Raw genomic sequence first — 461373 nt, 5'->3', positions numbered from 1 at the left:
GTCAGCCCTTCCACCGTAGCAATTTTTATAATTGAATCAGAAGCTTGCTGCAGTGCCTCTTTGGAGTAGCTTATAATGCTCGACTTTTTCATGAAATCATATACGCCAAGTGGTGAGGCGAATTTTGCTGTCCCGTTTGTTGGTAATGTATGATTGGGTCCTGCAAAGTAGTCTCCCAATGGTTCTGGTGAATAATTTCCTAGAAAAACAGCGCCAGCATTTTTAATATAAGAAAGGCTATCATATGGGTTTTCAACCATTAGCTGTAAATGCTCTGGTGCAATTTCATTTACAACGGAAAATGCTTCGTTCAGATTCGCTGTGACGATTATTTTTCCATTTTCCTTTAATGATTGTGTAATTATCTCTTTTCGTTCAAGTGCATTTATTTGTTGTTCAACTTCTGCAAGGATTTGCTTTGCTAATGTTTCACTCGTTGTAACGCAAATCGAACTTGCTGATTCATCATGCTCTGCCTGTGAGAGCAAGTCTGCAGCAACAAAGCTTGGTGGGGCAGTTTGATCTGCAACAACACAGATTTCACTTGGACCTGCAATCATATCGATCGCTACATCGCCATAAACCCATTTTTTTGCTCTTGCGACGAATGCATTACCTGGACCAACGATTTTGGCAACCTTTTCGATGGTTTCTGTTCCATAGGCTAACGCAGCAATTGCTTGTGCACCGCCAACCTTATATATTGTATCTACCCCGACAAGCTGTGCGGCAACAAGCACGTGAGGATTAATCTTTCCATTTGCTTGTGGCGGGGTTGTTAGCACGATTTTCTCGACGCCAGCGATTTTGGCGGGGATGACATCCATTAACACTGTGGAAGGATAGGCTGCCTTTCCACCTGGAACATAAACACCAACTTTATCAAGCGGGGTTACTTTTTGTCCGAGTAAAATACCTGGTTCTTTATTCACAAACCAGGATTGTTCCTTTTGTTCGTTGTGAAACATCTCAATATTTTCTTTGGCTTGCTGCAAGGCTTCCAGAAAAGACGCATCCACCTGTTTTCTTGCTTCTGACAATTCTCCCTCAGAAACAACAAGGGTCTCTAGTGCTGCAAGGTCAAATTTTTCTGTGTATCGATATAATGCCTCGTCACCATCTTTTCGTACTTCACGAATAATGTTTAGTACAGCTTCATCAAGCTCTTGTTCCTTCAGTTGATTAGATTCTTTAGCTGCATATTCCTGTAAAAACTGCTCACGCGTTTGTATTTTCATACTGATCACTCCAATGCTGACTTTAACTGTGAGATAATTTGCTGTACTTCACCTGATTTTGTAGCAAAGCTTGCTTTATTGACAATCAATCTCGTACTGATTGGCTCGATATCTTCCAGAACGGTCAGCCCGTTTTCTTTTAGGGTGTTTCCAGTTTCTACAATATCAACAATCAAATCGGCAAGCCCGATTAATGGAGCCAGTTCAACGGAACCATTTAGCTTAACAACTTCAATTGATTCGCCCTTTTTTTCGAAATGCTTTTGGGCAATGATTGGATATTTTGTTGCAATCGTTAGCTGCTGTCCCTTTTCAGGGCGATAATCTGTTTTTCCAGCAACTGCAAATTTGCATTTTCCCAGCTTTAAATCGAGTAGTTCATAGACATCTGCTTGGGATTCAAGAATATTATCTTTGCCGACAATCCCAATATCAGCAGCTCCTTTTTCGACGTAGGTAGGAACATCGATTGCTTTTACGAAAAGCAGCTTAATAGATCGATCGTTATTATAAAAGACTAGCTTTCTGCTATCTTCATGAAAATCTTCAAACTGAACATCTGTTTTTTCCAATAGAGCAATCGTGCTTTTAGCTGGACGTCCTTTGGCAAGTGCCAATGTTATAGGTTGCAATTAGTATCCCTCCCTGTAATTCTGAAGCAGTGTAATAAGTTCATCTGTCTGAGAAAATGGTTTTTCTATACGATTGTTCGAGAAAAGGTTTTGCTTCTCTTCAAAACGGATTATTGTTTTTGCTGGAAGGATATTTCCATTACTTGAATCATTCCGAAAACTTAAAACCCGATATCCATTATTTCTTATTTTAAATGCGGCAGTTAAAGCTTCCTGCTGCTTTTCATCCGTATAATAAATCACTGCATCTACTTGAGGATCAAGGGATTTTGCTAAACCTTGCTCTAAAATAGCATGAATAAGTAAATCTACCTCAAATGCGAAACCAATCGCAGGCATTTCTTTATTCAGCTGCTCTCCAAGATGATCGTATCTTCCACCCATTAATACTGGCTGCCCAATTCGATCGACAAACCCCTGGAAGATGATGCCTGTATAGTAATTCATATTATTAATTAATCCGAGATTAATAGCGACATATTCATCAACACCATAATCCTTAATTAACGCATATACATCAATCAAATTTTGCAAAACATGCTGCATATGGGCACTGCGAATAATTTTTTCAGCTTGCTGGATAACTTGATCCGGCTCGCCATATAAAAGGGGAATCGATTGGATTGCATGCTTTAATTCTTTTTCAATCGGCATACCTTGCAGGAATAATTCCATATCTGCTATATTTTTTGATTGAATAAGAGCTTGCAGCTGTTGTAAATCCTGTTCGGAAAGTGCAGCTTGCTGGATGAGCTCTTTAAAGAATCCCGCATGACCAATTTCAATTTTGAAATTTTCAAAGCCCAAATCTTTTAATGTATGAATTGCCAGCATAATAATTTCAGCATCTGCCTCAGGTGAATTCTCTCCAAAAAACTCAACGCCTGCTTGTGTACTTTCTTTTTGATTTGGCTGCTCTTGTGACTGACGAAATACATCCAGCACATAGAAAAGTCTTTGCCAAAATGCATCGTCTGTTTGGTTTACTGCTGTCATCATCCGGGTAATGGGAATGGTAACATCAGGGCGCAAGACGAGAATTTTCCCCGTTGTATCAATGACTTTAATCATATCATCTTTCTTTACCGTGCCAGTAATGTCCGAATACATCTCATAGTTTTCAAAGGCTTTCGTCCGTACTTGTTTATAGCCATAGGTAGTAAAGCGATTTTTCAATGTTGCAATAAGATTATCTCTTACTTGAAAATCTTCTACATGCTTGTTTCTGTTATCATTCAGCGTGTATCGTTGCATTCTAAAAACTCCTTTTTATAGCTTTAATACTTTATCGCTTTAACTAATTAAAGTTATATAGTATTATAATTAGTATATTCATAAAAGTCAACACCAAATAAAATCGGAAGCTATAGGTTTGTGACTTGAAAAATTAAGTGAAATGTCGCTTGCCTCTGGAGCTGGACAAAGAAAACAGGAGATGATGAAATGTTTGATTACCATATTCATAGTGATTTTTCAGCAGATTGCAACACACCGATGGAAACAACAATTGAAAAAGCGATTACTCTCGGCCTTAATGAAATTTGTTTTACAGAGCATATTGATTATGATTATCCAGATAAGGAATGGGTATTTGAGTTTGACTTAAAAAAATATGACGACAAAATAAAACAGATGCAGCAGAAATACAGCAATCAGATACGCATAAAAAAAGGTGTGGAAATTGGTTTGCAGCCACATTTGTTAGAGCGATATGAAACCTTAATGCAAAATGAGGTGTTTGATTTTGTTATTTGCTCCATGCATGCAACTGCGGGAATAGACCTTCATTCTGGAGAATTTTTTAAAGGTAAAACAGTTGATGAAGCATATCAAATTTATTATGAAGAATTACTTGCATGCATTCGCAAATTTAAAAGCTTTAGTGTTCTTGGTCATATTGATCTTGTTAAACGGTATACGGAAGAGAAGAGTACCAATCATTTCCACGAAATTCTGTCAGCTATTTTTAAGGAAATCATTGCAGCGGGGAAAGGAATTGAATTAAATACGTCAGGCTATCGATATGGATTGGAAAGTGGGATGCCAAGCCCAGATATTTTAAAGCTATATAAGGAATGCGGAGGAGAAATTATTACAATTGGATCGGACTCCCATGTGGAAACAACATTAGCATATCAATTTAAGGAAGCATTAGCATTGCTCGACACTATCGGATTTAAACATATTGCAGCATTTAATGATGGAGAGCCAGTGTTTTATCCACTTGCAAGCCTTCTTAAATAGATAAGAAATTTCTATGAATTTTTCAGCATGAGTCGATTGTAAAGATAGGGAGATGGTATAATAAAGGTGTTCAATTAACACATGTAGCTGGTGATTGTTTATGAAATCTATTAAAAAAATATTTTTAATCATTGCAGGCTCTGTTTCATTAGTGCTTGGTGTGTTGGGAATCGTGATGCCATTATTGCCGACTACACCATTTCTTTTGCTTTCAGCTGCTTGTTATGTTCGCAGTTCTGATAAATTATATCAGTGGTTAATCACGAATAAATATTTCGGATCTTATATATTGAACTATCGGCAGGGGAAAGGAATACCATTAAAAGCCAAGGTTATTAGTGTTACGATATTGTGGATTTCGATGCTGTATACAATTGCATTTGTAATTCCTTTAGTAATGGTAAAAATTCTGTTATTTTTAATTGGCTCCTATTTTACATGGTTTATTCTGAAACAGAAAACACTAAGGAAAAATATGCAGGTGAGGTAATGTATTTCATTAAAAAGCATAGGCTGAAAATAACAACAATTTTGGTATTAATTGTTGGATATATTACGTATATATCGATGCCTAACAATGCAAAATCGGAGCATTATTCTGGAGATCCAACCGTGTTTATTCATGGATATAAAGGTACAAAGAATTCCTTCGGCTATATGCTTGATCGGTTTGAGCATGAATACGGCTGGGGGAATAAAGGATTGATCTACTATGTTACTAAAGAAGGGCGTATCCGTGATTATAATTTAAACAAGGGAAGATATGCGCCAACGTTTATTCAAATTATATTAGAAGATAATCGGGCAAGCTTTGCCGATAGTGCGGAGTGGGTATCAGCAGTCCTCTTGCAAATGAAGGAAAAGTATAAAATTGATTCTGTAAATATTGTAGGGCATTCAATGGGCGGAATACTTGCACTTAAATATACAATGGACTTTGCGGGTAATGGTTATCCAGAAGTGAATAAGCTAGTAACCATTGGCAGTCCATTTGATGGCATTTATAGTGAAGCATATTTTCAAATTCATCAAGATGCAGCAGCGGAGGATTTAAAGCCCGATTCACTGGCACTGCAATTGCTAAGGGAAAGTTCATTTCCAGAGGATATTCAAGTGCTCAATATTGGAAGTACAGGAGATACTGTTGCACTCCCAGAAAGTGTTCAGGCATTACGAATGATTATACCAAGAAATCAATTACGGGAAATTATAATTGATGATCATAAACTTGGTCATAGTGCATTACATGAGAGTGTAGAAATAGATAAAATGATTTATTCATTTTTGTGGCAAGATGATGGGCAATAACTTACAATAGATAAAGTGAAACTTCATTCAGTGAGGACGCTTTTCCGCTCTCCCAGACTGTTAGGTGAACAAAGTCAGGGGGTTTATGGGATGTTTACCCCAATTTTATATGTTTTTGCTTTACTCACATGCATATAGAGATGGGATATTACAGCCCGTTAATCGTGATAAAGATTGTTTATAAAACGGTGACTTTTTAGCAGGTAGTGATAAAATTACCTATCTATATCCATTAAATGAAGGCATTCTGAGCGAATAGGGAAGCATAAAAGCAGTACTGCTGCCTTGCGAGGAAGCCAAAAATGATAACTTATTAAAGGAATGATAAGGGTGGCAATGAATCATCATCTATACGATAAATTAATAGCATTAACATCTGAGCGTAATGTGATGGTGAACGAACACTTAAAAAATCATACGTACACTCGTTTAGGCGGGCAGACAGATTTTTATGTAACACCGGAAACATATGAACAAGTGCAGCAAATCATTAAGCTAGCGAATCAAGAAAATATAGCTTTTACGATGCTCGGGAATGGCTCCAATTTAATTGTGAAAGATGGCGGTATTCGTGGCATCGTAATGAATTTGCAAAAGCTTGCTACGATCAAAACAGATGGTAATCGGATGATCGCTCAAAGCGGAGCGAGAATTATCGATGTTTCACGAGAAGCATTAAAAGAAGAGCTGACTGGTTTGGAATTTGCGTGTGGTATACCAGGATCCGTCGGCGGAGCGTTGTATATGAATGCCGGCGCTTATGGCGGTGAAATCAAGGATGTACTAACAAGTACGCTGGTCGTTAACCGGGAAGGGGAGCTTCTCACATTAACAGCAGAGCAATTGGATTTAGATTACCGTACAAGTAATATACCTGATCGTGGGTACATCGTTTTGGAAGCAACCTTTACATTAAAAGAGGGTGCCCCAAAAGCGATTAAAGAAGTAATGGACGATCTAACATATAAACGAGAATCAAAGCAGCCATTAGAATATCCATCCTGTGGAAGTGTATTTAAACGCCCGCCTGGCCATTTTGCCGGAAAATTAATCCAGGACAGTGACCTTCAAGGAAAACAGATTGGCGGCGCACAAGTATCGCTCAAGCATGCAGGCTTTATCGTCAATAAAAACAATGCAACAGCAAAAGAATACATTGAACTCATCCAGCATGTACAGAAAACCGTAAAAGAGAAATTTAAAGTGAATCTGGAACGGGAAGTAAGAATAATTGGTGAGGACCCAGTAGAGTAAAACCAGAAAGCTGTGACCATCTTGAACGGATGGACGCAGCTTTTATTTAATTACTTCACTACATCTCTTAAAAAAACAGCACCACTTGACGCGGAAACAGCACTATCCGTCCGAGAAACAGCACCATCCGCTAGAAAAACAGCACCAATACCCAAGAAAACAGCACCATCGCCCCCACATCTGAACAAACTAAAAAGGCATTACCCCAACCAATCGGGTAATACCTCTAATTTATCCTCTGAACCGTCGCAGGAACCCTTGCAGTCTTTCATTCTCGGAGTGTTCAATCACTTCGCTTGCCGTACCTTGCTCTGCAATGACCCCTTCATCCAGGAATAGCACTTTATCCGCGATATCAAGAGCAAAGTCCATCTCGTGTGTCACAAGCACCATTGCCATATCTTCATGTTTGGCAAGATCCCGTATAACCTCAAGCACTTCGCCAACAAGCTCTGGATCAAGTGCTGACGTCACTTCATCAAACAACATAATCTTCGGCCGCATGACAAGTGCACGAGCCATTGCCACACGCTGTTTTTGCCCGCCGGAAAGCTGGTTTGGATAGCTATCCAATTTGTCTCCAAGCCCTACACGTTCAAGCATTTTCACGGAGCGGTCGCGAACCTCTTCTTTACTTTCCTTTTTCACATGAATCGGTGCTGTCATACAGTTTTCTAAAATTGTCATATGTGGAAAAAGGTTAAAATGCTGAAACACCATTCCGATATCTCCACGAACTTCTCTTAAATGCTTTTCATTCGCTTTTACCATTTTCCCTTTCTTTTCCATCTTCCAGAGATTTTTGCCGTCCACGATAATATCACCTGACGACGGCTCCTCCAATGTCATCAGCATTCGAATAATTGTTGTTTTTCCAGACCCACTAGGTCCAATAACAGCTACTTTCTCAGCTGGCTTTATATCTAAATTAATTCCTTTTAATACGTCAAAATCACCAAAGGATTTATGTACATTTTGGAATCTTACGATGGCTTCAGACACAATATCACATCCCCATGTTTTAAATTCTATTTAATCGCCGCATTTTTATCAAAGCGTGTATTCATTTTAATTTCTAATTTCTTAATCAGTACCGCAGATGGATAACTGAGGACTAGGAATAAAATTCCAACTATAGTTAACGGCTCTAAATATGACCAGTTTTGCGCGCCATAACTATCCGCCATAAGCATTATACCAGCAACTCCTATTGTAGAAGCAAGCGGAACCTCTTTAAACATAATGATGAAATAGTTGCCGAGCATCGGTATTGTTGGTGGTATCGCTTGTGGTAAAATGATTTTCCTCCATTTATCAACAGTGGAAAAATTCAGCGCTTTAGAAGCTTCCCATTGTCCTTTGTCAATGCTTTCGATACCGGATCGATAGATTTCACCAATATACGTGCTAAAATGGATTCCAAGACCGAGCACTGCACTTGTAAAAGGACTTAACGTAACACCGATTCCTGGCATCATTGGCCATGCATAGAAAAGAAAGAAAAGCTGAACAAGCGGGGGAGTAGAACGAATAAATTCCATGATCCAAGTAACTACCCAATTGAAAAATGTATTCGGCACTTTTCTGAGAAATGTCCATACAAAACCGAATAGGAGAGCAAATAAATAGCATGTAATCGTTAAGCTAACAGTTATCCATAGTCCCTGCAATACGAAGGGAAGGGCGTCCATAAATGTTTCCCAGCTCCAGTTATTATTCATCCGTTAGCAACTCCTTTCTTAGAAATACGTTCCCCTTTTCTTGTCAACCAAATAAGTGGTAGCGCAAGGATAAAGTAGAAGACAAGAACTAATAGGTAGACAATTGGCGCCTGCGACAGGTTAGAGCTTCGAATAATATCGCCATAATATAAAATATCTGTCATCCCAATTAAGGAAACTAATGAAGTTCCTTTTAGCATTTGTATGGTGTAGTTACCGAATTCAGGAAGCATCATCCTTACTGCTTGCGGAAAAATAACGAGTCGCATACGTTGGAAGCGTGACATGTTTAGTGCTGTTGCGGCTTCAGATTGACCATTTGCAACAGAAAGAATGGATCCACGGACAACCTCTGAAAGGTACGCACCGTAATTTAAACCAATGGCAATCACACCGGCCCACCAGTTGGAACCTAACTGAATGCCAAAAAGCATTGGAATGGCATAGTAAAGCCAGAATAACTGAACAATTAAGGAAGTACCACGAAAAACTTCCACATAAAATCCAGTGAATTTCCGGATGAAAAAACTCTGAGAAAGACGGCATAATCCAGCAATAAAAGCCATTAAATAAGCTAGAATTGCTGAAGCAAGCAGGACGGTGATCGTTACTTGAAGTCCTCTTGCAAGCTGTGGAAAAATCTCTATGATTGCATTCATAGTAATCACTCCTTCAAGTTTCGATTTAGTTCAAAATAAAATCATATGCTCTGAATGTTCTGGAAAAAATATAGGGTCTGCTTCCCGGGACGAAGGGAAACAGACCCTATGGATTCATCACTTTATCACGCATTAATGCTGCAATACACCAACACCAGCGTGAGAAAAGCATAAACGTAAAGGCGGAGGAAACATCCCCTAAATTCCTGATTCTGTTCAACGGCCTGCTGGTCTCCTTGTAATGGCAACATTAAGTGGGGGAGAAGGAGCCCGCCACTAAATGACATGTCACTTTATCAAAAAAATTTTACACTTCCCCGTTGCAAACTTCTTCTGTTGTCACTTCATCTACTGGTACAAAATTACTCTCACTGCTAAACCCGTTTTCATCTAATAGCTCCGCAATCGTGCCATCTTCCTTTAATTCTGCTAACTTTTCATTGTAAGCATCACGTAAATCCTCATCATTTAGGTTAAATGCCTCTGCCCCGTAGCTTGGTACACCCTTAATATTCGGTTGCTCAAAGGATTCGACAAATTCAAGTGCATCTGAATTTGCGGATTCAAATGCCATTTTAACTGTCATTTCAGTTCCGGTTGTTGCATCTGCACGACCAGACTGGACGGCGGAGAACGTTGCAGCAATATCTGGTGCAGTAACAATTTGATTAGGATCCACTCCTTCTTCCTGTAAAAAGCCTATTTCTGTTGCACCTTCCATTACGACAACCGTAACATCAGGATTACCTGCAATATCTTTATAGCTTTCCAGTCCAAGGGGGTTGCCAGCTTCTACGACCAAGCCTTCCCCATACTGCATTGTAGGTTCACTGAATGCCACATTTTCACAGCGTGCTGGCTGAATCGCCATTCCCGCAGTGATTACATCAAATTGACCAGCCTGTAATCCAGGAATTAATTGGCTCCAATCAGAAAGCTGAGCTTCAACTGTATCAATCCCAAGCTCTGCAAAAACTGCCTCAGCAATGGCAACAGATGCACCTTTTAGCTCTCCATTTTCTTCATAGGCATATGGAGCTTCGTTGGCAAAGCCAATCGTAACGGTTCCTGATTCTTGTAATTCTTTTAGCTTGCTTCCGTTTCCATTAGCTGTATCATCGCCGCATGCAGCTAAAAATATGAATATGGAAGCAATAAGTACTGTAAAGCCTGTTTTTTTCAAAATGAAAAGACCTCCCTGTTTAATATTAAAACCAGTTCTGTTTCGCTTGGTGATAATGGACTAGATATGTACCACCGTATATGTGAAAAATGTTTTTTTCACATTCGTATTTATAATGTTATAGATTTGTCAATTTTCATTCAAATCCTGTATATTAAGTTAATTCCGAATTAAACCTTATATTTTGGGCTGGCCTCATTTAAACTCTTTGATACAGAAAAATGCTTGTAAATAATCTCAAATACTCTTCGATGCCCCAGATTTGGTAAAAGAAGAGAATCTTGTTTGACTGATTTATGAAAAACTCTGCAACTGCTTTATACGTTATTTTAACGAAACTATTGAACTACTTATTGGAGTGGGTTAATCTAGAAGTAATTAAGAAGGCAGTAATAGCATAATGAATTGAAATTAATTGAATAAAGTGAGGTTTTGCATGTGGGAACGTACGTAGTTGTTGGTGTCATATCTGTAGTCGTCGTAATACTTGTCGTATGGCTTTCACTTGTGACGTTGTCTAAAGGATATGGGTATAAGCATTCAGTAGATCCTTTGCCGGAGGATACTGAAAATGAAGATAAAACAAAAGATGATTAGACAGCAAAAAAAGGCTGGGGCGTATTAAAGAAAAACAGTGCACAAACTTAGCAGTAGGGGGCCGCCATCCGCCTCTGGATGCGCGAAGTATATTTCCAGAGTAGGATGTTTGGACCATTAATGTTCGGATTTTTTAGATAGAAATACTTTTGCCCCAGTCTCTTCAAGTTGGGTGAAGTTGAAAATCCCTTTCTGTTTTATCTTTATATAGAAGCTCTGCCTGCAAAGTTAAATCAGCTTAGTTGTCTGTCCCATTATTAGGCGGACGCATTCCTCTTTGTAATTGGCCAAGACTCAAATCAAAGCTCATTTGCAAGTGTGGATAATCCTTGAAATTATTCCAATCCCCGCCCCATTCAAATCCTAAATCTTTTGCCATATCAGCAACCTCAAACCAATCGGATCTGCCATTGTTATTCCCATCATAATGAATGTCCCAGATAATATCTCCATTTATATTTCGTAATGCATAATCAATTGCCAGGCCATAATTATGATAGGATTGTCCGCCTTTTGCATTTGTTACAATATTGCCAGGAGTTGTTCTGCCTTGTTCATAAAGGGTATCCTGTTGTTCGAATGTGCGGAATCCTTGGGTAATAATGACCTCAATCCCTTGTGATGCAGCAATTTCAATAAGCTTATTCTGGTTTTCCTCAACGAGCGGATGTAATCCGTCCGGCAGTGGTGCCTCTTCATCAATATATAAATGATGTTCACCATTCCATTTATTATAAACATAAAATAAAAGAACTAGAAAAAGGATAATAATAATCCAAGATACAAATGTTGTGCTCCATCGCTTCATTTTTTATAAAACTTCCTTTCGAGCATCGGCATTTGCAACGAAATGCCGATGCTCAATTTAAGGCGAATGAATAGTTTATTTTACCATAACTTAACTTCTGCACCAATAACATAAAATTTAATAAATAGATTAAACAGAACTGCGGCTACAATTTGTTATAATAGAGTTGCTTTTATAACATGCTTAGTGAAATTAGTCTACAATCTCCATCTTGAATGAAAGGGGAATGCATATGTATTTTTTGATTGCCGGGGTTATTGGCTACCTGTTTGGATGTCTTCACGGATCACAGTTAGTCGGTAAAATGAAGAACGTAGATATTAAAAACAGTGGTGTTAAAAATGCTGGGGCTTCAAATACGACAATTATATTAGGGTGGAAATATGGTGTTCTCGTAGCGCTTATTGATATTTTTAAAGCCACATTAGCTATTTTACTTATGTTATTTATTATAACGGAGCATGGAATTACAGGAGATTGGAAATATCTATTAATCTATACAACCGTATTTTTTGTGATTATTGGACATAATTATCCGGTCACAATGAAGTTCAGTGGTGGGAAAGGGACTGCATCACTAGTCGGTGCGCTTATTGCAATTGATTGGAAAATAGCACTCATTGGGATAGGAATATTACTTGTCTTTACATTCGCAACCGACTATCTCGTAATTGGCGTCCTTTGCATGTATCTCTCTTTTCTTGTTACGACATACCTGTTTTTTGGACTTGAACCAACATGGATTGTTATTTTGCTTTCTGTCTTGAGTATTATGAAACATATGGAGAATTATAAACGTATTATTAGAAAGGAAGAGACAAAACTATCGAGTATGATTCGTAAAAAAGTCTCTTAAATGAGTTAATAAATGGAGGCAATTATGTTAGATATTCTAATTTGGATTGTTATTTCAGTTTTATTTATCCTAAGCTTTGCAGGAATTATTTTCCCAATCGTACCATCTGTACTCGTGCTATGGGGTGGATTTTTACTGTATCACTTTGTATTAAACAGCGAAGAGCTGAATTTGATTTTCTGGATAGTTATGGTTGTATTTACTGTGCTGCTAATTGTGGCGGATATTATTGCAAACAGTTATTTTGTAAAAAAATTCGGTGGCAGTAAATCCGGAGAACGCGGTGCCGCAATCGCAGTAATTATTGGCTCATTTATTACACCACCATTCGGGATTATTTATGTCCCTTTTATAACCGTGTTTCTTATTGAAATGGTGCAAAAAAGAACCACTAAAGAAGCATTCCGTGCATCCATTGGTTCACTGCTGGGATTTCTAGGTGGCTCTATTGCAAAAGTTGTGATTCAAATCGTTATGATTATTTGGTTTTTTATATTAGTGTTGTTTTAAAATCTAGTTAGGAGAAAGGTATAATGATGGAATTTCCAGTAAGAGTAATAACAATTGCCGGATCTGCAGCAGGGGGGAGTGCTGGGATACAGGCGGATTTAAAAACATTTGAAGAATTAGACGCGTATGGCATGAGTATTATCACCGCGATTGTTGGGCGCCATCCGGAGACGAATAAGAATGTTCATCTTCAATCCATTGAAGCGATTGAAGCACAGTTTGCGACCGCAATGAAACAGGTTGGCGCTGATGGTGTAAAAACGGGGATGTTATTTTCCAAAGAAGTAATCGAGGTGGTTGCTCGTCTAATTCAAGAAAAAGAAATTAAGACAATCGTTGTTGACCCTGTAATGATTGGAAAAATGAATTCCAAATTATTAAAAGCCGATGCAATTGAGGCGTTGATCCATCAATTGATACCGATGGCCACGATTATCACGCCAAATGTACCAGAGGCATCGATACTTTTAGGTGGCAGAGAATTAAATACAGTTGATGATTTAAAACAAGCTGCAGTAGATTTACACCAGCTTGGGGCAAAAAATGTCCTTGTGAAAGGCGGAAGACTAAAAGGACCAGCAGTTGATGTGCTGTATGATGGAACTGCATTAACAACCTTTACAGCACCCCGAATTAATACAGTAAATACAAGTGGAGCCGGATGCACGTATTCTGCAGCGATTACAGCGAATTTAACAAAAGGACAAGCCGTAGCAGATGCAGTTGGTAAGGCAAAAAGCTTTGTAACAACGGCAATAGAGCATGGTTTTTCCTATACAGATATTGTAGGTCCAACCTATCATGCAGCATCACGGAAATTTGGTGAAGCACATTCGATTAAAATCGAAACATTAACATGAATAGGGGAATAAAATTTGTATGGATTAATGTCGATTATATAAATGATTTTGTTGCAGCAGGTGGCACACGTACTGCAGATGAACGTGGACAAGCTATTGAAGAGAGGCAGGAAAGCCAATGCAGAAGTTATTTCACGAGGATACATTTGGAGAGTATAAAGTAAGGAAAGCAACGGTGGAAGATACAGAAGCGGTTATTCAGCTATTGCAAGGTGCTGCTCGCTGGTTAGAAGTGAAAGGTATTTCCCAATGGGAATATTTACGAAACGGTGGAGAAACGACTGAGATTAAACAAGGAATTTTAGTTGGTACAACCTATGTCGTTGAGAATCGTGGAAGTTTAGCTGCAACGATGAATCTGTCTGATGTGCAAAATGAATGGGATATGGAGCTATGGGGAGAAGCTAAGGGCTATGCTTTTTATATTCATCGATTAGCAGTAGCGCAAGCATATCGCAGACAGCAGATTGGCAGAAAATTGCTCGATTGGATTGCTCTAAATATCCGCTTGGAAAATGGGAGGATTCGTTTGGACTGTGTAGCCGATAATCCAGCTTTGAACCAACTTTATCAACGAGCTGGCTTTGAATTAAAGGGTACTGCAGCGAATGGAGAGGACAAGTTTTCTCTTTATGAAAAGTTGATTACCAGTAAACCTTGACTTTATAATTTCATACCTATATATTAAATATGAAATACATGAAACATTGATGAGGACTAGTATAATTTGTTTGTCTTTCTAAGAGAGGAAATGATTGGTGTGAATTTCCGTTAGACTAGAATTAGAACCTGCCTCAGAGTTCGCCGTCAAAAAGGCATAGCCAAGAAGATGCGCGCGGTTTATAACCGTTATCAAGTGAAGTGTGCAAGGGGATTTCCCATGCAAACAAGGGTGGTACCACCAAACCTCGGTCCCTTTTTTCGGATGGAGGAATTTTTGTATTTAAGAGGCTATAACCTTATAAAATATTTATCATAATGAGGTGTTACGTTTGGGTAAAAAAAATAAGCAGTTTGTTGAGAAAGTAACTGCAATGGAAGACGATTTCGCGCAATGGTATACCGATGTTGTAAAACAAGCGGAATTAGTTGATTATGGGCAAGTGCGTGGAACGATGATTATTAAGCCATATGGCTATGCAATTTGGGAGAATATTAAAGATGAATTAGACCGTAAGTTTAAAGAAACCGGACATTCAAATGTTGCTTTTCCATTATTCATTCCTGAGAGTCTTTTGCAAAAGGAGAAAGATCATGTGGAAGGTTTTGCACCGGAAGTTGCTTGGGTAACACATGGCGGAGACGATGAATTAACGGAACGAATTGCTGTGCGCCCGACATCAGAAGTGCTGTTCTGTGACTATTATTCTAAAAATATTCATTCATACCGTGACCTGCCGAAGCTTTATAATCAATGGGCAAATGTGGTGCGCTGGGAAAAAACAACACGTCCATTCTTGCGTTCATCTGAATTCCATTGGCAGGAAGGTCATACCGCGCATGCTACAGACGAAGAAGCATCAGAAGAAACGAATCGCATGTTAGAGGTCTATGCATCGCTTGTGGAAAAGTATTTAGCAATCCCAGTTCTCAAAGGACGCAAAACAGATAAGGAAAAATTTGCAGGGGCAAAATATACATTAACAATTGAAAGTTTAATGCATGATGGGAAAGCATTACAATCTGCAACCTCTCATCACTTTGGTTCCGGATTTGCTGAAGCATTTGATATTACGTATCTAGATGAAAATGGAGAAAGCCAGTTTGTTCACCAAACATCTTGGGGACTTTCAACACGAATCATGGGTGCATTAATTATGGTGCACGGTGATAATCGAGGTTTAGTCGTACCACCACGTATTGCACCAACACAAGCAATGATTGTGCCAATCGCACAGCATAAAGAAGGCGTGTTGGAAAAAGCATACGCATTACGTGATCAATTAAAAGATATTGTGCGTGTCGATATTGATGCGAGCGACAAAATGCCAGGCTGGAAATTCAATGAATATGAAATGAAAGGTATCCCTGTTCGTATTGAAATGGGACCAAAAGATATTGAAAAAGATCAAGTTGTGCTTGCACGCCGTGATACAGGTGAGAAAGAGTTTGTAGCACTAACTGAGCTGGAAGACCGTTTACCAGCGTTATTGGAAGAAGTACAACAAAATTTATATGACAAAGCATTAGCCCATCGCAATGAAATGACTACCATTGCAACAGATATGGATAGCTTTAAGCAAACATTGGAAGAAAAAGGCGGATTCATTAAAGCGATGTGGTGTGGCGATGTTAAATGTGAAGAAAAAATCAAAGAAGATACAACAGCAACATCACGCTGTATTCCATTCGAGCAAGAAAAGGTTGCAGACACATGTGTATGCTGTGGCGAAGAAGCCAAGGAATTAGTTATTTGGGCTAAAGCATATTAATAAATCTTAAGAAGCGAGCATTGTTTAAAATCAATGCTCGCTTTTTTAGATAAAAAGCATAATCAAAAAAGTGAGCATAAACGAGGAAAAGCCCAGCATGCTAAAGTTATGAATCACAGATTCGATAATTTATATCGTGAATCTGTGAATATGGCATAAACAAGCTAGATGCACACATTTACATAATCCCTGCTCGCAAAATCGCATATTCATACATCTCGCACGCCACTCCATATGAGATAATCACAAATACAAGAAATCTTATCCTTAGTAATCCATTTCTCAAATCTATCAGCAACCCGCTTTAACAAATGAATTAATCGATTAATTTGAAAATACTGCCTCTATTTATTTTTATAATAAGCTATTGGCAATCTAGTATATTTATGCTATAAATATACATATAAACTAATAAATATACATTTCGTGGAGGAAATAATGAAGCAGCAATTAACGAAAGAAATAGAAGGAATTAAACAGCAGCTATGTGATATCAGTGATTATTTATATGAACATCCAGAGCTTGGAGACCAAGAATATCAGTCGATGCAAAAGCTAGTTGCATTTTTAAAAGAACATCAATTTGAAATAAAAACAAATATAGCGGGAAGAGAGACAGCATTTAAAGCAGAATTTAATAGTGGAAAACCAGGCCCCAAAATTGCATATTTAGCAGAATATGATGCATTACCCGGTGTTGGTCATGGCTGTGGTCATAATTTAATCGGAACGATGAGCGCTGGTGCTGCAGCTGCACTAAGTAAACTTATCCATGAGACAGGTGGAAGTGTAGTTGTGCTTGGGACACCGGCAGAAGAAACAAACGGAGCCAAAGTACCTATGAGTGAGCAAGGTACATTTGATGATATTGATGCAGCGATGATTGTTCACCCTGGAGGGACCTCTCATGAGAGTGGAGAATCACTCGCAATGGATGCCATCCAATTCAGATATTTTGGAAAATCATCACATGCAGCAGCTTCTCCAGAGCAGGGGATTAATGCACTGGATAGTGTGATTCAATTATTTAATGGGATAAACGCACTTCGCCAGCATGTCACTTCAGATGTACGAATTCATGGAATTATTTCAGAAGGTGGCCTGGCGGCAAACGTTGTTCCGGACAAAGCGACAGCGCAGTTTTATGTCCGAGCAAAAAGCCGTGATTATTTGAATGAAGTTGTTGAAAAGGTAAAACATATTGCAGAGGGTGCAGCAAGTATGACGGGTGCTTCAGTCGAAATATCTAACTATGAATTAAGCTATGACAATATGATCACAAATCAGGCACTATCTGACACATACACGAAAAACTTGAAGCAAACGAGTAATCAAACTGTTTTTCCACCAAAGGAGACATATGGTTCGATTGATATGGGGAATGTAAGCCAGGTTGTTCCAGCAATCCATCCTTATATTGGCATGAATGCATCAGAACTCGTTCCGCATACAAAGGAGTTTGCTGATACCACTATAACAGAAGCTGGACATCAAGCCCTTCGTGATGGCGCACTATCATTAGCAATGACAGGCTATGATGTATTAACAGATTGTGAATTACTGGAAGCAATACAAAAGGAATTTAAAAAAACAAAAAATAAAAAATAATAAAGGGGTAATCACATGAAATTTTCATTAAAGCTATTCTTGGCAGCAGCAATTATTGCTCTATTGGCGGCATGTGGAACAAGTGAAACAGAAAATGGAAATGAAAATAATACAGGTTCAGACGATACAGGAAATAAGGAAGTACTAACGATGGCAACATCAGCAGACTTCCCGCCATTTGAATCCTATGATACAGAAGGTAATTTTATTGGATTTGATATTGAACTAGCACAATTAATTGCCGATGAATTAGGCTATGAGCTAAAGATTGAAGATATGAATTTTGATGGTCTGGTTGGTGCTCTGCAAGCTGGACGTGTGGATATGGTTATGGCGGGAATGAGTGCAACAGAGGATAGAAGAAAAAATGTTGATTTTTCTACCGAATATAATCGTTCTGGCGAAATGTTTGTAACGAAGAAAGATGCACCAGTAGAAAGCTTGGAAGATTTAAAAGGGAAAACGGTAGGCGTTCAGCTTGGAACCATTCAAGAAGAGGGTGCCGATGAATTGAGTAAAGAATATGGCTTTGAAGTGAAAAAAGTGGATACAGCAGGGATCTTAGTGCAAGAAATGAATTCGAATCGTCTTGATGTAATGTATATGGATAAAGAAGTAGCGACAGGTTATATTGAATCACAAGGATTTGTTGGCTTTGATGATCCAACAACCGTATCTCCTGGAATGGCAATTGCATTCCCGAAAGATAGCGAATTAGTGGAAGAAGTTAATACGGTACTGGAAGAACTTCAGTCCAATGGGAAAATTGAAGAATTACAGGAAAAATGGTTAACAGAATCAGAATAGCAGGGAATTGAGGTGGTAGGCATGAATTTGGACTTTAACCAAATCGTGCCTTATATTCCTTTTATAATGAAAGGAATAGGGGCAACATTACAGTTTGTAAGTATATCGATTATTGTAGGATTTATTCTTGGTACATTATTAGCAATCTGCAAAATTACAAAGGTACCTGTATTAAAATGGATTGCAGATGCGTATACGTCTATTTTTAGAGGGACACCGCTTATTTTGCAATTAATGATTATCTATTTTGCAGTGCCACAGCTGACAGGAATTGATATAACGGCATTTGTTTCAGCGGTGCTTGCATTTGGTCTGAACTCAGCTGCATATGTATCTGAAATTATTCGTGCTGGAATTATGGCGGTTGATAAGGGGCAAACAGAAGCGGCAGAAGCGCTTGGGGTTCCATATAAATCCATGATGCTGAATATTATCCTGCCACAGGCTTTTAAAAATATTCTTCCTGCATTGATGAATGAGTTTATTACATTAACAAAGGAATCAGCTATCGTTTCTACAATTGGTTATTTAGATTTAATGCGCCGAGCACAAATTGTCGGTGCAGATATTTATCGTAATTTTGAGCCGCTTTTATTTGCTGGACTAATTTATTGGGTAATGGTATTCATTCTCACGAAAATTGGTGGACTTGTAGAACGGAGGATGAGACAGAGTGATTAATACATCGAATTTATCTAAAACATTTGGAAAAAATGAAGTTCTAAAAGGTATCTCTACAACGATAAAGCATGGTGAAGTTGTTGCTGTTATTGGACCATCCGGGTCTGGTAAATCTACGTTTTTACGATGTTTGAATCTTTTGGAGCAGCCAACATCAGGTGAAATTCATATAAATGACTTAAATATTACAGCGGGTAAAGTGGATAAATTAAAAATACGAAAAAATATTGGGATGGTGTTTCAGCACTTTCATTTGTTTCCGCATATGACGGTTTTGGAAAATGTGACGTATGCACCGCAAAAAGTAAAAAACCTCTCAAAACAAGAAGCAAAAAGACTCGGAAAAGAGTTACTTGCAAAAGTTGGATTAACGGATAAGGAAGACGCCTACCCTAATCGTTTATCAGGCGGACAAAAGCAGCGGGTTGCGATTGCGAGAGCACTTGCGATGGAACCAGAAATTATGCTTTTTGATGAGCCGACATCTGCACTTGACCCGGAAATGGTAAAAGAAGTGCTTGATGTTATGAAGGATTTGGCTACAACTGGGATGACAATGGTCATTGTTACACATGAGATGAACTTTGCGAAGGAAGTCGCGGACAAAGTATTGTTTCTTGATGGCGGTGTTTTGATGGAAGAAGGAGACCCAAAGGAATTCTTCACAAACCCGAAAACAAACCGTGCAAAGGATTTTTTAGACAAAGTATTATAAAAAAGATAGGAAGCCCCCTTCGTATTCTGTCGGAGGGAGCTTTTGTTTGTAATCTTACAGCAACGCTTCGATTTGCTTTTCCAATGCTGCTGGTTTTTTCTGTGGAGCAAATCGATCAACGACTTGCCCATCCTTATCGATGAGAAATTTAGTGAAATTCCATTTGATTTGTTCTGTTAAGAGGCCTTTTTTTTCCGAAGTAAGATAAGAAAATAGCGGGTGAGCGTTTTCCCCTTTTACATCGACCTTGCTAAACATTGGGAAAGTAACACCATAGTTTTTCTCGCAAAATTGGGCAATTTCTGTATCTGTACCAGGATCTTGTTCACCGAATTGATTACAGGGGAAACCAAGAATTTCGACCCCTTTTGTATTGTATTTTTCATATAACTCTTGCAGCTCCTGAAATTGAGGCGTGAAGCCACACTCGCTTGCGGTATTAACGATAAGTAATACATTCCCGCTATATTCAGCAAGTGATTTCTCATCACCTTGGATTGTTTTTGCATTATAATTGAAAACAGTCATATCAAAAGCCTCCCTTTGCTAAGAAGAATAGCAAGTAGGCAGCTATTAGTCAATAAACTAAACTACTAAAAATAGAAAGGAAGCGTACAATGAAAATCACTGAAATTGAAATCTTTGCGATTCAGCTCCCACTTATCCAGCCGTTTATTATTAGCTATGAAAGGTATGACTCCATGCCTTCTATTATTGTGAAGCTAACGACAGATACTGGAATCGTCGGTTACGGAGAAAGTGTGTTTGATGAGCATATTACTGGAGAAACATGGGATAGTACGTATGCGTTGCTGCGAACAAAATTAGCTCCAGCAGTTATCGGGGAAAATCCATTACATATGGAACGAATCCATGATAAGATGGACAAATTAGTTAAAGGAGTTCCAACAGCAAAAGCTGCAATTGATATCGCTTGTCATGATGCTGCTGCAAAATCGTTAGGTGTTCCGGTTTATACACTTTTAGGTGGGCGTTACCATGATAAATTCCCAATTACCCATGTGCTAAGTATTGGCACTCCGGAAGAAATGGCGGAAGAAGCGGCTGAACGAGTTGAACAAGGCTATCGTTCCTTTAAAATTAAAGTTGGTACAGAAGTAGCTGAGGATGTGAAGCGAATTCGCAGTATTCGTGATCGTGTAGGTGAGGATATTGCCCTTCGTGTTGATGTCAATCAAGGTTGGCAAACAAGCTCTCAAACATTACAAGCGTTGGAAAAGCTAAAGGATTTATCGATTGACTGGCTAGAGCAACCAGTGCTTGGAGATGATATCGATGCAATGAAAGAAGTAAAAACAAAGTCATCGATTCCAATGATGATTGATGAAGGCTTACAAGGTATGAAAGATATGCGAGATATTATCGCAAAGCGTGCAGCAGATAAAGTAAACATTAAACTCATGAAATGTGGCGGTATCTACCCAGCGAATAAACTGGCACATATGGCTGAAATGGCAGGAATAACGTGTCAGGTTGGTTCAATGGTCGAGTCATCTGTCGGATCAGCGGCTGGATTTCATGTAGCCTTTTCGAAAAAAATAATAACGAGTGTTGAATTAACAGGTCCTTTAAAATTTGCAAAAGATGTCGGTAATTTGAAGTACGAGGTACCGTTTATCCAATTAAATGAAAAACCAGGACTTGGAATTGATATAGACGAAGCAATTTTACAAGAGTTAACCATACATTCAGAAAGGATTAGTCGATGAGTGAACGAATAGCAACAGGGGAACTCCGAAATGGAGGAAATTTTTATGCCAGGTATTTACGTGTTGGAGATTTACCGATAATCATGGAATTACAAAAGAAAGTCGTAAAAACTCTCCCACACTCTGATGTGTTAGAACCGCTTACCACGGATGAATTTACGAATATTCTAGAGGATAAGCAAATGATGATCGGTGTTTTTGTAGAGAATAACCTAATAGCATTTCGTGCGATGCTTGCCCCTGAAAATGATGATGAGGGATTAGGTGCGGATGTCGGTCTCAGACAAGAAGATTTTCAGCGCATTATGTATTCCGAAATCTCAAATGTTGATCCTGCGTTTCGAGGAAATGGGCTGCAGACATATATGGGCAAGCTGCTACTGCGTAATGTTGACCAAAATCATTATCGCTATCTATTATCAACAGTTGCACCTTTTAATTTTCCTAGCTTAAAGGATAAATTTGCTTTAGGAATGAAAATTGCTGTTCTTAAAGAGAAATACAATGGCAAGCTTCGTTATGTATTTATGAAAGACTTAGCATCAAAGGAGACAGAACATCAATCAGAGGAATATGTAGAGGTAACGATGGATAACATTGCAAAACAGCAGGAAGTATTAAAATCAGGCTATTATGGGGTATCGATAAGGGAAGCAGAAAATAAGGTCTATGTAAGATTTGAAAAAACAGTACATGATTAAGTGAAAAAATAGGGTTTAAAAAAGGCTGTCGAACTAAAATATTTAGTGAAACAGCCTTTTCAATTATAATAATTACGCTTCTTGCTTCAAACTTTCACCAAGAAGTGCTAAACGTGCTTCCACTTCTTCTACAGAAAGATTGTGTTCCTTCACGTAAAGATTACGTGAGGTTACACGACAAGTGTGGGAGCATCCGCGTAAATGTTTATGTTCATTCTCTTCAGAGCAAAGGATTTGTTTATTGCATTCAGGATTTGCACAGTTTACATAACGTTCGCATGGTTCACCATCGAAATAATCAACGCCGACTACAACGTGTTCTTTTCGATTTACAGGTACAGAGATACGCTCGTCAAATACGTATAATTGTCCATCCCATAGATCCCCTTGTACTTCTGGATCTTTCCCATAGGTAACAATTCCGCCGTGTAATTGACCAACATCTTCAAAGCCTTCTTCAACAAGCCAGCCGGAGAATTTCTCACAGCGAATACCACCTGTGCAGTATGTTAAAACCTTTTTGCCCTCTAGCATGTCTTTATTTTCACGTACCCATTTTGGCAGGTCGCGGAATGTTTTAATGTCTGGACGAATTGCACCGCGAAAATGACCAAGATCGAATTCATAGTCATTACGTGCATCCAACACAACAGTATCTTCATCCAATAAAGCTTGTTTAAACTCTTTTGGACTTAAATATTTTCCTGTTGTTTTAAGTGGATTAATATCATCTTCTAAACGAAGTGTAACTAATTCTTTACGTGGACGTACATGCATCTTCTTAAACGCATGTCCATCATGTGCATCAATTTTAAATACCATGTCTGCAAAGCGTGGGTCATGTTGCATTGCTTCCATGTATTTGTTTGTTTGTTCAACTGTTCCAGAAACGGTACCATTGATACCTTCCTTAGCTACTAAGATGCGGCCTTTTAATTCAAGTTCTTTACAAAACTTGAGATGTTCAGCTGCAAAGCTTTCTGGATCGTCGATATGCACATAGTTATAGTACAATAAAACCCGATAATTTTGATTGCTTTCCATTTCATTACCACCTGTTCATTCATATTTGCAAGATATAAATGGTTGGTAGTCGATATTCTCTTTTTATCTTGCAAGGAATTATTTTATCATGAGTAAAACAGTTTTTCAATAATGCCTCTTTATATAACATTGTAATACCCAATGTACCCTTCTGTCAGAACACTCACAGCCTGCCATAGACAACAGCATAGTCAATACTTAGTTAAATTCCATACTATAAAATATATTTGAATGGAAGAGGGTGAAGTTAGTGAGTGATGAATCGAAGAGAAGAATACCGGAAAAAGTGGTTGATCTAATGGTCGATAGTATTTTCAGGAAAAATGGCATTAAACCAGAAGAATTAAAGAAAAACTTATCGGATGAGCAGAAGCAAATGTTAAAAGAAATGGTAGAAGATTTAAAAACACAAGTAGATCAATTCAATAAAAAAAATACGCAGCAAACAGATGAGTAATTTTGAAGAAAACACCTATATATAGGTGTTTTCTTTATTTATAAGGATACTAGTACATCTATACAATCTTCTAGTTGTAAAAACCATAAATTATCTTATAACCAGAAGAAAGGAGTGTCAAAATGGCAGTTTATAGAAGGTCAAGAGATACTGAAGACTATAGTAATAACGGCCAACATCATTTTTATGCAGAAGCTGAAGAACATCGCAACTGTGGATGTGAAAATAATTGTAACGGCAGATGCAGAAATGAGTCCAGAAATGAATCAAGATTTGATGACAACTTTTTTAATAATGACGATGCAACGGTTTCCCAAGACGGTGGCGAATTTGCATTTATGGAACAGGAGTCAGCCGAGCTTATTTGGGTAAAAGAATCCTGTAATATCGAGATTAATACCACAGATACCCAGGCGGGGGTCTCTTTGCAAGCTGGACTACAACTAGCAATCGCTTTAGTGCTTAGAATTACAATCGGGGACTCTGATCGAAGTGAAGGAATATCTCAAGAGCTAATGCAGCAGTTTGATATGACTCAATCCAATCGGCAAAAAATCTATATTTATAATACAAAAGATGCAACGGTTACAACGACGGACACAGATCTAGCAATTAATATACAGTTATTGCTGCAATTACTGTTAGCTCTGGTAGTTATTGTAGATATTTTCTAAATAAAACAGGAATGAAAAGAGGTGTATAGAATGACAAGGCATAAAGAATGGCGAGCTTTAGATCACTGTGATAATCATAACAATAATAATGCAGACGTTGAACAAGAAGCTGTACAGCATGATACAGTAAAGCAAGTTTCAGATGAATGGATCATTATTAAAAACTCTGAGGATGTTCATGTTACGACAACAGATACGCAAGCTGCGGTTTCCCTGCAACTTGGTATACAGGCAGCAATCGCAGTAGTCCTTAGTATAACAATTGGGGATTCAGAACGGGCGAAGGATGTCTTGCAAGACTTCAGACAGGTTTCTAGAACGAGACAGAGCAATCGCCAAAAAACAGTGGTAGATTGTTCAAAACATGTCCAGATTACTACAACAGACATCGATATAACAATTAATATTCAACTATTGTTACAGATCCTTATTGCTATCGTTATAAGCTTAGATATACTTTAGAAAGATCGCTTGAGTCCCTCTAGTGCATAAACAGAGTTGTTAGGGAGGAATAGATTTCCGTTCGCGGACAAATTCTCTCCCGCTTTGTTTTGCCGTTTTTTGTTTAGGTCTCTAATCATATGGATGAATCCTTGGCCTGTCTATTTAAGAGGATTTATAAATTATATATAGCAGATTTTCTCCCTTTTCTATCTGCTTTTAAAGGACCTTCAATTTAAACACTTTTAAATGGTGTTTTAAAAATTCAATTAGTTTTAGTCATAAATTAATTTAAAAACGCTTGCATTTTTACTGGAAAGAGGTTAAAGTTAAGATAGCAAAAGGAAATTGGAGTTTGAATAATACTTTACGATCTCTTATTCAAGATGGTGTAAAAGTATTTATGATTCAATTACTTTGCACGATATTGTATAGGGAGGTCAATCAAATGACTGGTAAAGTAAAATGGTTTAATGCTGAAAAAGGTTTTGGTTTTATCGAGCGTGAAGATGGGGACGATGTATTCGTACATTTCTCAGCTATTCAAGCTGAAGGATTCAAAACGCTTGAAGAAGGTCAGGAAGTTGAGTTTGAAATCGTAGAAGGTAACCGCGGACCTCAGGCTGCTAACGTTACTCGTCTATAATCAATATAATTATAATAAAGACTTGTCTCTTTTAAGGGATAAGTCTTTTTTTGGTTACCGTATTACCTATATAATATTGGAAGGAGATTAAGATGGCAACATTTAATTGGAAATCCGAAGCGGAAACCGAGTGGGATAAACGAGCTGTTTTCTGGAATAAACGAAGCCGTAATATGTGGGATACTGGAAGCAGAAAAGATATACTTCCATTTATGAAAAATTATTTAAATGAAAGCAGTAAGCTGCTTGATATTGGCTGTGGGGATGGGTATGGATCATTTAAACTATCCAAGAGCGGCTATGAAGTAACTGGTGTAGATTTATCACCGGAAATGATTCGGCTTGCAAAATCCAGGGAGGACGATATCTGCTTTTTGCAAGGTGATGTAAACAAGCTTCCATTTGCAGAAGAGCATTTTGATGGAGTATTGGCGATCAATGTACTGGAATGGGTCCAAGATCCTTTTCATGCTTTACGGGAAATGAAGCGCGTTGTAAACAAAAATGGGATAATCTGTGTTGGTATTCTTGGTCCGACAGCTGGCCCGCGAGCAAATAGTTATCCACGTTTGCTTGGGCAAAAGGCAATTTGCAACACGATGATGCCATGGGAATTTAGCAAGCTTGCTTCCGAACTGTCATTCGAAGATGTTGACAGCTATGGTGTTTATAAAGCGGGGGTTGAGGAACGACATTATTATGATCTTCCGTTAAAATTAAAGCAATCACTTTCTTTTATGTGGATTTTTATGTTGAGAAATGCAGGTGTGTAAAATGAATGAAAAAGATAAACAAGTTATTGAGAACTATCAAAGCGATGAAAAAATGATGATATTGATTTATGCGCAGTGGTGTATTAATAATGAACTGGACCCAGTTAAGCTCTATGAAAAGGCATACCCAGGCCAGCTGAAAAACAACGCTTTATTAGAGGTCATAGAGGGGACAGTTACAGCCGAAGAATCAGCTGAAATTACGGATCAAACCGTATTAGATGTGCTTCAGTTATTTGGAAATGATGATTTAGCTTTTATAGTACAAGAACAAATTGAAAAGCGGGATAACTGATTAATTCCCGCTTTTCATCCAGCAAGTGTGTGAGTCAAATTCCCTGAAATAACGCTTTTGTGATATCTGTCTTTAAGAATTGAATCTTATCACTGTGCTTCAAACCATTTAATCAATGCCTGTGTTCCGCTATCTTCCTCGCCGTTTACTGCAAGCTCCTTGTATAGCTTCAATGCTAAGGATAATCCTGGAGTCTCTAGTCCAAGTTCTTCTGCAGATTCAAGTGCAATCGTCATATCTTTAATGAAATGCTTAATGTAAAATCCGGGGGAAAAGTCGCCTGCGAGCATACGTGGGCCAAGTACGGAAAGTGAAAAACTTCCTGCAGCACCAGATGAGATATTCTCCAATACACGCTCCGGATCAAGTCCTGCCTTTTTTGCATATACAATGGCTTCGCAAACACCGATCATTGTACTGGCAATCGTTATTTGATTCACCATCTTCGTATACTGGCCAGCTCCTGCTTCACCTTGTCGCATAATATTCTTACCAATTACGTCAAATAATGGAAGGAGTGCTGAAAAGGCCTCTTCCTCTCCGCCAACCATAATAGATAACCTGCCATTTCTCGCGCCCACATCTCCACCAGAAACAGGGGCATCTAATGCATGTATGTTCCTTTCTTTTGCCTTTTGATAAATGGTTTTCGCTAATGATGGTTTGGAGGTTGTCATATCGATTACAAAGCTTCCAGCTTTAGCATTTTCCAAAATACCAGCTTCGCCAAAATATACCTCTTCTACATCAATTGGATACCCAACCATTGTAATAATGACATCCGATGCTGCAGCAAGCTCTGCTGTGGAGCTTTTCCAGGAAGCGCCAAGCTCCAATAAATCATTCGCCTTTTTCTTTGTACGTGTGTAGACGTTAATTTTATATCCATCCTGATGCAGGTTTCTTGCCATGCTTTTTCCCATAACACCAGTTCCGATGAACCCTATCGTCTTCTCTTTAGTCAGCATAACTAGTCTCTCCTTATAATCCATTCTATTTATAAGTATTCGACAATTCTTGCTTGAATCCTTTTTCACTGGATGGAAATTATAAACAACAAATAAAAAACATTGTGAAGGAGGAGATTCCCGGGATTGACATGATTTGGGAGCGCTATTAAAGAATCAATATGCTTCATTTACACATAGTATAGTTAGCAATAAACATATTGATGGAGGGGGATAGCAATGAGCCGTAAAGAGCAACTATCCAAATTCAAAGAAGCATTAACAACCCGGCAATCGGAGCTGATCAAACAAGTCCAGGACCATTTTGGGATGAAATATGAATTTGCCCAAGAAGCATCTGGTGAATTGTCGAATTATGATAATCATCCAGGTGATACAGGAACTGAACTATTTGAACGTGGGAAGGATTTAGCACTCAATGAACATGCTGAAAAAGAATTAGAAGAAATTAATGAAGCATTACACGCGTTAGAAGAAGGGACATACGGCATATGCAAAATATGCGGTGCAGATATTCCTTACGAGCGTTTAGCTGCAGTCCCAACAACAGATACATGTATAGAACATGCAAAATCCAAAGTGTTTAATCGTGGACGTCCAGTTGAAGAAGAAGTATTCAGTCCAAATATAAATCCGGACGAAGTAACAGATGAGGAGCAGGTTGGCTATGATGCAGAAGATGCATGGCAGGAGGTTAGCCGCTATGGAACATCCGAATCACCATCTGATTTCTATGGTGATAAAGAGCATTATAATGATATGTTTCCAAACAGTGATGAAAACGTAGGATATGTTGAAGACTTAGAAAATTACATTGCAGCAGATATTCATGGGAAATATACTGGTGTCGCACCAAATCATAACAAACATGAGGAATAAATAAAAGACTCCTGTATATGGGCCAGGAGTCTTCCCTTCAATCAATTGTAATTTAGAACAAGTCCGTTATATTACCTACAAATGCGAAAATCATTTGTTGAACAAGATAACCAGCGATAAGCATACCAACAATATAAATTCCAATTAATACATAAATAGAATCAAAACCGTTAACAGGCTGTTCAAGTATAATAAATGTTGGAATAAGCAAAATTGGAGCGATTAAACTGATTAAAATCAGAGTTCCAGCAAATGGAAGCTCGATAAAGGCAAGTAATACACCTAATACAGCAATGGTTAGGAAAGGAACAAGATAAGCACCCGCTTTAGCGACAGTAGTTGTAATTGTTGCTTTGAGAGCAGCTAGCTTTAAACCACCAAAAGTCAAAGCAATAATAACTGCGAATAAAATTAATAATCTTAAAAATGGCGCTAGGAAACCTTCTACAAACGTCGTGCCAAAATAACTGTTATTTAATGTGATAAAGGTGCTAATAGAGAATAGTAAAATAAAAAGTGCAATTGTGATAGTTCCAGAAATCCATTCCTTACCATCAATTTTCTTTGCATGGCTAGGATTTTTTAATAATGTCATGAAGAAGTTTCCGAAGTTCCCCGCTACTTGCTTTCCTTTTTCCAATGCTTCGTTGGTCGATTGGTTTTCCGTTGTGGCAGGCTGTTTTGTTTCAGCAGCTATTACTTCCGCTGTAAGGTTTGGGTTAGAATCTGAAGTTGCCGCAACCTCCTCATTTGCTAATGATGCGCCACAGTTCGTACAAAATTTCCCTGATTCTGTTTCCTCTTTACAAGATGGACAGACCATTAATACACTTCCTTTCTAAATTTGGTTGGCAGATTAGTTATACAATCTACTTTCGACATCATTCTGCTAAATTCCTTGTTCAGAATGAGTTTACGTAAGAATGAAATCAAAAGCAACTATATGATTCCTATTCAACGGATTATGATATATGTACGAAAAGAGGGCGACTTTGGTTTCATTAGCCGTGATTTATTTGACTGGCTGCTAATAAATAAAATATGAGCCTGCCCTAAATTGATGTGTTTAAGGCAGGCTCATGATAATACTTATTCACTTTTTTGAGTTTGTTCAACTAGCTTAAGATTTGTTGTTTGATGTTCTCCGTCACGAATATATTCAATTTTTATATCATCGCCGACATTCGTTTCAGAGTATAAGTATTTACGTAATTCAAGAATGGAGGTTACTTCCTGACCATTAATCTTTGTTATCACATCAAACTGCTGTAAACCAGCTGTGTCTGCTGGAGAACCGTTTTGTACATCAGCGACAACCATACCACCCTCAACATCTTCTGGAAGGTTGATCTCATATCGATATTGCGGTGGTACCTGATTCAGTGATGCAGTACTTATCCCGATTAACGGACGTGATATTTCTCCATCTGTTTCAAGCTGTTCCATGATAGGAAGTGCGGCATTAACTGGGATGGCAAAACCAATCCCTTCTACCGAGCTTTGGGCGATTTTCATGGAGTTGATCCCAATAACTTCGCCATCCGAGTTCACTAGCGCCCCACCACTATTACCAGGATTAATTGCTGCATCTGTTTGCAGTACTTCCGTTACCCAATCTGCTTGGCCGTCACTGTTTGTATCAACCTCGACAGTACGATTTAACCCGCTAATAATTCCTTTTGTAACAGTGTTTGCAAAGTCAAGACCTAATGGGTTTCCGATTGCGAGCACTGTTTCTCCCACTGCCAAATCTTCGGATGTGCCGAAGTTTGCGACCTTGTCAATCGATGCGCCATCAACTTCTAATACTGCTAAGTCGGTTAGCGTATCACCGCCAAGTACAGTTGCTGGTATTCGCTTATCATCATTTAATACAATTTCAACCTCTTTAGCATTTGCTACAACATGCTGGTTTGTTACGATGTATGCTTTTCCATTTTCCTTTTTATAAATAATTCCAGATCCAGTCCCAGCCTCCTGACTACCTTCCCAAACATTTCCCTGCTGCATGTTAACGACACCGACTACTGCTTCAGAGACCTCGCTTATATTTGTCGAGACATCTGCCTCCTCTGAAGACAGTGTTTCGACAATGTTCGGTGTTGAAACCTCTTCAGCTGTTTCAGTGTTATCCGTTTCAGCTTGGTTTATTGGAATCATATTATTTGTAAACAAGAGAGCAACAATAGCTGCTGAAACAATTCCACCGACGAGTCCACTGCCTAGTCCGCTAAAGATTCTCTTTTTATTGGAGGTCGGTTCTTTTTTTTCGGACTTGTATGTGTGCTCATTTTCATTTGTTTCTTCTGTCTGCTCCTTTTGCACATCTGTATGATCAAAGGTATTGGAATCATGTTCGTCTTTATCGTAAAAATCATTATTATTATTATCCATTTTATGTCCTCCTTTGCTTGTTATACTTTTTGTATATAGTTTTATTATATAGATTCAAGTTGGGAACTATTTGGGATAATTGTGGAAAAATTGTGTAATGACACATATTGGTGTAAAGAATGGACGGTTTATGTAAAAATAGAACTAGAATAAGTTGCTATTTACCTGTTTTTTGAACAACCTATTATTAATCGAAAAAGGTGACATAACGATGAACTATCATATTGGACTTGTTGAAGATGATGCGAACATCCAAAATATTGTATCGGCCTATTTGAAGAAAGAAGGCTATGAAGTAACGATTATGGATTCTGCAGAAAAGGGCTGGGAGCTGTGGGAAAATGATCCCCCAGATATGTGGATTCTCGATATTATGCTGCCAGGAATGGATGGTTATGAATTCTGTAAAAAACTTCGTACGAAAAGTGATGTGCCAATTATCATCATTTCCGCAAAAGATGATGAAATCGATAAAATTCTTGGACTTGAGCTCGGTGGTGATGATTATTTAACCAAACCTTTCAGTCCCAGAGAGCTTGTTGCAAGAGTAAAGCGGCTTTTCCGCAGAACACTGCCAAAGCAGAATCTCCAAGAAGAGGAAACAGATCGCTTGAAGGTCGATCATCTTTTAATTTACAGAGAAGATCGCCGAATCTTCTTCCAAGGAGAGGAATATGAAGTAACATCCAAAGAATACGATATGCTGCTACTATTTGCTGAAAATCCGAACCGGGCATTTTCCAGGGAAGAATTATTACTAAAGATTTGGGGAAACGATTATTTCGGCAGCGATCGTGCTGTAGATGATTTAGTGAAAAGAATTCGTAAAAAAATGGACAATATCCCATTAGAAACAGTGTGGGGTTATGGATATCGTCTGCGTAAAGAAGAGGAGTAATGATGAAACTTCAATCACAGCTAAATGTGGCTTTTACAACGTTGCTGCTTGTTATTATGACAGCTGCCAGCTATGTAATCTACTCACTGATTCTTGATTTGCTAATCCAAGATGAGCAAAGGCAATTAAAGGAAACGGGAGAGCTTTTAGTCAGCTTTCTTAACGAACAGTTTGAAACAGTTGGTGATTACAGGCAGTTTAATGAATTTTTGCAGGAGCAGGATTTGCAGCTTTTTCTATATGACCGAAATCAAGATGCTGTTCTAATGTCCACCATGTCGGCATCGGTTGTCAGTGATTTTTTTGAAGCGAATAACTTCTCAGCTGCCAACCAAACGCTGTGGGAGTATGGAAATGAGCGATTTGTCACATCAAGAATTTTATTTTATCCTGAGATTTCGGGACTGGAATTAATTTTGCTTACACCGATGGACGATCTGACAGTTGTACAGCAAAGCTTTTTTATTCGCTTATTTCTCGTTTTCTTAATTGGAGCTGCGGCTGCTGTTTTACTTAGTTATTTTATGACAAATAAGCTTGTAACTCCACTTACTCAATTAAAAGGCGAGTTGAAGAAAATCGAAAAGCGTCAGTTTAATGAGATGAATCGTGTGAAGGCAACTGGGGAAATTAAGGAAGTAGAGCAAAGTGTGTATGATATGGCCAGAGAACTGGAGAGATATATGAATTCACAGCAAACCTTTTTTCAAAATGCCAGCCATGAATTGAAGACACCGCTGATGACAATCCAAGGCTATGCGGAAGGGATTAAGGATGGAATCTTTAAGGATAAAGATCAGGAAAAAGGGCTGGAGGTTATGGTCACGGAGGTTAAACGCTTAAAAGAAATTATTAATGAAATGATTTTATTAGCGAAGCTGGACAGTGAACCATCCTCTTATAATCCAGTTACCATAGAAGCAGAATTATTAATAGCGCAAGTTGTTGATCGTGTTATTCCTTTGATCAATGAAAAAGGAATACATTTGCACTATCATGTGGATGAAAATATTGAAATTGTTGCCGATGAGGAAAAATTATTGAGAGCTCTACTGAATATCGTCTTTAACGGGATACGTCATGCGAGGTCAGAAGTGTCGATACGAGTTGTTCAGAAAAAACATCAGGTTGCAATTTTAATTGAAGATGATGGAGACGGAATTGAGGAAGAGCAAGCAGAACAAATCTTTCACCGGTTTGTTAAAGGAAAAGATGGGGAAACTGGTTTAGGATTAGCAATTGCTCGTGCAATTGTGGAGCAGTCAAACGGAAAAATTGCAGCAGGAAAATCAGAACTTGGTGGTGCGAAGTTTGAGATTCGTCTATTTCAAGAAAGGAAAGGCATGGATAAAGGCTAATGCTTGCAAAAATTGACATTAATAGAGAACAGTTTTTAAAGAAATTGTAAAAAAAGCTGTTCAAATGAAAATAATATGATATAATTTTCTAGTTGAACATCCTGTGAATAATAGAGGGGCGTACTTTTTATGCAATTAAGAGAAGATATTCGTAATATCGCAATTATTGCCCACGTTGACCATGGTAAAACGACATTAGTAGATCAGCTATTGAAATATTCCGGAACTTTCCGTGAAAATGAACAAGTTGACGAACGTGCAATGGACTCAGGTGATATTGAGCGTGAGCGTGGAATAACTATTTTAGCGAAGAACACTGCAGTAAAGTATCAAGAAAATACGACAATAAACATTTTAGATACACCAGGACACGCTGATTTCGGTGGCGAAGTAGAGCGTATCATGAAAATGGTTGATGGTGTAGCATTAGTCGTCGATGCTTACGAGGGTACAATGCCACAAACACGTTTTGTATTGAAGAAAGCATTAGAACAGAAATTAACACCAATTGTTGTTTTAAATAAAATAGATCGACCAAATGCAAGACCAAATGAAGTTATTGATGAAGTGCTTGACCTCTTCATCGAACTAGGAGCAGATGATGACCAGCTTGAATTCCCTGTTGTTTATGCATCTGCATTAAATGGAACTTCAGGATTTGAACCAGATGATCAGCAGGAAACAATGGACCCGATTTTCACTACCATTATGGAGCATATCCCAGCACCAGCTGATAATAGTGACGATCCATTACAGTTCCAGGTGACATTGCTTGATTATAATGATTATGTTGGACGAATAGGTATTGGGCGTATTGTTCGTGGAACAATCAAAGTGGGCCAGCAGGTTGTTGTACTGAAAGAGGATGGAACGAATAAATCCTTCCGTGTGACGAAACTATTTGGTTTCATTGGTTTAAAGCGGATTGAAATTGAGGAAGCGAAAGCTGGGGATATTGTCGCTGTTTCTGGTATGGAGGATCTGAATGTAGGGGATACAATTTGTCCTGCAGACCACCCCGACGAACTTCCACGTCTGCGTATAGATGAACCGACATTGCAAATGACCTTCCTTGTTAATAACAGTCCATTTGCTGGTCGCGAAGGGAAATATATTACTTCTCGTAAAATCGAAGAGCGGTTGCTGAAGCAATTAGAGACAGATGTAAGTCTGCGGGTTGATCCGACAGAATCACCAGATGCATGGATTGTATCTGGACGAGGCGAACTTCATTTGTCAATTCTAATTGAAAACATGCGCCGTGAAGGCTACGAGCTGCAGCTTTCTAAGCCGCAAGTAATCATCAAGGAAATTGATGGTGTGAAATCAGAGCCTGTAGAGCGTGTGCAAGTTGATGTACCAGAGGAATATACTGGAGCAGTTATGGAGTCGCTTGGTGCACGTAAGGGTGAAATGCTTGATATGGTAAACCATGGAAATGGACAAGTTCGTCTTGAATTTAAAGTTCCATCTCGTGGATTGCTTGGCTATTCTACAGAATTTATGTCACAAACTCGTGGTTATGGTATTTTAAACCATACGTTTGATGCATACGAGCCAGTAATCAAAGGGCAAGTTGGCGGCAGACGTGAAGGTGTACTTGTTGCATTGGAAAACGGAAAAGCTTCGACTTACGGAATTATGGGATTAGAAGACCGTGGTGTCATCTTTGTTAACCCAGGTACAGAAGTCTATGCTGGAATGATTGTAGGCGAGCATAACCGTGAAAATGATCTAACGGTTAATGTTACGAAAGAAAAACATTTAACAAATGTGCGTTCTGCTAACAAGGATCAAACATCAACGATTCGTAAAACGCGTGATATGTCGCTAGAAGAAGCTTTGGAGTATTTAAATGAAGATGAGTATTGTGAAGTAACACCAGAATCAATTCGCTTGCGTAAGAAGATTTTAAATAAAAACGAACGTGAAAAAGCAGCGAAGAAAAGTAAATAATAAACAGAAACAGCAATGGTGAGTAAATTACCATTGCTGTTTATTTTTGTGCCGTACACATTTCTTTCATTGTTGTCCGATATTTCATAATAATCACTTCTAAATGGTTTTATAACGGCGATTAATTCGTTAAAATGAAAGTAGCTAAAATATTAGATAGGGAGTTGGCTTTATGGATAGGGATAAAAAAGATCATAGAGATACATTTGACAGAACGTTTATTGGAAGTCCTGGTTTTATGATAATAGTTGTTTTAGTCATCATAATAGGTAGTTTGTTTTTTAATTATTTCAAATAAAAAGGTAATACGTGAGTGCAGTTACTGATTTCAAACATAGTTCCTCAAAATAATTGCCTGATACACAGGAATAGTGCGTGATACATCATCTTAAATAATACCAATGGTAGAGACGATCCAGCCAAACATGATGATTGTCCGCTGTTTATAACTATTCTATAAAATCAAATACATTATTATAATGACCTTTTGTTCGGCTTACGGATGAAAGGTTTTTTTATATTGTTAGTGATGTTCGACAAGCCTAACCACTACCCCCTGTATGAGGCGCATTTCGTACGTCGCTAACCGGATGCTTCCGCTTTAGCTTGAAAAATGTTTGGTTTTAGTTACGCGTTAGATAGGGAAAGGTATACATGATATGCCATATCCAAAATCATCCACTATGTAAGCACTTGCAAATCTTGTATATACAAGTTACACTATTTAATATAACATGTATATACAAGTTAAGTTGTGATATAAAAAAAGCAAATAGGAGGTTTATCATGGTGAACGGGGAGAAAACACGAACAATAGAATCAATATATGCACCGCTTACTGGTATGCGCATACCGTTGGAAGAAGTGCCAGATCCAACCTTTTCAAAAAAAATGATGGGTGACGGACTTGCAATTGAGCCGATGGATGGAAAAGTAGTTGCCCCAATTGATGGTGAAGTAACACTTACGTTTCCAACGAAGCATGCAATTGGATTAAAAAGCAAATCAGGTATTGAGGTCCTTATTCATATTGGATTAGAAACCGTTAATCTTGATGGAGAGGGCTTTGAGGTTCATGTGAATGAAGGTGATCAAGTAAATATAGGAGATCCGCTCGTAACCTTTGATTTGGAATTAATCCAGCGAAAAGCAGCAAGTACGATTACTCCAATTATTATTACAAATGAAGACAAAGTGGAGAACCTGGAAATAACCGGTGAAGCAAATGTAATAGCAGGAGAGAGCCCGATTTTGCATGTAAGTGTAAAAAAAGAAATGAAAGAAGAACGTTCAACTCTTATGAAAAAGGGAACACGGTATAGTGATGAGGCAAAAGCAATTGTTTCAGCAGTTGGTGGATTAGACAATGTTGAAGCTGCCACACATTGCGTTACAAGACTTCGATTTGCTTTGGCGGATGACAAACAGGTTGATAAAGCTGCGCTTGAAAAGATGGATATTGTAAAAGGAACCTTCTCTGCAAATGGTCAGTTCCAGGTGATTATTGGACAAGGAACAGTGGACAAGGTATACCGAGCAATGGTCAATGAGACGGGAATAAACGAAGCATCGAAAGAAGATGTGAAAGCTGCTGGCGGCAAAAAGCAAAATGCATTACAGCGAGGAATTAAAGTTTTAGCAGATATCTTTATTCCGATTCTTCCAGCAATAATTACAGCAGGACTCTTAATGGGAATTAATAATATCTTAGCTAATCCTGGTATTTTTGGCAGGGGAGCACCATCCGTTATCGAGATGTATCCACAGTGGGATGGACTGGCGAGCATGATTAATATTATCGCCAATACCGCATTTACCTTCTTGCCTGCCTTGATTGGCTGGTCTGCAGTGAAGCGATTTGGCGGAAGTGAACTGTTAGGTGTTGTACTTGGTTTAATTATGGTTCATCCAGACTTATTAAACGCTTGGGCTTATGGGGAAGCACTTGATGCTGGTACAGTACCAACATGGAATTTATTTGGACTGGAAATTGAGGCGATTGGTTATCAGGGTCAAGTATTACCAGTATTATTTGCATCATGGGTATTAGCAAGGATAGAAATATTTATGAGAAAACGTGTTATTGATTCATTGCAATTATTAATCGTAGCTCCAGTTGCATTGCTCGTTACAGGCTTTTTAACCTTCATTATTATAGGACCAGTTACGTTTACAGTAGGCAGCTGGATTACAGACGGCTTGATCGCTATCTTTGAAGCAGCGCCAATTATTGGAGGACTCGTATATGGAGCAATTTATGGGCCATTGGTTATCACAGGAATGCATCATACCTTCTTAGCAGTAGATTTACAGCTGATTGGCAGTACAGAAACTACCTTCTTATGGCCGATTCTTGCACTATCAAATATCGCGCAAGGTGCTGCAGCATTTGCGATAATGGCAGTTGCGAAAGAGGAGAGATTAAAAGGACTTGCAGGTACGTCTGGAATTTCGGCTTGGTTAGGTATTACAGAGCCAGCCATGTTTGGGGTTAATTTGCAATATAAGTATCCTTTCTATGCAGCAATTATAGGATCAGCTATTGCTGGTGCCTTTATTACAATGCAAGATGTGCTTGCAACCTCCATTGGTGTCGGTGGAGTACCAGGGATTCTTTCCATAGTTCCATCAGGATGGATCTCATTTGGCATCGGAATGGCAATTGTAATTATTTTACCTTTTGTCATTACGTACGTTATTGCAAAACGCAAATTAAATACACATTAATTCAACTAGATTAGGAGTGAAAATATGAGTGAAACATGGTGGAAGAAGTCAGTCGTTTATCAAATCTATCCAAAAAGTTTTCACGATACAACAGGAAATGGAACAGGAGATATTCAAGGTATTATCTCGAAATTAGACTACCTGAAAAAGCTGGGTGTCGATGTTATTTGGTTAACACCGGTTTATAAATCACCACAAAATGATAATGGATATGATATTAGTGATTATTATTCCATTGAACCGAGCTATGGAACCATGGGAGATTTTGAAGAGCTGTTGCAAGAAACACACCGGCGTGACATGAAGCTGATAATGGATCTTGTTATTAATCACACATCAACTGAGCATGAATGGTTCCAAGAAGCAAAGAAATCAAAGGATAATCCATACCGTGACTTCTATATTTGGAAGGATCCGGTTGATGGGGAAGAGCCAAACAATTGGCAATCCAAATTTGGTGGCTCTGCATGGCAATATGATGAGCAAACAGAACAGTATTACTTGCATTTATTTGATCGCACACAAGCTGATTTGAATTGGGAAAATGAAAAGCTGCGTGAAAAGCTTTTTGATATGATGCGCTTTTGGGCGGAAAAAGGGATTGATGGATTCCGACTTGATGTCATTAATTTAATTTCAAAAGATCAAGCCTTTCCTAATGATGACATTGGGGATGGTCGCAGATTTTATACAGATGGACCCCGCATCCATGAATATTTAAATGAAATGAATCAGGAAGTATTCTCAAAATACAGTATGCTGACGGTCGGTGAAATGTCTTCAACATCACTTGAAGCATGTGTACTTTATACTCAGCCTGAGCGACAAGAGCTTTCGATGACATTTCAATTTCATCATTTGAAAGTGGATTATCGAAATGGAGAAAAGTGGACAAAGGCTCCATTTGATTTCTTAAAGCTGAAGAAAATCCTTTCTGATTGGCAGGTTGGGATGCACGAAGAAAACGGATGGAATGCTTTATTCTGGTGTAACCATGATCAGCCGCGTGCTGTATCGCGATTTGGTAATGATACAAAGCTGCACCGTGAATCAGCAAAAATGCTTGCCACCACACTTCATATGATGAAAGGTACACCATATATTTATCAAGGTGAGGAGATCGGGATGACAAATCCTAATTTCACTTCCATTGATCAATACCGTGATGTAGAGTCATTAAATGCTTACAAAACATTACGAGACAGTGGTAAATCAGAAGAGGGAACAATAGCGGTTTTACAGCAAAAATCACGTGACAATGGGCGCACACCAATGCAATGGTCTAATGAAAAGCATGCAGGCTTTACATCTGGAACACCATGGATCAATGTTGCAGCTAATTATCTTGAAATCAATGTTAGTCAAGCTTTAGAAGATAAAGATTCTATCTTTTATCACCATCAGCAGTTGATTCAATTGCGGAAGAAATATGATATTATTACGTATGGGGACTATCAACTGCTATTTGAAGATGATCCCAAAATATTTGCATATACAAGAAACTGGAATGGCGAAAAGCTGATCGTTATAAGTAATTTTTCTGAAGATCATGCAACAGTCGATTTACAGCTGGACAAGAAAATAGCAAATCCAGAAATTTTGTTATCCAATTACGCTGATTCACCACAATCGCTGGAACAATTAAGTTTAAGACCTTATGAATCGATTGTTTATCATGTATTAACAGATATGTAATAGAAATATTTTGGCTGTGAGAGAAGAATAGCGCTAAGATTCAGCGGGATAATGGAACTCCCGCTGGAATATATTTTCTTTATTATGCAACGTGATGAGGTTGGTTTAGGACATGCAAAAGAAGTATCTGACAATCTACGATGATTTAGTAAACAAAATACAAGCGAATACATGGCCTGTATCGACGCTGCTGCCTTCTGAAAATGAATTATCGATTCAATATGACACATCACGAGAAACTATCCGTAAGGCGCTGAACCTTTTATCGCAAAATGGTTACATTCAGAAGGTCCGGGGAAAGGGATCGGTTGTAATTGATATTCATAAGTTTTCTTTCCCTGTTTCTGGTATCGAAAGCTATACAGAACTAGCAGAAAAGCTACAGCTGAAAAGTAATACTGTCGTACATCAATTAGGATACCTGGAAGCAGATCATGAAATAGCTAAAATGCTGGCGTTGACTCCTGCTGAGCACACGTGGAATGTTGTGCGAGTAAGAGTGATTTCTGGGGAGAAAATTATTTTAGATAAAGATTATTTTACGGAACGCTATGTTCCACTGCTTTCCCTGGAGATATGTGAGAAGTCAATCTACCATCACATCGAGAATAATCTTGGACTGGAGATCGGTTTTGCGCAGAAAGAAATTGTTGTGGAGGAGCCGACAGAAGAGGATCGAAAATTACTGGACTTAGAAGGGTTCTCAAATATTGTCGTTATCAGAAGTCGTATTTATTTACAGGATGCTAATTTATTTCAATACACAGAGTCCAGGCATCGGCCTGACAAATTTCGCTTTGTTGACTTTGCAAGAAGAGTGAAGAATTAAGCAGCAGTTTATATTAGATTTGTTCGATAATACGTGGTAGTGCGTTTATCTGAAAAAAGCTGCTTCGTTTATTGGTGTAATTAAAAAATACCAGCCTTTATTAAAAGGCTGGTATTTTGTTTTATAAAGATGTGCGAATTAGTGGCAAAGTACAGCAGCGGAAGGACCCGCCCGATTTAATGATTTCGGAAAAAGGTGTTTCGATAATTTGAAAGCCCATTTCAGTCAATTTTTGATTCATGCGTTTATTTTCAGGCAAACTAATAATTTGCCTATTCCCAAGAGATAGTACATTAGGACCTAAGTGGAATTGTTCTTCTTCTGTCACCTCAATGAGTGTATACATTTCCTTTAATAGCAGATAAGCATCTGAGTCCATTGCTGGTGGATAGATTAATGCAGTTTGATCATCAATAATATTGAAAATACAATCTAAATGAAGAATATCCTTGCGTAATTTAATAGGAATTACTTCATGATTTGGCAGCTGGCTTTGCAAAACAGCTACTGCCTCTTTAGAAGTACGGTCACTGATCCCGGCCCAGACTTTGGAATGATCAATAATAACATCCCCGCCTTCAATGGATCCAGTTTTGAAAGGATAGTAAGCAACTTTATTTTGCTGAAGCCATTCTAATAATACGTCCTGCTCATTTTTGCGAATAGCTTCTTTCATGGAGGAAACAAAAAACGTATTTCCAATCGTAAAACCAATATCACGGGTGAACACTTGCTCATTCAAGTGCTCTAATTCGCTTAGTTCGATAACTTCAACACCAGCTTTCTCCAATTGACTGATGAAGTTAGCATGTTGTTTTATTGCTTTTGTTTGATCAATATTATCGTTTACATAGTATTCTTGAGTTTGATTGATCACTTCATTGATTTGCATATAGCGTGGAGAAACAGTAATTACCTTTTTCAATGGGTCATATTCATTATGACAGTTAACAGCATCCCTGTTCGTTGTGTCTATATTCATTTCATTCTCCCCCGATCATTAGTCGATCATTTCCCTCGTATATGTATGCATTAGATAATTGGATTGGTTCAGTAGCAGTTATTAAATGCTATTGTTTATTGAAATAATGCAGCTGTTCATTATTTGGATTTCTTACTTTTCTTTTCATTTGGGATATATTTTGTATAATACGCTGCAGTTAATAAGCAAATTATAGCTAATCCCCAAGCTGCAATACCACCCCAGTATATGTCAGACATAACCCCAATGAGAATAATAATCCCGCTTAAAGCAATGAAAATGGATGTAAGATATCGTTTCACACGCAACACCTCAGTAATTATATGTATGAATTGGGATTGTTAATATAGGAATTTCTTCTTATTACCAATATTATAGCAAAAGCTGAAATGAAATACACACGACTTACTTTCTGCGTACAAAAGAAAATTATACTTATGTTCGTCATCTTTTCTATAAGATTGATAAAAAGTGACATACGCAGTTACTTGTCTTCGTATAGGAAAGGAAAAAACAGTTATAAAAAATCCCATTCTATCGAATTTTGGATATTCTAATCACAATTTGTCATAACGATGGTAGAATAGAGAAAAACTCAGGTAAAGGAGATTTACATATGAAAAAGCGGAAAGCTATTTTGCCTGCGTTATTATTTATGATTGCTTTTATTTTATTTGGATGTGCGGATAAAATAGCTGTAATGGATAGTAAAGATAATGCAGTCAGAAGTTCAGCAGTTGCTTCTAAAGAATTACCGAGCTATAGTCAAGAAATTACAATCTCAGCGATTGGTGATATTCTTATCCATAGTCCCGTCTATATGGATGCAGAAAAAGAAGGAGGATATGATTTTCTTCCTATGTTTGAAAGGGTTAAAGATACATTAGAGGCTTCCACTATAACAGTAGCAAACCAAGAGACAATGATCGGTGGGGAAGAGCTTGGATTATCCTCATACCCTTCTTTTAATAGCCCTTTTGAAGTTGGCGAGGCATTGAAAGCCGTGGGCGTCAATGTTGTTACACTTGCAAATAACCATACACTAGATCGTGGTGAAGATGCGATCCAAAATGCAATCGAGCAATGGGAAACGATTGATATGATGTACACAGGTGCATATAAAAATCAGCTGGATCGCGAAAATCTGCGAATCTATGAAACTGAAGAAGACATTTCCATTGCGTTTCTCTCTTATACGTATGGAACAAATGGAATTCCTGTGCCAGAAGGAAAAGATTATTTAGTGAATTTGATTGATAGAGATCGTATTGCGAAAGAGGTAGAGCTAGCAAAGGAAGAAGCAGAAGTTGTTATATTAAGCCTCCATTTTGGAAATGAAAATGAGCGAATGCCGAATGAGGAGCAAAAGGAGCTCGTTCAGTTTGCAGCTGATCAAGGTGTTGATATTGTAATAGGACATCATCCGCATGTACTGCAGCCGATGGAGTGGGTAACAGGTAAAGATGGTCATGAAACGTTTGTAATGTATTCATTAGGAAATTTCCTTTCGAATCAGCAAGATTTGTATCAGCGAATTGGAGGTATATTAACCCTTTCCATTAAGAAAACAGTTAAAGGTGATGAGGAAGAGCTGGAAGTTCATTCACCGAAGTTCATGCCAACCTATGTCACATTTAATGAGGATTTTACAGATTATGAAGTAAAACCGATGTACACTCTGACAAGCGGTGAGCTTCAAGGAGCAAATGAACACTATAAGGAAATAAAAGCGCATCTGTCACAATGGATGCCAGAGCTGGAGTTTATGGAACCATAGTGAAAGAATCTGGATATAACTAAAGTGTTTCAGGTTTTTCCCATATTAAAACACTATTTTCCAGTCTTTTTCAGATATAGATTTATCTATATCTTACAGATGTTTTTTGGTATGATAAACATTGCAGTTCTTATAGATTGTACATAAAGGAGATCGTTAACTAATGGAGTGGAGAAATATATATCGCGGTCTGTTAATGGGAGCTACAGACTTGGTTCCTGGTATTAGTGGTGGAACGATTGCCGTATTATTAGGAATATACGATAGATTGATTGCCGCAATCAGCGGCCTATTCAGCAAGGAATGGAAAAAACATCTTAGTTTTTTAATTCCCCTAGGTATGGGAATAGTAATTGCCATCTTTTTGCTGGCAAGTTTGATTGAATGGCTGTTTGAGCATTATCCGGGACCAACACAGTTCTTTTTTCTAGGCTTAATTCTTGGTGTGCTTCCGTATTTATTTTATAAAGCGGAAGCTAAGCGGAAATTTAAATCGAATCATTATGTGGTGTTGGGGATTGGGGTAATTATTGTTGCGATGATGGCTTTTCTAAATCCGAATGAAGGAGCAGTAATTGAAAATGTTACAGCCTCTACTTATATCTTGCTTTTCTTTTCCGGGTTTATCGGAAGCAGTGCGATGATTATTCCGGGTATTAGCGGGTCGTTTATGCTATTGCTTATTGGCGTGTACGCCACTATCATTTCAGCAATTAGTAATCTTTATTTCGACATTATTATCGTTACTGGATTAGGGATTGCGGTAGGATTTATTGTGATGAGCAAGGTCGTAGCATTTTTCCTGAATCATTATTATACCGGTACGTTTGCTGCAATTATTGGATTGGTTATAGGCTCAAGCTTTGCTGTCTTCCCTGGATGGCCAGAGAGTGCGGAAATGCTATTCGTTAGTGCGGCAACTTTTATAGCAGGTCTTCTCGCTGCTATTATGCTTGGCAGGATCGAGTACAAGTAACGTGAAATAGAAACGAAAGAAGGGTATAATCATTGTTAAAAGAAAAAAGGAGTGAGTAATGATGGAAGCTATTCAAACGGTTGAGCAGTTTAATGAAGTAATTCAAAGTGATGAACCAGTAATTGTTAAATTTTATGCAGACTGGTGTCCTGATTGTAAAGTGCTGAACATGTTTATTGGAGACGTTATTAAAGAATTTAATAACTATAAATGGTATGAAGTGAACAGCGATGAAGTAGAAGGCGTAGCGGAGAAGCATCAAGTAATGGGGATACCCAGTATTTTGATTTTCCAAAATGGGGAGAAGCTTGCCCATCAGCATAGTGCTTATACAAAGTCGCCTGAGTCTGTATCAGAATTTTTACAGCAGCAATTAGGCTAATGAAAATACCCGATCACTACGATCGGGTATTTTTTGTATGGTTTTTTATGGATTGATTTAATTTAAGCAAAGGTAAATGTTAACCGTTCATTTTGTTTTATGAGTAATGAAGCATTTGCTAAATTTATTACTCCATTTTTCTCGTATAGCGAAAATTCATAAATATCATAGGGAGTCATAACGGTATCAAGCTTTTGTTCATTGATTAAATCACTGTCACGAGGCACATTTTTTCCAGCATCCCATTCGATTAAAAAAGGGAGAGGTGTAACTTGCGAGATAGGAAATAGCATGCGCCATTTTAATGTAGAACCATCAGGCTTTTTTCTGCTGCCGGGAACTGGACCGGTATAGCTTATATCTTCAGCATCAAAATACGCTAGGTATTCATCCATTTGATTGGTGCGAAGAGCGTATTGAATTGGCGCCTCCACATGGACAGCCAAAGCTTCGACAAGTTGCTGAATCAGCAGATTTCCAGATTTTCTCGCTAAGGCTTCATCAAAAATACCAAGCCATTCGATATAACAATCATTTTTAAAATAGGCCAGGTAATTATGCGTTCCCCAATTGTGATGCTTTCCTCCCTGGATAACTTTAACTCCATATTTTTTTGCGAATTGCTGTGCTGTATTTTCTGGGGTGTTTGTAGCGATAATGAGATGATCAAATGCTAACATAGTGAAAGCTCCTTTCTAGAAGATTATCGATATCGATAAAGAAGACTATTCGTAAAATCAATGATACATATAGTATAATGATAACAAATAAAATTACAAAATTTAAAAAGTATAAGAAGCAAAAATGAAAGCTGGTGGCAAATTTGAGTGAAACAAAAATACTGATTGTGGAGGACGAGCAGAAAATTAGCCGTGTTCTGCAACTGGAACTGGAATATGAAAACTATCAAACTGAAATTGCTGCAAATGGGAAAGAGGCACTTCGATTAATGGAAGAAAAAGCATGGGATCTTGTATTATTAGATATTATGATTCCAGAATTAAGTGGGTTAGAGGTGCTTCGAAGAGCAAGAAGAAAAGATGAAACGACCCCCATTATCTTATTGACAGCAAGGGATGAGGTCCACGATAAAGTGAGTGGATTAGACCTTGGTGCTAATGATTATATTACGAAGCCATTCCAAATTGAGGAATTGCTTGCGCGCATCCGAGTGCATTTAAGAAAGCCAGTTCAAAAAGACGCTACTGGTGAGCTGTTATCGGTTGGAGATCTAGCTGTAAACTTGAATGGTCATGAAGTTAAACGAGCGGGTAAATTAATTGAACTAACACCTCGTGAATTCGATTTGCTTGTCTGCTTGCTGAAAAATAAAAATATCGTATTAACGAGAGAACAGTTGATTGAGCAAGTATGGGGATTTGACTATTTTGGCGATACGAATGTAGTAGATGTATATATACGTTATTTAAGACAAAAGATTGATAAAGGCTATGATGAAGCGTATATTCTCACTGTTAGAGGTGTCGGATATACGATAAAGGATAATGAAACATGAAATTACGGACAAAAATACAGCTTTTCTCAAGCTTGTTTATACTTGTTCTTGTCTTACTGGTAAATACATCGATTTACTTTTTGTTTTATAAAATAGCAGCAGATAGCGAGCTTGAGCAAATAGTCGTTCAAATGGATGCACTTACCGAAGCATTAGCGGATAATCCGGATATATCCAATGAGGAAGCGAAGGATATGATCAAAGCTTACCTTCCCACAAATGGGATGATTAGAGTAATCGATGAGAATGAGAAACAGATTATTTTACAACACAAAGACAGATCATATGAAACTTTGCCGTGGAAGTATGTGACAGCAGAAGAGAAAACAATTGACTCCCAAATTAATGGTCCAGATATCGCTATTATTACAAGACCAGTTATATGGAATAACGGAGAGATTGTGACCGTACAGCTATCCAACCACCTCAATTATTTGGAAGAAACGATGAAGACGCTATTCTATGTACTCATCGTAGCAGGTGCGATTATGCTGATACCTTCTATCATAGCAGGCACACTATTAGGGCGATTTTTATTAAATCCGATTCAGAAATTAATCCAAACCATGAAAGATAATACGAAGCATGCCAAGTGGCAAAAAATCAATTTAGACAACCGTTCCAAGGATGAACTATACGAGATGGAAAAGACGTTCAATGAGATGATTGATTATTTAAGAGATAACTTTGAGAAACAGGAAATCTTTGTTTCGAATGCCTCACATGAATTGAAGACACCAATTCAGATTGTTAAAAGCTATGCACAGCTGTTAGAACGGCGTGGCAGAGAAAATCCAGAGCTGCTGCAGGAGTCAATTGAAGCAATTGATTCTGAAGCAGATCGAATGAAAAAGCTTGTGGAACAGCTTTTATCGCTTGCTAAAAATCGCCAAGCACAAGAAATGAACCGTGTTGATCTAGGAGAGCTTACCGAGGAAACGGTAGCAACATTCGAGAAGGCTTATACACGTAAAATTAATTTTCAGCAAAATGCAGCCGACTTAATGGTTTATGGTAACCGGGATCAGCTGGAACAGGTTATTTATATACTCATCGAAAATGCAATAAAATACAGTAACGATAAAATAAATGTCAGTGCTTCAAAATTAAATGATGATGTGATTATCCAAGTAAAGGATTATGGTCAAGGGATAGATGAGGATGAGCAAAAGCGGATATTTGACCGGTTCTACCGGGTCGATAAGGCAAGGAGCAGGGAAACGGGTGGCACTGGTCTCGGTTTAGCGATTGCGAAGGTAATTACAGAAGAACATCATGGAGAAATTTCTGTATCCAGTAAAATTGGAGAAGGTTCGACCTTTACGCTCTCTTTGCCGTATATGGAGTAGCTTAGTTAAATCTCATCACTCCATAATATTGAAATTGATAATGTAACGAGAAGGAGAAGTGAATTTGTGAAGAAAAAGCTAATTATTGCTGGAGCATGTCTAGTTGGAGTACTTGCTTTAGGATTTGGAATTTATCAATCTGGGGCATCATCCTCCGAGCCGGAATTGTCGAAGGAACAAGTTGAAAAACTTGTTCAAGAGCAATATCCAGGAACAATAACAACAACTGATCTAGAAAAGAATGAAGCCGGTGCAATTTATAAAGTGGGAATTGAAAATAAAGACAGCAACTATACTGTTACACTAGATGGGGATACTGGTGAAGTGATTGACTTAGAAATACGAGGTGAAGCAGCAACTGAAAACAGCGAACAATCCAATAATAATCAAGCAGAAGAGAACGATTCAAATAAAGAACCTAACACGGATGAACCTGAACAAACGGAAGAGAATAAGGAAAACGATGCATCCAATGCAATGCTAACTCAAGATGCAGCTAAAGAAATTGCGCTTAAAGAATTTGCTGGAACCGTCGTAGATCTAGAGTTAGATGAGGATGATGGAAGAAAAATTTATGAAATAGAAATCGAGAACGGTGACGATGAGGCAACGGTTGAAATCGATGCCTACACAGGGGAAATTTTAGTCTTAGACATTGATATTGATGATTAGACGACTGGCAGCAATTGAAAGCTGCCAGTCTTTTTTAGTAGGAACATCCTCTGATAAAAACTTTATTTTTTCTCATCAAATTCTAATCTTATTCACAGCCCACTTTCATTCCACCTGTTTAAGATAAAGGTAACAAGAAAACAAGGAGGAATTACAAATGAAAAAGAAATTAGGTATTGCAATTGGTACTGTTACAGCGGCAGCAGTTATCGGGATGGGTGTTTACCATTCAGATGCAGCACAAGCAAACCCAACGCTATCTTCAGAAGAAATCAGTGATTTGATTCAAAATCAATATCCAGGAACGGTAACAGAGTTGGAAGTTGATAAGAAAGGTAATAAAGCTGTATATGAAGTTGAGATTCAAAGTGATGGTGTAGAATATGAATTGAAATTAGACGGCGATACAGGTGAAGTTTTAAACGAGAAGCAAAAAGAGACAAATGTTAACAAAAAGAATGAAAGTGAAAGTACAGCAGTACAGGATAAATCCGTTGAGAATTTAATTGGAGATCAACAAGCAAGAGAAATTGCATTGAAAGAATTCGATGGAACAATCAAAGAGTTTGAGCTAGATGAGGATGACGGACGTTTCGTATATGAAATGGAAATAAGAAATGGCGACAAAGAGGCTGAATTTGAAATTGATGCATTAACCGGAGAGATTTTAGAAATGGAAATTGATACAGAGGATGATTGATAAAGCAGGTCTAAAAAAGGGGGGAGAGTGCAATGAGGAAAAAGCTTACTATTCTGCTAAGTGCGATTATCACGGTTACAATCCTGGGGCTTGGCATTTCGCATTCACTTATTGTAAAAGCTGAGCCTAACCTTACCAGAAAAGATGTTATGACACAGGTGGAAGGTCAATACCCAGGAAAAATTACAGAAGTAGGCTTGGATGACGAATCAAAAAGTCCAGTTTATGAAGTAAAGCTAGAAATAGATAGTCAGAAATATGATCTGTTAATTGATGGTAATACGGGAGAGGTATTGGATTTAACTGAAAAGTCGGAGGCAAATAAGCAAGAGGCTGATAGGGATGTTAAATCAACCGCAAATAAGCAGAAAAAGCAAGATAAAAATGAAATTACTATAAAAGAAAAAGAAAAACAATCGGTAAATCAACAGAACAGCGACACGGGCGAAGATTCAAAACCAGATTCCGAAAAAGCAGTTGTAAAGTCAACTGATGCAACTAATGAATCTGAGCCTGAATCAAAGCAACAGCAGGGAAAAAAAGCAGTAATTGGAATGGATAAAGCACGGAGTATTGCCTTAGCTGAGTTTTCAGGAACGATAGAAGGAATTGAACTGGACGATGATGATGATCGTCTTATCTATGAGATTGAAATAGAAGATGGGGAAAATGAAGCAGAGATAGAGATCGATGCCTATACAGGAGAAATTCTATTCATGGACTTGGAAATTGATGATTGATGCAAAACGCCTGTCTTAGCACAGGTGCTTTGCATTGGATTGTACAAGCTAAAAATAACACCATTCCATGCCGAAATAGCATCATCCCCGCGTGAAATAGCACCAAATCGATGAAAAATAACACCATCCCCTTCCGAAATAGCACTATCACTGCGAAAAACAGCACCATCCCCAACCGAAATAGCACCAAACGGTGAATGATAAGCACTACCCCTATACACTCCATTTTCCTTAAGAGAGTAGTTAGTTATACAAGCACACGAAAGTTATCCTTCACGTTTGCTTTAACGGTTTTATGCTTTTCAAAATACGCTCGGATCAACTCGACGGTATCCTTTTGGATTTCTTGAATGATGGGTTTATTTTTAAGCATGTCGTAATTACCACCACCAGAAGCACGGTAATTATTTAATACAACTTGATACGTTCTATGGTAATCCAGTGGTTCACCGTGATAAGTAATAGCAGTTACACGTGACCCGACTGGATTAGAGGCGTGGATAGTGTATTCTATGCCCTCCCACATATCATAGTTGTAATGCTGTGGCTTCGGAGCAATATAGCTTGGATTAACGACTAGCTTATTGTTAACTACGGTGAAGTATTCTGCGCTTTTTTCCAATGCGGCTTTAATCGCTTCTCCAGTTAATTCAAGAACGGCAAGTGTATTCGGATACATATAGTTTGATACGATATCTCGCATTGTAACAACAGAGCCAAACCCGGTAGATGCATTATTAAGAAGTGACGTAACCGAAATATCAACACCACTTTCTACGATTTGTACATTCTGGATAAATTGGATAAATGGATGCTTTTTAACACGCGCTTCAAATGGAGACTTGATTGTCATATCCCCTTCAATAAATCCAATCGGCTGATCGAGCCACTGCTGTGTTGATGATTCCATATCCAGCATATAATCGATTATTTCTTTGTCTGATTCTGTATTTTCAAATGTATGAAGTGCACCTCGCTTTTCAGTAATATCCCATTCTCCATTCTTTTTTTCTAGGGCGAGGTGAACTTTCCCATAGGCTTGTCCATTTTTTCCTGGCTGGAGAATAAGTACATCATGAAGCGTATCATGAAGCTGGCGATGCTGATGCCCAGTTAAGAGAACATCAATCCCTTTAATTTGCTCGCACATTTGGTAAGCTTGATTTTCACCTGTGAAAGGCTCTGTTGGCTCACCCGTTTCAAGATCTCGTTCAAATCCTCCATGGTAAGAAGCGATGAGTACATCTGGTTTTTCAATTTCTCGAATCTTTTTAACCCAGCTTTGTAATGTGGTAAATGCATCCTCAAATTGAAGCCCGCGAATATGTGCAGGAGCTTCCCAGTTTGGGATATAATGTGTTGTTACACCAACAATTGCAACTTTAATGCCATCTTTCATGTTTTTTATAATGTATGGTGGACCAAACTGTGTTTCTCCTGTACTTTTATTTAAAATGTTTGCGGAAAGCCATGGAAAACTAGATTGATTGACTGCGTCTGTCAGTATTTTCTCACCAAAATTAAATTCATGGTTACCAATCACAGAAGCATCAATACCAATTCGATTCATAATTCCAATCATCGGATTTTCCTTATGGTGATGTTCTTTTACATGATGGGTCATTAAAGGTGTGCCCTGAATAAGATCACCATTATCAATTACGATTAAGTTTTCTTCTTGCTGGCGAATTTGTTTCACAATGGCAGCATATTTAGCTAGACCAATTGGAGCTTCCTCGTTTGTTCCGTATAAAATTGGCATTGCGTTTCCGTGAATATCACTTGTGTAGAGCAACGTGATTGATGATTGCGTATGCAAAATAAAACATCCTTCCTACAGTAAAGATGTCCCAAAGGAACCCTTAGGGACATCATGATAATTATAACGTGTTAAACAATTTTACGTCTAATTTTGGCTGAAACAAAGTCGATGATTGTTACGACGATAATAATTGCAAGTAAAATGGTTCCCATCTCATTCCAGTTTCGATTGCTGGATGCAAAGATAATCATGGTACCAATACCACCCGCACCAACGATACCGAGAATTGATGAGGCACGAATGTCTACCTCGAATCGATAGATTGCATAGGATATGAACTCTGGTGTAATCTGCGGAAGCACGCCATAAAATAGAATCTGCAGCTTGTTTGCACCACTTGCTTCCATTGCCTCAACAACATTCATATCAATGGATTCAATAATTTCAGAGAACATCTTTCCAAGCATCCCGGTTGAGCCGATTGCAATGGCGAGAACCCCTGCAAATGCATTTGGTCCTACTGCTACAACAAATAGAATGGCTAAGATAATATCGGGAAATGCACGTACTGCAGATAATATCCATTTTCCAATCGTTGAAGCAATCACTCCGCCCATCATATTCCGTGCTGCTAAAAATGCCAATGGAACAGCAATAACAGCTGCCATTAAGGAACCAGCAAATGCAATCAATACGGTTTCAAGCATACTCATTGCTACATCGCCAGTAGCAGACCAATCAGGACTGAATAACCTTGGGATCACTCGGGAGAAATTATTTGCAGCTCGTTCAATTGCTCTTCCCCATTCAATATCAATACTGGCAAATGTCCATACATACATAGCGATGACTAGAATCGTGATACCAATAATCCGAACCTTTTTAAAGACGGAGTTTTTTGGTTTTGGAGGTAAGGAATAATGTTTCATTATAACAATGCCTCCCTTATTTTCGTACTAATATATTCAATAACGATAACGACGACAAAAATAAGAATAATAATCATCATCGCATTTGGGTAATTGTAGAAGCCCAGCTGCTGGTTTAAAATTAAACCAATTCCGCCTGCGCCCACCAATCCCAATACAACGGAGGCACGAATATTAATTTCAAATACATACAGAACCAGTGACGTATACTGTGGCAGCACTTGCGGAATTAAAGCATACCAAATAACTTGAAATACATTCCCGCCAGATGCTCGCATTGCTTCCAATGGATTCATGTCGACCGATTCAATCGTTTCACTAATTAACTTAGCTAAAATACCTAATGAAAAAATAATAAGAGCTAAAATACCAGGGAATAATCCAATTCCAAATAGACCAACAAAGATAACTGCTAAAACTAAATCAGGTATTGTACGCAATATGTTTAAAAATGTACGTGTAACATAATATAATGGCTTAAATGTTGTTACATTTTGTGCTGCTAATAGAGCGAGCGGAACTGTAAGTATGGCAGCGATTGTTGTAGCAATTATTGCCATTTGAATTGTTTCTACCATTGGTCCCCAAATAGCTGAAATGACGGCTGTATTTGGAGGAAAGAACTTCTCCACAACTTGAAATACATTACGAAATGCACCGCTAAATCCACCGACCATTTGCTGCTGTGTCCAAGACATACTAAACAAATAGAAACCAAGCACAATGAAAAAGATAAGCGTTACTTGCATTTTTGTTTTTGCTGGATAGATGGACGGTATTTTTTTACTAGTTACTGAATTGTTTTCGTTTGTCACGATTCGCCCGCCCCCCCACGCAAGTCATCCTCACGTATCGAACGCCCGTAAATTTCTTCAAATGTGCTTTCTGAAACCTCAGAAACAGGTCCATCAAACACGACCTCTCCAGCCCGCATTCCAATAATGCGATCAGCATATTCCATTGCCATATCAATAAAATGGAGGTTAACGATGGTTGTAATATTATCCTCTTTGTTGATTTTCTTTAAATAGGTCATGACTTGATGGGAAGTTGGTGGATCAAGTGATGCTACAGGCTCGTCTGCTAAAATGTACTTTGGCTGTTGGGTAAGTACTCTGGCAATGCTGACACGCTGTTGTTGGCCACCGCTTAACTCATCTGCACGACTGTAAATTTTCTCCGCGATATTTACACGCTGAAGGCTTTCGTATGCTAATCCAACATCTTCTTTTTTATACAAATTAAAAATGGATCGCAATGTACCTGTATGCCCAAGACGGCCTGCTAACACATTTTTAAGCACATTTGAACGCTTTACTAAATTGTAATTTTGGAAAATCATTCCTGTTTTTGTGCGGAGTTTTCTCATATCAGAACCACGATATTTCAGAATGTCCTCGTTATCAACGAGAAGAGAACCGGAAGTTGGTGTAACTAAACGGTTAATACTGCGGATAAAAGTGGATTTTCCAGCGCCGGATAACCCTACAATAACAACAAATTCGCCGTCGTTAATAGTAACGTTAATCTTTTTTAATCCTTCTGTGCCGTTTGGGTACACAAGGCTAACGTCTTTAAATTCGATCATCGTATGTATTTCCCCCAATATAATTAAAGTGAAGCTTGATTTCATATACAAGCTTATTGCCAGTATACTAGATTTTAAAATAAAAGTATTAAGAAATGTGGAAAAAAGGAGAGTTGTCCACTCTCCTTTAAACAAATTATTCTTAAAGCTCGATATTATCTTTGAACTTTTGGTACGTATCTTTTACAACTTGATATTCTTCGTCTGTTGCTTCGTCGATTTCATCCCAGTTATATACTTCATTCATAATTTCAATCATTTCTGGGTCCTCGTTAAAGGATAAGAAGGTATCTTTAATTTTCTGAACAAATTCTGGGTCTAACTCTTTAGTCACGGAAATCGTATCATTTGGAATTTCCTCTGTATAGCCAAGAACTTTAAGATCATCCATTACAGTTGGATATTCTTCTTCAAGCTCTGTACGTACATCATCAAAGGTAGTTGCAACATCTGCGTCCCCTTCTAGCACTGCAATTGCCGCATTATCATGTCCGCCGCTTTGAACGGTGCCGCTGAAGAAATCACTTTCTAATTCAGCTGCGGTATCATAGCCGAATTCTTCCATTAATTGATTTGCTGGGAACAGGTATCCAGATGTGGATCCTTGGTCAGCATATGCCCAGACTTTTCCTTCTAAATCCTTAAGACTTTCAATGCCCGAATCTTTATGGACTACATATTGTGCTTTATACGTGCCTGATCCATAGCGAATAGATTTTAAAATAACTTCAACATCATATTGCTCGTTAGCTAAAACATAACCGAATGCAGGAATAAAACCGATATGTACCTGGTTTGCTCCCATTGCTTCAACTAAAGCATTATAGTTCGTCATCACTTCACCTTTGACTTCGATCCCTAACTCTTCACCTAAACGCTCTGCTAATGGTTCAATGGTATTAGCAATTGTATCCGAATCCTGGGATGGAACAAATCCCATTACCAAAGTATCTGGAATCATGCCTTCTCCGCTTGCTGAATCATCACCATTGCTGCCTGATTCTGTATCTGTATTTGAATCATTTGAGCTTCCGCAAGCTGCCAGAACTAATGCTAATGCAAGAACAAGCAACAAGCTATAAAGTTTTTTCATGTAGACCCTCCTATGTATCGTAAAAATTTTGTTACATTTCTATTAAATAATAATCTAATATAAAAAGCTAGTCAGAATTTGGAATTTTACACATTATTTACAAATCTTTAGACCTATATTGTCAAAATATTAATTCATATAAGCATGTGAATTAATATGGAAAGTTCAGATTTTTATTATTTATTTTGAAACATTAATTGATTAAAGTTCGTATGAATAGAGCCGATAAGAAATAGAGGCTTTAATCAAATGAAAAAGCTAGATGCAGGCATGCACTTAGAGAAGATAATTAATATAATGAGAGAAGGGAATATTTTGACTGAGGAAACATTAATTGCAAAGAAACAAGATTCATCACTGAAGCTTTTTGTTGTGTTGGCAAAGGCTTATCGAGCTATTATGGAACAAGCCGAAATGGATATTAAATCAAAAGGATTGAACTTAACAGATTTTGCAGTATTAGAGCTGCTTTTTCATCGCGGAAAACAGCCGCTCCAAAAAATAGGCGATAAGATTCTAATGACAAGCGGCAGTATAACATATATCGTCAATAAGCTTGAAAAAAAAGGATATCTTATTCGTGAAGCCAGTCCCGATGATGGACGTGTCACATATGCAAGGATAAGCAATCAAGGAAGAGAATTATTAAGCACGATCTTCCCAACACATTGGGATAACATAAAAATGATTATGAATGGTTTAAGCGATGAAGAAAAAGAGACTGCAATTGAACTATTAAAGAAGCTGGGAACGACGATTAAAAAAATTTGATACTGGATTTGTCCAATGAATCTCATTTAGTCATTTGATTAGGGGATTCTTTTTTTGTTTTAAATACAGGCTATCAAATGTAATTACTGTATGCAGACAGAAGGTTTGGTGAGATACTTAATTTTTTTAAGCAAATGAATGTTAATTTTCTCAAATTATTTGGTTTACGGATTTCTTCGATAGGGTATAAACAAGTATGATAAATACTTGTTTTAGGTAAATACTTCGGGAGGAGTCATCAATGCATTATTCAGAAGTTACGGTATATGTTAGTGATAATAGTTTAAAGTGCAATCAGGTCTTATCATTATTAGATAAATATAATATTTCCTATAAAAAGAAAAATGTAACAGCAAATCAATCGTTTATGGAAGAGCTGCAAGAATTAAATATTTACGGTACTCCAGCTACATTTATCGATGAAAATGAACCGATCCTCGGATATCAGAAAAGTAAAATCAAATGGGCGTTGGGTATTAAAGATGATGACCCAGAATCTGAATCCAAAATCAAATGGTTTTAGGGAAGAGCTGGTCATGCCATCTACACACTTTTTAACAATGGAGCATAATTTATTGTAAATAGAAAATCAAAAAAGAGGTGTGTACGGATGCGTTATCGACCTTATAATCAACCACAATATTCTCCTCCAGTTAATCATAATCTATACCCATATCACACATCCTATTCGCATCAGAACTGGAATGGAGCGGAATTGCATCAAACTCCTTATGACCTTTTTGCAAAACCTGAATTGCCGAGTCAATGGTCTAACCAAGACCACGCAAATATGGATTTTGCAGAATCTGCAAGTAATCCGAATTTAAATCCAAATGGGAATCCCGGGGATCCAGAGCCCAATTTTAATCCCAATATGAACGCTAATCAAGGACAGCAGGCAGCTGGTCCAATGTCCTATTTTCAAAATGGAAATGGGCAGCTTGATTTTGACAAAATTATATCTACTGTTGGGCAAATTGCGAGTACGTATCATCAGGTTTCCCCAATTGTTCAGCAATTCAGCTCTTTAATCAAGAATATTAGATAAGTGGGTTTTTATGGAGCAGCAGGAAATGAAATCTGAGCAAGAAGTAAGTAAAACCAAATAGAATATGTAAAAATAGCAGAAGCTATAAATAAGAGTGGAGGAGTGAGCAAAGGAGAGCAGCGTATGATTGGATGTTTAGTAATACACGGATATACTGGGGGTCCTTATGAAGTTGATCCCTTGGCTGATTTTTTAAAAGATAATACAGATTGGCATATTGAGGTTCCAACATTACCAGGTCATGGAAAAGAACTGCACTTAGAAGATGTTTCCTATAAAAAATGGATAGCGGCTGCGGAAAGAGAGTTGGAGAAACTGCAAAGTAAGTATGAAGAAATTTATGTAATTGGTTTTTCCATGGGGGGGATGATTGCAGCTTACTTGGCAGCTAAATATAAAATCGACAAGCTCGTACTGTTAGCAACATCTGGCAAATATCTGAACTTCATACAAATCGGATTAGACATAGGAGAAGTAATTGTTGATGGAGTTAAAGGAACTCTTGGGGAAAACAAACTTTATCAGCATTACAAGAAAAAAATAGGCACGGTTCCTATTAAAGCCAATCTTGAATTTATGAAGCTTGTTCGATTTACACGCCGCTATTTAGGTAAGATTGATTCCCCAGTACTTATTGCGCATGGACAGCAGGACGGAATGGTGCCTTATAAAACAGGTTATTATTTGGATAAAGAAATTCACTCGGAAGAAAAGGAAGTTGTGTTTTTTGAACGCTCCAGGCATTTGATTTGTCTTGGTGATGATAAGGATACGCTAAATGGGATGGTTTATGACTTTCTGGTTGAAAAGACAAATTAAAGGCCTGCTCTCTAATATTTGAGAGCGGGTCTTTTATTAATTCCGATCTTTAAAAAAGGCAATTACCAGTGCACCTTCTCCACCGTATGTTGAAATTAACGGTCCGGTTTCTGTTAAAAGGGCATCCTTGAAATTATATTTGCTGCGTATGTCTGCTAATACTTTTGTAGCTCGTTCGATGTCATTGCAATGTGTCATTGCAATAATCTTGTCTTCTACATGCTTTGTATATTCTCCGATTTGATCAACAAATCGCCGGATTGATTTCTTATCGCCGCGAATTTTATCGGTTACTTCAATCGAACCTTCACTGCTTCCGCGCATTAGTAATTTAATGTTCAATGTCTTTGCAATTTTCCCCTTTACTTTATCGAGACGACCGCCTAACACAAGGTTTTCCAGTGTTTTTAAAATAAATAAAGTTGTCGTTTGCTCGACACGTTCATGAAGATGCTCTATTAGTTGTTCATAAGAGTAGCCCTCGTTTAATTTAACCTTTGCTGCATGAAGTAAAAGGGCAATACCACAAGAAGCAGTTTTAGTATTGATTACTTCTATTCTTCTTTCCGGCTCCTCTTCAAGAAGCATTTTCCTTCCAAGCAAAGCATGATCGTACGTACTGCTAAGTTCCTTAGAGAGACTTAGCATAATAATTGGCTTCGCCCGATCCACTGCTTTATATGCTTCATAAAAGTCGTGAGGGCTTGGAGCGGCAGAGCGGGGAAGTTCATTTAACGTTTTAATCTTTTGGTAGTAGCCTGCTATATCTAATGTTATCCCGCTTTTATAGTGGCCATCACTAAAGTGCAAGTACAATGGAACAACTTTAATATTTAAAGATTCGTTTAAGCGCCCGGGAATATCAGCACCGCCATCTATCATTAGTTGAATTGTCATAAACTCACTCGCTTTATCATTAATAAATTTTAGTATATCAGCATTTCAAGGAATAGTTATAATTGAATTTCGAATTCTAATCAACATTTCCACTATTTTTATTGCTTTGATTGCTTTTCATTGCTATCGTAACCTTTGTTTTTCTGGATGTGCTTACGATAAATAGGAATAATCCTACTAAAACAATAGTGCCACCAAGAAATTGTGACCATGTAATTGTCTCATTTAAGATTAGATATGCAAGAATAGTCGCACCAATAGGTTCAAGCACAATTCCCATCGAAATGGTAGACGTACTTACCCATTTTAAAGCCCAATTGAATAAGCTATGCCCAAGAAATGTTGGGATAATTGCTAGAGCAATGAATGCCCACCAGTGTTCTTGAGGATAACCAAAGAAGGAATTACCAAGTACGATATTATACAATATCAAGGTGATGGAGCTAACGGCATAAACAATAAAGGTATAGGGGATTAGTGACAGATGCTGTCTTGAACTTTGTCCAAATAGAAAATAGACAGTTACTGCAATTGCGCCTAAGAGTGCAAGGATATCTCCAAACAGTGCCATACCGCCTATTTGAAAATCTCCCCATCCAATAATGAAACTGCCAAAGATAGCGATAATCATGCTTATGACCGCACCATAGGAAAATCTTTCTTGGAAAAGTAAAAAGGTACCAATAAATGCGAAAAGCGGCTGCATTGTTACAAGAACAACTGAGCTTGCTACAGAAGTATAATTCAGCGATTCAAACCAAAGAATAAAATGGAGCGCTAAAAATATTCCCGCTAAAATGGAAAAGAACCAGTTTTTCTTAGATATAAACCGAAATTCATGTCTATATTTCAATAAAACAATTGGTAGCATAATCAGTACAGCAAACAGTAATCTATAATTTGCGATAATACCAGCAGGAGCGCTATTTGCAAGCTTTACGAAAACAGCTGACGTAGAGACAGCCAGTACGCCGATAGCAACTGCTGCATATGGATTGAATGGAGGAAGTCGCATCATAAACATCCTTTGTAATTTCATTTGGTCAATCTTTTTGAGTTGATCTTTTAGTTTTTATTTAAAAAGGCTATATGTTAATTGAACCATTTATAGGTAAGCAAGGAAAACACAGAATGCGTCATTACTTCATTCTATATCACAAAATATCCCATTTTATATAAACAGCTGAATTTTAACATTGTACGAAATAAAGCCGTATAGTTAATTTTAACATGTCGAATGGAAAAAATCATTTGGTGCGAAGTAGATATAAATGCATCATATGTGGTATGATAGTTGAAGCATTAGTTTCGAGGCCTCTTACCATGTTAGGTGAAGCCTTTTTTGTACTTTAATATGAATAAAATATAATGATACGAGTTCAGGTCTTATATTCCCTATAAATAGCTGGTATAGTTTTTTACTTGCGATTCAGCATCCGCTTTTCATTCTTGTACGCAGACCAGAATGAAAATGTGATGATTGTTACGTCAGAAATGATTTATCTGCATGTCAGGCGGGAAGATTATTTAAAGAATAAAGTATGAGAAAAATTCAGGGCCTCTTTTGCGAATAAATTTTCACAAAAAAAGGAGTCGACTATTAGGTGACAAAATTTAATGAACTAGGTGTATCAGCCTCAATTATGAAAGCATTGGAAAAAATGGGGTTTGAGGAAGCTACACCAATTCAAGCAGAGACAATTCCGTTTGCATTGGAAGGTAACGATGTAATCGGACAAGCACAGACAGGTACAGGTAAAACAGCTGCATTCGGTATTCCAATGATTGATAAAATTGATTCAAAACTAAGAAAGGTTCAAGCTTTGGTTGTTGCACCAACAAGAGAGCTTGCTATTCAAGTTGCAGAAGAATTAAATCGTTTAGCGAAGTTTACAGGTATTCGTGCACTTGCAATCTTCGGTGGGCAGCATATGGATCGACAAATTCGTGCTTTAAAAGATGGTCCACAAATTGTTGTAGCAACACCAGGAAGATTAATGGATCATATGCGCAGAAGAACAATTCGTACGGATGCTGTACAGACAGCTGTATTGGATGAAGCAGATGAAATGCTGAACATGGGATTCATTGACGATATTCGCGAAATTTTAAAGAGTATCCCTGAAGATCGTCAAACATTGCTATTCTCAGCAACAATGCCAAAAGAAATTCGCAATATCGCTACCACGCTAATGAAATCGCCAAAAGAGGTGAAAGTAAAAGCGAAGGAAATGACAGTTGAAAACATTGAACAGTATTTCATTGAAATTCCTGAGAAATATAAATTCGATACACTGAACAATCATCTGGATATCCATTCTCCAGAACTTGCGATTGTTTTCGGCAGAACGAAAAAACGTGTGGATGAGATCACAGAAGGTTTACAAGCAAGAGGTTACCGTGCAGAGGGTATTCATGGAGACTTAACACAAGGGAAACGTATGTCTGTCTTAAATAAATTTAAAGGCGGTCGTGTGGATGTACTTGTTGCTACAGATGTAGCGGCACGCGGGCTTGATATTTCTGGGGTTACACACGTATACAACTTTGATATTCCGCAAGATCCAGAAAGCTATGTACACCGTATTGGACGTACAGGCAGAGCTGGTCGCACTGGTGAAGCAATTTCGTTCATTACCCCACGCGAAATGGCACATTTACAATTAATTGAAAAAACAACTAAGAGTAAAATGAAACGTCTTGCACCACCGACAAATCAAGATGCATTACGCGGTCAGCAGCAAGTAACAATCGATAAGATCGTAAAAGCAATTGGGAAAAAGGATTTAACATCCTATCATGCTGCAGCGAATGACTTATTAGAAGATCATGATTCTATCACTGTAATTGCAGCAGCATTAAGCTTATTAACAAAAGAGCGCAGAGATGCACCTGTTAAAATTTCATCTGTTGCACCTATCAGTGTGAAAAAAGCACAGCGCACAAAAGACAATAACCGTCGTTCCAATAACAAGCGTTTCTACGGTCAGCGTCGTGATGGCGGTGGACGTAACCAAGGTGGAAGAGGTCGAAAAGGGAATTTTCAACGTCGAAACCGTGATAAATAATTAAGGAAAAGCTGTAAACTTGAACTGCAACCCAATTGTTAGAGACATTCTAACAATTGGAGGTGCAGTTTTTTTATGTTTAACTTATATGGGCAAGCATTTAAATAATTGAGTATCTGCTTGCAATAGTGAAACTTTGCTCTTTTTAAAACGTAAGAACATAAAACAGAAAAGAAAGGGGAATGAGAGTGAATGAGACAGCCACCAGTAAATACGCTTGCACCTGAATCTATTAATGCCTGGAAATTAACAGGAGCCTTTTATGAAAGCGTGCTTTGGTTAATTACAATCGCAGTCGCTGTTGTTAGCTATATTTTTGATTGGCCGTATTGGATTGGAATTGCACTTTTCATTATTAGTATTTTATCCACTATTTTAACTATCTTTATGCTCCCTAAATTACGATTTAGAAAATGGCGCTATGAATTGTTTGAGCAAGAAATATACATACAGCACGGTATTTTGATTATGTCACGCACGCTGGTGCCTATGATTCGCGTGCAGCATGTTGATACAAAGCAAGGACCATTTCTAAAAAAATATCAGCTTGCAAGTGTAACGATTTCAACAGCAGCAACAACACATGAAATACCGGCTTTGCGTGAAGAAGACGCGTCAGCACTTCGTGATCGAATCTCAGCATTAGCAAGGGTGGAAGAAGATGATGTCTAATGTACAGTCGTACCGGCTTCATCCAGTAACAATCCTTTTTAATATAATCAGGACGGCACGAGAAGGTATTTTTTTAATTGTATTTGGTTTGATTACGTTCGATAGGTTCTACTTTATTCTACTACTAGCTGTTTTTGTATTATTAGGGTTACTTTTAAGTGTTTTATCATGGTATCGATTCACGTATCGGCTGGAAGCCGGAGAGTTAAGAATGGAATATGGTGTTTTCGTTCGCAAACAACGCTATATTTCAATAAATCGAATCCAATCCATTGACTTAACAGCAGGTGTTATTCACCGAATGTTTAAATTGGTTAAGCTGCAAATAGAAACAGCTGGAAGCGGGAAAGGTGCAGAAGCCTCACTGAATGCTGTAAAGCTCACCGATGCTATGAAGCTTCGCAATGCTTTGAAGGGCAGCAAGGAATCGCATCAGCGTAAAGAATTAGATAGACAAGAGAACTCAATCCATCCATCTCGTGAAATTACGCCGAAGCGTCTATTGCTGGCCGGTGTAACCTCAGGTAGTGCTGGTATCATGATAGCATTTGCAGCAATAGCTTTTTCTGAGCTGGAGCAATTTATCCCTGATCACTTTTATGATTGGACATATCAGTGGATAATCGAGTTGGGGATTGTCTTAATCATAGGACTAGCGATTATCATATTATTTATATTTTGGCTGTTAGGCATTGCAGGGACAATGATAAAGTATGGGAAATTTACAATTACAAAAATAGGTGATGAGTTATTCATTACAAGAGGACTGCTGGAGAAAAAGCAAATAACTATTCCCCTTAAACGAATTCAAGCAATTGGGATAGCGGAAAGTGTCATTAGACAGCCATTTGGATTTGTAACTGTTTTTGTTGAGGTTGCGGGAGGATCGTTAGATAGAGGTGAAGACTTCTCTACGGTTTTATTTCCAATTATGAAAAAGGATGAGATTGAACCATTTTTGCATGAGTTTTTGCCGAACTATTCAATAGAATCAGTGTGCTTCGAGCCATTGCCTAAGCAAGCATTAAAATTCTATCTGATCCGGGCATGCTTACCTATACTGCTATTAGGAGGTGCAGCAATCTACTTTTTCCCTCAATTTAGCTGGCTTGCAGTAATAGTCTTATTTATCGCTTTCTTGCTTGGTTTTATGCGCTATCGTGATGGAGGATTTTTTTTAGAGGAAGAACGGGTTGTTATTCAATTTCGCGGACTCAGTAAAAAAACCATGTTCCTGCAGCATAAACGTGTTCAGGCATTTGAGAAAAAGCGGCATCCATTACAAAAAAGAGAGGGCCTTGCAACGGTGAAATTATCGATTCTTGGAAAAAGCGGAACTGGCAAGCATTATAGACTTAAAGAGCTAAAAGAGGCAGATGCAGATCGATTAGGTGACTGGTATTCGTATCGAGAATAGCAGTCATGTTAAAAACAAAAGCGTAAGCGCCCGGTTTATAGGAATACAGAAGTTAAGCGCTTCGTCGCAGTGGCTGTTTAGGGAACTAAGTTACCCGCAGCATACAAAATTTCATTGGTTCCAAAGCAATTAAAAAGTCGGCCAGGAGGACATCTTCCCTGGCCGACTTTAATTTGTATTTTAAAGCCTGCTAAATAATCCGAGTAACACTAGAATCCCTAAAATAATCCAAATGATATTTTTCTTTAATTGCTGGGGAATTCTTCTTTTCCTATTCCACCTGTTTGGATCAAACTGAATGGAATCATCTTCATCATTGCGGTATCTTCTTCGCCTCCAAGGTGAATAGCTTTGGACATTTATTAAGACGAGCGGGGCGATTGCAAAACCACCAACGAATCCAAAAATATGAGCATAGATATTGATATTGCCCCTCAGGAAGGTCATCACTAATCCGATAATTAAAATCGTCATCACGATTTGAGAACTTCCTTGATCGATAAGATGCTTTCTAAACGAAACCATGAAAGCATATATTCCAAATAAACCAAACACAGCTCCAGAAGCACCAAGATGGAAATAATTTAGATCTTCGAACATATAAGTGGCTATGTTACCGATAATGCCAGCACCGAGATAAGCCAAAAGAAATTTAACCTTACCGAGCATTTGCTCCAGAGCAGGCCCAAATAATGCAAGTGAAAAGGAATTAAATAGCGCATGCATCAAATCCCCGTGTAAAAAGATCGGTGTAACGAACCTCCAATAATCGCCAAGGTAAATCATGAAATTACTTCCGACGCCCCATTGATAAATCTCACTGCCAAAAGGCAGCTGAAGGAAATTAATAATAAGCCAAAGAACGAGATGGGTTATTATTAATGTTGAAATGACTGGATAAAGCTGAATAAACTCCTTTAAGCTTCTTTCATTACGAATAAACAATGTAGGTCCCCCTGCATATCGTTTTATTTTTTGTGTCATTGCTTTTGAAAGAAAATGCGCCGTAATGTGCTATAATCGCCGTCCGGGATTGCTGCGGGCAGATGCGCATCTTAGGGGATGGCCTCAGCCTCCTCGAGAAGACCACTTTGCTCACGTCTGGACACGCGTTTTTCCCGCAGAAAGAGAAATGTTTCTTAAGGCTTTCTTATCGAACGAAGAAAATTGACTTTTATTTTCGAGAAGTCACCGCTCTTCCCTAAACTGGATTAATTATAGCAATCATTCTGTCTCAAACAATTATGTTAATAATAGTTAGAAAGTCAATACCAGTCTAATTGCATTGACCAGTCTTATTAATGCGAAAGTTGATTAAGTACGTTACTATAACTATAATACTGAAATTCAGCTAATATGACCAATCTAACATGTGAAAAAGCTGTGGATATAAATGAATGAAGGGTACGATTGAAATGATAAAAGGAATCGGAATGGATTTAATTGAATTGGATAGGATTCAAGCGAGTATAGATAGAAACAAGAGGTTTATCGACCGAATATTAACGGAAAAAGAAAAACAGACATATTTATTACTTACATCTTCAAAGCGGAAACTGGAATACATCGCAGGGAGGTTTGCTGCAAAGGAAGCTTTTGCTAAAGCAGTTGGGACCGGAATTGGACAATTAAGCTTTCAGGATATAGATGTAAGGGCCGATGATTATGGTGCTCCATTTATTGTTGTGAAGGGTTACGATCATCTAACAATATTTCTTACAATCACGCATAGCAGGGATTATGCCGCAGCTCAAGTAGTACTGGAAGAGAAATGAACTTCGGATACATTGCATAATTAGCAGGGTTGTCTCATATATTTTACTGCGGGTAGGAGGGAACGAATTGTATATTGTCACCGCAAAGGAAATGTACGATATTGACGATTACACGATAAACGGAATTGGACTTGAAGGAAAATTGCTAATGGAGAATGCAGGCAGAGCATTAAGTGAAAAGATTATAAAGCTGATAAGAGAAACGGAGCCTGTTTGTGTTTTTATTGGTGCAGGTAATAATGGCGGAGATGGCTTTGTTATTGCGAGGGTATTGCTTGATAAAGGTTATCTTGTTCAAGTTGTGCAAGTCGTTCCAGATGAAAAAATTACTGGGGATGCGCTCTTTCATAAGCATATATTTATCCAATGCGGGGGAGAGGTCAGCTATCTCACAGACCCCGATTCGATATGGGAAATGGTGGAACGCGTGCATTTTGTGATTGATGCAATTATTGGTATTGGAGTTAAAGGAATGTTGAGGAAGCCAATCCAAGAGATTGTTCGTATTATCAATCAATCAAAAGCTTGTGTTATATCAGTTGACATTCCATCTGGCTTACCAGCTGATGAAGGGATGGCAGAATATACTTCCATTTATGCGGATTATACATTTGTAATCGGTGCAGCGAAAGAAAGCACCTTCCTGGTAGAAACTGCAGAACATTATGGGCAGTGGGAAATTGTACCGATTGGTATCCCAAATCTCGTTTTACAAAATAATTCTGCAAAGAGACAATGGGCAGCGGCAGATTTCCGAAAAACAATCCCTTCCCGTAGTGTACATGCACATAAAGGAACTCATGGTAAAGGATTGATTATTGGAGGCTGTTTAGAAATGCCAGGTTCACTTGCGATGTCTGCAAAGGCCGCTTTAAAAACTGGTGCTGGTCTGGTAACGGCTGGAACAATAGAAAAAGTCATTTCCATGATTGCTGCATCATGCCCGGAAGCTACGTATATAAGACTGCCAGAGAAGGATGGCTATATTTCAAGCGGTACTGTATTACCATTGAGCAGCTATGAAGCAATTGCAGTAGGGATTGGATTAGGGAGAAATGAGGATACCGGGAATGTAGTTTCAGAGCTTCTGTATAATGCATCCTGCCCACTTGTTATTGATGCAGATGGAATTTATCATCTAAAATCCAAGCTTTCGATATTGAAGCAGCGAAGCGAGCCAGTAATTATAACACCGCATCCTGGAGAAATGGCAATGCTCTTGGATTTGTCCATTTCTGATCTTTTATCAGCACCTTTTCATTATACGCGTAAGTTTGCAAAAGACTACGGCGTTTATATTATTTTGAAAGGAAAGCATACCATTATTACATCGCCAAAAGGCAGACAGGCTGTGGAATCTAGTGGTAACCCGGGACTTGCAAAAGGAGGGACTGGTGATGTGTTAACTGGAATCGCACTTGCCATGATTATGCAGGATCAGGAACTGTTTGAAGCATTATGCAATGCCTGTTTTATTCATGGAAAGGCTGCAGATATTCAAGTGGAAGTGAACCAAACGTACTATGATTTAATGGCAACAGATGTTATTGATGGCATTTCGAATGTATATCGTACATTTCCTTGTAATCGTGCGTGACGTTGTTCCCTTTGTTAATTGAGACAAGGGAGATATGTTCATGAAAAAGATATTTAAGTATCGAATGGCTTTGGTTTTAGCCTTATTAATAATTGTATTAGCTGCTTGTGGAGAGAAATCGCAAGAAGATGTTGTTGGACAGTTGCAAAAGAATGTAGAGGATATGTCAGGATATAAAGCAGTAGCAGAAATGTCGATGAATACTGGACAAGAAGAGCAGAAATTTAATATAGACGTATGGCATAAAAAAGATGATTATTACCGAGTAGCTTTGGAAAACAATGGAGAACGAAATGAGAGCCAAATTATCCTTAAAAATGATGATGGAGTATTTGTATTGACACCGGCACTTGATAAAAGCTTTAAATTCCAAACAGAATGGCCAGAAAGCAGCAGTCAACCGTATCTTTATCAATCGCTTGTAAATGATGTAATAAAAGATCCTGAAGCAGCGTTTGAGTCAACGGATACTCATTATGTTTTCCGCACAAAAACAAACTATCAAAGCAATAGTAACTTACCTTTCCAAGAAATATATTTTGATAAAAAATCCTATGTTCCTACGATGGTCAGGGTTTTAGACAAAGATAACAACGCTCTGGTTGAGGTGAGCTTTTCGAACTTTGATATGGACCCTGCATTTGAAGATGACGATTTTTCAATGGAAAAAAACATGGCTAGCAAGGATGCAGATGCTGCTACATCAGCAGAAGTCGAAGGGGAAGATGCCGAAACAGATGAGTTAGCTGTATACTACCCTTTATTTACAGCTGGTTCAGATGTTTTGGAAAAAAAGGAAGTTACATTGGATAATGGAAAAAGAGTCATTTTGACCTATGACGGAGAAAAAAACTTTACCTTAGTGGAGGAGCGAAATAATACAGCTCCTGCTTTATCAACCCCACAAGAGGTACAGGGAGAAATTGTGAACTTAGGTCATACGATTGCTGCCCTCTCTTCAAATACTATTGAGTGGAGTTATAATGGTGTTGAATTTAAATTGGCCAGTGATGAATTAACACAAGAGGAAATGATTCAAGTAGCTCAATCTGTTCAGGGGCAAGAGGCAAAATAACAGCATGACAGTCATTTGGCAGGCTCAGAAGAGAGGGGGGTCTGCTTTTTTGTTTCTTTATTCCTGATCGGCTCTACAACAGATAGCCAAAAATTGCAGGCATGTTGTACGATCAGTCGCATATATATTAGAAGTGTGCCTGAAGCGGTTAACGTATCAAGGTGAAACAACATTATCATATTCCCGGCTAAACAGATATTAAACGACAAATATACGGCTTTTTTTTAGAAAATCTCCAGAACCCTTTGCAATCAGCCAAATTCAATGCTATTATTAAATAGAATTTTATCGATCGTTTATCAGTTGTCGGAGGTGTATGGTTTTGTCGGAAAGCTTGCAGGAGATATTAGTTAAGTTACCAAAGAACCTATTGAATGAGGTGGATGGATTAATGAAATATGAAAATAGCGATTTAAGCGATTTTATATGTAAAGCAACGCAAAATTATCTAAACCACAAGAAAGAGGAGCATATTCAGCGATTTCACGAAAACATGCAACGTGGATATGAAGAAATGGGTCGAATTAATTTAACAATAGCTTCAGAAGCCTTTCAAGCCGAAGAGGAGGCTGAAAACACCCTTGAACGCTCTGTGATCGGGGTGTAATAATTTGATCGTTCAAAGAGGCGAGGTATATTTCGCTGACTTATCCCCTGTAGTAGGATCAGAACAGGGAGGTGTGCGCCCTGTATTGATCCTTCAAAATGATATTGGAAACCGTTTCAGTCCTACGGTGATTGTCGCAGCAATTACTGCACAAATTCAAAAGGCGAAGTTGCCTACGCATGTAGAAATCGATGCAAAGCGGTATGGATTTGACCGCAACTCGGTGATACTCCTAGAACAGATCAGAACATTGGATAAGCAGCGCTTAACGGATAAAATAACAAAATTGGATAATGAGATGATGACCAAAATAAACCAAGCTTTAGAAATTAGTCTTGGACTGAAAGACATTTATAGTAATAACTAGTGATGCCCTTCTCGACGTGAGAAAGGGTATTTTTTGTGTTTCCAGAAGCTGGTCTGTTAAATGGGGATTTGTTACTAAAATATTATAGGTATTTTAAACCAAAACATTGGAAAGCGTGATAGGTGAGGGCAAAGGCATCCGTGAAAAACTTTTTGGCGGATTATTTGTATGTTACAATAGTTGATAGTTTATAGATATATTCGTTCTGTTTGTATTTGCACAATTATAATTAACATGTAACAATATTCGTAACATATATCAGCCAATTGTGGGGGGAAGAGAATGGACTTCAAACAGTTAGTCATTAATAACAGTGATTCAATTGTACAAAAATGGATGGAAGAAATTGATTCACTGAAAGACAGCAATTATACTGCGACAATATCAGATGAATTATATGAAAGCACGAACCGTGAGTTTGTTAATGTTATTTTTACTAGTATTCAAAACGAAGGCTCTACGAAAGTGGTAGAGGATTTCTCTGAAAAAATTATTAACCTTGGTTGGCCATTAAGCTATATTACTGACGGTTTGCAAATATTTAGAAGGGTGTCTACCGAATACTTGCTGACGCAATCGGATAAAGTAGATTCTGCCTTTTTCATGAACCTATCTACAAGTGTTAATGATTGGGTGGAACCATTGATACGTGAATTAGTCAATGAATACTCAGGTAGCTGGGAACATATTGTTTCTTTACAGCGAGTTGCCTTGCAAGAGCTATCTGCTCCGCTGATTCCTGTTATGGAAGGTATTACGATTATGCCGTTAATTGGCACAATTGATACTGAGCGTGCAAAATTAATAATGGAGAATCTGCTGGAAGGGGCTATTAAGCATAATTCAGAGGTTGTTTTAATTGATATTACAGGCGTGCCAGTTGTAGATACAATGGTAGCTCATCATATTATACAAGCTGCTGAAGCAGTAAGATTGATTGGATCAACATGCATACTTGTTGGGATTCGTCCAGAAATAGCGCAAACTATTGTAAACTTAGGGATCGATTTAAGTAATTTTCCAACGAAAAGTTCCTTAAAGAAAGGATTCTCTTCAGCGTTAGAGATTACTGGCAGGCATGTGACCGATCTCAATGTAAAAGAAAAAAACATTGAGAAAATGATGGATTCTTTACGAGGAGAGTGAGATGAATGCGAATTCCTATTCTGAAACTGCACAATTATTTACTAATTTCGATTCAGACGGAAATAGATGATCAAACAGCAATACAATTTCAAGAGGATTTATTAGATAAAATTCATAAAAGCGGTGCATCAGGAGTTGTTATCGATTTAACATCTGTTGAAATCATTGACTCATTTATTGCAAAAGTGCTAGGTGACGTAGTATCGATGTCAGATTTAATGGGGGCAAAAGTAGTTTTGACTGGTATTCAACCTGCTGTAGCAATGACATTAATTGATTTAGGTATTCATTTAAAAAATGTTCCTACAGCATTGGATCTTGAACAGGGACTCATTAAGCTGCAGCAGGAACTGGAGGTATAATCATGGAACCAAGGTCCTGTGTTAACATTCATAAAGAGTGGGATATCGTTGGTGCGAGACAGCTTGGTCGTGAAATGGCCAAGAATCTTGGATTTGGTACAGTTGATCAGGCAAGAATTGCAACCGCGGTATCAGAATTAGCTCGCAATATATACTTATATGCCGAACAAGGGCAAATTTGCATTGAAATAATCGACACAATCGAGCGACGAGGTTTATGCATGATGGCAATTGACTCAGGCCCTGGTATCGCTGATATTGGTCAGGTTATGCAAGATGGTTTTACAACTTCCGGGGGGCTTGGCGCAGGACTTCCAGGTGTTAAGCGGCTAATGGATGAATTTGATATTCGTTCAGAATTAGGAGAGGGAACAAAAATAAAAGCGACAAAATGGATTCGTTAAAAGTAAGGAAGCGGTGTTTGTTAGCTTGGCTAATAAGCACCTTTATTATAAATATAGAAATGATCCTGTTATGGCTTTTAGGGGGATAGAGATGGAAGAGCTTATTAAACTACATGCTGCAACCTATAAAGAATTATTAAGAAACTATATGGATACACAAGATGAAAGAGCTTTATATGGAGTCGAGAAGGTCAGTAAAGCTTTTATTAAAGAAAATATATTACCAGAAGAGATTGTAAACCTTCATATTAATGCAATGGAAGAAGTATCGTCAAATGTGAATAAGGATTATAAACATTCGATGAATTTTCTGCTGGAAGCAATGATTTCTTACGGACTTGCAATGCAGGAAATACAAATGCTGCGAGAAGAAAAGCATGTACTGGAATCAGAAATTTCCGTTGCAGCAAGTATGCAGGAAACACTTTTAGGAACGAAAAAGCCATCTATTGAGGGACTGGATATTGGAATAATCAGTGTTCCGGCCCATCAAATGAATGGTGATTATCACCATTTCGTAAAAGGTACAGATGGTTCATTAGGAATCGCAATTGCGGATGTCATTGGGAAAGGCATCCCAGCAGCCCTTTGTATGTCCATGATTAAATATGCGATGGATAGTTATCCAGAGGAATCCATGAGTCCTAAATCGATTTTAAAAAACTTGAACCGCGTCGTGGAAAGAAATGTTGACCCAAGCATGTTTATTACGATGTGCTACGCTCAATACTTGCCTTCAGAACAAAAGCTTCGTTATTCCTCAGCCGGGCATGAGCCGGGCTATTATTATAATGCAAAAAATGATACGTTTAAAGAAATAGATGCAAAAGGACTTGTTTTAGGCGTATCTCCCGATTCAGAATACAGTGAGTACGAATTAGTGATTGAAAAAAATGATATGATTATTCTATTGACCGATGGTGTAACAGAATGCCGAGATGGAGATCGTTTTATTGAAAGTCGGGAAGTACTTAGCATCATTAGAAAATATGCATATTTACCAGCTCAAGAAATGGTGGATCATGTATATAAACATTTTGAACGGTTACAGGATTTTCAATTGCGAGATGATTTTACTTTACTTATTCTACGAAAAAAGGTTTAGCTTTTTAAAATAACGGGTAATACAAAAGTCATGAAGGAAAAAGGTAGTACAATATCTGCTAGAGGCATGAAATGTATTACATAGGATAGATATATGGGAGGTAAACCATGAATTTAACAGTTGATGTAATTGAGGAAAGTGAAAAGTCAGTGCTGAATGTCTCGGGTGAAATAGATGCTTATACAGCTCCAAAATTAAAAGAATCTCTACTCCCTTTAACGAAAAAGGAAAATAATAAAGTAGAAGTTAATTTGGAAAATGTTACGTATATGGATAGTACAGGACTTGGTGTATTTGTTAGTGCTTTAAAATCTACCAAGGAAAACAATAGCACATTAACATTATTAAATCTTCAGGATCGTGTACTTCGTATTTTTAAGATTACAGGATTGGATGAAGTTATAACGATTAGAGCAGCGATTCGAGGTGGCAATGAGTGATGGAAAGTTTCGATTTTGTTGAGTTAAAGATTCCAGCAGAGGCAGAATATGTAGGAGTTGTTCGTTTAACCATGTCTGGAATTGCAAATAGAATGGGTTTTTCCTATGAGGATATTGAAGATTTAAAAGTTGCAGTTTCAGAGGCAATAACGAATTCAGTAACACATGCATATAACGAAACAGGTCAGGGCGAGATTACAATAGGTTTTGGAATCTATGAAGACTGTCTGGAAATTATGATAGCTGACAATGGAAGCAGCTTCAATATGCAGAAGGTAAGAGAGGAAATAGGGCCATATGAACAGGATGAGCCCATTGAGAACCTTAGAGAAGGAGGATTCGGATTATTTTTAATTGAGGCTTTAATGGACGAGGTGCAGATCAACAATAACTACGGTGTCATTGTACTAATGAAAAAGTACCTTAGCGAAAAAGAGGTGGATTTTGATGGCGACCAAGTCTCAACCACACAATAGAGGAGGAGACGAGGTATACCAATGGATTGAGCATCTCCAAAAAGAGCCAAAAGATGAGGAAGTTCAAGAAAAAATTGTGCTAACTTATAAGGATTTAGTAAGCTCTATTGCCAGGAAGTATTCAAAAAATAGTGCAATACATGAAGATTTGGTGCAAGTAGGGATGATCGGATTGCTGGCTGCTGTCAGAAGATATGATCCAACGTTTGGTAAATCATTCGAATCCTTTGCAATTCCGACAATCATTGGCGAAATTAAACGATTTATTCGTGATAAGACATGGAGCGTTCATGTACCTCGTCGTATAAAAGAATTAGGACCTAAAATAAAAAAAGCAGTAGATGAATTAACAACCATGAATCAGAAGTCTCCAACTGTAGATGAAATCGCGGAATACTTGGATGCATCTGAAGAGGAAATACTGGAAACGATGGAAATGAGTAAAAGTTATAAAGCACTATCCGTTGATCGCAAGATAGAAGCAGATTCAGATGGTAGCTCTGTCGCCATATTAGATTTAGTAGGAAATGACGAAGCAGGATACAACAATATTGATCAAAAAATGCTGATTGATAAAATTTTCCCAATCTTGTCAGAACGTGAACAACAGATACTGGAATGTACGTATTTTAAAAATATGAGCCAGAAAGAAACAGGCGAGCTGTTGGGAATATCCCAAATGCATGTTTCCAGACTTCAAAGACGTTCTTTGAGAAAGCTTCGTGAAGCAATACAGTCCGATAAAACGGAGGTTTTCGATTGAATGTGAGCAGTAAAGTGGAAGTGTCTGTTTTTCAAAAGGCGAAAAAAGGTAATTACCTTTGTGGCGATAGTTATTTTTATATAGAAACGGAAAATGAATTTGTTTGCGCGTTAGCAGATGGTTTGGGCAGTGGCGAATTTGCCAAGGAATCTTCCCAGATTGTTATCGATATTATTCGAAATAATATTGGAGCAACTGTAGAGGAATTAGTTAAAATATGTAATGCTAAGTTAATGGGGAAACGTGGTGTAGTGCTGGGAATTCTAAGGATGGATTATCGTACACAAATATCCGGATTTTCCTCCATCGGAAACATAGGCATTATGTCCATTACAAAAGATAAAAAAAAGAAGCGAAACATTCCAAATGCGGGGTACTTGGCTGGTTATCACCGCCCGTTTAAAGTGATGACACAACGGCTTGAACCTGAGATGACATTCATTATTTTTTCTGATGGTGTTTTGGATAGAGAATTATCCCAGCGCTTTTTTGAAAATAAGGATGTTCGGTGCATTACGAAAGCATATGAACAGACAAGTGATAAAATCAGAATGGATGATACAACGCTGATTGCAGTGAGATATATACCAAAGAAACCATTTTCAGCTGACTGATAAATAGAGTCAGCTTTTTTGTTCCTAATAAATAGTAGATTGGGAATTCCACTCTTTTTTTGATAAAATAAAATGGTATATAAAGGAGGAACGATTGTGACAGATCAGCTTGACAGCAATCTTATAAAGTGGGTTTCTAAAGAAACAGAAGTAAATACAACAACAATAAAAAAAGTAATTGAACTATTAGATGAAGGCAATACAGTTCCTTTTATTGCGAGGTATCGTAAAGAAGTAACGGGTGGACTAGATGAGGTTCAGATTAAAGCCGTACAGGATAAATGGCATTATGCTGTTAATCTTTCCGAAAGAAAACAAGAGGTTCTTCGAATTATTGAGGAGCAAGGGAAATTAACAGAAGAGCTGGAAAAAGAGATCAAGCAAGCTACTCAATTACAGCGGGTAGAAGATTTATATCGTCCATATAAACAAAAACGTCGGACGAAGGCTACTATTGCGAAGGAAAAGGGCTTAGAACCGTTAGCAGAGCTGGTTTGGAAGCAAGAACCATTCCATCTGGAGCAAGAAGCAGCAAAATATCTGTCAGAGGAGCAGGAATTACATACTCAAGAGGATGTATTAGCTGGAGTTAATGATATTATTGCAGAATGGATTTCAGATGATGCGGCTTACCGTGACTACATTCGTGAAGAAACGTTTAAACGGGGCACAATCCAGTCCGAGGTAAAGCATGCTGAGAAGGATGAAAAAGGTGTTTATGAAATGTATTATGTATACAGTGAAGCAGTTCGTTCACTTGTATCACATCGTATCCTAGCATTGAACCGTGGCGAGAAAGAGGACGTTTTAAAAGTAGTGATTGAAGCACCAGTAGAGCGAATCACCCAATTTTTGCAAAATAAGGTAATAAGCCGTAAAACTGACACGGAGTTAAGAGCTGTACTTCAGACTGCTATTGAAGATAGCTATAAACGTTTGATTCAGCCGTCGATTGAAAGAGAAATCCGAAATAGCTTAACAGAAAAAGCGGAGAATCAAGCAATTGAAGTATTTTCCGTGAATCTCAAGAACTTATTGTTACAGCCGCCGCTAAAAGGCAGAACTGTGCTTGGTGTTGACCCGGCATTTCGAACTGGCTGTAAGCTAGCAGTTGTTGACGAGACTGGAAAGGTTCATGAAGTTGGGGTTATGTATCCGACCGCTCCCAGGAATGATGTTGCAGGGGCAGAAAAAATCGTTATGAGCATTATTCGTAAATATGATGTAGAGCTTATCGCAATTGGCAATGGAACCGCATCGCGAGAGACAGAGCAATTTATTTCCGATGTCATTGCGAATAACAGCTTAAACATTCCTTATATTATTGTAAATGAAGCTGGAGCAAGTGTTTACTCTGCATCTCCATTAGCTCGTGAGGAATTCCCTGACCTCCAAGTAGAGGAAAGAAGTGCGGTATCCATCGCACGTCGTGTTCAGGATCCACTTGCAGAGCTGGTAAAAATAGATCCGAAATCGATTGGTGTTGGGCAATATCAGCATGATGTTAGTCAAAAGTCTCTCAATGAATCACTTGGATTTGTTGTTGAAACAGCTGTTAACCAGGTTGGTGTTAATGTAAATACTGCATCTGCATCTTTGCTTCAATATGTAGCAGGTTTAAGCAAAACAGTCGCTTTGAATATCGTGAAAAAACGGAACGAAGAAGGTAAATTTACCGATCGCAAGCAATTGAAAAAAATCCCTAGACTAGGAGCAAAAACATACGAACAGGGAATTGGTTTCCTGCGAATCATCGACGGGGATAACCCATTAGATCGAACGCCAATTCATCCAGAAGTATATGCACATACAAAGAAGCTTCTAAAAATGATTGGTTATGAGCTTGCAGATATTGGTACAGATAAACTTCGGTCAAAGCTTAATGAATTGGATAAAGCAAAAACTGCGGAGAGCTTAGAAATTGGTATTCCTACATTGATTGATATGATGGATGCCTTAAGCAGACCGGAGCGGGATCCACGTGACGATTTTCCGCAGCCGTTGCTCAAGCAAAATGTCATTGCTCTTGAAGACTTGAAACCCGGTATGGAAATGCAAGGAACTGTAAGAAATGTAGTTGATTTCGGTGTGTTTGTAGATATCGGTGTTAAACAAGATGGCCTTGTTCATATTTCCAAAATGGCAAATAAGTTTGTGAAGCATCCAATGGATATTGCATCAGTAGGAGATGTCGTAACTGTCTGGGTGGAGCAAGTTGATGTGAATAAAGGAAGAATCGCTTTAACGATGGTAAAGAGTGATAAATAATAAAAAACGTTCCTAAATTTGTTTAGGAACGTTTTTTGCTTATAAAATTCGAATACTAAGGTTTAATTAGGTGCTGGAACGACCACGTCCAGCTTCAGCCCCCAGCGAGACTTCCCAACTGGCTTTTCCAGAGGCCTAGTCGCACTTATACCCTTGAGGTGAAATCGGGCATCGACTCTGGGGAAAAGGATGGCCGATTAAAATCAGGCTGCGCCTAACATCAGTATACCCCTAAGGGGCATGTTTCCTTTATCTTCTTCGTAAGAATGTTCGACAGGTCGAACCACCCCAAAGTTCGGGGCGCAGTCCGTACGTCGCTAACCGGGCGCTTGCGCTTTTGTTCTATTATTCTAGTTCACTTGCTGCTTCTACTTCACTTAAGGAGATGCCAAGTGCATTAGCTACACCTTCACCATATGCTGGGTCAGCTTTGTAGCAGTTGTTGATATGGCGTAATTGAACTTCTTTACTAGTACCTTGCATGTTTCTAGCGGTATTTTCAAAAAGTCTTTGTTGTGCTTCAGGTGATTGAAGACGGAATAGCTTACCTGGTTGTTCATAGTATAGGCTGTCATCTTCATCGAAGTCCCAGTAGTTTGCGTCTCCACCTAATTCTAGTGCAGGCTCTTGATGTTCCTTAGTGTCTTCCCATTGACCATAGCTGTTAGGGCTGTATGCTACATGTCCGCCCTGGTATGGATGGATCCGCATTGCTCCATCGCGGTGGTACGGATGGAAGTCCTTTGCATTTTTAGGGAAGTTAACAGGGATTTGCCAGTGGTTTACACCAAGACGATAACGCTGTGCATCACCGTAAGAGAATAATCTACCTTGTAACATTTTATCTGGTGAGAATCCAATACCAGGTACAATGTTCGTTGGAGCAAATGCTGCTTGTTCAACTTCTTCAAAGTAGTTTTGTGGGTTACGGTTAAGCTCTAACTCTCCAACTTCAATAAGCGGGAAGTCACCTTTATACCAAACTTTTGTTAAATCAAATGGGTTATAAGGCATGTTTTTAGCTTGCTCATCGGTCATAACCTGGATATACATTTTCCATTTTGGATTTTCGCCACGCTCAATTGCTTCGCGTAAATCTCTAGTATGACTGTCAAGGTCACTGCTATGGATTGCTCCAGCTTCTTCGTCATTTAAGTTTTCAATTCCTTGCTCTGTATAGAAGTGGAATTTCACCCAATGACGTTCATTGTTTGCATTAAACATACTATAAGTATGACTTCCAAATAAATTCATATGTCGAAGTGTTTTAGGAATACCACGATCAGACATAATGATTGTAACTTGATGCAGCGCTTCTGGCAGGCTTGACCAGAAATCCCAGTTCGCTTGGGGATTATGCATATTTGTTACAGGATCTTTCTTTACAACGTGATTTAAATCAGGGAAACGCTTAGGATCTCTAAAGAAGAATACAGGTGTGTTGTTTCCTACAAGGTCCCAGTTACCTTCTTCTGTATAGAATTTCATAGCTGTTCCGCGAATATCGCGGTCCGCATCCCCTGCACCACGCTCGCCAGCTACTGTTGAAAAGCGTAGGAACATGTCAGTCTTTTTGCCGACTTCTGAGAAAACTTTTGCTTTTGTGTACTTCGTAATATCATTTGTGATTGTCAATGTACCATAAGCACCAGCACCTTTAGCGTGCATACGACGTTCAGGTATTACTTCTCTATCAAAATGTGCTAGTTTTTCAAGGAACCAAAAGTCTTCCATTAAAAGTGGACCTCTAGGACCGGCAGTTTTTACGTCATCATCATTGGGTACTGGAGCACCGAAAGCGGTTGTCAATCTCTTTTTATTTTGATTTTCCTCACTCATAACAAATATCCCTCCTGATTGTTTAAATACAATTATTATAATATCACAATCATTACCAGATTACTATAAATATAGTTTATTATTTTAACACTGTTTATACGTGGTGAATAAGGTTAAATCCTTAATAAATTGGAGATTGATCAAAAATATTATTTATTCGGATGAGCATATTAAAAACTTAATTTTAGAATGGTAATCAATCTTTATTTTTTGTGAGTATTATCATTTATAGTAACTAATTGAGAAAAGAATGCAGATATTGGCTTAAGAAAGGCAATGTAAACAAAAGACAATCTAAGTTATAATATAGAAAATTAAAAATACTGCGTATATAGATTGCTATCACATAAAAAGCTGAAACATTATTTTTATGCTAGAATTAAAAAAAGGCTAACGTGACCTACCCATAAAAAAGAAAGTAGTTATGCAAATGGATTTAATAAATGAAAAGGAACTATATGAATTAGTTAACAAAATCTCAGTTACTTATTTTCAAAAACCCTTCATTGATGATGTACGATTCAATCATCGGCTAAGAACAACAGGGGGCAGATATATCCCAGTGAAAAGACTGATTGAACTAAACCCCAAATACGCGATGGAAATGGGACAAAATGAATTTATAGGCATCATAAAACATGAACTATGTCATTATCACCTTCATATAGAAGGAAAAGGTTATCGGCATCGAGATAAGGATTTCAGGGAATTATTGAAGCGAACCGGTTCTCCAAGATTTTGCAGCCCACTACCCTCAGAAGAAAAAAACTACAAACATGTATATAGATGTAAAAAATGCGATCAGGTTTATGAAAGAAAAAGACGTATCAATATACAAAAATATAGATGCGGGAAGTGTAAAGGTGCTCTAAAATATGTTTCTATAGATTAAAAAGAAGGTGGCGTATGTAGTTCCTTTTTATAAATGCAATTACCGTATTTATGTAGATCGTAAAGTTTGCTGCCTTTTATCCAAAAAGATATTTGTTTGTTTTTGCGAAAAAATTAGTTAAACCATTGACGAAATATGTCATCCGTGTTAAATTAAATAAGCTAATAAGTCAGCTTTTTGTTTAAAAAACTTTTTCAAAAATCCTTGACAACTTAAAAAATTTATAGTATGATATTCAACGTTGCTGTAATTATTCAATACTTCTTATCTGAGAAGGAATAACCCTTTGCTGAAAAGAGGAAAAAGAGTTCAAACCCAGCGATTGAGATACATAAAGAATTATTATTCCACAGTAGCTCAGTGGTAGAGCAATCGGCTGTTAACCGATCGGTCGTAGGTTCGAATCCTACCTGTGGAGCCATCCGGAGAAGTACTCAAGTGGCTGAAGAGGCGCCCCTGCTAAGGGTGTAGGTCGTGTAAGCGGCGCGAGGGTTCAAATCCCTCCTTCTCCGCCATTGCAAAATGGCCCGTTGGTCAAGCGGTTAAGACACCGCCCTTTCACGGCGGTAACACGGGTTCGAATCCCGTACGGGTCATCATTTCTTTAAAATAAAATATTGGGTCCGGTAGTTCAGTTGGTTAGAATGCCTGCCTGTCACGCAGGAGGTCGCGGGTTCGAGTCCCGTCCGGACCGCCATAAGTTGGGCCATAGCCAAGCGGTAAGGCATCGGGTTTTGATCCCGTGTATCCTAGGTTCGAATCCTAGTGGCCCAGCCAATTTTATTTATAAAAGAAGAAGTTAATACTATTTACTTAAATAGTATTTTTTTTATTCCTGTCATATAGTAATAAGTGTATTATTATCTATGAAATGGATGAGGGGAACTTAACTATGAGCCATTAGCTCAGTCGGTAGAGCATTTGACTTTTAATCAAAGGGTCGAAGGTTCGAATCCTTCATGGCTCACCAATTAATTTTGATTCAATAATTACTATATTCTGCGGTCGTGGCGGAATGGCAGACGCGCTAGGTTGAGGGCCTAGTGGGTGAATAACCCGTGGAGGTTCAAGTCCTCTCGACCGCATCAAATTGTAAATGCAGTAATACCAAGGGGTTTAAGCCTATTGGTATTTTTTTATTCACTCATTTCTTAAGGGAATGGGTGCTTTTTTTATTGCTGTTACTCCAGTTTTACTCCGTTTAAGTAAATGGAAGTATTCTATTTATTTTATAATGTTCGTGTTTTAAACAAATCGGCAAGTTTATCTAAAGTATCTTTTTGTTTATTAGGGAACAGATGACCATATACATTAATTTTAGTCTTAATAGAGGCATGTCCTAGCTTTTTTTGATGGTTCTATAGCAATTTACCTTAATGTATTGATAAAGACGCTTTAGAGTACCTTAAATTGTGTAATTGGACGAGTTAAGTAATTTCCTCATGTCTTTAAGATTATATGGATTCCTGAGTTATATTTTTTTCAGCAGATTTAAGTTCAGTGTTATAAAAAAATTGTGAAAATTATCCTATTCTTATAATAGAACTTTTTTTTAGAAGAACGATCGGTTAGTAAATTTTTGAAAGAATTTTCTTAAATAAGCAATTTTAGTGTAAACTGAATTTATAGTAATGATTGAAATGATATATGAAGATTGTGAAGGGGTGCACTTAAACTAACGTGGCTGGATAGCGTAATAAGATTAAGGAAGTTTAAATAGCAGTATCTGGTACTACTATTTTGATATTTGTTGAGCAAACCAAACATGCAAGGATGGAGTAACTCCAATATTACGTAATAGACGCTTACTGTGCTATAAAAGCATTCTTTAGTTAAAACAATGATTTAAAGTAAAGACTTTTAATTAAAGATTTGGTTTTCAACAATCTGAGGAACCTTCTTTTTCAAATTATGTAATTTTATACATAAAGCTTTTTGAATTTAGGAATTAATCATCGTCCCATTATTTGGTTCAAGCTTCGAATCTTACTTTTTGGGAACATTTTAGGGGTATTTCCTGGGAGCAACTGGCTTGAAAAAATCATTAGTAAGTTATTACTTTTTGGATGTTATAATTTATACATGAACAAAAAAGGAAAGGCTGTTTTATATTTGAATAGGTCTCAATATGATGAAAAAAGTATCAATGAGGGTAAGTCAAGAAGGTTTTTCGAAGGTGTAATTGAGGAGAATGGATGGAAATACAGAGTACAAGACAAAGACAATGATATTGATGGAGAGATAGAGGTTTTTTCTATGGTAGGCGAAACCACTGCCAAAATTGTTAAAGTACAGTTGAAATCAACAACTTCAGTAAAAAAGGGTAAGGAACTGATTACTTTTGACTGTCCAGTAAAATTTTTAAACTTTTGTGATGTGTGTGATATTCCAGTTATCATAGTTCTCTATGATGTTGAAGAGAAGAGAGCATATTGGTTATGGACTCAGCAATATATATTCAAAGTATTAGAAAAAAATAATGGAAATTGGAGAAATAACACCTCATCAGTGACCATTAAGATACCAATTGAAAATGAAGTATCAGAAGAAAGTTGTTTTTATGACGAAATAAAAGGCATATCGATTAATGGAATAAATGAAATTCAACAGTGGAGAAAACAAGATACTAGTGAACATTATTTTACCATATTAGAGGAGAAAGATGATTCTAATTTTAACAACAGAAGAATTAGTGCCAAAATTTACTTAGAACGTTCGTTTGCCACGTCAAGGGATTCAACTATTGAGTTGATAAAAAAGATTAACGCGAAGATTAAAAACAATAGATATAATAAGCGAATATTAGAAGGAAGAAGTGTTAAGTCAGAACCAGACTATGTTTGGTTATCTTTCTATGATGATTTGATTCAATTTGAATATGGACTCCCATTTTGTAGAACTGAATGGATTAATAGGAAAAACAGCCCTTCATTATTTATAAAGGATTACGACCAGCTAATTGGTGAAGACAATATAAGAGTAAAGTGGGAATATAACAGACCATTGCAAGATTACCTTTTGTTAAACTCAACCTCAAAAACTTATTATTTAGAAGGTGTAAGAGAAGCTCTATTATTTGCAAAAAGTGAACTTGAATTACTTCAGAAATTATTTGCTGAGGAAGATATTAGTAACTTTTATAACTACATAATTGGAAAGCGAGGAGAATATAGCAGTAACTATATTTTGTTAAGTGATTGCCTTCCACCTTATGAGTGTAAAACGCTTCATAGGGCTTTGGAAGCTGCACTGGGTGACTTGGATAATTTGGCTATCGCTATTGAAGGAAATGAAAGAAATAAACAGTATTTAAATTATCAATTTATAAGTGAATTTTATAAGCACCTTGTAATACTCAATTATGAAATAGAGAAAATACTATAATTTTATACCTTTTGTGTACCTTGAGACCTTTCTGAAAGTAAGCTCCAATTCCAGGATTGTCCCAATTATTTGAAAAAAATATCGATTATTACTGATAAAACCAGTGCAGTAAAAACTGGGGGTTTGAGTAAAGGAGGATAATCTGTTGACATTTAAAAAAGAAAATTCAGATAAATATATAAATAAAGAATTTCAAGCACCTGTAAAAGCATTGAGTAGTATAGAATCGCAAATAAAGAAACCAGACAGTACGCTAAAAGCATTGAGTAGTATAGAATCGCAAATAAAGATGCCAGACAGTACGCTAAAAGCATTGGGTGGTATAGGATCGCAAATAAAGATGCCAGACAGTACGCTAAAAGCATTGGGTGGTATAGGATCACAAATAAAGATGCCAGACAGTACGCTAGAAGCCATGAGTAATATTGCTACCGAGATCCAACTAAAACCTCTTAGTTCTAATTGGGTTCTTACAAGTCCGGTTATTAAAGAAATGTCTTTATTTAATGAAAATCTAGATGCAAACAAAATATTCAGTAGAATCCCGAGAGAAGAATATAGCCTTAATCAAAGCTATAATAATGAAAGTAATACCTTGGAATTTGTTTTAGAAAACAAAGAAAACAAAGAGTCAATTCCATTAAAAGATATTCCAAGCACCTTAGCAATTATTGATATTTTAGAAAGTCTAACAATAGAAGATGTTTTTGAATTTTATAGGCATTTAGTGAAATTTCCGATGCTAGGTGTACAACATCCAGTCGGAGAAAGGATTTTCAATGAAATAAACAAAGTTATTCTTCAAACTTTTGAACAAATAGAATTATATCGTGTTAGGGGTAGAAATTTAAATGAGAGGGCGCTTCCTTATACTGATTTAGAAATGTTTGAAGCACCGCACGGAGTTGCTGGTCATGGAAGATTTAATGTTATTGGCCAAGGGGAGCTTTATACTTGTTCGAGTAGAAACGTGGCTTTGAAAGAAATAGCCATAGAAAGCTCAGATTTAAGATATGATATTATAGAATGGAAACTTATACAGCCTGTCCGTTTACTTGATTTATCCGGTTATGATTCTCCATTAGTACAGTATACTAGCTTTGAGATGTCCACTAGCAATAAACAAGAATATCTAATCCCTAATTTTTTATCACAATGTGTTAAATTCCATGGCATAACAGGGATAAGATACAAAAGTATTGCTGAAAGTAATGCAACAAATTATGTGTTTTTTGATTTTGAAAAAAGATGGTTTGAAACGATTAATATGGAAGTAGATATAGGGTACAAATCAGATGAATTACAGGTAACCCATTAATTTATAATTAAATTTTATTATCTTAACACTACATATATTCGGATATTTTTCTAAATCAAAAAGAGAATTATTTAACTTGAACACTAGTTCATTTTGTTTTATTTCTAAATTTAACTAGAATATCATTTTGAGATTTAGATCCTGTCAAAAAACGTTGCTACGCAGTACAAGGATACTGTATATTAAACAACATCTATTTGTGCTAACTTTGTGAAAGATTACACTTAAACTACCTGGTGCGTTTCTATAATAAAGATACTGATATTAAAAGCAAAAAGGAGAGGGAGTTTTCTCCTCTCTCCCCACTATTTATTGTTTAAAATTAAATTCTTCTCTGTACTTACGGGATTCTTTGCCTTCCTTTTTCCAAGTAACAATAACTTTCAAATTCGTTGCCTCAGTAGAAATTAAAAAATTCTGATGGCTAATAACTGGGTGATCACTATTCTTTTCTAATACCTCTAACTCTAAATCATCACCAGAAGCAGTAAGTAATTCAAAATCATACGAAGAACTTGGGTCATTTCTGTACATTTCCACTCTTTCAATTTTAATGTCTTCATTACCAATATACTTAATAGCCATACTATATATATTATAGACATCAGGTTTTGATTTGACTTCATTATTTTTAGGTTTATCAATAACTATTTCCCATTCGTTTGATTTTTCTGATGATGGTAATATCTCAAGTGTTGATGCCATTCCATTGGTGGGAAATAAAAGAAATGATAAAATTGTGGTGAGAATAAATACCTTAATAAATTTCATATTTTTTTCACCTCCCTTATTTAATTAGTTTGTAAATAACTTGGAATTATATACAATGGAATATTGTTCGTTAAAATTATTGTGATAAACGGGTTTAGTGAAATAAATTGTATGCTATTTGTCTGTCTTGGATACTAACAATAATATAAGTTTTGTTGTACTATGAAACAAAAAATATAAATTTTTAGAAGAAGGTGTTAAAAATAGAAGCCACAAAAATTATTGGAGTTATGGATAAACTTGATGATTTGCCCTATCAAAAGATACTGTTTGACGGTACATGGGGTGTTGGGAAAACAAAACATATAATTGAATCTATAGAAAACAAAAATAATATTCACTATATATCATTGTTTGGAAAAAGAGATATCAATGCTTTTTATCAGGAGTTATATTATCTCTTATTATCCAAACATGAATTTAAATTTAAAAAAATATTAAATAATATGGGGAAAATAAATGTATCTCAATTTGGATTTAATATTTCAATACCGTTGATCTCCGATATATTTAAAGATATTCAAAGAAAGTTGAAGACTAAATCAAATATAACTATTATTATTGATGATTTAGAAAGGAAGAGTGACGATTTTGATATTAAAGAAATATTTGGTTTTGTAGATTCTATTACAAAGAATAATGGAATTAAAATTGTTTTAGTAGCCTCGTCGGATAATTTTTCAGATAAGGCTAAGAGAATATACGAGGAATATGCCGAAAAATCTATAGACCGTATCTACAAAATCACTACTTATTCAGGAGATGCACCCCAAAAAATAATGGGAGATACTATTTGGTCAGAAATTAGTGGGATTTATCTAGATAATAAGTTTAGGAATTTACGTACTTTAGAAAAAACAGATTTATTTATAAAAGAAGTGATCAATGAAATAAAACATTATGATGTATTTACCGATAGATTTAATAAGGAAGATATTTACAAGATTTGCTTTTCTGTTGTTTTATTTGTAGTGGAGCATAAAAGTAAAATGAAATTATTGCCAGAAAATAAGGAAGGAAATCTTGATACATTTTATGAGGCATATAATTCAAAAAAGAATTATCCGAATTATATATGGCATTATATATTAAAAAGAAATTTAAATAATAGTATGATGCAAAATTTAATACCAATTATTTTAGAGTGGTTTTTAACAGGTGATTTTTCCAAAGGTCAATTTAAAGAAATAGCTAAACAGGTTAATGCATATTTAGAATCAACAACTCCTTTATTAACTCCTTTATTTATGTCTGATGAACAAATAATAAAAGAGATTGATGATTTTTCATCATTTATTGAAAATGTAGATGAAACTACACATATAAATGGTTATCTACAACGTTTGGGTGAATTAGCACATATAGCTGAAAAATTAAATTTTGATTTTAAATATACAGTTGATGAAGTTGTTGACTGGATAATGAAAAATAATGATTTTGGTAATAATTATGATGATACTTATTTTGATACTTTTATAAAAAGAGAATCTAGTTTTGTAAAAGAAGTTATATCAACGTTGCAAATTACAGTAAAGAATCATGAAATAGATAATCTTTTAAGAGTAATGTCCGAAAATATACAAAAACAAAGTTTTACCCAAAATGAATTAGATAAAATAGCTGAATTTAGAAGGTTTATCCCTAGATTGAAAAATGATGAGAATGAAGATGAACAGATAAAGAAAGTAATAATAACAATGAAAAGTAATAAATGGTTTCTACCTTTACCTCTAGGAGAAATATCGCATTCTCATTGGACTTATTGTCATGAAGTATTTAAATGTATTGTAGAGATAGATAATTGGGTAGAAAGACCCTTAATCGAGGATGCACGTGAATACTTTAAACAAGAAATTAATAATTATTCAGATAAGGTATTTAAATATCGATTACAGCATTTAATTAAGCAATACTTTCTGGTGCTTTAGTAGAATAATAATTACTGAAATGATCCAACTTTTTTATAAAATCAAAACTTAATTCTGCTGAAAAGAATCCATTTTGGACTCAAAACGGATTCTTTTTGTTTATCGTAAAACTTGAGTTTATAAGGTATTTTTAACTAAACTTTAAATAGAGAATCTAAAGTTTTTAAATGTTCGTGTTTTAAAATAAATCGTCAAGTCTATCCGCAGTCTCTTTTTGCTTATTGGGAAACAAATGACCGTATACATCAATTGTTGTCTTAATAGAGGCATGTCCTAGCCTTTCTTTGATAGTTGTATAATCTTCCCTCTGGTGTATCAATAAAGCCACATGAGAGTGTCTTAAATCGTGTTGACGAATTGGTTTAAGTTCTCCACGCTCGCAAATTGTTTTGATGCGTCGGCTAAAAATGTCTTTTGTGGGTGCTTTTTCTCGATATTGAAAAACATGAACATTATTGGAATGTTCGATTGAGTATTTTTCAAATATAATTTTTTGTATTTCTTTCCATGTATTAAGTAATTTTAAAAGCTTTGAGTTGATACTAATTCGTCTAATGGAATTTCTTGTTTTAGGCTCCGTTATAATAACCTTTTTATTAATAAAAGTAAGTGATTTATATACATTTATTTCACGTCGGAAGCTGTCAATATCATTCCAATTTAAAGCTAATAATTCGCCACAACGCATGCCGGTAAGATAGGCGACAGTATAATAAGTTTTAAAAAGAAATTCTTTTTCTTCATCAATTAAAGAGATAAATTCCTTGAATTGGTCTGGTGTCCAAAATTTCATTTGTTCTTTATTTAAATTTAGATTCTTGACTCCGTTGCATGGGTTGGCATGGATAACATTTCCCTCTAAAGCTGTTTCAAATACGCGTTTTAAAGTAATCATAATGTTGTTGATTGATTTATTTCCAAGCCCAGAGTTAATAAGTTTTTGTTGATAGTCTTTAATGTCATCTTTGGTAACTTTTTTCAAATTGCTGTTTTTAAACTGTTCTTGTAAATGTTTCTGAATAAGATAACGTTGATTTTGGTAATAGTTAGGTTTAGCGTGTAATTTACATTCTTCAAGGTAAATATCAGTTACCGTTTTAAAACTAAGATTCCTTGTACCAATATCTTTACCACGATTGTACTTTTGAGATAATTGATAATAAAGATCTTCGGCTTCTTTTTTAGTTTCAACAGTTCTCGTTAAACGCCTACGTTTACCTGTTATTGGGTCAGTACCTATACTAATGTCAACATTATAACTCCCGTATTTGTTCTTTTTAATAGGCATAGTATAATCACTCCTTCGGGAACTCATGTTCTGTTTTGGTTGTAAAAAAAAACGGACTACTAGATAATCGGTTTATTTTTGTTGTTACTTTAGCTATTGGTTGGTTAAGGAATTCGGAACTAAAAATTAGAGCTTCATTATAGGTTACCTCCTTGAAAATAATAGTTTGGTTGGCTCGTTCCTGAAACAAAAAATATCCAAGAATATATGAAAGTAATATTTCTTTATATTCCATATTTGTATTAATATGGACAATTACTTTACCTTTATGAAATTGAAGAATACCTTTAACATTACCGAGTTCATTTGAAAAAATTTTTAATTTTAAACGCTTGCATAATTTGTAAATGTCATTTGTTTGGTAGTGTTGTTTTATACTTTGTGCTTCTTCTCTTATATTTTCCTTGGAAAAGATAGTATCACTCCTAGAAATATTTGTAATTTTATCCTTATCATTTTGATATCACATTATATAAAACAATTATTGAATTGTCTATATAATGTGACTTTGTTTATTATATACGGTTAATTTTTGAAAAGGTTTCAAATTATAACATTATTTTCCATCACGTTTCATTTCGTCTACAAATTTCATCCCATTTTTTAATGCCTTTTTTATTAAACGAATAGTTTCTTCATCTAGATTAGCTTCATCGAGGTATATGGTTGGATCGTTATCGTTTTGAACTTCCATAACAACTTCGCTAAAAATACTTTCTAGTTTAGATTTTTTTGCATAAGCTTCTTTGTTTTCGTAATCAGTTAATCCTAATAAATAGTCGGTTGATACATCATATAATTCACTCATTTTTTTCAAAGTTTCTGTATCTGGGTCACGTTTATCTCTCTCATATGCGGATAATGAGATGTTGGATATATTTAATTTTTCTGCGACTTCCATTTGAGTTAGCTTTTTTCTCATTCTTGCTATCCTTAATTTCTCTCCTAAAGTCATTTTTATATTTCTCCATTCTATATTTTAATTCTATATTTTAATTGTATATTTTGTGATTTTTATTTCGTGTTTATATTATATCAGATTGTACATATTCTACATATATTTATACAATCTGTTAAAAATAATATTTATTTACTATCTGTATATTATTTAAACAAAAACTAAATTTAGTAATTGACATTTACTCTAAGTACAATTATAATGTAAATATAGTTAAAGATATGTTTTTTAAAAAAGGAGGCGAATTACTTATGGAAGCTACCACATTTGAATTTTTAACAGTTAAAGATGTACAAAAAATATTAAAAGTTAAGGAAGCAAAAGCATATCAAATTATTAGAGCTTTAAATAATGAACTTAAAAATGATGGTTATTATGTATTACCAGGAAGAGTTAATAAAGAAAAATTTGAAGAAAGGTTTGTCTATAATAATATTAGCAATTTTTAGTTGTGAAATTCTTTTAGGAGGTGATTCATCGAAAACGAGTTAGTTTTGAAAAGAATCATTATTTATAAAGTAAAGGATGGTTGTACATTGAAAACTGAATATAGAAAGAAAGGGTATCTGATAATGATACATTACCAAACACCCAATAAAAATTAGACACTTTTATTATAACATAGTTTGGAATTTGTGTCATGGATTCTTAAGTATTAAGTGGATACAACTTTACACTTTTAAAACAGTTGTAGCAGGCTAGAAAAAGCGTGCTAATGGTTATAATGATAACCTACTAGGTTGCCATGACCTTCTTAAAAGTTAGCGACTGATAAGCGCCGTGATGGGTACAGAGCCTAGCGAATATTTGATAATGATCGAAGATCGATAAATATATGAATTAAAATTTAAAACTATTAAAGGAGAGATTTTATAATGGAATTTAAAACTGGAATTATACCTGATGAATTAACTTTTGGCGATTTATTTTTTATGGGATTAAAACGTGAAAGAATGTTTTTTGATCGTGATAAGAATCAACGTACTGATATATTAGAAGCTCGTGTTTATAATCTTTCTTCCGCAACTCAAAAAGAACAGATTGAAGTTACGTTACCGGAATATATAGATTTGAAAGAAATTGAATTTAATAAGCAAGTGAAATTAAAAAATCCTGTTATCAAAGCTAGGGCGCAAGCTAATGGAAACTTTGCTAATGTCGTCTGGACAGTGGAAGCAGAAGATATTTTGGAACTGGGTGCTAGCTCGAAACAGAATAAAGAGCCTGTAGGTGCAGGTGCGGATAAAAAATAGATTGATAGCGTGTTAATTAATTATTAATTAGCACGCTATTATATTTTTGGGAATAAATAATATCAAATTTTTACTCTCGCATAGATTTTTAGGTAGTAGGTGATAAAAATTGAATTTCTAAAAAAACGTCTTTGGAAATATAGAGGAATTAGGATAGAGCCTAGTATGCAACATGGTGTATTAAGAGCAGGTCTATCCATATTTATCTCTATTTTCCTTGTGACTCTTTTCCTTTATTGGAAAGACGGTCTGTTTCAAGTGAAACAATGGTTTCAAAGGGATGTATTGAAGTCTATTGACATGTGGAACTGGGGTTATATAGGAAAAGGGATTTTAATAGCTTTAATTGTTGGGACTGTTGCTGTTGCAATGGTCTATTTTTTGTTTTATGAGCAATTTAAACGTATTTGGCATAGGCAAAAGATAGCGAGAATGTTTATATCTAATAGATTTATAGAAAAGGAGAGTTATAAAACGGAATCCTCATGGGGATTATCTGATAAGGTAGTTACCAAAACAAAGATTACCTATTTTCCACGTGCTTATTATCAAATTAAAAAGGGTTTTATTTATATACGAATTGCATTAGATATGAGTCGATTTCAGAAAAGGTTTCTAGAACTTGGTGAGGAATTGGAAAATGGACTATTTTGTGATTTGGTGGAAAGAGAGATAGAGGAAAACTTTATATGCTTTAAATTTCTCTACGATGTGCGAAAGAATCGAATTTCTATAAATGATGTTGTAGTAAAAAATGGTTCTATAAAGTTAATGAAACATATCAATTGGAAGTTTGATAATTTACCACACATGCTTATTTCTGGTGGAACTGGTGGAGGAAAAACTTATTTCATATTAACAATGATAGATGCATTGTTAAAGTCTGGTGCAGATTTAAGAATTTTAGATCCGAAAAATGCAGACTTAGCTGACTTGGAGACAGTAATGCCCGAAAGAACCGTATTTAGCAAAAAGGATGGAATCATGATGACATTAAGGAAATCGGTTGAAGGCATGTTAAAACGTTCAGAGGAAATGAAACAAATGCCTAATTATAAAACAGGGGAAAACTATGCTTATGTAGGGTTATCCCCTGTTTTTATTGTGTTTGATGAATATGTGGCTTTTATGGAAATGCTTGACCATAAGGAAAAAATACAGGCATTAGAGTATATGAAACAGTTGGTTATGCTTGGTCGGCAAGCTGGATATTTTATAATTTTAGCTTCGCAGCGACCAGATGCGAAATACCTTGCGGATGGCATCAGAGACCAATTTAATTTTAGAGTAGCTTTAGGAAAAAATAGTGAAACAGGATATGGGATGATGTTTGGTGATACAGATAAAACTTTTGTGCATAAATCAATTAAAGGGCGTGGATATGCTGATACAGGAACATCTGTAATATCGGAGTTTTATACACCCTTAGTACCGAAAGGTTATGATTTTATAAAGCAAATAGGGCATGTAGCGCAGGGGCGAGTGAGCGGGGCGACGGCAGTCGCCAACGGCAGTGATTAGCGAGCGTCACAAGTGGAATGCCCGGAGGAGTGAGCGAAGCGAATGACGACCAAAAACCCCCCCTACTCTAACAGGGGGGTAGAGATAATAAAAAACGATGAAAACCCTTTAACAGCAATGATTGACTATTTAAGGATATCATTCAAAACTCATGATATTGATTTGATATTGGAAAAAGTTGTGCATTTAAAAAAAGACTATATGGAACATAAAGAAAGTGGCTTCTATGGATATATTGGAACTTACCAATTAGATAATGTAAAAGTTTTCTATTCTCATAGTTTAGATGAAAGGGGAATTCTAGTTGAAATGTCGGGAAAGGGTTGCCGACAATTTGAATCCTTTTTGAAAGCTAGAAAGAAAACGTGGTTCGATTTCTTTCGTGATTGCTTAGAAAATAACGGTAAGTTTCCGAGGTTGGATATTGCGATTGATGATAAAAAAACCTATTTTGAAATACCTATGATTTTGGAAAAAATAAAGCATGGCGAAGCCATATCCCAATTTAGAAAAAGTGATTACAATGGTTCTTTGAATATCGAAGATGGTGATTATAGAGGTACAACGATATATTTTGGGTCGAAGCAGTCTGAGGTTTATTTATGCTTTTATCAAAAAAATTATGAGCAAGCTAATAAGTTTAATGTACCAGTTGAGGAATTCGGAGATTGGAACAGATATGAATTAAGATTAAAAAATGATAGAGCACACAATGCTATTTTAGGGATATTAGAATATGGCAATTTGTTGCATGTGGCTAAAGGTATTATAAAAAACTATTTGAGATTTGTTGAAAGGGGAAATAGTGAAAGTCGTCAATCTTGGGTAACTTCATCTTTTTGGGAAGAATTCCTTTCTGATGTAGAAAAATTAAGGTTATTCACAAAGCCAGATGACAAGTTCTATGAGAAATCAAAAAATTGGTTTATGAAATACGGTGTTAGAACGATGAAGATGGTAAAGATAGTTGAGGACACTTTGGGTACAACTGATTTACAGGATGTCGAAGAAGAAACAGAACTAAATCCAAAACAAGAACATATGATGAAAGTTTATATGGCAAAGGTTATGGATATGGTTGTTTGACTTTCCCCCTTTTGAGGTAGTGATATTGGCTGGCAGTGTGGTGGCCAAACACCACGAACTTAAACGTAGCTTATTATTGATAGGCATTTATTTTCAAACGATAACTCAAACGTTTTTGTCGGTACACTTGGTAAAGGCAAGTCAATAATATTTTATTTCCTTTTGAGTATAGTTGACTTGGCATCTGTCAAACACCGACAAAAAAACGGAAATCAAGGGGGAAAAGGTGGAGATTTTTTGGGTGGTCTTCTCAAAAAATACTACCTGAACCTTGATTGTAGTTTAGTGCCTAAAAAGAGGAGTGAATATTAGTAGATGTTTAGTCTTACTGAACGTTTTAAAAGACTCGGTTTTATTGTCGGTGTTCCAGAGTTGAGGGAGGGAAGATTTACAAAACTCCAACAGGTGTATGTAAAAGATTTAACTAAACATACATCTTTAATTATTGAAGGATCTCAGAAAAAAGGCTATTCAACTTATCGCTATACTTTTTATAAGGCAACATATATTAAAGATGGTCAGAAAATAAATGAAAAGGTTTATGTTGAAGATGCTTCACCACTGGAGGTGTTACGAAAAGTAACATCTTTTTTAAGTTATATAGAAAGGGGATAATTATGGCTGAAAAAAATGATTCCATGAAGAGTCGATTTAAGGGAAAGTTTAGGCAAATAAAAAAGCCAGACAAAGAACGAAGTAGTGTACGCAAAGATCATTCAAAGCGCACTGCTTTTTTTGTTTGGTTATTAATAATTAGTATGTTGTTTATTGCGACGGCATCGATATTATTATCAATAAATACACGTTCAACATTGAATGATACAAATCAATCGATAGTAGCAAGAGAAAATGAAGAAGTGAAAGAGGAAATACCCCATGCTTCGGCAAATGAATTTTTATCAACTTTTGTTCAAGAGTATATAAATGTTCCAAATGAAAGTGCAGCTTTAGATGAAAGAGCAAAGAAATTAAAAGAATACATGGTTTTTAATGAGGCATTTAATGATGATAGAAATCCTTTGTATAACTTAGAGGGAGTGAGTGGAACTAGAACGTTAGAAACTTTTAATCTTTTTAACATGGAGGATAAAGGTGATACGTTTCTTTATCAGTATAAAGTAACGTTCAAAAATCAAGTGGAACGGGAAGTTGAAAAAGAGATTAAAAAAGGAAAGAAGAAGGAGATCGAAGTAAAAACGGAAACAGAGGAAGAAGAGAATACATTGTTATTAAATATTCCGATTATCTATGAAAGTGGGTTATTTAGTGTTTCTGCAATACCCTACTTTACAGAAGTTCCTTCATTGGCGGGAAATATAGAATATGAAAAGGAAACAATAGGATTGGAGGAGTATAACGGAAGTGAAAAAGAAAATATTGCCGTATTCATGAACACTTTTTTTGAAAAGTATTCTACTGAATCTATAGAAGAAATGGCGTACCTGATGGAAGAACCGCAAACGTTAAACGGTTCTTTTTTGTTTGAGGAAATAAGCGATCTGTTGATTTATGTAGATGGTGAAAATTATAAGGTTTTTTTGCAGGTAATGTTTAGAGATGAAATGACTAATATTCAACAAGTCAATCAAGTGGAAATGACTATTTCAAAAAATGGAAATAACTTTTACGTGGAAAAATTAAATTATATTTAATTAGGAGGAAATGGAGAATGGAATTTATGAATGCAATTGTTTTAGCAAATGCAAGTTTACCTACGTTGGATGGTATAGAAAACTGGGGTTTGCAAGTAATACAACAAGCTATTCTATTAATTGTTGTCTTCCTCGTAACAAAGCATTTAGCGAAATTTAAAGTCGGGGCTATTATTATTTCTTGTGTAGTAGGTGGAGCAGTTTACTTTGTTGTTCGTAACTGGAGCACGGTTAGTGGGTGGGTGGAAGCCTTTATTAATACGCTTTAAAAGAGGGATAAATATGAGAGAGGTTTTCAATTATCGTAGAGCATTAAGAGAACCAAAAAAAATTAGACAAATAACAGATTATTATTATTTGCCATTTACGATTGAATTAATACCAGCCGTTAATTTCTTACTTTTTCTTGGAATAACTTTTTTTATAGGCTGGATGATACGTAGGGTATACCCGTATGCATTTTCTGATACATGGTTTATTTTTCTAATGGGTATTCCATTATTACTAACGTGGTTCGTTACAAAAATCAAACCCGAAGGCAAAAATATTTATGTGTATATGTACGATTATGTTAAATATCTAGTAGCGATAAAAATACCGAGAAGAAAGTTTTGCAATGGGGAGGAAGTAGTTTGGATGAATGATAGAAAAATAACATTTAAGCAATGTGTATGGGTGGTGGAGAAAAAGAATGGTAAAACTGAAACCAGCAATAAAAACGATCAGAAACAATATGCTTTTAACGAGAACGGGAGACGTGTTGGCATATTATCGGATAAAGAGTGAATCTATTCCGATACAAAATAAGAAGGTGGTGGAAAACTATAAGCGTAAATGGAGGAGGTTCTTTGAAGAAGTAACGGAATATGAGGATTTTCATTTAAAGATGTATCCTCAAGAATTTCGTTTAAGGGAACGTTTTAATGACTTAAGTTTAGATTTATCGAAAGATAGTGAGGATGTTGGATTATATTATTTAGGAGAAACGGAAAATATCCTAACTTCTCGACTGGGGAATATGACAAAGAATGATTTTATTATAGGGATTAAATTAAAAAATGCATTTGTAAAGCTAGATGAAAGTCTAAAAGAGAATGCTTTCTCTATTTTTTCCAATGTGACAGATGCGTTTGTTAATTTGATTGGGTGGGAACAAAATGTTCCTGCCTTCTTTTTTGAACAATTTGAGGAAATGGAAGATACGGTTTATAAAGTGGTGGCAGGAGTTAATGGTTTACGTTTAGATGAAGAAGAATTGATCTACGTTAACCGTTACGATTTTATACGAGGGCTGAATCATGATGTAGCAGAAGAGATGGAAAATGGAAGTTTCAAAGCAATAACAAACACCATTATTGATCCAGGAGAATCATCATGCTTGAAGTTGAGTAGTGAACAGGATGAAGGTTACTTAACTTTTGTTGTGATTGATGAGTTTCCCGATAATATGGCTGAAAGTGATATTTTTTATGAAGCACAATCATTGCCGTTTGAAGTAGGAATAGATTATAAAATTCAAGCTGAAGGAAAAAGTAAAACGAAATTAAAGTTAAATCTAAAAGGGAAGGAATTAAAAGAATCAGCTAATGAGCAGGCAATGACAGGAGATTCAATTGATTCATCTGTAGTAGATAGTCATTATTTGATTAGAGACCTACAAGATAAGATAAAAAGTCATGATGTTTCTATGATGAACTGGATTGCAACGATTGCGGTTACTGGAAGAGATAAAAAAGAATGTTTAACACGTGCTAAACAAGTAGTACGATATTTTAAACAGTTGAATATTATCTGTCGTGTTCCGACTGCCGACCAATTAAGTTTGTTTTATCGAATGCTACCGGGTGAAAAATTGGAAGCAACAGATAGAAATTGGTTGCAACCAACCACACAAAATGGATTAGGAGAAAGTTTATTTGGTGTAAATTCCGATATTGGTTCAAAAATAGGCTTTTTTATTGGATGGGTGGATAGATTTAATAAGCATAAGGATTTAGAAAGTGCAAAGTTATCAAGTCGTGACCCTGTTTTCTTCCATCCTATGTTAGCGAATCAAAATATTAAAGGAAGCAAATATCGTTCACCACATGTATTAATCACTGGTGATACTGGTGGTGGGAAATCGTATCTTGCAAAGTTATTATTTATCTATGTAACACTACTATATATAAAAGCATTATATATTGATCCAAAGAAAGAGTTTAGAAAATGGATAGATAAAATCATACACGATAGTATTATTAAGCGTGATTTTCCTATGTTCGTAGAGCATTTGGAAAAGTTTAAGTTTATCACATTGGACTTTGAAGAGAAGGATAACTGGGGAGCATTAGATCCTGTTGCATTTCTTCCGTCACACCAAGCAAAAGAATTGATTCAAGATATCTTTTCAGAAGTCTATGATTTTAAAGGGAAAGATGAAATTCACACAGCTTTTTTAAGAGCTATTTCAGAAGTGTTAGAGAGGAAGGAAAAAGGGGAACAAGTTGGTTCTATGCATATTATCGATATTATGAAAGACAGTAAAGAATCATCTGTAGCAAAAGCAGGTGATTTTTTATATGAGGTTGTTTCTGATAGTATTTTGAAACTGTGCATACATGATGGTTCGAATGCTGCGCTTTCTTTAAATGACCGTATAAGTATCATTGAAATTGAAAATATTGATTTGCCAGAAGCAACAGCAAGTGTAGATACGTATACGAATAGTCAAATGAAATCAAATGCGATTATGTTAGCGCTAGGAAAGTATTGTGAACTGTTTGGAAAACAGGATAAAGATGAAAAAACAGCCGAATTTATTGATGAAGCATGGGTTATTGTTTCTTCACGTCAAGGTAAGAAAGTAGAAAAGAGCATGAAACGTGTGGGGAGAAGTTATAACAATGCGTTATATTTTATTTCTCAAAGTACGAAAGATGCTTTACGAGAGAAGGAAAATGAAACAGGGAATTTCGGGGTAGCGTTTGCTTTTGATGAAGAAAATGAGCGACCCGATATACTAAAGTGGATGAATATGGAACCAAGTGAAGAAAATATAGAAATGTTGGATAACATGTTACAAGGGCAATGTTTAATGAAAGATGTGTTCGGTAGAACGTCAAAAATAACGGTGGAATGTCTCTTTGAAGAATGGGAAGGGGCTTTAGAAACGGTGAATAAATCTGCGGTCGCATATGCAGAAGAAAAATATTTATAAAAAGGAATGGCTATCAAAAATTGGTAGCCATTTTTTTAATATAAAAGGAGAGGGAGTATCTATGAATGACTTATGTAGTAGATGTTGAAAATTGGATTAGATTTGAGGAAGAATTGGTCGAATTAGAAATGTTTCGTAATAACGAGGAAATCCGTATTCAAGCAATTCAAATTGCGAATGACATGGGAGAAGGAGAACTCGGAACGTTTGAAATTGTTTCTCATGCTAGAGAGGATGAAAGTTATAAGTTTATTTTCAGTGTGGAAATAGGTGAAGATGGAGAGGAAGAAAAAAAGCTATACTATTGTTTCTGCTTTGAGATGTAATGCCTATAAAAGAGTGGCTATCAGTTGGTAGTCACTTTTAATCTTTCTAAGAAGGTTGGTGATGTAAGTGATTAGTTTTGATATTTTAACTAATTTATTAAATGGGATTAAAGAGCATTATAAGTTTACATGTCACTTAGAAAGGGATTTAGTAAGGAAACATGAGGAAGAAGGGGTTCGAAAGGATTTGGATGTTGAGTATATATCCTATTGTAACGGTGTAATAAATGCATGTGAAACCATACTGGCTTTTTTAAAGGAACATGGAAATGTTGAAAAGTAGAAAATTATTTATGGCTGTTTTTGGTAGTTTAATTTTGTGTATCTTTTTATCAGCCACCACTGTTTTTGCTGAAGAAGATAATGGGGGGGATATATCTGATCTTATAGAGGTAGATAATCCAATAGGTAAAATGTTAATAGATATATTCGGGGATATGTTAAGTGAAAAATACAACCCACATGAATATATGGATGAGGCAAAAAACGGGGAGGATATTAAGGAGGGGGGGGTAGAGTTAGAAATTAAAAAATACCCTGTTGAGCGCTATATGGTAAATAATGAAGATACCAATGGGATATTTGGGTTTAATTTGTATGGCATCAATAACTTTTTAATGGGGATTATTCAGCATGTGGTTATAGTCACAGATTCAAGTTTAGAAAAGCTATTTTCATTACAGATATTAGATGAGTTTGCAGTTGATTTGCAAAGAATTTCAGATGATATTTATGAAACGTTAAAAGATTACTTTGCAGAATTGTTGTTTGCATTTTTATGTGGCTACCTTGTCTTTTTATTTTTTGCAAAGGGCAATGCAAAAGAATCTATAAGAAAATTCCTCTTATTCATTATTGTTTTGGTTGTTGCTGGGTATTGGATAGCGAATGCTAGTTTTCTAATAAAATCAATGAATGCAATATCGAATGAAACACAAGGCTACCTAGTGAATGCTGGTAACGGTTTGTTGGAAATATTTGAAAACGATAGGGAAGGTGTTTATTCAGCTATCAACGATATTGATGAAGATGACAAATTAAACGGTGCTATGTCTGTTATGCGCAATGTCTATTTTGATTTAGCACTAAAACGACCATATCTCTTAATCAATTATGGTACTACAGAGGAAAATGATATTAATAATAATGATAAAGTTAAGGATTTAGGTTTCGGTTTTGATCAATATAATCGTGTGGATAGAATGTTAGCATTTAATTTAAGTTCAACAGGTTCAGCATATCGAATTACCCATGCTTATATTGAAGTGAATAAGAATAATAATTCAGCTATGGCATCGGGTGGGGCGTTTAAACAATCAGGGCTAGTCTTTTTGACATTTATTATTGTTATTGCGTTGTCTATTCCATTTCTTTTGTTAGGTTTATTAAATTTTGCATTGCAACTGTTAGCAATTTTGATTGCATTAGCGTTGCCTTTTGCGTTTGTCTTTAGTTTCATTCCGCAATTTGTAATGAGTGGATTTAATACCTTAGGGAAGCTAGTCACGACGTTTTTAATAAAAGCGTTGCTAGGAATATTTATATTCATTTCCTATTTATTGACGTATACCTTGTTTAGATTAGTACCACCAGAAGATACAGGAATGTATCTCTTACATGTCTTTCTGTTAACTGTGCTGTTCTTTTATATCATTGTGAAAAGAAATTCCATTATTCATTTTGTGACAGCAGGGCGTGTTCAATCGATAGATAAAACTATCATGCCAAATATGAATCAATATTATAGTAAGCGATTCGATGATGCACGAGAAAGAATAAATAAGAGACGTAGTAGAAAACGACAATCACCAATGCGTAATGGTGATGAGCCAGAGAAAAATTCAAAGAATCGAACCAGTATGAAGGAAGAAAGGAATAGTTCTTTGAATGGTGAAAGGAATGTTCCACGTACTCCACAAACAAGTAAAGAAGAGAATTTTAAAGAATCTAAACGTGTTGTTCCCTTAAACAATACTGATCCAATAAAACGTAGAAAACAAAGTCTAGATAAAAAGGTGGCTACAGAAAATAAGTTAGAGGAAGGAGAAGATAGAGATAAAGAGTATACGCTATATGAACCAACTGGTCAAAATGATCGTATAAAAAATATTAAATTAAATAAAGAAGCAAAGGAACTAATTAGGCAAGGTGAAACGTCTAGAAATGGTCAGAACTTTAATTTGAATGGTGCGCGCAAAAAGGAAAGAAATGAGATGCTTCCTTATGCTTCGTATAACGTTGGAAATGGAAAGGATATTGAACCAAAAGAGAAGTTAAAGTCAACTCGTGATAAGCAGAATTTAAATTTCAATAAAGCAACAATAGAAAGCTTTAATAAAAAAGGTGTGAAACGAAATAAAAATCTTTCTTCTATAGAAGAAAGAAAAAAGGAAAGAGATATGGATAGAGGAATGTCGTAGAGGGCATTTCTCTTTTTTATTTTTATGGAGGTAAAGTATGACTTTGAAATTAGAAAAAATACCTGCTGTAAAATTGGGCAAATGGAAAATGAAAATCTATATAGCTATCTTTTTATTGGTTGTCTTTTTGTTATTTGGTATGGTTATTCTTTTTATAATTATGTCTAGTACAAGTGATGACATGATAGGTGAACATTTAGAGCAAGAGGAAAATCAAGAAACTACAGATATGTATATTAGTAGTGGAATTGCTCCCGAGGTGACAAGATATGAAAATTACTTTAAAAAGTATGCTAAAGAATATGGCGTTGAAGAACATACAGATGTTGTGATGGCAATGGCAATGCAAGAATCGGGAGGAAGGTATTTAGATGTTATGCAGTCTTCTGAATCTCTTGGATTGGCACGTAATACCTTAGCAGACCCCAAAAAGTCGATTGATCAAGGTGTAAAATACTTTTCCAAAGTGTTTGAGCAGGCTGGCGGTGATGTGGAATTAGCATTGCAGGCTTACAATATGGGGCATGGTTTTATAGACTATGCTAAAAAACATAATAACGGTAAGTATTCCATGGAATTAGCTTTAGATTTTAGTAATTATATGGCTCGAAAGATGGGTTGGTCAAGGTATGGTGACCCACATTATGTCCAGAATGTTATGCGTTATTTAGAACAAGGTGAGAGTATCGCTGTGTCCAATGGTGACTGGTCTTTTCCATTAAGAGAGATAATGGTAACTAGTGAGTTTGGAGAAAGAATTCATCCAATTACAGGGGAGATTAATAGCTTTCATGGTGGATTAGACTTTGGCTGTTCACCTCAAGATGACATATTAGCTGTAGCTAATGGTGATGTGGTAGAAGCGATTCATAAAAATGTTGGATATGGAAATTATGTAACAGTAAAACATGTAGAAGGTGAATTTAGCAGGTATGCACATATGACATCATTATTTGTTTCAGTTGGTGATAAAGTGTCACAAGGTCAGTCATTAGGAAAATGCGGTACAACGGGAAGCAGTACAGGGAATCATCTGCATTTAGAGCATTTGACCAAATTAGGTCAATCACATTCAGAAAAGGTAGACCCTAAAAAAGCTTTAGGATTGGAATGATTAAATGAAAAAATACTGGTTATTACTTGCGGTTGCTGTTTTATTTATCGGATATTTATTTATAAAGAATGACAATTATAGAAATGAGTTAAAAGAAACGGAAAATAAAATTTCTCAATTAGAATCATCAGAAGAAGATTTTCACATTGAAGCTGGTGGAGTGGCAGAAAAATTTATATTAGCTTACTTTAATTTTCAAGGAAGGCCATTAGAAAAGAATATTGAAAGGTATGTAACTAAAGATGTTCTAAAAGAATTAAATTTTGCACCTAACGAGGAATATGATGAGTCTATAAGTGAATTAAACTCTTATGTAAGTAACTTAGATATATATTTAGGTAAATCTGTAGAAGAAAAACAAAAGGTGCTGGGTGTTTTTGATAATCAAATTGATCTGGATAATACAGAAAGTATAGTTAATTCATTTATTGAATTGGACTTAGAGAATATAGGTGGGGAGTGGCTTATTGTAGATTTCAACTTTTTTCAATATTAGTTCTGTGATATCATAGGTTAACTAATTATAATTCTAATGGTGGTGATTTTATTGTATAAACACATGTTAAAAATGAGTTTGTTGATAACTTTATTAACAGTGTTTGTAGGATGTGGAATTGTAGATGGAAAAGATGATGGTTTAACCTATGAAAAATTAGTTAATTTAACTATTGAAGAATTTGAATCAGATATGCCTGAATTTGGCGATTCGGATTATGAATTTTATAATATTGATTATGGAGACGATTTGAGAAGTAATTCTGATATAACAATTTGGGCTGATGAAAAATATATAAAAATAGTTGTTTATGACCAAAGTGAAGATTCTACTCGTACACGATATTATGAACTACGTGATGATGGACTTTGGAGTGTAGATGGGCACCCCGATATCGATTTTGATTCTTTAGAAGAAAAGGAACCCGATTATATCGAAAAGCAAGGGGAAGTTATAAAAGATTGATACAATGACTGAATTCGAGGGAAGTGTATTGACGTTATTGGGGAATTAAGCCCGCGTCTACGATTGAGTGGAAGTAAATAGCTAATTTAATTTAAAGAGATAACGCCAATATATCGGCATTTATCCTAGTTTAATATGGTGAAAAAAGTTAAAAATGAAATAGTACCCTACCAAAAATAAAATTTGGTAGGGTTTACTATCACCAAATTATACATCTTAAATTAGATGTAATATAAATAGGCACTTTCTCTTTTGAAATTTATTTGATATGGTGATAATGATTTTTAGAGATGCAGGTCTGATTGAGTTATGATTTTATGATGAGTTAGCAACATTAGTGTATGTTTGGATTTGTATGGAGTTGAAGAGAAAAATTATTTTAAAAAGCAAAGAGTACTCCCGGATTTATTGATCTTACTATCTATTCTTCTATCATAGCATCGGCTTTTGTTACCTCTACTGTACCGTGCGGATGATGAGGAGGCGCATATATTGAATAAAGTTTTAATGGAATATTACCTGTGTTTATTACGTTATGCCATGTACCAGCGGGAACCATAATTGCCGAATTATCAGATAGCCTTCTTTCAAAATTTAAGTTGTTACTATTTTGCCCCATTCTTACGATTCCCTGTCCTTGTTCAATTCGTAAGAATTGATCAGTATCAGGGTGTATTTCTGTGCCAATGTCATCACCAATATTAATACTCATCAATGTAACTTGTAGGTGTTTTCCCGTCCATATAGCAGTACGATACGTATTATTTATTTTTGCTGCTTCATTAATATTTAAAACAAATGGTTGTGGTCCATAATCCCTTATTCTGAACTCATCGATGTTTCCATTTTGCTGAAAAGGCTCCAATTGGACCATATTCCTAATATCACCATTACCCAGTATATTCCTATTGAAGTGATATGGGGGGGAGGGATAATAGTAGTGTGGAGGGCAAACCCAATACATTTTCTTCATTCCCTTCATAATAATATTCAGAATCCATTGTATGCTGAACATATAGGAAGGTTACCTAATTGGAGAAAAGCAAAACTATAGGTGAGGATAAAAATTTCATTTTAAATATGGCAAGACAGAATCTAAAAGTTTTTTTAAATTATTTGCCTGCTCTGTATACATTTTTTTGGCTTTCTGATCTTCAGTTTCTAAAGCGAAGGATTCTAAGTCAGCTTGTATCTTTTTTAAACTAGCTCCAAGTAAAGGTTTTTCCTCAATGGTTATTGATTTATTTTTATCTTCATATAAATCGACGTATAATTGTCCACGGGAATCAATTTGTGCCAAAAAGACATCGTTAATTTCATTAGCACCCTGTTTTTGGATTTCACCTAACAACCATTCGACTGTATATCCTAGTTTTTGCATGCTCTTTTTCATGATGTTACCATCCATAATCAAAATGTTTGGACCATGTTCATGTTCAACTGGAATTCCTAACATTTTTGAAGTAACGGGTTGTTTGTCTGTTTTTAGCATCACACTTAAATCTCCATTCGTTTCAAGAACAGCCATTTCTACGTCAGATACTGTAAAGACGTTCTTTTCTCTTAATAGGAGCATTAATTCATTTAAATTCATAAGGTTTTTCTTCATACTACCCTCTAATATTTCACCATTTTTTATCAAAATGGTCGGTTTTCCATCTGTTAGATTAGAAAAAGTATTTGATTTCATACCAAAGTAGGCCAGTAGTATAGGAAATATTCCCCAAACAATTAAAGACATAATTCCGTTTAAAGCTTTTACATTTTGATCAACAGACATCGTTGCAGCAATGGAACCAATAGTAATGCCTACACAATAATCGAAAAAAGTAAGTTGTGAAATTTGTTTCTTTCCCATTATTCTGGTCAATATAAATAATAAGAAGAAAGCAACTGTAGAACGTATTAATATCAAAATAAGTTCAGTCATAATGTCTTTCCACCTTTTACAAATAGTATTTATATTATTATGGGACAAAATAGTCATATAAATTCATAATTAGGAGGGAAAAAATGAAAAAAGTAATAGTTTTATTATGTCTTCTTCTTATTTTATCTGCTTGTACAAACCAAGTTGGAGGTAAAGAATTCTTTAATCATATTAATGAACTTGAAAAAGGATTAGACCAACCAAATTGGGAAGAACTGTCAATTCAAGCAAATGAATTGAAGAAAATATATAAGAAGGATAAGTGGAAATTACAACTAATTGGGGATGAGGGAGAATATGAAGATTTATATGAAAGTATAAATAACTTAATTGCAACAGTTAAAGAAAAGGATACGTTAAGTACAAGAATGGAAATAGCTACGACTAAATCACTTCTTGAAGATATATATTCATTATAGCTGTAATTATTATGTCATTATTAGAGGGCGCAATCTGTATTACATGATTTGCGCCCTTCAATTTTAAGGATGTTGTGCATTAAGGAAATATCGCGCTAATACTTCAGGAAATGCTTGTGAGTTAATCATCCCATTTTTTATGCTCTCTGTTTTCATACGGAAGTAGGAGCAATTCTTTTCCTTTAATATATTCTGCATAAAAGACATCTTCAACACGTTGAAAGTTCTGTTCTTCCAGCTGCTCTAGGAGCCATTCTTCTGTAAGGTTTTTCTCCTTAAGGTTATCGTAGATTATTTCTCCATCATTTATAAGGGTTGTAGTTAGATTGACTTCCTGCGGTGCAATTTTCATGTCACTTTTCGTAGGTGATTGATAAGCTGATTTCTTCAATACCGAAACTGTTCCATTTGTCTCGAGTAAGGCATATTCAACCTCACTAATTGAAAATACATTTTTTGCCCTTAACAAATTTTGTAGTTGATTGATATCCAGTTTGTTTTTTTTCATCGTATCCCGAATTAATTTCCCATTGTAGATAATGATAGCAGGTTCACCTTCAATAAGTCTGCGTGTTGATTTAAATTTTTGTGAAATGATTTCGGTTGAATACAATAAAACTCCCCATAAAATAACCACAAATGCTATCTCAGGAATGCCTGCTTTTTCATCAAAAAGTGCATTACCGACAAGCTCACCTAAAATCACTGCAGAGATAAAATCGAATGCTGTCAACTGAGTGATTTGAGTTTTTCCCAATACTTTTGTCAAAATAAATAATGCAACAAAACCGAAAACTGTATCATAAAACATTGAAAAAAAACTTTCCATTTGGGTCATCCCCCTTTTTTCATTTAGGAATTAGCCTAACCTACCAAGATGAATTTATTCATCTTAACAATCCATGACAAATAGAGACGTTTGATAAATTACACCACAATGAAATGATTAATTACATTTAATCCCTACCATATGCGTGGTTTAATGGAACATTAATATAGTTTGTGAACAGAATGGAATCAATTACCTTGGCAAATCTGAATTGTACAGGGTAGATAAGTAATTAATACAAATCATCTAATAGATCAGCACACACGCTAGGGAAGAGGACAGAAGCCTAGTGCAAAAGAAAATCATTATTCAACGAAGGGCGCGGTTGCTAAACAATATTGGTAGAAAATGGCCAAAAATCAAAAGCTACAGTTTTAATGTTTAAAAAATGTGTTGACTTGTAAAAATAATCGTGGTAATATTTAAAACCGTACTATAAAAACACTTGTTGTTCTTACGTACGGTTTCTGTTTTATATTTTTACTCCTTTTTTACTCCAAAGGGAATCAAAGAAACTATAAAAATATAAAAATGGTAAAATGAGATGTACTTATGATAAGATGTTGTGACATATAACATCACTTCACGTTATTGAGGGCCTAGTGGGTGGATAACCCGTGGAGGTTCAAGTCCTCTCGACCGCATCATAATGTAAAACTAGTAATACCAATGGATTAAGTCCGTTGGTATTTTTTTATGCGTTCATTTCTAATGAGAATGGGTGTTTTTTTTGGATTGCTGTTACTTCAGTTTTACTCCATGTAAATAAATGGGGAAAATTTAATTGCTCTATAATGTTCGGGTTCTAAATAAATCGGCATGTTTATGTGAAATTTGTTTGTTAGGTAACAAGTGACCATACACATCGATTATCGTCTCAATAGAGCTTTATCTTAGCAATTTATTAATGGACCCATACGTAAAACACTATCATGTATTAATAAAACGGCTTGAGAGCGCCTTAAATCTTTAATTGATGAGTGTTATTTTTCGAAGGTCTTTCTCCGTTTCTGAAGATTTCTATCGTGATTATATTGAAAAACAAGGGAAGTTATAAAAGAGTTGTGCAATCGCTGACTTCGAGGGAAATGTATTGAAGTTATTGGGGGGATAAACCAGTGTCTACGATTGAGTGGCAGAAAAGAGTTAACTTGATTTGAAGAGAGGACGCCTATAAAATAAAGCAGTCATTCTTTATTTAGGAAAAGGCTGTCTAGTAAATTTCAATAATAAAATAAAAATCATCTTCGAATGAACTGCACCCAAATTGTTAGACCCAATTAAAAATATACAGGTGCAGTTTATTAATGAATAAATATACCTTGAGACCTCAACCTAACTGCTGTTGGAACCTTTCTTGATCTGACAGAATCCGTTTAGATCAGCAGCCTATTTTATTTAGTTCCGTTTGTTAGAATAAAACGTGCCAAATCGTTCCCAAATTTCCTCTAGTTTTTCAAGACGGTCTTCAGAGTTATCCATTCTTTTTTTTCAACAAACGCTATGAGTGTATTAATAAGACTTAGCGAAGCAACAAATGAATCAAAAAAAGTTGGTAATTGACTTGAAGCAGTTAGTACGACATCTCCATGAGGGACAAGCGGAGAAAGAAGATTGTCGGTAATGACGATAGTGGTTGCACCTCTTTCTTTGGCAAAAGCCATCGTATTGACAGTACTTGTTGAATAACGTGAGAAACTAATACCCACTACGACATCTTCTGCATTCAATCGAAATAACTGTTCAGGTTTGTTTTCAATGGGACCTAGTAAATGAGCATTTCCCAAGATAATATCCATGTAGTATTGTAGAAACAGCCCAAGGGATATGGCACTCCGGTTCGCAGATATATAGATTTCTTTTCCATTTAGCAGAAGGTGTACCGCATCTAAAAATGCTTTCGAATCTAAATTTTCCATCGTTGTTTTAATATTCGCCATATCATCTTTAAAAATATCGTAGATGGCCTGATTTGAATCATCATAAACTTGCGATGACATTTTTAGCCTTTCTTTTGTCGTCAACTGCATTTGAACAGAGTTCTGCATCTTGTTCTGCAGTTCACGATAGCCCGAATATCCCTAGCTATCATGGTGGCTATTGCTGGCGCAGCTACAAAATCCAGTCATGCTGTAAATGCAGTTACTGCTTTAAATGAAGGTTTCCAGCAGGCATTCTTCTGGTCAGGAATTGTTGCGTTTATAGGATCTGTTTTAGCTTTGTTATTTGTTCGTACACGGAAATAATTAGCGGAAGTGAGATGTAGGAAATTTCCTTTTCTGAAAAAGTTACTATTAAATAAAATAATATGAGCATGTGTAATAAGGGAGATATCCCGCTTGTTTCAGCAAAAAGAAATTCCGGCTTCCCAACAATAACAGCCTTATTTTTGCTAATTCCCTGCCAAAATGGCAGGGATATTTTTTAAGATAAAATAAAGATTATTTCCTTAAAATTTTTAACAGGTTAATTTATAATATTAATCTGTGAAATATTGTACTTAAACTCCCTCAGATAGATTCAATTTACTATTAAATGCTAACGGAGCAGAAGAGTTAAATAAGAATAAATTTTTAATGAAACTTATTACTTAATTATTCGTATTCCTTCATAGATAGTAATTTATGTAAGGAGGGATTTTGCTTGTTTGATAAACAAAGGCGTGTTCCATTTTTGAGAAAATATTGGGTATCTGCTATTGGTGTATTTTTATTGTCACAGATAATTTTTATTACATTTGAAGCAACGGGATGGTTACCTAATTATAGAGAGATTGATGGAACTTTATTTGGGAAAATCACGGAATCTGCAATATTTACAGAATGGTTTACTTTTTATGAGACGCCGCAATTAAATTTACTTACCTTCTTTTTTGTAGTTTTCTTTCTTGTGCCTGGAATAATTAGTGCATTAAAAAACGCATTTTCGCCAAGGTACCATAGTAATAACCCTAAATAACCGTTGTTGAAAATAAATAAAAAGAATAAAGTTTGTGAATAGATTTACTTAAACCATTGGGTATTAGAGATGAAGAGGCAATCAGGATTTGATTGCCATTATTTTGTTAATAACTAAGAATATTATGTTAAAATCTCTTAAAAGACTGTTCGGGATGTGGTAGATGGAAAAGATAATAATTTGCCATATGTTTAACTATTGAGGAAATTGAATTGGATATGCCTGAATTTGGTGATTCGGACTATGAATTTTATAAAATAAATTATGGAGATGATTCGAGAAGTAATTCTGATATAATAATTTGGGAAAATGAAAAATATGTAAAATTAGTTGTTTATGACTAAAGTGAAGATTCTACACGTACATGATATTATGAATTACGTGATGATGGACTTTGGAAGGTAAATGGTCATCCCAATATTGATTTTGACTCTTAGAACTTAAAGAACCAGGTTATATCAAAAAACAAGGGGAAGTTATAAAAAGTTCTCATGATGTCCTTTGGGACGTTAATTATAGCGATTCTGTCATTTTACAATAAAAAATAACCAACCTAGCCTGGCAAGCTAATTTGAGGTGGTTGTTTTTATCACTGGAATTAGTGAGTTGTCCCCTTGAAGGGCTATTGTACAAACCGTTTGGTGTTAGAGCACCAAGCGGTTTTTAATATCTTATGAATACTATACCCTATTTTTGAGAAAAAGAAAACATTCACTAAAACTCAGCTGTGTGAAGGATATACTGAATGATAATTGTTGCTATTTTTTTCTTTTAAGTGTTGTGATTTTTATATGCACTTCAGTTAAAAAATAATCATTCATGAAGCCTTCATTTTTTAAAAAAGGCTCATGAAATGATTATTATTGATTTTGATCTTCTTCTAGTTCATTTCTCCTTGATCATGTTGCTCGGAAGGCTCTTCAGTTGGATCTGGTTCCTGTTCATCATTTGGTGTCCCACATCCAAACAACACCCCGGTAGAGAGGATTACTGTAAACATACCTAATGCTAATTTCTTAAAATCCATCGTATTCACCTCGTTTAAGTAAAATTATTATTTCCTTTTTTATTACTGTCCAATTTCTTTCGACTAATTCTACATAATGTGGATTTAAAATAAAGTAATGACGTTTATAAGAAAGATGTACCGTTTATAAAGTTATACCGTTTTATTCCATTCGTAATGATTACCCAAGAATGAGATGATTGGTTGCAGAATGTGACCGATAGTACTTCCCGCACGAAAGAAAATACTATTAAATTTGATTATTTCCCTGCAAAGTGAGAAAAACTGATAATAATTGATTTCTTTTGTGAAATCAATCTATATGTAGATGGAAGAAATAATCATATTTTTACTATCCATGACAAGGGGAGAAACAATGGTGATAAAGAAAAGAAGCATTTTGATTAGCTGCTGTTTTTTACTGTTGGCCGGTTGTGTGCAGGGTGAAGCAATTGAAAATCTTCAGATTGTAGAAAGCTTCGGATATGACATAGCAGACAGGAAGAAATATCAACTCACTCTTGCAGTAACCATGTTTAGTCCAAGTGAGAACGCCGCCATTAAAGGTGAAACAATTAGCGATGAAAACTATACAGGATATGGTGCTGCCTGGAGTGCCGGAAGAAAATCGCCAAAAACTATGCCAACAGGAAAAACGTTGGTTACTTTGTTTGGAGAAGAATTAGCTAAAGAAGGAATCAATGATGTTATCGATGGAATCGAAAGACATCCAACGATTGGAGGCTTGGTTGATTTTTGTGTCATTGAAGGGGAGGCCAAGGAACTATTAGAAGGGGAATACGCATTTGGTCAAACGGTTTCCAGATATTTAAAGTCACTTCTTGAGCAAAATAAAAAAATGAATCTCCCTATAACGAATTTTCATGCGTTCATGTACGGCTTTTATTCCAAAGGCCAAACACCTTTTATGCCACTCATACAAAAAGAGGGGGATCAAATCAAATTAACAGGGCTTGCCCTATTCAAAGAAGATAAATATGTAGATAAAATTAATGCCAATCAGCTTTTCATATTTAAAATGTTATATGAGAGTATGAAAGGGGGGACTTATGAGGCTTCTATTTCTGAACAGGATAAATATGCCGCTATTGAATCTGTAGAAAGTAATGTAAATTATACAGTATCACAAGGAATAAGTAATCCAAAGGTTGACATAAATGTTGAAATTAAAGCTTTTCTTAATGAAGTGAACTCAAATGTTGAGTTAAAAAATAAAGAAGATGAGGAAAATCTGGAGAAGCTGATTGAAGAGGATTTAAAAGAGAATGGGTTAAAATTGATAAAGCAATTTCAAGAGAAAGAGCTGGATCCACTTGGAATTGGAGATAAAGTCAGAAGTCAAACGAGGGGATGGGAATCAAGCAAATGGTCGAATTTATACCCTAATGCTACTGTGGATATTAAGACTAAAGTAGATATATTAGAAACAGGAATTATTAATTAAAAATTCAAGAGGGAATATATCTTAATTATTCCCTCGAATTTTATAAATAATTTTTTGCAAAATGAACAAAAAAGGAATGTACCCATAAATAAAATAGAAACTAATTTCTCCAGTAAAAGCTCGCAGCTGATCGATCATCGAGCGTGTTTCAAATAAGGCGGAAACAGCTACCAAAGCTGAGATTAATATAATAATAAGAACCCTTTTGTTAATTGGAATTAATTGACCTAGTCCACGGTGGGCACCCCATAATGTTAGGCAAATATTTGGCAAAACGATAAATAACCAGATAGCAATTCCTAAATGTTCAAGTCGTTCGATAGCTGGAAGCTCAATTATTTTCCAAAACATAACCGTGCTCCATAGCATATGCTGAAGTTGATCTTGATTATAAAAAACAAAAGTAATAAGAGCTAAGACTACATAAATAAGGGTAGTGGATAGGATAGCAAGGTGCGCCCATTTTGCAGATTTATCTGGTCTTTTTATAAATGGGTAGAAAATGAATATTAATTCAAATCCGCTCATGGTCAGAGTCGCATTTCTTGCCGATCCCAGAATATCTGTCATGCTATGGTCCATGATAGGTAAAAGATTGCTGTAGTGAGCAAATTTTAGTGGAAATAAAAATGTTAGTAGTATTGGTACCAGATAAAGTGTACTTAAAAAACATATACCAGTAACCACCCTGAATCCCTTAATAACAAAATAACTTACAGTGAGTAAAAGAACGAAGCTAAAAAACCATACGGATAACTGTGGGAATACCCATAACTGAATGATTTCAACATACACACGCAAAACAGTGAATCCAAGGATTAATAAATAGATAACAAACAAGAAACTAAATAATCCTCCAATCCATTTACCAAACAGTTCCTTGTGTATCGCAATTAAATCTCCCTTGCCATTATTAAGGATTTGATATAGGAGCCATAGAATGATATGGATACTTAAACCAGAAATAATAATAGAAATCCAAGCATCTTGTCCAGCATGTTGACTAATTGATCGAAAGTCAAGAACCCCTATCCCTATTTGCATGGAATGAATAAGATAAAAAACGAGAAAAGTCGAAACTAGAAAATTTTCCTTTAAGATATTTCGCATATCCTCACCGTATTCCTTTAAATACTAGCCCGTTATTGTCATTCATGGTGACCGAGCCCCTTTGTAGTCATTTTTTAATATCGTTTTTTTCATTGATTCGTTTTGGATTTACCCGCATAGAATCTTCCGTTCTCTGATAAATTGGTCGTTTAGCCTGACGGTTGAAAGGCATCCGAAAAAAGGAATCTTTTAAATCCTGTAAACGAGGCGGGAAAATCGGTTCAATAAATGGTCTCCCTAATGACGTCAAATTTAATAGATGACCAACCATTAATGCAAATATTATTGCGATTCCAATTAGCCCCCATAATTGTGCAAACAGTAGAAATGGAAAACGAATCAAACGGATTGAATTGCTCATTTGGTAGACCGGTGTTGTAAATGAGGCGAGAGCTGCTAATGCTACAATAATTAGTAATACACTGCTCGTTAATCCCGCATCAACCGACGCAGTACCAATAACAATACCGCCAACAATACCAATGGTCTGCCCGACTTTGACCGGCAGTCTTGCCCCAGCTTCACGCAACAATTCAATAACCACTTCCAAAATAAGTACTTCTAATATAGGCGGGAAAGGGACATCCGATCTTGAGGAAATAATTGTTGCCATTAAATCCATCGGAATCATTTCATAATGGTAAGTCAGGATTGCTACGTAAAGTGGGGTTGAGAAGACAGAAAATGCAACAGCAAACAAACGGGTCAAACGAAAGAATGAAGCTGTATGCCAGATTTGAAAATAATCTTCAAATGCAGAAAAGAATTCAACAATAGTAATAGGCGCATACAATGCATGCGGTGAACCATCCACAATAATCGCAATTTTCCCTTCTGTTAATACTGCACTTACACGGTCAGGTCGTTCTGTATCAATCATTTGTGGAAATGGAGAATTCTTATTATCGGATATCATTTGCGTGAGATAGGAACTGTCAATAATATTGTCATATTCAATGTCGGAAATACGTTGTAACATAGTATTAATATTTTCCTGATTTGCAATTCCATCAATGTACAAGATAGCAATTCTTGTTTTTGAAATTTTACCTGACTCAATTTCACGTACTTGCAGTTGTGGAAGCGGGAGTCTTTTTCTGATTAGATTGATGTTTGTGTCAAGTGATTCCACAAATGCTTCTTTCGGCCCCACCACTGTAAATTCTACTTCCGGCATACCAACCTTTCGTGTTTCAACTGTAACTGCAGAAAGGATAAGGCACTTAGAATCATGCTCTTTCATCTGAATGATGACGGAACCATTCATTAGCTTTGTTTGAATTTCTCTCACATCATCTGTAATTTGGATATTTTCGATGGGAAGTAACTTTTTAATTTCTTCAAGGCTATCAAAGGAATGTTCTGTTAGATATGGGAATACATCACGATGAATATAATCGGGATTTACCATAGTTTTTATGTAATTTACCCAACATTGTCCGTTTTTTGATTCTAACACAAATCTTTGAAAATCCTGTGAAGGTTTTAAAGTATTAATTAGTGCTTTTATATCGAATGTAGAATCGGAATGCTTAGTCTTAGATGATTTCTTTCTTAATCGTTTTAGCAATAGTTAATACACCTTCCTTGTACCTGTAACAATATGGTTAAAGTTAACCCAGGATTTTCAAAAAAATGGGTTTCTGTAAGACAGTTTTCGTAATATATACTTATATATAAAGGATACCCGGATAATGATTTCTTTATTATGTTTTTTGAAAAAGTGTTGACTTGAAAAAAATCACGGTAACATTGTAAAACGTGCTATAAAAACACTTATTGTTCTTACGTGCGGTTTTTTATATTCTTACTCCGAAAGGGTTCAAAAAACTATAAAAATGACATAATGAGATGTACTTATGATAGGGTGTTGTCACTAATTACATTATTTTACGTTAGTGGTGCTCTTTCCTCATTAATTGATCCTAATATTTACAGTTGAGGAACGGTGCGTCCCCATCGAGAAAAAGAATTACGGCAACCAGAAAAAGATTTTTACATTGTTGGGGCCAACGAAATTCTTGTAGAAGTAAAATGGCTGAAGGATGGGCAAAGAAATATCTAGGTGATGAGTGGAACGTGCACAGCGCAGGTATCGAAGCACATGGCTTAAACCCAAATGCTGTAAAGGCTATGAAAGAAGCCGATATTGATATTACTAATCAAACATCTGATATCATCGACCCTAAAATCCTAAATAACGCAGACTTAGCTGTTACCCTATGTGGCGATGCAAAAGATAAATGTCCAGTCTCACCGCCTAAAGTTAAACGAGAACAATGGGGGTTTGATGATCCCGCAAGAGCTGAAGGAACTGAAGAAGAGAAATGGGCGGTTTTCCAGCGTGTTCGTGATGAAATTGGTGATCGAATCAAACGTTTTGCTGAAACAGGAGAGTAACAAAAAGCACCAAGAGTTTATAGTAGGAATTCTCTTGGTGTTTTTAACTAATTATTATTTTAATGGCGGTGATTTTATAACCACATGTTAAAAATGAGTTTGATGCCTTTATTAACAGTGTTTGCAGCATGTGGAATTGTATTGGAGATGTTGCTCAATCGTTTTTTTTTAGCGCATATTAGTCTGTGTTCTCTTATGACTTTAGCATTAGTGGTAGCGTTGCGCACAAACAAGTACGAACGCTACCTTTTTTCAGCCTAGACTAAGGCTGGAAGGATTCTACTTCCGATATTCTGCATATTATTGATTATGGGGCGATGAAGCTATAAGTGTCTTTTCCCCTACCTTTTATGAATACTTGTCACGTTCATCGTTTTAGTATTCGTAGGTTTTCTCCCCCTCTCTTTCCGTTTTTTTATTTCATTTTTTAATGTTGCGCAAAAATCCTGATCCAACTTTAATTCGATTGCCTTTTTCAGAGACTCCTTTAATAGTTCGTCTGACAAGTGCCTTAGACTATTCATATCTTCCTCCCACGTTTGCATTTTTTTCGAAACTCTTTCATTTTGAATAATCGGAAGTAGAATCTCCCCAATAATACAAAGTGGGACAAATATAGACAAAATGATTTGAAACTAACTGCTGTGGTTAATAAAATTTCCGGGAATATTTGGCCAGTTTATTAAATAGTCGGGTAGGCGGGAAATTCCTAATGGCAGGAAAAATTCATAATTTTTCAGCGAGGTGAAACACTGTTTTTGGAGATTAACCTGGAATAGGTTTATAGTTTTTTATTGCCTTCCTACCTTGTAGCTTGGTTGAAAGTATTGAAGCTTATTTTGATTATCTCAAAACGGATTTTTAAAATTTAATTAAAAAAGGTAATTAAATTCCTTTCTATTTCAATCGAAATATTTCGTAGAGGAGCAATTTTTTCCGGAGTTTGCTTCTCAAAACCAAGTATTAAGAATAGAATTTATATTATAGTATTTAACTGGCCTTTCCCAACAATTAAGAAAGGAAAGCAATTAAATGTTTTCTTTAATAAGAGAAGGAAAAGTATACGTATTACTGTTTTTTTTATTTCTTTACATAAATGTTTTTGTCATATTTAGTTTTATATATCTTCTATTAGATATTTTGAATGTTGGACCCTTAGTTAATTCCTTTTCATTTAATGAATCACAGAGCTTATTCTCACAAAAGTTATTGAATTCACTATACCTAAGCGCAAGAACGTTATTTTTCGATGGCTATGGTTACATTGTTCCTAATGGTTGGTCTAGGATTGTTGCGCATCTTGAAGAAACAGTTGGTTTTTTGCTGCCGGCATTTTTCATAATCAAGTTTCTCCCCTCAGAACATATCAGGATGGATCGAAACTTTTTTCCGGTATTCAAACTAATATTACGTTCCCTTTTAGTTACTTTAGGTGCTCTCTTAGTTTCTCTCGGGTTGGAGATTTTTTTAGTTCCGAATAATATCATTGATGGTGGAGTCGTCGGAATTTCAATTATAATGTCCTATTTAACAGGTATAAAATTAGAGTTATTTTTACTGATATTAAACGTTCCCTTTCTGTATTTAGGTTATAGGCAAATTGGTAAAAAGTTTGTGGTAACTACCTTGTTTGGATTAAGCGTATTATCACTAGGAACAGGTTTTCTTAATAATGTATCAGCTCCGACTGAAAATCCATTACTGGCATCCGTTTTTGGTGGAGCCTTTTTAGGGATTGGTGTCGGAATGGTAATCAGGTACGGTGGCTCTCTAGATGGTACAGAAATTCTAGGGATTCTGCTTAACCGAAAGACACCCATATCTGTTGGTAATGTTGTTATGTTTATAAATATTTTTATTTTTTTCAGTGCAGGTTTTGTTTTCGGTTGGGATAGGGCAATGTATTCGTTAATAACATATTTTATTGCCTCAAAAATGATTGATTTTACCATTGAAGGGTTCAAGACTAATTACTAGACTTTATCAATTACTCAAATGGTTTGCCAAAAGTTTTAGATAAAGAGTTCAACACTTTATTTTAAAGTATGAATACCAAGGGTCCAAGCCTATTGGTATTTTTTTATGTAATCATTTCTAATAGGTATGATGCTTTTTGAATGTCCTTGCTCTATATAATAGATGGAAGTAATTTAAAAGATGTCATACTAGGTTGTTGAATGTTAATGATTAAGAGTTCTAATATGAATTTATCAAACTTTATTTCAAAACTAAGTCAAAAATATATCAAAATTTAAAATAGATTATCAAATTTATCATTTTCTTAAATTTTGAATAAATTCATTGAACTTATAAATAGATGATGAGACGATGTGATTGAAAACTTGAATCACACAAAATGAAGGAGGAGATCTAATGAGAAAAGTGAAACAAGCTGTTGTAACTTCTGCATTAGGGTTAGCTGTGTTAGCGACGCCACTTACTCTACCGACTTTAGGGGTTACTGATTCTGCAGAGGCAGCAGAGGTTAGTGGAGAAGTAACTGTTGACCCTGTTGCTATCGGAGAAGCTATTGCCGATGCTAAGAAAACTGCCGATAATCGGAGCGGTTTTGTCAAGGGAGCGATGGAGAAAGCATTCTTTGAAGCGGGTCAGCAATATAATGTTATGGTGATGAATTTGAGTCAAGGTTATAATTCCAATCAACTGCAAGGCGTGCAATACTTTGATACGGTAGATTATGATGGCATTACATTCGGAGTCTGGGTGTTTGAAGAAGGGACATTTGTTAACGAAGGTGATGGAGGATATGATAATTGGGCCTTCAGAGGATGGTTTGAACGGACAGGAGATGACCAGAAAACGGTCAATTTTCATAGACCTTAATATAAATCGAGTTGATGGACGGAGTGAGTCAGGAAAATACGGGTTTTCAATATTAAGAAGCCAAATTCCTCAGTGTTAAAAGTTGAGGGATTTGGCTTTATACTAATAGGAAGGTCTCGTTTGAAACTAGGTCATATATTGAATGTGAAAGGATGAGGAGAAGTGAAAAAGGTAGTAATAGGAACAGTTGCATTTTTGTCAATAGTAGCGTTTACTGGGCAAGTTTCAGCAGCAGAACAATCAAAAGTAATAGAAAATAGCCCTGAGGAGTCTTCGACTTCCGTTCAGGAGCAAACAGAAACACAGGAAGCAACTGTCAACTCAGAAGATGAATCGAGTCAACTATCGAAATCAGAAATACCTCCAGGCTATGAAGCGATATTAAATTGGCCACCTGAAGAGCAACCGATTGTTAAACAAGGGAGCCAAAGTTTTGAAGCCGAATTTATTCAAGTGATGTTAAATCACTTTGGACTTGAAACAGAAGTTGATGGAGTTTTTGGTCCACATACTAACGAAAAGGTTCGTCAATTACAAGCTGTTCATGGTTTAGTACCGGACGGAATAGTCGGTTTGGATACATGGACTCTATTACTTGACGAATATGAAGCAGGGTTGTTTACAGTAGAATCGGCGGTTGCCTATGCAGAGGCTGCTCTTGATAATGATGATCTAGTGTTTAGCAGCAATGGTGTACTTTATGAGGACTCAGAAGGAAGAGTATTTTATTCATTAAAAGCACGAAGTCAGGATTATATTGATAATGGAGGAACTGGCACGGTTGGATTCTATGATGTGTATCAAAATGGAGAAGTCGTGGAATCAGAACCGAGATAGAAGTTAGCTGTTTTTATAAAACAGCTCTTTTGAAAGAATCAGGCAGGGAGGGCTAAGTTATGGCATTTAAAAAGTCAGCACCTAAAATAATTGCCGCTTTATTGTTTACTGGATTATTTTTCGGGACGGGGATTTCTTCTTATAATGGGCTAGCGCATGAAGCAACTGGGACTCCGATTTTTTCTGCCGCTTCGAACCAGCAAGCAGTGGATACTTTAAATGACTTCTATATACATGCTTTCTCAGGAGAAATGCCTGGGAATGTTCAAGGTCTCCAAATTAATGAAAGTAATAAACAAGATGTTCATAACAAATTAGGCAAACCTGTAAAAGTTGATGGTCAATTTGATTTGTACAGCTGGGATATGGGTAATCCAGGATACGGATTCGCTTATAACAAAGATAATTCTATATCTGAAATACGAAACTTCGGTACAGCTGTGGAAAGGCAAACAAATCTTGGGGACATAACACCTGATCTGTTAGGAAATCAATTGGGGAGTGCTGATAAGATTCTAAATGTACCTAGAACAGATGAAACAGATTATGTTTATGAAACAGGTAAATACGAGATTCATTTTATAATTGGTGATAATCCGATTATGGAGGGACCTGATCAAACTGTGAATCACGTAAATTTGAAAGAAGCAAAATAAACTTTTGTTTTAGGAGGGCTTTCTCAGATTTGGGAAAGCCCTCCTGATATTTATTCGGTGTAGTATTTTCATGTTTGGCTGTGTGACAATCAGGCTTTATAGTGTAAATAATACAGGTGGGGAATGACCAAACATTAAAATATACATTTATAATGTTTCTGTTAAAAAGGTGTTGACTTGTAAAAATAATCATGGTATTATTTTAAACCGTACGATAAAAATACTTGTTGTTCTTACGTACGGTTTCTGTTTTATATTTTTTACTCTAAAAAGAAATAAAAAACTATTTATCTAATATATGATGTGCGCCCGTAGCTCAATTGGATAGAGCGTTTGACTACGGATCAAGAGGTTAGGGGTTCGACTCCTCTCGGGCGCGCCATTACGGGAAGTAGCTCAGCTTGGTAGAGCACTTGGTTTGGGACCAAGGGGTCGCAGGTTCGAATCCTGTCTTCCCGACCAGTGTGATATAAAGATTAAATTTATTTTGCGGGTGTAGTTTAGTGGTAAAACCTCAGCCTTCCAAGCTGATGATGAGGGTTCGATTCCCTTCACCCGCTCCAAATTACCATATATGGGCCTGTAGCTCAGCTGGTTAGAGCGCACGCCTGATAAGCGTGAGGTCGGTGGTTCGAGTCCACTCAGGCCCATTCATCTTTTTTTGAAAAAAGATGTTGACTTCCTTTTTGGAAGATGATATAGTATAAAAGTTGTCGAAAACAAACTAAATGTTTCAAAAAAATATTTTAAAAAAGTTATTGACAACAAATTAATAGATATGATATATTAATAAAGTCGCTTTTTAAGGAAAGCAACCAACAAATTTGCTCTTTGAAAACTGAACAAAACAACCAGTATGTCAAGAAAAAGGAAACTCGTTTTTCTTTTTAAAACAAGTAGAAGTCAGCTTCTACAACAGCTAAGTATTACAAACTTTTTTGGAGAGTTTGATCTTGGCTCAGGACGAACGCTGGCGGCGTGCCTAATACATGCAAGTCGAGCGCAGGAAGCAAACTGACCCTCATCTGAGGTGATGTTTGTGGAATGAGCGGCGGACGGGTGAGTAACACGTGGGCAACCTGCCTGTAAGATCGGGATAACTCGCGGAAACGTGAGCTAATACCGGATAATACTTTTCATCTCATGGTGAGAAGATAAAAGACGGTTTCGGCTGTCACTTACAGATGGGCCCGCGGCGCATTAGCTAGTTGGTGGGGTAACGGCTCACCAAGGCGACGATGCGTAGCCGACCTGAGAGGGTGATCGGCCACACTGGGACTGAGACACGGCCCAGACTCCTACGGGAGGCAGCAGTAGGGAATCTTCCGCAATGGACGAAAGTCTGACGGAGCAACGCCGCGTGAGTGATGAAGGTTTTCGGATCGTAAAACTCTGTTGTTAGGGAAGAACAAGTTGGGTAGTAACTGACCCAGCCTTGACGGTACCTAACCAGAAAGCCACGGCTAACTACGTGCCAGCAGCCGCGGTAATACGTAGGTGGCAAGCGTTGTCCGGAATTATTGGGCGTAAAGCGCTCGCAGGCGGTCTTTTAAGTCTGATGTGAAAGCCCACGGCTTAACCGTGGAGGGTCATTGGAAACTGGAGGACTTGAGTACAGAAGAGGAGAGTGGAATTCCACGTGTAGCGGTGAAATGCGTAGAGATGTGGAGGAACACCAGTGGCGAAGGCGACTCTCTGGTCTGTAACTGACGCTGAGGAGCGAAAGCGTGGGTAGCGAACAGGATTAGATACCCTGGTAGTCCACGCCGTAAACGATGAGTGCTAGGTGTTAGGGGGTTTCCGCCCCTTAGTGCTGAAGTTAACGCATTAAGCACTCCGCCTGGGGAGTACGGCCGCAAGGCTGAAACTCAAAAGAATTGACGGGGGCCCGCACAAGCGGTGGAGCATGTGGTTTAATTCGAAGCAACGCGAAGAACCTTACCAGGTCTTGACATCCTCTGACAACTCTAGAGATAGAGCTTTCCCTTCGGGGACAGAGTGACAGGTGGTGCATGGTTGTCGTCAGCTCGTGTCGTGAGATGTTGGGTTAAGTCCCGCAACGAGCGCAACCCTTGATCTTAGTTGCCAGCATTTAGTTGGGCACTCTAAGGTGACTGCCGGTGACAAACCGGAGGAAGGTGGGGATGACGTCAAATCATCATGCCCCTTATGACCTGGGCTACACACGTGCTACAATGGATGGAACAAAGGGAAGCGAACCCGCGAGGTCAAGCCAATCCCATAAAACCATTCTCAGTTCGGATTGTAGGCTGCAACTCGCCTACATGAAGCCGGAATCGCTAGTAATCGCGGATCAGCATGCCGCGGTGAATACGTTCCCGGGCCTTGTACACACCGCCCGTCACACCACGAGAGTTGGTAACACCCGAAGTCGGTGAGGTAACCTTTTGGAGCCAGCCGCCGAAGGTGGGACTAATGATTGGGGTGAAGTCGTAACAAGGTAGCCGTATCGGAAGGTGCGGCTGGATCACCTCCTTTCTAAGGATTATTACGGAACCCTACGGGTTAAGGAAGGCCGATTAAGATCGCCACGTCCTGTGGCAACATCGGCATGACCTACATCCTGTAGGCCCGACATACTGTGTTGTTTGGTTCAGTTTTGAGAGAGCAAATCTCTCTATTTGTACCTTGAAAACTAAATAAGAGTAACAACGACATCAATATTAATGTAAAAGGCTGAAGCGACTGTTCAGAAACGGACGCATAAGCAAGAGACTGGAAAACGCTTGGTTTTTAGCGTTTGGAATGTCAATTGCTTATGACGGTAGTTTCTAGGAGCTGAAGCTGGATTAAATAAAAGCAAGGCTAATAATTAGTACGCTTATTTACTGTAACTTAGTTAAGTGAATAAGGGCGCACGGTGGATGCCTTGGCACTAGGAGCCGATGAAGGACGGGACTAACACCGATATGCCTCGGGGAGTTGTAAGTAAACTTTGATCCGGGGATTTCCGAATGGGGGAACCCACTGTTCGTAATGGAACAGTACATGCATCTGAATACATAGGGTGCATGAGGTAGACCCGGGGAACTGAAACATCTCAGTACCCGGAGGAAGAGAAAGAAAAATCGATTTCCTGAGTAGCGGCGAGCGAAACGGAAAGAGCCCAAACCAGAAAGCTTGCTTTCTGGGGTTGTAGGACATTCCATTGGAGTTACCAAGGAATTCTTTAAACGAATCGACCTGGAACGGTCAGCCAAAGAAGGTAAGAGCCCTGTAATTGAAAAAGAATTCTCTCCGGAGTGTATCCTGAGTACGGCGGAACACGTGAAATTCCGTCGGAATCCGGGAGGACCATCTCCCAAGGCTAAATACTCCCTAGTGACCGATAGTGAACCAGTACCGTGAGGGAAAGGTGAAAAGCACCCCGGGAGGGGAGTGAAATAGAACCTGAAACCGTGTGCCTACAAGTAGTCGAAGCCCGTTAATGGGTAACGGCGTACCTTTTGTAGAATGGACCGGCGAGTTACGATCGTATGCAAGGTTAAGTGGAAGACACGGAGCCGCAGCGAAAGCGAGTCTGAATAGGGCGAATGAGTATGCGGTCGTAGACCCGAAACCGTGTGATCTACCCATGTCCAGGGTGAAGGTCAGGTAACACTGACTGGAGGCCCGAACCCACGTATGTTGAAAAATGCGGGGATGAGGTGTGGGTAGGGGTGAAATGCCAATCGAACACGGAGATAGCTGGTTCTCTCCGAAATAGCTTTAGGGCTAGCCTCAAGAAATAGAGTACTGGAGGTAGAGCACTGATTGGACTAGGGGCCCTCACCGGGTTACCGAATTCAGTCAAACTCCGAATGCCAGTTACTTTTACTTGGGAGTCAGACTATGGGTGATAAGGTTCATAGTCGAAAGGGAAACAGCCCAGACCGCCAGCTAAGGTCCCAAAGTATACGTTAAGTGGAAAAGGATGTGGAGTTGCCCAGACAACCAGGATGTTGGCTTAGAAGCAGCCATCATTTAAAGAGTGCGTAATAGCTCACTGGTCGAGTGACTCTGCGCCGAAAATGTACCGGGGCTAAACGTATCACCGAAGCTGCGGATTGTTCTTACGAACAATGGTAGGAGAGCGTTCTAAGTGCTGTGAAGTCAGACCGTGAGGACTGGTGGAGCGCTTAGAAGTGAGAATGCCGGTATGAGTAGCGAAAAAAGAGTGAGAATCTCTTTCACCGAATGCCTAAGGTTTCCTGAGGAAGGCTCGTCCTCTCAGGGTTAGTCGGGACCTAAGCCGAGGCCGAAAGGCGTAGGCGATGGACAACAGGTAGATATTCCTGTACCACCTCATGATTGTTTGAGCGATGGGGGGACGCAGAAGGATAAGGAATGCGCACTGATGGATAGGTGCGCCCAAGCAGTGAGAAAGTCAGATAGGCAAATCCGTCTGGCAATTTCAAGCTGTGATGGGGAGGGAAACTCTAGTACCGAAGTTCCTGATTTCACACTGCCAAGAAAAGCCTCTAGTTAGATCATAGGTGCCCGTACCGCAAACCGACACAGGTAGGCGAGGAGAGAATCCTAAGGTGAGCGGGAGAACTCTCGTTAAGGAACTCGGCAAAATGACCCCGTAACTTCGGGAGAAGGGGTGCTCCTTTATGGAGGAGCCGCAGTGAATAGGCCCAAGCGACTGTTTAGCAAAAACACAGGTCTCTGCGAAGCCGAAAGGCGAAGTATAGGGGCTGACACCTGCCCGGTGCTGGAAGGTTAAGGGGAAGGGTTAGGGCTTTTAGCCCGAAGCTTTGAACCGAAGCCCCAGTAAACGGCGGCCGTAACTATAACGGTCCTAAGGTAGCGAAATTCCTTGTCGGGTAAGTTCCGACCCGCACGAAAGGTGCAACGACTTGGGCACTGTCTCAACGAGAGACCCGGTGAAATTATACTATGCGTGAAGATGCGCATTACCCGCGACAGGACGGAAAGACCCCGTGGAGCTTTACTGTAGCCTGATATTGAATGTCTGTGCAGCTTGTACAGGATAGGTGGGAGCCTTGGACTCGTGAGCGCTAGCTTACGGTGAGGCATCCGTGGGATACCACCCTGGCTGTATGGACATTCTAACCCAGGACCGTGATCCGGTTCGGAGACAGTGTCAGGCGGGCAGTTTGACTGGGGCGGTCGCCTCCCAAAAGGTAACGGAGGCGCCCAAAGGTTCCCTCAGAATGGTTGGAAATCATTCGAAGAGTGTAAAGGCAGAAGGGAGCTTGACTGCGAGACCTACAAGTCGAGCAGGGACGAAAGTCGGGCTTAGTGATCCGGTGGTTCCGCATGGAAGGGCCATCGCTCAACGGATAAAAGCTACCCCGGGGATAACAGGCTTATCTCCCCCAAGAGTTCACATCGACGGGGAGGTTTGGCACCTCGATGTCGGCTCATCGCATCCTGGGGCTGTAGTCGGTCCCAAGGGTTGGGCTGTTCGCCCATTAAAGCGGTACGCGAGCTGGGTTCAGAACGTCGTGAGACAGTTCGGTCCCTATCCGTCGTGGGCGTTGGAAGTTTGAGAGGAGCTGTCCTTAGTACGAGAGGACCGGGATGGACACACCGCTGGTGTACCAGTTGTTCCGCCAGGAGCATTGCTGGGTAGCTACGTGTGGAAAGGATAAGTGCTGAAAGCATCTAAGCATGAAGCCCCCCTCAAGATGAGACTTCCCATCACTTCGAGTGAGTAAGATCCCTCAGAGACGATGAGGTTGATAGGTTCGGTGTGGAAGCGTGGCGACACGTGGAGCTTACGGATACTAATCGATCGAGGACTTAACTAACTTCTTTATTTGATGTCTGGTTTACTCTTATTTAGTTTTTAAGGTATAAATTAAAAAAGACCTTGCATTTCTATTTCGAAATGCATATAATAAAACTTGTCCTTATTTTTTAGGATTGTCTGGTAGCAATAGCGAGGAGGCCACACCTGTTCCCATACCGAACACAGAAGTTAAGCTCTTCAGCGCCGATGGTAGTTGGGACTTTGTCCCTGCAAGAGTAGGACGCCGCCAGGCAGACAATTATATTCACTTTCATATAATAGAAAGTGTATCATATCGCGGGGTGGAGCAGTCTGGTAGCTCGTTGGGCTCATAACCCAAAGGTCGTAGGTTCAAATCCTGCCCCCGCAACCAAAATTAATTAACTCATTTTAGCTTATAATAAGTTGAACCTAGAAGTACTGGATTAATGTACACATTAGACTTTCAACATATATGTTTGGTCCGGTAGTTCAGTTGGTTAGAATGCCTGCCTGTCACGCAGGAGGTCGCGGGTTCGAGTCCCGTCCGGACCGCCATTTACAAATTATATAAATTTATTGCACACATGATTCCAGAAAATGAATCATGTTTTTTTAATTTCTGGCAGTTATTTAACAATACTATAAGTTATCTCTCGAGAAGCTCAATTACAATATATAAATCTTCCCTATTATCCACAATAGTTATCCTTTTTCTATCTTAATTAAGTTTGAAGACAAACTGTTTTCAAATATGGGATACCCTAATAAAATGAGAAGAAATTAAGTTTCTTTACATAGGAATCTCTCTCTTTAAATTTTGTAAGGAATTAAGGTGGAGTAGTTCAAATCTTTTTGCTATCATAGTTATAGTTGATAAAAGAATGGTGATAGATATGGACGAATTCTCTTTTATAGATTCAATAAAGCAACATACGTATAAGCAATCATCCTTAATTAAAGGAATTGGTGATGATGCAGCTGTTTTTAGTTCATTATCACAAAATATTGTTTCTGCTGTAGATACATTTGTCGAGGGTGTACATTTTTCAAAAGAGACAATGTCACTTTTTCATGCAGGCTATCGTGCGCTTGCTGCAAACATCAGTGACTTGGCAGCAATGGGAGCTGCACCTGCCTTTTACCTTGTATCAATTGTAATTCCAAAAGGCTGGGCGCAGGAAGAACTATTACAAATTTTTAATGGAATGCGTCACATAGCGCAAAATTACAACATGGATCTAATAGGTGGAGATACGGTATCTGGCAAGGAACTTTGTATTTCCATTACAGTAATAGGTTTTACGATGAAAGATAAGGCTCGATATCGAAATACAGCACAGTCAGGTGATATTGTTTTTGTAACTGGAACATTAGGTGATTCAGGAGCAGGGCTACATATTTTAACCCATTCTGATAATTATAAGGAAGCTTCCTATTATATAAATAGACATAGAATGCCAACTCCTCGTGTTTCTTTTGCAGCCAGTTTAGATCACTTAGTTCGCGTAACTTTAAATGATATTAGTGATGGAATAGCGAGTGAGGCAAATGAAATTGCCGAGGCATCAAAAGCTACCCTTCTATTGAATGAACCCGAGATTCCAACAAGGGACTCATTTATTCAGTTTCCATTGAAAATGCAAGAAAAATGGAAGCTGTTTGGTGGAGAAGATTTTGAACTGTTAGGTACTATACCTGCAAAAGAGTGGAAAGAGGTTCAGCGAATTGGAGAATTGACGAATACAAGGGTTACTAAAATCGGTAAGGTTGCGGAAACTGGCCAGTACGGCAAGGTTATTTTAAAGCAGCAAGATAAGTCTATCCTATTAGAAAAAAAGGGTTATACACATTTAAAGTAGGTGAGTAAATGGGACAAATTCAGACAAATACAGTAGAAGAGACACAGCTAATTGCAGAAAAGCTTGCAGCATTGCTCGGTCCTGGAGATGTTATAACATTGGAAGGTGAATTGGGCGCTGGTAAAACAACCTTCACAAAAGGATTGGCGAAAGGACTTGGGATTAAGCGTAATATCAGCAGTCCTACATTTACGATTATAAAAGAATATGAGGGAGTACTTCCTTTATATCATATGGATGTATACCGACTTGAACATTCTGATGAAGATATTGGATTTGAAGAATATTTTCATGGTGATGGAATAACAGTTGTTGAGTGGGCCCAATTCATTGAGGAGTTTTTGCCAAACGAGCGTTTAGCAATTAGAATTGGCTATATAGATGAGGACAAAAGAATACTTGAATTTACACCTTCAAGTGCGCATTTTGAAGAGATTATGAATGAATTGATAAGTTAGGAGTTACGGGAATGAATATACTTGCAATAGATACTTCCAATCAAGTTCTTGGTGTATCCTTACTAAAGGACGATCAGATTATTGGAGAAATGACGACGAATCTTTCTAAAAACCATTCGGTTCGTTTAATGCCAGCGATAGAGAAGTTAATAAAGGAAGTATCGTTGAAGCCGGAGGACTTAGGTAAAATTGTTGTTGCAAAAGGGCCCGGATCCTATACTGGTGTCCGAATTGGAGTCTCGACAGCGAAAACAATGGCATGGGCTCTAAACATACCTATAGTAGGTGTTTCAAGCTTAGAGGTTCTTTCCTATCAAGGAAGGTTCTTTGATGGAGTAATCTGTCCTTTTTTTGATGCTAGACGTGGATTAGTGTTTACCGGCTTATACCAATGGAAAAATAATCAGTTAGAGCTGGTTTCTGAAGAAAAAAATTTATTAATGGAAAATGTTCTTCATACATTACAGGAACAAAAGACAGACGTTCTTTTTTTAAGTCCAGATATTGCCGTTTATAAAGAAATGATTAAACAGACATTAGGTGAAAGAGCAATTATTCCAGAGGGACCATACCATATTCCGCAGGCAGGACATTTAGGGCTTGCAGGTTTAACAAAGAATTCAGAACCAGCACATACATTAACACCTAATTATTTACGTTTAGCAGAAGCAGAAGCGAATTGGTTAAAGGCACAGAAGGAAAATGAAAACCATGGCTAAATGTGTGATACGGAAAATGGAGGTCTCTGATGTAGATCAAGTAATGGAGGTAGAGCGTGCGTCTTTTACAACACCATGGACAACAGATATATTCTACCAGGAGCTCCTTGATAACAAACATGCACATTATTTTGTTTTACAATTAAATGGTGAGGTTATCGGTTATATTGGAACATGGATTGTTATCGATGATGCGCAAATTACGAACATCGCTATTATGCCTCAATTTAGAGGGCATAAGCTTGGAGAGAAGCTTTTTGGATATACCATCCAATATGCATTGCAATTAGGTGTAGAACGTTTATCATTAGAAGTAAGGCAATCCAATATTCCAGCTCAACGTCTATATCGGAAGTTTGGACTTGTGCCAGGTGGGATACGAAAAAATTACTATACAGATAATCAAGAAGATGCTATCGTTATGTGGGTGAATTTAAAATGAAAAAAGATACAATTATACTTGGAATCGAAACAAGCTGTGATGAAACAGCAGTAGCGATTGTAAGAAATGGTACAGAAATAATGACAAATGTAGTCGCCTCACAAATTGAGAGTCATAAGCGATTTGGCGGAGTCGTTCCTGAAATTGCTTCAAGACATCATGTAGAGCAAATGACAGTCGTTCTGGAAGAAGCATTTGAAAATACCGATATAACCTGGGACAATATTGATGCAATTGCTGTTACAGAAGGACCAGGGCTTGTAGGTGCATTACTAGTTGGTGTAAATTCAGCGAAGGCACTGTCCTTTGCAAAACAAAAGCCGTTAGTTGGTGTTCATCATATTGCTGGACATATTTATGCAAATCGATTGGAAAAGGATTTTGAGTTTCCATTATTAGCATTGATTGTTTCTGGGGGGCACACAGAGCTTGTCTTGATGCGAGAGCATGGATCCTATGAATTAATTGGAGAGACCCGAGACGATGCGGCAGGTGAAGCCTATGACAAAGTAGCACGCATGCTTAATTTGCCATATCCAGGTGGACCGCATATCGACCAATTAGCTGCAATTGGGGAGGAGACAATTGACTTTCCAAGAGCGTGGTTAGAAGAAGGAAGCTACGATTTTAGTTTTAGCGGATTGAAATCTGCAGTTATAAATAAAATTCATAATGCCAAGCAGCGTGGCGAAACGTTGAAAAATGAAGATATTGCTGCAAGCTTTCAGGCTAGTATTGTTGAAGTGCTGACAACAAAGACATTGAGAGCTGCTAAAGAGTATAATGTTAACCAGGTAATTGTTGCTGGTGGTGTCGCTGCAAATAAAGGATTGAGAAAAGAGCTGGAAGTCGCTTTTTCCGAAACAGATATCCCACTACTCATTCCTGATATTAAATTATGTACAGATAATGCTGCAATGATAGCTGCTGCAGGAACGATTGCTTTTGAACAAGGAAGACGTTCTGGACTTGACTTAAATGCAAATGCATCGCTGTTATTGAAATAAACACAGGTTATTCACATGGTTGTGGATAATTTAGTGTATTAGCACTAAAAACTTACAGTTTAATTGTGGAGAAGACTGTTAATAAAAAAGTGATGTTTTTGTGGATAATGTGTATAACTTTGTTAATAACCTTGTTTTGAGCTTTTATCTCTTGTTTATCATGTGGATAACTTAGAGATATCTAAAGGTTTGAAATAAGCGGGGAAGAAATTTGGTGATGCTATAATGAATAAAAAGCAATCGTATTATATGCAAACGGATATAGTCACTTTATTTGTTCTGTTCGTATGTGTCAGTTTACTTTCTGTATACAATGCACAGCAACTAGAGCAATATGAAGGTGAAAACTTTGTGCTGAAGCAGATTGTTTGGTTTACGATTGGAGTATGTATCGTTGCTGCAATTCAGTTTCTTGATTTGGAACAGCTGCAGAAAGCGAGTATTTATATATATGGAATTAGCATATTCGTACTTATTTTGCTGTTAATAAGTCCTGATTCAATTGCTCGAACGATAAATGGGGCAAAAAGCTGGTTTACATTACCAGGATTATCGCTTCAGCCGGCAGAATTTACGAAAGTAACAACCATCCTTTTTCTATCTGCGGTGATTAGTAAGCATAAGTCTAAATATGAAGCAAGCACCTTAAAAAGTGATACCTTCTTATTAGCGAAAATCTTATTATTCACAGGTATTCCAGTCGGATTAATTTTACTGCAGCCTGACTTTGGAACAGCGATGGTTTACTTATTTATCTCTGGTATGTTAATTATATTATCAGGAATCAACTGGAAAATTATTATGAGTTTAATAGTTATTATCTCTGCTGCAGGAGCAGCTGTTATTGGGTTTATTATTAAATTTCCTGCATTAGCACAGGAGTTAATTGGGATTAAGCCGTATCAAGTAGACCGTATTCTTACGTGGTTTGATCCATCTCAGCAGTCTAGTGATGCAACCTTTCACTTTGATCGTGCTTACATGGCTTTAGGATCTGGACAATTATTTGGAAAAGGCATGGGAAGCTTAGAGGTGAATTATCCGGAAGCACATACCGATTTTATCTTTTCGGTAATCGGGGAGAGCTTCGGTTTCATTGGAAGTGCGCTTGTTATATTTTTGTATTTTATGCTGCTCTATAAATTAGTTACACTAGGATTGAGTATTTATAAGCACTCTCCGTTTGGAACGTTTTTCTGCTATGGCTTCTTAAGTCTGTTATTGATTCACGTATTTCAAAATATCGGAATGACGCTTGGAATTATGCCGATAACTGGTATCCCACTACTGCTTGTTAGTTATGGAGGGAGCTCGGTTATGTCGACGATGCTTGGTTTAGGGGTAATCTATCGTGTTGCAGTGGAATATAGTATTCAAAATGATTATTTATTTAAATAATCTTGAGCACTCGCTTAAAAGGCAAAAAAGCAGTATCGCTATAACGATACTGCTTTTTTTACTGTTAGCTCTCTTCATCTATTTTTTCGTCCATATCTTCTTCATGAATCGTTGCAATTACCTTCTTAATACGATTATCTGCAACCTCCGTTACTTCAAAGACAATATTTTTATATGAGATAACAGGTTTTTCTTTGATTGATGGAATATAGCCAATCTCTCCAATCAGAAATCCGTTTAGCGTATCAAATTCCTCGGTAGGTAGATCTACTAGGAGAAACTTCTCTAATAAATATAAATGGGTAATTCCGTCAATCATGTACTTATTCGATTCAATCTGCTTAATTTCCTGCTCTGGTGCGGCTGCATCACTCTCACTAAGAATATCTCCGACAATTTCTTCAATTATATCCTCTATCGTAATTAGACCTTCAGTTCCCCCATATTCATCCAATACGATAGCAATATGGGAGTTACTTTTTTGCATCTCTGCAAAAAGCGTATCTACCCGATGCGTCTCTAAAACAAAATGAGGCTTTCGAATAATCTCGCTTAAATGAAATGATTTTTCCGTCGTCATAAAGTGAAACAAATCTTTAACATGAAGGATACCAACAATTCGGTCAATATCTTCTTCATAGACAGGGAATCGCGTGTATCTTTTTTCATTTATGAGCTCAATAGTCTCTTGCAAGCTTGCATCAATTGGAAGGGCAGACATATCTGTTCGGTGTGTAATAATGTCTGAAACCTGGCGATCATTAAACTCAAAGACATTATGAATCATAACCTTTTCTGCCTTTTGAATTGTTCCTGTATCACCCCCAATATCAACCATCATGCGAATTTCTTCCTCTGTCGCTTCATCGCTTGTTGCATTCGGATCAACACCAAAAATACGTACAACGGTGTTTGTAGAGAATGTGAGTAATTTTACCACAGGGTAGTTAATCCTTAATAGCCAGGTAATTGGTTTTGCAGCGAAATTTGAAATGGCTTCAGATTTTTGCAGTGCAAGCTGCTTCGGAACGAGTTCTCCGAATACAAGCGTAAAATAGGAGAGAATAATGGTTATAACAACCACTGATATTGTTTGCAAAACAGGGAGGGCTACTGGAACTCCCAATTCATATAAGGTTTGAGCTAATGGACCTGCAAAGAAATCGGCAGCAAATGCGCTGGCTAGGAATCCTGCAAGGGTAATTCCAATTTGAATCGTACTTAAAAAGCGGCTGGGCTCGGCAATTAGGTTATACAGCATGTAAGCCTTTTTGTCGCCTTCATCTGCTTTTCGTTTTACTTTATTGCTATTTAATCCAATTAATGCGATTTCAGTCGCAGCAAAAAATGCATTTAGAAAAATAAGCACAATGAGTGTAACGATAGCAATCGTCAATTTGTGTAACCTCCAACTAAATTTAAATTATGAAGCCATCATTAAATATTTGATTCCCAACAATGTTTGATTTTACACTCGAAACACTCCATAACATTCATAAAATGATACAAAATAGGCAGCTGTTTAGCTGCCTATTTTTAATTATAATGGACTATATTTCAACGTTCAACTATTCTCCTCCTGAAGCATAGTCCATTCCTCCATAAGTTGTTCAACCTCTTGCTTTATTTTGCTCACAGTTACAGTAAGTTCCAATGACTTCTCATGATCTTGATATACCTCTGGTTTGGTCATTTCTTCTTCAAACTGTGAAATTTCCAGTTCCTTATGTTCAATCATTTCTTCCAGTTCTGTAATCCTACGCTGGATTTTCCGTTTTTCACTTTGTAATTGCTTGCCTTCTTTATAGCTGAGCTTCTTTGTCTCTGATGTGACAGTTGCCTTCTTTTCCTGTTGCAGTCTTTCAATTTCTGCTTCTTCTTCTTTCTTTTCCAAATAATAATCATAGTCACCAAGATATATCGTAATCCCATCGCGCTGCATTTCAGCAACCTGATCAGCTATTTTATTAATAAAATAGCGGTCATGTGACACGAAAAGTATCGTTCCAGGAAAATCAATTAATGCTGCTTCCAGCACTTCTTTACTATCAATATCCAAATGGTTTGTAGGCTCATCCATAATAAGGAAATTTGCTTGCTGCATTTTAAGCTTAGCAAGGGCAAGTCTTGCTTTCTCACCACCACTTAATGTGTGAACCGGTTTCAGTACATCATCACCGGAAAAAAGGAAGTTTCCCAAGACCGTGCGGATATCTTTTTCATTTATGGCAGGATAATCATCCCATAATTCCTGGAGAATTGTTTTAGTGGAATTAAGATCAGCCTGCTCCTGGTCATAGTAGCCAATTTGCACATTCGTACCAAGCTGGATGTTTCCTTTTTCAGTTTGCAGTCTACCTAAGATGGCCTTAAGTAATGTAGTTTTCCCTACACCATTCGGACCAACAAGTGCGATACGGTCACCGCGATTTATATCCAGTCGTATGTTGGAAAAAATAGGGTTCACTTCTTTTTCATAACGTAAGCTAAGCTCTTCAACTTTTAATACATCATTTCCACTTCTACGATTAATTTGAAAGGAGAAGGAAGCGGATGACTCATCACCTAGTGGCCGATCAAGGCGCTCTATTTTTTCAAGCTGCTTCCGCCTGCTTTGTGCTCGTTTTGTAGTCGAAGCACGTACAATATTCCGCTGGATAAAGTCTTCCATTTTTTTAATTTCAGTTTGCTGCTTTTCAAATTCCTTTAATTCCTGTTCATAATTCAGCGCTTTTTGCTCCAAGTACTTGCTGTATGTCCCATGGTATTTTCGCGTTTTATGTCGTGATATTTCATACACGATGGAAACTGTTTTATCAAGAAAGTACCGATCGTGTGAAACGATGACAATGGCGCCAGGATAATTAACGAGATAGTTTTCCAACCATGACAATGTATCAATATCCAGATGGTTGGTCGGCTCATCGAGAATAAGCAGCTGTGGTTTTTGAAGCAGTAATTTTCCTAGGGCAAGACGTGTTTTTTGTCCACCACTAAGTTCTGCAATTGGTGTACCATAATCAAAGGACTCAAAATTTAACCCACTAAGTACAGCCCTAATGTCTGATTCATACGTATAGCCTCCATTAGTCTGATATGCCAGCTGAAGCTTGTCGTATTCTTTAAGTACTTTGTCATATTCTTCCCCAGTTAATTCGTTGGCTTTCTCCATTTCCTTTTCCAAGGTTCGAAGCTGTTTTTCCAAAGATTTTAAATGGGAGAACACATCCAGCATCTCATCCCAAATGGTTTTTCCTGACTCTAACGTCATATGCTGAGATAAATAACCGAATGTAAGATCCTTCGGTTGGAAAAATTCCCCTTCATCATACGATAATTCTTGTGCCATAATTTTAAGTAATGTTGACTTACCTGCACCATTTCTGCCAACAATAGCAATACGATCTTTATCTTTAATTTCTATTTTAATATTTGATAAAATCTCTTCCGCACCGAAGGATTTTGAAATTCCGTTTAATTGCATTAATATCATTTTTTCACCCCACCATTTACAGTGTATATGATAGTTATTTGACGAAGCAACTGAATTGTGAAAAATATCACGACTTATTTGACGTTTTCTGTTAAAATAGAGGAAAGAACTTATTATATACAACTATTGGATTGAAAAGAGGAAGATTGATGGATCAGAACAAAATTCCACAAGCTACTGCCAAGCGGCTGCCTTTATATTATCGTTTTCTTAACAACTTAAATCAGCAGGGGAAGAAGCGAGTATCCTCAAAGGAGCTGAGTGATGCAGTAAAAGTGGATTCTGCAACAATTCGAAGAGACTTTTCTTACTTTGGCGCATTGGGAAAAAAGGGATACGGCTATAATGTAGAGTATTTATTAGGGTTTTTCCGAAGTACCCTGGACCAGCATGAGGTTACAGAGGTTGCTTTAATTGGTGTGGGAAACTTAGGTACAGCCTTCCTCCATTATAACTTTATGAAGAACAATAATATCCGGATTACCACAGCATTTGATGCAGATATAGATAAGGTTGGCACGGATATTGGAGGGGTTCCTGTTTATCATATTAATGATTTAGAGGAAAAGTTAGATGATATTAAAGTCGTTATCTTAACCGTTCCAGCAATTGAAGCACAGGTGATAACCGATAAGCTGGTGGAAAAGGGGATTTCAGGGATTCTTAACTTTACCCCTGCCAGGATTACCGTACCGAAGCATATTCGGGTGCACCATATTGATCTTGCAGTTGAATTACAGGCCCTGGTTTATTTCCTTAAGCATTACTCGTTAGATAACCCAGAATAAATTATTCATTGTGAAATTCTATTTTATTACAAGGCTATTGAATTTAGGTCAAAAGCCTTGTTTTTTTATGGCAAGATTTGGATGTGCTTATATCTGTTAAATACAATAAACTATGTGCATCAGGTCCATAAAAATGCTGTTTTATACAGCGGTTGGAAACAAGCTGATAAATAATTACTAGATAAATCGAACTATTATTTTTCTGAAAATTATTGGTCCTTAAGACATCTATCTATTTACTGATTATTGCGTTAATCTGTATTGGGAATATACGAAGATAGAGGAGGAATTTATTCGTGGGTATGAAAAAGGTTTTAGGTATTATGTTTGTATTATTTATTAGTTTATTTATTGCTGCATGTTCGAACGACAGTGATAATGCGAATCAAAAGACCGACGATGCTGAAGCAAGTAAAGAAGTGAATGATGCAGAGGAAAATGAGAAAGATGAGGCTGAAGCATCAGAAGAAGAAAAAGCTGTTCCAGAGGATGAAGAATTATTTGCAGTTCTTGAAGCAAACCTGGAAGCATTAACAGAAAATGATCTGGAAGCATATATGGACACCGTACATAGTGAATCTCCGTTATATGACACAACACGTACGACAATTGAGCAATTATCGGTATATACTTTAGATATGGAATTATTTGATTTAGTGGTGGAGGAAAAGTCAGAAGAGGAAGCAACAATCTCATATAAACAGACTACAATGAAGGTCGATGGTCCTGACTTTGCGAACAATGAGACACATGGGGTTCATGTTTTGCGTCCGGATGATGGCACTTGGAAAATTTATAGTTCAGAAGAACCGAGTGAGATAATTATGCTTGATGAGAATGGGGAAGTTATCGAGGAGACGGCTGATGATATAGCAGCAGAAGGTGTTTACATCGACACAATTACGAGCTTAGAAATTCCGTTTGATGAAGGAAAATGGGAGCTTGAAAACTATGAGGAAGCAGAAGGTGAAGCAACTGCTGAATTTCTTTTAGTTGATGAGGATCAAACGAATTTTACAGAGCTGTTTACGATTCATTATTATCCAGATGGTGATGAGTTGTTAGGTGTTGAAGGTTTTATCGAGATGATGGAAGTGAATTTAACAGAAATGACTACAGGTGAGCTTGAATTTAATTCTGCAGAAGAAGGTTTTTTTGACTTTTCATTAACGGAAGATGATATTCAGCTCGATCAGGAAGAAGTAGCAAGAGTATTTGCTAAAGATAATGATTTATATGTTATCCGCTATACTACGTTTGAAAAAATAATTGAGAATAAGGATGAATGGACAGATAAATTAAAGTCTATTCAATAATAAGAAAGAAGGCTGTTTTAAAAGAGAAACAGCCTTCTTTTTGATTGTTATTTCTTTTTCTTTATCCGAAGGTACTTGCCAAGCAATCGGAGTGCAACCCCAAAGGCAAGTGTTGCTACAGCAGCAAAAATAAGTGTATTGGGATTCCAAATTGTTTCCCCTTTGCTTTGGACTGCAACGTAAATAAAAATGATTGCCATTATGAGATAAATAATCGCTTTAACGATAAGAGAATTAATCATTCGTTAACCTCCAATGAGAATCATTTGCAATTGCTCAACCTGACGCTGCATTTGTTCAAGCTGGCGCTGCATTTCTTCCGGATCCATAGAATATTGCCCAACGACAACTAATGTATTCATTGCAGCGTGAACAATAATCGGAACGAGAATTCGTTTTGTTTTGACGTAAAGAAATGCAAATACAAATCCCATCGATGCGTAAATTAGTATGTGTTCCAACCCTTCATGTATAAATCCAAAGATGAGGGCGGATATCAAGCCAGCGAAGAAGAAATTCATACGCTTATAGAGACTGCCGAAGATAATTTTTCGGAAAATAATTTCCTCCAGTATCGGTGCGATTATAGCTGGGATAATAATAAATAACGGTGCTGCACGGGCTATATTCATAATACCTTGTGTGTTTTCTGATCCTGGTGAAATTCCTAAGACATAAATTTCAATCGCTGTAGCAATCCCTTGAGCGAAGAAAGCCATAAATACACCGAGTATTGACCATAGTACCATCGAACTCATTGGTGCAGCATCCCGTGCATGTCTCATCTGCATGTCAGGCTTCAAGATCCACAATATAATGAGAAGACCAAAAATAAAGCTGAAAATGGACCAATAAACGACAGCTTGTACAGGGATATAGTGATGTTTTGCAAGCAGACTAACGGGAAACGCAGAAAGCTGCATAAGTATATAAGTTAAAATGACATACCAATATCTTCGTGCCAAGTAAAACGACTCCTTTTGCTTGATGTAGTTTTTAGTATATGTATGACAAGGTTCATTTATTGATTATCATAGTTGGTATTTTAACATATTCTCTTGTCTGTTAATATTATAAGCCCTACTTAGAAAAAAATTGTTAGAAGCAAAAAAATAATAGACACATTGCTTGCATTTTTTTATAGGATTAATTATTATGAATATAGAAATTAGCACTCACTGAATGAGAGTGCTAATACATCTAAATACGATATAGAATTGAGGAGGCATTCTACATGATTAAACCACTAGGAGATCGTGTTGTTATCGAACTTGTTGAACAAGAAGAAACAACTGCAAGCGGTATCGTACTACCGGACTCTGCAAAGGAAAAACCACAGGAAGGTCGCGTAGTAGCAGTAGGATCTGGCCGTGTAACTGAAAATGGAGAAAAAGTGGCACTTGAAGTTGCTGAAGGAGACCGCATTATTTTCTCTAAATTTGCTGGTACTGAAGTGAAGTACGAAGGTACAGAATACTTAATTCTTCGTGAAAATGACATTTTAGCTGTAGTAAGCTAACCTTAACACAACACATACATGAACGACGACAAATAAACTTTTGAATGATTATTTTAAGGGAGGAATTTTAAGTGGCTAAAGATATTAAGTTCAATGAAGACGCACGTGGAGCAATGCTGCGCGGTGTAGATACATTAGCAAACGCTGTAAAAGTAACGTTAGGACCAAAAGGACGTAACGTTGTTTTAGATAAAAAATTCGGCTCACCTCTAATTACTAATGATGGGGTAACCATTGCTAAAGAAATCGAATTGGAAGATGCTTTTGAAAACATGGGTGCACAGCTTGTATCTGAAGTTGCATCTAAAACAAATGATGTAGCTGGTGATGGTACGACTACTGCAACTGTTCTTGCACAAGCAATGATTCACGAAGGATTGAAAAACGTTACAGCTGGTGCAAACCCTGTAGGTATTCGCCGTGGTATTGAGAAAGCTGTAGCAAGTGCTGTTGAAGAGTTAAAAGCAATTTCACAACCAGTTGAGAGCAAAGAATCTATCGCACAAATCGCAGCTATCTCTGCATCTGATGATGAAGTTGGTAACTTAATTGCTGAGGCGATGGAACGTGTTGGTAATGACGGTGTTATTACAATTGAAGAATCAAAAGGCTTCAACACAGAGCTAGAGGTTGTTGAAGGTATGCAATTTGACCGTGGATACTCTTCACCATACATGGTTACTGACCAAGATAAAATGGAAGCAGTATTAGAAGATCCATATATTCTTATTACAGATAAGAAAATCGGTAACATCCAAGAAGTATTACCAGTACTTGAGCAAGTAGTTCAACAAGGTAAACCACTATTATTAATCGCTGAAGATGTTGAAGGCGAAGCACTTGCAACATTAGTAGTAAACAAACTTCGTGGAACATTCAACGCTGTAGCTGTTAAAGCTCCAGGATTCGGTGACCGTCGTAAAGCAATGCTTGAAGATATTGCTATCCTGACTGGTGGAGAAGTGATTACAGAAGACCTTGGATTAGACTTGAAGAGCGCTACAATTGAACAACTTGGACGTGCTTCAAAAGTTGTTGTAACAAAAGAAAACACAACAGTTGTTGAGGGTGCTGGTAACCCAGAAGCAATCTCTGGTCGTGTTGCTCAAATCCGTGCACAAGCAGAAGAAACAACTTCTGAATTTGATAAAGAAAAATTACAAGAGCGCCTAGCTAAATTATCTGGTGGTGTAGCAGTAGTTAAAGTTGGTGCTGCAACAGAAACGGAATTAAAAGAGCGCAAACTACGTATTGAAGATGCATTGAACTCAACGCGTGCTGCAGTTGAAGAAGGCTTCGTATCCGGTGGTGGTACTGCCCTAATCAATGTATACAACAAAGTAAGTGAACTAAACCTGGAAGGCGATGAAGCAACTGGTGTGAAAATCGTGCTTCGCGCAATTGAAGAGCCAGTTCGTCAAATTGCTCAAAACGCTGGTTTAGAAGGTTCTATCATCGTAGAACGTTTGAAAAACGAAAAAGTTGGCGTAGGATACAACGCAGCAACGAACGAGTGGGTAAACATGGTTGAAGCTGGAATCGTTGACCCAACAAAAGTAACACGTTCTGCACTACAAAACGCAGCATCTGTAGCGGCTATGCTATTAACAACTGAAGCTGTTGTAGCTGATAAGCCTGAAGAAGGCGGTGCACCTGCAATGCCTGACATGGGCGGCATGGGTGGAATGGGCGGCATGATGTAATAAGCCACCCCTAATTGTTGATTTATCAACGTTTGGGATGCTGTTGCGAACCCCGTCAAACTAAAAGGTAACATAAAGGTAACATTTATTATAAATTTAAGTTTAAAAGGGCGTTTTCGTATAAAGTTCTCACTTTTGCGGAAGCGTCCTTTTTCATTTTTCCCATTTTTATGTGAAGATAGTTCTTCTTTTTAATCCATTCAATATTGATGTTTCGCTACCCATATTATATTTTTGGTCAATGATTTATATCCTAGGTTGCCGTATAAATACTTTGTAACAAGCTTTATTTTAAATCCCTCACTATATTTAGCCAGAAAAATCCCCCGAAAATTAGATTTTTACCCTCTAATTTTTTTTGGGGAGGCACCATGTGAACATTCTTAGTGACGATAGGATTTTTGCAAAGATGAAGTCGTTGTTATAGTAAGCATTCCTCTAATTGGTCAATGACTTGATCTTGAACCTTTGAGGTCGTCGAAAATTTTGGATTTAAAAGATTAATATTACATGAGATATATCTAGTTAAATATCCAAAATTTTACTATCTTTCTACTTGATATCAAGACTTTAAATATTCAGGACTTTACTCCCGGAGCTCCCTGTTGGTATTTCAAGGCCTTTCACAATACCTTTAGTTCATTGAACTTTTGGGAAGCCTCTTCTCCTAGTTACCTATAAATATGTTTTCCTCAACTTACGAAAAACAGCTACTTAAAGGTTTTAACAGTTATTTTTACACAACATATACACAATTAATGTCAAACATCATATTCTACGAAAAAGGATGTTTGACATGAATAAATTTAATAAATATTGCCATGCACTTTTCCTCTCCAGCTCATTCTTATTACCACTCAGCTTTTTAACTACTGTAAGTGCAGCAGGGTATTATGATTCCTATGAAGATTTAAAGGAACATGAAGTACTGAATGAAGATTACGAAATTAACTATAAACAACGTGACAGTGATATTACCGTCATCGCTATCCACGGCGGAGGAATTGAACCAGGGACCTCGGAGGTAGCAAAAGGTCTGGCAAATCAGATGAATATTTCTTATTACCTTTTTACAGGTATAAAGTCAACGAACAACGAGATTTTACATCTAACCTCTAAGCGTTTTGACGAACCGACTGGACGAAGGATAGCGCAAAATTCTGTAAGCGCTTTATCTATTCATGGGTATCAAGGAGAGGAACCTATTATATACCTAGGTGGAAGAAACGAAGAATATAAGGAATTGGTACGCGATTATCTTCAGAACCGAGGATTCCAAGTTGAAGATGCTCCTGACCATATATCAGGAGTGAGTGAAGAAAATATTGTCAATGATAATCAGCTTCGAGCGGGTGTACAGTTAGAACTTACAGCAGAATTACGTAAATCTTTCTTTAAAAACCGCGATTGGTCACGAGAAAATCGACAAAATACAACGGATATATACGATGAGTTGATTGATGGCCTAAAGGAAGCAAGTGATATTTACAAAGAACAGCTTTAAATCTGATCAGTAGCATAAACCCGGTTTAAGCTGGCTGCGGATAAGAAGGGAATATTTGCAATTAATAATGTGAACACCTATGAATTACTTAGTTATTTAGGGGTATTCATTATCTAATAATATTTTAAAAAGGGCGTCATAAACCCTGCCTTTCTGTCAAAAAATGTTAGATGCTTTTCAACGTATCCTCTAAAAGGTTAAACGATCGAAGAAAGAAAGCAAAATGTAGTAGTAAATATAAAGAAAAACTGCTATAATAGCAATCTTAGTAACCACTCGAGGGGTTACTAATTCAAGTCTAGCAGCAAAAAACAGACATTAAAGCCTAACTAGGTTGCAAGTTAAACCAAAACGGACTTGCTCAAAAACGCAGTTTGTGTCTAGTGAGGTCTTTTAAAAAAATGTGCGAAAATTTACATTGGTTGAGTCAAAGCATATGTGCATTTTTGTACTAGTGCAATTCTCACTGTGAATCCGTTTTCGCCTTTGCAATCACGGAACCATGATTTAGACTGTTTTTTCGGTGCAAAACTTGATTAATAAATAGATCTATTAATAAATTTATCAAAAAGGAGAATACATCATGAGCAACTATAACACAGTACTAGCAAGAAATACGGAAAATGCTCCAAACGGTAACGGTCTATATTCACAAACTGTAGCTTTCTCTCATTACAATAATCTTTCAGCTCAATTACCTATCGAACCCCAAACTGGTAAATTGGTAGCTGGTGGTATTAAAGAACAGGCTGAACAGTGCTTTAAAAATATCAAGGCAATTGTTGAAAGCATCGATCATGTTATGAGCGATGTTGTTAGAATCACTGTATTCGTTAAGGATATCAAAGATGTTGACGCTGTAGACGAAGTTTATAAAACATTCTTCCCAACCTATGTTCCTTCGCGGACAACAGTTGCAGTTGCAGCTTTGCCTATGGATGCCCTGGTTCAAATTGAAGCACTTGTTTCACATGGTGAAGGTACAATTCCAAACGCACCACAAGCAGGTGACCTCATCAAACTTACAAATAACACGGCAAATGCACCAACAAGTAGTCTATCTACACAAACTGTGTCTTTCTCACATTACAATAATCTTTCGGCTCAATTACCTATTGATCCAAAAACTGGAAGATTGGTAGCTGGCGGTGTAAAAGAGCAGACTGGACAGGCATTAAAAAATATCAAGTCAATTTTAGAAAGTATCGACGTTCCTTTTGACGACATTGTTAAAATTAATATCTTCCTTAAAGACCTCTCGGATACCGAGGCCGTAAATGAAGTATATACAACATTTTTCCCTGACTCGGCTATCGCAAGAACCGTAGGCTATGTCCCTGCGCGGACAATAGTTGAAGCTTCAGCTTTACCTATGGATGCTTTGGTGCAAATTGAAGCAGTAGTGTCACACGGAGATGGTACACCTCCACAGGCTGTTGAAGACAGGCATGGAATCGTTATATGGGCAAACAACACTGAAAATGCACCAAAGAGTTCTCTATCTACACAAACTGTAGCGTTTTCTCATTACAATCACCTTTCAGCTCAATTACCTATCGATCCAAAAACTGGTGAATTGGTAGCTGGGGATGTAAAAGAGCAGACTGAACAGTGCTTGACAAATATCAAGGCAATTGTAGAAAGTATCGACCACGTTATGGATGATGTAGTTAAAGTAAATATCTACCTTAAAAACATTGAAGATATTGATACTGTGGACGAAGCTTACAAAACATTCTTCCCAGGTGGTGTTCCTGCAAGAAGAACAGTTGGAGTATCAGCTTTACCTAAAGATGCTTTAGTCCAAATCGATGCCATTGTAGCAAACGCTGAAGGAACACCTCCAAAAGCATAACAGGCATTTGTTTGTAAATACAAGTTATTTGTCGATGGTGTATGCGAAACCGCATATCCTATTCATAAAAACGGAAGCTGTCTCAAATGAAAATTGAGGCAGCTTCCGTTTTTTAATAACGTAGATGAAAACATACACTTCTAAGTTATTATACAAAATAAAAGGGTAAAACATATAAGAAGATAGTATGTTAACTCCATCATGTGATCATAGACGTTACAGAAATTTCTTATATTTATTTTTGGGATAATGTTAGATATAGTAGGTATCGTTGGATGGAGAAAATAAATCATAAACCGATTATTTTTTGAAATGGTTTGTGAAGTGATGATTATGATGTTTAAGGGGGGAGAACAAATTTATTAAATGCTCACCAAACTCGTTTTTTGATGATACTAATCATACAGCATTGATGCCAAAAGGTAGTTGATATTAACTCTTCAAGGATGGCATTCCATGGATGGTTTTATTTTGGTACTCTGACATGTGAAAAAACTTTCAATTAAGGATGGAGGAGATACGTATGCAGCGTTCTGTTTTGCTAGTTTTCTTTAATTTATTGTTATTTTTTGTATTGGCCCCTGGATTTGCCGTAGCTGAAGAATGGAATGACCCGGCTGCAGAAATTGCATTGGATATGGTTGGCAGTAATGAACAAGGTTTTTTAACATCTGAATTTGTCCAGTATGTTTATGAGGAGTCAAAGTCCATTACCCTGCCGAAATATGCAAAGGATCAGCAGCAGATAGGTGAGGAAATAGAGCGGAGTGAGCTACAGCCAGGGGATGTTGTTTTTTTTCAGGGAAGCGGTTTGATGTCGGGGATCTATATTGACGAAGACCGTTTCGTCATCGTAACGAGTGACGGAATTTCTGAACGAAATATGGAAACGAGTGAATATTGGTCGAGTGCATACGCCGGAGCTGCCCGATTTACTGAAGAAAATATTGATGATTCGGCTGCTGAATTGGCCTTGGATAAAATAGGGGAAAATCAAGAAGAGTGGACAACTGCAGAATTTGTCCGGTATGTCTATGAAGAAGCTAAAAGCATTTCCCTTCCCCAATCAGCTGCTGATCAATGGATCCAGGGAGAGGATGCCAGTGAGCTTCAGGCAGGTGATGTTGTTTTTTTTCAGGGAACCCATTTGATGTCAGGGATTTATATAAATAACGGCCGTTTCGTTATTGTTACGAGCGAAGGAATTTCCGAGCGGAATATGGAGACAAGTGAATATTGGTCAGGTATTTATCAGGGTGCTAAACGTTACAGTGAAGAAAATACACCTTCTTCTTCAGAGAATGAAATTGTCGAGCTTGCTCGGGAATTAATTGGGTCTCCGTATAACCAATCAGGAAGCAGTCCAGAAGAAGGATTTAACACAGGCTCTCTCGTTTACTATGTATATAAAGAGGTGACAGGCAGTTGGCTCTCGAGACAGGCAGCCCCGCAGCTAGAAGCAGGTAAGAGTATCGGCAGAGATGAATTGCAGCCTGGGGACCTTGTCTTTTTTGAAAATGACGCACAGGAATTGATTTCAGGTATTTATTCTGGAGATGGCCAATTTGTGATTGCTACTTCCTCCGGCGTAGAGGAAAGGCATTTAGATTATCATACTTACTATGCAGAACGCTTTGTAGGGGGAGCTCATTATACAGAGGAGATATTGAAAAAATCAAATCCGGAAATATATAAGAATCATAATAACCCGATTATAAGGGAAGCAATGAATTATATTGGAACGCCTTATTTAATGACGGGCAGTACGTTGGACGCTTTTGATTGTTCATTTTTCGTCCAAACTGTCTTTCGAGAAGCAGAGGATGTCTATTTGCCCCGAATTAGTTATAGGCAATGGGAAGTTGGTGAGACGATACTTCCAGAGGGAACAGATATCAATGCAATTGATCTGGATGAAGAACTTCAGCCAGGAGATGTCCTTTATTTCTCAGGGACATGGCAGGAAGGAATTTCTCATACTGCGATTTATTTAGGGGATGATTATATTGTTCATGCAACAGGAGAAGAGGGACAGACGACGATTTCGTATATGAGCGAATACTGGCGGGTTCACTTTACTGGTGCAAAGCGTTTTGATGATCTTACTATTCAATATGATAATGATGCAGTTTTTGAAGCTCATCAACTGGTGGGAACCGAGTACACGCCTGGGGGAACGACACCTGATGAGGGATTTGATACAGGTGGCTTTGTCCAATACGTATACAATCAAGCTTGGCAGTATGACCTGCCGCGGTATGGAAAACAGCAATGGCAGGAGGGGACAGAAATCCCAATGGAAAAGGCTGAGCCAGGAGATATTTTATTTTTCCAAGGGTCAAGTATCATTCCAGCCATTTATATTGGAAATGATCAAATGATTGTAGCAACAGCTTCCAAAGGTGTTACGGTTATTAACTTAACAACAAGTGATTATTGGCCTTCTCGTTATATGGGCGCAAGAACATATGACACGAAAGTCGAAGAGAGTGAAGCAGCACAGCTGGCTAAGCAATATGTCGGCGACTCGTTTAGCGAGACTTCAACGATGTTTATGAAGCAGATATATGCGGAAGCAGCTGGCATTGATCTTCCATCCAATCTGGAGGAATTGCGCGAATATGGAAATAAACTTCATATTGAAGAGCTTCAGTCGGGAGATCTCATGTTTTTCTCTGATACAGAACATGGAACTGATCCTGTCATGGTCGGTATTTACGTAGGAGAGGGCGCATTTATTACGGTGATTGATGGGGAAATCGTGTCCCGAAAAATCAATAATGAAGTGTATTGGATAAACCGATTGATTGAAGGGCGTACCATTTCAACTGCTGAGACTGCAAATAACCGATGAAAGAACCTTTAAGATGGGCGTTGAACGGATCTATTAAATCTATTTAATGCAGCTATCTATTTAAAGGGTGTACCAAGAAAATATAACAAATATTTATCAATTTCTACCTTAGATTATCGACACTTCCAGAATATCCATCTTAATAAAGTGTACTAAATCCCCACCTGAAAAAGGCGGGGATTACTTATCTGATACAAAGGTTTCAAAAAATGTAGATAAATAAACCAAATTCACCAAATCTTTACACGATTGTTATTTGATTGATATATGACTGATATAGTTTTTGATTATTACGTATTATATGATGAAAGCAATGTAGCTATAGTGCTCATCGCTTAAGAAAACGATAGAAATAAGGCATTCAAATAAGCGTAGATCAATCTATAGCTTCTATATGGGATTTATCAGCTTAAAGGAGGTGACTGTACTTAAGATATTATGAGGGCAGATCCCCGTTTCTTGAAATCTCTATTCTACTAGACTAGAAAGTGTTGATGTGACTTGAGCAACTGTCACTAAAATGATTTTACTGATGAAGATTGGCAGAAAACGTAGTGTTTTGTTGAACTTAACTGGACGCGCCTTCCTTGTATAGGCAGATGACAAAAAGGTAGAAGAACAAAAGAGATGAAGAAATTGAATTAGTAAAATGGTAAGTCCCAGGTAACTCCTGTATCCCGTAGTGTGTACTGTGGTTATCCCAATTTAATGTAAAATGGTGATTTGTGAATCGTGTTAACAAAAAATTAATGATGTATTAATTTGAGGAGGAGTAATCATGAAAAAATCTTACAAGATATTGCCAGTCTCTGCATTATCAGCACTCATTGCGGTATCGGCATTTGTAACGCCTACGTTTGCACAAGAAGCAACATCTCAAGAAATTAACTCTGAAGAAGAAAGCAGTGAAATCGAAATTGATGCACCAAATAAAGCACCAGAGGAATTAGAGATAGTAAAGAAAATTGAAGATCCAACTGATGAGGAAGCGGGAGCAATCACTGTAGCAAATGGTGCAACAGTAAAGGAAATGCTAAGAGCAATTGCAGCGCCTGATGGTTCCGATCAAACATATAAAGTAACAGATGAAGATGGAGAAAAGAAAAAAGGCAAAAGTGAATTGACAACAGGAGATCAGCTCACTGTAACAGCAGAAGATGGAACGACAGCAACTTATGAAATCTATGAAAAAGAAAGCAGTGAAATCGAAATTCATGCACCGAATAAAGCACCAGCTGAATTAAAGGTTATATGGAAAATTGATGAACCAACGGATGAAGAAGCAGGAGCAATCACTGTAGCAAATGGTGCAACAGTAAAGGAAATGCTAAGAGCGATTGCAGCTCCTGATGGTTCCGATCAAACATATAAAGTAACAGATGAAGATGGAGAAAAGAAAAAAGGCAAAAGTGAATTGACAACAGGAGATCAGCTCACTGTAACAGCAGAAGATGGAACGACAGCAACTTATGAGGTTTATGAAAAAGAAAGCAGTGAAATCGAGATTGATGCACCGAATAAAGCACCAGAAGAATTAGAGATAGTAAAGAAAATTGAAGAACCAACGGATGAAGAAGCAGGAGAAATCACTGTAGCAAATGGTGCAACAGTAAAGGAAATGCTAAGAGCAATCGCAGCTCCTGATGGTTCCGATCAAACATATAAAGTAACAGATGAAAATGGAGAAAAGAAAAAAGGCAAAAGTGAATTGACAACAGGAGATCAGCTCACTGTAACAGCAGAAGATGGAACGACAGCAACTTATGAGGTTTATGAAAAAGAAAGCAGTGAAATCGAGATTGATGCACCGAATAAAGCACCAGAAGAATTAGAGATAGTAAAGAAAATTGAAGAACCAACGGATGAAGAAGCAGGAGAAATCACTGTAGCAAATGATGCAACAGTAAAAGAAATGCTAAGAGCAATTGCAGCAACCGATGGTTCCGACCAAACGTATAAAGTAACAGATGAAGATGGTAAAGTGAAAAAAGGCAAAAGAGAATTAGCAACAGGAGATCAGCTAACTGTAACAGCAGAAGATGGAACAACAGCAACTTATGACATTAAAGTTAAGGACCCTGCTGAATAATATGGATATGGTCACTACTTATGAAATCTAGGTTATGAAGTGTAATAGACACCCATGGCGATACTCTAGATTAATATATTATTAGCCATGGGTTTTCTATATCGATCTATTAAAAAGGCTTACGACCTACAATTAGAATCACTATTCATTAATAGTATTTTTATAACGACAGGGAATTACTACTACAAAGCATGTTCAACTATTTCAATATCATTTTGTTCGTTGTGCCTAGTTTATAAAAAATTATTCCGCAACATCTGGTTTTCAAATAGCAAGCTAACCTTTGCCAACCGTGGGGTATGGACACAGGTGTGCAGTGCAACTGATATATTCTACAACATAATTACTTGGGTTGAAAATACTGATCGTATGGTTAATAATGTCTACATTTTCTCATTTGAGGGCTACTATTTATTCAAACTTGATTCCTGTGTAGGGCAGAATGAGCAACATCAAGTAATCTAGTTCTATCTATGTCGAAATATTTGAAAGGCTGGTTCTTATCCCGCCATATACTTTTGGACTACTTCTTCCTCTACCTGTTTAGAATTGGCTTCGTTCACTCTATAGCAGTTAAGGAAACATGTCAAAATTGTACATGGGAGTACTGAATATTGTTATAAATCTAATTAAATAGGCTTAATAAGGAGGAGGCAAATAGTTACAAATTATTTATCCAATGTCACTTAATTACCACAAGTTTATAGAGCCAATAAATATATAATGCTATTTTGAACAGTAGAAAAAATGCGTCGCAAATACTATTTTAGTATCGTAAAATGTCAGTTATAGTAAAGCTGTAAAGTAAAGTTGTCTGCTTATTAGGTTTAATGGGCCCAAGATTTCAGATGAAAAATAGGCATGCAAGAATGTTTGTAAGTCAACACAATCTGCAGCATTGTATTTATCTATATTTGTTGAAAGGATGATGACTAGACGTATAAATCATGTTTGAAAGTATTAATTGATATTACATATATACATTTACAATTCAATTGGATGATAGGACGCTTTTAAGTGACTTAATAGGAAGAGATTCTATTTAAAAGAGTAGAATATGACACAATACCTGAAACGCGAAAGGGGCTTGAAGTAGAAGATGGTTTTACAAATTTTAATTTCCATCTATTTTAATCCAAATTGAATTCTACAAGTAAGTCCGTCCTGCATTCATACGGGCTTATTTTTCAGGTCTATTATGCAATAACGTAAATTAACAGAATTGTCATATCAGCTTAATGTTATATTAATATAGTTTTAGTATAGTAGGTTACGAGGAAATATTTACATTTATTTCCAATAAATTTATGATAAGGAAGAAGTAAGTAGTATTTCAGGATTATTGTGGAAAATTCTTGGATTATGAATCGGCAGCCCAATGCATGAAGGTTTAATGAATTAGAAGGTCAAGCAACAAACTAAGAGGCTGAATCATTATCGTGACATTTTGTCGATTTGCTTTTGGATTTATTTAAAACTCCGAAAAGGGGGATAGTCACGAAATTACTGAATTTAAAATATGTGATATCGAGGTGAAAAAATGTTAGACGAATTTTTGCTCATTCTGTTATTAGCTTCAATAGCTATGTTCTTCGGGGTTAAGGACAAAATGAAAAATGACAAAAATATTTCAAGTATTCCAGTCCGTGTAAATGTTAATGGAATTAGAGGCAAATCAACAGTTACTAGATTAATAACAGGTGTTTTACAAGAAGCGGGGTACCACACAGTTGGAAAAACGACTGGTACCGATGCTAGAATGCTCTACTGGTTTGATTCTCAAGAAGCTCCTATTAAGAGAAGACTGGAAGGACCGAATATTGGGGAACAAAGAAGGGTGTTAACGCAGGCTTCTGAGTTAAAAGCTGATGCTCTTGTGAGTGAGTGTATGGCTGTTAAACCAGATTATCAAGTGGTTTTCCAGGAAGAGTTATTAAAGGCGAATATTGGATTAATTGTTAATGTTTTAGAGGATCATATGGATGTTTTAGGGCCTACATTAGAAGAGGTGGCAGATTCATTTTCAGAAGCAATTCCCTATAATGGTGATTTGATTATTAATGACAGTCCCTATGTTCCTTACTTTAAGCAAATGGCTAAGCAGCGGAATACGAAGGCACACGTATGTGACACGTCTGCAATTTCCGAAGAATTTCTTAAAAAATTCGAGTACATGGTATTTCCGGAAAATGCAGCATTAGCGCTTTCTGTTGCCGATGTTCTGGGTATTGATCATGAAACCGCAAAGCGAGGCATGTTAAAAGCCTGGCCAGATCCGGGTGCCATGCAGATACTTCCAATTGGCGATGCGAATAATCCTAGCTTTTTAGTTAATGGATTTGCTGCTAACGACCCTATGTCCACTATCAATATTTGGGAGCGCGTGAAACAGCTGAGTTATCCTACAGAGCAGCCGGTTGTTATTATGAATACCCGTTCGGATCGAGTGGATCGTACGGAACAATTTATCCAGCAAGTTCTGCCAAATATACAAGCAGAAACACTAGTGGTGATGGGGGATAATACAAGCCTCATCGTGAAGGCGTATAAAAGAGGAGAATTTCCGGTTCGGAACCTTTTAGACCTGGAAAATGCCAGCACCGATGAAATTGTGCGTGTACTCCAGCCATTCTTATCCGGTAAAACCATTTACGGGGTTGGAAATATTCATGGAGGCGCGGATGAACTGGTAACTCGACTTGAGCAAATGAAAATAACAAAAGAAACTGCTTAGAGAGAAGGGAATTGAAAAATGTTTGTATTTGACACAGGAGATATTTATTTGGCTATAACTGCCGGGGTTATTCTCAGCTTATTTTATACAGAATTTACAGGAGTTATTCCAGCTGGATTAGTCGTACCGGGATATATTGCTATGATGTTTACCACACCAGCAAGTATTGTTGTTACGTTTCTGGTTAGTTTTTTAACATATTTAATTGTTATGAAGGTTATTTCAAAATTTACCATCCTATACGGAAGAAGAAAATTTACGGCTATGATAACTACCGGGATTATTATGAAAGCAATTTTTGACTTTGCATTTGCTGAATATTCCATTCCTGAAGCCGTTGGTGGATTAGTGGCTATAGGAATCATCGTTCCTGGATTGATTGCAAATACCATTCAAAAACAAGGGGTTTTACCTACAGTTGCTAGTACATTATTGCTCAGTGGATTAACTTTTGGCACAGTTTTTGTATCCAACTATATTTGAGGAGGAATTTAAATGGAAGCTATATTAGACTATCAAAAAAAGCAAAAGGCAAAAAAAGCACAATCGAAACTGACTTTTAAGCAATGGGTTTTAAAATCGGTCAAAACACAAAAGAAACGGACAAGTATGGATTCCATGATGGGGTTAATCATTACTGCTATTGTCTTTTTAATAACGTTAGTGTGATCTTCTAAACATGCTCAACAACAATCGTTTTTACATTATTATTATAAGTTTGATTGCAGTATTATTCATAATAATACTCGTAAGAGATAGTGGAATTTTTGATGAACCCCAATCAACAGATCAGAATGCTGACTTCACCCTTAATGATACAACAAGCGAGGATGAGGGTTCGTATGGTGTGTCAACGGATAGTTCAATTGCCACTGAAGTAGGTATGAAAATATTAGAACAAGGCGGTAATGCTGTTGACGCTGCCATAGCAGTAAGTTTTGTATTAGGTGTTGCGGAACCGCATGGATCAGGAATTGGCGGCGGAGGAACCATGCTAATTCACCCTGGTAAAGGTGAAACACCAGTCGTCTATGATTATCGTGAAACAGCACCTGATGATACATTACCTTCAAGTGACATAGGTGTGCCAGGTTTTATTAAAGGGATGTACAAGGTTCATGGAGATTTTGGAACAATGAATATGGATGACTTAATTGACCCTTCCATCAATTTTGCTGCAAATGGTGTGACGGTTTCTGAAACTATGCACGATGCATTGAAAAATGAGGCTGATCACCTCCCTGGATTAGATCATTTCTTTCCTGAAGGGGAGCCTATTGAAGAAGGAGAACTATTGGTACAAGCCCAACTGGCAGAGACGTTAGAAGAAATCAAGGCGGGAGGACCAGATGCTTTCTATAAAGGAAACATTGCAAGTGAAATTAGCGATGAGGAAGAGAAAATAGATGAGAAAGATCTGGAATCATATGAGGTTGAAATCAAGGAACCCTTACAAGGCGAGTTCGGCGACTATGAGGTATTAGCCCCGCCACCGCCTTCTGGGGGAATTATGTTAATTCAAGCTTTAGAAATGGCTGAGTCACTGCAAATTGAAGATACGAAAGATAAACCTTTAGCTTTTTCGCTATTGATGGGGATCATCAATAGAATAAGCTATAGTGATCGTTTAGAAAATGTGGGGGATCCTAACTATACAGATGTTCCAATAAATGAAATGATTTCTCAGGATCATATTAATGATCTCGTATCCGAAGTAGATGGGCTTGAAATGTCTGAAGAATATCGCAGGAATTTGGAATCGGATGCTGATAGAGAGGATCATGGAAACACGACACACTTTGTGGTGGTGGACAAGAATGGTATGATGGTCTCCGTAACGAATACGCTAAGCAACTTTTTTGGATCAGGAGAATATGTGAATGGCTTTTTCTTAAATGATCAATTAAAAAACTTTAGTACTCGTGAAAATTCACCAAATCGTCCTGAGGCCGGCAAACGTCCATTTAGTTATACAACACCGACGATATTAACGAAGAACGGAGCCCCTGTAATAGGTATTGGAAGCTCTGGTGGAAGAAGAATTACGTCAATGGTTTCGCAACAATTAGTAAAAACGATTAAGTTTAATGAACCCATTCAAGAATCTGTAAACGATCCGAGAACGTTTCTGGAATTTAACGAGAACGTTTTACAAGCAGAGCAAGATTATCCATTTTTAAAGAATCCTGAAGAGCTTGGTATTGATGTTCAATATACGGATGACACATCTTATTTCGGAAGCATTCAAGGATTGGTCATTGATGAAAACAATAAAATTCATGGGTTCAGTGATCCGAATAGAGATGGTTCTTGGATGGCAAAATAAGGTTGAAAATTGAAAGTTAGTTTAGTTGATATAAAATAGAGGTTTTCCATGAGTTCATTAAACTTTTGGGAGGCCTCTTTTTTCAACTCCTCATTAACAAATGCAAATACAAAATCTGTTTATAGTACGAGGGATTTCATTATTGTATGGCTTTTGAGACAGATTTTGTTTACTTAACTTTCAACTATTCTTCCATCCATTGGTGTTTTAGGTTTACATGCATCCTCTAATTAGAATTAGAAAGGAAGGTTAAAGTTTAACAGGACGGGTAAATACTAGTAACTTGATTCTAACAACTGATTTAACCGAGGAGCTGACCAAATTGAACATCTTATTGACATCAACAGCAAGAAGAATAGACTTTGTAGAATTTTTTCAGGATGCTTTAAAAAATGCTGGTATCGACGGTAAAATAATTACCGCTGATCCTGAATACAATGCCCCTTCACTCCAAGCTGGGGACGAAAACTACGTAATTCCAGAGCAAACTGATACAAACTATATGGATGCAATAATTGAGATTTGCAAAAAACATCATGTGAACTGTCTTGTTCCATTAAATGATTGGGAAGTGCCTAAAATATCTGCACAAAAAGAAGAACTGGATAAGTTAGGCGTATCCGTATTTGCGCCGGATTCAAATATTGTTGAAAAGGTACGAGACAAGGGGAAATACTGGGATCTGCTGGAACCGTTGGACGTTAAAACTCCGCTCTCCTATTTAAATGTTGAATCTGCTAAGAAGGCATTGGAAAAAAAAGAGGTATCTTTTCCGTTAATCGTGAAGCCACGTAATGGATCAGCCTCAATAGGTATTGAAATTATCGATAATGTAGAGGATATGGTATTTGCCTATCAGCATGCCGTTCGAAAAATTAAAGAAAGTCAGTTGGATGGCGCGACATCGAAAGAGCCTGAGGACAATATCATTATTCAGGAAGTGATTGAAGGTGATAAATTTAGCGTAGATATGTTTAACGATTTAAATGGCCGCTTTCTAACTTCGTTCGCTCGAAAGCAATTAGATATGAGAGGCGGAGATATTGACCGGTGCATTACAGTAAATATCCCGGAATTAACAGACATCGCAGAGCAATTAGGTAAAAGATTTGGCCATGCAGGCTATATGAACACGGATATCTATTTCAATGGTACCGCTTATTACGTTATTGATATCAATCCCCGATTTGGCGGCGGTTATGCATTTACCCATTTAGCAGGAGCAGATATTCCAGCTGCAATCATTGCACTGACCGCCGGTAAAGAGGTACAAGAGGACTGGCTGCATCAAAAATCTGATATTGAGCTAGCGCGACATGACACGGTTGTTTCGATAAATAAACAAAAGATGATGCAGGTACTTGAAAAATAACATTGAAAGTAAAACATTTAATCAAACTTAAAAAATGCAGGAGGGATAAAATGGGCGATCCAACCCCCTTATTAGAAGAACTTATAAAAATAGACAGCTCTACAAAATCAGGGGCGAATGAAGCGATTGCTTATTGTGAAAAATGGTTAACAGAACAAGGTCTCACCGTGAAAAATTTAGAAAATAACGGGTTTCACATGCTGGTTTGCGAAATTGGCCAAGGTAATGATACGATCGTATTAAACGGACATATCGATGTCATTGAAGCAGAGGAAAGACAGTTCCAACCCTATATTAAGGACGGAAAAATGTATGGCCGCGGGGCAGTCGATATGAAAGCAGGAGTGGCATCCTCCATGGCGGCAGTAGCACAATTAAAAGACACGGACTTAACATCCAGGATTATGCTTCAAATCGTTCCAGACGAAGAGACCGGTGGCATCAACGGAACCAAATATTTAACAGACAAAGGCTATTTGGGAGATTTTATTATTTGTGGTGAACCAACAAATATGGGGATTGCTATCCAATCCAAAGGAGTACTTCAGCTTGATATCAACGTCAAGGGGAAATCAGCCCACGGAAGTCGTCCATGGGAAGGCATGAACGCAATAACCAAAGCAATTAGTCTTTATGAAGAAATTTTAGAGCTTCCTTTTGCACAAGAAAGTTCCCCAATGTTTACGCAGCCTTCTATCAATCTCGCGAAGGTGCAAGGAGGAACCGTCTATAATAAAGTACCAGATCTATGTAAAATGTCTCTTGATATCCGATATCTGCCAGACCAATCTCCCGAGGAAATCGTTCATCAGATTCAGACAATAACAGATGGCACTATAACAACCCATAACAGCAATAATCCGGTCAAAACAAAAGCAGAAAATCCTTATGTGGAAGCATTGGAAGAGTCCATTAAACGAATCACTGAACTAGAAAAAGTATCCATTTTCGGTCAGCATGGTTCCAACGATGGTCAGTTTTTCACCTTGTACGGAGGTTCAGCAGTAGAATTTGGCCCTGTTGGCAGTGACTGGCATGGAGAGAATGAAATGGTCTATGTCAATTCGGTAAAAGAATATCAGGATGTGCTGGTGGATTTTATTCTGTCTTTGGATGATAATCCAGAAACTTAACGATGATTTCAGGCATATGAATAATCATTATGTGAACTATTTGCTTGTTCTGTAAAGGCCGGGTAATTGCTATCAGTTATTCCATATTTGTTTCAAACATTAGCTGAATGTTATCGAGATAAATAAAACGAAAGTAAAAAGGAAGCCTCTTATCATTCGTTCTGAATGATAAGAGGCTTCCTTTAAATTACGAGTTAACTTTTCCATCTTGCTATTTCATTAATGGCTGGGCTTCTTAATTTTATTTAATGCATCTTCTGCAGCCTTTTCGGTACGGTCTTTACCAGTTATGGCCATATCACCTAATGAAACGATACCTTTTAGTTGGTCATTATCCACTACCATCAGACGGGAAATTTGATGACTTTGCATAAGTCGGGATGCTTCCTCCACCTCCATATTTGAATAGCCCGTAACAACCTTCTCTGTCATAATTTGCTGTGCTTCCACATTACTGTAATCAGAATCCTTTGCTAGACCTTTAACTACAATATCCCTGTCCGTAACTACACCTAGAAATTTGTCATCTAGAATCGGCAGAAAACCTACATCGTTTCTTTCCATTTCCTTTGCCAATGTTAGCAGATCATCATTTGGCTTAGCAGTTACGACATCTTCCGTCATTATTTCTTGAAGTGTTGACATCAAAACTCCTCCTTGTTTGAAATAGTGACATGCTATGAAAAAACAGGCTAAAAGTGTTAGCCAATGTTATTGTTCGGTTCCCGATTGGGGAGGATTAAAACATTTTCAGACTACATTTTCTATGAAGGAGCTTCTTCTTAAGTCATTTAGAATTTCCATTTGAAGAGACAAGCATGATCTTATTATTTTGTTATAATACTGAGCTAATGCTCTATAGATTACTACCAACGATAATTCAGCGGTTATTTTTCCATTTTCGGACAGATATAACAGATGCACTTAAACCGTATTCTTGCCGAATTGTTTTTCTAGCTTCTGCAGGTGTACGGGCATTAATAGATTTAATGAGTTGTTTTCCATCCTGCTCTATTTTTACGTGAAAGCATTTTTCTCCGCATCTCAATGGAATCTCTCTCCTTGCTAATTAAACTTTTATACTAATTCCCGAGTACATTAGTCTCACAGCACATAGGGGGAATGACTAAAATCTTCCGGCTGCCAAGGTTCTTTATTGTTAATCATTCCAGGGATGAACAATTCTTTCTGTTTTTGGCATGGAACGAAAAATAATATTACTTACCTGCTGTGAATATTTATTAGCACCTTCTCTTTCAACAAGATAACATACTCTATTTGGTGGTGGGTCCTCTAGCAAGAATACATCGACTAATCCTCTTTTATAAAAATCTCTAGCAATTGAAACTGGAACAATTGCCCATAGGTCGGATTCTATTAAAAGATCCTGCAGCATTTTTGCGGTATCAATCTGAATATAGGTATTTGAAGCTGAGCCCCAATGTTTTTCATGCCATATTTGATAGTTTATTCCCCAGTTAATGTATAGCTGATTTTCTGCAAGCAAACTATCATTTGCAATCATCCTATTCTGCGGTGTCCTTTTTTTATGTTGAATAAGGACCATCTGTTCTGTAAACAATTGTTTTACACGAATATTACGCAATATCCGTTCTTGCAGTGATAATCCAATATCAACTTTCCTTTGTTCTATTAAAGAATAAATTTCATTTGACTGATATGTGCGAATGGCCAATCGAACAGTTGAAGCTTCTTTAGTAATTGTTTTGTACATGTCTTTAAAAATGTAATTATGTACACTGTCAACAGCCCCAATAGTAATCGTCATCTCATCAGTTCTCATTTTTACGTTTTTTGCTTCAGATAGTAATGATTCATATTCTAATGCAATTTGATAGAATCTCTCTCCCTCATTAGTTAAAGAAATACCTTTTACTCCTCTATCCCGATTAAGTAATACTATTCCATATTCCTTTTCTATAGAGTGCAGGCGCTGGCTAATAGTAGATTGAGATACATATAAGGAATTCGCTGCTTTTGAAAGACTTCCAAGTCTAATAGTAGTCAAAAAAGCTTCTATTTGATTTAGATTCATAAAATCCCCCCTTAAATATCTATTTTTTAAATAATTGATAGTTATAAATTTAATTTTACTATAATTTAATTATTTGTTACAATTTTCAATATTGAAAGGGCTTTCACAAAAGGAGGAGAAGATGCAATGAAACGTTGGTTAAAAATGCCGTTATACACACAAATTGCGATAGGCGGATTTTTAGGTATTATTTTAGGTATTATTTTAAGAGATAATGTAAAATATCTCGAACCATTTGGAACATTATTCATTCGTTTATTGCAAATGTTAATTATTCCATTAGTAATTACTTCTATTTTGGCTGGTATATTAAAAATGAAGGACGCCAAATCTGTTGGTAAAGTTGGGGGTGGATTTTTATTATATCTTGTTATTACTAGCCTAATTGCAACATCTATCGGTGTAATCATCGCACTTATTCTGCAGCCTGGTAAAGGTATGCAATCCATTTTAGACCACGGTGAACAAGTTGAATCCAGTGATTTTAACTTTATGGATCATTTTCTCTCATGGGTACCTAGTAATATATTTCAATCCTTAGGCGAGATGGATATGCTGCCAATTATTGTTTTTACTGTATTTATTGGTCTTGTAATGGTATCCCTTGGAAGGGACAAGGTTCCAATGACAACAAAAGTTATTAATGAAGTCTCCAATATTATGTTGAAGTTAACAGAGTATATTATTAAATTAGCGCCGTATGGAATTCTTGCATTACTTGCAAACCTAGTTGGTACTTTTGGATCAGACATGTTAACCGCGGTTATCAAGTTTGTAGTTGCTGATTTTATCGCATTAGGAATTATACTGCTTGTGGTTTATCCTATCCTATTAAAGCTTACTACAGGATTAAACCCAATCCAATTTTACAAAAATATTTATCCATCGATGCTCTTTGCATTTACTACATCAACTAGTTCAGCAACAATTCCAATATCTCTTCAAGTTACTAAAAAGAACTTGGGTATATCTGAGAAAACTGCAGGGTTCACGATCCCGTTTGGCGCAACAGTTAATATGGATGGTTTTGCCGTAGCAATTGGTGTGATTTCTGTTTTCGCAGCAAATCTATATGGCATGGAAATTAGTTTAGGATTAATATTACAATTTGTTTTATTGGGTTTAGTGTTATCCATTGGAGCTGCAGGGGTGCGAGGGGCCGGGATTGTTATGTCGATTGTACTTTTAGAGGCTTTGGGAATGCCTTTGCTAATTATCCCAATATTAGCAGCAATTTGGCCAGTAATTGATACAGGCCATACAACTTTAAATATTGCAGGAGATCTAAATGGTACAACCATTATTGCAAAGAAAACAAATGATTTAAATGAAGATGTCTTCAATGCGAAGAATAATAAATTAAACACAGATATAAAAAATGTTATTTAATCTAATTTTAGAAAAGGTCGTGTTTTTATGTCAGAACGTAACACAGAATTCTTTCCAAAGCAATTACAAAAAATTGTTGCATCACGTTTTTTATATTTGAATCAGGATTCATATGAAAATAATCGTCTGTTCTTTGAAAATGCTGGTGGTTCACTTCGTTTAGAATCTGTCGTGGATGCTCAAGCTCGCTTGACTGCATTACCAGATTGCCCAGAGCGCACACATGATACAGCACTCGATATTCGGAAAATAATTGACCAAGGTATACAAGACATTAGGCTCTTCCTGAATGCGAAAGATGGATCCATTGCTACATCATTAACAGCCTCAAAATTAATCTTTGAAATAATAAGTGTCGTTGCAGCTGCTTCTAAACAAGGAAATATTGTAACAACCGCAATTGAACATCCTTCCTCCTATGATGCTTGTCAATTCGCAGCTGAACAATACAATCATGAACTACGTGTTGCAAATGCAGATCCAGTATCAGGAAGTATACCAATTCGTAATATAGTAGATTTAGTCGATGATCAAACCGTATTAGTTTCTGTTATCTTAACTTCAAATATTACAGGGGCGATGCATAATATTAAAAAATATGCAGCAGAAATAAAAGAAAAAAATCCGCAGACAATTATTGTTGTTGATGGTGTACAAGGAGCTCCTCATGGGGTAATAGATGTTGAGGATTGGGAAATAGACGCACTTAATATTGCACCTTATAAAATGTTTGGCAATCGTGGCGTTGGATTTGCGTACCTTTCAGATCGTATTGCTTCCTTTCCGCATCATCGTTTATTGGCTACAGATCAAGATAATTGGAATGTAGGTAGTACAACACCATCCAATTTCGCTAGTTTTACAAAAATAATCAACTATATTTGCGAAATTGGCCGTTACTTCAATTCATCTGATGACCGGAGGACATTAATCGTTGAAGGAATGAATCGAATCCATTTACAAGAACAAGCAATTCTAAACCGGTTGATTAATGGGACTTCTCAAGTAATTGGTATAAAAGATATTCCAAATGTCACGGTTCATTTTGAAAAAGCTAATGGTAAAACTCAAGACTTAATATTAGCATTAACTTTTGATAATATTTCTTGTCCAGATGCTGTCCAAAAATATGGAGAAAATAATATTTTAGTATATGCAAGGGAATCTAGCAGCCATTATTCGAAAAGAATACTGGGAGCTGTAAAACTAGATGCTATTGTTCGTGTATCACCTATTCACTGTCATACACCTGGTGATATTGATAAATTCCTTGAAGTAACGCGATTGATCGCGGAAAATAGTAATTAAAAAAATCTATATCTCCTCAAAAGTGCCATTCTCCAGTAGTCTTTCAAAAGCATCGAGAAAATGGCACTTTTTTATGCTCCAAAGTTTTCCCTATAGTTTTGAAGGTGGATCTTAATTCCAATTCCATCTATGATAAATCTTTACATTTTCTTTAGACTTTTTACAAAACCTGTTGGTTATAATTAGAATATAAGCGGAGGAACCTGCATTTATTTAGTAATAGATATTGTAAAAATTATTGACATGTCTTGCAAAAGGAAACGCTTCAATCCTAAAGGAGGAATCGTTAATCATATGGCAAAATTACATGTATATGATTTTTCATTTCAGAATCTAAGCCAAAGAAATATGACTTTCCATCAAGTGTTTCAGCATATTAAACGATTTATGGAAAAGGAACGAAATGGCAACTATAAATTAATGTTTGGAACAGATTCGCAAGTGCATTCCAGCTATACACGATTTATTACAGGAATTGTGATTCACTGTGAAACAAAGGGTGCTTGGGCGTGTATCCGAAAGGTTATTATTCCAAGGAAAATGATGAATTTACATGAACGTATTTCCTATGAAACAACGTTAACCGAAGAAGTGGTATCGATGTTCAGTGAGGAAAAGAAAGAGCAGCTAATTGATATCATTTTGCCAAACATTTATAAGGGCGCTTCATTTACAATTGAAGGTCATATTGACATCGGTTCCGATCGGAAAAATAAAACAAAAATATTTGTTAATGAAATGGTTTCAAGAATGGAGTCGTTGGGAATAGAACCGAAAATCAAGCCGGAATCTTATGTTGCAAGTTCCTATGCGAACCGCTATACGAAATAAAAAAGTATACATACGTTTAAATTAGGAAAACACCTCACCTCCAGTACATGTTTATATGACATTTTTCTAATACTAACCTGGAGACTAAATACGGTTGGTGAGGAAAATTTGAAAACTTCTACGTACAATAAAGAAATAATAAGCTTATTAAATATGAATATTTATTGTGAATATGAACTTAATCATAAGCCGCCAATTATTTTTATTCATGGCTTTGTATCATCGGTTTACACTTTTCGCAGAATCATTCCTCTTCTCTCAGAACATTTTTCAATCATAGCAATTGATCTGCCAGGGTTCGGCAGAAGTGAAAAATCAACATCATTCATTTATACCTATGAGAATTATGGAAGATTGATTGCCGCTTGTATTGAACATTTTCAACTGGACAAGGTTTTTTTAGTTGGCCATTCCATGGGTGGCCAAATTGCATTATATACAACCAAGATAATACCGGAAAGAATAGATAAACTTGTACTTTTATCAAGCTCAGGCTATCTAGAGAAAGCAAAACGATGGCAACGCTACTGTTCTTATCTGCCTTTTTGTGAAATTGCAGTCAACTATGTGCTGAACAAAAAATCTGTTCCAGATAATTTAAAAAATGTGTTGTATGATCAGACCCTAATCACTAAGGAGCTCATTGAAGAATTTGGCCGTCCATTAAAAGAGAAAAATTTTAATAAATCGATGATGCGTTTATTGCGCTACCGAGAAGGTGACTTAACGAGTGAACAGCTTAAGAATATAAATAAGCCCGTCTTATTAATTTGGGGAAGGGAAGATAAAGTAGTGCCCTTTCATATTGGGACGAAATTAAATGGTGACCTACCAAATGCCGAATTAATTGCTTATGAAAAGACTGGCCATTTAATTACGGAAGAGAAGTCTGAAGCTGTTACGGAGGAGATACTCGGGTTTTTTAAGAAGTCCTAATTATTAATTTATGAGAGGGGGAGGAACCCCAACCCTTAACGATAGGATTCTCAAATGGTTTGACTTAAGTAAGTTGTTATAAACATTGCATTAAATATAGATAAAACGTAAACAAGCCATTTCCTTTGAGAATAGAGCTTGTTTTTTTTGAATCTCTTTACATATTGCAACTGAAACGAAAAGTATAATTAAAAAAGAAAGAGATAGAGAAATAAAAAACTATTGAATCGTTAGAAAATAATCTATATTATTAAAACTAAGTTAAAAACGCAATTTCAATGGAGATTAAATCGGTGGATTACAAAAAAATTCATAAGTATTTACTTTTGAATACGATTACTATTTTGGCTGTTTTCGGTTTGTCTAACCCACAGTTCACGCCGAAACGGCACAACTATTTAGTGAGGAGAAATATGCCGGTTTTTTTCAAATTATGACCTTGTTAACGAATTACATACTAAAGAAATGAATATTAAGGATGGGGAATTATTGATTACTGGTAATCATTCGTAGCATCAAATAAAAATTCGGGTGGTTTTAAAGCAAATGGAAAATAAAACGGATTTGCCAAAAAGTAAGAAAGTGTTTGTTGTCGCAGTATTCATTATTCTTTTGTTGCTCTCAACAACTGTATACTTTTACGTTCAATACAATAAAGCAAGCGAAAGCAATAAGAGAATTAAGTCCCACGCGGAAAGTGATGTATTATTCTATATAGAGCAGGAGAAAAATAGTATTGAATCGTTGATGACTAGAATTGCATCAAATAAACCAGCGGCTGAAAAGTCGGTACACGCTCAAGCGTATACCGATATAGAGGTTGTCCTAAAAGCGATCCAAACTCTTGAACACACCTTGGATAAAGAGCCTGAAGAAATGGAAGTTTTACGGTCATTGGAATTTACTTTGTCTAGTTTAAGAAGCATCTTAGGCCAAATTGATGGTTACTATGGATTTAGGAACCAACAACCATTTGAACTTAAAAATTGTGCGAGTGGTCGTATCGAAAATGAAGCAGATATTCACAATGAATTAAATAAATTTTTGAAGGTACTTGATTATTCAGATGGAGAAGAGTTGGATTGGGATTGGAACCATTTTGTTGCTAATTGGGAAGTGGATAACCCATACAGCTGCAGCTATTGAAACCAACTGCGGAAGAACTCATTTGACAGTAGAATACTATATTTTTAGTGTACGGTACAGGGATATTTATTAAAAAATTGGAAGTTAGCTAGAGTCTCTATAAAAAATCTGGCTAACTCTCTTATATTAATAATTTTTTTGCTTATCTCCAGCCAGTAGTAAAGTTAAAATGGGTTTGAAGTCGTTCCAATAAAAAAGTACGAAATAAAGGAATTTTAAAATCGGTCAAATAATTGTCTCAATATGTTCATAAATTTCCTTAGTATTAAAATAATTCCATGCTATACTAACGGTAGATATAGTTACATCCATTTGAGAAACATAAAAGTAAACCTAACGTGATGTAATTATATATTTTTATTCATATTTGTGAAGTAATTCACATGTATATTTGTGAATTACTTCACAATAAAGTGGAGGGATATATGATGAAACGCAAGTTAGTGATGATTGGAAATGGAATGGCTGGAGTTAGGAGTATAGAAGAAATTTTAAAAAGGAATCGTGAAGCGTTTAATATAACAATTGTTGGTGATGAACCTCACCCTAATTACAATAGAATTATGCTATCACATGTTTTACAAGGGAAAACCGGGATTAATGAAATAAATATTAATGGCTGGAAATGGTATGAGGATAACAATATTACATTATTTACAGGTGAAAAGGTAACCGAGATTGTCCATGAAGAAAAAGAAATTAAAACAGATCTAGGCAGAACAATTTCTTATGATGAATTAATTATAGCAACAGGTTCCAGTGCTTTTATTTTACCTGTTAATGGGAGTCAGCTTGAAGGGGTAATAGGTTTTAGGACTGTTCAAGATACGGAATTTATGATCGAGACAGCAAGTCGTTTTAAAAAAGCGGTTGTGATTGGTGGTGGACTTCTCGGCTTAGAAGCAGCGAGGGGATTAATGGACCGTGGGATGGAAGTGGAAGTCGTACACTTAATGCCAAGTCTAATGGAACAACAATTAGATGCACCAGCAGCAAAAATGTTGAAAAAAGACTTAGAAGCCCAGGGCATGAAATTTTTAATGGAAAAGCAAACAACTGAAATATATGGAAATGAGCGAGTGGAAGGGATTAAATTTTCAGATGGTACTTCCGTTGAATGTGACCTTGTCGTGATGGCGGTAGGAATACGACCGAATATACAATTAGCAAAGCATGCAGGTTTAGATGTAAATAGAGGTATCATTGTGGATGACCATATGCAAACGTCAATTCCTTCTATTTATGCAGTCGGAGAGTGTGCGGAACATAATGGCATTACCTATGGCTTGGTTGCACCGCTTTATGAGCAAGGAACAGCGCTTGCTGAATATCTAACAGGAGCAAAAACAACTGGCTATCAAGGGAGTATCTTATCAACACAATTAAAAGTTGCTGGCTGTGATTTATTCTCAGGTGGGAAAATTGCTGAAGATGATGAAACAGACGCTATTATCGTGCATGATCAGTTTGCCGGCGTTTATAAAAAAGTGCTAGTAGCAAATAACAAGGTTGTTGGTGTTGTCCTTTATGGAGATGCATCAGATGGAACAAGATTATTTACAATGCTGAAGAAAGAAACAGATATAAGTGAGTTTACAAGTGCTGCTGTTCTCCAAAAGGCGGGAGAAGATGCTGTCGATGAAATGATTGCAGATATGAGCGCAGACGAAACAGTCTGTGGCTGTAACGGTGTAACGAAAGGCACAATTGTCCAAGCAATTTTAGAGCAGGATTTGAAGTCATTTGAAGAAGTGAAAACTTGTACAAAGGCTGGTGCGTCTTGTGGAAAATGTCGAGGCGTTGTTGAAGGGATTCTCTCTCATACACTAGGGGACAGCTTTGATCCGGCAGCAGAGAAAACAGGCATGTGTGCATGTACGTCACTGACACGTGATGAAGTAGTTGCAGAAATTAAAGAAAAAGGATTGCAATCACCGAAAGAAGTTCGTAATGTGCTCAAGTTTACGAATGAAGAAGGCTGTCCCGCTTGCCGACCAGCACTCAATTACTATATGAGAATGGTTTGGCCAGAGGAATATGAGGATGATAAAGCTTCCCGGTTTGTAAATGAACGGATGGATGGAAATATCCAAAATAACGGTACTTTTTCTGTTGTACCTCGGATGTATGGCGGTACAACAACAGGTGATGAATTAATTCGACTTGGAGAGGTTGCCAATAAATATGACGTGCCATTAGTAAAAATTACAGGTGCAAGCCGAGTCGGGTTATATGGAGTAAAAAAGGAAGATGTTCCACATGTATGGGAAGATCTAGGTATGCGTTCAGGATATGCCTATTCAAAGTCATTACGGAATGTGAAATCCTGTGTAGGGTCACGATTCTGTCGCTTTGGTACACAGGATTCCCTGGGGTTAGGAATCAGGCTGGAGAAAGAGATAGAAATGGTAGATACGCCACATAAGATGAAAATGGGTGTGTCAGGATGTCCTCGTAACTGTGCAGAGGTATTAACGAAAGACTTTGGAGTTGTCTGTGTTGAAAATGGCTACCAGCTCTATTTCGGAGGTAATGGTGGTACAGAAGTACGGGAATGTGATTCCTTTATAACAGTAAAAACAGAAGATGAAGTTATTAAAATAGCAAAGGCATATACGCAATATTACCGTGAAACAGGTATTTATAATGAAAGAACAGCTCCATGGGTAGAGAGAATTGGAGCGGAAAATATCAAGCTTATTCTATCAAACGAAAACCGGAATGCTGAATTGGTTGAACGATTCAACCAGGCAAAAAATACGTACGAAGAAGCTTGGTCAAGCACACTTCTTAACATGAAGAAAAAAGAGATGTTTGAAATTGTGAAAATATGAGCAAATGATAAATAGTCCGTTGCTGAAAAATAGGAGGTCATCTACTGATGAAAACAAAAGAAATAGTTAAAATCATGAAACTTGAAAGTCTGCCGAAACAAATAGGAAAAGAAGTTCATGTAGGCGGGGAATCCATTGCTCTGTTTCATTTGAGCAATGGGGATGTCCGGGCAATAGGGAGCAGATGCCCGCATACAAACGGACCTTTAGCAGAAGGAATCGTTTCCGGAGAGTTTGTATTTTGTCCCCTACAAAACTGGAAAGTCTCACTCATCACAGGTGAGGTTCAAAAACCGGATGATGGTACTGTACCAACGTATGAAACAAAAATCATTGATGGCTATGTATATATAGCGGTGTAGACGATGGAAAATAAAAAAGGTTTTGTCTCATTTGTCGGTGCAGGTCCTGGAGATATCGAATTAATTACAACAAAAGGCTTGGAATGCTTAAAACAGGCAGATGTCATTTTATACGATCGTCTTGCTAATCCAAGGTTATTACGTTTTGCAAAACAATCTTGTGCATTTATCTATTGCGGGAAGCTGCCGAATCGACATATCATGCGACAAGAGAATATCAATCAATCACTCGTTCAGTTTGCAAAACAAGGAAAATACGTTGTTCGTTTAAAAGGTGGAGACCCTTCCGTATTCGGAAGGGTCGGTGAAGAAGCAGAGGAGCTTGTTGTATCTGATATACCTTATGAAATTGTCCCAGGAATCACCTCTAGTATTGCAGCGGCTGCTTATGCGGGAATTCCTGTTACACATCGTCGTTACAGCAATAGTTTTACACTTAGAACCGGTCATGCTTGTGTAAATAATGAACAAATGAATGAGGACAAAAATCATACAGGCGATACAATCGCTTACTACATGGGAATGAAGAAACTGGTTGAGAATTGCGATGATCTGATTAACCAAGGAAAACCGCTTGATACAAAAGTAGCTATTATTCAATGGGGAACTTTAGGAAAACAAAAAGTGGTAAAAGGAACGCTAGAAACGATTAAAGACATTATTGAGAAAGAGAATATTGGAAATCCCGCTATGATGATTGTTGGTGACGTCGTTGCGCTTAGCGAATCACTTGCTTGGTTTGAAAAGAAAAGATTTAGCGGAAAAAGAGTGATCATTGCAAAAGCAACGGCAAGTACGTTTGGTCTGGAACGTTATTTTGCAGAGCTGGGAGCAGAAGCATATTCATTTCCACTCTTTAAGAAGCAAAGCAACCAATTTACCCAAAATGAATTAGAAGCAATAATGAATGCGGAAAAACTAATCTTCGCCGCTCCAGAAAGTGTGGAACTGCTGTTTTACGAATTAGCAAAGGCGAATTTTGATATTCGCGACTTGCCTCGTAACATTGAGTACCAAACAGAGAAGGCAAAACAAGCATTAGCTGCGAAAGGAATTATGGCGGCAAAAGCACAGGGAAGTAATGAGGGTGCAATCATAATTGGCCCCGAAGGTTATAAAAATAAGGAAGCGAAGGTATATTATTCTCATGAGTGGCTTGTCGATTCACGTTTTGATGCAATTAATAAGCGACTGCTGATGGAAGACAAATGGGAGACCGTTATTTTTCCAAATAAAGCTGCTGTGAAGTGCTATGTAGAAGAATTAGAGAAGCTTGATATTCACCACCTTGATGCTATTCAATTTGCCTATATTGGAGAAACCGTAAAGGAATATGCTTTTGGATTAGGTTTTAATACAGTTGATGAATCAATCCAGACTGAATTGGAGCGGATGGAATGGAATGGAGGTGTGGAGAATGATTGATGCTGTTGTGTATATTGGACACGGCAGCCGACGTGATGAAGGGAACGAGCAATTTATAACATTTATTGAATCGGTTAAGACGGATGTTCCCTTACCGAATCAAGAAATAGCATTCTTGGAATTAGCGAATCCAACCATTGCTGAAACAATTGAAATGTTAATTGAAAAGGGTGCCGAACGATTTCTTATCGTTCCTGTTCTTCTATTTTCAGCTGTCCATCACAAACAGGATATTCCAGAAGCATTGCAAGCAATTCGTTCTAAGCACGAGCACATATCTTTTCTAATAACAGATCCATTTGGTGTTCATTCGAATATGATTAAGCTTGTAGTTAAACGGATTGAAGCTGAAATAAATGAAAAGGACGCAGCAGTTTTGCTTGTAGGTAGAGGTAGCAGTGACACTAACCCGATTATGGGATTACAGCAAATCGGTCGAGCTGTTGAACAAAGACTGGATAAACCAGTATACGAAGCTTTTCTGACAGCTGCTGTTCCAAGCTTCGATACAGTGATAGCAAAGCTGCAAAATCAATATGAGAAAGTCTATGTCATGCCCTATTTATTATTTACGGGATTATTGCTGAAGCGGATAGAACAGACTATCGGCCCATCTCAAGACTATTTTCATCTATGTAAAAATCTGGAGTTCGATGTGTTGATGAAGCAAACATTAATCGAGCGAATCGAGGAGGCATTTCATGGAGCAGTTGTATCCAATGATGATGAAACTGCATGGCAAGAAAGTTGTCATAGTTGGTGGAGGTCAAATAGCTCTGCGTAAAGCAAAAGGGCTTGAAGGAACAGGTGCAGCAATTACGGTGGTTAGCCCACGTATCCTCGAGGAGCTGAAGCAATTACATGATGTTACGTGGAAGCAGAAGGAATTTGAAGAGAAAGATATCGAAGGAGCACATCTGATTTTTGCAGCTACGAATAACAAATCAATTAATAAAAATGTTTGCGCGTGCGCCGTTGATTTTCAATGGGTCAATGATATAAGCGATAGTGAAAACTCTAGCTTTATCACGCCAGCAATCGTTCGAAGAGAGAAGTTTATTTTGACAATATCAACATCAGGAGCAAGTCCAATATTAGCGAAAAAACTGAAACAAGAGCTAGAGGAACGCTACGATGATCAGATGGGGGAATTAGTAAATGCTTACGAGAAAAGGAGAAATAAAAAATGATGGAGACAATAACTGCGTTTAGTAATACAGCCGTATTAAAAGTGAACCAATTAAAGAATAGTAAAAGCAAGTATTTTCTGATGGCGATGCTAGCTGGACTTTTCGTCGGACTTGGAATCATTCTGATTTTTACAATCGGTGGACAGCTTGATGCTTCTAATACTCCAGGCACTAAAATTATTATGGGTATTTCCTTTGGCATTGCTTTGAGTTTAGTCATCATGGCTGGAGCAGATCTGTTCACAGGGAATAATATGATTATGACCATTGGACTCTTAATGAAAAAAACAACTGCCCTAGATGCAGGCCGAATTTGGGTGTACAGTTATTTTGGTAATTTTGCCGGGTCCATTCTAGTTGCCGCACTTTTCTTTTATTCAGGGCTAGCATCGGGTGACACAGCCACCTACATTACTTCCGCAGCAAGTGTGAAAATGAATGCACCATTTATGGAATTGTTTGTTCGTGGAATACTTTGTAATATACTCGTTTGCTTGGCAGTTTGGTGCTCGGTCAAGCTGAAGGATGAAACAGCTAAATTAATCATGATATTCTGGTGTTTATTTGCTTTCATTACATCTGGCTTTGAACATAGTGTTGCGAATATGACATTACTATCACTTTCCTTAATGGTCCCGCATCCGGAAACTGTTTCACTTGCAGGTCTTGTCGCGAATTTAATCCCAGTATCAGTTGGTAATATAGTTGGAGGTGCTCTATTCATCGGAGCTGCCTATTGGTATGGAATAACTGATAAACGTTCGAAGGAACAGCCCGCGGTCAAACAAAGGCTTAAAAAGGAAGCCTAAAAATTCGGTGAACCTTTACAATTAGTCTATCTGAGTAATGCAAAGGGCTATGTCTATTGATCAAATGTGTAAAATTCAGCTAACTAGGGTTCTGTAAGCTGTTGGCAACCATTTAAGTTCATTATTAAATTTATTTTTAAATTATGGTAGACTAAAAAAGTAAAACAAGCCCAAAATATGAAAAGGGGTAAACCATGTTTAAAAAAATAATGAAACAAATTAAGAATCTTTCACAAGGCAGCAGTGAACGCAGACATAGCCGTTATCGACGAGGCAGCAGCAGTGATCGGAAAAAACGTTATTATCACCGGGGAAGCAGTAGCAGCAATCGGCGGTATAAACGATCACCAATGAGTGGAAGCAGCTACTACAAACGGAGAGGAAGAAGCAGCAGCTAATCCTTTTCTTTAACCCTGTTGTATTTTAAGTGCGTTTTGAAGATCAACTGAAATTTCATTCGCATTTAAGTATGGTTCATTAATTTGCAATAACCTTTTCAATAAATAAGCGGTTTCCTTTTCTAAAGAAAGTTCTTCTGTCCAAGGAAGAGCTTTTTTATTTTTAGAAGAGTACGTTGTATAAAGCAAAAATAAAAGTATTTCTCCTAAATCATAATAATCCTGTTGCTTCCACTCCAGAACATCTTTAAGTGAGTGATGGGAATCAACTGCAGTGCTATGCTTTGCCAAGCCAAAGTCGATCAAAAATAAGTCCTTTTTATTCAGTAAAATGTTGGGGATACGTAAATCCTGATGGTAAATGCCTTTGCTGTGAATGTAATCAACTAATTCAAGCAGTTGAGTGAGAATTAGTAGTGACTCTTTCTCATTAAAAGTTTTTTTGTGTGGGAAAATTTGGTTTTCCAGATTATCTCCCTCCATGAACTTCATGACATAAAATAAGTTTCCGTTCGTTGAAAAGGATTCAATGAACGTCGGAATTTGTTTGTGGCTCAGCGTACGCAAAACAAAGATTTCATTTTCAAACAACTCAACTTCATTATTGTTACGGTACTTACTTGGCCGAAGCTGTTTGACTACTCTTTTCTCGTTTACTTTTAAATCTCTGCACAGATAAACGATACCAAAGCTTCCAATTCCTGTAACACGTAATACCTTATAACGATTGTTTAACATTACTCCATTTTTTATAGGCTTATCTACAAAAAGCTGATGAATTTTTCGAATTATACGCAAAGTCAGTTTCAAACCTTTCCAAATAAGATCCATAAAAAGCGATTCAATATGTTAGTAATAGATCCAGTAAGTATACATTTACATGTCCCTATAGGAGATTTTTTTTGTGATTTCATGAAACACGTGATGTATTATTACTTTTCCCAAAAACTTCGTAAATTTATTATAGGCTATTTTGCAGTGCGTGTATAAGATTAAAAAAATAAACCAACCTAAAATGAATGAACAATAGGGAGGAATATTTTATGCCACAGTATATAAGAGACATCATGACATCTAATGTTATGACAATCAATGAGACACAATCTGTACAAGAAGCAGCGGCTATTATGAGCCAGTATAATGTTGGGGCTATACCAGTTGTGAACAACAGTGGGCAAATGGTTGGGATTATAACAGACCGCGACATCACATTGCGTACAACTGCACAAGGTCAAAATGCCCAAACGCCAGTATCCCAAGTAATGACAGCCCAGCAAATGGTACAAGGAACTCCGGATATGGGTGTGCACGAGGCTGCACAATTAATGGCTGATCAGCAAATTCGCCGATTGCCTGTTGTAGAAAACGGTAACCTGATTGGAATGGTGGCATTGGGAGACTTAGCTGTTCAAAATCAATATGCTAATGAAGCTGAACAGGCGCTTGCCAGCATTTCCACACCATCTGCTCCACAATCGTAGAGTAACTTATTGGTTTCAGAAAGTGTTTCTTAAATGCTTTTTACACCAAGTCAGGCTAAACCTAGTGAGCAAGTAATTCTACTCTTAAAAATTGTTGAAATATCTAATTTTGGTTAGTGACAAAATAAAGAAGTTATGTGTTAAAATGAATAAAGAAAATGGAGAGTAAATCAATGATACAGGGTTTACTCTCCACTTTTATTTTGACAGAATTTCTAATGATAAAAAGCGATTTTAACATAGGAGTGGAACAGGTTGAATAAAAAAGATATAGCAAATATTCGCAAGCAGTTCAAAGTAAATAATGATTTATTAAAACTTAATGAAATCTTTAATGTATACATCATGAAAGAATCGAGTGATATTTACCATCATCAAAGTACACCATTTGAGATGCTCGAAGTTGAACAGCAGGAACTATTCATGGCTAATTTTAAAAAAGTACTAACGGGTCAATTGGATGAAAAAGTATTTGAACTCAAATTCCAGCGTGATGTGGAAAATAGCAGTCAGCTTATTCTGCACCAAGGTCTGCTTAGTCCAGAAACAGAGGACTGGAAGGAACAAATGCTCAAGCTTGTTGAGAAAATGCTGAAGGATAAGCAATATGAAATGGATATTGTCGTAACGTTCATCCGTGGAGAATATAGAAAGCCGATGAAGCGCCAGAGTGAAGAAGGGGAAGAAAGCGAGAAAAACACCGTATACTCCCATCCCTTTATTCTATGCAGTATGAATAAGACACTAGATCCGAAAAAGGAATTATTGTTTGATTATGTGGAAAAGGAATTTAAATATAACTTTGTTGTGGACCCAATTATTAATCTGAACGCACCGATATCTGGATTTTTATTCCCTTGCTTTACAGAAAATGCGGCAGATGTAAATCATATTCTCTATTCAGCTGGGAAAGCGAATGAGTTAAACTATCATTTTATTGAAGAAGTATTAAATGCTGAAGAGGCTATGACTGCCGGAGAGGATAAAATTGTCTTTGAGGAAATTGTGAAAAAGGTTGTAGGCGATCAAATCGATACAGCTACGCTCTCGAATGTATATGAGGAAATCAATAGAGTCGTAGAGGAAAACGAAGAAGAAGACGTGCCAAAACTAGATTATAAGGATGTAGAGAAGGTACTGAAAAACAGTGGTATAGAGGATGTCGATACAGAAAAGGTCGAAACAGCGTTTAAACGAGTGATCGATGATGAATCCTATGAATTAAAAGCGAGCAGTATCATGCCGAAATATAATTCAAAGTCAATTAAAATAAAGACAAAAATAGCGGATATATCGATTAGTCCACAAGATTTAAGGTATGTCCGTCAAATTCAATTTGATGGCAAGCTCAGCTTAATGATTGAAGTAGAAGAAAATACGGTCATTGAAGGATTTGAGGTAATCCCAGAGGTTTTATTTGAAAAAAAACAAGAAAATGAAGAATAATGGAGACCCAATTTTATTTATAGCCAGCTAGAAAAGCATCATTCTTTTCTAGCTGGTAGTTTTTAGTCGACTATTAATTATTTTCTGCCATTCTGCCAAGTGGTCCATCTTCATTAATAATATCCTGAATGTCATAAACAGATATTGGAAACATTGGGAAGCCGAACACATATGGTGTTAAATCATATAATTGAAAATAAATAACGATGGTTTTGTCTGCAATATAGTAGTCTTGATTCGGAGCGATTTCCTTAAATTCATTAATTAATGGGATATCACGTTGCTTAATTTGTTCTTGAATTAATTGGGAGAGCCGTTCGACATAATTGCTGCCTGGTTTAAATAAATCTTTGAGTTCGCAAGGCTGTTGCTTTTTAAGGTCGTAGGTTAAGGAATTAATAAAGGTCATTCCATGGGCAGCGTGATAACGGTAAGCATAATTCGTAAAGGTAAAGCTTAGAACATCACGCTGGTTATTTTTAATTTCAAAATAACCTAGCATTTCTTCAAGTGTTGTCGGTGAATCTCCAACTTGCTGATCAATCAGCTGTTGTGTTTTTAGCACAATGCTTCGGTTGATTGCTTGCTCAAGCTCATGATTATGCGTAAGGAAAACTCGTGGATAATAAACAGTCTTATTCGCTCCATCACTTATCTGAAATGTTTGTATCTCTGTTGGGAGAGAGATAGGCATTTTTCTCATCCTTTTTTAACACATCTTATTCCTAAAAGATGTAAGATGTGAAAAAGGCATCGGCAGCACTGTCCTTATTGCGAATTTATGTTGTAAATAACAATGAGGTTATCCATGCAATGTGCTTAGATAACCTCGTTGTTTATTATTTATTTCTTACTTACTGCTATTTGGTAATCCAGTGAAAATGGTGTGCGGTCTGCTAGAATTAGATAAATAGAAATGGCAAGCAGCGCTATGTCTAATTCATATCCATCGAGAAATCCTAAGGAAAGTTTCGCTGTAAAGATAGCTCCTAGCATGATAATAGCGATTAAGACAGAAACAATTTTCGTTCCAATACCAAGAATTAGAGCAATACCACCAATTAATTCGATAAATGCGACAATGTATGCTAAAAATCCTGGGATTCCAAGACTTTCAAAATAGCCTGCTATGTTGCCAATTCCAGCTTGAAACTTATCCAAACCATGTATGAAAAAAGTTATCCCTAAAACAATTCTTAAGATAACGGAACCTGCTTCATTTTTAGTCATGTAACTTTACCTCCTGTTTAATTTATTACTAAGTTACTTTATATAAGTGGATATATAATAATAACTTATGTAAGTCAAGGGTAGGTTTAAATTACATAATATTTTGTTTATTTGAAGTTTATTTCGTAAAGGATTACTAGTTTTTATCTCGAATTATTACAAAGGGATCATATTCATATAGGAGTTGAAGCAATTGAAAAGTAATGAGGTGGAAAAGCAATTTCACACGTTAACCAAACAGCGTGAAGCTTTTTATCAGAATACAAAGTTGGACTTTGAGCAGGAGTGGAATAGACCTTTTCCTGACAAGTGGTCAATAGGTGAAACGTTATATCATTTGTACTTAATGATAAGGTTATTTAGGCGGTTTTCGAATTACTATATTCCCGTCATGCTGCCGCTTGCCTATGTTCGAAAGCAACAACCCTATAAAACAGAAATACATAATATTTATGAAGAATATAGAGGCAAAAAGAAAAGACCAATGCGTGCACCATCGCTAATTATGCGGCCTTCTGGTCTGGAGAATAAATGGAATGTTACTGAAATTGAATGGTTTTTGTAATATGAGACAGAACAGCTAAAAATATACTGAAACATATTCCACAGGACATGTTGGGACAAATTTATTATCCAGATCCGATTGCTCATTATCCGAACTTAAATCAAAGCATTCACCTTCTCGCCATACATGAAAAGCATCCTTTTGATTTAAGCTTAAAATACCTTTCAGAAAAAGATAACATGTAAATCGCTTGCGACTATCACATTTAGAAGGTATCGTTAAACCTATTAAAAAAGCTGACTTGACTAAATGTCCCGTCATTTTTTTTTCATTAAAACGTAAAGCGCATAACTTGTTCGCCTTCATTAATTAGCCCTTCTACATCTTGGAAACCTAATTTTTCGTATACATGTTTTGCATGTTGATTTTCTGGTTCATAAGACAGGGTGATTGTGTGATGGTGCTCTTCTTTTATCATCTTAATATCATCGATGATAAGTTGAATCGATTTTACTCCATAACCTTTTCCTTGATGCTTTTGATCAATCATCATTCGATAAATCCAGTACTCATTATCCTCTTCGTCCACTCCATAGAGTGTAAATCCAATCATTTCCCCATGAAGAAAAATTCCTTTTGCATGGAATTTTTCGAGGAAATTTAATTGAGCAAGTGATATCGCATTTGATGCTACAAATCCCGCTTGGTCTTCCCGTACACGCAGTGAAATAGCATCCAGCCAATTGTTTTTCGTAATCGTTTCTAAATGGACCATATTTATTCCCCCTCTTTTGAATTATACACAATATTTGTAACAATTATAGGGCTTTGAGGTCTCTCCTGCGCCATTTTATTTTTTCTAGTATAGAGCTGGGCTACCATTAAGCCCGATTGCTTCCTTACTTTGGATGATGCCAATTTATTTATTTCAGCTCAAATAATCGATTGTTCAAAAAGCTGTCACGAAGACACGATTCTGTGCTCTAAATCACTCCCTAAGTGTGATGTGCTTCACTTAAGACATCGCTTATCCATCTTAAAATGAACTTAAGAAGGATAAGGGAGGCGTCATGAATGGAAATAAACAAAGATATGAAAGAAAAAGTGCATGTTACGGATGAGGAACATTCCTTTAAAGGAGCATTATTTTCTTCTGTTGTTTTTGTTGGAGGATCTATCGTCGCTTTTACATTATTACTCATTGTATTTTATATGATCAGAATTTAACAAGGGAGGGATAAAGGATGAAATTACATCGTGCTGAAGAGATTTGGTTAGTTGTCGGTGTTGGAATTATTATTTTAGCTATGGTTTTTACTGGTTACCAGGCTTTTGCGCATGGAATGGCACCACCAAGTGGGATGGAAACGCTGGATCCTCAGAAAGTGGATGAAACGGCACCATTTGATAATCCTGGCATTTTTGAGATTGGAGAGAATGCGTACGAAGTTGTTATGACACTGGAAGCGTTTCGTTTTAATCCAAATGAAATTGAAATACCAGCAGGATCAGAAGTGCATTTTACAATGACATCAAAGGACGTTGTGCATGGTATCCAGGTTATTGGTACAAACATTAATGCGATGGTAACGCCTGGACATGTTCAGCGAATTTCGCAAACATTTGATACACCTGGTGAATATTTGGTCATTTGTAATGAGTACTGTGGTGTTGGGCATCAAATGATGGCAATGACAATTATTGTGAAATAAAGGAGGGAAGAAAAATGGAGCTAGCTGAAAAAAGCGTGTTTCATCATAAAGTTACGGAGGTATTAGGAGTGAATGCAAAGGATGCAAAGTTATCAATAACTTTTTTAGTCGTTTCTTTTACAGCACTATTAATTGGTGGAATTTTAGGGTTGCTGCAAGGGCTAAACCGGGCTGGATTATTCGAATTGCCAGCATGGTTTGATTATTATCAGACGCTTACAGCACACGGTATTTTATTGCTGCTTGTATTTACGACTACATTTGCTGTTGGTTATTTTTACGCGGCCCTATCCCATACACTCGGGGGACTTCTTCCTAAAGTAAGAAAAATGGGCTGGATTGCTTTTGGCTCTATGGTAGTTGGTGTTGTCTTCGTTGCAACAACTATTATTGCGGGTGAAGCTTCAGTTATGTTTACTTTTTACCCACCAATGCAAGCATCTCCATGGTTTTATATTGGATTAGTATTTTTAGTAGTAGGAATTTGGATTGCTGCATTTGGAGCATTTATCAATGTTGCGCATTGGAGGAAAAATCATAAAGGACAGCATATCCCATTGCTAGCTTTCTTCGCAACTGGTGTGTTCGTCATGCTTGTGTTTGGAAGTATTGGGGTTGCTGTTGAAGTATTAACGTTGATCCCATGGGCTTTTGGCTGGAAAGAAACCATTAATGTCATGCTTAGCCGGACATTGTTCTGGAGCTTTGGTCACACGCTGGTAAACATTTGGTATTTAACAGCAATTTCTGCATGGTATGTAGCCGTGCCGAAAATTATTGGGGGAAAAGGGTTTAGTGATGGATTAACACGTTTAGTCGTTATTCTATTAGTTATTTTGAATATTCCAGGAGGATTCCATCACCAAATTGTCGATCCAGGAATTACTGAAAGCTGGAAATTCATCCATGTATTTATGAGTTTATCCATTGGTTTTCCATCACTCATGACAGCATTTGCAATGTTTGCCGTATTTGAACGTACTGGCAGAAGAAAAGGCGGAAAAGGTTTATTAGGATGGTTTAAAAAATTACCATGGGGAGACGTTCGTTTCCTGGCACCATTTATTGCGATGGCTGCCTTTATCCCTGGTGGTGCAGGTGGCATTGCACAAACAAATAATCAGTTAAACCAAGTCGTTCATAATTCATTATGGGTTGTGGGACATTTCCATTTAACAGTGGGGGTTACCGTTGCATTAACATTTTTTGGGATTGCATATTGGCTAATTCCATATTTATCAAAACGTGAATTCACACCACAGATTAATCGCTTAGGTATTATCCAAACGATTTTATGGACAGTTGGTATGTTGTTTATGTCTGGGTCCATGCATGCAGTTGGGCTCTTAGGCTCACCACGCCGAACGTCCTATACAACTTACGGGGGCCATCAGACAGCCTTAGGCTGGGATCCATATTTGATTTTCCTTGCGATTGGAGGGACACTTCTGATTGTCGCAGTATTGCTCATGGTCTACATCGCAGTTTATCTGATGTTCTTTGCACCAAAAGGAAAAACTGAATTTCCAATAGCAGAGCAAGAAGCTGATGCTTTCCCTGCACCAAAATGGACGGAAAGGTGGGGACTCATAATTGTATTGCTAATTGCAATTGTCGCCATGGGATATGTCGTCCCAATCTTTGAGCTACTCGGTGTACCAGGATCCCCGCCGTTTAGAACGTGGTGATTCATTTAAAATCGAATAGAGATAGTCGAATGGCTATCTCTATGATTAAAAAATCATTGTAGGACGTGATCGTATGATCAAAGAGCGGAATACATCAGCGCTCATCATTGTTATTGTGTTTGGCTTTGGGCTGTTTTTTATAGGTACAGACGGATTCACAGCCTATACAGCTGAACAGGCAAGAACAATGAATCTGATTGAAGAAAAGCCGCAGTTTCCTGAGGTAACAATAGAGGACAGCAAGGAAAGAGTATACTCTCTTTCCGAGTTTCAAGGAAAATACGTGTTGCTAACCTTTATTTATACAGCATGTACGGATGTTTGCTTGCTGCTTGAAATGAATCTCGCACAAGTTTATAACCAAATACCAGAACAATATATCGGTGAGGATATTGTATTTATGAGTATTAGCTTTGATCCTGAAAATGATGATCCAGCTACATTAGAACATTATCGCAACTATTTTAATAGTGATGGAGAAACATGGCGGATGGCGAGAATCCCTGATCAACATGAGCTCGATGAGCTGCTAGCTAGCTTTGGTGTCATCGTAATTCCAGATAATAATGGACATTTCGCACATAATTCCGCGTTTTATTTGGTCAACCCGGAAGGAAAGCTAATAGATGTGATGGATTATGAAAGAATTGATGAAGCAGCAAGTAAAGTTAATGCCATCCTGCAAACAGAAGTCGGGGATAAATCATGAAGCAAGCAACCTATGGATTAGGAATCTATTTGTTTTTGATGCTCCCACCTGTGATTACACTATTGGAATCGATAATGGTTGTTCATATGCATATGCAAATGCCATTACTCGTTATTGTAGGGATGCTGTTAACCCCATACCTCCAACAAACCTTCCCAAGCTTTTTTGAAAAATGGAATCAAAATGGTTTACCTGGAATTGTGCTTTTTATGATTATTATAAGCTACTGGATGATCCCACGTACGATGGATGAAGCATTAACCGTTTCTGCTGTAGAAGTTTTCAAGTTTATTAGTCTGCCATTCCTTGCTGGAGTCCCGCTGCGTAATAGTTGGAGTAAATTGTCTGCGAAAGGGAAAAATAGTATTTTCATTCTTATTAGTATTATTTTTGGAATCATGGCTTGGATTTATATTTTTTCCCCAAATCAAATTTGTAACAGCTATCTGATAAAAGAACAAAAAGCACTTGGTTGGACATTTTTATTAACCGGGTTATGTATCGTGATTTATTTTGTTCAAACGTTGTTTATTGATAAAGAAGAATATAGTGAAACATGATGCTAGGAAAAGAACGCATTTTTAAAATAGAAATGCGTTCTTTTTTCGTGTTATTGCCTGGCATTTCAATTAAACTAAAAGATAGAATCATTACCTGAGGGGATTGAAATAGTATATGTCAAAGCAAATGATTCAACAGGAAGGAAAAACTGCTAAAGTAAAAAATCGCAAGAAGCGAAAAAGATTAGCTCTCATTATTGTGGCTTTATGTATTCTTATATTTTCAATAAAAGCATATATGGATACCAACATTTTTAAAGTGAATCGCGTCCAATTTCAGACGAATAAAATACCACCTGGCTCCGACTTCACGATTCTCCAAATTAGTGATGTACATAATAAAGTTTTTGGTGATAACAATGAAAAGCTGCTAGATACCGTGGAAGAAATAGATGCTGACATTATCGTATTGACGGGTGATCTTGTAGATAGGCGTACAGATAATTTCGATCATGTCTTTTCATTGGTTGAGAGACTGAAAGCTTTAAATCAGCATGTCTATTTTGTCTCCGGTAACCATGAATGGGACAATCCAAATAGAAAGTCTCTATTAGATGGTCTTGAAAAAAGGGATATAACCATTTTAAACAATCAACAAACTGAGCTTGCAATAAATAATGTGAAGCTTAATCTAGTAGGAATTGATGATGCTTCAACCAATCATGAAGATCTCGATAGGGCGTTTATGAATGTGGATTCCGAAAGCTATACGGTTTTACTATCGCATACGCCTAGTATTCTGGATAAGTATAATGATATTCCAACGGATTTAATTTTGAGCGGTCATACGCATGGAGGACAAGTGCGAGTCCCGTTAATTGGTGCTTTAGTTGCTCCAGACCAAGGATTCTTCCCTAAGCTGGAAAAAGGGACATATGAATTTGGCACAAATCAGTTTCTTTATATTGATAGTGGTGTTGGGACAAGTGTTGCGCCAATCCGTTTCCTTAATCAAAGTCAGCTTAGCGTGATTAAAGTTTCTGGAGAATAATAATACAGTGCCTTCCTGTACAGGCAGGGGGGGGAAGGCACTGTAGTTTTCTAAAATAACTCTTCTTTTAATTGTTTTGTATCTAATACCATGTTCCCGTCACTATCTGTTAATACAAGTTGTTTTTTCTTTAATTGGGTGAGCGTTCTGCTAACGGTTTCCCTGCTTGATCCAATCATGTTTGCTAAATCCTTATTGGTAAAATGCGTTGTTAGAGTAAGCTGTTCTGCCGCGGTTTCAATTCCATATTTTTTTCCAAGTCGAAGTAATAATAGAATAATCTGTTCATAGGTGTTACGCAGAATTTTTTCCTCAAGACGGTTTTGCAAGTCAACAATTTTGTCTCCTAGAACCCGGAAAATTTTAATGCTTACCTCTGGGTTGTTGATTAAAAAGTCCTCAAACAATGGAGTCGGAATATAAGTAAGCACGGCTTCCTCCATTATTTCGGCATGTGCTGGGTAATTATCGTTGCGGAAAAAACCTTGATGCGGAAACATATCCCCATCATTCAAAACATTAATGATTTGTTCTTTGCCATGGATATCCGTTCTATATATTTTAATTTTTCCTTGATGGATAAAATACACATTGGTCAGTGGTTCATCTTGCATAAAAACATGGGATCCCTGTCTGTATGTTCGATTTTGGGCAATATTTAAAATCGGAGTAATTTCATAATTTGTTAAACTTTTGAAAAGCGGAAAACGCTGTAAAAGCTTTTTCACTGAATCTGGATACATCACTATACCTCCTCCAAATCACTTATGTATAGCATATCATTCTTTTTCAATATTCATGTGAAAAATGTCACTGCATATCAGTTGAATGTGATTAGAATCACAGAAAACAAGTGCTGTACCTCACAGTTTAGTTCATGCAGTGGGAGTATACTATACATGTAATAAAAAATAGAGGAGGCGTCATCATGAAAAAGGGTTTATTAGCTATCCTATTTATCGGATTAATATTTTCGCTCGTTGCTTGTGGAGGGGATGAAAGTAGTTCTGCAAATGAAGAAGCTGACAAAAGGGAAGAAACGGTAACAGAACAGTCTAATGAATCCAGTGCTTCTGAGGAATCGGAGGAAGTAACAAATGAAGTCAATATCGTTGCAACGGACTTTGACTTTAACCAGGATAAATTTGTCGTTCAATCCGGAGAGGAAGCAACGATTACATTAACAAATGAAGAAGGACACCATGGAATTGCGATTAATGAACTTGGCGTTAAAATTGAGGGGGATGGAGAAGCTGTTATCATTCCGGAGGAGCCAGGTGAATATGAAATCTACTGTAATATTTTCTGTGGGGAAGGTCACGCAGAAATGGTTGCAACATTAGTTGTTCTATAAAAGGATGTTCAACTATAAGGTTTTTTGGGGGTCATTAAATGAACGAGAAACAATATGCTGTAACCTTACATGCACCAGATATTAGACCAAAGATTCGTCATGTAAGGATTTTAGAAACATTTGATCGTTTAAAATCTGGAGAAGTGATGCATCTTTCGAATACGCATGATCCAAAACTTTTATACTATCAATTTTTAATTGAAAGGGAAGGTTCTTTCCATTGGGAATACGTAGAAGAAGGTCCAGAGCTTTGGAGAGTAGAGATTGAAAAGAGATAATAATTTATCGTATCCCCTGTTCATTGTGATCAGGGGTTTCCTAATTTATTTAATAAGTGATAAACCTCACATAAACATTTTCCGAATTAGTCTACACTGAAGCTAAACTACCTGAAAGGGACGAGAGTGATGTTTAATAGAGATTATAACGAAAGCCCGTTTATTGTTATATGGGAGCTAACCCGTGCTTGTCAGCTGCATTGTCTGCATTGCCGTGCAGAAGCTCAGTATCATAGACATCCATTAGAAATAACGTTTGATGAAGGAAAGAAATTAATCGATGACATATATGAGATGGATAATCCCATGCTTGTGTTTACAGGTGGAGATCCATTAGAACGACCAGATGTTTTTGATATTGCTGAATACGCTATTCAAAAAGGTGTGCGTGTGTCCATGACTCCATCTGCCACACCAAATGTAACAAAAGAGGCAATGCAAAAAGCGAAAGATATTGGACTTGCGAGATGGGCATTTAGTATTGATGGACATTGTAAGGAAGTGCATGACCATTTTCGAGGAACAGAAGGCTCTTTTGACTTAACGATGAATGCGATTAAGTATTTACATGAATTGGATATGCCGCTGCAAATTAATACCGTAATATCCCGATATAATTATGAATACTTAGATGAAATGGCAGAGATGGTTGAAAACCTGAACTGTGTATTATGGAGTGTGTTTTTCCTTGTGCCGACAGGACGAGGGAAAGAATCAGACATGATTACACCTGCTGAACATGAAAAGGTATTCCGATGGTTGTACAAATTATCCAAACGAGTTCCATTTGATATTAAGACAACCGCTGGCCAGCATTATCGACGTGTCGTTATTCAGCAAAAAATGCGAGAACATACAGGTATGAGTGACAAAGACCAAATTTTCTATGAAGATGCGATGAACCAAGGAAAAACAGGACAGATTGATGGACTTGGACGTGCACCAAAAGGTGTTAATGATGGAAATGGCTTTGTGTTCATTTCCCATACAGGAGATGTGTATCCAAGCGGATTACTGCCAATTCGTGCTGGAAATATCAGACGCACGCCACTTGCAGAAATCTACAGAGAATCAGAGGTCTTTCAAAATTTGCGTAATCCGGATAAATACAAAGGAAAATGCGGGGTATGTGAATTTCGCCATGTTTGCGGAGGATCAAGATCACGCGCATATAATGTAACAGGAGATTATATGGAAAGTGAACCATATTGTGTTTATATTCCAAGAGCAATGCGCAAAAAGAGTAAAAAATCCTGAGTAATATCAACTCAGGATTTTTTCAACTTGAAAACTATAAAATTTTGAATGATGTATATAACTTAGTTACCTAAGTAGCCACGTCCACGAAGCGCTGAAGCGGCAGCGAGACTTCCCTCACCTCCGTACGATAAGTCAACATCGACTCCCTACGGTCGCCGTGTTTCCTTTATCTCTTTCGGTTCAGTCCAGTCCGTACGTCGCTAACCGGGCGCTTCCGCATTTGTTAATGTGTTATATCATTGAAAACACCAACGTAGTACTTAATCTCGCCAACATTATTCTTAACTGGACTTATGGTAAGCAGCTCTGGATACATCTCTCCATTTTTTCGTTTGTTCCAAATTTCACCTTCCCAGAAGCCGTTTTTATTAATCGAATTCCACATTCCATCATAAAATGCTTTGTCTTGTTTTCCAGATTTTAGAATTGCTGGTGTCTTTCCAAGTACTTCCTCTTTTGTATAACCGGTGATTCGTTCAAAAGCTGGATTAACATTTTGGATAATACGTTTTTTATTCGTTACCATGATTCCTTCTGCAGCACTTTCGATAATTTTACCTTCAACACTGACTCGTTCCTGGTAATACATAAAAATAACAATAACGAAACTTACGAAGGCGAATTCTGACATTAACATGAAAGCAATCGCATGCTGTCCCGTAATATTAGCAACAGCGGTCAGAAGCAAAGGTGGGAAGAAACCACCTAGTCCACCCATAGCGGAAACAATCCCATTCACAATGCCTGCTTGTTTGGAAAAATACAAAGGCACTAATTTAAAGACTGTACCATTTCCGACCCCCACGGTAATCCCAACTGCTAAAGCTCCAACGGTATACCAAATAATATCAGGTGAGAAGGATAATAAGATTCCGGAACAGGCAACGCCAATAAAAACAAACATTAAAATGATAAATGGATTATATTTATCTGCAAGCATACCACCAACCGGTCGAAGTAATGTTGCAATTAAAATGAATATTGCTGTCCTAATTCCTGCATCCACAGGCGCTAAACCAAAATTATCAACTAGGAAACTTGGTAAGAACATCGTGAACGCAACAAAAGCTCCGAATGTAATGAAATAAAATAAGCTTAGGAACCACAATGTCGAATTTTTATAGACACCTCGAATTTGTTCAACCATGGATTTCTTTACTTTTGCTTCTTTACGATCTCCAAAGATAAAAATCAATGCGGAGTACACTACGACAATAATCAAAAATACGCGAACAGTTCCTTGCCAACCAATGGATTCAGCAAGGATTGGAGCTCCGAAAGTTGTAATCGCAGTTCCAATATTACCGACACCATATATTCCATTAATAAAACCATGCTTTTCCTTTGGGTAATACTTCGGCAATGATGTAACCCCGATGGAAAAGGTTGCTCCACCAATACCAAGTATTAGTCCACCAATGACAAGATCGACAAAGGAACTCGCTACACTTAAGTAAAATACCGGAAATAAAAGAACGAGAAAACTAATTAAGAAAATAATTCTGGCACCGAATCGATCTGCATAAAAACCAATTGGTATACGCAAGAGGGAGCCCAAAATAACTGGAATAGCAGTTACGATCGAAGCTTGCCCAGAAGTCATTGGAATATCTGCTGTGATATATGGCATTAGCGACGAAATGAGCACCCATACCATAAATCCAACGACTAAACTCGATGTTTGTAAGGATAGCTGTAAACCCGGTTTCTTCATAATAAATCGTACCTTTCTTTATAAAAATTTAGTTTTGTATTTAATTGGTTATAAGTTTAACGATGCTTGTTCGTTATAGTAGTGAAAAACATCACATAACCTGTGACAGATTTTTGAATCAAATCCTTTACAATGAATTGATTAATAATTTTTGTCTAAAGTTTGACATCTTAAATAGGTGTGATGTATTTCACAACGTGTCTGTTGGTGGGATGTTTAATATTGATGGTAGAACAAAGCAATTTACATGGAGGGACAATGATGAAGAAGAAACCATCTCCACTTTGGCAGCGATTGAACTATTTAAAACCAAAAGAAACATATTCCAATAATCATAGTCAATTACAAGAAGGTAATCGTGACTGGGAAAATGTATACCGGAGAAGATGGCAGCATGATAAGGTTATTCGCTCCACACATGGAGTCAACTGTACCGGATCATGCAGCTGGAATATTTATGTGAAAGACGGGATTGTCACATGGGAAGGACAGCAATTGGACTATCCGACAACAGGTCCAGACATGCCGGAATTTGAACCTCGGGGCTGTCCAAGAGGAGCTAGTTTTTCCTGGTATATTTATAGCCCACTACGTGTGAAATATCCATATATACGTAAAAAATTACTAGTTTTATGGAAAGAAGCATTAGCAGCTTATGATAATCCATTGGAAGCGTGGAAGAGCATTGTAGAGGACAAAGAAAAGGCAAATTCCTATAAACGAGCAAGAGGAAAGGGTGGACTTGTTCGAGCGGACTGGGAAGAAGTAGCAAAGCTTATTGCCGCATCTACTTTATATACGATTGTGAAATATGGTCCAGATCGAAATGTTGGTTTTTCACCAATTCCAGCCATGTCCATGATCAGCCATGCGGCAGGAAGCCGTTTTATGCAATTAATGGGCGGACCAATGCTCAGCTTCTATGATTGGTATGCCGACTTGCCACCAGCATCCCCGCAAATTTGGGGAGATCAAACGGATGTACCAGAGAGCTCAGACTGGTTTAATTCGAGCTATATAATCACATGGGGTTCGAATGTGCCGATGACACGTACACCAGACGCTCACTTTTTAGTTGAAGCTCGTTATAAAGGAACGAAAGTTGTATCCGTTAGCCCGGACTACGCAGAATCAACGACTTTCTCCGATGACTGGCTATCCGTTAGACAAGGAACAGATGGTGCAGTTGCAATGGCCATGGGACATGTTATCTTAAATGAATTTTATGATAAAAATATGACACCATACTTTGAGGACTATGCAAAGCAATATACCGATTTTCCATTCTCTGTTCGTTTAAAAGAAGATAATGGAATGTTTGTGGCAGACAGATTCCTAAATGAAGCTGATCTTGGCACTACTTCAGAGAATAATGAATGGAAGCCTGCTATGTATAATCAAGCAACAGGTAAATTCTCTATTCCGCATGGAACGATGGGTTCTCGCTGGGATGATAAAGGAAACTGGAACTTGAAGCTCATTGATGAAAATACCAATGAAAAAATTGAACCTGTACTAAGTTTTCTTGGAATGGAAGACGAAGTGGTGTATGTCAATATGCCATACTTTGATGCGGAAACGAGAAAAGTACTGTCACGTGCAGTTCCGGTGAAAAAAGTAGAACTGAATGGCAAGACAGAATATATTGCAACGGTTTATGATTTAATGCTTGCTAACTATGGTATTGACCGTGGTCTTGGCGGAGAAGTGGCAAGTTCTTATGATGACATCGCACCATTCTCACCAGCATGGCAAGAAGAAATTACAGGTGTGGATCGCAATCTCGTCATAAAGATTGCTCGTGAGTTTGCACAAAATGCAGTGGATACAAAAGGCCGTTCAATGATTATCGTTGGAGCAGGAATTAACCATTGGTTTAACTCAGACACGATTTATCGTGCTGTTGTTAACCTTGTCCTAATGGTAGGTGCACAAGGTGTAAATGGCGGAGGCTGGGCCCATTATGTTGGACAAGAAAAATTACGGCCTGCAGAAGGATGGAGCACGATCGCAACTGCTAAAGACTGGGGCGGTCCAGCTAAACTGCAAAATGGAACATCCTTTTTCTACTTTGCAACCGATCAATGGCGCTTTGAGGAAACACCTGTTAGTGACCTTACCGCTGCAAATGAAAAAGCAAGATACGAACATCATGGGGATTACAATGTGTTGGCAGCTCGCCTTGGCTGGCTTCCATCTTATCCAACATTCAATAAAAACGGAATTGATCTCTATAAGGAAGCAGTAGCAAATGGCTATGAAACAACGGAAGATATCGGAAACTATGTGGCGAAGCAATTAAAAGAAAAAGAACTGCAATTTGCAATTGAAGATCCAGATAACCCGGTCAATTTCCCAAGAAACTTATTTGTGTGGCGTGCAAACTTAATCTCCAGTTCAGGAAAAGGACATGAGTATTTTCTTAAACATTTACTAGGAACTTCCCATGGACTGTTAAACGATGATGAAGAGAGTATTCGCCCTGAGGAAATTAAATGGCGGGAAGAAGCACCAGAAGGAAAACTTGATTTATTAATTAACCTTGATTTCCGTATGGCTGGAACGGCACTATACTCAGATGTCATCTTGCCTGCATCGACTTGGTATGAAAAGCACGACTTATCCAGTACGGATATGCATCCATTCGTACATCCATTTAATCCAGCGATTACGTCACCATGGGAAGCGAAATCTGACTGGGATATCTTTAAAGCCTTGGCAAAAGGAGTTTCGGATTTAGCTGAGGAAATTGATATGGAGACAATCAAGGAAATCGTCGCAACACCACTGCTTCATGATACAAAAGCAGAAATGGCCCAGCCATTAGGAAAGATTAAAGACTGGTCCAAAGGTGAGTGTGAACCGATTCCAGGTAAAACGATGCCACAAATTCATGTAGTAGAACGTGATTACAAACAAATTTATAACAAGATGACAGCACTTGGACCAAATGTTGCAACCCAGCCTTATGGTGGAAAAGGTATCAACTGGTCGATGGAAAAAGAGTATGAACAGGTGAAACACACACTTGGAACGGTGGATAATGGAACGATTGCTGATGGCTGTCCAGATATTACGCACGCCAAAGATGCATGTGAAGCAATTTTAATGCTTTCATCTACAACGAATGGAAAAGTAGCTGTAAAAGCGTGGGAAGCTTTAGAAGAAGTAACAGATCTCGAGTTAAAAGATTTAGCAGAGGAAAGAGAAGAAGAATTATTTACATTTGAAAAAATAACGGCGCAGCCAATGACGGTTATTACGTCACCAGCTTTTAGCGGCTCAGAAAAAGGTGGCAGAAGGTATTCCCCTTTTACAACAAATATTGAACGTTTGATTCCATTTCGAACCATTACAGGAAGGCAATCCTACTTCCTGGATCATGAAATGATGAAGGAATTCGGGGAATCATTTGCCGTATTCAAACCAATTTTGAACCATAAGCCATTCCGTTCCAAACGGCCGGAAGTGGAAGGAAAAGAAATCACGTTGAACTATCTGACACCACATAATAAATGGTCGATTCATAGCATGTACTTTGATGCGCAGCCAATGTTAACTCTTTTCCGAGGTGGTCCAACGGTGTGGCTAAATAAAGATGATGCAGCGGAAATTGATGTTGAGGATAATGATTGGATTGAATGCTTCAACCGCAATGGAGTCGTAGTAGCAAGGGCGGTTGTTTCCCATCGTATCCCTAGAACAATGGCATTTATGCATCATGCTCAAGATCGTCATATCCATACACCTGGAACAAGTCTAACGAAAAATCGTGGTGGCACGCATAATAGTCCAACGAGAATTCATGTAAAACCAACACATATGATTGGTGGATATGCCCAATTAAGCTATGGATTTAATTACTATGGCCCAACAGGAAACCAGCGTGACTTGAATGTTGTTATTCGGAAAATGAAGGAGGTAGATTGGCTTGAAAATTAAAGCACAGGTCGGGATGGTAATGAACCTCGATAAGTGTATCGGCTGTCATACATGTAGCGTGACATGTAAGAACACGTGGACAAACCGCCCAGGTGCCGAATACATGTACTTTAATAATGTAGAAACAAAGCCTGGAATTGGCTATCCAAAACAGTGGGAAGATCAAGATAAATATAAAGGTGGCTGGGAGCTTCACAACGACGAGTTAAGGTTAAAATCAGGCTCGAAAACGAATCGGCTACTAAACTTGTTTTATAACCCAAACCAACCAGAAATGGACGATTATTTTGAACCATGGAACTACGATTATGAAACATTAACAACTAGTAAAGAACGGAAACATCAGCCAGTTGCCAGGGCGAAATCTGCGGTGACAGGAGAGTTCATGGATTTGGAATGGGGACCGAACTGGGAAGATGACTTAGCTGGTGGCCATATTACAGGACTTCGTGATCCAAACGTCGTACAGATGGAAGAATCCATTAAAACCGAATTCGAAGATGTGTTCATGATGTATCTGCCGCGTATTTGTGAGCATTGTATTAACGCACCATGTGTATCCTCTTGCCCATCGGGAGCAATGTATAAGCGTGATGAAGATGGAATCGTGCTAGTGGATCAAAATGCATGTCGTGCATGGAGACATTGTGTAACTTCTTGTCCGTATAAAAAAGTGTACTTCAATTGGAAAACAAATAAAGCTGAAAAATGTACGATGTGTTTCCCAAGAATCGAAAATGGCCAGCCAACGATTTGTGCAGAAACATGTGTTGGACGGATTCGCTATATCGGTATCATGCTGTATGATGCAGACCGCGTCTTAGAAGCAGCATCTGTAGAGGATGAAAAGGAATTATATCATGCACAGCTCGGTATTTTCCTTGATCCAAACGATCCAGAAGTTATCAAGCAAGCCAAAAAAGATGGAATTCCAATGGACTGGATTGAAGCGGCTCAACAATCACCACTTTATAAAATGATTATAGATTGGAAGATTGCCCTGCCATTACATCCGGAATACAGAACAATGCCAATGGTATGGTATATCCCGCCATTAAGCCCAGTTATGAACATGATTGAAGGCAAAGGCAGCACAGCAGACACAGAAGACATTTTCCCAGCAATTGATAACATGCGCATTCCAATTGAATACCTTGCAAATCTATTAACTGCTGGAGATACCGGGCATATCCGTACGGTTCTAAAGAAAATGGCAGTCATGCGTAACTTTATGCGAGCTGAACAAACTGGAAAAGAATTTGATGCTGACATCCTATCCGATCTCGGTTTAACTGAAAAAGCAATCAAAGAAATGTACCGTCTGTTAGCGATTGCTAAGTATGAAGACAGATTCGTTATACCACATAGTCACAAAGAAGAAGTAGCTGATCTATATAAAGAACAAGGAGCATGCGGCCTAGACTTCGCAGGAGGCCCAGGAAGCTGCGGTGTGCTTTCCTAAGGACTGAAACCGATTTGGAAATGTACTCTCGTTATACTGAAAACATATAAACTGCGACGTAATGTGCAATGGTGGTTGGAGCATATACCCGCTACGGAAACACACTGGGTGACCCGACGCACCTCAAACTCCGTTCTATGGGGTCTCACTCTGCCCCTCGTATCGCACAGGAGTCTCCGTGTGTTTACACCGCTAGAACTGGCTCATTGCCTATTAATAGTAGATTACAAGGTCGGTGCTCTAACCAGTCCGGGTGAGCGTAGGGCGGTGACTCCTGTGGGAATAGCACGTGTCTGAAGACTCGTAGGAAGTGTTCTTCTTCCGGAGAGGCTGAAGCCGTGCCCGCGGAAAGCATCCGCCCGAAGCGACCCCGGACGGCAATTATTGCACAAATTTCACCAGTAGTAAAAAAATTATTTAGATCATAGGAGGCTCTGATAATGAATCAACATATCTATCAGTTAATATCGTTTCTCCTTAACTATCCAACGGAAGAAATGATAGACATCTTACCAGAAATAGAAATGGAAATAGAAGAACAATCGAACAGTCAAATCAAAGTAAATATCAAGCAGTTTATTCAACAATCAAAAGAGATGTCACTAGACGACTGGATCACGCACTATATCGAGCATTTTGACTTTGGAAAATTAACGAATCTCTATGTAACCTATTTGAAACTAGGCGAACAGCGCGAACGTGGCTTGGAATTACTTAAGCTTAAGAAATATTATGAGGCACATGGGTTTGAAGTAACCGACAAGGAATTACCAGACTATCTTCCAGTTATGTTAGAGTTCTGTGCTAATGTCCCAGTTGAAGTAAGTAATGAATTACTTGCTATGCACCATCAGGCAATCGGCGAAATTCAGGCAAGATTAGTCGAAAATAATAGCTATTACCGATTATTATTTGATGCACTCTTTCTTTATATGGAAGAAAACGGGGTAACATCTGTGGCTCTTAAAGAAGCCTAGGGGGGAGCGTAATGGATCTATTACTGTGGGGGATCTTTCCCTATATTGTGTTAACTATATTTATTGGCGGTCTTATTTATCGTTATCAAAAAGACCAATTTGGCTGGACGACTAAATCCAGTGAATTTCTTGAAAAAAGACAGTTAAGAATCGGTTCGCTTTTATTCCATTGGGGAATTATATTTGTATTCGGTGGTCATGTATTAGGCTTGATTATTCCAGTCGAGCTTTATAATGCACTTGGAGTAACTGAGCATACGTATCACATTGTAGCAATTGCTTTTGGAATTCCTGCGGGGATTGCTGCATTTATTGGGATTATCTTATTAACCTACCGCCGAATAAGTGTCAAACGGATTATGGCTACAACATCTGCAAGTGACTGGGTTTCCTTAATTTTCATCATCCTTGCCATTGGTTCAGGATTACTTGCGACTTCTTTTAATGTGGATGCGCAGGGTTTTGATTACCGGACAACTATCGCGCCATGGCTGCGGGGACTGTTTATTTTCAATGTCCAGCCAGAGTTAATGGCAAGCGTTCCAATCTGGTTTAAAATCCATATTTATTGCACATTCTCTTTATATGCCGTTTGGCCATTTACAAGATTGGTCCATGCGTTTAGTTTCCCGATTAGATACCTAAGCAGGAGCTATGTGATCTATAAACGCAGGGCTGCAAGGTAAACCAACAGAAGAGAGTAGCTTTTAAACACTGGCTCTCTTCATTTATATGAGGAGAGTCATGATGAGTAAATGGTTTTATTTCAATATCATCCTATTAATACTTTCAGTTTGGCAAGTTGTAAATCACTTTTCTTTTCCAGCTTTAAGCACCCCTATTTTATTTGGGCTTATTGGCTTTTTATTATTTTTGTTTAATTGGACAAGGAACGCTGTATTTTCTACTATTCGCAACACACCTGATCGAAAAATGAAAATTAAATTCGTGAACATATCGAAAAGAGTAATGCCCTTTCACCGCTGGACAGGTACTTTAGCACTGGTTTTTATTTTATTGCATGCTATTTCGATTCTTCATTGGTATGGGTTTTCCTTTCACAACAGCAAGATGGTAGTAGGCCTGCTTGCCCTCATTAATTTAATCCTCATGGTGGTAACAGGGTGGTGGAGATTGATAAAGCCAACAGGGAAATTGAGAAGGACCCATTTGCGATTAGGGATAGCATTGTTTTTCCTGATTGCAATCCATTTACTTTTATAATTCGTGCTAAAGAGAAAGGATGTAGAGGATTTGATAACGAATCTAGAGTTGGACAGACAACAAACAGATGGAATGCTTTCGCTTTGTATGAAAGTGAGAGAACAAATAATAAAGGATTCAACGAGTGGAATAAAAGAGAAAATTAAGGAAATGGAAGGACTTTTGGAATCTAAAGGCGAATATAGCACCAGAGAGAGATTTTTTATGTTAAGCACTATGGCAAAGTATTACAGAAAAGCAAGTAACTACGATAAAGGCGGCAATTATAGTCGGCAAGCTATTCGATTATCGAAGGAAATCGAGGACAATTATATTGAATTGGTGATTGACACTTACCTTGATTATGCTGCACTAGAGAGTGATTACGGACAGCTATCCAATGCTCGAATAGAGTTAGCTAAATTATTGGCATTGTTAGATTCTAAGAATTATCAGGATGCCTATGCATATGGAGCTATTTTTAGCCGTTTGGGCAAAGTTGCTCTTGCTGAAGAAAATATGGAAAGTGGCTTAACTCAGCTCGAGAAAGCATTAAGCTATTTTCATAAGGCAGTTCCATTTACACATCCCATTATTGCTCAAACTATTGATATATTGTCCGATGCATATATCAATATGGAAAATTACACGAAAGCGCTGGAATGTCATCAGCAATTGTTAAAAGCATACCAAGAGGAAAAAGATAAAGAAGCAGAAGCACGAACATTACTAAAAATTGGTGAAATCCAATTTTACATGGATTTAAAACAAGCTCGAAAAACGCTTACACAGGCAATCAAGCACATGGATGAATTATATAAGGGAAATCATTTAGACATTGCTAAAGCTATTTTGATGCTAGCAGAAATAGATGAAAATATGGGGAGTTTCCCTCGTGCTATCAATTATTATAAACAAGCATTAGGACAATTAACGACTTTCTATGATGATACTCATTTTATGATTGTTTATATCTACTCTAAAATAGGCACGATTTCGATGAAAATATTTAAATTAAACGAGGCGAAGAAATATTTAGAGAAGGGATTGAAATTAGCCACTGCCTTTCCTAGAATCAGGCAGCAATATCTGTATGCACTTGGGAAGATTTATTCCGATGAAAAAAGCTATGACAAAGCATTTAAGATGTTCAAGGAGTTTCTGGAACGACTGGAACAAGAGGGACGGAAAAAATCCATTGCTTATGGGAATACATTACAGGCTATCGCTTTTAATTATTTGCAGCAAGAAAAAATAGAAGATGCTTTTTCTTATTATAACGAAGCACTAGCAATCTATGAAACGCTGCCAAACTGCAAGGAAGAAAAGGGACTCACCCTGATTCGCTTAGCATATTGTTATGAAAATAAAGAAGAAAAAAATGTGAATAAAGCAGAAAGCTGTTATGAGAAAGGGTTTAAAATCATTGGAAAAGTCCATCAGCCGGAGTTATTTGAAGAAGCTTTGGCAGGCATCATAGAATTCTTTACAAGGAATCATAATCCGCACAAACTAAGAATTTATGAGGATAAATTCGTGAAGCTGCAAACGAGGAAAGCAACGTTTTAACTCCGTAAATTCTTTTCAAAGAAAGTGATATTTGTTACAGACCCGCACTATAAATAGTAGATATAATGTTCTTAGAAGGAGAGATGATCCGAATGACAGTATTAACAGATAAATTTGGTCGGCCATTGAAGGATCTTCGTATCTCTGTCATCGATCGTTGTAATTTCAGGTGTACGTATTGTATGCCAAAAGAAATCTTTGGCAGAGACTTTGCGTTCATGCCTAGAGAGCAACTATTAAGCTTTGAAGAAATAGAACGTATTGCAACGCTATTTGTAGCATTAGGCGTAAAAAAAATCCGATTAACTGGTGGGGAACCTTTACTGAGGAGAGACTTGCCTGTATTAATTGAAAAGCTGACGCGCATCGAAGGGTTAGAAGATATCGGGCTGACAACAAATGGATCCTTGCTTTCTCACATGGCAGAAAAACTAAAGGATGCAGGTCTAAAACGTGTCAATGTAAGTTTAGATGCATTGGATGAGGCATTATTTAAATCCATTAATGATAGTGGTGTGGGCCCAGAACGTGTGTTGAAGGGTATCCAAAAAGCGAAAGAAGTAGGCTTGGAAGTAAAAGTCAACATGGTCGTAAAAAAAGGAATGAATGATGGAGAAATTGTTCCAATGGCAGCATATTTTAAGGAACAAGGAATTCAGTTAAGATATATTGAATTTATGGATGTTGGACAGTCAAATGGCTGGAACTTCAGTAAAGTGATAACGAAAAAGGAAATTTTCGAAGAGCTTTCCAAACATTTCAAAATGGAAGCTGTTGATCCTGCATACGTAGGTGAGGTAGCAAAACGTTATCGCTATAGTGGTACGAATACAGAAGTTGGGTTTATCACATCTGTATCCGAATCCTTCTGTTCCAGTTGCACAAGAGCACGGATTGCTGCAGATGGAAAAATGTACACCTGTCTGTTTGCAGGGAATGGTTTTGATTTCCGTGAACTGTTACGTTCTGAGAAAACAGATGAAGAAATAAAAGAAGAAATTAGGAACATATGGAGTAGCCGGACCGATCGATATTCAGATGAGCGGACAGCAGAATCAGCTAAACATAAGAAGAAAATTGAGATGTCTTATATAGGTGGGTAGGAGAAAAAATGATGGGAAATCGATATTCACGACAAATGCTTTTTAAACCGATTGGTGAAGCTGGGCAAGAGAAGATACAAAACAAGCATGTACTCATTTTAGGCTGTGGTGCATTGGGATCTGCTAATGCGGAAAACCTTGTCCGTGCTGGAATAGGAAAGCTGACGATTATTGATCGGGATTATGTCGAATTAAGTAATTTACAAAGGCAGCAATTGTATACCGAAAGGGAGGTCACAGAGCAACTTCCAAAAGCAATGGCGGCTAAACAGCGCCTGCAGCAAATTAATTCTTCGGTTGTTATCGATGCTTATGTTATGGACGCCACACCAGTGACACTTCTTCCTTTATTAAAAAATGTGGATATCCTAATCGATGCAACGGATAATTTTGAAACGCGATTTATCCTGAACGACTTAGCACATAAAGAGCAAATACCGTGGATTTATGGATCTTGTGTTGGAAGTACAGGCATGAGTTTTACGATTTTACCAGATGAGACCCCTTGTCTCGGTTGCTTAATGGATACGATGCCAGTCTCCGGAGCCACTTGTGACTCTGTTGGAATTATTTCACCAGCAGTCCAAATGGTTGTTGCCCATCAAACGGCAGAAGCCTTAAAACTGCTTGTTGGTGACAACAAAGCCTGCCGAACAAAGCTGGTGACATTTGATTTATGGAATAATCATTATCATATGATGAAAGTAGATCGTGCTAAAAAAGCAGATTGTCCGACATGTGGTGAAAATCCAAGCTATCCGCATTTAAACTATGAATCACGCACAAAATCGGAGGTGCTTTGTGGAAGAAATACGGTACAAATACGAACGCCTCAGAAATTAAACCTCGATGAACTAGCGCATCGATTACAGAAAATTGCCCCGGTCAAACATAATCAATTTTTATTGTCATTGGAATACGAATCATATCGTCTCGTGTTCTTTCGGGATGGCAGAACATTAATACATGGCACTGATTCAATTGAAAAAGCGAAAACAATTTACAATCAATTAGCAGGATAAAGGTGATGACGCATGGTAGAAAGACGGAAACCGATTAAAGTAAATGAAGCAATGGCTAGAGTGATGAATTTTACAAAAAGCGGCAAGGTCGAATACGTACCGATAGAAGAAAGCTATGGTCGTTTTCTTGGTGATGCTATTCTGGCTGATCATCACGTACCTCCATTTGACAGGTCTCCATATGATGGGTTTGCTGTAAAATCAGCAGACACTAAAATGGCTTCCAGTAAAAATGCTATATCATTTGAAGTCATTGGTGAAATAGGAGCAGGCAGTGTATTTAACGAGCAGGTTGGTGACAATGAAGCGGTTCGAATCATGACAGGTGCTCAAATTCCAAACGATTGTGATGCAGTAATCATGTTTGAGTCCGTGAAGGAATATGTACAGGATGGAAAGGATTATTTCCAGTTAAAGCGAAAATTGCAGCCGGGGGATAATATATCCTTTGCTGGTGAGGATACAACAAAAGGAACAGTGCTTGTCTCCAAAGGTACCTATATTACCCCGGGAATTATTGCCGTCTTGGCGACCTTTGGCTATAAGGAAGTTCCGGTTAGTGTAAAACCTAAAATTGGTATTATTGCTACAGGCAGTGAATTATTAGATGTTGATGAATCGTTAAAACCTGGCAAAATCAGAAATAGTAATGCTTATATGGTATACGCTCAGGTTATCAGAGCAGGTGGCGAGCCAATTTATTTCGGCCAATTTAATGATGATTTTGAAACCTGCTATCAAAAAGTGAAGGATAGCTTGGAAAAGGTAGATTTCCTTATTACAACAGGTGGAGTATCTGTTGGAGACTTCGATTTTTTGCCAGCGATTTACGAAAAGTTAGGTGCTTCTGTTTTATTTAATAAGATTGGTATGAGGCCAGGGAGTGTGACAACAGTTGCGGAGATTGACGGGAAACTGTTGTTTGGTTTATCCGGAAATCCTTCTGCATGCTATGTTGGGTTTGAGCTTTACACAAGACCTGTTATTCGTACATTTTTAAAGACAAAAGCAGCTTATTTAAAGAAAGAAGTTGCCATCCTTGGAGCAGACTTTCCAAAACCGAACCCGTTTGACCGTTTTGTTCGTGGACGCTTATCCTATGAAACTGGGAGATTAGTAGCTACCCCGGTTGGCTTAGATAAATCAAATGTTGTTACTTCCCTAGCTGAAGCAAATATTCTTATTGTATTGCCTGGAGGCACAAGAGGGTATGAAACGGGTATGGAGGTTTCTATTATTCTCCTGGAAGATCAAGAAGGTACAACGTTTGAAAGTTTTACTACAGCAGATGTGAATTCAAGAAGGAGACAGCGCACCTATGAATGAATTATTTGAGATTGTTGAAGAACCTATTCAAGTAGAAGCTGTAATAAAAAAAGTAGAACGAAGAGAAGCAGGGGCTATCACAACGTTTATCGGAGCTGTCAGAGAATGGACAAAAGGAAGAAGAACGGTTTATTTGAAGTATCAGGCCTACGTTCCAATGGCGGTAAAAATGCTTGCTAAAATTGGAGAAGAAATAAATGAGAAGTGGCCAAATACAAAAGTAGCTATTACACACCGAATTGGGCATTTAGATATTTCGGATATCGCGGTTGTTATCGCTGTTTCCTCACCACATCGCAAAGCTGCTTATGAGGCGAATGAATATGCAATTGAAAGAATTAAACAGATCGTTCCAATTTGGAAAAAAGAACATTGGGAAGATGGCGAGACCTGGATTGGTGACCAATTGGAAAAGGTTCCTTATCCCAATGGAAAACCAGATGTAAAGGATGAGAAGCATGATTAAGATATTATTATTTGCCCATTTACAAGAAAAGGCAGGAAGTGATCAATTAACGGTAGACCAGGAACAAACAACAATTCGTGATTTGAAAAATAACCTTAAAGTAACGTACCAGCTTATTGAATTAGATCAAGTAATGACAGCAGTAAATGAAGAATATGTAATGGACGATGAAATTGTTAAAGCTGGTGATACGGTTGCATTTATTCCACCAGTAAGTGGTGGGTAATAGAGAATACAGCATAAACGGCGAAGGAGAAGCTGAATGGAAATCATTCAAATCGTTGGCTTTAAAAATAGCGGGAAGACGACACTTGCTTCCGAAATGATAGCAATGTTAAGTGAATCGGGGCATACTGTGGCATCGCTTAAACACCATGGTCATGGTGGTGCCCCGATTGGATTAGAAAATACGGATAGCGAAAAACACAAGCAAGCAGGTGCCCTCATCTCTGGGGTTGAAGGAGGAGGAATCTTACAGCTTTCAGCTGCATCCTGGGATGTTGAACAACTAATTGCTATTTATCAACTTATGGGCGTTGAAGTACTCGTTATCGAAGGCTTTAAAAAAGAACCTTTTCCGAAAGTGGTTCTCATTAATCGTGAAGAAGATTTTTCGCTATTAGAACAAGTAATAAATATACAAGCAGTAATCACCTCTTTACCATTCGATAAACCGCTGATGTATCCTGTTTTTAAAACGTCGAAGATAGATGAATTTTATGAATGGATGAAATGGGATTTTAAAAAAAGACAAGATAAGGATATCTAACTTTTTGTGTTCTAGATCGTTTTCAAGGACCAGAGTTTCACAGAAACTCAGCAATCAGCCGAGAAAGCTTACTAGGATAGGGAAGAAAAGGGCTATGAAAAAGAATCGTCATTTTAGATAAAAAGTCCCTCATATACAAGACGAAGGACTAAGAGCAAGAGCATCATAAACTTAATAAGAGCAAGATTTACTTGCATTTTTCAATTAATTAATATTGCATATATCAACCGGACAATTTTCACACCCAATTTGTTCACGTAAATAGTCAATATCCTTAATGAGTATTTTACCAGATTTATCAATGGAAATTACGTTGAGCTTTCTAAGCTCTACAAGCATACGATTGACACTTTCTCTGGTGGCAGCAATAAACTTAGCCAATTCTTGATTTGTTAAGGTCAGATTTATTAAAATGCCATCAACCTGCTTCGTTCCATAGCTATTGGATAAACGGATGAGTGTGGAGTAGAGAGCACCCTTTTTTCCATTTAGTAATAAATCTCTTATCTTTGACTGAAATTTACGCATATGGTTACTCGTCCATTTCATAAATTCAAAGGTTAATTGACTATTCGTCATTAATGCTTTTTCCAACTGATTTTTATTAATAACAAATACTTCTCCAGCTTGTAATACTTTAGCGCTTAGTAAATATTTAGGATGATCACTAAACAGTGTTAATTCACCAATGATATCTTTGTCTTTACAAATTCTTAGAATCATTTCTTTTCCATCTGCTGTTAATTTAGAAACTTGTACAAGTCCTGATTTAATAATATAAATATCATGTGCATCTGCACCTTCGTGAAATAGGAAGGTATCTTGATTCATTTCTTTAAGCGTACTAATTGAATCCATCAGTGTTCTCAGTTCAGGAGAAATCGTATCTTCGTTCTGACGTGCATTTAATAATAAACTTGTTCGCATATCAGTAGCCTCCTTGTTGAATGCAAACCATATCATATCTATTTTATCATTAGATGTGGTGGAGGCGTGGTTACAACATTGTGAAATTTGTACAAACTCTACTGCAAAGGAGTTTTTTTAAGGTGAATGAAAAAATAGCAGGCATTATATTAGCAGGTGGAAAGTCAACAAGATTTGGGGAACCAAAAGCATTTGCACAAAAGGATGGAAAAGCATTCTATCAACATTCCTTGGATGCTTTAACCCCAATTGTTGAAAAAATGGTTATGGTGACAAATTCTGAACTGAAGCATCGTTTCCAGTCCAGTGAAACAAAAATGACGATAATTCAGGATAGGGAGGAATATCAGGGACATGGACCATTAGCTGGTATTTTGACTGCTATGGAACAAATGAAAGCCGAATGGTATCTTGTTATTCCGATTGATGTTCCGTTTATGAATCAATCTATATTTAGAACACTAATGAAGCATATCGATCAAGACGTTGACGCTATTATCCCAATCGCTAAAGGAAAACTCCAACCCCTGATTGCAATTTATCGTGCTTCAGTCAAGGGGTTAATCAAACATCAATTAGATCACCAGCATCGCTCATTAAGAAAGCTTTTGGATAAATGTATGGTAATGTATGTAAACATGGAAGAAGAACAGTCTTTTATAAATATTAATCGCCAAACAGACTATCAAAAATGGATAAACAAGCAAGAGGATAATTGAATGGAGGAGTGAGCACGTTGCTAACGAATCATAGAAAAGGCGCGGCACGAAATATTTCGATTGCAGTTGTTACAGTCAGTGATACACGAACAGAGGATACGGATAAAAGCGGCAAAAAGATTATGGAACTGTTAAAGGAAGCAAACCATCAAGTTGCTTTATATAAAATCATCCTGGATGAGCGGGAGGAAATTCGGATGACAGTTGAAAAGGCTATTTATAGTAATAAAATTGATGCTGTAATTGTAAATGGCGGAACTGGTATATCCTATCGTGATGTCACGATTGAGTCAATAGAACCTTTATTTGACAAGCATCTCCCAGGATTTGGAGAGCTTTTTCGTCATTTCAGTTATCAATATGATATTGGTACTGCCAGTATTTTATCCCGAGCAACCTGTGGTGTTGCCAATCATTGCTTGATTTTTTCCATTCCTGGTTCAACAGGTGCTGTAACATTAGCAATGGAGCGCTTGATTTTGCCTGAAATCGGACATATGGTGAAGGAAATTAAGAAAGATTTAGGATGATGACAGATGAAAAAAATGACTATTATATTGACTTTATTATTCCTGTTAGTGTTAGCTGGTTGTGCCAATGATTCAGAATCTGAAAAGACTGCAGAATTAACGGTTTCTGCTGCAGCTAGCATGACCGATAGTTTATTGGAAGTTAAGGAAGCCTTTGAAAAAGAGAATCCTGCAATTAAGATTTCTTATAATTTTGGAGGATCTGGAGCACTAAGAAAGCAAATCGAACAGGGGGCACCAATTGATCTATTTTTTTCTGCTTCGAAAACAGATTATGATAAACTAGTGGAGCAGGATATGGTACAAGAAGGGACTGCTATCTTTCAAAATGAGCTTGTGCTTATCAAATCGAATCAAGCAAATTTAAATTCTATAGATGATTTAATGCAGCAAGGTGGAAGTATAGCAGTTGGCACACCTGATGCAGTTCCAGCGGGTACATATGCAAAAGAGGTATTGGAAAATATAGGTGTTTGGAAAGAGCTGCAAGACAGACAAATGCTTGTATTTACAAAAGATGTCAGTCAAGTTGTTACATTAGTGAGCCAAGGAGCGGTTGACGCTGGTATTGTTTATGCCAGTGATGTAATTGCTCGGGATGATATGACAGTAATTGATAGGTTTGACCCGAGTCTTCACGCTACAATTGAATATTATGCAGCAATCATCGAAAGTGAAGAACAACAATCTGAAGCAATGCAGGCACACGAAGCCTTTTATCAGTATGTGTTAGAGGACGAGGCAAAAGATATTTTCCGTAAATACGGCTTTCTAATCATGGAGTAGGTGAATTCAAATGGAATGGTCATGGCATCCGGTTCAATTATCTTTTTATGTTTCCACCATTGCAACGGTCTTTACCTTTTTATTGGCAGTTGTTTTAGCATATTGGGTGGTTCGTAAAGATCGAAAAATAAATGCAGTGCTGGAAACCATTTTCTTTTTGCCGTTAGTTCTTCCGCCAACCGTGATTGGATTTCTGCTTATTATTATTTTTGGAAAAAACAGCTGGATTGGACAAGCGGTAGAAATTATAACTGGAAATAGTATTTTATTTACGTCAACTGCTGCAATTATTGCAGCAATGACTGTTGCGTTTCCATTAATGTATCAATCCATTAAAACGGGTTTTCTTTCTGTTGACACGAATATTATTGGGGCAGCACAGGTTGATGGTGCAACGGAGTGGATGGCCCTATTAAAGGTAATCATTCCCTTAAGTATCCGTTCGATATTAACAGGGGTTGTTCTAGGATTTACCCGAGGATTGGGTGAATTCGGTGCAACGCTTATGTTTGCTGGAAATATTCCAGGGAAGACACAAACGATTCCAACGGCAATTTATTTGGCAATTGAAACAGATGCTACAACGATTGCTTGGTATTATGTATTAATAAGTATTGGTTTTTCCTTTGTCTTATTATTAGTAATTAATCGTATGCGTAAGGATGTATAAAACGAAGCCTTAATAGGGGAGAATCGGTAGTGATACCGATTCTAAGACTCAGCCCTTTTAAAATCTCCGCTTTTTCCACCACTTTTTTCTAGTAAATAGGTTTGTCCGATAATCATACCCTTATCAACTGCTTTACACATATCATAGACAGTTAGTGCAGTTACGGATGCTGCAGTTAATGCTTCCATCTCTACTCCTGTAGAGCCAACCGTTTTTACTTCTGCATCAATAATAAGTTCATACATATTGTTTTCAAGTGAATTCCATTCAAAGGATAAATCAACACCACTGATTGGAATTGGATGGCACATTGGTATGAGGGTGGCTGTTTGTTTGGCAGCCATAATACCAGCGACTTGCGCAACCGATAGGACATCCCCTTTTTTATTCTTTTGCTCGGTAATATTCTCATAAACTTCTTGTTTCATCTGCACACTGGATCGTGCAATTGCTTTACGAGCAGATTCGTTTTTGGCAGAGATATCTACCATTTTTGCTCGTCCATGTTCATTAAAATGTGTAAAGTTTGTCATTTTAGTCACCTGACTTTAGGATATTTTTAACGCTGTTCACATGAAATTAGTTGTTATATGATAGATAGTGATATCAATCTAATAAGTCTTCCGCTGTAATCAGTTTAAAGGAAGTATGCAGTAAATTCAATGAACAGCAAAACCTAAAAAGTGGCAATATGGTAAGAGGTGATTTGATGAAGGAAAAGTTAGAGTCGCATGCTGTTAAAAGTTCCCTTTTAGAGGATCTGAAATTATTAGTTAAATTTACTGTGTTAGTTGCAAACTACTTGCCTGTTCTTGCAGGCTATATTTTAGCATTGCATTTTACGGGGCGGGATTTTCAGTTGCTGGATTTCGTGTTTGTAAGTTTCGGCTCAACACTTGTTATGGCAGGCGCCTTAATATTAAATAATTGGTATGATGTGGACATTGACTCTGTTATGGATCGAACGAAAAAAAGACCTACCGTTACGGGAAGTTTTACAATGAGACAAGTGTTCACAACAGGGATTGTAACGACTGTATTCGGATTTATCATGCTCGTTTTTATCAATCTGGAAACAACGCTGTATGCCTTTATTGGTTGGTTTACGTATGTATTTTTATATACAATGTGGTCTAAACGCAGGTACACCTTAAATACGGTAATCGGCAGTGTTTCAGGTGCGGTAACACCATTGATTGGCTGGTCTGCGGTCGATAATGCAGTACATATCGTTCCTTTAACGTTGTTTCTTCTGCTATTCATTTGGCAAATACCGCATACATTTGCGATTGCCATGAAGAAATGTGAAGAATACCGTGCCGCTGGAGTTCCTATGCTGCCAGTTGTTTATGGGTTTAATATGACAAAGCGGCAGATGTTCATTTATATTGCTGCATTATTACCGCTTCCACTTTTTTTAACAACTTTAGGAACGGTGTTTGTTGTGATTGCAATGCTTCTTAATATCGGTTGGTTAGTGCTGGCTATCGCCGGATTTTTTGTGAAAGATGATTTGAAATGGGCACAATGGAACTTTCTCTTTTCGGTTAACTATTTAATGATTATTTTCTTATTGGCTATGGCTGTTACCCTTCCGGTGTTTCAGTAGAAATTTTCTACCCTTGGCTTCTGAGCTAGTTCAAATTTGATTGAACTAGCTTTATTTATGATTAAATCCAGTCCATTGTTTTTCTCGGCAAATAAGAAAGTATAAAACTTACCAATTTGTATAAGCGCAATTAAGGCATTCGCCTAAAGACTTGCACTCTATAGTAGAGGGGCTTCTAATAGAGCAAAGTATGCTTTAGTAAGAATCTCTTTAACGAATGCCAAGTTTTCCAAAAATTTTCCCCGAACATGAAACTTTTATCCAAGTCACTCGTATATTAATAAAGCGTTTAATTTTCGAGATATCGCTTTATAAGTCTGAAAGATTGTTAGATAATAAAATTAACATAAAAAATGGAGGAGAATGTGGAATGGAGATTTTAAGAAGATTCAGGGATATTATGTCAAGTAACATCAATGCATTGTTGGATAAGGCCGAAAATCCGGAGAAGATGATCGACCAGTACTTACGAGATTTGAATCAAGATTTAGGAAAAGTAAAATCTGAAACGGCATCCATTATGGCAGCTGAAAAGCGGGCGCAACGTGAGCTTGAAGAGTGTCAGTCAGATATCATAAATATGCAGAAATACGCTGTAAAGGCATTAGAAGCTGGAAATGAAGATGATGCAAGAAAATTCCTTGGAAAGAAAGCAGAGCTCACAGCAAAAGAAGCGGATTTGAGCACTTCCCATGAGCTAGCTTCTACAAATGCTCAGCAGATGAGACAAATGCATGACAAGCTTGTGTCGGATATTGGCGAACTTGAAGCGAGAAAGAATATTTTAAAAGGAAAAGCTGCTGTTGCCAGATCGCAAAAGAAAGTAAATGAATTTGCTTCTTCGATGGGTGGAGCAAATCGCTCGATGTCAGCCTTTGACCGAATGGAAGCAAAAATCAATCAGTCACTTGATGAGGCAAATGCAATGGCAGAGCTGAATAAAGGTGCCGGTGAAGATATCAATGATTTAACTGCTAAATATGATTCAGATGCTCAAGTTGAGAGTGAACTCTCTGCATTAAAAGCACAGCTGAATGTTGATGATGAACTGGAAGCATTGAAAGCACAATTACAAACTGAAGAAGAGCCAATACAAAGTGAAGAGCAGCTGCAAAGCGAGAAGGACCAAGCAAAAACTGAAGAACAATAATTTGCAGGCTACAGTACAAACTGTAGCCTGCCTATACATCGGAAGGAGGGATAGCATTGGTTATTCATTATAAATGTCCAAACTGCGGATCTGATATGGAATTTGACGCTGTATCGGGGATGTTATCCTGTGGTAGCTGTGGAAGAAAAGATAATATTGAAGACTTCTCTGAAGAATTTATCACCACAACATTTTCTGAAGATGAAGCAAAGCAGTACAACTGTGATAACTGTGGAGCAGTTATCATTACGGAAGCAGACACAACGGCAACACATTGCAGCTTCTGTGGAGCGGGAGTAGTACTGGGAGATCGGTTATCAGGTGATTTAGCTCCAGCGAAGGTTATCCCTTTCACAATCAGTAAGGAAGAAGCAATGGCTGCCTTCCGTAAATGGTGCCGTAATGGTCGTTTAACACCTAAAGGATTTATGACTGCGGATCGAGTAAAGGGAATCACCGGATTATATGTCCCGTTTTGGTTGTATGATTTAGATAGTAAAGCAGATGTAAAAGCTGTTGGAACGAGAGTGAGAACGTATACGCGGGGAAATTACATCTATACGGAAAAGAAATTTTATGATGTGTACCGTGATATTGATTTAAGCTATGTAAAAGTTCCTGTAGACGCGTCCGAAAAGCTGGATGATACGTTAATGGATAAATTAGAACCATATAATTATCAGAAGTTTAAAGATTTTAAAACCCCATATCTTGCTGGGTACATTGCAGAAAAATATAATTTTAGTGATGAAGAATTGTTTTCTCGGGTAAAAACAAAAGTACAGCCCTACATAGACTCCTATATTCGTTCAACCATCAGTGGATATTCTTCGGTAAATTATAAAAGTAAAAATATCCGTACGAAAAAAACAAAAGCACATTATGTTCTTTTACCTGTTTGGATGGTTTATTATGATTTTGATAAGCAAGAGCATACCTTTGCGATGAACGGTCAGACAGGAAAGATAGTTGGGAAACCACCAATTAGTCTAGGGAAGGTAGCTAGCTGGTTTGGTGGAATTGCTGCAGCTGCATTCGTCACCTTGAAAATTATCTCCTATGCTGTTGGAGGTGTTCTTTGGTGAGCAGACGCTATTCAAAGCTTATTATTTTGATAATGACATTTGTATTCTGTTTCGTTACAATGGGGACAGTCGTTGCATCGGAATCCAAGCAACGAATCTATGATGATGCTAATCTATTGAGTGAAGCTGAAGTGACGAAACTTGAAGAATTAGCACAAGAATATAGTGATAAACAAGAAACTGATTTTATTATTTTATCAATTGAAGATGCAGACGGAAAAGATATAGAAAAATATATGGGAGATTTCTACGACGAGCATGGGTTTGGTTATAATCAGCAACATGGCAATACTGCAATATTAGCTCTTGATATGAAAGAAAGAGACGTTATGTTGATGGGATTCGGTAAGGCAGAGGAATATTTAGATGCAGAGAGACTGGATTTAGTGCGAAATAAAATAACTCCAGATCTATCAAGTAAAAATTACTATGATGCATTTGTATCATTTATTGAAACGTCTTCAAGGTATATGGAATTTAGACCCGGTGTCAATCCTGAAAATCCGTTATTTAAATGGTGGATTCAATTAGGAGCAGCGGTAATTGTTGCGGGGCTAATTGTAGGATCAATGGTCTATAATTCAGGTGACAAGGTCACTACGAACAGTCGAACTTATTTTGATGATAACAATACACGCATGAATAGTAAACGTGATATTTTTATTAATAAAACCGTTAGCAAACGGAGAAAGCCTTCAAATAATAATAAGGGTGGCGGTGGCCGCGGAGGTGGCGGCGGCTTTACTGGCGGTGGACGCTCATTTAGCAGCAGCAGAGGGAAGTTCTAGCGCACCCATTTTATATCACCATTGATATAAGGAAAGGAATGATTAAATGTCTTTTTTTAGAAGCCAGCTCTCAGATGTAGTGGAGTGGGAAGAGTTTCGAGATGATATGATTTTTTGGAAATGGAGCAATCGTGAAATAAAAAAGGGCAGTAAGCTTATTATTCGCCCTGGTCAGGATGCTGTCTTTTTAAATAGTGGTCGAATTGAAGGGATTTTTCAAGATGATGGGGACTATGATATTGAATCCCAAATTATTCCTTTTCTATCAACCTTAAAAGGATTTAAATTTGGTTTTAATAGTGGTATGCGTGTAGAAGTACTATTCGTCAATACGAAAGAGTTCACCGTTAAATGGGGAACGAAGAATGCGATTAACATTCCGACCCCAACACTTCCAGGAGGACTACCGATCCGTGCCAATGGAACATTTAACTTTAAAGTAAATGACTACATGGCATTGATTGATAAGATTGCTGGTGTGAAGCAAAGCTATCTGGTTGAAGATATAAAAATACGAATTACGGCAATCCTTGATCAGCTTCTGATGAAATGGATAACGCGAGAAGGAAAGGATATCTTCAACCTGCAGGCGAATGCATTTGAGATTTCACAAGGAATCAAAGAAGACCTTGACATGCAGATTATGGATAACGGCATGAGAATTACCGGATTCAATATTATGAGCTTTAATTATCCGAAAGAAGTGCAGGACATGGTTACGAAAAGCGCCTCTCACGGAATGGTTGGCGATGTAGCGAAGTATCAGCAAATAAAAATGACAGATGGAATGGCTTCTGGTAAGGTTTCTGGATCTGGTACAGCCTCTGATATGGCTGGGATGATGATGGGAATGAATATGGCAAATCAAATGATGCAAAACATGAATCAGAATACAGGGCAGCAGTCCGGGCAGCAGCAACAGCCAAATCAAAGCAACAATTTCAATCAGAATAACCAATCAAATTCATCTAATCAACAAGACTCCAGCAATAAGCAAATACCTAATTTCTGTCCGAATTGCGGACAAAAAACAACTGGAACAAACTTCTGTCCGAACTGTGGGCATAAGTTTATCTAAAATTAGAAGCAAGGGACATTCTCTTGCTTCTTTTGAATTTCGTTTGTATCAAACTTTTCAATCATATACGCCCTTACTTTCCACATGAACTGTAACTGAAATCTCGTTAAGACTATCCATTGAAAGTTGATAATTGTTGACTTCTTCAAGAGTCATCCCGTTACGAAATAACCAATGCTTTAAATTATATACATCAATATCCTTATCTACACTAGCTTGAAATGTCTGCATAATATCATCTTTAACTTGCTGCGAGATTATTTTTTCTATTTGTTCTGAAGACATCTTTTCCTCGAGATCTGCAACATGTCCTCTCATTTTTAACTGGAATTGAAACGTTGCCTCTTCCCCGTCATTTACTTGTTTTATGGTTGCCTTTGGACTTGTAATTTGCACTACTCCTATGTGCTCACCATCCACGATAATATCAACCGGTGTATTTTTGACTTTAGCGTCCATCCATCTTAGACCTATTAGTTCTTCATAGGACATCCATTCTGTAAGTTTCCCTTGATCTATTGGGAAACTCCCATTTATCCTTAACGTTTCTTTTGGATCCTCTTTTGCAGCCAGCTCCTGCCAAGCATTCGTGTCAATCGATATAGAAGGGAGAAAAGCTGTACCAGCGGGTTCATTGTATATTGAAATAAACCGATGCATCCGCAAAGGTTCAATATAGGAATATACGTTGTAAATTTGCTCGGGCTGAAATAAAATTGTGTAGATTGGTGGTAAATGAAAGAAGCCAGTAACGCTAAATATTTTCTTAATGGATTCCTTTGTTCCGTATACCCATGGTGTGTATCGAAACTCTCCGTTTCTGCGGATTGCTTGATCGACCTTTTCGATACCTTGTTCTAGGACTGATTCCGAATAAATAATAGATCCAACCTGTCCCCAATTAATCGGTGCTTGAGCAGTTTTATATAAATTATTCATTGCTTCATTAAAGGTTTTTCCTGAACTTTGTCCGACAAACAATGGTGCATCTGCAGATTGTTTCGCTCCCTCTTGTTTGGCTACATTGGAAAAGTCCATCATTTGCACATAAAGTACGTAGTTTCCATCAACAAAATCGATTCCAATAGCTGTAGCGAAATTAACCTCCCCAATTTCCTTTTCATCCCAGCACCCGCTTAATAGGAGTAATAGAATAATCCCTATTGATAAAGCATGACATACCTTCAATTTATTTGTCCTCCTGCCTATCATGGTCCTCTGTTTTGAGAATTTTAGCACGTTCATCTTGCTGGACTACAGGAATTTTTAAGAGTGATTTAGCAAAATCTCTTTTAATAAAAGGAGAGACAGGACTTAAAAATGGAATTCCAAATGACTCAAGCTTTGCTAAATAACCTACGATTAAAAATAAGCTAAGGAAAAATCCATACATGCCTAATACGCCCGCACACAGGATAGAAAAAACCCGTAAAATCGTTACCGTTCCAAATAATGATTGATTACCTAAGGTAAACGTTGCAACGGCGGTAATGGAAGAGATCACTAGCATCGTAGGTGAAGTCAAACCAGCTCGAATAGCAGCATCACCTACGATTAATCCACCTACTACGGCAACAGTCTGTCCGACAGCTTTAGGCAACCGGACACCAGCCTCACGAAAGAGCTCAAAAAGACCAATCATTAGTAATAATTCAACAGTAGTGTTAAACGGGATTCCTAAGCGTGAAGCTCCGATTGTTGCAAGTAGTGAAAAAGGGATTTGATCTACATTATATGCAGATAAGGCAACCCAAAATGCTGGGAGGAAAATAGATATTCCCAATCCGATCACCCGAAGAAGAATTTCAAATGAAGCATAATAAAATGGCATATGTGTATCCTCTGACGACTTTAATAGATACCCTAAATTAGCAGGTCCCACAATGACGTTAGGGACATTATCGATAAATATTGCAAATCGTCCACGTACCAAACCACTAACAACACCATCAGGACGAGAAACACTTTTTAATAATGGAAATATGGAATAACGGGAATCTGTTAATAGCTCTGATAATTGATTGTCACTGTTTAAAGCGTCTAAATCAATATTATTTAATCGTGCAGTTACCTCATTAATTATCTCTTTATTTTGGATATCCGTCATATAAACGAGACTAACCTTTGTATTACTGCGTTTTCCAATTGTAAATGACTTTGTAACGAAGGAATCTGTTTTCAGCCGTTTACGAACTAATGCGATATTGGAGCTAATATCCTCGATAAAAGCATCGCGAGGTCCCTTCACGGAGACTTCCGTAGTCGATTCTTCAGGAGACCTTTTTGGAGGATTTGATGTATTAAAAAAGTATACCGTTTTTGCTATTACAATGGCTGTGTAACCATCAAAAATCTTATCTTTTATAGATTCCCTAAAGGAAGGATTGTCCGGATTCCAAGGGAGTGAAATTGAATCACTTAATTCATTAAGGTCATTAGTATGATGGCATTTTCGAATTTCAGGAAGGATGCTATCTACTAATAAATCACTATTAATTAGGCCTTCGCAATAGGTAATGACTATTTCTTTATCTTTTTTTTCACGAGTTAACGGATATCTTTGAACTTTTATATCAGAAGAGTGTTGAAATAGATGTTTAAAATACGTTTCTTTTAATGCTGCATTATTATTTTTCATCTGTTTCCATTCCATTCTTTGAGGTTTTGATAAGCAGTGTTAAAAATAGAATCATGACTACTGCAAAAACGCCAGTTCCTGGATAAAAATAATTTTTTAAAAATACGGAAAAAAGCTCATCTGATATAGGAGCTAAAACTAGCATTAAATAAAGGATACAAATGACAGCTTGCGCGATAATTCGCTGACTCTTTTTTTTGTATTGTAAGGCTCGCGTGATTAAATACAAAATAAGAGCTAAACGAATAAATGATCCAGACAGCCATTGATAAATAGATAAAAAGTCGACATGATTAAAGTACTGACCAATACTAAGGATTCGCCATTGTAAAAATGCTGGGTAGCGAAGTCTTCCAGCCTCATCTGCTCCGAAAACAGAAATACTACCTATTAGTGGTCCTAATGTTAGAATGAATAGAAAAAAGGAAAGCAGTAATATGTGCTTGAATGTTACCCTTTTTGTGATTTCATGCTGAATCATAATTAGCAGAAATATCTCTAGTAAGGAACCAAAAACAAATATGGAACCGTTTATAACATCGACCCAGCCATTTTCAACAAGTACAGGTGTAATGAGTGAGTAATTTTTATTCGGAATCGTACCAATCGCGACAAGCAAACCAAATAAAACGACAAACGGAAGTAGGACACCAGCACATATGGCAATAACATTTAATTTTCCATAAGAAATATATAGTGAGGTTGCAAGAATGGAAATCCCCACGACAAGCATGGGAGTATCTTGCAAATAGGTCTCATGCGTCCAGGTAACGGTTTCCTTTAATGTAATAAACCCAGTGATAAATAAAAAAATACTAATTAGAACGGCAATTATACGACGAAAAGCTTTATTATAATTTGTTTCAAGCCATTCAAAAATGGATATGCTTTTGAAGTGTTTTGTAACATATACCATTAAGAGAAGGATTGGGATACTAATAAAAAATCCAATGAAAACACTGATCCAAGCATCACGTCCAGCAGCATCGATTAGTAAAGGGATGACTAGTACATGATTGCTCAGACCAGTACTGATTAGGAAAATAAAAAAGAACTGGGAAACGCTAATAGGATTTTTCATGATACCTCCGCGGAATGGTGTACTTATCATATAATGTGTAAAAAAATCCTTCGTTATGCATTTATTATATACATAAACTTTATTAATAGAAGGTAGATGAAGGGGGAGGTATTAGTTAGGTGTAATTAAGTGTTTGCAATAGCTAAACCGTTTCCTTATTTATGGATTTAGCCGAAGGACTTTTAAGAGTGGGAAGATACGATACCACACTATTCAACCTTTTACCACTTCAAAAAGCGATATCGTACATAGAATTCCCTCGGAGTTACAGCAAAAGCTAACTTTAATCTACCTTCCGAATGGGCCAAATAAAAACGCATTTGTACGAAGTATATTGAAAGAGGAGCATTTTATTATTCTTATTAGAAGAGAAGGGCAGCATATTTTCTTTTTCAATGAAAACTTCTGCATCTTGGATTTTCCAAGGCGTATGATGAATATCCCCCCTGTAAAGCGCTCCATGTTTATAAGTCCATAGGACATAGCGTTCAAGCAGCCAGTAGCTAAGACTTTGTATTTCCGGGTAATAGGGCTTGGATATTGGCTTGTAACGTCCCTTGAAAGCAGCTTCCCTATGACTTTTTCGATTGGACTCAAAATAAAGAAAATCTTTCTGCCTTTTCATTTTCATCCTGGCATGAAAATACGGTAATGTAATAACTCTGGCACCAAGAACGGAGAGCAATTTATCGGCATCCATGCTAAAAAAGTAAACTCCTGGTATTCCTTGGCGTTTTACATATGTTCGAACATTTACTTCTAAATAGGTACTTAAAAATGGGAGAGCTGGCATAGTGCGCAGACGCATTCCAGTTACCTTGAATGGAATAATACTAATCCATGCCCTTCCGTCGTATGTATCTAATTCTAATCCTTCTGGAAGGTGGGCTTTGATTATTTGCTCAGGGAATGGCATGTGGATGAATAGCAAATGATGCCACTGCTGTGTAAAAATCCAAAGTTTATTTGGGAGCGGTAATTCCCGATGCTGTGTACTTGTGAAAATATGCCTATTCAATTCCGTCACCTAATCCTTTTATTTTATGTTTATTATGTGAAGGTAAAGGTTCTTCATTCAGATTTAATGAGAAAAGGCAATTTTGTTAGGCTGGTACTATTAAAGGCTGTCGATTTTTCATAATCGATGGCTCAGTTGTCTAAGCAGTATTTAAATATGAAAAATATGTTTTTAGCTTGTGTAAATAAAAATTTTATTCGATGAATCTAAATAGGAATACATATTTAGGAGGAGATTGACATGTATTTCCTTGTAAATTATAAATCTATTAATAAATTAGGGATGATAAATCTGCCAAAAAAATGGCGTGCTGCATTAGGGTTTCAGGATGGAGAGCGCGTAGAAATACGAATGAGAAGAAACGAAATATGGATTATTCATGGAACGAATGAAAATTACGAGAACCAGCGATTTATATCCTCAAGAGGAATGGTTAATATACCTGCTGAATTTAGAAGAATATTAGAAATTGATACAGACACAGAGCTTTGTATATATGCAGAAGTGACACAAAATGCATTTATCATTAAGCCGTACAATTAAAATGAATTGCAGCCCTACCTAATTTGGTAGGGTTTTTACTTATTTCAAGATAGATTCCTCTGGCCTTTCCATTAAAAATTGGCTTTCCTGCCGTTACTGGGAGGACAAGGCATTCATATGCTATGGTGAGGAGGTGTTACCGATGTTTGAAGTCTATGATGTTGCTTTGATCGCTCTTATCGTTGGTCTGGTGGAGATTTTGAAGACTGCTGGACTACCTAAGAGATGGCTGCCTGTTGCTTCTGTCATATTTGGCTTAGCTGGAGGTATCTTTTATGTAAGTCCTGGCGATCTGAAAAGCGGTATAATAATCGGACTAATATTGGGGCTTTCTGCAAGTGGACTATATTCTGGGAGTAAAAATATAGTTGTAAGGAAAAAATAAACCTCCAATGCATAGTGAAGGCATCCGCCAATCTTTTCGCGGATGCCTTCCTTAAAATAAAATATTATGTGAAGCGATTCAGTCGCTTCCAGTTTAGCGAATTTATTGTCAGTCTTATTCGCTGACATTCCCTTCTGTAGGAATTGGATTTTCGGCTAGAATTCTTGCTAGGTGGACAAGGTTATGGCTTGCAATTTGTGCATTTTTTTGAGTAAATTCATTTTCTTTTCCATTTGCTTCAATATAGGAAGCACCTGGACCTGCTTCACCAACCCAATAAGAAAGGGGGTTTGGCGGCAAGGAGAAACCAAAGTGTCCTAAGCTGAAGAGAATGTCTCTGGCTGCATGTTTGGCACCATCTTCATTCCCTGTTACGACTGTTCCAGCTACTTTATTGTAATAAATAGGCTGGCCTTTCTCATTCGTTTCCGAGCCGGAACCACTAATTCGTTCCATGACCATTTTAGCAACACTGCTCTTTTCACCAATCCATAAAGGTGTACCGACGAGCAAAATATCTGCCTTTTTTATTTTATCTGCTATTACTGGCCACTCATCACCGTCACCCATATCTCCTTCAACACCAAACGCTATGTTGTAATCAACCACTCGAATTGTTTCGGTTTCCACTTGCTTTTGTTGAAAGACATCGATGAATTCCTGTAGCAGCGCATCAGTATTTGATGTTTCATCAGATGTTTTTAATGAACAATTCAATAGTAATGCTTTTAAATTACCCATGACAAACACTCCTCTTTCTTTATTCTATAAGGCTCTACCCTAAAAACTGCTTTATTATGCATCGTTTTCGGCAAAGTTCGAATAGCCCAACTGTATGGTTAGAATAAAATAGCCTGATGATGGGAAAGACAAGAGGGAATCTATTTTACTTGATTGAGGCGATAACATGGCTAGAAGCACCCTGATTAATCGGATTAAAAATAGAAAGCAACAAAATAACGATAAAGCTAGAGATAAAGCGCCACAGCAGGTAAACCTTCAGGTTGAAATTACAAAGGATCTTGATTGCAATGTAAAGAATTCTAAGGAGATATTTGGTAATCCGGATGATTTAGTTATCCGTGAATTAATGATTGGCAGTATAGAAAAGAGATCAGCAATTGTTTATATTAGTGGATTAACCGATGAAGATTTGATTAATAATAATATATTAAAAACGATTCAATTAAATATGAAGGACTTTAAGACGAACATACTTGAAGACATATATGAAGAAGTAGTTGCGATTACAGCTATTAAAAAAACGCAATCAATGGATGAGGTTTCTCTCGCAATTTTAAATGGAAGTACTGCGTTTTATATAGATGGTTCAGATACCGTTCTAATCATGGAAACAGCTGGTGGAGAAAGACGTTCGATAGAAGAGCCTGATTCTGAAACATTAGTGCGTGGTCCAAGAGATGGATTTGTGGAAAGCATTGATACAAATTTGGCATTAATTCGCCGCGATATTAAAGATACTAACCTGCGCTTTAAAGGATATGAAATTGGGAAACGCACGAAGCAAAAGCTAGTGATGGTATATATGGAGGGGATTGTTAATCCAGAGATTGTGCAGGAAGTTGATCGAAGGCTGAAATCAATTGATACGGATTATGTTTCCGATTCCTCTCATGTCGAGCAGTGGATAGAGGATAGCTTTTTATCTCCATTTCCACAACTATTAGATACAGAGAGGCCCGATCGGGTTTCATCTAACGTTATAAAAGGGAAAGTTGTGATTTTACTGAATGGTTCGCCATTTGCATTAATCGCGCCAATTACGATAGGGGATGCACTGCATTCAATGGAAGATTATTCACAGCGCTGGGTATCTGCTACTTTATTACGTGCCCTTCGTTACCTTACTGCTTTCTTTGCAATGTTTTTACCAGCGCTTTATATTGCCTTGGTCTCTTATCATCCAGGCATGATTCCGAGTACGTTAACGTATTCCATCGCAGGTTCGAGGGAAGGTGTACCATTTCCAAGTGCAATTGAGGCATTTTTAATGGCATTAACATTTGAGATTCTGCACGAAGCTGGGGTAAGGCTGCCAAAGGTTATCGGACAAACAATTGGTATTGTCGGTGGATTAGTTATTGGAGAGGCAGCAGTAAGTGCAGGAATAGTTAGCCCAATCATGGTAGTTGTGACTGCACTGACAGCCATTGCATCCTTTAGTATTCCGGCTTATAGTGTAGCAGTCACATTTCGAGTATTGCGTTTTGCTTGTATGATTGCAGCTTCCTTACTGGGATTGTATGGCGTTATTCTTGTATATATTATGGTGAATATCCATATCGTCAATTTGAAGAGTATTGGGATACCATACTCGACTCCTTTTGCACCGACATTTGTTAGTGATTGGAGGGATTTGGTCTTGCGTGCTCCGTTCACAATTTTAAAGAAGAACCCTAAATATTTGAAAACGGTAAATAACGAATCGGCTGAAAATGATGGGAAACAAGGAAAGGAATAATCCATGCGTAATTTTAAATATGGTGATGATAAAATACAAAATCGAGACATTATGATTGCACTGCCCTCCATGTTAATCGGGGTAGGGATTCTTCCATTTCCAAGAATACTTGCTGAGGATACAAGATTTTCAGATGGCTGGATCGTTATATTATTTTCGGGGGCTATTGTAACAGCTATTGCATGGTGTGTTGCAAAGCTGGCTGCCAATTTTCCGAATCAATCCTTTCTCGATTATTCTTCTTCGCTGGTAACCAAACCCGTTGCTGTCTTTTTTACTTTTTTATTTACTGTTCAAGGTGTTGCTTTAACTGCCTTTGAAGTCCGTGCCATAGCGGAAATCTCGCATCAGTATTTATTTAACCGTACACCAATGGAGGTTGTTGCCCTGACGTTTTTGCTTGTTGTTGTATATGCAGTAGCGAATACTCGCGGGGGGATCTTCCGGCTGAATGCAATGTTTTTGCCAATTATCTTTATCACGACAGGGCTATTAGTGCTTTTTTCCGTTCCATTTATGGGATGGCATAATGTGCTGCCTATGTTTAAAACCGATCTGCAAGGCTACTTGCAAGGCTCTTTAAAAACAACTTTGTCCTATACCGGAGTTGGTATTTTGTTTTTTTATATATCATTGGTAAAAGAACCAAAACATGTGGCAAAGTATACTGTTATCGGAATGTCATGGGCGATTATATTGTATGTTTTTATCTTTGTCACATGCATAGCAGTGTTTGGTGAATTAACAACCGCTAATATTCGTTTTCCATTGATTGAGCTCGCAAAGTCGATTGAAATTCCCGGTGGTTTCTTTGAACGAATCGAGTCAATTTTTTTTGTGATATGGATTATGGCGATTTTTACTACAACCGCAATGGCCTTTGATGTAGGGGTTCTAGCATTGAGTTCTATTATACCTAAGGTGAAAAAAATACATCTGCTCTTTGTTCTAACCCCGCTTATTTTCGCGGTTGCAATGATACCAAGGGATTTTATTGAAATGGAAAACTTCGGAAACTATATGAGTTACTCAAGTTGGATTTTAATTGTCATCATTACGACGATATTAGGGGTAATGTATAAAGTAAAAGGAGCGAAGCAAAATGAGAAATAAAAAAATGCTTCTTGTAATTGTATTTAGCTTCGTTTTCATTACGTTATCTGCTTGCTGGGACGACGCAGAATTAGAAGACCGTGAATTCATTGTAGGAGTGGCGATTGATTTAGTAGGAGATGCTGATGATGGAGATAAAATGTTTGAAATGACACAGCAATCTGCAGTCCCTGCCGGTTTAGCGACAGCAACAGATAGTGGCTCAGGGAAGGCATATTTAAATTTAAGCCAAACAGGAAAAACGTTAAACCAGATCAATGCCAAAATCTCAAAGCAAACAAATAACATGATTAACACGGAGCACTTGAAGCTGATACTCGTATCAAAGGAATTGGCTGAAGAACCAGGTTTATTTACGAATGTTATTGATGTTTTTATCCGCGTGCAAGGATTCAGAAGGGGGATTAAGGTAGCGATTGTAGATGGTGAATCACCTGCGAAGGAAATTTTAAATATTGATCCAGAGCATGCTTATATTCCATCACAATATCTCAATGAATTATTGGAAAATGAAGTAACACCAGAGACAATGGAACCACTCCGGATTGGAGAACTGCAAGAACTATTACTGAATAAAAGCAGCTTTACAGTTCCACTGCTCACTAAGCATTCAGCTAGTACGGCAAACTATGAGAGCGTAGCTATATTTGACGGAAATTCCAGTCGCTTAGTGGATACAATCTCAGGTGAAGATGCGATGGGGTTAAATTTTATCCTTGGAAGGAATCAAGTAGGAAGTGTCAGTACGGAAGTGGAAGGAGAACAGATTGCTTTTTCCATCAAACAAGGGAACAGTAAAATAAAGCTTATAAACAGCAATAAAGATGCATTAGCTTTTCATATAGAAATGAATGTGGAAGCCCAGGTTGAAGAGTACCATGGTTATAAAGATTATTATACGAAAGAAGGAGCCAAACAATTTGAAGAAGTGTTAGATCAAAAAATTAAGTCGATGACAGAGCGTACGATCAGAAAACTGAAGGATGATTTACAAGTAGATGTAATGAAATTGGATAATCATCTCCGAATGTTCCATTATGATGTATGGAAGCAAGTTAAGGATAATTGGGATCATGGAGAAAATTATTTTGCTAATAGCGATGTAACCGTTGATGTTAATTCGGTTCTAGTGGAACCTGGCAGCATTATTCAAATTAAGCGAAAAGGAAATGAGGAATAGGGATGTGGGAAACATTAGTAGACAGGCTTCCAACAGGGATGGAAATACTTTGTACCTTTTTAGCCTTTTTCGTGCCTTTTCTCGTTTATAACATCAATCGAAAGCTGCACCAGGAAATGGACCCATCCTGGAAAAACAGGGATTCAGAAGACAAGTAAGGAATCAAACCAAAGCACGCAAATGCTTGGAAAATAACGTAAGGTAGTGAGTGATAATGATGATTATTTCTTTAATTAATCTTATATTGCTTGTTTTACTGCTTAGTATCTTATTTGTGTTTCTGTTTGGCTGGAGATGGATGCTAAAGCGCATGACGAAAAAGATGGGTAAGATTATCTTTACAGACAGCTATCAAGAAAATTTAATCGAATTGATCCCAGGTATTAGGCATATGGGAATCCAAAATGTCCTTGAGAACAATTTACGTGCAGAAACAGGAGATGTTCTGCACCGTCCCTTAGGATCTTCTAAAAACTGGCCACATATGGATACAGTAACATTTATACCAGCACAGGTAGCTTCATTTCCAATTGATGGTGATGAAGATGTTGATGTAAAAGTTACCATCGGGCCAAAGGCAAAAAAGCCGCTCGAAATTGAAATTCCATTACTTATTAGTGGCATGGCCTATGGTATTGCTTTAAGCGAAGAAGTTCGACTGGCATTAGCGGATGCGGCAAAAGAGACAGGTACGGCAATCAATTCTGGTGAAGGTGGGGTTTTGCCAGAGGAATTAGATGCAGCTAATAAATATATTTTACAGTTTTCCAAAACAGAGTGGTCAAAGGATGAGAACTTATTAAAACGTGCAGATATGATAGAAATTAAGTTCGGTCAAGGTGCGCTTGTTGGAGTCGGGGGGAGAATTTCGCCAGAGAATCTAACAGGAAGAGCACGGAAGGTAATGGGATTAAAGGAAGACGAAGTAGCAGTAATCTATGAGCATTTCTTTGATAATCAAACAATAAAAGATATAAAAGAATTAGTCGAGGAGTTAAGGAAACTAACGGGTGGAGTTCCAATCGGAGCCAAGCTGGGAGCCGGGGGCAAATTAGAACAGGATATTGACCAGTTACTGAAAATCGGGGTTGATTATATCGCAGTAGATGGAGGACAAGCTGCAACACATGGAGCGCCTCCTGTATTATCAGATGATTTTGGGATACCGACCTTGCATGCCGTTATACGTGCGGACAATCACTTAAAAAAACGCAATAAGAGAAAAGAGGTTAGCCTCATTATATCCGGCGGTCTATTTACACCATCGGAATTTTTAAAAGCTATCGCATTAGGAGCAGATGCCGTTTATTTAGGATCGGCGATTCTTTTTGCAGTGGCACACAGCCAAACGCTCGACGCTATTCCATTTGAACCGCCTACACAGGTTGTATGGAATGAAGGGAAATTTAAAAATAAATTTAATAGAGAAGATGGCGCACAATCAGCAGCTAAATTTTTAACGGCAAGCATAGAAGAGATGAAGGTAGGTCTAAGAGCAATGGGGAAACGTTCGTTAAAGGAAATGACGTTAAAAGACCTTGTATCTTATGACAAATTAACGAGTGAGATGCTAGGTATTCCTTTTTCATTTGAACCATGGCAAGAGAAGAATCAAGCAAAGGAATCGAATAAACAAAAAAATGCTTCCGAATCATAGTACTGGAACCAATCAGCAGGTATGGTAGACTAGGGTAAAATGCTTCTGTGAGGAGTGTACATATGAATTTGGGAACATACTTAAAATTAGATGCCGTGGAAATGGCGCAGTTGATTCAAAGGAAAGAGATCTCCGCAAAGGAACTTATGACAATTGCCTTCGAACGATTAAACGAAGTTCAACCAACCTTGAATGTTGTAACACATTCAAGAATGGAGCAGGCACTTGATGAAGCAGAACGCATATCAATAGAGGATGCTCCGTTTAACGGTGTTCCTGTTCTGTTAAAAAATATCTCTCAAAGCTTAGAAGGGGAGCTAATGACAGCGGGTAATAAGCTGCTTGAGGGGAATCGTTCGAAACATGATTCTTATTTTGTGAAAAAGCTTCGCGAGGCTGGATTTCATTTTATGGGACATACAAATACACCAGAGTTCGGATTAAAAAACATTACAGAACCTAAAATTTATGGGCCAACTCGAAATCCCTGGAATACAGATTATTCGCCAGGTGGCTCCAGTGGGGGAGCGGCAGCAGCGATTGCTTCTGGAATTGTACCACTTGCAGGTGCGAGTGATGGGGGTGGATCCATACGAATTCCAGCTTCGTTTACCGGGCTATTTGGATTAAAGCCTACACGAGGAAGAACTCCAGTTGGACCAGGAGTTGGCAGACAATGGCATGGTGCATCAATTGATTTTGTTTTAAGCAGAAGTGTCCGGGATAGTGCAAGCATGTTGGATTTACTTCAAGTTGTACAACAAGAGGCAGCATTCCAGACACCATTATACCCAGGAAGCTATCACAAGAAAATGCTGGAAGACTTTGATAGGCCACTAAGAATTGCTTACACAACAAAATCCCCTGTTGGTACTCCAGTAAGTGCGGAGGCAATGCTTGCGGTGGAAAACACAGTAAAATGGCTGGAAGCACAGGGACATCATGTAGAAGAGAAAGAAAATGGTGTGGATGGTGTCCAATTAATGAAGGATTATTTCATGATGAATAGTGGCGAAATGAGCTTAACTGTTCAAGAATTAGAAAAGGCAATTAATCGTGCAATTACCGCTGATGATGTAGAAATCGAAACATGGGTGCTTAGCGAAGCAGGGAAGTCCCTCTCAGCAGCCGATTTCTCGGCAAGCCTTGCATCATGGGATACAGCTGCTGCACAGATGGCATCCTTTCATCAGATATATGATTTTTATATTACTCCAGCTACAGCGGGCACTGCCCCTACGATCGGCGAGCTGACCCATTCGAAAGCAAGTCAGGAAAAGCTGCGGATGCAGGTAAGGGAAGCAGACAAAGTTAAACAACAAGAACTTATTTATGAGATGTTTTTACCTAGTTTAACGTATACGCCATTTACCCAGCTGGCTAATTTAACTGGTCAGCCAGCAATGTCTGTTCCCGTGCATCTTTCAAGTGAGGGTCTTCCATTGGGAGTGCAAGTAATGGCACCAAAGGGTGAAGAACATCGCTTGTTGCAGCTGGCAGTGCAACTGGAACAGTCGGACCTTTGGGTAGGGATGAAAGGAAATTCCTATTTCGAAAAAGCTTAATCAGAGCTAGTTTCAAATCTTTATAGAGTAAAAAGTCAGAAGAACTAGAGAGGCTCAGAACTTAAATAAAGTGTTAAAAACAGTAGGAAATATTACATAGTCACCAGTGAGAGGAAAGGCATAGATGAGACACCGTAGTGCGATAGCACAAGGGGCTCTCCGGCCACCTACGAATGCGCTAAGTATATTTCTGAAGCGGTTCATTCCGTTTTTACTATGTTAAAACACTTTTGTTCCAGTCTCTTTTCGTATACTTATTTGTTTTGAATAAATCTAGTATATAAACAACTTTTTCTGTTAATGTTAGTTATAGAAGTGGTTCATATACTATAAAAGTTCTACTTTTACTTCAACTTCTTTTCTTGATATAGTTGAAGTAAACAAAGTATTTAAACAGTTTTTACTAAAAGGAGGGAATATAGCTTGATACATGGAACGAGTATTTATAATGAAAAGATTGAACGTGTGATTAATAACATAAATAAAGTAATGATTGGAAAAGAAGATGTTGCAACTTTAAGCTTAGTTGCTTTATTAGCGCAGGGGCATGTGTTATTAGAGGATGTTCCTGGTGTTGGAAAGACAATGCTTGTTCGGACACTTGCAAAGTCATTGGATTGTGACTTCAAACGAATTCAATTTACTCCGGATTTATTGCCATCAGATGTAACTGGTGTTTCGATTTATAATCCAAAGGAACTGGAATTTGAATTTCGCGGTGGACCAATCTTTGGAAATGTTATTCTTGCAGATGAAATCAATCGTACCTCACCAAAGACACAATCATCACTTCTTGAAGCAATGGAAGAACAAAATGTGACCATTGATGGAGTAACGAAACCTCTAAGAGCACCTTTCTTTGTTATGGCAACTCAAAACCCCATTGAATATGAAGGCACCTACCCATTACCGGAAGCACAGCTTGATCGCTTTATCTTGAAATTGAAAATGGGCTATCCTACCTTTCATGAAGAACTAGAAATGCTTGAGCGGACATCTAGTAATCATCCAATTGAATCAATAGAAGCAGTAATCGATAGAGACCAATTAGTAGAACTTCAAGAGGAAGTAAAGGATGTCTATATTGATCGCAATGTACAGCAGTACATTATTAATCTTGTAACACGGACAAGAGAAAATGATGCAATTTATCTTGGAGTAAGCCCAAGGGGATCTATTGCCTTAATGAAAGCAGCGAAAGCTTATGCATTTATATATGGAAGAGATTATGTATTGCCAGATGATGTAAAGTATCTTGCACCATTTGTTCTGTCCCATCGGATTATATTAACTTCGGAGGCAAGATATGAGGGGGCTACTAATGAAGGTACAATCGATGCGGTTGTAAAAACAACGCACATTCCAATTCGAAAGGAATTTAGTTAATGAAAGGCCGGATCAAAGTATTTGGTAATACTGTAATAATTGTTGCGCTTTTTTTCATACTATTCTCCTATGCGATGTTTCAGGGAGGATTTGTCAGTTGGTTTCTTTTTTATAGCTTTCTTCCAATATTTGTTTATCTCCTTATGTTCTCATTTTACCCGATAAAAAATTGGAACGTTACAAGGGAAGTTTTCCGACCTATCCTTCAAGCAGGCGATAAAGCTGCTGTCATGATCAGGATAGAAAGAAATATCCCTTTTCCAATCTACTATTGTATTGTAGAGGAAGTTTTCCCCAAAAGTTTAATGAAAGCTGATAGTCGGAATGAAAAGTATCTTGATATGGATCACCCTGAAAAACGATATGTAGAACGGAAAATTAAAAAGGTTGTTTTTCCCGGATTTAAACGCAGCTTTGCATTACCCTATACAATTGAGCAAATCCCGCGTGGAGAGCATCAGTTAAATCAGATTCGTGTGAAGCTTAGTGATATATTCGGCTTTGTGAAACGAGAGCATGTCTTCAATGCAGCGAATGAACTAATCGCTTATCCGACCATTCGTCCTATCTTGTTGCAAGAGCAATATCAGAATTTTGAACAGGGTTCTATTTCTTCAAGCACACATCATTTAATGAATACCAATGTTGCAATTGGTGTCCGTGAATATGTGCCAGGAGATCGTTTTTCACGAATTGACTGGAAGCAAACAGCTAGACGAAATAACGTGATGACGAAGGAATTTGAACAAGAAAAAAGTACGGATATTCTGCTTATTTTAAATAGCTGTCATGATCAAGATATGAATGCTTTAGCATTTGAAGCAGCTGTAGAGATTGGTCTTTCTTTAATGGAAGCTTTTAAAAAGCAGGATAATCAAGCAGGTTTACTTACGATTGGAGCTGAATCTGTCTATTTTCCATCTGAGCAAAACGCGATAAGCCAGGCACGTATCCACCAGTTTTTAGCAAGGGTCCAGCCGAGTGGTGATCGCTCGTTTTCTGCAATTTTGAAGGAAGAGATGAAGCTGGTTCAAGCAGGAAAAATGGCAATTGTTATCACAACTATAATCGATGAGCTTTTTAAACAATCAATATTACAAGTGAAGCGGCGAGCGAAGCGTGTTGCAATAATATTTATTCAAGCAGCTAATTTAATTACAGATACAGAGTACCATGTTGTCCAGCAGCTCCGTTATGCAGATGTTGATGTGCAGATTTTGACCGAACAGCAATTAGCTTCGAAACGGATTGAGGTGAATATAAGATGAAGAAACAGCAAAATAAAGCAGCAATCTTATATGCCACGATTCTTTATTTTTGCGGATTCTTTTTGTTTCTAGAATGGCTTTATCCATTAAAAGATATATCGGACACGAATAATATTATGATTTTTATTATTTATACGATGTTTTGTTTTTTCATTTCAGCATTGCAGCTGAAATGGTGGCTTAGTCTTTTATTAAAAGGATTTGGTCTGTTTTTCATTCTTAATGGTCTCTATTTTAATGTGCCGATTGTAAGCGCGTTGTGGCTTGGACAGGCACAGGACGAATTTACCTTCAACATACAAGCATTGTTCTCACAGCAGTGGTACTATTTAACACCGTTGTTCCGCAGCTTCCTGTTTTTATTATTAATTTGGTTAATGAGCTATCTATTGCATTACTGGTTCGTCCAAATGAAACGGATTTTTCTGTTTGTGCTGCTTACATTTGTTTATATCACAATTCTTGATACATTTACGGTATACGACGGAACTATGTCAATTGTAAGAACCTTTATTATTTCGTTTATTGCACTTGGTATAGCGAATCTAATGAAAGAATTGAGTCAAGAGTCGATTCATTTTGGCTGGTTAAAAAAATCACCAGTATGGCTTATGCCATTAATTGTCGTTGTGTTTATCTCCACCATGATTGGTTTTGCAGCACCGAAAGTAGAACCTATTTGGCCAGATCCTGTGCCATTTATTCAAAGTGCTGCTGAAAACGTGGGTGGTAATGGCGGTGGCCCGGTACAAAAGGTTGGCTATGGGGAGGATGACTCAAGATTAGGTGGTTCATTTATTCAAGATGATACACCAGTGTTTTATGCGAGGACTCCGGAGAGGCATTATTGGCGAATTGAAACGAAAGATGAATATACTGGGAAAGGCTGGGTGCTTTCCTCTGATTCAGAGTATGAATTACAGCCAAATGGCTCGATCGATTTAGAGACATTTTCTTCAAGTGTAGAGACAGAGAGCCAAGATGCCTTGGTTGAGTTTCAAGAAAATGAATCGATTAATAAGCTTGTTTATCCATACGGAGTCAGACAAGTAGAAAGGCTTGCAGGAGAAGAAGCAGTATTTCTCGACCTGGAATCAGACGCAATCGAGGCTAGAAGGAATGGAGAGGTTGCTAACTTAAATACTTATCAATTATCGTATGAACATCCATCCTATGAGCTAAATGTGCTGCGTGAAAGCAATGAACGATACGGAGAAGAACTGCTAGAACACTATACGCAATTGCCTGATACATTACCTGAACGGGTAGTTGATTTAGCTGAGGAAATTACCAAGCCATATGAATCAAGATATGAAAAGGTAAAAGCAGTCGAACGATATTTCGCCAGCAATGATTTTGAATATCGTACAACCGATATTCCTGTACCGACAGGAAATGAGGATTATGTGGATCAGTTTTTATTTGATTCCAGAATAGGTTATTGTGATAACTTCTCAACATCGATGGTTGTTTTGCTTCGTGCTATTGATATACCAGCAAGATGGGTAAAGGGATTTACTAGCGGACAATTAATTGGAGGAGAAAATGAAGCGGAGCTGTATGAGGTAACGAATGGAAATGCGCATTCTTGGGTAGAAGTTTATTTCCCGGAAACTGGCTGGGTACCATTTGAGCCGACACAAGGCTTCTCTAATTTATCTGATTTTCATGTGGATGTTGATAATGCTAATAATACGGCCTTACCGCAAACAGAAGATGACGTATTGGAAGCTCCAGAAGGCAATGATCTCCCGGAGCAGCCGGAATCAGATGTACAAACAGAAGAAACTGCTGAGCAAGAATCTGTCCAAAACGATGCAGCTCGCTTTACGTTTAACTGGTGGTATGCAGCAATATTGGCTGCCATAACCCTTATTATCGGAATTGCTATTTATAAAACAAGATTTCGTTGGCAAACAAAGGCGCTTGCAGTGAAAATGAAAAATGGACAAGATGCTAAATCATTCCAGGAAGCTTATCATCATTTGATGAAATTACTGCAGCATTATGGGTATGCAAAAGATCCAGACCAGACACTACGTGAATTTGCAAATCGTATTGATATGCACTATGCAACGGATGAGATGGGGCAGCTAACAAGACATTATGAGCGACTGCTTTATCGAAATGAGATAAATGAATCACAGCTAAACGAACTGACTCAATTATGGAAAAATTTAATTAAACGGATAATGGGTTGACCTAGTGCAGCTTGATTAGTAGAATAAATACATGCAAAAGAGTGGTCGATAGGACAACCTCTAAAAGTACGAGTTCAAGAGGAGGATAAAAAGGACCGAGAAGTTCGAGGCGGCGCAGCTTTGAGTACCAGAACGTATGCAGTTGATACGTGAGGAACGGAAAAGCAAGCCAACAAAGAAATTCGAAGCGTCATTTTTACCGGACTATTTGAACAACCTTTAAAAATTGAAATATAAATGCGTTCGTATATCCTTGACAATATGGGTCAAAAGTTTCTACCGGGGCACCGTAAATGCTCTGACTATGAAGGCAGAATCTAGATGATGTAGTTTATATCATGAACCTGGATTTCTGTCTTTTTGTAGCTATATGAGTGTTTATATAGCGTTGCGAAAAGTAGAAATGCAGGTTTTTTTAGCAGGAAAGATGTAAGTGTTGCAGTGGACATGTCTGGTTTATCGCGAATCAGCATAGTTTTATGAGTCATTGTACATCACTTACTTAAAACCTAATGGTTACATCATTTCAATGGAGACACCTTACAGCAGATAGGAGCGGAATCAATGGAAAACAACGAAATGATACTTGTACTTGACTTTGGAAGTCAATACAATCAGCTGATTACACGTCGAATCAGAGAGTTCGGGGTGTATAGTGAACTGCATTCACATAAGCTGACAGCAGAAGAAATTAAAGCAATCAATCCAAAGGGAATCATTTTATCTGGTGGACCACACAGTGTTTATGATGAAAATAGCTTCCGTTGCGATGAAGCAATATTCGACTTAGACATCCCAATATTAGGAATTTGCTATGGCATGCAGCTTATGGCGCTGCATTATAATGGAAAAGTGGAGAAATCCAAAAAACGTGAGTATGGAAAAGCACTTATCGATCTTAACCATGATCCAATTCTTTTCAAAGATACACCAACAAAGCAAACGGTGTGGATGAGTCATGGAGACAAGGTAACAGAGGTTCCCCCTACATTCCAAATTGATGCAACAAGCCCATCAACGCCAATTGCAGCAATGAGTGATCCCGAAAACAGATTATACGGCGTACAGTTCCATCCAGAGGTTCGTCATTCAGAGTATGGAAACGATTTGTTAAATCAATTTGTATTTGATGTGTGCAAATCTAAGGGTGATTGGACAATCGAAAACTTTATTGACATGGAAGTGGAAGCAATCCAGAAAAAGGTTGGCGACCGCAACGTGCTATGTGCATTAAGTGGCGGGGTTGATTCATCTGTAGTTGCAGCGTTAATTCATAAGGCTATTGGGGATCAATTAACTTGTATTTTCGTTGATCACGGATTATTAAGGAAAAATGAGGCAGATGACGTGATGAAGGTCTTTGCTGACGATTTCCATATGAACATCATAAAAGTAGATGCAAAAGATCGCTTCCTATCTAAATTAGCTGGTGTCGATGATCCAGAGAAAAAACGTAAAATCATCGGGAATGAATTCATCTATGTATTCGACGATGAAGCGGCAAAATTAAAGGATATGGATTACCTTGCACAAGGTACTCTATATACGGACGTGATTGAAAGTGGTACTGAAACAGCACAAACCATTAAGTCACACCATAATGTTGGCGGACTGCCTGAGGACATGCAATTTGAATTAATTGAACCACTAAACACATTGTTCAAAGATGAAGTACGTGAATTAGGTACACAGCTCGGTATTCCAGATCATATCGTATGGCGTCAACCATTCCCAGGTCCAGGACTGGCAATTCGTGTATTAGGTGAAGTAACCGAAGAAAAGCTGGAAATCGTGCGTGAATCTGATGCCATTTTACGTGAAGAAATTGCAAACGCAGGATTAGATCGCGATATCTGGCAGTATTTCACAGTATTACCGAACATCCGAAGTGTTGGTGTCATGGGTGATGCACGGACATATGACTACACAATCGGAATTCGTGCCGTTACATCAATCGATGGAATGACATCTGACTGGGCACGTATCCCATGGGATGTTCTTGAGAAAATTTCAACTCGTATTGTGAATGATGTACAGCATATAAATCGAGTTGTGTACGATGTTACGAGCAAGCCACCTGCTACGATTGAGTGGGAGTAAAAAGCTAACTTGATTTGAAGAGAGAACGCCTATTTAACAGTGTTTATCTTAATCTTAAATTGACAAATTGGTATAAAATAATATAGTTCCCTGCCAAAATCCCTGCCAAAAATAATTTGGTAGGGATATTTTTTTAGATAAGATGAAGAACATTTCGTTAAAAATTTTTAAAATAGTTAATGGTAATATTAATTTGTGAAACATTGTACTTAAACTAAATGGCAGTTTAGTTGTGTGAAATGTTTCTAGCTTAAATGGAGGGTGGCTACATCTCTCTGGTAAAGGCTAGAAAGTTCCTAAAAAATGGGAGTTTTTATGTCGCATTTGACACAAACTGTATAAAAAGAGACGTGGGAAGTAACCCACGTCATAACGATGCTCTATCAAATTTAATAATTATGGTGATGGTAATAGGGATTAAATTCTTGTATTGTATACCCATGGTTGTCGTAATGCACCTAAAAAGATGCTAAGCGTAAAGAAAAATAGCTTATCCTAGGTAAAATAATAATTCTCTAATTCTTTTTTCTTAATTTTTCAAGTTCAGTCTTTAAATAGTTAATCTGTTTCTGCATCTTGTTTATTTCATTTCTTTTTTGAGACTCTTCAAGAGAATGCAATAATACATCCGCGGAAATAGAAATCATATTCTTACCAATTTCAATAAGCTCATCTAATTGAGCATCGGTTTCGTGATTTGAATCATTATGTTCCAAATTTTTATCATTTAATTTCAAAATTCTAGCCTCCTATGCAAAATAATGTTCATATTATTTTATGCATTATTTATTTTTAAATGACGTGTTGAATTACCTGACGACAAATAAATATAAAAAGTCTAAACGTTACACACTCTTCCTTATCCAGATTTAAAGCATAAGCTGGAGATGTATAGGAATACGAGTAATTTCAAAAATAAATTTGCCAAGTTCGCTTAAATCGGGATTGAATTCTGAATAAATATCTTGGAGCCCCCCCTTGTAATTTGGGCTACTTCACTATTTATGTTGCACTATATCGACTATGAAATATCAATAATCACTAATATGTTTAAGTAACAAGCGAAATATTATGAAAACAATATCGATAACCCTAAAAAGTTTTATGAGAAATTGAAAATACATTCTTCTTAAATTAACTGTTGCTACAAAGAGATCGACACCTAAATCGGTCTTTTTTTATTTCATTTAATTCAGAAGTTTACAACTGTATTTGGAAAATGGAAAAGGGAATTATATTTATATTTATACATATCATTTATAGAACAAAGGGTCAGTTAAGATTGCTTCGAAGGTCCATATATTAATGTTGCATTTGTTAATGAATATCTGCTTCTTTAATTACTTGATAAGTGAGTGATAAAAATCTTGCTTTTTGGTCGCCACTTTATTAATCTATGTGATCTAAAGTGCTTAGTTCTTAATCGGCAAATTAAGAAAATGGGGGAATCTGAATGAATATTAATGATGGTATTTCACATAATTCGCACAACTTTTCCAAACCCTGTACCAACCCACACTGTAATAATCCAAATTGTAAATGTGGAGATCAGTGTAAATGCACTTCTGAAAACAAATGTGACAGTACGGAAGCAAATTCACATAATATGCATAACGGTTCCAAACCCTGTACCAACCCATACTGTAATAATCCAAATTGTAAATGTGGGGATCAATGTAAATGCACACCTAACAACCAATGTGGCTGTAATGAAACAAATCCCCAAAAAATCAACCTCACTAAATTTGTAGATGAACTTCCCATTCCACCTGTTTTAAAACCTCTATGGAAAGATCAGTTTTATACTTATTATGAAGTAAATATGACTGAATTCAAGCAATCACTCCATAGTGAGTTAAATGATACAACGGTTTGGGGGTACGAAGGAAGCTATCCGGGACCTACCATTGAAGTAGAAAGCGGAGAAATCGTGTTTATTAAATGGATCAACAATCTTCCGGATAAGCATCTTTTTCCAATCGATTATACGGTTCATGGCGCCTATCGGGACGTTCCTGATGTAAGAACAGTGGTACATGTCCACGGTGCGTGTGTTGAATCAGAAAGCGATGGTTACCCAGAGGCTTGGTTTACAAACGGATTTAAACAAGTCGGCAGTTATTTTAGAAAGCAAGTATATCGATATGATAATTGCAATCATGCTTGCACCCTCTGGTATCATGACCATGCGCTTGGTATCACTAGGCTTAATATTTATGCTGGATTGGCAGGTTTCTATCTAATCAGAGATCAACAGGAGCGATACCTGAATTTACCAAGTGGGAAATATGATATCCCTCTTATGCTACAAGACAAGACTTTTAATAAGGATGGTTCTCTCTATTACCCGAAGCAGCCAGATCAACCAATCCCGGAATTAGAAACGTCGATCATTCCCGAATTTGTCGGGGATACCATTTTGGTGAATGGCAAAGTACACCCCTATTTAAAAGTGGAACCACGCAAATATCGATTTAGGCTGCTAAACGCATCCAACACGCGTTTCTTTAGGATGAAGCTTGATTCAGGTCAACTTATGTATCAAATTGCGACGGATGGAGGATTAATGCAGTACCCGATAGGTGTAAAAGAAATCATGTTATCTCCAGCAGAACGAGCAGATGTAATTATTGATTTTACCAATCTTGAGGGTAAATCTATTATTATGACAAACGATGCGCCCGCTCCCTTTCCAACCGGAGATCCAGTAGATGAAAATACAGGTACAGTGATGCAGTTTAGTGTAACTCTTCCCTTGTCTAGTGTGGATACGAGTGTTATCCCGGCTAATATGATGTCCTTACCCCAACTAAATGAACAGTCGGCTTCAAGGGTAAGATACCTAACTTTAAATGACAATATGGATAAATACGGTCGTGAATTCATGCTATTGGATAATAAACAGTGGGATGCCCCCATAACAGAAAATCCAAAATTGGGATCAACCGAAATATGGTGTCTTATTAACTTAACGGACGATTCACATCCTATTCACATTCACTTAATTGATTTTCAAATATTAGATCGGAGAGATTTTGATGTAGATAAGTACAATAAGGAGGGAATTATCCATTATACGAGCCCGGCGACGCCTCCCGAACCTCAAGAACGAGGAGGAAAGGATACAGTAAGAGCTAACCCAAAACAGGTAACCCGAATTATCATGAAATTTGGTCCTTTTACAGGGTTGTATGTATGGCACTGTCATATATTGGAACATGAGGATTATGAAATGATGCGACCGTTTATTGTTATCCAATAATAGACTGTGCTCTGTCAATAAGGGGTTGATGAAGTATTGATTCTTTATTTTAAGATTTCTGCAATCGGGAGCGACTGTTGAGCAATACAAGTAGAAAATGATCAAACTTTTTTATAAAAACTTCATACCCATTAACAAGAAAAGAATCCGTTTTGATCAATCTTTTATCAAAACGGATTCTTTTTATTTTGCTCAAAAATGTGACTTTGTGAGGACTTTTAATCAAACTTTATTCCAAATCTACATTTATATATGAAATTTGTTTTGAAATTACTCATTTGTTATTGGTGTGATTTTGATACTTGTAGCTGATTTCTAAAATGGATAAGTCTTTTTTGTGCAAATTTCTGTGTTACGTTGAATGTCTTTGTTATAAAAGGTATACCTTCGGATATGCTAGCGATTTCATATTTAAGTAATATAAATGTTGGTACACAAAAATGTAATGCAAAATTATTTGCCTTGCGTTCTTGGTATTTTAGAAAAAGATTATTTAAGTACAATATTTGATTTCCGTACTGTAATAATAAATGACAAAGTTCATGTCCAAAATCCTCCCATTGTTGTTCGGGGGATAACCTAGAATCAATTATAATTTCTTTTTTATAAACACGACTTGATATATCCCAAAAACAGACTTTAATTCCTAGGTAGTCAGCTATTTCCATCATATCTAGTTGATGTGGGCAATAAATACCTAAATTATAATAAAGGTGCTTTACAGAATCTTCTAGTAATGTTGTGTGGTAATTTAAATGGTTCATTAGTTATCTCCTTCCTCAGGGAATATATGTTCTGTTTTTTATTATAAATAAAAGCCCTAATATTAGAGCTCTATTTCTTTTTATCTCTTTCTTGAATAAATTCCCAAAAACGTATTAATTCATCAATTTTTTCTTCTGGGGCGTTTTGTAAATCTTTAAAGAATATTTGTGTTTTCGGGTCTAATAATTCTTTCCACATTTCATCTGGAGATTCGCTATACACATTACCTGTAATGAGGTAGTCGATAGATACATGAAAGTAATTAGCAATTAATTTTAAAGTTTCGTAATCAGGTTGTCTCTTGTTTATTTCATATTGGGATAAGGAAGAACGACTAATTTGTAATTCTTTTGCTAGTTCTTGCTGTGTCAACTTTTTATTTTTACGTAATTTTGTTAAACGTTCACCTAACATTTTAATCTCCAATCCTTATTGAGACGTATTGATACAATAACAATTATACGACACATAATGTAGCAAATAAAGTTTAGCAACAAAATGTCACAAAGGGTATTGACAGACACTAATTGTTGCATTATAATTTAATTAATCGATGTTACAAATTGACGCAAATGAGCGGAGGTGATTTGAATTGTGACTACACAAATAAGGCATGTTTTAATAGGTTTTAGGAAATCAATTGGTTCTCAGCAAATTGTGGCAAGTGATCTTGGTATATCAAGGCAATACTTAAGTGCGATTGAAAAAGGTACTCGAAATCCAACTGTTAAACTTATGGTAAAAATGTCAAATTATTTCGGCGTAAGCGAAAAGAAGTTGTTTCCAGACCTTTTTTTTACAAATAAATGCCACGAATCGTTGCATCTCTAAGAGTAATTAAATAAGTATAGTAATTGAATTATATTACTTTTAGGAGGTGAAATTCAAATGAATTTTAAAAAAATGCAAAATTTAATGAAGAAGGCGGTTCCTTTGGCGAAAGAAATGGAAGGTGACTGGCAGGCTAGGATGAAGTTATCTGTTCGAATTGTAAAAGCGGATTATTATATGCAACAGCCAATTTCAAAGGAAATTATACAAAAGCTTTTATTGCACAATGTTTCATATCGTAGAATTTGTAAAAATTATGATATGTCAAGAAAAGAAATTTCAGCATTTGAGAACATGTAACGAGTGTGAGTTTATACCACTTAAAGAAATGTTGGAGAATGTATGAAAGGGAATGATGTTCTTTGAAAACTTCATATAGAAAGAGAGCGCATATGATAAATCGCAACTTATCATACACGCCCACAATAAAACCTAGACACTTTTATTGTAACGCGTTTTGCCAGATTTGTCATTTACGTAATCTAAGTGATAATAGCTAACACTTTTGAAAAGGCTATAGCAGTCCATAATGAGGGTGCTAATGGTTATAAACTTAACCTACTAAATGTCGCCATGACCTTATGAAGTGAGCGACTGATAAGCGCCGTAATGGTTCTTAAAAATTATTTTGAGCCTAGCGAAGTAAATTTCTTTTTTTCAAAAAAATATATTCAAATGAATAATGGAATTTAGAAAGCAGGTGAATAAAAGCAATTATGAAATTAAATGACCTTTTGAAAGAAAATAAAATAGTAGCATTTGGGTTTCCAGCAGTTAGGGAATTGGTTCGATATGATAATAAAGAATCAGATAACATCATTATTATTTCTACACTTGCACCTAGCCTTTTAGTTGGTTATGGAGTAAATGAATATTATGGATTGGAATTGCCAAGAGATAAAACATTTAATACTGGGTTAGATATTATCAAGGCTGATATAAACGTAGTTAAATATCGTTTGACTGCTTTAGAAATTTATCCATGGGAAATGAAAAATGACTTTGTAATTACAAGTCGTCATATGGGAACTGTTGAAATATTAAAAAATGAATTTCCGTTTTTGCAGAATGTACCAGTATTTGAACGTGTTGAAGCAGAGGATATTAAAGGAAAACATGTTTATGGTACATTACCTCATCATTTAATAATAGAATGTGATTTATATACAGCGGTTACGATAAAAGGCTTTGATAATGCAAAAGATGGTGATTTGATGGGAAAAGAATTAAAGGAACGTATTCAAATTTCCGAAAATCCGATTATGTTAGAAATGATCGAATGAATTGCAGAGAGGTGATAAGTGATGGAAATGCGTGTCTATATATCTAATCTCGGAAAATATAATGAGGGTGAACTTGCAGGTGATTGGTTTACACCTCCGATTAATATGGAAGAAGTAAAAGAGTCCATTGGATTAAATGGTGATTATGAAGAAATTGCTATTCATGATTACGAATTACCATTTGAAATAAGTGAATATACATCTATTAATGAAATAAATCGTTTGTGCGCAATGGTAGAAGAAATTGAAGGTACTCCTATTTATCATGAATTATCAGCGATATTAGGTATGTGGTTTGGTAGTCTTGAAGAATTGTTGGAAAATGTAGAAGATATTGTTTGTTATTCTGATTGTGATTCTATGGAAGATGTTGCACGTTACTATGTGGAAGAAACAGGGATGCTTGGAGAAGTTCCTACTAATTTGCAAAATTATATTGATTACCATGCACTTGGGCGTGACATGGAAATAGAAGGAAACTTTCTTGTGACTTCGCATGGCATATTTGAATATATTAATTAAATTCCCTGAAATATAGGATTACTTTAGAAAAAAATAATGAGGTGCTAAAATGAGCGCTTACGAATCATTAATAGAAACATTAGATTTTTTTAGTGATGAGCAAATGATTGTTTCTGTAGAAAGAAAGCACTTAGTTGCTTTAATGTCTGAATACAAAAAAATAAAGATGGAAAATGAAAGTATAAAAAAACAATTAAGGGAGAGATTTTAAATGGAATTTAAAACAGGAATTATACCTAATGAACTAACTTTTGGTGATTTATATTTTATGGGATTAAAACGTGAAAGAATGTTTTATGACCGTGATAAGAATGAACGTACGGATAAGTTGGAATCTCGTATCTATAACCTTTCTTCCTCAACTCAAAAAGAACAGATTGAGGTCACAATACCGGAATATATAGATTTGAAAGAAATTGAATTTAATAAGCAGGTAAAATTAAAAAATCCTGTCATTAAAGCAAGAGCGCAAGCAAATGGAAACTTTGCTAATGTTATCTGGACAGTTGAAGCAGAAGATATTATTGAGGGCGGAAGTTCTGGTGGTATAAAAAAGAATGAACCTAGCAAAGAACCAGTAGGAGTAGGTGGAGAAAAGAAATAATAGATTAGTAGCGTGCTAGTTATAAATTAATTGGCACGCTTTTTTTGTTCAATTATTTAGAGACAACTGAATTTCACTGTAAAAGAAGGTGATAAAGATTGAGTTTTTTGAAGAAACGTCTTTGGAAATATCGTGGTATACGAATAACGCCTAAAATGGAGCATGGTGTATTAAGAGCAGGTTTATCAATATTTATACCTGTTTTTATATTGAGCCTTATTATTTTTTATAAAAATGGAATTAGTAATGTCAGTCAATGGTTTACTTGGGATTATCTAAAAGATTTAGCAGGTTGGAATTGGATTTATATAGGGAAAGGATTGCTTATAGCTAGCTTAGTAGGTGTTGCTGTAGTTGGATTTGCATATTTTATCTTTTTTGAAAAATATAGACGTATTTGGCATATGCAAAAATTAGCAAGAATGTTTATATCAAATCGCTTCATGGAAAAAGAAAGCTATTCAACAGAATCTAAATGGAGTTTGTCAGATAAGACTGTTACGAAATCTAAAATATCCTATTTTCCCAAAGCATATTACAAAATAAAAAAGGGCTATATTGAATTTCGAGTAGCCATGGATATGAGCCGATTTCAAGATAGGTTTCTTAAATTAGGAGACCAATTAGAAAACGGTCTGTATTGTGCTTTAGTCGATAGAGAATTAGAGGAAAACTTTGTGTGTTATAAATTGATGTATGATGTTCAACAAAATCGTATTCCTATTAGTGATGTAACGGTGAAAAATGGTGCGATGAAGCTTATGAAGCATATTGATTGGAAATTTGATGAATTACCTCATATGTTGATTGCTGGCGGGACTGGTGGAGGGAAAACGTATTTCATTTTAACAATGATTGAAGCATTATTAAAATCGGGTGCGGAATTGCGGATATTAGACCCCAAAAATGCAGACCTTGCAGACCTAGAATCTGTAATGCCTGGAAAAACTGTTTTTAGTAGGAAGAATGGAATTAAAATGACTTTGAAAAAAGCAAGAGAAGAAATGCATGATCGTTCTGAAAAGATGAAAACTATGCCTAATTATAAAACAGGCGGAAATTATGCAAGCGTAGGTTTAGCACCATATTTTGTTATTTTTGATGAATATGTAGCGTTTATGGAAATGCTAGATCATAAGGAAAAAATCGAAGTTTTAGAAGACATGAAACAATTAACTATGTTAGGGCGACAAGCAGGTGTGTTTCTTATTTTGGCTAATCAACGTCCAGACGCCAAGTATTTAGCTGATGGGATAAGAGACCAATTTAATTTCCGTGTAGCATTAGGACGTAATAGCGAAACTGGCTATGGAATGATGTTTGGTGATGTAGATAATACTTTTGTGAATAAGCGTATAAAAGGGCGTGGCTATGCGGATTATGGCGCTTCTGTTATCACGGAATTTTACACACCTCTTGTCCCTAAAGGGTATGACTTTTTAGAAGAAATAGGAAAAGTAACACCGATAGTGGAGAGTGCGGAAGCGACGACAGTCGCTAGCGACAGCGAAAAGCACTCGGGAGGAGTGAGCGTAGCGAATGACGACCAAAAACCCCCCCTACTCTAACAGGGGGGTACAAAATACAAAAGAGACCGAAAACCCTTTAATAGCAATGGTTGACTATTTAAGAGTATCCTTTAAAACTCATGATGTCGATTTGATATTAAATAATGTGCTTCATTTAAAAAAAGAATATATGGAGCATAAAGAAAGTGGCTTTTATGGCTATATAGGCACATATCAATTAGATAATATTAAAGTTTTTTATTCGCATGATTTAGATGTTCGAGGAACGCTTATTGAATTAAGTGGAGGGGGTTGCCGTCAATTTGAAACTTTTTTAAAAGCTAGGAAAATTACCTGGATGGACTTTTTTGGAGATTGTAAGAAAAATGGTGGTAAATTTCCGAGATTAGATATTTCAATTGATGATAAAAAAACTTATTTTGAAATACCTTTTCTTTTTGACAAGATAAGAAATGGCGAAGCGATTTCCCGATTTAAAAAAACGGATTATAATGGTTCGTTATCAATGGAGGATGGTGAACAGGGTGGCACGACACTTTATTTTGGCTCAAAAAAACATTCAGAAGTTTATTTTTGTTTTTATCAAAAAAACTATGAACAGGCTGATAAACACAATAAGCCTGTAGAGGAATTTGGAAATTGGAATAGATATGAATTGCGATTTAAAAATGATAGAGCGAATAGTGTTGTTTCAGAGATAATGTCGACTGGTAATTTGCTGCATGTCGGTAAAGGGATAATTAAGAACTATTTGCGCTTTGTGGAAAAGGAAGATGACTTAAATAGAGCGCGTTGGAAAACTTCTCATTTTTGGGAGGTTTTTTTAAATGATGTGGAAAGATTACAGATTTTTACGAAGCCACAAGAAGATTTTTATGATAAGTCAAAGAGGTGGTATATGAATCAAGCGGCAAGAACAAGAAAAATGATAAAGCTAGTGGAAGATACAAAAGGTATTTCTGATTTAGAAAATTTTGAGGATGAAATAGAACTGAATGAAAAGCAAGAACACATGATGATGGTTTATCTTGCAAGACCAGAAGAAATGATTATTTAATGTTTTGGTCTTTACCCTTCTAATTAGGTTGAGGGAAGTGAAGGCTGGGGGTGTGGGGGCTAGCCCCCGCATAGCGTATATTCATATCGGAAAAGAATATTACATTGAACGGTAGCACTAACGATTTTGCAGGCTACACTAGAAAAGCGAACGACCATTTATTTATGTGTCTAATTAGTATATCGGTCGTTCGGCGAAGCCTTATAAGCCTGCAAAAAATCGGAAAGCAAGGGGGAAAAGGTGGAGATTTTTCAGCGAAGTGTTTTGAAAAATACTACCTGGACCTTGCTTGTAGATTAGTGACTATATTAGGAGGTGAGGGAAGTGGATCAGCTTTGGAACTTTATTATTATGATGAAAAGAAAACAAAACTAGAATTTGTTTTGGGATAATTGAAAGGAAGTGAAAAAATGGTTCCACTCGTTTTGAATCAAGCTGAATTGATAGGAGCCTTGGAAAAAGAAAAAATGATTAATCATAAGTACGTCATTTTAGAAATGTTGAGAGAAGAATTACAGGGTATTGATAATTCTCTTTATATTGAAATGAGCGTATATTTTTATGTTGAAAATGAACAGGATGAAGATAAAACATTTCATTTTATATTTGCGAATGTTCCTCATAAGCAGAATAAAGTAACGGGAAATCCTAAAAGTGCGATTATAACAGTAGAATTTCTTGCATTGGAGGTTCATGAGTAATGAAGTCGTTAGCGGAATGCTTTAAAGACTTAGGTTTTATTTCAGATATTCCTAGATATAGGGAAGGTGAAAAGCATTATTTTTATCGAGTCTTTGTTAAGGATTTGACTGAAAATACGTCTTTGATTGTTGAAGGATATAGAAAGATGGGATATTCAACTTATCGTTTTTCTTTTTATAAAGCTACCTATGTTGATAAAGGTAGGAAAATAAATGAAAAAGTGTATTTGGAAAATGCTTCACCATTCCAAGTGTTGCAAAGAGTAAGATCTTTTATAAATTATATTGAAAGGGGTTCATAATGAGTATTAAAGATAAATTAAAAAAGAATAAAGTTATTGGGAAGATAGAACAAATTGAGAGGCCGAAAAAAGAGAAAAGCCATGTAAGAAAAGATACATCTAAGAGAACAGCTTTATTTATATGGTCATTAATTTTAGGAATGCTTTTTTTAGCTATAGTGTCAGTCTTGTTGTCTATTAACACTCGTTCTACTTTGAATGAAACAAATAGATTGGTAGAAGCGAATGAAAACGAGGAAGTGATAGAAGAAATTCCTGTAGAATCAGCGCATGAATTTCTATCCAATTTTATAAAGGAATATATTAATGTTCCTAATGAAAGTGAAGCTTTACAAGGAAGAGCAAATAAACTAAAAGAATACATGGTTTTTAATGACACATTTAATAATGAAAAAAATCCTTTATACAACTTAGAAGAAGTAAAAGGTACAAGACAGTTAGAATCCTTTAATCTTTTTCATATAGAAGATGAAGGAAATCGAAATCTCTTTCAATATAAAGTAACATTTAAAAATGAATTAAAGACAGAGACAGAAAAAGAAGTGACTAAAGGAAAGGGTAAAGAGAAAAAGAAGGAAATTGAAGTTGAGACTGAAACAGAGGAGAAAAAAACATCTTTGTTGTTAAATATTCCTATTGTTTATGAGAATGGTTTGTTCAGTGTACAATCCGTTCCATATTTTACGCAAATACCTTCATTGGTTGGAAATATAGAATATGAAATGCCAGCGATTGAATTAGAAGAATATAACGGAAATGAAATAGAAAATATCAATGAATTTCTAATTACTTTTTTTGAAAAGTATGCTACAGAACCAGTTGACGAAATGGCTTATCTTATGGATGACCCACAAACGTTAAATGGTTCTTTTTTATTTGAAGATATAAGAAATTTAAAAATCTATGTAGATGGTGACCATTACAAAGCATTAATGGAGGTGGTGTTTAGAGATGAATTGACCAATATCGAGCAAGTGAATCCAGTAGAAATGACAATTTCTAAGAATGGAAGAAATTTTTATGTGGAAAATTTTATTTATAATTAGGAGGAATGAAAAATGGAATTTTTTAATCACTTAGTTTTAGCTCAGGCTGATTTGCCTACTTTTGGAGGTATTGAAAGATGGGCATTGGAGATTGTTCAGCAAGCGATTGTAATCATTATAATTTTCCTAGTCACAAAGCATCTAGCTAAATTTAAATTTGGTGCGATTATTGTGTCCTGTATCGTTGGAGGAATTGTTTATTTTGTAGTTCGAAATTGGGATACAGTTGCTGGTTGGATTGAAGCCTTTATGAATACATTATAAGAGAGTGATAGTATGGCAGATAGAAAAGAAAGTAGAGTGGTATTTAATTATAGAAGGGCTTTAAGGGAACCAAAGAAAATTAGGCAGATAACAGATAATTATTATCTGCCGTTTACAATTGAATTAATTCCTGCATTTAATTTTGTGATCTTTCTAATCATGACGTTTTTGGCAGGGTGGATAATAAGAAAATTTTATCCTTATGCGTTTTCAAATACGTGGTTTATATTTTTAGTTTGTGTTCCCTTATTATTTACATGGCTCGTAACTAAAATAAAGCCAGAAGGTAAAAATATTTATAGGTTCATGTATGATTATGTGAAATATTTATTCGCAATAAAAATTCCTAAGAAAAAGTATTGTAATGGGAAAGAAGTAGAATGGATGAATAAGAAAAAAATAACTTTTAAAGAATGTGTCTGGGTGGTGGATAAAAAGAATGGTAAAACTGAAACCAGCGTTGAAAACAATAAAAAACAATATGCTGTTAACGAGAATGGGAGACGTGTTCGCATATTATCGTATAAAAAGTGAATCGATTCCTATTCAAAATCAAAAAGTGGTAGCCAATTATAAAAGAAATTGGAAAATGTTTTTTGAGGAAATCACAGATTATGAAGATTTTCATTTGAGAATGTATCCTCAAGAGTTTCGCCTTAAAGAAAGATTTGAAGATTTAAGTTTAGGTTTGTCAAAGGATAGCGAAAATGTTGGACGGTATTATTTAGATGAAACAGGAAATATTTTAAGTTCTCGTTTAGGAAATATGACAAAAAATGATTTTATTATTGGCATTAAGTTAAAGAATGCATTTGTAAATGTAGATGGTAGATTAAAAGATAATGTCTATTCTGTTTTATCTAATGTAACAGATAAGTTTGTAAATTATTTAGGTTGGGAACAAAATGTTCCCACTTCTTTTTTCAATCAGTTTGAGGAATTGGAAGATACTATTTATAAGATGGTTTCCGGTGTGAATGGGTCAAGATTACAAGAAAATGAATTAATTTATGTAAATCGTTATGATTTTATTTCTGGTTTAAATCATGATGTTAGTGAAGAAGAAGAAAACGGAAATATAAAGGCAATTACAAATACGATTATTGACCCCACGGAGTCATCATGTTTGAAATTAAGTAGTGAACAGGATGAAGGCTATTTAAGTTTTGTCGTGATTGATGAATTTCCAGATAATATGGCAGAGAGTGATATCTTTTATGAAGCCCAATCCTTACCATTTGAGGTATCTATAGATTTTAAAATTCGATCAGAAGGAAAAGGAAAATCAAAATTAAAGGTTAATTTAAAAGGAAAGGAGTTAAAAGAATCAGCAAATGAACAAGCTAAAATAGGTGATTCCGTAGACGATTCTGTCGTAGATAGTCATTTTTTAATGAGAAATTTACAACAGGAAATAAAAAGTCATGATGTATCCGTAATGAACTGGCTTGCAACAATAGCTGTAACGGGTAAGACGAAAAAAGAATGTTTATTGCGTGCTAAACAGGTTGTACGTTATTTCAAACAATTAAATATCATTTGTCGTATTCCAACGGCTGACCAATTAAGTTTATTCTATAGAACATTGCCTGGTGAAAAATTAGAAGCAACGAATAGAAATTGGTTACAGTCAACCACACAAGATGGTTTGGGAGAGAGTCTGTTTGGTGTAAATTCCGAAATCGGAAATAAGATTGGTTTCTTTATTGGCTGGGTTGACAGGTTTCATAAACATAGGGACTTAGAAAGTGCCAAATTATCAAGTCGTGATCCTGTATTCTTTCATCCAATGCTTGCAAACCAAAATATTAAAGGTAGTAAATATCGAAGTCCGCATGTATTGATTACAGGAGATACAGGTAGTGGAAAATCATATCTTGCAAAATTGCTATTTATCTATGTGACACTACTCTATATAAAAACTCTTTATATTGACCCTAAAAAAGAAATAAGGAAATGGATAAATAAAGTTATTAATGATAGCACCGTTAGACGTGATTTTCCATTTTTTGTTGAACACTTGGAAAAGTATAAATTTATAACATTAGATTTTGAAGGTAAGGATAATTGGGGCGTATTAGACCCAGTAGCGTTTCTTCCTTCGTCTCAAGCAAAGGAATTGATTCAAGATATTTTTTCAGAAGTCTATGATTTTAAAGGAAAAGATGAAATTCATACTGCATTTTTAAGAGCCGTTGCAGAAGTTTTAGAAAGAAGGCAACAAGGTGAGCAGGTTGGCTCTATTCATATAATAGATTTTATGAGGAATAGTGAAGAATCTTCTGTTTCTAAGGCAGGAGATTTTTTATATGAGGTTGTTTCTGATAGTATTTTGAAATTATGTATACATGATGGCTCTAATCCTGCCTTATCGTTAAATGACCGTATTTCTATTATTGAAATTGAAAATATTGATTTACCAGAAGCAACTGCAAGTATAGATTCTTATACAAATAGTCAACGAAAATCAAATGCTATTATGTTGGCTTTGGGTAAATTCTGTGAACTCTTTGGAAAACAAGATAAGGATGAACAAACGATAGAATTTATTGATGAAGCGTGGGTTATTATTTCGTCACGGCAAGGTAAAAAAGTCGAAAAGCAAATGAAACGTGTTGGGCGTAGTTATAATAATGCTTTATATTTTATCTCACAATCTACCAAAGATGCTTTACGAGAAAAAGAAAATGAAACAGGGAACTTTGGTGTAGCTTTTGCATTTGATGAAGAGAATGAACGTCCCGATATTTTAAAGTGGATGAACATGGAATCGAGTGAGGAAAATATAGAAATGTTAGATAACATGTTACAGGGTCAATGTTTGATGAAAGATATGTTCGGCAGAACTTCAAAAATTACGGTCGAATGTCTCTTTGAAGAATGGGAAGGAGCATTGAAAACAATTAATAAATCGGCTGTAGCATATGCGGAAGAAAAATATTTGTAAAAAGAAATGGCTATCCATAATTGGTAGCCATTCTTTAATATAAAAAGGAGTTGTAAGAATGAGTAATTATATTGCAAATGTAGAAAATTATGTAGAGTTGGAAGAAAAATTGGTGGAATTGGATATGTCTAATGAACATGAAAAAATAATCAGAGAAGCTATTGATTATTCGAATGATAATTTGAGGGAAGATGGAAATGCAACTTTTACAATTACAAGACGTCATTCGCAAAAAGATATTAGCTATGATTTCGTTTTTCAATTATTTGTGGTAGAAGAAAAGGATGACAGATACCTTTATTATGAAACTTGTATTGAGGACTAAGTAGAATTTTAAATAAATCAAGGGTGGCTATCAATAGGTAGTCACTTTTTTATATTTGAAAGGTGGGTGAGAAGAAATGGACAATGAAATTTTTTTTAGGTCTTATATTAGTGGAGTTAAAACAAATTTCCAAAAGTTGAAAGAACTTGAGGAAGGCAGGGAAAGAGGGAAAGTGGATACAGAGTTTTTAGCTTATTGTAGAGGTGGAATTAATGTTTGTGAAAGATTACTAGGTTTTGTAAAGGATTTGAATACCAATGAAAAATAGAAAATGGTTGTTAGTTTTACTTACTGCATTATTTTTATGTTTTATGACATCAACATCTGTTTTTGCGGAAGATGAAGAAGAAGTTGATACGAGTGGAAATCTTTCCGATTTGATTGATGAGGATTATCCAGTTGGAGAGTTTATTCTCAACCTTTTTGGAAAAATATTTAATCTGGAATATGAGCCGTATGAGTATATGGATAAGGCAAAGGAAAAAGAGGAGGGTGGTGTTCAATTAGAAATAGAGAAGTATCCAGTGGAACGCTATATGGTGAATAATGAAGATACAAGTGGAATTTTTGGTTTTAATTTGTATGCAATCAATAACTTTTTTATGGGTATTATCCAGAATGTGGTTCGTGTTACGGATAGTGCTTTACAATTATTTACATTAGATAGGTTGGATAGATTTGCGGACGATATAGAAAGTATTTCGGGTAGTATATATGAGGTTTTAAAGGAGAACTTTGCAGAAATATTGTTTGCATTTTTATGTGCTTATCTTGTTTTTATATTTTTTACAAAAGGAAATGCCAGAGAATCTTTTAGAAAATTCATGTTGTTTGTTGTCGTTTTAATTGTTGCTGGTTATTGGGTTTCTAATGCTAGTTATTTAATGAAAAGTATGAATGCTCTATCGGGTGAATTGCAAGGAACCCTAGTGGATGCTGGAAACGGTATTTTAGGGATTCTAGATAATGAGAGAGAAGGTGTTTATGCAGGGATTAATGATATTGATGAAAATGAAAAGATAGAAGGTACGATTGCAGTTGTTCGTAATATTTATTTTGATTTAGCATTAAAGCGACCATATCTTTTAATTAATTATGGTACAACAGATGAGGAAATAATTAATAAGAAAGATGAGATTAAGGATTTAGGATTTGGATTTCAAGCATACCCACGAGCGGAAAGAATGCTCGCTTTTAAATTAAACTCGAAAGGTTCAGCGTATAGAATCGGTCATGCTTACCTTGAAGTAACTAAAAACGAAAATACGAACGTAGCTTCGGGTTCAGCTTTTAAACAATCGGGTCTAGTATTTTTGACCCTTTTCATCGTGATTGGTTTGTCTATTCCATTTTTATTATTAGGTTTAATCAATTTCGCATTACAATTGTTAGCGGTATTAATTGCTTTAGTTTTACCTTTTGCGTTTGTTATAAGTTTTATTCCGCATTTTGCAATGACTGGTTTTAAGACATTAGGTAATATAGTGACAATCTTTCTAACGAAGGGCTTGTTAGGAATATTTTTATTTGTGGTGTATCTATTAACGTATTCTATGTATCTATTTGTTAAACCAGATGATACAGGAACATATTTATTACATGTAGTGCTGTTGATTGTATTGTTTTTCTTTATCATAGTAAAGAGAAATAAAATCGTTAGCTTTATTACGGCAGGACGTGTTCAAACGGTTGATGGAAACATTATGCCAAATATGAATCAATATTATAGTAACCAGTTTTCTAATGCGAAAAAGAGAATAGAGCAAAGACGTTCTCAAAAGAGAGTATCTCCAATGGATTATGGAGATAAAGAAAGTGATACGAAACAAAATGCAAAAACGAATCGAACAAGTATGAAGGAAGAAAGAAAAGGTATTGAAAATGGTAAAGATATTGATACCAAACGTACTCCACAACGAAAGAAAGAGGATGATAAGGAAAAAGTAGTTCCTGTACCATTAGAAACAGATAATCCGTCAAAAGAACGAACTAAACAGGCAGAAAACACGAATGAAAAAGCTATAGATGGTGTGAATGAAGAAAACCGTGGTCATACAGGATCTCATCATAATAAAGATCGTGCTGCAGAACGAACTAAGCAGCCAGAAAACACGAAAGAAAGAGATATAAATGGTGTGAATGAAGAAAACCGTGGTCATACAGAATCTCATCATAATAAAGATCGTGCTGTAGAGCGAACTAACCAGCCAGTAAACATGAATGAAAGAAATATAGATAGTGTGAATGAAGAAAACCGTGATCATACAGAATCTTATCATGATAAAGATCGTGCTGTAGAGCGAACTAACCAGCCAGAAAACACGAGTGAAAGAGATGTAAACAGTGTGAAGAAAGAAAATCGCAGTCATACAGAAATTCATCATGATACAGGTTTAGAAGCAAAACGAAAGAGAGAATTATCATCTGTGGAAGAAAGGAAAAGAGAAAGAGATAAGAATTGAGGATTGCTATAATAGGCAATTCTCTTTTTGCTTTTTGTGGAGGTGTTTTAAAATTGAATACAGATAAAATACCTGGGTTAAAAGTGGCTAAGTTGAAAATCAAAATCTATTTAATAATTTTTTTGTTTTTCTTCTTTTTTATTATTGGGGTAGTTGTTCTTTTTGTTGTTAATTCAGTAGATACGAGTAGTGATGGAATGCATCATTTAAGAGAAGAAGAAAATGAAGAATATACGGATTTTTATATTAGTAACGGCATTGCACCCGAAGTGTTGAGGTATAAACCTTATTTTGAAAAATATGCAAAAAAGTATTTCATATCACAACATGTAGATGTATTGATGGCTATGACTATGCAAGAAAGTGGAGGTAGGGTATTAGATGTAATGCAAAGTTCTGAATCGATAGGACTTCCTCCCAATTCAATTACAGACCCAGAAGTTTCTATTGACGTTGGAACGAAATATTTTGCACAGGTTATGAAAAATGCAGAGGGAGGAGTGAAGCTTTCCTTGCAATCTTATAATTTTGGTTCGGGATTTATAAGTTATGCGAATGAAAGAGGGGGTTATTCTAAAAAGGTTGCTATTGATTTCAGTAATATGATGGCTAAAAAAATGGGTTGGTCTCGTTATGGTGATGTTAATTATGTAGATAATGTTATGCGTTATCTTGAAGAAGATAATTCTGTTCCTATAAATGCTCGTGGTGACTGGGCGTTGCCATTAAATGAAATTAGAATTACAAGTAAATTTGGACCACGCACACATCCAATTACTGGTGAGTTAGAGAGTTTTCATGGTGGTTTAGATTTTGGGTGTACGCCTAGAGATAATATCATGGCAGTTAAGGATGGAAAAGTAGTAGAAGCAATTCATGGCAACACTGGCTATGGGAACTATGTTACTTTGCAACATGCAAATAATGAATTTAGTCGATATGCTCATATGTCATTATTAAATGTTTCACTTGGTGATAATGTTAGTCAAGGTCAAGCTGTTGGGAAATGTGGAACGACGGGTTCTAGTACAGGAAATCATTTGCATTTAGAGCATTTGACTGAACTAGGTCAAGCACACCAAGATAAAATTGATCCACTAAAAACATTAGGATTAGATTGATTAAAGAATGTCCGATTTTAGAGGTGATAGGATGAAAAAGTATTTACCATTAATTATTGTTGGCGTTTTAGTCATTGTTTTCTTATTTGTAAAGAATGATAATTATAGAAATGAATTAAAACAAGCAAGAAATGAAATAAGTCAATTTGAGAGTTCGGAAGAAGTTATTTATTTAGAAGCTGGTGATATAGCAGAAAAATTCATTAAGGGTTATTTTAATTTTCAAGGAAAACCAGTAAGGGAAGATGTAGAAATGTATGTATCAGAGAAAAAATTAAAAGAATTAAATTTTGAAACGAATGAAGAATATGATGAAAAATTGGTTGAAGTGAAATCTACTGTGAATGATTTAGATGTTTATTTAGGAAAATCAACAGACGGTAGACAAAAAGTTTTAGGGGTTTTCATAAATGAGATTGAAATGGATGGTGCGGTAAGTTTAGTAGATTCATTCATTGAGATGGATTTGGAAAATATAGACAACGTTTGGCGGATTGTTGATTTTAATTTTTTTCAGTATTGATTCTATGTTAACATATGGTTAAATGAAAATTATTCCAATTGGAGGTTATTTTCTTGCATAAACATGTGTTGGAAATAATGGTATTGATGATTTTTTCTATCAGCCTAGTAGCGTGCGGAAATTCAGAAGCCAAAACAAATTTAACCTATGAAGATATAGCAGATATGACTATTGAAAAGTTTGAATCAGAGTTGCCTAAGTTAGGTGAGTTAGACTATGAACCTTATGATATAGATTATGGAAGTGATTTAAGAAGTGGTTCAGATATAACAATGTGGGAAAATGGAAAATATGTAAAATTTGTTGTTCATGATAAAGAAGAAAATAAAAAAGAAACAACCTATTTTAGATTAAAAGATGATGAACTTGTGAATGTAAACGGTCATCCAGATATTGATTTTGATTCTTTAGAGGAACAAGAACCCGATTATATAGAAGAAAAAGGTGAAATTATTAAAGAGTGATTGTATATTTAATATTAAGAAAATATATAGAAATTGTAGGTGAGATGAATCTTATATTGAAGTTGTTTCTTAAAAAAATAAAAAAGCAATGCTTTAAATGAAATATTTGATTTGGTGAAAGAGCAGATGAAAAATTGTCTGCTCTTTTTTTATGATTATTTTTAAAAATGAGGAGGATAACAAATGAATAAAACCATTTCAAAGAAAGAGTTGCAAGACATGGGTTTTCTACCATACCAAGCAGTTGATATTATTAGACAAGCTAAGTATCATATGGTTCAACAAGGTTATCCATATTATAATAATAAAAGGTTGGGAAGAGTACCATGTCATGCTGTTGAAAATATTATTGGCGTTTCGTTTGAAGGCGGTATGAATGGCTAAAACAAAATATTCAGGAGTATATCAAGATGGAAAGGGAGGATTCTTTTACAATATTGAACTTGGTGTTGATAAGGTTACTGGTAAAAGGATTCAAAAGAAAAGTAGAAAAGACAGCAATGGTAAAAGGTTTACTTCAGCAAGAGAGGCTAATAAGGAAGCGACTAGAATAAAAAATGAATACCATATGCAGAATGGTTATGCTAATTATAGACTTACCTTTGGCGAGTTTATGAACTCATATTATTTGCCATACTATCAATCTAATGTAGAAGAAAGTACATGGGAAACTAGAAGACATGTTTTATCGGAAATTCGAGATAGATTTTTCGATAAAGAACTTAGGGAGTTTGATATATTAGAATGCGAATTCTATAGAACTTGGCTTTTAAAAGAAAGTGGGTACTCACAAAATTATGCTGCATTGGTCTATGGAGCTTTTAGACAAGCTATGGATTATGCTGTAAATTTGCAATTTTTAGATAAAAACATTTCAAAGAAAACAAAATCAATCCCTAAAGGTAAAAGTCTTGTTGCTTATTGGACAAAAGAGGAATTCGAAAAAGTTATTTCGGTAATTTATACGCATAATTTTTATGAGCATATGTGTTTTGTCGCTATTTGGCTATATTATATGACAGGAGTTCGTGTAAGTGAAGGGCTAGCTCTCTATTGGAATGATGTTGATTTCAAAAAAAAGAAGTTACGAGTTCATCATACTTTACAAATGAAATCACAAAAAGACTATAAGAGAAAGCCATATACTAAAACAGAAGATGGAATGCGAACAATAACTTTAGATGATGATAGTTTGAGTATATTAAAAAAATGGAAACGGGTTCAATCTGATCATGGAATAGAAGATTTTATATTAAGTTATACAGGTTTACCCGTTTACAGGTCAACGATTCCAAGAATTATAGCAAGATATGCTAAAGTTGCAAAGGTTCCAAAGATACAAGCCAAGGGTTTAAGACATTCTCACGTTAGTTACTTAATTAATGAGTTTAATGCCGATATTCTTGTTGTTTCAAAAAGGTTAGGACATAGTTCACCTGAAATAACATTGAAACATTATGCACATTTGTGGAGTAGGAACGATGAACCGATTGCTAAACAAATGACAGGGAATGTTAAATTTGTCCCTGCCAAAAAAACTATGATTAATTTTAATGGTAATCAAAATGTTAAAGGGGATTTGATTCCCTACCAAAACCCTGCCAAAAGTGAAAATAACCTAAATGAAAGCTGTAATAGCAATGATTCTTAATGACTTGCTACGATTGAGTGGGAATAGTAGAAGGAGAGCTGAAACCCCTTTGTTTATAAGGGTTTCGGCTCTTTACTCTATTTTCATTGCATTGTTATTGCATTATTTGCTTTTAAATCTTTACGCAGGTAATGAGCAGTGAATTGATTTTTAGGTGAAGTATCTTTATTTTCAGTTGAAGTTTGATAAGACAATATACCTTTTAGTTTATGAGCGACTTCAAAATTACTATTAGGATACAGATGCCCATAAGTACCTAATGTTGTTTCAATATCTTCATGCCCTAAGCGGTCTTTTATGATTAATGGATTTTCACCCATACTGATGAGCAGGGAAGCATGAGAATGTCTTAATGCATGTAACCTGATCCGATGCACCTTAGCTTTTTCAGAATAACGTGTAATGGCATTCGCTAATGTATGCTTTTGTGTGGGGATACCATTATAGCTCATCACAAAATTGGTTTGCACGACAGACTGCTGCACGTTCTTCCATTCGTGAAGTAACGTTAATGTATCCTCATCTAATGCAATATGACGAACGCTTGCTTTTGTTTTCGGTTCTACAAAAGAATAGTTATTTAAATTCTTGTAATAGAGTGTTTTATCAATAGATAACACACCAGCATCAAAGTCAATATCTTCCCATTGAATTGCAGTGGCTTCTCCAATCCGCATACCTGTCATAAATAAAAACCATAACGAGATAAATAAAAAATGTTGATAGTAGTCTTCCTTATAAAAGAGAGAGATGACTTTTTCAAATTCTTCTTTTGTCCAAAAATCTATTTTTGTCTTTGTTTTTTTTACATTTCCAACAATTTTCGATGGATTACTTTCAGCTAATCCTAAAACAACCGCTCGATCCATTGCCATGGAAAACAAACCTTGAACATTTCTAATATAAGAAGAACGATACTTCTTTTTAGATAACGTTAATTGCCATTTTTGAACATGGATTGGAGTAATTTCCGTTGTGATTAAATTATTAAAAAAAGTGAAATGTTTTCTTACAGTCGGTAATCGATTATCGTACGTTCTTCCTTTTACTTGTGTTTTATACCAGGGTAAGAAAATATCTTCAATAAACTGTTGAAATAAAATGTCATCTTGCTTTTCTTCTAATGCGTCTGACTTTGTAAGCAGTAACCTCGAATATTCTTCCCTTGCTTCTTTTTTAGTCTTAAAACCACTGCGGTACTTCTGAATTTGCTTCCCAGTGATGGGGTGATATCCTAAATTTGCCCTAAAATAATAAGTTCCGTTCTTTGCCTTTTTGACGATATCTTTAGTCATGATTTCACTCCTTACGCAATTAGTGCAAGAAGTACAAATCACACATCTAAAGTTATCCCTAATACTTCTTCTACAGCTTCTTTAGGAACACGATCTAACTTTTTAGATTGATAATACGTGTGTCCCTTTGAAATCATTAGTTTTTTACACTCTCTAATGATATCAGCTGAAAAAGAGGGACCATAACCTAGTGCTATCAAGTCTTTTTTAGTGACTGTGACCATATAAACTCCTTTCCATAGACTAGGATATGCTATTTGATATCTGTCTATTATTATATCGCGTCTGTAAAACTAATTCTAATACGTTACGTGAATTTGGCTCTTGCACTAAAATAAAAAGGTTCTATTGTCATAATTTGATGGTTACTGTAACTTTTCTTGTTAAATTGAATATCAAAAATCAGACGGCTGCTGGTGCAGCTCCACGGGAATTTCACCCCTGCAAGTATTTCTTCCAGCCCTACTCATAGCTTGCGACGCTTCAAACGCTCGAACCATGACGATAGGGGAGTATCATTATCCTAACTGATGGGTTATCGCCAACAATCCACCACGATTGCATTAGACTCATAGATTATCGCTCGTTTCTAAAAAAGTCATGGCGTATGAATCAAGTGGCTCGTCATCAGTAGAATGTATCTGATTTTGTGTTTATACTGCACAGCGTTATCTTCCGTGCTTTCTTTGTCAAAGAACAAATATATGATTAATGAAAGGGAAAACCTAACCATTCTGTATTCAAATTTTGAAAGCTAAAACAGATTGCATAAGCTTCGCTCGTAAGCGTTCACGTGTATCTTCATCGATACCCCAATAAGTGTTTCCTTGTTCATCACGGAGCTTACGCATGGATAGGCTTGTCATATAGCTTCCATAATGTAGAACAACTACTTTCATTGTTTCTGGCTCACCCTTATTTGCAGCTAAAATGATTGGATACGGCAACAAGCCACGCTCATTGCTTTCCGTATTAGTATTAATCATCCCATTCATCTGCAGCTCCTCCAAAAAACGTCTTAACGGTTTAAAAGAACTCGTTCGCCTATACTGTACAGTACTAACGTGGAATGTTGAACAATTGACCAATTTTTACATCAGAAAGATTAAAAAAGTAGTATAGTAGGATGATAGTACGCTTCTCAACTGGCAAGCTATGCATCGCTTTTGCAAGAAGTGTAGGAGTAATTTTCTTACCAGCTACTTGAAGTCCTTCTATTTCTTCTCCCTTTTAGTGTTTGTCTAAGGTATAGAGCTGTTTTTCTTCTTGCGGTGTTAAATTTGAAAATGTTATCTCCTTAGATAGCTGTTTCTGTCTTTCTTTGTATATGTTGATTGCTTCATTTTTCAGTACTCGCTTACAAAAAGCGTTAAATGCACAACGCACCTGCCGTTCGGTACGAGAAGGTTCCATACACTCAACTCTCTTCGAAACTGCAAAGATGGGTGATGATTTCCCCTTTCATTACCTTCAACAAGTTTTTTTGTAAAATGCCAAAAATCAGAGAAAAAGTTTTTAAAAAACAATAACCCAACTGAATATTAACAGTTAGGTAGAATGATTTTTAATATTTAATATTAAGGACCAAAACAAGAAATACTTTAAATGTCAAACTCTATTTTATTACAATTCACATAAAAACTGATAAAAACTGATCGAACATAATAATGAATAATACAAAAATATAGTTTTTTAAAATCATTTCTTATCTGTTAAACGTAATGAAACTTGAAAGGTCCAGCTAAATAAAATAGTAAGAACATAAAAATATAACCAAATAAAAATCTTAAATAAAGTGTTTGAGCCTCAGTTGATTTTCAAAAGTCATTGCATATGCATGTTGGAACCATGGATAATATTTCCCATACTTGGAACTGGAGATAAAAAGAGGACATATAACTTTGATTTATCGTGGTATTAATAGAACCATTTTTGAAAAGTTCGATCAAAATATAATAAAAACCTGGTTATAGCTATTTTCAATTACTCATTTTTTTATCAATTAATTCACTTACTATTGGCTATATTATTTAATATTTCTTAAGCCTTACGATAAACATTATTCTACTTGAACACCTTTAATTTGATACTATTTTCCGATTAACCAATTTCTTTAACCCCACCATTATACTTATAGATGATAATAATTTCTGATTTTTGGAAAGTGGATGATGACCTTCGTATATTTCCCATCTTCTGAATGAATGGAAAGGTCATGTCCTAATTTAAGAGCCATTTCTTTTGCAAGGTAGAGACCTAAACCGGTAGATTTGGCATGACTTCTCCCAATAGATCCTGTAAATCCTTTTTCAAATACGCGGCTGATATCCTCTGGCTTAATTCCAATGCCTGTATCTTGAATCTGTAGCCGCTTTTCTTTTCGATCTTCCTCAAATTGTACGGAGATTTCCCCGCCTTCACCTGTATATTTTAAAGAATTTGAAAAAACTTGATCCATAATAAAACCAAGCCATTTACTGTCGGTATGGACAACCTGTTCAATATTGTCCATATGAAAGCGAATTTGCTTGTTAATAAAAGATTTGGCAAATTTCTTTACACTGTTTTTAGCGACTTGATCCAACACTACCTCGGAAATAAAATAATCTTTGGAAAAAGAATCAATGCGAGAATAATAAAGAGCCTGCTCCACGTAATTTTCGATTCTATCCAACTCATCTTCAAACTTGTCCACAAGGTATTCAACAGTTCTTCCATTACTGTTTTCCATAAGCAAGCGACCTGCCGCAATCGGAACCTTGACTTCATGAATCCAAGATGTAATAAAGTCTTGATGATCCATTTTTTCGTTATACAACTTTTGTAATTGATCGCCATGCACACTATTTACTTTTTTTAATAACTCAAGATATAACAGTTGTTCATCGTTTCGCGGTTTAGGCAGAGTTGCGAGAAATTCTTCATGATTACTTTCAACCAAATCATTTAATTCCCGATAAAATTCTCTATTGTAATAGTATTCGATGATTACGTATATAGCTACAATAAAAAAGATAACCACATTGGTATATACGATATTACTTACAGTGTTTCTGGAATCTGTGCTCACAATCATCATCAAAGAAACAAAGAACATAATGATCACGTTTAATATAAAGAAATTCCGTTTATCTTTTAGATATTGAAAGAAACTCATTGGATAATATAACCTTGTCCTTTCTTAGTCATAATGAAGTGTTCTTTTCCAAGTTCAGCAAGCTTTTTACGCAGACGAGCAATATTAACCGTCAATGTATTTTCGTCTACGAAATTTTCATTCTTCCAAAGGCTACGCATCATTTTCGTACGACTGACGATGGTTCCTTTATTTTTCATCAGGATTTTCAAAATAAGAAATTCTGTTTTCGTGAGTTCCGACTTTCGATCTCCATGTAAGGCCTCTCCGTTCTCAAGGTTTAATATAATTCCATCATGTTCGATTGTCTTAGACTGTGTTTCCATGTAGGAATACGTTCTGCGGAGGAGTGCATTAATTTTTGCAATCAATACATCCATATGGAAAGGTTTTTGAATATAATCATCTCCTCCCATGTTTATCGACATCACTATATCCATTGGTGTATCACGGGAAGAGAGAAAGATCATAGGGACCTTTGAAATTTCTCTGATTTTATTACACCAGTAAAATCCGTCAAACGATGGCAAATTGATATCCATGATGACTAGGTGAGGATCATGATTAAGAAATACCTGCATGATTTGGTCAAAGTCTTCGATCTTAACGGTTTCAAAACCCCACTTTTCTAATGTTTCCCCTACCATATCACGAATGGTCAAATCATCTTCCACAATCATGATTTTCATTCCTCTTCCCTCCAAACAATCATCCTTCTTTAACATCATATTAATTGAATATCGACCAACATACAAAGAAAATATCGTGTTTAAAGATATTTTTTATCAATGTGACGAAAATGTAAGGTTACGAGATCAAGCTGTAAGTTTATATAAAGGGCACCTATTGTAAAATAAAAACGTAAAACAAAACAACTCTGAATGGAGGATTTAAATATGAAAACTATTGTCGAAGCAAAACAAATAAAAAAAGTCTATGGTGCAAAGGGAAATGTATTTTCAGCTTTGGAGGATATAGACTTAACCGTCATGGAAGGTGAATTCGTCGGTATTATGGGTCCCTCGGGTGCTGGTAAATCAACTTTACTAAATATATTGGCAACAATTGACGAGCCGACTGCTGGTGACATCGTGGTTGACGGAATCAATTTGACAAAGATGAATGAAGAGCAATTATCTGCCTTTCGCCGTGACAAACTTGGTTTCCTTTTCCAAGACTATAATTTATTAGATACTCTAACTGTGAAAGAAAATATTATCTTGCCGTTAGCCTTGGCAAAATTGAACGTTAAGGAATTGGAACGAAGAGCAGATGAAGTGGCAGATAAGTTTGGCATTCGCGACATTTTAAATAAGTACCCGTATCAAATTTCTGGGGGACAAAAGCAACGCACGGCAGCATCACGCGCGATTATTTCAAAGCCAAACCTAATATTGGCAGATGAACCAACAGGTGCGTTGGATTCGAAATCAGCAACAGACTTATTAGAAAGTTTAGAGGATCTTAATGAACAAGACAAGGCAACAATTTTAATGGTTACCCATGATGCTTATGCGGCAAGTTATTGTAATCGCGTCCTATTTATTAAAGACGGTAAAATCTTCACAGAACTTGTGAAAGGGAAAAGATCCCGCAAAGAATTTTTCAACAAGGTGTTGGATGTTCTATCCGCACTGGGGGGTGGAGCAAATGACGTTATTTAGTTTAGCAAGGAAAAATATTAAAGGTAACTTCAATAATTATTTTGTCTATTTTGTTACGCTCGTCTTCAGCATGGTTATTTATTATACGTTCACTTCCTTGCAATATAGCGAAAAAATTCAGGAAAGCATTGAATTGTCGGATACAATGAGTTTCATGTTTGGGGTATCATCAATTATCTTAATTTTATTCGTAGCAATCTTTATTTTGTACTCCAATTCATTCTTCACAAGAAAAAGGAAGAAAGAAGTCGGATTGTACGCCATACTTGGTTTACGCAAGAAAACCATTGCAAAAATGTTATTTTATGAAAATTTGATTATGGGAATCATTGCAATAGTTATTGGAATTATTCTTGGAACCTTACTTTCCAAATTATTTGCAATGATTTTAATAAAACTTATGGGTTCAATTGCCGAGGTGGACTTCGGTATTTCCATTCTAGCGATTACCCAAACAGTCATAGTCTTTATGGTCATTATTTTATTCACTTCCGTTCAAGGTTACCGTTTGATTTATCGTTTTACATTAATCGAATTATTCTATGATGAGAAAAAAGGAGAACAAATTCCAAAGGTTTCACTTATATCGGCTATTATCGGAGTTATATTGCTTGTCGTTAGTTACTGGCTGATATTAAAACCATTTCCTGACGAATTTACTACGGAATATTTAATGAAAAATTATGGTATTGCTTTTGTTGCTCTCGTCATTGGCACCCATTTATTTTTTCGATCTGTAACGGTCTATTTATTAAGATTATCACAAAAAAATAAGTCGCGTTATTACAGAGGAACTAGAATAATTGAAATATCTCGCTTACTGTTTCGTATTAGAGGGAATGCACGTACCTTTACAGTCATTGCATTGTTGAGTTCTGCAACGATCTGTTTCTTAGGTGCAACTTACAGTGGGTATTACAGCAACGAAAAAAGAGCTGAGGAAGTTGTTCCGTTCAGCTATTCGCATTTGTCAAAAGGTCCAGAATTTGATTCGCAGGTGGAGAGCATAATAAAAGCAGATCATCGACATCCAATAAAAGCCCAACTAGACATACCCGTCATTCAGGTAAAAGGAATACTCTCATTTCAACTGGATTATGACATAAATCCTGTGCAATTAATCTCAGAAAGTACATTTAATAAAGCAGCGAATGCTTTAAATAAGGATGAAACAGTCTTACTATCAAGAAATCAAGCAGCAGTAATCCAGCCAAGGTTTACTGAATATACGAAGTCGGTTTTTAAAGGAGAAAATATAACGATTCAATTGCCTCAAGGAAGCAGCGAACTGCCATTTGTTCATATGGTTGAAAGTAATGTGCTACCTTTCGATTATCCCGATTTCTTTCTCGTAGTCAGTAACGAAATGTTTGCTGAGATAGCCAAAAAAGAGGCTCCATTAACTTATAAAGTGTATGAAGTGGAAAATGAAGTAACGGCACAAGCCACATCAAAGAAAGTAAATAAACTGGTTGGAAACGATTTTCAAGTTTCTTCATCATTTTATACGGAGTATAAGCAAGGTAAAGAAGGAAACGCAATTACTCTCTTTATTTTTGGATTTTTGGGGCTTGTATTTTTAGCGGCAAGTGGAAGTATCATTTATTTCAAACAGTTAACAGAAGCGAATGAGGCGAAAGGACACTATGAAATCCTTAGAAAAATCGGTGTCAATAAAAAGGATATACGTAAATCAATCAAAAGGCAGTCATTATTTGTGTTTGGATTGCCACTAACCGTAGGAATATTGCACAGTTGTGTGGCATTGTACTTTACTAGCAACTTTATTTCTAATCTCATTGGAATCAATCTTATCTTCCCTATTCTAATGGCTATAGTCTTCTTTGTTATCATCTATGCAGTCTATTACGTATTAACTGTTAATACGTACAATCGCATTGTAAACAAATAAGAGCGAAACATCTCTCGAATGTTCGGTTCGGGAGGTGTTTTTTTCATGTATTCCTTTGTTAAAAAAATCCTCATTACTCTGGAATCTAGACCGATTATATTATTGAAGATCAAATTGAACATCCTTAAATCTTCTAACAACAAAAAATCGAATGATTGGAAATATGATAACTCCTATACAAAATGTATCGCCAATAGAAACACAATTCAGTCTGTAATATCAGAAATGATGCCATATTCTTTCTTGGTAATCAATTTACGGGTTAGCAGTTGTTTTAACATAGCAATTTGCATACTATATAGAATCAAATTCTGTTTCAAAAAACACGTCCCCTTATAATTAATCAATTAAAATCAGACGGCTGTTGGTACAGCTCCACGGGAATTTCACCCCTGCAAGTATTCCTTCCAGCTCTACTCATAGCTTGCGACGCTTCAAACGCTCGAACCATGACGGTAGGGGAGTATCATTATCCTAGCTGATGGGTTATCGCCAGCAATCCACCACGATTGCATTAGATTCATAGATTATCGCTCGTTTCTAACGAAAGTCATGGCGTATGAATCAAGTGGCTCGTCATCAGTAGAATGTATCTGATTTTGTGTTTATACTGCACAGCGTTATCTTCCGTGCTTTCTTTGTCAAAGAACAAATATATGATTAATGAAAGGGAAAACCTAACCATTCTGTATTCAAATTTTGAAAGCTAAAACAGATTGCATAAGCTTCGCTCGTAAGCGTTCACGTGTATCTTCATCGATGCCCCAATAAGTGTTTCCTTGTTCATTACGGAGCTTACGCATGGATAGGCTTGTCATATAGCTTCCATAATGTAGAACAACTACTTTCATTGCTTCTGGCTCACCCTTATTTGCAGCTAAAATAATTGGGTACGGCAATAAACCACGCTCGTTGTTTCCAACATTAGAATTAATCACTCCATTCATCTGCATGTTCCTCCAAAAATCGTCTTAACCTTTTGAAAGAGCTTGTCCTCCTATACTGAACGGTACTACGTGGAATATCGAGTAGTTCAGCTATTTCTACATCTGATTTGTCAAAAAAGTAGTATAAAAGGACAGTCTTACGCTTTTCTTTTGGCAAAGTACGCAACGCTTCAGCGAGTAATTTCGGAGTTATTTTCTTTCCAGCCACTTGAAAACTTTGTCCTTCTTCTCCTTCATATTGCTTATCTAAGGTATAGAGTTGATTTTCTTCTTGTGGTGTGAGATCAGAAAATGTCATCTCCTTTGCTTGTCGTTGTTGTCTTTCGTTGAAAATATTAATTGCTTCATTCTTCAATACACGTTTACAAAAAGCATTAAATGCACAGCGAACTTGCCACTCGGTACGATCTGGTTCTATCATGCATTTCCTCTCCCTTCGCAACTGCAAAGGTGGGTGATGATTTCCCCTTTCATAACCTTCAACAAGATTTTTTATGAAATGCCAAAAATAAAAGCAATATTTTTAAAAAAATATTCATTAAATACAAAAAAGCCCAACTGAACATAAGCCAGGTGGGAGTAAAAATTTATACATATTATTAAATGGAAAATTCTATTTAAAAAAGTTGAAAGCCTTAGTTCAAGAAGAAAACAAATTACGACAAAACAAAAAGTAAAAGTAGTATATGAGCTAAGGCACGATTATCCTGTGAAGGCATTACTCAAAATTGCCGGTATTCCACGTAACACTTATTATTATAAAATTAATACTTTTAAGCACTCAGATAAAAATCCAAAGTAGAAAAGGCTCATTAGTTCTATTTTTGAGAAGCATAAGGGCAGATATGGTTATCGTCGTATCCTCTTTTCTTCTTTAATATTCACCATCCTAAAGAATCTTTGACACAAAGGGAATCTGCTTAATTATATAACTTAACAAGAAGCAAAGTGGTATCGTGATCAGAATCATAGCTAGAAACATGAAGGATGGTGGAAAGTGGATGACCTTCAATCCAGCAATAACAATAGCGATAATCGGTATATGAATGATGTAAATCACGAAAGAATGGGCTGACAAGAAGCTCCAACCTTTTCCTTGATGAAAAACTCTTTTGCGAAAGAATATGATTAATCCGAGAATGATGCCAACACAAAATAGAGCTTCCCAAAGAGAATAAACCAAAGATGTCCAGTTCCAGCCGCCAGAAAACTGTAATCCGTCTAATCCAAATATCAAGACTAAGGGAAGGAGAAGAATCGATGCTCCAATTGCAATTCCAAAACCCGCCCTACCCATAGAATCAGGAATATTTCGAAACCAATTGCGTTGGTAAGCGATGATGCCCAAAATGAATAGCCCGACATATTGTGGGAGATCATAGCCGCTTGCTGTAAAAAGTCCAACGAATGATTGAACCCTGGGAGATCCACCGGGTAAATCAAGAGCAGGGACCCACAGTCTTATGATGAAGTATCCTACCGCTAATATCATGACAAAGACTGTAAACATCATGTAGGTGGGTGGCGTACTCTGACGAACTACTGATAGCTTATTTTTACTCATAAACTTCGCCCAGACTGCGTATAAACAAACGAATACGAAAAGTAACTCGACGTACCACATCGGGCCATAGGTTAAATGTGAAAAATAGGTTTGCCATGTAAATGGCTCCTGGTTAAGCATATAGACTTCAATTGATTGAACTTGGCTAAGAATGAGAACGTAGAAGATAAACGGGACTAGGAACCGGATGAATCTATCTTTGATAAATCGGGTCGCTCCATTACGTTCAAAAGATGAAGGAACAAAATATCCGGAAATAAGAAAAAACGTCCCCATGAAAAAAGTCTGATTAAAAGCAAGGAATAGAAGGCCCATAACAACCCCAATAGACCCTTGTGATAATACCTCGTTATAGATGGAAAAATACACTAAATGATGTAGCACTACTAACATTGTAAGAGCTGCCCTTAGGTTATCAATAAAGTATAACCGACCTTCCTTTTGGAGAGACGAGCTCCCTATATGTCTTGAATTCATAATAATTCTTATGTTCCCCCTATTAATATTTAAAAATATATCTCAACGGAGCATCCGCCAAGCTGGACGGCTATGTATAAGCCGTCCTATTTGCTCTATATTTTAATTTTCACTTTTAGTTGATCCGCCTATTTTCCAAGAGGCTAAACCTATGATCCCGCCAACTACAATAAATATAATGTCCATAACAATTTCAAATCCCTGAAACGCATCAATATAATTTACCAAAAACCAACTTTTTCCCCCATTAGTCAAATGATTGATTAATCCGCCTACTCCCTGTATAACGAAAAGTAGACCAAGTCCACTGATAATTTCTTTCATGATGAACACCTCATTAATAATTTTTTAATTTAATATGCCTCTAAGACCGATGTTGAAAAAAACCGCACCTACTACTCCTATCGCTACCAAGAGTGAGGAAATCGGTGCTTCATTTAATTTTGATCTAATTTTATTTAGAAATTGTTGCAGTCTCTCTTTAAACATAATATTAACCCCTAACAAAAGAAGAGAAGGAAGCACCATTACAAGATTGTAGCCAATTATAATAAAGATAGAAGAGGAAGGCTCAATTGTTAGGTGATTCATTAACAAAATTGAATAAAAGTAAGGCAACGCAGTTACAAATTCAATTAGAAAAACAATGATACCTAATATGATCATCCCTTTCATCGTTGTTTTTTGGGGTATAAATGAAATTAAACGTTTTTTTGTAGTATCATTTGGTTTACTGAAGCTAATTAGAACAATAGCTGCTCCAAAAAGGATATAAAACCAATTGATAAAGTCAAATTCAGATAATTTTCCAATTCCTTTCAATAGTGAATCTCCACCAAAGTATAGTAATAAGCCCATGATGAAGTAGCCAAACTGCGTAATAAACAAAAAAACAAGCAAGCGAGAAGATAATTGATTAGGCTGTGTCAATAATAAATAGGCTGTTACAGCAAGTACACCAGGACTTAATATATCAACTAATGCGCAAATAGAAATAATTAGCAAAGCTATTGATGTGTCTATTGATGAAGAAGGCATTAATGCTTCAATACTTTCGATCAAATATAGAGTCCCTCCTTTTTATATGTTATAATTTAAATAACACAGTGTGTTGAAAACATAATAACACACTGTGCTAAAAAAGGGAAGTGATTTTTTATGCCGAGGATTGTTAATCATGAAAAAAAGAGGAAGTCAATTGCTGAGGCCGCTTGGAGTATTATTAAGGAAGAGGGAATCGAAAAGGCATCTATAAGAAGAGTTGCTATTGAAGCAGGCATGTCTGCTGGAGCGTTAAGACATTATTTTTCAACTAAGGATGAAATGTTATTATTTATCATGGATTATTACCTGGAAGAAGGGAAAAAACGTTCTCAAAGTAAAAGTTGGTCAGACAATCCATTGCAGGCAGTCGCAGAAGTTTTATTGGAGCTTGTACCAATTGATGAAGAAAAGAAAATCGAAACGAGCGTTTGGTGGATCCTTGCACTTCAGTCACTTACAAGTAATACATTAAAAGAAAAAAAAGATGAAATGACTAACGGTATGTATGAATTAGCAAATTCAATGATTGAGATATTAGTCCTACAAGGGATTTTATCTGATTCAACTAATGTAAAATTAGAAAAAAGTAGGCTAGCGGCATTAATTGATGGATTGTCCATTCATGCTCTGTTAAGACCTGATGTCTACTCTCCAGAAAAGGTGAAGGAAGTAATCCGTTATCATTTAGAAACACTCTGCAATGAAAGTCAATTGAGTTAATTGATCATGTATCAATATTATGCAATGAGTTTGTAGATTTTGTTTTTAGAAAAAAGGGTAATCGGAAAATAGTGTGGAATAAATGTATGTTGATTGATGTTTACTAAATTAAAGGGGAGTATTCTTTAATAGGTTAAATAAATACGAATAAGCAACGTAAAAAAATTGGTAACAGAACAAAGCCAAAGAAAGAAGGATTCCCTTGATTGATACAATCATGAAGGATGGCTTTTGTATAGAGTGTGGAGCGAAAGAAGAGGATGGTTTATCTTGTAGGGAGCAACTTGGGTATCTTCTGGCTTGGGAACAGAACAATCCTAAACTTTATGCTCTTCATTTCTGGACAGTTTCAAGATACATGTTACAGCATCCTTCCAACTTTACAAAAGAAGGATATGCTCTAACAAAAAAATTATTCTGTGATGCTTGCGATTACAATTGGGAAACTCCTTATATTTTGAAAAAGAATAGAGAAGTTACTACTAATAAAACATTTAAAATTGTTAATCCTATCCCTGTTGCAGAAAAAGTTAGAGTTCTAACAAAATGGGACATGACGGTAAACGATGTGTATGCTGCGGGTGAAAAGAATGCAATTGAAAAGGGAGCTTCGGTTGAATCGAAATGGAGGGAGATTTAATTGACTTTGATGCACGATAATTTAAAATCTAAAAATGAAGAAAAACTTCAAGAAGTAATGGTTGGAGAGCTAAAACCTCACAATGCACAAATTACACTCCTTGACTATGATCCGAAATGGCCGAAGTTATTTGACCGAGAGGCTAAAAGAATTTATTCCATACTTGGTAAAAAGGTACTTCAGTTGGAGCACGTTGGATCAACTTCAGTGCCAGGTTTATGTGCTAAGCCAATTATTGATATTCTATTGGTTGTGAAGGATTCTACTGACGAAAGTGCTTATGTTCCTGATTTGGAGGAAGCTGGCTACACTTTACGTATTCGAGAACCAGATTGGTTTCAACACCGACTTTTTAAAGGCCCCGATACAGATATTAATTTACACGTATTTAGTAAAGGCTCATCTGAAATCGACCGAATGTTGCGATTTCGTAATTGGCTAAGAATTAACCATTCCGATCGAGATAAGTATGCAAGCGTAAAGTGTAACTTAGCTCACCGTAAATGGAAACACGTCCAAGACTATGCGGATGCAAAAGCTTCAATAGTACAGGAAATTATGGAGAGGGCAAACGCAGTCGATGAGAAGAAGGGGGGAAACTTACAAATTCCTTATGGAAACGCCTTATAACCATTGATAGATTAATGATAAGAAACAATTGGAATACATTCAATCGACCCACCATAACGTTATCCTGAATGTGGTTACCGTCAGAAAGTCTTTAAAGACTACTTATCATTTAAGTTTGAGACTCCTAAATGGCTTGAGGTAGATGAAATACATTGAATATGCCTTGAAGTTATAGTCCGTTTGTGTTATAACGAGATGCACTTCAAAGGGGCATTTTGTTGAACAGTTGCATGAAGTAGGCTTTATTATATTACAGCTTTTCCTTCCATTACAGGCATAGCCGTCATATTTTTAGTAAAAATACAGTTCACGGATAAGCTTGTAACTAATTGTTGAAGTTAAAAATAAATTATTTTAGAATGGCAGTAAATTAGATGAAAAATTCACATTTTGAATCATAGGTTTAAAAAATAGTTACTTTTCAATAAAAATCTGATAGGAAGTGTGAAAATATGTTGGATACTATATGTTTTTTCTGCAAAAATAAATTTACGATTAATCATTCTGATTCACAATATTATAAAATCAAAAAAGGAGAAAAAAAATACTATATATGTAAAAGTTGCAATAATTCATTTCAACAAGAAGCTATTAATAAAACTGGAATAAGTCCGGATCAAATTGATGATTATGATAAGTTTTTCCGGTATAAATAAAACTCTCTTTAATATCGCGTAAATGTCAATTTTCTCATCATTCTTACAAAACTTTCCTGTAGGATATTCTCAATGAGGGGATCGGAACGAAAGCGATTAATCGTGCGATAGCTTAGTTCGTAACCCTGCACTAGCCACATCATGCGAACACTGTGGAGCAAGTGTTGGTGTTATGGGAGCAGTTGCGGATGCTGTCTTAGATGAAGGTAGACAAGTTATTGGAATTATGCCTAGTTTTTTAGAGCAGAGAGAAATATCGCATAAAAGATTACCCAAGCTGATAGTTGTCGAATCTATGCATGAGAGAAAGGCTAAAATGGCAGAGCTTGCAGATGGCTTTGTCGCTTTACCAGGTGGACCAGGAACATTAGAATGCCACTTTAGGAGATATATTGCACACCATTTAAACGCTATTTTGCATTAAGTAAATATAAAAGCCTAATTTCTCAACATTAAAATTGAGAAATTAGGCTCATAGAAGGACATTAAACCCTTTCGATCATGATGCATAATGTCCCAGGTTTTTCTAAACTTCATATTCCTCTTTGCTCTGGTTAAATAAACAAATAATAATTTACTCTAGAAGTTTTAGGTGACTGATTATTCACAAAGTAGCCTGTTTGTTGAACTAAGATCAATAATTAGGACTGTGAGTTTATGATACCATCCAAACACAGAAATGTTGAATGGTTGTTTTAAGATTCCCTTTTTTTCGTGGACATTACCGTTTTTCTCATCTAACTCGATAAGATGAGACTTGGTCGTTCCAAGAAGTAGTACCAGACATTCCCCAAGAAGTTAAATTGGTGGTAAAGTATTTGTTTGGATAACCTACAAGAGTTAAATAACGACCACCATAATAACGATTTTGATAGAGCCTGATCCAAGAACCAGGAGCTACAGATACAGCAGATATTCTGTTATCCCATGCAGTACTCAGAGAAGTGACCTGAGTTCCAGGATACGCAATTAATGATCTTCCATATCCATGACCCGAAGTATGTTCATATAAATAAGTTGGTCTTGCCATTATACTTATTGACTGACTAGATAATCGCTCTGTAACTTTTTGATGATATGCTTCATATTTTTCTGGAGTTGAGAAGCCATGTACCTTTTCTCCTTGATCAGTTGCTTCAACTACCATTCCAACAATTTTTTTATGTTTACCTGGTGCATATTTTATTCCATCTACTGTGTCAACTTTTAGATCCTGATCTGGATTCGATGTTAAACTAGCTGCATTTGTTCTACCTTCAAAACTAACTAAAGAGAAAACTCCTACTAGGGCTATTAAAGCTAAAGACAGATTACGTATCATTTTTCTTTTCATCAAAGTTCCTCCTCTTAAATTAAAAGTCAATCTATTGTAGTGCAACTTTTTTCAAAACGGTTAAACTTTATTTTAAATCCACAACACGATATTCTTTAACTTTTTCCGCTTGAACCTCACCTTCCTTTTTGTAATAATATGACTTAATTTTCACCTCCTTAATAATTGACTGACTTTTCTGGTAAGATATGATATTTACATAGACCTGCACCTACTTGTCCCATGTTTTTAAAAGTGATTTCAACATATGAATGGCATGTTTCTGCTTTTTAGGGTCCAACGGTTTCTGCCATCGAAGTTGCCCTTCTAATAAAAGCATCATTTGGAAAGCAATGTCTTCACATTGCATAAGAACCTCTTCGATTAGTTGTTCCTTCGATGTAAAGTGGTTTTGTATAACGTCATAGTAGCTACATTTGCTTCCTCAATAATTTTCTTTATTCCAACAGCACGAAAACCGTGATAGTTTCGAGCATTCATAAACACTCCTTATTAATAGGAAATCCTTTAATCTCTTTTAATGTATAAAAAAGAAACAGTGGTACCATTGGCTCTAGTCATGCTGTTTGAGAATAGCCATTACTTTTGTCATTTAATTTCTCACCAACTGATATAAAGACGTGAAGGTGTCATAAGTTATCAATATTCTTTAGGTGGAGACAGCCCCATGGATTCATTGACTGGAACAGGGGTAACATGGCACTCTATTTTATTGAGTATGATAAAAATTTTAAAAACTTCAATGAAGAAAATATAAAAATCATAGATATACTTAATAAAAATACAGAATCAGGTGAATGGAAAACCTTAGATTTTGCTAGTTTTGGCGCAAGTAGTTTAGAATTATTTGTCTATGGTGATAAGATGACATTTCTGATTACCATTCTGGTAAGCTCAAAAAAAGACTGATATGGTCGGAAACGTCCTTAGGATGGGTCAAAGTGATGATGTGATTAGCACCAGGTATACGCACAAAGTTAATATTGGGAACTTCCTTATATAATTGTGCGATTTTAAAGAGATCTCCTGAGTCCTTCTCGCCTATGATAAAAAGTGTCTTCGTTTTAATTTCTCCCAATCTTTCCATCGCTGAATTGGAGGAAACAGTTTCGAATGTTTTCCAATCAAAACTTTTTTGAATATTGTGTATCATCATTTCGCGCAATAAATTGTATGCTTTTCCAAAAGAAACGCTCCAGGAAGGCTCGCTTAATATTATATTAGTCATTTTTTCGACATCTGGTGCAGCTTTAGAAACTCGGCTCTCTAATTCCGCATGTTCGGAAGAAAATTTAAACCCCGACAGGCCTGGAGCGACCAATACCAGTTGAGACACCCTTTTTGGATAGGTCAGAGTAAAATCAGTTGCAATTTGTCCACCTAGTGAATGTCCAACGAGGGCACCTTTCTTAATTTTAAGATGATCCAAGAGTTTTCTAAGATCCTTAACATAATCAATGGGTTCATTCGGAACAGGTGACTTCCCTGCACCCCGGACATCAAGAGTGATTACTTTGAACGACTTTGAAAGATATGGTGTGATGAATTCCCAGTCACGTGAATCCATAGCTCCACTATGAAGTAGTATAACTGGCTTTCCTCTTCCTTTAATTTCGTAATGAAGATCCATCTATTTCAATCTCCTTTCCCTGAAAAAAGTAGGCATTGTCCATGACTATCTTCGTTTCATTTCTAAGATTCCTTTTCTTATCTCCCAAACTGTTCACAAAACCATTTAATAAACTTGTTCGGTTAAAATGGAAGTTTAATGTACCATTACAAATGATTTAATTGCTCAAGAAGGTCCTATTTCACCACTTTTATAATACCCATCCTCTTTAATGTTCCAATAAGTGATTTCAAGAATTTAAACATCCCCCCTTATTTATTTAACACACTGTGATGAAATGATAATAACACAGTGTGTTAAATAAAAGCAAGAGGTGATTTGAGTGCCGAAAATAGTTGATCATGATCACAAAAGAAAAATGACCGCTGAAACAGCTTGGAAAATTATTGAAACGGAAGGCATTGAAAAAGCATCTATCCGAAGAATTGCATCTGAAGCTGGAATGTCTACCGGAGCAATTGATCAAACCTTTATTCTAAAGCTACAGTAAATAAACTAAATCATTTTTACTCGACAATCATCCAATTTGTATCTTTTTCTAACGTGAGTATATATTGTGAAAAATGTGCTGCTTTTGTTGCTTCGTCAATATATTTAACAGTAACCCGTACTTTTATTTGATTATCTATTGTCTGGAAGACTGGATTGACTAGCTCTGAAAATAGATAATCCTTACCAATCGGTGGTAAAGCATTATTTTTCACATAATAATCAAGTTCCTGTTCTGTTGCAGTCGGATAAAATGTAAAGAACGTCTCCAAAAACTCTGTCACTTCCTGCACTATATCAGAGTCAACTGTACCATTACTTTCAGGTTGTTGTGGCTCATAGTCTGATTTATTCGGCATGCTCCATAAGGTAGGGTTTTGTATAATTACCAAGTTTCCTACATTATCTTGATGTAATAAGATTCGATAGGTGGATCGGACCATTTCGCTATTTTTATCTTCCATAATTTTTTGATCTACCGAATAAACAACCGCATAGGTATTATCATTTTCTGGTGTCACCGACCAGATATCAATACCACTCACGCTGGAACTAGTAGGAATATCGTCTCTTACGGTATCGGTATTTAAAGCTTGTAAATCCTCTGTCAAATAGTTATTGATCTTTTCTGCTCGTTGTTCAATAGAATCTTTTTTGTTTTGCCATGTGTAATAGTCTTTCACAAAGTTTTTCGTAAAGCTCTCTATTGCATTTGTATCTATCATTTGAGTTTCAATGATTTCTCTTTCATGAACCGTATGTTGATCAATTGCTGTAAAGTTTTTATAAATGCCAAAGGCAAGACTTCCAATTAAGAGTATCCATAAAAAAGTGACTGTTTTATTACGTGTACCAACAGTCCGTACTTTCATTTTCTTAGGTTTTGTATTCAGCGTTTGTTTTTCTGTTTTCTTAAAAAAGTTTTTCATCTATTCCAACCCTCTCTATTGTTTTATCCGCCCAGCTCCAATTAAGTGCTTTTGCCAATAAGAAGATGTCAAATCCGCATAACCAATTGGATCGCCGGCATTATACATTTGGTTATTTCCAACGTAGATTCCTACATGGGTGACATACGTTCCTGCATTATACGTGGAATGAAAAAACACTAAATCACCTGGCTTTGCTTCTGATAAAGGTATATGCTCGGTTGCATCATATTGCTGCTGTGCTGTACGTGGTAAATTGATACCAGCTTTCCGATAACTCCATTGTGTCAGCCCACTACAATCAAAAGAGGTATTTGGATTCGAGCCGCCAAAAACATACGGGAAACCCTCATACTTTAATGCTTCATTCATAACCAACTGAACCATTTCACTATCAAATTGAGGTGACATAAAATACTGACTCACTAAATCGAGATAAAACATATTGCCATAGCGATAACGCCAACCACCATTTTTCTTTATGGCTATCGGATTCGAGTAAGTGACTTTGCTGCCGCCTGATCGTTCTTTCGCAAAGCTTTCAGCTATTTCAAAAGAGTAAGAGTTTCCACGTTTCGCAACATAATCAATAAAAGCACCGCCATAGTTGTAAGCCTGAATAACTGCATTGCCATCAACACCACTTCGTTCTGCGGAGCGTAATAAATCTGCAAAGTATTTTGTTCCTTGTTGAATCGAAGCTTCGGTATCTAAAGAGTTCGGCGGAAGTCCTAATGATTCACTAGATTGCATCACATCTGAAAGTTTTCCGCCACTCTCTACTTGAATAATAGCGAGCAAGGTATAGACATACTCACTAATGCCATATTCCTTTGCATATTTCTCTACCATTGGCTGATGTTTTAACACATCTTCGGTTACTGATATGCTGCCTATATCGTGAATGGAATCACCACGCTCTGATGAATGTTCTTCATTCGATATAAAAATAGCTACAAATGCTAATAGCCCTAAAAAAGCAAGAAAGCCTAATCCCCCAGCAATTAACATGATTTTTATTCTCATAACCTTCATTGGCGTTTCCTCCTAACCGCATGGATTGGACGCTTCGTGATTTGTTTCTGGTTTGTACGTTTCAACGGTTTAGAAGGTCGCTTGATAGTTGTCCGACTATTTTTTGCTTGAGAATGTTCTTCATTGTAGGGTCGCTTTTCCTTTTTAACCGATTGTTTGGGATGATCAGTAAGATGTTCTTTTCTGTCTGGACTTGATAACTGTCGTTGTAATTGGTATTGCTTCGTATGCTCGTTTTTTGTGACAGGTCTTGTCTTTTGTTTTTGTTGAACAGTTGGGTTCTTTAATTGTTCTTGATTTAAAGGCTTATGGACGCCATGTGTGACAGGGCGTTCACGACTGGAAATATCCCGAGAAGGGGTACGTTTTTTATCCAATACTTGTCGTCTATCTGCAATGGTTTGACGATGTTTTGCTTGACGGTCTGCATGTGTTTTTTGTCTCTTTTCCTTTGCGTGCTTCATGCCTTCTTTAAAATCACGGGCAGGCTTTGTAAGCTGTTCTTTTCCTTGCATCACCGCATATTGAGCAGTAGTAGGTAAATCATGCAGTTGTTCTTTGCGGTGATCTATATTCGCACGGAACTGATTTTTCGCACCAAACACTTTTCCTGTGACTTGACCTACTTTCTGGCTCAAAGTTGTTTGCTTTGTATTGCCATTTGAGCGTTCTTTATTGTTCTTTGCAGTTGATGTCAGCCGCTGTAATGGTCGAATAGGGGAGAAGGAACCTTTTGTTTGCTTTGATTTTCCAACCATTGCCCCGACTGTTGCTCCAGCCGTCGCTCCTGCAAGCGTACGTCCGATGGTTCGCTGTAACCTGCGACTGCCACGATTGAACATGCGGTAAGGACGACGCATCACTTGACGACCGACTTGTTGTGAATCACTACTTTGCAGTTTAAACATACTCATAATGTCACCGAGTTTCATATAAATGCCCGCAAACGTCACAATCTGCAAGAAGGCAATCAAGAAAAACGGATAGCTTGACGTTAAGCTGTAAAGCATGGAGGAAATGCTAAAGGCAATTGTAATAATGAGCGTAATTCCAGCCCGAAGCATAATCACATTAAACAGTTTCATAATTGCCTGTTTTCCCATGCCTTCAAAGCTAGGTATCATGGATAACAAGAAACTAATGGGTAAAAACATGGCATAGATAATAAACAGAATTTGCGAGAAAATCATAACGCCCGATAAAAGGAACACGAAAATGGAGATACCGATATTAAACAGAAATAAAAAGAAGACCATTCCTAAGCGAGTGGTCGTTTTCGTAATCGTTAAATTTTTATTGTCATGATCTTCAATTTCTGCTTTAACAGCATCTTCACGATCTTTTCCGTTATTCGTATCAGGATTGATCGAAACTAAGCTTTCAACACGTTCTTCGCCAATCGCTTCTTTATCCGAATCATCAAATTGTAATAACATCCATGGCTGTTCTACTTGAATAGAAAAAAGGTTATTTCGTATCATATCCACACTATCTTTTCCCTGACTAGTAGAGCTAGGCATCAAGATTTTTGTTCCTAAATCTAAACTTGCTTGACTAATATCTGCTGAAAAGTCATTAATTTTAGCGATATACGTTGGGGCATAGGCAATAAAAGAAGCGGACAAAATAAACACAACTAAAAAATTTAAAATCGCTCGAATGGCTTTTGTCGTTTCCCGTTTCATTAAACCTGTATATGCCACATAAATCCCAATCACTAAAATAAAGAGAAGCAAGAAACCTACATAAAATCCCGAACTACTGAAACCACTAGCGGTAATTCCAGCCAATGTTTGCATATTTTTCCCGATAGCGTCTGCCGTTTGTGAAATGAAATCGAGCGAGTAGGCTTGTTGAATTAAATAACCTGTCGCATTAGACAAATACAGACTAATAATCCATATGAAATTCGTAATCGTGTAGAGCGCATACATCACTTGCTTTCCAATGCCATCATCCCAATTCCACGGCAACCAATCCCAACCCGAATCCACATAGAAATCTAATTGATAATGGTCCAATGGGTACAAGGAATAGAGATTATCTTCTGACACCGTATCATCAACTAGTCCAGCAGCTTGTGCGAATGTACCAAGTAAAAAAAGCAATAAAAAAACAGTAGCACTAATCAGCACTACCGTTATCACTATCTTTTTTAGTTTTTGTTTGTGCACATTGTCACCGCCTTTCTTTTTCCTTGATAGGTGGTCGAGTATCAAAAGCATGAAATAAATCTTCAAAGACAGGGTGGACTTGAATAATTCCCACACGCCCATATAAGTCTTGAATTAAGCATTGACCATTTTCGAGTTCTCGAAGTCTCCTTTGATTTTCTTCATCTTCTTTATCCACTCCAAAGAATTCAAGTGTCTTTTTAATCTCATTTATATCTCTAGAGCGAAAAGCAAACTTCACACCGATGTTATTTTTTAATTTTTCATCCGTTAAATCCGCTGCATTCTGAGTAACAAAGTAGACTCCAGCATGCATGGCCCGACCTGCACGTACTAACTTATTAGATAGTGTTTTTCCTTGTGCGACTTGTAGGAAGGACCAAGCTTCGTCTAAGTCCACGATTTTAAATACACTGCGGTCAGAATGAATGAAGTCTAATGCAAAGGTAGAAATGACAATCAACATGGCAACACTAAGCAGTTCCATCGTTGTATATTCTTCAAAACTTGTTTCTGCATCTGGTAATACTAAATCGGCCACTTGAATAATGTTTAACTGTTTTTCTAAACTAATCGAGCTTTTCACTGTTCCATCGGAAAAGAGGAGGTGAGCGAAGTCATAATCGGTAAAACTTTCGATATGGTCAGCAATCGGACCAGCTAATGGATTGGGATCACTCCTTAATTCATGAATCACAAGAAGGAGTCCACGTTCTTCCTGTTGACCAACTGCTCGGATCGCTTTTCGTAATACAGGGAATTTATCTCCATCCCGACTAGAAATACCAGTAAGAAAAGTGAGAATATCAATCGCAAGGCTTTCCGAATCCTTTTTCTTTTTCATAATGACAAAAGGATCAAGTAATCCTTTGTTGGAATTATCACTTGTTAAATTAACAATATTTATTTCATGAGCAATTTCAGGCAACGTTTCTTTCCAGTTTCCTCGTTCCGCTTTTGGATCAACAATCAGGGCTTGTCCGCCAAACAGAACGGCATAATAGACAAGTAGATTGTTACTAAAAGATTTTCCGCCACCTAGTGAGCCTAAGAAAGCAGAAGCTAACGCATTGGTAACCGACCCTTTCACACCTTGACTGGCTAGGCTTGGGTTGAGATACACATTTCTGCCTGTATCTAAGTTATAGCCAAAATAAATACCTTCTGTTTCTCCTAACATTTGCGTTGCTCCAAATCCAAGCCCTGCAAGAAAATCAGACGTGACATATTGAATATAATCATTCATATAGCGTTTACTAGAAGGGATAAACTCACTGTGCAAACCAATCATGTCTCCAAACGGCCGAACAAGTTTTACATTCAAATCATCATAAAAATCTTTGACCTCATTACAACGCTGTTTGAGTTTGTCTAAACTAGGGGCAGATACCCGAATAACATAGCTTAACTTGTACATGGACTCTTTACTTTGGTCAAGTACATCTTCTAGTTCGTTGACCTGTTCCAATGCGTCGATAACATTACTGCCTGTTTCGTTATAGGATTCCCAAGCATGGTTATCTAAATCCTTTAATTCTTTTTTCTTGTTTCGTACCGTAGACAACGCCTTTTTATTCGTCACAATTTCCACATTCATGGACGTATCGATCGGGAAAGTGAATTGTTGTTGTTGATAATAAAAGATTTCATCCGATGGAAATTCCAAATCATCAACAATCGAATTAATCGTAAAATAAGCGACATACGTTGTTTGTTCTTCCTGTTCAATTTTTAAATATCGTTGGTTTTCCTCAATCAAGCAACGAGTCGGTTTAATCAGGTCATACCGTTTCACTAAAGCTTCATTCTTTAACCTTTTTAGTGGAAGTACATAATCATATTCCTCATAGGCAATATCTGATTGACCATGAAGGTGTTCCATCAGATAGCCAAAGTCATTTTTATCTAAAGGACGTACTTTAAAACGTCTCATTATTTTATTTTGTAATAAAGATTCCATTTTAGAGAAACGTCTCATTTCATCATGGGGCATGGAAACAAAATCACCCATTAAATGATGGTTTACATCACGGACAAATGAAGAAAGTGAGTTTTTAATGTTTTTCCCCATTGATTTTATGCTGACTTCTTCTTCATTCAGCAACAACTTAAACCCGATAAAGAAACGATAGTCTACTTGATGTTCCCCAATCATAGAAACTAGGGCTTCTGTTTGGTCGTCAATCCGTTCATAGGCAACATCTTGTAATCTCCCCGACACTAACTCTTTACTTCGTTCTTGTACCGAGCGAATACTGCTTGCGGTACTAATCTGTAAAGCATGAATTTTCCCGTCTTGATTTTGGGCAATCAATTGACGGAAATGATCATGTACTTGCATTTTTTCCTCTGGTGAAAGGAACGAATAGTTATATGGCAACAGTTCATAATACGCAAAACATTCGCCATCATGGTTGAAAACGAGATTATTTTCCATATATTTAATCGGATAACGCATGGACTTCACTCCTAACGGCAGTAATGGATTCATTCACTTTCATTTGTTGAAGTTTAACTGTCTTTCCTGCATACGTAACTTTAGGTCGAAACCAATAAGTCAATGCGGACTTGAGAAAACGATACGGTTTTTTGCCATCAAATGTTTTCTGACTCATAAACCATGTCAAACCAACTGGAATGCCGACATATTTTAGTAACGCTCCATCGATCAAAGAGAGTGGGGGAAGATTCCCAAGTAACATCACCATCAAAAATGAAAGAACAAACCATGACATTTGATTAAAGGTCAATGGAAAGGGAAGACGAAAGTCATTAATGGCATAGATCACTTTTTCTACAGACCAAATTCGGGTATAGCTTTTCAGTTTTTTCAAATATAATCATCCTTTCATACATAGAAAAAGCAGCCTGTACGATAACAAGCTGCTTGTCCATTACTGCGTATATTCAAATACACCATTTGACGTAATTAGAAAACTACCCTCAATTTCTAAATCACGTCCAAAAGCTTCATAATCAAAATAGTTTTGTAAATTAGAGGGGACTTCCCCTAACATTCCCGTTTCTTCGACCAATACCCTTGCGACATCTGCCATATTCTCACAATCAGGATAATACATAATATCATCTTGGTGTTCCAGTAACTCTTCTATATTGTTAAACCAATAGCTTTGAACTTCGGAAAGAGAATCATAAAGTGGTGTACCTTCAATTTCTGCCACCATGGCACATAATCGGTTTACTTCTGAAATAGGTGTATATTCACCAATTTCAAAAGGGAGTTCGTAATCAAAGATGGCATATTCTTCATACTCTCCATTCAAACCGATGCGTTCTTTTACTTCCTCAAAATCAATAGGTGGTGAAAACCATGCACCATTAACTTCTCCTTCGTTATATTTACCGAGATTCGTTATAAAAACTTGCATTTCCATAGAAATTCACATCCCTTTGCAAAAAGTTAATAAAGTGATTAAAAATAATGAAATTCTCTAAAGGAAAGCTTTTTGATTGCAGGATTATCCTCATCCTTTATTACTTCAAATACGGTTGTAGATAAATCTGCCGGGTCATTTTCTAGTTTAATAACTATCAGCTCCGAGTCATTCACATTCCTATCATTTGCTTCTTCCATTGCCTTGTCGCATATTTCATCTCCTGTTTGAATAGCCATACCAACTTCCAATAATGCTTTATCTAACTCATCTCTATTTTCAACAGTTACAATCGTATGCAATGAACACACCTCCAAGTAAAGAAATGAAATTCGGAAAAGATAAGCACAAGAAAAAGAGCACCTACGTTTAATTGACTGGTGCATAAAAATAAGCTTGTTACTCCCTTCCGCACTACCGTTTGGATCAACATTTGTTTGTAGAACATAAGAAGACCACTTATCTTCCACAAACAAACGTTACAATTAAGCCCCTATGATTCGATTAAATAGGTTTAATAACACATCTTTCACTCCAGCCGCATTAAAGACTAATCCCACCGCAACTAAAGCAATAACTAGAAAGCCGATTAGTTTAGAAAACTCTCGTTTAAATCCTAAATAAATTCCAATTACAACAATTGCCATTAACACTAAAGATTGTGCATTACTTAAAAACCAGTTATAGAGATTTTGGCCGAAATTCATCTTCCATTTCCCCTTTCATCCTTTAATACTTTGTTACTTGACGCATACATTCAATAAACCATAGAAACACACCACCAATGACGGTAAACAACATCCATTTCAATAGATTCATCAAATCTCCTCCACCTATTGTTTAATGACTTCTTCTGTCGCAAGTGCCTGTTGCATCAATAATTTTTGATGACGCTTTGTTAATGTTGCTTGATCTAACATATCTTTGATGACAGTCGTTTGATTGATTTCATCTAGCTTAGTTGCTAGTTTCCAAGTAGGGGCGACTTGTCGAGCCAGCCATCTTAACGTCTTATCAAACGTATAAGGTTCAGGCTTTGTTGTTAAATAGATTTTTCTATTAATACCTAAATCCAAAAAACGCTGCCATTCTTTATTGATTTTCCAACTGCTGCGACGTTTTTCTTCGTCTTTATCGACAAAACGAATATACCGATTAATGATAGAGAAAGCAGTTCGTCCAGCATCTTCATATGTCATTAAATCGACGATTGCGTGGTAAGCACGATCATTTTTTAAGCGAATTTCAAAACGATTCTTGATGTCTGTATCTTCAAGTGATGTACCATGTTTCACGTATTGTTCGTAATCTTTCTCATACGTACAAAAATACACATCACTTTTTAAGGAACCAATATACAGCGTATTTCCCATATCTCGCTTTTCTTCTCCATGAACGAGTTCGCCAGAACGATAGCTTTTAAAACTACGAAAAACAGAGATACATTCTTCATTTCGGCATTTATTTGTCAGAAACGGAATATCCAATATGCCTGTCTTATCATTTATCGCAAGGTCCATTCGTTTAAATACACCACCAACACGAAACACATCCATAAAAAAATCAAACCATGTTCGCTGTTGGGCTAGTAGAAAGTTTTCAAATTGACGGCAGCCTTTTCCTTTGAGTTCAAGTAAACACCCTTTATCCTCATCAGGGGAAACCATAACGACAATATCACCAAAAACGTATTGTTCCATATAGGAATAAAACGCAAAATCCTCATGTAACATATACTCCATTTTGAGTTTCAAAATATCTTCAATGACAGGCTTTGGATTGGTCGTTAAAAAACGAATTCGCACATAATCAAACAAGATTTCCAAAGGAGCATCTGGATTAAATTGTTCCAGTACGTCAAATAAAGCAGCTTGCAGGGAACTGGAGGGAGTTACTTTTCCTGTTTCCATTTCACTAATATATTGTCGTGAAATTCCCATATGAACAGCTAGTTTATTTTGTGATACACCGTATTCCAAGCGTTTTTCTTTTAATTGTCGATACCAAGGTACTTGTTTCATGTGCATTCCTCCCAACTAAAAAAGATGTCAACTAGAGATAAAAAGTTGACATCTTTGTATGATGCTTCAAACCGTTGTGCCATCAGGCTTTGTAGGCTTTTGGAATAATTTCCTATTGCTTTTCTACCCCCCTGTTAGAAATGGGGGGCTAAGGCGTGGCTGTCGCCACGCAGGCTTCGCCCAGCACGTCGGCTTTCGCTTCGCACGCCGCCGCACTGGGCAGCCTTTATTGGGCTAGTTTAGCAATTTCTTTTAGAAAATCGTGACCTTTGGGGACAAGGGGTGTATAAAATTCAGAAATGACATTATCCCCTTTATCGACATACCCCCGGCCTTTAATCTGTTTTAAGAAAAATTGTTTTTGTACGTCTCTTCCAAACATCATTCCATACCCGAGCTCACTCATACGACCTAAAGCAACCCGAAAATTAAATTGATCTCGAATGCCGTCCCCAAGGTATTTTGCGTCTGGTCGCTGACAGGCGAGGATAAGAAAGAAGCCAGCTTGTCGTCCTAACATAACAATCTGTTTTAATTTAGTTAATACGGCTGTACTTTCCTTAGAGGCAAGCATTTCCATAAATGCGACGTACTCGTCAAAAATTAAAAAGTGAGGGGATAAACCTAAATAAGCATAGTTTTCTCCAGTCTTATAGTTAGGCATCTTTTTCATTTCTTCACTACGAGTCATCATATCTTCATAAAATTGGTCAATACATGCCATCATATCTTCCTTTTTATAATACACATCAGGCATAACAGTGGCCAAATCTGCTAAATCGGCATTTTTCGGATCTAGGATATACAATTTTGCATCTGTTTTTAATAAAGCTTCAATCAGTGTAAGAATAAAGTACGTCTTTCCACCGCCAGTCCCGCCAGCAATCAACATATGTGGCAACTTATCGTATTCCCAATACATAGCATCCATGAGCTTTAAGCTGCCATTTTGTGCAATGACTTCGTCAATAGAAATACGACTATTAATTGTGTCATAGAGCAAAATATATTCTACAAAAGAATCATGTAACTCTTTTGAAACTAGCTCACAGTACAGACCACTTTCTAGCTTGTTTTCTAAATTAAGTAACTGGTCTTGATACTTTCCTAGTGTGATTTCCACTTGAATATAGAGCAATCCTTTTTCAAGACTATAGTACATTTTAGGAAAGTAACTAATTTTATCTTTTGCTTTTCCATTTGGTATGTCTTCAAAGAAGCTACTTGACTGTACTTGTTTTGTTTCATACCAACCGTTTTCCAAGATCATTTTTGCGAGTTTTTGACGATGAATGACTTGTCTAATATAGTCATATCGATAACGATAATACAGAAAAGCACATACACCTGTCATAACAAAACTGATTATGAATGTCATCAATCCATAAGGACTGATAAAATGCTCTTGAAATAATGATAGTTTCCATTCCGTTGATAATAAAAATGACAGATGAAAAAGTGTAAAAGGGATAAGCCATGCGACAAATAACCGATTGAACAAAAATTGAAAGAGGAGGGTAGCATCACTAGCTCGAATGCGTTTCCCTCGTCTTCTAAAAATCTTCATCATTTTTCCTTACTAGAGTTAGATTTTGGGACGTTACTAGCCGATGTTGTCGCTTTTTCTTTTAAGACTAAGTCTTCTGCTTTAATGTACCAATCAACATCTGCCCCACGAAATGTTGCATTTGCGACTGTATCTGCGACAGGGTTTATAATTTCTACTTCCGCATTATAATCAAATTCCTTTAAGGGAACGGAAGCAGGAATACTTACTTGAATCATGCGCCCTTGTTCACGAGACTTTAAGTCATAGGTGCGTTCCTTAACTTCTGTTGATACCGTTCCATCTTCGTTTTGAAGAAACACTTCACGACGTAATGCAGAGAATTTTAATAATCCAAATGTCTTTTCTTTATCAATGACAATACCTTGTGCTAATCTCATCTTTTTTCCTCCTTATGCTTTGACCATATCGTCAGCGTGTAAAATATAATTTGTGAAACCACGTTCCCCAATCTTATAACCTTCTGCGGTGATTCTTGCATTCACTAATTGCACTTTTTCTTCATGTTCAAAGAATTTTTCTCCTGCTTCTTGTGGCAGAACGACCTCAATATCATCTGCGCGTTGAATATCGGAATACAGATTATAGCTTCGAGATAGTGTTGTCATCCGTCCATTAATTCGGCGCTGTTCGACCTTTCCTTCTCCTGCATATTCTAAATTTCCAAACGTTTTTTCCATGTTCGGAATCACATATTTTAATTCCATCATGTAGCCCTCTTTTCTTGTATTAATTTTTGATTATTTATTCATATGGAGAGCATGGGCAGAAGGGAGGAGAACGAGAAAAATACATCTTCATGAATGAATCACTCCTTATGCTTCTTGAAAACGATAATCCACCCGATCATAAATAATGCACCAAAATACAACCATCGTTTCTCCATTTTTATCACGTATTAACTTCCCACAAGGAAAAAACGGAAAGTTCTCCACCTCAATTTCATTCATAACAAAATGATCATCGATCCATTCCATTACCTTTGTTTCGTTATCTTCCAAAGAAACCACACTCCTTCATAGATGAAACAATAAAAAAAGCATGACAGGAGATTTGTCATACGTGAATGTGTTATATCTATATTGCTTCTGCAATGCCAGCCATGATATATGCTGCACATGGTACAGCGATCCCATTTCCAAGCGCTTTATATCTTGCATGATCACTAATTGCTTCATCTTTGTGTCCTAAAGCTGTCCAGCCCTCTGGTAATCCCATCAAACGTTCACATTCTAATGGGGTGAGTTGTCGTATATAACCTTCTTTTTCTTTTCCTTCATACCAAAATGAAAAATAATTTACGGAACTTGCAAGCAAAGTTGGAAAAGGGTCATGTGTCCGCCCAAAACTTCCAATGAATCCTGTTTTGTTTTTGTCTTTTGCGGTACTTCGCATACGTCTTTCTTGAAAGGGGCGGACGATGGGTATTTTCCCCCTTGTTTTTTGAGCAGATATTCGACTGGTGCTGGTGGAGGACAGCCTGTCTTTTCCGCAAGACGTAGGAAACGATTGCAAATTGCGGGCTTTAAATAATATTTCTCTGGCACGTGTTCCTCTAAAATCTGCCACGAGGAAGATACGTCTTCGTCTTTGAGGTAGCGTGGGCTTTCCCCAATATCGGGCATCCAAGAGTCGCCAACAGACTTCAACGTTTCTCCCTCGCACCATTCCAGCCTTGGCCCATTCTCCAGAAGCAGGCATTGGAATATCGGTTTTTGTGAACGACTCCAACACGGCTTTAAAATCCAACCGGTTATTTGATGAAAATGCTCCAATGACGTTTTCCCAAACAGCGATAACTGGATATTCTCCATCCGTTGCACACCTCATTTCTTCAATAATTCGTATCGCATGATAAAATAAACTTGATTGACTTCCTGCCAATCCTTCTCGATTTCCGTTATTAGATAGATTTTGACAAGGCGATCCAAACGTAATAATATCTACGGGAGGGATAGCCCCACCATGAAGTTTTGTAATGTCTCCAATATGAACCATCATTGGAAAGTGTCTTTTTGTAATGGATATAGGTGCTTTCTCAATCTCACTTGCCCAAATTGGGGTAATATTAGCAAGAGAAGCAGCTAAAGGGAAGACACCAATTCCGTCAAAAAGACTACCTAATGTAAGACCTGTCATAAGCAATCAATCTTTAATGTAGGATCTTGCTTTTTAGTTTCTAAAGAAATACTACTTTCCACTTCATTTCCCCAAACATCCCAATCAACAGGTGATTGCCTAGCGAATAATTCAACTCGTGGTAAATCGCCCATTAGCTCAACTATCTTATCTCTTGCAATGTCAGGCTTTTTACTGTGTCCTTCCACAGGACTAACAATTAACTGATGAACCTTCTTCGATATTCTTTTGGGACGTCCTTTTACAGCTAATAAACAAATTTCAGCGTTTGAGCGTGTCCAGTGACCCAAACCAAAGAAAAAGCCATTTTCTGACTTGTTTTGTTTCACCCAGACAAAGGCAACCGTTTTAAATGTATATCCCCACGCAATTATCACTTGTAATGCTTCTTGTAGCATAGGGAAGGTCGTCCATAAAAATAAAACACTATCTTTGTGAGAGATAGTATCAATAGGTAAATTACAAATATCTTTTAAATTCATTGTTTGATAATGGTTTTCTGCCACTCCATTTCCTTTTCTTTGTCGGTATTGCCACGGCGGATCAGCGTAGATAATGTTATATTTCATTTTTATCACCTCAAATTTGCACAATAAAAAAATGTCATTTGTCAACGTTTACCGTTTAAATGACAATTAAGATTTATTTACTTATCATAAGAATGCATAGTATAAATTGAAGGTGTATACTTTTATCACTCGATTTTTCCATAAAAAACGACGCTTCAATTGAAACGTCTCTTGTTTAAGATATCAAATATTTATAGTGATAACTCCAAACAGTGATTTGCATTTATTGCATTAAAATTGCATTATTTTAATTTTTTATATCATATTACAAGCATTGATACTTCCTAAAAACCCTTTAAAATCAATGATATTGCTCTATACCTGGCACCTTGAAAGTAGAGTGGGAGTAAAAGTACAACTTAACTTGAAGAGGGAACGCCTATATATCGGCATTTATCCTAGTCTAATATGGAGAAAATAAGTTAAAAATGATATAGTTCCCTGCCAAAAACCCTACCAAGAATAAATTTTGGTAGGGATTATTTTTTCAAATTATATATTGCATACGACTTTTAATAAATGTAGGTTTTGGCAGTATGATTATTAGAACTATTGTATAATTAAAATATGGATATATAGCATATTTAGGTTTTTTATTAAATGAACATCTCAAAGCTTGTTCAACTAATGGTGCTGGTTAGTTGGTTGAATAAAAAACAGACAGATAAATTTCCTCTGCCTGTTTTGTTCTTATAATGAATATGTTTCTCCGTCATCTGGTACTAAAACATTAGAGGAGATTCCTTTATCATTAATAAAGCTTTTTAATTCTTCCCTTGATAATGTCCAATGATTTACTGCTTCCATATGGACAGAAATAATTTTTGCGTTAGGGGCAGCTTTATACACTTCATAAATATCATTTTTCCCCATTACAAGAGAGCCGCCTTCAAGGAATTGGTTATCTCCACCATTTACAACAATAATTTCTGGCTTATGTGTCTCGATTACTTCCTGAACTGCATCATACCATACCGTATCTCCAGCAATATACAAAGTTTTTTCATTTGTATGTTTGAAAACAACACCGCACACTTGACCGGCAAGTTTTACTAATTCCCCTCTTCCATGTTCGCCTTTAGTTTTAATCAATTGAATACCTTCAAAGACTGTACTATCTTGTAAAACCTCTACATTTTGGAATCCATCGTTTCGAATCTCTAAGGCATCCTCCTCATTTTGGGCAAATATTTTAATTTGTTTTGGCAATGCATCTTTAGCAGCATCATCCCAGTGGTCTAAATGCAGATGTGTAACAATGACAGCATCAATATTAGATACAATATTTTCAATTGAAGTTGGTAAGCTCGATACAGGATTACTTTGATCTTGTCTTGGTGCATCTGGAAAACCTACCTTAGGTCCAAAAGGTGGATAAACTCCTTTATCTGCTAACATTGGATCTATTAAAAACCTTTTACCTGCATATTCGACAACTAATGTTGCATTACGAATGTGTTGTATATTCATGATTAATTAACTCCTCTTCTTTGAACTACGCATAGTATATACTATGATCGAACAGGAATACATAGGTTAAATAAAGTCTTTTCACCGTTTGACTTAATTAATGAAAGTTTTTTCCTCGTTTGACTTGATTAATGAAAGTAGTTAGATAAATGTTAGATAAAACAGATATGCTCATCTTAAATGAACTAATCGGACTAGTCGAATTACGATGAAGGAATTGGGCAAATAAATTATTAATTGTTATTAATAAATCGTAGTTTTGGACTGAATTTACTTATTAATGGGTACTTTAATTGAAGATTTAAAAGAATATATAACAGACTTTTATTATAGAATGGAAAACTAAAAATCCAAAATTTCATTGAAATATTGCTGAATTTTTTTTAGATATTATAAATGAATAGAATTTTACACAGACTATATGGGTGGTGTTAAATTTAAACCTAGTTTTTACGAATAATAACCGTATAGGGGTATAGTATAAATGTTAGCGATTCAATCATCCTCAAAACCACTAAAACAAATTTTTCTTGACAATACCCTTCTGGGGTATGGTAAGATAAAAACAAATCAGAAATAAGGAGGTAATTTACATGGAAAATATAACACTTAATGTACGAGGAATGTCTTGTGGTCATTGCGTTAATTCAATCGAGGGCAACGTAGGAGAATTGGATGGAGTTGAATCCGTCAAAGTACATTTAGAAGATGAAAAAGTAGACGTAACCTTCAATTCAGAAAAAGTGGATTTAAAAGAAATTACAGAAGTGATTGAAGAACAAGGTTATGATGTTGCTTAAAATTAAAATGAGAGATCGTGATTCAGTAGCACGATCTCTCTTTTGATAATAAAAATACCCTGTATATGTATATTGGGATACGATGGGAACACTAGTGAAAAATCTCTCCATGAAAGTACAGCGGTACGCAATATGGAAGGTAATCAAAAGGAGGAAAAAGATATGGATCATAGTAAGCACAATCATCATAATCACCAAGGAGAATCAGAAGTAAAAACAAATGTAACGTATGATAATGAAAAAATTTCAATTAAATTGGAAGATCATGAGGGTGCAACACCTGAATTGGCAGTAGAACATGAGAAAGAAATGCATTTTATTTTGGTTTCTAATGATTTAGAGGAATATTACCACCTACATCCTGAAAAGGTACAAGATGGTCTCTATACCATTAATCAACCTTTAAGTGATGGTACCTATCAAGCTTTTGTTGATATTGTGCCAGAAGGAAAGGCATATCAACCTGCTCCTAATACAGTACAAGTTGGAACAGGTAAGACAAATAAAACGAGCTTGGAAAGAGAAGATAATTGGACGAAGGAAATTGGTGGGAAAAAAGTCACTTTAGAAGATGTTAAAGCAAAAGCTAGTGAGGCAGTTCCTCTAGACTTTGACATGCATGGAGAAAAACCTGAACACCACCTTGGAGCTTTAGGTCATGTAGTAATTGTTAATGAAGAAGCCGAGCAGTATATTCATGTTCATCCGGATTCAGAAAATACAACTAGCTTTCATGCCCATTTTCCAAACCCAGGTATGTATAAAATATGGGCTGAGTTTAAGTTCGGGGATGAGGTATACACCTACCCATTTGTTATAGAAGTGACTGAATGAGTAAAGGCATGAGAGAGAAGATGGCAGTTGGCTAAATATCATCTGTGGAATCTATATAAGTACTGAATTGCTCCCATTGCCAAGACTTAAGCTTCTTAAAAAGCATCTTAACAAAGCTGTCTAAAGAAGAGAAAGAGTTGAAAAAGAAACCCGAATAATTACCTGTGCCGTTTTTAAAATCTTCTTTGTTAGGTTTAAGTGGAAAAGCTAAAAAATATGACTGGATTTACGCAAAATAAAATAGAAATTAAAAAAGCTATTAGAAGTTAGTCAATAGGAATAAACAGATTCCATAAAAGAAATTTGATGAATATTTTATTTCTTTATGAGTCTAATATAACTAATATTGGGGGTAATACAACTATGTCTACACATACAAACACAATCTCACAACCAGATCCTAAACGATGGAAGGCACTGTTTCTGTTGTGTTTTGCCAACTTCCTAGTAATCATGGATGCGTCCATTATTCAGATAGCACTACCTTCTATCAAGGAAGCACTTGGTTATACACAAGAAAGTTTACAATGGGTGATGAGTGCTTTTCTTCTTTTCTTTGGAGGATTCCTTTTATTAGGAGGAAGATTAGCAGATTTATTTGGTAATAGACGCATATTTAATTTAGGAGTTTTAATTTTAGCTATTTCATCTCTGTTTGCAGGTTTAGCCTGGAGTGAGATGAGTCTGAATGTATCTCGAGCTGTTCAAGGAGTTGGATCTGCATTAATTGCACCAGCAGCTCTATCTATGGTTATGCAACTGTTTTCTTTTAGTAATAAGGAAAAAGGAAAAGCACTTGCTTTTTGGGGATTATCCGGTGCGGCAGGTGGAGCATTTGGAATTGTTTTAGGGGGAGTACTTACAGGCTTCTTTAGTTGGCGCTGGCCACTGCTTATCTACGTTCCACTTAGTATTCTTGTCCTTGTTATAAGTCTAATGCTTTTACAAAAGTCTAGTCAAAAATCAACTGGACGTATTGATTATATAGGTGCCATTTTAGTAACTGCTTCTCTTATGTTGATTGTCTATGGTATTGTAACAGCAGAGCATAGCGGCTGGCAGTCATCTAATACAATTATTTCTCTAATTGTTGGTGTAGTTTTGTTTTTAGTTTTCCTTTTAGTAGAATCTAAGGTCAAGGAAGCTTTATTACCGCTGGATATTTTTAAAACTCCAAATTTAGGCATCGGAAATATAGCTGTCTTTTTAGTACAAGCAGCATGGTTCCCATTGATGTATATGGTTATTCTATATTTACAGCAGGTTTTACAGTTTTCCCCATCCGTTGGAGCGATGGCAGTACTTCCTGTACCTATATTTATGGCATTTTTCATGGTGGCAGTAGCCGAAAAAGTATTAGCGAAACTCGGTCTTAAACGGACGATGATAATTGGGTTTATTATTCTTGGAGCTGGAAATGTTTTATTCTCACAAGTAGCTACAGTAGATGGGAGCTATTGGATAAGTGTATTATTACCTTCATTTGTCGCTTCGCTAGGTAATGCACTTGCATATCTATCAGCTACAACAGCCTCTGTATCAGAAGTAGAAATAGAAAAGTCAGGTCTTGCTTCTGGTTTATACAATACTAATTTCCAAGTTGGTTCTGCAATTGGTCTAGCTATCATGGTGGCCATTGCTGGCGCAACTACAAAATCCAGTCATGCTGTAAATGCAGTTACTGCTTTAAATGAAGGATTCCAGCAGGCGTTCTTCTGGTCAGGAATTGTGGCGTTTATAGGAGCTGTTTTAGCTTTGTTATTTGTACGTTCACGAAATAAGTAGCAAAAGTGTGATTTGGGAAATTTCCTCTTCTGAAAAAGTTACTATTAAATTACTAATTCCCTGCCAAAATGGCAGGGAAATTTTTTTAGATAATATAAAAATGGTTTCGTTAGAATTTTTAAAAAGCTGATTTATGATAATATTAATCTGTGAAATATTGTACTTAAACTAAACCAGCTAATAGTTTGTCAATATTTTTCAATGAAAAGTTTAAATTAGTCATGTTATACTAAAATGAGCACGCCAAATAACCCTCCAATAATCCCTTTTTGGAAGGTTTTGGTTTACTTAGCTAGATATAGTTTTTATACTATATCTTGGAAGGTTGCTTTATTTTTTAATAAAGCATAAATCCAATGTAAGAGTTTATTTACACAAGCAATAACAGCTACTTTAAATGGCTTTCCTTCTTCACGTTTCTTATCATAAAATTCTCGCATTCTTTTGTTTCGAGGGATAATTTCATCGGTCGATTTCTTCTTGCGACTATCTCGTATGGCACAACGAACTGCCATAAATAATGCGTGACGAAGCCTACTAGAGCCTCTTTTTGTAATCCGATTTTTGGTTGCTGAAAATTTGCCTGATTCAAATACACTAGGATCAACTCCAGCGAAAGCTACTAACTTTTTAGGAGCATTAAATCGATCTATCTCCCAATCTCTGAAATAATCGTGGCGGCGATTTTTTCTCCGATACCTGGGATAGATTTGATGATATTATATTCTTCAATATCTTTAGCGAGGGCATCTATCTCTAACTCTAACTTTGCTAGATGCTCTTTGTATTGAAGAATCATCCTAATATACATTTCAAGGCTTAAAATATGACTTCGATAAACTGTCTTTTCAAAAGGATTACGTGAAGCCGCAGCTTTTAGTTGAATCGCTTTTTCCTTTGCCCATCTGCTTGATCGACTCTTACAAAGACTGTTTATCTTGTCTGTAATTACTTCTTCACTTGCATTAAAAATATCAGAAGAAGGGATCTCTGAAAGAGTTAAAAGTGAAACCACAGAATATAAATCTCCAAAAACCCCTTTATATTCAGGAAATACTTGTTCAAGCACTGCCTGAAATTGCAGCTTGGTTTGAATCATAACGCCCGTTATATTTTCATGCTGTCTTGTGAGATTTCAAAGGTTTAGCAATTGGACTCCACGCTTTTTATACGGCTCTAACTCCTCCTTATAGAACAATTCACAAAGAAGATAAGCGTCAATGGCATCTGTTTTTACTTTTCTTTAACTCGATCCCCTTGCCTTATATGAAATCAATGGATTGATGATAATCAGTAAATATCCTCGTTCCTCCAGATAATGAACAACAGGGGCTTGATAATGACCGGTAGCTTCTAAAATTATTGGGGGCTTCTTACCAGATTCCTTTTTTACTTCCTCAAGAAATACAACGAGTGATCTAAGGTCCTCAACAGTATGAGAAACTTTAAAACTCTTACGATAGGGTTTGCCTTTATCTAAAAATGCTTGAACCTGACTTTCTCCTTTAGATACATCCAGACCAACGACCGGATTCATTGTTAATCTCGTCCTAAACTATTAAATTTGCCAGTAACCCCTAATCCTACATGCAGTGTCACAGCTTCGCTTGTTATTCGAGATCTAAGTCCCAACCAGCCTCAATCATGTTTCTACAAGTAGGGGGCGAACGGTTTAGTTGACGGGATCAAAGCCCCATGGGCAGTTACGTTCTACCCTGGCTACTGTTATAATAAAACCATATAAAAAATGGTCAACCAGAAAAATTTAGCATTCTGGCTAACCTTATAATATGAACGGGGCAGTTTAGTGGAATAAGATAATTATAAAAATGAGGGATGTTAATGGGTAATATAAAAAAGTTAGAACCAGTAAAAGCAGCACAGAAATTTATCAATAATTTTTTTCCATATTGTGATGGACTTTATTAGCAGGAAGTGTTGTTCGTGGTGAAGCGACAAAAACAACTGACCTCGATATAATAATATTTGATAAAACATATAAATCTTCTTATAGGGAATTAGTAATTGAGTATGATTGGCAAATAGAAGTATTTGCACATAGCCTGAATTCTTATCAAGCCTATTTTGAAAGTGATTATAAAAGGGCTAGACCGTCACTGCCTCGAATGGTATCAGAAGGTATAATTCTAAAAGATAATGGAGTAATTGATTCTATCAAATGTGAAGCAAAAGAATTATTATCTAAAGGTCCAGAAAAATGGTCAAATGAGATAATAAATACCAAGCGATACTTTATTAAGGATACCCTTGATGATTTTATTGGTTGTAATAATAGAGCAGAAGGAATTTTCATTGCTAATACGCTTGCTGAACTTGTCAGTGAATTTGTATTAAGAACTAATAATAGGTGGATTGGTGCTTCTAAATGGATAATACGTTCATTAAGGGATTACGATATAAACTTTGCGGAACAATTCGTTGAAACTTTTGATATATTTTATAGAAGTGGTTCCAAAAATGAAGTTATCAAGTTAGTTGATGAAATATTACATCCCTATGGAGGGCGATTATTTGAAGGTTTTTCTTTAGGGAAGAAATAACCTCTATTAAATAAACGGGTGCAAAGTGTTAAGAAAAGGTTTGATTTTCGCTCCAGCATTAAGAAGGAATGTTTAAATTTTTATAGAATATTAATGTAAGTAACGTTAAATAAAAAGGAGAAATGAAATGCATAAAAAAGGATGGATTTTTTTATCGATTGCCGGTGGCTTACTTATTGTTTCAATTCTACTGCTGGGTCAAGGAGTAGCACTATATAATGGTCAAGTAAGTGGCGAAATAAGTCTTCATTTTTTAGGTGTTAAATTCGCAGAAGGGGTTACATCACAAAATATATCCCAATACGGATCTACCCTTTTGATTTTATCTGTAATTCCTATATCAGCTGCTCTCTTCTGTTACCGTAAATTTTTAAAATTGGTACCTGTTTTAAACTAATACAACCGTCTTTGGCGGTTTATTTTTTTGTCCTTGTTCAACTATATGGTGCAATCCAGAAAGAAGGAGAAGCACCTCTTTTTGTCGAAATTACTATATTAACGGGGTGTGAATATGATAATACGAAGAGCAAAATTAGATGATGCAACAGGCATTGCAAAGGTTCACGTGGATAGTTGGAGAACGACTTATAAAGGTATTATCCCAAATGACTTTTTAAACAATTTATCTTATGTAAAACGAACAGAATTATGGAAACGTAATATTTCGGAGGAAGCAAATTATATTGTAGTTGCTTTGAATGAAATAGACCAAATAATCGGTTTTGGAACTGCAGGGAAAAGACAAAAAAATAATGAAAATAATACAGGAGATCTAACGTCTATTTACCTACTTGAAGAATATCAAGGAGAGGGAATAGGAAAGAAGCTGCTTAAAGAACTATTTAAGCATTTTAAACAATTGGGTTGTGAAAAGATATTTGTTGAAGTTCTTGAAGATAATAAAACTCGTTACTTTTATGAATATTATGGTGCAAAGTTAGTCAAAACAGTTCAAATTAAAATTGGTGGACAAATATTAAATGAATTAATTTATGAATGGAATAACATTGACGATATTATTGAGGGAATGTAATTTTTAGCCTATAGTGTTGAAGTCGCTTTTTTACTAAAGAGTGCAATCAGAATTTGATTGCTCTTTCTTTTTATAATAATGTTAGGAATATTATGTTGAATCACCATGTATTTGTCTCCGCTAAAAAAATATGAAATTAAGGAGGCTAATTATGAATATCCAATATATAGAAAATAATTCATTTAAGGAATATGAAATAAAAACACTATATGATGATGTTAAATGGACAGCGTATACTAAGGATATGCCAAGATTGTTAAGTGCGATTAAAAACTCTTTAGCAGTAATAACAGCGTGGGATAATGAAAATTTAGTAGGTCTAATTAGAGTGGTTGGTGACGGTTTAACAATTATTTATATCCAAGATATTTTAGTCTTACAAAATTACCAAAACGAAGGCATCGGTTCTGAATTAATGAAGAGAATTCTTTATAAATATCAAGATGTTCGCCAAAAGGTTTTACTTACAAATGATGCAGCTAATGTACGTGCTTTTTACGAAAAGAACGGCTTTAATTCTTGTGATAATGGAGACTTAGTTTCTTTTGCAAAGATAGATTAAAATTAATAAGGTTATGTTTTTTTTATTGTATTAAGGGGTGCGTTTCTAAAAAATAATTGTAACTATTTCCAATTATATTAGAAGGTTATTTAAGCGAATAAATCCCTGAATGCGATTTGTAAGGAGTGATCAAGAATGAGAATATACACTGATTGCCAATTTATTACTAGGACAATAAAGGTTGGTGAGCTTACGAAATCGCAGCTCATTCAGAAATTGAAACAACGCTCTATCTTGATGAATGAATATGCAAAAAGACTATTATCTGATGATAAATTTACTACTTCGGATACAAAGTATAGCTTGAAGATCGTTGAATTAACCGTTGAGAACCTTGGTTTTCCTAATGGATCTACTATGCCTCAAATTTTCAAAAGAGCGAGCGAACTTGGATTAGAATTGTGTCCACTTGAGCTGGGACCTCACCTAAGACTAGAGTATCTTAATCAGCCTGAAGGTAACAAGGGGAATCCTTCACAAAAACATAAAGCTCCTTCTGGCTCCATTACAATAGCATCGGAGATAGTAAGTGAAGACGATTATTTTCCGAAAGGTTTTTACCTTAGGAAAATTAATGGCGTTTTATGGCTTCGTGCGTACATTGCCGATGATTTGCACGTATGGAATCCTGATGATCACTTTATCTTTTGTCAACAACAAATTTAAAAAGAGTGAAGAATTGAGAAAAAGCATTACTGAATTTGTACAAGTGGGAGTAAAAGTACAACTTAACTTGGAGAGAGAACGCCTATATATCGGCATTTATTCTAGTCTAATATGGAGAAATTAAGTTAAAAATGATATAGTTCCCTGCCAAAAACCCTACCAATAAAAAATTTTGGTAGGGAATTTTGTTTTTTCGTTGAATTTTGGTAGGGAATATTTTTTCAAATTATACATTCAAAATTCGTTGAAATCAATAGATACTTTTTTGGGTTTTCTGGAAATTGAGTACAGCCACTGAAAGTTGCCACCGATTGCCAAACTTTTTACCAGTTAAAACCTCTTATATAATCAGAAGGCACACCTATTAGTGGTGTGAAACTTTTATATAGGAGGTTTTTTTTTGATTCATTATCGAAAGATTTTGGAATTACACCATGGCAAATGTTGCTTTGAAGAACGTTTAACGATATCTTGATAGTTATCCCTTTTCCAACTTGGCTCGTAAGCTCAACTTCTCCACCATGAGCTACTATAATATCCCGAGCAATTGCCATTCCAAGGCCGGTACCTCGTATATTTCCAGTATTTGTACCACGATAATAGCGGTCAAAAACTTGGGTCTGCTCTTCAGGGGAAATACCTTTTCCATTGTCTTTTATGATAATAGCGTCTCCCGTAACATTTACAAAAACCTCTACATTTTCATCATTATGAATTAATGCATTATATATAAAGTTGAGCAAAGCGCGTTTCATTAAGTGCTGGTCTATTTTCCAGCTTAGTTCGCTATTTTCACTATAGAAATGAATTTGCGATGAGCTAAATTGGGGATCATTTAGTAAATCAATGATCATTTCCCGAACAAAGCCTTCCATATTTGTTTCCTGTCGTTGAAGCGGCATTTCTTGGTTTCGAAGTCGCATTGTTAGATTGAAGTCATCTACTAGCTCCTTCATATAAAGGGACTGTCGTTCGATTACCTCTGCATACTCTAAGCGTTCATTTGATGAGACATTATCGTTACGTAAAAGTTCGGCATAACCACGTATGGAAGCGAGTGGAGTTTTGATGTCATGCGAGACATTACTAATCCATTCATTTCGCATTTTTTCTAATTTATTGCGTTCCTCATCGTGTGCTTGCAATGTCTTCGAAACATTATTTAGATTTGCAAAAACTGGTTTGTATATACCGGGACGCTTTGGTTTTTTTGTGCGGAATTTTCGTTCCTTTAGTTCACTAATACGTTCAATAATGCGGTTCACAGGTTTTGTCAAAATAGTACTGAACAAGAAACCAACAACTGCCGAAATAATTAAATCTACAATGATAATGACTCCTAGAAACCGAGAAGCATATGTTATGAATGTGTTTGGATTTATCATAAACACTTCACGTTTTTCACTGGAATCAGGCACACCAATTAAATAACTATACCCTTCAAATTCGCCTATAAAATACGTATTAAAATCATCATCCATATATTTATATTTGTGTACAAGATCAATGGGGGTATAATTCGTCGAGACATTATCTGGTGTTCGATATGACGAAATCACATTTCCACTGTTGTCTAAGATTTGCAGCCAAGCATCAAATTCTTCTAAGGCAACCTCACCTTCTTCTGTAACAAGGGGTTGATCATCCTCTATTGAGAGGTATTGGCTGAATGACCGTGTGAAATCTTCACCAGAGCTATTTTCGAAACCATCTGCATTTTGGGAAGCTTGATAAAAAAGCAATCCAACTAAAATTATAGTGTTTACAATTATTACAATAAATACGATGCTTAAAATGGATAGTAAATAACGAGCGGTTAGTTTCCATTTCATTTTCCATCACCTATTCTTAGAAAACTTGGTTGTCACCAAGCTTTTAGGTGACAGCCTTAGTTGCACTTATGCAGTAAGAAAGTAGTTATACTTTCTTAACTGCTAAAAAGAAAAGTCTATATTTATTCAAAATAACTACTACAAATCGATAACTCAATTCTTATTATTTGGCATGAATCGATAGCCTAATCCTTTCACAGTTAAAATATAGGAAGGGTTAGACGGATTTTCTTCAATCTTTTCCCGAAGCCTGCGAATATGTACCATTAATGTATTATCAGCACCATAAAAGTCTTGTCCCCATACATTTCGAAATAAAGATTCTTTGCTGAGGATTTGGTTTGGATTCCGCATAAATGATGCCATTAATCCAACTTCTTTAGCGGTTAACTCAAGCAAATGACCGTCCTTTTTAACTTCTGTTTCATCTGAATTGATTTCAAAAGGTCCGACGCTTGTCGCCTTAGCTGCTTTTGCCTTTGCAGTTGCCTCTATAGTATACACACCGGCGCGCCTAAGTTGTGCCTTTACACGATAGGCCATTTCTTTGGGACTAAAAGGCTTCGTAATATAATCATCTCCACCGATTGCCAGTCCTAATATTTTATCCACTTCATCGGACTTAGCTGATAAGAAGAGAATTGGGATACGTGAAACCCCTCTTATACTTTTACATAAATCATAACCTTCCCCATCAGGAAGCATAACATCTAATATCACTAGGTTTGGCTCAAAATCCTGAAATTTTTGCCATCCTTCTTTTATGCTACCTGCTATTTTGATTTCAGAAAAACCTTCCTTTGTTAAGGTTGTTTTCATTAACTTGCATAAGTCTTGTTCATCGTCAACGATGAGAATGCGTGGTCTTTCCATATTTACCACCCTTTTTATACTTATTATTATCCTTCTATTCATTCTATCTTAACAGGAATTTTATGCGATGGAACGTATTTAAGGATTTTGTAAGGTAAACGTGATTTTAGTTTAAGGATGGAGGGATATAGTAAAGACATACGAAAGAGGTGAAGGTAAAATGGAATCTTTATTACAGGTAAAAAATGTTGAGAAAGTATTTGGAAAAGGTGCGAATACGTTTAAAGCTTTGGAGGACATTTCATTTACAATAGATCATGGTGAATTTGTAGGAATTATGGGATCATCCGGTGCTGGAAAGTCAACATTGCTTCATGTATTAGCGACAATTGACTCTCCTTCTAAGGGTGATATTTATATAGAGAATGATAATATTGCAAAAATGAAAGAGGATCAGCTTGCTGATTTTCGCAGGGACCATCTCGGATTTATATTTCAAGATTACAACTTACTCGATTCGCTAACAGTACGTGAAAATATCGTATTACCACTTGCGATTGCAAAAATTCACATAAAAGAAATTGATGCGAAAGTAGTTTCGATGGCGAAAGCATTCGGAATTGAAGCGATACTCGATAAATACCCATATCAAATTTCTGGTGGTCAAAAACAACGTACTGCATCTTGCCGAGCTCTCGTTTCTAATCCAAAACTGATTTTTGCAGACGAACCTACTGGGGCACTTGATTCCAAGTCAGCAACAGATTTATTAAAAAGCCTGAGCTCATTAAATGAAAATCAAGAAACAACCATAATGATGGTGACGCATGATCCATATGCAGCGAGCTTTTGTAGACGAATTCTATTTATCAGTGATGGACGTTTATCCAGAGAAATGATTCGTGGTACACACTCACGAAAAGTGTTTCACCAAATGATTTTAGATGAACTGGCACAACTAGGTGGTGACGGGCATGATGTTGTTTGATTTAGCGCTGAAAAATATCCGTCGAAATATGAAAAGTTATGGACTTTATATTGGCTCAACCATTTTTTCCATCATTATATTTTTTACGTTTGCAACGTTAAAACATAGTGATGATATAAGTGGGTTGGCAGAAAAATCAAAACAAATCAGCGGTATAATGAGTGCTTCCGCGTTTGTGCTTATCATTTTTGTTGCTATCTTTATTCTGTATTCAAATTCCTTTTTTATGAGGAAAAGAAAGAAGGAAGTAGCATTATACTCATTAATGGGTGTACGAAAAAGAATAATAGGCTTTCTATTGTTCTTTGAAAATATGGTAATAGGGTTAGTTTCTTTAATCGTTGGAGTTGTATTAGGTTTCTTCCTATCTCAATTACTATTATCTCTTCTTCTTAGGTTAATGGAGTTGAATATCGACGTTGGCATTGCATTCTCACCCAATGCTGTTGTCGAGACAATTGTCGTATTTTTGATTATATTCCTTATCACGTCGTTGCAAGGTTATCGGGTTATTTATCGATTTAAGCTGATTGATTTATTTCATGCATCGAAAAAAGGAGAAGAATTGCCAAAGGCTAAGCTTGTTTCAGTAATTGTTGGGCTAGCTGCATTGGTGACAGCTTATTGGTTAGCATTACAAGATTTAACTTCAGAAGCGTGGAGGATCCTAGGCGTATCAATGCCAATCGTCATTATTTCCTTAACCGTATTAGGTACGTATCTCCTATTTAACAGTGTGCTGGTTTACGTACTTCAAATGTTGAAAAAAAAGAAGTTTTGGGCATGGAAAGGTCTCAATTTAATGACTGCTTCCCAATTATTGTATCGAATTCGTGGAAATGCAAAAACATTAACCATTATAGCTGTGTTAAGTGCAACAACGATTACAGCAGGCGGTGCAGTGTTTGGAATGTATTATAACACGGAGAAAAACGTAGAACAATATACACCATTCTCATTTATGTGGGAAGGGCAAGAGGAAGATATCGATGCTTCTATTGTAAAAGAATCGATTCGTGTAGATACGAAAAATATTCGTATTAACAGTGAACAAATGGAGAGAGCGTATACAGTTATTGACCATTCTGCATTTGAGAAATTGGCGGAAGCGGTTGAATGGGATGTTGATTCCTTAAACATAACCGAGGACGAAGTGGCCATGATAGAACCGTTTTATAATGAACAGTGGACGGAAGATGTAAAGGAAGTTTCTTTTAATAATGCAGATCATGAAGTTGTACAAATTTATGGAGAATCTATCTTCAATATTTCTACGGTTCCTGGTACGGTAATCGTTGCTCATGATGAGGCTTACAATGATTTGAATGCAGAGGAAACGACTTTTCAAGCTGTGCAAGTAGAAAATTATAAGGAGCACTTAGACTTGTCCCAGGAGTTAGAAGCGAAGTCATCAACAGTAAACTTTTCCAGTGCCGCACAAGATTATCAAAATTCTTTAGAGGGAACAGGAATCATGTTATTTGTTGGAAGTTTCTTAGGTCTCGTCTTTCTTGTTGCCACTGGCAGTATTATCTTCTTTAAAATGATGACAGAGGCTGAAGATGATAAAGATAAGTATTCCATTTTATATAAAATTGGTGTCCCTAAAAAAGAGATGAAGCGTACCATTCGTTATCAAGTAGGGTTCATATTTATAGCACCGCTCATACTTGGATTACTGCATGGTACAGTTGCTTTGATTGCTTTTTCTAATTTATTTCAAATGGACCTATTGGCACCAATCATAATTTGGATGTCGGCGTATGTATTAATTTATATTACTTATTATTTTATTACCATACGGGGGTTTCATAAGACAATTTTGAATACAATTCAGGAGGGAAATTAAATGAAAAAACTAATTGGTATAACTTCTATTCTATTGGTGGCTGCAGTAGTGATACTGGCCACGGTTGATTTTAATCGCTTTGGAAAAGAAAATGTTTATGTACAGGTTGGAAACCCTTCTTACACGGATGAAGATCAGCTTGACTCGGGAGAAATTATGACAAGCTATTGGTATGAACTTCCTGCATATAATGAAAATGGTAGCGCGGTGAAAGTAGTGTTTTCTGCACAAAAGGAATTAAGACAAGGTGCTTACTTGAAACTGTATGTAAAAGGTGGAAATGAAGTTACATCTTATGATGAAGTGAGTTTGAATGAAATCCCAGATAAAGCAAGAGAATCATTGTAAATGAAGGATATGCTGACCGCTGCGTGGGCAATTGCCCTGGACGGTATGAGCAAAAAAACCTGCCTAATTAAACGGTACAGGGAAGGAAGGTTCCTCTTAAATTAGAGTAAGACCCAAGATCTAGGTATCTTTAATTTTAGTTGCGATAAAGCTCGTAATCCTTGTATAAAAGGGTTTATGAGCTTTTTTATTTGATTTTTCGATAGAAAGCGATAAGTTTTCAAATTGTTTTACACATACTTTCAAGTGTCTTCATTTCTTTCAATCTGGGTAAAAAGTCTCTTAGCCTAAAGCTTCCTTCAGCAGTCTTTCTACAAGTTTAATAGAAAGTCCTAACTCTTCCCACTCATACTCCAACATGAGTTCTATCCTTTCTGATTATCAAATTGATGGGCAATTCAAACTCTAAAATAGAGTAGGGATATCAAGCCAAACTCTCCTCAATTCCTTCACCTGCAATCTGCATGCAAATTACTTTCATTGTGCCAGTGAACTTACCTTTCATTCAACAAATATAAACAATAAACAACAATTTGAATAAAAAAATTCCTTTTTTAATAAAAGGGTTGAAATTTGTTCGTTAGCGTGATAGAGTAAAGTCAATTCAAAAAATTATGTTTTTAGAGGAGGATTAATTTGCAGACAGTTCAGTTTGAATGGAAGCCAAAAGTAAAAGAGTTTCTTGAGGGGAATATAGGACTTTATATTAATGGAGAATATGTCAACGCGTTATCTGGCAATAAATTGGATGTTTTAGATCCAGCTACAGAAGAAGTCATCGCTCAAGTTGATATGGGAGATAAAGAGGATATTGATAAAGCTGTTAAAGCAGCTAGAACAGCTTTTGATGAAGGTGATTGGACAAAAATGAAAGCGTCTTCCCGTTCGCGAATTATTTATAAATTTGCAGACCTTCTAGAGGGAAATCGTGAAGAGCTAGCTCAATTAGAATCACTAGATAATGGTAAACCATATAAAGTGGCTTTGACAGATGATGTGGATGGCACGATTGAGCATTTTAGATATTATGCTGGCTTTGCTACAAAAATCCAAGGAAAGTCAACGAATGTTTCTCCAGATTATATCAATTATACGCTGCATGAACCTGTAGGGGTCGTTGGGCAAATCATTCCATGGAACTTTCCATTATTAATGGCTGCGTGGAAGTTGGGATCGGCTTTGGCAGTTGGTTGCACAGTCGTGATTAAGCCAGCTAGCGAGACGCCGTTATCTTTACTATATATTGCAAAGTTGTTTAAAGAAGCTGGATTCCCGGATGGGGTTGTCAATATCGTCCCTGGTTCTGGAAGAGGAGCTGGTGAGGCAATTACTACACATCCGCTAGTTGATAAAGTAGCGTTCACTGGTTCAACCAATGTAGGTAAAGATGTGATGAGGAAAGCTGCGGATCAACTGAAAGACGTTACGCTAGAATTAGGAGGCAAATCACCTAGTATTATTCTGGAAGATGCAAACGTCGAAAAAGCGATAGAGGGTGCTTTCTCTGGAACGATGTATAACCATGGTCAAAACTGCAGTGCGACTACAAGGATATACGTACAGAGAAAATTATATGACCAAGTTTTGCGAGGGCTTTCAGACAAATTAGAGCAAATCAAATTAGGACACGGGATGGATCCAGAAACAGATATGGGACCGCTTGTATCGAAAAAACAGCAGCAAACGGTACTTGATTATATCGATAAAGGTGTAGAAGAAGGTGCAAAGCTAATTGGAGATGATACTCCTGCATCGGGTAAAGGATTTTTTGTGAAGCCTGTTATTTTTGCAGATGTGGATGATGATATGACGGTTTCACGAGAAGAAATCTTTGGCCCTGTAATGACTGTTCATGTATTCGATACGGTAGAAGAAGTTATCCAGAGAGCAAATGATAGTATCTATGGCCTTGCAGCAAGTGTCTGGACAGAAAATATGAAAAAAGGTCACTACATTGCCGGCAAGCTACAAGCAGGAACCGTATGGTTAAATGATGTTGGTCAAGAATGGGAAACAATGCCATTTGGAGGCTATAAACAATCTGGAATTGGACGGGAAATGGGCGGAGAATACGGCTTAGCGAATTACACTGAAGTTAAAAGTATTTATGTAAATATGGCACAAGATGAAGAATAATACATTAAAAATATGGGGAGGTTTTTTAAAATGACAAGACCAGTAGGAATGATTCCAGCTATACCGACACCGATGAATGAGGATCATACAATTAATTTTGATGGAATTGGAAAAGTTTTAGATCACTTAATTGATAATGGAATTGAAACCGTACTAGTTGGGGGGAGTAACGGGGAATATTCTCTCATGAGTCTGGAGGAAAGAAAAGAAGTTATTCAATATGTTTGTGACAAAGTGAAAGGAAAAGCGAAAGTAATGGCGGGAACAGGATGTCACCGGACAGAAGATACGATAGCTTTGACTAAATTTGCATCAGATGCAGGTGCAGATTGGGCATTGGTTATTAACCCTTATTATATGCATACAAGCGAACAAGGAATTATTGATTTTTATAAAGCGGTTGCACAGAACTCTGATATCGGAATTCTTATTTATCATTATCCTGATGTAACAAATGTGGAATTAAGCCCAGAATTAATCCATGAGATTAGCCAAATTGATGGTATTGTTGGGATAAAAAACACAGCAGATCAACTGCATACGAATAAATTGTTAGCGTTAACAAAGGACAATGAAGACTTTTCTCTGCTAACTGGATTCGAACATTTGATTTTACCGACATTGGCAGTAGGAGGGCATGGAGCAATTGGTGTTGTGCATAATCTAGTTCCAGCTGAATTGGTTCGTTTATATAATCTAGTTGTCAATGAAAATAATATTAAAGAAGCAGTTGAATTAAACCAGAAATTAATGCCACTCTACGACGTCATTGAAGAAGAAGTCATACCAGGTACGGTGAAAGCTGGTTTAGAAGCATTAGGATTACCTGGTGGAGCCAGCAGATTGCCTTTAATACCTGCATCAGCAGAATATAAAGAAAAGATTAAGGAATTATTATCTGATGTCGGTGTATTAAAAACGGAGGAAGCGAAATGAAAGATGTTGTCATAATTGGTGGAGGACTTGCCGGGCTCTCAGCAGCCTGGCGTCTGAAACATCATAATATATTAGTGTTAGAGTCTGAAAATCGGATCGGTGGTCGTGTTCATTCTGAACGACGTGGAGACTATTGGCTGAATTGGGGCGGCCATCTATATGCCGGACCTGGATCAGCTACAGACGAATTACTAAAATCTGTGGGAGTGACGGCATCACCTGTACCTGGTAAGTTAACAGCAATGTCTTTAAACGGACGGCTACTTTTAAAAGGTGCTGTTGAACTATATCCCTTTAGAGTTCCAATGTCATGGAGATCTCGCTTTGCTTTGATACGTGCGGGTGCAAAAGTACGGGCAGCTGTTATTAGCTACGGAAAAATGGCAAAAAGAAGACCTGGAGAAGATTATCGGGTCCAGCAACAACGCATTTTAGAATTTATGGGAGATCAAACGTTCACCGATTTTACGGGGAAGCTACCGACAGATGCAGACTCTATTTTCAGACCTACTGTTAGTCGTTCAACGGGCAGCCCGGAAACAATTACAGCAGGATCAGGAGTAGGATATTTCCACACGGTATGGAATAAAAGTGATGGACTTGGAAGAAATATTGATGGGGGACCATCCACACTTACCGACACAATTGCAAAAGCTTTAAAGAAAAGCATCCAACTGAATGCGAAAGTAGTTGAAGTGCTTCAGAAAAAAGAATCTGTCGTCGTACGTTATATCCAAAATGGTATCGAACATGTGGAAGAATCTCGTTACGCAGTACTTGCTACCCCAGCTACAATAACAAGGAAAATAGCAGCAAATATTGATTCAGAACTTGGTGAAGCGCTCGATAAAGTTACGTATGGTCCGCATGTAAGTGCAGCATTTCTAACCAATGAAACGGAACCGCAAGTGTGGGATAATATTTATTCTTTTGCGACGCCTAAAAGAGCCTTTGATATTATTCTTAACCAAACGAATCTCATACGATCAAGAGAAACAAAAAGACAACCAGGCAGTAGTATTATGACCTTTTCACCTGGGGAAAGTGGGAGTCGATTAATTGATAAACCTGAAGAAGAAATTATTGAAATCATATTGAATGATTTAGATGACATCTTCCCTGGTTTTAGTGATAACGTTGTTGAGGCACGGGTAAATAAATATCCATTTGGATCAGCCTATATTTTCCCAGGACGGGCAAAGATACAGCCAATTTTAACGAAACCAGATGGTCGTTTATTCTTAGCAGGAGATTATTTAGGATCAACTTATACGGAGACAGCTATTCAGTCAGGGTTCACTGCTGGGCAGGAAATTAACAGCCTGCTGGGTGCGGATACGAATGAATATTTAGCTGCAGCTGCTCATATACAACCGAGTCTGCATGGAATAATGAATCATGATAAAGCACTGATTAATTGAACGCTGATTATTTGTAATGCATGATCTAATTTCGGTGAGAAAACCCACGCATTACAATTCATTTTTAATGCATACGTTTCTTATTGTATGTAATCGCTTACTTAATTGGTTTGCAAATACTTTTAATGTAATTTACTCAAGTTAGGAAGGGGAGCATATGAAGAACGTATTAAAAATTAGCAGTGCTTTTATCGGAGCAGTTTTAGGCGCTGGATTTGCCTCGGGACAAGAGATTATGCAGTATTTTACAAGCTTCGGTCAGATAGGAATATTCGGTTCGGTAGTTGTTGCAGTACTATTTGGTATTACTGGCATGTTATTAGTGAGCATCGGCTATCGATTAAAAGCTGTCTCTCATATGGAAGTCATTCGCAAAATAAGTGGACGTTATTTAGGGATGGGGTATGACATCGTTCTTATATTTACCCTTTTTGGAATTGGGGTAGTAATGCTGGCAGGATCTGGTCCTATTTTTAATCAGCAATTTAATATACCGACATATGTAGGTACGATACTCATGTCAGCACTCGTTCTAATAACAATCATGGCGGGGGTAAAGAAAGTAATCCAAGTGCTTGCACTTGTAACACCGGTATTTTTACTCGTCATCGTCTTTGTAAATATTTATAGTATGGTAACCAGTGGCGGTTCAAATGGAGATATGGAAGCAATTGCAGTACAGCAGCATTCTGTATCCAAACATTGGTTTTCCGCAGCATTTAATTATGTGTCATTAGTTACACTTACAAACGCAGCCATGCTCTTTATTATGGGCGGAAATGAGTCAAATGGCAAACATGCTGCAATCGGTGGTTTCCTTGGTGGCTTATTTTGCGGACTCTTAGTTCTCGTCAGTAATATTGCCATTTACCAGAACATAGATATTGTTGCAACTCTACAAATGCCTACTTTAGGCTTGGCAAGCGAAATATCTCCGCTTTTAGGGATGGTATTCTCTATAACTCTATTTGGAATGATTTATGGAACAGCAGTAAGTATGTTTTTCTCTTTTAGTTCCCGCTTTTTTGAACCAAAAACGAAAGGCTTTAACCTATTTAGTGTACTTAGTGTAATCGTGGCCTGTGGCTTAAGCTTTTATGGTTTTTCCGATTTAGTTTCCATTGTATTTCCTATTATTGGATACTTGGGATACATTTTTATGGTTACCTTAGTAGTTGGAGCATTTCGGCTAAAACCTAAAAAAGCAATCCCAGTAAAGGAAGATTGGAAAATAGCAAAGTAAATAGGCATCTATTTTATTAGCTGGAGAGCTCCCAAAATTGAATCATGACGTTTGCCACATGATAAGATATAATGTCCTATATGTACAGAATAGATGAATATCTCTGTAACAACAGGAAGCAAGGCATTATATAAAGTGGATGATTTTAAGGAGGAACATGTAATGACAGAAAATAATCACTCCTTGTTAAAGAATATGATCAATATGAAGGATAGTTTACCTAAAAGACAAAGACATTTATGTGATTATGTATTAAAAAATTTTCAATCTTTAGGTTTAGTTACTATTCAGGAGCTCTCTCGCGAATCCAATGTCGGTGTGTCAACGGTTATGCGGACCATTCATTCATTGGGATATAGTAATTTTAATGATTTCAGGAAAGATATTTATGATGAATCTTTGACTGAAAATATGAATTCACAATGGAAGTTAAGAACATCTCTTGAGAATGTTGTGGATCAAGGATACGAGCATACATTGGTTAGGATGTATAAAGAGTCTGTAAGTCTGCTGGATAAATCATTAAATGAGGATTTGTTAGAGAGCTTTGATAAGGCGATTGATATGCTGGTTCAAGCTAAATGTATTAATATTTATGGCACAAGACCTTATAAGCCGGTCGCTCTATATTTTGAACAGCTAATTGGAGAGTTTTATCCAAAGGTAAGGCAGTTAAGTCACGATTCTGAAATTGTTTTTGATAAGGTGCTGCAAATAGAAAAGGACGAGGTTTTATTAATTTTTGCTTTTGAACCATATACCGAACGTATTATTCGTGCTGCTAAAGTAGCATATGAATTAGATATTCCAATTATTTTAATCACCGATTATATATCTTGTCCAATTATTAAATATGCAACTACAATACTGAAAATCGAAGTGAGCGAGGATAAATTCTCTATTATCCCAACAATTGCTCTAGTAGAAGCGATGATAATTGAATTTGGAAAACGTTTTTCTGGTGACTCTATTGAGAAACTCAATAAATTAGAAAAGATACTGCAAGAAAACTATGTAACGATTTCGTATTAGAAGCCGACTGGACGAATAACGATACGGAGTAAAATCAAGTAAGTTAAATAAAACACTGCTTGACTTTTATTAGGTTGTTTAGAAAATATAAAAACTTATGGAGGGACAGTATTGAAGCAGAGAACCATTAACATTCTATTAGTAATTACAATTATCTGCATCTCCTTATCTGCAATATTTGTGAAATTATCGGATGCCCCTTCTACAGTTATGGTTATGTATCGGATGTTTTTGGCGTGTTTATTAATTTCACCTATGATTTTTAAACACCGTAAGGCATTTCTGGAGATAAAGATGAGAGAATGGATAGCTATTGTATTTGCTGGTATCTTTTTAGCCGGCCATTTTGGATTATGGTTTGAATCATTAAACCATACGACAGTGGCAAGTTCTACTTTAATTCTGGCATTACAGCCTGCGATTGCATTAGTCGGGGGACTCCTCTTCTTTAGAGAAAAGGTAGATATCCGTACCTTATTTGCGATGGGAATTGCTTTTATCGGTGTTGCCATTGTTGGAGGAGGAAATTTAGGAGGCGGAAGTGGGGTATTATTAGGAAATATTCTATCTTTCTTTGCTGTCATTTCTGTTGTTCTATATTTAATGATCGGTCAACGAAATGTAAAATCAATTAATCATTGGGTATACAGCTTTTTAGTCTTCTTTATTTCTGGGGTAACTGTTGCTATCTTTAATTTGATCGGTGGAATATCCTTTACTGGTTATAGTACAAACGACTGGTTCGTCTTTATCATGCTCGCCATTTTTCCAACAGGTGCACATATTATCTTCAATATGCTATTAAATTATGTTAATACAACAACAGTCTCCATGAGTACGTTAGGGGAACCGATTGGAGCTTCTATTTTAGCGATTATCCTTTTAAATGAGATGCTCACTCCTGTGGAAATGGTCGGCGGTATACTTATTATTGTAGGGATATTTTATTTTCTAAGATTGCAGGGAGGATCCAAACAGGTGATTCTCAAGGAATCGGAAAGCTTGTAAAAAGGAATGGGCACATTTATATGAAAAAACGAAAATAATAAAACCAAGGAAGATTAAATGCATGATTCCTGATACAGATATAAAATATTTAGGTCGTTGTGTGGAACTTTTAAACATATGGTGTATTAATTATAAAGAGCAACGTAAATTAGCGTTGCTCTCCGCAATTAAAAATATTTTTTATAAACCTCTTAACGAAGACATCCACTTAATAGAGCGTAAATTTGTGTTGCCTTGCTTTTTCGCGTTCTAAAAGACTTTGGATAATGTTAAGGGAAAACCATTTGTTTAAGATACGGGTTCAGTGAAAAAGAAGTATTAAACAGTTTTATATAATAAATTTCTAAGTGCAATAAATATAAAACTTACAACTAATGCAGCAACACCTATGAAAAGAATCTCTCTCGTTCCAATTTGTGCTATAATCATGCCTGCTATCATCGTTCCAACTGTAGTACCTAAGTTAACGGATGATAGGTATACACCATTGGCAAAATCCGGAGCTTTTGGAGCGGCTGACATCACCCAGTATTGCGTAATGTTTGCACCGAGCCCTCCTAATATTCCCCACAATAAAATAATGATAGCGGTAGGGACTGTAAGATCAGCCACAGGATAAAAGATTAAATACAGTGCTATTAATGCAATAGGAAAAATAGTTACCGTACGAATCGGACTCTCTGAAAGGAGTTTGCCTGCAATAACATTCCCTATAATATTAGCTAAACCATACACGAATAACATGATACTGACCAAATTAGCTGGCATGTCTGTTACCGAACTTAAATATTCAGCAAGATAACTGTAAACGCCAAAAATAGCTGCATTTATAAAAAGGACTGCAAAAATGGAAAGCCATGTAATTCCTTTTGTTAAAATTTTCAACTGGGAGCCATAAGAAAGTCTTTCTTTAACAGGCATAGAAGGTACGAATAGGATTGTTGCTAGCAATGTAAATATATTCACGATTGCAAAAAAAGACAGTGCAGCTTGAATAGAGAATGTATCCGCAATAAAACTTACTATCGGAACACCTAAGACCATACCTGCAGAAACGCCAATAAATACTTTTGCAATCGCTTTTGGCACTTCTTTTTGACTCACGGATGCACCGGCAACTGTCATAGCCAGCGAAACGTAAACTGGGTGGAAGAAAGCTGGTATAACACGGGCGATAAGAGCTACAGTGAAATTGGTTGTAAAAATAGAAATAATGTTACCGATAACAAAAATCGTCAATACCATTATCATGACTTTCTTTCGATTTATACCGGAAAACACCAATGGAAGGGTTGGTCCGGCAATAGCGATTGCTAATGCAAAGAGACTCACTAGCAAGCCAGCAGTCGAAACACTAATATCAAAGTAATCTGCTAAATTTGGAAGTATGCCAATATACCCCATTTCAGTATTGAGAATACCAAAAACGCCGACTGCTAAAATATATATAAGTAAACTCTTAGAACTTTTCATAAGAAACTACTCCACTTCTCTCTTCTAATTTTGTTGTCGATTCCAGTTCGGAAATCATGGGTGACTGATTTGGCTCGATAATTGTACATATCTGCCTCCTTGACTAATATGCATTTCAAACAAACCTTCTTGCTTTTTATACTACTATCCCTTATCATTCATTACAAATACCTATATCTTATAACGTGATATGCTAAATAGGTATTCCTTTATTTCGTTTTTAAAAAAATATAAGGTGGAAAATATTATGGAATTCAGAGTTCTGCGTTATTTTCATACTGTCGCGAGAGAAGGCAGTATTACAGGGGCAGCGAAGTTTCTGCACATCACTCAACCAACTTTATCACGGCAATTAAAAGAATTAGAGGAGCACTTGGGGAAGAAATTATTTATCCGTAAAAGTCACAATATTGTTCTGACAAATGAAGGAATGCTGCTAAAAAAGAGAGCGGAAGAAATCATTGGCATGGTTGATAAAGTTGAAAAAGAATTCCATTCAATGGAAGATACTGTAAGCGGGGATGTCTATATAGGTGGTGGGGAAACAAAAGCAATGAAACTGATTGCACAAATAGTAAATGAATTACAATCTAAATATCCTAATATTAAATATCACTTTTTCAGTGGGAATTCTGATGATGTAACAGAACAGCTTGATAAAGGTTTGCTCGATTTTGGCATTTTGATTCAGCCAGCAGATTTATCCAAATACAATTACATCAACCTCCCAGCGACTGATGTATGGGGTGTTGTCATGAGAAAAGACAGTCCCCTAGCTGTTAAAAAAGCGATTCAAACATCGGATTTATTAGATGTTCCCCTCCTTTTTTCCAGGCAGGCGATGAAGGAGGACTTGTCCAGAAATGAATTTTCTGAGTGGTTTGGTGAAGATTATGAGAAATTAAATGTTGTGACTACATACAACCTTGTATATAATGCGGCTATTATGGTTGAAGAGGGGATTGGCTATGCTGTCACGCTTGATAAAATAGCAAACACCTCCAGTGATAGTAATCTTTGTTTCAGACCATTGGAGCCGAAACTTGAATCAGGTTTGAATATTGTTTGGAAAAAACATCAGATTTTTTCTAATGCAGCTAATTTGTTTTTTGAAGAATTAAAGAATAAATTTTTAACCACTTAGGGCAGAAGTCTCCTTCCTCAACATCTGAAAGATGTAGGTAGGAGATGAATGCTTGCCCTTATTTTTTGATTTTTCGCGAACGAATGTTTCTATTTGTGGTATAATTGAGTGTAGTTCCACATGATTGGGGGGATGGAAATGATTCGTTGTATGAAGACACCGTTTCGGGCAAGCAAGGAAACAATTGACCGATTATTCGAATGTAACCGGGTTTCAGGGGAAGTTTGGAACCGCTGTCTGGAACTTGCGAAAGAAACCCATTTGAAAACGGGAAAGTGGATCAAGAAAAGTGCGTTACAAAAAGCCACAAAGAGGATTTTCCCGATTCATTCCCAATCTGTTCAAGCAGTTTGCCATAAGTATTTGTTTGCACGTGATGCGGCTCGAAAAGCAAGAAAATCCGGACATAAAAATAAATACCCGTACAAACAGAAACGCTATTACAATACGAAATGGGCAAATAATGGCTTCGAAGTCTTTGAAAATGGCAAAATCCAATTATCGATGGGTGACTTTGAAGGCAAAAGACAAGCGCCGCTAATCCTTTGGATAAAAGCGTTGCCAAAAGGTCAAATCAAAGAAATCGAACTGATTTTTGACCGGCAACTGCAGTTGTCCATTGCTTATGAAGATGGTCAAGAAGCGAAAGAAAATACCTCCGTAAACCGTTCTGCAATTGACGTTGGAGAAATCCATACAATTGCCGCAGTTGCAGAGAATGGCGAAAATGTCGTTATCACAGGTCGTAAAATTCGCTCCATTAATCGGCTGCGTAATAAAAAAGTGGCAGAACTCCAAAGCAAAATGAGCAAGTGCACAAAAGGCTCCAAACAATGGAAAAGATATAACTGAGCGAAACGTTATGCGCTCTCAAAAAGCGACCGACAACTCCAAGATGCCCTTCACAAAACCACAAAACAATTTGTTGATTGGTGCATTGAAAACGAAGTGATAGAAGTTGCTTTCGGTGATGTGGATGGCGTTCAACGAAACACATCCCGTCTTAAAAAGAAAAAGGTCAGACGAAGAACGACGAACCGGAAACTATCCAATTGGTCTTTTGGAAAAGTCTATGCCTATTTGAAGTATAAAATGGAAGCAGAAGGCATGAAAATCGATAAACACGATGAAAGTTTTACAACACAACAATGTCCTTGTTGTCCACGAAGAAGAAAAGAGTCTTCGAGAATCTATACATGTACTTGCGGCTATTCGAATCATCGTGATATTCATGGTGCATCGAATTTCTTCGCAAAAACATTTTACGGCGAGATCAGAGTGCTTGATTTTAGCCTAAAACCTACAAAGTATCTACGGATTGCCTAATGGCAGGAAGTAGTAGATGGTCAGTTCCGACCCAACTTATCCTAGGTTAAGCTGTTGCCTACTGTAGTTGATGAAAACGACTCCTACGACGTGTCGTAAAAAGAGAGTGTCACCCATTTTCTTTGGCGGAGCATTTCCATTAATTTAGTAGGAAACCCCCACTTCAAAAAATTCAGGTTTTAAGTGGAGGGAGGTTCATATAATCAATCTGATGTATAAGAAAACGATAATTTTGATATAGAATACTTGCAAATACTACTCTTAGGGTGCAATATTTTTACAGTGTTTGCAAGTATATTTGCAATTTATTAAGCATGGATTATATTTAATAAGTAAGTCCGTACATTAAATAATAAAGGATATATTAGAGTGGCTGTTTAGTAGGACGTATAACCATTTCACTCACAGATACATGTTTCGGAGCTTCAATTACAAATTCTACCGTTTTAGCGACATCTTCAGATTGCAAAGGGTCAATTGATTTTTGATATTCTAACTCAGCTTCGCGCAGATCATCTTTTTTAATCGATTGTGCTAACTCGGTTGCTACAGTGCCGGGGGAAATAATTGTTGAACGAATATTGTCCAAACGATGTTCTTGACGTACACCTTCCATAATCGCTCGAACTGCAAACTTTGTTCCACAATATACAGCTGAATTAGGATATACGACATGACCTGCTACAGAATCCGTAGAAATAATATGGCCATTTTTTTGTTCAACCATAATCGGCAAGGCTGCTGCAATACCATTTAGAACTCCAGTCACATTAATATCCAACATTTGCTGCCATTCATCACGACGGGTTTCAATTAGCGGGCCTGTCGGCATGATACCAGCATTATTAAACAATACATCTACACGACCGAATTTCTCCATTGCTAAGTCAATTACACTTTTCACCTGTTCATAGCTTGAAACATCTGCAGTTTTGCAATGTAAATCAGCTTCTGGAATTGAATCTTTAATTTCCTTTAATCGTTCCTCACGTCGACCTGCGATAACTAATTTTGCACCTTTGGCCGCTAATAATTTTGCTGTTGCTTCACCAATTCCGCTAGAGGCTCCCATAATAATTATTACCTTATCCTTTACTATCATTGAAAATCCCTCCTAATATATTTAATCTTCATTATTTAAATCTTAAAATCAAATTCTTGAGTTAGCAAATACCCATATCACATATCTTGTTATGCTTATAGGGTATAAAGGGTATACGTTACACCTTGTATTTTAGAACTAAAGAAGCATCTTGAATTTAAAGTATTTGACTATCTATTATGCTCATTTTGACTAAAATCAAATTAGTCTGATAAAACAGCGTTTATTCATGCTATAAAAGTATTTTAGAATTAAAGAAATGGTTATGGTTTAGCCCATATCAAATACAAATAACCTCCAAAGTAACGTTCTTCCCGAATGATTGTTAAATTAGATTGTTTAATGATGTCAGTAATGTCTCTGTCCTGGTGGCATCCTATAAACTTTAGCATTAAAGGATTCAATAATATTTGCAACCGTCCCACAGTTTTGTTTGTACAAATACCATGCTCTAACAAAAGTATTTTCCCTTCTGGCTTACACCACTTTTGGAAATTATTTAGAACATGGATAGGATCTTGGTAAGCACATAAACTTGCAGACGAAATGATCGTATCAAAGCTGTTAGTGCTTAGCTCTACAGATTCAATATCTTCTTGTATAAATGTTGTTTTAAAGGGATAATTTTTTGCAGCATTCTGTGCTGTTTTCAGCATTTCATGGCTAAAGTCGATTGCTGTCAATTCAATATATTTGTTGTAAAAGGGGAAGTTAAGTCCAGAACCGATTGCAACCTCTAATACTTTCCCTTCAGCTTCTTGGAAAATTCGTTGACGAAACCTATAACCATGGTTATTTTTTCGCCGTTTATTATATTTTTTTGCTTGCTTATCAAATTTTTTAATTAATGAATGACGATCCATACTATTCCTCTTTTCTTCCATTCAGATTATTTTATGGCCTGGATGATTCATCCTATTTCTTTATTTAAATGTACATTCTTCATCTGTATTCAATTAAATTCCTGATCGCTTCGGCAATCTCATCTGAACAGTCAGTATGGATTGTGGTATGTCAAGCATCTTTTCTGAATAGCTGTTGTGTTGTCGTATACATTTATTTATAAAAGATTTCCTTGGGTGCATTTAGATAGTCTAGACCTGCAAGCATTTTATCATAATCTAATTCAGTAATTTCTGAGCTGCGAGTATCTTCCAGTATCAGATTTGTAAAACCAGCATTCACCCAAAATAATCTGTTAATGCAATGATATGACAGATGTATTTAAAGGAAAACCTTATATTTAGTCGAAAAGTTAAGTACGATTGCTGTTTAACGTAATCATGATAAAATTATGATAAGTTGTTCAGGAAGTAAAGGTATGCTGCATATTGGAACGATCTCAGATTTATGGAATTTTGCCTATATTTCAAGGATGGTACACAAATCATCAGAACCCAAATTTTTGACTAAGAATAGTTATAGTAATATAGATATAATGAGCATCGAAGCAAAGAAATTGTTTGAGAGTGAGGTTTATTCTAAGCTAAAAGAAGAAAAATGGGTGGAACGATCGGTTAGTAAAGCTTTAAATATATGTAATACTGGAGGACAAAAATTATGAACAAAACACATATAGGAACTTCCTTTTTAATTATAGCTTCTATTCTTTATGCTGCACGTTATATCTCTGGTGCAATGGGGGCAATCGGAGCAACGGAGTGGAGCAAGGAGGAATTCACCAAACATTTGTCTTATGTGCCAGATGGTTTAATGATCACTACTATTATTGCTTTAGTTTTGGGGATTGGCTTTTTTGTATGGGGATTCATAGATTCATTCCAAAATAAATAAGCTGAACATACGATAAAAAAAGCCGAGAGGTGTGCAGCTTCCGGCAGTAAAATGGACTTATTTAGATATTTATTTATGGTTGGGGTTGTTTATCTCTATTGATTTTCCATATACCCAATACTACACCGAGAAGAATGAAAACAATACTTGCCCACTCTAAAATGGAAGGAAAGTCAGTATGATAAACAAAAGAATAAAGCAACCCGAATAATGTCTCAAAAACAATCATCATTCCAGCCATGGAGACAGATAATCGAATTGACGTTTGATTCCAGGCCCATGTCGCTATCCATGAAGCGGCAATCCCCAAAATAATAACACCAAGCGTATAATACATCAGGTCATCTTTTGCCAGCAGGTCAGTCATTATATTTTGGTTTATCATTCCACTGATAAGCAAAGCTATTAAAACTAATGTCAGTGTTTGGATGCCTATAATAGTAGAAAAAAGATCTGGAGAAACTTGAGATTCCCTTTTGAGGAAATTGGCATTTGATATCCCGTACCATGTCCACAAGACCAATGCAATGAAACAACACAGGAATCCAAACAAAAGATTACTGTTTGAATTTGTTATGCTGCTCGCAGTTCCCTCTTCACCACTATACAATAAAAAGACGCCTATTAATATGGAGCAGGCAGGAAATATCATGACTTTAAAAGGAAATTCTTTATTCAGGAAGTTTCCAGTCAAACTAATGATTATCGGTAGCGTGCCAATAATCAATGTGGTAATAGTAGCTCCTGCATATTGGATTCCTAACACTAGAAAAAAGAAGTAACCTACATTTCCAGTAAAAGCATATAGTAATGCTTTGGACCATACTCTTAATGGAACGTGAAAGGAATTCTTTTTATATATTATAAATAACAGAAGGGAATACAAACCATACATAAAATAGCGCCCCAAGGTAATTTCTAATGATGAGAATGCAGAAAGCATACTTGGAATAAGAAAGGCTAGCCCCCATGCTGCTCCGGCAAGCATACCAAACATAATACCTGGAAAAGATGAACGATTACTGCGCAATTCTGTTTACCTCCCTACAAATCGATAATATGTTTTGATTATAGGGAAATAACATTCATTAATATTGTACATTCTTGCTGGCTGATACAAATTGTCCGGGAGTAATCCCAAGTGATTTTTTAAAACGTCTTGAGAAATGACTTTGATCCGCAAAACCAACATCTATAGCTACATCTGCAATATTTTTACCCTTTTCCAGTAATCTCTTAGCATTTTCTATCCGAATTTGGCTGAGATACACATGGGGTGAGATGCCACATTGCTTTGTAAACGTTCGAGCAAATTGATATTCACTTAAACCTGTAAGTCCTGCAAGAACAGATAAAGTGATATTTTCATCATAACATTCGTGTATGTAATCTTTCACTCGCAGGATTCGTTGTTGTGGTAAAGCATGCTCTTTAACATGTCTCATCGATTTCTCGGCAAATCCTTCTAATAGTATATTAAAAAACAACAAAAATTTTTCCTTTTGTTCTAGTTCGGAATCTGAATATTGTAATGTATAATGCAAATCCAAGAACAGGTGTACTATGCTGGGGTTGCTAATAATCACCTCTTTGAAAAACAAATGACTTTTATCTGTTGCATTTTCTATCCCTAACAGTTTTTCAATTAAATTCTTGTTGGGATAAATCATACGATAAGTGTAGCCGTTAGTGCTGGCGGCAAAACCGCTGTGAATTTCTTCGGGATTAATAATCACTAGGTTATTTTCCATTCCAAATTTTGTTTCTCCTTTATAGTGAAATCCCTCCACACCATCTTCAATCACTCCGATAGCAAATTCACTATGTGCATGTTTAGAGAAGGCATGATGAATATAGGTAGCATGCAAACACTCTAATGATTCTAAATGCCTGTTTTTCCAAAAAGTTACTTTTTCTGTACTATGATCTAAAATAAGATACTACCCCCTCTTTACAGCTCTTTTTACCGTCAGGATATATGGTAGAATGGAACCTAAGTGAATGAATGCTAATTAGGACATAGAACTTTTTAAGCCTTTAGCATGTCTGCTGTTTGGATCAGATTAATCAGCGGAAGCAATACCATATAAAAAAGTATCGATGGATTTCTTATAAAGTTTGAGTGTGTCTTCCATATTTAAGTCTCTGCAAATATCATTTAGTCCGTATAATAAGTTATCAAAAATCTTTGCCAATAACAGCGAATCATCTTGTTTAAATTCTCCTGATTGCATACCTTCCGATAATAGCTTCTGACTATAAGAAATTCTAATGTTAATCGTTTTATAAAGTTGATTCTGTACTAAAGTATTAGACTTTTCATGACTAAAAAATTCATCAGCCACATTAGTCAATGGATGATTATAATCATTGATAACAAAATGTTTTGCAATTCCATACAGCTGCTCTATTGTAGTAGAATATTGCTTTTTTTGATCCTCCCATTGCTCCATCCATTCCTTTTCCCATTCATCTAATACATGGATGAATAGTCCTTCTTTACTGTCAAAATGATAGTATATATTTCCCTTGCTTACTCCGGTAGCTTCCGAAATATTCTCAATGGATGTTGATGCATAACCTTTCTGTATAAAAAGATTCTTCGCAGCTTCGGCAATTCTTTTCTTTGTTAACATACTTTTTGTTTGCTTCTTATTCAAAAAGTTCACTCCTGCTCATTTCTTGTGTTTATATTTAAGGTCGTAATAAACTTTCATGAAGTAAATTGAACCAACTTCTTGTGCCTGAATAATTAATTGACAATTACTGACCAATCGTTCTAAATTTAGCATAATATAGGGATTAAAACAAGTAATTATCAATAGGGAGGTAACTATTGACATCGGAAAAAACTGTGTGATAATATTTTGGAACGAACGTTCAGTTTATTAGTTAGGAGGGTGTATGTATATCATTTATAAAACAGATTTGTCCGGAGCAGGGTCCGGCTACCAGCTGGAAACATTCCATGGAGATGCTTTATTATTAGTTCGGTACTTAGATGGTAGATGTGAATTCTTTTTTTATGATAACCAGAAAAAACTTGTGTTTATCTTACTTGAAAACAATGAGGCAAGAATTCTATCATAGCTTATAAACCCAGATAAACTATATTGACTATACTCATTCGAGTTTTATAAACAATCTTTACAAGAGTGAAGGTGCTTTTTTTTTGATATTATTTTAGAACGGCCATTCAGTTTTTTGGAATTTGCAAATACAAATGTAATGGATAATGCTTATTCAGCTAAAAGTTTTACAAATTAGTAAGTTAGTGAGGAGGTGATGAAAATGCCGGACTCAGAATCTGTTTCTGATTCAGAATCTATCACAATCCTGTCTTAAGGATATATGCTTTTATGTTCCTGATAATAAACGCATATCCTTAGTCGAATAATAAAAAGGGGAATCATTTATTGGAACAACTTCAAATGAATAATAAATAAAATGATTCTATGGATGATTACAAGCAGTGAAAGGTGGGAGCCAAGATGCCACTGAAAACAAGGACAATGAACCATGTACTAATATGCATAGAAAACAAAAGTTATAACCCTAGGGTACTTCTAAAAGGTGCAGAACTAGCAAGGAAAAATAATTATACTTTTGAAGTTCTTTTTTTCTACTTTCCAAGTAGCGGGTGTACTGTATTTAATTTGCTAAGTATAGCGGAGAGCAAAAATTTAAGTAAAAGATTAGGAGCAATAAAATTTACCCTAATGAGGATGGAAAGTGAGCAGAATGCAGTAAAAGCACTAGTGGCTAATGCGAAAGATAATAAAGCAAGAGAGATTGTTATGTCTGGAGCACAACTAAGGAGCAGTTCGGGAAGTCTATTTTGGAGAAGAGTATTTTCCTTTGATAAAGTCAATTATATTCTAAAAAATATGCCGGGTATCATTCTTGTTCTGATAAATCATAGTGTATGCAATCCTTTTGCGAAAGGAAAATACAAAAGTGGGAGGAAAGGGTATCTGCTGAAGGGAAATGATGTAAAGGCTCCATATACCCTTCATGACAAATCTTTCAATAAAAAAGATATTGCTGGTCTCTTCTTTCAGATGAAAGATAAAGACGAGGGAAACGGCCTTTTTGCTTTCTTTCGTAATGGAAGGGTGATGTATGTCCACATACGTCAGGGGAGAATGAGTATTATAGATCGGGTCTAAATTAATAACCCAATATACGGCTTATTAATAATGGAAAAGCTATATAAGTGTACTGCTATATATAATAAATTGAGAAATCATTTCGTTGAGCACACTCGATAGCGCTGCATTTAAGATACCTGTATACGGTTCTGCTTTTTCTTTTATTAAACTATGTATCTATGATTACTGACTATTTGTTCTAAATCTATTGACTGCAAAAAAACGTATGTGATAGTATTTTAGGACGAACGTTCAGTTAAATGATTAGGAGGATATATGTATATAACATATAAATCAAAGTTACAGGGGTCAGGACTCATGTACGAGATAAACACAACTTTTGGTGATGGTTTCTTATTGGTTCAATATTTAGATGGAATGTGTGAAATCTTCTTTTATGACAGCAACAAAAAAATTATATCCATTTTGCTTGATTCAAATGAAGCTAGAATTTTATCTCGACTTTTGAACTCAGAGTAATCTGGTAAGGTAACCGTCCAGGTCATGCAAGCTCTTAGAAAAAATGAATTTTATTAAACAGATTTATTTTTTTCATTATTTTAGAACGATCGTTCAGATTAAAAAGCGAATTTAAATCAGTAAAAGTAAAATAACTTAATAAATTTATTATGAAGGAAGTGAGAAAAATGGCAGACTCAGATCCTGACTCCAATTCAGATAAGAAGAATGGTTGAGGATATACGTGTTTCTCTTTAAAGAAGGATAAACACGTATATCCTCAACCTGATAAAAATCAAATATGAATAAACTAGTTCTTTAAATCAGAACAGGTGAGGCGAGGAAGCGATATGACAGTAATAATTTGTTTAGAAGAAAAGAATTATAGCCGTAAAGTTCTTTTGAAAGGAGCATTCTTGGCAAAAAAGTATGGCTGTAAATTTGGAGTTGTATTTTTCTACTCTATCGAAAACAGATACACTATGTTTCATTTGCTAAATATAGCTCTTAAGCGAACAGAAAATAATCGGGATACAGCACAAGAATTAGTAAAGATAGCAAAAAATAATGATGTGAAAAAAATTATTATGTCAGGAGCATCATCAAAGAACAGTGTGAAAAAACTATTTTGGAGCAGATTTTTTTTCGAGAAATACAATTATATTATAAAAAATATGCCGAATATCGTTCTTGTTATGATTAATCGAAATGAAAATAACCCTATTGGGAAAGTGGCATATGAAAATGGAAGGCAAGGATATTTAGTAAAGAAAAATGATAACAAAACTTTCTACTTCCTTAGTGATAAGCGTTTTAGAGGAAAAGATATCCCCGGATTCTTTTTTCATAAGAAGGATACGGATAAATGTAACGGTATTTTTGCGTTTATTCTCAATGGAAAGATCAGCTATGTCCATATACACCATGGTAAAACCAGGTATATTAAGCATCTAAATACGTTGCAATAGCAACTGATTGATGAAAGATAGCTATGATAGCTTGATACATCATAAGTAAATTTATAGGGTTTTAAATGAATAAAGAAAAAGTGATTCATGAAAATGAAAGTAAATTTAGCAATTTAGATGGAGGGGCCCCATGGCTGAACAAAAATCTTCGCATATAAAAGAAACAAATATAACTTTGGAAAAAATAACTGAAATGGGTAGGAAATGCGATGCGCCTGCTGGTGTAGAAACAGTTAATTTTTTATCTGATTTTAATAACGAATCCGAACAAATGGATAAATTTTATGGGTATCTGCAAGTACAGAAGGTCGATATGACAGGTGATTCTGGAGAGACTCTAAAACAGAAGATAGTGCAGGAAGAAGCTAATCCAAACATGCAAAGTGCACCTTTAGGGATTAAAATAGACGATTCAGTTCGTTTGTATTTAAAGGAAATTGGCAAAGTGGATTTATTATCTGCGGCAGAAGAAATTGAACTAGCTTCTCTTATTGAAGAAGGTGATCTTGAAGCAAAAAGAAAATTAGTCGAGGCAAACCTTCGTCTTGTAGTGAGTATCGCAAAACGCTATGCAGAACGCGGTGTGGTTTTCTTAGATTTAATTCAAGAAGGGAATATGGGACTATTTAGAGCGGCTGAAAAATTTGACTATCGAAAGGGATTTAAATTCAGTACCTATGCCACCTGGTGGATCAGACAAGCAATTTTACGGGCAATTGCTGATCAGGCCCGTACCATTCGAATTCCAGTGCACATGGTCGAAACAGTCAATAAATTAATGCGTGTTCAGCGTTCTTTATTACAGGATTTAAATCGTGAACCAACACCGGAGGAAATTGGTGAAGAGATGGAGTTAAGTCCAGATAAGATACGGGTTATCCTAAAAATTGCCTATGAGGAACCAGTGTCCTTGGAAACGCCGATTGGCTGGGGGAATGATTCGCATTTAAGTGACTTAATTAAGGATGAGGAAGTAATGTCGCCTCCTGATTATGTAGCCCATGAGTTGTTAAAAGAGCAAATAGAGGATTTATTGGATACACTGTCCGATCGTGAAGAAAATATTCTCCGTCTTCGATTCGGATTAAATGACGGAAGATCAAGAACGCTAGAAGAACTCGGTAAAGTATTCGGTGTAACCAGAGAGCGTATCCGCCAAATTGAAGCAAAAGCGTTACGTAAATTAAGACATCCAAACCGAAGTAAACGATTAAAAGATTTTCTTGAATAACGATTAATTGATACTAGTAAATGATGATAAGGAGATATGTGAGAAAAATAATGTGGAAGTTATGTAGAGAGTGCTTTATTTTATTTTTAATAGCTACACGAAGTGTACGCTAATTCACTCTATTAGTTATACTTCCTATACTATTATGGTTTAAATGGAAAAATAACAGAAACCGTATTATATCACTAATATAGAATCCATTTATTTAAGTCCGATAACTTAACTGTTAGTCGGACTTTTTACTGCTTTCCCTGTGAAATTTATCGTTATATTGTGCTAGCAGTGCAAAAGGGAAAAACCTTTTCAGACAAGTGGAAGATAATATGATAAAGAATGAACCTATGCAACAAGTGTTGCCAATAATTTTGACATTACTTTTAAACGTAGGTTGGGAGCAATAAAAGACCATTACTGAGATATTTAAAGCATCATAGGCTGGAATAGATTCACTGGTCTGATTTTCAATAAAAAATAAAATGTAATAATAAAGGTTGCAAACTTATGAATAAATGAGTATAATACGTAATCATTACGATTTATGTATTGTTTTAACAATCTAGTAGGGACGTTAAAAAATGAAGTAATATAAACTACATAAATAAATATATTTTTTAGCTCTTAATCGTAATGATTTCGATTAAATGATTGATCGAGATAATTTATAAATAATCCATAGTCATTCTACTTTTTGAGGTGATGTGATTCAGAGACTTAATAGATAAAAATTGGCAAGATAATATGATCGAGTAATAGAAATTTATCCAAAGAAAAACATCCGTAAATGGTGCCCACGTATAGTGAAGAAAAGAGTTGGAAACGCGTCATGGACTGCTTTTAGGGAATGATAATAAAAGCTGTTAGTAAGCCAATGGATGTTGAAAAATAAAAAAGCGAGGTCGTATATATGAGATAGCTTCTTAACCATCAAGAACTGGAAGGAAGATCATTCAATATTCGCTTGCTTAATTTTCGGTCTGTAAATCGTAATGATTATGATTTGGGAGGGTTACTATGAATAAAATATATGATGTCATTATTGTAGGGGCGGGTCCTTCAGGAATCGGTGTCGCAGCTATACTGCAGAAAATGAAAGTATCTTATCTTATTTTAGAAAAGGAAGATATAGGTGCTACCTTTTCGCGCTGGCCAAAGGAAATGAAATTTATAACACCTTCCTTTCCAGCACAAGGATTTGGTCAGACAGATTTAAATGCTGTTGTACCGAAAACTTCGCCAGCCTATACGCTTGATATGGAGCATCCTCCAGGAGAAGCATATACGGAATATCTGAATGTGGTTGCAAACCATTTCGCCATTCCAATTAAAAAAGGTGTTCAGGTAAATCGAATAAACAAAAAGGATTCTATTTTTTCAATAGATACGTCAAAAGGATTTTATCAAAGTCGCTATGTTGTATGGGCTGGGGGAGAGTACCAATATCCAGAATTAACTCCTTTTCCAGGGGCTGACCTTGGCGTACATAATAGTTTGGTTCCATCTTGGGAGAAGCTGGATGGAGATGATTTTATCATTATCGGAGGCTATGAAAGCGGGATGGATGCTGCTTACCAATTAGGTAAGCTTGGCAAAAAGGTTACTGTAATTGCCAGGACAAATACATGGGAGTTGGATAATAGTAATCCGAGTATTGCCTTATCCGTCTATACCTATAATCGTGTCCGTCAATTATTTGATTCGGATTTATTAAAAGTTGCAGGAAATACAGCTGTAACCAATATTGAAGAAAAAGCTTCCGGATATGATGTGTATACGAATGATGGAGAAGTATACTTTACGCCTGTAAGACCAATCTTAGCAACAGGTTTTAAAGGAAGTACAACCTTAATCGAGAACTTGGTCACACGTGGTAAGCATGGTGGAGTGCTGGTTAATGAGACAGATGAGTCGGTCGATACTCCAGGGCTGTTTTTAGCTGGTTCGGAATTGCGACATGATAGTCATATTTTTTGTTACATTTATAAATTCCGCCAGCGGTTTGCGATAGTAGCAGAAGCGATTGGCCAGAGATTGAATTCTGATTTATCTATTTTAGAAATGTATAAACAAGAGAATTTTTATTTGAATGATCTTTCCATGTGCGGAGAGATGTGTCAATGCTAGATTACGTTCATGATTCTCCTCCGATTAAGAAGGAAGTGCTGCTTATTGGCTATGAATCGGTGGGTAAATCCGGTTTGTTTCGTAAATTAACCGGTGAAAAAAATGCATTGTCCAGCAATATAAAAGGATCAACTATATCCGCTTTAAAAGCCTCCTGCAGATTAGATCGTAATATACGATTAACAGATCTGCCGGGACTTCAATTGGGTACGGATAGCAGGAGTACACAACTAACTTTAGATCATTTACAGGGAGAGGAGACACTGCTGCTGGTTGTGAAAGCTGCCACTCTGAAAGAAGAGTTGACGGATCTGCAATCGGAGCTGAATTTGAAAGGAAGGGAAGTTGCGATTGTTGCAACGCATCGGGATAAATATCTGCCGTCCCAAGCCGAACAAAATAGAGTGAGGGATTTATTACAGGTACCGGTTGTCTGGGTTAATACGAGAGAGATGGCTGAAATGAAACAGGAGGAAGTTATCACATGTATCGGGAATGCCCAGGCGTGGGGAGCTGCCAAAAGTATTCTCCATTTCCTCCCATCTTCCCCACATGACGTCAATCAATTAATTCCGGTATTTCGTGTACCGATAGCAGGGCCAATGCTGGCTTGTTCATTTATTTTTGCCATGTTTGCCTTGCCTGTATTTGGTGCTTTTTTATTTGCCTCTTGGCTGGAGCCGGCAACAGAACGATATCTTCTTGTTCCGATAACTTCATGGATAGATCATGCTCCACCAGTTCTTGCAAATATATTGATAGGCGATTACGGATTGATTACCTTAGGTTCTTATTCATTTCTGTGGGCTTTTCCAGTTGTTATCTTGATAAGTATCATGACAACTCTCACAGAAGAGATTGGTATACAGGAGCATCTAACGAATGCACTTGATCCTTGGCTGCGCAAAGTTGGTTTAAGAGGAAGGGATTTACTTCCCGTGATTACTGGTTTTGGCTGCAATGTTGTCGCAGTCTTTCAAAGCAGAAGCTGCAGCAGCTGTACCCGTGTATCTTGTGTTTCATTAATTGCATTCGGTTCTGCATGCAGTTATCAAATAGGTGCCACGCTGTCTATCTTTAATGCAGCTCACGCTCCGCTTTTATTTATTCCTTATTTACTCATCTTATTTATAGTGGGAGCGATTCATACAAGACTTTGGAACCGAAATGAGGCAAATGAGCTGGTACACATTCCTTCACTTCCATATATACAAAAAATTAACTGGCGTGCATTTCGGTGGAAAGTTTCCGGTGCTGTTAAACAGTTTCTAGTGCAGGCTATGCCTATCTTTTTATTGATATGTCTCATTGCATCTCTGCTCCAAGCCATAGGTGTATTAGCCATTTTCAGCTGGCTTGTCATGCCGTTATTGCATCTGTTCTCACTGCCTTCAGATGCAGCACCAGGATTGGTTTTCTCTTTGATCAGGAAGGATGGGCTCCTTGTTTTAAATGAGGGGCAGGGAAGTTTATTAATGGACATGTCAGTCAGTCAGATTTTTATTTGTGTTTACTTAGCGTCAACGTTATCTGCCTGCCTTGTAACCTTATTTACGATTGGCAGGGAGCTTGGCTGGAAGACTTCCTTGTCAATTGGATGGAAGCAAATGCTGACAAGTGTTGTGAGCGCAGCAATTCTAGCTTCAGGATTATACTTTTTATAGGAAAAAGGAGGAAAAATAAATGAAAAAAATTCCTGTTACAGTATTAAGTGGCTATTTAGGCGCAGGAAAGACAACGCTGCTGAATCATATCTTACATAATAGAGATGGATTAAAGGCGGCGGTCATTGTTAATGATATGAGTGAAGTGAACATAGATAGTGAGCTAGTCCAAACACAAGGTGGTTTTTCACGCACAGAAGAAAAGCTGGTTGAAATGTCAAACGGCTGCATCTGCTGCACGCTGCGGGAGGATTTGTTAGTAGAGGTTGAAAAGCTAGTCGAGAAAGAAGAAATTGATTATATTCTGATTGAATCCTCTGGAATTAGTGAGCCAGTTCCTGTTGCCCAGACATTCTCTTATATTGATGAAACGATGGGAATTGATTTAACAAAATACTGCCGCCTGGATACGATGGTGACGGTTGTTGATGCGAACCGATTCTGGCATGATTTTGGATCTGGGGACTCACTGCTCAGCAGAAAGCAGGCAGTTAGTGATGCGGATACGCGAAATATTGCTGATTTACTAATTGATCAGATTGAATTCTGTAATGTACTTATCCTGAATAAAACCGATTTGGTAAAAGAAGGGGATTTGCAGAAGCTGGAGCAGGTAATCCGTAAATTACAGCCAGAAGCAAAAGTTATCCGTACCCAACATTGTAGAATAGAGCCGAAAGAAATATTAAATACCAATTTATTTGATTTTGAGAAGGCTAGTGAATCTGCCGGCTGGTTAAAGGAATTGAATGAAGGAATCGAAAATCATACGCCGGAAACCGAAGAATATGGGATTGGTTCGTTCGTATATACATCAAGACTACCTTTCCACACGGAGCGCCTGGTAAGCTGGTATCAAGAATTGCCTGAAGAAATTGTTCGGATAAAAGGGATAATATGGTGTGCCACACATCATGATATGGCATTATTGCTTTCGCAAGCAGGCCCTTCTGTTGAAGTAGAACCTTTAGCTTATTGGGTAGATTCGTTACCTGAAGCTCAGCAGAAAGAAATATTAAAAAATAATCCGGAAGTTAGAGATTTATGGGGTCCGGAATATGGAGACCGTCATACAAAGCTTGTTTTTATTGGAATGGATTTGGATCGTGAGCAGATAACGGAGGATTTGGAACATTGCCTGTTAAGTGAGTCGGAACTGGGTGAGGACTGGTCCCGATTCAGAAACCCATTTCCTTGGAGAGTATCGTAAGGAGCTGTAGCAGATGATTTTATCAGGACAAACGATTAAAAAAATCGTATACGATAACCAAATGTCTATCAAACCTTTTAAGGAATTAAGTATTCAGCCGGCTTCTGTTGATCTGTGTCTAGGTAAGGAATTTTTAATTATTGATGATATGTCCACCTCTTATTTATCCATTGATAAGCCGGCAAGCTATCGGGAAATTGAAGTAACAGAAAAGGATACGATAACAATTCCGCCTCAAACCTTTATGTTAGGAACCACATTGGAGCAAATAGGTTTACCTGATTATTTAACAGCTTTTGTAGAAGGAAGAAGCTCTGTTGGTAGACTTGGCATCTTTATTCAAAATGCGGGGTGGATTGATCCGGGATTTTCAGGACAAATTACTTTGGAATTGTTTAATGCGAATCGTGTACCTGTACAGTTGCAAGTCGGTATGCGCATTTGCCAATTGGTAATAGCGCAGGTAGACCAGATAACAGAAGGGTATAGTGGTAAATATTTATTTCAAAAAGGAGCTACACCAAGTCGTATATATATTGATAGAGAAAGAAGTGTGGGGAAATGAGCAAAAAAGTTCCAGTAACAGTATTAAGCGGATTTTTAGGAGCGGGAAAAACATCCCTGCTTAATCATCTGCTTGAAAAACAGCATGGGTTTAAAATAGCAATAATCGTGAACGATATGAGCGAGATTAATGTAGATGCTAAACTTGTGAAGGAAGGCGGGTTTATCAGAGCAGATGAAAATATGGTTGAAATGACAAATGGCTGCATCTGCTGCACATTACGAGAAGATTTAATTGTTGAGCTGGAAAAACTGGCTAATTTGGACATCGATTATGTGTTAATTGAATCGAGCGGGGTTTCGGAGCCGATTCCGGTCGCCCAAAGTTTTGTATATGCAGACAAAGAATTAGGAATAGATTTAAATGCACTTTTCCAGCTTGATACGATGGTAACAGTTATAGATGGGCACCAGTTCTGGGAGGACTATCGGTCGGAAGATTTGTTAACGGACCGGCAACTGCATGTTTCTGAGGAAGATGAAAGAGGGATTGTCGACTTGTTGGTTGATCAAATTGAATTTGCCAATGTAATTGTTTTAAATAAAATAGATAAGATTACGAGCGACAATATAGCTGAGTTAAAACATTTGCTCTATAAGTTAAATCCGCAAGCGAAAATTATTCCAGCGAAATTTGGCCAAATAGATCCATTACAAGTGCTGCATACCAGACAATTTAACTTTGAAATGGCAAGCCAGGGAGCAGGGTGGATAAAAGAATTGAATGAGGAACATATACCGGAGACCGAAGAGTATGGTATCAGTTCATTTGTTTATCGAAGCAGAAAACCATTCCATGCTGAACGATTTCGGCAATGGCTGGAGAATTGGCCGCAGGAAATACTCCGGGCAAAAGGCTTCTTTTGGTTAGTCACAAGGAATGATATAGCAGGATTCTTGTCACAGGCGGGTTCCTTGATAACCCTGGAAGGTGCTGGCAGGTGGCTTGCTAGCTATTCAGAAAAAGAACAGGAAGAATTAAGAGCACAAGATCCAGCTATATTTGAAGAATGGGATGAACAGACAGGAGACAGAATGACAGAGCTTGTTTTTATAGGCAGAAACATGGATAAGAAACAACTTATAGAATCGTTGAATCATTGTACAGTAACGAAAGAAGAAGCGGAAAAACCCATTTCTTCTTTTACTGATTCATTACCAACGTTCTCTCCCTTATTCGAATAATGAAAAAGAGAGTACATTATGAAATTCGGTCCCCAGAACAATAGAGAGTAATGGATGAAGATATTTTCTATAGTCAGGGGCTTGGTCCAGGTGGCCATTTCCCTAACTATAAAGTTTTCTAAAATAGATCTTTGCAATAGGCCGAATATATTGCTCGTCTTTATCTCTTTTTTTAGGTCTCAGCATTTAATAATCTCATGGTATGCGTTCTTGTATAACAGATTAAATAGGTCTAACCAAAATTTCGTTTACATTTACGTAATCTGGCTGAGTAACTGCATAAACTACCGCCCGTGCAATGTCTTCCGGCAAAAGTTTTTTTCTGTCGCTGTCAAATGGACTTTTTGAACTTAATGGCGTTTCAACCATGCCTGGAGAAATATTGGTGACGCGAACGCCAGTTTTGGCAAGTTCTTTTTCCAATCCTGTGGAGATTGCACGTACCGCAAATTTTGTTGCACAGTACACTGTAAGTCTTTCTGTAACTTCAAACCCTGAATCAGAAGCGATATTAACAATATGACCACTGCCTTTTTCCAGCATAGCAGGCAAGACTGAATGAATACCATAGAGAACTCCCTTTATATTGATATCAATCATCTCTTCCCAGTCAGACACATCTCCTTTTAAAACTCTGCTCGAACCCATTTTCCCGGCATTATTAATATATATATCTACATTTCCAAATGCCTGTTTTGCTAGCTTTGCAAGGGAGTCAACATCCTTTTGGTTCGTCACGTCTGCTTTAACACATAACGTTTTTTCATTTTGGCTAATCTCTTTTGCTATTTGTGCAAGCTTCTCTTGACTTCTTGCAGCAAGCACCACATTAGCACCTGCCTTAGCAATCTCTTTTGCAATTGCAGTTCCGATTCCACTGCTTGCCCCTGTAACAATGGCCGTTTTACCTGCTAATTGTTTAGTCATTATTATGTACCTCCTTAATTATCGATGGTTCATTTCCTGGAAAGATTATTCCTAACTTATATAAAATTTGGAATTCCCCCTTTAAAATACAATATTAAATGAACTGAGTAAACCAAAATAGTATTTTATTAAGTATATAACGAATCTATTAGCCAGCTTATCTTTGTTTTTCGTTTAGCTGACAAAAAACTCAATTGAGTTTTGTCCTGATGCTAGTTTTTTCCTGATCACTTCCGATCGACTTACTTTACAAAGCATACTGTTTGAAATGAACAAAGGAAGAGAGGGAGTTTTCACTTTCTCAATCTCATTATAGAGGAAAAAAGACCAAACTTAAGATTTTTCACTATTTTATTAGGCGGAATGGGCTATATCCAGTCATACTCATCTATTTGCATTAATATGCGATTTGAAAATGTGTAGAAAGAAATGTAACATATTTAATTATAATTTGTATTTATCTCTTCTTAATTGTTTAGGCAAGATTTGTTGAAAGCGATTGAAAGCTTTATAAAGCTTAATGATGTTTCTGTAAGAAGAGAGTAGACACAGACAAACAGGAGGAGTTAGTTTTGAAAAATGGAAAACTTGCAGGGGTAATTTTTGGAATCTTGGCTATATTTTTACTTGCAGCTTGCGGCAGTTCAGATGGAAATGCAGCGGACAATAATGGTAAAGCTGATTATAGTAAAGAAGTGGATTATACTATCACTGGGATTGAACCAGGAGCAGGAATCTCGGTTACAACGGAGAAGGCAATCGAAGAATACGATAATTTGCAGGGCTGGAACGTAGAATTATCTTCTACTGGAGCGATGATGACTGAACTTGGTGGTGCAATTGAGAATGAGGAACCGATTATAATTACTGGATGGAACCCGCATTGGATGTTTGCGGAGTATCCAGATATGAAATATCTGGAAGACCCAAAAGGAGTTTATGGTGGAGAGGAAACCATTAATTCGCTGGCAAAAACTGGACTAAAAGAGGAAAAACCAGAAGCTTATAAATTAATTGATCAATTCGAATGGAATGTAGAAGATATGGAAGCAATTATGTATGAAGCTGAAGAATCTGGTACAGATATAGAAAAAGTAGCAATACAATGGGTTGAGGATAACCAAGATAGAGTAGCGGAATGGGTGGAAGGCGTAGAAGATGTTGACGGAACAGAAATCGTACTTGCTTCAACACCGTGGGATTCCGAACGTGCATCTTCAGGTGTTTTAAAAGAAGTGATGGAACAAAAAGGGTTTAACGTCACGGTAACCGAGTTAGACGTAGCCATTATGTTTGAATCGATTGCTACAGGAGATGCAGATGCCACTCTAGGAGCTTGGCTGCCGCTGACACATAAAGATTTTTATGAGGCAAATCAGGATAACATTGTGGATTTAGGCCCTAACCTAACTGGTGCTAAAATCGGGCTTGTTGTTCCTGAGTATATGGATATCGATTCTATTGAAGATCTTAATTCTAAATAAGCAATGAAGACTTTTTAGAATAACAACTTATTCGTTGTTTCTGTCTTAACAAAACTGTCCATGACGGTAAACTTAAGAAACTAGACCGTCATGGACAGAAACAAACTATAAATTCATAATAACTCCTGCTAATGATTCAGTTAAACGAAATTATTTTTTTTCTGCTAGAAAATCTTCGGTTGATGTTACAGTCGCATACATACTTTCAAGCGCGCCGACAAATGCATAATGAACTTGTTCAGCTGGAACTGCTTTACCTTCATAAGATAATTCTCTTGTAGCGCAAGCATCTTCAATAAGTGTAGTTTCATAACCTAAATCCACAGCAGCTCTTACGGTTGCATCAATACACATATGTGTCATCATACCTACAACCACAACTTTGGTTACTCCCCTTTCTTTTAATTCACTTTCTAATTCTGTTTTTAAAAAGCTATTAGGGAAATGTTTCGTAATAATGCTTTCGTTTTCTAATGGTTGAACAGTATCATTTATCTCAGCACCCTCTGTATCTGGAAGAAAGAATCCTAGTGCTGAATCACTTGCGATATGCTGAACGTGAAAAATATTATCTTTATTATGCTGTCTAAACCATTCTAGAACCTTAGCAGCGTTAGCAGCAGCTTTATCAGGATTGACTAACTCCATTTTTCCATTTGGAAAATAGTCATTTTGAATATCAACAATAATTAAAGCAGTACTCATTATTATCACCTCATATAATTTTTTGATACAATATAATGATAAATGATACTATGGTTTCTATCGATACTTTGATGAAACACTTTTGCAGCAAATCATTTCATGATGAAAGGAATTAATTATGGAACTTGATAACATTGATTTTCAAATACTTCAGCTACTATCCGAAAATTCACGTGTTCAATGGAAAGACTTGGGCGAACAAATTCATATGACAGGACAAGCTGTAGGGAATCGGATTAAAAAGCTTGAAGATAGTGGTGTAATTAAAGCATATTCTTTAATAGCAGATGAAATGAAGCTGGGATTAATCTTTACTGCATTTGTAATAATTTATATGAAAACAGCAAACCATGATCCATTTTTGAGATGTATTAAAGAACGGAAAGAAGTGGTTGAAGCACATCGTGTATCAGGAGAAGGGTGTTACCATTTGAAAGTAAAAGTGAGTACTCAAGAACAATTGAATCAATTTCTTAATCAGATTCTTGAATATGGAAACTATTCTTTGTATTTATCCATAAAAGAAGTTAAACAGCAGAATCCATTGAGTGCAACGTAATAAGCTGACATAAAAAAAGCATGTCTCCAAATTACAAAAAGACAGTACATAATTAAACAAATATTTTAACCCGGGACGAGGATTATCTTCTCCCGGGTTTTTACTTTTGTTTTCCTTTTATTGAGCGAGGTTATAGGAGTACTCTTGCAATTATTTTTGTGGCTGATTATATTCTCCCCATTGACACATTTCCTGAATGATAGGCCATAGAGTTTGTCCTTTCTCAGTAAGGCTATATTCGACCTTGGGGGGGATTTGCGGATATTCCTTACGATGAATAATCCCGTCATTCACCATTTCCTTCAGTGCAGTGCTAAGTGTTTTGAAGGTTATTTTACCTAGCATACGCTGAAGTTCATTATAGCGTACAGCACCATTTTTGGATAAATGATAGATAATTTGCAGTTTCCATTTTCCGCTTATGATAGAAAGAGTGTATCCAAAAAAAGGTTCCTGGTTGTCGGTAGCATTAAAATTAGTCTTTTCCATGTTTATACTATCCTCCAAGATAGTATGCGGTAAAAAAGTGCATACTTGTTAATTAATTTATATCAACTATATAATACATTTAGATTCAAGTAAAGCGATGTTTCAAAACGAAGCTGAAATGCTTTTAGACATAATTGGAGGAATGATTATATTGTTAGATCAACAATATCAAGACCATATAGCAGAATTACATCAAAAATTGGAAGAAGCTGAGGCGATTGTAGTTGGGGGTGCAGCTGGAATGTCCGCTGCGGCGGGATATAACTGGTATCAGACAGACGAAATTTTTTTAAATTACTTTGGAAAATTTGCTGATAAATACGGGATCGAGAATATTTTTTACGGCTTTTACTATCCTTTTGAATCAAGGGAAGAACGGTGGGCTTATATTGCTACTTTAATCAAGTTTGTATACGATGCTGAACCAGGTCAGCCCTATCTTGATTTGGAACAACTGCTTCAGAATAAAAACTATTTCATTTTGACAACAAATCAGGATACGCAGTTTTCAAAGGTTTTTCCTGAAGAGAAAGTGTCTGTGATTCAAGGGGATTGGCGTTATTTTCAATGCAGCAATCGTTGTCATGATCAGGTTTATTTCAATAAAGAGCTAGTTGACAAAATGTATCAAAATATGGAGGAAACTAGAATTCCAACAGAATTAATTCCAACATGCCCACAGTGTGGCCATGATATGGAGCCATGGGTCCGTTCTCGGATATTTTTGGAAGGCAGCTCTTTTAGAAACGAATTAATTAAATTTCAAGTTTATCTTACAAAAAATAAATATAAGAAAGTTCTATTCCTGGAATTAGGTGTAGGAAAAATGACACCAATGTTTATTAAAGAGCCATTTTGGGAGATGACTTTTAGTCTGCCCGGTGCATCCTATATCAGTATTAATCCTATTGATGCGGAAGTGCCTAAAGAGATAGCGAATAAAGGGCTTGCAATTAATGAAGATATTGCGCGTGTACTTCAAGATGTCATGAAAAAAAGAAAAACTAACCCAATGATATAGCGATGTTCTATATGATATGGGGGTTGTTTCAAGGGGAGAATATTGTGGGGAAAGTTGGAATCTTTGGATCATCATTCGATCCAATTACAAATGTCCACTTATGGACGGCAAGTACAGTCGCACATCGTTATAAATTGGATTTTGTCATTTTCCTGCCGAGTTCCCATCAGCGTCCTGACAAGCGGATCCATATTTCTGATGATCATCGTTGGAAACTAATCCGTTTAGCGATTAACGATAATGATAAGTTTGTCGCCAACGATTATGAGATGAATCAGCATGCTTGGGATATTGCTACCTACCATACATTGGAGCATTTTAAAAAAGTATATTCCGATGATGAGGTCTTTTTCATTATGGGGGCTGATCTACTAGTGGATATCGGAGAGGGAAAGTGGAAAAAGACAAAGGAGCTTGTACATGAGAATAAGTTTATTGTCATGGCGAGAAATGATATTGATATGTTAGCTGTGATTGCAAGATCCCCGATTTTGCGCAATGCAGATGATGGTCAAACTTTCCATTTAGTCGACAAAGGACTGGCTATGGAGACAAGCTCAACTTTTATTCGAGATGAATTCCAACAGGGAGGAGAACCGCGATACTTACTCCCTGAGAAATGTTATGAATATATTAAAAACAATAATTTGTATCAAAATAGGGAGAAAGTCTAACAAAAAAGGAATGTTTTTAACCTGATTATCTGTTAGTGCGTAAACATTAAATTTTCGAATATCACTATCCTTTTAGATAGTATACGTCAAAAAAGTGCATACTTGTTTCCTGTTTTATACAAACATTATAATGTATTTAGAAACAAAAAAGGGGATTCGCAGTGCAATAAAGAGAAATATACTTTTAATTGAATCTAAATACTAGCAAAGTGGTGGAAATTTAGATGTTTTTCGACTGCGAATAAAAACCATTAGGAGGATATGTAAAATATGATTTCACAACAATATCAAGACAATATAGCTACATTAAGACAAAAAATTCAAGAAGCTGAAGCAATTGTAGTTGGCGGTGCTTCCGGTATGTCCGCTGCTGCAGGATATAACTGGTATCGAGACGATGAAATGTTTCGAAAGTATTTTAACGCATTTGCTGAAGCGTATGGAATCGATAGTATCTTTGGAGGCTTTTACCATAAATTCCGTACGGAGGAAGAACGCTGGGCATATCTCGCAACTTTGATTAACTTTGTAGCAGAAGTTCCTGTCGGACAGCCATACAAGGATTTAGAACAAATCCTGCAAGATAAAGAATACTTTATTCTTACGACAAATCAGGATACACAATTTTTACAAGTTTTCCCTGAAGAAAAGGTCAGTGCCATTCAAGGGAATTGGACATCGATACAATGCTCGGGCCCTTGTCACGACCAAGTCTATCCTTTTGTGGAACAGGCAAAAGAAATGTGTACCCACATGGAAGGAACGAAGGTTCCATCTGGCATGATTCCCAAGTGCTCGGAATGTGGTGGACCTATGGAACTGTGGGTGCGATCATTTGTATTTTTGGAAGGATCCAAATATAGAGATGAGCATAAAAAATATCGTGAATTTCTTCTTGAAAACCAAAATAAGAAAGTACTTTTTTTGGAGTTAGGTGTTGGACGAATGACTCCGATGTTCATCCAAGAACCCTTCTGGAACATGACTTACAGCTGGCCTGATGCATACTATATTACCATCAATCCGAAAGATGCATTGCTGCCAAAAGAGTTAAATGATAAGGGAACAGCTATTCATGAAGATATAGCGCAAGTGCTGCAGGATGTTTTAGTTGAAATGAAAAAAGAGAAGAAACAAGGTGTACTTTAATAAAGAAGGCTACAGCATTCCAATAAATTGCGATAAGCAAATCAGCTCGTTTGATTTGGACAGGCTTTAAGCGTGCAACTTTAGTATCGTAGGAGGTAAAATTATATGAGTAATATATATTCAGAAGTAATAACAAAAGTCAAAGAGGCTGACGGGATTGTTATCGGTGCAAGTAACGGTCTTTCAATCTCGGAGGGTATTCATATTTTCGCTGAAAACAAGGATTTCATAGAAAACTTCGGTGATTTCCGTGAGAAGTATGGTTTTCGCAGTATTATACAGGGCTGCTTTTATCCATTTCCTTCCGAGGAAGAAAAGTGGGCATTCTTCAGTCGGATGTACGACTACTTTTTATACACTGGGGAAGCAAGTTCGGTAATGAAAAATCTGTATAAACTTGTAGAAGATAAAGACTTTTTTGTAGTTACTTCCAATATAGATGACCATTTCAGACAAGCAGGATTTCCAGAAAATCGCCTCTTTGAGATAGAGGGAAATTGCAGGAATCTGCAATGCATAAATGGTTGTCATGATAAAATTTACTCAGGTGATAACGTATTAAGCGAAATGGCACGAAAACAGGAAAATGGAAAAGTCCCTTCAGATCTAGTTCCTGAGTGTCCAGAGTGTGGCGGTCCAATGCAAGTTCATTTAGAGGTAGACAGAAACTTTTTAAAAGGAGAGGCTTGGCAAGCAAGCTTCAAAGCTTATCAGGATTTTATTGATAAGAACCAAGGGAAAAAATTAGTTCTGCTGGAATTAGGAGTAGGTGCAAGAAATCAATTGATTAAAGCGCCATTTATGGATATAACGAATGCCGAGAAAAATGCTACCTACATTACGCTCAACAAGGGAGAACTCTATATTCCTGAAGAAATTGCTGCGAAATCTATTGGTATCAATGGTGATACTGCAGAAGTATTACAACAATTAGTACAGTTAAAGTAATTGGAAACGGAGAGGAATGAAAGATGTTTTTATCAAATGTTCTTGATGCTCCTGAGTATCTGCCAATTAAGAAAAAGTATGAGCGAATGGTTAGGTATATGGAGAAAAATGTAGAATTTTGGCTGCCAAAAAGTGAATTGCATACGAAAAAACACTGTGCTCGTGTGTTGATGCTTGCACTTCTTATCGGTCACAAAAAGGGGTTAAGTGAGCTGGAACAGGATGCATTAGGAATGGCCGCTATTTTCCACGATTCTCGCCGCATGGATGATGGGATTGATAGGGGACATGGAAAACGGGCAGCAGAGTATTACAAAGCATATTGCCGTGAGAACGATTTGCCTTATGATGAGCGGACCTATTATATCACTTATTACCATGACCAAGATGATGCATTAGGTATATCAGAAATTGAAAAATCACCAAACGTTGATGAACGAGGGCTGTTGCTGTATCGGATTTTCAAGGATGCCGATGCACTAGATCGTTTCCGTTTAGGCCCTGATGGTTTAGATGTAAAATATCTGCGTACTAAAGAAGCTCACGAACTTGTTGATTTTGCGAAAGATCTTTTACAAAAAAGTAATGAAATAAACGAATAGATATGAAATCAAAATTTTTTGTTATTTAGAAGCTAAGCATAATTTGTAATCTTAGGAGGAAATTGTTATGACCAGCTATGTTGATGACAGTTTCGCCCTTCACACAGACCTGTACCAAATTAATATGGCAAAGGTATATTGGGAGGATAATATCCATACCAAAAAAGCTGTATTTGAACTGTATTTTCGAAAACTGCCATTTGGAAATGGGTATGCGATATTTGCTGGGTTAGAACGAATCATCGATTATCTCCAGAACTTCCATTTTTCTGAAAGTGATTTAAACTATTTAGAGGATCTAGGCTACCCGGAAGATTTTGTTGACTTTTTACGAACAGTACGTTTTACAGGAAATGTTCGTGCTATGAAGGAAGGAGAAATTGTATTTGGCAATGAACCGATGCTGCGTATCGAAGCACCATTAGTTGAAGCGCAACTAATTGAAACGGCATTGTTGAATATAGTAAACTATCAAACGCTAATTGCTACAAAAGCCTCTCGCATCAAGCAAATTGCGGGAGAGCAATCTGTTTCAGAATTTGGTACGAGACGTGCACATGAATTCGATGCCGCATTATGGGGGACGAGAGCAGCTTATATCGGCGGTTTCTCTAGCACAAGCAATGTTCGGGCAGGAAAACGATTTGGTATTCCTGTTTCCGGGACACATGCTCATTCCTATGTTCAAGCGTACCAAGATGAATATATCGCTTTTCATAAGTACGCGAAACGAAATAAAAACTGTGTTTTCCTGGTGGATACTTACGATACTTTAAAATCTGGTGTTCCCAATGCAATAAGAGTTGCGCAAGAGCTGGATAACATAAATTTTGAAGGTATTCGATTAGACAGTGGAGATTTAGCTTATCTCTCCAAGGAAGCAAGAAAATTATTAGATCAAGCAGGTTTTGTTGATACCAAAATTATAGCTTCAAATGATCTTGATGAGTATACCATTATGAATTTAAATGCACAAGGAGCGAAAATCGATGCCTGGGGAATTGGCACCAAAGCAATTACTGCCTTCGACCAACCAGCCTTAGGTGCTGTGTATAAGATGGTATCGATGGAAGATGATACTGGACAGATGACCGATCGAATCAAAATTTCCTCGAGTCCTGAAAAAGTTACAACACCAGGATTAAAAAAGGTCTACCGTATTATTAACAAGCTTACGAGTAAATCAGAAGGGGATTATATTGCCTTGGCTTATGAACAGCCTGAAAAAGAGTCTAAACTGCATATGTTCCATCCAGTGCATACGTACATTGGAAGTTTTGTCACGAATTTCATAGCCAAAGACTTGCACGAAGATATCTTTGAGGGCGGCATGCTTTTATATGATTGTCCTCCAGTTGAGGAGATTCAATCATATGCCGAGCAACAATTAGACCTTTTATGGGAAGAATACAAGCGCTCTTTAAACCCGGCAGAATATCCAGTCGATTTGAGTCAAGCCTGTTGGGATAACAAAATGAAAAATATAGAACAAGCTAAAAAGCATAACTTAAAAACGATATCGGCCATTTAATCAAGGACTTCTAAGCTTAGTTTAATTTGGATATCACTTATTTACCCGCTTTAAAAGAGAGAGCGATATGATCGTTGGGAAAAATTCATGGAGGCAGATAGAGACTTATACCGTACTTTATCTGCCTCCATACAACTACATTCATGGAACACTTTATGCGTATCAACTGTAAAGTTATTTCAAAATAAAACTGTAGGAGTTGGTTTTAATTGGCTAAAGAAGCTTTGTTAATCGTAGATATGAGCAATGATTTTGTAGCAGACGATGGAACATTAACTGTTGGCAAGCCCGCACAAGAAATAGTACCTTATATTAAGGATCTGGCGACAAAATTTTTAGAAGGTGGGGAAATGGTTGTTGTATCAATGGATGCACATCAGCCAAATGATCCACACTTTGAATTATGGCCGTCCCATAATGTTGAAGGTACTAAAGGACAACAATTATACGGGGATTTATATGATTGGTTTCAAAATAATAAGGATAATAAAAACCTGATTTATTCCCCAAAAACAAACTATAATGCATTCTTTAAAACAGATTTAGCTGAAACCTTAAAGAATTCAGGAGTAGAAAAAGTTCATACAGTTGGAGTAACCACAGATATCTGTGACTTTTTAACGGTTTCGGGAGCAGATGCAGAAGGGTTCAAAACGGCTATTCATAAACGGGGTATCGCAACATTTACGGATCTTGGAGAGACAATGGTAAACCATATGATGCGTTGCTTCCATACTGAAGTTATTGAATAAACACGAAACGAAATTAGTTAGTTAGGTCGGTGAAAAGCATGATTGACTTGTTACCAAGAATTAATGAGTTAGCAAAGAAACAGCGTGAAGAAGGACTGACCAATGCTGAAAAAGTTGAGCAGCAGGTCCTTCGAGAAGATTATTTACGTGCCATTCGTGGCCAAGTGCTCCACACTTTTTCAGGAATGAAAGTGCTGGATCCACTGGGTAATGATGTCACCCCTTTAAAAGTTCATCGTTTAAAGGTTAAAGGTCAAAAGGATTTATAAGAGAATAGGAGATTAATCGACATGAAGGAAGTATCAAAAGGCGCTCGTGTAGTTGTGGGCATGTCAGGTGGAGTAGATTCTTCCGTTGCTGCAATGCTTCTAAAGGAGCAAGGTTATGACGTAATCGGAATATTTATGAAGAATTGGGACGATACAGATGAATTTGGTGTTTGTACAGCAACGGAAGACTATGAGGATGTTATCCGCGTCTGCAATCAACTAGATATCCCTTATTATGCGGTGAATTTTGAAAAACAATATTGGGATAAGGTATTCACTTACTTCTTAGATGAATATAAAATAGGGAGAACGCCAAATCCTGATGTGATATGTAATAAGGAAATCAAATTCAAAGCATTTTTAGATCATGCCTTAAGTCTAGGGGCTGATTATGTGGCTACTGGACATTATGCACGTGTAGTCAGAGAAAATGGAGAAGTTCACATGTTAAGAGGGAAGGATGTAAATAAAGATCAGACTTATTTCCTTAACCAATTAACAGAACAGCAGTTAAGTAAAGTGTTATTCCCGCTTGGTGATATGGAAAAACCAGAAGTAAGGGAATTAGCTGCACAAGCTAATTTGGCAACTGCGTCCAAAAAAGACAGTACAGGAATTTGCTTCATTGGTGAACGAAATTTTAAGGAGTTCCTAAGCGGTTACTTGCCTGCTCAAAAAGGAAATATGGAAAATTTCGATGGTAAGATTGTTGGACAGCATGATGGATTAATGTATTATACAATTGGACAAAGGCGCGGATTAGGCATTGGTGGAGATGGTGAGCCTTGGTTTGTAATTGGAAAAGATATGGATAGGAATGTTCTATATGTTGAACAAGGCTTTGATCATGAATTGCTATACTCTGACAGCATTATATCTGATAATGTAAGCTGGATTTCTGAGGAAGATACCCCAGATACATTTGAATGTACTGCAAAATTTCGTTATCGCCAGCAAGATAATAAAGTAACTGTTGAACGATTGAATGATTCAAAAGTTAAAGTTATTTTCCATGAGCCGATTCGGGCAATAGCCCCTGGGCAAGCAGTTGTCTTCTATCAAGGAGAAGAATGCCTTGGAGGAGGGACGATCAATCAAGTATATCGTGATAACAAACAATTAACGTATGTAGGATAAATAAGAAACGGAGTGATACATCCGCAGATGATGTTAACCGAGAAAGAAGATTGATAACAAAAGAAGGATAATCACTCTTGCTATATTTAATAGTTTATATTTCAAGAATAATCATTAGATCGATAGACAGCATGGTCTTATATTAAAGCAATCATTTGAAAAGGGAAGCGTAACATGTATCAGCTCAAAACAACTAAAACACTTTCTAAAGAAGAGAGAGATCAAATTAAATCGTTATTTGAGATATACTCTAAAAAAGAAATATTAATGGCATTGCATCAACTTAACAAAAGTAAGGCAAGGTAAAATAGGTACTGAAAAAGTAATGGTTACTAAAGTAAAGGTAATAGGGGGGCTAACATGCAGGCGGATATTTCCATTTTACTTGCGTTTGGTGCAGGTGTGTTATCTTTTGTTTCACCCTGTGTATTCCCGTTATATCCGGCATTTCTATCATATATTACTGGAATGAGTGTATCAGATATCCAGAGCGGTAAATGGAGCGGGCAACGAAAAGCAATGATGCATACCATTTTCTTTTTATTAGGATTTTCAATCATCTATTTAGTGCTGGGATTTGGAACAGCAGGGAGTGCAAGTTTAATTGGAACGTGGTATGTGCAATATGGTGATTTAATCCGGCAAATAGGAGCGATTTTAATTGTATTCTTTGGCTTGGTAACTATTGGAGTATTCCAGCCGAAGTTTTTGATGAAAGACTATAAATTTGGCATTCAGAATAAACCAACTGGATACATCGGTACGATCATAATAGGATTAGCTTTTGCATTAGGCTGGACACCTTGCATGGGACCTATATTAGCAGCTACGTTAACACTTGTTGGTGCAAACCCATCCCAAGGACTATGGTATATGATTTCTTATATATTAGGCTTTAGTATTCCGTTTTTCTTAATGGCATTTTTTATTGCTAAATTTACGTGGATAAAAAAATACAGTAGGATGTTCATGAGAATTGGCGGAAGTATTATGATTATAATGGGAGTTGTTTTGTTTTTTGATAAATTTACTCTTGTCAACGCTCTGTTAGCACCAATTTTTGGGGACTTTCAAGGTTTTTAGTCATTATAAGTACTTAATTTAATGGATTGATTGTCTTGAGGAAAGTCTAATTCTTTACTAAAGGTAACTAGAATTAGGCTTTTTTTATTGTATTTGCTCTAAAGAAAGATCCGTGCTATGATTCGAATTAAAATTTTTCTGAATCCAGAAGTCTAACAGCAAGTTACCTGTGTCTAAAAGCCCGGGACAAAATGATTTGTTGGATTGTTGACAACGTTATCAAAAAAGGATAATATTACTGTAGATTGATTGGATAGTTACTGTAATATAGGCTATACCATTCTCTTCAATCTGATTTATGAAAGTATTTGGGTAGTTACTACAAAGTAGGCTATACCATTTTAATATAATTTCATTGTTGGTTTGGAATAACCTTGGGAGTAGATTTGATTTATGAAAATAGATAAGGTTATTAACAATAATTTAGTTCGTTCATTTAAGGACAATAAAGAAGTACTTGTGATGGGCAAAGGACTGGGATTTCAAAAGCAAAAAAATGATAATATTGATGAAAAATTAATAGAAAGAATATATGTAATAGATGAAGGAGAGAAGAACAGTAATTATCTTGAAATGTTGCTTTCTAACATTCCTTATTCATATATTCAGACTACAAATGAAATCGTCAGGTTTGCAATGAACTCCTTAGATAAAAAATTAGATGATACAATTTGGTTAGCCTTAACAGATCATATTTTCCATGCGATTGATCGTGCTAAAAAGGGAAAAAAGATCAGAAATGCGCTGTTGTGGGAAATCAATAGATTCTATAACCATGAATATTTAATTGCTAAAGAAGCTTTGAATATTATTGAAAAAAGACATGGTATAAGGCTTAGTGATTCTGATGCTGGTTTTATCGCATTGCATTTAGTGAATGCCCAAATGGATGACACTGTAAAGCTTCAGGAAACGATTGAATTTGTAAAAAGGCAAAAGAAAATATTAGATATCGTAAAGTATCATTATGGCATCGAGCTTAATGAAAGCTCCATACACTATGATCGATTTTATACACACATAAAGTATTTTGTAAGAAGAATATCCAAGGGTGAAAAGGTTACAAAAGAAGACTTAGGATTTTTGGATGTAATTAAAACAAAGTACCCTGAAGAATATAAGTGTGCACAACGAATCGAAGAATATGTTAATAAAGAATTGGATAGCCAATTATCAGAAGATGAAATTATATATCTTACAATTCACATAAGAAGAGTTATTGAGGAAAGTATGTAAAACTAAATAGGTTTGGGATTGTTACGAAAGGCTATACCCACCAGTTATAGAAGAGATCACGATTTGATTTCTTTTGTAACCGGTGGGTATTTTTTATTACACAAACTATTAACAGGAGAGATATTTATGGATTTTAAAAATCTTGCTTCTGCCATTTTAGAAAAAGTTGGCGGTAAGGAAAATGTAAAGTATGTCACACATTGTTATACACGTCTAAGATTTAATTTAAATGATGATAGTAAAGCAGATACAAATGGGCTAGAAAGTACAGAAGGTGTTGTCGGGGTTGCGAACAAAGGAGGTCAATATCAAGTTATCGTTGGCACAGATGTAGATTCAATTTATAAAGAATTAGCTAAACTAGGTAATTTTGATAATGATAGCGACGGAAATAAAGTAAAAGAAGATAACAGAGGAAAAATATCAAAGGTCATCGATATTATTGCTGGGATTTTTACTCCAATTATTCCGGTGTTAGCTGGAGCTGGAATGTTAAAAGCGGTAGTTGCAATTATAAATGGCTTTAGTTTGTTATCATCAGAATCTACTATATTACAAATCTTAACTTTCATGGGTGATGCTGGTTTCTATTTCTTACCGATTATCCTAGCAGTTTCAGCAGCAAAGAAATTCCAAGTCAATCAATATATTGCAATGGTTATTGGTGGAATACTGCTGCATCCATCTTTTATATCAATGGTCAAAATAGCACAAGACAATGGTGAAGGATTTGACTTTCTGGGGGTTCCAATTGGTTTAGTCAGTTATTCATCAACAGTTATACCAATTATACTGGCTATTTGGTTTATGTCCTATGTTGAACCGTTTGTCAATAAAATTATTCCGAAAAGTATAAGAATCATTGTAGCACCTTTATTTACTATTTTTATCGTAGCAATTGTAACATTGATTGTATTAGGACCACTTGGGAATTATTTAGGTATCGGTCTTGCGCAAATTTTTACATTTCTAAATGCAAAAGTGAGCTGGCTAGTACCAACACTAGTAGGCGCTGCCACTCCATTATTAGTCATGGTTGGTATGCATTACGGATTAATTTCTATTGGAATCAATGAGCTTGCAACAAAAGGTTTTGACCCTGTTGCAGGACCAGGCATGTTAGTTTCAAATATCGCCCAAGGTGGTGCAGGTATTGCTGTAGGTTTTCGCGCCAAGAATAAAGAACTTAAAGCATTGGCCTCTTCTGCGGGAATTACAGCTCTATTAGGTATTACAGAACCAGTTTTATATGGTGTTAATTTGCGATATAAGCGACCATTAATTGCAGCGATGATCGGTGGTGGAGCTGGAGGTCTATTCTTAGGAATTATGGGAGTTGGAAGGTTCGCTCAAGTACCGCCAGGAATCCTCGCATTACCCAGCTATATTGGACCGGACGGATTCTCAGTATTCATTTACGCTATTATAGGGATTGTTATAGCATTTGTTGTTTCATTTGTGGTTGCATACTTCTTAGGCATTAAGGAAGAAACAGAACAATTATCCGAGAGCATACAAGAAGAAACAGAGACAGTACTAAAAGAAAAAGATAGTGATGATAATGTAATTTACGCACCGATCAAAGGGAAATCAGTTGAACTAAAGGAAGTTAATGATGGTGTGTTTTCACAGGAGGTATTAGGAAAAGGTGTGGCAATTATCCCTGGGGAAGGTAAAGTATTTGCCCCCATTGATGGTACAGTAACAGCCTTGCTTGACTCCCATCATGCGATAGGTATTACAAGTGCGGGAGGGGCAGAAATTCTGATCCATGTTGGAATTGACACGGTACAATTAGATGGTCAACATTATGCACCGAAGGTAACTAAAGGACAAACGATAAAAAAAGGTGATTTATTATTAGAATTTGATATCAATGCAATTAAGCAAGAGGGATATGAAGTAATTACACCTATCGTAATAACAAATTCAAATGATTATGCGGATGTATTAAGTATTACAGAAAAAAATGTGAATGTGGGCGAAGCATTGATTAAATTGCCTTAATGATTAATAAAATAGCAAACTATGTTTTTAAGAAAGGATGTTTATAATCATGAGTTTTCCAAAGGATTTTTTATGGGGCGGTGCAACTGCAGCGAATCAGTGTGAAGGTGCATATAGAGAAGATGGTAAAGGACTAAGCACTGCAGATATAATGACCGGAGCCACTGATAGTTCTCCAAGAGAAATTACAGACGGAATTATTGAGGGCAAATATTATCCTAGTCACAATGCGGTTGATCATTATCATCGTTTTAAAGAAGATATAAAAATGTTCGCAGAAATGGGATTTAAATCCTACCGTATGTCAATTGCTTGGTCAAGGATTTTTCCAAATGGAGATGAAGAATTGCCCAACGAAGCAGGGCTGAAGCATTATGATGAGGTTTTTGATACGTGCCAACAATATGGTATAGAGCCAATCGTGACATTATCCCATTTTGAGACTCCGCTGGGGCTATTGAAATATGGGTCATGGGGAAATAGGAAGGTCGTTGATTTTTATTTGCACTACTGTGAAACATTGTTTAATCGTTATCAAGGTAAAGTTAAGTACTGGCTTACTTTTAATGAAATTAATGTTATGTCCACAAAGCCTTGGATGGCGGCCGGAATTAATTCGGATGACGAACAAATACGTATGACCGCAGCATACCATCAATTTTTGGCAAGTGCAAAAGCTGTACAAATGGCCCATCAAATTGCCCCTGATAATAAAGTAGGTATGATGTATAACGGACATGTGGCTTATCCGGCCAGCAGCAACCCAGAAGATGTGCAAAGAACGAATGATTTTATGCATCAAATGCTATTTTATGCTGATGTTCAATGTCGAGGCTATTATCCAGCGTATAAGTTAAAAGAATTTGAACGAGAAGGAATTGTTTTACCGATTGAGGAAGGAGATTTACAGGAACTAAAAAATGGAACAGTTGATTTCATATCTTTCAGTTACTATATGACGCATGTAGTTGGAAAAGAAACACCGTTAACCTTTAAAGGTTTAAATGGTGTAAAAACAGGATATAAAAATCCGCATCTTAATTTGAGTGAGTGGGGATGGGCAATAGATCCAGCAGGTCTCCGTTATTTACTGAATCTATTATATGATCGCTATCAACTGCCTTTGATGATCGTAGAGAATGGTTTAGGAGCAGTTGACAAAGTAGAGTCAGATGGCAGTATACATGATTCATATCGTATTGAATATTTAAGGGATCATTTAAAAGAAATGAAAAAGGCGATTGATATTGACGGTATACCAGTTATGGGATATACGATGTGGGGGCCGATTGATATTATTTCAGCTAGTACTGGTGAAATGAAAAAAAGATATGGTTTTATATATGTAGATGTAGATGATAACGGAAATGGCACATATAAAAGGACTAGAAAAGATTCCTTTTATTGGTACAAAAAAGTGATTGAATCAAACGGAGAAGATTTAGTTTAAGTATCGATCAGGGAAGTTTTATACTTTCCTGACAAGAAAGGATTGGTATGATGACTAAAAAATATATTGTTTTGACCAGTGAATTTGGCAGTGGTGCAAGACTAGTAGGGAAACATTTGTCAGAGGAGTTAGGAATACCGTTTTACGGTGAGGAAAATTTGTTAATCAAGACAGCAAAAGAATCAGGAATTGAAGAAAATGTTTTAAGAGACTATGATGAGAAATTAGCAAATATGAAGGTTGATGATGACACCGTGCAGTCAACAAATGACAGCAATGCTGATTTATCCAGTAAAATTTTTAAAGCTTATTCCGGTTCTATTTTAAAAGCGGTTCAAGAAGGACCTTGCATCCTTATGGAAAGAGGTGCGGACATCGTATTAAAAGGAAAAGTGGACTTTTTAAATGTTTACACATATACCTCCGATATCAGTAAGAAGATAGAACGCTGTATTCGTGTCTCTGGAGTGGCAGAAGAAAATGCGTTGGACTTTATTCATCAACAATCTAAGCTAAGAGAGCTTTATTATAAATCATTTTCAAACATTGAACGCGGAAAAATGAGTGAGTACGACTTATGTCTTAATACGGACGCTTTTGTAACAAATGCATTAGATATGAGCCAGTGTGCCGAAATAATAAAATCTTCATTGGGAGCAAAGATTAAAAGCTAAGGATCAACTCTTTGAAGAATAATTATATATCTTGATTTTTTGATTGATGGAGATGATTTTTATATTTATCATATATTTCGTCATTGGACTGCTTGCGTCAACACTTGGAGCTGTTGCTGGTTTAGGTGGGGGAATAATCATCAAGCCGGTTTTAGATCTATTTGGGCATTTTGATCTACCTACAATTGGTGTATTATCAGCAGCAACAGTGTTAGCAATGGCAACAATGTCATTAGTTAAATTTAGGAAAAAAGGACATAAGACCGATAAAGTAGTCAGCTCGATTCTTGCGGTGGGTTCAATATTTGGTGGGATTTTAGGTAAAGTAATATTTAACATCATTGCGATTTCTCTTAATATGCCAACTGTAACAGGGTTTATCCAATCTGCAACACTGGCATTGCTGCTTACCTTAATTTTTATCTACTTTATAAAAAAGGATAAGCTTACATCCTTTGTTTTTAAAAATAGACTTATAATATTAACAATAGGTTTTATTTTGGGTTTTCTTTCGGCATTTTTAGGAATAGGTGGAGGACCTTTAAATGTAACGATATTAATATTGCTTTTCTCTATGAATGCGAAGAATGCGGCTATTAATTCAATCTATATCATCTTTTTTTCACAGTTGTCCGCTCTGATATTGATTGCACTTACTACCGGTTTCTCTAGTTATGATTTGTCAATGCTGGTTTATATGATAATAGGGGGAATAATCGGCGGTTTTATTGGGTCTAGTATCGTCATAAAAATGTCCAATACACAAGTTGAAAAAATATTTAATATTTCTATCTTGGTTATTATTTTTGTAAATATATATAACATCGTTAATCTTTTATATTAAATTAATTTAGCGGTATAAAACGAGCCCATGCCTAAATGAAGAGGCTAGATATGTCCAGGCCTCTTCATTTAGCTATCAAAGATTACTATAACCCTTGATTACTAAAAAAACTCTCCGTATAAAATGGTTGGTTGTCGGCATTAAAATCAACACCAATTCCTAACTCATTAAAGCCATTGTGCAATATATTCTCACGATGCCCCAGTGAATTCATTAGACCTTGGTGAGCGAAAATACTGCTAAATTGCCCATAAGCCAGGTTTTCTCCAGCACTTGTGAAAGCAATCTCATCTTCTCTCATTCGATCAAAAGGAGACTGGCCTTGTAAATTTGTATGACTGAAATATTGATTTTCTGCCATATCGGTACTGTGCTTTCTTGCGGTCTCTCTTACATCTTCGTCCCACTGTAAAATAGGAAGATCGTGATTTACACGAGTAGCATTGGTTAAGTCAAATAATTGATATTCAAATCCCTCTTTTAATGCTTCACTGCCAGCTGTATATAGGGTATCTTTCGCAGATTCTAAGTCCTGATCAATTATTTGAATAGCTGTTACTTCATCATCCTCATGAATATCGTAAAAAATCGTTACATAGTTCCCATCTATTTGGTAGACATCGTATTCCCCTTCACTGTTAATTTGGTAGTTAAACCAGCCATTGCGAATCACTTTTTCTGGTTTTCCCAACTTTTCGTTCACAAGAGTTTTTGAGTCTCTTAAGGCTATATCAAACTGTGAAGAAAGCAAATCTTGATTGGTGAACAAACCACGAACAACCTCTTGTTCGTCATAAGCAACCATCATGAAATTCTGGTAGTTTTCATGGTAAGTGGACCAATCTACACCATATTCATTCTCACTTTCACGCATAGACTCTCCATACATTTCTTCAACCTCGTCTTTTGTATCACCCAATCCCACATTTCCAACGGAAAAAGATTGCTCATCTGGCGTTGTTAATTCTGGCTTTTCGACTTGTTCGTGCTCTGGTTCTTGTCCAGAATCGACAATAGAAGCGTAAAAAGATGTTGCTTGATCTTTTACTTTGTCAAAATCAAAGTTAATGTCAAAATCATTATCTATCACTTGGGTGGTAAATTCTTTCGCAGATTGATAAGTATCATAAACGGCTTCAGGAATATATTCACGAACGGAATCTCTCCAAAACGGTTTTGTCCAAAAAGCCAACAATATGATTAACAGCATAAAAAACAGTCGCTTTAAAATATTCATCCCAACCTTTTTCCTTTGCTAGTACTTTGTTCTATCAAAAACAGAATTCTGTTCATGTAACAATCTTAATTACTATATTATATTTATATTGTAGTCAATTCTTCCTTCGCATATCTTTACATTTTACACCCTAGAGTTAACTTTAGAGCAACCCCATATAAAAAAATATCGAATTTCCTGCTGCTCTTTAGAAAAATAAAACCGATAGAATGGTGAAATAAGTATAGAATCCAGTATATCCAAATTAAGATATACTGGATTCTATTATGTTGAACTTTAAATTTTCAATTTATTTGGTTGCGCTTTTCAATATTATATGTCGGCTAATTTAATCAGTATCATGTTGCTTGTGTATGGATTGGCTAATATTGTAGGGAATGTGATGGCTGGCAGATTACTTACAGACTATCCTATCCGTACTGTAACTATTTTTCCTATTGTATTAACCGCTGTTTATCTAATTTTTTACTTTGTGGCTGAACTTACGGTACCTACCGCAATTATTATTTTAGTTTGGGGGATACTCGGGGGGATTGGTGCAAACATCAACCAATATTGGATTACATCATCTGCTCCGAAAGCTCCAGATTTTGCAAATGGATTATTCCTAACATCTGTTGACTTAGGTACCACGATTGGAGCAGGTATCGCAGGAGTTATCATAGCGCAAATTGGAACGAAATATATTTTATTCGTAGGGATGCTTTCGCTGGTGATTGGTTTTATTTTTATTATGCTTCGAAATTCATTGTATAAAATTACTGCATAGTACGTCTTTTTAGTGACTTAGCGATCAGTAGGTTTTTGATTGAATTACAGAAAAACAAATAAAATCATCTGTATTTCATATACAGAATTATGAAATACAGATGATTTATATCAATCAAAAACGGTGTTTCCTATTTTATTGTTTTTATGAACATCCTCTGTTCCTGCATCAAGTGCAATCTTATAATAGTTACATTTATGTTCGATTACATCTAAGGTCTTTTTTAGTTCTTCCATTTGTCTTTCTACAACGGCTTTTTGTTCTATAAATAGTTCATATCTTTGTTTTAATGTGGAATCTCCATCAGAACACCATTCAATAAATGTCTTGATGTCCTTAATAGCCATTCCGCTAGATTTCAAGCATTGAATAATTTTTAATAAGTCCACATCCGATTCCTTAAAAACTCTTGTGCCATTAGCGGTGCGTTCTATAAAGGGTATTAATCCCTCTCTGTCGTAATAACGTATCGTGTGTATCGTGAGATTTAGTTTTTTGGCAACATCGCTGATTGAATAGGTCATTTTTATTTCACCCCTTTTAAATATGAACCTTGAGTTAACTTAAGGTTTGGGAGGGATTTTATCACAGTATTTCAGAAGCGTCAAAATTAATCTATGTACATAGAAAAGCAGTATCTTTTTATAAAACTATATCTTAAAAAGATGCTGTTTGTGTCATAAATCATGAAATGTAAAGTTGAAAAAAAGATACTAATTATTTGCCCTCGAGTTAACTTCATGGGGTAACATGATTCCCTAGAAAAGGAGTGATGGTATATATGGATTAAAAGTGAATTAAAGGAAATTGAATCTTAGGTTATCTTATTTATTGGCATTTACAACAAGCCCAGTATTTTAAAATTATATTATCGGAGGTTTTAATTTATGGTAACTGCTAAAGCACGAGCTGTCGATGGACCAAATCATTCATTTCGAGCAGCTGAAATTAAACGTCGTAACTTGGATAAAAATGATGTACTAATAGAAATCAAATATGCTGGTATATGTCATTCTGATATTCATACTGCTCACGGTGATTGGGGAGAAGTGCACTATCCGCTTGTTCCTGGACACGAGATTGCAGGAATCGTAACGAATATTGGTTCTGAGGTTACAAAATATAAAATCGGTGATCGAGTAGGTGTCGGCTGTATGGTTGATTCCTGCGGGGAATGTGAGAATTGTCTTAAAGGGGAAGAGCAGTACTGCCTCAATGGCAAAATAGATACCTATGCAGCGGTTGATAAATACGGGGATCATACGCAAGGCGGTTATTCCACCCACATTGTCGTATCGGAAGACTTTGTACTCCGCATTCCTGAGAGTATTGATCTTGCGGTTGCAGCACCGTTGCTTTGTGCAGGTATCACAACCTATTCTCCATTAAATCATTGGAAAGCTGGTTCAGATAAAAAGGTAGCAGTTGTGGGAATGGGAGGACTTGGCCATATGGCAGTCAAAATTGCGCATGCGATGGGAGCAGAAGTAACTGTTCTATCCCAAACATTGAATAAAAAAGACGATGGATTGCAATTTGGGGCAGTTGACTACCACGCTACAAGTAATCCGGAAACATTTGAAAAACTCGCGGGCACTTTTGATTTAATTATTAATACAGTAAGTGCAAAAATTAATATGGATGCCTATTTTGGATTACTTACGCTTGATGGCACATTGGTTAATGTTGGTGCTCCTGGAGAACCATTGTCATTAAATGTACAATCTCTTATCGGTCATCGTCGTTCGTTTGCTGGTTCCATGATTGGTGGTATCCGTGAAACACAAGAAATGTTAGACTTCTGTGCTGAACACAGCATTGTGCCTCAGGTTGAAATTATTTCTGCCGATCAAATTGATGAAGCTTACGAACGCGTCCTGGCTTCTGATGTTCGGTATCGATTCGTAATCGATATTCGTACTATGTAGTTTTGTAATTTAGTAACTACTATTGAATAGATAGATTAATTGGAAATTTAATTTGACTATCATTCATACTGGTATCTAGTTAAATAGTTGAATTATCGTTGTAGAACGATAATTCAACTAATAATACCGGAATAGTTCTTTATACGCGGGGAGTGATGAAAATGAAAAGAATGTTATCAGGATATTTAATTGGTGTTCTTTTCCTTATTAGTTGTTCTGCAAATGATGAGGAAAATTCTTCTAGTGATCAAGAAACATTCAATAATTTGGATGATACGCAACAAGAAGAGTTATCATTGCCTATTGAAAGTTTAGAAGTTATTGCAGAGAAGTTGGATGTCCCGTGGTCGATCGAGAAACTGGAAGATACATTCTATTTAACCGAAAGACCCGGTAGTATTGTCAAAATAGAAGGGGGAGAAGCAGAACGACAAAATGTAGAACTCGAGCAAGAGGTATCAACTGCTTCAGAGGCAGGGCTGCTTGGTTTTGTGCTTGCTCCTGACTTTTCTGAATCAAACCTTGCCTATGCCTATTATACGTATGAAGCTAGTGAAGGGCAATATAATCGTATCGTAACACTTCGATTGGAAAATAATATATGGAGAGAAGAGAGTCTGCTTCTTGACCAAATTCCCAGTGGTAATTACCATCATGGAGGGAGACTTAAAATAGGACCAGACGGAACCCTTTATGCAACAGCTGGGGATGCTTCTAATCGTGAAATCGCCCAGGATCTTAATTCATTAGGCGGTAAAATTTTAAGAATGAACCTTGATGGATCAATACCAGATGATAATCCATTTCCAGATTCATATGTTTATAGTTATGGACATCGAAATCCACAAGGGATGACTTGGTCATCGGGGGGCACGATGTATGCCAGTGAGCATGGTGATAATGCCAATGATGAGGTGAACTTAATTGAAGCAGGTCAAAATTACGGCTGGCCGATTATGGAAGGAGAAGAAGAGCAGGAAGGAATGATTTCGCCTTTATATACTTCTGGAAATGAATCGACTTGGGCACCATCTGGGATGGCATATGATAATGAAAAATTATATGTTGCCGCCCTTAGAGGGACTGCCGTTTTGGAATTTGATCTTAAAACAGGGGAATACCGTGAAGTTATAACCGGTCTTGGTAGAATCCGCGATGTACGGATTGAGGATAACTATCTTTATTTTATTAGTAATAATGGAGATGGACGGGGTGCTCCAGAGAATAATGATGACAAGCTTTATAGGATTTCACTGTCAGAATTAGATTAACAACTATCAACCTTGGTAATGTAAATAATGCTATCTTACGAAGAAAAACAATTTAATTGGAAGTTATCGGGAAAGAATCATAAAGGTACTAGATGGGGATTTGAATGAATTTGCCCTTGTGTGTGACAAGGGCTTTAACGTTAGAAAATTTGGCATCCGCTAGGTAAAATTCAAAATTGCAAAAGTCAAGTTAATAAGTGATCCTTTAGGATTCCAAAAACTTTCGTTTGTAATGGCTCAGGGTTAACAGAGGAAAAATGTACCGGTAACTATGGTAATGAATGTAAAATGCTCCTGCCATTCCCTGTCCTTTTGGATAGGAAGAGGTCCAATCCTCTTTATCGCAATTTCTTAATAAAAATATTATTCCCCTCTCTATCTCAGGAGTTTTTTTATCTGATGCTGCAATTAATGCATCTAATGCCCAAGCTGTATGTGTTAACGTACTCATTCCTAATGACGTATAGGTTTGATTGATATCACTTTTACATGATTCCCCCCATCCTCCGTCTGAATTTTGTATATCCTTTAGCCATTTTATAGCTTGTCGAATCGAAGAATGCCCTTTATCTACACCTACAGAAATCATACCAGTAATGGCAGCCCAAGTTCCGTAAATATAACAAATACCCCACCTTCCATACCAGGAACCATTTTTTTCTTGATGCCGTCTTAGCCAAGTTACCGCACTTTTCATTGCTGAATGATTTTTTGACAGATTGGTAAAATTTCCATAGAACTCCAAGGTTCTGCCTGTTAAATCTGCAGTAGAGGGATCCGTTAATAGATATTTAGCCCCTTCAACTGGAATGAAATTTAGTATTTTTTTATCCACATTTTCTTCAAAAGCAGCCCATCCTCCATCATCATTCTGCATGGAAAATAACCAGTTTATCCCTCTGTCCCAGGCTTGATGATTTTCAGGTTTATGTCTTGTCAAATGGGCAATGGATCTTAAGGAAGCTGTGGTATCATCCACATCTGGATTTATGGTATTAATATGAGAAAATCCGAAGCCACCTGGTAAACTGTGAGGATTATGAATCATCCAATCACCATAACGATAGTGCTGGCGCCTAAGTAGATAGTTATTGGCACTCTGAATCACTGGTTCTTCCCATGAGACACCAGCTTGTTGCAGTGCATCACTGATTAGGGATGTGTTCCAGACATTTGCCGTTGTATATTGAATATGGGTATGACCGTCAATTTGACAAGCCATTGATTTTAATCCTTCCACCGCTTTCGTTATAATTGGATCATTTTTTGGGTAACCAATTGATAACAAAGAAAAGATCATAAGGAAAGTTGAACTAAAGTAACTGTACAATGTCCCATCGGCTTCGATTCGATTTAGCATGTATTGTTTCAGTTGCTGGATGGCCATGGATTTTATATACGCTGGGAAACCTATAATATTTTTAATTCCCTGTTGAATATATGAACAAAGCGAACGCCACTCTTCTGATCGATCATTTAGAAAAAAATCATCTGTTTCCGCTTTTTCCCTTGAATAAAATAAATCAGAGAGATCCGGACTGTTTTTTGTTTTGGTGGAGAATTTATTGTCAGCAAGGATTAGAATGGGAGCAAGGTTTGCTCTTCCGTAAACAGAGAGGTCGAAAAAGTTAATGGGGAATGATAATGGTAAAAGTACAAATTCAGGCGGAACTGGAAAAAAGCTGGGCCATTTATATTGACCAGTTAAGGAGAGCATTATTTTCGTAAGCATATGACTTTTCTCTATACCGCCTAAGGCTAAAATCTGGTGTTTGGCAGCTAGCATTTTTTTATCTTTCTTGTTTTGGTAACCTGAATATAAAAGTGCATAATACGCTTCAATGGTTGCTGTTAAGTTTCCATCTTTCTCATCATAAAAGAGTTTCCAAACACCATTTTCCTCTTGCTTACTAAGAATTCTCTCCACTAAAGACTGAATCAGATTTTCATCATTTAATTCCAAAGTGCGGAGTAGAATAATCATATATGCATCCGTAGAAATTCCTGTTTCAAAGGGGTAATGCCAGGAACCATCAGGAGATTGATCCTTTTTTAATATCCCTACTAGACGATTTATTTCCTCCCCAATTTTACCTCTCATGCTATACACCTCCATAACTATAAAATGTTATTCATTCGTTCCTGCAAAAATTCATAAAAAGGCAGAATATAGTTTCATATTTTTTTAAATACTTCATCATTTATTTTCAACCACATCAATAAAATAATTACTAAATAATTTTAATAAAAGGCGAGTGATTTCCCATCTTTTCATGTCTAAAAAAGAAACGGGACGGCAAGAAAATGACTCCCACATTAAAAAGGATAAAAAAGGAATTATTAAATTGGCCAAGACAAACGATAAATGAAAAGCAGCTAAGTGACAGGGAACGCCAATTAATCGATTTCATTTATAGTGAAACGAAACGGAAAAATGTAAATAATATCACGAGAACAAATGCCTACTTGGACTTTTATAAAAGGTTTCCAGAAATTCACTGGGCTTTTCTAGGTCACATGGTTTCCCGGAACGGCGGTTGGAATATGACAGATTTGAAAGGAAGTTTATTATCCAAGTTATTATCGGAAGAGGAACAAGAACAATTTTTCTCTTTTTTAGAGCGTGGAAATTGGTTAATTTTCCAAGATATTTATCCTCAACTGCTCCTATATGAAGAAAGTATAAAAAGGAACACCAACTTATTCTATCTTTTGTCATTATTTAATATTTCCTTTTTTATGGAAGTAATTTGGAATTACTTTTATCAAGTGAAAGATGAATATCTTCTGGCCATCGCACTCATTATTAATGAACAAAACTATTTAGAAGAAAGAGTCATCCAGAATTCTTATTATCAAACTACTGTACTTAAAACATTAGAATTCAAACTCCAGGAATTATTGGAATTAAATCAAATCCTTTTTCCATATACCGATGGAATAAAAGTGGAAATTATCGGCCAAACGATACAGCAATTTGGCTCTTTACGTGAGCGTATTTTATTAGGTAAACGTTTATACGAAATCCTTTTTCATGAAGAAAATTATCCATACATTTACAAATGGGCTATTCAAAAGCCCCACACAGCCTCTAGAAAAGACTTATGGCCGCATGTATTTAACGATATCAATGAATCGACACCTGGAGTTCCTTATCAACGAAGAATAAAGAACTGTCACATAAAACCAAATTCCCCTAAATTATATAGTCCGATTTTAAAATATGCATGGGATCATGTTGAACAAACAGAAGCGGAAATTGCAGATTGGTATTCGGATTGGCAAGTGATTCATTACTTAAAAAAAGACGATCAACTAACGAATGGAGACATTTACAATGAATACTGTAAAACATTGGAAAGAATCGAAATTGCCATTCTTGCAAAAGAAGCATTCTTACCATAGAAATCAAAGTATCAAAGCCTATTTATTTATCATTATTTTTAGCTCGTTTATTGGAACTTATTTGGATCTTTTGTTAGTAGGATCTGGTCTTTATTTCTTTCCAAAGCGTCCTCTTCCTGAAATATTTACGATTAATATCTTATTTACTCTTTGTGCACTTCCAGTTTCTTCTTGTGTGATTATTTTTATATTAAAAGGGTTTAAAAAATTAATCCCCCGGTGTGTATTTCTATTTATTTGCAGCCTTTTTATATACATCATGGAACAAATAATGGAACAACTTGGCTTTTTTGTTCATTCGAATGTCTGGAAGCATGAGTTTTCCCTTTTCGGATACTTTATTTTCTTTATTGTTATCTGGAAGTTTTACAACTGGCTCGATTCATATTAATGAATTCATCATCACAGTTCTTGGAAACTTTAAAAATAGAAAAAACATTCCAGATGCTTTTCCAGAATTAATCTCAGGTGAGGATATCGGCAAGCAGCTGTTGATGGGGAATAAAACAAAAATTAAAAACATCTTCTAAATGATTGGATACTTACAATTAGAAGATGTTTTATTTTTCTGAACAAACTTTTTAGCACCATTTTAGTGGTATACATATAGAATTGCAGTGTTGTGAAATAAACTTCATGCCCTCTTAGAACATTAAGATAAGTGAATAAGTACATACTAACAATGGCAGCAACATTAAGTATGGAAGGAGTAATTTAATGCTTGACGAAAATACGATTAAAATTGTTAAATCAACTGCTCCGGTATTGCAGGAGCATAGTCAGGAAATTGGTGAAAGGTTTTATGAATTGTTATTCACACGTGTTCCTGACTTGTACAACATGTTTAATCAGACAAATCAAAAACGCGGTATTCAGCAGGGAGCATTGGCTTACGGCGTCTATTTAGCTGGTGCAAATATTGATAATCTAGAAGCGATCGAAACAATGGTGCGGAGAGTGACTGAAAAACATCGAGCATTAGGTGTGCAGGCTGAACAATATCCTATTGTAGGTGAAACCTTACTCGTGGCGGTGAAAGATGTGCTCGGTGATGCAGCAACAGATGAGGTCATTGAGGCATGGGAGAAAGCTTACCAATCCATTGCAGATATTTTTATTGCTATTGAGGACAAACTTTACCAGCAGACGGAGCAAAAATCAGGTGGATGGATTGGAAATCGTTCCTTTTATGTAGATCAAAAAGTAAAAGAAAGTGAAGTGATTACCTCTTTCTACTTAAAACCTGAAGATGGAAAAAGTATACCCGCCTATAAGCCTGGTCAATACCTTACAATACAGGCGGAAATTAAGGGCGAAAAATACTTGCACATGAGACATTACAGCTTGTCAGATGCTCCTAATAAGGAGTATTACAGGATCAGCGTGAAACGTGAAGATTCTCAAAATGGTGCACCGGCCGGTATTGTTTCGAATTATCTCCATAATGAAGTCGCAGCAGGAGACACATTGCCAATTAGGGCACCCGCTGGTGATTTTACGTATACAACAGAAGAACAGCCGATTGTTTTGCTTAGTGGAGGAGTAGGGATAACGCCAATGATGAGTATGCTCAATACTTTGGTTGAAACTCACCCTGACCGTGAAGTCACATTTATCCATGCAACTCCGAATAGTAAAGTTCATGCGATGAGAGAACATGTGGAAAAGTTAGCGAAGGCATACAAGAATATAACTACTTTTGTATGCTATTCTGAGCCTACTGAACAGGATCGATTCGAAAATCGTTATGATAAAGAGGGATACATTGACTTGGACTGGCTAAAAACCGTTCTATCTGATAATCAGAAAGACTTTTATTTTTGCGGTCCGCTTCCGTTCTTAAAATCCATAAACGATGCACTTAAGGGATGGGGCGTACCAAAAGAACAACGTACCTATGAATTATTCAGTCCCATCAGCACAATTGAGGAAGCATAAGTTTGAAAAACTTTATTTAATAGCCACAAACAGCGTAAATGTAACGTTTCAACACGAATATTAATAGTCGGCTGAAAACACCTTTCAGCAACACCTTTATAACAAACCGCACGATTAATAAGATTTCATAACAAATACAGATAAGAAAAACGAAAAGTAAAGTAATTGCACTTACCGGAATTTAATCTGAGAAAAAAGCTGTCTCAATTTCAAGAGACAGCTTTTTTTGCACCTCTATTGAGTAGCGTAAACTACATCATCATCATTACGAGAACCATACAATCAATAAACATGCTCCACCTCATACCCCTCTTCTTCCAAAATAGAGACAACATGAGGCTCCATAATCAAATGCAAGCTTCCGACAATAACAAAGTATGTATCGCCATTATCTTCCTCAAGAAATTCCCCAATTGTATCGGCCATCCCGTAGTTTCGTTCATCATTCAATGCTTCCATAAATGCTTGGTCTTCAGCTGATGGTTCTGCCTCTTCTTCGGTTAAAGCAGCTAATAGTTCATCGACATCTCCTTCTTTATAAAGGCTAAATAGCTCTTGCATATCCTCTTCATAATCATCAATGTCAACTAATGATTCTTCTAACATTTGAATTTGATAGTCATCCGATGTATCTGCGAAGATGCCTAGCTGTTCTTCAACGGTTTCGAGGGCAATAATTTCTTTGTCATCTTGGGCGGCTCTGTCTAAAAAGTATTGGTCTACTCCGTGCATGAAGCCAAGCTGTTCTGTCATGAGCTGTTGAATGGTGGAGGATAGGAACCATGGTTTAAAGCTTTCAACCATCTGTAACGGCAGTCCTAGTTCATCTAGTGTTGCAGATAATTCAGAATACACATCTTCTGGAATATGATCTTCTATTGTAGTCCTGTCCTGAAAGACGCCAAGATCCATTGTTAATTGCTGTACCTCCATTACATTTAAATCGGTTATATCAATTTCGGGCACAACGACATCTGATTCTCGATATGCATTTTCAATTTTTTCGTTTAATGGATAAAAGTCTTCCGTTCCAGCATGAATGGTTCCTTGCAGGTAAACGGTTGTATCACCATTTTCTACTTTCCACAAAAAGCCACCCGGACCGTCCGGACTTCCAACGACCTCTGTTTCCTCTGTGAAATGAACGACAACGTCTTGTTCGGTTAATTCATCTAATAGTGCTTGTTGCTCTTCATCAACTGGATTACTCCTTACATTAACTTCTTCGAGATTTTCTAAATCCTTTAAAAGAGAGAAATCATTAATTTCATTATCTTCTAATGATAAAATTTTCAAATCATCCAAAAACTCTATTCCGGTAAGATCCTGAATACCTAAACCAGAAAGATCGAGTTCCACTAATTCATCGAAATCTGATTCGTACAACTCTCCGTCTGTTTTTTCAATCTCCGTACGTAACCCTTCCTCTAGTTGCTCATCGGAAAAAGAAACAGTTTCTTCTGATTGGCAGGCAGTGATAACAAGTGCAAGCATCACAATCAGTAAATTGGTAAATAGACGTTTCATGAGAACAGCTCCTCTTGTATTATGTATTTCTCTTATTGGGATAAAATAAAAGATGCTGAAGTTTATTTCCAAAATTATCCCTATCTCCATTATAAATGATAATTGGTATGATTAGGTAAATTAGATGAGAAAGATTTTGTGGTATTAATAATTGTATTATTTTCATTGAAATTAACGAACATTAATATATTTTTACATTGCAATGTTCGTGATTTGTTGACAAATTAAAAATAAGTTAGTAATCTATTGATGTGATTTAAAAGAAAAGCGTATAATTTCGGGGATAGGGCCCAGAGTTTCTACCAGACCACCGTAAACGGTCTGACTACGCAAAGATGAAAGTAATCAAGGTATTGTTTTAATCTCTTGTATTACTCCTCATTGCATAGTAAACAGGTAGTGCTCTTGGTTAGGATATCAAGAGCTTTTTTTGCAGATTGAAACTATAAAACTATTCTGTCTGCATAAGTGCTGCGCAGGAACGCTGAAAAGCATAGCCAATACCAAGTTTTCTAATTTATGAAAAGTTGAGGAGGAAAGTAAATGAAGAAGTATTTTCAGTTTGATGAACTGCGGACGAATTACAGAACGGAGTTTATGGCTGGTTTAACAACGTTTTTAGCGATGGCTTATATTCTTTTTGTTAACCCATCAATACTTTCAGAAGCGGGAATGGATGAGCAGGCTGTCTTTGCAGCAACTGCCATAGCTGCTGCTGTTGGATCATTATTTATGGGAGTGATTGCGAAATATCCAATTGCATTGGCACCGGGAATGGGATTGAACGCCTTTTTTGCATACACCGTTGTATTAGGCTATGGGATTCCTTGGCAAACGGCATTAGCAGGAGTTTTAGCATCAGGAATTATCTTTATTATTTTTACATTAACAGGCTTACGTGAAATTATTATTAATGCTATTCCATCCAATATGAAACTGGCTGTTGGAGCAGGAATTGGGTTGTTCATTGCTTTAGTTGGGCTTATTAACTCAGGAATTATTGTTAGTGATGAAGCCACTTTAGTTTCACTTGGTGACTTAACCTCACCAACTGTTTTACTGGCTATCTTTGGAGTTGTCGTATCCGTTATACTTCTAACGCTCGGTCTAAAGGCTGGAATTTTTTACGGAATGATTCTGACAGCTATTGTGGGAATGATCTTCGGATTAATCGCTGTACCTTCTGGAATTGGCAGTATCGTGAGTTCTGTTCCAAGTCTGGAGCCAACATTTGGCCAGGCATTTATGCATTTTGGTGAAATTTTTACATTAGAAATGCTCGTTGTTATTCTAACGTTTTTATTTGTTGATTTCTTTGATACTGCTGGGACACTGTTAGCAGTTGCAAGACAAGCTGGTTTAGTGAAGGATAATAAACTGCCTCGTGCAGGAAGAGCATTGTTTGCAGATTCGACTGCAACTGTAGTTGGAGCAGTTGTTGGTACATCTACAACAACTTCTTATGTCGAATCAACGTCTGGTGTTGCTGTAGGGGGACGCTCAGGATTTACCTCTGTTGTTACAGCTGGATTTTTCTTATTGGCCTTGTTCTTCTCACCATTATTAAGTGTTGTAACAGCAGAAGTGACTGCACCAGCATTAATTATCGTCGGTGTCATGATGGCAAGTGCGCTGAAACATATCGAATGGGATCAATTTGAGATCGCAGTACCTGCTTTTTTAACGGTACTCATGATGCCACTAACCTATAGTATTGCAACAGGAATTGCGATTGGTTTTATATTCTATCCAATAACAATGATTGTAAAAGGGCGGGCAAAAGAAATACATCCCATTATGTACGGATTATTCATTGTCTTTATTCTTTATTTTATTTTCTTAAGTTAGCTATAAAAAAACCAAGAGAATGTTTGTTTTCTCTTGGTTTTTTTATGTCTTTGTCCAAATGCTGAACTTCACAATGAAGTGGCTGATGTTTTAAAGAAAAAAGCTGATGTTCACAAATAGTTTAACGATAACTTACGGATATCCAAGGCTTAACCAATAGTAATCCTTTGGATCATTATGAAGACATAAAAAGGAGCTGCTACATAATAGAAGCTCCTAATACATTATTCCATTTCGCGAACAGTATTCTCTTTTCCAAATGGCAGCAAGTGGTAAAGTATAAGCGAGACCGTTCCGATTGCTGCGAGAGATCCCATAAATAAATACATCGTGCTTCCACCAAATACCTCGATAATCGGACCACCTGCCAGGGAGCCGATAATCCCGGAAAGACCAAAGTACACCGAGAAGAAAATGAGATGCCCGGTCGATTGTAAAAAACTTGGTATTAATCGTGTCACATATTCAAATGCTGCCGTGTAAAATACACCAAAGGTTAAACCGTGCATGAATTGAAGGGCGATGACATGCATCGGATCATCAACATATGCGTATAAGAACCAGCGGATTGTATATAGGATTGCAGCAAAAATAATAAAGATCAATGTACGATACTTTCTGAACCAAAAGCCTGCAAGTGCAAAAACTGCAGCTTCTGAAATAACCCCCATAAACCATGCAAGCCCAACTAAAGATTCACTTCCACCGAGCTCTGCAATGTAAAGTGCTATATAATAATCATTCATGCGGTGGGTTATGGTAATAAAGACAATAACAGCCAGAAAAAGAAGAAAAGGTTTATTTGCAACAATTCTGCGAACATCTTTTAATTTTACAGGCTCTGATTCTACTTTCACATCCTGCATTGGGATGAGGACTAATAAAATAACGAATCCAAAAAATAAATAGGGCCAAATCATATATTGAACGCCGAATTGATCAAGAATTTTGCCAACAATTAATGCTGATATTGCAAAGCCTACAGAACCCCACATACGAATAGACCCAAACGATACATTTAATTCATCTGCTCGTCTTTGGGCGAGGCTATCGCTCAATGCTCCTATTGGTGTTGCGAAGAAATAAAAGGCAGCACCAGTAATTAAGATGGTCGATAGAGTATCCATCTGAAAAAAGATGGAACTTCCAATCAGAAGACCGATAACACAAATGAACAGTATTTTTCGTACTGTTTTGAATTTATCGCTCAAATAACCCCAAATTGGCTGTGCAAGAAGAGAAGCACATGATTCAACTGCAAGCACCCAGCCAATTTCAGTTCCGTTTAATCCACGATAATACAAATAGAGTGGTAAAAAACTAATAAGAATGGTATTGGAGGCATGAAAGCTTACAAACAATGTTTTTAAAGGTATAAGTGATTTTTGTACGGACAAACGTATTTAGACCTCCTTTTATATGAAGTTTATGCTTAAATCGCAGGAAAAATAGATATGTTAGACTACTATACCATGATTTTTTAGTGTTAAATAGAATTGTTAAGAAAAAAATAAATAACAGATTAATCAGAATGCTATGGTTGCACAAAACAGTTAGGAGGAGTTGTTATGAAACCAATTATTGGAGTAACAGCCTCGATGGAAACAGATCGAGCGTACTACAGCACAGCCAATCGAAATGTGAAAGCGATTATACGAACGGGTGGAATCCCTGTCATTCTACCATATATAATAGAAGAAGGGGACGTTGCAGAAATTGTTAATCGGTTGGATGGTCTTTATGCCACAGGAGGTGGGGATATTGATCCTATTTTATTTGGAGAAGAACCACATCCTAAGCTTGGTTTGATTATACCAGAACGGGACCGATCAGAATTTAACCTGATTCAAAAAATGTTGGATAAGAAAAAGCCAATTCTTGGTGTTTGCAGGGGGAGTCAGATTTTAAACATTGCTGCAGGTGGAGATATGTATCAGGATATTTATTCACAAATCGATAAACAATTGCTTCAGCATTCACAAGAAGCCCCTTTTGATTATGGTTCTCATTTCGTTGATGTCGAGAAAGACTCGTTATTACACAAGCTTACAGGTGAAGACAAACTACGTGTGAATAGCTATCATCATCAGGCTAATCGTATGGTTACGGAAGAGTTCCAGGTTAGTGGGACTGCAAGTGATGGCGTAATCGAGGCAATTGAGAGTAAAATCCATCCTTTTGCCCTTGGTTTACAATGGCATCCGGAGGGCATGGCAGAAGTAAATGATGAAGCATCACTTAAAATTTACGCTGGTTTTATTACGGCATGTATTTCTAAATAGAAGGAGAGCTGTCTTTTCAGGCAGCTCTTTTACTTGATGGTATAGGAAACTATAAAATTTGAATGCTGTGGATAACTTAGATACCGGAGGAGCCACGTCAAGCTCCAGCGCCCAACGACTAGCGAGACTTCCCTCACCTCATGACAATCTAAAGAAGACTTGCCGACTGTCAAGACATGAGGCCTAGTCGCACTTATACCCTTGCGGTGAAATCGGGCATCGACTCTGGGGAAAAAGGATGGCCAATTAAAATCAAGCTGAGCCTAACATCGGCATACCCTGAGGAGGCATGTTTCCTTTATCTCCTACGTAAGAATGTTCGACAAGCCGAACGACCCCACAGTGCGGGGCGCAGTCCGTACGTCGCTAACCGGGCGCTTGCGCTTTTGTTCATTATTTCCAAACAGAATTAATAAACTCATCTCTTCCAGACTTCGCGCGGTCTTCTTCATATTCCGCTTTATGTGTTTTGTAAAAATCCTGATGATAATCTTCTGCATGATAAAATGGACTTGCTGGAAGAATTGCTGTAACAATAGGCTTTGAGAATTTGCTACTAGCAGCTAATTCCTGTTTGGCATGCTCAGCTAATTCTTTCTGCTCTTCATCATGATAAAAGATTGCAGTACGGTATTGATCGCCACGATCATCAAACTGTCCACCATCATCTGTTGGATCAATTTGCTTCCAAAATAAATCAACAATTGTCTCGTAGGAAATTATCTCCGGATCATAGGTGATTTCTACTGCTTCATAATGTCCTGACGTACCTGTTTTCACTTGTTCATATGTTGGATTTTCCACATGTCCACCAATGTAACCGGAGATTACGCTATGTACACCATCCCATTGATCAAATGGCTTTACCATACACCAAAAGCACCCTCCAGCAAATGTCGCCTTTTTAATTGTCATTGATAATTCCCCCCTGTATGAATTAGAACGAAAATCTAGTAAAATATACTATATCATAAATAAGCGGGTGACATAATGGAAGAACCTTACGTACATAAAATATTTTTAAATAATAAGGAAATTCAAAAGCCCTTTTCATTACAGAAAACGGGATTTTTAAGAGATACAGAAAGTGGAGAAGTCGCGAAAAGCAAGCTGGATAAGGCGATTTTTGCTTACCCAATTAAACATTATACAGACTTGCAGGAGATCGGAACGAACGGTGAACATTTTGCTGTACTGGAAATGGATGAATTTACGGTTTTTATTGGAGATACCTTTAAAATTGGCGACGCCGTAATTCAAGTATCGCAGCCAGGTCCAATGTCAAGACAGCAACTTCAAAATGGATTACAAACAGGCTGGTATTTTCGCGTAATACAGGAGGGCTTGATACAAGGTGCAACAGATTTCGAATTGCTTGAGCGCCCATATCCAGAATGGTCTATTGCGGCATGTACTGAAGTTGTGTATTTGCATCAGGATGATTTTCGCGCAGCAGATGATTTGTATGCATGTGATGCTCTGGGGGATATTTGGAGACGTACACTGCAAAAGAGATTGCGAGGGTTTTAACAAACCCTATAAAATTATTTGAGAAGTATACAAGGAACGGTTATCTAGCGATAATATAGCCGTTCCTCTTTTTATGTCTGCTGAATACAGCACACTTCCTTACGTTTTACTATTGGAGCATTTACCTAAAAATTTTGTTTTACACCCATATAAGAAGGGTAGTAGAAAAAATATGTAGCAATACTGCTTGTTAACGGATTGTCATACATATACACGCAGTTTGGAACATAGGGATTAAAAAATAGAAAAATCAGAGGTGAGTCAATGGGTTTATCCCAGCAAGAAAACGAGGGGTCAGCAGATAGGAAGGACACAATCGTAGATAAAATAAAGAGCGTTGGGCCAGGGGCTATTATTGCAGCGTCATTTGTCGGTCCTGGAACTATAACAACTGCAACGCAGGCTGGTGCATCATTTGGTTACGCACTTGTCTGGGCTGTTGTATTTTCCATTGTTGCTACAATGGTTTTACAAGAAATGTCAGCTCGCCTTGGAATTATCGCCCAAAAAGGATTGGCGGAAGCAATAAGGGATCAGTTTGCAAATCCAATTATAAAATACAGTGTCATGTGGTTTGTGATTATATCCATTTCGGTCGGCTGTGCAGCATATATGAGCGGTGATTTAAATGGAACATCATTAGGAATATCTGCCTTAACAGGTGGGTCAGTTAATATGATTGGTCCCATTGTCGGTGTAATCATTCTGATACTTGGTTTAACAGGAAGCTATAAATTAATTGAGAAATTAATGATTGTATTTGTTGTTCTCATGAGTGTTATTTTTATTACAACCATGTTAATAGCAAAGCCGGATATTGGTGGGATTCTTACAGGTATGTTTATCCCAACTATTCCGGTCGGGTCCATTATCACGGTGATTGCGTTAATCGGGACAACGGTTGTACCATATAACTTATTTATTCACTCGACATCTGTGCAGGAGAGATGGAACCGGCCTGAGCATTTAAAAAAGTCTCGTTGGGATATATATTTATCAATTGGTGTCGGAGGGTTGATTACAATTGCGATTATAGTCACATCCGGGACATTAATGAGAGGAATGGAAATTCAAAGTGTTGTTGATTTAGCGGTACAATTAGAGCCGCTATTAGGCAGCTATGCAGAAGCATTTCTTGCTATTGGCATCTTTTCAGCAGGATTCTCCTCTGCTACTGCATCAGCACTTGGAGCAGCAGTCACGGTCAGCAGCATGCTGAAATGGAAAAATGGGATGAGGAATTGGCGTTTTAAAGCTGTCTTTGTGTCCGTTATTCTTATTGGAATCATTACGTTTATGTTTAATTTCCAACCATTGGATGTACTTCTCTTTGCACAAGCATTAAATGGTATTCTCTTACCTGGAATTGCAATCCTGCTAATGATTATTATGAACAACAAAAAAACACTTGGCGGTTTTCGCAATTCTCTAAAGGTAAATATAATCGGTTCTGTTGTTGTTATCATCTGTCTTGGTCTTGGAACATATAGTTTTGTTACTGCTATTCAATCGTTCCTGGCATAGCTTTCATGAACGGTGTCTCTGCGCTTTATTTGTGCAGGACACCAATTTGATTTGTCTTTTGCTCAGAGTGAACCATAAAAAATTTTTTCATGCAAATGTACAAATTAAGTTTAATTTGAGGTATTCTAAAAGTGCATGTTTAATTTTTGAATAACCTTTATAATAAAGATGTCAAAGGGGGAATCCCATTGCTAAGTAACGCATTAATTATGCTTGCAATTATTTTTGCTGTTAATGTTGTCTATGTATCATTAATGACTATCCGAATGATTTTGACACTTAAGGGGCGCAAATATATTGCTGCTTTTGTCAGTGTGTTTGAGATAACCGTATATATTGTTGGTTTGGGACTTGTACTGGATAATTTAAATGAAATACAAAACTTGCTTGCTTATGCACTTGGGTTTGGTACGGGATTAATTATTGGTTCCATTATTGAAGAGAAGCTGGCACTCGGTTACATAACGGTCAATGTTGTTTCTACCAATCCAGATCTGGAGTTTACAAGGCGAATCAGAGAAAAAGGATATGGGGTCACAAGCTGGTCATCGTACGGGATGGACGGAGATCGGTTATCGATATCAATTCTCACTCCGAGAAAATATGAGTTAAGGCTATATGAACTGATCCAGGAAATAGATCCAAAAGCATTTATCATATCCTATGAACCAAAACGGATTCACGGTGGATTTTGGGTTAAGCAAGTTCGAAGAGGAAAGTTAATGACCCCGAAGAAAAAGGCTGCTGCTGAAGCGGCAAAAAAGCAAGAAACGCTGATAAAAGATGATTCCAATTAAATATATCAAGAAAAATGAGTAGACATTTATAAGTCTATTCATTTTTTATAGGAATGACTACAAGAAATAGCTTGATAAGGGGGAAGGATGATGCGATAACCATATAAAAAATCCCCGTAAATAAAAGCAGATTTACGGGGATGAATGAAACAAATATGCTGCTTATTCATAAACCTCTGTCATCCAATCAACAATACCCATTTGCTTTTGTTCACGCAGTTCTTCCACATTATGGTGACCAATAATGGAACCTGCTTTAATCGCCACTACTTCATCGAGAATATTTTCTACTTCTCTAATTTCATGCGTCGTAATAAGAACAAGCTGCTTTTCAAGATCAATGAAGGAAATAAGCCCCTTCACAATAGAGTTGCGAACCATCGGGTCTAGTCCGGAAAATGGTTCATCCATTAAGATGACTGGTACATTCCGCGCTAGGGATAGTACGATTTTCAGCCGACCTCTGTTTCCCTTGGATAAATGTTTTAATTTATCATTTGGATCCAGCTTCATAAATTTCAAAATTTCATAAGCCTTTTCCTTATCGAAATCCTTAAACTGACTCGCTTGGAATTCAATTGCTTTTTTTACCGTGAAAAAACGATAATACTCATCAAGCTCCGATAAATAGGATACGGAATTTGCAATTCTGCGGGTAACTTTTTCGCCATTAACCTGAACTTCTCCATTTGTCGGGTAGTTGAGTCCAGCAATCAGTTTCAGTGTTGTTGATTTCCCGCTGCCGTTTTCACCGACTAAACCAATTAATTTTCCTGGTGTCAGCTCTAAATTAACATGATCTAATGCTTTTTTAGTGCCGTATCTTTTCGAGACATTTGATAATGTAATCATGCATCTTGCTCTCCCTTCTCATTTAAAAAATCGATTAGCCCATGCTTGATTTCCTCGTTTGTATAACCCATTTCATGCATTCCTTTAAAAAAGCTCGACATCAATTCTGTTTTCATTTCTTCACGGATGGTTTCAAGCACCTTATTATCCTCTGTAACAAAGGTTCCCTGGCCGCGCCTGGATTCTACGATATGCATCGATTCCAGCTCCCGGTAAGTGCGCTGTACAGTATTGGGATTAACATTCACTTTAATTCCTGTTTCCCTGACAGATGGAAGCTTATCACCCGGGGCCAGTTCCCCCCTTATAATTTGTTTTTTCATTCGTTCCGCAAGCTGCTGGTAAATTGGCTGGGATGAATGGAATATGTCTGCCATACCTTACACCTCAACTTTTTTCTCGATAATCCAGCAAGCAGCAATAAACATAATGACTGCTACAACAATATCCCGAACAAAATGTCCGATATAGAAGATCGATGATTCACTCATTGCTTGTGCTTCAAATGCATTCTCAACATAACCAAACTCAAATCCAACGATAATATCATTGACCTGAATACTTCCCCAGTCTGTTAATGTTTGCATAAAGGACAGGTCCATAAAAGTCCCATAGATCCAAGATAGGAATAAAAAGAGAATAAACGTTAGTATGAAGCTGACAAAGTCATTCATCAGCTGACTAAAAGTCAGAAAAATAGACCAGAAAAACAGAAAGGTCGCTGCGATAAAAAGTCCAAAAGTAAACACCAAAACAGTAATGGACCCTACCAGATTAAAGACTGTTTCCTGATTGAAAAAATCCAATGTATGAAGGAAAAATTGCGTTGAGCTGACAAAGAATATGACAAAGGTCATTATCATAAAAATGATGCCTGTAACTATTTTTGCAGAAAGCAATCCTGCAATCGGCATTGGTGTGTGCAGCCATAAGTGAAGTCTTTTTCTTTCGGCACTTAAACTATAGTACATATAAAACGGCAGAAAAAAGATATGGAGTGTTACAACAAAACCAAATGCCACTGATAGCAAACCTTCTGTGTAACCAACGTAATTACCAGTAAAATACCCACCGCTCAAAATACCTGCATATAAAAGTAAAGCAATAAGAAAAGCGGGCAGACCAAGCTGAAATTCCTTCTTTGTTAATGACAACCATGCATTCATTTTTCATCCTCCTCATAACAATGTATTAGTGTACTATCCAAATAGTACACTAATACATTGTTACTTGTCAATTACCTTTCGAGCCCAAATTTAAATACAATTCTTTCGTGAATAACTATTGATATAAAATAAAGCTTTACCCAGTAAAATCCGGACGTTAATCACTTTTAATTAAGCATCGTACGAAAATGAGTTGATTTTTTAGATTTGTTTTGTTATGCTTAATTCGACAAATAAATAGGGTTCCTCATATATTTCCTGAGAATATGGCTCAGAAGTTTCTACCCTGCACCGTAAATGCTGGACTATGAGGGAAGGTGAACCATTGTGTAAAACAATGAAATGTTTTCACTTTTATCGAAGGTTTGGAAGTCTATTCATCTTCTCTCATTTTGAGGGAGACGAATAGACTTTTTTAGTTGGCAGTAAGGAAAACCAGCGTTTAATCTAAGATCTGCAAAGAAATGCAGCAAAATAAACTGCATTTTCTAATGGAAACTTTCTTACACTAAATTCAATAATGTTTGAATGTTTGAAATAACTTTAATGATAGAAAGAGGGATTTGATGGCTCAGGTAGGCGTAATTATGGGTAGTATTTCAGATTGGGACACGATGGAACACGCTTGTAACATTCTTGAAGTACTGAATGTCCCATATGAAAAGGATGTTATTTCTGCGCATCGTACACCAGATGATATGTTTGCATATGCAAAAACAGCACGTGAACGTGGCTTAAAAGCAATTATTGCAGGGGCGGGGGGTGCTGCACATCTCCCTGGAATGGTTGCATCCCAAACGACTTTGCCAGTCATTGGTGTACCAGTTCAAAGCAAAGCATTGAATGGACTTGATTCTCTGTTATCCATCGTACAAATGCCTGGTGGTGTGCCAACAGCAACGGTTGCGATTGGCAAGGCTGGAGCAACGAACGCAGGTATCCTCGCTGCACAAATTATAGGCACGTTTGATGAAGAAATTGCTAAAAATCTAGAAAATTATCGTGAAACAATGAAAAAGAAGGTTTCGGAAATGAGGGAAGATCTTGCAAAAAAATAAAAGCTTACTTCCACCCCATACAATTGGAATTATCGGCGGTGGACAACTGGGCAGGATGATGGCAATCGCAGCTCGCTACATGGGATATAAAATTGCTGTGCTCGATCCAACACCAGATTGTCCAACCGCTCAAGTAGCTGATATTCAGATTACTGCTGCTTACGATGATATGAATGCAATTAAAGAATTAACAGAAATTAGTGATGTGATCACATATGAGTTTGAAAATGTCGATTTGACTGCAGCTGCCTATATTGAAAAACAAGGCAAGCTGCCACAAGGAGCATATGCACTTGAAGTGACACAAAACCGTGAAAAGGAAAAAAGCTTAATGCAGGAAATGAAGCTGCCTATTCCAGAATTCGCAATCGTAACAAATGCAGCGGAATGCAGGGAAGCATTGCATGCATGTACATTTCCAGCAGTTATTAAAACATGCCGTGGCGGCTATGACGGCAAAGGACAAATTAAATTAAATTCAGTTGAAGATACAGAAGAAGCAGCACAATTTGCAGAGAAACACGGCTATTGCATTATCGAGCAATGGATAACGTTCGATAAAGAAATTTCTGTTGTTTTTACAAGGTCACAAACAGGGAAAATAACCTTCTTTCCAATAGCTGAGAACGAGCATCGTAATCATATTTTGTATCAAACAACCGTCCCGGCAACTATTAGTCCGGCTATTCAGGATAAAGCATATGAAGCTGCTGAAATCCTTGCCAACCAAATGAACATTGTTGGAACATTTGCCATTGAAATGTTTGTGCAAGGTGAACGTATTTTCTTAAATGAAATGGCACCAAGACCGCATAATTCTGGACATTATACGATTGAAGCTTGTAATATTTCGCAATTTTCTCAGCATGTTCGTGCTATTTGCGGGCTTCCATTAATTGATATTGAATTGCTGAACGAAGCAGTAATGATTAATATTTTAGGTGAGAATTTGGACGGTGTATTGAAGGCATTGCCACTGGCAGAAGATGGTTTTGTCCATTTATATGGAAAAGCCGAGCCGAAAGAAAAACGAAAAATGGGACATATAACATTTATTGCAGAAAAAAGCGAAGCTGTCCAAAAGCAAATTGAAGCATTTAGCGCATTCATGAATGGATGAATTAAAATAGCCAAAAAATCTACAACCATAGAAAATGAAATAGACGGAGGGAACAAAGCATGGACATTAAAAATATCAAACCTGAACAAATTGAAGCAGAGCAATTATACGAAGAGTTAGGGTTAAGTGACGAAGAGTACAAAATGATTAAAGAAAAGATGGATCGTTATCCAAACTATACAGAAACAAGTATTTTTTCGGTGATGTGGTCAGAGCATTGCAGTTATAAATCGTCCAAAGCCTTATTACGTAAATTCCCGACAAAGGGAGAACATGTTCTGCAAGGACCTGGTGAGGGTGCTGGGGTTGTAGATATCGGAGATAACCAAGCAGTTGTATTTAAGATTGAAAGCCATAACAGCCCTTCAGCAGTAGAACCATTCGAAGGCTCTGCAACAGGTGTAGGCGGTATTGTTCGTGATGTTTTTTCCATGGGTGCAAAGCCAATTGCTGCAATGAACTCATTACGATTCGGTAACCTGAATTCAGAACGTACAGGATGGTTATTTTCAGAAGCTATCCGTGGAATTGCCAGCTACGGAAATGTGATTGGTGTACCAACCGTTGGTGGAGAAGTTCAATTTGATGCAAGCTATAAAGAGAACCCGCTCGTCAATGCAATGGTTGTCGGTCTTGTAAATCATGACGATGTGCAAAAAGGTATTGCAGCTGGTGTTGGCAATACTGTCATTTATGCTGGTGGGTCAACGGGAAGAGACGGCATTCATGGGGCAACATTCTCATCAGATGTCGTTGAAGGAGACAAAGATAATACATCAGCAGTAGCAATTGGTGATCCACATATTGGAAAGAAACTAATTGCTGCTTGCCTGGAAGTGATTCATTCTGAGGCACTTGTTGGTATTCAGGATATGGGTGCTGCTGGTTTAACATCCTCTGCAAGTGAAATGGCTAGTAAAGCAGGAACAGGTATCGAAATGAACCTTGATCTTGTGCCGCAGCGTGAAGACAATATGGATGCATATGAAATTATGCTGTCTGAGTCTCAAGAAAGAATGTTACTCGTTGTTAAAAAGGGACAAGAACAAGAAATCCTTGATATTTTTAAGAAACATGATGTGGAAGCAGTAGCAATTGGTGAGGTTATTGAAGAAAAGACATTTCGTATTAAACAGCATGGACAAATATGGGCAGAGATTCCGGTTGATGCGCTGACAGAAGATGCACCAGTTTATAACCTGCCAACAAAAGAACCTGCATATTTCAAAGAATCTAAAGAAATGGAAAACAGTGTGCCAACAGTAGAAGATCATCAAGAAATCCTAAGAAAATTATTGCAGCAGCCTACAATTGCGAGTAAGGAATGGGCATATAAGCAATTTGATACAGAGGCACAATCCAATACCATTGCAGGACCTGGAAGTGACGCAGCGATTGTTCGGATTGAAGGAACGGATAAAGCAATTGCGATTACAACCGACTGTAATTCTCGTTACATTTATTTAGACCCGGAGGTTGGAGGAAAGATAGCCGTTGCTGAAGCTACACGAAATATCGTATGTTCGGGTGCAAAGCCATTAGCGTTAACAGATGGCTTAAACTATGGTAATCCGACAAACCCGGAAGTGTACTGGCAAATGGAAAAAAGCATAGACGGAATCAGCGAGGCTTGTCTCGCACTCGGAACACCTGTTATTAGCGGAAATGTTTCCATGTACAATCAGTCAGAAGGAGAAGCAATCATGCCAACACCGATTATCGGGATGGTAGGTCTCTTAGAAACAACAAAAGATGTTACAGCAAACAACTTCCAGCAAGCTGATGATGCAATTTATTTAATCGGTGAAACGCATTCGGAATTTGGCGGCAGTGAATTACAGAATATTCTCGAAGGCAGCTACTCTGGAAAAGCACCAGTGATCGATTTAGAGGTTGAAGCAAAACGTCAAAAACAATTGTTAGAAGCAATTGGACAAGGGCTCGTTGAATCTGCACATGATTTGTCAGAAGGTGGCCTTGGTGTTGCACTGGCCGAAAGTGTTTTTAATGAAAAAGGATTAGGAGCCAAAGTGGAACTAACAGGTGACCCTACAACTGCATTATTTAGTGAGGCACAATCAAGATTTATCGTAACTGTAAAAAATGAAAACAAAGCACAATTTGAGCAGTTATTTGATCAAGCAACGCAAATTGGTGTTGTGACAAATGACGAAACATTAACGGTAACTGTAGATGGTAAGCAGATTATTAATGAAAATGTTGAACAACTCAATAAATTATGGAAAGAAGCTATTCCTAATTTATTGAAATCAAATGCTTAAAAGAGGAATGACGAATGTTTGGGATTTGGGGTCACGAAAAGGCAGCAGAACTAACATATTACGGGTTACACGCACAGCAGCACCGCGGACAGGAAGGTACAGGTATTGTTGTAAGTGATGGTGAAACATTAAAGCTTCACAAAGGCTTAGGATTAGTGAACGATGTGTTTAAGCATGCCAACTTTAAAGAACTTCAAGGTCATGCAGCAATTGGTCATGTACGCTATTCGACACAGGGAGATAAAGGTACGGAGGTTGATAGTGTACAGCCATTATTATTTCGCTCGCAAACAACGAGTATCGCATTTGCACACAGTGGAAACATTATAAATGCACATACACTTCGTCGAGAGCTAGAGGATTCAGGCAGTATTTTACAAACATCTACAGATACAGAAATACTCGCACATTTGATTAAGCGAAGTGAACAGTCAACTACCGAAGAAGCAATTGTAGAAGCACTGCAAAAAATAAATGGGGCTTTTACCTTCATCATTTTAAAAGAAGACAAAATGTATGTCACGACAGATCCGCACGGTATACGTCCATTATCAATTGGGAAGTTAGGGGAGTCTTATGTTGTTGCTTCAGAAACAAGTGCATTTGACCTTGTTGGAGCAACTTTCGAACGTGAAGTACTTCCTGGTGAGCTTATTATTATTAGTAAAGAAGGACTAAAATCAATACGATTTGCGATGAGAGAACAACGTAAATTATGTGCGATGGAGTATGTCTATTTATCAAGACCAGATAGCGATTTAAATCATGTCAATGTTCATGCATCAAGAAAAAGGATGGGCAAAGAGTTAGCAAAGGAATCTCCCGTAGAAGCGGACGTTGTAACAGGTGTGCCAGATTCCAGCATATCCGCAGCTATTGGCTATGCAGAGCAGAGTGGTCTCCCATATGAAATGGGAATCATTAAAAATCGTTATATTGGCCGGACATTCATTCAGCCTTCTCAGGAATTGCGTGAACAAGGTGTGAAGATGAAGCTCTCCCCTGTTCGTGGAATTGTAGAAGGGAAAAAAGTCGTGATGATTGATGATTCAATAGTAAGAGGAACAACGTGCAAACGAATTGTTCGACTGTTAAGGGAAGCAGGAGCAGTTGAGGTACACGTTCGAATTGCCTCGCCGCCAATTGAAAATCCTTGTTATTACGGCATCGACATGTCTACGAAAAAAGAGCTGATTGCTGCAAATTATTCGCTTGACGCATTATGTGAAATGATTGGTGCAGACAGCTTGGCATATCTTTCTGTAGAAGGAATGGAAAAGGCGATTGTAAGGGATAAGACTATTCATCAAGGAATTTGCAGTGCGTGTATGACTGGCAATTATCCCATTAATATTTCGGGTGAGTAGTTTCTTCCATAGATGTTTGTTTAAAAAAAGAGTTAAAGGACCGGGAGCGGCTTAGTTCGCAACGTCCTTTTGCGGGCGCCGACAGTGACCAGACCTGTGCAACGAAGCTTTAAGTACTGCGGGGCTTGCTGGCTTCTGCGTTGTCCACAGGACATGGTGTTATTAGTAGAAGTTCCTATTTTTTCGATGTGTCATTTTACTAGGCTTTTTTAACTGCCGCTTAAATGTATGATAAATGTAAAAAGGGTGTGTATTCATGTCAGATGTATATAAGCAAGCTGGAGTAGACGTGGAGAAGGGCTATGAGGCTGTGGAACGAATGAAAAAGCATATTGCAAAAACGACACGTCCAGAAGTTTTAGGCGGAATTGGCTCGTTTGCAGGGCTATTTGACCTTTCTGGTTTTACGTATAAAGAACCTGTGATGGTTTCTGGTACAGATGGTGTTGGTACAAAATTGAAGCTTGCCTTCGAGTTAAATAAGCATGACTCAGTTGGAATTGATCTTGTTGCAATGTGTGCCAATGATATTGTTGCCCAAGGTGCACAGCCACTGTTTTTTCTTGATTATATTGCTTGTGGAAAAAATGAACCTGCAATGATTGAACAAATTGTTGCTGGAATCTCCAATGGATGTGTTGATGCAGGAGCTGCACTTATTGGTGGCGAAACAGCTGAAATGCCTGGTATGTATGAAGAAAATGAATACGACCTTGCAGGATTTGTTGTTGGAATCGCTGAAAAATCAAAGCTGGTTACAGGGGAAGCAATCAAGGCGGGTGATGTCGTTATCGGCATAGCCTCCAGCGGTATTCATTCCAATGGCTATTCACTTGTACGCAAAGTAATTGATGGGCTGGATTTGCAAGAAACCTACTCAGGATTATCTGCCAGTCTTGGAGAAACAGTAATGACCCCAACGAAAATCTATGCTAAACCTGTAGCCGCTGTTCTGGAAGAAATTATGGTAAAAGGAATCTCCCATATTACAGGTGGAGGTTTCTATGAGAACTTCCCAAGAATGATGCCAAAAGGTTTGGGTGTGGAAATTAATAAGGGCAGCTGGAACATTCCAGAAATATTCAGCTTCCTCCAAGAAAAAGGAAGTATCTCAGAAAAAGAAATGTATGGTGTCTTTAACATGGGGATTGGAATGGCATTGGTTGTTGAAGAAGCTGATGTTGACCGGACATTAACGATTTTAAAAGAAGCTGGTGAGGAAGCCGCTGTTATCGGAAGTGTTACAACTACTGAAGGAGTGCAATTTTCATCATGAGCAAGATAAAAGCAGCCATTTTCGCTTCTGGTACGGGAAGTAATTTCGAAGCAATCATGGAAACAGAACATCTTGCCTGTGATATTGCGTTACTCGTTTGTGACCAGTCCAGTGCAGGTGTTATTGCTAAGGCTGATAAATATGGTATTCCTGCATTTGTTTTCGATGCAAAACAATTTCCAGACAAAACAGCCTATGAAAAAGCAATTATTGATAGATTGGAAGAATCTGAGGTTTCCTGGATTTTTCTTGCGGGCTATATGAGAATTGCAGGACCAACATTACTGAATCGGTATGAAGGCCGAATCGTCAATATCCATCCGTCACTATTGCCAGCTTTTCCAGGGATGGATGCAATTGGTCAAGCATATCGCGCCGGAGTGAAAACAACTGGAGTTACTGTTCATTTTATTGATGAAGGAATTGACACAGGGCCAATTATTGCCCAAGAAGAGGTGGCAATTCTCCAGGATGATACAGAGGAATCATTAACGAAGCGTGTCCATAAAGTAGAACATCAATTATATCCAAAAGTAATTAATCAACTTTTACAAACAAAGTGAGGTATTCGTAATGAGCAAGAGAGCACTAATCAGTGTTTCAAATAAAAGTAATCTTACCGAATTCGCGAAAGGTCTTGTAGAAGAAGGCTATGAAATTATTTCAACAGGCGGCACACTGCGTACCCTAGTTGATGCTGGAATTGAGGCAAAGCCTGTTGATGATGTAACTGGCTTTCCAGAAATTATGGATGGACGTGTCAAAACACTGCATCCATTGGTTCATGGTGGCTTACTAGGAAAACGTTCCAACCCAAACCATATGATGCAAATGAAAGAAAACAATATTTCACCAATTGACATGGTTGTTGTAAATTTGTATCCATTCAAGCAAACCCTAGAGAAGCAAGGTGTTTCCAATGAGGAAATCATCGAAAATATCGATATTGGCGGGCCAACCATGCTTCGTTCTGCTGCAAAAAACTTTGAAGATGTAGCAGTAGTTGTTGATCCAGCTGATTATAATAAAGTGCTGGAAGCAGTCCAAGCTGAACAGCTAGATTCAGGGATTCGTAAACAACTAGCCGCAAAAGTATTCCGTCATACAGCGAATTATGATGCGATGATTGCACAATATTTTATGTCAGAAACAAATGAGGAATTTCCTGAAACCTATACGATTACATATGAAAAGGTTCAAGATTTGCGTTACGGAGAAAACCCGCATCAGCAGGCAGCTTTTTATCGAAACCCTATAAATAAAACGATGAGTTTAGCAACAGCTAAACAATTGCATGGTAAGGAACTATCCTATAATAATATCCAAGACGCCAATGCTGCACTTGAAATTTTAGCAGAATATCAAGAACCAGCAGCAGTTGCAGTAAAGCATATGAACCCTTGCGGAATTGGTATATCTGAAACGATTGAAGGAGCATTCAGCCGTGCGTATGATGCCGACCCAATTTCTATTTTCGGTGGGATTGTTGCTTGTAATCGGGAAATCGATCAAGCTACTGCTGAAAAGCTAAGCGAAATTTTCCTTGAAATTGTTATTGCTCCTGGGTTTAGTGCAGATGCTCTAGAAATTTTGACAAGAAAGAAAAACATCCGCTTGCTTGAACTGGAATTGGCAAATGATACGATACCAACAAAAAAACTCACGACGGTTAATGGCGGTGTCTTAATCCAAAATAGCGATAACGGAAATGTCTCTGTTGATGATTTGAACGTTGTAACGAAACGCAAGCCAACAGAAGAAGAATTGAAAAACCTATTGTTTGCTTGGAAGGCTGTAAAGCATGTGAAATCAAATGCGATTTTACTTGCTAAGAATAACCAAACAATTGGTGTTGGCGCAGGACAGATGAATCGGATTGGCGCAGCAAACATTGCAATTGAACAAGCTGGGGAAAAAGCGCAGGAATCTGTGATGGCATCTGATGCCTTCTTTCCAATGCCGGATACGGTAGAAGCAGCAGTTAAAGCTGGCATTACAGCGATCATACAGCCAGGCGGTTCAAAACGTGATCAGGATTCCATCGATGTTTGTGATGAGCATGGCATTGCAATGGTCTATACAGGAATGCGCCATTTTAAACATTAAACATTAAAGTCACCAGATCGGTGGAGACTTACCCACGATCGTGGTGGCTTTTTAACTTTATCTGAGGAGGGTTTCAATTGAAAGTGTTAGTAGTTGGACGTGGAGGACGTGAACATAGCATTGTCATGAAGCTTGCTGAAAGCAAGGCAATCCAAACCCTTTATGCAGCGCCGGGAAATGGTGGAATGCAGGGTGATGCGGTATGTGTAGGAATCGATGAAATGGATATTGATGGCCTTGTATCATTTGCAAAGGAAGAAGCAATTGATCTAACAGTGATTGGCCCGGAAAACCCTTTAAACGACGGGATTGCAAATCGTTTTCAAGAGGAAGGACTTCGAGTATTTGCTCCAACAAAAGAAGCTGCATTGCTTGAAGGAAGTAAAAGCTTTGCAAAAGAATTTATGAAAAAATATGAGATTCCAACAGCAGATTACGCGGTATTTACAGAACCAGATAAAGCAAAAGCGTATATTGAGGAAAAAGGTGCGCCAATCGTTATTAAAGCAGATGGGCTAGCAGCAGGAAAAGGAGTTATCGTTGCCTTAACAAAAGACGAAGCACTAAAGGCTGTAGACGATATGCTCATCTCAAAAGCTTTTGCTAATGCTGGTGCTACTGTTGTGATTGAAGAGTTTTTAGATGGAAAAGAATTTTCATTAATGGCTTTTGTTCATGAAAATCAAGTTTATCCAATGGTGACAGCACGTGACCATAAACGAGCCTATGATTATGATGAGGGTCCGAATACAGGGGGAATGGGCGCATTTGCACCTGTTCCAGATGTTACTAAAGAGCATTTAGATTTCTCAATGAAGCATATTTTACAAAAAACAGCTGACGGCATGATAAAAGAAGGCAGACCCTTCACGGGGATTTTATATGCAGGTTTAATCATGACTGCAAATGGTCCAAAGGTGATCGAGTTTAATACACGCTTCGGAGACCCGGAAACGCAAGTTGTTTTGCCGTTATTAAAAAACGATCTATTCCAAGTTTTCAACGACGTATTAGATGGCAAAAATCCAGAATTAGATTGGGAGGCTGCAGCATGTACAGGTGTTGTTGTAGCATCTAAAGGCTATCCAGATACTTATCAAAAAGGATCAGCAATCCCAACTTTTGAGGTAAGAGACAGTACGTTTGTTATCCATGCAGGAACAAAGCTTGAAGGTGACACAATCGTATCCGATGGAGGCCGTGTTCTTTTGGTTGGCGCTAAGGCCCCTACACTCGAAGCAGCAACTGAAAATGCCTACCAATTGCTACATCCTCATATGGAGCATCCAGCATTTTTCTTTAGAAATGACATAGGCAAATAATTAAGTAATAACCACTCCCACCATAAAGGGAGTGGTTTATTATTATATGGAAAATTAACTCACAGAACCGTATAACAGCACCACGCCCCGAGGAAACAGCACCATCTCCGTAAGAAACAGCACCATCTCCGTAAGAAACAGCACCACGCCCCGAGAAAACAGCACCATCTCGGTAAGAAACAGCACCACGCCCCGAGAAAACAGCACCATCTCGGTAAGAAACAGCTCCATGCCCCGGAGAAACAGCACCATCCCCAAAAGAAACAGCACTACCCCAGAACAACTCAAAGCTAAGAATCCTCCGACCAACCTCATACATCCTTTGCCAAAGTGACCAAATTTTCAATTTTATTAAGTTAATTTTAATTTATAATTAATTTACCCCTTTAAAGTGAAAATATGGTAAAATAAAGCAAAAGGTTGAGTAGAGAGTTGGGATATGAAATGATCAATGGGCTAAATTGGCGTAACCGTGAATTAAGACAGCATGTAAAAGTAATTGATGGCTTAGCAGCACCGACACTTGTACTGAAAAACACCACATATTTAAATGTATATACAAAACAATGGCTGGAAGCAAATATATGGATTTTTAATGACCGTATTATTTATGTAGGTGAACAATTACCAAAGCGGCTCGATGATGCAGAAGTGATTGACTGTGCTGGAAAATACTTGGTTCCAGGATATATTGAACCCCATGCACATCCATTTCAGTTAGCAAATCCGGAAGCATTAGCTTTTCATGCTGCAAGATTTGGCACAACAACATTGGTTAATGACAGCTTGACGTGGAATTTGACATTAGACAAAAAGAAAGCGTTTTCTATAATAGAGGAATTCAATAAATTACCGATTTCTATGTATTGGTGGGCACGCTTTGATTCGCAGACAGCTCTACATGATGAAGATGAATTTTATAACACTCCAGATGTTCTATCATGGCTATCACATCCCAATGTAGTGCAGGGTGGTGAATTAACAGCATGGCCAAGTTTGCTTGCTGGAAATGACCGGCTGCTTTATTGGATTCAGGAGGCAAAACGTCTAGGGAAGCCTGTGGAAGGGCATTTGCCAGGAGCTTCGGAGAAAACCTTAACCAAAATGAAGCTGCTTGGTGTAAGTGCAGATCATGAAGCGATGACAGGTGAGGAAGTTATTCGCCGCTTGCGACTTGGCTATAGTGCTGCATTGCGCTACTCTGTCATTAGACCAGATTTACCAATCCTTATAGAAGAAATTCTTGATTCAGGTCTCAAAAACTTTGATAATATGATGTTAACGATGGATGGACCGACACCGGCTTTCATGCAAAAAGGCATCATTAATGTATGTCTTGAAATTGCGATAGAAAAAGGAATTCCGCTGGAGGAAGCATACCGCATGGCAAGCTATAATGCAGCAAAACACTTCCATCTGGATGAGCATATTGGCAGTATAGCACCTGGGCGTGTCGCTCACATTAATATATTAACGGATAAAACAAATCCACACCCTGATAGTGTTCTGGCAAAAGGGAAATGGATTCTGCGAGAACAGCAAGTGCAAGAAGCAGAGCCAATAATTAACTGGGATGAGTATGGAATAGGTCCAGCAACCTTTGACTGGGATTTAGATAAAGGGGATCTGCAATTCTCCGTTCCGATTGGATTAGAAATGGTGAACAATGTAATCGTCAAGCCGTACAGTATTGAGATGGATATTAACGTAGATGATTTAGGAGCAAGTGGCGATCAATTTCTGCTGTTAATGGATCGAAAAGGTACATGGCGAGTCAATACGACGATTCGCGGTTTCGCACCAGACATAGGGGGAATAGCGAGCAGTTTTTCTGCTTCAGGTGATATTGTGTTTATTGGGAAAAACAAAAAGGATATTTTGCTTTCCTGGCAACGATTGAAAGAAATAGGCGGTGGTATTGTCATTGTTCATGATGGAGAAGTTTTAGCCGAAATCCCTCTTGTACTTAATGGATTTATATCGAAGGAGTCAATCGGAAATTTAATCAAACAAGAGGAAAAATTAAAAGATTGCTTAAAAGAAGCTGGCTATAATTTTAGCGATCCATTTTATAGCCTTTTATTTCTATCAGCAACACATTTGCCGTTCTTACGTATAACACAACAGGGGCTAGTGGACATAAAGAATCGGACAATTCTCTTCCCAGCAACGATGCGATAGCATATAATAGAACATAGACTAAAACAGAGAGTGTGGACATAAATGAAGAAAATGCTTTTGTTAGCACTAATGGTCTTTGTTCTGGCACTTGCTGCTTGTTCGTCGGATAATCAAGCAGCAGATGATAATAGAGAGAAGGACAATGCCCCTGAAAAGCAACCAGAGGATAATAATCGTTATGCCGCTGCATTCCCACTAACGGGTATCGGAACGGAAGAGTCAGTGGATAATCGAACAATCGCTGTTATGGTAAATAATCACGCTGCTGCCAGGCCGCAATCTGGGTTATCAGAAGCAGATATCGTTTTTGAAATTTTAGCAGAAGGTACGATTACTCGCTTTCTTGCATTATATCAAAGTGAACTTCCAGAGGTTGTTGGACCGGTGAGGAGTGCAAGAGAGTACTATTTTGAGCTTGCAGCTGGTTATGGCGCAATTTATGTGTACCACGGCGCTGCTGGATTTGTAAATGATATGATCGCAAATCGTGGCATTAATTTCTTGAATGGTTCTACCTATGATAATGATGGAGTTTTATTTAAGAGAGAGTCCTTCCGCGAAGCACCGCATAATTCTTATCTGCAGCTTGGTGCTGTTTATGATGCAGCATCAACGAAAGGATATGAAACGACTACTGCACAGGAGCCGCTGAACTTTCTAACGGCAGAGGAAACAGAGACTCTTAGTGGCGGCAATGCTGCTCAAGTTAAGATTGAGTATGGTGATAACACATCAGAAAGTGTTGAATACACATATGATGAAGCTAGCGGCAAGTATGCACGCTCCAGTAATGGGGAGCCGTCCGTTGATTTAAATACGGATGCTGCAATCCAATTGGATAATGTTTTTATAGTAGAAGCCTTCCATGAAGTAATTGATGATGCAGGGCGCAGGGCGATTGACTTGAAATCAGGCGGAGATGGTTACCTGATTCAAAAAGGCCACGTGCAAGAGGTTCAATGGGAGAACAAGGATGGACGCATCCTCCCTGTGAAAGATGGCGAACCGATTGGTCTTGTTCCTGGAAAGACATGGATCAATGTTGTACCAACAGATCCAGGAATCAAGCAGTCTGTCACAATATCAAACGAGTAGAATAATCAGGAGGGTTTTGTCTTGCAAATCGATAAACTACGTGGAAAACAGTTAAATCAATTATTCGAAGCTATCCTATCACTGGAAAATATAGAAGAGTGCTATCGCTTTTTTGATGATATTGCAACAATGTCAGAGATTCAGTCTATTTCCCAGCGCTTGCAAGTTGCTAAGATGCTGACAGAAGGCAAGACATACAGTGCAATTGAAAATGAAACAAAAGCATCGACAGCAACAATATCCCGTGTTCGAAGATGTCTTAATTATGGCAGTGATGGTTATATGATGGTTTTAGATAGAATCAAGGAAAAAGAATAGAAACCGTGTCCCAGCTAGGGCTACGGTTTCTATTCTTTTGTTCATGCGATGACCACGAAGCGCTCAACGGCTAGCGAGACTTCCCTCACCTCATCACAATCTAAAACAGGCTTGTCGACTGGCAAGACATGAGGCTTAGTTGCACTTATACCTTTGTAGTGAAATTGGGCATCGACTTCAGGTAAAATGATGGCCGATTAAAATCAGACTGCACCGAACATCGGCATACCCTTAAAAGAGCATGTTTCCTTTATGCCCTCCGTAGGAATGTTCGACCCGTCGAACAACTGCGAAGTTCGGGGCGCAGTTCGTACCTCGTTAACCGGACGCTTGCGATTTTATTCAAAGTTATCTATCCTATTACTGTATTTCTTCTTATATTTCGATTTTATAAACATTCCTCAAATTGCTAAATTCCTACCTTGATTTTTGGTATAATAGACTAATGGAAAATGATGATGGAGGAATCAACTTTTGAATACAATAAATGAATGGAAACATATATTTAAGCTTGATCCAGCAAAAGAAATTTCGGACGAAGATTTAGATTTAATTTGCGAATCAGGTACGGATGCAATAATCGTTGGCGGAACGGATGATGTAACTTTGGATGGTGTTCTTGATTTATTATCACGGATTCGCCGCAGCCATACGGTTCCATGTATTTTGGAGATATCCAATGAAGAAGCACTCACTCCTGGATTTGATTACTACTTTATCCCAATGGTGCTCAATTCCAAGGAGAAAAAGTTTATGATGGATATCCAGCATAAAGCGATTAAAGAGTATATCGATATGATGGAGTACAGCGAGATATTTTTCGAAGGATACTGTATATTGAATGAAGATGCGAAGGCATTTACGTATACGAATAGCTATTTACCGGATAAAGATGATGTGAAGGCTTATGCGTATATGGCAGAGCATGTTTTCCACTTGCCTATTTTTTATGCAGAGTATAGTGGTACATATGGAGATCCTGAGCTTGTGAAAGAAGTGAAGCAAGAGCTTGATAACACACTCCTTTTTTATGGTGGTGGAATCGAGAATACTGAGCAGGCAAAGGAAATGAAAGAACATGCAGATGTAATAATAGTTGGAAATAGTATCTATACCGATATCAAAAATGCACTTAAAACAGTAGCAGCGGTAAAAGGGTAAGGAGTGATCAAATCATGAGTCAGACTTTTGACGAAATGATAAATAGATTAAATAAAGAGCAACAAGAAGCTGTTAGACATACAGAAGGGGCCTTATTAATTATGGCGGGAGCGGGAAGTGGAAAAACAAGAGTTTTGACACACCGGATTGCCTATTTAATGGATGAGAAAGAAGTTTCACCAAGAAATATTTTGGCGATTACGTTTACGAATAAGGCTGCACGAGAAATGAAGGAACGTGTACGCAGGCTTGTTGGTGCTCAAGGTGAGCAAATGTGGGTCTCTACTTTCCACTCAATGTGCGTACGTATTTTACGACGTGATATTGATCGGATTGGATATAGCAGCAGCTTTACCATATTGGATAGCAGTGACCAAATATCGGTTATTAAACAAGTGTTAAAAAATTTAAATATCGATCCGAAAAAATTTGATCCTCGAGCCATGCTCGGTCAAATAAGTGCAGCAAAAAACGAATTAATTACCGATGAAGAATTCAGTAAACATGCTGGTAATTTTTTCGATAGACAAGTAGCACAAATCTATGAAGGCTATCAAAAAATGCTGCGAAAAAACCAGTCTCTGGATTTTGATGACTTGATAATGCAAACAATTCATCTGTTTAAACGTGTACCTGAAGTATTGGAATACTATCAACGACGTTTTCAATATATTCATGTTGATGAGTATCAGGATACAAACCATGCACAATACTATTTAGTAAAACAACTGGCAAGCCGCTATCAAAATCTTTGTGTGGTTGGAGATTCAGACCAGTCGATTTATCGCTGGCGAGGAGCGGATATTAAGAATATCCTTTCATTTGAAAAAGATTACCCGAGTGCGAAAACGGTATTCTTAGAACAGAATTATCGTTCGACAAAATCAATTCTTGCAGCTGCAAACAAAGTCATTGGAAATAATGCGGGACGTAAACCAAAAAACCTTTGGACAGAAAACCCGGAAGGACAAAAAATTAATTATTTCCAAGGGGCAACAGAACAGGAAGAAGCCCTTTTTGTAACGGAGAAGATCCAAGAGCTGACTCGAAATAAAGGCTATTCACCAAGCGATATGGCTGTTTTATACCGTACTAATGCACAATCCCGTGCAATTGAGGACACATTATTAAAATCTGGTATTTCCTATCAAATGGTTGGGGGCATGAAGTTCTACGATCGGAAGGAAATTAAAGATATGGTCGCCTATTTACGATTAATCACCAACCCAGATGATGATCTAAGCTTTGAACGTGTTGTGAATGAGCCAAAAAGAGGCATTGGAAAAACCTCTGTAGAAAGGCTCCGTGCATATGCAGCAGAACACGGCATTTCCTTCTATGAAGCAGTGAAGGAAGTTGATTTTACTGGTGTTTCCGGTAAAGCAGCAAATGCACTCGCAGATTTTGGGAATTTAATCAAAACGCTAAACCAGCAGCAGGACTTCTTAACCGCAACAGATATGGTACAAGCAGTTTTAGAACGAACAGGCTATGAAGAAATGCTTTTAAATGAAAAATCAATAGAAGCACAAAGCCGTCTGGAAAACTTAGAAGAGTTTATGACGGTGACAAAGGATTTTGAAGAAACAAGTGAGGACAAAACATTAATTTCATTTTTAACAGATCTTGCCTTAATTGCAGATATAGATCGTGTGGATGAAGAAGATCCCGACAATGAAGAAAAAATTACGTTAATGACGCTTCATGCTGCAAAAGGATTGGAATTCCCGGTCGTCTTTCTAATTGGTATGGAGGAAAATGTTTTTCCACATAGTCGTTCGATCATGGATGAAGAGGAAATGCAAGAGGAACGGCGCCTCGCGTATGTTGGAATAACTCGCGCAGAAAAAGAGCTGTATTTAACACATGCAAAAATGCGCACCCTATATGGTAGAACGAATATGAACCCGATCAGTCGATTTATCAATGAAATCCCGAGAGAATTGATTGAAGGAATGGAAGAAGCAAGAAATACGATGTTTGGCAGCATATTCAGTAAACCTAAGGATAAACAAAGCCCAGCTCCTGTGAAACGAAAAGCAGAGCGAATGCAAACGACAACTGGGGCAGAGGATAAGGATTGGTTCCCTGGAGATAAAGCGAATCATAAAAAATGGGGCGTTGGTACAGTTGTAAAGGTACAGGGAGATGGAGATAAAATGGAGTTGGATGTTGCTTTCCCAGCACCTGTAGGTATTAAACGATTGCTTGCCAAATTTGCACCAATCACGAAAGAATAGGAGTCAGCTAATGGATAAACAAAAAGTACAGGACCAAATACTAGCATTGGTCGAATTACTGAATCAATACGGCTACGAATATTATGTGCTCGATAAGCCAAGTGTACCGGATGCTGAATATGATGAAAAGCTTAGAGAATTGCAAGAGCTTGAACAGCAATTTCCAGAGCTTATTTCTGAGAATTCCCCGACACAGCGTGTTGGCGGCGAACCATTGGACGCTTTTAAAAAAGTCCAGCACAATGTGCCGATGCTCAGCCTTGGTAATGCATTCAATGAACAGGATCTTAGAGATTTTGCAAGGCGAGCAAGTAATGGAACGGATGAGCCAATCACGTTTGTATGCGAGCTCAAAATTGATGGACTCGCTATTTCTCTAACCTATGAAAATGGTAAGTTTGTGCGCGGAGCAACTCGTGGTGATGGAACGACAGGTGAGGACATTACTGCAAACTTAAGAACGATTCGCAGCATACCGCTTTCCATTAAAGAAGGAGCAACATTAGAAGTACGCGGTGAGGCTTTTATGCCGCATAAATCTTTCCTTGCATTAAATGAAGCGAGAGAGCAAAATGAGGAAGAGCCATTTGCCAATCCCCGAAACGCAGCAGCAGGGTCTTTAAGACAGCTTGACCCTAAAATAGCTGCCCAGCGTAATCTGGATATCTTTTTATATGGTGTTGGTGAGTGGAATGACAGCTCTATTACATCACATAGTGAACGACTAGGAAAATTAAAAGAGCTTGGATTTAAGACAAATCCAGAATGGAGAAAATGTGAAACAATTGATGAGGTCATCGAATTTGTTAACTACTGGACAAAGGAACGCCCGAATTTATCTTATGAGATTGACGGGATTGTGATAAAAGTCGATGATTTAAATCAGCAAGAGGACCTCGGCTATACTGCAAAAAGCCCTCGTTGGGCAATCGCTTATAAGTTTCCCGCAGAGGAAGCTATCACTAAGCTTCGAGATATCGAGCTAAGCATTGGCAGAACCGGTGTGATTACCCCAACTGCAATTCTTGATCCTGTAAAGGTTGCGGGCTCGACCGTACAACGTGCTTCATTGCATAATGAAGATTTAATTCGTGAACAAGATATCCGAATTGGCGATACAGTTGTAATTAAAAAAGCGGGAGATATCATTCCAAAAGTCGTGCGTGTCGTAGAAGAAAAGCGGACTGGAGAAGAGCAGGAATTTCATATGCCATCAGAGTGTCCTGCATGTGGCAGTGAAGTTGTCCGATTGGAAGAAGAAGTAGCACTGCGCTGTATTAATCCGAATTGCCCTGCACAGCTCATGGAAGGTCTGATTCACTTTGTATCCAGAAATGCAATGAATATTGATGGGCTTGGAGAAAAAGTAATTATGCAGCTTTTCCAAAACAAGCTCATTCATACAATGGCAGATTTGTATCGACTGGAGCGAGAAGAATTGCTTAAGCTGGAGAGAATGGGAGAAAAATCCGTATCTAATTTGCTGGAAGCAATCGAGGCGTCGAAAGAAAATTCATTGGAGAGACTCCTATTTGGTCTGGGTATCCGCTTTATTGGAGAAAAAGCAGCAAAAACACTTGCCATGGAATTTGAAACGATGGATCGTTTACAACAGGCCACATTTGAGGATCTTGTAGCAATTGATGAAATTGGCGATAAGATGGCTGATTCCATTGAGCAATATTTTACCGAGGAAAAAGTAGCTGAATTGCTGGACGAACTCCGCGCGTTAGGGATTAACATGGAATACAAGGGACCGAAAAAATCAGAACAGGAGGAAGAGAATGATTCTGTTTTCGCCGGAAAAACAATTGTTTTAACAGGGAAAATGGAAGAATTTTCTCGCAATGAAGCAAAGGCTTTGATCGAATCGCTTGGGGGAACAGTTACCGGAAGCGTGAGTAAGAAAACAGATATTCTTGTAGCTGGAGCGGATGCAGGCTCGAAATATGATAAAGCTGTGGAGCTCGGTATTGAAATATGGAATGAACAACAGCTGAAAGAAGTTGTAGAAGATTAAGAGGAGTGTTTGACTTTGAAAAAAATAAGTGCTGTTTTACTATGTACACTCCTTTTTATAACAGGCTGTGTACAAAAACCGGCGGAAGAAGAAGTGCTGCAAAATGACGATACAGAACAAGAAACGTCCATTGTTCCAAGCTATCAATTATCGGATGAAAATTATAAAATGATACTGCCATACAAAACGAGCCAGGCTAGAGGTGCTATTGTCAATCAATTGGCAAACCGAGTAGATATTGATGAAATGGAGCAAGGTCTGCAACGATTATCAAAGGACGCCTACGATCCAAATGATTTCTATTTTCAAGAAGGCCAATATTTAACGTCTGATAAAATTTATGAATGGATCGATGGACTGAACCCAAAAGTGGAAACTGGATCGGATGAGGACACGTATCGGGACAATCCGCGTTATTTATCACATATTCTTGAACAAAATTATTTAAAACATAATGAAGATGGTACCGTACAAATCGCAGGAATGTCTATCGGAATTGCTTTGAAATCCGTTTATCGCTTCCAAACCGAAATTGGCGGACCATATTATTATGAAAATATTTCAGAGGAAGATATGCTTGAGCAAGGTGATCGGATCGCTGAAGCTGTTGTAGAGGAAATCCGCCAAGAGGAAGGACTAGGGGACATTCCAATCATGGTTGCATTGTATAAAGAAGCAGAACAATCATCACCTGTACCAGGAAACTTTGTTGCTAAAGCAAATGTAAAAGGTGGAAGCAGTTCGATAAATGATTGGGAAGATGTTGATGAGGAAAATATTCTATTCCCTTCAGCTGAAGGAAGAGAAAAATATTACGATGATCATGAAATTGTAACTAGCTTTGGCAATGAAATCGCAGAGTTTTTCCCTAACTATGTCGGTTTAATTGGAGAAGGCTTTTATATCGATGGTGAATTGCAAAAGTTAACCATTGAGGTTCCAATTGAGTTTTATGGAAAAGCAGAGGTAATGGGTTTCACCCAATATGCCTATGGTCTTGTACAAGACATGTTCTCAAACTATTATGATCTGGAAATTAACATTACATCCAGTAATCAAGATGAAAGTTTAATTTATCGCAATGCTGGTGATGAATCGCCAACTGTTCATATTTTTCATTAGATAAACATTTATAGGTTTAGTAAGATAAAAACAGCTCGTCTAAATTGTATTTAGGCGAGCTGTTTTTATATCTGTCTTCCTAGTCTTTCAAAATTTAAGATTTAAAATAAGACTAATTATTCATAGTTATTCGAATTGAAAATGGTATAATTTTTTTTTAGAGTGAGAAAAAATCGAATGAAAATTGGTACCAATTGAGTCATTTCTGTTCCCCAATAACTTTAATTTTTCCTTTTCAACCCTCTATATACTAAGTATACTCAACATTCAGTCATAATATTAGAAAAAAGCCAGAAACCCCGGGAATTTTCCTCTGTCAGGAAAATCAAGAAAACAAAAGTGTTGTTACACATCCTTTTTACCTACGATTTTCCCAATATGCAACTTCGCTAAATATGGTATAATACTAGTAAATAAAAATATTTCTGAATATGTTAGGGTGGGTATTTTGATAGATATAGGATCCTTTATTAAATTACAGCGTACGAAACAGGAAATGACCTTAAATGAGCTTTCAGAAGGAATCGTTTCTGTCTCCTATTTATCAAAAATCGAGAATCAGAAAACCCAGGCAAGTCCCGATATTATTCAATTATTATGCAATCGCCTTGGGATTGAGATTGACAACAGTCAGGAAGAATTGATTAAAGAAAAGTGCAACAAGTGGTATAGCATGCTGTTTGAGGTTAACAATAAAGAAGAAATTATAACTACATACGAAGAAATTCAGGAAATGCTGGACAAAAACCTCTCGAATAGCTTGCTAATGTTTGAGATTCATAAGGTTAGGTACTGTCTCATATTGGGTAATTTTAATGAAGCGTTGAAAAAGATTAATGAATTGAGTGAGATTGCCAATACATTCGATAGTTTGCAACAGTTTTATTGGTTTAAATTTAAAGGGAATTATTATTCGCTGAAAGATACAGACTATAATCAAGCATTAAGTATGTATAAAACTGCAGAAGAGAAAATTAATAAAATTGAATTATCTGAAGATCAAGTAGCTGATCTTCAATATACAATTTCAGTTACCCATAGTAAGCTGCGAAATACATTAGAATCGATTGACTATGCAAATCAAGCGTTAGAAATTTTTATGAAACAGTATAATTTCCAGCGATGTGCACAATGTCATATTATTTTAGGAATCTCTTATCGACGGATTAAAATGCATGAACGAGCAATAAAAAACTATAATTTGGCTAAGCACTTAGGAGAATTGAATAAAGATAAGCAAATTATTCAGCTAACCAATTTAAACTTAGGTTACTTGCACTCTGCATTAGGTGAGACACAGGAAGCGATTAAGTTTTTAGAAGAAGTTGTAAATGATGAAAATGTACATTTAGAAGATCGGTTAATTGCAATAACTTCAATTATTAAAGAGTTCTATAATATAGATAAAATAAAAGAAACGAAAGATGCAATTGTGGAAGCCCAGAACATACTTGGCCTTGCTAAGGATGATAGTTACTCTAAAATATACTCCTATATCATTCATACGTTTGAATATGCTACCAATGGAGAAAATAATCAATTTGTATCATTAGTTAAAGATAAGTTTATACCATTTTTAAAGAAACATAGTGATCATGCTAACTTAGTATACTACTCAACTATGTTGGCCAGACACTTTGAAGAGCAATATAAGTATAAAGATGCTGTAAAGTATTATAAGCTTGCAAATTCAACTTATGATAATTTAATTAGCCTGTAAAGGAGGGGAGAAAATGAAAAAGCTGATTTCAGGTATTGCATTAGGTGTAATACTGGCTACTGGATTCTTTTTTGCCCAGGGTGTACAGCAAGACGATTTTGCAACTGGCGAAAAAGAGCCTAGCATTTTAAACGTCAGTAGTTCAAGTATATCTTTCTAAGTTTTAACTTTAAGTATTTCAATTTTTTACCCTATTACTATATGATGGATTTGCCTGAAACGGAGTGGAACCTGTTTCAGGTCTTTTTTTGTTTCCAATTTTCTACAACATACGTCACATTACATTTTTATACAACATAATTTGCCTATATAGCCCTATCTTTGCTATTATCAATAGTGTTATAATAGTACAATGAGAAAAAAATAAAGCTTTACCATATAAATTATTGATTTGGAGGTATATCACATGGCAGATATTTCAAAAGAAGAAGTGAAACATGTCGCACACTTAGCAAGACTTGCTGTAACTGACGAAGAAGTAGAGCAGCTTGCAGATGAACTGAGTGCAATTATCGATTATGCTGAACAATTGAATGAATTGGATACAGACGGTATTGAGCCGACAACACATGTACTTGATTTGAAAAATATAATGCGCAAAGATGAACCAAAAGACTGGATTACTCAAGAGGAAGCATTCAAGAATGCTCCTGATCATCAAGACGGTCATTTCCGCGTACCATCGATTTTGGGAGATAGCTAAGTATCGAACTTTTCTATCTGTAAACGAAGGCATTTGCCGCACGAGGACAGGCAAATACTTTAGTTTTCTAAAACAAGGAGGGAAACCCTAGATGTCATTATTTGACCATACAATTAAAGAATTAGAAGCGAAGCTACATAATAAAGAGATTACGGTTCAGGATTTAGTTGATGAATCTTATCGCAGAATCAAAGAAGTAGACGGACAAGTTCATGCTTTTTTAACGTTAGATGAAGAAAACGCTAGGGCTAAAGCAAAAGAACTTGATCAAGCAGCCGACAATACTGCAAGTCTATTTGGAATTCCAAGCGGGATCAAAGACAATATTGTAACAAAAGGCGTACGTACAACTTGTGCGAGTCAATTTTTGGATAACTTTAATGATCCATTGTATGATGCTACAGCTGTACAGAAATTGAAGAATGAACAAGCTATTTCGGTTGGGAAACTAAACATGGATGAATTTGCAATGGGATCAACCAATGAAAATTCCAGCTATACACCAACAAGAAATCCATGGAATACGGACTATGTTCCAGGTGGATCAAGTGGTGGTTCCGCAGCAGCGGTTGCAGCTGGTGAAGTACTGTTTTCACTAGGTTCCGATACGGGTGGTTCGATTCGTCAGCCAGCTGCGTTTTGTGGTGTTGTAGGAATGAAACCAACGTACGGACGAGTGTCTCGTTCAGGACTGGTTGCATTTGCATCTTCTCTTGATCAAATTGGACCAATCACAAAAACAGTTGAGGACAATGCGCGTGTATTGGAAGTAATTGCTGGACATGACGAGATGGATACAACAAGTGCGAATATTGACGTACCGAAATATACCGAAGCATTAACAAAGGATATCAGCGGTTTGAAGATTGCTGTACCAAAAGAATATTTAGCTGAAGGTGTAGCACCAGAAGTTAGAGAATCTATTCTTGAAGCATTGAAGGTATATGAGTCACTTGGTGCAACATGGGAAGAGGTTTCATTACCACACTCTAAATATGCCGTTGCAGCATACTACTTACTATCATCCTCTGAAGCATCTGCTAACTTAGCTCGTTTTGATGGTGTACGTTATGGCGTGCGGAGTGAGAATGCAGATAATATGATTGATATGTTTAAGAAATCCAGAAGTGAAGGCTTTGGACCGGAAGTTAAAAAACGGATTATGCTTGGAACATTTGCATTAAGTTCTGGATATTATGATGCCTATTATAAAAAGGCACAAAAAGTACGTACATTGATTAAACAAGATTTTGATAAAATCTTTGAAGAATATGACGTTATTATTGGACCAACTACCCCTACAACAGCCTATAAAGTAGGCGAATTGATAGATGATCCATTAACGATGTATGCGAATGATATTTTAACGATTCCAGTGAACCTTGCTGGTGTGCCAGGAATCTCTCTTCCGTGCGGATTCTCTGAAAATGGAATGCCAATCGGCTTGCAGATTATTGGCAAGTACTTTGATGAAAGTACGGTATATCGTGCAGCACATGCATTTGAACAGGCAACAGACCATCATAAAAAACGACCTCAGCTTGGAGGTGCCAACTAATGAATTTTGAAACAATTATTGGACTTGAGGTACACGTTGAATTAAAGACAAAATCGAAAATATTCAGCCCGAGTATTAATGCATTCGGATCTGATCCAAATACAAATATAAACCCAATTGACCTGGGATATCCAGGTACGCTTCCGGTTTTAAATGAAGAAGCAGTTAACTTTGCAATGAAAGCTGCAATGGCACTGAATTGTGAAATTGCAACACATACAAAGTTTGACCGTAAAAATTACTTTTACCCAGATAACCCGAAAGCCTATCAGATTTCCCAGTTTGATCAGCCGATTGGTGAGAATGGCTGGATAGAAATTGAAGTAAATGGGAAGAAGAAACGTATCGGGATTACACGTGTCCATATGGAAGAGGATGCAGGTAAATTGACACATGGTGAGGATGGTTATTCGTATATTGACTTTAACCGCCAAGGAACACCACTGATTGAAATCGTATCAGAACCAGATATGCGCTCTCCAGAGGAGGCATACGCATATTTGGAAAAACTAAAAAATATTATCCAGTATACAGGCGTTTCCGATGTGAAGATGCAGGAAGGTTCACTAAGATGTGATGCAAATATTTCATTACGACCAATCGGACAAGAGAGATTCGGTACAAAAGCAGAGCTTAAGAACTTGAACTCCTTCTCTTATGTTCAAAAAGGTCTTGAATTTGAAGAGAAACGTCAAGAAAAGGTTCTTCTGTCAGGTGGGGAAATTCTTCAGGAAACACGCCGTTATGATGAAAAAACAAAAGAAACGATTCTTATGCGTGTGAAGGAAGGTTCGGATGATTATCGTTACTTCCCTGAGCCGGATTTAGTACCACTTTATATTGACGATGCATGGAAAGAGCGCGTTCGCAGTGAAATACCTGAGCTGCCAGATGCTCGCAGAAAACGTTATGTTTTAGAGCTTGGCTTGTCTGAATACGATGCGAATGTATTAACAGCATCAAAGCAAATGTCCGATTTCTTTGAAGAAGCTGTCTCACATGGCGGTGATATCAAGCAAGTATCGAACTGGCTAATGGGTGAAGTTTCTGCATATATGAATAAACATTATAAAGAAATCCAAGAACTAGCGATTACCCCTGAAGCATTGGCTAAAATGATTCAGTTGATTGAAGATGGAACGATTTCCTCCAAAATTGCGAAGAAAGTATTTGCTGAGCTCGTCGAGAATGGCGGAAATCCAGAGCAGATCGTTAAAGATAAAGGTCTTGTTCAAATATCTGATCCAGAGCAGCTGAAAGAAATTGTTAATAAGGTGTTGGATGAGAATGAACAATCCATTATTGATTTTAAGAATGGAAAAGGCAAAGCGCATGGTTACCTTGTTGGTCAAATTATGAAAGCTACAAAAGGACAAGCAAACCCGCCACTTGTTAACAAGATTCTTTCTGAAGAGTTAAGTAAACGATAATTATGTATGGAAGACTGTCATTTGCTTGCAAGTGGCAGTCTCGATATGTTTTAATCCTTTTCAATTGATGTGAAAAAGGCTATGATATTTATTAGATTGAGACAACCTCTAGATGTAATAATGACAAAGAAGCCTTCAGAGTGAACATATTGGGGGAGGAAATAGAATGAAAAAGGCCCGAATTATATATAATCCGACTTCGGGACGTGAAGCAATCAAAAGAGCATTGCCAACGATACTGGAAAAGTTTGAGATTGCAGGTTTCGAGACATCCGCCCATGCTACTACAGGTGAAAATGATGCGATTGCAGCAGCGAAATCAGCAGTGGAACGCGGCTATGATTTAATTGTCGCTGCAGGTGGTGACGGCACCATTAATGAAGTGATTAATGGAATAGCTGGGTTCGATAACCGGCCAAAGCTTGGAATTATCCCTGCTGGTACAACGAATGACTTTGCCCGAGCATTGCGAATCCCACGAGATATCTATAAAGCAGTGGATATTATTTTATCAAATAAATCGATGCTGCTGGATATTGGAAAAGTCAATGAACATTACTTTATAAATATTGCCGGTGGTGGCAAGCTAACTGAATTAACCTATGATGTGCCAAGTAAGTTGAAGACAATGCTTGGACAGTTGGCATATTATATCAAGGGAATTGAGATGCTTCCATCGCTGAAACCGATTAAAGTTAAAATTGAATATGATGATGAAGTGCTGGAAGATGATATTATGCTCTTTCTTGTATCGAATACCAATTCGGTTGGGGGATTTGAAAAACTGGCCCCAAGCGCGAAAATGAATGATGGATATTTTGATTTGCTGATTTTGCGCAAAACCAATTTGGCCGAATTTATTCATATTGCCTCCCTTGCTTTACGAGGAGCACATTTGGATAGTAAAAATATTATTTATAGACAAGCGAAGCATGTAAAAGTATCTGTCGATGAAAAGATGCAATTAAATATTGATGGTGAATATGGTGGGTTACTGCCAGGGGAATTTGTAAACCTACGAGAACATATTGAATTTTTTGTTCCAGAAGAATTCATGGATATGCAGGAAGACTTGGATTAGAGTCTTCCTTTTTGTTTTTCTTGATGCTGCAAGAATGCTATACTAAATGAAAATAAAATAAGTATCTGTCCTTTGCCGGTGGATACTTATTTTACTGCTTGCCGCAGAAGAAATAGGACAAAATAATTATAAATAATGGAATTGAAGGAAGATATAAATGGCAAAACAAACCGCTCCAGTAAAAAAGAATGAAACAATCACATTACGCTTTGAAGACTTGACCCATGAAGGGAATGGGGTCGGGAAAATTGATGGTTATCCATTGTTTGTCCCAAATGCACTGCCAGGTGAAGAAGCGATTGTAAAGGTTGTTAAAGCAAATAAAAATTTTGGCTTTGGAAAATTAATCAATCTTAAGACAACAAGCCCAGAACGCGTTGAGCCAGCCTGTCATGTACATTGTGGTGGTTGTCAGCTGCAGCATATGAGTTATAAGCTTCAGCTTGATATGAAACAAAATCAAGTGAGGAACGTAATGAAAAAGGTTGCGCACCTCCCAGACGTACCAATTCATCCAATCATGGGAATGGAACATCCATACCATTATCGTAATAAAGTACAAATCCCTGTTGGACAAAAAAATGGTGAGCTCATTGTTGGATATTACCAAAAACGAAGCCATCGAATCGTGGAAAACATGGACACATGCAGGATTCAAGATGAGGCAATCAATGAGATCTTACCAGTAGTTCGTCAGCTTGCTAACCAGCTTGGAATTGAGCCATATCAGGAAGAACAGCATCGCGGTGAACTCAGACATATTATGATCCGGACGGGTCACGCAACAAATGAAGTAATGATTGTGCTCGTAACACGGACAAATAGGCTCCCGAATAAAGATGTCTTGATTGAAGAATTAACAAGACAATTCCCGAACATTAAATCGATTGTTCAAAATATTAATGAGAAGCGTACAAACGTCATACTTGGTGAGAAAACGAAGGTGCTTTGGGGTGAAACGTATATTTACGATAAAATCGGCGATATTACATTTGCGATTTCAGCTAAGTCCTTTTATCAGGTAAACCCTATACAAACAAAGGTGCTGTATGATAAAGCGTTAGAGTTTGCAAACATCAGTAGCGATGATATTGTGGTTGATGCATACTGTGGCATTGGTACAATTTCTTTATTTTTAGCACAAAAGGCTAAAAAGGTTTACGGAATTGAAGTGGTGCCGGATGCAATTGAGGATGCTAAAAAGAATGCAGCCCTAAATGGTATTACTAATGCCGAATTTACAGTAGGACAGGCTGAAAAGGTAATGCCCAAATGGAAAGCACAAGGCCTTACGCCAGACGTTATTGTAGTTGATCCGCCACGTAAAGGCTGTGAAGTAGATTTCTTACAGGCAATGATTGATATGGAGCCAAAGCGAATTGTATATGTATCCTGCAATCCCTCTACATTAGCACGAGATCTTCGAATTTTAGAGGATGGCGGATACGTGACAAAGGAAGTACAACCAGTAGACATGTTTCCTAGCACGAATCATGTGGAGGCAGTTACTTGGTTGGAGAAACGATTGTCTAACTAAAATAAACAATCCCGAAACATAATAAACATTACCGATTCAGACCCCGATTTCGTGAAAATAAACATTTCCGATTTCCGGGTCTTTTTCATGCTAAACCCTTGTCTTGTCTCGGTTTTCTCTTCTTTTCACCATGCAACATTCTAGGAGAACTTTATTCCAACTCCGAAAAAACCATGAAAAAACAGCCGAAAATGGCCCGAAAAACGGTCATTTTTGATCCGAAAAAGTCTAAAAATGGAGGTTTCTTAGGTAAACTTTATTTTAACGAAAACGGTGGAATGCGGGTTTGAGGTGGGGGATTTCGGAGATGTTTATTTTGGTTGTACAACGATTGTAGATCAAAAATAAACATTTGCTAATCCCGACCCTGATTCGTTAAATAGTACTTTTGCGATTTCTGGGTCCTTTTTATGCCCAAATCCTTGGCAGTTCAGTGTTTCCTCAATTTCTCTTCCAATTGTTTTTAGTAGGAAAAGTTAGAGCTGGCTATTCGGATAAATTAATACAATTAAAGCTAGATTATAACAGTAAAATTAAAATTGACATATATTCCTTAATCTTAAATAACAGATATGATAAAGTAATATGGTAAGTGAATAATAGAATCTGCGTATTGGCAGGAGAGGTTCGAAATTCCATCCCTCTATAAAAAACTAAGGAGCCGGACAGCATCTACTTAGTGTTGTCTTTTTTTGTCTAGCTCCAGCGCCCAGCGACTAGCGAGACTTCCCTCACCTCCGTACGATAAAGAAGACTTGCCGACTGGCTGTGCCAGAGGCCTAGTCGCACTTATACCCTTGTGGTGAAAGTCAACATCGACTCACTCCGTTTGTCGTGTTTCCTTTATCTCCTACGTAGGAATGTTCGACAGGTCGAACCACCCCAAATTTCGGGGCGCAGTCCGTACGTCGCTAAACGGGTGCTTACGCTTTTCTTTATTGGATGGATACAAGCTCCCAAAGATACAAAATAAAAGAAGGAGTGATGATTCATGATGCAACAGATTTATCCAGTTATAGAACATCCCTATGCATATGAACTAAATAAAGATTTTCAATTTGCCGCAGCTCATTATGTACCACATGAGGATGCTGGGAAATGTCAAAATATGCATGGGCACACCTATTTTACAAATGTTACCATTGCAGGAGACGAACTTGATCACACAGGTTTTTTGGTTAATTTTAAAGAAATAAAGGATTTAATCCATAAGAGATTTGATCATCGTTTGATGAATGAAGACGATAGATTCTCTGACCAAGACGCTGAATATTTTCCGACAACAGAAGTGGTTGCCAGGACTATATATGAAATCATTCAGGAATTCCTAAACACCTTGCCGAATAAGCCAACATGTGTTCAGGTGTATTTAAGGGAAACGCCCACGAGCTATTGTATTTACCGACCAAAGGAGAAAACATTATGAGAAAAATACCTGTACTTGAAATATTTGGTCCAACCATTCAAGGTGAGGGAATGGTCATTGGCCAAAAAACGATGTTTGTCAGAACGGCCGGCTGTGATTATTCCTGCTCCTGGTGTGACTCGAAATTCACCTGGGACGGTTCAGAAAAAGAATCGATTCAAATGATGAAACCGCAGAAAATAGTGGAGGCCTTATTTGAAAAGGGTGGTGGACGATTTCAGCATGTTACCATCTCTGGTGGGAATCCAGGATTATTGGCACAATTGAATACATTGGTAGATTTACTTCATGAAAATCAAGTGAAGGTTGCATTAGAAACGCAAGGCAGCAGATGGCAGCAATGGTTTACAAAGATAGATGATCTAACAATTTCTCCAAAGCCACCAAGCTCTGGGATGACAACAAATTTTGAAACATTGGATTTTATCATCCATTCATTAAAGCAAAATCAACAGGGGGATTTCAGTTTAAAGGTGGTCATCTTTGGAAAAGAAGATTTGCAATATGCCATTAACATACACAAAAGGTATCCTGATGTAGAATTGTTTCTGCAGGTGGGTAATGATGATTTGGGAACAGTAGAACAGGACAAGTTGTTGCCATATTTGCTTGAAAAATACGAACGGTTGGTTGATCTTGTAATGAATAGTGCAGAATTGAACGATGTTCGGGTATTGCCACAGCTTCACACTTATTTATGGGGCAACAAACGTGGTGTTTGATAAAGAATCTTTATCCTTAATCTATTAGCCTTATAACCAACTTTTATAGTTATTGTCAGTAAAAAGAATCCATTTTAATTGTTCATTCCAATTTAAAATGGATTCTTTTTTGAAATTGCAATAATAAGTATAATTCATGATTCATCCTATTGCACTCACTGTTTCCTATCGTTACATGCTGGCAACATCACTAATTTATTTAATTTTAAATAGAGGAGTTATTGTTTATTTAGAGTTACTCATTTTTCACATCCAATTAAAACATATATTAGCTAACTGGAAGTAAATGATCAATCACAATGCTATTTATTGCATTAATATACGCATCTGCACTTGCCTTTAAGATATCGGTATCTGATGCTTTGGCGATATATGTTTCCCCTTTATATTCAACTTGTATTTTCACTTTGCCTAATGCTTCTTTTCCTTTTGAAATACTCCTTATATCGTATTGAATCAACTTTATATCTAATTCACATCCATCCATTATTGCGGAATATAAAGCATCAATGGGGCCAGACCCAACAGCACTTCCTGTCAAGGTTTGACCAGCTTTCTTTAATTCCACATTGGCGGAAGGGAATTTTGCATTGCTGATCACCTGTAAATCAACCAGCTCATAAAAATTACTGCTGAAATGATTCATATTTTCATTATCTTTATTCTTTTTCTTATAATAGTTTTCTATAATCACATATAAATCATGATTGTATACTTCTTTTTTCGCATCAGCTAATTCAAGGAAGTCTGTAAAGATTTCTTCAAATTCCGTATTTGTAAATTGATTCATGCCTAATTGTTTAAATGCAGTTTTTACTGCGTGACGTCCAGAACGAGCTGTTAAAACAAGTTCCATATCATCAAGTCCAATATCGATTGGATTAATGATTTCATAAGTATCTCTTGATTTGATTAATCCATCTTGATGTATGCCTGAAGAATGTGCAAAAGCATTTTCTCCTGTAATTGCTTTATTTACTTGTACATCAAGCCCCATAAATTCACTTACCATTCTCGATGTATTCATGATTTCCATTGTATTCACATTCGTATATGCTTGATATATTTCAGCACGTGTATGGACTGCCATCACTACTTCCTCTAATGAAGCATTTCCTGCACGTTCTCCAATTCCATTGATTGTGCATTCTACTTTGTCTGCACCATTTTTAATTGCTGCTAAGGTATTAGCTGTAGCCATACCTAAATCATTATGGCAATGAACACTTAGAAGTACATTATCATTCAAATTCTTTAAGCGATCATTAATCTTATATATCAGTCCGCCGAACTCTTCTGGTTCAGCAAATCCAACTGTATCAGGTACATTAATAATTGTAGCTCCTGCTTTAACAACCGCCTCTATCGTTTGCCACAAATATTCAAAGTCAGCTCGTGATGCATCCTCTGTCGAATACTGCACTTCAGGCAGGAGTGTTTTCGCAAACTTCACGGCATCCACTCCAATATCCAATAGTTGACTTTTTGATTTTCCAAATTTCTTTTCTGCGTGAATATCCGAAGCACCTAAGACAATATGGATGAGTGGATTTTCTGCATATTTTACACTATTGTATACAGCCTCAATATCAGATTTTACTGCTCTGGCTAACGCCGTAATAATTAAGTCATCTGAATTTCCTACTTTCCTGGCAATTTCTTTAACAGCATTAAAATCACCTGTTGATGAAGATGGGAACCCGGCTTCAATCATATCAACCTGTAGTTTCTTTAATTGCTTAGCGACTTCCAATTTTTCATATAGATTTAATTTAGCACCTGGAACTTGTTCGCCATCTCTTAATGTCGTATCAAATACCCAAAACTTTCTTGACATGTGATCCACTCCTTTTGAAATAAAATATAAAAAGCCTCGCCTCCATATAAAAATATAGAGACGAGGCATTGCTCGCGGTACCACTCTAATTGGTTAACTACATACATAATAACCCACTCATTTTCGGCGGCCATCACCACCTATCTTTATAACGGAAGAAATCCGACTTCCCTTACTCAGCAGATATAAGTTCAGGGAGCAGCTCCTGGATGAGTTCGAAGGGAATAACTGCCGATTCTCACCAACCATCGGCTCTCTGAAAAGATTATCAACCTTCTACTATTTCCAATCTTTGCTTGTTATTATTTAATTATTAGCAATATTATCTTAGTAAACGCATGTTGTCAAGATTAAATTTTCAGAAGTATAACTAACCTTATGATTATCTTCAGACCTTAATAAAATATAAAAATAGAACTAAGAGTGAATTACTCTTAGTTCTAATATGTCATTCCGTCTTCAACATATGATTCTAATACTACTTTGCCATCATCATTTCGGTAATAAAAATATGATCTATCATCATCTTTTAATTTTATACTAACCATATAATTTTTACTACCTTCCAAGTTTGCAATAAAAGGCTCACTAGAAACAATATCGCTTTCTGGTATATTTTCCTCAACTGTCAAATATTCAATAACACTATTTTCAACACTCATTTTCCTAAATTGAATATATCCAAAGACACTACCCACTATTAAAACAATGATTAATACTGTAATCCCTAATTTCCTTTTGCTCATACCTCAATCCATCCCCATTGTTTTGTTCAATCCATTATATATATTTCATATAAAAGCTACAATAGGAATTTATCCTAGACAATTTGCATTTTTTATTATAACAATCTTGAAAAAGTCCTACTTTCGCTGATGCAATGTCTTTCTGATAGTGGCTGGAAATTATGCTATTTCTTAAACATTCTGCTCCAAAATCCTCCTTTTGGTTTTTCCGCTCATGCTGCTGCAATCTGTTTCAAGTCTTCCAGTCGTTCACTAATTCCCTGCAACAATAATTGGCATTAAACTTTCATAAGCTCCTGTTATTAAGCTAAGTTCAGTAAAAATTATATTTTTATTGGGCTTTTTAATTGTCGCAATCCACTGTGTAATTGTTACAGTTTAAAGAAAATGGAGAATAATAATTAACGATAATTTCCAAAGTGCTGTTTAACTACTTCTTTAAAATTCTTGTTTTCAGTTTTCTCTTTTGTCATAACTCCATTCATCCATTGGGTAATATGGGTATTGGTCAGGACTTTCCTTCCATTGGTTGTAAAGAATGAAAATAGTGGACTTTTATTAAACGGTGACTCTTGGTGTCTAAAGATGGTAGTTTGAACCTCGTTTAATTCTGATATACTCTTGATAGGTTTATTAGAAAGAAAGGCATAACCATTCTTCCACTCTGTATGTTTATGTTTTATTTTAATCTGGAGCATATAGTTTCCATGATCATTATTTATTTCTCTGATTCGAAATTCTCCATTCCTTGATATTACAGATTTTCCGGTCAAAGGAACTGGTTTCAACGGTAAATTACTACCAAATCCCGTATCCACTAAATAGATCCTGCCTTGGTGGGACACAAGAATCGTTACGTGTGTTCTTCCTAATTGTTGAAAGGTCTCCTTATCATTATTATATACATTGCCTCTAACCAATACGGCATTAAATCCGTTTTCTATTAAAAAATAATAAAGTATTGGATTTAATTCATAGCATAGACCACCTTCATTATTACCTAATATTTTGTTTATAAGACTTTCCTTCGTAATCTCATAATTTCTATTTTCAATAACTGATAAATTTTCAAATGGAAGAATTTTTGCTGTTTTTTCAAGTAGATATTCTAGCTTATCAAATGTAATATCTTCATTTGCTGGTATTCTCATTCTTTTACGAAATAATGAATCTACCGTCATAGTAATAGTCCGCCTTCCTGATCTTATGAATAATTAATATTAGAGAGGGATTTGCTTATGAAACGTTGCAGTCTTTTTTCATTCAAAACAGTGATATATGTGACATGCTGCAGAAGGATAACAAAATGACACTATTGCTATAACCTTAACATAATCGGAGAGATTTAATATCTTTTTTATCTTTTCAATATCAAAACCCGAGCACCGGGCTGCAGCATATTAAGTCCTAATGAAAGAGAGAGCAGATGATACGGGAAATAATATATTTGTAGTCAAGGAAAAAGAGGGAAGGGGGCGTTTAAACTGATCAGTCATTCGAAACTTATGGTAATTAAAAATACAAGTGCAGTCTTTGCACTTGTATTTTTATCATTCAGTAAAAGATTTAGCTCCAATATAATGGTCCTGCCAATAATCAACGCTGATATCTGCTATACTAATACCGTCATTTCCAGCGTGAATCATTTGATTATCACCGATATAAACTCCGCTATGAGAGGCACCTTCTGTATCGTAAGTACCTTCGAAAAATACGACATCCCCGATGTCAGGAGATTCTATATGGGAACCATCGTTCTCCCACATTTCACTATGTGTACGTGAAACGTCAATCCCTGCTTGGTTAAACACATAATTAATAAAACCACTACTATCCATGCCTTCTGGAGTTGTTCCTCCCCAAACGTAAGGTGTACCTAAGACACTTTCTGCAGCAGCAACAATATCAGATGGAACGTTTGAAGCATCGTCTCCAGACTCCGTAATAGTTAAATTATTTTCAGAAGAATCACTTGGTGAAAGTGTCATTTTTTCCAATGTATTTGGACCTACAATACCATCAACTTGCAAATTTTGGTCTGCTTGATAATCTCTTACAGCTTGTTCACTTAATGGACCAAAAATACCGTCAATTGTGTATGTATAATACCCTTGAGCTTGAAGTTCTTCCTGTATATCTTCTACTGCTGCACCAACATCTCCACTTCGAATGAGTCCCGTCTCATCTTGTGATATTTCCTCTTGCTCTGTTACATTAGGCAGATTGCTCTCACTAATGGTTATATCGCCCTCCGAAGATCCTGCACCAGCATTGGCAAACACACTTCCACTAAAAACAGGAGTGAGAGCAAGAGATGTTACAAGTGCTGTAGAAATTACATATTTTCTTGTTGTCTGAATGGACTGTACCAACATTATTCCTCCTTTTAAACTAATAAGCAATGAAACATAATTCGACATATTTCATTGCTCTTAACTAACCACAATGTATCATATAAAAATATCACTGAGATAACATAGCGGTTAAGAAGAAATAACAAACTATTATAAAATATTACAACTAGAGAATTAACGTATACTGGATTGATACCAACCAAAATTAAATTACTAAAACAGTCCTGCATAAAAAATGTTGATTAATTAAATACTATTCTATTATCTTGTTACTTAGTGAACGAGATAATAGAAGGAGTTAAGTGAATGCTATAATAATCTTAAAGCATCCGATGAGAGGTGATTAGTTTGAAGATAAGAATAGCAAATGGAGAAGAGATAGAAGCCGTTGCAAAAGTTTATGTAGATAGTTGGAGGACTACTTATCGCGGCTTGGTTCCAGAGGATTATTTGAACAGATTAACGTATGAAGGGGCAAAGCAAAAGTGGTTTCACTTTTTAAATAATGAAATTGATTCCTTTATCTATATTGCAATTAATGAAGCGGGAAAGGTTATTGGTTTTGCATCTGGCAAAAGTATTGATGACGAAAATTTTAATGGAGAATTATACTCCCTTTATCTATCACGGGAATCCAGGGGATTAGGTATAGGAAGAAACCTGGTTTCATCTATTGCTGAACATTTTAGAGAACAGGGCATTACTTCTATGATGGTATGGGTAATGGAACAAAATAAATCTGGGCTTGGTTTCTATAAACGTATGGGAGGAAAGGAATATCTTCGTAGAAAAAGTGAGTTTGGAGGAATGGTAGTAGATGATGTTGCTTATGGCTGGAAAGATACATCGGTATTAAAGAAGGGAAAATAAAGGAACTATAACTTATTAAACTAGCAGGTCAGCAAAAAATCGGACTAACCATATTTACCAACTGGTCGGGTTAGTATTTCGTGAAGAAATCAAGCCCTCTCGCTAAATTCAGCAGCATCTAAAAAAAGCATTACTAAAGCAACTCTTAAGAGAGGCTTCAGTAATGCATTTCGTTTGGAATTCTATTCAGCAAATAATTTTAAATTGTTAATATCTTTTTCTGAAAGAGATTGTTGCAAGATATTATTTACGTCATTCATTATCTCATTTATATGCTGCTGACCACTAGGAGTCAGTACAGCATAAACACTACGTTTGTCTTCAGCATAACTAGCTCGTTCCACTGGTTTAAGATGATGTTGCTCAAGCCTTGAAACCAAGCGTGATAAAGCACTTTGACTAAGACCGATCATATTCTGAAGCTGTGATAGTCGGAGCTTTTTTTCGCTGGTTTCATTGAGAAACATCATAAAATAAAATTCATTCAAACCTAAATGATATTTTTGCTGCAAAAAATAATCTAATGAATGTGTAATTCTTTTATGGAATTTTGAAAAGTTTACCCACGTATGGATTAATTGCTGTGGTTGATTCATTGCCATCACCTTTCAATGATATATCCCAATTATAGCATTACCTGCTATCGAATTCCTCTGCTATATTGAAATGGCGGGTTCACTTTCCTTGTTACTTCTTTAATAGCATGTAAACTCCAATATGGATCATTTAACATTCCTCTAGCAACCGCAATTAAATCGGCGTCTTTATTGGATAAGGTTGCCTCGGCTACTTTTGGATTATCTAACATGCCGACAGCTATGACAGGGATTCCAAACTCTTCTTTGAAAGCTCGGGCAAAAGGAACTTGATAGCCAGGATAATTACCAGGTTTTAAAGTACCGGGAGTGCCTTCCCCTCCGGAAGAAATGTGGAAAATATCTACGCCAGCAGATTTGTATTTTTTAGCCATATGAAGGGAGTGTTCTACTCCATAGCCACCGTCTATATATTCAATAGCAGAAATTCTCATAATTAATGGCATACCCTCTGGCATAACGGATTTCACAGAGCGAATTACTTCTACACCAAATTTTGAGAGATCTTCACCATATTCATCGTTTCTATTATTAATACTGGGAGACATAAACTGATGCAGAAGATAACCATGTGCCCCATGCAGTTCTATCGTGTCAAAGCCTGCTTCGACTGCTCTTCTGGAAGCTTGTTTAAACTGCTCAATTGTTTGTTTTATTTCCTGGATCGTTAAAGCACGGGGTTGTTTAAGTCCACCGTATTTGGTTTCTTCGGGTAAAGCATCACCTTGAAGATTAGAAGGGCCGACGGGCTGGGTTGCATCTTCCGCTTTTCTGCCTGCATGGGCTATTTGTATACCAATTTTTGAACCATATTTATGAACCTCGTTTACGATTCGCTTATAGGCAGGAACCTGGCTATCGGTCCATAATCCTAAATCTTGATTCGTAATTCTGCCTTCAGGGGTTACACTTGTCATTTCCATGATAATTAATCCTGTACCCCCAACAGCTCTGGATGTATAGTGAACAAAATGCCAATCGTTTGGTACACCATCTTCTTTATCAACAGAATATTGACACATTGGTGCCATTACAATACGATTTTTAAGTTGCAAATCTTTAACTTTAAAGGATGAATCAATGGTTTTCATTATAGTTTCATTCCCTTCAGAAATTTACATGTATGTGCATGCATGTAATAGATTAAACCAATTATGCAACAAATGCAATCTTAAAGGAATGAGAATTGTTAGGTACCAGCTTTTGAAAAAATAAGACTTGCCAATAATAGCTGAACTTAAAACAGGGTATAGGATTTTTTCGACAGGACTTATTGACAAAGTAATCTGTGATAACTATCAAACACTTGCTATTTGGAATTTTTCATTATCCTAGCATAACAATGCCGGACATGGTTCCAGACGCTCCTGCTAACGCAATAAAACATCTACCGTGAACGATTTTTTTCAATGAGAGATTTGAACTGAATTCAATAAGACTCATCCTTATTTAGGAAATATTGAACATAGTTAAGAAATTTTTTAGTTGCTGGAGCAAGATTCTTCTTAGAGTTAATAGCAATACCGAGAGAACGGTAATTTTCCTCTTTTAGTTCCTTTTTATGGATATAACGTTGTTGTCCTTTGAGCACTAGCTCTGGAAGTATACTAATGCCTAGGCCGCTCTCAACCATTGACATAATAGCATAGTCATCTCCAGCCATAAATGCAATATTTGGTTTAAATGGAGCCTTTTTTAATACTCGATTAATATCATCATCAGAACCTTGCCTTGGCATAATAAAGGGCTCCTTTTCAATCTGCTCTATATTAATAGTATCCTGCGAACCCAAATGGTGGTCAGGAGGCAGTATCACTAGCATTTTATCTTTGTGTAAAAGGATGACATCAAACTTATTCCGTGTTGGTGCTGAAATAAAACCACAGTCTATCACTCCATTTAAAATCCACTCCTCAATTTCACGATAATCCCCCTCAACTAACTTAATTTTAATATTTGGAAAGTCCTGCTGGAATTTTTTTAATATGTTTGGCAGCCAATGAACAGAAACGCTTGTAAAGGTTCCAATTCGGACTGTACCTAACTCTACCCCGTGGACAGCAGCGATTTGTTGTTCTAAATACTCATTCCATTTAAGAATTTCGCGTATCGTTGTGATGACTTGTTCACCATTTTTCGTTAATCTTGCTCCGGAACGGCCACGCACAATTAATTCAAATCCAAATTCTTCTTCCAGACTGTTGATTGTATGACTGATGCCAGATTGAGTATATCCCATTGTTTCCGCTGCTTTAGTTAGACTCTTTTGTTCTAGTACTTCCATTAATACTTTATACTTGCTAATGCTCATCACAAATCCCTGTCCTTTACATTAGTTTTTCTCATGTTAAATATAAGAAATACTCGTTTTACTTATGTTTTTTAGCTTAGTATACTGGATTTAGGCAAAGGAGGAAACCAAAATGAAGGCATATATTGCTGATTTACTTATGTTACTGGTGACAATTTTCTGGGGAGCTTCATACCTTTTCATGGATATGGGACTGCATTCATTATCTGAATTCAATTTAATTGCACTGCGTTTTGGTTTCGCTTTTATTATCGTCCTGCCAATTCTTTTTCGACGATTACGAAGAATAGACCTTAATATTTTAAAATATAGTTTCATATTAGGTTTTATCTTATTTCTCGTTTTCACTTTAATTACATTCGGTTTAAACACTACAACAACCTCAAATGCAGGTTTTTTAATTAGTCTAACAGTTGTTTTTGTTCCATTAATCAATACCTTTATTTTAAAAAGGAAATTAGAATCAAAGATTATCATAAGTATTGTACTTTCGATGATAGGTATTGGATTTCTGACTATCCAATTCCCATTTCACATAAAATTAGGAGATTTGTTCTGCGTAATGGCAGCACTCTTATATGCAGCACATATTATAATAGTCAGCTTCGCAGTAAAAGAAGTAAACCCTTTAAATCTTGGCATGCTTCAATTGGGTTTTACTGGTTTAATTGGTCTAGTATTCTCCTTGATTTTTGAAACACCTGCACTTCCAAGTACTGCAAAAGGGTGGACTGCAATCCTTGCGCTTAGCATTTTATGCAGTGCTTTAGGTTTTATCTTACAGATCGTTGCACAGAAATATACTTCTGCTACTAGAACAGGTCTCATATTCTCGTTGGAACCCGTTTTTGCTGCACTATTCGGGTATCTATTTATCAATGAAGTCATGTCTTCAGGGCAGTTTTTTGGAGCATTTCTCGTTTTATTCAGCATTATCTTTATGAGTGCAGGAAAAAATATTCGCGTGTTTAAATTGAAGAGGATGCAATATAAAGAGTAATACAAATAAAAGGAATGGATGAATGTCTAATTATCTATTTCAATCATAATTATTATTTGGAGGGATGAAGGTATGATTTTAGTTACAGGAGCTACAGGGCAAATTGGCAGGCTTGTGGTGGAACAGCTTTTAAAAATGAATGTTCCAGTCCGAGTCTTTGTGCGAAACGAAGATGCTTTTAAAGATTTTCATCATGTATTACTAGAGGTAGCTGCAGGAACATTTGAAGATAAAAATTCTCTTGAAAATGCTGTTAAAGGGGTAGAACGGCTTTTTTTAGTTGCACGAGATAATCCCGATCAAGTGGTCCAGCATGAAAATGTCATAAAAGCAGCGGAGCGAAATGGTGTGAAGCATATCGTCAAGCTATCAGCGTTAGGAGCATCTAAAGATTCACCAATCGCTTTAATGCGTTGGCATGCTGAAACAGAAGAACAGTTGAGAAATTCAAAAATAGACTGGACATTCCTTCGTCCACAATTATATATGCAAAATTTATTGCGCTTTGGTGATTCGGTTGCATCAAATGGATGCTTTTCAACTCCAATGGGTTCCGGTGAATTTGCTTTGGTTGATATTCGTGATATAGCAGAAGCAGCGGCGAAGGTTTTAAGTGGGAGGGGTCATGCTGATAAAATATATACACTAACGGGCCCTGCTGCAGTTTCTTATGAAGACATTGCCAAGCATTTATCAGCTATTCTTCAGAGGCCAATAAATTATAATCAAGTGACACAAAAACAATTTTATGAAACGCTATTGGAGAAAGGATTCCCTTCCTGGCGAGCTTATGACCTTGCATACATTGCAGAGGCATATTCAAATAATAGTAACAAGCTGATCACAAACGATATTAATACTTTGTTAAATCGACCATCTGTTAGTATTCAAGATTTTCTAAATGACTATCGAGTGAACTTTCGAGATAAGGCGTAGATTATCAGAGTAGGATTTCAATATCAATCAAAATAATATAAATTGAGATTGGTGAGATATGGGCAGAAATCAATGATTTTTCATACTCAACAATAAGGTCAGCGCAATGACCTTATCTATTATTTAAATCAATATTTTCCTCTTTCGAAAAAACAAAGCATAAAGTAAGTAAATAACTGCGGTTATGCCAAATATAGCTGCACTCACTTTTATCGTCGTTATAGTTTGATTTTGATTGGCTAAAACACTGCCGATGGCTGGCCCAATCATGACACCAAAGCCTTGTAACGCAGAGAAGATACCCCAGCCAGCTTCCTTTAAATTTCCAGGTATAAATCCAGCAATAAATGCATTCCAAGCTGGTAAAAATAAAGCATAAAACAATCCGAGCAAAATGACTATTGCAAATGTAGCCACAATGTTGGGACTAGTAATTAGGATTAGTAGTGAAAGAGCAAACAAACAAAAACCAATAATAAATAATACAACTTTATTTGATATTTTATCAACTAATTTTCCAATTGGAACAAGGAATAATAATGCACTTCCTCCGCCTAACAACATTAATAAGGAATATTGATCCGTTGAAACGTGCAATACATTAATTGCGAATGCAGGGAGAACTGGGATAATCATTCCCATTGCGACACCCTGCAATAATAATCCAGGTATCACGACTTTACTTTTTTTTATTAATGTAATGGTATTGTCCTTTTGCTCCTTAAGATTAGAATGATGGTATGATGCATTACCTTTATTTACAAGCGTATAAATTATCCAGCCAAGCAGGATGAGTGCAGGCAGAAACCATAAAATATACTTTAAGTTGAATTGCAAATAATGGTTCATCGTTATTAAGCCAGCACCAATTCCGGCAAGCCAGCCGAAATAGACAATACTAATATTTTGCCCGCGCTGCTGTTTACCTGCTTTGGATAATAGAATAATCCACAGGGGGCAAATACCAATACCTAAAAATAAGGCACTAACAATCAGCGTCATACCATTTGTCCATGCAGCTGCAATCACAAGACCTATAATCGAAAAGGTAAAGCTTAGATGAATGACAACATTACTTCCAAATATCTTCATGAAATAGCCAACGATTAAATTTGTCACTGAATCACCTATAAAATGAATGGATATAGCTAATCCGATGATCGTTAAAGCAATACCACCAGGGTGGATAGATAAACCTGGGAGGTAGCTAAAAACATATGCACCCCTAACAAATTCAATGAGAAAAAGAGGGATAATGAGTAATAAAAATTCTTGTCTTGCTGTAACGTTTTTTAAGATGTTCATCAGTTAACAAATTCCTTTATACGTTTTTCCTTTTTCTCTTTCAACATGCTGCTAACATCGTCACAAATAACCTTTGCGGCATGTGGATGATATAGGGATTTCATCTTTTCCTTCATTTTCAATTGCATCATTTCCTGAGAAATAAGATTCGTGATTGTTTCGATTAATGTATCTGGGTTGTCAACATTGATACAAGCGCCTTTTCGTTCGAAAAATAAAGCATTTTCCCTCTCTTGTCCAGGTACAGAACGGTAAAGGATTAATGGAACCTGTACTGCCAGTGCTTCACTTAATGTAATGCCCCCAGGTTTTGTAATCATCACGTTCGATAACTTCATTAGGTCGTCCATGTTATTCGTATAACCTAAAATTTTCACATGGTTATTTTCTCCGAATTTATTAGTTAAACTCATCTTTAATTTCTTGTTATGGCCGCAAACGATGATAACTTGGTTATTCTTTATTGCCAGCAAGCGATCGACGATGTCAACCATGTTTTTCAATACACCATGAGCACCTGCGGCAAGAAGTGTTACAGGCATATTTTTATTTAGTCCATAGGATTCGAGCAACACATCTTTATCGTAATCCTCTTCAAAACTAGACTGAATCGGGATGCCTGTAACTTTAATTTTATCAGAAGGAATACCTTTTCGAATCATTTCAGCTTTTAAATCCTCGGAAGCGACGTAATATCGTCCAATTTCCTCGTGTATCCAATTATTGTGCAGGCCAAAGTCTGTTAACACATTGACCATTGGAAGCGGCGAACCTGTTTTCTTTAAGAATTCTGGAACAACAGTCATTGGAAATGTATTGATGATAATATCGGGATTGAATTCTTTTACTAAATTTGCTAATGTCTTTCTCCCATAGTAATTGATGAAATCGAATGGAGAGATACTTTTTTCTTTATTTCCCGCATAATAAAAACTGCCATATAGTTTCTGTCCATAGGTAAAACTCTTAATATATAAAAATTTGGTTGCTTTTGTTAATAATGGATGTGCTTCTAAATATAAATCGGATTCTATTACTTCATTGCAGCCGTAAGCCATCAATGTTTCCTTTAGTGTTTTAGAAACTTTTAAATGACCATTTCCGTAGCTTCCAGTTAAAATTAATATTCTAGAGTTTTGTATCATCAAATCACCTTTCAGAAAACTAGTATAAGTGTGTTTATCTAATAATACCAAAATTCAGTCATTACATTGTAATTATACCATATAAATATTAAGTTAGATTAAACAAAAGATTAAATTTACTTTAAATAAAGGCGGAGCTCTTGAGTTGTGATCGATAAGCTAGTAGAAAAAGCTGAGATTATGTTTGGAAAACAAATAACTCCGCATTATACACTGGTTTTGGCGGAAATAATAAAGCGATTAATATGTTAATGATGGTCGTTATAGACAATGGAAATACGGCAAAGGGTTTTATCAACTCACTCTGACGTGTTATTACATCTGTGCTACTTAGATGTTTACCCAACTAATCCCATTTTTTAAACCCAACATCGATTCTAAATTCATTTTTATGAACATCTGCAACTACTTTTCCACCCTGCTTGTTGATAAGCTGCTTTACAATATGCAGGCCTAATCCAAGCTGCCCACCAGTTCGGCTATTATCCAAACTAAATGTTCGATCAAAAATTCGATTGATCTCAGTGCGATCAAACTCATTAACATCATTTATTGCTCTTAACCAGACATATGTTTCATCTTCAATCAGGTTAATTGTTAAATAGCTTTTGGCATATCGTAACGCATTTTGAATAATGTTTGTAACAATTCGGTTTGTTGCCTTCTTGTCTGCAATAACGGTTGGTAAGTCAACTTCATCCACATGTATGCTTAACTGGCTTTTCTCAAAATCGTCGTAAAACATTAGCATAGATTCTACGACAAGTTGATCTAAAAACTGCTGTTCCATGACCAATTGCTTGTCGGCGGAGTCAATTTGGGAGAGTTCATAGAAAAGGTCGACCATCATTGTGAGATTGTCAATTTTTTTTTGAATAATAGCTAGAAACTCTTTCTTTTCTGCTTCAGATAAAGATGGATCAGTTAACAATTCTGAAAATCCTTTAATCGATGTTAAAGGGGTCCTCAAATCATGAGAGATATTTGTTATTTCTTGTTTTAGTTCTTTTTCTTTCTTATGAGTGTACTGTTGATCTTGCTTGAATAAATGAATGAGCTGATTGATTTTGGCAGCAAATCCGATTAAGCTTTTACTATGTGTATTGGTGCGAACCAATTCATTTGTACCAAAATTTTCAATGATTTCTTCTAATTGGTTTGTCATCTTTTTGATGTCCCAATGAAAAAGCAAAAGCATCCCAATATTAAAAATTAGTAGTAAAAGCAAAGTAATGATTATCAACCAGCTGCTCACTTCCATTCATCCCATCTCCGTCAATCGATATTTTGTTTAGAGAACTTTTTCGCTCCTATTAGTAAAGAAACCACCGAAATAATGGTGCCAGTAATCCAGTAATGGTAATCAAATTGAACTGCTTTGTTCAAGAAGCTCATTAGGTTTTCATTTAATAGTGTACTTGGTGCATATTTGTAAAGCTCATTCAATCCTGAAATCGGGCGAAGTAGCATCCGTAATAGATCACCAGAAAATATAAATATGAATAACAACGTGATAATGATATAGACTTCACCGAACTTCAACATTTTCAGCACATGAATTATAAAAAATCCACAGATTACAATCGGGAACATGTTTATACTAGCTGTCAAGAAATACTTGACTGATTGTTCCTCACTAGCCAAAAGATTCTCTCCCAATCCAATCATTAAGAGAAGACCAACGGCACATATTGCCAGAAAGTAACTCAATGTTAGAATTAACTTTGACCAAAAGATTGTGTTTCGAGATACACCAAAGGATACAGATTGTTTGATTAGGGACGTATCCTTGCCAGTAAGAGACAAATTAAAGAGAAAGGCAACGATTATAATTAGTATCCCACTGCCAATTACGTTCGAATAAAAAAACAAACTAGTGGCGTAGGGGAAATTCGGATCTTGTTGCCCGGAATAGTACAAGACAACCGAAGCTGCAGCAATTAACAATAAACAGATAACACTCGTAATATGAAGACCTTTTTTATGCAATAAACGGTAATTTTCGCTTTTCATATAATTAATCATTTTTCATTCTCCCCCACTAATCCTAAGAAGTACTCTTCCAAATTAAGAGACTCCATACGGAATTCTATCACCAGTACCCCATTGTCGACTAAGAGACGATTGATTTCTCCGCTTTCCTCTACATGATTTTGGATGGTTATTATATGATTAGGAAGGATTTTATATTGAATATCAGCATATGTTTGTTCTAACAATCGTGATGCAATTGCTGCATCATTGACTTTAAGCTGAATTTGTTTCTTGCTTTTTTCGTTTAAAGTCTCTTTACTTAAATCATCGACAATTACACCATTTTTGATAAATACAAAACGTGTTGCTAGTAATTGCAGTTCCGTTAAAATATGGCTGGAAACTAAAATCGTTATTTGTTTTTCGTGATTTAGCCTCAATAATAGGTTACGAATCTCTATAATCCCTTCAGCATCTAATCCATTAATTGGTTCATCGAGCACTAAACAATCCGGACTGCTTAGCAAGCAAAGCGCGATTCCTAAACGTTGCTTCATTCCCATCGAGTAATCTTTAAACCGTTTCTTCTTTTGATTTGCTAAACCAACAATTTGTAAAACCTCATAAATGCGTTTCTTTTCAATAACACCTCGTTGAATTCGGAAATACTCTAGATTTTGAGTTGCAGTAAAATCAAGGAAAAATTCAGGTGTTTCTATCATAAAACCCATTCTTTTTTTGGAGTGAATCATTTCTTTTCCTGATTTCCCAAATAAGTGAATGTCTCCTCCAGTTGGCATTAATTGTCCAGCAAGCATTTTAAAAAAGGTTGACTTTCCAGCACCATTCTTACCAATCAATGCACAAATTTCTCCTTTTCTTAATAAGAAATCAAGGGGTTTGATGATTTCTTCTTCTTTAAAGGTCTTCTTTAATTGATATGTTTGAATAATGGTATCCATTTTGTTGACTCCTTCACTAAATTTCATGATATATTCAGTGTAGTGTAGATGCCTTTAATTTCCCTTAAACAAAACATAAAGAAATCATAAAGAATTTACACCAGCATGAAGCCTACTCCCCATATTGTCTTTATATACTCATCAGAAGTGATTCCGGCAATTTTTTTGCGAAGGTTTGATACATGGACACTAATCGTATTGTCATCACCTAAGTAAGTACCTTTCCAGATTCTTTCATAAATCTCCCTTTTAGAAAAAGCTTGCTCCGGATGACTGACAAATAAGGAGAGAATATCAAATTCTGCATTCGTTAATTGCAGCTCGTTGTTTTCTAAAGATGCAGATAGTTTTTCAGGTTTGATCTTAAGTCCGCGCCATACATTCTCCGCTGTTCGTGATGGATGAACGCTTGATTTTCGAAATTGAACTTCAATTCTAGCAAGAACCTCTTCTTGATTAAATGGTTTGGTTATATAATCGTCTGCTCCCATTTTCAATACATGCACTTTATTTTCTATATCAACCTTGGCTGAAATCACAATTATTGGGATGGAATTCTCTTCTCTGATTGCTTTTATTAAATCCTCTCCACTTTTGCCTGGCAGCATTAAGTCTAATAAAATTAAATCAAACTTATTATTTTGCAGTTGCAGGAGACCTTCTGTACCAGAATAAGCCACAATCGAATCCATCCCTGATTTTGATAAAATAACGCTAAGCAATTTGCTAATTTCCTGATCATCTTCAATTATTAAAATCCTTTTCCCTTCATTCATAATCATCACCCGTTTTTTCTATTGATTATAACTAATTATAGCTTATTTTGATTGACTAAATGCACTCTGTATAGAATGTTGCCTGAATCATTTTGAGGAGAATAAAAGAACGTATTTCGAATGATTATTTTAAGAAGTTATTTCCATTATACTTTGACAATCCAGGTGGTAAAGTCGAAAAAAAACGATGATTTTCAGTCTGGAAAAGTGTTAAAATGAAGGTTACATAGCAAAGTACAAAGCGTGTCAAACTAAAGTAAACATTCCCAATGAGTTTGATAAAAAGTACCTATACATGGTATAAATATAAAGGAGCAGGAGCCATTTTCTGCTTTTTAATTTTGTGGTAAGGGTTTGTCCTGGTTTCCCCGAATGAGAGGATTTGAATTTGAAATGATAGATAATTTTTGGCGTGATTTACCACGTCCGTTTTTTATATTGGCACCAATGGAAGATGTGACAGATGTTGTTTTTCGTCATGTTGTGAGTGAGGCAGGTAGGCCAGATGTGTTCTTTACAGAGTTTACAAACTCGGAGAGCTATTGTCACCCAGATGGGAAACAAAGTGTTCGTGGACGTTTGACGTTTACAGAGGATGAACAACCGATTGTAGCCCATATATGGGGCGATAAGCCTGAATACTTTAGACAAATGAGTATTGGTATGGCGGAAGAAGGGTTTAAAGGGATCGATCTCAATATGGGCTGTCCAGTACCAAATGTGGCAGGGAAGGGGAAAGGTTGTGGCCTTATCCGCCGTCCGGAAGTTGCAGCAGAGCTAATACAAGCCGCAAAAGCAGGTGGATTGCCTGTAAGTGTGAAGACAAGACTAGGTTACACGAATGTAGACGAATGGCGCGACTGGTTGACACACGTCCTGAAACAAGACATTGTTAATCTTTCCATCCATCTGCGCACAAAAAAGGAAATGAGCAAAGTGGATGCTCATTGGGAACTGATTCCGGAGATTAAGAAACTTCGTGACGAGATAGCGCCAGATACACTTTTGACAATTAATGGGGATGTTCCTGATCGTCAAACTGGCTTGGAGCTTGTTGAGAAATATGGTGTTGATGGGGTTATGATTGGGCGCGGAATTTTTAAAAATCCGTTTGCCTTTGAAAAGGAGCCTAAAGATCACAGCAGTAAGGAGTTGCTTGATCTCTTAAGGCTGCATCTGGATCTCTTTGATAAATATTCAGCAGTGGAACCACGTGCATTTAAACCTCTCCGTCGTTTCTTTAAAATATATGTCCGCGGGATTCGAGGAGCAGGTGAGTTGAGAAATCAATTGATGAGCACAGAATCCACTGATGATGTACGGGCATTGCTCGATAACTTTGAGGAGAAGAGTTCTGATAACACGGGAGAATAGCAGAATTTTTCTGTTTCAAGGGACTTTGTTATGTTCAGGAAGCTGGAATTTATAAATAAGCAGACAATTGGCAGGTCTGAACCGGTATTATTTCGGGTTCACTCCTGCCAATTTGTATTTTACAGCGGAGGATTTTATTGTTCTGTGGTCTTAGCCTGCTTCCTAAATAAAATTACATAAATTAATCATAAATCCATAAAATAAGCCTGAAAGTTAGGAGGGGTTTTGTGGATTTTAAAGAATATCGAGATGAAATTTATGTGAAGACAGAAGAATTTAATGAGCTTATATCGAACTACTGGAATGATTATTCCAATTTTGGTACATGGCAGTTCTGGGTAACACTGCTGGTTTTTATTCTTCCATTAGTTCTGCTTTACTTTACAGTGGATCGAGGCAGAATTTTTGAGGTGTTTTTCTTTGGCTTTATGGTACATATTTTATGGACTTACGCCAGTATAATTCTTGAAAAATATAATTTCATGTTTCATACATTCTTTCTCGCACCCGCACTGCCATATTCTTTAAATATAACAGTGTCCATTCTTCCTGTAGGGTTTTTACTTTTATATCAGTATACAACAAAGCATAAGAAGAACTTTTACGTATATGCTGTTCTGTTAAGTGCCGTATTTGCATTTGGTTTTGCCACGCTGGAAGAATGGTTGGGTTTATTGGAGCTTCATGAGGGAACCAATAATTTCCATATATTCCTTGTTGATCTTGCCGTAGTTTTTCTATCCTACTGGTTCACATTGTTTGTAAAAAAATTAGAAAGATAAGAATGTCAGCCTGCTCTACAGAAATTTATTACTTAAACCATTTTCCCGGGACAAAAAAGCAACGGCTGGTGGAAAAGTCCATCCTAAAAGTGAAAGGTATCACTTTTAGGATGGGGAAAAATGGTGCTTTTCATTAAAGATTGCCGTTGTATACCTGTCCATCACCGTTCATATCAATGATTTTCAGAAGGTTGTCGTGTTTTAGGAAAATAGTTTTAAAGTGCTTATTCCCGTCACCGTCAACAAGGAACATTATACGGTTTCCTGAATTGTCAGTAACCAGATGAAAAGTCAAATCTTCTGCGTCTACCTGATTGATAATGGTATCGTACTCTTCAAGTGAAGTAACAGCAGCTGATTCATTCGAATAGTTACTTTCATCAACAGAGTGTTTCTGACCAGTTTCTTCCTGCTTTTCTTCTACAATATTTTCAGTCTTCTGCCCAGCAATTTTTCCCGTTGCTGCATCAATGTTAAATTCATACTCGTTTACACTGCTTTCGATTTGAACTTCATAATAATTTTCATCCTCTTCGAAGGAAAGTTCCACTTCTTGCACGAATCCTTCCACTTTTTTGAATGCTGTCTGGATAGCTTGCTCTGCAGTAATTGTTTGATTCTCCACGATGTTATTGTCATCCGATGCTCCCACAACTGCGGCACCACCCAAAGTAACCATTGCTGCTACTGTCCCAATCAAAAGATTTTTTTTCAAATTTCATCCTCCTTTATTTGTCTTAATATAATAGTAACTATTAGAAATAAGATAATAGTGATAAGAAAATTAGAATTTGATTAGAATTGAAGAATAACCGAGTAAATGTAATTTAAATAAAGAGTGAGAGATTTGAAAAAACGAGACCATCAAAATTAAAATGAAAGAGGTAGGTAATATGTTATTATTTGGGTAAAGTCGTATCCGTTTCGCTAGAACTTGCTACGATTATTTTGCTGGTAGGTAACATTACAAGGAATTTGGAATTGATTTAGAAGAACAGAAATAGAACGGAAAGGTTGAAATACATAAACATTTTTTATTTTAATTAGATGACCTTAACCTTTTGAAGAAATAGGAAAGGACATAATATCCAGTAGATACTAAAGCTATGTCCATTTGAGAAAGGGAATGTTTTAATGAAGAAAATCTATTTTATTCTTTTGGCTGCAGCTGCTATCATAATTATATTTGTTTTAAACAATAAGTTTGATAAGCAGGACCAAGCTATTTACGTAGCTATAAATGGAGATGATCAAAATCCGGGGACAAAATCAAAACCATTTCGCACACTAAAAAAAGCAGCGTCAGAAGCAATTGCGGGAACTACCGTCCTCATACGAGAGGGAAAATATAAGGAAAAGCTTGTCGTCAAACATAGTGGCACCAAATCAAATCCAATTACTTTTAAAGCCTATAACAAGGAGAAGGTTATTCTTAGTGGAAGAGATTTAAAGGATGTTGAAGGGGATACATCCTTAGTTACGATAAATAATAAAAACTATGTGACCATCAGTGGAATAATTATCCAGGATTTATCTACTAATTTAGCAGATGAAACAGTGATGGGGATTTATGTAACAGGATCTAGCAACCATATTACATTAGAAAATAACAATGTGCAGCGGATTGAAACCAATGCAGATGATGGGAATGGTCATGGGATCGCTGTATATGGAATTGACACAATGAAAAATATAATTATTTTGAATAACACGATAGAAGATTTAATAGATTTCCGAAAGAAGTCTCCCATCCTCAAGGAGTATGAAGGGCGTTAGCCCAACGAGTAGGCGGGAGATGAATTTCGGTTGGCGATAGCCAAGGTTCCCTTACTATGATATAATAAGAACATATATTCTATATTAGGGGTAGGTGAATGGATATGACCAAGCAAAATAAAGCTTTCAAATTTCGATTATTACCGAATAAAGACCAGGAAATATTTCTTGCTAAAACTTTCGGGTGTGTTCGTTTTGTCTACAACAAAATGTTAGCAGACCGTAAAGAAACGTATGAGAAATACAAAGATGACAATAAAAAACTCAAAAAACAAAAGTTTCCGACTCCTGCTAAATATAAAGAGGCATTTCCATTCCTAAAAGAAGTGGATTCATTGGCCTTGGCAAATGCACAGATTAACTTGCAAGAAGCTTATGAAACTTCTTTGAAGGCCGTGCAAAATACCCAAAATTCAAATGCCAAAAAAATAAACAATCTTATACAACAAATATGGTAAATGAAAATATCAAATTGGAAGATAGTCATATCAAATTGCCCAAAATAAAAAAGACAATAAAAATCAAACAGCATAGAGAAATTCCTACGGATTATAAAATAAAATCCTGTACGATTACCAAAACAAAGTCAGGAAAATATTATATTTCTATTTTGACAGAATATGAGAAAGAGATTAAGCCTGTAAACGTTCAACATGTTATTGGATTAGATTTTGCCATGGATGGTCTCTATGTTGAAAGCGAACAGGGTGAGAAAGCCAATTACCCTCGTTTCTATCGTCAATCATTAGACAACCTAGCAAAAGAACAGCGTATCCTATCCCGCAAAAAGAAAGGTTCTGCACGTTGGGAAAAGCAACGATTGAAAGTAGCTAGATTGCAAGAAAAAACGGCAAATCAACGTAAAAACTTCCTGCATCATAAGTCAAAAGAATTAGCTTCAGACTATGATGCTGTCATTATGGAGGACTTAGATATGAAGGGGATGTCTAAGGCCCTCAACTTTGGTAAAAGTGTTCACGATAATGGCTGGGGTATGTTCACTACGTTTTTAGAATACAAACTAAAAGAACTGGGGAAGCAACTAATAAAAATTGACAAATGGTTTCCTTCTACTAAAAGATGTTCTCGTTGTGGTGCAGAAAAAATCATGTCATTATCTGAACGTACCTATCAATGTTCTTGCGGTTATGCGGCAGATCGTGACCACAATTCAGCGATCAACATCAAAAAGGAAGGGTTACGCATATTGGGATTCGTATAAAAACAAAACTCTTGGAACAAGAGGGTTAGCTCGGTCCGTTTTCGTTAGCTAGTAAAAGTAACGATAAGTCGAGAAGCCCCCACTTCAAGCAGACCGTAAGGTTAGCTAAGTGGTAGGTAGTTCACACATCTATTGTCACTATGATAATTTATAAATTGCAGCTTAAAAAAGATGTTTGTCCTGCACTGCATCTTTTTTTGTTTATTTTTAGTTCTTTTTCTTATCTCCCGCGCTGCCCATCAACATAAATAATCGAATTAGAATTACGGCTAATATACATTTAAAAAGTCTATCTCCCCAATTAATTGGCAGCTCTCTTAAAAAGTCTATAAAACCAGCTACTCCACAAATAATTAAAACACCAAATAGAAAAAGAAAAATTTCTTTTAATAAGATATTCGTTTTTGGCATGATTACACCTCAATTGTAAAAGAATACTGCTATTCTATTTAGTTTAAACTATTTTTTTCTATATTTGTATGATTGGTTTACTGGTTAATAAATGTTATGGCAGTTGAGGCAAACTATAAGAGATTATTATTTTTTGTTGCAAACGCAACAATTTTAGAGTAAAGTTAATAATAGATTTTATTGCATTTGCAACAAAATTAAAAGGAGCTGAATATGATAGAAATTCTTAGAGAAATTGGAATGATAGCAAGGGCGTTAGATTCTATAAGCAATATAGAATTTAAAGAATATGAGTTAACAAGAGGACAATATTTGTATCTAGTCCGAATATGTGAAAATCCAGGTATTATTCAGGAAAAGTTAGCTGAAATGGTAAAAGTAGATCGAACCACAGCAGCTCGTGCTATAAAGAAGCTTGAACATAATGGCTTTATTGAAAAAAAGAAAGATAACCATAACAAAAAAATTAAAAAGCTCTTTCCAACCATAAAGGGGATTAACGTATACCCTTTTATCAAAAGAGAAAATGAACATTCCAATAGTGTTGCATTAGAGGGATTATCTGAAACAGAAATCGATACGATTTTCAATTTACTTCAAAGAGTTAGAATGAATATTGAAAAAGACTGGGAATTTGTTAAAAAAGGTAACAAGCGGGATTATTGATATTTAAAGGGAGAGACGTAAAAATGACTATGGATTTAAAAAAATGCACTATCAAAGATTTACATACACTTCAAAAGATTAGTTGTGAAACATTTAATGATACATTTAAGAAGCAGAATTCGCCAGAAAATATGAACGCTTATATGGATAAAGCATTTGATCTAGAACAATTAGAAGAAGAATTGTCTAATATGTCTTCGCAATTCTTTTTTGTTTATTTTAATAATGAACTCGCTGGTTATTTAAAGATTAATACTGACAATGCTCAGTCTGAAAAAATGGGTGAGGATGCCTTAGAGGTGGAGAGGATTTATATTAGAAATAAATACCAAAAAGTCGGTCTTGGTAAATATTTATTAAACAAAGCTATTGAAATTGCTATGGAACTTAGTAAAAGGAAAATTTGGCTGGGTGTATGGGAAAACAATGAAAATGCTATTGCCTTTTATAGTAAAATGGGATTTATTAAGTCTGGAACTCATTCATTTTATATGGGGAATGAAGAACAGATTGATATTATAATGATTAAAAACCTGATAAATATCTCATAATGCAGCGTTTGTAGATAGAAAGATATAAAATATCTTCCCGCCATTAGGGCGGGTTTCTCGAATGCTTCCTATTGATTAAAGATAAATTCTTCTCTGTATTTGGAGAATCTTTGTCTTCTTTAGTCCAATTAACAATGCCCTTCAACTTGGTTGCTTGAGCAGAGAGAGGGAAATTCTGATGTTGAAAAGCTGGACGGAGTTCTAATTCCTTTTCTTCCACAGTAAATAATTCAAAATCTGATGATAATCTTGGGTCATCTCTGTACGTTTCTACCTTCACTATTACTATATCTTCATCCCCGATATATTTAAGATCCATACTGAAAACATTATAGGTATCCCGTTCCGGCTCAACATTTTTTCTTTTAGGTGTATCAATAATTACTTCTCATTGATTTGATCTTGTTAAGGATGGTAATTTCTCTAGGGAAGCTGCTATACCACTGATGGGGAACAATAGAATTGATAAAATGGCGGATACAATCAATATCTTAAAAGAAAATCATAGCTGGATCACCTCCTTGCTTTCACTACAGTTTGATAATCAATTTGATAAATTATTCAAAGAGATTGCTATGCATAGGTTTTTCAAGAAACTGAACAGAGGTGATAGATATAGAAATAAAAGTATATTTATTAATCAAATTGGACATTACTTATATCTATATTTGATTAATAAAGGACCGATGATACAATGTCTAGTCACTCCTACAAAAAGGCGATATTGTACTCTCAAAGAATTATGGAAGAGAAATGTAATGTCGCTGAAATAGAAAATAATATTGTGACGTATTTACATGCAAATGATTTGGAAGTTGTTAAGAAATTTTCAGATCTTGGTTATTACAATCCAATGCGTACCGGATTGAATGAACTAATTAAATATCTTATGAATACGAATCAACATATTGATGTAGTAGCATTTTATTCCTTCGATTATTTAGGAAGAGATAAAATGAGACTTCGTTATTTATTGCCTAGAATAAAAGAGTATGTTCCCCAGGTGATGTTGATTGAGAACCAAACTAGCCTGTATCCTGACAGCAAGTTGAAGCTTCAGCTCAATACGGATATATGGAAAAAGATTATATAACTGCAGTATTAAAGGCATAACAAGCTCTAGTTTATAAAACTCCCTAATGATTTTAAATACTTTATAATAATTAATTGCCCTGCCAAATAAAACGGTATGGCAATTTTTTGTTTTAATATATGAAAAGTGGGTTATTTTAGGTGATTATTTGAAAAAAGATTTCCAAATAATTATGATAAAATGAGTTTGGAGTTTGTTCGGAATTGTTTTAAATTAAAATGATAGTACAGAGAAAGAACATTTAATTAATTTTAGGGTGATAGAATGTGGTTAATTAATCGGGGAGAAGAGGAAATATGTTTGAAACTGAGAGATGTTATATTAATCTTTTTAGGAAAAATGATTTTGCCGATGTAAAAAAAATATTTTTAAATGAGGATGTGAGAAGGTACCTGGGTGGTATACGGGATGAGGAATCAACCTCAGCGATATTAACCAGCATGCTAAATTCGTCGGATGAAGCATTTTATTGGGTAATAAGGGAAAAACAATCCAATAATTTTATAGGCTTAGTTTCATTAGATCCTCATCATAATAGTATTTTCCTTGAACTATCCTATCAATTATTACCGAATTGGTGGGGAAATGGTTATGCAACAGAGACAGCCAGAACAATAATTCATTTCTCTCTATATGAATTAAAACTAAAAAAAATAGTCGCGGAAACTCAATCTGCAAATATAAGTTCTTGTAGCCTCTTGGAAAGATTAGGTATGCAATTAGAATATAAGATTATTCGCTTTGGTGCTGAACAAGCGATTTATTCAATTAAACCATCTTAGATTTTTTCTAATGGTGAATAGTATTTCAATAAAAGGGCCAGAGGTGTGGCGTAAACCTAGCCAATTTCTAGGGGAGGTTTGTTGGTGGGACTAAAACAAAATATAATAAACGCATTTCTTTATTTGACAACAAAGCTAGCAGGTGCTGGTTTTTTATACTCAGTAATGTCTATTTATTTTTTAATTGCAACTGGTTTCGATTTATATGAATATGTTGAAGAAACATCTCATGGATTTCTATTGTATACTGTTTACGTTTATGGCATTGCGTGTTCAATAATTATTGATTTAATTACATATAAGATTCCCAAGAAAAACTATTCTGTAAAAATCTTGCTATATATCGTTGCCGGCTACGCTTATTTCATGGCACGTGAATTAAGTGTCATTATGTTCATTGCTGGTACAGTCGGAGCTTTGTGCTCCGTACTATTTTATTTTGGAACTTATAAATCTTTTCGTTCTCAAACGTTTAAATATACAGTGATCATTGCACCTTTGTTTTTTATAATTCTATTGAATTTCGACTTTACGGAAAAGGAAAACTGGGTTGAAGTAGGGAGTGATCACTCTTATACAGCAACTTTTGAATATTTTAATGGAAAACATGAAATACCTATTCATTTAAAGGAAGGTCAGACCATTACCGTTTTTCATGATTTTAACAATACGAATGGAGGAGGACATGGATTTCATGTACTAAACGAGATAAATAATTTAGTAGGGATGACAGAAGTTAATGAGAAGAAGGTTAGATTAAAGGTTCAAGATTCTGGTGTTTACAGAATAGTTGTAACAGGTGATGATGTCAAAGGAAGCTTTATCGTAACCTGGGAAATAGAGAAAGATGATAATAATGAATCGATTAAATAATGATTAATGAATGCAAAGAGAGGATTTAAAGGTGGTATCCATTTTAATCATTTTATTCAGTATTCTTATCTTAGACCAATTTATAAATAGGAGTCTAATCAAGAAATTGCATATTGAAAAGGCGGAATTAGAAAGTAAATATGTAAACAAACTACATAAATATGGTGAGAGGGTACTCTACTGGTCTAGTTTTATTGTGATGATTATTTCAATACAGGAATTTCATCATCTCAGGTTATTCATTTTTATTGGTATGGCTATTTTATTCGCTTTCCGTACCATTATGAAATGGAATTTTATGAAAGAAAGCAAAACGTATTTTCTAAGTGCTGTAACTTGTGGATTATTTATTGCGGGATTAATTGTTTATGGTGTAACACATTACGTATAATTTATTGATACTATCCACGGGGCACAGATATTATATATTTACATATTTAAAAGGGAAAAATTATTGTATTCAGTCAGAAAAGAGGGTCTTGATTAAATGATGTCATTAAGAAATGTGCAAACTACAGATTTAGAGCAGCTGTTACATATTGAGAATGAAGGTTTCTCAAAAGAAGAGGCTGCTACAAAAGAAGCGTTTATTAAGAGAATTCAATTGATACCCGATACGTTTATTGTTGCGGAAAAGGAAGGGGAAGTGCTTGGTTATATTAATGGGCCGATTATTCATCAGCCATATATAACCGATGACCTTTTTGAGGAAATCAAAGCGAATCCGATAGAAGGCGGATATCAGAGTGTCCTAGGATTAGCGGTGTCCAAACAGGCTAGGAATCAAGGAGTTGCTAGTGTTTTAATGGACGCAATGGGGGAACTCGTAAAAGAAAATAATAGAGAGGGAATCACATTAACCTGTAAACAGGAACTAGTTGCTTTTTATGAAAAGCTTGGATTTGTTAACCATGGCGTTTCTGAATCAAAACATGGTGGGGTACGCTGGTATAATTTGGTCAAAAAAAGAGAGGATATGAATTGAAACTTTTCTGAGTACGTATTAGGAGACTTAGGAGGGCCTAAATTGAAAGAAACAACAGATACGTCAGATTTTGAAAATACGTTAAATGCGGTAGATAATCTAACAGAGGAAGATGCCAAAGCATTTTTGAAATTAATATATGCTAATTTAGATATATACAAAAATGGAAACGGAAACTATACGATTGAAAAACTGGTAGAAGAAATCTCGTTTTTTTACAGTCAAAAGATAATAAGGGCAGTTGAATTAAGAAAGGCTAAAAAAGAGAAATCCAGGTAGTGTAAGGTAGTGTTTCTTATGAAAATTATTAGGGATCCTAATTTATAAAAAAGTTTGGTACAATGATGCTAAATGATGAATCCCATTATTCAATTAATGTACAAGAATGGATCTGCAAACTGAATCAAGCTATTAGGAGGAAACATATGACACAGGAAAATGAAATGAACGTTAACAAAGAGTTAGCACCGGAACAGCGTGACGAATTACTCAGCGTATTGAAAGCCCGTTTTGAGAAAAACATGCATCGCCATCAAGAGATTGAATGGGAGGATGTCCAAGCAAAACTTGATGTTAACCCCGTAAAACTTTGGTCACTAAACGAAATGGAAAAAAGCAGTGGTGAACCAGATGTTGTTGGTTATGATAAAGAGACGGATGAGTACATTTTTTATGATTGTTCAGCGGAAAGTCCTAAAGGCCGCAGGAGTGTTTGTTATGACCGTGAAGCACTGGAGGCAAGGAAAAAGCACAAACCCGAAAATAGTGCTATGGATATGGCAACGGCGATGGGAATTGAACTTTTAACGGAAGAGCAATACCGAGAGCTGCAGAAACTGGAAGACTTCGATAAGAAAACATCCAGCTGGGTGCAAACACCTGCTGATATTAGAAAACTCGGTGGTGCTCTTTTTTGTGATCGTCGTTACGACACTGTCTTTGTGTATCATAATGGAGCAGATTCCTACTATGGCGCAAGAGGATTCCGCGGCTCGCTAAGGGTTTAAGTTTTATGGATAGTAAAAGTTAATTTGTATTTCAATTCTAATCTGTAGTTTTATTTAAATAAAAATAGGATTAAACATTAACCCAGGTACTGTTTTAATATGTTTAATCCTATTTTCAATTCATCAACTGATTTTGTTGAGGAAAGGGCAATTCGTAAATACTTATCTGGCGTAGTCTGCCCGCTTAAAAAACGATCAGAATGAAAGACTCGGATACCACGCTTTTTTAACTCATTTTCCAACTTATCTCCATAATGATGCCCTTGAACAGAAAGCCAACGATAAAAACTAAGTGGATGTCCAAAATTCCCGCTAGAAGGAAAGTATTCCAAATAAATGTCATTTGTTATTTGTGCAAGCTGTTTCTTTTGCATAACAATTTCCTGGGCTTTACCTGATAAAATAAGCTCTGTAATCACTTCAGCATCTAAAGAAGAAGTTTTGACATTTATATTAAAAATCGCCCGCAAGATCCTTTCACGCAATGTATCCCCATAGACCATATAGGCAACTCTTAGTCCGGAACATATAGATTTTGAGGTTCCGCAAATATAAACAGTCTGTTCGGGAATTAAATGGAACATTGGACCTTGGTAATCCGAAATGATACCCGCAGTCAAATATGCATGGATATCATCCTCAATTAAAATTAAACGATGCTTACGAATGATATTTGCTAACTCCCTTTTTCTAAAGTCTGGAATCATAACCGTTGTAGGATTGCAGCAGGAGGGCATAAGGAAAACTCCATGAATATTTAGCTGACTACATTGTTTATCAAGCTCGTCCGGTAACATCCCATCTTGGTCTCCGAGAATGGGGACTAACTGGATATGCAAGATTTTTGACAGCTCTATGAAATTGGAATAGGTATATAAATCAGTTGCAATTCTATTTCCAGGTTCAAACAAAGCGGTTAAAGCAATCGCCAATGCATTTTGAGTACCAGAAACAATTGCTGTATGCTCTTGATCCGCTTCTATACCGAAAGATTTCATCCAATTAAGTGCGGCTGCTTTTTGGTGCGCAATCCCAGTAGGTTCATTGTAATTGAGCAATTGTTCCAAATAGCTTTTTTCTATCACTTTTGGAATGATATCTTTAACCACAGTATTCGTTTCTTCAAAGGACGCAACAAACCCAAACTCGATAAGGTCTTCCGTGCTATCTTTAGAAATCGTAATAGATCTGGTGGCATTAGGAGCTACAAAGGTACCACTTCCAGTAACCGCATAAATTAAACCTCTTTTTTCACATAAATTGTAGGCACGAGTAATTGTAGTAAAATTTAAGTCAAGAAAATCTGCCAGCTCTCGCTGTGGCGGTAGCTTTGTACCAGGTGCTAAAAAGCCATTTACTATATCATTCTCCAGCAAGGAAGCAATGGAAGAATAAAAGGGTCGCTTCAATATACTTTTATCAGGTTTCCAAGACATTGGATAATTATCAAATGAATTAACAGGCATCTCACACACCTCTACTTTCTGTGCATACAATCATATCATTTATTGTATGTATTTTAACCTGAAAGTCTTAGCTTGAATTACAGATTACTAAAATTCGTATGCAACATAAAAGAGAATAACAATTTTTATCTTATTAATTATATATCTTTTTCAAAAAATTGTAATCCATACAATTGTATTATACATTGTATGGATTTTCTATGATAAGATGGATAAAATGTTAACCTTGCAGGATGTGAATTGTATGAAGAAAAGAACAGAATTAATAATTGCATTTCGAGTGGCTTATCCAAAAACATTGCCGATTTTTGCAGGATTTGTATTTTTGGGTATTGCTTATGGATTCATGATGAATTCATTGGGATTTAGCGCCATTTACCCTATCATCATTAGTCTTATCGTATTTGCAGGTTCGGTGGAGTTTGTGGCAGCGAGTTTATTAATTGGCGCATTTAATCCACTTACCGCTCTTTTTCTAACGTTGACAGTAAATGCACGTCATTTATTTTATGGTCTTTCCATGCTCGGCAAGTATGATGGACTTGGGAAGAAAAAGGGCTATATGATTTTTGGACTTTGCGATGAATCATTTGCTATTAATAGTACGATCGATGTGCCCAAAGATGTTAATAAAGGCTGGGTTATGTTTTTTGTCACATTGCTTAACCATTTCTATTGGGTATTAGGTGCAACGTTAGGCGGTGTTTTTGGTTCTTTTATCAATTTCAATATTGAAGGGCTTGAGTTTGTTATGACTGCCCTATTTGTCGTTATCTTTCTTGAACAGTGGATGAAGGAAGAAAAGCATACTAGTTCACTTGTAGGTCTTGGTGCATCTATTGTCTGTCTCTTGGTTTTTGGAGGGAGTCATTTTATTATCCCTGCAATGATAGCAATATTGGGGGTTCTTACTTTATCCAGAAAATCCTTAGAGAAAGTTGAGGCTGAAGCTGCATGACGATGAGTGTGACACAGCAAATTATTATGATTGCAATGGTTGTGTTAGGTACGATGATTACCAGGTTTCTTCCATTCCTTGTTTTCCCAGCCGGTAAACCAACACCAAAATATATTCAGTATCTCGGTAGAGTGCTCCCAGCAGCAGTATTAGGTCTTTTAGTTATTTATTGTTTTAAAGATATAAGTGTGTTTGCTGGAAATCGTGGAATACCAGAATTTCTTTCCGTAGCTGTAGTTGCGTTATTACACGTTTGGAAAAGACAAATGCTTCTATCAATAGCTGGTGGAACGATTGTTTATATGGTTTTAGTGCAACTTATTTTTTAATGCGTTAATTGCTCCAACTTCTTTGAGTTTTTATACATCAGTGCTGGGAGTGAAATATAAAATACAAAGGAGTAATTCCAGATGGGGAAGCGAATTGATGAGAATCAAATCTATGAAAAAAATTACGAGCAAATATTAAATCATGTAAAAAATGATCCATATGCACAGTCGATTGGAATTCAGTTAACAAAATTTGAAGCGGGCTTCACTGAAGCAATATTAGAAGTGAAAAGTCATATGGTAAATGCTTATGGCACAGTTCATGGAGCTATTATTTACGCTTTAGCAGATTATGCCTTTTCGGCAGCTTGCAATGCCTATGGAAAAACATCTCTCGGGGTAAATACAACCATACAGTTTATGGAATCAGCTAAGCCTGGAGACAAATTAGCAGCCCGTGCAACAGAGGTAAAACGGAATTTTCGTACAGGATTCTATCGGATTGAGGTTTTTCATGAAGACAATCTGATAGCGACTATGGAGGCAATGTCTTACCGAAAGGATCATTATTTTATTGATATTGGAGAACAAGACTAAGTTATACGATTGTAAAAGAAGAGCTGTCTGTCCTAAAGGCAGCTTTTTTCCTTGGTTTTGCAATAATATACTATATCCCCAAAAAGCTTTAGATGTATATTGATATGAGAACTACGCTTGAAAGGAGTTTTCATCATGGATATAACATCTTTTATTATATACTGCTTTATTGTGACGGTTACCCCGGGGCCCACGAATATAAGCACTGCCTACTTTGATTTAAATGTAATGTGGCTTGCTCTGAATGAAGAGAAAGCTATACCCCGTAATGACATAAACCAATCGTACACACATATCGCCTTTTCAATTGAAGAACAAGAATTTGATAAAATGTACGACAAGCTAAAAAGATTAAATGTAAACATCTTGTCAGGCCGGCCAAGAGATGAGCGAGATAAAAAGTCTATTTATTTTATGGATCCAGACGGCATAAATTTGAGTTTCATACAGGGACATTACAAGACAGATTAGATTACTATAAGCAGGAGAAAACACATATGGGTTTTTTTGATTGAGAGGATTTGTTAATTAGATTAACGATTGAATCTTTAGCTAAGGAATTAAATAAAGTGCAGCTATTGGACTAATAGTTTATATTTCAGTATATTACTAAACATTTAATTTGAATTATATTGGAAAACAGAATGTAAGAGGAGGTAGCTTTACAGCCACCTGATTTAGTAGCAGGTGGCTGTAAAAGAGTGGCATCTAGTTAGGATGGAGCCGAGAAGATGCATAGATATAGATCAGTTTTATTCAAATCAGGCAGTTTCATTTATTCGGTATGAAGATGCAAATTGTTGCAGATATAAAGATCTAAGGTTATAAGATGCAACTTTTTTCTTCTTCTGCTTGACTACAAAAATGTGGTCATCTTTATTGTCATTATAAACAAAGAAATTAATTTCCTTGCTTCGCCTTTTTATGTTGATAATAAATGGAATAACTTCCGTATCTGGATTTAGATATAATTCTTCATTTCCCTGGAATATAGGATTACGATTTAAGAACTGTGCTTCATTAAAGTAGTCCGTAAATTTATCTTTTTCTTCCGCTTCTAATGGATTACCGTTAATTGTTACAGTAATATCTTTTGAATCAAGTTTTGGGTGCAGTTCAAATTTACTTAAGAACCATCCAACCAGAGCACTTGGAGGGCTCGTTAAAAATTTAAGAATTGCTCCAGCCACTATAACAAGAATACTTATCCAAGCCATTTCCTATCAACTCCTTGATGAATAACTTCAATTACCCGCAGTTTAATTCTCTTGGCAATAGATTAAGATTACCACAGCATAGGATTTTTAAGTTTGACAAAATTTTAACATTTAAATGTTAAAACCAAAAAAAGTCTAAGAAAAATAGACATTTGAGGCAGATTATGAATTTACTAATTTTATGACTCCGAAAACGACTATCTATATGAAAAATGTTGAAATAAATATGGAGAAGATGAAATGAAAAATAATCAGATTAGGCTACTGGGAATGAAAAAGTTGAAACTTATCTGTTTAGGTGATTTAAAGATAAGGTGTTTTTCTAGGAAAAGGTTATTTTTTTATACTCCCCAACCACTTCTTGCGTCTAGTTAAATTGGAAAGGCAGATTGTTTGAAGCATTTTAAATCGAGTTAGGACCACTATAGGCAACAACTTCGCCTTTATCGAACCCGAGATATATAATATTTTATATAGACAATGCAAGGGGTGGTTATACCTCTGTATGACTTGGGATGCAGAAAGGAATGGTTAAATGAAGTGTGTAAAAAGGTTTTTCTATTACGATGCAGCTCTACTAATATTAAGTCTATTGCTTGTCGGCTGTTCGAGCGGTATGAAGGAAGAATCAGAAGCAGTTCTTGCAGAAAGTGCCTCAACACTAGAAGAACCTGAGGAAATTAACGGTGCAGAGAAAAGCAGCCAAGATGAAGAGCTGGAGGACACGGAATCGTTGACAGAAAGAGAAAAAATTACAACGAATACTCCAAGTGAAGCAGCAGCAGAAGATACCAGCAATGACGATTCAGTTGCCACATCTGAGAGTGTAAAAGAAAATCGATTGTCGAAATATTCTTCTGAGGAAATTGAATATGCCCGAGTTTGGCTGCAGCTTGGTCCAGATCAAGAAATAGATGAATTGAATGTCTTACATATTCCAGCTGGTGAACCACTGAATCCAGATGATGATACCGATGTCAGTTATCCAGAGGATGTCATCCAGCTCAGTGGCTCTCGCATAGTTGATGGATCAGTAACTTATAGTGGTAATGGTGACGGCACAATTGATGTATATAATGTTCCATCACGCTGGTATGGTGGTTTTCCTCCTCCAGATGATATAGATAAAAATGAAATCATCGAGCAAATGGAAAATATTATTGAAAATACGGAGCTAGTATACATAGAACCAGTTACAGATGAGAAAATCATTGATTTAATTGAGGTGTTAAGCATTCATTAATATATAGCAGCATTGCTTGAGCGTAATCAGTAATTTTAATGGGAGAGGTAAAAAATATGCCGAAATCACTAATCTTTGATATGGATGGGACGCTTTTTCAAACAGATAGAATATTAGAGTTATCTCTTGACGACACGTTTAACTATTTGCGAACGCAAGGTAAATGGGAGGGGGAAACCCCCATTGAAAAATATCGGGAAATTATGGGCGTCCCATTACCTAAAGTATGGGAAACACTGCTGCCTGATCATTCCATAGATGTAAGAGAACAAACGGATGTTTATTTCTTGGAAAGATTAATCGAAAATATAAATAATAGTAAAGGTGCTTTATATCCTAATGTTAAAGAAGTCTTCAGTCATTTAACGAAGAATAATTGGTCCATTTATATAGCTAGTAATGGTTTAAAGGAATATTTAAAAACAATTGTAAGGTATTATCAATTGGATAATTGGGTTACCGAAACATTTAGTATTCAACAAATAAAATCATTGAATAAGTCAGACTTAGTACAGGATATTATAAAAAAATATGATATTTCCAACGGAGCAGTAATAGGAGATCGTCTATCAGATATAAAAGCGGCGAAAGACAATGGATTAGTTTCAATTGGTTGTAATTTTGATTTTGCACAAGTAGATGAGTTGGCCAAGGCTGACTTTGTTATCGATGACTTAATTGAGCTAAAAGAGGTTTTAGCTGAACTATTTTAAGATTAGTAAGCTATTATTATTTATAATAAATGAGTAATCTAGGCAAAGGGTTTGTTTACAATGGAAATGCTAAAGGAAACAGATTATTATCGCGTCCTACCTGTGTTAATAGAGAATTCGAGAAGGTGTCCAACATTTGTTTATTCTGTTGTGGACAACATAATCTCTGGAATTGTGTATGCAGATGATCAAGTTCAACCGACAACAGTTTTAATTGGTACTAAAAACGGTGTATATTTTATCGGTGGTAATGAATGCAACACTGCATTTAATGATGCATTTTTCACTTGGTACAAACAGCATACTAGTGAGAGAGCAAGATTCACTTTATTTTCAGCTACAGGAAATTGGGACAGTGTTATATGTCAGCTATTTAAAGGGGAAATATTTCAGATGAAGAGATACTCATTTGAATTTAACATAAGAGATTACCCAGTTATTAAAAAGCAGTTACCTGGTGGATTTACAATCAGGAAAATTAGCAAAGAAACCATTGAAATGAGTTCTCATTTTAAAAAGAGTTATTATGAACAGTATTGGGATGGGATTTCAAACTTCCTGAAATATGGGTTCGGTTTCTGTGTAATAAATGATGATAGGGAAGTAGTAAGTGAGTGTACTTCTATCTTTATCGGTCAATCCTTTGCAGAAATTGATATAGTGACACAGAATCAATATGCTGGGAAAGGTTTCGCATCTATTTTAGGAGAGCTATTTATTGATAAGTGTTCGGAAAGAGGATTAACACCTGGCTGGGATTGTGATGTGAATAATATTAGTTCCATAAAATTGGCTGCAAAGCTGGGGTTCGTTAAACCAGTTGAGTACTCAATATTTGTTGGAAAATAAATATCAGTGAGTTAAAAACTAAATTAATCTAAGAGAAATGGAGAATTCCAGATTGGTCTCCATTTCTCTTAAAAGGATGCTTCATTTAAAAACGTTTCATCTTTTCCTGATTTTTGATATAAATTAATTCGCTCTTTATCATTATTATTTTCATTAGGATTCCACCATTCAACTATCATGTAAATATCACTTAATTCATCGAAATCAATGTGTTCGTCACCTTCTAATGTGCCGGTCGTTTGCTCTCTAATGTCTGTGCGTCCAGAGACTGAGCCAGCATGAATTCTTTGATCTTCCCCATTAATAACAGCATATGTGTTGAAGCTAAAGGAATCTGTAATAAATTCATTTTTTTCCTTCATTATCAGCTTTCCATTTCCGATTTTTATTTCATCTGAGGTTAACATTATTTCATAACCAGTCAATTTCCAGATCTCACTCTCGCCCAACAGGGATAAATAATAATTCATTTCCAATTGCTGTTTCTGGCATGCAAATAATATGAATAACAATGGTACCAGACCGAGTAATCCCCTCTTCATAACGCAATCCTCACTTTCCTTACAGCTATTTCTTTCACATGAAATATAACTTAAGTTTTTTCGCTTAAAATCATTCCAAAAATTCTATTTATAATATAACATAAATTTAAGGGAAAAGATGGAAAGGATTAAGGGGTGAGATTGAGAAATGAAAAAGAAATTATGGATACCGATTTTAATTGCAGCAATTGCCTTTGGCGGGGCTTATTTGTATGTGAAACTGAATCCGCCTTTAGAGATTGGCACACTCGCTTCCAGTGAAAACAAACACGGGGTTGTTATAGGTGTTGGCAATAAAGGTCTTGGTGATTTAAAACAATTAAACGTTTCAATAAATAATAATGAAAAACCATCCACTGCAAATATACAGGTTAGCAATGCTTTACAAGGCTTTTTTATAACGAATGAATACAATCGTGAGGAATTTGACAAATATGGGATACGTGGTTTAGAGGGTATCACGATTAAAACTGGGACATCTCCAACAGCTAATTTTGAAAAGCAAGATGGTGGTACAGCCACTAAAGAGGACACCATTTACGGGATTACGGTTTTTCATAGCGAGCCCATAAGTGAGGTGCAGATAAAGTATAGTTATTTTGGAATTCCATTTCGTGATACAGTGATATTGAATTAACTGCAAAGGGCGAATTAGTTTGGAACTGTTAACAGGTATTATGAGCTTTGCAGCACTATTTACCATCTATGACGCTTTGAGAAAAATAAATACAAACTGAAGAGATTAGAAAACTTCAGGAAAAAGGGAACAGGAGTAAGAGGATTTTAATTTTAAAAGGATTAAAAGCCAAGAAGCAATCTGATAGAAGGGATTTATGAATTTAAATCATTTAAATTATTCTATGTTGAAGGTCACAGAGTATTTATGATCGAAGTTTTATCAGAGTAAATTTATTTATCAACAGACACTAAAAGGGCTAATTACAAGCCCTTTTTATTGCCATTTACGCCAATTCAATTTTATAAACGCCACGATTCGTAGTAATGACAAATGTCTCCCCATTAAATTCATAGAGAGAATCGTCCTGCAGGGGGATTTCATAACTGGATGATGGAAGTGGCGCGTTGCTCATTGTAGTTAGCGTTTCTATTTGCCCGTCTCCATTTAAAAGTAAATTATGTTTTGGTACGTAGTCATCGATTCTGCGCAAGTTTTGGTCATAGGAAATACTCTGCAGATTCAGTACTGTTTGATCGATATCTTCCAATTCATGCTTAATAATTTTAATCGTTCTTCCGCTCCACTGCTGAATTAAAGTGTTAAACTCTTCAACAGATAAAAATTCTTGATCCATAGAACCCCTCCTCACTATAAGTTCTCCTAACTTCTGCGAGAATATGCAGGCTGAAAAAGTAATGTCGCAAAAAAGGTCTGTATTAATGACAAGGATTTTTTATTTCCTTCTATATAAAATTATCTTTATATTTAGTATAATTAGAACCCAATACAGCTCTAATATTTGAGAGGAGAGTATACATAAAATGCATCATCATATAGGACTTTCTGGCAGTACAATTATGACAGATCCTGGGAGGTTCACTTTATTATTTGATATGGATAATGTGAGTCATATTGAAATTGGTGAGTTTCCAAGTGAGGATTCCTTTCGTTATTTCACAGAATTACTGGATAAGGAAAATGTAACATTTGGATTGCATTCTCCCTTGTACAGAAATCAAAGCAAATATGATTTGCTGGAAAAGGTAAATTACCAACCTGAACAAGCCTGGAGACAGTTTGAATCGGAAGTAAAATATATGTCCAAGTTAGGTGCGGCATATATTTTAGTTCACTTTCCTTATTTTAAAGAAGAAAAGGAAATAGATACTGCTAAATTGATTGAAGACGGGTTAATAAGATTACAACAGCTGCAAGAGAGATATTCGATATCAATTGTATGTGAACCAAAATTAGGGCTTAACAGGTCTGCGTTTGGGATTAAAGCACTTAATGATTTTCCTGTAGAAACTTGGGATAAATATGGAATAAAGCTTTGTATTGATATTGGTGATTATCTATTAGCGACTGGCGATGAAGCGAAGAGTTATATCAAAAAATGGAAAAAGCATATTATGGTAGTTCATCTGCACAATGTTGAGTTTCATAACAATAAATATATTTGGGTGCCTGTTCATCCATCACACGAATTAGATAACAAACATTTTAAAGTAGCAAATCTAATTTACGAGCTGTCGACAAATTCGGATGTGTTTTTTGTTTTTGAGCATACGCCACATACAAATCCAACAGAGGAATTTGTTAATGAGGGAATTAATTGGGTGAAAGATTTAATCGATGGCTAATCAAATGATGATATAACAGTGTTGTGAAGTTGACTTAGATAGAGCCGGAAACAAATTGTTTCAAGAGAGATGATGGTAAGAATGCTGCAAAATAGCGCACCAGAATAACGCGCAAGAATTAATCAGGCATTTCTTAAGATGAAGAAATTAATCTTGCAGCGTTGCAAAAAGCATGTATAGGAAAATATAAGAGATTCTGCACTGAAATTTGAATGCAATCAAATAGAGCATAGCATAATTAGTCTTGTTTATCTTAAATTCATTGCAGGGAGAAGTGTGACAGTGAGAAAAGTTGAAGTGTGTTCATATACTGAACAATGGACTTACATGTTTGCGAAAGAGGCAGAAAAGTTAAAACCTATTTTCGGAAATCAGCTATTAGATATTCACCACATTGGCAGTACATCCATACAAGGGTTGAAAGCTAAACCAGTAATAGACATTATGCCTGTTGTTAAAGAAATTAACCTAGTTGAAAAATTCAATGAAGAAATGAAACGCATTGGATATGAAGCAAAAGGGGAAAATGGAATACCTGGACGAAGGTATTTCCAAAAAGAGGGCAGCAATCGTACCCATCATGTTCATATTTTTCAAGTGGGTAGTGACGAAATAAAGCGGCATTTAGCATTTCGGGATTATTTAAGAAGCCATCCAGATTTAAAAGAGGCTTATGGTGCTTTGAAAGAAAATCTGGCAAAACAATTTCCATACGATATGGAATCTTATATTAATGGTAAAGATCATTTTGTGAAAGAAATGGAAGCTAAAGCAGTACAGTGGTATAAAAGTTAATTCCACGAAAGACAACAGGCGAACAATTTTTAATGATTAAAGGATTATATGAAGAACATTTACCAGTAAGTAATTTAAAAAGGTCTATTGAATTTTACGAAAATCTAAGCTTGGATTGTCACAAGCCCGCAATCATTTGAAAGATAGCGGGCTTTTTTTATGGTGAAGTGGGCTATAAAAAACTAAGCTGAAGGTCTTTCACCTAATTAATTTTACTACCACCATATTAAAAATACTTTAAACCAGCTGACGACTATTCTACGCGCAACTCTCCGTGCGAAAATCAAAATTAAATAGCATCAAAAGCACTATGTCCTCACTCACCTTGTTTACAAACTCCAGTTATATTTTAAACTTTTTAGTAAATACTTTCATATAAAGGAAAATAAGGTGGTGAGGGATTTTTATGGAAAGTCGTAGTTTCCAAATAACCGTAAATGACATTACAATCGAAGCAAAAGATGGGCAATTTATTTTAGAGGCAGCTTTAGAAAGCAATATTTATATTCCCGGTATTTGTTCGTCACAACCAGATCTAGGTATAGGAACTATTCAAACTTGTGACACATGCTTTGTAGAAGTCAATGGGCAATTAAGACGAGCATGTGCGACAAAAGCGGAACCCGATATGGTTGTAAACTCTGTGTCAGAAACAGCAAAAGAAGCACAGTTAGAGGGTATGTCACGTATTCTGAAGGACCATGAGCTTTATTGTACTGTTTGTGATAATAACAATGGAAATTGTGTGGTACATAATACTGCAGAATACTTAGAACTAGAGCACCAAAAATACGAATTTACACCCAAACCGTATCCTCCAGATAATTCACATCCATTTTATCGATATGAGCCTGATCAATGTATCAAATGTGGGTTGTGCGTGGAGGCATGTCAGGACTTGCAAGTAAGTGAAGTGCTTAGCATTGATTGGGATCGGGAACACCCAAGGGTCATTTGGGATAATGATGTGCCAATTAATGAATCTTCTTGTGTATCATGTGGACATTGTGTTTCCGTATGTCCTTGTAACGCTCTAATGGAAAAATCCATGCTCGGTGAAGCTGGGTACATGACGGGAATACCAAATAATATTCTTGAACCAATGATTGATCTAACAAAAGAAGTGGAACCAGGGTATAAGGAAATCTTCACCATCTCCAATGTTGAAGCGGCGATGCGTGAAGATCGGATTAAGAAGACAAAAACGGTTTGTACTTATTGTGGGGTAGGTTGTAGTTTTGAAGTATGGACAAAAGGTAGAGATATTCTTAAAGTTCAACCTCAGAGTGATGCACCGGTTAACGGAATTTCTACTTGTGTCAAAGGGAAATTCGGTTGGGATTTTGTGAATAGTGAGGAGCGCCTTACCAAACCATTGATTCGTAAAGGAGATAAATTTCACGAGGCAACCTGGGAAGAAGCGCTGAGCTTAATGGCCGAGAAGTTTATGGAAATTAAAGAAAAAGAAGGTGGCGACAAGCTTGGTTTTATTGCGTCTTCTAAATGTACAAACGAGGAAAACTTCCTATTCCAAAAACTAGCTCGTTCCATTTTTCAATCTAATAATGTTGATAATTGCTCAAGATACTGTCAAACTCCTGCATCAGCTGGACTTATGCGCACAGTTGGTATTGGTGGGGATTCTGGGACAATCAAGGACATCGCGGCAGCTGATTTAGTAATGGTTGTTGGCGCAAATCCTTCCGAATCCCATCCCGTATTGGCAACAAGGGTGAAACGGGCACATAAATTACATGGTCAGAAACTGATCGTATCAGATTTGCGGAAGAATGAACTGGCTGATAGAGCAGATTTATACATTCATCCAAAACCGGGAACAGACTTAGTATGGCTGTCCGCTGTTACAAAGTATACTCTTGATCAAGGATGGGAAGATGAAGCGTTTTTACAAAAACGTGTTAATCAAGTAGAGGAGTATAAACAATCGTTAGAAAAATTCACGCTTGATTATGCGGAAAAAGTGACAGGTATCTCGAAAGATACATTAATAAAAGTAGCAAAAATGATACACGAATCAAATGGTACATGTATTCTTTGGGCTATGGGTGTAACACAACACCTTGGCGGTACAGACACAAGTACCGCAATTGCAAACCTTTTATTGGTCACAGGAAATTTTGGTAAACCTGCAGCAGGTGCTTATCCGCTTCGTGGTCACAATAATGTACAAGGAGCAAGTGATTTTGGAACGATGCCAAACTGGCTGCCAGGATATGAACCGATTGAAAATGATTTAGTACGTGGACGCTATGAAAAAGCATGGGGAACAAAGCTGCCTAAAAATCCTGGTCTGGATAACCACCAAATCGTGGATGGTATTATGGATGGTAACATAAAAGGCATGTACTTATTCGGTGAAGAAATGGCATTGGTTGATTCCAATATTAATTTCGTACATGAAGCATTTGAAAAACTGGAATTCTTTGTGGTGCAAGATATTTTCTTCTCTAAAACGGCCCAATTCGCAGATATTGTTTTACCAGCTGCTCCTAGTTTGGAAAAGGAAGGAACTTTTGTAAACACAGAAAGAAGAATCCAACGCTTTTACCAAGTATTAGAACCATTAGGTGATTGTAAACCAGACTGGCAAATCTTCCAGGAATTTGCAAATAAATGTGGAGCTGACTGGAAGTATGAACACCCATCTGAAATTATGGCGGAAGTAGCTAAATTAGCTCCTATTTTCGCAGGTGTAAGCTATGATCTTCTTGAAGGGTGGGATAGCCAAATTTGGCCTGTTAAACCAAACGGAGAAAGCACACCATTGTTATATGAAGAAGAATTTAAATCTAAAGATGGTAAAGCAAAATTATTCCCAGTTGATTGGACTCCACCAATGGAGTTTGGGAAAGAATTTGATCTTCACCTAAACAATGGACGACTTTTGGAACAATTTCATGAAGGCAATATGACTAATAAATCAGCCGGAATTAATCAGATGGTTTCCGAGCCATGGCTTGAGGTTTCAAAAGAACTAGCAGAAGAAAGAAATGTCGAGACCGGTTCACTCGTCCGTCTCATTTCCCCTTATGGAAAAGTGAAAGTGCGTGTATTGGTATCTGAAAGAGTAACGGGGAATGAACTGTACCTGCCTATGAACACCGTGGAATACGAAAAAGCAGTAAATGCGTTAACAAGCAGTTACTATGACAAAGACACACATACACCAAATTATAAAGAGGCACAAGTAAGAATGGAAGTGCTCGAGAAAACAGGCGAATCTCCATTGCCAAAAAATAATCACCGTTTCGGTAATCCACAACCACATATCGGTGTAGAAGTAGAGAAAAAATGGAGAAGAGATGATTTTACGCCGATACCTGAAGTGATAAGAAGAGAGGGTGGTTTACGTGGCAAGGGCAATAAGGCAAATTGAGAAAAAACAACTTAGTGAAGAGGAAGAACGTGCACAAGACCTGCAAGCTATAATTAAACAAATTGCGGAAAACCGTGAAGCTATTGAAGATACCCTTATTATATTAAAAGAACTCCATGATTTTGGAGTTCTTGATATGCTTAAAGGTTTGCTGCGCACACGTGAAAAAGTAGGCGCAATTGCCGTTGAACAACTGAACCAAACTGGGATGCATAATATTATCAAAAATGGAATGAGCACCATTCAATTGCTTTCCGATATGGATCCCGATCAAATAAAGGCAATCTTTAATGGGGTAAATAAAGGATTAGAAAGAATGACAGAAGCCTCCAATTACAATGAAAATATTGGAATGTGGAACCTCTATAAGTCAACAAAAGATATTGAAGTAAGAAATTCCTTTAATGCGATGATTCAATTTTTAAGTGGTATGGGTGAAGGATTATCTCAAAAACATACTTCTTAAGTGAAGGTGATGAAAATGATAACACATAAACTTTCTATTCCAGATCTAAAAAAGGAAGATGAAAGGAAAGTAAGCGATGCCTTGCATGACGTGTGGGGAGTTCGCAATATTAAAATTAATACGCAAACCAATGAAGCGATTATTTCTTATGATGAGGACGCAGGATCACTAATGGATTTCGAACAAGCAGTAAAAGACCTAGGTTATGAAGTAAATAAACTGGAGGATGACATGTAAAAGTGTATGTTCAAATAGGAGGATAAAAAGACCGAGAAGTTCGAGGCGGTGAAGTTTTGAGTACCGGAACGTATGTAATTAATACGTGAGGAACGGAAAAACAAGCCAACGAAGAAATTCGACGTGTCATTTTTACCGGACTTTTTGAACAACCTCTAAAAGGGAGGTTTTTCATTTGCCTAGAATTTGTGAAGTATGTGGCAGGGAAGAGGAAACCGAAAATGAACAGCGCCCCTATAGAATATTAGACGTTTGTTCAGATTGCACCGATAACCTTATCCACCCTGCTTCGCTGCAAAATGAGGAAAACCCAGGCATATCATAAAAGCCTGGGTTTTTATATGTCTTTTTCATCCAACCGGCGATTCTCAAGTTCATCTAATAGTTCTACTAAGTGTTAAACCTTTTCACGGATATACGCTAAATAGTATAATCCGCCCACAAAAAAGGCTCCGCCAACAGCATTTCCAAGAAAAACAGCTACGAAGTTTATCAAATACTCTCCCCAGGTAAAATACCCGGCAAAGATAGCGGCTGGAATAACAAACATATTTGCAACAACGTGCTGAAACCCGATTGCTACAAAGGCCATAATTGGAAACCAAATACCAAGGATTTTACCTGTAACATCATCAGCTGCGTAGCAAAGCCATACTGCTAAACAAACCAGCCAATTAGCACCTATACCGGATAGAAACGCAAGCATAAATGGATCCGCTATTTTTGCCTCAGCAATGGCAACGGTCGCTTCTAGATAAGGGCCAGTTTCTGTTAAGCCTAGAAGATGACCAAAGAAATATGCAACAAATATCGAACCAATAAAATTAGTAATAGCCACAATGGTCCAGTTCTTAATTAAGTATGTTGTTTTAATTTTACCTGCAAATCTTGCTGTTGTTACAGCCATCATATTTCCTGTTAATAGCTCTCCACCGGCCAATAGTACAAAAATAAGACCCACAGGAAAGACAGATGCTCCAATAAATGACCCCAATGATCCCCAAATTTCCACTGGTAGATTACCTGTAACCCGTATATCTAACAAAAATCCAAAAGCAACAAATGCTCCTGCTAAAAATCCCAATATGGATTGAGTTAAAATCGGCAAATTTGCCTTTTTTGCACCGTGTTCAACAGCAAGTCTAGCCGTTTTCTTTGGGGGATTAAATGCCATTTATATCACCTATCCTCTTCTTTTAATAGCAGAGATAATCTTATTATTTTCAAGGCTAGGCTAATCATACATAAGTTAAAACCCCAGAAATTATGATTATTGAACTGAAAGGGAATTTTACAAACCATAGACTATATATTTAAAGCTGAATGGGCAAATTGAGCAGTTTCATATAAGAAGTATATTCAATACAAATCAATAATTGTACAATTGTTACTAGGGTTGTAATAGGTGGGTTTCTTCGCATAAGTAAAGATCTAGATCCTTTCGGTACGTAGAACAGATAGAATAGTTTTGTACTTATTTATAGCAGCCGTTTGCTCTGCAAAGATATATTTTGCCATCACAGTCCGCACAGAAATTCACTATTGACCTTGGAGTTTTCTCCAATGTTATTATTTTTATGGGAGGCTTGCTGCTATGCAAATTAAAGACTTTGCTGCAAAATACCATATTCAGCCGGATACGGTTCGTTACTATGAGAAGGAAAACATTTTAGTTCCGAAAAGGCGGGAAAATGGTTACCGGGAATATGATGTAGCCTGTGAGAAACAGTTACAATTTATCATTGTATTAAAGCAATTAGGTTTTACCATTAAAGAGATTCAACAAGTACTTCTGTTAAGAGATCAACCAATTTCAATCGAATGCAACGTTTCTACCGTTTCGTTATTAGATGAAAAAATGATTAACCTTGAAGAAAAGATTCGGTTCTATCAGCAAGCATTAAAAGTAGTGCATCGAATTAAGGAATTAATCAACGAAGGAAAATACGAAAGAAACAAAGAAGTTATTGAAGAATTATTGTTTGGATTTTTCAATAATATTCAATCGGGAGGATTTAATGACTAATCAGCGAATGGTTCGAACAGAAAATGGAATTGCTTTTGTATTCTCATTTTACATGTATGTTTTGCTGGATTTTCCAATATGGTTATTTTTTGTGCTGTTATTTGTTCCCGATATTACAATGATTGGATATGCATGGAACAATAAAGTAGGTGCAACCGTTTATAACATTGGTCATAGTTTTATATTGCCTTTATTATTTATTTTTTGCTCGATCATTTTCGCAAAAGATTTCTTGCTTTTATTATCTATCATTTGGTTTGCACATATCTTTATGGATCGATTATTCAGCTACGGATTAAAGTATTCCGATGAATTTAAGCATACACATATACAAGAGATTTAAAGACATTTAGGTAGAAGCTTGGTACAAAGGTATTTAATCAAAAGATAAACCTAAATGAACTCGTTTTTGAACATCGCTTTGGAAAGTTTTGCTCTTGTCTTTCCTTTCACACAAAGTCATCACACGAAAAAAGAGCTGTCAGTTGCACTTATGCAGATAGGAAAGTTCTATACTTTACCTATCTGCCAAGCAAGATAAGGATTGTTGGTTATTAAACAATGCATGGAACATCCATTTGTGCACTGCCTGAAGACGGTTATTTTATATAAGGGATTTTCATGTTTTATTATGTCAGCAGACTTGAGAAGCTTTTTTTTAGATGCATCATGAAAAAATCAATACATGCTTTCCTGTGTTTCTTTAACTGGGAACCAGCCTTTAACTTCTAAAATTAATTTCCACAATGGTGTTGGGATAACTGCTTCATGTTGATCGTTTTCCGTTAGGTGATGAATAATCGTATTTTCTTTACCAGCATTTGCTTTTTCTACCCAATGCGGGTCAACAACAACAGCTCTTCCTAGCGCAATAAAGTCTGTTTTTCCTTTTTCCAAAACAAATGCAGCGTCATCTGGCGTGTGAATGTTCCCGACGCCAATTACTGGCACACGCCCATTAACGAATTCGGTAATTAACTCGGTACGTGATTTTTCACTTTCAATGCCTCGGCGAGCTTTTGCCCACGCATTCGTCGTTGCAATATGCAGATAATCAAGGTCAGCCCCAATCAGGGCATCGATTAGCGCAAAGGTTTCTTTCATTGTAATTCCCGGTGTTTCTGGCTCTTCTGGTGAAAAGCGGTAACCGATGAGGAACGGCTTTGTTGCATGTTTTTTGACGACTTGTTTTACTTCATCGATTAATTTTAATGCAAATAAATGACGATCTTGAAATTCATCTGTTCTAAGGTTGGAATGAGGCGAAACAAATTGTTGGAGTAAGTAACCTGTTGCTCCGTGCAGCTCAACACCATCAAATCCTGCCACGATTGCACGGCGTGTTGCCTCACCAAAATCTGCGATAATTTCATATACTTCTTCTGTTGTTAAAGCTCGCGGTGCTTGCTCAATACTATAAAACCCGCGGTCGCCGAGGGGTGGTACCGTACTAGCACTAACGGTTTCCCTATTTGGAGTAAGTCTTGGTACCGCTAAACGTCCTCCATGGTAAAGCTGAACAACACCTTTTGCTCCACCAGAATGGATAACTTCAGCAAGCTTTGTAAGACCATCAATTGTGCCATCATGATCGATCCCCATTTGACGATCAAAGCCTTTACCATTTTTTGAAACATAGGCACAAGCAGTAATGATTGTACCGACGCCATTAGCACGTTCTTTATAATAATCAAGCTCCTCTTGTGAAACATAGTCATTGCTATCTGCAGAGAAAGTCGTCATTGGCGCCATCATCAGACGATTTCTTACATGGACACCATTTTTAAATGTAAAATCCTGAAATAAATGCTGAACATTGCTTTTCATGTTATTCCTCCGTTAAATAAATTAATGTATATTATCTAAGGCCTCTAATTCTTGTGTAATTGCTTTACTGCCAACGTTTAATTTTGCAGCAATTTGTTTGACACTGTTTCGTGACAGTTGATCTGTAGGTGCTGCAATAGCTAATGCAGCAATGACTTTCTTATTGCGAAATACTGGTACAGCAACACAACGGAGACCAACCGCTCGTTCTTCGTCATCAAAAGCATAGCCATCTTCATGTATTACCTTTAAATGATAACGAAATAATTGGGAGTCTTGAAACGTATTGACTGTAGCGGGTTCCAATGCCATTTTATCGAGTAGGGAAGTTAATTTAGCTTCCTCTAAATGTGCTAAGATTACTTTTCCTAGCGCCGATTGATGCAATTTGGAGCGATTACCCATTTCTTCCTCTGCTGATTGCAGGAAAGGGGTATGTAAAACCTGTGTCATAACTAAGTCGGTACCATCTGCTTTTCCTAAATAGGTGCTCATTTGCAGGTTTTGCGCTGCTTGGTAAATGGAACGTAGCGATGTCCACCCTCTTGAGGAGTGTTTTTCAGATTCATCAAGAAATACTTTTGGATTAAAGAAATATTTTGTTTGTATTTTATAGATATATTTCATTTCTTCAAGGGTCGTTAATAATCGGAATGCTGTAGACTTACTTAAATGAAGCTCCTTCATCATTTCGGCTAATGTAATTCCCTCATTTTGTTTAACCAGCTCTAATACGAGAAGACCTTTTCTCAATGTAGAAACCTGATTTTGTACCATTTCATTATCACCCCGTCTTCTGTAGTATAGGTGTTTTGATTGCTTCCTACAAAATAATGATAGGGAGTTTCATTATTTGAAACTTCAGCAGGAATATTTGTAATTTTTATATTCAGAAATTATCCTATAGTTAATAAAGTACAAGGAGGAAAAAAACGTGAACTATACAAAACTAAAAAAATCAAATTTGGAAGTATCGACAATTGGGCTTGGCACAAATGCAGTTGGCGGTCATAATTTATTCCAGAACTTAAATGAACAAGATGGAAAAGATTTAGTAAGAGAAGCACTTAACCTTGGTGTACAATTTATTGATACTGCTGACATTTATGGTCTTGGCCGTTCAGAGGAATTAGTTGGTGAAGTATTAAAAGAATTCAGGCGGGATGATATTGTTATTGCAACAAAGGGAGCACAAAATTTTGCGAATTTAAATGATGTAAAAACCGATAATCGCCCTGAATATTTAAGAGAAGCGGCTGAGAGAAGTTTACAGAGGCTGCAATTAGACTATGTAGACCTGTATTATTTACATTTCCCAGATAATAAAACGCCGTTTTCTGAATCAATTGGTGAATTAGTCCGTCTAAAGGAAGAAGGTAAAATTCGGTCGATTGGGGTTTCTAATTTATCACTTGAGCAGTTAAAAGAAGCGAATGCACATGGCGATATTTCTGTATTGCAATCACCATACAATATGTTAGATCGGTCAGCTGAGGAAGAATTATTGCCATACACTAGAGAAAATAATATTTCTTTTATTCCATATGGTCCATTAGCATTTGGTTTACTGGGCGGAGGATTTACAAAAGAGACTAAATTAGATGCGGGAGACTGGCGCCAATCGGTTCCATTATTCCAAGGTGAACAATATATTCAAACACTTGATAAAATAGATGAATTAAACAAGTTTGCTGCACGTAAGGATGCGACGCTGCCGAATTTAGCACTGGCATGGCTGCTTGCTCAAGAAGGCGTAGATGCAGTAATTCCAGGTGGTAAACGTAAAGAGCGTATTCGTGAAAATGTTAAAGCAAGTGACATTCATTTATCGAAAGAAGAACTGCAAGCAATTGATGAAATTTTAAATAAAAAAGAGTAAAGAAAAAGGGTTGTCCCCAAAAAATCAGTCAGCATGATTTTGGAGGGCAGCCCTTTCTTATTAACTGATACCCAATCTTTCATACCTCAGATTCTGATTGAAACCAATCTTGTGACCAGCTCTCAATCGTTCGCAATATTGGTTCCATTGAACGCCCTTTTTCTGTTAGAGAGTATTCAATAATGACTGGTGTATCTGGTATAACTTCACGCTTTACGATATCTTGCTGCTCTAAATCCTTTAAACGGTCGGATAATACTTTTCCACTTATGCCAATAGCTGATTGAATTTCACTAAAGCGCTGTGTTCCTAGTAATAATTGATAAACTACTAATGCCGTCCATCTTTGACTTAACAGTGAGATGGCTTTTTCAAACTTTGGACAAATTGTCGGTTGTGCCATTTAAATTCACCTCGCTTATTTATAGTATAACATAGAATGTGAATTTGTTATAAATGTAAAATTTATTACTTGACAATACTTAATAGTAATAATAAACTATGTTACATAAAGTAATTAACTGATAAAAATGAAAAAAGAATAAATCGGAAATAGGGAAGGTTATGGATAGAAGGGCTGATTCAATACAGTAGACAAAGCTGAAAAACATTTAACTTAAAACAAAAGAGGAGGATGAACATGGGATTCCATAGCAAACCAACGACGTTCGTTGGACATGTAAACATAAAAGTAGAAAATTTAGCCAGATCTTTAAAGTATTATCAAGAAATAATTGGTTTCAATATATTAGAACAAACAGCTGATACTGCAAAACTGACTACTGACGGAAAGACAAGTATCTTATCACTGACACAGCCAGAAGATGTGGTTCCAAAACAAGGGAGAACAACAGGGTTGTATCATTTTGCCCTGCTATTGCCTGAGAAAAAAGATTTGGCTAATATTGTTGTGCATTTTTCAGAAAAAGGTATTCGTTTTGGTTCCTCAGACCACCTTGTAAGCGAAGCACTTTATTTACATGACCCTGATGGAAACGAGATTGAAATCTATATTGATCGTGATCCATCAGAATGGAGCTGGACCGATGAAGAAGTTGCAATGGCAGTTGACCCATTGGATTTTGACAGGTTACTAAAGAATCGTGTACCAGGTGAAACATGGGAAGGACTGCCTGAAGACACACTAATGGGGCATATCCATTTACATGTTTCTGAATTAGAAAAGACAGAGGAATTTTATGTGAAAGGTCTTGGATTTGATGTTGTGAATCGCTATGGAAGACAGGCGCTATTCCTATCAAAAGACAACTACCATCACCACATCGGTGTCAATACATGGAATGGAGTTGGAGCACCGAAGCCAGCTGAAAACAGTGTAGGTATGGAATCCTATACACTTGTTTTACCGAATGAAGAAGCGATTAAAGAAACAATCGTTAACTTGAAAAAAATCGGCGTTTTTGTAACCGAAGAAGCAGGAAGGAAAATTGCGTATGATCCGTCCGGAAATCGGATTGAGTTAACGATCTAAGAGGTGGAAGAAGCATTGTCAACATTAAAAGAAAATGGGATTGAAATAGGGATTTACACACTTGCGGATATAGGACCAGATCCCGTAACTGGAAAAACAGTAGACATGAAACAGCGAATAGACGAAATTATTAAAGCGGCAAAGCTGGCAGAAGAAACCGATCTGGATGTATTTGGGATAGGGGAGCATCATCGCTTAGATTATGCGGTTTCCTCACCAGCTGTGGTATTAGCTGCTATTGCTAATGCGACAAATCAGATTCGATTAACGAGCGCTACCAGTGTTATCAGCACACTTGACCCTGTTCGCTTATTTGAAGACTTTGCTACATTGGATTTAATTTCAAATGGACGTGCAGAAATTTTAGCTGGACGAGGAGCTTTTATCGAATCTTTCCCATTGTTTGGTTATGATACAAATGATTATAATGAACTGTTTAGCGAGCATATGGATTTACTTTTAAAGCTCAATGAAAATGAAATCGTTTCTTGGAATGGAAAGTTTCGTTCAGCATTAAAAAATGCGGAAATTTCACCACGTCCTGTACAAAGGAAATTGCCAATCTGGATTGGAGTTGGCGGGACACCGGAAAGTGCTGCTCGTGCGGGGAGGCTCGGTGTAGGTATGGCGATCGCGATATTGGGTGGCGATCCAATGCGTTTTAAGCCGCTGGTTGATATCTATCGCAAGGCGGGATTGGAGGCAGGACATTCTCCAGATACATTAACAGTTGGTGTCACAGGGCATACTTACATTGCTGAAACAACAGAAGCAGCCAAGGATGAGTTTTATCCGTATTACGCCAACTACTGGAATTATGTCAATCGCCAGCGTGGCATGGGAACGCGAATGACAAGAAGTGACTTTGAACAGGTTGCCAGTCCTGAAACAGCATTATTTGTTGGAAGTCCGGAACAAGTTGTCGATAAGATCCTTAGACAGCATAAGTTATACGGCCACACGCGTTTTCTGGCACAAATCGATATCGGTGGACTGCCGTTTGATAAAGTACAGAAAAATATAGAGTTACTCGCAACGGAGGTTGCTCCTAGGTTAAAGAAAGCGATGAGTCAAGATAAATAAATTACGTGCATCGTGGTTACGATAGCATTCATTATACTAAAATTGGAGGAATCGAAATGAATATTGCAGTTATAGGTGCTAGTGGAAAAGCTGGGAATTTAATTTTAAATGAGGCCATGATTCGTGGTCATCAAGTCACGGCCATTGTAAGAGAGGCTTCAAAGTTAGCAGATAAAAATGTTACCATCATCGAAAAAAATATTTTTGATCTGAACACAGAAGATGTTAATAAATTTGATGTGATTGTAAATGCATTTGGTGCTCCACTTGGTGAAGAACAGGCACATGTTGATGCCGGGCATCAACTAATCAAGCTGCTGAAAGGAACAAATACTAGATTAATCGTTGTAGGAGGAGCTGGAAGTCTTTATACTGATGAAAGCAAAACAGTCCGCATAATCGATACGCCGGATTTTCCGGATGTATTTAAACCAACTGCTAATGGTCAGGGACGAAACTTACAAGAATTACAGGAAACAGATCAATTAGCTTGGACGTTTGTCAGCCCTTCCGCTATATTTGATGCAGAAGGAGAGCGAACAGGCTCCTACAAAACAGGAAAAGATGTCTTGCTTGTTAATGCTGCAGGTCAAAGCTATATTAGCTATGCTGATTTTGCCATTGCGATTGTCGATGAAATGGAAGATGCAAAACACATAAATGAAAGATTTACGGTTGTAAGTGAATAGTTGATAAACGATTAAAATGAAGCTGGGATCATATGGTTCCAGTTTTTTCGTTTCCAAAGGTTTATGAATATCAAGAGTTCTAATCCAATATAATACCTGCAGTGGTTTTGATAGGTTATTCATTATAAAAATGAAATACATATAATAAGAGTCTTATTTTCTGTTAGAATAATAATAAAGTTACCATAATTTATCTGTCATAGGAAATAAGTAACAGCCAATCATTTAAAATCGCAATAAGAAGGTGGTTTCCATGATAAAAAATAAAAAAAAGTTTTTTCTTGCACTTATTCTTTTTATTATATCAATAGCCTTAAACTTCCCTTTCCCACACAAAGAACCTTATGGAGAAACTGTTGTATCTGTATTTAATATACCAGTTCAATCAGCTGGCGGATTCCATTATGTAGGAATTGTCTCGCTTGTTTTTTTCATCACGAGTTTATACTTTCTTATTAAGTCCATCAGCAAGTTTCACGGGCGTGCAGTATTGCTTGCAATTATAATAACAATATTTATTCCTTCTTTGATTGTTACTGCTTTTCAAGAAACAGTTGCGACAGGTGTTTATGCTGTTTCTTATGAACGTGGGAAAAGCAGTTGCGGGTTTGAAAAGGTTGATGAATCTACATTAAAAGGAGAATGTGAACTTCCATTTAAAAATCACAGCAGCAATGACGTACAATTCTCGATTGAGTTCTATGAATTCTATTCTTCCGAACATGATCTTCCAATGCTTTCACTTATGAATGTGGGCGCCCCTTATGAAGTAGAGCTAAAAGGCAAGGAGCATAAAATAATAAAAATAGAGTCTTATATAGACGTCTCAAAATTGGAGAATCACATTGAAGGAGGGAATGCAGCAGGTATAAATATTTTTATTAAGTCAGGCGAAATGGTTCGGAAACTGTGAGAATAAAAAAAGAAGTTCAGGCAGGGGTTTAATATGAGAAGAATTAATTTATACAAGTGGTCGATAGAAGCTGACGTAAATCAGACCAAAGAATTATATAGGGAAAATATAGAGGCTTGCGAGTGTTTATACTGTAAAAATTATATGGTTATGTGCAAACGTTTGGATTCTTCTATCATCGACGTTTTTAACCTTCTGGGAATTCAGCCGTCCTTGCCGAGCAATTTATCGGAATTTGGAAAAATGGAAGATGGCCTGCATCTTTATATGGGAAGTTATCCTATAGTTGGCAGAATAATAGAGGGCGAATACTGTACAGATTCTTCATGGAATGAAAAGAATACCATTGCAATGGAAAACTTTACAATTGGATTTAGTAAGGATTTACTTTTTTTACAGGATAGTTCGACTCATCCAATCATACAATTAGAGTTTGAAGCACGAATACCATGGGGTTTATACGAAAAACCGGAGGATTAATTTTATGATAATATTATTTATGCCAATTTAGTATAACAATTGTAGATTCAGAAAAACATTCTATTAAAATAGCAGAACTAATCAAGGAAATATTCCTTATTTTTCAATTATACAGCTATAGAATTTATCAAAAGGCCAATTATAAAAGGAGTGAACACGTGAAACGTTATCTATTATTTGGTGCAGGTGTGGTGGTGATTGCTCTTGTCATAATGGCAGTAATCTATCACCAAAGCTCTAATCAAGTCACGCTCCCACAATCTGCACTGTTAAATAACTCGCAGGGAAACAGTCAGGAAGAATTAGAACAAGCTCAACCAGAACCAATACAACCAGTTAACCTAGATGAAGCAGTTGCGTATTCTTTACAAAATGATCAACTTAACATTAGCTTTAATAATGGAGAGGATTGGGTTGAGGTTCCAGTTGAAAAGGACCAGCTATTTGCTGGTGAATACAATGGAAACAAGCAAGCGCTAATTGACAATAGCTATGTTATGACGGAAGAGCGAGTAGGTTTTCTATATTCGGAAGGAACCGATTGGGATGCACAGCAAATCGTTTTTCTTTATTCTGTCGATCAGGGTGAAACATGGGAGAAGTCCATTATTTCCGAAAGATTTACGGTAATGCGTTTTAGAAAGGTAGACTTTTTAAACGATCGTTTTGGATATGCGATTTTCTCTGGTGGTCGAACGATGTCTCAAGAATCATCCGTAGTTTTTCTAACACATGACGGTGGAAAGAGTTGGGAAGAAACAACCAATACAGAAGTGACAACACTTATTTCGGATGGTAACTTTGTGGATGAAACTACAGGTTTTCTGTCCTATGGAACGATTAATCCGGTAGAACCGATGCTTTATGTTACCCAAGACGGGGGAAATACGTGGAATCAAGCATCTATACAGATGCCTAAGGAATATCATGGGGTTTTTGTAATTGCAGAAACTCCAGTAAAAGAGGAAGAGCAGCTGAAGATGTTGATAAATCAAGGGCCAAATGGTGATTATGCAGGCGGTCTTGTCAAGGGGGAATTTATCTCAACGGATAACGGTCAAACATGGGATTTTTCAAAGGAGGTTCCGCCAGATGAAGCAGAACACGAGTAAATGGAAAAAAATCATTGGATGGGTGCTGTTTCTCGTAGCAATTGGCTTTTTCTGTATGCAAATAGGCTACCTTGTCCTCCGCGCAAGATTTCAAGTAGAATATGTTGATAATCGGTTATTTTACATCATAAATATCGTTTGTTTAATTTGTCTAACGGCAGCGATTTTACTGCTTCTTCAATCAAGCAGGAAATTTATCATAATCGTCTCCAGCATTTCGGCATTGCTTATTATTGGACATGTTGCTCTGCTGATTAGCAGCAACAATGAGATTAAAAATATCACCAGCATATCGCCTGATTGGAAGCATGTTCTCTCCATTAAAGAAAATGTGGAAAGTGGTGAAGCTGTATATTATCGATCCTATTATGGAATTCTTGCTCGCCCGAAGGAAGTTTTGCCAGATGAGCCAATGGGTGAATATCAAGTTGAGTGGTTAGCGGATGATGTGGGAGCAGTTACGTATAAAGCAGCAAATAATAAAACACAGCAGTTCATTGCTACTTATGGAGATCGCGGAAGCGGCATTTCCTATTATTACGTTGGTGCACAAACACATGGCAACTGGAAAAGCGATAATGTCGAGCTGGTTAGCGGTCCTGAGGGAATTATGATTACCGAAAACGGAAAAACAGAAATGTTTCCATGGGATGATATTCAACAGTTTGGTACACTGGCAATCATTTTAAAAAAGAATGATGAAGCTGCCTGGACAATCGCATTACATGAGAATTTCCAAGTTGATACCGGAGCGGTAGAAGCAAACGAAGGAAATATTCTTTTATACAAAGCAACCATGGAGAAAACGGAGCCAATTGTTTTATCCAGACACTAATTCGATAAAGCTTCTTCTTCATATAATCAATGAAAGGGAAAAGCAGATTTTATATGCTGCTTTTCCTTTTCTTTATGTAATACGGGTGAACAGCTAAAGGAATGTAAAGTGCTGAATGGTTGGTTTTCAAATCGTTTCTGCATCTTCCATCAATCGACGAAAACAGCAAAAGTGTCTATTAAATATACATATCCTAATTTTTTAATGATTGTAAAGCATATACAGAATAGTAGAATTAAATTATAGACAAATTATTTATGGATTTGTCTATAAAGGAATTTTTTAATTGATGCTGGACAATCATAGTATATAAATTGTTCAAACAGCCATAACTAGCAGATAATGCTCTGCTAGTTAAATTAAATGTTGGGGGTATTAAAATGACATTTCCAGTACTAGAAGGAAAAGTAGCGCTTGTAACAGGGGCAGCAATGGGAATGGGGCTTGCCACAGCAAAGCTTTTTGCAGATGCAAAAGCAAAAGTAGTGATTGCAGATTTTAATGAAGAAAAAGGAAAAGCTGCAGTTTCAGAAATCGAAGCGAATGGCGGGACTGCATACTTTGTAAAAGTTGATATTTCAAAATCAGATCAAGTACTGAGCATGGTTGCGCAAACAGTAGAGAAGTATGGACGTCTTGACGTTGCTGTTAATAATGCTGCACTAACACCAGATAATGCACCTGCTGCAGAATTTGATGAAGCATATTGGGATAAATTAATTTCTATCGATCTTACTGGAACAGCATTATGTATGAAATATGAATTACAACAAATGATTAAGCAAGGGAACGGCGGGAGCATCGTCAATATATCTTCTGTAAGTGGATTCCGTCCGCAGCCAAATAATATTGCTTACGTTGCTGCAAAACATGGTGTCGTTGGCATGACCAAGGTTGCTGCACTTGAAAATGGTGATAAAAATATTCGTGTTAACTCTGTAGCGCCAGGAGCAATTGATACGCCTATGCTAAGAGGTGCATTAGAGGAAACAGGTCAAACTGAAGCAGAATTTGCACCACAGCTTAGTCTGTTAAATAGATTCGGTCAGCCGGAAGAAATTGCACAAGCAAGCCTATGGTTAGCTTCTGATCAGTCGTCTTATGTGACTGGAACCGTTATTCATGCAGATGCTGGCTACACAAGCCGCTAATTAATAACATGGCCCTCGTACCTAGCCAAAGGTATGAGGGCCATGTTTACTAATCGATAAATTTGTAAAGGGGCTACTTAAGAATACTGTATCTCCTTAACCTGTTGAATAGGTTTACTGGAGATTTCATTTAAAATGTAATGGTAATAATCAGCTTTTATACTTGCAATTTCTCCTGTACCAAACTCTACTCCAGGAGCAGAGTTTACTTCAAACAAGTAAAGCTCTCCATGTTTATCAATACCAAGGTCAATTCCCATCGAGGTAGCCTGTTTTGATAAATACTCAATTTTATATGGCAGTGTCTTTCCTACCTGTTTGATGGAATCTCGAATTTCTTTCCAGTTATCTTCATAGTTTGCTTTTAAGAAAGGTGTTAACGAACTGACACTGCCACCTTGCGCAACATTCGAAACAACCTTTTGATTTGTTCCGACTCTAATGAGGTAAATAGGAACACTCCACTCGCCAATTCCATTCTTTTCGAGTCGAATTCGGCAATCAAAAGGATCGCCAGTTTTTGATTTCGATTCGATATATTTTTGAAACAGATATCGTTTTGAATTCATTCTATTCTCAAAGAATACCTTTAATTCTGGTAAGGATACAAGCTTTTCCTGATTCTCGTAGGTTATTAGATAGCCGTCTTTTTCCATAGAGATAAGAAATATCCCCTCACCCTTTTGCCCATTTTTAGGTTTTGCGATAATTTCTTTGTGTTCATTTAAGAAACTATAAAATGCTTCGAAATGATGAACAGACTGAGAAGGGATGAGTAAATGTTTGAATTCCCCATCTCTTTCGAGCATAGTATATACTTTTTCCTTTGAACCAAATCTGCCGTAGCTTGATAGCAAGCTTCTTTCCTTTAAAAACTTGATTTCTTTTTTATATTTATAACAATAGCTGCTCAAATCAATAAATGGAGGGATTGAAACATTCTTAGGCACCCACTTGTTATTCCTGAGAATTTTACCATGAATAATTTCTTTATCTGTATTGATATCTGTTGGATGACAATAAATTAAGTCAATACCATAATATTTAGCAGCTTTTGATAGTAGTCTTGCGTATTTTGACGGTTTTCTGCGATTGCGCATAAAACAAATTTGCAATGTTACACACTTCCTCTCTCATAAAGGAATTTCAGTTCAGTTTGGTAGGAATGATACTTATATACTACCCTTTTTTGAAGCAGATACAAACAGCTATAAGCTAACAATGTGATGATAATTATTGCAATTTAATGATATATATTTCGACGTTTTAACAAAATGAACAGGGAAAGAAAGTCAAAGAAACAAATGGAAAACCGAACTGAATAAAATAAAATATTTCCTCAAATGAGATAATTTTAGTGGGATAAGAAAGTTCATTAACTTGACAGATATAATAGAACATGATAAACGTGTAGAGAACAAACTTTAATGAAAGATTATATATAGGATATTGCAATTTGGAAATAGTCTAATCACAAAGAATGAAGAAAGCTGCGAAATATTGTAAGATTAGGTTAAATGTAAAAATAAGGCAATGAAATGTTTAGTTATGGTTTTGAAGGAGGAAGCGACATGGCGGAAGAAAATAAAACAGAAAAGCCAGCAGCGAAGAAAATTAATGAAGGGGATAAAATCCAAATTGTGAAAGGGGAACAAAAAGGGAAAACAGGTGAAGTTTTAATGGTTCGTGAAAACTCTGTAATTGTTAAAATTGGTGATCACAAGGGTACCGGGGAACCAATTAAAACAGTTGTGAATCATAAAAACTATAAACGAATGAAATAAGTATTTAAAAAAAGTGGATCATCATACAGTGATCCACTTTTATTGTATGCTCGGTTATAGGGATAAAAGCGGTCTCTTGCCAATTGATTTATTTTGGATGATTTTTACAAATCTTGTAGAAGCAGGGGATAGAGGAACACTTTTTAAGAAACAGATTCCGATACTTCTATTTGGTATCTCTTCTTCTAAATTTACTTCATACAATAAGCCGTCATTCAAATAACTTTGGGAAAACTCTCTTGTCACACAGGCAATTCCCAAGTTTATTTTGGCAAATTCCAATAGTAAATTATAGGATCCTAATTCCATTTCCGGAGCGATTGTAATTCCTTTTGATTTCAAGTAATTTTCTACATATCTTCTCGAATTGGACTTGGTTTCCAGAAATATTAAAGGTAGTTTTACTAATTCTTCGTAGCTCAATGGCTTGGATAAAATATATTTGAATTTTTCCCCACAGACAAAGATATCATGGGTATCCATGCAAGGGATTTGTTCTAATGTAGAATCATCCAGCGGGAAATTACATAGGATAATGTCTACTTCTCCTGACTTTAATGCTGAACAAAGCTCTAAGGTCGTTCCATTAACAATATTAAATTTAATTTTAGGATACTTATGATGAAAGTCTTCTAAATATGGAAGCAAGAAATGCTGGGAAATCGTATCTCCCACTCCTATCTTCAGCTCTCCAGTCGTTAAATTTTTAAATTCTAATATTTTTTCTTCCCCAACATCAATTAAATTAATTGCGGAATTTGCATATTCGAATAAGAGCTCGCCCTCATGTGTCAACGTTACGCCTTTGGGTGTTCGTTTGAAAAGCCGGGTATCCAAATCCCTTTCTAATTGCATGATAGCCTGACTAACTGCTGGCTGCGTCATATAAAGACTTTCTGCAGCTTTTGAAAAACTATTCATTTTTCCGACCTTGCAAAATACCTTGTATAAATCTAATTTGCTCGCCATATAAGTGCCCCTTATATCAGATATTAGTGATATTCATTTTACTTATACCATTAAATGCGTGTATATTACAAGTAAAGAGATACATAATGAAATTAACATTGAAGGAGCGATTCGATTGGAAAGAGTAGTTGGAACTGTAGTTAGAGGTCTTCGTTGCCCGATTATCAATCAAGGTGATCAAATAGAGGAAATCGTCGTAGATAGTGTATTACATGCTGCTGAAATGGAAAATTTTCAAATTGCAGATAAAGATATTGTTGCTTTAACAGAATCAATTGTTGCGCGTGCACAAGGAAACTACGCTGCAATTGAAGCCATAGCGAAGGATGTCCAAACGAAATTTGGAGATGATACAATTGGTGTTATCTTCCCAATCTTGAGCAGAAATCGCTTTGCAAACATTCTTCGTGGAATTGCAAAAGGTGCGAAAAAAATTGTACTCATGCTTAGCTATCCATCAGATGAGGTTGGGAATCACTTAGTGAGTATCGATATGCTTGATGAAAAAGGAGTTAATCCTTGGACGGATGTTTTAACAGAAAAGCAATTTCGTGATTACTTTGGATATTTAAAGCATACATTTACGGGTGTAGATTATATTGAGTATTATAAATCACTGATTGAGGAATTTGGGGTTGAATGTGAGGTTATCTTCTCGAATAATCCAAAGTCCATTCTAGATTATACAAAGAGCGTGCTTGTTTGTGATATTCATACAAGATTTAGAACGAAAAGAATTTTGGAAGCAAATGGTGGCGAGAAGGTTTATAGCCTCGATAATATCTTGGCAGAGCCAATTGATGGCAGCGGATATAATGAGGAATATGGACTATTGGGTTCAAACAAATCAACAGAAGATAAGGTAAAGCTGTTCCCGCGTGATTGTCAGCCGACAGTGGACCGTATTCAAAGCATGTTGCAAGAGAAAACAGGAAAAAATGTTGAAGTAATGATTTATGGGGATGGAGCATTTAAAGATCCTGTAGGAAAGATCTGGGAGCTTGCAGATCCAGTTGTGTCTCCTGCATATACAGCTGGACTTGATGGAACACCGAATGAAGTAAAATTAAAATATCTTGCAGATAATAATTTTGCTGATTTAAAAGGCGAAGAATTACAGCAAGCAATCTCCAAATTTATTAATGAAAAAGATGACGATCTTGTGGGAGCAATGGAAGCACAAGGAACAACCCCGAGAAAGCTTACGGACTTAATTGGTTCTTTGGCTGACTTGACTTCAGGAAGTGGAGACAAAGGTACGCCGATTGTCTTTATCCAAGGGTATTTTGATAATTATACAAAATAAAGTATTTAATATAAGCAATGCCAGTTATCTTCTGGTATTGCTTATTTTAGTTTGAACAGTAGGTTCATGGAACTTTCATGATGCAATTTGGAGAAAGTTGTTAAAGGAAGGCGTATATGGCATGATAAGAGCATATATGGTAGATGGGGGAATAATAAGATGAATGAAGTACCAAATTGTCCAAGGTGCGAATCGGAATATACATATGAAGATGGAAATCTATTTGTATGTCCAGAGTGTGCGCATGAATGGACTTTAGAATCAGGCAAAGAAAACAATGAAGATGAGCAAGTGATTCGAGATGCAAATGGGAATGTCTTAAAAGACGGCGATACAATCACAGTAATTAAAGACTTGAAAATAAAAGGGAGCTCATCTGTTGTGAAGGTTGGAACGAAAGTAAAGAGTATTCGCTTAGTTGATGGAGATCATGATATCGACTGTAAAATTGACGGTTTTGGAGCGATGAAATTGAAATCTGAATTTGTTAAAAAGGTTTAGGTGAAATTAGAACCTCATCATATTAATGAAAAAGGACTTAGCCCATATAAGTAGTAATGAGCTAAGTCTTTTCCATACTTCTAAACTGTCTTTTTCATCTCTACTACTTCTTTAGCCTGTAATTTATCTTGCTTCAATGGTTTTCTTGACCAGAACGTCGCAAGAATCGATCCGTTAATAACGTGTGTTACAACCGCTACTGCGCCAGGCAATGCAGTTAGTGGCATAGTTGGAAAATGTGTATTAGCAAGTGAGACTCCAAGACCGGCATTTTGAATGCCTACTTCAAATGAAATAGTGCGTCTTGTATCAGCGTCAAGCCTTAATAGTGTCGCAATGATATAGCCGAGAAATAATCCGGAAATATTATGCAGAATCACCGTAATAAAGACAAGAATACCTGCTGAGGCAATATTCTCAGTATTTCCGGAAACTACTGCTGCCACGACACCTGATACTGCAACAACTGAAATAAATGGCAAGGCTTGGACGCTTTTTTCAACTGCCACAGGAAAAAAATTCTGAATGATGATTCCGAGAATAATTGGAATGATAATGACCTGAATAATCGACCAAAACATTTGGAATGGGTTCACGGGCATCCAATGTCCTGCAAGTAAATATAAAATTGCCGGTGTCATAATCGGCGCAAGCATTGTAGAAATGGATGTCATTGCAACAGACAAAGGTACATTCCCTTTAGCAAGGTAGACCATTACGTTTGATGCAGTGCCGCCTGGTACACATCCGACAAGAATAATTCCTGCTGCCAATTCTGGTGGCAGATCCAATAGCTTGGCAATAGTAAACGCAATTAGCGGCATGACTGTATATTGCAGCACGACACCAGCAATAACTGGTTTAGGTTTAGTCAAAGCAATTTTGAAATCAACTGGTTTCAATGTTAATCCCATTCCAAACATAACGATACCCAAAAGAATACTGATGTAGGAATTGAGCCAAGAAAACTGGTTTGGTAAATTAAAAGCGATGATTGCAATAATAATTGTGATTAAAGCAAAATTCTTGTTTGCAAAGTTGCTGATAAAGTTGATTGCTTTCATATTGTACCGATTCCCCTTTTGTATAATGAATTTTTAAAAAACAGAAATTCTACATATTATAACGCTTATTAACAGAAAAATCTATAGAAATAGAAAATTAACCTTAAAACATTGGTGGATTACTTTAAACTTTCAGCTTTGCTGTTTTGAACAAATTGACATATACAAATTTCCTCTATATAATAAGCTCGTAAATATGTGAAAGAGGTTCTTAGCTTATACCCTCTATAAAAAACTAAGGG

The 461373-nt window shown here is 36.7% G+C and carries 451 protein-coding genes, 13 tRNA genes, 3 rRNA genes, 8 pseudogenes, 5 riboswitches and 2 other annotated features (2 of these 482 only partly in view); of the genes and pseudogenes, 336 read left to right on the top strand and 139 right to left on the bottom strand.

Annotated features, from left to right (window positions below; translation table 11 throughout):
* The 3 genes in view from hisD to hisZ are tightly spaced (at most 5 nt apart) and all read right to left on the bottom strand, a layout consistent with a single transcriptional unit that may run on beyond the window.
* Nucleotides 1–1238, bottom strand: partial view of a histidinol dehydrogenase gene (gene hisD, locus NSQ77_RS07380; RefSeq protein WP_339229964.1) — the 5' portion only. Its footprint begins 61 nt before the window's first position; the window shows 1238 of its 1299 coding nt (coding positions 1–1238); it begins with the start codon at nucleotides 1236–1238; its stop codon lies beyond the left edge, outside the window.
* A 5-nt stretch (nucleotides 1239–1243) separates the two neighbouring features.
* The gene (hisG, locus tag NSQ77_RS07375; protein WP_339229962.1) at nucleotides 1244–1870 is read right to left on the bottom strand and encodes an ATP phosphoribosyltransferase; all 627 of its coding nucleotides are present in this window, start codon (nucleotides 1868–1870) and stop codon (nucleotides 1244–1246) included.
* Nucleotides 1871–3124: an ATP phosphoribosyltransferase regulatory subunit gene (hisZ, locus tag NSQ77_RS07370; RefSeq protein ID WP_339229960.1), complete on the bottom strand. Its 1254-nt coding sequence runs from the start codon at nucleotides 3122–3124 to the stop codon at nucleotides 1871–1873. It lies immediately after the preceding gene.
* A gap of 189 nt (nucleotides 3125–3313) precedes the next feature.
* Here hisZ and NSQ77_RS07365 point away from each other — a divergent pair, with 189 nt between their 5' ends.
* The 4 genes from NSQ77_RS07365 to murB all read left to right on the top strand — a co-directional run bounded on the left by NSQ77_RS07365 (nucleotide 3314) and on the right by murB (nucleotide 6676).
* Complete coding sequence (locus NSQ77_RS07365) at nucleotides 3314–4114, top strand: histidinol-phosphatase HisJ family protein (protein ID WP_339229959.1); 801 nt, start codon at nucleotides 3314–3316, stop codon at nucleotides 4112–4114.
* A 100-nt stretch (nucleotides 4115–4214) separates the two neighbouring features.
* A complete protein-coding gene (locus NSQ77_RS07360; protein WP_339229958.1) occupies nucleotides 4215–4604 on the top strand; it encodes a YbaN family protein in 390 nt (129 codons plus the stop codon).
* Nucleotides 4604–5422, top strand: a complete 819-nt coding sequence (locus NSQ77_RS07355) for an alpha/beta fold hydrolase (protein WP_339229956.1) — start codon at nucleotides 4604–4606, stop codon at nucleotides 5420–5422. Before NSQ77_RS07360 ends, NSQ77_RS07355 begins: the two co-directional genes overlap by 1 nt.
* Nucleotides 5423–5752: 330 nt before the next feature.
* Entirely contained in the window at nucleotides 5753–6676 is a 924-nt protein-coding gene (murB, locus tag NSQ77_RS07350) for a UDP-N-acetylmuramate dehydrogenase (protein WP_339229955.1), read from the top strand.
* Nucleotides 6677–6907: 231 nt separating this feature from the next.
* Here the strand turns inward: murB and ehuA are convergent, their stop codons facing one another.
* The 4 genes from ehuA to ehuB form a co-directional block, all read right to left on the bottom strand.
* The gene (gene ehuA, locus NSQ77_RS07345) at nucleotides 6908–7678 is read right to left on the bottom strand and encodes an ectoine/hydroxyectoine ABC transporter ATP-binding protein EhuA (RefSeq protein WP_339229953.1); all 771 of its coding nucleotides are present in this window, start codon (nucleotides 7676–7678) and stop codon (nucleotides 6908–6910) included.
* Nucleotides 7679–7704: 26 nt separating this feature from the next.
* Nucleotides 7705–8397 carry an ectoine/hydroxyectoine ABC transporter permease subunit EhuD gene (gene ehuD, locus NSQ77_RS07340; RefSeq protein WP_339229951.1) on the bottom strand — a complete coding sequence of 231 codons (693 nt, stop codon included), beginning with the start codon at nucleotides 8395–8397 and terminating at the stop codon, nucleotides 7705–7707.
* Entirely contained in the window at nucleotides 8394–9056 is a 663-nt protein-coding gene (gene ehuC, locus NSQ77_RS07335; protein WP_339229950.1) for an ectoine/hydroxyectoine ABC transporter permease subunit EhuC, read from the bottom strand. Before ehuC ends, ehuD begins: the two co-directional genes overlap by 4 nt.
* A 307-nt stretch (nucleotides 9057–9363) precedes the next feature.
* Nucleotides 9364–10239 (bottom strand): ectoine/hydroxyectoine ABC transporter substrate-binding protein EhuB, encoded by an 876-nt coding sequence (gene ehuB / locus NSQ77_RS07330; RefSeq protein ID WP_339229949.1) that lies wholly within the window; start codon nucleotides 10237–10239, stop codon nucleotides 9364–9366.
* 438 nt (nucleotides 10240–10677) lie between these two features.
* On the opposite strand from ehuB, the gene ytzI reads away from it, so the two are divergent.
* Nucleotides 10678–10836: a YtzI protein gene (ytzI, locus tag NSQ77_RS07325; protein ID WP_339229947.1), complete on the top strand. Its 159-nt coding sequence runs from the start codon at nucleotides 10678–10680 to the stop codon at nucleotides 10834–10836.
* 238 nt (nucleotides 10837–11074) lie between these two features.
* Here ytzI and NSQ77_RS07320 read toward each other — a convergent pair whose 3' ends face one another.
* Nucleotides 11075–11644 carry a M15 family metallopeptidase gene (locus NSQ77_RS07320; protein ID WP_339229945.1) on the bottom strand — a complete coding sequence of 190 codons (570 nt, stop codon included), beginning with the start codon at nucleotides 11642–11644 and terminating at the stop codon, nucleotides 11075–11077.
* 232 nt (nucleotides 11645–11876) lie between these two features.
* On the opposite strand from NSQ77_RS07320, the gene NSQ77_RS07315 reads away from it, so the two are divergent.
* From NSQ77_RS07315 to NSQ77_RS07275, 9 genes are all read left to right on the top strand, one after another.
* Nucleotides 11877–12500, top strand: coding sequence for a glycerol-3-phosphate acyltransferase (locus NSQ77_RS07315; protein ID WP_339229943.1), 624 nt, complete (start codon nucleotides 11877–11879; stop codon nucleotides 12498–12500).
* Between the two features lie 24 nt (nucleotides 12501–12524).
* Entirely contained in the window at nucleotides 12525–13010 is a 486-nt protein-coding gene (locus NSQ77_RS07310; protein WP_339229941.1) for a DUF456 domain-containing protein, read from the top strand.
* A 23-nt stretch (nucleotides 13011–13033) separates the two neighbouring features.
* On the top strand, nucleotides 13034–13870 hold the full coding sequence (gene thiD / locus NSQ77_RS07305) for a bifunctional hydroxymethylpyrimidine kinase/phosphomethylpyrimidine kinase (RefSeq protein WP_339229939.1): 837 nt from the start codon (nucleotides 13034–13036) through the stop codon (nucleotides 13868–13870).
* A 118-nt stretch (nucleotides 13871–13988) separates the two neighbouring features.
* Complete coding sequence (locus NSQ77_RS07300) at nucleotides 13989–14531, top strand: GNAT family N-acetyltransferase (RefSeq protein WP_339229937.1); 543 nt, start codon at nucleotides 13989–13991, stop codon at nucleotides 14529–14531.
* Nucleotides 14532–14568: 37 nt separating this feature from the next.
* Nucleotides 14569–14790 (top strand) — a binding site (T-box leader).
* Between the two features lie 72 nt (nucleotides 14791–14862).
* Nucleotides 14863–16302, top strand: a complete 1440-nt coding sequence (gene proS, locus NSQ77_RS07295) for a proline--tRNA ligase (RefSeq protein WP_339229935.1) — start codon at nucleotides 14863–14865, stop codon at nucleotides 16300–16302.
* 438 nt (nucleotides 16303–16740) lie between these two features.
* Nucleotides 16741–17910, top strand: a complete 1170-nt coding sequence (locus NSQ77_RS07290) for a M20 family metallopeptidase (RefSeq protein WP_339229933.1) — start codon at nucleotides 16741–16743, stop codon at nucleotides 17908–17910.
* A gap of 15 nt (nucleotides 17911–17925) precedes the next feature.
* Nucleotides 17926–18717 carry an ABC transporter substrate-binding protein gene (locus NSQ77_RS07285; protein WP_339229931.1) on the top strand — a complete coding sequence of 264 codons (792 nt, stop codon included), beginning with the start codon at nucleotides 17926–17928 and terminating at the stop codon, nucleotides 18715–18717.
* A gap of 21 nt (nucleotides 18718–18738) precedes the next feature.
* A complete protein-coding gene (locus tag NSQ77_RS07280; protein WP_339229930.1) occupies nucleotides 18739–19398 on the top strand; it encodes an amino acid ABC transporter permease in 660 nt (219 codons plus the stop codon).
* The gene (locus tag NSQ77_RS07275) at nucleotides 19391–20113 is read left to right on the top strand and encodes an amino acid ABC transporter ATP-binding protein (RefSeq protein ID WP_339229928.1); all 723 of its coding nucleotides are present in this window, start codon (nucleotides 19391–19393) and stop codon (nucleotides 20111–20113) included. The genes NSQ77_RS07280 and NSQ77_RS07275 overlap by 8 nt, the downstream gene beginning before the upstream one ends.
* Before the next feature lie 54 nt (nucleotides 20114–20167).
* Here NSQ77_RS07275 and NSQ77_RS07270 read toward each other — a convergent pair whose 3' ends face one another.
* Nucleotides 20168–20641, bottom strand: a complete 474-nt coding sequence (locus NSQ77_RS07270; RefSeq protein WP_339229926.1) for a glutathione peroxidase — start codon at nucleotides 20639–20641, stop codon at nucleotides 20168–20170.
* Between the two features lie 89 nt (nucleotides 20642–20730).
* On the opposite strand from NSQ77_RS07270, the gene NSQ77_RS07265 reads away from it, so the two are divergent.
* Nucleotides 20731–21843, top strand: a complete 1113-nt coding sequence (locus NSQ77_RS07265) for a dipeptide epimerase (RefSeq protein ID WP_339229925.1) — start codon at nucleotides 20731–20733, stop codon at nucleotides 21841–21843.
* The gene (locus NSQ77_RS07260; RefSeq protein WP_339229923.1) at nucleotides 21840–22544 is read left to right on the top strand and encodes a hypothetical protein; all 705 of its coding nucleotides are present in this window, start codon (nucleotides 21840–21842) and stop codon (nucleotides 22542–22544) included. The genes NSQ77_RS07265 and NSQ77_RS07260 overlap by 4 nt, the downstream gene beginning before the upstream one ends.
* A gap of 72 nt (nucleotides 22545–22616) precedes the next feature.
* Here NSQ77_RS07260 and NSQ77_RS07255 read toward each other — a convergent pair whose 3' ends face one another.
* Nucleotides 22617–23588 carry a rhodanese-related sulfurtransferase gene (locus NSQ77_RS07255; RefSeq protein WP_339229922.1) on the bottom strand — a complete coding sequence of 324 codons (972 nt, stop codon included), beginning with the start codon at nucleotides 23586–23588 and terminating at the stop codon, nucleotides 22617–22619.
* A 250-nt stretch (nucleotides 23589–23838) separates the two neighbouring features.
* Here NSQ77_RS07255 and NSQ77_RS07250 point away from each other — a divergent pair, with 250 nt between their 5' ends.
* From NSQ77_RS07250 to NSQ77_RS07225, 6 genes are all read left to right on the top strand, one after another.
* A complete protein-coding gene (locus NSQ77_RS07250) occupies nucleotides 23839–24045 on the top strand; it encodes a spore coat protein (RefSeq protein WP_339229920.1) in 207 nt (68 codons plus the stop codon).
* Between the two features lie 122 nt (nucleotides 24046–24167).
* Nucleotides 24168–24719 carry a spore coat protein gene (locus tag NSQ77_RS07245; RefSeq protein ID WP_339229919.1) on the top strand — a complete coding sequence of 184 codons (552 nt, stop codon included), beginning with the start codon at nucleotides 24168–24170 and terminating at the stop codon, nucleotides 24717–24719.
* Between the two features lie 30 nt (nucleotides 24720–24749).
* The gene (locus tag NSQ77_RS07240; protein ID WP_339229917.1) at nucleotides 24750–25181 is read left to right on the top strand and encodes a spore coat protein; all 432 of its coding nucleotides are present in this window, start codon (nucleotides 24750–24752) and stop codon (nucleotides 25179–25181) included.
* A gap of 427 nt (nucleotides 25182–25608) precedes the next feature.
* A complete protein-coding gene (locus NSQ77_RS07235; RefSeq protein ID WP_067726342.1) occupies nucleotides 25609–25806 on the top strand; it encodes a cold shock domain-containing protein in 198 nt (65 codons plus the stop codon).
* A 92-nt stretch (nucleotides 25807–25898) separates the two neighbouring features.
* On the top strand, nucleotides 25899–26579 hold the full coding sequence (locus NSQ77_RS07230; RefSeq protein ID WP_339229914.1) for a class I SAM-dependent methyltransferase: 681 nt from the start codon (nucleotides 25899–25901) through the stop codon (nucleotides 26577–26579).
* Between the two features lies 1 nt (nucleotide 26580).
* Nucleotides 26581–26874 (top strand): hypothetical protein, encoded by a 294-nt coding sequence (locus NSQ77_RS07225; protein ID WP_339229913.1) that lies wholly within the window; start codon nucleotides 26581–26583, stop codon nucleotides 26872–26874.
* 89 nt (nucleotides 26875–26963) lie between these two features.
* On the opposite strand, the gene NSQ77_RS07220 is transcribed toward NSQ77_RS07225, so the two are convergent.
* Complete coding sequence (locus NSQ77_RS07220; RefSeq protein WP_339229911.1) at nucleotides 26964–27842, bottom strand: NAD(P)-dependent oxidoreductase; 879 nt, start codon at nucleotides 27840–27842, stop codon at nucleotides 26964–26966.
* Nucleotides 27843–28061: 219 nt separating this feature from the next.
* Here NSQ77_RS07220 and NSQ77_RS07215 point away from each other — a divergent pair, with 219 nt between their 5' ends.
* Nucleotides 28062–28721, top strand: coding sequence for a TraR/DksA C4-type zinc finger protein (locus NSQ77_RS07215; RefSeq protein ID WP_339229909.1), 660 nt, complete (start codon nucleotides 28062–28064; stop codon nucleotides 28719–28721).
* A gap of 52 nt (nucleotides 28722–28773) precedes the next feature.
* Here the strand turns inward: NSQ77_RS07215 and NSQ77_RS07210 are convergent, their stop codons facing one another.
* Both NSQ77_RS07210 and NSQ77_RS07205 read right to left on the bottom strand, forming a co-directional pair.
* The gene (locus NSQ77_RS07210) at nucleotides 28774–29544 is read right to left on the bottom strand and encodes a zinc ribbon domain-containing protein (RefSeq protein WP_339229907.1); all 771 of its coding nucleotides are present in this window, start codon (nucleotides 29542–29544) and stop codon (nucleotides 28774–28776) included.
* Between the two features lie 266 nt (nucleotides 29545–29810).
* Nucleotides 29811–31115, bottom strand: a complete 1305-nt coding sequence (locus tag NSQ77_RS07205; RefSeq protein WP_339229905.1) for a S1C family serine protease — start codon at nucleotides 31113–31115, stop codon at nucleotides 29811–29813.
* Between the two features lie 211 nt (nucleotides 31116–31326).
* Here NSQ77_RS07205 and NSQ77_RS07200 point away from each other — a divergent pair, with 211 nt between their 5' ends.
* From NSQ77_RS07200 to treR, 6 genes are all read left to right on the top strand, one after another.
* Nucleotides 31327–32013, top strand: coding sequence for a response regulator transcription factor (locus NSQ77_RS07200; protein ID WP_339229904.1), 687 nt, complete (start codon nucleotides 31327–31329; stop codon nucleotides 32011–32013).
* A gap of 2 nt (nucleotides 32014–32015) precedes the next feature.
* Nucleotides 32016–33371, top strand: a complete 1356-nt coding sequence (locus tag NSQ77_RS07195) for a HAMP domain-containing sensor histidine kinase (protein ID WP_339229903.1) — start codon at nucleotides 32016–32018, stop codon at nucleotides 33369–33371.
* A gap of 129 nt (nucleotides 33372–33500) precedes the next feature.
* The gene (typA, locus tag NSQ77_RS07190) at nucleotides 33501–35327 is read left to right on the top strand and encodes a translational GTPase TypA (RefSeq protein WP_339229901.1); all 1827 of its coding nucleotides are present in this window, start codon (nucleotides 33501–33503) and stop codon (nucleotides 35325–35327) included.
* A 786-nt stretch (nucleotides 35328–36113) separates the two neighbouring features.
* On the top strand, nucleotides 36114–38054 hold the full coding sequence (treP, locus tag NSQ77_RS07185; protein WP_339229900.1) for a PTS system trehalose-specific EIIBC component: 1941 nt from the start codon (nucleotides 36114–36116) through the stop codon (nucleotides 38052–38054).
* Between the two features lie 24 nt (nucleotides 38055–38078).
* Nucleotides 38079–39749: an alpha,alpha-phosphotrehalase gene (gene treC, locus NSQ77_RS07180; RefSeq protein WP_339229898.1), complete on the top strand. Its 1671-nt coding sequence runs from the start codon at nucleotides 38079–38081 to the stop codon at nucleotides 39747–39749.
* Between the two features lie 112 nt (nucleotides 39750–39861).
* A complete protein-coding gene (treR, locus tag NSQ77_RS07175; protein ID WP_339229896.1) occupies nucleotides 39862–40578 on the top strand; it encodes a trehalose operon repressor in 717 nt (238 codons plus the stop codon).
* A gap of 121 nt (nucleotides 40579–40699) precedes the next feature.
* Here treR and NSQ77_RS07170 read toward each other — a convergent pair whose 3' ends face one another.
* Together NSQ77_RS07170 and NSQ77_RS07165 are read right to left on the bottom strand one after the other, a co-directional pair.
* Complete coding sequence (locus NSQ77_RS07170; protein ID WP_339229895.1) at nucleotides 40700–41560, bottom strand: arginine deiminase family protein; 861 nt, start codon at nucleotides 41558–41560, stop codon at nucleotides 40700–40702.
* A gap of 119 nt (nucleotides 41561–41679) precedes the next feature.
* The gene (locus NSQ77_RS07165; RefSeq protein ID WP_339229893.1) at nucleotides 41680–41862 is read right to left on the bottom strand and encodes a hypothetical protein; all 183 of its coding nucleotides are present in this window, start codon (nucleotides 41860–41862) and stop codon (nucleotides 41680–41682) included.
* A gap of 314 nt (nucleotides 41863–42176) precedes the next feature.
* On the opposite strand from NSQ77_RS07165, the gene NSQ77_RS07160 reads away from it, so the two are divergent.
* From NSQ77_RS07160 to NSQ77_RS07150, 3 genes are all read left to right on the top strand, one after another.
* On the top strand, nucleotides 42177–43337 hold the full coding sequence (locus NSQ77_RS07160) for a CapA family protein (RefSeq protein ID WP_339229892.1): 1161 nt from the start codon (nucleotides 42177–42179) through the stop codon (nucleotides 43335–43337).
* 163 nt (nucleotides 43338–43500) lie between these two features.
* Entirely contained in the window at nucleotides 43501–44313 is an 813-nt protein-coding gene (locus tag NSQ77_RS07155) for a DUF368 domain-containing protein (RefSeq protein ID WP_339229890.1), read from the top strand.
* A 61-nt stretch (nucleotides 44314–44374) separates the two neighbouring features.
* Nucleotides 44375–44695 carry a thioredoxin family protein gene (locus NSQ77_RS07150; protein WP_339229888.1) on the top strand — a complete coding sequence of 107 codons (321 nt, stop codon included), beginning with the start codon at nucleotides 44375–44377 and terminating at the stop codon, nucleotides 44693–44695.
* Between the two features lie 62 nt (nucleotides 44696–44757).
* Here NSQ77_RS07150 and NSQ77_RS07145 read toward each other — a convergent pair whose 3' ends face one another.
* A complete protein-coding gene (locus NSQ77_RS07145; protein WP_339229886.1) occupies nucleotides 44758–45375 on the bottom strand; it encodes a VOC family protein in 618 nt (205 codons plus the stop codon).
* Nucleotides 45376–45518: 143 nt separating this feature from the next.
* Between NSQ77_RS07145 and NSQ77_RS07140 the strand changes: the two genes are divergently transcribed.
* From NSQ77_RS07140 to NSQ77_RS07120, 5 genes are all read left to right on the top strand, one after another.
* Nucleotides 45519–46211 (top strand): response regulator transcription factor, encoded by a 693-nt coding sequence (locus NSQ77_RS07140; protein ID WP_339229884.1) that lies wholly within the window; start codon nucleotides 45519–45521, stop codon nucleotides 46209–46211.
* Nucleotides 46208–47560, top strand: coding sequence for a HAMP domain-containing histidine kinase (locus tag NSQ77_RS07135; protein WP_339229883.1), 1353 nt, complete (start codon nucleotides 46208–46210; stop codon nucleotides 47558–47560). The genes NSQ77_RS07140 and NSQ77_RS07135 overlap by 4 nt, the downstream gene beginning before the upstream one ends.
* A gap of 66 nt (nucleotides 47561–47626) precedes the next feature.
* Nucleotides 47627–48232, top strand: a complete 606-nt coding sequence (locus NSQ77_RS07130; protein ID WP_339229881.1) for a PepSY domain-containing protein — start codon at nucleotides 47627–47629, stop codon at nucleotides 48230–48232.
* 157 nt (nucleotides 48233–48389) lie between these two features.
* The gene (locus NSQ77_RS07125) at nucleotides 48390–48932 is read left to right on the top strand and encodes a PepSY domain-containing protein (RefSeq protein WP_339229879.1); all 543 of its coding nucleotides are present in this window, start codon (nucleotides 48390–48392) and stop codon (nucleotides 48930–48932) included.
* Nucleotides 48933–48964: 32 nt separating this feature from the next.
* A complete protein-coding gene (locus NSQ77_RS07120; protein WP_339229877.1) occupies nucleotides 48965–49672 on the top strand; it encodes a PepSY domain-containing protein in 708 nt (235 codons plus the stop codon).
* Here the strand turns inward: NSQ77_RS07120 and NSQ77_RS07115 are convergent.
* The 6 genes from NSQ77_RS07115 to NSQ77_RS07090 form a co-directional block, all read right to left on the bottom strand.
* Nucleotides 49627–49893: a hypothetical protein gene (locus NSQ77_RS07115; protein WP_339229875.1), complete on the bottom strand. Its 267-nt coding sequence runs from the start codon at nucleotides 49891–49893 to the stop codon at nucleotides 49627–49629. The genes NSQ77_RS07120 and NSQ77_RS07115 overlap by 46 nt on opposite strands.
* A 26-nt stretch (nucleotides 49894–49919) precedes the next feature.
* Complete coding sequence (locus NSQ77_RS07110) at nucleotides 49920–51491, bottom strand: bifunctional UDP-sugar hydrolase/5'-nucleotidase (protein WP_339229874.1); 1572 nt, start codon at nucleotides 51489–51491, stop codon at nucleotides 49920–49922.
* A gap of 71 nt (nucleotides 51492–51562) precedes the next feature.
* The gene (gene phnE, locus NSQ77_RS07105) at nucleotides 51563–52363 is read right to left on the bottom strand and encodes a phosphonate ABC transporter, permease protein PhnE (protein ID WP_339229872.1); all 801 of its coding nucleotides are present in this window, start codon (nucleotides 52361–52363) and stop codon (nucleotides 51563–51565) included.
* Nucleotides 52363–53112 (bottom strand): phosphonate ABC transporter, permease protein PhnE, encoded by a 750-nt coding sequence (phnE, locus tag NSQ77_RS07100; RefSeq protein ID WP_339230955.1) that lies wholly within the window; start codon nucleotides 53110–53112, stop codon nucleotides 52363–52365. Before phnE (NSQ77_RS07100) ends, phnE (NSQ77_RS07105) begins: the two co-directional genes overlap by 1 nt.
* Before the next feature lie 62 nt (nucleotides 53113–53174).
* Nucleotides 53175–53951, bottom strand: a complete 777-nt coding sequence (phnC, locus tag NSQ77_RS07095) for a phosphonate ABC transporter ATP-binding protein (RefSeq protein ID WP_339229871.1) — start codon at nucleotides 53949–53951, stop codon at nucleotides 53175–53177.
* Nucleotides 53952–54093: 142 nt separating this feature from the next.
* Nucleotides 54094–55044, bottom strand: a complete 951-nt coding sequence (locus tag NSQ77_RS07090; RefSeq protein ID WP_339229869.1) for a phosphate/phosphite/phosphonate ABC transporter substrate-binding protein — start codon at nucleotides 55042–55044, stop codon at nucleotides 54094–54096.
* Nucleotides 55045–55341: 297 nt separating this feature from the next.
* On the opposite strand from NSQ77_RS07090, the gene NSQ77_RS07085 reads away from it, so the two are divergent.
* From NSQ77_RS07085 to NSQ77_RS07070, 4 genes are all read left to right on the top strand, one after another.
* Complete coding sequence (locus NSQ77_RS07085; RefSeq protein ID WP_339230953.1) at nucleotides 55342–55815, top strand: MarR family transcriptional regulator; 474 nt, start codon at nucleotides 55342–55344, stop codon at nucleotides 55813–55815.
* Between the two features lie 241 nt (nucleotides 55816–56056).
* Nucleotides 56057–56338: a glutaredoxin domain-containing protein gene (locus tag NSQ77_RS07080; RefSeq protein ID WP_339229868.1), complete on the top strand. Its 282-nt coding sequence runs from the start codon at nucleotides 56057–56059 to the stop codon at nucleotides 56336–56338.
* Between the two features lie 87 nt (nucleotides 56339–56425).
* Nucleotides 56426–56863 carry a YppG family protein gene (locus NSQ77_RS07075; RefSeq protein ID WP_339229866.1) on the top strand — a complete coding sequence of 146 codons (438 nt, stop codon included), beginning with the start codon at nucleotides 56426–56428 and terminating at the stop codon, nucleotides 56861–56863.
* A 123-nt stretch (nucleotides 56864–56986) separates the two neighbouring features.
* Nucleotides 56987–57682 (top strand): alpha/beta fold hydrolase, encoded by a 696-nt coding sequence (locus tag NSQ77_RS07070; RefSeq protein ID WP_339229865.1) that lies wholly within the window; start codon nucleotides 56987–56989, stop codon nucleotides 57680–57682.
* A gap of 36 nt (nucleotides 57683–57718) precedes the next feature.
* On the opposite strand, the gene NSQ77_RS07065 is transcribed toward NSQ77_RS07070, so the two are convergent.
* A complete protein-coding gene (locus tag NSQ77_RS07065; RefSeq protein WP_339229863.1) occupies nucleotides 57719–58579 on the bottom strand; it encodes a DegV family protein in 861 nt (286 codons plus the stop codon).
* 76 nt (nucleotides 58580–58655) lie between these two features.
* Entirely contained in the window at nucleotides 58656–59594 is a 939-nt protein-coding gene (locus NSQ77_RS07060) for a DMT family transporter (protein ID WP_339230952.1), read from the bottom strand.
* A gap of 589 nt (nucleotides 59595–60183) precedes the next feature.
* Here NSQ77_RS07060 and NSQ77_RS07055 point away from each other — a divergent pair.
* The 3 genes from NSQ77_RS07055 (at nucleotide 60184) to NSQ77_RS07045 (ending at nucleotide 63736) form a co-directional block, all read left to right on the top strand.
* Entirely contained in the window at nucleotides 60184–61647 is a 1464-nt protein-coding gene (locus NSQ77_RS07055) for a DEAD/DEAH box helicase (RefSeq protein WP_339229862.1), read from the top strand.
* Nucleotides 61648–61839: 192 nt separating this feature from the next.
* Nucleotides 61840–62319, top strand: a complete 480-nt coding sequence (locus NSQ77_RS07050) for a PH domain-containing protein (RefSeq protein ID WP_339229861.1) — start codon at nucleotides 61840–61842, stop codon at nucleotides 62317–62319.
* Nucleotides 62312–63736 (top strand): PH domain-containing protein, encoded by a 1425-nt coding sequence (locus NSQ77_RS07045; protein WP_339229860.1) that lies wholly within the window; start codon nucleotides 62312–62314, stop codon nucleotides 63734–63736. The genes NSQ77_RS07050 and NSQ77_RS07045 overlap by 8 nt, the downstream gene beginning before the upstream one ends.
* Before the next feature lie 180 nt (nucleotides 63737–63916).
* On the opposite strand, the gene NSQ77_RS07040 is transcribed toward NSQ77_RS07045, so the two are convergent.
* Nucleotides 63917–64681 (bottom strand): rhomboid family intramembrane serine protease, encoded by a 765-nt coding sequence (locus NSQ77_RS07040; RefSeq protein ID WP_339229858.1) that lies wholly within the window; start codon nucleotides 64679–64681, stop codon nucleotides 63917–63919.
* 470 nt (nucleotides 64682–65151) lie between these two features.
* Here NSQ77_RS07040 and acpS point away from each other — a divergent pair, with 470 nt between their 5' ends.
* The 14 genes from acpS to NSQ77_RS06970 all read left to right on the top strand — a co-directional run bounded on the left by acpS (nucleotide 65152) and on the right by NSQ77_RS06970 (nucleotide 76735).
* Nucleotides 65152–65511 (top strand): holo-ACP synthase, encoded by a 360-nt coding sequence (gene acpS / locus NSQ77_RS07035; RefSeq protein WP_339230950.1) that lies wholly within the window; start codon nucleotides 65152–65154, stop codon nucleotides 65509–65511.
* Between the two features lie 67 nt (nucleotides 65512–65578).
* Nucleotides 65579–67108, top strand: coding sequence for an NAD(P)H-hydrate dehydratase (locus tag NSQ77_RS07030; protein ID WP_339229857.1), 1530 nt, complete (start codon nucleotides 65579–65581; stop codon nucleotides 67106–67108).
* Nucleotides 67109–67148: 40 nt separating this feature from the next.
* On the top strand, nucleotides 67149–68183 hold the full coding sequence (locus NSQ77_RS07025; RefSeq protein WP_339229855.1) for an outer membrane lipoprotein carrier protein LolA: 1035 nt from the start codon (nucleotides 67149–67151) through the stop codon (nucleotides 68181–68183).
* Between the two features lie 322 nt (nucleotides 68184–68505).
* A complete protein-coding gene (locus NSQ77_RS07020) occupies nucleotides 68506–68790 on the top strand; it encodes an antitoxin (protein ID WP_095311884.1) in 285 nt (94 codons plus the stop codon).
* Between the two features lie 4 nt (nucleotides 68791–68794).
* On the top strand, nucleotides 68795–69157 hold the full coding sequence (locus NSQ77_RS07015; RefSeq protein WP_095311886.1) for a type II toxin-antitoxin system PemK/MazF family toxin: 363 nt from the start codon (nucleotides 68795–68797) through the stop codon (nucleotides 69155–69157).
* 282 nt (nucleotides 69158–69439) lie between these two features.
* Nucleotides 69440–70303 carry an RsbT co-antagonist protein RsbRA gene (locus NSQ77_RS07010; protein WP_339229852.1) on the top strand — a complete coding sequence of 288 codons (864 nt, stop codon included), beginning with the start codon at nucleotides 69440–69442 and terminating at the stop codon, nucleotides 70301–70303.
* Nucleotides 70304–70308: 5 nt separating this feature from the next.
* A complete protein-coding gene (locus NSQ77_RS07005; RefSeq protein ID WP_339229850.1) occupies nucleotides 70309–70665 on the top strand; it encodes an STAS domain-containing protein in 357 nt (118 codons plus the stop codon).
* Nucleotides 70666–70667: 2 nt separating this feature from the next.
* On the top strand, nucleotides 70668–71069 hold the full coding sequence (locus tag NSQ77_RS07000; protein ID WP_339229848.1) for an anti-sigma regulatory factor: 402 nt from the start codon (nucleotides 70668–70670) through the stop codon (nucleotides 71067–71069).
* A gap of 91 nt (nucleotides 71070–71160) precedes the next feature.
* Nucleotides 71161–72174 carry a PP2C family protein-serine/threonine phosphatase gene (locus tag NSQ77_RS06995; protein ID WP_339229846.1) on the top strand — a complete coding sequence of 338 codons (1014 nt, stop codon included), beginning with the start codon at nucleotides 71161–71163 and terminating at the stop codon, nucleotides 72172–72174.
* Between the two features lie 107 nt (nucleotides 72175–72281).
* Nucleotides 72282–72614: an STAS domain-containing protein gene (locus NSQ77_RS06990; RefSeq protein ID WP_339229844.1), complete on the top strand. Its 333-nt coding sequence runs from the start codon at nucleotides 72282–72284 to the stop codon at nucleotides 72612–72614.
* On the top strand, nucleotides 72614–73090 hold the full coding sequence (gene rsbW, locus NSQ77_RS06985; protein ID WP_339229842.1) for an anti-sigma B factor RsbW: 477 nt from the start codon (nucleotides 72614–72616) through the stop codon (nucleotides 73088–73090). Before NSQ77_RS06990 ends, rsbW begins: the two co-directional genes overlap by 1 nt.
* Nucleotides 73062–73853 carry an RNA polymerase sigma factor SigB gene (gene sigB / locus NSQ77_RS06980; protein ID WP_339229840.1) on the top strand — a complete coding sequence of 264 codons (792 nt, stop codon included), beginning with the start codon at nucleotides 73062–73064 and terminating at the stop codon, nucleotides 73851–73853. The genes rsbW and sigB overlap by 29 nt, the downstream gene beginning before the upstream one ends.
* The gene (locus NSQ77_RS06975) at nucleotides 73850–74467 is read left to right on the top strand and encodes a protein phosphatase 2C domain-containing protein (RefSeq protein WP_339229839.1); all 618 of its coding nucleotides are present in this window, start codon (nucleotides 73850–73852) and stop codon (nucleotides 74465–74467) included. Before sigB ends, NSQ77_RS06975 begins: the two co-directional genes overlap by 4 nt.
* A gap of 72 nt (nucleotides 74468–74539) precedes the next feature.
* Complete coding sequence (locus tag NSQ77_RS06970; RefSeq protein WP_339229837.1) at nucleotides 74540–76735, top strand: Tex family protein; 2196 nt, start codon at nucleotides 74540–74542, stop codon at nucleotides 76733–76735.
* A 345-nt stretch (nucleotides 76736–77080) separates the two neighbouring features.
* On the opposite strand, the gene NSQ77_RS06965 is transcribed toward NSQ77_RS06970, so the two are convergent.
* Nucleotides 77081–78574, bottom strand: coding sequence for a catalase (locus NSQ77_RS06965; protein ID WP_339229835.1), 1494 nt, complete (start codon nucleotides 78572–78574; stop codon nucleotides 77081–77083).
* A gap of 430 nt (nucleotides 78575–79004) precedes the next feature.
* Between NSQ77_RS06965 and NSQ77_RS06960 the strand changes: the two genes are divergently transcribed.
* The 10 genes from NSQ77_RS06960 (at nucleotide 79005) to NSQ77_RS06915 (ending at nucleotide 84168) form a co-directional block, all read left to right on the top strand.
* Nucleotides 79005–79466, top strand: a complete 462-nt coding sequence (locus NSQ77_RS06960; protein WP_339229834.1) for a SprT family protein — start codon at nucleotides 79005–79007, stop codon at nucleotides 79464–79466.
* Nucleotides 79467–79812: 346 nt separating this feature from the next.
* Nucleotides 79813–79887: transfer RNA gene (locus NSQ77_RS06955), tRNA-Asn, on the top strand.
* 3 nt (nucleotides 79888–79890) lie between these two features.
* Nucleotides 79891–79981: transfer RNA gene (locus NSQ77_RS06950), tRNA-Ser, on the top strand.
* A 9-nt stretch (nucleotides 79982–79990) separates the two neighbouring features.
* A tRNA-Glu gene (locus NSQ77_RS06945) sits at nucleotides 79991–80062 on the top strand.
* Nucleotides 80063–80086: 24 nt separating this feature from the next.
* Nucleotides 80087–80163 (top strand) — tRNA-Asp (locus NSQ77_RS06940).
* A 5-nt stretch (nucleotides 80164–80168) separates the two neighbouring features.
* Nucleotides 80169–80243 (top strand) — tRNA-Gln (locus NSQ77_RS06935).
* Nucleotides 80244–80360: 117 nt separating this feature from the next.
* Nucleotides 80361–80436 (top strand) — tRNA-Lys (locus NSQ77_RS06930).
* A 31-nt stretch (nucleotides 80437–80467) separates the two neighbouring features.
* A tRNA-Leu gene (locus tag NSQ77_RS06925) sits at nucleotides 80468–80551 on the top strand.
* Nucleotides 80552–81548: 997 nt separating this feature from the next.
* On the top strand, nucleotides 81549–82850 hold the full coding sequence (locus NSQ77_RS06920; RefSeq protein WP_339229832.1) for a DUF4365 domain-containing protein: 1302 nt from the start codon (nucleotides 81549–81551) through the stop codon (nucleotides 82848–82850).
* 145 nt (nucleotides 82851–82995) lie between these two features.
* On the top strand, nucleotides 82996–84168 hold the full coding sequence (locus tag NSQ77_RS06915; RefSeq protein WP_339229831.1) for an RES family NAD+ phosphorylase: 1173 nt from the start codon (nucleotides 82996–82998) through the stop codon (nucleotides 84166–84168).
* 309 nt (nucleotides 84169–84477) lie between these two features.
* On the opposite strand, the gene NSQ77_RS06910 is transcribed toward NSQ77_RS06915, so the two are convergent.
* Complete coding sequence (locus tag NSQ77_RS06910) at nucleotides 84478–84939, bottom strand: hypothetical protein (protein WP_339229830.1); 462 nt, start codon at nucleotides 84937–84939, stop codon at nucleotides 84478–84480.
* 230 nt (nucleotides 84940–85169) lie between these two features.
* Here NSQ77_RS06910 and NSQ77_RS06905 point away from each other — a divergent pair, with 230 nt between their 5' ends.
* Complete coding sequence (locus NSQ77_RS06905) at nucleotides 85170–86867, top strand: ATP-binding protein (protein WP_339229828.1); 1698 nt, start codon at nucleotides 85170–85172, stop codon at nucleotides 86865–86867.
* Between the two features lie 178 nt (nucleotides 86868–87045).
* On the opposite strand, the gene NSQ77_RS06900 is transcribed toward NSQ77_RS06905, so the two are convergent.
* Together NSQ77_RS06900 and NSQ77_RS06895 are read right to left on the bottom strand one after the other, a co-directional pair.
* A complete protein-coding gene (locus NSQ77_RS06900) occupies nucleotides 87046–88155 on the bottom strand; it encodes a site-specific integrase (protein ID WP_339229826.1) in 1110 nt (369 codons plus the stop codon).
* Nucleotides 88156–88711: 556 nt separating this feature from the next.
* Nucleotides 88712–89110 (bottom strand): helix-turn-helix domain-containing protein, encoded by a 399-nt coding sequence (locus NSQ77_RS06895; protein ID WP_339229824.1) that lies wholly within the window; start codon nucleotides 89108–89110, stop codon nucleotides 88712–88714.
* Between the two features lie 254 nt (nucleotides 89111–89364).
* Between NSQ77_RS06895 and NSQ77_RS06890 the strand changes: the two genes are divergently transcribed.
* The 15 genes from NSQ77_RS06890 (at nucleotide 89365) to NSQ77_RS06820 (ending at nucleotide 102645) form a co-directional block, all read left to right on the top strand.
* Nucleotides 89365–89562, top strand: a complete 198-nt coding sequence (locus NSQ77_RS06890; RefSeq protein ID WP_149476536.1) for an ICEBs1 excisionase — start codon at nucleotides 89365–89367, stop codon at nucleotides 89560–89562.
* Between the two features lie 426 nt (nucleotides 89563–89988).
* Nucleotides 89989–90366 (top strand): DUF961 family protein, encoded by a 378-nt coding sequence (locus NSQ77_RS06885; RefSeq protein WP_339229822.1) that lies wholly within the window; start codon nucleotides 89989–89991, stop codon nucleotides 90364–90366.
* Between the two features lie 165 nt (nucleotides 90367–90531).
* Nucleotides 90532–91887, top strand: a complete 1356-nt coding sequence (locus NSQ77_RS06880) for an FtsK/SpoIIIE domain-containing protein (protein ID WP_339230949.1) — start codon at nucleotides 90532–90534, stop codon at nucleotides 91885–91887.
* A 42-nt stretch (nucleotides 91888–91929) separates the two neighbouring features.
* Nucleotides 91930–92973, top strand: coding sequence for a replication initiation factor domain-containing protein (locus tag NSQ77_RS06875; RefSeq protein WP_339229820.1), 1044 nt, complete (start codon nucleotides 91930–91932; stop codon nucleotides 92971–92973).
* Nucleotides 92974–93288: 315 nt separating this feature from the next.
* On the top strand, nucleotides 93289–93588 hold the full coding sequence (locus tag NSQ77_RS06870; RefSeq protein ID WP_339229819.1) for a hypothetical protein: 300 nt from the start codon (nucleotides 93289–93291) through the stop codon (nucleotides 93586–93588).
* Nucleotides 93589–93590: 2 nt separating this feature from the next.
* The gene (locus NSQ77_RS06865; RefSeq protein ID WP_339229817.1) at nucleotides 93591–94625 is read left to right on the top strand and encodes a conjugal transfer protein; all 1035 of its coding nucleotides are present in this window, start codon (nucleotides 93591–93593) and stop codon (nucleotides 94623–94625) included.
* 17 nt (nucleotides 94626–94642) lie between these two features.
* Nucleotides 94643–94894: a TcpD family membrane protein gene (locus tag NSQ77_RS06860; RefSeq protein ID WP_339229815.1), complete on the top strand. Its 252-nt coding sequence runs from the start codon at nucleotides 94643–94645 to the stop codon at nucleotides 94892–94894.
* Nucleotides 94895–94907: 13 nt separating this feature from the next.
* Nucleotides 94908–95411 carry a conjugal transfer protein gene (locus NSQ77_RS06855; protein ID WP_339229814.1) on the top strand — a complete coding sequence of 168 codons (504 nt, stop codon included), beginning with the start codon at nucleotides 94908–94910 and terminating at the stop codon, nucleotides 95409–95411.
* 10 nt (nucleotides 95412–95421) lie between these two features.
* Nucleotides 95422–97824 (top strand): ATP-binding protein, encoded by a 2403-nt coding sequence (locus NSQ77_RS06850; RefSeq protein ID WP_339230948.1) that lies wholly within the window; start codon nucleotides 95422–95424, stop codon nucleotides 97822–97824.
* Nucleotides 97825–97889: 65 nt separating this feature from the next.
* Entirely contained in the window at nucleotides 97890–98150 is a 261-nt protein-coding gene (locus NSQ77_RS06845) for a hypothetical protein (protein ID WP_339229812.1), read from the top strand.
* Between the two features lie 67 nt (nucleotides 98151–98217).
* Nucleotides 98218–98433, top strand: a complete 216-nt coding sequence (locus NSQ77_RS06840) for a hypothetical protein (RefSeq protein WP_339229811.1) — start codon at nucleotides 98218–98220, stop codon at nucleotides 98431–98433.
* Nucleotides 98423–100570, top strand: coding sequence for a hypothetical protein (locus NSQ77_RS06835; RefSeq protein WP_339229809.1), 2148 nt, complete (start codon nucleotides 98423–98425; stop codon nucleotides 100568–100570). Before NSQ77_RS06840 ends, NSQ77_RS06835 begins: the two co-directional genes overlap by 11 nt.
* 37 nt (nucleotides 100571–100607) lie before the next feature.
* Nucleotides 100608–101684: a lysozyme family protein gene (locus NSQ77_RS06830; RefSeq protein WP_339229808.1), complete on the top strand. Its 1077-nt coding sequence runs from the start codon at nucleotides 100608–100610 to the stop codon at nucleotides 101682–101684.
* 4 nt (nucleotides 101685–101688) lie between these two features.
* Nucleotides 101689–102180 (top strand): hypothetical protein, encoded by a 492-nt coding sequence (locus NSQ77_RS06825; protein ID WP_339229806.1) that lies wholly within the window; start codon nucleotides 101689–101691, stop codon nucleotides 102178–102180.
* A gap of 51 nt (nucleotides 102181–102231) precedes the next feature.
* A complete protein-coding gene (locus NSQ77_RS06820) occupies nucleotides 102232–102645 on the top strand; it encodes a hypothetical protein (protein ID WP_339229805.1) in 414 nt (137 codons plus the stop codon).
* 421 nt (nucleotides 102646–103066) lie between these two features.
* On the opposite strand, the gene NSQ77_RS06815 is transcribed toward NSQ77_RS06820, so the two are convergent.
* A complete protein-coding gene (locus tag NSQ77_RS06815; protein WP_339230947.1) occupies nucleotides 103067–103609 on the bottom strand; it encodes a cupin domain-containing protein in 543 nt (180 codons plus the stop codon).
* A 105-nt stretch (nucleotides 103610–103714) separates the two neighbouring features.
* Nucleotides 103715–104575: a DUF421 domain-containing protein gene (locus tag NSQ77_RS06810; RefSeq protein ID WP_303448948.1), complete on the bottom strand. Its 861-nt coding sequence runs from the start codon at nucleotides 104573–104575 to the stop codon at nucleotides 103715–103717.
* Between the two features lie 83 nt (nucleotides 104576–104658).
* Here NSQ77_RS06810 and NSQ77_RS06805 point away from each other — a divergent pair, with 83 nt between their 5' ends.
* Nucleotides 104659–104994 (top strand): DUF4363 family protein, encoded by a 336-nt coding sequence (locus tag NSQ77_RS06805; protein WP_339229803.1) that lies wholly within the window; start codon nucleotides 104659–104661, stop codon nucleotides 104992–104994.
* Nucleotides 104995–105115: 121 nt separating this feature from the next.
* Here the strand turns inward: NSQ77_RS06805 and NSQ77_RS06800 are convergent, their stop codons facing one another.
* Both NSQ77_RS06800 and NSQ77_RS06795 read right to left on the bottom strand, forming a co-directional pair.
* Nucleotides 105116–105823 carry a DUF421 domain-containing protein gene (locus tag NSQ77_RS06800; RefSeq protein WP_303448944.1) on the bottom strand — a complete coding sequence of 236 codons (708 nt, stop codon included), beginning with the start codon at nucleotides 105821–105823 and terminating at the stop codon, nucleotides 105116–105118.
* Nucleotides 105824–107271: 1448 nt separating this feature from the next.
* Entirely contained in the window at nucleotides 107272–107823 is a 552-nt protein-coding gene (locus NSQ77_RS06795) for a MurR/RpiR family transcriptional regulator (RefSeq protein ID WP_339229802.1), read from the bottom strand.
* Between the two features lie 90 nt (nucleotides 107824–107913).
* On the opposite strand from NSQ77_RS06795, the gene NSQ77_RS06790 reads away from it, so the two are divergent.
* Together NSQ77_RS06790 and NSQ77_RS06785 are read left to right on the top strand one after the other, a co-directional pair.
* Complete coding sequence (locus NSQ77_RS06790; protein ID WP_339229800.1) at nucleotides 107914–108069, top strand: hypothetical protein; 156 nt, start codon at nucleotides 107914–107916, stop codon at nucleotides 108067–108069.
* 397 nt (nucleotides 108070–108466) lie between these two features.
* Nucleotides 108467–108781: a YfzA family protein gene (locus NSQ77_RS06785; protein ID WP_339229798.1), complete on the top strand. Its 315-nt coding sequence runs from the start codon at nucleotides 108467–108469 to the stop codon at nucleotides 108779–108781.
* A gap of 880 nt (nucleotides 108782–109661) precedes the next feature.
* Here NSQ77_RS06785 and NSQ77_RS06780 read toward each other — a convergent pair.
* The gene (locus tag NSQ77_RS06780; protein ID WP_339229797.1) at nucleotides 109662–109808 is read right to left on the bottom strand and encodes a hypothetical protein; all 147 of its coding nucleotides are present in this window, start codon (nucleotides 109806–109808) and stop codon (nucleotides 109662–109664) included.
* A 358-nt stretch (nucleotides 109809–110166) separates the two neighbouring features.
* Between NSQ77_RS06780 and NSQ77_RS06775 the strand changes: the two genes are divergently transcribed.
* Nucleotides 110167–111252 carry a Ger(x)C family spore germination protein gene (locus NSQ77_RS06775; RefSeq protein WP_339229795.1) on the top strand — a complete coding sequence of 362 codons (1086 nt, stop codon included), beginning with the start codon at nucleotides 110167–110169 and terminating at the stop codon, nucleotides 111250–111252.
* 21 nt (nucleotides 111253–111273) lie between these two features.
* Here the strand turns inward: NSQ77_RS06775 and NSQ77_RS06770 are convergent, their stop codons facing one another.
* Together NSQ77_RS06770 and NSQ77_RS06765 are read right to left on the bottom strand one after the other, a co-directional pair.
* Complete coding sequence (locus tag NSQ77_RS06770; RefSeq protein WP_339229794.1) at nucleotides 111274–112362, bottom strand: GerAB/ArcD/ProY family transporter; 1089 nt, start codon at nucleotides 112360–112362, stop codon at nucleotides 111274–111276.
* 67 nt (nucleotides 112363–112429) lie between these two features.
* The gene (locus NSQ77_RS06765) at nucleotides 112430–113932 is read right to left on the bottom strand and encodes a spore germination protein (RefSeq protein ID WP_339229792.1); all 1503 of its coding nucleotides are present in this window, start codon (nucleotides 113930–113932) and stop codon (nucleotides 112430–112432) included.
* A 401-nt stretch (nucleotides 113933–114333) separates the two neighbouring features.
* Between NSQ77_RS06765 and arsC the strand changes: the two genes are divergently transcribed.
* On the top strand, nucleotides 114334–114762 hold the full coding sequence (gene arsC / locus NSQ77_RS06760) for an arsenate reductase (thioredoxin) (protein ID WP_339230946.1): 429 nt from the start codon (nucleotides 114334–114336) through the stop codon (nucleotides 114760–114762).
* A gap of 341 nt (nucleotides 114763–115103) precedes the next feature.
* Here the strand turns inward: arsC and sda are convergent, their stop codons facing one another.
* The gene (gene sda / locus NSQ77_RS06755) at nucleotides 115104–115286 is read right to left on the bottom strand and encodes a sporulation histidine kinase inhibitor Sda (protein WP_339229790.1); all 183 of its coding nucleotides are present in this window, start codon (nucleotides 115284–115286) and stop codon (nucleotides 115104–115106) included.
* Nucleotides 115287–116133: 847 nt separating this feature from the next.
* Here sda and NSQ77_RS06750 point away from each other — a divergent pair.
* From NSQ77_RS06750 to NSQ77_RS06660, 19 genes and pseudogenes are all read left to right on the top strand, one after another.
* Nucleotides 116134–116733, top strand: a pseudogene (locus NSQ77_RS06750) (YitT family protein); the annotation flags it as partial.
* 402 nt (nucleotides 116734–117135) lie between these two features.
* Entirely contained in the window at nucleotides 117136–117606 is a 471-nt protein-coding gene (locus tag NSQ77_RS06745; RefSeq protein ID WP_339229789.1) for a stress protein, read from the top strand.
* A 162-nt stretch (nucleotides 117607–117768) separates the two neighbouring features.
* On the top strand, nucleotides 117769–118443 hold the full coding sequence (locus tag NSQ77_RS06740) for a peptidoglycan-binding domain-containing protein (protein ID WP_339229787.1): 675 nt from the start codon (nucleotides 117769–117771) through the stop codon (nucleotides 118441–118443).
* Nucleotides 118444–118502: 59 nt separating this feature from the next.
* Nucleotides 118503–119099, top strand: a complete 597-nt coding sequence (locus NSQ77_RS06735) for a YjgB family protein (protein ID WP_339229785.1) — start codon at nucleotides 118503–118505, stop codon at nucleotides 119097–119099.
* 305 nt (nucleotides 119100–119404) lie between these two features.
* A tRNA-Arg gene (locus NSQ77_RS06730) sits at nucleotides 119405–119481 on the top strand.
* Between the two features lie 3 nt (nucleotides 119482–119484).
* Nucleotides 119485–119561 (top strand) — tRNA-Pro (locus NSQ77_RS06725).
* 27 nt (nucleotides 119562–119588) lie between these two features.
* A tRNA-Gly gene (locus tag NSQ77_RS06720) sits at nucleotides 119589–119662 on the top strand.
* A 13-nt stretch (nucleotides 119663–119675) separates the two neighbouring features.
* A tRNA-Ile gene (locus NSQ77_RS06715) sits at nucleotides 119676–119749 on the top strand.
* Nucleotides 119750–120034: 285 nt separating this feature from the next.
* Nucleotides 120035–121598 (top strand): 16S ribosomal RNA (locus NSQ77_RS06710).
* Between the two features lie 359 nt (nucleotides 121599–121957).
* Nucleotides 121958–124879 (top strand): 23S ribosomal RNA (locus NSQ77_RS06705).
* A 118-nt stretch (nucleotides 124880–124997) separates the two neighbouring features.
* Nucleotides 124998–125113: ribosomal RNA gene (gene rrf, locus NSQ77_RS06700) — 5S ribosomal RNA — on the top strand.
* Together the 16S, 23S and 5S rRNA genes with 6 tRNA genes alongside form the textbook arrangement of a ribosomal RNA operon.
* A 43-nt stretch (nucleotides 125114–125156) precedes the next feature.
* Nucleotides 125157–125233: transfer RNA gene (locus tag NSQ77_RS06695), tRNA-Met, on the top strand.
* 87 nt (nucleotides 125234–125320) lie between these two features.
* Nucleotides 125321–125397: transfer RNA gene (locus tag NSQ77_RS06690), tRNA-Asp, on the top strand.
* Nucleotides 125398–125735: 338 nt separating this feature from the next.
* Entirely contained in the window at nucleotides 125736–126701 is a 966-nt protein-coding gene (thiL, locus tag NSQ77_RS06685) for a thiamine-phosphate kinase (RefSeq protein WP_339229783.1), read from the top strand.
* Nucleotides 126702–126709: 8 nt separating this feature from the next.
* Nucleotides 126710–127159 carry a tRNA (adenosine(37)-N6)-threonylcarbamoyltransferase complex ATPase subunit type 1 TsaE gene (gene tsaE, locus NSQ77_RS06680; protein ID WP_339229781.1) on the top strand — a complete coding sequence of 150 codons (450 nt, stop codon included), beginning with the start codon at nucleotides 126710–126712 and terminating at the stop codon, nucleotides 127157–127159.
* Between the two features lie 11 nt (nucleotides 127160–127170).
* The gene (tsaB, locus tag NSQ77_RS06675) at nucleotides 127171–127878 is read left to right on the top strand and encodes a tRNA (adenosine(37)-N6)-threonylcarbamoyltransferase complex dimerization subunit type 1 TsaB (RefSeq protein ID WP_339229780.1); all 708 of its coding nucleotides are present in this window, start codon (nucleotides 127171–127173) and stop codon (nucleotides 127876–127878) included.
* The gene (gene rimI, locus NSQ77_RS06670; protein WP_339229778.1) at nucleotides 127862–128320 is read left to right on the top strand and encodes a ribosomal protein S18-alanine N-acetyltransferase; all 459 of its coding nucleotides are present in this window, start codon (nucleotides 127862–127864) and stop codon (nucleotides 128318–128320) included. The genes tsaB and rimI overlap by 17 nt, the downstream gene beginning before the upstream one ends.
* Complete coding sequence (gene tsaD, locus NSQ77_RS06665) at nucleotides 128317–129327, top strand: tRNA (adenosine(37)-N6)-threonylcarbamoyltransferase complex transferase subunit TsaD (RefSeq protein WP_339229776.1); 1011 nt, start codon at nucleotides 128317–128319, stop codon at nucleotides 129325–129327. Before rimI ends, tsaD begins: the two co-directional genes overlap by 4 nt.
* Nucleotides 129328–129552: 225 nt before the next feature.
* Complete coding sequence (locus tag NSQ77_RS06660) at nucleotides 129553–130725, top strand: FtsW/RodA/SpoVE family cell cycle protein (protein WP_339229774.1); 1173 nt, start codon at nucleotides 129553–129555, stop codon at nucleotides 130723–130725.
* 64 nt (nucleotides 130726–130789) lie between these two features.
* On the opposite strand, the gene NSQ77_RS06655 is transcribed toward NSQ77_RS06660, so the two are convergent.
* Complete coding sequence (locus NSQ77_RS06655) at nucleotides 130790–132121, bottom strand: hemolysin family protein (RefSeq protein ID WP_339229772.1); 1332 nt, start codon at nucleotides 132119–132121, stop codon at nucleotides 130790–130792.
* A 168-nt stretch (nucleotides 132122–132289) separates the two neighbouring features.
* The gene (locus NSQ77_RS06650; protein WP_339229771.1) at nucleotides 132290–134218 is read right to left on the bottom strand and encodes an ABC-F family ATP-binding cassette domain-containing protein; all 1929 of its coding nucleotides are present in this window, start codon (nucleotides 134216–134218) and stop codon (nucleotides 132290–132292) included.
* 149 nt (nucleotides 134219–134367) lie between these two features.
* Here NSQ77_RS06650 and NSQ77_RS06645 point away from each other — a divergent pair, with 149 nt between their 5' ends.
* Nucleotides 134368–135006 (top strand): redox-sensing transcriptional repressor Rex, encoded by a 639-nt coding sequence (locus NSQ77_RS06645; protein WP_339229769.1) that lies wholly within the window; start codon nucleotides 134368–134370, stop codon nucleotides 135004–135006.
* Between the two features lie 296 nt (nucleotides 135007–135302).
* Nucleotides 135303–136322: a hypothetical protein gene (locus NSQ77_RS06640; RefSeq protein WP_339229767.1), complete on the top strand. Its 1020-nt coding sequence runs from the start codon at nucleotides 135303–135305 to the stop codon at nucleotides 136320–136322.
* Nucleotides 136323–136369: 47 nt separating this feature from the next.
* Here NSQ77_RS06640 and NSQ77_RS06635 read toward each other — a convergent pair whose 3' ends face one another.
* Together NSQ77_RS06635 and NSQ77_RS06630 are read right to left on the bottom strand one after the other, a co-directional pair.
* Nucleotides 136370–136564 (bottom strand): YdiK family protein, encoded by a 195-nt coding sequence (locus NSQ77_RS06635; protein ID WP_339229765.1) that lies wholly within the window; start codon nucleotides 136562–136564, stop codon nucleotides 136370–136372.
* A gap of 3 nt (nucleotides 136565–136567) precedes the next feature.
* Entirely contained in the window at nucleotides 136568–137287 is a 720-nt protein-coding gene (locus NSQ77_RS06630) for a type II CAAX endopeptidase family protein (protein ID WP_339229764.1), read from the bottom strand.
* 269 nt (nucleotides 137288–137556) lie between these two features.
* Here NSQ77_RS06630 and groES point away from each other — a divergent pair, with 269 nt between their 5' ends.
* The 12 genes from groES (at nucleotide 137557) to NSQ77_RS06570 (ending at nucleotide 155411) form a co-directional block, all read left to right on the top strand.
* Nucleotides 137557–137841, top strand: a complete 285-nt coding sequence (groES, locus tag NSQ77_RS06625; protein WP_095314493.1) for a co-chaperone GroES — start codon at nucleotides 137557–137559, stop codon at nucleotides 137839–137841.
* 71 nt (nucleotides 137842–137912) lie between these two features.
* Entirely contained in the window at nucleotides 137913–139544 is a 1632-nt protein-coding gene (groL, locus tag NSQ77_RS06620) for a chaperonin GroEL (RefSeq protein WP_339229762.1), read from the top strand.
* Nucleotides 139545–140340: 796 nt separating this feature from the next.
* Nucleotides 140341–141048 (top strand): poly-gamma-glutamate hydrolase family protein, encoded by a 708-nt coding sequence (locus NSQ77_RS06615; protein ID WP_339229760.1) that lies wholly within the window; start codon nucleotides 140341–140343, stop codon nucleotides 141046–141048.
* A gap of 583 nt (nucleotides 141049–141631) precedes the next feature.
* Nucleotides 141632–142903 carry a RidA family protein gene (locus NSQ77_RS06610; RefSeq protein WP_339229759.1) on the top strand — a complete coding sequence of 424 codons (1272 nt, stop codon included), beginning with the start codon at nucleotides 141632–141634 and terminating at the stop codon, nucleotides 142901–142903.
* 523 nt (nucleotides 142904–143426) lie between these two features.
* Entirely contained in the window at nucleotides 143427–145757 is a 2331-nt protein-coding gene (locus tag NSQ77_RS06605; protein ID WP_339229757.1) for an NlpC/P60 family protein, read from the top strand.
* 778 nt (nucleotides 145758–146535) lie between these two features.
* Complete coding sequence (locus NSQ77_RS06600; protein WP_339229755.1) at nucleotides 146536–147846, top strand: hypothetical protein; 1311 nt, start codon at nucleotides 146536–146538, stop codon at nucleotides 147844–147846.
* A 1540-nt stretch (nucleotides 147847–149386) separates the two neighbouring features.
* On the top strand, nucleotides 149387–150580 hold the full coding sequence (pgsB, locus tag NSQ77_RS06595) for a poly-gamma-glutamate synthase PgsB (protein WP_339229753.1): 1194 nt from the start codon (nucleotides 149387–149389) through the stop codon (nucleotides 150578–150580).
* Nucleotides 150581–150598: 18 nt separating this feature from the next.
* Nucleotides 150599–151063, top strand: a complete 465-nt coding sequence (pgsC, locus tag NSQ77_RS06590) for a poly-gamma-glutamate biosynthesis protein PgsC (protein WP_095314358.1) — start codon at nucleotides 150599–150601, stop codon at nucleotides 151061–151063.
* Nucleotides 151064–151075: 12 nt separating this feature from the next.
* Nucleotides 151076–151249 carry a hypothetical protein gene (locus NSQ77_RS06585; RefSeq protein WP_339229750.1) on the top strand — a complete coding sequence of 58 codons (174 nt, stop codon included), beginning with the start codon at nucleotides 151076–151078 and terminating at the stop codon, nucleotides 151247–151249.
* 10 nt (nucleotides 151250–151259) lie between these two features.
* On the top strand, nucleotides 151260–152906 hold the full coding sequence (gene ggt, locus NSQ77_RS06580) for a gamma-glutamyltransferase (RefSeq protein WP_339229749.1): 1647 nt from the start codon (nucleotides 151260–151262) through the stop codon (nucleotides 152904–152906).
* 322 nt (nucleotides 152907–153228) lie between these two features.
* A complete protein-coding gene (locus NSQ77_RS06575; RefSeq protein WP_339229747.1) occupies nucleotides 153229–154278 on the top strand; it encodes an ATP-grasp domain-containing protein in 1050 nt (349 codons plus the stop codon).
* Between the two features lie 50 nt (nucleotides 154279–154328).
* Nucleotides 154329–155411 (top strand): ArgE/DapE family deacylase, encoded by a 1083-nt coding sequence (locus NSQ77_RS06570; protein WP_339229745.1) that lies wholly within the window; start codon nucleotides 154329–154331, stop codon nucleotides 155409–155411.
* Between the two features lie 219 nt (nucleotides 155412–155630).
* Here the strand turns inward: NSQ77_RS06570 and NSQ77_RS06565 are convergent, their stop codons facing one another.
* The 3 genes from NSQ77_RS06565 to NSQ77_RS06555 all read right to left on the bottom strand — a co-directional run bounded on the left by NSQ77_RS06565 (nucleotide 155631) and on the right by NSQ77_RS06555 (nucleotide 157467).
* Nucleotides 155631–156056 carry a CBS domain-containing protein gene (locus NSQ77_RS06565; RefSeq protein ID WP_339229743.1) on the bottom strand — a complete coding sequence of 142 codons (426 nt, stop codon included), beginning with the start codon at nucleotides 156054–156056 and terminating at the stop codon, nucleotides 155631–155633.
* A gap of 235 nt (nucleotides 156057–156291) precedes the next feature.
* Nucleotides 156292–156459, bottom strand: a complete 168-nt coding sequence (locus NSQ77_RS06560; protein WP_339229742.1) for a hypothetical protein — start codon at nucleotides 156457–156459, stop codon at nucleotides 156292–156294.
* Nucleotides 156460–156570: 111 nt separating this feature from the next.
* Nucleotides 156571–157467 carry a LysR family transcriptional regulator gene (locus tag NSQ77_RS06555; protein ID WP_339229740.1) on the bottom strand — a complete coding sequence of 299 codons (897 nt, stop codon included), beginning with the start codon at nucleotides 157465–157467 and terminating at the stop codon, nucleotides 156571–156573.
* A gap of 126 nt (nucleotides 157468–157593) precedes the next feature.
* On the opposite strand from NSQ77_RS06555, the gene NSQ77_RS06550 reads away from it, so the two are divergent.
* The 12 genes from NSQ77_RS06550 (at nucleotide 157594) to NSQ77_RS06495 (ending at nucleotide 170095) form a co-directional block, all read left to right on the top strand.
* Complete coding sequence (locus NSQ77_RS06550; protein WP_339229738.1) at nucleotides 157594–158856, top strand: dicarboxylate/amino acid:cation symporter; 1263 nt, start codon at nucleotides 157594–157596, stop codon at nucleotides 158854–158856.
* A gap of 27 nt (nucleotides 158857–158883) precedes the next feature.
* Entirely contained in the window at nucleotides 158884–160164 is a 1281-nt protein-coding gene (locus NSQ77_RS06545) for an aminotransferase class V-fold PLP-dependent enzyme (RefSeq protein WP_339229736.1), read from the top strand.
* A 294-nt stretch (nucleotides 160165–160458) separates the two neighbouring features.
* On the top strand, nucleotides 160459–160995 hold the full coding sequence (locus NSQ77_RS06540; protein WP_339229734.1) for a ribonuclease H-like YkuK family protein: 537 nt from the start codon (nucleotides 160459–160461) through the stop codon (nucleotides 160993–160995).
* A 108-nt stretch (nucleotides 160996–161103) separates the two neighbouring features.
* A complete protein-coding gene (locus NSQ77_RS06535) occupies nucleotides 161104–161931 on the top strand; it encodes an alpha/beta hydrolase (RefSeq protein WP_339229732.1) in 828 nt (275 codons plus the stop codon).
* 546 nt (nucleotides 161932–162477) lie between these two features.
* Complete coding sequence (locus NSQ77_RS06530; protein ID WP_339229731.1) at nucleotides 162478–163077, top strand: hypothetical protein; 600 nt, start codon at nucleotides 162478–162480, stop codon at nucleotides 163075–163077.
* A 428-nt stretch (nucleotides 163078–163505) separates the two neighbouring features.
* Nucleotides 163506–165911, top strand: a complete 2406-nt coding sequence (gene nirB / locus NSQ77_RS06525; RefSeq protein WP_339229729.1) for a nitrite reductase large subunit NirB — start codon at nucleotides 163506–163508, stop codon at nucleotides 165909–165911.
* 44 nt (nucleotides 165912–165955) lie between these two features.
* Nucleotides 165956–166273: a nitrite reductase small subunit NirD gene (nirD, locus tag NSQ77_RS06520; protein WP_339230945.1), complete on the top strand. Its 318-nt coding sequence runs from the start codon at nucleotides 165956–165958 to the stop codon at nucleotides 166271–166273.
* Nucleotides 166274–166276: 3 nt separating this feature from the next.
* Nucleotides 166277–167698, top strand: a complete 1422-nt coding sequence (gene cobA / locus NSQ77_RS06515) for a uroporphyrinogen-III C-methyltransferase (RefSeq protein WP_339229728.1) — start codon at nucleotides 166277–166279, stop codon at nucleotides 167696–167698.
* On the top strand, nucleotides 167691–168482 hold the full coding sequence (locus NSQ77_RS06510) for a sirohydrochlorin chelatase (RefSeq protein ID WP_339229726.1): 792 nt from the start codon (nucleotides 167691–167693) through the stop codon (nucleotides 168480–168482). Before cobA ends, NSQ77_RS06510 begins: the two co-directional genes overlap by 8 nt.
* Nucleotides 168400–168888, top strand: coding sequence for an NAD(P)-dependent oxidoreductase (locus NSQ77_RS06505; protein ID WP_339229724.1), 489 nt, complete (start codon nucleotides 168400–168402; stop codon nucleotides 168886–168888). Before NSQ77_RS06510 ends, NSQ77_RS06505 begins: the two co-directional genes overlap by 83 nt.
* Nucleotides 168885–169697 (top strand): formate/nitrite transporter family protein, encoded by an 813-nt coding sequence (locus NSQ77_RS06500; protein WP_339229723.1) that lies wholly within the window; start codon nucleotides 168885–168887, stop codon nucleotides 169695–169697. The genes NSQ77_RS06505 and NSQ77_RS06500 overlap by 4 nt, the downstream gene beginning before the upstream one ends.
* A 194-nt stretch (nucleotides 169698–169891) precedes the next feature.
* Nucleotides 169892–170095 carry a hypothetical protein gene (locus NSQ77_RS06495; RefSeq protein WP_339229722.1) on the top strand — a complete coding sequence of 68 codons (204 nt, stop codon included), beginning with the start codon at nucleotides 169892–169894 and terminating at the stop codon, nucleotides 170093–170095.
* Nucleotides 170096–170104: 9 nt separating this feature from the next.
* Here the strand turns inward: NSQ77_RS06495 and NSQ77_RS06490 are convergent, their stop codons facing one another.
* A complete protein-coding gene (locus NSQ77_RS06490) occupies nucleotides 170105–170926 on the bottom strand; it encodes a protein kinase (RefSeq protein WP_339229720.1) in 822 nt (273 codons plus the stop codon).
* A gap of 212 nt (nucleotides 170927–171138) precedes the next feature.
* Between NSQ77_RS06490 and NSQ77_RS06485 the strand changes: the two genes are divergently transcribed.
* Nucleotides 171139–171576 carry a CBS domain-containing protein gene (locus NSQ77_RS06485; protein ID WP_339229718.1) on the top strand — a complete coding sequence of 146 codons (438 nt, stop codon included), beginning with the start codon at nucleotides 171139–171141 and terminating at the stop codon, nucleotides 171574–171576.
* A gap of 255 nt (nucleotides 171577–171831) precedes the next feature.
* Nucleotides 171832–173022 (top strand): DUF4317 domain-containing protein, encoded by a 1191-nt coding sequence (locus NSQ77_RS06480; RefSeq protein ID WP_339229716.1) that lies wholly within the window; start codon nucleotides 171832–171834, stop codon nucleotides 173020–173022.
* Nucleotides 173023–173095: 73 nt separating this feature from the next.
* On the opposite strand, the gene NSQ77_RS06475 is transcribed toward NSQ77_RS06480, so the two are convergent.
* Entirely contained in the window at nucleotides 173096–173716 is a 621-nt protein-coding gene (locus NSQ77_RS06475; protein ID WP_339229714.1) for a DUF3298 domain-containing protein, read from the bottom strand.
* 149 nt (nucleotides 173717–173865) lie between these two features.
* On the bottom strand, nucleotides 173866–174252 hold the full coding sequence (locus NSQ77_RS06470) for a DoxX family protein (RefSeq protein ID WP_339229712.1): 387 nt from the start codon (nucleotides 174250–174252) through the stop codon (nucleotides 173866–173868).
* Nucleotides 174253–174445: 193 nt separating this feature from the next.
* Between NSQ77_RS06470 and NSQ77_RS06465 the strand changes: the two genes are divergently transcribed.
* Entirely contained in the window at nucleotides 174446–174817 is a 372-nt protein-coding gene (locus NSQ77_RS06465; protein WP_339229710.1) for a hypothetical protein, read from the top strand.
* A 271-nt stretch (nucleotides 174818–175088) separates the two neighbouring features.
* Here the strand turns inward: NSQ77_RS06465 and NSQ77_RS06460 are convergent, their stop codons facing one another.
* The gene (locus NSQ77_RS06460) at nucleotides 175089–175532 is read right to left on the bottom strand and encodes a GNAT family N-acetyltransferase (protein WP_339229708.1); all 444 of its coding nucleotides are present in this window, start codon (nucleotides 175530–175532) and stop codon (nucleotides 175089–175091) included.
* Between the two features lie 299 nt (nucleotides 175533–175831).
* Between NSQ77_RS06460 and NSQ77_RS06455 the strand changes: the two genes are divergently transcribed.
* The 6 genes from NSQ77_RS06455 (at nucleotide 175832) to NSQ77_RS06430 (ending at nucleotide 180417) form a co-directional block, all read left to right on the top strand.
* Nucleotides 175832–175984 (top strand): hypothetical protein, encoded by a 153-nt coding sequence (locus NSQ77_RS06455; RefSeq protein WP_339229706.1) that lies wholly within the window; start codon nucleotides 175832–175834, stop codon nucleotides 175982–175984.
* Nucleotides 175985–176001: 17 nt separating this feature from the next.
* Nucleotides 176002–176469 (top strand): cytochrome c oxidase subunit II, encoded by a 468-nt coding sequence (locus NSQ77_RS06450; RefSeq protein ID WP_339229704.1) that lies wholly within the window; start codon nucleotides 176002–176004, stop codon nucleotides 176467–176469.
* A gap of 14 nt (nucleotides 176470–176483) precedes the next feature.
* Nucleotides 176484–178157: a cbb3-type cytochrome c oxidase subunit I gene (locus tag NSQ77_RS06445; protein ID WP_339229702.1), complete on the top strand. Its 1674-nt coding sequence runs from the start codon at nucleotides 176484–176486 to the stop codon at nucleotides 178155–178157.
* Nucleotides 178158–178230: 73 nt separating this feature from the next.
* On the top strand, nucleotides 178231–178866 hold the full coding sequence (locus tag NSQ77_RS06440; protein WP_339229700.1) for an SCO family protein: 636 nt from the start codon (nucleotides 178231–178233) through the stop codon (nucleotides 178864–178866).
* Nucleotides 178863–179426 carry a hypothetical protein gene (locus NSQ77_RS06435; protein WP_339229699.1) on the top strand — a complete coding sequence of 188 codons (564 nt, stop codon included), beginning with the start codon at nucleotides 178863–178865 and terminating at the stop codon, nucleotides 179424–179426. The genes NSQ77_RS06440 and NSQ77_RS06435 overlap by 4 nt, the downstream gene beginning before the upstream one ends.
* A 115-nt stretch (nucleotides 179427–179541) precedes the next feature.
* Nucleotides 179542–180417 (top strand): metallophosphoesterase, encoded by an 876-nt coding sequence (locus NSQ77_RS06430; RefSeq protein ID WP_339229697.1) that lies wholly within the window; start codon nucleotides 179542–179544, stop codon nucleotides 180415–180417.
* 50 nt (nucleotides 180418–180467) lie between these two features.
* On the opposite strand, the gene NSQ77_RS06425 is transcribed toward NSQ77_RS06430, so the two are convergent.
* Nucleotides 180468–181160, bottom strand: a complete 693-nt coding sequence (locus NSQ77_RS06425; protein WP_339229695.1) for a Crp/Fnr family transcriptional regulator — start codon at nucleotides 181158–181160, stop codon at nucleotides 180468–180470.
* A gap of 185 nt (nucleotides 181161–181345) precedes the next feature.
* Here NSQ77_RS06425 and NSQ77_RS06420 point away from each other — a divergent pair, with 185 nt between their 5' ends.
* The 3 genes from NSQ77_RS06420 to NSQ77_RS06410 all read left to right on the top strand — a co-directional run bounded on the left by NSQ77_RS06420 (nucleotide 181346) and on the right by NSQ77_RS06410 (nucleotide 183306).
* Nucleotides 181346–181771: a cupredoxin domain-containing protein gene (locus NSQ77_RS06420; protein WP_339229693.1), complete on the top strand. Its 426-nt coding sequence runs from the start codon at nucleotides 181346–181348 to the stop codon at nucleotides 181769–181771.
* A gap of 38 nt (nucleotides 181772–181809) precedes the next feature.
* The gene (locus NSQ77_RS06415; RefSeq protein ID WP_149473119.1) at nucleotides 181810–182049 is read left to right on the top strand and encodes a DUF2249 domain-containing protein; all 240 of its coding nucleotides are present in this window, start codon (nucleotides 181810–181812) and stop codon (nucleotides 182047–182049) included.
* A 129-nt stretch (nucleotides 182050–182178) separates the two neighbouring features.
* The gene (locus tag NSQ77_RS06410) at nucleotides 182179–183306 is read left to right on the top strand and encodes a TIGR04053 family radical SAM/SPASM domain-containing protein (RefSeq protein ID WP_339229691.1); all 1128 of its coding nucleotides are present in this window, start codon (nucleotides 182179–182181) and stop codon (nucleotides 183304–183306) included.
* 226 nt (nucleotides 183307–183532) lie between these two features.
* On the opposite strand, the gene NSQ77_RS06405 is transcribed toward NSQ77_RS06410, so the two are convergent.
* On the bottom strand, nucleotides 183533–185023 hold the full coding sequence (locus NSQ77_RS06405) for an MFS transporter (RefSeq protein WP_339229689.1): 1491 nt from the start codon (nucleotides 185021–185023) through the stop codon (nucleotides 183533–183535).
* A 261-nt stretch (nucleotides 185024–185284) separates the two neighbouring features.
* Between NSQ77_RS06405 and NSQ77_RS06400 the strand changes: the two genes are divergently transcribed.
* The 12 genes from NSQ77_RS06400 (at nucleotide 185285) to mobB (ending at nucleotide 198862) form a co-directional block, all read left to right on the top strand.
* Complete coding sequence (locus NSQ77_RS06400; RefSeq protein WP_339229687.1) at nucleotides 185285–188965, top strand: nitrate reductase subunit alpha; 3681 nt, start codon at nucleotides 185285–185287, stop codon at nucleotides 188963–188965.
* Nucleotides 188955–190427: a nitrate reductase subunit beta gene (gene narH / locus NSQ77_RS06395; protein ID WP_339229686.1), complete on the top strand. Its 1473-nt coding sequence runs from the start codon at nucleotides 188955–188957 to the stop codon at nucleotides 190425–190427. The genes NSQ77_RS06400 and narH overlap by 11 nt, the downstream gene beginning before the upstream one ends.
* A gap of 440 nt (nucleotides 190428–190867) precedes the next feature.
* Nucleotides 190868–191404, top strand: a complete 537-nt coding sequence (gene narJ, locus NSQ77_RS06390; protein WP_339229685.1) for a nitrate reductase molybdenum cofactor assembly chaperone — start codon at nucleotides 190868–190870, stop codon at nucleotides 191402–191404.
* Between the two features lie 11 nt (nucleotides 191405–191415).
* Nucleotides 191416–192090 (top strand): respiratory nitrate reductase subunit gamma, encoded by a 675-nt coding sequence (gene narI, locus NSQ77_RS06385; protein WP_339229683.1) that lies wholly within the window; start codon nucleotides 191416–191418, stop codon nucleotides 192088–192090.
* 61 nt (nucleotides 192091–192151) lie between these two features.
* On the top strand, nucleotides 192152–192628 hold the full coding sequence (locus NSQ77_RS06380; RefSeq protein ID WP_339229681.1) for a hypothetical protein: 477 nt from the start codon (nucleotides 192152–192154) through the stop codon (nucleotides 192626–192628).
* A 30-nt stretch (nucleotides 192629–192658) separates the two neighbouring features.
* The gene (locus NSQ77_RS06375) at nucleotides 192659–194176 is read left to right on the top strand and encodes a tetratricopeptide repeat protein (RefSeq protein WP_339229679.1); all 1518 of its coding nucleotides are present in this window, start codon (nucleotides 192659–192661) and stop codon (nucleotides 194174–194176) included.
* A gap of 92 nt (nucleotides 194177–194268) precedes the next feature.
* Nucleotides 194269–195279 carry a GTP 3',8-cyclase MoaA gene (gene moaA, locus NSQ77_RS06370; RefSeq protein WP_339229677.1) on the top strand — a complete coding sequence of 337 codons (1011 nt, stop codon included), beginning with the start codon at nucleotides 194269–194271 and terminating at the stop codon, nucleotides 195277–195279.
* 11 nt (nucleotides 195280–195290) lie between these two features.
* On the top strand, nucleotides 195291–196301 hold the full coding sequence (locus NSQ77_RS06365; RefSeq protein WP_339229675.1) for a MoeB/ThiF family adenylyltransferase: 1011 nt from the start codon (nucleotides 195291–195293) through the stop codon (nucleotides 196299–196301).
* A 12-nt stretch (nucleotides 196302–196313) separates the two neighbouring features.
* Nucleotides 196314–197627, top strand: coding sequence for a gephyrin-like molybdotransferase Glp (gene glp / locus NSQ77_RS06360; protein ID WP_339229673.1), 1314 nt, complete (start codon nucleotides 196314–196316; stop codon nucleotides 197625–197627).
* Nucleotides 197620–198093 carry a molybdenum cofactor biosynthesis protein MoaE gene (locus NSQ77_RS06355; RefSeq protein ID WP_339229671.1) on the top strand — a complete coding sequence of 158 codons (474 nt, stop codon included), beginning with the start codon at nucleotides 197620–197622 and terminating at the stop codon, nucleotides 198091–198093. Before glp ends, NSQ77_RS06355 begins: the two co-directional genes overlap by 8 nt.
* Nucleotides 198086–198319 carry a molybdopterin converting factor subunit 1 gene (gene moaD / locus NSQ77_RS06350; protein WP_339229669.1) on the top strand — a complete coding sequence of 78 codons (234 nt, stop codon included), beginning with the start codon at nucleotides 198086–198088 and terminating at the stop codon, nucleotides 198317–198319. Before NSQ77_RS06355 ends, moaD begins: the two co-directional genes overlap by 8 nt.
* Nucleotides 198320–198355: 36 nt before the next feature.
* Nucleotides 198356–198862, top strand: coding sequence for a molybdopterin-guanine dinucleotide biosynthesis protein B (mobB, locus tag NSQ77_RS06345; protein ID WP_339229667.1), 507 nt, complete (start codon nucleotides 198356–198358; stop codon nucleotides 198860–198862).
* Nucleotides 198863–199066: 204 nt separating this feature from the next.
* On the opposite strand, the gene NSQ77_RS06340 is transcribed toward mobB, so the two are convergent.
* Nucleotides 199067–199789, bottom strand: a complete 723-nt coding sequence (locus tag NSQ77_RS06340; protein WP_339229665.1) for a Crp/Fnr family transcriptional regulator — start codon at nucleotides 199787–199789, stop codon at nucleotides 199067–199069.
* Nucleotides 199790–199911: 122 nt separating this feature from the next.
* Between NSQ77_RS06340 and NSQ77_RS06335 the strand changes: the two genes are divergently transcribed.
* From NSQ77_RS06335 to modB, 4 genes are read left to right on the top strand one after another with little or no spacing between them, the layout of a single operon-like run.
* Nucleotides 199912–200508 (top strand): molybdenum cofactor guanylyltransferase, encoded by a 597-nt coding sequence (locus NSQ77_RS06335; protein ID WP_339229663.1) that lies wholly within the window; start codon nucleotides 199912–199914, stop codon nucleotides 200506–200508.
* Nucleotides 200509–200525: 17 nt separating this feature from the next.
* Nucleotides 200526–201038: a MogA/MoaB family molybdenum cofactor biosynthesis protein gene (locus tag NSQ77_RS06330; RefSeq protein WP_339229661.1), complete on the top strand. Its 513-nt coding sequence runs from the start codon at nucleotides 200526–200528 to the stop codon at nucleotides 201036–201038.
* A gap of 6 nt (nucleotides 201039–201044) precedes the next feature.
* Entirely contained in the window at nucleotides 201045–201824 is a 780-nt protein-coding gene (modA, locus tag NSQ77_RS06325) for a molybdate ABC transporter substrate-binding protein (protein WP_339229659.1), read from the top strand.
* A 10-nt stretch (nucleotides 201825–201834) separates the two neighbouring features.
* On the top strand, nucleotides 201835–202494 hold the full coding sequence (modB, locus tag NSQ77_RS06320; RefSeq protein WP_339229657.1) for a molybdate ABC transporter permease subunit: 660 nt from the start codon (nucleotides 201835–201837) through the stop codon (nucleotides 202492–202494).
* Nucleotides 202495–202535: 41 nt separating this feature from the next.
* On the opposite strand, the gene moaC is transcribed toward modB, so the two are convergent.
* A complete protein-coding gene (gene moaC / locus NSQ77_RS06315) occupies nucleotides 202536–203027 on the bottom strand; it encodes a cyclic pyranopterin monophosphate synthase MoaC (protein ID WP_339229655.1) in 492 nt (163 codons plus the stop codon).
* A gap of 176 nt (nucleotides 203028–203203) precedes the next feature.
* Here moaC and cyoE point away from each other — a divergent pair, with 176 nt between their 5' ends.
* From cyoE to NSQ77_RS06290, 5 genes are all read left to right on the top strand, one after another.
* Complete coding sequence (cyoE, locus tag NSQ77_RS06310) at nucleotides 203204–204103, top strand: heme o synthase (RefSeq protein WP_339229653.1); 900 nt, start codon at nucleotides 203204–203206, stop codon at nucleotides 204101–204103.
* Nucleotides 204104–204473: 370 nt separating this feature from the next.
* On the top strand, nucleotides 204474–205253 hold the full coding sequence (locus NSQ77_RS06305) for a PspA/IM30 family protein (protein WP_339229651.1): 780 nt from the start codon (nucleotides 204474–204476) through the stop codon (nucleotides 205251–205253).
* Nucleotides 205254–205309: 56 nt separating this feature from the next.
* Nucleotides 205310–206338 carry a TFIIB-type zinc ribbon-containing protein gene (locus NSQ77_RS06300; RefSeq protein WP_339229649.1) on the top strand — a complete coding sequence of 343 codons (1029 nt, stop codon included), beginning with the start codon at nucleotides 205310–205312 and terminating at the stop codon, nucleotides 206336–206338.
* Nucleotides 206335–207126 carry a TPM domain-containing protein gene (locus NSQ77_RS06295; RefSeq protein WP_339229647.1) on the top strand — a complete coding sequence of 264 codons (792 nt, stop codon included), beginning with the start codon at nucleotides 206335–206337 and terminating at the stop codon, nucleotides 207124–207126. The genes NSQ77_RS06300 and NSQ77_RS06295 overlap by 4 nt, the downstream gene beginning before the upstream one ends.
* A gap of 46 nt (nucleotides 207127–207172) precedes the next feature.
* Complete coding sequence (locus NSQ77_RS06290; RefSeq protein WP_339229646.1) at nucleotides 207173–208204, top strand: SPFH domain-containing protein; 1032 nt, start codon at nucleotides 207173–207175, stop codon at nucleotides 208202–208204.
* A gap of 57 nt (nucleotides 208205–208261) precedes the next feature.
* Here the strand turns inward: NSQ77_RS06290 and NSQ77_RS06285 are convergent, their stop codons facing one another.
* The 4 genes from NSQ77_RS06285 to NSQ77_RS06270 form a co-directional block, all read right to left on the bottom strand.
* Nucleotides 208262–209392 (bottom strand): Ger(x)C family spore germination protein, encoded by a 1131-nt coding sequence (locus NSQ77_RS06285; protein WP_339229645.1) that lies wholly within the window; start codon nucleotides 209390–209392, stop codon nucleotides 208262–208264.
* Nucleotide 209393: 1 nt separating this feature from the next.
* A complete protein-coding gene (locus NSQ77_RS06280; RefSeq protein ID WP_339229643.1) occupies nucleotides 209394–210842 on the bottom strand; it encodes a spore germination protein in 1449 nt (482 codons plus the stop codon).
* Nucleotides 210832–211923 carry an endospore germination permease gene (locus NSQ77_RS06275; RefSeq protein ID WP_339229642.1) on the bottom strand — a complete coding sequence of 364 codons (1092 nt, stop codon included), beginning with the start codon at nucleotides 211921–211923 and terminating at the stop codon, nucleotides 210832–210834. Before NSQ77_RS06275 ends, NSQ77_RS06280 begins: the two co-directional genes overlap by 11 nt.
* A 283-nt stretch (nucleotides 211924–212206) precedes the next feature.
* Entirely contained in the window at nucleotides 212207–212941 is a 735-nt protein-coding gene (locus tag NSQ77_RS06270; protein WP_339229640.1) for a DUF2071 domain-containing protein, read from the bottom strand.
* Nucleotides 212942–213181: 240 nt separating this feature from the next.
* Between NSQ77_RS06270 and NSQ77_RS06265 the strand changes: the two genes are divergently transcribed.
* Nucleotides 213182–213484 (top strand): hypothetical protein, encoded by a 303-nt coding sequence (locus NSQ77_RS06265; protein ID WP_339229639.1) that lies wholly within the window; start codon nucleotides 213182–213184, stop codon nucleotides 213482–213484.
* A gap of 142 nt (nucleotides 213485–213626) precedes the next feature.
* The gene (locus NSQ77_RS06260; RefSeq protein WP_339229637.1) at nucleotides 213627–213869 is read left to right on the top strand and encodes a hypothetical protein; all 243 of its coding nucleotides are present in this window, start codon (nucleotides 213627–213629) and stop codon (nucleotides 213867–213869) included.
* Between the two features lie 114 nt (nucleotides 213870–213983).
* Here the strand turns inward: NSQ77_RS06260 and NSQ77_RS06255 are convergent, their stop codons facing one another.
* Entirely contained in the window at nucleotides 213984–214610 is a 627-nt protein-coding gene (locus NSQ77_RS06255; RefSeq protein ID WP_339229635.1) for a flavodoxin family protein, read from the bottom strand.
* Between the two features lie 166 nt (nucleotides 214611–214776).
* Between NSQ77_RS06255 and NSQ77_RS06250 the strand changes: the two genes are divergently transcribed.
* From NSQ77_RS06250 to guaA, 10 genes are all read left to right on the top strand, one after another.
* Nucleotides 214777–216351, top strand: a complete 1575-nt coding sequence (locus NSQ77_RS06250; RefSeq protein ID WP_339229633.1) for a spore germination protein — start codon at nucleotides 214777–214779, stop codon at nucleotides 216349–216351.
* 3 nt (nucleotides 216352–216354) lie between these two features.
* The gene (locus tag NSQ77_RS06245) at nucleotides 216355–217464 is read left to right on the top strand and encodes an endospore germination permease (protein ID WP_339229631.1); all 1110 of its coding nucleotides are present in this window, start codon (nucleotides 216355–216357) and stop codon (nucleotides 217462–217464) included.
* Nucleotides 217454–218644 (top strand): Ger(x)C family spore germination protein, encoded by a 1191-nt coding sequence (locus NSQ77_RS06240; RefSeq protein ID WP_339229629.1) that lies wholly within the window; start codon nucleotides 217454–217456, stop codon nucleotides 218642–218644. The genes NSQ77_RS06245 and NSQ77_RS06240 overlap by 11 nt, the downstream gene beginning before the upstream one ends.
* Nucleotides 218645–218646: 2 nt before the next feature.
* The gene (locus tag NSQ77_RS06235; protein WP_339229627.1) at nucleotides 218647–218802 is read left to right on the top strand and encodes a hypothetical protein; all 156 of its coding nucleotides are present in this window, start codon (nucleotides 218647–218649) and stop codon (nucleotides 218800–218802) included.
* A gap of 59 nt (nucleotides 218803–218861) precedes the next feature.
* Nucleotides 218862–220301, top strand: coding sequence for an FMN-binding glutamate synthase family protein (locus tag NSQ77_RS06230; protein WP_339229625.1), 1440 nt, complete (start codon nucleotides 218862–218864; stop codon nucleotides 220299–220301).
* A gap of 62 nt (nucleotides 220302–220363) precedes the next feature.
* Nucleotides 220364–221866, top strand: coding sequence for an amidase (locus NSQ77_RS06225; RefSeq protein ID WP_339229624.1), 1503 nt, complete (start codon nucleotides 220364–220366; stop codon nucleotides 221864–221866).
* Between the two features lie 423 nt (nucleotides 221867–222289).
* A complete protein-coding gene (locus NSQ77_RS06220) occupies nucleotides 222290–223252 on the top strand; it encodes a MoxR family ATPase (RefSeq protein ID WP_339229622.1) in 963 nt (320 codons plus the stop codon).
* Nucleotides 223252–224520 carry a DUF58 domain-containing protein gene (locus tag NSQ77_RS06215; RefSeq protein WP_339229620.1) on the top strand — a complete coding sequence of 423 codons (1269 nt, stop codon included), beginning with the start codon at nucleotides 223252–223254 and terminating at the stop codon, nucleotides 224518–224520. The genes NSQ77_RS06220 and NSQ77_RS06215 overlap by 1 nt, the downstream gene beginning before the upstream one ends.
* Entirely contained in the window at nucleotides 224517–226721 is a 2205-nt protein-coding gene (locus NSQ77_RS06210; protein ID WP_339229618.1) for a transglutaminaseTgpA domain-containing protein, read from the top strand. The genes NSQ77_RS06215 and NSQ77_RS06210 overlap by 4 nt, the downstream gene beginning before the upstream one ends.
* Nucleotides 226722–226944: 223 nt before the next feature.
* Nucleotides 226945–227046: riboswitch (purine riboswitch) on the top strand.
* Nucleotides 227047–227285: 239 nt separating this feature from the next.
* Nucleotides 227286–228821, top strand: coding sequence for a glutamine-hydrolyzing GMP synthase (gene guaA / locus NSQ77_RS06205; protein ID WP_339229616.1), 1536 nt, complete (start codon nucleotides 227286–227288; stop codon nucleotides 228819–228821).
* 515 nt (nucleotides 228822–229336) lie between these two features.
* Here the strand turns inward: guaA and NSQ77_RS06200 are convergent.
* Nucleotides 229337–229558 (bottom strand): hypothetical protein, encoded by a 222-nt coding sequence (locus NSQ77_RS06200; RefSeq protein WP_047185521.1) that lies wholly within the window; start codon nucleotides 229556–229558, stop codon nucleotides 229337–229339.
* Nucleotides 229559–230550: 992 nt separating this feature from the next.
* On the opposite strand from NSQ77_RS06200, the gene NSQ77_RS06195 reads away from it, so the two are divergent.
* Nucleotides 230551–232083, top strand: a complete 1533-nt coding sequence (locus tag NSQ77_RS06195; protein ID WP_088613823.1) for a multicopper oxidase domain-containing protein — start codon at nucleotides 230551–230553, stop codon at nucleotides 232081–232083.
* Between the two features lie 281 nt (nucleotides 232084–232364).
* Here NSQ77_RS06195 and NSQ77_RS06190 read toward each other — a convergent pair whose 3' ends face one another.
* The gene (locus NSQ77_RS06190; protein WP_088612307.1) at nucleotides 232365–232847 is read right to left on the bottom strand and encodes an ImmA/IrrE family metallo-endopeptidase; all 483 of its coding nucleotides are present in this window, start codon (nucleotides 232845–232847) and stop codon (nucleotides 232365–232367) included.
* Between the two features lie 70 nt (nucleotides 232848–232917).
* Entirely contained in the window at nucleotides 232918–233262 is a 345-nt protein-coding gene (locus tag NSQ77_RS06185; protein WP_088612308.1) for a helix-turn-helix transcriptional regulator, read from the bottom strand.
* Between the two features lie 180 nt (nucleotides 233263–233442).
* Between NSQ77_RS06185 and NSQ77_RS06180 the strand changes: the two genes are divergently transcribed.
* The 22 genes from NSQ77_RS06180 (at nucleotide 233443) to NSQ77_RS06075 (ending at nucleotide 250480) form a co-directional block, all read left to right on the top strand.
* The gene (locus tag NSQ77_RS06180; RefSeq protein ID WP_339229612.1) at nucleotides 233443–233679 is read left to right on the top strand and encodes a helix-turn-helix transcriptional regulator; all 237 of its coding nucleotides are present in this window, start codon (nucleotides 233443–233445) and stop codon (nucleotides 233677–233679) included.
* A 57-nt stretch (nucleotides 233680–233736) separates the two neighbouring features.
* Entirely contained in the window at nucleotides 233737–233979 is a 243-nt protein-coding gene (locus tag NSQ77_RS06175) for a hypothetical protein (RefSeq protein ID WP_088612309.1), read from the top strand.
* 416 nt (nucleotides 233980–234395) lie between these two features.
* Nucleotides 234396–234962, top strand: a complete 567-nt coding sequence (locus tag NSQ77_RS06170; RefSeq protein WP_088612310.1) for a hypothetical protein — start codon at nucleotides 234396–234398, stop codon at nucleotides 234960–234962.
* Nucleotides 234963–234983: 21 nt separating this feature from the next.
* Nucleotides 234984–235484, top strand: a complete 501-nt coding sequence (locus NSQ77_RS06165) for an antirestriction protein ArdA (protein ID WP_088612311.1) — start codon at nucleotides 234984–234986, stop codon at nucleotides 235482–235484.
* A 49-nt stretch (nucleotides 235485–235533) separates the two neighbouring features.
* Nucleotides 235534–235695, top strand: a complete 162-nt coding sequence (locus tag NSQ77_RS06160; protein WP_161493066.1) for a hypothetical protein — start codon at nucleotides 235534–235536, stop codon at nucleotides 235693–235695.
* The gene (locus NSQ77_RS06155; RefSeq protein ID WP_088612312.1) at nucleotides 235696–236088 is read left to right on the top strand and encodes a DUF961 family protein; all 393 of its coding nucleotides are present in this window, start codon (nucleotides 235696–235698) and stop codon (nucleotides 236086–236088) included.
* A 155-nt stretch (nucleotides 236089–236243) separates the two neighbouring features.
* Nucleotides 236244–237656, top strand: coding sequence for an FtsK/SpoIIIE domain-containing protein (locus NSQ77_RS06150; protein WP_088613825.1), 1413 nt, complete (start codon nucleotides 236244–236246; stop codon nucleotides 237654–237656).
* Nucleotides 237628–238674 carry a replication initiation factor domain-containing protein gene (locus NSQ77_RS06145; protein ID WP_088612313.1) on the top strand — a complete coding sequence of 349 codons (1047 nt, stop codon included), beginning with the start codon at nucleotides 237628–237630 and terminating at the stop codon, nucleotides 238672–238674. The genes NSQ77_RS06150 and NSQ77_RS06145 overlap by 29 nt, the downstream gene beginning before the upstream one ends.
* 410 nt (nucleotides 238675–239084) lie before the next feature.
* A complete protein-coding gene (locus tag NSQ77_RS06140) occupies nucleotides 239085–239375 on the top strand; it encodes a hypothetical protein (RefSeq protein WP_088612315.1) in 291 nt (96 codons plus the stop codon).
* Nucleotides 239375–239677 (top strand): hypothetical protein, encoded by a 303-nt coding sequence (locus NSQ77_RS06135; RefSeq protein ID WP_088612316.1) that lies wholly within the window; start codon nucleotides 239375–239377, stop codon nucleotides 239675–239677. Before NSQ77_RS06140 ends, NSQ77_RS06135 begins: the two co-directional genes overlap by 1 nt.
* Nucleotides 239677–240723, top strand: a complete 1047-nt coding sequence (locus NSQ77_RS06130; RefSeq protein WP_088612317.1) for a conjugal transfer protein — start codon at nucleotides 239677–239679, stop codon at nucleotides 240721–240723. Before NSQ77_RS06135 ends, NSQ77_RS06130 begins: the two co-directional genes overlap by 1 nt.
* A gap of 12 nt (nucleotides 240724–240735) precedes the next feature.
* Nucleotides 240736–240987 carry a TcpD family membrane protein gene (locus NSQ77_RS06125; protein WP_088612318.1) on the top strand — a complete coding sequence of 84 codons (252 nt, stop codon included), beginning with the start codon at nucleotides 240736–240738 and terminating at the stop codon, nucleotides 240985–240987.
* A 12-nt stretch (nucleotides 240988–240999) separates the two neighbouring features.
* Nucleotides 241000–241521: a conjugal transfer protein gene (locus NSQ77_RS06120; RefSeq protein WP_088612319.1), complete on the top strand. Its 522-nt coding sequence runs from the start codon at nucleotides 241000–241002 to the stop codon at nucleotides 241519–241521.
* Between the two features lie 10 nt (nucleotides 241522–241531).
* Complete coding sequence (locus NSQ77_RS06115) at nucleotides 241532–243934, top strand: ATP-binding protein (protein WP_088613826.1); 2403 nt, start codon at nucleotides 241532–241534, stop codon at nucleotides 243932–243934.
* A 58-nt stretch (nucleotides 243935–243992) separates the two neighbouring features.
* Complete coding sequence (locus NSQ77_RS06110) at nucleotides 243993–244259, top strand: hypothetical protein (protein WP_088612320.1); 267 nt, start codon at nucleotides 243993–243995, stop codon at nucleotides 244257–244259.
* 76 nt (nucleotides 244260–244335) lie between these two features.
* Nucleotides 244336–244527, top strand: a complete 192-nt coding sequence (locus NSQ77_RS06105; protein WP_088612321.1) for a hypothetical protein — start codon at nucleotides 244336–244338, stop codon at nucleotides 244525–244527.
* On the top strand, nucleotides 244517–246721 hold the full coding sequence (locus tag NSQ77_RS06100) for a hypothetical protein (RefSeq protein WP_339229609.1): 2205 nt from the start codon (nucleotides 244517–244519) through the stop codon (nucleotides 246719–246721). The genes NSQ77_RS06105 and NSQ77_RS06100 overlap by 11 nt, the downstream gene beginning before the upstream one ends.
* Before the next feature lie 53 nt (nucleotides 246722–246774).
* Nucleotides 246775–247842, top strand: coding sequence for a lysozyme family protein (locus NSQ77_RS06095; RefSeq protein WP_161493067.1), 1068 nt, complete (start codon nucleotides 246775–246777; stop codon nucleotides 247840–247842).
* 31 nt (nucleotides 247843–247873) lie between these two features.
* A complete protein-coding gene (locus NSQ77_RS06090; RefSeq protein ID WP_088612323.1) occupies nucleotides 247874–248365 on the top strand; it encodes a hypothetical protein in 492 nt (163 codons plus the stop codon).
* A gap of 53 nt (nucleotides 248366–248418) precedes the next feature.
* A complete protein-coding gene (locus NSQ77_RS06085; protein ID WP_088612324.1) occupies nucleotides 248419–248829 on the top strand; it encodes a hypothetical protein in 411 nt (136 codons plus the stop codon).
* A gap of 183 nt (nucleotides 248830–249012) precedes the next feature.
* Nucleotides 249013–249213 carry a DUF3173 domain-containing protein gene (locus tag NSQ77_RS06080; RefSeq protein ID WP_088612325.1) on the top strand — a complete coding sequence of 67 codons (201 nt, stop codon included), beginning with the start codon at nucleotides 249013–249015 and terminating at the stop codon, nucleotides 249211–249213.
* Nucleotides 249206–250480 carry a site-specific integrase gene (locus tag NSQ77_RS06075; RefSeq protein WP_088612326.1) on the top strand — a complete coding sequence of 425 codons (1275 nt, stop codon included), beginning with the start codon at nucleotides 249206–249208 and terminating at the stop codon, nucleotides 250478–250480. The genes NSQ77_RS06080 and NSQ77_RS06075 overlap by 8 nt, the downstream gene beginning before the upstream one ends.
* Before the next feature lie 83 nt (nucleotides 250481–250563).
* Here the strand turns inward: NSQ77_RS06075 and NSQ77_RS06070 are convergent, their stop codons facing one another.
* The 6 genes and pseudogenes from NSQ77_RS06070 to NSQ77_RS06045 form a co-directional block, all read right to left on the bottom strand.
* The gene (locus NSQ77_RS06070) at nucleotides 250564–251775 is read right to left on the bottom strand and encodes a tyrosine-type recombinase/integrase (RefSeq protein WP_339229604.1); all 1212 of its coding nucleotides are present in this window, start codon (nucleotides 251773–251775) and stop codon (nucleotides 250564–250566) included.
* Between the two features lie 38 nt (nucleotides 251776–251813).
* On the bottom strand, nucleotides 251814–251999 hold the full coding sequence (locus NSQ77_RS06065; RefSeq protein WP_018709270.1) for a DUF3173 domain-containing protein: 186 nt from the start codon (nucleotides 251997–251999) through the stop codon (nucleotides 251814–251816).
* Nucleotides 252000–252515: 516 nt separating this feature from the next.
* Nucleotides 252516–252770, bottom strand: a complete 255-nt coding sequence (locus NSQ77_RS06060) for a helix-turn-helix domain-containing protein (protein ID WP_339229600.1) — start codon at nucleotides 252768–252770, stop codon at nucleotides 252516–252518.
* Nucleotides 252754–253188 (bottom strand): annotated as a pseudogene (locus NSQ77_RS06055) (sigma factor-like helix-turn-helix DNA-binding protein). The gene NSQ77_RS06060 and the pseudogene NSQ77_RS06055 overlap by 17 nt, the downstream one beginning before the upstream one ends.
* A 718-nt stretch (nucleotides 253189–253906) precedes the next feature.
* Nucleotides 253907–254932: a sensor histidine kinase gene (locus NSQ77_RS06050; protein ID WP_339229598.1), complete on the bottom strand. Its 1026-nt coding sequence runs from the start codon at nucleotides 254930–254932 to the stop codon at nucleotides 253907–253909.
* The gene (locus NSQ77_RS06045; protein WP_018705604.1) at nucleotides 254929–255600 is read right to left on the bottom strand and encodes a response regulator transcription factor; all 672 of its coding nucleotides are present in this window, start codon (nucleotides 255598–255600) and stop codon (nucleotides 254929–254931) included. The genes NSQ77_RS06050 and NSQ77_RS06045 overlap by 4 nt, the downstream gene beginning before the upstream one ends.
* A gap of 207 nt (nucleotides 255601–255807) precedes the next feature.
* On the opposite strand from NSQ77_RS06045, the gene NSQ77_RS06040 reads away from it, so the two are divergent.
* A complete protein-coding gene (locus tag NSQ77_RS06040; protein WP_339229595.1) occupies nucleotides 255808–256575 on the top strand; it encodes an ABC transporter ATP-binding protein in 768 nt (255 codons plus the stop codon).
* A complete protein-coding gene (locus tag NSQ77_RS06035) occupies nucleotides 256562–258487 on the top strand; it encodes an FtsX-like permease family protein (RefSeq protein WP_339229593.1) in 1926 nt (641 codons plus the stop codon). Before NSQ77_RS06040 ends, NSQ77_RS06035 begins: the two co-directional genes overlap by 14 nt.
* 206 nt (nucleotides 258488–258693) lie before the next feature.
* Here the strand turns inward: NSQ77_RS06035 and NSQ77_RS06030 are convergent, their stop codons facing one another.
* The 6 genes from NSQ77_RS06030 to NSQ77_RS06005 form a co-directional block, all read right to left on the bottom strand.
* Nucleotides 258694–258807: an SHOCT domain-containing protein gene (locus tag NSQ77_RS06030; RefSeq protein ID WP_339229591.1), complete on the bottom strand. Its 114-nt coding sequence runs from the start codon at nucleotides 258805–258807 to the stop codon at nucleotides 258694–258696.
* Between the two features lie 372 nt (nucleotides 258808–259179).
* Nucleotides 259180–259434, bottom strand: a complete 255-nt coding sequence (locus NSQ77_RS06025; RefSeq protein WP_339229589.1) for a helix-turn-helix domain-containing protein — start codon at nucleotides 259432–259434, stop codon at nucleotides 259180–259182.
* Nucleotides 259418–259855, bottom strand: a complete 438-nt coding sequence (locus NSQ77_RS06020) for a sigma-70 family RNA polymerase sigma factor (RefSeq protein ID WP_077735385.1) — start codon at nucleotides 259853–259855, stop codon at nucleotides 259418–259420. The genes NSQ77_RS06025 and NSQ77_RS06020 overlap by 17 nt, the downstream gene beginning before the upstream one ends.
* Before the next feature lie 468 nt (nucleotides 259856–260323).
* Entirely contained in the window at nucleotides 260324–261475 is a 1152-nt protein-coding gene (locus tag NSQ77_RS06015) for an acyltransferase family protein (RefSeq protein WP_339229586.1), read from the bottom strand.
* 102 nt (nucleotides 261476–261577) lie between these two features.
* The gene (locus NSQ77_RS06010; protein ID WP_018705612.1) at nucleotides 261578–261799 is read right to left on the bottom strand and encodes a hypothetical protein; all 222 of its coding nucleotides are present in this window, start codon (nucleotides 261797–261799) and stop codon (nucleotides 261578–261580) included.
* Nucleotides 261800–261823: 24 nt separating this feature from the next.
* Entirely contained in the window at nucleotides 261824–262537 is a 714-nt protein-coding gene (locus NSQ77_RS06005) for a GAP family protein (RefSeq protein WP_221835863.1), read from the bottom strand.
* Between the two features lie 96 nt (nucleotides 262538–262633).
* Between NSQ77_RS06005 and NSQ77_RS06000 the strand changes: the two genes are divergently transcribed.
* The 4 genes and pseudogenes from NSQ77_RS06000 to NSQ77_RS05985 all read left to right on the top strand — a co-directional run.
* On the top strand, nucleotides 262634–263239 hold the full coding sequence (locus tag NSQ77_RS06000) for a TetR/AcrR family transcriptional regulator (protein WP_339229582.1): 606 nt from the start codon (nucleotides 262634–262636) through the stop codon (nucleotides 263237–263239).
* Nucleotides 263240–263441: 202 nt separating this feature from the next.
* Nucleotides 263442–263879: a DUF5946 family protein gene (locus tag NSQ77_RS05995; protein ID WP_339229580.1), complete on the top strand. Its 438-nt coding sequence runs from the start codon at nucleotides 263442–263444 to the stop codon at nucleotides 263877–263879.
* A gap of 9 nt (nucleotides 263880–263888) precedes the next feature.
* Nucleotides 263889–264509, top strand: a complete 621-nt coding sequence (locus NSQ77_RS05990) for a GrpB family protein (RefSeq protein ID WP_339230944.1) — start codon at nucleotides 263889–263891, stop codon at nucleotides 264507–264509.
* Nucleotides 264510–265313: 804 nt separating this feature from the next.
* Nucleotides 265314–265538 (top strand): annotated as a pseudogene (locus NSQ77_RS05985) (LOG family protein); the annotation flags it as partial.
* 360 nt (nucleotides 265539–265898) lie between these two features.
* Here NSQ77_RS05985 and NSQ77_RS05980 read toward each other — a convergent pair.
* On the bottom strand, nucleotides 265899–266498 hold the full coding sequence (locus tag NSQ77_RS05980) for a hypothetical protein (protein ID WP_339229578.1): 600 nt from the start codon (nucleotides 266496–266498) through the stop codon (nucleotides 265899–265901).
* Nucleotides 266499–266835: 337 nt separating this feature from the next.
* Nucleotides 266836–266978, bottom strand: a pseudogene (locus NSQ77_RS05975) (helix-turn-helix domain-containing protein); the annotation flags it as partial.
* Nucleotides 266979–267194: 216 nt separating this feature from the next.
* Between NSQ77_RS05975 and NSQ77_RS05970 the strand changes: the two are divergent.
* On the top strand, nucleotides 267195–267407 hold the full coding sequence (locus NSQ77_RS05970) for a hypothetical protein (RefSeq protein WP_339229576.1): 213 nt from the start codon (nucleotides 267195–267197) through the stop codon (nucleotides 267405–267407).
* On the opposite strand, the gene NSQ77_RS05965 is transcribed toward NSQ77_RS05970, so the two are convergent.
* Complete coding sequence (locus NSQ77_RS05965; RefSeq protein ID WP_339229574.1) at nucleotides 267376–268128, bottom strand: alpha/beta hydrolase; 753 nt, start codon at nucleotides 268126–268128, stop codon at nucleotides 267376–267378. The two genes, NSQ77_RS05970 and NSQ77_RS05965, sit on opposite strands and share 32 nt — an antisense overlap.
* 322 nt (nucleotides 268129–268450) lie before the next feature.
* Between NSQ77_RS05965 and NSQ77_RS05960 the strand changes: the two are divergent.
* Nucleotides 268451–268588, top strand: a pseudogene (locus tag NSQ77_RS05960) (TetR family transcriptional regulator); the annotation flags it as partial.
* 46 nt (nucleotides 268589–268634) lie between these two features.
* Here NSQ77_RS05960 and NSQ77_RS05955 read toward each other — a convergent pair.
* The 16 genes from NSQ77_RS05955 to NSQ77_RS05880 all read right to left on the bottom strand — a co-directional run bounded on the left by NSQ77_RS05955 (nucleotide 268635) and on the right by NSQ77_RS05880 (nucleotide 283916).
* Entirely contained in the window at nucleotides 268635–269546 is a 912-nt protein-coding gene (locus NSQ77_RS05955; protein WP_339229572.1) for a conjugal transfer protein, read from the bottom strand.
* A gap of 15 nt (nucleotides 269547–269561) precedes the next feature.
* Nucleotides 269562–270572 carry a bifunctional lysozyme/C40 family peptidase gene (locus NSQ77_RS05950; RefSeq protein ID WP_339230943.1) on the bottom strand — a complete coding sequence of 337 codons (1011 nt, stop codon included), beginning with the start codon at nucleotides 270570–270572 and terminating at the stop codon, nucleotides 269562–269564.
* Between the two features lie 5 nt (nucleotides 270573–270577).
* A complete protein-coding gene (locus NSQ77_RS05945) occupies nucleotides 270578–272755 on the bottom strand; it encodes a YtxH domain-containing protein (protein ID WP_339229570.1) in 2178 nt (725 codons plus the stop codon).
* Nucleotides 272756–272759: 4 nt separating this feature from the next.
* Nucleotides 272760–275213 (bottom strand): ATP-binding protein, encoded by a 2454-nt coding sequence (locus NSQ77_RS05940; RefSeq protein ID WP_339229568.1) that lies wholly within the window; start codon nucleotides 275211–275213, stop codon nucleotides 272760–272762.
* Nucleotides 275197–275589 (bottom strand): conjugal transfer protein, encoded by a 393-nt coding sequence (locus NSQ77_RS05935; protein WP_339229566.1) that lies wholly within the window; start codon nucleotides 275587–275589, stop codon nucleotides 275197–275199. The genes NSQ77_RS05940 and NSQ77_RS05935 overlap by 17 nt, the downstream gene beginning before the upstream one ends.
* A gap of 60 nt (nucleotides 275590–275649) precedes the next feature.
* Nucleotides 275650–276150, bottom strand: a complete 501-nt coding sequence (locus tag NSQ77_RS05930) for an antirestriction protein ArdA (protein ID WP_339229564.1) — start codon at nucleotides 276148–276150, stop codon at nucleotides 275650–275652.
* A gap of 38 nt (nucleotides 276151–276188) precedes the next feature.
* Nucleotides 276189–276452, bottom strand: coding sequence for a hypothetical protein (locus NSQ77_RS05925; protein ID WP_339229562.1), 264 nt, complete (start codon nucleotides 276450–276452; stop codon nucleotides 276189–276191).
* 183 nt (nucleotides 276453–276635) lie between these two features.
* The gene (locus NSQ77_RS05920; protein WP_048923812.1) at nucleotides 276636–276857 is read right to left on the bottom strand and encodes a hypothetical protein; all 222 of its coding nucleotides are present in this window, start codon (nucleotides 276855–276857) and stop codon (nucleotides 276636–276638) included.
* Between the two features lie 126 nt (nucleotides 276858–276983).
* Nucleotides 276984–278171 (bottom strand): MobT family relaxase, encoded by a 1188-nt coding sequence (gene mobT / locus NSQ77_RS05915; protein ID WP_339229558.1) that lies wholly within the window; start codon nucleotides 278169–278171, stop codon nucleotides 276984–276986.
* Between the two features lie 226 nt (nucleotides 278172–278397).
* The gene (locus NSQ77_RS05910) at nucleotides 278398–279738 is read right to left on the bottom strand and encodes an FtsK/SpoIIIE domain-containing protein (protein ID WP_339229557.1); all 1341 of its coding nucleotides are present in this window, start codon (nucleotides 279736–279738) and stop codon (nucleotides 278398–278400) included.
* On the bottom strand, nucleotides 279738–280118 hold the full coding sequence (locus NSQ77_RS05905; RefSeq protein WP_339229556.1) for a YdcP family protein: 381 nt from the start codon (nucleotides 280116–280118) through the stop codon (nucleotides 279738–279740). The genes NSQ77_RS05910 and NSQ77_RS05905 overlap by 1 nt, the downstream gene beginning before the upstream one ends.
* Before the next feature lie 12 nt (nucleotides 280119–280130).
* On the bottom strand, nucleotides 280131–280445 hold the full coding sequence (locus NSQ77_RS05900; protein WP_339229555.1) for a YdcP family protein: 315 nt from the start codon (nucleotides 280443–280445) through the stop codon (nucleotides 280131–280133).
* A gap of 108 nt (nucleotides 280446–280553) precedes the next feature.
* The gene (locus NSQ77_RS05895; RefSeq protein WP_339229553.1) at nucleotides 280554–280748 is read right to left on the bottom strand and encodes a hypothetical protein; all 195 of its coding nucleotides are present in this window, start codon (nucleotides 280746–280748) and stop codon (nucleotides 280554–280556) included.
* 67 nt (nucleotides 280749–280815) lie between these two features.
* The gene (locus NSQ77_RS05890; RefSeq protein ID WP_339229551.1) at nucleotides 280816–281877 is read right to left on the bottom strand and encodes a DNA cytosine methyltransferase; all 1062 of its coding nucleotides are present in this window, start codon (nucleotides 281875–281877) and stop codon (nucleotides 280816–280818) included.
* Complete coding sequence (locus tag NSQ77_RS05885; protein ID WP_339229549.1) at nucleotides 281874–282446, bottom strand: MT-A70 family methyltransferase; 573 nt, start codon at nucleotides 282444–282446, stop codon at nucleotides 281874–281876. Before NSQ77_RS05885 ends, NSQ77_RS05890 begins: the two co-directional genes overlap by 4 nt.
* A 690-nt stretch (nucleotides 282447–283136) precedes the next feature.
* A complete protein-coding gene (locus NSQ77_RS05880) occupies nucleotides 283137–283916 on the bottom strand; it encodes an MBL fold metallo-hydrolase (RefSeq protein WP_339229547.1) in 780 nt (259 codons plus the stop codon).
* 593 nt (nucleotides 283917–284509) lie between these two features.
* Between NSQ77_RS05880 and copZ the strand changes: the two genes are divergently transcribed.
* From copZ to NSQ77_RS05865, 3 genes are all read left to right on the top strand, one after another.
* Nucleotides 284510–284716, top strand: a complete 207-nt coding sequence (copZ, locus tag NSQ77_RS05875; RefSeq protein WP_339229545.1) for a copper chaperone CopZ — start codon at nucleotides 284510–284512, stop codon at nucleotides 284714–284716.
* 162 nt (nucleotides 284717–284878) lie between these two features.
* On the top strand, nucleotides 284879–285550 hold the full coding sequence (locus NSQ77_RS05870) for a hypothetical protein (RefSeq protein WP_339229543.1): 672 nt from the start codon (nucleotides 284879–284881) through the stop codon (nucleotides 285548–285550).
* Nucleotides 285551–285913: 363 nt separating this feature from the next.
* Nucleotides 285914–287335, top strand: coding sequence for an MFS transporter (locus NSQ77_RS05865; protein WP_339229541.1), 1422 nt, complete (start codon nucleotides 285914–285916; stop codon nucleotides 287333–287335).
* A gap of 305 nt (nucleotides 287336–287640) precedes the next feature.
* Here NSQ77_RS05865 and NSQ77_RS05860 read toward each other — a convergent pair.
* Nucleotides 287641–288872 (bottom strand): annotated as a pseudogene (locus tag NSQ77_RS05860) (IS110 family transposase).
* 589 nt (nucleotides 288873–289461) lie between these two features.
* On the opposite strand from NSQ77_RS05860, the gene NSQ77_RS05855 reads away from it, so the two are divergent.
* The 5 genes from NSQ77_RS05855 to NSQ77_RS05835 all read left to right on the top strand — a co-directional run bounded on the left by NSQ77_RS05855 (nucleotide 289462) and on the right by NSQ77_RS05835 (nucleotide 292157).
* The gene (locus tag NSQ77_RS05855) at nucleotides 289462–289896 is read left to right on the top strand and encodes a nucleotidyltransferase (RefSeq protein WP_339229539.1); all 435 of its coding nucleotides are present in this window, start codon (nucleotides 289462–289464) and stop codon (nucleotides 289894–289896) included.
* 127 nt (nucleotides 289897–290023) lie between these two features.
* Complete coding sequence (locus NSQ77_RS05850) at nucleotides 290024–290293, top strand: hypothetical protein (RefSeq protein WP_339229538.1); 270 nt, start codon at nucleotides 290024–290026, stop codon at nucleotides 290291–290293.
* Between the two features lie 114 nt (nucleotides 290294–290407).
* Nucleotides 290408–290929 (top strand): GNAT family N-acetyltransferase, encoded by a 522-nt coding sequence (locus tag NSQ77_RS05845; protein ID WP_339229536.1) that lies wholly within the window; start codon nucleotides 290408–290410, stop codon nucleotides 290927–290929.
* 151 nt (nucleotides 290930–291080) lie between these two features.
* Nucleotides 291081–291491, top strand: a complete 411-nt coding sequence (locus NSQ77_RS05840) for a GNAT family N-acetyltransferase (RefSeq protein ID WP_339229534.1) — start codon at nucleotides 291081–291083, stop codon at nucleotides 291489–291491.
* Between the two features lie 135 nt (nucleotides 291492–291626).
* Nucleotides 291627–292157 carry a helicase gene (locus NSQ77_RS05835; RefSeq protein WP_339229533.1) on the top strand — a complete coding sequence of 177 codons (531 nt, stop codon included), beginning with the start codon at nucleotides 291627–291629 and terminating at the stop codon, nucleotides 292155–292157.
* A 323-nt stretch (nucleotides 292158–292480) separates the two neighbouring features.
* Here NSQ77_RS05835 and NSQ77_RS05830 read toward each other — a convergent pair whose 3' ends face one another.
* Together NSQ77_RS05830 and NSQ77_RS05825 are read right to left on the bottom strand one after the other, a co-directional pair.
* Nucleotides 292481–293989: a HAMP domain-containing sensor histidine kinase gene (locus NSQ77_RS05830; RefSeq protein ID WP_339229531.1), complete on the bottom strand. Its 1509-nt coding sequence runs from the start codon at nucleotides 293987–293989 to the stop codon at nucleotides 292481–292483.
* Nucleotides 293990–294142: 153 nt separating this feature from the next.
* The gene (locus tag NSQ77_RS05825) at nucleotides 294143–294862 is read right to left on the bottom strand and encodes a response regulator transcription factor (protein WP_339229530.1); all 720 of its coding nucleotides are present in this window, start codon (nucleotides 294860–294862) and stop codon (nucleotides 294143–294145) included.
* Nucleotides 294863–295022: 160 nt separating this feature from the next.
* Between NSQ77_RS05825 and NSQ77_RS05820 the strand changes: the two genes are divergently transcribed.
* From NSQ77_RS05820 to NSQ77_RS05780, 9 genes are all read left to right on the top strand, one after another.
* Nucleotides 295023–295790: an ABC transporter ATP-binding protein gene (locus tag NSQ77_RS05820; RefSeq protein ID WP_339229528.1), complete on the top strand. Its 768-nt coding sequence runs from the start codon at nucleotides 295023–295025 to the stop codon at nucleotides 295788–295790.
* Entirely contained in the window at nucleotides 295777–297639 is a 1863-nt protein-coding gene (locus NSQ77_RS05815; RefSeq protein ID WP_339229526.1) for an ABC transporter permease, read from the top strand. Before NSQ77_RS05820 ends, NSQ77_RS05815 begins: the two co-directional genes overlap by 14 nt.
* The gene (locus NSQ77_RS05810) at nucleotides 297640–297987 is read left to right on the top strand and encodes a YxeA family protein (RefSeq protein ID WP_339229524.1); all 348 of its coding nucleotides are present in this window, start codon (nucleotides 297640–297642) and stop codon (nucleotides 297985–297987) included.
* Between the two features lie 636 nt (nucleotides 297988–298623).
* Nucleotides 298624–300123 carry an aldehyde dehydrogenase family protein gene (locus tag NSQ77_RS05805; protein ID WP_339229522.1) on the top strand — a complete coding sequence of 500 codons (1500 nt, stop codon included), beginning with the start codon at nucleotides 298624–298626 and terminating at the stop codon, nucleotides 300121–300123.
* 30 nt (nucleotides 300124–300153) lie between these two features.
* Nucleotides 300154–301059: a 4-hydroxy-tetrahydrodipicolinate synthase gene (dapA, locus tag NSQ77_RS05800; RefSeq protein ID WP_339229520.1), complete on the top strand. Its 906-nt coding sequence runs from the start codon at nucleotides 300154–300156 to the stop codon at nucleotides 301057–301059.
* Complete coding sequence (locus NSQ77_RS05795) at nucleotides 301056–302480, top strand: NAD(P)/FAD-dependent oxidoreductase (protein WP_339229518.1); 1425 nt, start codon at nucleotides 301056–301058, stop codon at nucleotides 302478–302480. The genes dapA and NSQ77_RS05795 overlap by 4 nt, the downstream gene beginning before the upstream one ends.
* A gap of 157 nt (nucleotides 302481–302637) precedes the next feature.
* On the top strand, nucleotides 302638–303723 hold the full coding sequence (locus NSQ77_RS05790) for a hypothetical protein (RefSeq protein ID WP_339229516.1): 1086 nt from the start codon (nucleotides 302638–302640) through the stop codon (nucleotides 303721–303723).
* 162 nt (nucleotides 303724–303885) lie between these two features.
* Nucleotides 303886–304755 (top strand): MurR/RpiR family transcriptional regulator, encoded by an 870-nt coding sequence (locus tag NSQ77_RS05785; protein WP_339229514.1) that lies wholly within the window; start codon nucleotides 303886–303888, stop codon nucleotides 304753–304755.
* Nucleotides 304756–304866: 111 nt separating this feature from the next.
* Complete coding sequence (locus NSQ77_RS05780) at nucleotides 304867–305763, top strand: DMT family transporter (RefSeq protein WP_339229512.1); 897 nt, start codon at nucleotides 304867–304869, stop codon at nucleotides 305761–305763.
* A 318-nt stretch (nucleotides 305764–306081) separates the two neighbouring features.
* Here the strand turns inward: NSQ77_RS05780 and NSQ77_RS05775 are convergent, their stop codons facing one another.
* A complete protein-coding gene (locus NSQ77_RS05775; RefSeq protein WP_339229511.1) occupies nucleotides 306082–307236 on the bottom strand; it encodes an MFS transporter in 1155 nt (384 codons plus the stop codon).
* Between the two features lie 247 nt (nucleotides 307237–307483).
* Between NSQ77_RS05775 and NSQ77_RS05770 the strand changes: the two genes are divergently transcribed.
* The 3 genes from NSQ77_RS05770 to NSQ77_RS05760 all read left to right on the top strand — a co-directional run bounded on the left by NSQ77_RS05770 (nucleotide 307484) and on the right by NSQ77_RS05760 (nucleotide 309706).
* Nucleotides 307484–308380 (top strand): LysR family transcriptional regulator, encoded by an 897-nt coding sequence (locus tag NSQ77_RS05770; RefSeq protein WP_339229509.1) that lies wholly within the window; start codon nucleotides 307484–307486, stop codon nucleotides 308378–308380.
* 138 nt (nucleotides 308381–308518) lie between these two features.
* Nucleotides 308519–309232 carry a transposase gene (locus tag NSQ77_RS05765; protein ID WP_339229507.1) on the top strand — a complete coding sequence of 238 codons (714 nt, stop codon included), beginning with the start codon at nucleotides 308519–308521 and terminating at the stop codon, nucleotides 309230–309232.
* Between the two features lie 84 nt (nucleotides 309233–309316).
* Nucleotides 309317–309706, top strand: a complete 390-nt coding sequence (locus NSQ77_RS05760; protein WP_339230942.1) for a transposase — start codon at nucleotides 309317–309319, stop codon at nucleotides 309704–309706.
* 364 nt (nucleotides 309707–310070) lie between these two features.
* On the opposite strand, the gene NSQ77_RS05755 is transcribed toward NSQ77_RS05760, so the two are convergent.
* Entirely contained in the window at nucleotides 310071–310808 is a 738-nt protein-coding gene (locus NSQ77_RS05755) for an SDR family oxidoreductase (RefSeq protein ID WP_339229505.1), read from the bottom strand.
* A 263-nt stretch (nucleotides 310809–311071) separates the two neighbouring features.
* A complete protein-coding gene (locus NSQ77_RS05750) occupies nucleotides 311072–311671 on the bottom strand; it encodes a methyltransferase domain-containing protein (RefSeq protein ID WP_339229503.1) in 600 nt (199 codons plus the stop codon).
* A gap of 458 nt (nucleotides 311672–312129) precedes the next feature.
* Between NSQ77_RS05750 and NSQ77_RS05745 the strand changes: the two genes are divergently transcribed.
* On the top strand, nucleotides 312130–312372 hold the full coding sequence (locus NSQ77_RS05745; RefSeq protein WP_339229501.1) for a hypothetical protein: 243 nt from the start codon (nucleotides 312130–312132) through the stop codon (nucleotides 312370–312372).
* Nucleotides 312369–312602, top strand: coding sequence for a hypothetical protein (locus NSQ77_RS05740; protein WP_339229499.1), 234 nt, complete (start codon nucleotides 312369–312371; stop codon nucleotides 312600–312602). The genes NSQ77_RS05745 and NSQ77_RS05740 overlap by 4 nt, the downstream gene beginning before the upstream one ends.
* Before the next feature lie 73 nt (nucleotides 312603–312675).
* Here NSQ77_RS05740 and NSQ77_RS05735 read toward each other — a convergent pair whose 3' ends face one another.
* The 3 genes from NSQ77_RS05735 to NSQ77_RS05725 form a co-directional block, all read right to left on the bottom strand.
* Nucleotides 312676–313632: a DMT family transporter gene (locus NSQ77_RS05735; RefSeq protein WP_339229498.1), complete on the bottom strand. Its 957-nt coding sequence runs from the start codon at nucleotides 313630–313632 to the stop codon at nucleotides 312676–312678.
* A gap of 58 nt (nucleotides 313633–313690) precedes the next feature.
* Nucleotides 313691–314470, bottom strand: coding sequence for an AraC family transcriptional regulator (locus NSQ77_RS05730; RefSeq protein WP_339229496.1), 780 nt, complete (start codon nucleotides 314468–314470; stop codon nucleotides 313691–313693).
* Between the two features lie 195 nt (nucleotides 314471–314665).
* Nucleotides 314666–315262, bottom strand: coding sequence for a TetR family transcriptional regulator C-terminal domain-containing protein (locus tag NSQ77_RS05725; protein WP_339229494.1), 597 nt, complete (start codon nucleotides 315260–315262; stop codon nucleotides 314666–314668).
* Between the two features lie 244 nt (nucleotides 315263–315506).
* On the opposite strand from NSQ77_RS05725, the gene NSQ77_RS05720 reads away from it, so the two are divergent.
* The 9 genes from NSQ77_RS05720 to NSQ77_RS05680 all read left to right on the top strand — a co-directional run bounded on the left by NSQ77_RS05720 (nucleotide 315507) and on the right by NSQ77_RS05680 (nucleotide 326155).
* Nucleotides 315507–315692 carry a hypothetical protein gene (locus NSQ77_RS05720; RefSeq protein WP_339229492.1) on the top strand — a complete coding sequence of 62 codons (186 nt, stop codon included), beginning with the start codon at nucleotides 315507–315509 and terminating at the stop codon, nucleotides 315690–315692.
* 401 nt (nucleotides 315693–316093) lie between these two features.
* Complete coding sequence (locus NSQ77_RS05715) at nucleotides 316094–316771, top strand: hypothetical protein (protein WP_339229490.1); 678 nt, start codon at nucleotides 316094–316096, stop codon at nucleotides 316769–316771.
* A gap of 791 nt (nucleotides 316772–317562) precedes the next feature.
* The gene (locus tag NSQ77_RS05710) at nucleotides 317563–318180 is read left to right on the top strand and encodes a hypothetical protein (RefSeq protein WP_339229489.1); all 618 of its coding nucleotides are present in this window, start codon (nucleotides 317563–317565) and stop codon (nucleotides 318178–318180) included.
* A gap of 130 nt (nucleotides 318181–318310) precedes the next feature.
* Nucleotides 318311–319411, top strand: a complete 1101-nt coding sequence (gene rpoD / locus NSQ77_RS05705) for an RNA polymerase sigma factor RpoD (protein ID WP_339229486.1) — start codon at nucleotides 318311–318313, stop codon at nucleotides 319409–319411.
* Between the two features lie 1011 nt (nucleotides 319412–320422).
* Nucleotides 320423–321532, top strand: a complete 1110-nt coding sequence (locus NSQ77_RS05700; protein ID WP_339229483.1) for an NAD(P)/FAD-dependent oxidoreductase — start codon at nucleotides 320423–320425, stop codon at nucleotides 321530–321532.
* Complete coding sequence (locus NSQ77_RS05695; protein ID WP_339229481.1) at nucleotides 321526–323196, top strand: nucleoside recognition domain-containing protein; 1671 nt, start codon at nucleotides 321526–321528, stop codon at nucleotides 323194–323196. The genes NSQ77_RS05700 and NSQ77_RS05695 overlap by 7 nt, the downstream gene beginning before the upstream one ends.
* A gap of 19 nt (nucleotides 323197–323215) precedes the next feature.
* Nucleotides 323216–324406: a GTP-binding protein gene (locus NSQ77_RS05690; protein WP_339229479.1), complete on the top strand. Its 1191-nt coding sequence runs from the start codon at nucleotides 323216–323218 to the stop codon at nucleotides 324404–324406.
* 13 nt (nucleotides 324407–324419) lie between these two features.
* On the top strand, nucleotides 324420–324971 hold the full coding sequence (gene dcd / locus NSQ77_RS05685; protein WP_339229477.1) for a dCTP deaminase: 552 nt from the start codon (nucleotides 324420–324422) through the stop codon (nucleotides 324969–324971).
* Entirely contained in the window at nucleotides 324968–326155 is a 1188-nt protein-coding gene (locus tag NSQ77_RS05680; RefSeq protein ID WP_339229475.1) for a GTP-binding protein, read from the top strand. The genes dcd and NSQ77_RS05680 overlap by 4 nt, the downstream gene beginning before the upstream one ends.
* A 222-nt stretch (nucleotides 326156–326377) precedes the next feature.
* Here the strand turns inward: NSQ77_RS05680 and NSQ77_RS05675 are convergent, their stop codons facing one another.
* Nucleotides 326378–327082 (bottom strand): SDR family oxidoreductase, encoded by a 705-nt coding sequence (locus tag NSQ77_RS05675; protein WP_339229473.1) that lies wholly within the window; start codon nucleotides 327080–327082, stop codon nucleotides 326378–326380.
* 572 nt (nucleotides 327083–327654) lie between these two features.
* On the opposite strand from NSQ77_RS05675, the gene NSQ77_RS05670 reads away from it, so the two are divergent.
* A complete protein-coding gene (locus NSQ77_RS05670) occupies nucleotides 327655–328566 on the top strand; it encodes a glycine betaine ABC transporter substrate-binding protein (protein WP_339229471.1) in 912 nt (303 codons plus the stop codon).
* A gap of 150 nt (nucleotides 328567–328716) precedes the next feature.
* Here the strand turns inward: NSQ77_RS05670 and NSQ77_RS05665 are convergent, their stop codons facing one another.
* Nucleotides 328717–329271, bottom strand: coding sequence for a cysteine hydrolase family protein (locus NSQ77_RS05665; RefSeq protein WP_339229469.1), 555 nt, complete (start codon nucleotides 329269–329271; stop codon nucleotides 328717–328719).
* Nucleotides 329272–329389: 118 nt separating this feature from the next.
* Between NSQ77_RS05665 and NSQ77_RS05660 the strand changes: the two genes are divergently transcribed.
* Nucleotides 329390–329830: an Lrp/AsnC family transcriptional regulator gene (locus NSQ77_RS05660; RefSeq protein ID WP_339229467.1), complete on the top strand. Its 441-nt coding sequence runs from the start codon at nucleotides 329390–329392 to the stop codon at nucleotides 329828–329830.
* A 150-nt stretch (nucleotides 329831–329980) separates the two neighbouring features.
* On the opposite strand, the gene NSQ77_RS05655 is transcribed toward NSQ77_RS05660, so the two are convergent.
* The gene (locus NSQ77_RS05655; protein WP_339229465.1) at nucleotides 329981–330319 is read right to left on the bottom strand and encodes a helix-turn-helix domain-containing protein; all 339 of its coding nucleotides are present in this window, start codon (nucleotides 330317–330319) and stop codon (nucleotides 329981–329983) included.
* Nucleotides 330320–330470: 151 nt separating this feature from the next.
* On the opposite strand from NSQ77_RS05655, the gene NSQ77_RS05650 reads away from it, so the two are divergent.
* From NSQ77_RS05650 to NSQ77_RS05580, 15 genes are all read left to right on the top strand, one after another.
* Nucleotides 330471–331340 (top strand): hypothetical protein, encoded by an 870-nt coding sequence (locus NSQ77_RS05650; protein ID WP_339229463.1) that lies wholly within the window; start codon nucleotides 330471–330473, stop codon nucleotides 331338–331340.
* Nucleotides 331341–331384: 44 nt separating this feature from the next.
* Nucleotides 331385–332014, top strand: a complete 630-nt coding sequence (gene nadD, locus NSQ77_RS05645) for a nicotinate (nicotinamide) nucleotide adenylyltransferase (RefSeq protein ID WP_339229461.1) — start codon at nucleotides 331385–331387, stop codon at nucleotides 332012–332014.
* Nucleotides 332015–332284: 270 nt separating this feature from the next.
* Nucleotides 332285–333163 carry a hypothetical protein gene (locus NSQ77_RS05640; protein WP_339229459.1) on the top strand — a complete coding sequence of 293 codons (879 nt, stop codon included), beginning with the start codon at nucleotides 332285–332287 and terminating at the stop codon, nucleotides 333161–333163.
* A 105-nt stretch (nucleotides 333164–333268) separates the two neighbouring features.
* On the top strand, nucleotides 333269–334111 hold the full coding sequence (locus tag NSQ77_RS05635; RefSeq protein WP_339229457.1) for a Sir2 family NAD-dependent protein deacetylase: 843 nt from the start codon (nucleotides 333269–333271) through the stop codon (nucleotides 334109–334111).
* A 23-nt stretch (nucleotides 334112–334134) separates the two neighbouring features.
* Nucleotides 334135–334713 (top strand): HD domain-containing protein, encoded by a 579-nt coding sequence (locus NSQ77_RS05630; RefSeq protein ID WP_339229456.1) that lies wholly within the window; start codon nucleotides 334135–334137, stop codon nucleotides 334711–334713.
* 67 nt (nucleotides 334714–334780) lie between these two features.
* Nucleotides 334781–336244, top strand: coding sequence for a nicotinate phosphoribosyltransferase (locus NSQ77_RS05625; RefSeq protein ID WP_339229454.1), 1464 nt, complete (start codon nucleotides 334781–334783; stop codon nucleotides 336242–336244).
* Between the two features lie 209 nt (nucleotides 336245–336453).
* Nucleotides 336454–336996: a cysteine hydrolase family protein gene (locus NSQ77_RS05620; protein ID WP_339229452.1), complete on the top strand. Its 543-nt coding sequence runs from the start codon at nucleotides 336454–336456 to the stop codon at nucleotides 336994–336996.
* Nucleotides 336997–337034: 38 nt separating this feature from the next.
* Entirely contained in the window at nucleotides 337035–337265 is a 231-nt protein-coding gene (locus NSQ77_RS05615) for a DUF896 domain-containing protein (protein ID WP_339229450.1), read from the top strand.
* A 21-nt stretch (nucleotides 337266–337286) separates the two neighbouring features.
* A complete protein-coding gene (gene mnmA, locus NSQ77_RS05610; protein ID WP_339229448.1) occupies nucleotides 337287–338402 on the top strand; it encodes a tRNA 2-thiouridine(34) synthase MnmA in 1116 nt (371 codons plus the stop codon).
* A 360-nt stretch (nucleotides 338403–338762) separates the two neighbouring features.
* Entirely contained in the window at nucleotides 338763–339485 is a 723-nt protein-coding gene (locus NSQ77_RS05605) for a cytochrome c biogenesis protein CcdA (RefSeq protein WP_339229446.1), read from the top strand.
* 393 nt (nucleotides 339486–339878) lie between these two features.
* Complete coding sequence (locus NSQ77_RS05600; RefSeq protein WP_339229444.1) at nucleotides 339879–340721, top strand: PRD domain-containing protein; 843 nt, start codon at nucleotides 339879–339881, stop codon at nucleotides 340719–340721.
* Between the two features lie 126 nt (nucleotides 340722–340847).
* Nucleotides 340848–342728 carry a beta-glucoside-specific PTS transporter subunit IIABC gene (locus NSQ77_RS05595; protein WP_339229442.1) on the top strand — a complete coding sequence of 627 codons (1881 nt, stop codon included), beginning with the start codon at nucleotides 340848–340850 and terminating at the stop codon, nucleotides 342726–342728.
* Between the two features lie 49 nt (nucleotides 342729–342777).
* Nucleotides 342778–344178: a glycoside hydrolase family 1 protein gene (locus tag NSQ77_RS05590; RefSeq protein WP_339229440.1), complete on the top strand. Its 1401-nt coding sequence runs from the start codon at nucleotides 342778–342780 to the stop codon at nucleotides 344176–344178.
* Between the two features lie 50 nt (nucleotides 344179–344228).
* Entirely contained in the window at nucleotides 344229–344852 is a 624-nt protein-coding gene (locus NSQ77_RS05585) for a cytidylate kinase-like family protein (protein WP_339229439.1), read from the top strand.
* A gap of 46 nt (nucleotides 344853–344898) precedes the next feature.
* A complete protein-coding gene (locus NSQ77_RS05580) occupies nucleotides 344899–345696 on the top strand; it encodes a sulfite exporter TauE/SafE family protein (protein WP_339229437.1) in 798 nt (265 codons plus the stop codon).
* 85 nt (nucleotides 345697–345781) lie between these two features.
* On the opposite strand, the gene NSQ77_RS05575 is transcribed toward NSQ77_RS05580, so the two are convergent.
* Nucleotides 345782–346933 (bottom strand): CAP domain-containing protein, encoded by a 1152-nt coding sequence (locus NSQ77_RS05575; protein ID WP_339229435.1) that lies wholly within the window; start codon nucleotides 346931–346933, stop codon nucleotides 345782–345784.
* A 316-nt stretch (nucleotides 346934–347249) separates the two neighbouring features.
* On the opposite strand from NSQ77_RS05575, the gene NSQ77_RS05570 reads away from it, so the two are divergent.
* Nucleotides 347250–347702, top strand: a complete 453-nt coding sequence (locus tag NSQ77_RS05570; RefSeq protein ID WP_339229433.1) for an MFS transporter — start codon at nucleotides 347250–347252, stop codon at nucleotides 347700–347702.
* Nucleotides 347703–347812: 110 nt separating this feature from the next.
* Here the strand turns inward: NSQ77_RS05570 and NSQ77_RS05565 are convergent, their stop codons facing one another.
* Nucleotides 347813–348226, bottom strand: a complete 414-nt coding sequence (locus tag NSQ77_RS05565; protein WP_339229431.1) for a MerR family transcriptional regulator — start codon at nucleotides 348224–348226, stop codon at nucleotides 347813–347815.
* A gap of 363 nt (nucleotides 348227–348589) precedes the next feature.
* Here NSQ77_RS05565 and NSQ77_RS05560 point away from each other — a divergent pair, with 363 nt between their 5' ends.
* Together NSQ77_RS05560 and NSQ77_RS05555 are read left to right on the top strand one after the other, a co-directional pair.
* Nucleotides 348590–349630 (top strand): NAD(P)-dependent alcohol dehydrogenase, encoded by a 1041-nt coding sequence (locus tag NSQ77_RS05560; RefSeq protein ID WP_339229430.1) that lies wholly within the window; start codon nucleotides 348590–348592, stop codon nucleotides 349628–349630.
* A gap of 161 nt (nucleotides 349631–349791) precedes the next feature.
* Nucleotides 349792–350901, top strand: coding sequence for a sorbosone dehydrogenase family protein (locus NSQ77_RS05555; RefSeq protein WP_339229428.1), 1110 nt, complete (start codon nucleotides 349792–349794; stop codon nucleotides 350899–350901).
* Between the two features lie 205 nt (nucleotides 350902–351106).
* Here the strand turns inward: NSQ77_RS05555 and shc are convergent, their stop codons facing one another.
* Complete coding sequence (gene shc, locus NSQ77_RS05550; RefSeq protein ID WP_339229426.1) at nucleotides 351107–353002, bottom strand: squalene--hopene cyclase; 1896 nt, start codon at nucleotides 353000–353002, stop codon at nucleotides 351107–351109.
* 203 nt (nucleotides 353003–353205) lie between these two features.
* On the opposite strand from shc, the gene NSQ77_RS05545 reads away from it, so the two are divergent.
* From NSQ77_RS05545 to hmpA, 3 genes are all read left to right on the top strand, one after another.
* Complete coding sequence (locus NSQ77_RS05545) at nucleotides 353206–354306, top strand: DUF2515 family protein (protein ID WP_339229424.1); 1101 nt, start codon at nucleotides 353206–353208, stop codon at nucleotides 354304–354306.
* A 314-nt stretch (nucleotides 354307–354620) separates the two neighbouring features.
* Nucleotides 354621–354836 (top strand): hypothetical protein, encoded by a 216-nt coding sequence (locus NSQ77_RS05540; protein WP_339229422.1) that lies wholly within the window; start codon nucleotides 354621–354623, stop codon nucleotides 354834–354836.
* A gap of 187 nt (nucleotides 354837–355023) precedes the next feature.
* Nucleotides 355024–356244, top strand: coding sequence for an NO-inducible flavohemoprotein (hmpA, locus tag NSQ77_RS05535; RefSeq protein WP_339229420.1), 1221 nt, complete (start codon nucleotides 355024–355026; stop codon nucleotides 356242–356244).
* A gap of 282 nt (nucleotides 356245–356526) precedes the next feature.
* Here hmpA and NSQ77_RS05530 read toward each other — a convergent pair whose 3' ends face one another.
* A complete protein-coding gene (locus NSQ77_RS05530; RefSeq protein WP_339229418.1) occupies nucleotides 356527–357771 on the bottom strand; it encodes a TraB/GumN family protein in 1245 nt (414 codons plus the stop codon).
* A 247-nt stretch (nucleotides 357772–358018) separates the two neighbouring features.
* A riboswitch (purine riboswitch) is annotated at nucleotides 358019–358119 on the top strand.
* Between the two features lie 195 nt (nucleotides 358120–358314).
* On the opposite strand from NSQ77_RS05530, the gene NSQ77_RS05525 reads away from it, so the two are divergent.
* On the top strand, nucleotides 358315–359619 hold the full coding sequence (locus tag NSQ77_RS05525) for an NCS2 family permease (RefSeq protein WP_339229417.1): 1305 nt from the start codon (nucleotides 358315–358317) through the stop codon (nucleotides 359617–359619).
* 224 nt (nucleotides 359620–359843) lie between these two features.
* On the opposite strand, the gene NSQ77_RS05520 is transcribed toward NSQ77_RS05525, so the two are convergent.
* The gene (locus NSQ77_RS05520) at nucleotides 359844–361016 is read right to left on the bottom strand and encodes an MFS transporter (RefSeq protein WP_339229415.1); all 1173 of its coding nucleotides are present in this window, start codon (nucleotides 361014–361016) and stop codon (nucleotides 359844–359846) included.
* A 171-nt stretch (nucleotides 361017–361187) separates the two neighbouring features.
* Here NSQ77_RS05520 and NSQ77_RS05515 point away from each other — a divergent pair, with 171 nt between their 5' ends.
* Entirely contained in the window at nucleotides 361188–361901 is a 714-nt protein-coding gene (locus NSQ77_RS05515) for a gamma-glutamyl-gamma-aminobutyrate hydrolase family protein (protein ID WP_339229414.1), read from the top strand.
* A 393-nt stretch (nucleotides 361902–362294) separates the two neighbouring features.
* On the opposite strand, the gene msrA is transcribed toward NSQ77_RS05515, so the two are convergent.
* Nucleotides 362295–362816, bottom strand: a complete 522-nt coding sequence (gene msrA / locus NSQ77_RS05510) for a peptide-methionine (S)-S-oxide reductase MsrA (RefSeq protein ID WP_339229412.1) — start codon at nucleotides 362814–362816, stop codon at nucleotides 362295–362297.
* Nucleotides 362817–362891: 75 nt separating this feature from the next.
* On the opposite strand from msrA, the gene NSQ77_RS05505 reads away from it, so the two are divergent.
* The 3 genes from NSQ77_RS05505 (at nucleotide 362892) to NSQ77_RS05495 (ending at nucleotide 365752) form a co-directional block, all read left to right on the top strand.
* Nucleotides 362892–363431, top strand: coding sequence for an MOSC domain-containing protein (locus NSQ77_RS05505; RefSeq protein WP_339229410.1), 540 nt, complete (start codon nucleotides 362892–362894; stop codon nucleotides 363429–363431).
* A gap of 264 nt (nucleotides 363432–363695) precedes the next feature.
* Nucleotides 363696–364955 carry an Nramp family divalent metal transporter gene (locus NSQ77_RS05500; protein WP_339229408.1) on the top strand — a complete coding sequence of 420 codons (1260 nt, stop codon included), beginning with the start codon at nucleotides 363696–363698 and terminating at the stop codon, nucleotides 364953–364955.
* A 188-nt stretch (nucleotides 364956–365143) separates the two neighbouring features.
* A complete protein-coding gene (locus tag NSQ77_RS05495) occupies nucleotides 365144–365752 on the top strand; it encodes a DUF2179 domain-containing protein (protein WP_339229406.1) in 609 nt (202 codons plus the stop codon).
* A 162-nt stretch (nucleotides 365753–365914) separates the two neighbouring features.
* On the opposite strand, the gene NSQ77_RS05490 is transcribed toward NSQ77_RS05495, so the two are convergent.
* The 3 genes from NSQ77_RS05490 to NSQ77_RS05480 are packed head-to-tail and all read right to left on the bottom strand — an operon-like array spanning nucleotide 365915 to nucleotide 367770.
* Nucleotides 365915–366604, bottom strand: coding sequence for an ABC transporter ATP-binding protein (locus NSQ77_RS05490; RefSeq protein WP_339229404.1), 690 nt, complete (start codon nucleotides 366602–366604; stop codon nucleotides 365915–365917).
* A complete protein-coding gene (locus NSQ77_RS05485; protein WP_339229403.1) occupies nucleotides 366601–366981 on the bottom strand; it encodes a GntR family transcriptional regulator in 381 nt (126 codons plus the stop codon). Before NSQ77_RS05485 ends, NSQ77_RS05490 begins: the two co-directional genes overlap by 4 nt.
* Before the next feature lie 3 nt (nucleotides 366982–366984).
* Nucleotides 366985–367770, bottom strand: a complete 786-nt coding sequence (locus tag NSQ77_RS05480) for a hypothetical protein (RefSeq protein WP_339229401.1) — start codon at nucleotides 367768–367770, stop codon at nucleotides 366985–366987.
* Between the two features lie 227 nt (nucleotides 367771–367997).
* A riboswitch (purine riboswitch) is annotated at nucleotides 367998–368098 on the top strand.
* Nucleotides 368099–368336: 238 nt separating this feature from the next.
* Here NSQ77_RS05480 and purE point away from each other — a divergent pair.
* The 8 genes from purE (at nucleotide 368337) to purD (ending at nucleotide 378301) form a co-directional block, all read left to right on the top strand.
* The gene (gene purE, locus NSQ77_RS05475; RefSeq protein ID WP_339229399.1) at nucleotides 368337–368828 is read left to right on the top strand and encodes a 5-(carboxyamino)imidazole ribonucleotide mutase; all 492 of its coding nucleotides are present in this window, start codon (nucleotides 368337–368339) and stop codon (nucleotides 368826–368828) included.
* The gene (purK, locus tag NSQ77_RS05470) at nucleotides 368815–369948 is read left to right on the top strand and encodes a 5-(carboxyamino)imidazole ribonucleotide synthase (protein WP_339229397.1); all 1134 of its coding nucleotides are present in this window, start codon (nucleotides 368815–368817) and stop codon (nucleotides 369946–369948) included. Before purE ends, purK begins: the two co-directional genes overlap by 14 nt.
* Before the next feature lie 59 nt (nucleotides 369949–370007).
* Complete coding sequence (purL, locus tag NSQ77_RS05465; protein ID WP_339229395.1) at nucleotides 370008–372230, top strand: phosphoribosylformylglycinamidine synthase subunit PurL; 2223 nt, start codon at nucleotides 370008–370010, stop codon at nucleotides 372228–372230.
* 14 nt (nucleotides 372231–372244) lie between these two features.
* Nucleotides 372245–373597 carry an amidophosphoribosyltransferase gene (gene purF / locus NSQ77_RS05460; RefSeq protein ID WP_339229394.1) on the top strand — a complete coding sequence of 451 codons (1353 nt, stop codon included), beginning with the start codon at nucleotides 372245–372247 and terminating at the stop codon, nucleotides 373595–373597.
* A gap of 256 nt (nucleotides 373598–373853) precedes the next feature.
* Nucleotides 373854–374873, top strand: coding sequence for a phosphoribosylformylglycinamidine cyclo-ligase (gene purM / locus NSQ77_RS05455; protein ID WP_339229392.1), 1020 nt, complete (start codon nucleotides 373854–373856; stop codon nucleotides 374871–374873).
* A complete protein-coding gene (purN, locus tag NSQ77_RS05450) occupies nucleotides 374870–375436 on the top strand; it encodes a phosphoribosylglycinamide formyltransferase (protein ID WP_339229390.1) in 567 nt (188 codons plus the stop codon). The genes purM and purN overlap by 4 nt, the downstream gene beginning before the upstream one ends.
* 10 nt (nucleotides 375437–375446) lie before the next feature.
* A complete protein-coding gene (gene purH, locus NSQ77_RS05445; protein WP_339229388.1) occupies nucleotides 375447–376979 on the top strand; it encodes a bifunctional phosphoribosylaminoimidazolecarboxamide formyltransferase/IMP cyclohydrolase in 1533 nt (510 codons plus the stop codon).
* Nucleotides 376980–377056: 77 nt separating this feature from the next.
* Nucleotides 377057–378301 carry a phosphoribosylamine--glycine ligase gene (gene purD, locus NSQ77_RS05440; protein ID WP_339229386.1) on the top strand — a complete coding sequence of 415 codons (1245 nt, stop codon included), beginning with the start codon at nucleotides 377057–377059 and terminating at the stop codon, nucleotides 378299–378301.
* A gap of 54 nt (nucleotides 378302–378355) precedes the next feature.
* On the opposite strand, the gene NSQ77_RS05435 is transcribed toward purD, so the two are convergent.
* Entirely contained in the window at nucleotides 378356–378589 is a 234-nt protein-coding gene (locus NSQ77_RS05435) for a hypothetical protein (RefSeq protein ID WP_339229384.1), read from the bottom strand.
* Nucleotides 378590–378745: 156 nt separating this feature from the next.
* Between NSQ77_RS05435 and NSQ77_RS05430 the strand changes: the two genes are divergently transcribed.
* From NSQ77_RS05430 to queE, 16 genes are all read left to right on the top strand, one after another.
* Nucleotides 378746–380482 (top strand): adenine deaminase C-terminal domain-containing protein, encoded by a 1737-nt coding sequence (locus NSQ77_RS05430; RefSeq protein ID WP_339230941.1) that lies wholly within the window; start codon nucleotides 378746–378748, stop codon nucleotides 380480–380482.
* A 42-nt stretch (nucleotides 380483–380524) separates the two neighbouring features.
* Nucleotides 380525–381577, top strand: a complete 1053-nt coding sequence (locus NSQ77_RS05425; protein WP_339229382.1) for a DUF3048 domain-containing protein — start codon at nucleotides 380525–380527, stop codon at nucleotides 381575–381577.
* A 21-nt stretch (nucleotides 381578–381598) separates the two neighbouring features.
* Nucleotides 381599–381895 carry a YerC/YecD family TrpR-related protein gene (locus tag NSQ77_RS05420; protein ID WP_339229380.1) on the top strand — a complete coding sequence of 99 codons (297 nt, stop codon included), beginning with the start codon at nucleotides 381599–381601 and terminating at the stop codon, nucleotides 381893–381895.
* 474 nt (nucleotides 381896–382369) lie between these two features.
* Nucleotides 382370–383056 carry a heptaprenylglyceryl phosphate synthase gene (locus NSQ77_RS05415; RefSeq protein WP_339229377.1) on the top strand — a complete coding sequence of 229 codons (687 nt, stop codon included), beginning with the start codon at nucleotides 382370–382372 and terminating at the stop codon, nucleotides 383054–383056.
* Between the two features lie 14 nt (nucleotides 383057–383070).
* Nucleotides 383071–385296: a DNA helicase PcrA gene (gene pcrA / locus NSQ77_RS05410; protein WP_339229374.1), complete on the top strand. Its 2226-nt coding sequence runs from the start codon at nucleotides 383071–383073 to the stop codon at nucleotides 385294–385296.
* A gap of 10 nt (nucleotides 385297–385306) precedes the next feature.
* Nucleotides 385307–387316 (top strand): NAD-dependent DNA ligase LigA, encoded by a 2010-nt coding sequence (gene ligA, locus NSQ77_RS05405; RefSeq protein ID WP_339229372.1) that lies wholly within the window; start codon nucleotides 385307–385309, stop codon nucleotides 387314–387316.
* A gap of 15 nt (nucleotides 387317–387331) precedes the next feature.
* A complete protein-coding gene (locus NSQ77_RS05400; RefSeq protein WP_339229370.1) occupies nucleotides 387332–388438 on the top strand; it encodes a CamS family sex pheromone protein in 1107 nt (368 codons plus the stop codon).
* 448 nt (nucleotides 388439–388886) lie between these two features.
* Entirely contained in the window at nucleotides 388887–390158 is a 1272-nt protein-coding gene (locus tag NSQ77_RS05395; protein WP_339229368.1) for a helix-turn-helix domain-containing protein, read from the top strand.
* Nucleotides 390159–390171: 13 nt separating this feature from the next.
* Nucleotides 390172–390318, top strand: coding sequence for a hypothetical protein (locus NSQ77_RS05390; RefSeq protein ID WP_339229366.1), 147 nt, complete (start codon nucleotides 390172–390174; stop codon nucleotides 390316–390318).
* A gap of 246 nt (nucleotides 390319–390564) precedes the next feature.
* Nucleotides 390565–390861, top strand: coding sequence for an Asp-tRNA(Asn)/Glu-tRNA(Gln) amidotransferase subunit GatC (gatC, locus tag NSQ77_RS05385; RefSeq protein WP_339229364.1), 297 nt, complete (start codon nucleotides 390565–390567; stop codon nucleotides 390859–390861).
* Nucleotides 390862–390952: 91 nt separating this feature from the next.
* A complete protein-coding gene (gene gatA, locus NSQ77_RS05380; protein ID WP_339229362.1) occupies nucleotides 390953–392419 on the top strand; it encodes an Asp-tRNA(Asn)/Glu-tRNA(Gln) amidotransferase subunit GatA in 1467 nt (488 codons plus the stop codon).
* Complete coding sequence (gene gatB / locus NSQ77_RS05375; RefSeq protein ID WP_339229360.1) at nucleotides 392419–393849, top strand: Asp-tRNA(Asn)/Glu-tRNA(Gln) amidotransferase subunit GatB; 1431 nt, start codon at nucleotides 392419–392421, stop codon at nucleotides 393847–393849. Before gatA ends, gatB begins: the two co-directional genes overlap by 1 nt.
* Before the next feature lie 166 nt (nucleotides 393850–394015).
* A complete protein-coding gene (locus NSQ77_RS05370; protein ID WP_339229359.1) occupies nucleotides 394016–394930 on the top strand; it encodes a diacylglycerol kinase in 915 nt (304 codons plus the stop codon).
* A 157-nt stretch (nucleotides 394931–395087) separates the two neighbouring features.
* On the top strand, nucleotides 395088–396467 hold the full coding sequence (rlmD, locus tag NSQ77_RS05365; protein ID WP_339229357.1) for a 23S rRNA (uracil(1939)-C(5))-methyltransferase RlmD: 1380 nt from the start codon (nucleotides 395088–395090) through the stop codon (nucleotides 396465–396467).
* A 616-nt stretch (nucleotides 396468–397083) separates the two neighbouring features.
* Nucleotides 397084–397130, top strand: a riboswitch (PreQ1 riboswitch).
* Nucleotides 397131–397458: 328 nt separating this feature from the next.
* Complete coding sequence (gene queD, locus NSQ77_RS05360; protein WP_339229355.1) at nucleotides 397459–397893, top strand: 6-carboxytetrahydropterin synthase QueD; 435 nt, start codon at nucleotides 397459–397461, stop codon at nucleotides 397891–397893.
* Nucleotides 397887–398615, top strand: a complete 729-nt coding sequence (gene queE / locus NSQ77_RS05355; RefSeq protein ID WP_339230940.1) for a 7-carboxy-7-deazaguanine synthase QueE — start codon at nucleotides 397887–397889, stop codon at nucleotides 398613–398615. The genes queD and queE overlap by 7 nt, the downstream gene beginning before the upstream one ends.
* A gap of 268 nt (nucleotides 398616–398883) precedes the next feature.
* On the opposite strand, the gene NSQ77_RS05350 is transcribed toward queE, so the two are convergent.
* From NSQ77_RS05350 to NSQ77_RS05335, 4 genes are all read right to left on the bottom strand, one after another.
* Nucleotides 398884–400452, bottom strand: a complete 1569-nt coding sequence (locus NSQ77_RS05350) for a 2-isopropylmalate synthase (RefSeq protein ID WP_339229353.1) — start codon at nucleotides 400450–400452, stop codon at nucleotides 398884–398886.
* A 53-nt stretch (nucleotides 400453–400505) separates the two neighbouring features.
* Nucleotides 400506–400754, bottom strand: a binding site (T-box leader).
* A gap of 138 nt (nucleotides 400755–400892) precedes the next feature.
* A complete protein-coding gene (locus tag NSQ77_RS05345) occupies nucleotides 400893–401198 on the bottom strand; it encodes a hypothetical protein (protein WP_339229351.1) in 306 nt (101 codons plus the stop codon).
* Between the two features lie 401 nt (nucleotides 401199–401599).
* Nucleotides 401600–402379 (bottom strand): arylamine N-acetyltransferase, encoded by a 780-nt coding sequence (locus NSQ77_RS05340; RefSeq protein WP_339229349.1) that lies wholly within the window; start codon nucleotides 402377–402379, stop codon nucleotides 401600–401602.
* Nucleotides 402380–402748: 369 nt separating this feature from the next.
* Nucleotides 402749–403573, bottom strand: a complete 825-nt coding sequence (locus tag NSQ77_RS05335) for an NlpC/P60 family protein (RefSeq protein ID WP_339230939.1) — start codon at nucleotides 403571–403573, stop codon at nucleotides 402749–402751.
* Nucleotides 403574–403891: 318 nt separating this feature from the next.
* Here NSQ77_RS05335 and NSQ77_RS05330 point away from each other — a divergent pair, with 318 nt between their 5' ends.
* Complete coding sequence (locus tag NSQ77_RS05330; RefSeq protein WP_339229347.1) at nucleotides 403892–404422, top strand: GNAT family N-acetyltransferase; 531 nt, start codon at nucleotides 403892–403894, stop codon at nucleotides 404420–404422.
* A gap of 182 nt (nucleotides 404423–404604) precedes the next feature.
* Here NSQ77_RS05330 and NSQ77_RS05325 read toward each other — a convergent pair whose 3' ends face one another.
* From NSQ77_RS05325 to NSQ77_RS05315, 3 genes are all read right to left on the bottom strand, one after another.
* Nucleotides 404605–405018 carry a winged helix DNA-binding protein gene (locus NSQ77_RS05325; RefSeq protein WP_339229345.1) on the bottom strand — a complete coding sequence of 138 codons (414 nt, stop codon included), beginning with the start codon at nucleotides 405016–405018 and terminating at the stop codon, nucleotides 404605–404607.
* A 44-nt stretch (nucleotides 405019–405062) separates the two neighbouring features.
* Entirely contained in the window at nucleotides 405063–406109 is a 1047-nt protein-coding gene (locus NSQ77_RS05320) for an NADH:flavin oxidoreductase/NADH oxidase (RefSeq protein ID WP_339229343.1), read from the bottom strand.
* Between the two features lie 338 nt (nucleotides 406110–406447).
* Nucleotides 406448–407329 (bottom strand): LysR family transcriptional regulator, encoded by an 882-nt coding sequence (locus tag NSQ77_RS05315; protein ID WP_339229341.1) that lies wholly within the window; start codon nucleotides 407327–407329, stop codon nucleotides 406448–406450.
* A 112-nt stretch (nucleotides 407330–407441) separates the two neighbouring features.
* On the opposite strand from NSQ77_RS05315, the gene NSQ77_RS05310 reads away from it, so the two are divergent.
* Both NSQ77_RS05310 and NSQ77_RS05305 read left to right on the top strand, forming a co-directional pair.
* On the top strand, nucleotides 407442–408329 hold the full coding sequence (locus tag NSQ77_RS05310; RefSeq protein WP_339229339.1) for a DMT family transporter: 888 nt from the start codon (nucleotides 407442–407444) through the stop codon (nucleotides 408327–408329).
* Nucleotides 408330–408401: 72 nt separating this feature from the next.
* A complete protein-coding gene (locus NSQ77_RS05305) occupies nucleotides 408402–409265 on the top strand; it encodes an SDR family oxidoreductase (RefSeq protein ID WP_339229337.1) in 864 nt (287 codons plus the stop codon).
* A 123-nt stretch (nucleotides 409266–409388) separates the two neighbouring features.
* Here NSQ77_RS05305 and NSQ77_RS05300 read toward each other — a convergent pair whose 3' ends face one another.
* From NSQ77_RS05300 to NSQ77_RS05275, 6 genes are all read right to left on the bottom strand, one after another.
* A complete protein-coding gene (locus NSQ77_RS05300) occupies nucleotides 409389–410570 on the bottom strand; it encodes an MFS transporter (protein WP_339229335.1) in 1182 nt (393 codons plus the stop codon).
* The gene (locus tag NSQ77_RS05295) at nucleotides 410570–411715 is read right to left on the bottom strand and encodes a glycosyltransferase (RefSeq protein ID WP_339229333.1); all 1146 of its coding nucleotides are present in this window, start codon (nucleotides 411713–411715) and stop codon (nucleotides 410570–410572) included. The genes NSQ77_RS05300 and NSQ77_RS05295 overlap by 1 nt, the downstream gene beginning before the upstream one ends.
* 346 nt (nucleotides 411716–412061) lie before the next feature.
* On the bottom strand, nucleotides 412062–412976 hold the full coding sequence (locus NSQ77_RS05290) for a HAMP domain-containing sensor histidine kinase (protein WP_339229331.1): 915 nt from the start codon (nucleotides 412974–412976) through the stop codon (nucleotides 412062–412064).
* 14 nt (nucleotides 412977–412990) lie between these two features.
* Nucleotides 412991–413740 (bottom strand): ABC transporter permease, encoded by a 750-nt coding sequence (locus NSQ77_RS05285; protein WP_339229329.1) that lies wholly within the window; start codon nucleotides 413738–413740, stop codon nucleotides 412991–412993.
* A complete protein-coding gene (locus NSQ77_RS05280) occupies nucleotides 413737–414651 on the bottom strand; it encodes an ABC transporter ATP-binding protein (RefSeq protein ID WP_339229328.1) in 915 nt (304 codons plus the stop codon). The genes NSQ77_RS05285 and NSQ77_RS05280 overlap by 4 nt, the downstream gene beginning before the upstream one ends.
* A 95-nt stretch (nucleotides 414652–414746) precedes the next feature.
* A complete protein-coding gene (locus NSQ77_RS05275) occupies nucleotides 414747–415427 on the bottom strand; it encodes a response regulator transcription factor (protein WP_339229326.1) in 681 nt (226 codons plus the stop codon).
* Nucleotides 415428–415820: 393 nt separating this feature from the next.
* Between NSQ77_RS05275 and NSQ77_RS05270 the strand changes: the two genes are divergently transcribed.
* Both NSQ77_RS05270 and NSQ77_RS05265 read left to right on the top strand, forming a co-directional pair.
* Nucleotides 415821–416801: a tRNA-dihydrouridine synthase gene (locus tag NSQ77_RS05270; protein WP_339229324.1), complete on the top strand. Its 981-nt coding sequence runs from the start codon at nucleotides 415821–415823 to the stop codon at nucleotides 416799–416801.
* A gap of 227 nt (nucleotides 416802–417028) precedes the next feature.
* On the top strand, nucleotides 417029–417583 hold the full coding sequence (locus NSQ77_RS05265; protein ID WP_339229322.1) for a hypothetical protein: 555 nt from the start codon (nucleotides 417029–417031) through the stop codon (nucleotides 417581–417583).
* Between the two features lie 133 nt (nucleotides 417584–417716).
* Here NSQ77_RS05265 and NSQ77_RS05260 read toward each other — a convergent pair whose 3' ends face one another.
* Nucleotides 417717–418298, bottom strand: coding sequence for a PepSY domain-containing protein (locus tag NSQ77_RS05260; protein WP_339229320.1), 582 nt, complete (start codon nucleotides 418296–418298; stop codon nucleotides 417717–417719).
* 419 nt (nucleotides 418299–418717) lie between these two features.
* Between NSQ77_RS05260 and NSQ77_RS05255 the strand changes: the two genes are divergently transcribed.
* On the top strand, nucleotides 418718–419359 hold the full coding sequence (locus tag NSQ77_RS05255; RefSeq protein ID WP_339229318.1) for a DUF1565 domain-containing protein: 642 nt from the start codon (nucleotides 418718–418720) through the stop codon (nucleotides 419357–419359).
* A 104-nt stretch (nucleotides 419360–419463) separates the two neighbouring features.
* Nucleotides 419464–420581: pseudogene (locus tag NSQ77_RS05250) on the top strand (transposase).
* 207 nt (nucleotides 420582–420788) lie between these two features.
* Here the strand turns inward: NSQ77_RS05250 and NSQ77_RS05245 are convergent.
* Nucleotides 420789–420992 (bottom strand): hypothetical protein, encoded by a 204-nt coding sequence (locus tag NSQ77_RS05245; RefSeq protein WP_339229317.1) that lies wholly within the window; start codon nucleotides 420990–420992, stop codon nucleotides 420789–420791.
* Between the two features lie 213 nt (nucleotides 420993–421205).
* On the opposite strand from NSQ77_RS05245, the gene NSQ77_RS05240 reads away from it, so the two are divergent.
* The 9 genes from NSQ77_RS05240 to NSQ77_RS05200 all read left to right on the top strand — a co-directional run bounded on the left by NSQ77_RS05240 (nucleotide 421206) and on the right by NSQ77_RS05200 (nucleotide 426949).
* The gene (locus NSQ77_RS05240; RefSeq protein WP_339229315.1) at nucleotides 421206–421658 is read left to right on the top strand and encodes a MarR family transcriptional regulator; all 453 of its coding nucleotides are present in this window, start codon (nucleotides 421206–421208) and stop codon (nucleotides 421656–421658) included.
* A gap of 23 nt (nucleotides 421659–421681) precedes the next feature.
* Nucleotides 421682–422209, top strand: a complete 528-nt coding sequence (locus NSQ77_RS05235) for a GNAT family N-acetyltransferase (RefSeq protein WP_339229313.1) — start codon at nucleotides 421682–421684, stop codon at nucleotides 422207–422209.
* A gap of 694 nt (nucleotides 422210–422903) precedes the next feature.
* Complete coding sequence (locus NSQ77_RS05230) at nucleotides 422904–423302, top strand: hypothetical protein (RefSeq protein ID WP_339229311.1); 399 nt, start codon at nucleotides 422904–422906, stop codon at nucleotides 423300–423302.
* A 296-nt stretch (nucleotides 423303–423598) separates the two neighbouring features.
* Entirely contained in the window at nucleotides 423599–424084 is a 486-nt protein-coding gene (locus NSQ77_RS05225; RefSeq protein ID WP_339229309.1) for a GNAT family N-acetyltransferase, read from the top strand.
* Nucleotides 424085–424168: 84 nt separating this feature from the next.
* On the top strand, nucleotides 424169–424957 hold the full coding sequence (locus NSQ77_RS05220) for a hypothetical protein (RefSeq protein WP_339229307.1): 789 nt from the start codon (nucleotides 424169–424171) through the stop codon (nucleotides 424955–424957).
* A 31-nt stretch (nucleotides 424958–424988) separates the two neighbouring features.
* Nucleotides 424989–425348, top strand: a complete 360-nt coding sequence (locus NSQ77_RS05215; protein WP_339229305.1) for a DUF4181 domain-containing protein — start codon at nucleotides 424989–424991, stop codon at nucleotides 425346–425348.
* Nucleotides 425349–425444: 96 nt separating this feature from the next.
* Entirely contained in the window at nucleotides 425445–425942 is a 498-nt protein-coding gene (locus NSQ77_RS05210) for a GNAT family N-acetyltransferase (RefSeq protein ID WP_339229303.1), read from the top strand.
* 42 nt (nucleotides 425943–425984) lie between these two features.
* Nucleotides 425985–426221, top strand: coding sequence for a hypothetical protein (locus tag NSQ77_RS05205; RefSeq protein ID WP_339229302.1), 237 nt, complete (start codon nucleotides 425985–425987; stop codon nucleotides 426219–426221).
* 146 nt (nucleotides 426222–426367) lie between these two features.
* Nucleotides 426368–426949 (top strand): DUF4256 domain-containing protein, encoded by a 582-nt coding sequence (locus NSQ77_RS05200; protein ID WP_339229300.1) that lies wholly within the window; start codon nucleotides 426368–426370, stop codon nucleotides 426947–426949.
* A gap of 77 nt (nucleotides 426950–427026) precedes the next feature.
* Here NSQ77_RS05200 and NSQ77_RS05195 read toward each other — a convergent pair whose 3' ends face one another.
* On the bottom strand, nucleotides 427027–428415 hold the full coding sequence (locus NSQ77_RS05195) for a PLP-dependent aminotransferase family protein (protein ID WP_339229299.1): 1389 nt from the start codon (nucleotides 428413–428415) through the stop codon (nucleotides 427027–427029).
* A 244-nt stretch (nucleotides 428416–428659) separates the two neighbouring features.
* Between NSQ77_RS05195 and NSQ77_RS05190 the strand changes: the two genes are divergently transcribed.
* From NSQ77_RS05190 to fosB, 4 genes and pseudogenes are all read left to right on the top strand, one after another.
* Nucleotides 428660–429373, top strand: coding sequence for an AzlC family ABC transporter permease (locus NSQ77_RS05190; RefSeq protein ID WP_339229297.1), 714 nt, complete (start codon nucleotides 428660–428662; stop codon nucleotides 429371–429373).
* Nucleotides 429370–429702, top strand: a complete 333-nt coding sequence (locus NSQ77_RS05185) for a branched-chain amino acid transporter permease (RefSeq protein ID WP_339229296.1) — start codon at nucleotides 429370–429372, stop codon at nucleotides 429700–429702. The genes NSQ77_RS05190 and NSQ77_RS05185 overlap by 4 nt, the downstream gene beginning before the upstream one ends.
* A gap of 81 nt (nucleotides 429703–429783) precedes the next feature.
* Complete coding sequence (locus NSQ77_RS05180) at nucleotides 429784–430239, top strand: hotdog fold thioesterase (RefSeq protein WP_339229295.1); 456 nt, start codon at nucleotides 429784–429786, stop codon at nucleotides 430237–430239.
* 201 nt (nucleotides 430240–430440) lie between these two features.
* Nucleotides 430441–430754 (top strand): annotated as a pseudogene (gene fosB, locus NSQ77_RS05175) (metallothiol transferase FosB); the annotation flags it as partial.
* Nucleotides 430755–431000: 246 nt separating this feature from the next.
* On the opposite strand, the gene NSQ77_RS05170 reads toward fosB, so the two are convergent.
* The gene (locus NSQ77_RS05170) at nucleotides 431001–431456 is read right to left on the bottom strand and encodes a YfmQ family protein (RefSeq protein WP_339229293.1); all 456 of its coding nucleotides are present in this window, start codon (nucleotides 431454–431456) and stop codon (nucleotides 431001–431003) included.
* Between the two features lie 535 nt (nucleotides 431457–431991).
* Between NSQ77_RS05170 and NSQ77_RS05165 the strand changes: the two genes are divergently transcribed.
* The 3 genes from NSQ77_RS05165 to NSQ77_RS05155 are packed head-to-tail and all read left to right on the top strand — an operon-like array spanning nucleotide 431992 to nucleotide 434261.
* Nucleotides 431992–432699, top strand: coding sequence for a hypothetical protein (locus tag NSQ77_RS05165; protein ID WP_339229291.1), 708 nt, complete (start codon nucleotides 431992–431994; stop codon nucleotides 432697–432699).
* 56 nt (nucleotides 432700–432755) lie between these two features.
* Complete coding sequence (locus tag NSQ77_RS05160) at nucleotides 432756–433412, top strand: HAD hydrolase-like protein (protein WP_339229290.1); 657 nt, start codon at nucleotides 432756–432758, stop codon at nucleotides 433410–433412.
* A gap of 60 nt (nucleotides 433413–433472) precedes the next feature.
* Nucleotides 433473–434261, top strand: coding sequence for a GNAT family N-acetyltransferase (locus NSQ77_RS05155; protein WP_339229288.1), 789 nt, complete (start codon nucleotides 433473–433475; stop codon nucleotides 434259–434261).
* A 68-nt stretch (nucleotides 434262–434329) separates the two neighbouring features.
* Here NSQ77_RS05155 and NSQ77_RS05150 read toward each other — a convergent pair whose 3' ends face one another.
* A complete protein-coding gene (locus NSQ77_RS05150; RefSeq protein ID WP_339229286.1) occupies nucleotides 434330–434803 on the bottom strand; it encodes a hypothetical protein in 474 nt (157 codons plus the stop codon).
* Between the two features lie 148 nt (nucleotides 434804–434951).
* Here NSQ77_RS05150 and NSQ77_RS05145 point away from each other — a divergent pair, with 148 nt between their 5' ends.
* Nucleotides 434952–435440: a hypothetical protein gene (locus NSQ77_RS05145; protein WP_339229284.1), complete on the top strand. Its 489-nt coding sequence runs from the start codon at nucleotides 434952–434954 to the stop codon at nucleotides 435438–435440.
* Nucleotides 435441–435765: 325 nt separating this feature from the next.
* Here the strand turns inward: NSQ77_RS05145 and NSQ77_RS05140 are convergent, their stop codons facing one another.
* The gene (locus NSQ77_RS05140; protein WP_339229282.1) at nucleotides 435766–436116 is read right to left on the bottom strand and encodes a hypothetical protein; all 351 of its coding nucleotides are present in this window, start codon (nucleotides 436114–436116) and stop codon (nucleotides 435766–435768) included.
* A 187-nt stretch (nucleotides 436117–436303) separates the two neighbouring features.
* Here NSQ77_RS05140 and NSQ77_RS05135 point away from each other — a divergent pair, with 187 nt between their 5' ends.
* The 5 genes from NSQ77_RS05135 to NSQ77_RS05115 all read left to right on the top strand — a co-directional run bounded on the left by NSQ77_RS05135 (nucleotide 436304) and on the right by NSQ77_RS05115 (nucleotide 442020).
* Nucleotides 436304–437125, top strand: a complete 822-nt coding sequence (locus NSQ77_RS05135; RefSeq protein WP_339229281.1) for a TIM barrel protein — start codon at nucleotides 436304–436306, stop codon at nucleotides 437123–437125.
* 282 nt (nucleotides 437126–437407) lie between these two features.
* Nucleotides 437408–437920: a GrpB family protein gene (locus NSQ77_RS05130; RefSeq protein WP_339229279.1), complete on the top strand. Its 513-nt coding sequence runs from the start codon at nucleotides 437408–437410 to the stop codon at nucleotides 437918–437920.
* Between the two features lie 406 nt (nucleotides 437921–438326).
* On the top strand, nucleotides 438327–441317 hold the full coding sequence (gene fdhF / locus NSQ77_RS05125; RefSeq protein WP_339229277.1) for a formate dehydrogenase subunit alpha: 2991 nt from the start codon (nucleotides 438327–438329) through the stop codon (nucleotides 441315–441317).
* Entirely contained in the window at nucleotides 441292–441783 is a 492-nt protein-coding gene (locus tag NSQ77_RS05120; RefSeq protein ID WP_339229275.1) for a hypothetical protein, read from the top strand. The genes fdhF and NSQ77_RS05120 overlap by 26 nt, the downstream gene beginning before the upstream one ends.
* Nucleotides 441784–441798: 15 nt before the next feature.
* A complete protein-coding gene (locus NSQ77_RS05115; RefSeq protein ID WP_339229273.1) occupies nucleotides 441799–442020 on the top strand; it encodes a heavy-metal-associated domain-containing protein in 222 nt (73 codons plus the stop codon).
* Nucleotides 442021–442417: 397 nt separating this feature from the next.
* Here the strand turns inward: NSQ77_RS05115 and NSQ77_RS05110 are convergent, their stop codons facing one another.
* Nucleotides 442418–443194 carry a formate/nitrite transporter family protein gene (locus tag NSQ77_RS05110; protein WP_339229272.1) on the bottom strand — a complete coding sequence of 259 codons (777 nt, stop codon included), beginning with the start codon at nucleotides 443192–443194 and terminating at the stop codon, nucleotides 442418–442420.
* Nucleotides 443195–443614: 420 nt separating this feature from the next.
* Here NSQ77_RS05110 and NSQ77_RS05105 point away from each other — a divergent pair, with 420 nt between their 5' ends.
* A complete protein-coding gene (locus tag NSQ77_RS05105) occupies nucleotides 443615–444046 on the top strand; it encodes a MerR family transcriptional regulator (RefSeq protein ID WP_095313781.1) in 432 nt (143 codons plus the stop codon).
* Nucleotides 444039–444389, top strand: coding sequence for a DUF4260 domain-containing protein (locus NSQ77_RS05100; RefSeq protein WP_339229270.1), 351 nt, complete (start codon nucleotides 444039–444041; stop codon nucleotides 444387–444389). The genes NSQ77_RS05105 and NSQ77_RS05100 overlap by 8 nt, the downstream gene beginning before the upstream one ends.
* Nucleotides 444390–444724: 335 nt before the next feature.
* Here the strand turns inward: NSQ77_RS05100 and NSQ77_RS05095 are convergent, their stop codons facing one another.
* Both NSQ77_RS05095 and NSQ77_RS05090 read right to left on the bottom strand, forming a co-directional pair.
* Complete coding sequence (locus tag NSQ77_RS05095) at nucleotides 444725–445873, bottom strand: NADH-dependent flavin oxidoreductase (RefSeq protein WP_339229268.1); 1149 nt, start codon at nucleotides 445871–445873, stop codon at nucleotides 444725–444727.
* A gap of 21 nt (nucleotides 445874–445894) precedes the next feature.
* Entirely contained in the window at nucleotides 445895–446650 is a 756-nt protein-coding gene (locus tag NSQ77_RS05090) for an IclR family transcriptional regulator (RefSeq protein WP_339229267.1), read from the bottom strand.
* A 157-nt stretch (nucleotides 446651–446807) separates the two neighbouring features.
* On the opposite strand from NSQ77_RS05090, the gene NSQ77_RS05085 reads away from it, so the two are divergent.
* The gene (locus NSQ77_RS05085) at nucleotides 446808–447752 is read left to right on the top strand and encodes an aldo/keto reductase (protein ID WP_339229266.1); all 945 of its coding nucleotides are present in this window, start codon (nucleotides 446808–446810) and stop codon (nucleotides 447750–447752) included.
* Between the two features lie 79 nt (nucleotides 447753–447831).
* Here the strand turns inward: NSQ77_RS05085 and NSQ77_RS05080 are convergent, their stop codons facing one another.
* Nucleotides 447832–448155 (bottom strand): helix-turn-helix domain-containing protein, encoded by a 324-nt coding sequence (locus tag NSQ77_RS05080; protein ID WP_339229264.1) that lies wholly within the window; start codon nucleotides 448153–448155, stop codon nucleotides 447832–447834.
* A gap of 237 nt (nucleotides 448156–448392) precedes the next feature.
* Between NSQ77_RS05080 and NSQ77_RS05075 the strand changes: the two genes are divergently transcribed.
* The 8 genes from NSQ77_RS05075 (at nucleotide 448393) to NSQ77_RS05040 (ending at nucleotide 455507) form a co-directional block, all read left to right on the top strand.
* Entirely contained in the window at nucleotides 448393–449244 is an 852-nt protein-coding gene (locus NSQ77_RS05075; RefSeq protein ID WP_339229262.1) for a VOC family protein, read from the top strand.
* Between the two features lie 15 nt (nucleotides 449245–449259).
* On the top strand, nucleotides 449260–450327 hold the full coding sequence (locus NSQ77_RS05070; RefSeq protein ID WP_339229260.1) for an LLM class flavin-dependent oxidoreductase: 1068 nt from the start codon (nucleotides 449260–449262) through the stop codon (nucleotides 450325–450327).
* 56 nt (nucleotides 450328–450383) lie between these two features.
* A complete protein-coding gene (locus NSQ77_RS05065; protein WP_339229258.1) occupies nucleotides 450384–451016 on the top strand; it encodes an NAD(P)-dependent oxidoreductase in 633 nt (210 codons plus the stop codon).
* 253 nt (nucleotides 451017–451269) lie between these two features.
* Nucleotides 451270–451929 carry a hypothetical protein gene (locus NSQ77_RS05060; protein WP_339229256.1) on the top strand — a complete coding sequence of 220 codons (660 nt, stop codon included), beginning with the start codon at nucleotides 451270–451272 and terminating at the stop codon, nucleotides 451927–451929.
* 33 nt (nucleotides 451930–451962) lie between these two features.
* Entirely contained in the window at nucleotides 451963–452409 is a 447-nt protein-coding gene (locus NSQ77_RS05055; protein WP_339229254.1) for a hypothetical protein, read from the top strand.
* Nucleotides 452410–452567: 158 nt separating this feature from the next.
* The gene (locus NSQ77_RS05050) at nucleotides 452568–453521 is read left to right on the top strand and encodes an oxidoreductase (RefSeq protein WP_339229252.1); all 954 of its coding nucleotides are present in this window, start codon (nucleotides 452568–452570) and stop codon (nucleotides 453519–453521) included.
* Nucleotides 453502–454356, top strand: a complete 855-nt coding sequence (locus NSQ77_RS05045; RefSeq protein WP_339229250.1) for a hypothetical protein — start codon at nucleotides 453502–453504, stop codon at nucleotides 454354–454356. Before NSQ77_RS05050 ends, NSQ77_RS05045 begins: the two co-directional genes overlap by 20 nt.
* Nucleotides 454357–454736: 380 nt before the next feature.
* Nucleotides 454737–455507: an SDR family NAD(P)-dependent oxidoreductase gene (locus NSQ77_RS05040; protein WP_339229248.1), complete on the top strand. Its 771-nt coding sequence runs from the start codon at nucleotides 454737–454739 to the stop codon at nucleotides 455505–455507.
* 77 nt (nucleotides 455508–455584) lie between these two features.
* On the opposite strand, the gene NSQ77_RS05035 is transcribed toward NSQ77_RS05040, so the two are convergent.
* Entirely contained in the window at nucleotides 455585–456622 is a 1038-nt protein-coding gene (locus NSQ77_RS05035; protein ID WP_339229246.1) for a YheC/YheD family protein, read from the bottom strand.
* 456 nt (nucleotides 456623–457078) lie between these two features.
* On the opposite strand from NSQ77_RS05035, the gene NSQ77_RS05030 reads away from it, so the two are divergent.
* Nucleotides 457079–457291: a DUF2187 family protein gene (locus NSQ77_RS05030; RefSeq protein ID WP_339229244.1), complete on the top strand. Its 213-nt coding sequence runs from the start codon at nucleotides 457079–457081 to the stop codon at nucleotides 457289–457291.
* 54 nt (nucleotides 457292–457345) lie between these two features.
* On the opposite strand, the gene NSQ77_RS05025 is transcribed toward NSQ77_RS05030, so the two are convergent.
* Nucleotides 457346–458260, bottom strand: coding sequence for a LysR family transcriptional regulator (locus NSQ77_RS05025; RefSeq protein ID WP_339229242.1), 915 nt, complete (start codon nucleotides 458258–458260; stop codon nucleotides 457346–457348).
* A 115-nt stretch (nucleotides 458261–458375) separates the two neighbouring features.
* Between NSQ77_RS05025 and NSQ77_RS05020 the strand changes: the two genes are divergently transcribed.
* On the top strand, nucleotides 458376–459566 hold the full coding sequence (locus tag NSQ77_RS05020) for a coenzyme F420-0:L-glutamate ligase (RefSeq protein WP_339229240.1): 1191 nt from the start codon (nucleotides 458376–458378) through the stop codon (nucleotides 459564–459566).
* A gap of 159 nt (nucleotides 459567–459725) precedes the next feature.
* Complete coding sequence (locus NSQ77_RS05015; protein WP_339229238.1) at nucleotides 459726–460067, top strand: zinc ribbon domain-containing protein YjdM; 342 nt, start codon at nucleotides 459726–459728, stop codon at nucleotides 460065–460067.
* 80 nt (nucleotides 460068–460147) lie between these two features.
* Here NSQ77_RS05015 and NSQ77_RS05010 read toward each other — a convergent pair whose 3' ends face one another.
* Nucleotides 460148–461131, bottom strand: a complete 984-nt coding sequence (locus NSQ77_RS05010; RefSeq protein ID WP_339229236.1) for a bile acid:sodium symporter family protein — start codon at nucleotides 461129–461131, stop codon at nucleotides 460148–460150.
* Between the two features lie 198 nt (nucleotides 461132–461329).
* Nucleotides 461330–461373: riboswitch (PreQ1 riboswitch) on the top strand (it continues 3 nt past the right edge of the window).

This window comes from Oceanobacillus sp. FSL K6-2867, assembly GCF_037963145.1.
Lineage (GTDB): Bacteria > Bacillota > Bacilli > Bacillales > Amphibacillaceae > Oceanobacillus.
This window is presented reverse-complemented; position numbering and strand designations above follow the sequence as displayed.

Bases quoted from the DNA above. Each gene is read 5' to 3' on its own strand.
- NSQ77_RS06530 (WP_339229731.1), top strand. From the start codon at position 162,478: ATGGAAAATAAAACGGATTTGCCAAAAAGTAAGAAAGTGTTTGTTGTC.
- NSQ77_RS06770 (WP_339229794.1), bottom strand. From the start codon at position 112,362: ATGCGAAATATCTTAAAGGAAAATTTTCTAGTTTCGACTTTTCTCGTT.
- mobB (WP_339229667.1), top strand. From the start codon at position 198,356: ATGGAAATCATTCAAATCGTTGGCTTTAAAAATAGCGGGAAGACGACA.
- NSQ77_RS05820 (WP_339229528.1), top strand. From the start codon at position 295,023: ATGGAATCTTTATTACAGGTAAAAAATGTTGAGAAAGTATTTGGAAAA.
- NSQ77_RS06470 (WP_339229712.1), bottom strand. From the start codon at position 174,252: ATGACTAAAAATGAAGCAGGTTCCGTTATCTTAAGAATTGTTTTAGGG.
- NSQ77_RS05515 (WP_339229414.1), top strand. From the start codon at position 361,188: ATGAAACCAATTATTGGAGTAACAGCCTCGATGGAAACAGATCGAGCG.
- NSQ77_RS05015 (WP_339229238.1), top strand. From the start codon at position 459,726: ATGAATGAAGTACCAAATTGTCCAAGGTGCGAATCGGAATATACATAT.
- NSQ77_RS06090 (WP_088612323.1), top strand. From the start codon at position 247,874: ATGAAAAAGTATTTACCATTAATTATTGTTGGCGTTTTAGTCATTGTT.
- NSQ77_RS05490 (WP_339229404.1), bottom strand. From the start codon at position 366,604: ATGATTACATTATCAAATGTCTCGAAAAGATACGGCACTAAAAAAGCA.
- NSQ77_RS06225 (WP_339229624.1), top strand. From the start codon at position 220,364: ATGAATTTGGGAACATACTTAAAATTAGATGCCGTGGAAATGGCGCAG.
- NSQ77_RS05105 (WP_095313781.1), top strand. From the start codon at position 443,615: ATGCAAATTAAAGACTTTGCTGCAAAATACCATATTCAGCCGGATACG.
- NSQ77_RS05030 (WP_339229244.1), top strand. From the start codon at position 457,079: ATGGCGGAAGAAAATAAAACAGAAAAGCCAGCAGCGAAGAAAATTAAT.
- NSQ77_RS06065 (WP_018709270.1), bottom strand. From the start codon at position 251,999: ATGGTCACAGTCACTAAAAAAGACTTGATAGCACTAGGTTATGGTCCC.
- ehuD (WP_339229951.1), bottom strand. From the start codon at position 8,397: ATGAATAATAACTGGAGCTGGGAAACATTTATGGACGCCCTTCCCTTC.
- NSQ77_RS07235 (WP_067726342.1), top strand. From the start codon at position 25,609: ATGACTGGTAAAGTAAAATGGTTTAATGCTGAAAAAGGTTTTGGTTTT.
- queD (WP_339229355.1), top strand. From the start codon at position 397,459: ATGATGCAACAGATTTATCCAGTTATAGAACATCCCTATGCATATGAA.
- gatC (WP_339229364.1), top strand. From the start codon at position 390,565: ATGGCAGATATTTCAAAAGAAGAAGTGAAACATGTCGCACACTTAGCA.
- NSQ77_RS05660 (WP_339229467.1), top strand. From the start codon at position 329,390: ATGGAACTTGATAACATTGATTTTCAAATACTTCAGCTACTATCCGAA.
- NSQ77_RS07005 (WP_339229850.1), top strand. From the start codon at position 70,309: ATGCGAATTCCTATTCTGAAACTGCACAATTATTTACTAATTTCGATT.
- NSQ77_RS06600 (WP_339229755.1), top strand. From the start codon at position 146,536: ATGAAAAAATCTTACAAGATATTGCCAGTCTCTGCATTATCAGCACTC.
- NSQ77_RS07265 (WP_339229925.1), top strand. From the start codon at position 20,731: ATGAAAATCACTGAAATTGAAATCTTTGCGATTCAGCTCCCACTTATC.
- NSQ77_RS06505 (WP_339229724.1), top strand. From the start codon at position 168,400: ATGGAGCAGTTGTATCCAATGATGATGAAACTGCATGGCAAGAAAGTT.
- NSQ77_RS05910 (WP_339229557.1), bottom strand. From the start codon at position 279,738: ATGAAGATTTTTAGAAGACGAGGGAAACGCATTCGAGCTAGTGATGCT.
- ligA (WP_339229372.1), top strand. From the start codon at position 385,307: ATGGATAAACAAAAAGTACAGGACCAAATACTAGCATTGGTCGAATTA.
- NSQ77_RS06540 (WP_339229734.1), top strand. From the start codon at position 160,459: ATGGCAAAATTACATGTATATGATTTTTCATTTCAGAATCTAAGCCAA.
- NSQ77_RS05280 (WP_339229328.1), bottom strand. From the start codon at position 414,651: ATGGATACCATTATTCAAACATATCAATTAAAGAAGACCTTTAAAGAA.
- NSQ77_RS05210 (WP_339229303.1), top strand. From the start codon at position 425,445: ATGATGTCATTAAGAAATGTGCAAACTACAGATTTAGAGCAGCTGTTA.
- treP (WP_339229900.1), top strand. From the start codon at position 36,114: ATGGTGAACGGGGAGAAAACACGAACAATAGAATCAATATATGCACCG.
- NSQ77_RS06140 (WP_088612315.1), top strand. From the start codon at position 239,085: ATGGTTCCACTCGTTTTGAATCAAGCTGAATTGATAGGAGCCTTGGAA.
- modB (WP_339229657.1), top strand. From the start codon at position 201,835: ATGGAATGGTCATGGCATCCGGTTCAATTATCTTTTTATGTTTCCACC.
- NSQ77_RS06870 (WP_339229819.1), top strand. From the start codon at position 93,289: ATGTTTAGTCTTACTGAACGTTTTAAAAGACTCGGTTTTATTGTCGGT.
- NSQ77_RS06260 (WP_339229637.1), top strand. From the start codon at position 213,627: ATGTTTGAAGTCTATGATGTTGCTTTGATCGCTCTTATCGTTGGTCTG.
- NSQ77_RS05165 (WP_339229291.1), top strand. From the start codon at position 431,992: ATGAAGTGTGTAAAAAGGTTTTTCTATTACGATGCAGCTCTACTAATA.
- guaA (WP_339229616.1), top strand. From the start codon at position 227,286: ATGGAAAACAACGAAATGATACTTGTACTTGACTTTGGAAGTCAATAC.
- NSQ77_RS06635 (WP_339229765.1), bottom strand. From the start codon at position 136,564: ATGATTAATTCTCTTATCGTTAAAGCGATTATTTATCTCATAATGGCA.
- NSQ77_RS07025 (WP_339229855.1), top strand. From the start codon at position 67,149: ATGAAAAAGATATTTAAGTATCGAATGGCTTTGGTTTTAGCCTTATTA.
- NSQ77_RS06605 (WP_339229757.1), top strand. From the start codon at position 143,427: ATGCAGCGTTCTGTTTTGCTAGTTTTCTTTAATTTATTGTTATTTTTT.
- NSQ77_RS06830 (WP_339229808.1), top strand. From the start codon at position 100,608: ATGACTTTGAAATTAGAAAAAATACCTGCTGTAAAATTGGGCAAATGG.
- NSQ77_RS05225 (WP_339229309.1), top strand. From the start codon at position 423,599: ATGTTTGAAACTGAGAGATGTTATATTAATCTTTTTAGGAAAAATGAT.
- NSQ77_RS06800 (WP_303448944.1), bottom strand. From the start codon at position 105,823: ATGGAAAGTTTTTTTTCAATGTTTTATGATACAGTTTTCGGTTTTGTT.
- NSQ77_RS06485 (WP_339229718.1), top strand. From the start codon at position 171,139: ATGCCACAGTATATAAGAGACATCATGACATCTAATGTTATGACAATC.
- NSQ77_RS06210 (WP_339229618.1), top strand. From the start codon at position 224,517: ATGAAGAAACAGCAAAATAAAGCAGCAATCTTATATGCCACGATTCTT.
- tsaE (WP_339229781.1), top strand. From the start codon at position 126,710: ATGGGACAAATTCAGACAAATACAGTAGAAGAGACACAGCTAATTGCA.
- NSQ77_RS06790 (WP_339229800.1), top strand. From the start codon at position 107,914: ATGGTGGCTATTGCTGGCGCAGCTACAAAATCCAGTCATGCTGTAAAT.
- NSQ77_RS06860 (WP_339229815.1), top strand. From the start codon at position 94,643: ATGGAATTTATGAATGCAATTGTTTTAGCAAATGCAAGTTTACCTACG.
- NSQ77_RS05185 (WP_339229296.1), top strand. From the start codon at position 429,370: ATGACGATGAGTGTGACACAGCAAATTATTATGATTGCAATGGTTGTG.
- NSQ77_RS06475 (WP_339229714.1), bottom strand. From the start codon at position 173,716: ATGCCTATCTCTCTCCCAACAGAGATACAAACATTTCAGATAAGTGAT.
- narI (WP_339229683.1), top strand. From the start codon at position 191,416: ATGGATCTATTACTGTGGGGGATCTTTCCCTATATTGTGTTAACTATA.
- NSQ77_RS05715 (WP_339229490.1), top strand. From the start codon at position 316,094: ATGCCACTGAAAACAAGGACAATGAACCATGTACTAATATGCATAGAA.
- NSQ77_RS07300 (WP_339229937.1), top strand. From the start codon at position 13,989: ATGCAGAAGTTATTTCACGAGGATACATTTGGAGAGTATAAAGTAAGG.
- NSQ77_RS05235 (WP_339229313.1), top strand. From the start codon at position 421,682: ATGACTATGGATTTAAAAAAATGCACTATCAAAGATTTACATACACTT.
- NSQ77_RS06545 (WP_339229736.1), top strand. From the start codon at position 158,884: ATGTCAGAACGTAACACAGAATTCTTTCCAAAGCAATTACAAAAAATT.
- NSQ77_RS05555 (WP_339229428.1), top strand. From the start codon at position 349,792: ATGAAAAGAATGTTATCAGGATATTTAATTGGTGTTCTTTTCCTTATT.
- NSQ77_RS05180 (WP_339229295.1), top strand. From the start codon at position 429,784: ATGGGGAAGCGAATTGATGAGAATCAAATCTATGAAAAAAATTACGAG.
- phnC (WP_339229871.1), bottom strand. From the start codon at position 53,951: ATGATCGAATTTAAAGACGTTAGCCTTGTGTACCCAAACGGCACAGAA.
- NSQ77_RS06160 (WP_161493066.1), top strand. From the start codon at position 235,534: ATGAGCGCTTACGAATCATTAATAGAAACATTAGATTTTTTTAGTGAT.
- NSQ77_RS06865 (WP_339229817.1), top strand. From the start codon at position 93,591: ATGGCTGAAAAAAATGATTCCATGAAGAGTCGATTTAAGGGAAAGTTT.
- moaA (WP_339229677.1), top strand. From the start codon at position 194,269: ATGACAGTATTAACAGATAAATTTGGTCGGCCATTGAAGGATCTTCGT.
- NSQ77_RS06970 (WP_339229837.1), top strand. From the start codon at position 74,540: ATGGTATATAAAGGAGGAACGATTGTGACAGATCAGCTTGACAGCAAT.
- NSQ77_RS07155 (WP_339229890.1), top strand. From the start codon at position 43,501: ATGGAGTGGAGAAATATATATCGCGGTCTGTTAATGGGAGCTACAGAC.
- NSQ77_RS05170 (WP_339229293.1), bottom strand. From the start codon at position 431,456: ATGGCTTGGATAAGTATTCTTGTTATAGTGGCTGGAGCAATTCTTAAA.
- NSQ77_RS05505 (WP_339229410.1), top strand. From the start codon at position 362,892: ATGGAAGAACCTTACGTACATAAAATATTTTTAAATAATAAGGAAATT.
- NSQ77_RS06405 (WP_339229689.1), bottom strand. From the start codon at position 185,023: ATGAAGAAACCGGGTTTACAGCTATCCTTACAAACATCGAGTTTAGTC.
- NSQ77_RS06265 (WP_339229639.1), top strand. From the start codon at position 213,182: ATGTATTTCCTTGTAAATTATAAATCTATTAATAAATTAGGGATGATA.
- NSQ77_RS05540 (WP_339229422.1), top strand. From the start codon at position 354,621: ATGAGTTTTCCCTTTTCGGATACTTTATTTTCTTTATTGTTATCTGGA.
- NSQ77_RS06615 (WP_339229760.1), top strand. From the start codon at position 140,341: ATGAATAAATTTAATAAATATTGCCATGCACTTTTCCTCTCCAGCTCA.
- NSQ77_RS06410 (WP_339229691.1), top strand. From the start codon at position 182,179: ATGTTTAATAGAGATTATAACGAAAGCCCGTTTATTGTTATATGGGAG.
- pgsC (WP_095314358.1), top strand. From the start codon at position 150,599: ATGTTTGTATTTGACACAGGAGATATTTATTTGGCTATAACTGCCGGG.
- NSQ77_RS06490 (WP_339229720.1), bottom strand. From the start codon at position 170,926: ATGGATCTTATTTGGAAAGGTTTGAAACTGACTTTGCGTATAATTCGA.
- NSQ77_RS05775 (WP_339229511.1), bottom strand. From the start codon at position 307,236: ATGAAAAGTTCTAAGAGTTTACTTATATATATTTTAGCAGTCGGCGTT.
- NSQ77_RS06020 (WP_077735385.1), bottom strand. From the start codon at position 259,855: ATGATAGAACCAGATCGTACCGAGTGGCAAGTTCGCTGTGCATTTAAT.
- NSQ77_RS06430 (WP_339229697.1), top strand. From the start codon at position 179,542: ATGTCAAAGCAAATGATTCAACAGGAAGGAAAAACTGCTAAAGTAAAA.
- NSQ77_RS06135 (WP_088612316.1), top strand. From the start codon at position 239,375: ATGAAGTCGTTAGCGGAATGCTTTAAAGACTTAGGTTTTATTTCAGAT.
- NSQ77_RS07195 (WP_339229903.1), top strand. From the start codon at position 32,016: ATGAAACTTCAATCACAGCTAAATGTGGCTTTTACAACGTTGCTGCTT.
- NSQ77_RS06845 (WP_339229812.1), top strand. From the start codon at position 97,890: ATGACTTATGTAGTAGATGTTGAAAATTGGATTAGATTTGAGGAAGAA.
- NSQ77_RS05580 (WP_339229437.1), top strand. From the start codon at position 344,899: ATGGAGATGATTTTTATATTTATCATATATTTCGTCATTGGACTGCTT.
- NSQ77_RS05270 (WP_339229324.1), top strand. From the start codon at position 415,821: ATGATAGATAATTTTTGGCGTGATTTACCACGTCCGTTTTTTATATTG.
- NSQ77_RS07225 (WP_339229913.1), top strand. From the start codon at position 26,581: ATGAATGAAAAAGATAAACAAGTTATTGAGAACTATCAAAGCGATGAA.
- NSQ77_RS06170 (WP_088612310.1), top strand. From the start codon at position 234,396: ATGAAATTAAATGACCTTTTGAAAGAAAATAAAATAGTAGCATTTGGG.
- NSQ77_RS06495 (WP_339229722.1), top strand. From the start codon at position 169,892: ATGTTTAAAAAAATAATGAAACAAATTAAGAATCTTTCACAAGGCAGC.
- gatB (WP_339229360.1), top strand. From the start codon at position 392,419: ATGAATTTTGAAACAATTATTGGACTTGAGGTACACGTTGAATTAAAG.
- NSQ77_RS07220 (WP_339229911.1), bottom strand. From the start codon at position 27,842: ATGCTGACTAAAGAGAAGACGATAGGGTTCATCGGAACTGGTGTTATG.
- NSQ77_RS06235 (WP_339229627.1), top strand. From the start codon at position 218,647: ATGTGGGAAACATTAGTAGACAGGCTTCCAACAGGGATGGAAATACTT.
- NSQ77_RS07360 (WP_339229958.1), top strand. From the start codon at position 4,215: ATGAAATCTATTAAAAAAATATTTTTAATCATTGCAGGCTCTGTTTCA.
- NSQ77_RS05200 (WP_339229300.1), top strand. From the start codon at position 426,368: ATGACACAGGAAAATGAAATGAACGTTAACAAAGAGTTAGCACCGGAA.
- NSQ77_RS05765 (WP_339229507.1), top strand. From the start codon at position 308,519: ATGATTCGTTGTATGAAGACACCGTTTCGGGCAAGCAAGGAAACAATT.
- gatA (WP_339229362.1), top strand. From the start codon at position 390,953: ATGTCATTATTTGACCATACAATTAAAGAATTAGAAGCGAAGCTACAT.
- NSQ77_RS06190 (WP_088612307.1), bottom strand. From the start codon at position 232,847: ATGAACCATTTAAATTACCACACAACATTACTAGAAGATTCTGTAAAG.
- NSQ77_RS07065 (WP_339229863.1), bottom strand. From the start codon at position 58,579: ATGACAATTCAACTAATGATAGATGGCGGTGCTGATATTCCCGGGCGC.
- NSQ77_RS06570 (WP_339229745.1), top strand. From the start codon at position 154,329: ATGGGCGATCCAACCCCCTTATTAGAAGAACTTATAAAAATAGACAGC.
- NSQ77_RS05425 (WP_339229382.1), top strand. From the start codon at position 380,525: ATGAAGAAAATGCTTTTGTTAGCACTAATGGTCTTTGTTCTGGCACTT.
- NSQ77_RS05100 (WP_339229270.1), top strand. From the start codon at position 444,039: ATGACTAATCAGCGAATGGTTCGAACAGAAAATGGAATTGCTTTTGTA.
- NSQ77_RS06215 (WP_339229620.1), top strand. From the start codon at position 223,252: ATGAAAGGCCGGATCAAAGTATTTGGTAATACTGTAATAATTGTTGCG.
- NSQ77_RS06120 (WP_088612319.1), top strand. From the start codon at position 241,000: ATGGCAGATAGAAAAGAAAGTAGAGTGGTATTTAATTATAGAAGGGCT.
- NSQ77_RS05870 (WP_339229543.1), top strand. From the start codon at position 284,879: ATGGATCATAGTAAGCACAATCATCATAATCACCAAGGAGAATCAGAA.
- NSQ77_RS07210 (WP_339229907.1), bottom strand. From the start codon at position 29,544: ATGGTCTGTCCATCTTGTAAAGAGGAAACAGAATCAGGGAAATTTTGT.
- NSQ77_RS06995 (WP_339229846.1), top strand. From the start codon at position 71,161: ATGGAAGAGCTTATTAAACTACATGCTGCAACCTATAAAGAATTATTA.
- NSQ77_RS05115 (WP_339229273.1), top strand. From the start codon at position 441,799: ATGATAACACATAAACTTTCTATTCCAGATCTAAAAAAGGAAGATGAA.
- NSQ77_RS06550 (WP_339229738.1), top strand. From the start codon at position 157,594: ATGAAACGTTGGTTAAAAATGCCGTTATACACACAAATTGCGATAGGC.
- NSQ77_RS06050 (WP_339229598.1), bottom strand. From the start codon at position 254,932: ATGAGTTTCTTTCAATATCTAAAAGATAAACGGAATTTCTTTATATTA.
- NSQ77_RS07090 (WP_339229869.1), bottom strand. From the start codon at position 55,044: ATGAAAAAACTTTATAGCTTGTTGCTTGTTCTTGCATTAGCATTAGTT.
- shc (WP_339229426.1), bottom strand. From the start codon at position 353,002: ATGAGAGGTAAAATTGGGGAGGAAATAAATCGTCTAGTAGGGATATTA.
- NSQ77_RS06420 (WP_339229693.1), top strand. From the start codon at position 181,346: ATGAAAAAGGGTTTATTAGCTATCCTATTTATCGGATTAATATTTTCG.
- hisZ (WP_339229960.1), bottom strand. From the start codon at position 3,124: ATGCAACGATACACGCTGAATGATAACAGAAACAAGCATGTAGAAGAT.
- NSQ77_RS07270 (WP_339229926.1), bottom strand. From the start codon at position 20,641: ATGACTGTTTTCAATTATAATGCAAAAACAATCCAAGGTGATGAGAAA.
- purH (WP_339229388.1), top strand. From the start codon at position 375,447: ATGAGCAAGAGAGCACTAATCAGTGTTTCAAATAAAAGTAATCTTACC.
- NSQ77_RS05310 (WP_339229339.1), top strand. From the start codon at position 407,442: ATGAAGGCATATATTGCTGATTTACTTATGTTACTGGTGACAATTTTC.
- NSQ77_RS06400 (WP_339229687.1), top strand. From the start codon at position 185,285: ATGAAGAAGAAACCATCTCCACTTTGGCAGCGATTGAACTATTTAAAA.
- moaC (WP_339229655.1), bottom strand. From the start codon at position 203,027: ATGACAAACTTTACACATTTTAATGAACATGGACGAGCAAAAATGGTA.
- rpoD (WP_339229486.1), top strand. From the start codon at position 318,311: ATGGCTGAACAAAAATCTTCGCATATAAAAGAAACAAATATAACTTTG.
- ehuC (WP_339229950.1), bottom strand. From the start codon at position 9,056: ATGAATGCAATCATAGAGATTTTTCCACAGCTTGCAAGAGGACTTCAA.
- NSQ77_RS06745 (WP_339229789.1), top strand. From the start codon at position 117,136: ATGAGAAAAGTGAAACAAGCTGTTGTAACTTCTGCATTAGGGTTAGCT.
- NSQ77_RS05545 (WP_339229424.1), top strand. From the start codon at position 353,206: ATGACTCCCACATTAAAAAGGATAAAAAAGGAATTATTAAATTGGCCA.
- NSQ77_RS06255 (WP_339229635.1), bottom strand. From the start codon at position 214,610: ATGGGTAATTTAAAAGCATTACTATTGAATTGTTCATTAAAAACATCT.
- NSQ77_RS05815 (WP_339229526.1), top strand. From the start codon at position 295,777: ATGATGTTGTTTGATTTAGCGCTGAAAAATATCCGTCGAAATATGAAA.
- NSQ77_RS06250 (WP_339229633.1), top strand. From the start codon at position 214,777: ATGGCTAGAAGCACCCTGATTAATCGGATTAAAAATAGAAAGCAACAA.
- NSQ77_RS05370 (WP_339229359.1), top strand. From the start codon at position 394,016: ATGAAAAAGGCCCGAATTATATATAATCCGACTTCGGGACGTGAAGCA.
- NSQ77_RS05625 (WP_339229454.1), top strand. From the start codon at position 334,781: ATGACCAGCTATGTTGATGACAGTTTCGCCCTTCACACAGACCTGTAC.
- NSQ77_RS06230 (WP_339229625.1), top strand. From the start codon at position 218,862: ATGATTATTTCTTTAATTAATCTTATATTGCTTGTTTTACTGCTTAGT.
- mobT (WP_339229558.1), bottom strand. From the start codon at position 278,171: ATGAAACAAGTACCTTGGTATCGACAATTAAAAGAAAAACGCTTGGAA.
- NSQ77_RS07135 (WP_339229883.1), top strand. From the start codon at position 46,208: ATGAAATTACGGACAAAAATACAGCTTTTCTCAAGCTTGTTTATACTT.
- NSQ77_RS06855 (WP_339229814.1), top strand. From the start codon at position 94,908: ATGAGAGAGGTTTTCAATTATCGTAGAGCATTAAGAGAACCAAAAAAA.
- NSQ77_RS05900 (WP_339229555.1), bottom strand. From the start codon at position 280,445: ATGGAATTAAAATATGTGATTCCGAACATGGAAAAAACGTTTGGAAAT.
- thiD (WP_339229939.1), top strand. From the start codon at position 13,034: ATGATGGAATTTCCAGTAAGAGTAATAACAATTGCCGGATCTGCAGCA.
- NSQ77_RS05605 (WP_339229446.1), top strand. From the start codon at position 338,763: ATGCAGGCGGATATTTCCATTTTACTTGCGTTTGGTGCAGGTGTGTTA.
- NSQ77_RS06125 (WP_088612318.1), top strand. From the start codon at position 240,736: ATGGAATTTTTTAATCACTTAGTTTTAGCTCAGGCTGATTTGCCTACT.
- NSQ77_RS06040 (WP_339229595.1), top strand. From the start codon at position 255,808: ATGAAAACTATTGTCGAAGCAAAACAAATAAAAAAAGTCTATGGTGCA.
- NSQ77_RS05065 (WP_339229258.1), top strand. From the start codon at position 450,384: ATGAATATTGCAGTTATAGGTGCTAGTGGAAAAGCTGGGAATTTAATT.
- NSQ77_RS06240 (WP_339229629.1), top strand. From the start codon at position 217,454: ATGAGAAATAAAAAAATGCTTCTTGTAATTGTATTTAGCTTCGTTTTC.
- NSQ77_RS06990 (WP_339229844.1), top strand. From the start codon at position 72,282: ATGAATTTAACAGTTGATGTAATTGAGGAAAGTGAAAAGTCAGTGCTG.
- pgsB (WP_339229753.1), top strand. From the start codon at position 149,387: ATGTTAGACGAATTTTTGCTCATTCTGTTATTAGCTTCAATAGCTATG.
- NSQ77_RS05585 (WP_339229439.1), top strand. From the start codon at position 344,229: ATGACTAAAAAATATATTGTTTTGACCAGTGAATTTGGCAGTGGTGCA.
- NSQ77_RS07070 (WP_339229865.1), top strand. From the start codon at position 56,987: ATGATTGGATGTTTAGTAATACACGGATATACTGGGGGTCCTTATGAA.
- NSQ77_RS06015 (WP_339229586.1), bottom strand. From the start codon at position 261,475: ATGAATTCAAGACATATAGGGAGCTCGTCTCTCCAAAAGGAAGGTCGG.
- NSQ77_RS05335 (WP_339230939.1), bottom strand. From the start codon at position 403,573: ATGTTGGTACAGTCCATTCAGACAACAAGAAAATATGTAATTTCTACA.
- NSQ77_RS06805 (WP_339229803.1), top strand. From the start codon at position 104,659: ATGAAAAAAGTAATAGTTTTATTATGTCTTCTTCTTATTTTATCTGCT.
- NSQ77_RS06355 (WP_339229671.1), top strand. From the start codon at position 197,620: ATGAATGAATTATTTGAGATTGTTGAAGAACCTATTCAAGTAGAAGCT.
- NSQ77_RS05850 (WP_339229538.1), top strand. From the start codon at position 290,024: ATGCATAAAAAAGGATGGATTTTTTTATCGATTGCCGGTGGCTTACTT.
- NSQ77_RS07260 (WP_339229923.1), top strand. From the start codon at position 21,840: ATGAGTGAACGAATAGCAACAGGGGAACTCCGAAATGGAGGAAATTTT.
- NSQ77_RS06365 (WP_339229675.1), top strand. From the start codon at position 195,291: ATGGGAAATCGATATTCACGACAAATGCTTTTTAAACCGATTGGTGAA.
- NSQ77_RS06435 (WP_339229699.1), top strand. From the start codon at position 178,863: ATGAAGCAAGCAACCTATGGATTAGGAATCTATTTGTTTTTGATGCTC.
- NSQ77_RS06880 (WP_339230949.1), top strand. From the start codon at position 90,532: ATGCAACATGGTGTATTAAGAGCAGGTCTATCCATATTTATCTCTATT.
- NSQ77_RS05190 (WP_339229297.1), top strand. From the start codon at position 428,660: ATGAAGAAAAGAACAGAATTAATAATTGCATTTCGAGTGGCTTATCCA.
- NSQ77_RS07240 (WP_339229917.1), top strand. From the start codon at position 24,750: ATGACAAGGCATAAAGAATGGCGAGCTTTAGATCACTGTGATAATCAT.
- copZ (WP_339229545.1), top strand. From the start codon at position 284,510: ATGGAAAATATAACACTTAATGTACGAGGAATGTCTTGTGGTCATTGC.
- ggt (WP_339229749.1), top strand. From the start codon at position 151,260: ATGCTCAACAACAATCGTTTTTACATTATTATTATAAGTTTGATTGCA.
- glp (WP_339229673.1), top strand. From the start codon at position 196,314: ATGGTAGAAAGACGGAAACCGATTAAAGTAAATGAAGCAATGGCTAGA.
- tsaB (WP_339229780.1), top strand. From the start codon at position 127,171: ATGAATATACTTGCAATAGATACTTCCAATCAAGTTCTTGGTGTATCC.
- NSQ77_RS05680 (WP_339229475.1), top strand. From the start codon at position 324,968: ATGAGCAAAAAAGTTCCAGTAACAGTATTAAGCGGATTTTTAGGAGCG.
- NSQ77_RS05485 (WP_339229403.1), bottom strand. From the start codon at position 366,981: ATGGCAGACATATTCCATTCATCCCAGCCAATTTACCAGCAGCTTGCG.
- NSQ77_RS07050 (WP_339229861.1), top strand. From the start codon at position 61,840: ATGAGACAGCCACCAGTAAATACGCTTGCACCTGAATCTATTAATGCC.
- NSQ77_RS05160 (WP_339229290.1), top strand. From the start codon at position 432,756: ATGCCGAAATCACTAATCTTTGATATGGATGGGACGCTTTTTCAAACA.
- NSQ77_RS06875 (WP_339229820.1), top strand. From the start codon at position 91,930: ATGACGACCAAAAACCCCCCCTACTCTAACAGGGGGGTAGAGATAATA.
- NSQ77_RS05905 (WP_339229556.1), bottom strand. From the start codon at position 280,118: ATGAGATTAGCACAAGGTATTGTCATTGATAAAGAAAAGACATTTGGA.
- NSQ77_RS05045 (WP_339229250.1), top strand. From the start codon at position 453,502: ATGAAGCAGAACACGAGTAAATGGAAAAAAATCATTGGATGGGTGCTG.
- NSQ77_RS06650 (WP_339229771.1), bottom strand. From the start codon at position 134,218: ATGATATTAATGCAATTAAACGGAATTTCAAAATCCTTCGGTGCGGAA.
- NSQ77_RS05965 (WP_339229574.1), bottom strand. From the start codon at position 268,128: ATGGATCTTCATTACGAAATTAAAGGAAGAGGAAAGCCAGTTATACTA.
- NSQ77_RS06150 (WP_088613825.1), top strand. From the start codon at position 236,244: ATGGAGCATGGTGTATTAAGAGCAGGTTTATCAATATTTATACCTGTT.
- NSQ77_RS05630 (WP_339229456.1), top strand. From the start codon at position 334,135: ATGTTTTTATCAAATGTTCTTGATGCTCCTGAGTATCTGCCAATTAAG.
- NSQ77_RS06500 (WP_339229723.1), top strand. From the start codon at position 168,885: ATGATGGAGACAATAACTGCGTTTAGTAATACAGCCGTATTAAAAGTG.
- typA (WP_339229901.1), top strand. From the start codon at position 33,501: ATGCAATTAAGAGAAGATATTCGTAATATCGCAATTATTGCCCACGTT.
- NSQ77_RS05325 (WP_339229345.1), bottom strand. From the start codon at position 405,018: ATGAATCAACCACAGCAATTAATCCATACGTGGGTAAACTTTTCAAAA.
- NSQ77_RS07160 (WP_339229892.1), top strand. From the start codon at position 42,177: ATGAAAAAGCGGAAAGCTATTTTGCCTGCGTTATTATTTATGATTGCT.
- NSQ77_RS06165 (WP_088612311.1), top strand. From the start codon at position 234,984: ATGGAAATGCGTGTCTATATATCTAATCTCGGAAAATATAATGAGGGT.
- NSQ77_RS06555 (WP_339229740.1), bottom strand. From the start codon at position 157,467: ATGAATCTAAATCAAATAGAAGCTTTTTTGACTACTATTAGACTTGGA.
- NSQ77_RS05290 (WP_339229331.1), bottom strand. From the start codon at position 412,976: ATGGAAGTGAGCAGCTGGTTGATAATCATTACTTTGCTTTTACTACTA.
- NSQ77_RS06810 (WP_303448948.1), bottom strand. From the start codon at position 104,575: ATGACTGAACTTATTTTGATATTAATACGTTCTACAGTTGCTTTCTTC.
- NSQ77_RS05570 (WP_339229433.1), top strand. From the start codon at position 347,250: ATGTCGGCTAATTTAATCAGTATCATGTTGCTTGTGTATGGATTGGCT.
- NSQ77_RS05750 (WP_339229503.1), bottom strand. From the start codon at position 311,671: ATGGATCGTCATTCATTAATTAAAAAATTTGATAAGCAAGCAAAAAAA.
- NSQ77_RS05600 (WP_339229444.1), top strand. From the start codon at position 339,879: ATGAAAATAGATAAGGTTATTAACAATAATTTAGTTCGTTCATTTAAG.
- NSQ77_RS06920 (WP_339229832.1), top strand. From the start codon at position 81,549: ATGAACAAAAAAGGAAAGGCTGTTTTATATTTGAATAGGTCTCAATAT.
- NSQ77_RS06780 (WP_339229797.1), bottom strand. From the start codon at position 109,808: ATGGATTTTAAGAAATTAGCATTAGGTATGTTTACAGTAATCCTCTCT.
- groES (WP_095314493.1), top strand. From the start codon at position 137,557: ATGATTAAACCACTAGGAGATCGTGTTGTTATCGAACTTGTTGAACAA.
- NSQ77_RS06900 (WP_339229826.1), bottom strand. From the start codon at position 88,155: ATGCCTATTAAAAAGAACAAATACGGGAGTTATAATGTTGACATTAGT.
- NSQ77_RS05940 (WP_339229568.1), bottom strand. From the start codon at position 275,213: ATGCGTTATCCGATTAAATATATGGAAAATAATCTCGTTTTCAACCAT.
- NSQ77_RS05480 (WP_339229401.1), bottom strand. From the start codon at position 367,770: ATGAATGCATGGTTGTCATTAACAAAGAAGGAATTTCAGCTTGGTCTG.
- rimI (WP_339229778.1), top strand. From the start codon at position 127,862: ATGAAAACCATGGCTAAATGTGTGATACGGAAAATGGAGGTCTCTGAT.
- NSQ77_RS05575 (WP_339229435.1), bottom strand. From the start codon at position 346,933: ATGAATATTTTAAAGCGACTGTTTTTTATGCTGTTAATCATATTGTTG.
- NSQ77_RS06660 (WP_339229774.1), top strand. From the start codon at position 129,553: ATGAATAAAAAGCAATCGTATTATATGCAAACGGATATAGTCACTTTA.
- NSQ77_RS07310 (WP_339229941.1), top strand. From the start codon at position 12,525: ATGTTAGATATTCTAATTTGGATTGTTATTTCAGTTTTATTTATCCTA.
- NSQ77_RS05640 (WP_339229459.1), top strand. From the start codon at position 332,285: ATGATTTCACAACAATATCAAGACAATATAGCTACATTAAGACAAAAA.
- NSQ77_RS05695 (WP_339229481.1), top strand. From the start codon at position 321,526: ATGCTAGATTACGTTCATGATTCTCCTCCGATTAAGAAGGAAGTGCTG.
- dcd (WP_339229477.1), top strand. From the start codon at position 324,420: ATGATTTTATCAGGACAAACGATTAAAAAAATCGTATACGATAACCAA.
- NSQ77_RS05795 (WP_339229518.1), top strand. From the start codon at position 301,056: ATGAAAGATGTTGTCATAATTGGTGGAGGACTTGCCGGGCTCTCAGCA.
- modA (WP_339229659.1), top strand. From the start codon at position 201,045: ATGAAAAAAATGACTATTATATTGACTTTATTATTCCTGTTAGTGTTA.
- NSQ77_RS07150 (WP_339229888.1), top strand. From the start codon at position 44,375: ATGGAAGCTATTCAAACGGTTGAGCAGTTTAATGAAGTAATTCAAAGT.
- NSQ77_RS05195 (WP_339229299.1), bottom strand. From the start codon at position 428,415: ATGCCTGTTAATTCATTTGATAATTATCCAATGTCTTGGAAACCTGAT.
- sda (WP_339229790.1), bottom strand. From the start codon at position 115,286: ATGAATAGTCTAAGGCACTTGTCAGACGAACTATTAAAGGAGTCTCTG.
- NSQ77_RS06895 (WP_339229824.1), bottom strand. From the start codon at position 89,110: ATGACTTTAGGAGAGAAATTAAGGATAGCAAGAATGAGAAAAAAGCTA.
- NSQ77_RS05240 (WP_339229315.1), top strand. From the start codon at position 421,206: ATGATAGAAATTCTTAGAGAAATTGGAATGATAGCAAGGGCGTTAGAT.
- NSQ77_RS07215 (WP_339229909.1), top strand. From the start codon at position 28,062: ATGAGCCGTAAAGAGCAACTATCCAAATTCAAAGAAGCATTAACAACC.
- NSQ77_RS05885 (WP_339229549.1), bottom strand. From the start codon at position 282,446: ATGAAATATAACATTATCTACGCTGATCCGCCGTGGCAATACCGACAA.
- NSQ77_RS07285 (WP_339229931.1), top strand. From the start codon at position 17,926: ATGAAATTTTCATTAAAGCTATTCTTGGCAGCAGCAATTATTGCTCTA.
- NSQ77_RS06035 (WP_339229593.1), top strand. From the start codon at position 256,562: ATGACGTTATTTAGTTTAGCAAGGAAAAATATTAAAGGTAACTTCAAT.
- purF (WP_339229394.1), top strand. From the start codon at position 372,245: ATGTTTGGGATTTGGGGTCACGAAAAGGCAGCAGAACTAACATATTAC.
- narJ (WP_339229685.1), top strand. From the start codon at position 190,868: ATGAATCAACATATCTATCAGTTAATATCGTTTCTCCTTAACTATCCA.
- NSQ77_RS06145 (WP_088612313.1), top strand. From the start codon at position 237,628: ATGACGACCAAAAACCCCCCCTACTCTAACAGGGGGGTACAAAATACA.
- NSQ77_RS05845 (WP_339229536.1), top strand. From the start codon at position 290,408: ATGATAATACGAAGAGCAAAATTAGATGATGCAACAGGCATTGCAAAG.
- msrA (WP_339229412.1), bottom strand. From the start codon at position 362,816: ATGACAATTAAAAAGGCGACATTTGCTGGAGGGTGCTTTTGGTGTATG.
- NSQ77_RS05110 (WP_339229272.1), bottom strand. From the start codon at position 443,194: ATGGCATTTAATCCCCCAAAGAAAACGGCTAGACTTGCTGTTGAACAC.
- NSQ77_RS05095 (WP_339229268.1), bottom strand. From the start codon at position 445,873: ATGAAAAGCAATGTTCAGCATTTATTTCAGGATTTTACATTTAAAAAT.
- NSQ77_RS05615 (WP_339229450.1), top strand. From the start codon at position 337,035: ATGATTGACTTGTTACCAAGAATTAATGAGTTAGCAAAGAAACAGCGT.
- NSQ77_RS07200 (WP_339229904.1), top strand. From the start codon at position 31,327: ATGAACTATCATATTGGACTTGTTGAAGATGATGCGAACATCCAAAAT.
- NSQ77_RS05745 (WP_339229501.1), top strand. From the start codon at position 312,130: ATGCTGCATATTGGAACGATCTCAGATTTATGGAATTTTGCCTATATT.
- thiL (WP_339229783.1), top strand. From the start codon at position 125,736: ATGGACGAATTCTCTTTTATAGATTCAATAAAGCAACATACGTATAAG.
- NSQ77_RS05980 (WP_339229578.1), bottom strand. From the start codon at position 266,498: ATGAAAAGAAAAATGATACGTAATCTGTCTTTAGCTTTAATAGCCCTA.
- NSQ77_RS06905 (WP_339229828.1), top strand. From the start codon at position 85,170: ATGGATAAACTTGATGATTTGCCCTATCAAAAGATACTGTTTGACGGT.
- NSQ77_RS07255 (WP_339229922.1), bottom strand. From the start codon at position 23,588: ATGGAAAGCAATCAAAATTATCGGGTTTTATTGTACTATAACTATGTG.
- NSQ77_RS06110 (WP_088612320.1), top strand. From the start codon at position 243,993: ATGAGTAATTATATTGCAAATGTAGAAAATTATGTAGAGTTGGAAGAA.
- NSQ77_RS05340 (WP_339229349.1), bottom strand. From the start codon at position 402,379: ATGACGGTAGATTCATTATTTCGTAAAAGAATGAGAATACCAGCAAAT.
- NSQ77_RS07120 (WP_339229877.1), top strand. From the start codon at position 48,965: ATGAGGAAAAAGCTTACTATTCTGCTAAGTGCGATTATCACGGTTACA.
- treR (WP_339229896.1), top strand. From the start codon at position 39,862: ATGCAAAAGAAGTATCTGACAATCTACGATGATTTAGTAAACAAAATA.
- purE (WP_339229399.1), top strand. From the start codon at position 368,337: ATGGCTCAGGTAGGCGTAATTATGGGTAGTATTTCAGATTGGGACACG.
- rsbW (WP_339229842.1), top strand. From the start codon at position 72,614: ATGGAAAGTTTCGATTTTGTTGAGTTAAAGATTCCAGCAGAGGCAGAA.
- hmpA (WP_339229420.1), top strand. From the start codon at position 355,024: ATGCTTGACGAAAATACGATTAAAATTGTTAAATCAACTGCTCCGGTA.
- acpS (WP_339230950.1), top strand. From the start codon at position 65,152: ATGATAAAAGGAATCGGAATGGATTTAATTGAATTGGATAGGATTCAA.
- NSQ77_RS05890 (WP_339229551.1), bottom strand. From the start codon at position 281,877: ATGACAGGTCTTACATTAGGTAGTCTTTTTGACGGAATTGGTGTCTTC.
- moaD (WP_339229669.1), top strand. From the start codon at position 198,086: ATGATTAAGATATTATTATTTGCCCATTTACAAGAAAAGGCAGGAAGT.
- NSQ77_RS07010 (WP_339229852.1), top strand. From the start codon at position 69,440: ATGGACTTCAAACAGTTAGTCATTAATAACAGTGATTCAATTGTACAA.
- NSQ77_RS05740 (WP_339229499.1), top strand. From the start codon at position 312,369: ATGAACAAAACACATATAGGAACTTCCTTTTTAATTATAGCTTCTATT.
- NSQ77_RS06425 (WP_339229695.1), bottom strand. From the start codon at position 181,160: ATGTATCCAGATTCAGTGAAAAAGCTTTTACAGCGTTTTCCGCTTTTC.
- NSQ77_RS06460 (WP_339229708.1), bottom strand. From the start codon at position 175,532: ATGGTCCATTTAGAAACGATTACGAAAAACAATTGGCTGGATGCTATT.
- NSQ77_RS06045 (WP_018705604.1), bottom strand. From the start codon at position 255,600: ATGAAAATCATGATTGTGGAAGATGATTTGACCATTCGTGATATGGTA.
- NSQ77_RS05345 (WP_339229351.1), bottom strand. From the start codon at position 401,198: ATGAGCAAAAGGAAATTAGGGATTACAGTATTAATCATTGTTTTAATA.
- NSQ77_RS06290 (WP_339229646.1), top strand. From the start codon at position 207,173: ATGTCTTTTTTTAGAAGCCAGCTCTCAGATGTAGTGGAGTGGGAAGAG.
- NSQ77_RS07290 (WP_339229933.1), top strand. From the start codon at position 16,741: ATGAAGCAGCAATTAACGAAAGAAATAGAAGGAATTAAACAGCAGCTA.
- NSQ77_RS06280 (WP_339229643.1), bottom strand. From the start codon at position 210,842: ATGAAAAATAATAATGCAGCATTAAAAGAAACGTATTTTAAACATCTA.
- NSQ77_RS05155 (WP_339229288.1), top strand. From the start codon at position 433,473: ATGGAAATGCTAAAGGAAACAGATTATTATCGCGTCCTACCTGTGTTA.
- NSQ77_RS05075 (WP_339229262.1), top strand. From the start codon at position 448,393: ATGGGATTCCATAGCAAACCAACGACGTTCGTTGGACATGTAAACATA.
- NSQ77_RS06380 (WP_339229681.1), top strand. From the start codon at position 192,152: ATGAGTAAATGGTTTTATTTCAATATCATCCTATTAATACTTTCAGTT.
- NSQ77_RS07320 (WP_339229945.1), bottom strand. From the start codon at position 11,644: ATGAAGCGATGGAGCACAACATTTGTATCTTGGATTATTATTATCCTT.
- NSQ77_RS05150 (WP_339229286.1), bottom strand. From the start codon at position 434,803: ATGAAGAGGGGATTACTCGGTCTGGTACCATTGTTATTCATATTATTT.
- NSQ77_RS05785 (WP_339229514.1), top strand. From the start codon at position 303,886: ATGACAGAAAATAATCACTCCTTGTTAAAGAATATGATCAATATGAAG.
- NSQ77_RS06275 (WP_339229642.1), bottom strand. From the start codon at position 211,923: ATGAAAAATCCTATTAGCGTTTCCCAGTTCTTTTTTATTTTCCTAATC.
- NSQ77_RS06885 (WP_339229822.1), top strand. From the start codon at position 89,989: ATGGAATTTAAAACTGGAATTATACCTGATGAATTAACTTTTGGCGAT.
- NSQ77_RS06060 (WP_339229600.1), bottom strand. From the start codon at position 252,770: ATGAATGGGATGATTAATACTAATACGGAAAGCAATGAGCGTGGCTTG.
- NSQ77_RS05560 (WP_339229430.1), top strand. From the start codon at position 348,590: ATGGTAACTGCTAAAGCACGAGCTGTCGATGGACCAAATCATTCATTT.
- NSQ77_RS05025 (WP_339229242.1), bottom strand. From the start codon at position 458,260: ATGGCGAGCAAATTAGATTTATACAAGGTATTTTGCAAGGTCGGAAAA.
- NSQ77_RS05055 (WP_339229254.1), top strand. From the start codon at position 451,963: ATGAGAAGAATTAATTTATACAAGTGGTCGATAGAAGCTGACGTAAAT.
- NSQ77_RS05525 (WP_339229417.1), top strand. From the start codon at position 358,315: ATGAAGAAGTATTTTCAGTTTGATGAACTGCGGACGAATTACAGAACG.
- NSQ77_RS06965 (WP_339229835.1), bottom strand. From the start codon at position 78,574: ATGAGTGAGGAAAATCAAAATAAAAAGAGATTGACAACCGCTTTCGGT.
- NSQ77_RS06070 (WP_339229604.1), bottom strand. From the start codon at position 251,775: ATGACTAAAGATATCGTCAAAAAGGCAAAGAACGGAACTTATTATTTT.
- rlmD (WP_339229357.1), top strand. From the start codon at position 395,088: ATGGCAAAACAAACCGCTCCAGTAAAAAAGAATGAAACAATCACATTA.
- NSQ77_RS05755 (WP_339229505.1), bottom strand. From the start codon at position 310,808: ATGATAGTAAAGGATAAGGTAATAATTATTATGGGAGCCTCTAGCGGA.
- NSQ77_RS06075 (WP_088612326.1), top strand. From the start codon at position 249,206: ATGGCTAAAACAAAATATTCAGGAGTATATCAAGATGGAAAGGGAGGA.
- NSQ77_RS05275 (WP_339229326.1), bottom strand. From the start codon at position 415,427: ATGAATGAAGGGAAAAGGATTTTAATAATTGAAGATGATCAGGAAATT.
- NSQ77_RS06415 (WP_149473119.1), top strand. From the start codon at position 181,810: ATGAACGAGAAACAATATGCTGTAACCTTACATGCACCAGATATTAGA.
- NSQ77_RS06795 (WP_339229802.1), bottom strand. From the start codon at position 107,823: ATGTCATCGCAAGTTTATGATGATTCAAATCAGGCCATCTACGATATT.
- NSQ77_RS06735 (WP_339229785.1), top strand. From the start codon at position 118,503: ATGGCATTTAAAAAGTCAGCACCTAAAATAATTGCCGCTTTATTGTTT.
- NSQ77_RS07355 (WP_339229956.1), top strand. From the start codon at position 4,604: ATGTATTTCATTAAAAAGCATAGGCTGAAAATAACAACAATTTTGGTA.
- pcrA (WP_339229374.1), top strand. From the start codon at position 383,071: ATGAGTCAGACTTTTGACGAAATGATAAATAGATTAAATAAAGAGCAA.
- NSQ77_RS06010 (WP_018705612.1), bottom strand. From the start codon at position 261,799: ATGAAAGAAATTATCAGTGGACTTGGTCTACTTTTCGTTATACAGGGA.
- NSQ77_RS05690 (WP_339229479.1), top strand. From the start codon at position 323,216: ATGAAAAAAATTCCTGTTACAGTATTAAGTGGCTATTTAGGCGCAGGA.
- NSQ77_RS05305 (WP_339229337.1), top strand. From the start codon at position 408,402: ATGATTTTAGTTACAGGAGCTACAGGGCAAATTGGCAGGCTTGTGGTG.
- NSQ77_RS06100 (WP_339229609.1), top strand. From the start codon at position 244,517: ATGAAAAATAGAAAATGGTTGTTAGTTTTACTTACTGCATTATTTTTA.
- NSQ77_RS05090 (WP_339229267.1), bottom strand. From the start codon at position 446,650: ATGGTACAAAATCAGGTTTCTACATTGAGAAAAGGTCTTCTCGTATTA.
- cobA (WP_339229728.1), top strand. From the start codon at position 166,277: ATGGAAAATAAAAAAGGTTTTGTCTCATTTGTCGGTGCAGGTCCTGGA.
- NSQ77_RS05430 (WP_339230941.1), top strand. From the start codon at position 378,746: ATGATCAATGGGCTAAATTGGCGTAACCGTGAATTAAGACAGCATGTA.
- NSQ77_RS06815 (WP_339230947.1), bottom strand. From the start codon at position 103,609: ATGTATTGGGTTTGCCCTCCACACTACTATTATCCCTCCCCCCCATAT.
- NSQ77_RS07145 (WP_339229886.1), bottom strand. From the start codon at position 45,375: ATGTTAGCATTTGATCATCTCATTATCGCTACAAACACCCCAGAAAAT.
- NSQ77_RS05635 (WP_339229457.1), top strand. From the start codon at position 333,269: ATGAGTAATATATATTCAGAAGTAATAACAAAAGTCAAAGAGGCTGAC.
- NSQ77_RS05865 (WP_339229541.1), top strand. From the start codon at position 285,914: ATGTCTACACATACAAACACAATCTCACAACCAGATCCTAAACGATGG.
- NSQ77_RS05840 (WP_339229534.1), top strand. From the start codon at position 291,081: ATGAATATCCAATATATAGAAAATAATTCATTTAAGGAATATGAAATA.
- NSQ77_RS06440 (WP_339229700.1), top strand. From the start codon at position 178,231: ATGATCAAAGAGCGGAATACATCAGCGCTCATCATTGTTATTGTGTTT.
- NSQ77_RS05320 (WP_339229343.1), bottom strand. From the start codon at position 406,109: ATGAAAACCATTGATTCATCCTTTAAAGTTAAAGATTTGCAACTTAAA.
- NSQ77_RS05770 (WP_339229509.1), top strand. From the start codon at position 307,484: ATGGAATTCAGAGTTCTGCGTTATTTTCATACTGTCGCGAGAGAAGGC.
- NSQ77_RS06645 (WP_339229769.1), top strand. From the start codon at position 134,368: ATGGATCAGAACAAAATTCCACAAGCTACTGCCAAGCGGCTGCCTTTA.
- NSQ77_RS06340 (WP_339229665.1), bottom strand. From the start codon at position 199,789: ATGCGAACAAGTTTATTATTAAATGCACGTCAGAACGAAGATACGATT.
- NSQ77_RS07080 (WP_339229868.1), top strand. From the start codon at position 56,057: ATGCATTATTCAGAAGTTACGGTATATGTTAGTGATAATAGTTTAAAG.
- NSQ77_RS07245 (WP_339229919.1), top strand. From the start codon at position 24,168: ATGGCAGTTTATAGAAGGTCAAGAGATACTGAAGACTATAGTAATAAC.
- fdhF (WP_339229277.1), top strand. From the start codon at position 438,327: ATGGAAAGTCGTAGTTTCCAAATAACCGTAAATGACATTACAATCGAA.
- NSQ77_RS07060 (WP_339230952.1), bottom strand. From the start codon at position 59,594: ATGCGACTTCCTCCATTCAATCCATATGCAGCAGTTGCTATCGGCGTA.
- NSQ77_RS06155 (WP_088612312.1), top strand. From the start codon at position 235,696: ATGGAATTTAAAACAGGAATTATACCTAATGAACTAACTTTTGGTGAT.
- NSQ77_RS07280 (WP_339229930.1), top strand. From the start codon at position 18,739: ATGAATTTGGACTTTAACCAAATCGTGCCTTATATTCCTTTTATAATG.
- NSQ77_RS05920 (WP_048923812.1), bottom strand. From the start codon at position 276,857: ATGAATTTCGGCCAAAATCTCTATAACTGGTTTTTAAGTAATGCACAA.
- NSQ77_RS06585 (WP_339229750.1), top strand. From the start codon at position 151,076: ATGGAAGCTATATTAGACTATCAAAAAAAGCAAAAGGCAAAAAAAGCA.
- NSQ77_RS05080 (WP_339229264.1), bottom strand. From the start codon at position 448,155: ATGGCACAACCGACAATTTGTCCAAAGTTTGAAAAAGCCATCTCACTG.
- NSQ77_RS05140 (WP_339229282.1), bottom strand. From the start codon at position 436,116: ATGGATCAAGAATTTTTATCTGTTGAAGAGTTTAACACTTTAATTCAG.
- NSQ77_RS07125 (WP_339229879.1), top strand. From the start codon at position 48,390: ATGAAAAAGAAATTAGGTATTGCAATTGGTACTGTTACAGCGGCAGCA.
- NSQ77_RS05655 (WP_339229465.1), bottom strand. From the start codon at position 330,319: ATGGAAAAGACTAATTTTAATGCTACCGACAACCAGGAACCTTTTTTT.
- NSQ77_RS07000 (WP_339229848.1), top strand. From the start codon at position 70,668: ATGGAACCAAGGTCCTGTGTTAACATTCATAAAGAGTGGGATATCGTT.
- NSQ77_RS05835 (WP_339229533.1), top strand. From the start codon at position 291,627: ATGAGAATATACACTGATTGCCAATTTATTACTAGGACAATAAAGGTT.
- NSQ77_RS06825 (WP_339229806.1), top strand. From the start codon at position 101,689: ATGAAAAAATACTGGTTATTACTTGCGGTTGCTGTTTTATTTATCGGA.
- phnE (WP_339230955.1), bottom strand. From the start codon at position 53,112: ATGCAAGTAACGCTTATCTTTTTCATTGTGCTTGGTTTCTATTTGTTT.
- NSQ77_RS05565 (WP_339229431.1), bottom strand. From the start codon at position 348,226: ATGACCTATTCAATCAGCGATGTTGCCAAAAAACTAAATCTCACGATA.
- NSQ77_RS05500 (WP_339229408.1), top strand. From the start codon at position 363,696: ATGGGTTTATCCCAGCAAGAAAACGAGGGGTCAGCAGATAGGAAGGAC.
- NSQ77_RS06510 (WP_339229726.1), top strand. From the start codon at position 167,691: ATGATTGATGCTGTTGTGTATATTGGACACGGCAGCCGACGTGATGAA.
- NSQ77_RS07045 (WP_339229860.1), top strand. From the start codon at position 62,312: ATGTCTAATGTACAGTCGTACCGGCTTCATCCAGTAACAATCCTTTTT.
- tsaD (WP_339229776.1), top strand. From the start codon at position 128,317: ATGAAAAAAGATACAATTATACTTGGAATCGAAACAAGCTGTGATGAA.
- NSQ77_RS06450 (WP_339229704.1), top strand. From the start codon at position 176,002: ATGAAATTACATCGTGCTGAAGAGATTTGGTTAGTTGTCGGTGTTGGA.
- NSQ77_RS06185 (WP_088612308.1), bottom strand. From the start codon at position 233,262: ATGTTAGGTGAACGTTTAACAAAATTACGTAAAAATAAAAAGTTGACA.
- NSQ77_RS05810 (WP_339229524.1), top strand. From the start codon at position 297,640: ATGAAAAAACTAATTGGTATAACTTCTATTCTATTGGTGGCTGCAGTA.
- NSQ77_RS06445 (WP_339229702.1), top strand. From the start codon at position 176,484: ATGGAGCTAGCTGAAAAAAGCGTGTTTCATCATAAAGTTACGGAGGTA.
- NSQ77_RS05300 (WP_339229335.1), bottom strand. From the start codon at position 410,570: ATGAACATCTTAAAAAACGTTACAGCAAGACAAGAATTTTTATTACTC.
- purL (WP_339229395.1), top strand. From the start codon at position 370,008: ATGGACATTAAAAATATCAAACCTGAACAAATTGAAGCAGAGCAATTA.
- NSQ77_RS05825 (WP_339229530.1), bottom strand. From the start codon at position 294,862: ATGGAAAGACCACGCATTCTCATCGTTGACGATGAACAAGACTTATGC.
- purN (WP_339229390.1), top strand. From the start codon at position 374,870: ATGAGCAAGATAAAAGCAGCCATTTTCGCTTCTGGTACGGGAAGTAAT.
- phnE (WP_339229872.1), bottom strand. From the start codon at position 52,363: ATGAAACATTATTCCTTACCTCCAAAACCAAAAAACTCCGTCTTTAAA.
- NSQ77_RS05245 (WP_339229317.1), bottom strand. From the start codon at position 420,992: ATGCCAAAAACGAATATCTTATTAAAAGAAATTTTTCTTTTTCTATTT.
- NSQ77_RS05930 (WP_339229564.1), bottom strand. From the start codon at position 276,150: ATGGAAATGCAAGTTTTTATAACGAATCTCGGTAAATATAACGAAGGA.
- NSQ77_RS06080 (WP_088612325.1), top strand. From the start codon at position 249,013: ATGAATAAAACCATTTCAAAGAAAGAGTTGCAAGACATGGGTTTTCTA.
- NSQ77_RS07205 (WP_339229905.1), bottom strand. From the start codon at position 31,115: ATGGATAATAATAATAATGATTTTTACGATAAAGACGAACATGATTCC.
- NSQ77_RS06000 (WP_339229582.1), top strand. From the start codon at position 262,634: ATGCCGAGGATTGTTAATCATGAAAAAAAGAGGAAGTCAATTGCTGAG.
- NSQ77_RS06565 (WP_339229743.1), bottom strand. From the start codon at position 156,056: ATGTCAACACTTCAAGAAATAATGACGGAAGATGTCGTAACTGCTAAG.
- NSQ77_RS06910 (WP_339229830.1), bottom strand. From the start codon at position 84,939: ATGAAATTTATTAAGGTATTTATTCTCACCACAATTTTATCATTTCTT.
- NSQ77_RS05710 (WP_339229489.1), top strand. From the start codon at position 317,563: ATGACAGTAATAATTTGTTTAGAAGAAAAGAATTATAGCCGTAAAGTT.
- sigB (WP_339229840.1), top strand. From the start codon at position 73,062: ATGGCGACCAAGTCTCAACCACACAATAGAGGAGGAGACGAGGTATAC.
- NSQ77_RS05060 (WP_339229256.1), top strand. From the start codon at position 451,270: ATGATAAAAAATAAAAAAAAGTTTTTTCTTGCACTTATTCTTTTTATT.
- NSQ77_RS06245 (WP_339229631.1), top strand. From the start codon at position 216,355: ATGCGTAATTTTAAATATGGTGATGATAAAATACAAAATCGAGACATT.
- NSQ77_RS05855 (WP_339229539.1), top strand. From the start codon at position 289,462: ATGGTATCAGAAGGTATAATTCTAAAAGATAATGGAGTAATTGATTCT.
- NSQ77_RS05955 (WP_339229572.1), bottom strand. From the start codon at position 269,546: ATGAAAAACTTTTTTAAGAAAACAGAAAAACAAACGCTGAATACAAAA.
- NSQ77_RS06105 (WP_088612321.1), top strand. From the start codon at position 244,336: ATGGACAATGAAATTTTTTTTAGGTCTTATATTAGTGGAGTTAAAACA.
- treC (WP_339229898.1), top strand. From the start codon at position 38,079: ATGAGTGAAACATGGTGGAAGAAGTCAGTCGTTTATCAAATCTATCCA.
- NSQ77_RS05880 (WP_339229547.1), bottom strand. From the start codon at position 283,916: ATGAATATACAACACATTCGTAATGCAACATTAGTTGTCGAATATGCA.
- NSQ77_RS06455 (WP_339229706.1), top strand. From the start codon at position 175,832: ATGGAAATAAACAAAGATATGAAAGAAAAAGTGCATGTTACGGATGAG.
- NSQ77_RS05040 (WP_339229248.1), top strand. From the start codon at position 454,737: ATGACATTTCCAGTACTAGAAGGAAAAGTAGCGCTTGTAACAGGGGCA.
- NSQ77_RS05530 (WP_339229418.1), bottom strand. From the start codon at position 357,771: ATGAAACGTCTATTTACCAATTTACTGATTGTGATGCTTGCACTTGTT.
- NSQ77_RS05675 (WP_339229473.1), bottom strand. From the start codon at position 327,082: ATGACTAAACAATTAGCAGGTAAAACGGCCATTGTTACAGGGGCAAGC.
- NSQ77_RS07230 (WP_339229914.1), top strand. From the start codon at position 25,899: ATGGCAACATTTAATTGGAAATCCGAAGCGGAAACCGAGTGGGATAAA.
- NSQ77_RS06890 (WP_149476536.1), top strand. From the start codon at position 89,365: ATGGAAGCTACCACATTTGAATTTTTAACAGTTAAAGATGTACAAAAA.
- NSQ77_RS05790 (WP_339229516.1), top strand. From the start codon at position 302,638: ATGAAGAACGTATTAAAAATTAGCAGTGCTTTTATCGGAGCAGTTTTA.
- NSQ77_RS05970 (WP_339229576.1), top strand. From the start codon at position 267,195: ATGGCACTCTATTTTATTGAGTATGATAAAAATTTTAAAAACTTCAAT.
- NSQ77_RS06025 (WP_339229589.1), bottom strand. From the start codon at position 259,434: ATGAATGGAGTGATTAATTCTAATGTTGGAAACAACGAGCGTGGTTTA.
- NSQ77_RS05595 (WP_339229442.1), top strand. From the start codon at position 340,848: ATGGATTTTAAAAATCTTGCTTCTGCCATTTTAGAAAAAGTTGGCGGT.
- NSQ77_RS05350 (WP_339229353.1), bottom strand. From the start codon at position 400,452: ATGTCAAGAAAGTTTTGGGTATTTGATACGACATTAAGAGATGGCGAA.
- purM (WP_339229392.1), top strand. From the start codon at position 373,854: ATGTCAGATGTATATAAGCAAGCTGGAGTAGACGTGGAGAAGGGCTAT.
- NSQ77_RS05720 (WP_339229492.1), top strand. From the start codon at position 315,507: ATGTATATCATTTATAAAACAGATTTGTCCGGAGCAGGGTCCGGCTAC.
- NSQ77_RS07170 (WP_339229895.1), bottom strand. From the start codon at position 41,560: ATGAATATAGACACAACGAACAGGGATGCTGTTAACTGTCATAATGAA.
- NSQ77_RS07365 (WP_339229959.1), top strand. From the start codon at position 3,314: ATGTTTGATTACCATATTCATAGTGATTTTTCAGCAGATTGCAACACA.
- NSQ77_RS05315 (WP_339229341.1), bottom strand. From the start codon at position 407,329: ATGAGCATTAGCAAGTATAAAGTATTAATGGAAGTACTAGAACAAAAG.
- NSQ77_RS05145 (WP_339229284.1), top strand. From the start codon at position 434,952: ATGAAAAAGAAATTATGGATACCGATTTTAATTGCAGCAATTGCCTTT.
- NSQ77_RS06610 (WP_339229759.1), top strand. From the start codon at position 141,632: ATGAGCAACTATAACACAGTACTAGCAAGAAATACGGAAAATGCTCCA.
- dapA (WP_339229520.1), top strand. From the start codon at position 300,154: ATGACAAGACCAGTAGGAATGATTCCAGCTATACCGACACCGATGAAT.
- NSQ77_RS05295 (WP_339229333.1), bottom strand. From the start codon at position 411,715: ATGATACAAAACTCTAGAATATTAATTTTAACTGGAAGCTACGGAAAT.
- NSQ77_RS07085 (WP_339230953.1), top strand. From the start codon at position 55,342: ATGAGAGAAGGGAATATTTTGACTGAGGAAACATTAATTGCAAAGAAA.
- NSQ77_RS05390 (WP_339229366.1), top strand. From the start codon at position 390,172: ATGAAAAAGCTGATTTCAGGTATTGCATTAGGTGTAATACTGGCTACT.
- NSQ77_RS05830 (WP_339229531.1), bottom strand. From the start codon at position 293,989: ATGAAATGGAAACTAACCGCTCGTTATTTACTATCCATTTTAAGCATC.
- cyoE (WP_339229653.1), top strand. From the start codon at position 203,204: ATGAAGGAAAAGTTAGAGTCGCATGCTGTTAAAAGTTCCCTTTTAGAG.
- NSQ77_RS05010 (WP_339229236.1), bottom strand. From the start codon at position 461,131: ATGAAAGCAATCAACTTTATCAGCAACTTTGCAAACAAGAATTTTGCT.
- NSQ77_RS05950 (WP_339230943.1), bottom strand. From the start codon at position 270,572: ATGAGAATAAAAATCATGTTAATTGCTGGGGGATTAGGCTTTCTTGCT.
- NSQ77_RS05990 (WP_339230944.1), top strand. From the start codon at position 263,889: ATGCACGATAATTTAAAATCTAAAAATGAAGAAAAACTTCAAGAAGTA.
- NSQ77_RS05255 (WP_339229318.1), top strand. From the start codon at position 418,718: ATGAAGAAAATCTATTTTATTCTTTTGGCTGCAGCTGCTATCATAATT.
- NSQ77_RS05135 (WP_339229281.1), top strand. From the start codon at position 436,304: ATGCATCATCATATAGGACTTTCTGGCAGTACAATTATGACAGATCCT.
- NSQ77_RS06960 (WP_339229834.1), top strand. From the start codon at position 79,005: ATGGATTTAATAAATGAAAAGGAACTATATGAATTAGTTAACAAAATC.
- NSQ77_RS05590 (WP_339229440.1), top strand. From the start codon at position 342,778: ATGAGTTTTCCAAAGGATTTTTTATGGGGCGGTGCAACTGCAGCGAAT.
- mnmA (WP_339229448.1), top strand. From the start codon at position 337,287: ATGAAGGAAGTATCAAAAGGCGCTCGTGTAGTTGTGGGCATGTCAGGT.
- NSQ77_RS07075 (WP_339229866.1), top strand. From the start codon at position 56,426: ATGCGTTATCGACCTTATAATCAACCACAATATTCTCCTCCAGTTAAT.
- NSQ77_RS05285 (WP_339229329.1), bottom strand. From the start codon at position 413,740: ATGATTAATTATATGAAAAGCGAAAATTACCGTTTATTGCATAAAAAA.
- NSQ77_RS05665 (WP_339229469.1), bottom strand. From the start codon at position 329,271: ATGAGTACTGCTTTAATTATTGTTGATATTCAAAATGACTATTTTCCA.
- NSQ77_RS06175 (WP_088612309.1), top strand. From the start codon at position 233,737: ATGAATTTTAAAAAAATGCAAAATTTAATGAAGAAGGCGGTTCCTTTG.
- nirB (WP_339229729.1), top strand. From the start codon at position 163,506: ATGAAACGCAAGTTAGTGATGATTGGAAATGGAATGGCTGGAGTTAGG.
- NSQ77_RS07315 (WP_339229943.1), top strand. From the start codon at position 11,877: ATGTATTTTTTGATTGCCGGGGTTATTGGCTACCTGTTTGGATGTCTT.
- NSQ77_RS06305 (WP_339229651.1), top strand. From the start codon at position 204,474: ATGGAGATTTTAAGAAGATTCAGGGATATTATGTCAAGTAACATCAAT.
- NSQ77_RS05230 (WP_339229311.1), top strand. From the start codon at position 422,904: ATGTCTAGTCACTCCTACAAAAAGGCGATATTGTACTCTCAAAGAATT.
- NSQ77_RS05700 (WP_339229483.1), top strand. From the start codon at position 320,423: ATGAATAAAATATATGATGTCATTATTGTAGGGGCGGGTCCTTCAGGA.
- NSQ77_RS06130 (WP_088612317.1), top strand. From the start codon at position 239,677: ATGAGTATTAAAGATAAATTAAAAAAGAATAAAGTTATTGGGAAGATA.